The following is a 461,373-nucleotide window of genomic DNA, read 5'->3' on the forward strand; positions in this document are numbered from 1 at the left end:
GGATTACAATCTTACCTTTACCCTTGAAGACCTTAAAGGACGATACGGCGATAATGCGGATGCCTGTTTGGATTTTTTATTAAAAAATTTATTGGCGATTAAAGATGAATTTACGCCTCAGTCGATAAATCGGCTTTATTTTTTTACTAATTCAAAAGAAATTGCTTCTTCATTAAAATTCAATTTATCGGGATTAAATATTCCCTATGATATTATCACCTTTGATATAAATACAATAAGAGCCGGATTATTTTTAAATCTTGATAAGGAAGCCGTATATTATATTGTTTTAAATCCTTTTAATTATAAGCAATACACGGAACTTGCGAATATCTTAAAACAAAACAATGTAATTCATAAATTTGTTTTTTATTATAATTATAGTTTTTATTTTACAAATTATTATAAGGCCGATTGGCATAACCCATGTCCCTTGTGTTATTTCAGTCATTTGGAAGGCTCTTTACGCACCCAATCAAAACTTACTGGTAATGTTTCATTTCAAACAATTATCGATCTTATATACACAAAAACTACATATTTTAATACCGAAAGTATTCTCAGTAATTTTAAAATTATTAAGTTGATAAATGAGATTATAGACGATATAACAGACTTAAATGATTATACCGTAAAGCTTATAAAACAATTAAATATGAAAACGGGCAAAACCGATTATGATATTGCAATTCCTTGGGAGGTTTGTCCCTGCCATGAATAATAATTTTATATTAAATTCCATATTAAAATTTTATCAATTAAGTAATCCTTTAAGCCCCTTGTCAGCCGATACGGAAATCGATATAAATTTATTAAAAAACAATACCGAAAATTATTCTAAAATTAATTTAAAAGAGTATTCCATTGAAAAATTACCTAAAATAATTATTGAATTGGACTCCCTTATAAATAATATGCAAAATAAAGATTGCTCATATTTTTCGGTTTTTTCTTTTTATAATACCGATTTTGTAGAAGCGGGGAATTATGCTTATGACAATAGTTTTAAAAAGTTTATAAAATATTCCGAAATAAAAAATCTTAATGCCGAATACCAAATGTCCGTTTCTTTTTTTGTTTCTTTGTATAACTCATTATATAAATACGGAACTTCATCTTTTATAAAATCTATTCTTGCAATAGGTGAAGCCGCCGGAAAAATAAAATCCTTTTGCAGTAAATATGATTTTGTATTCACGGAAAATATAGAGAATTTTAATAAAACTTCTTTTGATCTTAATATTGATTCATTAAAACAGCTTTATATCACTACAATCAATATAAAGGGTATATCGTATGTTTGATTATTATCAAAAATCTTTTTTTATGAATAAAACGGTTTTTAATAATGATCCTATAATTGGATTAGGCGTTTTTAAAGTTGAAAAAACAAACAATAAAAAGAAAATTTTCCCGTATTCTAACACCTCATCGGGTAAAAATAAAATCGAAATTTTTGGAAAACTGTATAATGAATTTTTAGAACGCTTTAAAATGGTAAATAATTACCGTAGTAATAAAAAAACTGAAATTATTTTAATTAACGGATTAAAGAAAACTCTTGTAAAACGCAATGTGCTTACTTACGGTTATGATTCAAAATACGGTCATAAGGACACCACAGGAACGGCATCGGGCTTAAACTCCAATATTTTAATAGAAAAAGCAATTTGCGAACTCTTAGAAAAAAATGAACTCATGCTTATGTGGTATAAAAAATTATGCAGCCTTGTAAAAATTAGTCCTGCCGTAAAAGCCGTTTTACTGCAATACGGAATCAATGAAAAAAATATAAAAATATTTTATGCTCAAAATATAAGCAATATTCATACTATAATTGTTTTTATTTTAAATGATAATTTACAGATAATCGGTTCGGGTATTTCAGGCGATAAAGATGTTATGCGATCCCTTGTTTCTGCCATTGAAGAAGCTTTAATGCAAAAATGGATGGACGAGCTTTCGCCTAAGTCTATGTATCTTAAAAATAATAAAAAATTTGACGATTATTTTTTTGCTTTTTGTAATGTAAAACAAATAAGTATTGAGAATTTAAAACCTGTACAAAAAATAATAATAAATCCGCCTTTTGATGATATTGAAATAGGTTTATTAAATATTGCAGGTTGTAGAAGAGAAATTACCATAAAAGCTATATCAAAAACTATGTTTAATTGTATTCCTACAATTTCAAATATAAGGAAAAATAAAACAAGAGTTATTTCCGTTCTTTACGGTATTGAAAAAGAGTTAAAAAATGCCGTAGAATGTGCTGTAATATAGGGAGTTCAATATGTACGGCTTTTCATTTAATATAGGTGCAACAGTATTTAAAAATGATTTAAAGAATATAACTTGTTATAAAAACCTTGATTATGCAAATATTGTCGGAAATGCTATTCGCAATACTAAATACGGTGCTGCTCTTTGTGCAATAGGAGAGACCTACGAGAGAAATGCTTTAATTGAGTATAATCATATTCAGAACAAATCAATAGAATCTTTTTCATTATTGGATAATACCGTATATAACTTTTCACTTGATGAGCTAAAACAAAAGAATATTTTTTTTGATTCTTGCGGATGTGCAGCTCATGTAAATTCAAATAGTTGTATTGAAAATGCTTTTTTTGAATTTTTGGAAAGGCAAAGTTTTATTTTTTGGTATCTTTCAAAGGGTAAAAGTTATAAAATAGATAAAAGTATTTTGCACAAATATAATAGCTATAATATTTATTTTAACAATTTTGAATGTTATGAAATAAGTTTACTTAAATCATTTTATGTTGTCTTTTTTATCGGAGAATTAAAAGGCAAAATAGCAGTTTCATTAGGTTCAGGTAAAAATTTAAACACAGCGATTATTTCAGCCTTAAATGAATTACATCAAATGTATTTTAGTCTCCTCAACAGCATAAGAATAGATGATAGTAAACCGAAAGATTATGCTGAAACCTATTTATCAATAGCACCTGAAAGAATAAAAAAAGCTTTTGAGTTTATAAATAAAAATGCCGTAAATTATACTGACCGTACCAAAAAGCAATATATTTCCATAAATAATGAGGTAAAGATATTAAATCAAAAATACAAAATGAATCCTCTTGTGTCTTTTTTGCCTCTTGATGAAACAAAAATAAACAATATTAAGGTGTGTAAAATTTTTGATTTAAATTGGTTTCCGTCGCTTTTACCTAAGACTTTTGATAAAAAAACTTATGATTTTATAGAATCGGTTACAGGTAAAACTTTGGATAGGCGATGCACCTATATTCCTTTTCCGTAAACTTGTAAGGAGTGTCTATATGTTAAATAAAAAAAATTTAAACCGCTGGGCTGCCTCAGTTTTAAAGCCGTTTTTTCCGGTTTTGTTTTTTCTCCTTTGTTTTTCTCTTTTAGGTAATTATGCGTCCACTTTTGAACCTCTATTTACGGGTAAAATAATAGATGCGTTGACCTTAAAGGATAGGACGGCTTTTTTTGCCTTTTTAAAAATCATTATTCTTTTTCAAATTGCGGGGCTTTTCTTTTCGCTTTTAAGTTCTTGGTTTCAGTTTTTGCTCCAGCGTAAAATGACCGTTTACACCGAAAGCCGCCTTTATTTAAACCTCTTACATTTACCGCCTAAGGGAAGTTCCGAACAGGATTCGGGTAAACTTTTAAATCTTTTTTTATCCGATTTAGGAGTGATGACGGGTATCTATACTTCTCAAATTCCTTACATAATAACTTCGCTTATTATGATGGGTATAATAGGTTTTAGGCTTTTTAAAATAGATGTCTTTATTTTTTCTCTTACTCTCATAGTTTCGGTTGTTCCCGTTTTTTTAGCAAAATATTTCGGAAGAAAACAGGCTGTTGTAAATGAAGCACAACGAAAAAGACAGGATGAATATACTGCATATATAAATGAAACGATAAGGGGGCTGCAGGAAATAAAAAATCATTCTTCACAAAAGTTTTTTATTTATAAGTTTACGCATATTTTAAAGTATATTTTTATACATGTAAAAGAATCTACGATTATCGGAATGCAGTCCTCTTCTGCTTCTTTTTTTACTAATTTTACTATAAATATTTCTTTATTTGCCATTATCGGTTTAACCGTTCTTGAAGGAAAAAACACCGTCGGCACTATTACTGCCGCCCTTATGTATTCTCAAAAGTTTAGAAGCCTTGTTTCTTCCTGTGCTGAAACCTATAAGGGCATTATAGTTTCCTTTGTTTCGGTGGAACGCTTAAAAAGTATTTTTGATGAAAGACAAAATTCTTTTTCAATTATAAAGGAAGAAAAAGATACTTCAAATATAAAAAAAATTAAAATAGAAAATTTAAAGTTTGCTTATAAAAAAAATAAATTTCTTTTTAAAAATCTAAATGCCGAATTTAAATTTCCCGGTCTTTATCTTATTAAGGGAGAAAACGGTTCCGGTAAAACAAGTCTTTTTAATATTATTTCAGGGAATATTGGTTTTAAAGGTGAATCCGTATTAGAGGGGAAGATTGATTTTTTAAATGTTGACTCAAGGCTTTCATATATAAGTCAAAATCCTTTTATTTTTTCAGGGTCGATAAAAGAAAATCTATTATTCGGTAAAGAAGCCGATGAGTTTACAATAAAAGATATTTTGACAAAAACAAAACTTGATAAGGTTATAGATTCTTTGGATAAGGGGCTTGATACACAATTGGGAGGAAAAGAACATATCCTTTCGCAAGGACAAATTCAGCGTCTTGCCTTAAGCCGCTGCCTCTTACAAAATAGTGAAGTTATTTTATTCGATGAGGTGGAAAACGCCCTCGATTCGGAAACTGGTCTTGCATTAAGCTATCTTTTATCAGAGTTAAAAACTAAAAAACTTATTTTAATGATTACACATCGATCCTCCTATGATAAAATAGCCGATGGGGTGTTTAAAATTGGAAAAAGAGGTGTATTATGAAAAAAGAAAAACTATTAACGGCTATCCGGTTGCAGCACAGGGCTGAAATTCGGGTATACTTTACAATTTTCTTCCTTTTCTTTAAAATATATGACACCTTATAAAAATTAAAACCTTTTAGAAGGCTTAAATTTAATCTAACTTAGGAAGACCTTATGAGCGACCTTATTCACGGCTTTGAAATTATAAGCAAAAATCCCTTACCCGAATTTAATGCCGTAGGCATTTATGCAAGGCATAAAAAGACAGGGCTTGAACTTTATCATATTTTAAACGATGACGATGAAAATCTTTTTTCATATAATTTTATGACGAGCTCTCCCAATTCGACGGGGGTAGCTCACATTATCGAGCACACGGTTTTATGCGGCTCTAAAAACTATCCGCTTAAAGACCCCTTTATGGTTTTGGCAAAGCAGAGCGTTAATACCTTTTTAAATGCCATGACCTATCCCGATAAGACAGTTTATCCTGCAAGCTCCTTGGTTGAGGCCGATTACTTTAATCTTATGTCGGTTTACGGGGATGCTGTCTTCTTTCCCAATCTTGACGAATGGGCTTTTAAGCAGGAAGGACACCGCTTTGAGCTGGACGAAAACGGAAAGATGAGCGTTCAGGGAGTTGTCTTAAACGAGATGAGGGCTAATTATTCCGATTTTGACGGGGTAATGTATGATTGGGCAGCTGCTTCTATTTGTCAAGGAAGCATCTATGCCAAGGATTCGGGCGGCTCTCCCTTGGAGATTCCCGATTTAACTTATGAAGAATACAAGGCCTTTCACAAAAAATATTATCATCCGGTAAACTGCCGAATTTTTTTAATGGGAAATATTCCGACCGAAAAGCAGATGAAATTTTTAGAAGAAAAATTTCTTTCTAAGTTTGAAGCTGCCGAAAAGCCTCCCTTTGTGCCGCAGATTGAGCCATACACAGAGCCCCGTTTCTTTTCGGTACCGGCCCCCGCCGGCGGCTCTGCTCAGGCAGGTGATACTGCTTCCGCCGAGGAGATGACTAAGGATTCCGTAATGCTTAACTGGCTTCTCCCCGAAACTTCGGATACCGAAAAACTTATGCAGGCCTATCTTATAGGAGAGGTTTTAATCGGGCACAGCGGAGCATACCTAAATAAGGTTTTATTGGAATCGGGAATAGGGGAAGACCTTTATCCTTATAACGGCATAGGAAAGAGCCTTAGAAACATCACCCTCACAATAGGAATGAAGGGAATTAAAAAGGGAACGCATAATGATTTTAAAAAACTGGTCTTTAATGCTCTTGAAGAGCTTGTAAAAAAAGGAATCGACCCTAAGGAGATTGAAACGGCCGTTCATTCTATAGATTTTAGCAACAGAGAAATAAGAAGAAACTACGGGCCATTCGGTATTAACCTGATGGAGCGTGCTATGGCAGGCTGGACATACGGGGTAAGTCCCGAAAAAACTCTTCAATATACTCCTGTTTTTGAAAAGGTAAAAAAAGACCTTGCCTCAGATAAAAGATACATCGAAAAACTGATTGAAAAGTATTTAATAAAGAATAAACATCATGCCCTTGTAAGAGTTTACCCCGATGCGGATTTTTGTAAACGCTTGGACGAAAGTCTGGAAAAAAGGGCTGAAAATTTTAATGCAAGTTTAACTGAGGAAGCTCGCAGGGCAATGCTTAAAGAGCAGGAGAAGATGAACGAGTTTAAACAAAAAAGCGATTCCCCTGAAAAGCTCGCTCTTATTCCCCATCTTTCAAAGAAAGACCTGCCTCCGCTTCCGCCTCCGATAGATGAAGAAATCGCCTTTATCGGAAAGGTTCCCCTTGTTATGCATGAGCAGCCTACAAACGGGATAGGTTATTTTCAATTAGCCTTTCCTGTAGACGGTTTAAGCGAAGAAGATTATAAATATCTGCCCCTTCTTTCAAGTTGTCTTACAGGCATGGGAACCGAAAACCTTGTATGGAGCGAGGTTTCTTCCAGGCTTGCAAATTTACTTGGAGGCTTTTCGGCAAGTGCCGGTGTTTTTACGGCAAATAAAAATCTTTCTTTATGTAAAAATGCGGATAAGATAAGGCTCTCCGATATAGCCGGAAGGGATTGGCTTTTTGTTTCGGGGAAGATACTCGGCGAATTGATTCCTGAGGCTGTCTGCTTTGTCTTGCAGTTTTTAAACGAAATTTCTTTTGACGACAAAAAACGCTTAAACGATTTGGTAACCCAGAGGAAAAATGATTTTGAAAGCCTCCTCGCCCTTGACGGAAACAGCCTCGCTCTTCTTAGGGCTAGTGCACCCCTGTCCGAAAAAAATGCACGGAGGGAGATGCTTTCGGGATTAAGTCAGCTTAAATTTTTGAGGGAGCTTTATTTAAAAGTTAAGGAAGATAATTCTAAAAAAGCCGACTCCGAAAAAGCTGATTTAGAATTGAATAAATTATCAAACAAATTAAGTGCCGTATATAAATCGATTATAAAATCAGGTTTGATTATTGAAGTTACCGGCACAAAAGAAAATCTGGCTGCTTTAAAAACTGCTTTTGAAAAAAACTTAAAAGGCTTTAAGGCTCCCGATGGAAAAGATAAGATTGTCTTTGAAAATCCTTTTAAATTTAAGCCTTCTGAAAAAAAGAGGTTGGAGCTTATTCCGGCTTCGCTTCAGGTAGGTTTTGCAGTTTCGGTTTTTAAGGCGGCAGCTTTCGGTTCAAAGAAGCAAGCCTCACAGTTAATCCTTTGTAAATGGCTTTCAAGCGGCCCGATGTGGGAAAAGATAAGAAGTATAGGAGGTGCCTACGGAGCCTTTACCGTTCCTATGTCCTTAGAAGAAATTTTAGCCTTTGTTTCCTACAGGGATCCTAACCCGATAAATTCTCTTTTTGAATTTTTAAACTCGATAGATGAAACATTTACTCAAGATTTTTCTGAAGAGATGATAGAAAAGCTTATTACGGGAAGATACAGCAAGGAGATTATCCCGATGACTCCTGCAGGGCGGGGAGCGGCAGCCTTTAGGGATCTTCTTTCGGGTATTTCATATTCCGAAAAAAAAGAAGTCGTTGAAAAGATGCTGGAAACTACGGCTGAGGATTTGCGTAATTGTGCAAAAAAATTATCGGTTCAACGGGATTCCCTTTCTTCCGTAGTCTTGGCTTCCGATTCGGCTCTTTCTCAAAAGGAAACGATAAAAGAACTTTATCCCGAGCCCCTCCTTTCGGAGAGGGTTTGAGAAAGTCTAAACAGGGCTTTAAGGAATTTTAAATGGGTATTTTAAAAGCAGCTTCCGATAAAAAAAAATTCTGCCCCTGCGTTATAGGGATTGATCCGGGCTTGGCAAATACGGGCTATGGAATTATAAGTTTTTCAAATAACCGCTTTGAGTGTATAGAATACGGCTCAATAAGTACCGAGCCTCATTTACTCCAAGGGGAAAGATTATTAAAAATTTTTGATAGGGTTTCGGAACTTATTGAAAAATACAGGCCTAAGGAGGCGGGAATAGAAACCTTATATTTTGCAAAAAATGCGACGAGTGCAATGTCCGTTTCGGAAGCCCGCGGAGTGGTTCTTCTGGCTTTGGCTCAAGGGGGGGTGAGGGTAGGAGAGTATGCTCCCAATTCGATAAAAAAAGCCGTAACGGGTATTGCTCAAGCTGAAAAAAGGCAGGTGCAGGAAGCCGTAAAATTGATTTTAGGTTTAAAGGAAATTCCTAGGCCTGATCATGCGGCCGATGCCTTGGCTGCTGCCATTACAAAAATAAATTTAGGAGATGTAGGGGAGGCACAAGCTTATGTTTAACAGTATCTCGGGTATTCTAAGCGGCAAAACCGCCGATTCCGTCTATGTTGAAAATTCAGGTATTGAGTGGGAAATCTTTGTTTCGGCCTTGACCCTCGATGCCTTAGGTTCTATCGGAAAAGAAGTCAAGGTTTATACATGGCTTTATCACAGAGAAGACCAGATGCGCCTCTTTGGGTTTCCCAACCAGGCAGAACGCTCCTTGTTTTTGGATCTTACAAAGGTTGAGGGGGTGGGGCCGCGTCAAGCCTTAAAGATAATGTCGGGGCTCAATTCCTCTTCACTTGAAAAAGCCTTGGAGGAGGGTGACCTTGATACCCTCCAAAAGGCTCCCGGAGTAGGTAAAAAGACTGCTCAAAAAATGATTCTTGCCTTAAAAGGAAAACTTACCAACTTAAACGAAGTTTCCTCAAAAGGGCAAACATCCGTTTCTTCCGAATACGAAGACATCGTTACGGCCTTAACCGAAATGGGCTTTGAAAGAAAATCCGTAATAATCCAAGTCGAAAAAATAGCCGAAGAAATGAAGGCCGCAGGTTCCGATCCTCTTAAAAACGAGAAAGAACTTTTTAGACGCTCCATCGTCGCTTTGAGCTGAAAAAACAATAGTTTTATAGTGTTGCTATGGCTTTTAAAATCCTTTAATATATGATATAATAAAATTATCTAAGGGGTTGTTATGAGTACTTTAAATAGAAAATATAAAGATTCAGTATTCGTTGACCTTTTCAGTGAAGATGAAAAGGCAAAAGAAAACTTTTTATCGCTTTATAATGCTCTACATGGTACGAAACTTAAAGATACAGAGCAGTTAAAAAACATAAGACTTGATCAGGTTCTATATATGTCATTTTATAATGATGTGTCTTATCTTGTTGACAATAAAATCATAGTTCTTGCAGAGCACCAATCCACTATAAACCCGAATATGCCTCTTCGTTGCCTCGAATACATCAGCCGCCTGTATGAAACTATTTTTGAATCAAAGGAAAAATATAGCCGTAAACTATTAAATATTCCACGACCTGAGTTTTATGTCTTTTACAATGGGGAAGCCCCTTTTCCATGTGATAAGACTCTTAAACTCTCAGATGCTTTTATAGAAAAAAGTGAGCATCCTAATCTTGAATTGACCGTTAAAGTAATAAATATAAATCAGCAAAATCGTCATCCTATATTGAAAAACTGCCAAGCAATGTATGAATACAGTATATTTGTGGAAACGGTAAGAAAATGGAAGGAGATAGATCCTATAGACGGTTTTCAAAAGGCAATTGAAGAATGTATAACAAATAATATTTTGCAGGATTATTTAAAACGCAAAACGAAGGAGGTATTGAATATGTTATTAACCGAATATGATTATGAAACAGATATAGCTGTACAGCGTGCTGAAGAGCGTGAAATAGCATTTGCTGAAGGAATTGAACGCGGTTTTTATGAGAATAAACTTGAAACGGCAAAGTTGTTAAAACATTTGGGAGATTCAATCCTTAAAATTACACAGGTTACAGGACTTTCTGCTGAAGAAATTGCGAACCTCTAAAAAATTCAGCTTTTTAGAGGTTCAAAAGTCTATCTCTGCCATAGTTTTGATGTATGGATGTATATGTGTGCTATTTTTAAAAATATTTATTCTACACTGCCTGTAATATTTATATTTCCCAGATCGGAGCGGGCAGTAATTTTGTACGAATTTTCCGATTTTGCCTTTGCCGAGTATTTTGATATTGTTTTTAAGTTATTGACCCTAATGTTTCCCTGAGTGCCGGTAGAAGCGGATATGTCATAATTGTTTATATCGCTTTCAAGATTTATATTTATGTTTCCTCTATGTGAAACAAATGAACTATGTCCGCCGAGTTTGCCGTCAATTTGTATATTACCGCCGCAGTCTATTTTTGCATTATTATATTCACAATTTAAAGTCAAAAAATTGCCGTATTCCAAGTCCGCTGTAAAAACTTCAGTTTTAAAATTTTTACCTGTAATGTTTCCATATTCGGTTTCCAAAACACAATTTTGAATACTATTGCTTTCTTCAAGATCAATATCAATGTTTCCATATTCACATGAAACATTCAAAGTATTTTTGACCTTGCCTTTTAGTTTAAAGTTTCCTCCGCTTTTAATTTTTATATTTTCAAAATTGCTTTTTGTTATATCGAAACTTCCGTAACCGCTTTCTCCATTAAAATCTATTGTTTGCATATCTTCAATTTCTATATTACCGTATTCGGAACTTACAAAAGATTGTTTTATTTTTGGAGAATCTTCAAGACCGATTTTAATATTTCCATATTTGCTTTTAATTGAAAAACTTTCAGTTATTGCTGAAATAAAATTGATATTGGTGTTTGATTCAATATTCGCTTCCTTAAACCGGCATTTTTCAATATCGACATTTCCAAAATCCCCTCTTATCTTTAAATTATCCGCTTCAATATCTTCGCATTTAATATCCTTTTTGTTCTTAATAAGCATCAAATTAAAAATAAATTTTTCGGGTATAAGCATCTCAATATTTGAAATAATGAATTTATCTCTATCGTCATTACCGGAAGATGTTATGTTCCATATATCTTTTTCATTTATTTTTAAAGTTTTATCTTTTAAATTTATGTCGATAGCATTTTCAGGTAAACCTTTTACTTTTATTATGATTTTTTCAAGGGAGGATTGAGTATAAAGATCTGCTGCCGTTAATATATTTTCAAGTTCAAGGTTTTTTACTTCCTTTGTATCGAATTCTTTTTGTATAACATGATCTTCCCATTCTTTGTTTACCTGAGTTCGAAATGTTTTATTAAAAGGTTTCTGTTTTGAAAAATCAAAATTTCCGCCGAGCATTATACCTGCCAATATGCAGCATAATCCCATAAAAATTAAACACAATATCGAAAGAATTTTCTTTGACATACTCTCCTCCATAATTTTTTTAAGTAGTTTTGCAGAAGCAAAACTACTTACTTATCTATTTTTTTAATCTTTAAACCGATTTAATCCTTAAACCTGATTCTTACCGAACCTATTCCGCCTTTGACGGTAATTGAATTTTGGGCGATTGAACCGCTTTTTTGCCTATCGGCTAAAAAGGTTTTTGATTTTTTACCGTTTATTCTTACCTCTCCTAAACCTGCGCTTACATCAAAATCATAATCCTTTTCGGCTCCATCTATTTTAATATCTACTGAACCTATTCCTCCCTTGATTGAGGTCTTACCCAGGGCCGTACCTGAAAAGCTAAATGAGCCGACACCGGATTTTATATCCATATTGTTTACTTTTGAATCCTTAAAGTTTACTGCTCCGACTCCGGCTCTGATATTGACATCTTTTAAAACCTTTACATCATAAATATTTACTTTCCCGACTCCGGCTGCAAGGTTAAATTTTTCTACATTTATATCACGGATATAGAATCCTCCGACTCCGCTTTTTATTTCAAAATTATTAAATACGATATTCCGAGGCAGGCTGATATATATTTTAGGAGAATTGTTTTTAAAATTAAAACCAAGATTATTAAAAAACTTTGAAGGAATGTTGTCTTCAAAACTGATTGTGTCCCCTTTTTTTTCTACATCAAAATACTTGGGATTAATGCGCTCAATGTTATAATAGAGTTCATCATCTTTATTGTTTATTTCTATTATGACTTCTGCAATTTCCGATTTAAGAAAAAAATTCTTAATTCCATCCAAGCTGATTGTTTCAGCCTTTTCGTACTCATCTCCAAAATACTCGTCCATATCATTCCCCCAAGATTCTAGGTCGTTTTCCATATCTTCTATGCCGTCTTCCATACTCTCGGCCGCCGACATAATTTTATTATACGTTCTGTCAACAAAATTCCGTTCACGAATTCTACGCTTAGATCTATAAAAAAATCTTCCGCCTAAACTATAACCTATGCCGATAAGCATAAGTCCCAAAAGAATAATTAAAATTGTCTTTCCTATTTTATTCATATAAATCCCCTTAATGATGTTTTGTGTGAACCGTTTATCGATTATCTTAATAATTTAATAATCGCAAGTATTATTAAAGCCGGAATACCCAGAACGATTGCACCTGCAAATAAAACCGGTATCAGCCAAAAGACCAGTTTAAAAGCAAGAGCTAAAATTCCCCCTACAATCCCGAAGACTGCAGCAATAATCCCGAAAACAAAAACAATAATTAAAAAAGCAATTAACATTTTTCCCTCCATAAAGTATGTTTTGTGCGAAGCACAAAACTCGAAGATAAATAGTGAGGCAGAATTTCTGCCGAGCTATTTATCGCCCCTCCATAAATTAAATTTTTTTTACCAGCTGCGATATTTTTCTTATAATCGCAGTAACAAAAAGGTATAAAAGTCTGGTAAAACCTATGGCTATTAAAATAGCTCCTATTAAAAGAATGCCCGTACCGAAGTCTACAAAAAGCATACCGAATGCGAATATTGCCAATATACCGCCGCCGAAAACAAGGGCAATAGAGGCAACGCAAAGTCCTACGCATAGAAGAACTATTACTACGGTAAGAATTACAGCCAAGGGTATTGCAATCGGAGCTGCAAAGATTCCGAGGATTGTAAACCATAAGGCTCTTAAACCTCCCCTTGCCGACTTTCTTGCGCCTTCGGCTTCTTTTACTGCATAGTCCGAAAGAATCTTTGAAGCAATGTGGGCAGGGCTTCTAAGCTCATCTATTACCGTTTGCTCATTTTCACTTCCTGCTTCATCAAAATATTCTTCATAGAATTTAATTGCTTCTTTTCTATCCTTGTAGGGCAGGTGCCGCAGCCTGTCTTCAAGCTCTTCAATAAACTCTCTTCTTTTCATTTTATTCTCCTTCCTGAGTGGTTATTTTAATTTTTCCGAAAGTAGTGCTTATCTTTATATTGGTATCTGAAGTTTTGCTTCCGAGGTTAAACCTTTCTCCTTTTCCTTCTACATTTTCTCCGTTTAGTTTTGCACTGCCTTGTTTAGAAAAAATTTCTATATCATAATTTTCTACTTTATCAGGTAAATTAAGATCAACCGAACCTATGGCAGAACTTATTTTAGCATAGCTGTGCAGATTTCCTTGGAATATTATGCTTCCGGCTCCGGTGTTTAGTATAGCTTCATTAAAATCGCATTTTTGGAATTTATTCGTTCCCGCTCCCGTATTGAATTTTCCTCTATCGGATTTTAATTCATTTCCCGTTATGTTTCCGGCTCCCGAATTTGCTTTAATGTAAGAGCTTTCGGTTTTTGTAAAGTCAATTGTTCCGGCTCCTGTTGATGCAGAAATGTTTTCCGATTTTATGTTTTCAAATTTTATAGCTCCTGCCGAAGAAGAAAGTTTTATAGTTTCAATATCCGCATCACTTATATTTATAGAGCCTGCAGAAGTATTAAAATCTATTTTTTCGTGTAAACCGCTTATTACTGCAAAATTTCCACATGTTGTGTAGCCTTCAATAACTTCTACATTTACATCTTCTATTTTTAAAGAACCCATCTGGGAATTAAATTCAAGTTTTTCAAGATGAGTATCTTTGGGAATGTTTATGACGATTTCTCTTTTGCCTGCATTAAAAGAGGTGTTTATATTAAAATTTTCCAAAAAGGAAGCAAAGCCTTTTTTGCTGAAAAAGAAAACAGGCTTTTCTTTTATTATAAGTTTTCCGTTTTCAATTTTTGCCGAAAAATCATCATCCGCAATATTTTGAGTAGTATACCCAATTTTTTCCTCTTGAGAAGTTTTTATTAAAACTTTTGCAGCCGTTATGTTTAAAATAATTTCCGCAACGTTTTCATCGGTAGAAAACTGCTGGGAGACTTGAGTGTTTTCACCCCTATATGAGGTTTTATGAAAATCTATAATCTCCTCTGCAAGTTTTTTAGGTGAGCCGAGTTCTTCAATTGCCGCTTCTTCGTTTTCGGCATCTTCAAAGTATTCTTCATAAAACTCGATCGTATTTTTTCTGTCTTCAGGTTTTAAAACCGAAAGATAAGAATTAAGTTCAGTTAAAAATTGATCCTTTGTCATCTTTAATCTCCTAAAGGGCTGTTCCCTTAAAAATCTTGTCTATTAGTTCCTTATAGGACTTCCATTCTCCAATGTAAAGTTCATGCTGCCTTAATCCCGCAGGCGTTATTTTGTAGTACTTACGGTTCCGCCCGTCGATGGGCCGGTCGTAGGTTTCCAAATATCCGCTTGTTTGCAGTCGTTTTAGAACAGGGTATAAGGTAGATTCCGATATTGGAAGAAGGCTTTTTACATCCTGCGTTAATTTGTAGCCGTAAGAATCCGAGTCTTTTAAAAGGGCTAGAACGCAGGCTTCAAGCAAGCCTGTATTTATCGAAAAAATCATCCCGTTAACCTCCTTGTTATATTTTATATTATATAATATTGCTTAACATATTATTTATATTTATATATTATATAAAATATAATATTATGTCAAGTATAAATATAAATTTTTTTTTAAATTTTTATAAAAATAATCTAGTTGCGAATTATTATCAGCGTAATTCCGTATTGGGGATAAAGCTTTTTGCAATGGCCGTAAGGCTTTGTGCAGTAGACAGCGGATAGGGCTCGACTGAATTCCACTGAGGGTCTAAACAGGCTCCCGGTACAAATTGGGCTAGCCTCCATCTTGCATTTTTAGGAAGGAGAGATGCTATTTTTTTTATTTCATCTTCGGATACGATGGGGGGGGCTAGAACCGTTCTATATTCCACTTCGATTTTTTCGGTATTTGATTTTAGAATATCGATGGTTTTTAAGAGGGCGGTTTTTGCTCTTTCTGCAGCTAACTCGGTTTTTGAGGCTAAAAGTTCTCCATACCTTTCAGGCGAAGTTTTTACATCGAGGGCTATCATATCGGGTTTAAGATTGGAAGAGTTTAAAATCTCTTCTATGCGTTCCGGAAAAAGGCCGTTTGTATCGATTTTGACTGCAAGGTTTAAGGATTTGGCTCTTTCGATTAGCTCGAACAAGGCTGGGGACATAAAAGGTTCGCCCCCTGAAATAACAAGCCCTGAAATAAGGTCTTTTCTTCTTTCTAAAAAGGCATAGATATCGATAAGCTCATAATATTCATTGGAGCTTTCCTGATTTGCAGTAAAGGAAGAAGGCGAGGCTAGGGCGAGCTCTGCATTGTGGCAGTAAGGGCATCGCATATTGCAGCCGGGCAAAAAAACCGCCGCTGCGACGCGGCGGGGAAAATTAACTAAAGTGGTTTTTTGTAAACCTGCAAGCATTAGGCTATTTGTTCTTTTTTTTCTGAAAGTTTTTCCGAATTTGAAAAATTTAAGGAACCGCTGATGGACGGGCAATCACAGCCGGACAGAGTTTTTTCAATCCTTTCGTTTTCGGAAGAGAACATAAGCCTGTGGTTATATTCTTCCCGTTTTCCTTTGTTCCAGTTACGGACAGATCGGTAGTAGCCTACAATTCTGGCATAAACCTCAGTTCCCGTACCATGAACATTTTCAAGTTCTTTTTTTACCTCTTCAATTTCTGCATTGACTTTTTCAATGTCTCTCATTTTTTCCTCCCAGTTTTCGGAATAAACCGTTATTTAGCGTTCTATTCCTTATATCGGCTATTCTAACACTATATGTAGTGTTTGTCAAGCAAAAAGTTAAAAAAATTAGAGAATTTTTACAATTCTTTTGCCTTGATGTATATAAAAATGTATGGTATATTAAACATGATAGTTAATTTATAGATGTAACTGCGAAATCAAGAGAAATTTATAAAGTGCATAATATATTAGCTCAAATTCGTTTTTTTATTGACAAAATATAAAAATTATAATTATAATATAGTTATGGAAATCAGCTTTGAATGGGATTTTGAAAAAGCAGAAATAAATTTTAAAAAGCATAAAGTTTCTTTTGAAGAAGCTCAAAGTGTTTTTTACGATCCCAATGCAGTTTTAATATTAGATCCAGACCATTCGAGTGAAGAGGATAGATTTATTATTTTAGGAGTAAGTAATAAATCAAAAATACTGGTTGTATGTCATTGCTACCGAGTGAATGATGAGGTTATAAGAATAATTTCTGCAAGAAAAGCAACGACTAATGAAAAGAAACAATATGGAGGAAACAAAAATGCGAGAAGAATATGATTTTTCAACTGCAACAAAAAATCCATATATTGGAAAACTATCAAAACAACAGATAACAATTAAACTTGATGATACTGTAATTGAATATTTTAAGAATATGTCCGAAGAGACAGGAATGCCATATCAAAATATTATCAATTACTATTTACTTGATTGTGTGAAAAACAAGAAGCATTTGCAGCTTTCTTCTGCAAAATAAAGGAAAGTCTTACAAAATCTCTTTTTGACTTAAAAATTTCGGCAAATTCCCTTTTTTCTCTTGATGTATATAAAAATGTTATATTAAACGAGGAGGGATAAATTATGAAAGCAATTAATGTAACACAAGCTCATACCGATCTTTTTAAAATACTTGCCTTTGTTAATGATAATTCTCAACCTCTTACACTTACAAATAGCAAGGGTAAAAACGCAGCTTTGGGTGTCTGCCTATCCGAAAATGAAGTTAAATGGTAGTTAATTTGTAGATGGCAGCCTAATGTACAGATAGAATAAATATTCAATTGTCCTTTCAGTTTAAATTTACATTAATGTTTAAAAATAAATTTTTTTAAAATTTCCTCTTGACAAATTTTCTTCTTTTTGATATCATAGTGATATCAAAAAGAAATTTATATGGGAGAATTTTATGAATGAAGTAGAATTAAAAGCAAAAAACGGGTTTGTGATGCTATGCCTTTTTATGCTTATCGAACTTACTGCCTTTCCGGCCTTGGCCTGCTGTATCTATTTTATGGATTCGAATGTAATTCCGGCTTATATAGGTTTTCCCTGCATTGCGGCTCTTGTTTTAACGATTATAGCGGTTGCTATCTGTTTTTTCGGTATTAAAATCTTAAAACCGCAGGAAGCCCTCGTTCTAACCCTTTTCGGCAAGTACACAGGAACCCTAAAAAAGAGCGGTATGTATTTTGTCAATCCTTTTTCTATTGCAGTTAATCCTGCTGCAGAGACTGTTTTGCGCCAAAGCGGAGATGTAAACAAAAAGGTATATGCTCAAAATACAGGTCTTGATTTTGTATTGAACAAAAAGATTTCTCTAAAGCAGATGACTTTAAACAATAACCGGCAAAAGATAAACGACAGACTTGGAAATCCCGTAGAAATAGGTATTGCCGTACTCTGGAGGGTTGTAGATACTGCAAAGGCCGTTTTTGCAGTGGACAACTACAAAGAATTTTTATCTTTGCAATGCGATGTTGCTTTAAGAAATATAGTTAAAATCTATCCTTACGATATTGCAGAAAATGTCGATACAACGGGGGACGGTACTCCCGATGAGGGCTCGCTCAGAGGTTCTTCCGAAATTGTTGCAAATAGAATCAAAGGTGAAATTCAGTCTAAGGTTAATGGAGCGGGTATAGAGATTATTGAAGCCCGCATTACCTATCTTGCCTATGCCCAAGAAATAGCTGCCACAATGCTTCAAAGGCAGCAGGCTTCTGCAATTATCGATGCCCGAAAGATGATAGTTGACGGGGCCGTAGGTATGGTCGAGATGGCCTTGGATAAGTTAAACGAAAGCGGAAAGGTTATTCTCGATGAAGAGCGGAAGGCTGCCATGGTGTCTAACCTCCTTGTAGTCCTTTGCGGAAATAAGGATGCTCAGCCCATAGTAAATTCAGGTTCCTTATATTGATGGAAAAGGATGTGAAAAAACAGATACCCTTACGGGTATCTGCAAAACTATATCAGGATCTTGCTTCTTGGGCTGAAGACGATTTTCGTTCTATAAACGGACAGATAGAATATCTTTTAAGCCTCTGTGTTAAACAGCGCAAAAAAACGGGTAAGTATGTAAGCGATGAGATAGATGAGGAACCGGATCTGGGAGAGATTGTATAAAATTTTCTCAATCCTTATTGACAAAAGTTAGAATTTATGTATGCTATCTAGCTAGATAACTCGTTATACCGGTTGCAATCTTTGCGGTTAAATTAAATAAATGACTATTTACCGTTTAAAATATGACTTTTGTCACTGGTAAAACTGGTAAAAAATATGTAGGCTTACAAAAATGTAAGACAAAAGATTAAAATGTAAGCTACCGTAAATGCTTGTTTTAATTTTTTAGTATATTATGAACATCGAAAAACTTCAGCTTTTCAATGTTTTCCTTAGATTTATGTACAACTTTTTTTGGAGGTTTTGTATGAATATTGTACAAGTTAAAAACTTAAAAAAGACCTATCCCTTGGGAAAGGTTTTCGTTGAAGCCGTAAAAGGCATCGATTTTGCCATTGAACAAGGCGAATTCGTTTCGATTTCAGGGCCATCGGGTTCGGGCAAGTCAACCATTCTTAATATGATAGGTTTAATAGATACGCCATCGGGCGGGGAGCTCATCATAAACAATGAGAGTATTTATAAGGAATCGGATTTTGCATCTCTTTTAAAAAAGCAAAATAAGAAGGTTAAGGTGCCCAACAAACTGGATAAAAAAATGACCGTACTTCGGCATGAGTATTTGGGCTTTATTTTTCAGTCCTTTAACCTTGTACCCGTTTTAAATGTTTATGAAAACATAGAATTTCCTCTTTTGTTCGGTAAAGCAAAAGAGAGTAAAGCAAAGCAAACCGAATGGATTAACTATTTAATCGACAAAGTAGGCTTGAGCGAATGGAGAAACCATAAGTCGAACGAGCTTTCAGGCGGTCAAAGGCAGAGGGTTGCCATTGCAAGGGCTTTGGCTACTAAACCTCAAATAGTTCTAGCCGATGAACCTACTGCTAACCTTGATTCAAAAACAGGTATTCAAATTTTAGAGCTTATGAAAGAGGTAAACAGGGAGCTTAAAACAACCTTTATCTTTTCGACACATGATGCAAAGATCGTAGATATGACAAATCACCGCATTAAGATTTTGGACGGTCAAATTCTCGAAGATGTAAAGGCTTCAGCTTAAACTTAGGAAAATTATTATGAATAAGACAATTTTAAAAATGGCGGTAAAAAATCTTTTTGCAAATAAAGCAAAGATGATTATTACCTTGTCACTTATAGGAATAGGAACGTTTTTAGTCATACTAGGATTCGGTATCTTAAATTTTTCATTGCAGCAAACAGAAGAAGTGTGCATAAGCGATTTTTCGGGAGACGTTTTAATTACGGGCAAGTCTGAAAAAGACACTGTAAGGGTACAGCTTTTGGGAATCTTTCAGACGGTAAGTGTCAGCATGGATGTACCTAAGATGCCTTATCTAACCCCTTTTGAAAAAGTTAAGTCTAAGGTTGAAAGCCTTCCTGAGGTAAAGGGGCTTACATATTCGGTTTTTGAAAGCGGTATGCTTAGGGCTCTTGATTTACCCGATTCATGGGAGGTAGAGGATGAAAATAGATATTCTATCCCTTATGCGCAGATTCTCGGTATTGAGCCTGAAAGTTATAAAAATCTTTTTGATACGATTAATATTTATGAAGGTGAATACCCTAAAACCTCAACAGAGAAGTTTGCTTTAATTCCCCGTGATTTAAAAGAAAAGTTTGAAAAGTATTATGGCAGGCCATTAAAGTTGGGAGATGAAATATTGGTATCGGCCTTTGCAGGGAAGGCAAGGCAGCAAAAAGTTATCGTAACTGGTTTTTTCGATTATGCTCACCCCGATACGGCAATAGACGGTATAGCCTATTTTGATGTAGATACTACCCGTATACTTGCCGATATGACAATGGGGGCAAAGACTGTAGCTGCCATTCCCGATTCAGTTGATTTAACTCTTTCCGACAAATCGGAAGATGAACTTTTTTCAGATGATTCGGGCTCGGATATTATAGATACTGTGCAGAGCACTAATGCAAAGATTGATTATGAAAATCTTTTAGGAAGTACGGAGCTGCGCGATCGGCTTAACTTAGCCGACAATGAAGCTTGGCATCATATCGTAATAAAGCTTAAAGATTCTTCAAAAACTCAAAGCGTAATAAGAACCTTAAATGATTGGTTTAAGGAAGAAGGAATAAATGCTCAAGCTATGAGTTGGGAAAGCGGAATGGCAACCTATTATGGAGCAATAGAAGGAACAAGAATTCTTTTTATTACAATGCTGGCTATTCTTTCCGTAGTAGTTTTAATCGTCATAATGAATACATTGGTTGTCGCCGTTATGCAAAGAAGCTCCGAGATAGGAACGATGAGGGCCATAGGAGCTAAAAAAGGTTTTGTAAGAAAGATATTTTTTGCGGAATCTTTTTTTATGTCTTGCGTAGGTGTTCTTATCGGTTTGGTATTTGCTCTTATCGCTGCAGCCGTTGTAAATGCTTTTGACATCAGGGTTGGAGATATTCTGTCTGCTATGTTCGGCGGAAAACAGATTAGGGTAAGTATTTCGATGGGTTCCGCTATTTGGACAATGGCTGCAATGCTTTTAGCAGGTCTTGCAGCAAACTGGTATCCGGTAAGGCTTGCTTTAAAGATAAGTCCTCTTGAAGCAATTAACCGTTAAATAAGGAAATGGATTATGAATATATTAAAAATAGCATTTAGAAATTTAAACAGACAAAAAAGGCGAAGTATTCTTTTGGTTTTTGCGATAGCCTTTGCTTTCTTTGTCGTTATCTTTATGGACGGAATGACTTCCGGTGCCGTAAACAGTATGGCCGGAGAAATTTCAAAAATCGTAGGAGGCCATGTCTATGTAATAGGATCAAAAAAGGCTCCAGATAAGTCGGCGGATGATCCTGCTCAAATTTATATGGACAAAAACGATGTTGAGTTTATAGAAAAGACCGTAAAAGAATTAGGAATAGAAACTACATACATCATAAAAAGAAGTCGTGCATCAGGTAAGCTGATATTTGAAGGAAAAGAAGTTACCTCTCAAATTGACGGCTGCAAATTCGATGAAGAAAAAATTTTACATGACAGTATTCTTTTTAAGGAAGGAAGCTGGGAAGCTATGAAAAAAGAAAATGCAATTCTTCTTTCAGAATCGGTAGCCAAAACCTTAAATGTAGACTTGCACGATATAATTTTGCTTGAAACTAAGACCTCTCAAGGCCAGCTTACGGTTATTGAACTTCAAGTAGAAGGTATTGCAGTAAACCGCTCTTCATTCGCCGGAATCACAAATTATATCAATTTTGATTATTTGCAAAAAATTGCAGAGATGGAAAAAGACAGTATAGAAGTATATTCGCTTTTTTTAAAAAATCCCGATATGCAGGAAATTTATGCACAACAGCTTGAAAGAAAAATCGCAGAAACGCATCCCGTTACAAGCAGGGACCTTGCTCGAACTATAAGCCCTTCACAGCCTGCAAGCAATGTATTTAAGCAGCTTGAAGAAGGAAAGTGGCAGGGAACCAAATTCGGCATAGCTACTTTTTACGATTTTGCTCCGCAGGTTATTACCTTTATGAATACCTTAAACGGTATAAGTTTCGGTATTTTGATTGTGCTTTTGGTTATTACGATGATAGGTATTTCAAATACCTTTAAAATTATTGTATATGAGCGAAGAGGCGAGATCGGGACTATGCGCTCTTGCGGTGTTATGAGAAAGCATATAAGGCGTCTTTTTCTTGCAGAAGCTTCATTTTTATCCTTATTCGGAGCCGTGTGCGGTTTTGTCCTTGCTATTCTTGTAATGCAGATTATCTCGTTTATTCCGATTGCCGTAGATTCACCTTTTTCGGTCTTTACCAAAAACGGATACTTTACATGGAACTTATCATCTCTTTTAGTTTTGTTAAAGTTTGTGATAATGTTGGGTTTAACCCTTCTTACCGTAAGAGGTTCAGCGTCGAGAGCCGCTAATATGGTCCCTGCCGAAGCGTTAAGGTCGGGGAAATAAGTTTTTATAGGAGATTCGATAAACAGTTCGGCAGAAATTCAGCCTCACTGTTTATCTGGCGAGTTTTGTGCTTTGCACAAAATATCGCTTATTGTATGCGGTTTGTAAACAAACTGCGTGAAAAAACTTTTTTCGCAAATTGATATTTGCTGCAAAAAGTTTTTATGGGAGATTCGATAAACAGTTCGGCATAAATAGTGCCTCACTGTTTATCTGCCGAGTTTGCCTCATCGGCAAACGTCGCATTATTGTATGCAGTTTGTAAACAAACTGCGTGAAAAAACTTTTTTCGCAAATTGATATTTGCTGCAAAAAGTTTTTATGGGAGAATGTATGAAATATTTTATTAACAAAAAATTATTGATTATACTCATTGCTTTTTTTGTAAGCATTGCGGTATTTGCCGAGGTTCCTTCAATGGAGGAAATGTATAAGATTATGGATAAAGTTTTTGAAAGAGGAAATTTTAAAAAAGATTTTGCCTGTACCATCACTCTGATGGTAGAAAAACCTAATCAGCCTAGAGAGGCTGTTCAGTTTAAACTTTTTAGGCGTGATACTAAGGACCAAACCGTTCTTATTCAGTTGGCACCTGAGGCTGATAAGGGAAACGGTTATTTACAGGAAAAAGAAAACCTTTGGTTCTATGATCCTATTGCCCATCAGTTTACTCATTCTTCGCTTAAAAGAAATTTGGCAAACAGTGATACAAAGATATCCGATGTAAATAAAAAGTCCGAATTTATGCAAGCTTGGGAAATTCTTAAAATTGAAGAAGGAAAAGTTGGTAAGTATGAGGTTTATATAGTAACTGCTAAGGCCCTCGAAAAGGATGCTGCTTATGCGCAAGAAAAATTCTTTGTACAAAAAGATAAACCCCGTCTTTTAAAAACAGAAAGTTACGGTGCAAGCGGAAAGCACATGAGAACTACTTATACACCCAAACATATAGAGTTTGAAGGTATGCTGCTTCCCGTCCAGCAAATATATATAAATGAGCTTATCAAGGGAGAAAAAACAACGCAGATATTTCAAGACTTCAGCACTGCAAACATTGATGATGTTGTTTTTACAAAGGCTTATTTGGAGAAGATAAACTAATATGAAAAAGATTGTAATTTTTATTTTTGTTCTGTTTTTTCCCTTTTTTGTGTTTACACAAGAAAACTCTTCCGATTTGGAAGATGATCTTTTCGGCGGAGATGAAGATACCCTTATATCTGCCGAAGAAGCTGGTTCTGACAGTAAGAGTAATTTAAAGTTTAAGGCTGATCTTGAAAAGGCAAACCTTAGCCTTGAGTCAAAAAAATTGAGAATAGGCGGAAGTTTAAGTTCTTCAATGGGAATAAATTATTCTTGGGCCGACCCATATTCAAAGAAGAATGATTACCTTAAATCTTTTAAAGACGGAAAGGGAATCTTTAACACAACCTTAAACGGAAGCCTTTTTTTTGATGCCCGTCCCAATGAAGACTTAAAACTTTACGGAAAATTTCTTTTCGGCTTTCCCTTTGAAAAAAATATTTCAGGAAACGGCATTGCTGTTTTGCCTCCTATATCAATACCTCTACCCTCGCCACCCTTTCCGCCCAATACTATATATAAACCGTTCCCTAATGGTTTAAGCTTGTCTGCTTTTGTTCAAAGTTCAGGTGTGCCTAATATTAAAATCCAAGAGCTTTACACTGATTTTTCCGCTAAGAACATTGCCTTTTTCCGTTTTGGAAAACATGCGGTAAAATGGGGAACCGGTTATTTTTATAGTCCTGCCGATGTTATAAATATTTCAAGAATCGATCCTCAAGATCCTACGGCTGATAGGGAAGGAGGGATTTCTTTAAGAACCCATATAATAATTCCCAAAACCCAGCACAATATCTGGCTCTATCTATTGCCTCCGGGGCAGGGTGACGGCAAAGACGGCTATGATCCCAAATACACGGCAGGAGCCGCAAAGGGCGAGTTTGTTGTCGGCAACTGGGAGTTGGGATTTGGAGGCTGGTACAAATACGAAAAAGCACCCCGTCTTATTACTACCGTTTCAGGCAGCATTGCAGGAAAGGTTGCAGTTTTCGGCGAGGGTGTTTTTGCTTGGGGAAGCGACTATACCTATTATAAGGCCGATATGAGCCCTTATCCTGAAAAAAATAAGCCCTTTTTTCAGGCAACCCTCGGTGCTTCGTATTCAAATGCCGACACCAATACCGGTATCGCTTTACAATATTTTTATAACGGCTTCGGGTACTCCAATACGGATACCGCTCAAGATATTCTTTCAAAGGCTGCTGTGCACATAAAAAATAAGAATTACACTCATCCTTCAGTCCTTGCCTCAGGTGATATTTTTGCTATGGGAAATATAGGCCAACACTATATAGCTCTTAATATAAGCCAAAATAAACTAGGTACCGATAAACTGAGCCTAAACCTTTTTCAGCAATTTGCTATATCGGAACTTGAAGGTTTTTCAAAGCTCACACTCAACTGGAAAATATATAAATTTGCCAGTATGAGCACCGGCCCTTCTTTTAGCTATCCATTAAGTTCCAGCTCAAAGACGAAGGGTGAGGTGAGGTATAGTCTTTCATTCCACCTAGGCGGCGGCACCTTCTAAGCCGTAAATAGAGGGGCATCTACTGCGTTGCTTAGCAAAAAACAGTCCTCGACGTGCACAAAGCACGCCTGCGGGTGTTTTTTGCACGCGCCTTGTATCTGCACCCTCTATTTACGGCTTGGTTTTACTGGTTAATTTTTATTCGCTTCGCGTCCTCGTCTCGCCTCTTGCCGGATTGGGCATTTGATATGTTTATGTTATGGACATTATCATCAATATAAAAAAGTTTTTGAAAGTTTTATAAAAAAATGATTGACTTTGTAACAATATACTGTTACAATTTAATTATGGGTAAAAAAGAATACGTTTTATACACAGGGGAAAAGTTCACTGTAGAATGGTATTTCACAATAGAAGGTAAAAGTTCGGAAAAGATAAAGCTGAAAAGTGCAGAATGGATTATGAAATGCGTGTAAAAGGAGAAATCTACTATGACAACATTTGACAGATTAATGCAAGACTCAAAATTCAAAGCTGAGTTTGAAAAAGGCTACACTGAATTTTTAATTTCAGAGTTTATGATTGAAAAAATGGAAGAAGAAAATATTTCGGTTAGAGAATTAGCAAAAGAAGTGAACGTTTCTCCTACCACTATCCAGAATTTACGTAGTGGCAATGCAGAGACAGTAAAATTCAAGACACTTTCAAGTATTATGCAAAGATTGGGATATGTATTGCAGCCTGTGAAGATGCCAATATTATAAAAGCAATAAAAGAAAGTGCTTTATATGGGAAGTAAGCGAAAACTTCTAATCTCCAAAAAATCTTAAATACTTGCATATTCCATAAAAATGTGCGATAATTGACTTATACATTAAGAAAACTGCCGCTTATAGTATGTTTCGGCTATGTAAGATTGGCTTTTTCTTACAATGTTTTTATGCTTTAAGTCAGTTAATCTATTGAAGGTTAGTGCTTGAGCATAATTTTTTACTTAGGTTTATTGAGATGGAAACATTAATCATCATAATAGACCATGGGTAAGCTATGCCATAAAAAATGTGTATTCTGCTTTTTTAAGGAGGTTTTTATGTTTATTGAAATTAAGCCTTATGAAAAAGAGCGTTTATCGGTGCGTTTTAAAGCTGAGGGAGATGATTTTTCCAAAATTCTGAAATCAATAAAAAAAGTACCTAACAGGGCTTGGATACCGGCCGGATGTTTCTGGATTATACCTGCCGACCGTAATTCTTGCGATATGTTATTAAACAACCTTTATAATGAAAGACTTTTCAGGGCTGATTCCTGCTTTGACTTTAAAAATTATGAATTTAATGATAGCGATCCTTTGAATACCGAAATTATTGGAGAAAGGAATAATCATACTGCAACCGATGTTCAGTGTATTTTAAATAAGTTGGAAGAAGTTATCACTGCCAAACACTACAGTAAGCGTACAATGGAGGCCTACAGCTATTGGATAAGCCGCTTTATCCGAGAACATGAGGATAAAAATCTTAAAACTCTTTCCGATACGGAAATAAATGCCTTTGTGAGCCGTCTTGCAGTGAAGGAAAAGGCTGCCGCTTCAAGCCAAAATCAGGCTCTTGCGGCTCTTTTGTTTCTATATAAAAACATATTAGGCTTACCTATAAAGACTCCTGAAAATATAGTCCGTGCTAAAAAGCCTAAAAAGCTGCCTGCCGTAATGACCCGTGAGGAAACTGCAAAGATATTCTCTCTTTTGCCTGAAAACGATTACGGGCTTCTTATCCGTTTGCTTTACGGAACCGGAATGCGGCTTATGGAAGCTCTCCGTCTGCGTGTGCAGGATATAGATTTTTCTGCAAATGAAATTACGGTACACTGCGGAAAAGGTGCGAAAGACCGTTCTGCCTGTTTCGCTTAAATTTCCGCTTCAAAAACATTTGGAAAATGTCCGGCGTATTCATGAGGCAGACTGCAAGGACGGTTTCGGTTCGGCGCCGCTTCCGTTTGCTCTTGCAAAAAAATATCCCAATGCCGGCAAAACTTGGGCATGGCAGTGGGTGTTTCCCCAAGCACGCCGATGGCGGAATAAAGAAACCGGCGAGCAGGGGTGGCATCATATCGATCCTTCGGTTATTCAGCGTACCATGCATGAAGCGGTTTTAAGGTCAGGTATCCCTAAACCAATCGGCTGTCACACTTTCCGCCACTCATTTGCAACGCACCTGCTTGAAGCCGGCTACGATATCCGCACCATCCAAGAGCTTCTCGGCCACAGCGATGTTAAAACTACTATGGTTTACACCCATGTCCTAAACCGCGGCGGACTAGGTATTCAAAGCCCTATCGACAGGATGTGATCTTTCTTTTCTCCGTTTAGTGAGGATAGGCCTAATCTGCCGACCATCTATTTATCTGATTTGTATTTATGGTAGAAAGATGTTTTTTTTTGTTTTGCAGCAGTTTAGATTGCAAATTATTGGTTTTTATGCTATAGTGAGGAAGGGTCGAAGGAATGTTAGATGGACGTGCTATCGCACGCATTATCAATTCAGGAGTTATGAAGTATGAAGCCAAAAGCTGAAATAAAGAAAAAATTAGATATTGATTTATGGATCATTTTTATATCAACAATGCTTGTTATTATTTTATATAACAGTTTTTCATCAGTAATTAGTACCATACTAAAAGATAAATCAATTTATATTCTTCTACGGTTATTACTAGCGGCATCTTTACAATTTGGAGTAGCGGGATTGGGAATAACTATAATAAGCTTATTAAGAAAAGAAAAATTTTCAATACATGGGCTTAATCGGCTCAATATACTAAAATCAATAGTCCTATGCGCATTATGTTTTATACCGAATATAATTTATACCTATTACAATGATGGGAACATACTCTATTTTCCATTCCGACGGGTATTGACTACAAATGAAATTATTGCAAGCGGATTTCCTGTAAATGTTATAGGAATTTTAATAACGTCGTTAATGTGGGGCTTTTTTGAAGGGTTTAACTATGTTGTCATTAGTGATAAAATAAATGAGCGTTATCCAAGCAAAAATGTATGGGTGAACTGGGGTGCTATTTCATGCGGCGTATTATGTATACTGGTGCATGGTGTAATAGGTGTTACAGTAAATGATATTTTAGAAATGTTGTCAATTTTTATTATTATTTATGGGATGTTAATGGTTAAAACAATAACAAAGAATGCATGGGGATGTGTATTTATTTTTATTATATTTTGGAATGCTTATTAAATAATTTATTTCATCTAACACCCGCTTCAACGCTGACATTGCGGACGAGCCGCAAATGCAGGTTAAGCGGTAGTTATATGTTCCTTACGGATGAAATGATAAGTAGATATTATTATGGAGGGAATTTATGAGTTTACCTGATAGTTATACCCAAAAGCCAAGTGCAATTTCTGAATATTTTGAATCATTCAAAGCCGCACAAGCTCCAGAAAGGGTATCTTATAAGTTTTTGGAGAATCTAGGTTTTACTTCAACAAACGACAGAATGATTATTGGTGTATTAAAAGAGCTTGGTTTCATTGATACAGATGGGAAACCAACACAGCGGTATTATAAGTTTCTCGATAAAAATGAATCGAGTAAAATTATTGCAGAAGGTATTCGAGATGCATATTCTGATTTATTTGCTGTAAACCTTAGAGCTAATGAACTTTCCATTGAAGACGTGAAAAATAAATTACGTTCTTTATATGCAGGTAAAAAAACTGATCAAGTAATAGGTCGTATAGCGACAACTTTTAATTCTTTGTGTGAACTTGGTGATTTTTCTATTGAAACAGTGCCAAAACAGGAGTGTAAGGTAGATAATACAACTGAAACCTCTAATATTCGAACGGAAAGACCTTTACCAAATACTCAAGAAAAAAAAGAAATAGCACTTGGATCCTTGCAATATCATATAAATATCATTCTTCCGGCTACAAAAGATCAAGCAGTATATGATGCTATTTTTAAAAGCTTAAAAGAACATTTAGGTTAAAATATGGATAAGCTTTATTCATTTGTGTATAAAGGAATATTAGCAGAAGAAAGTCTTAAGAAAGCAAATCCAAAGACTGTAGTTGATATTGAAGAGTTTGATGAATTTAAAATTAAAAAATCTTTATCTTTTGATATGCTTGACCAAGAATTCCTTCAACAATCAATCAAAACGAGTATTATTTATCAAGCTATCCATACTTTTGAGAATATGATTCGGAAAATGGTTGTAAAAGCTATGGATGAAAAATATCATTTGGATTGGTGGAAGCATGTTAGTGAAAGTATTCAAAAAAAAGTCTCTGCACGAAAAGAAGAAGAAAGGAAAATAAAATGGCACGCATCGAGAGGTTCATCTGAAATATTTTATTGTGATTTTGGTGACTTGTCAGCAATAATTTGTTCTAATTGGGAATTATTTGAAGAATTATTAAGAAATCAAGAATGGGTAAAACAATTACTTTTAGCATTAGAAAAATCTCGTAATGTCATTATGCATGGTGGAAATTTAGCTCAAGAAGATATTGAAAGGATTGGTGTAAATATTAGAGATTGGTTGAGACAAACAGGTTGAGTAAGACATATAACACCCGCTTCAACCTGACATTGCGGACGAGCCGCAAATGCAGGTTAAGCGAATGTTAGAATGACGCCTTTGGCGCGGGGAACGAGATTCTCAATAAGTATTTGTTTACGATGGGAAAAAAGAGATGAAAAGGGGATTATTTCAGGAGATTATTCCCGAAGAGTTTATAAATTCTTCTACACGAAATTGGAATATTTCATTATTAAAGAGTCTTGATATATGGGGTGAGTTTGCATATTCAGATGGTAAACTTTCAAATTATAAAAGAACTATCAAGAGACATATTGTTAACTATATTTATCCGAATGATGACTTTGACAGGTATCCCATTTATTTCATTTCGATAAGACCAAAAACTAGGTTTAATAAATTTGTAAAGTTTCTGAGTGCTGATAGAAAATACTTTACCCTGACCTTTTTTGAAGGATTAATACCACATTTTAAAAAGTTTAATGTAGAAGATATTGCAAATTTCCTAGATATTGATTGTAAAAATGGCGTGACCTTACAGGTAGAATCAAAATATGTTGTTTGTTCAAATGGAGCTGAGAAAAAAGTTATATCGATTTATGATTTACTTCATGAATTTGGTTATCATTTTAAACTTAAGAATAAAATACTGTATGTGGGGTATTCTGAAAATCCGGAAAATCGACCTTTTGAAGGTTTCCATGGAGGTTTGACACAAATACTTTATGGGGTATTCAATAGAAATATGAACGACATTTTCATTAATTATCAACAATTTCATGTAAATTCATTTATAAGTTCACAAAAAGGCATATATTTTCAGGCAAGCAATACGATGCTAAATGAAGTTGATGTTAAAACGGAAACCAAGATAATTGAATCAACACTGATTAAGTACTATCTAGAAAAAAAACGAAAAAATTTTAATAAAGAAATCGGTTATTTAAAAAATAGAATTGAAGGAGAACTTGCTGATTTAAATATACATGAAATTACTATGGTCTTAAATTACTATCAAAGCAATTCAATGTTTCGTTATAAAGACCCTCGAATGAAAAACAAAGATATACCAGAATTCAGTATAAAAAATGTGGATGGAAAAATTCTTCTAACACCCGCTTCAACCTGACATTGCGGACAAGCCGCAAATGCAGGTTAAGCGGCAGTTAGGTTGACCTGCCGACGGCAGGCGAGTAGGGAACCAATCGAAACAGACTTTCGACCGAAAAATAAAATAATTGCAATGAAAAAGGACATTGCGAAAGGATGGTCGAAAGATGAAACAAAAGAGATTAGTTTCAGTGATTGGTGCATTAGTTTTAATAACTAGTGCAGTAGCGTTAATTAGCGGTTGTCAACAGGCGAACGGTAATCAGAATAATACTATCAGTGATTGGAAGCCTGTTTCAAACAAGAGTGATTTAGTGGGAACATGGAAGGCAGACTTTTCAATGTCAGGAGTTGTAGGCTCAAAAATGCTTTTTGTTGCTTCTGATTTTTCGGGTTATTTACAACACGAGGAGGATTATTGAAGCGCAGATGCATCATATGCAGCTTCTGTAGCTGGTGCTGTATCAGAGCTGGAAGATATAGGATTTGATGTTGAACATGATTCCGCGAACAAGACAATCAGTGCAAGACTGAATTTTACACCTGAAGTTTTGGAAGGAATGCTTTCATTTATAAAACTAAATTCATCAAAAACGAAGATGAAATTTACTGCTGGTGAAAATTCAGTAGAATATACAAAGCAATAAGAATCGATTAACCGATACTGATGAATCGCCCCCTAAAATTGTATAAATAGTTCAATTTTAGGGAGTATCAAAAGACAAAAAATAAGATTAATGATAAAATAGTTGCCTTGTATGATGAGGTTATCTAAGAAATAATTGCTAAGAAAATAGTGATGAAGTAAAGAAACATAAAACATAGGATTTATTGTATGAATTTTGAGGGTTGGTATTTTATTATTCTGTATGTACTATACTAAAAATCTAACACGCAGTTCAAGACTGACAAAACCCGCTCTGAAGAGCAGCCGGCTAGACGCCGGTACGTTTTGCAGCTTAACTGCATGTTATGCTCACACGCTTCGCGTGGTTATTCAGGAGGGAAAAGTTTATGACTAAAAACAATACTGCTTTTTGCACATTTATAAGTAAAGTCGATTTAGGCGATGAACCAATAGAGGATTCTTATGAAAGTATTTTTAATCAGTACGAAAGAGTTGTCGTACAAGCATTAGCAACCTCTTTTGGCTTAGATTTTCTAATACAAGATAGGCATGGCGGTGATGTTGATACAATCAATACTGTTCGTAAAATTGGTAAAGATTCCAGTATGACATATAAAAATCAGGATAATGCCTCTGATTATATCAACAGAGGAAAATACGATGGAGCTGATTACCATAAAGATTCAAGATTTTCACAAGTAAAACATGAAAAAAGACAGAAATATTTTGAAAACGGAAATGAAGATTTTACCGACGACTACACAGGTAAAAAAAATCTTGGATTCTTAGGGAAGAGTAAAAATGCTCCGACAGACAAAAATGCAAATCTTGATCATATTATTTCGGCAAAATCGATTCATGATGATCCCGGTAGAGTTCTTGCCGGAATTGATGGAAAAGACCTTGCAAATTCAAAAGATAATTTTGCGTGGACAAATGAAAAACTGAATAAATCAATGAGTGCGGATGAAATACCTGATTATATTGCTGCTCATCCGGAACTTGATGAAGTAACCAAGAAAAATATGCTTGACAGCTACAACAAAGCGAAAAAATTATATGATGCAAAAATAAACAGAGTTTATTATACAAGCAGAAAATTCTGGAAAGATACGGGTACCGCTGCTGCCAAACTCGGGCTGTCAATGGGAGTAAGACAGGCTCTTGGGTTAATTTTTACAGAAATTTGGTTTACGGTAAAAGATGCGATTATTGAATGCAGAAAAGACGGAAAAGCTCTTTTTAAAGCTATCGCAAATGCTGTGAAAAAAGGCTTACAAAACGCAAAGAAAAAATTTCGCGAGATATGGGATAAATTTATTGAAGGGGCTGTTTCAGGCATCCTTTCTTCTCTTGTAACGACACTTGCAAATATATTTTTTACAACGGCAAAAAATATAATAAAGATTATCCGAGAATCCTTTGCGTCTCTTTCACAAGCTGCTAAAATTATTTTTATAAATCCTGATTGCTATCCTTTAGGAGATAGGTTTGTTGCAGCTGCAAAAATTTTAGCAACCGGAGCAAGCGTTGTGGCAGGAGCGATGGTAAGTGAGATTCTAAGAAAAACATCTCTTGTTGGGATTCCAATTGTTTCAGATATAGTTCCTACATTTTGCAATGTATTGGTTACCGGCATTATGAGTTGCTCTTTTTTATATTTGCTGGATCATAATGAATTTATAAAAAAAGCTATTAAAAAACTAAATAGTCTGCCTGACATCAATAATTTTAATGCAGCTCTGAAACGGCAAGGAGAACTACTTGACCGCTATTTATCTGAGTTGATGAAAATTGATTTTGATTTGCTTGAAAAACAAGGAGAATGTTTCTCTATTGCCTCAAAACAGTTAGCTGTTTGCAAAACTTCTGAAGAAACGAATGCTTGCCTGCATTCAATTTATAAAAAGTTGAATCTGAATTTGCCATGGAACGGCTATGCAGATTTTGATTCTTTTATGAATGACAGTAAGTCAGTTCTATCATTTTCCTAATGTTTGAATGTGATAAATGCGGACTATGCTGTTCGCATATAGGTGGTCATGAGTTATATAAAGATTTGGATAGGGGCGATGGGGTTTGTAAATTCTTAAAAGATAATCTTTGTTCAATATATGAGCACAGACCTTTATTATGCCGTATTGATGAAAGCTGGAAGATCATATTTTCTTCTGAAATAAGTTTAGAAAGTTTTTATAAATTGAATTACCAAGGGTGCCAAGCACTCAAGAATAAATATAAACAGGAGGAACACAATGTTCTTAAATCTTTTGAACGATGAAGAAAAAGTAATTTTTCTAAAACTTGCTATCTCGGTTATTCAAGCGGATGGAAAACTGGAAGAGAGTGAAAAATCGTTTATTGCTGAATATTCTCGTGAAATGGGAATTGAACGCTACACTTTGGGTGAAAAAGTAGACCCAATGCCGTTAGCGGAGAAAATTGGAAAGAATTCAACTGATTCTGTTAAACGCATTTTCTTGGTTGAATTACTTGCGTGTGCAAATGCCGATGGAGATTTTGCAGAATATGAAAAATCTTTAATACGCTCTTTTGTAAAAATATTTGGACTTTCAGAGAGTTCTTTACAAGATAGTCTTGATCTGCTCAATGAATACACAAAAATTTCTGCGAAACTTATGAATTTTATTCAGGAGGGAAAATAATGCCTTTACCGTTAATTATCGGAATTGGAGCTGCTATTGCAGGGGTTGCGGGTGTTGGGGCAGGAATCCGCGGTGGAATCAAAATGAAAGAGGCGAGTAATACCGTAAAATCGGCACAACGAAGAAACGAAGAGAATGTTGCCCGTCTTGAAGATTCTAATAAAAGAACTATGCAAACGATGGATAACTTAGGAAAGTATGAAATGGAAATTATTTCTTCTTTTGAAAGATTCTCTACTGCGTTTGAAAAAATTAAAAATCTCCCAAGTTTCAATGAAATAAAAAAAGACAATGTAACGCTGTCAGTTTTTACACCTCAGGAAGTAAAAGATGCTGCTGTTGGTGCAAGTGTTCTGCTTGCAGGACTCGGAGGTGCTGCTCTTGGTACTGCAGGTGGCTTTGCGGCTGCGGGAGGGACGACAGCAGCTGTTATGGCATTAGGAACCGCTTCAACGGGGACTGCAATATCCGCACTTAGTGGGGCGGCAGCGACAAACGCAACGCTTGCTGCTTTGGGCGGTGGTTCATTAGCTGCTGGCGGCGGTGGAATTGCATTAGGAACGGCTGTTTTAGGCGGGGCAACTTTAGGTGTAGGACTGCTAATCGGTGGAATAATATTTAGTGTTGCAGGTTCGAGTGTTTCAGATAAAGCGGATAAAGCTTGGGATAAAATGATGGAGAATGAAAAAAAGATAAATTCCATTTGTGATTATCTTGACAAGCTAGAAAACATTGCAAAGTCTTTTCATTCTGCTTTATCTAAAGTAAATGATGTTTATATGAATCATCTTGTAAAACTGGAAGCTATTATTGAAGAACAGAAAAAGAGAAAATTCTTTTTAACGCGATTGTTTTCAAAAAAGGTCAATTACAATAAGTTTTCGGATGAGCAGAAGCAAATTACAAAAAATACTATTCTTCTTGTTGGTTTATTATATGAAATGTGCAAAGTTCAACTTGTAGAAAAAACAGAAAATAGTAGTGAGCTTAATAAAATCAATGAAGAAACTGTAATTAATCAGATTGAACAATCAGAAGAAGCTTTGTTAAAAATTGATTCAGTGGCATAAAGTATTTACAAATAAGACAAAGCCTGATTTGTTATGAAGAATGAAGCATAACACCCGCTTCAACCTGACATTGCGGGCAGCCGCAAATGCAGGTTAAGCGAATGTTATGTGGACTGCCCTTCGGGCAGCTTGAGGTAAAAATGAAGAAATATATTCCCAGTTAATAAGTCTATTTATCCTATGTAGTTGCCAAAGTACAGGATTTCTAATCGCTAAAGCAAAGGTTACAGTGATAAATGGAGTATATCCCTTCTGAACAATATATTGAATTGACTTAGATTACTTGTGATAATACAGAAGATAATTGGTGCTGATGGAATAGTAATCTTATGAAAATCTGCATTCGGAGGGGAAGGATAATTGGTTATATGTATTATATAGCAGCTGAAGAATATGGCATGAAAGTCATAGTTTTCAAATATGAACGATTTAGGCAGTGGAGCAAGCCCGCTTTTTTGAAAAAAATCCTTGACAAAAAACTATACAATGTATATACTAAAAATAATGGAGGTTGATTATGCAGGTTGTAGTTCAGAAATGGGGTAATAGTCTCGGGTTTAGAATACCCTCTCTTTGGGCAAAAGATAATAATGTAAAGAATGGAAGCAAAATAGAAGTAATCGCAGAAAAAGGAAAAATAGTAATTCTTCCTCAGGAAAAAACCCTTGATGATATGCTGGCAATGGTTACTTCTGAAAAAGTTCATTCGGAAATCTCTACAGGTTATTCAGTAGGTAACGAAGAATGGTGAATTCAAATTATGTTCCCGATAGAGGCGATTTAGTTTGGCTTGATTTTACCCCGCAAGAAGGACATGAGCAGAAAGGTCGTCGTCCTGCAATTTGCATTTCTCAAAAACGATACAATCAAAAAGTCGGACTTGCTTTATTTTGTCCTATTACAAGCCATATAAAAGGCTATCCTTTTGAAATTGTATTGGATAATCATTCGATAAATGGCTGTATTCTTAGCGACCAAGTAAAGAACCTTGATTATAAAAAAAGAAGTTGTGATTTTATAGAAAAAACAACAGAAGAAGAGATAAATGCTGTTGTAGATAATATAAAGTTGTTGATTGAGTAATCACATAACACCCGCTTCAACCTGACATTGCGGACGAGCCGCAAATGCAGGTTAAGCGGCAGTTAGGTTGACAAGCTAACCGCTTGCGGAAAGGTTTGTGCGGAACCGGCCTATAACATTTATTTCGATCTAAAAATAAATTTATAGGAGAGCGTAAAGGATGAGTAAAAATCCAAAAGTAAAAATTGAGCTTGAAAAAGCAGGTTGTGAAACTATCAGTATTGAGTGTTCACAAAAAGTAAAATTAACCGTATTGCAGACTTTGATTGAGTTGCGATATGGTTTACCGCCTTTGAATATCAAACCTATTGATAAAAAAGGTTTGGGGATATTGCTTGGAGCATTTGCCTTAATTTTTGTTGTTAATGCATTTGCATTTAGTTTTTATGGATTAATAGCTACATTAGGTATTATAGTGTTAAATTTAGTGATAACACAAAATTATTATGTAAACTATATCCAGAAAAAATTAAAAGAAGGTTATGAAGTCGTAGGGGATGACAGTAAAAAGATAGTAGAAGAAGCGGGTGTTACGCCTATTCCTAGTGATGAGAAATTAAAAAAGAAGAAAATATTTTATTACATATTTTCCGCTGTGATAGCACTATTTTTTATATTGTCATTTATTTTAGGAGTACAAAATGATATAGAGGAATCAGCGCGACCAATTGTTACTACAATTATACAAGAGCAACTATTTGCGACAGATATAGAATGTGAAAAGGTAACAATAGATGAAATTGTATCTGATGGATTTTATAAAGCCACAGCAATATTGAATAATGGAGCGGAAATAAAAATAACGATAAAAGAGATGTCTGATGGGCAAATTAAGGTTGTAATACCATATAATCAGTAGAGTGCAGAAGCAAGATTAGTCTAATATTGATATTATATGTTGAAATATTGGACTAATTTAGAAAAATGCTTTATAGTTATTCTATTGGTAAGTAAAAAAGAAAACCTAACACCCGCTTCAACCTGACATTGCGGACAAGCCGCAAATGCAGGTTAAGCGGCAGTTAGCTTGACGCACTATCGTGCGCTTTTTTATAAAATATAATTTATATCAATTGTTTATATGATGTTAGTAAACAAGGTTATTCCAGAACAAAATATATCGACAATAATTATTGGGTGTTCCTGAAATAGATGTTGATATATATTGGATTAAATATTAATTTAAGAATAATGTTAGGAAAAACTTAAGCTAATGTTAGAATGATGGCTTCGGTGTAGGAGTACAAATGCCAGAAAAATATGCACACATATTAATTGCAAAAAAATATCTTTATGGAATGGAATTGAATTTGTTAGATATTTCTGATTTTTTTCTTGGTTCAATTTATCCTGATTTATTCAATATTACTAATAAAGATGTTTTCTACACAAGTCATTTTATAAAAGAAGGTAAGGGATTCCAGTTATCATTATTGAATGAATTTTGTATTAATAATTATTCAAAATTTTCTAAGTATTTTTTTGAAGGAGTAAGGCTGCATATATTCTCAGACTTATATGTAAAGAAAACAATCGATGAATACTATTCATTTTTTAAGGATACAATTAATTATTCTGATTCTGATTTAGTGGATCAATTAATAAGATACAATAAATCACAGATAATATCTGAATTAAAAATATTAAAAGAAAATAAAGTCTACTTAAATGATTTACAAGAAAATTTTGATAATATATTTATTGCTGATGAAACAAATAATAAATCATTTTTAAATGTAGATGAGGAAAAATATAATAATTATTTAGAAAAAATGATTTCTGAGTATAAAATAAAGCAATTTGAAGAATTTGATGTTTAAGCTAACACCCGCTTCAACGCTGACAACAAGGACAAGCCTTGTTGCAGGTTAAGCGGATGTTAGACCGATGCCTTACGGCACGATAAACTGTAACTTTGAAAAAATAGAATATATTTTTTATAAATTAAAGCTTAAAAAGCAAATTAATAGCTTATTTTTTTGAATAAAGTTATGTTCTATTATAATATTTACTTGATTAAGGAGAATAAAACTTTTATTTTACAATTTTAGAACTTGTTAAGTAAATCAATAAAATAAAAGGCTTTCAGACGGTCATAGTGATTATACTAATTAATTCGTTAAGGAAAATTACAGTTTTAAAGTTTTTTTCTTAGAATTTTAGAACTCATTTGATCCTATAAAATTTGTACAAAAAATATCGGGACGATAAGATATCTTTTTTATATAATTTCTATAATAATACAGGAGAAAGGATGAACAGTATTCAATCATTTAACAGGACGATAGACTACATCGAAAATACACTCGACAATGAACTTGATGAAAAAGAAATTGCGCATCTTTCTCATTATTCGTACCCGTTGTTCAGCAGAATATTTTCAATACTGGTTGGTTATCCTTTAACTGAGTATATCCGATTGCGGAAGCTGAGCCGTGCTGCTGTGGATTTAAGAAATGGTAATGAAAAGGTGATAGATATCGCTTTGAAGTATGGCTATGAATCGCCAGATTCTTTTGCTGCCGTTTTTAAAAAATTTCACGGTGCAAGTCCGAGCGAAGTACGGAACGGAAAAGGCTTTAAATCATTTTCTCCTGTAAAATTATCTTTAACCGTTAATGGAGGAAAAACTATGGAAATTAGAATTGAAAAGAAAAAAGCGTTTTCGATTGCAGGCTTATGCATTCAGTCTAATCAAACAACCGATTTCTCGAAAGTGTGGAATGATTTATTTGATAAGGCTTCGCATGAGGAACTTATTACTGTGGGAAACGGGCAAAGCTACGGCGCATGTTATGACGTGAAAGATTGCAATTCCTTTAATTACATGGCGGGCTACGATTGCACCGACGAACAAAAAGCAGAAACACTTGGGTTATCCGTTATGCACATTCCCGAAGCGGAATACGCTGTAGTGCAATTAAAAGGTGCAGTGCCTGACTGTATTCATCAAGGCTGGAAATATGTTATGGATACTTTCTTCCCTGAACAGGGGTATCGACATGCTGGCACTCCTGATTTTGAAGTTTACAAAGAAGGCGACATGTATGATAAAAACTACAGAATGGAATTGTGGGTGCCGATTACAAAAGAGTAATTGTGCATATATTATTGACTTATAATTAGATAAGGCGACGGCAGCGGGAAAATAACCCCGCTGTTTGTAAAAAAAAATGACAATTAAAGAAATAACTGTGAAAATATTATGAATTATTTTATTCTTATGTAGATGAAAAACTGGAGGTATATTCTTTTAATGAATATATTGCAGATAATAAAAAGTTTACAGAGACTGTAAAAGAATTAGGAGTGTAGTATCAAAATAGTGATATAATAACTTCATCTTAGAAGCTAATGAAATAAAATAATAGATAAAAGTGTCTAACACCCGCTTCAACGCTGACATTGCCTTTGTCATGGAAATTGCTTATGTCGCTGCGCCGCTAAAGCGGCTCCGCTTCTGTTATGCAATTTCCACGCCAAGCCCTATACGGGCACGGCAATGCAGGTTAAGCGGTAGTTAGGTGTATATAAAGGAGTAAATTATGACATCAGCAACAAAAAACAAAAAAGAAATTATTGATTTCCTTTGGGACTGGGCGGACAATTCTGATTGGGCTAAGTTATTGGTACATAAAGTCGTCAGCACTGAAAGCAGTTTACTTAAATCTGATAGAGAAGAAATATTTAAATATTTCTTGCATAAAATTGGATTGATAAAAGAGTTGCCTCCTCTAACAATCACAAAACCAAGTTATTCACCTGCTTCAAAAAAAATTGAGCTATCTGCACTTTCAGAAGTCACTGGTGTTAATAAACTGGCAAAGAAACAGACAATAACATTTGCACCAAACCTTACTGTCATTTATGGTGAAAACGGAACAGGTAAAACCGGATATGGAAGAATCCTAAAAGCTCTTGGATTTAGTTATGATCAAAATAACACCATCTTATCAAATATTTTCAAAGGAACAGAACCTCAATCTGCTAAAATTGTTTTTGAAGCGAATGGTAGCCCCGAAACATTTGTTTGGACAGGAAAAAACAGAAATGAAGATCTAGCAAGCATCTCGGTTTTTAACAATAACTGTGTTCAAATCAGTCTCGATGGCAGTCGTCAACTGATTGTGTCACCTATAGGTTTTCATTTATTTGATCTCGTTTCTTCAGAGCTAAGTGCTTTAGACGCTCTATTTCAAGATAAAAAAAATGAATATCCAGTTCAAGTTTCGTGGTTAGAAAATCTAAATTTAAATACCCCGCAACAGGTATTCATCAGTAATCTATCAAAAGACTCCGATGACCAAAAACTAACTGAGCTTTCGACCTTTGGCAAAGAACAAGCAAAAGAACTTCAGGTAAAAGAATTGGATTTATCAAATCTAAATAAAATATTACTGCAAAATGAGATTCGAGCATTAAACTATCAATGCTCAGAGCTGAACACAATTACTGAAAGAGTAGAACAAGCAAAAAAGGTCTTGAATGCTGATGTATGGAACCAACTAAAGCAGATTAATCAATCCATTGCTGAATTAGAAAAAAATACTCAAAAAGGCATTAGTGAGATTGCCTTATCAAAAGGCATTGAGTTCTATGAAACAAACGAGTTTAAAACCTTTTTAAGTTCAGCAGAAGCTTATATCAAAAAAATGGCTAAGCCCAATTATCCGCAAAATGAAGATGTGTGTATTTATTGCAGACAACCTCTTGAAGTTGATGCAAGAGAGTTATTAGAAAGTTATCGTAAACTACTGAATGACAAAACAGAAGAAAATTTAGCTAAACTTATAAAGTCTAAACATGATTTGATTAATTCCGTAAATGATATAGATACATCATTAAAGCTAAGCTATCCAAGCTTCGGAAGTGATGATAAAGATAATCCAATCCAACCAGAAGAATTGACTGCATATAATAGAGAGTTAGAAATTCTAAAGAAAAAAATTATTAATGATGAAATTTCAGAGGACTTGGTCTTTAATTTGAAATATGATGATTTTAAAACATTTATTTCTAATAAAGCAATACAACTTCAAGATTCTTTAAGCAAGAAAAACGAGTTATTAACAAATATCGAAACCAAAGAGAAAGAATTAAAAAAAGTTATAGCTGAATTGAAAGACCGTAAATATCTTTCTGAAAAAATTGATGAAATCAGGGATATAATTGTTAATCACAAAATATTGGCTATTCTAAATAAACACTCCAATTCCTTTTCTACAAGTTCAATCAGTAGGAAAACATCACAGGCTAGGGAAGAGCTGATAAGTCAGGATTTTAATAATATATTTCAAAAAGAATTAATGGCTCTTAGAAAATCAGAAATGCCAATAGAGTTAAGCTTTGGTACTGATAAGGGAAAGACAAAAATTAATCATAAAATCAGTAATCATCAATTATTGGAAATCCTGAGTGAAGGAGAGCAAAAAAGTATTGCATTAGCAGAATTTCTAACCGAATTGCAATTAGATACCATCAATGCCCCTGTAATTTTTGATGACCCTGTTAACAGTCTGGATCATAAGATAATCGATTCATTTGCAAAACGGGTTATACGCTTAAGCGAGCAAAGACAGGTTGTGGTTTTTACTCACAGCGTTTTACTTTTCAATAGTCTTCTTTACTCCAGCAATCAGCCAAGTTTCAAACACTTGAGTTATAAGTTTTACAATTCTCAGAAAGAGTATGATTTTGTGGGTGTAATTACTGAAGCTGAAGAAGAGAAAAATAAGGTAAAGCAGAATATCAGTAAAATTAATACATTAATCAATAGCAAACCCAAAGGCAGATCAGAAGCAGAAGTTGTAAAGGAAGGCTTTGGTGAGCTTAGAAGTGCTATAGAACTTTGTATTGAGCATGAAATCTTTAATGGTACTATCCAGAGATATCAAAAGCATGTTTCACTTGGTAAGTTTATTCAGGTCAATGCTGAGAGCTTAGGTAAATATAAAGCTAGTCTTAACGATATTTATGAGCGATGTTGCGGCTTTATTAATGCGCATAGCAATCCTGAACTCGTTCATAACGATCCAACCATTGACGACCTAAGAGCTGATTTTGAGGAATTTAAAAAAATAAGATCGGAGTTTATTAAGAGCTAGAAGAAGAATTTAGAAATAAAACCTAACACTCGCTTCAACCTGACATTGCGGACGAGCCGCAAATGCAGGTTAAGCGAATGTTAGATGGACGCTTCGCGCTGAAATATGGAGAGATGTATGGTAAAACCAACAGTTACTGAATTGTTACTCGATCTTACACGGATTGATAGTCCTAGCGGTAACGAGACAGCTTTTTTTGATTATGTGGAATATATATTACGTTCAATGAAGTTCGAAATTCAGTACGATTACTATGGTAATATGATTGCATATAGAAATATCCGTTCATATAAAAAACCGATACTATTCGCTTTTCATGGTGATAAGGTTTCTACAGGGGAACCGATAAAAGGAATGATCAAAGGCGGTTTTGTTATATCAGATGGTAAAAATTCAATAGGAGCAGATAATAAAGCTTCATTAGCTTGTCTCATTCATGTTTTAAAAAACAGGAATGACGAAGAACCGATAGAAATATTGCTTACAAGAATGGAAGAAGAGGGATTCATAGGGGCAAGAAATCTTGATAGGACAATGATTAAAGCAGAAATTGGAATAACAATGGATGGAGGCTCGATAGGAGAAATTACTATTGGTTCTAAATATTGGACAAATATATTGTTGAAATCAAAAAAAGATATTAAAGATATTGAAAGATGGCTTAAAAAGCGTGCAACAAAAAGTGATTGGGGTATTACTGTTAAAAGTTATAATAATAACGCCTACAATTTTTCATTAAGCATACTTACTCCGGAAAGCAATATTGATGAGTTTATAAAGGAAACCTGCAAAATACTTGGACCAGACAAAATAAAAGTTATGAGACAATGTCCAGGATTTGATGTTACCAACAATGAAAAATTTATCACATTTGTAAAAGATAGCATAAAAGAAACAGGGATAGAACCAAAACTAATCTTTGATGACATAGCTCCTGAAGTATGTGTATTAAATTCGAAAGGAATCCAATGTGTAAATATCGGTGATGGTGTTATGGATGAGCATGAAGTATATGAAAGGGTTTTGATATCTGATCTAGAAAAAAATGTGGCAATTATTAATAAGATACTAGATAATTATCTTCATCTAACACCCGCTTCAACCTGACATTTGTTTTGGCACGAAAGTTGCTGGATGCAGTCGCTGCTAACGCAGCACTTTTTTTAATACAACTTTCGCGCCAACTTTGCCTTACGCTTTGCGTCGGTAAAGGCACAAATGCAGGTTAAGCGGCAGTTAGCTGGACGGCTCTAATAGAGCCGCATTTTTATATAGAATTTTAAAATAAAATCAGAGCAGAGAAAACAATTTTTGTCCTTTTTACATATTTTAATGTTGAAAATATGTAAAAAATATTAGAAAACGCCCTGTTTTTTCTAAAAGCATCATAAAATGTAATTCGATTGCGGCATCATTTTTCAAAAATTGATTTCCGTGAAATCAGGAAAGTTTGACAATTTTAAAATAAAGGCTTGACGCACTATTAGATAGGGTTTACCATTAAAGCATGACGAGAGAATTTATCATTACAAAAGAATTCGATCGTATGTGGAAACTGATCGGGTTAGATGATAATGATTTAAGTTCTTTTTGTTTTTCCTAAGAATTTAAAAGAAAATCTCAGTAAAGAAGAAAGAAATCAGATGAAGAATTTAGTAACTGCTATACGGAATGCGGAAAAGGATGTAATCCATGGAAGAAATTAATGTGTTTGGAAGTATTATGAGTGGACTTTCAGAAAGTCTTGAGTATGCAAAAGGAAAATCCAATAAAGCTCGGAAAACATCTGTAACTATTGCAGACTTACTTTCATATCATTGTAAAGAAATAAAGCAGATTAGGGAGAATCTAAATCTTTCACAGAAAAATTTTGCTTTTGTGCTTGGAGTATCCCCAAAAAACATAGAGGCTTGGGAGGCAGGAAGAAATGTACCACAGGGTATTGCTCAAAGGTTATTACAGATGCTTCAAGTTGGCGGGAAAAAAATGCTGCAGGATTTTAAGGTAATTGACTTTGCGAGATAGTTTGGTTGTTTTAGAAGTAAGCAGTATCAGCTAAAACTCGCTTTGAGTAGCATAGAAAGGAGAATATGAAACATAATAAAAAAAGCATTACTGGTATAGAAGTAATTAGTCTCATAATATCTATAGTTGCTTTCTTTACGTCTATACTATTCTTTGTTTTACCGCTTACAAAAAGTAAGTTAGTAATTGATAATCCAAGTAATATTTACTTCATGCATTCCAATAGTGATAATTATGATGAAATTATTATACCATTGGTCTTTAGTAACTATGGTTCCTTTGTTCGTTCCATCAACAAAATTGAAGCAACAATAAATTTCAAAGAAAACCTGATACCAATAAGACCTTTTTTTGAATATGATAAAATAAATAGGTTAGCTGAAAAAAACGAATATTCATTATTCTCCTCATTTATAATTAATCCAAATGAAGGAATCAAAAAAAATGTTGGTTTTAAATTTGATATTGTGAATTTTTCAAAGCCTGAGTTAATACCAAATGTTTTTCATTTTGAACCTAATCAAACCTATATTGTTAATATACGACTTTACACTACTCAAAATAGTTTCTTTGGTCAGAAAACTGAAATTATTCAGGCAATTTATGGGTTTGAAACTAAAGAGTTAATCGAACCAAGTGACGTTCTTAATGTATCAAAACAGACTTTTTTTCGAATAAGTGATTCGCATATATTTGATTATTAAAGTTGTCATGTAATATAAAAATCAGCTAACACCGTTTTCAAAGCCGACAACGCAAGTCTTCGCTTGCGTTGCGGTTTAAAACAATGTTAGGCTTACACGCCTTTGGCGTGATAAAGGAAAATATAAAAATGCTAGCTTAGTGAAACGATTTTTGTGATTGTACCGCAAACGACTGTTAAAATTATTAAAAACAAAAAGCTGATATTCGACCTATTAAATAATTAAAATTTATATGTATAGTTCTAAGAAAAATGATGAGAATTAAGTTTTAGAGTGAAAACGATATTAAAAATAATAAATTAAATTTTTTAATAGGTCGGCGATAGTTGATTTTTAAAAGCTAATGTAGTATAATGTAGTAAGAGGCGTTAAGAATGACTACAATATCAGCAAAAATTACACATGATGATAAAATAACTTTTGAGCGGATATGTGATTCTATGGGCATTAATATTTCGTCGGCGATAAACTCTTTTGTAAAGGCTACCATTCGGGAAAATGGACTGCCCTTTGCTTTGAAAGCATCGGAGGATCCGTATGTTTATTCAGAAGAAAATATGAAATATTTGCGTAATAGTATAAATCAGATTGAAAGCGGAAAAGGTCAAATCCATGAATTGAAGGAATCTTGTTGATGGTAAAAGTTTGGTCTAATATTGCATGGAACGATTACTGCGAATTTTTTAATAAACATCAACAAAAATTGATAAAAACTACCCATGATTTAATTAAAGATATTGAAAGAAATGGAGTTGATAAGGGAAAAGGTCAACCTGAACCATTAAAGTATGAGTTATCGGGGTATTGGAGCAGAAGAATAGATATGGCAAACCGACTTGTATATAAAGTTGAAGATAATACATTATATATTGTTCAGTGCGGAACACATTATCATCAATAAGGAAAGAGCCTAACACTCGCTTCAACCTGACATTGCCTTTGCGGCAATGCAGGTTAAGCGAGAAGTTATGGCGACAGCCCTTTGGGCTGCTTTTTAGGAGGAAAATGAAAAAAGTATTTTTGGTATTTTCAGCATTGATTGTCATATCTTTATCGGTTTTTGCGCAAGAAATAAAATTTAGAATCGATGGAAAACTATATAATAAGCAAATATATGACGAAAACAATAATCAGATTACAAATTTTAAGAACTGGGAACTAATTCAAGATTTCTACATTTCTCCTGACAATAAAAAAATGCTTGTTTATCATAGACCTGATAAGGCTAAAGCCTTTCTTATGACATTATATAATCTGGAAACACAGAAAATAATAGCTGAATGTGAGCCTGGATGGGCATGTCATGATGTAAAATGGACAAAGAATTATTTGATTAAAGTTTGGGGCACTTCTGGAGGAGGAATAAGATTTGAATACAGAAGCTACGAAGATCTTTCTATTGTCAGAGTAGTAAACTCATACTATCCATTTGAAGATGTCGAAGACAACATTTTAATTAACACGGACTCTATGATGAAAAAGATTGTATTTTACCATTATTCTGATGGAACTGAAATAAAAACAATTGATTGTATAAAAGAATTAGCAGATAAAAAGATTTATGCTGGTTGGATACAAATCAATGAAGTTAAAAAAGTAGGAAAGCGAAAGTATAAATTTTATATTGAGGGCAATCTAAACATAGAAGGAAGACAAGAAGAGGAATTCCAAACTGTTATCGAGCATGAAATAAAATGTGAACTTCAGGGCGAAGTACGGTAGTGGTAGTATGTGGCTTTACGGTACTTCGGGAATTATAATAATAGAAGCGTAGTTTAAAAAAAATGGAAAGAATATTTCTGAAAGAAAAAAGAAATTGAGAAATCTAATTCTGTAAAAGAAATAGTTTTGCCATAACACCCGCTTCAACCTGACATTGCCTTTGCGGCAATGCAGGTTAAGCGGAAGTTAGATGGACTCGTGCTACTGCACGAGCTGAATTTTTCAGGTATAAATCTAGATTTAATATTAAAAAAAGGTATAATAGAGGTATGAAACCTAAAGAAAAAAAAGAGATTTTTAATTTCTTAGAATATAATAAAAACATTCTCCAGTCCTATGGCGTAAAAAAAATAGGTCTTTTTGGTTCTTATGTACATAATCAACAAAATAAAAATAGCGATATTGATATATTAGTAGAATTTCATGCTAATAAAAAAAATTATAATAACTTTATAAATTTAGTTTATTACTTGGAAGATAATTTGAATACAAAAATAGATTTATTAACCATAGAAAGTTTAAGTCCTTATATTGGTCAGAGAATACTCAATGAGGTTGAATATGTATCGATCAAATGAAGAGTTATTTAAGCATATTTTTGATGAAATTGTTTTTTTGGAATCTGAAACAAGGACCATATCAAAAGAGGCGTTTCTAAAAGATGAAAAAACGCAACGGGCATTTGCACGAAGTATTGAAATTATTGGAGAAGCCGTTAAAAATATTTCAAGTGATGTAATAATTAAATATAAAGAAGTTCCATGGAGAAATATTGCCGGTATGAGAGATAAACTCATTCATGGTTATTTTTCCGTTGATTATGAAATTGTGTGGGATGTTGCAAAAAACATTATTCCTGAATTTAAGAACCAACTGATAAAAATTATGGATACAGAGAAAAATGACAATTAAAGAAATAATAACAGAAATCAATAAAATAGAAATAGATATTGCTGATTTTATAAGTAGTTACAAAAGTGAACAACTTGTCAGTAATTATGATGATTGGAATTATAAAGATGTCATTGCGCATCTTTTGGAATGGATTATGTTTTCAAAAAATAAACTAAACGCTATTGTACATAACCAAGATTTTCAAGAAATAAGTAATATCGGTATATTCAATAAACAAAATTATATAAAAAATAAGAATAAGCATATTACAGAATTACAGAAGAAACTAATCTTTGAACTGAATGAATATAAAAATATTGTGCTATTGTATACAGAAGCGGATTTACAGAGAAAAGATTTGCCAACAGGTTTTTCATTTGAATTATGGCGGTATATGATAATGGATACTATTATACACCCTGTAATGCATTTATTATATTATTTAATTAAAACAAAAAACTATAAGTTATTTTTCAAATTGTGTAAAAAATATAATGACATATTTTATTGTTATGCAAAAGGAAATCTTGAGGTATATTCTTTTTATGAATATATTGAAGATAGTAAGAAATTTATTGAGAATATAAAAGAATTAGGCGAGCAGTATAAAAATGATGATATGATACATGCAGTTTTAAAAGCCAATAAAATAGATGGAAACATCTAACACCCGCTTCAACACTGACATTGCGGACAAGCCGCAAATGCAGGTTAAGCGGCAGTTAGGTTGACCTGCCGACGGCAGGCGAGTAGGGAACCAATCGAAACAGACTTTCGACCGAAAAATAAAATAATTGCAATGAAAAAGGACATTGCGAAAGGATGGTCGAAAGATGAAACAAAAGAGATTAGTTTCAGTGATTGGTGCATTAGTTTTAATAACTAGTGCAGTAGCGTTAATTAGCGGTTGTCAACAGGCGAACGGTAATCAGAATAATACTATCAGTGATTGGAAGCCTGTTTCAAACAAGAGTGATTTAGTGGGAACATGGAAGGCAGACTTTTCAATGTCAGGAGTTGTAGGCTCAAAAATGCTTTTTGTTGCTTCTGATTTTTCGGGTTATTTACAACACGAGGAGGATTATTGAAGCGCAGATGCATCATATGCAGCTTCTGTAGCTGGTGCTGTATCAGAGCTGGAAGATATAGGATTTGATGTTGAACATGATTCCGCGAACAAGACAATCAGTGCAAGACTGAATTTTACACCTGAAGTTTTGGAAGGAATGCTTTCATTTATAAAACTAAATTCATCAAAAACGAAGATGAAATTTACTGCTGGTGAAAATTCAGTAGAATATACAAAGCAATAAGAATCGATTAACCGATACTGATGAATCGCCCCCTAAAATTGTATAAATAGTTCAATTTTAGGGAGTATCAAAAGACAAAAAATAAGATTAATGATAAAATAGTTGCCTTGTATGATGAGGTTATCTAAGAAATAATTGCTAAGAAAATAGTGATGAAGTAAAGAAACATAAAACATAGGATTTATTGTATGAATTTTGAGGGTTGGTATTTTATTATTCTGTATGTACTATACTAAAAATCTAACACGCAGTTCAAGACTGACAAAACCCGCTCTGAAGAGCGGCCGGCTAGACGCCGGTACGTTTTGCAGCTTAACTGCATGTTAGATGGACGCGCTATAGCGCGCTAGGTATGGTTATAATATTATGAAAGTAGTACCGCAATTAATTGGGAGGTATAGATGGTATTGTATCATCTTGGTAAAGGTTTAAATATAGATATGAAGCTCATACCAGACTATAAATCAACTAAGAGTCTTGTCATTCCACTGGTTAAAACTTTAGAAATAAGGGCTGATGTATTTAATGCAACGATGCTAAATGCAAGATATTTTAGAGAAGTAATGAGAAAATCAAATATGAGGGAATGGTCAGATTGTTCAAAATGGGGTACTGAAGCTGTATTTGAATATATAAGAATGACTGAATTTAAAAAGTGTTACAGCCGTATTTTCAGCAATTTTTTTTATGAAAGTATAGATATGTGTAAAGATCTATTTAAAAGAGATTATGAAGAGCCTGGAGATGATGATGGAACAATATTTATTTATGAAATAGATGTTGATGATGAAAACTATCAACGATATGATATGGAAATGTATGATATAGCATATGAAAAGATGGAAAATCTTGAAGATATTGAAATAATAAAAAACATAGCAAGAAGATACTGGAAGGGAGAATGTACACAAAATGCAGTAATTGAATGTTTAAGCGATAAAAAGGCAACAGTAAAACGAGTGATAGACGAACGCCTTCGGATATGAGAAATAAAGGCGTATATAATAGTTTATCTTAATAGTAATGTAATATGTGAAAATTAGAGCATAATGGAACTATGTGATAAAATAATTAGTTATTATGAATATTGTAAGAAAATTATAAAATTATTGTATTAAAAGCATTAAAGCAGCATGGAAATTCAATAGTAGATGTAGATAGAAGTATGAGTGAAGAAATAACTATCAATTTTCTAAAAGAGTATTTTTTATTAAAACAATGGGATTAATTACTGCTAAAGGTAACAATTTGGGTATTAAATTATAACAAAAAAACATCTAACACCCGCTTCAACCTGACATTGCGGACAAGCCGCAAGTGCAGGTTAAGCGGTAGTTAGGTGGATACGTGTTTTCACACGAGCGGAAAAGTTGTAAAATACTATCAACAATATGGAAGACGTGTTGATAATTTAGTGATGTTTTATTTGAATTAGAGACTGCTTGATAATATTTTTATGATTTATCAACTAAATATGGAGCTTGAATGGATAAAAAGAATAGTGTTTTTAAAATTCTGAAAAAAGATTTGATATTATTTTTTATATGTCTCTTTTTGGGCACTATTAGTATTTTTGTGTCAATTGCTCATCGATTCCAAATAGATTCAATTTCATATACTGATCAAAAATGGATTGGAATCGTTTTTTCTATTTTTTTGATTTATATATTATCTATATTAATATTTCTCCCTGTAAGTATTATTTTTCGAACGAAAGATAAAAAATACAAAATATTTTTAGTGGATATAGTGTTATTAGCTTTTTTATGCTTGATATTCATTTTAATTATTTATATTGATTATCCTACATTAGTTTATATGACTTAAAATCTGAGAAAGATAGAGAAATTTTACAGTGAAAATATACCTAACACCCGCTTCAACCTGACATTGCGGGCAAGTCGCAAATGCAGGTTAGGATGTGGTGGGGATGCTTTACGGTACTTGAGGAGGAAAAAGTATAATGGGATTTACACAACCGATTTCAATAAAAAATGCAATTGATATAATTTATGTAAAAAAGTATTTACCATAGACCTAATGGTATTATTATGGCATAAGAATACCATTAAGAGGTACATATGCCACAAATAGTACCAATTCGCGACTAAAAAAATACGAGTGCGATTTTAAATGAAGCGGGAGAGGATAATAAATCCTTTCTATCATTGATATTGACCCAAGTAACTATAATGATAAAACTCTGGGAGTCCATAACGATTTATTTGGCGATAGACAGCATTACATTTATGATTTATAAGAAATTTTAGAATTAAAAGAATGGAAAAAATATTGTCAGATTTCTTCTATGCTTTGTAAAATTTCTACCATATTAAAAGAAAGATAAGTGAAGGCATCTTATCACGGATGCAAATCAAACCATTCTTGCCACAACGCTTCGCCTTTGTCTAGGGTCGTTACTTCACCGACATACCTATCAGTAGCGAATGCATTGTTTGGATAGTTAAAAATGTAAGGAAGACCGTTTCTATAGTAGATTCCGTAAGGAAATACCCTGTTTTCCGTATGATTATTGTCAACAACATAGATTGCAATAATATTTTCCTCTTCATCAAAGACCGCTCCCCAAAGCGTTATTGCATGAGCATAATCTTTTCCGCCCTTTGTGCCACGCATATGTAGCCCGATTGCTTTTTGAGAATTAAGTGCGTCGGTTATTGCCGTTTCAAATTCAACTTTGCCCTTAATAATCTGAGTTTTAATAGGAGTCTTATTTATGTTAAACACATCTTTGAATAAAGCAGGACCTTCATATTCGGGAGTAGTGGGGAGTGATGCACTTGAATTACCGTAGAGATACCATGCAAGTCCACTTATAATATAATCTCCCAGCTGTCCGTTATGTGCCTTTGTCCTAAAAGTTTTTGCTATATAACTTTTCTCCGGTTCTTGACTATCGGGAGAATTCCGGTTGTAGAAATCTTGATACTTATCTTTTTCAGCACCTGTTATATTTTTCTTTGTTATGTAATTGTCTATATTTTCTTTATTCTTTACAAACCACCAATGCAGCATATTGGAAGCAGTTTTAGCCCAGCATTGGTTGCTATCGCCACCGTCAGTAGCAGGTATGTTTAGATAAAATATTTTTCTATTGTTGAACCATTTCGTATTATCATCTTCATACCAGAAGAAAATTTTATCGTCATCCCAATAAAATTTTTTAGCTTGACCGACATGAGGAACCGGAATTGCTGTTTTTTCATCTGCAGTCGGATCATCTATTCCGTGTACCCATTTTATTGTTACGTTCGGGTTCTCGTTCTCTTTCTGAATTACTTTTACTTCGAGTTTTTTTCCGGCAGCATTTTTGATTACTTGATTGGATTCATCCTTGAAGTTAATATAGGCAGTCCGCTTCCATACGGTTTTATTTTGAGCAGCTTTTAGGTGTATTGTATCTTTTTCTACATCTGTAGTGTTGTCTATGTGAAAAACGGTAAGCCAACTACTTTCTTCTCCAACAATTGTAGGCGTATATGAAAGCTTGCCATGGAGCGTTTTTATTTCAAGATTCAGATTTGATTCACCGCTTTCACTCGTCATTTCTTCTACTATCAGTTCAATCGAGGGTCTCTGTTTTATAGTGATAGTAACCGTCGCTGTAATTTCGGGATTGCTTTGGGACTTTACGGTTATGGTAACGGTTCCTTCCGATTGGGCGGTTACTGTACCATCGTAAGCAACATATGCACTATTGTTGTTTGTAGTGTAGGTAAGCTCTTTATTGGTTGCTTCATCGGGTTGTGCTTTTGCTATGATTCTATAGCTTTCACCGATAAATAAAGATGCAGGTGTCGTTCCCTCAATCACAATGCTTGTAACGGGAATCGGTTCCGGCGTAACGGTAACATCAACTGTTTTTTGAACTCCGTTTGTAGCTTTTATCTTGATAGTGGTATGACCTACTGCATTTGCCGTAATCAAACCGTTGTTGTCAACGGATGCGATTGAGTCTGCTTCTGATGCAAAGGTTAGTCTTTTATCTGATGCATTTTCCGGTAGAACGCTCACCTGTAACTGCCGTGTGGTCGATTTCACAAGTGAAACGGTTGAGACATCGGTGCAGATCTCACTTACTTGAATAATTGCAGGAGTATCAGGTTTAGTCTTCAGGTTGGGAGCGAGTTCACTATCACATGATATAACTAAAAAAACGGCAAGTACCGCAAAAATTTTCATGCTGATTTTTTCCATAATATTGTAACCTCCAATACATTTACAGTATACATTTTTTTGAAGCTAAAGTCAAGAAAATTTTACTTGTGGTTATTGTGGTGGTATTGGCTTTATGATTGCCTTTGAGCTTACTGACGGGCGTACCTATACCTGTTTTTCGCCTAAAGGCTTAAAACTGTTGAGCTTCGCGGAGCTTTGGCTATCGCTTCCGGTAGTAATATACCGAAACTACGGTGTGTTCGTGTATTGCAATTTGGATTTTGGAAAATGCAAGTCGTACCGCTCCAATCTCTCGTGCAGCCATTTCCTGTAGCATATTTGTTTTATATGTCATTTTAAATTTGATGAAGATAGCTATAATCTGCTTCGGCGGGGTGATGTTATAGGTATAATATTGTAGAAAGTATATTATAAATTTTTTTTGGTAGATTAGGTTGATAGTATGGGAGCACACTTTTTGTAATATTGTAGAATTCGAAATCGATGGAAACTATGAACTTTTAAATGCAGATATTGCATGTGATTATTTCGCAAAATTTCAAAGTGTAATTGGAAATGGAAAACTGATACTTGTATGTGACTACGAAGAAAAGATAAAAGGACTTAATATACTAATGAAACAATCTACTGGCAGAGATAACTGAAATTACGAAAGCAAGATGATTGATGGTGTTGCAGTTTTTAAGCTTGAAGTAGAAAAACTATCTTGTAAGGCAAAATAGGTTTATCAGTTTAAAGTATAGTAAAAAAATGAATTTTTATCAATATTTTCACAATGATAAGTATTGTTTTGGAGAGTTAAATGTATTATCCATTGCTGATGAATATAAATCAGATTCTGAAAAACTTGTAAATACTTTTGTTTATGATGATGGTATTGTTCGAGGCTTTATAAGGATAAAAGAAATATTTATTCTTATATAAAAGATAAATAATCATAATGGAATAAATTTTATAATATTTAATTTATTGTGATAATAAAATCATTTGACAAGAAATAATTTTTGTATTACATTGTATACATGATAAAATATTCAGATGAGATATTAAAATAAATAAAAAAGGGGCTTATACCAAAAGAGATTTTTGTTCATTTTAATAATGCGTTTATGTCATTGGATTTAACAAAAGATTTGAATCTGTTTGACATTAAGCAACTGAAAGTATCCGGAGAAAAAACAAAAATTTACTACAGGCTTAGAAAAGGGAGGTTTCGTTCTATTTTTTATTTAGAAGAGGAAAACATTGTGAAGTATTTATCTTCATATTTTTGTGAAGAAAAATCGTCTGAAGAAAAATCGTCTCTTGTAAAGAGGGTATTGACAGAAATGTATGAAGATATAATCGATAGAAAAATTATAGATAAATTTGAAAACGAAAAGCATACATTTATAACAGCGGATGATATTTTGAAAGAATTCACCTAACCCCCGCTTCAACCTGACATTTGTTTTGACACGAAAGTTGCTTAAGGCGGTCGCCTACGGCTCCCTTTTGATGCAACTTTCGCGCCAACTTTGCCTCGCTATACGCGTCGGCAAAGCCGCAAATGCAGGTTAAGTGAATGTTAGAACGACACCTAACGGTGCGAGGAGAAAAGAATGAGAAAAGTAGTATTGGTGATTGTTTTATTTTTTTCAGTTAATTGCCTGTTTTCTGAAGAGAATAAATATTTTTTTTATATTCCGTCAACTGAAGAAATGCAGAGTTATTTTAGTATGAAGAATTACCTTTCACAATGGGATGCCGGCAAACGTGTAGTAGATGATTTAACTTTCGATAAAATATATCGAAATAATATTGGAAAAGAAACGATAAATAGTCTACTACTTGAAAGTTTTTTTAGAAATACACGAAATGCCAAGATACAACAGCAATTAAAACAATATATAAAATCCAATAAAATTGACTCATCATTTTCAAAGGCAATAGTAAAAAAAATTGATTCAAAATTAGAAAAAGAAAAGACATCAGAAAAAGAAGTATGGAGGTATAATTATGATGATAAGGAATTTGATGAGAATATAAATTTATTCAATTTTAGAGAAGCAGGTGTGTTTAATAATAAACTCGGTATGCTGCTCTTTGATAATGATTGGAATCAAATTTCTTTTAGTCAAAAAGAAAAGACTTCCGAAGATAAATTTTTTCTGATTTACGGCGGTGGTACAAATTCAATAACAATTAATTTCTATGAAAAAAATGGAGTAAAGAGAGAAGATTTGGATGTTGCGATGAACCAAAGATATTATAAAAACAGACATCCAAATAATTGGCAGTCAATAGAGTTGGAGCGTGAAGGAATTTTATGGAATTGTGGAGCCGATAAATATATTATTGCTTTCGGCAGTGACCTGGAAAGTAATTCAGCAACCTTTAATGCATATCTTTATGATGAAAAAGAAAAAAGATTATATTTGATGAGTACATCAATGAATTTTTCAAAGATCAATATGTTTTATTCTGAAAGATATAGAATATATAATTATTTACTTTTCAATTCGTTGTTTTGTTTTATAAATAAAAAATAATCACTTCTAACACCCGCTTCAACCTGACATTGCGGACAAGCCGCAAATGCAGGTCAAGCGGATGTTAGATAGATAAGATACTACACATTAAGGAGAAAAAGGGAATGCACAAAGTTACAGTCATACGTAATATTCATCCTATTGGACAAGGCGGCTTTGCTAGTGAATATCATGTGGAACATGATAAATTGATTATTTATGACTGTGGTTATATGTCTCCACGAGTAAGTCAAAGAAACAAGTCACTGGTTTATAACAATCTACCAGATTGCGATATTGAAGTGTTATTTATTTCACATTTTGATCATGATCATATTTCTCTAATACCATATTTAAAGCAAATACGAAAAATAAAAAATGTTGTTATTCCGCTTGTGCAGTGGAATAATATTTTATCTCAATTAGTAGAAAATGAAGAAGTAAAAGAGTTAATTAAGAACCCAAGGTCTTTTTTTGATGATAAGACTAGAATAATAAGAATAGAACCATTTAATCGAGAGCCTGTAGACGAAATCGAAGCAGTTGAAGCAGTTATTATAGATGATAATAGTTCAGATACCGATATTCCAAGTGGAAGAAAATTAATAATATCTCAAACTAACTGGGAGTATATACCGTTTAATATTCATTATCAACAGCGTTCTAAGCAGTTTATAGAAATTTGTAATAAATATGGAATAGATGATAAACAATTATCAAATATTGATGATTTATTTGATAAAACTGTTCTGAAAAAGATTAAAAATGCATATAAAAGAGTTGATGGAGGAATTAATCAAAATTCAATGATTTTATATTCAGGGATAACTAGAAATCCTATATACAGTAACATAATAGAATCCAAATATTTTAAGTATGATTATTGTTGTAGATATTGCCATCGAAAATATTTTTATGATACTGACAAACCTGCTTGTTTATATACTGGTGATTGGGATTGCAGTGAGATAGATTCTGTTTTTAAATATATTGAAGATAGGAAAAATATGATAGGATTGATACAAATACCGCATCATGGAGCAAAAAATAATTTTAATGATAAATTAATAACAGATGAAAATGTGAGTTTTTTTGTCCAGTTTGGGAATAACAACCCATATGGTCATCCCTCATTAAGTGTATTAAATAGTATTGCGTGTAAAATAAATTATGGAACAATTTATAGAGTAACAGAAAATAGTGATTCTGCATTGCAACAAATAATAACTATCTAACACTCGCTTCAACCTGACATTGCGGACGAGCCGCAAATGCAGGTTAAGCGAATGTTAGGTTGACCTGCCTGAAGGTAGGCATGTGCGGAACCGGCCTATACCATTTATTTCGATCAAAAATAAATTTATAAAATCATAGGAGGATTTTATGAAAAAAATATTTTTTTGTTTTGTAATTGCGTTATTTGTAGGAATTGAAGCCTATTCTCAGATATGCTATGCTGAAACTGCATTTAACGCCGAAAAAAATCGGCTTCTGCAAATTGCTCGTTCTGGTACACTTCCAAATGGATGCGGAGCGGCAGGTACTCCAGCAGCACTGGTAAATCTTCTCAATTCACTTGGTGATGGAGGTGCATGCGATCAACATGATATAGACTACAGCACATTGGGAATGTCAAAGGAACAAGCAGATGAGAATTTCTATAGAAATCTTCTGAGAGCTGGTGTACCTGATTACCTCGCATTACATTTTTTTATAGCAGTTTCAAAGGGAGGACAAAGTGCATACGACTCTGCACAATGGAGTGCCAGAACACTTAAAGAATTGGAGCCTGATCCATCTTCAAGAGAATATTGCATACCTTCTGATTATGATAGCAGCTTTGATGATAATGATTTCGATTTTAGTGAATAATAAAAGTTGAATTTGCCTTTAATACACGGAAATCAATTTTTGAAAAATGATATTGCAAGCTAACTATTTCTACGATGTTTTTAGAAAGAATGATGTGCTTTTTTAGTATTTTTCCGGTGGTTTCGGCTTCAATATCTATAAAAAGGGTAAAAATTGATTTTCGTGCTTTTAATTAGAGACCTATTAATTTTTTTAGTTTCTTGCTAAAGAAAAGATATATTAAAAAATTTTAAACAGAATGGATGTTTGGTAACATTTTCTCATATTTAATCCAAGTCCTAAATTAATAGATTGGTAAAAATATGATATAGCAAAATAAAAGTAAAACCTAACACCCGCTTCAACCTGACATTGCGGACGAGCCGCAAATGCAGGTTAAGCGAATGTTAGACGGATGCCTTACGGCACGATAAACTGTAACTTAGAAAAATGTGATATATTTTTATAAATTAAGACTTAAAACCAAAATTAATAACTTCGTTTTTTGATTAAAGTTATGTTTTATCATAATGACTAATTGAGTAAGAAAAAGTAAACTTTTATCCAAGTGTTTTTTAACTTATTAAGGAAATCAACGAACTAAAAGTCCTTTGGATGGTCATAGAGAGCTCTTTATTCACAATTAGTAAAAAATATGAGAGTTTAATCCACTTGACAGTTTATAAGTATTTTAAGATAATTATTTCGTAAAATATTACGAATATTAGAGGTATGTATGATTGTTATAAAACCTATTTCAGATTTGCGTAATTATAATGAAGTTTTGCAGGATGTTGCTGATGAATCGCCGGTTTTTCTTACTAAAAATGGCAGGGGGTGTTATGCGGTAATTTCTATAAGAGATTACGAAAAATTGACAGCTACGAAAACTCTTTTTTCTGAATTGCAGAAAGGCGAAGAATCTGCTTTGCAAAACGGATGGCTGGACGCAACACAGGTCAGAAAAATGGCGGGACTTTGATGTTTGAGATAAAGATTGCTCCGCAAGCGGCAGCAGACTTACTTGAAATTAAAAATTATATCGAGAATGAACTTCAAAATCCCATAGCAGCACATAATACTATTTCAAAAATTATAGAAACTTATGAAAATTTGACGTTCTCTCCAAATGGAGGGATTTCTGTGGAAAAATATGTTTCGTTTCCTACCGATTATAAGTTTGTGCTTGCAAATAATTATTCAATATTTTATAGAATTGAAGACGAAGTTATAAGAATTATCAGGATTTTGTATTCAAGAAGAGATTTTGTTCGTGTTTTATTTGGAGAAGAGAAAAGAACGAATAGCGTCTAACATCCGCTTCAACCCGACATTTTCTCTGCAGCAAATACAGGTTAAGCAGTAGTTATGTGTACATTACACTGCGTAATTTTGGAGAAAAAAATATGAAAAATTTTTGTTTAACTTTATTCGTATCGATTTTAATAATTACATCGGTTTTTGCGGACAAAAATAATTTTTATGAAAATGGCAAAGTGATTGATACAATGTATGTCAATTCCAAAGAAGGGTTAAAAGTGAGAGGCTATCCATCTTTAAAATCAAATCGTCTCTGCGGATTATTGCACAGATTACCTGTAAAAATTATTGCTGTTGGGAAAGAAGAAACAATCGACGAAATTACAGCCCCATGGGTTAAAATTTTAATTCCGCCTTATGAATGGAAAGACGATAAAGCTGAATACGGTTGGGTGTTCGGCGGTTACTTATCGCATTTTCAACCTGAATTTATTAAACCGAAAACGGCAAATCAATTAAAAGAATATTTAAAATGCGGAAACTGGTCTCTTCCGGATAAGAACACATATTCCGGTGAAGGTTATAGAGAAGATAATCACTTTAATTTTTATACAAAGTATACCTACACCTATTCAAGATCAAGAGATCCGGATTTAAAGGACAAAGAAGTTGTTGACTCCGATAAAGCTTGGTTTTTCCAAAATTATGACGATGAAGACAACCAAAGTACATGGAAAGTGTTGAATAATCATCAGGTAGAAATTCATTGGTATATTCCGAAATCAATTGATGAAATAGAAATTTTGGAAATTGAGTCTATTGATGAGGCTCAATGTTATATTAACGGTAAGCGATATTTAAACAAGCCTTTTGTACATAGACATCATTGGCATTATTCAGATGTAGTTAAAATGCCTTTAATATATAAAATTGCATATTCGGATGATAATTTACCGATAAACATAATTAAAGGAGTCAGCACATCTTTTTTTAGCTATTGGAAAGAAACACAAAGTCTTTTTGAATTAAGATACCGTCTAATTTCAAAACTGATTGCATATGGGATTTCTGCAAAAAACACACAATACGAACAGGAATATCATGATTATTGGAATCCGATTATGGAAGAACATCAGAAAAAAGCTGATTCAATGTAATTGAAAAAACACATAACACCATTTCAAAAACCGATATTGCGGTCAAGACGCAATGCGGTTTAAAACAATGTTATGTGCACAATGCAAAGTATTGAGAAAGGATTAAAAATGTTATTAACTTATGGAAATATAAAAAAATCAAAATTCTTAAAATATATTTATTTATCTGATTACAATGATGATGAGTATCGAAAAGCATTACGTGAATATAATAAGAGTATAATAAAAAATTTCGAGAAATCTGATTTCATGCAAATATATAAATATTTGCATGATGCAAAAATCTATCTGAAACAAACTAATGGAAACGTTGTAATAAAAGTTAAGACTTATGATTCAGAAGAAAAGAAGTTAATTTATTTTGATATTATTTTTGAAAAAGCTAAGATTTTATCTTGGAACACTGTAAAGGAAACCGGTCATATTTCCAGATTAAATAAAAAATATAAACCTCGAGAGTATGGATACGAAGAATTTTACGAAGATAATGGGAAAAAATATGTAACTTTGATTTTATTTGGAAATAAGGTTAGAAAAGGTTTGTATTATCCAATGGTAACTTTTAATTATGAAAATATTAGGATTAATAGATATAAGAGAGAAATACATTGTTTTGATAAAACAACTGGAAATCTGATATGTACAGAAGATATTGAAATTGATTTTTTTAAATTAGAATTTATTTTTTCAGATGTAATAAAAGATGATCCTGATTTAATTTATGAATATGAAATAACCAAAGAAAATATGAATAAATTTAAAACAGGGACAACTTTTGAGTTTGATAAATTTAATTATTTTTTATCATATATTAGTATAATAGAGTAAAACACACATAATCTACTCGCTTTTTCCTTTTTGCATTTTATTTAATTCGGCGATATAATTTAAACCAAAAACCTCAATCTCGTCTAACACTTTTCGAAACTGAGTTCCCAATTTACTCAAAGAGTATTCAACATGAGGCGGGACTTCGGCAAAGACTTTGCGGTCGATTAGTTTATCTTTTTCAAGCTGGCGGAGCTGTCTTGTTAAAACAGTTCGGGTTGTTGTGGGCATTAATCTTTCGAGTTCATTAAACCTTTTGGTACCCGTGCTCAGATGATATAAAATTATAATCGCCCATTTTCCTTGCAATACTCTTTGAGTAGTAGCGAAGGGACACTTATCATACATCGACATTATCAAAATCCTTCTAAAGTATTATATTTGATACTATGTATTATAAATGTTCGTACTTACAAAATCAAGACAAAAGACTATAATAATACTTAAAGAAGTGAGAAACTTCTAAATATTTACTGGAGGAATTTTATGAAACATGAAGTAATGAAGGTCTTTACTGCTTATCGAGATGCACTGGAAAAGGGCGATTTTGCGGGAGCTTTTGCAACAATGTCCGATACTGTTGTATGGCACATGGGAGGCGAAAGTTCGCTTTCAGGTACGATTATAGGGAAACAAGCATTGGGAGAGCGTCTAGGAGAATTTGCAAAAAGAAGCGGCGGCACATTTAAAGTTATGACCAATTGGGCTGCGAGCAACGAGTGTTTTGTTGCTGCAAGTGTTGTTTCCGTAGCGGAAAAAGGTTCTGATAAGCTAAATGATCCTGGTATCGATTTATTCAAAATAGAAAATGGCAAGATACAAGAAGTATGGACTTTTGCCGAACAACAATCGGCAGAAGACAAATTTTGGGGCTAAGATAGAATTTTTCTGTGTTATAGATAATTCATCGTAGTAAAATAAATAAAAGGCATCTAACACCCGCTTCAACCTGACATTGCGGACAAGCCGCAAATGCAGGTTAAGCGGCAGTTAGACAGATGCCTTGCGGCACGATAAGCTGAAACTTTGAAAAAGTAGGGTGTATTTTTTATAGATTAAAGCTTAAAACCCGAATTAATAGCTTAGATTATTTGAGTAAAGCTAATGTTTTATTATAATAATTAACTTGTTAAAGAAAATAAAACTTTATAGATATAATGAAGAAAAGGCTTGAGTCAACTTTATACATCTTGACAATTTAGTATGATTTTAAGATAATTATTTCGTAAAATCTTACGAATATTAGAGGTATATATGATTACTATAAAGCCTGTTTCGGATTTACGTAATTATAATGAAGTTTTGCAAGATGTTGCTGATGAATCGCCAGTCTTTCTTACTAAAAATGGCAGGGGGTGTTATGCGGTAATTTCCATAAGAGATTACGAAAAATTGACGGCTGTGAAAACTCTTTTTTATGAATTGAAGAAAGGTGAAGAATCTGCTTTGCAAAACGGATGGCTGGATACAACTGAAGTCAGAAAAATGGCAGGACTTTGATGTTTGAGAGATAAAGATTGCTCCGCAAGCGGCAGCAGATTTACTTGAAATCAAAGATTATATAGAGAATGAACTTCAAAATCCCATTTCATTTCCTACGGATTATAAGTTCGTGCTTGCAAATAATTATTCAATATTTTATAGAATTAAAGACGAAGTTATAAGAATTGTAAGGACTTTGTATTCAAGAAGAGATTTTGTTCGTGTTTTGTTTGGAGAGAATAGCGTCTACCCCCCGCTTCAAGCTGACATTTGCTTTGCCACGAAATTTGTTTGAAAGGTCGCTGCTGATACAGCCCCCTTTGGGTGCAACTTTCGTACCAACCTGCCTTAAGCTTTGCGTCCTCGACTCGCCTATTTCCGGATTGGATTATTCTCCCGACACGGAAGGCTGGCGGATTCGGTTTTGGCCTTTCTCAGTACGAAATCTTTTGTATAATATTATCTTTTTGCCGCCAGTTTTTGTTTACGCGGACTTGAAGATCTAATTGAACCTTATAAGGGAAGATTTTACGCATTTCGGCCATGGATTTTATCCTTATGCTTTTGATGACGGCTGCTCCCTTGCCTATGAGCATGGCTTTTTGACTTTCTTTTTCTACATAGAGGAAGGCTCTCACCCAGAGTTCTTTACCGTTTTTACGCATTTCGGCATCTTCTATACCTGCATAAATGGCGTGGGGAAGCTCCTCTCTGGTGTGGAGAATGGCTTGTTCTCTTATAATTTCCGTAATCCTAAAGACTACATCCTGATCTGTGTATATGTCCTCGGGGTAGAGGGCTTCTCCTTCAGGGAGGAGTTCTATGAGGATAGAAAGAATTTTATTTATGCCCTTATCCTTTAGGGCCGAAATCTCAAAGATTCTTTCTTGCGGAACATCGGGTAAGAGGCTTAAAAGCTCTTTTTTTACAAGTTCCGTCTTTGAGGACGTAAGGTCTGCCTTATTTAGGCCTATTACGGTTTTTTCTTGTAAGGGGGTAAGAAGAGAGCAGATGTTTTTTTCTTCTTCTCCGAATTCCCGTGAAAGGTCTATCAGATATAAGACTGCATCTCCTTCCTCTAAACGGGTTTTAGCGACTTCTTGAAGTTTTAGGTTTAATTTTTTTTCGGATTTGTGATAGCCGGGGGTGTCGATAAAAACTATCTGCCCCTTGGTAGTGTTTACGATACCCCTGATTGCGTTTCGGGTGGTTTGCGGAGTTGATGAAACAATCGAAATCTTTTCGCCTGAAGCCGTATTTAAAAAGGTTGACTTTCCGGCTGAAGGACGGCCTATTATCGTTACAACTCCGCTGTTCATTTTATGCGCTTTGGCATCCTTCACAAGATGTGCAAGAGTTAAACTTTACCTTGTTTTCAGTGAGCATAAGAACCTTTGTCGGGCAGCCTTCAACACACTTATTGCAGGAATCGCAAAGAGTGTAATCTACCTTGGGTATTCCGTCTATTACTTTAATAGCTCCCGTAGGACAATTCTTTTCGCACTTCATGCACTTTATGCAGCCCCGTTTACAGTTTTTCATAATTTGAGGCTTACGTGGATTTCTGCATGAACAGAGGGCTATGGCTCCTTTTTGATCGGCAGGAACTGTTGTTAGAACATGCTGCGGACATTGGGCAACACAGACGGCACAGCCGGTACACTTATCATAGTCTACTTCAGGAAGTCCGTTTTCTTTGATATGGATGGCATCAAAGGGACATGCCCGCTCGCAGTCTCCAAGGCCTATACAGCCCCAGTCACATTCCTTTGTTCCGTTAATTGAAATTTTTGCGGCCTTACATGTTTTTATGCCTACATAGTCACACTTGTTTCGGCAAACATCATGGGAGCCTTGACAGGTTAAAACGGCAACTCTGGCGGAAGCCGAGGCATCAACTCCCATTATTTTTCCTATAGCCGCTGCAACAGGGGCGGCTCCTACAGGACATCCGTTTACAGGCGCATCTCCTGCCGCAACTGCTGCTGCAAATCCGTCACAGCCGGGATAACCGCAGGCACCGCAGTTTGCTCCCGGAAGCACCTCTCTTACGGCTGCCGCCGTCTTATCCGGTTCCACATAAAATATTTTCTTAAAAAAGCCCAGTAAAAGCCCCAACAAAAGAGATAACACCAGCGATACGGCCAAGGTCAATAAAATAATATTCATGCATACTCCAATAAAACTTTATTTCCCTTACATAATGCCATATTTTTAGATTTTGTGCAAGTAATGGATTTTAAAAATAGGTTAAGAAAGTGGTAATTTTGACAAATGAAATTTGAAAATTGACATAATCTTATTTTTTCATTATAATGAGCCCTATGTTAAATCCTGAAAATATACGCAATTTTTGTATTGTAGCTCACATAGACCACGGCAAGTCGACCCTTTCCGATCGGCTTATCGAAAAAACTAAAATAATAGATGAAAGATATCACCGCAACCAAATGACCGATGATATGGATATAGAACGGGAGCGGGGTATTACTATAAAAAGTCATGCCGTCCGAATTCCTTACACGGCTAAGGACGGTAAAAACTATGTTTTAAACTTTGTCGATACTCCCGGCCATGTGGACTTTTCCTATGAGGTTTCGCGTGCCATTGCCTCCTGCGAGGGTGCTATCTTAATTGTAGATGCAACTCAAGGCGTTGAATCCCAAACCCTTTCAAATATGTATCTTGCCCTTGAACATGACTTGGAAATCCTCCCAGTTATAAACAAGATAGATTTACCTGCTGCCGATGTAGATGCAGTAAAGCATCAGATTGACCATGATTTGGGGCTTGATTCGGATGCGGCTGTAGCCGTTTCTGCAAAAACGGGACAAAACATTGATGCCCTTTTTGAAGCAATTATAACAACCTTTCCGCCCCCCAAGGGCTCAAAAGATAATCCCTTACAGGCTCTTATCTTCGACTGCCACTATGACCCTTACAGGGGTGTTGTAGTCCATGTGCGTGTCTTTGAAGGAATGATAAAACCGGGCATGACTATCCGCTTTATGAATACAGGGGGTGAATACAAGGTAGAAGAAACAGGAACCTTTGTCCTTGATCTTGTAAAGCAGGATTCCTTACAGGCGGGAGAAGTCGGCTACATAATTGCAGGTATAAAAACCGTCTCCGATGTCGGGGTAGGCGATACCATCACCGATGCCGCTTTTCCGTGCAATGCCCCATTATCAGGCTTTAAAGAAGTAAAGCCCGTAGTTTTTTCTTCAGTCTATCCTACTGATACAAACGATTACGAGGAGCTCCGCGAATCCTTTGAAAAGCTAAAACTGAACGATGCAAGTTTGACATGGGAAAAAGATTCTTCCATTGCACTCGGTCACGGATTTAGGTGCGGCTTTTTAGGCCTTCTTCATCTTGAAATTGTTCAAGAAAGATTGGAAAGAGAATTCGGCCAGTCGGTTATCTTTACGGCTCCTTCGGTGCGTTATAAAATTACCATGCGTACTGGAGAAGAAATTATTTGCGATAACCCTGCAGATTATCCCGATGAGGGGCTTATAGCCTCGGCTGAAGAGCCTTATATAAAGGCAACGGTTATAACGCCTGCTTCCTACCTCGGAAACATTATGTCCCTCTGTATGGAAAAGAGGGGAGTGCAGACCAATATGACATATTTGGATGAAAAAAGGGTCGAAATGACCTATGAGATGCCCTTGTCCGAGGTCTTATTTGAGTTTTATGACAGGCTTAAAAGCATAAGCCGGGGTTATGCTTCCTTTGATTATGAAGTTATCGAAACCCGTCCTACCGATTTGGCAAAGATTGATATTTTAATTAACGGAAAGCCAGTTGATGCTCTTGCCCAGCTTGCCTATAAACCGAGTGCCTATGATAAGGCCCGACTTGTCTGCGAAAAACTTAAAGATGAAATTCCTCGCCAACAGTTTAAGATACCGATTCAGGGAGCCATAGGCAGTCAGATAATAGCTCGAGAAACAATTTCGGCCTTGCGTAAGGACGTTCTTGCCAAGTGTTACGGTGGCGACATCACCCGAAAGCGTAAACTCCTCGAAAAACAAAAGGAAGGAAAAAAACGCATGAAAATGATAGGCGACGTAGAACTCCCGCAGTCTGCATTCTTGGCTGTATTAAAAACTAAAGAAGATTAAACTATTAGTAGGGTGAGAGACACCACGTTAATAGCGGTGGCTTTTCCCTTCTTAACCCAATCCCTTTTGATCTAATTTACAGTTTTTCGATTTCAGATTCAGAAAGGCCTGTAACATGCATAATTTTCTGAATTGAATCACCTAATTGTTTTAAGATTTTAGCTGTTTCTCGTTTATTGTCATAAGCACCTTTATCCCTAGCATCCATTTCAAAAGTGGACATTAACCTGTATTCCTGCCTTGCCTGTTCGTTTTGTTTTATTGCTTGTATCATAGTTTCTATCTCCCTTGTAAATTCATTATTCGGCTTACCTTTTTTAAGGTATTCTAAAAATTCTTTTAATTCTTTGTCCTCAGTGTTATTAAAGGCCTCTGCATTTATTATAACCTTTCGAGTGCCGTCTTGTAAAGGGGTATTTTTATCCTCTATACAAAGGTTTTCAAAGGTATAAATAGGCCTATTTTTACCTATAACATCAAACAAGCAGATAAAAATTATAAAGCTGTCATTTAAGTTATTATAGGAATTACCTTTATCTAAAAACGAAATATCTACGGCAGCTTGGTAAAACCGCATACGCTTCGGGATATTGCGTTCATTGCTTACCTGCATTTCAATGTCATAAAGTTTACCGCTTTCCGCCTGCACCAAAACATCAAACCGTACGGACTTTGTCTGTTCATAAGTGTTAATATTATGTTGTACCGAGATAGGTAATTTTTCCTATTGTATCTGATAATATCATTTCAATAAGACCTTTGCATAGCTTCGGATTTTGCATGATTTTACAAAACATAAAATCATCCGTAAATGTTAAATCTTCAAATCTTTTTGCCATTTGTTTTCTCCCATTATATTTATAGGGTGTATTTGAAAAAAAGAGTAGGTTAGAAAGAAGATATACAGAAACTCTGATTAGCGGGTAGAAAAATTTAATAATTTTTTTAAATTTTACTTGGTATTTTAAAATTTTTGATGTATAATGATAGAACGAAGTACAAATGTAGAAGTATAAAGTGTGAATGACCAGATGCAAAACGCCGTTTGATATTCCTCATTTCTCGTTTTCTGGAAACGGCTAAAATTCATCAATCCTAGAAAATTGATATTTTCTGCGGTTGATGAATTTATATGGAGGTTTTTATGAAAAAGATGTTTTTTGTTTTGATGATACTTGTTTTGACGGTATCATCCTGTAATTTATTTTTAAATGAAGAATACGGCGAGCTTATTTTGAGCTTTGATGGAACACTTCCCGATGGAGCCAGAGCCTTGGATTCCAACGGACTTCCAGTTCTTTCATCTTCACGTATGAAAATCAATATAATCAAAGAGAACGGCTATACTGTAACGAGGGAGCTAAGTGCCGAAGAACCTAAATCTCTGGTTGAGCTGGTTCCCGTCGGTGAAACGATAGAGATAATAGTTACGGCGATTAACCCATCCGGTCAATGGTCGGGAAGGACTTTTCACACCGTAGCCTCAGGCCAAAATCAAGTAACCGTCCTATTAAACAAAAACGTTTCCGGCTTAAACAACCTTTTGTTTACGCAGACCGTAGAGGGGCAGCACGACTACAACTTAACCCTCTACATGGGCGGAAAAGAAATTAATGCTCCCAAATCGGAAAACCCGTACAGCTTTGCTCGTGACAGTAAGGGACGGCTGTATGTCAGATATAGAGACGGAGCTACCTATCTTGTCCGTTATACGAGTGAGGGTGAACTTGATGTCCATCCGGCAAAAACGACGATCAAATTTCTCGCAAACGATTATACAACGGGGAAAATGTACGGGATGGGTGTAGGCTTAAATGAAATAAATGAGAACGATTTGACGCATCCAACTACTATTACAGGTTTCTCCACTGTTAATAATTTCTTTGCCGTAGATAACGGCAGAGTTGCATGGCTGCATGTAAGCAGCGGAAATAACATAATAAATGCCGCAAGTTTGACCGGGGCATCTCATTCAGACATTCTGATTAATTCTCATATTGATATTCACCATTGCGAGCCATCAGAAGTAAAAGATATTTTTATCCGCGGCGATTATGTATATGTGCTTTTTACTACAGTTAATGAAAGTATAACATCAAGTGATCCTAACCTTTACTCTTTAGGCGGGATTGTCCGTTATAATATAAACAATTTGACTGCTCCTTCTGTAAAAATCGGTTTTTCAGACAGCGTCAGCTTTGAAAATCGGGCAGTGCCCTCCTCTTATTATTCCAAGAACTTTTACGGGGCGATAAAAGTAATCGGTTTTGATGAAGAAAATATCTATATAGCCGATGACGGCTTTGATGCAGCTTATGTAGATTACGCTCCGCATATCGTTAAAAACCGCAACCGCATCGCAGCTCTTAATATCGCAACAAACGCCTTAAGTTTTAGTGATGCCGGGTCTGCAAAGTGGTACAACGAATGGAAAGAGTGGGAGGGCGTAAAGACAAAGATTCTGTTGTGGGAAAAAAGCGATGACGGTGCTAGTTTGCCTAACTATTATGGTATGAAATATTGGCTCGCCGATAACGAGAACGCACCTTGCCCGACAAGTCCTGACGATCAGTTCTGGTTTTCCAGCGAACAGACTGTTGCTCCTACCGATGTGTTCTGCTATGACCAAGGCGGTAATCTGTACATACAGTATGTTGATTATACAGGCGGTGATAAGTATGTTAGACGGTTTGCCTTGAAAGAAGACGGTACATACGATAAGACATCGGCTCAAAACTTGGATTTGCAAACATCAGGAGATATTGCTGCCATTGCGGTAGATATTTCCGGCGGACAGAACAGTTTGTATTATGCGGAAACTTATATTTCAACGCGCACCGTAAAAAGGTTTAAATGGGGGCACCACGGCTATGAAACCTTTACGACTGCGGAGAATGAGGCTTCTTATAATATCACATTCTCAGCAGATGAAAAACTTACCGCTCTTGCATCCAATAAAGACGGTCTTTTTGTTGCAGTAAAAGAGGATATTGGCGGTAATCAGTATAAGATTACCGTGAGAAAGTATGACATGGACGGCAACTCTATAGGCAGTATGGAAATAAGCATAGGTTCCAAAGGAGAGGAAAGTAATCCCATTATTGAGCATATTCATTCGATGCAGATTCTTGACGGAAAACTCTATGCCGTAAGTTATAAGACGGTGGGAGCAGGAGGAATGGCAGCCGGCTCACCGGTTGTTAACGGCAATGGCAGAAAGGCTGTTGTAAGCGGAAAACTTTTAGATTTAGGACTTACCTCTAAGAATCTTCCTGCTCGGCCGCAGACATTATGGAGCGGAACACAGGAAGGTAAGGGCTATGCTCCCTTCCGCTTTATTGCCATAAAGCCCAAAGAATTGGTTATCGCAAACGACGGTTTTTACGGTACGATGAGCCCAGGATCACTCTCTATCAATCAACGAAATAAGGTACTTAAATTTAATTCAAGCGGTTCCTTATTAAGCGAGGGGGATGCCGCTGCCTCATTCTCAAGAAAATTATACTACAATTATGGGGCGCTTTGCGGTTTCATATGGTACTAAATGAGCCTGCCCTTCATAAGTCTTTCCGTTCCGGTTTACGGAACGGAAAGTTCTTTACCCGCTTTTTTTGATAGTATCTTGGAGCAGTATCCTCTGTCCGGCAGTTTTGCAGGGCAGGGGGCTTTACCCATCGAAATTCTCATCGTAAATGATGGAAGTCCTGACGGTTCTTCTTTACCCAAAATCCTCAAACCCTATAAAAAGCCTTTAAAAAAACTTGGGGTATGTCTTGAACTTCTTGAACACGGAAAAAATCTCGGTACCTTTGAAGCCCGCCGTACCGCAGTTCAAGCCTCTTCGGGCTCCTATATTTTATTTGCCGACCCCGACGACACTCTGCCTCCCGATGCTCTTCACAGCTTATATACTGCCGCCGTTCACTCGGATACCGATATAATTCACGGCAGAGCGGAGTGTAAAAAAGCTTTTTCTCAAGCTGACTCGGAGCTATACAAAAATGAAAATTTTTTTGAACTGGAGAAGTCCGTTAAAAAAGTCCGCCTCGGTGTTTTTAAGGAAATGGATTTATTGTCTTCTTTTTTGCTTGATAAGAATCATTCCGGCCTTTTATGTACAAAGCTTTTCCGTTCATCCGTAGTAAAATCCGCCTTTGCCGATATTCCCCATACCTTTTGCACGATGACCGAAACATTCCTCATCTATTTTTTTATTTTGCTGTATGCCCGCTCTTATTGCGGCATTGAAGATACGGTATATACTTATCATATCGGTACCGGCATTACATCCAATACCGAAATATCAAGCCTAGACCGCTGGGAAAAAGCCTGTACCGCAGCTTCCGTTTTTACCGTGATTTTTTCTTATCTTGAAGAACATCCTCTAAACCTTCCTCGTTCCGCTGAGTTAATTACTGCTTTGGAAGGTCTATGCCGTAATCACGCCCGTATGAACATCCGCCATCTGGAACGTGTTATCCCCTCCCTCCGTGCCGAAGCCTACGCAATCCTCTGCGATTACTGGGGCGAGGATTATGTAAAGCAAATTGAAAAAAGCATGAAGGATGAATAGGCTAAGGGGTTAAATTAAAAAAAACGCCAAGGCCGCAAAGCGTTGAGCTTCGCTCAACTTCGCAAAGAGAAAATTAAAGAATATCTTAACAAAGCTACCCTCAAATTCCTTTGCGCTCTCTGCGGGCGTTGTGGTTAAATAAAAAACTGCCCTTACAAAATTGCCGAAGTTGTGGTATAATACAATCAAGAGAGGGCATAGTTATGAGTACGTCAAACAGAAGATATAAAGACTCAGTGTTTGTCGATTTGTTCAGTGAAGACGAAAAGCAAAAGAAAATTTCTTGTCGCTTTACAACGCATTGCACGGCACCAATTTACCGCTTTCGTCTCCGGTAGAAAACATACGACTTGAAAACGTTATGTACATGAACATAATAAACGATGTTTCATGCCTTGTAGATGGTAAAATCATTGTATTGGCTGAACATCAATCTACGATAAACGAAAATATGCCATTGCGCTTTTTAGAATACATAGCGCGTCTCTATGAAAAACTGCAAGCACCGACGGACAGGTATTTAAGAAAGTTATCAAAAATACCGACACCTGAATTTTATGTCTTTTATAATGGATTAGACGATTACCTTGAAACTACGGTTCTAAAACTTTCGGATGCTTTTATTATAAAGTCCGAACACGCTCCGCTGGAACTAACAGTGCAGGTTTTAAACATCAACACGGACAAAGCAAACAAAGTGTTAACAGCCTGCAAGCAGCTAGAAGAGTACAGTCTCTTTGTAGAAGAAGTGAGAAAGCAAACACAACTCGACAACGAAAAAGGTTTTACTAATGCAGTAAAAATATGCATAGAAAAAGGAATCTTAAAAGAATATTTAATGAGAAAATCACGGGAGGTAATAAATATGTTAGTAGCCGAATATGACTACGATACTGATATAGCCGTACAAAGAGCTGAGGAAAGACAAATAGCTTTTGCCGACGGTTCGTACCAAACAAAACTTGAAACGGCAAAATTGATGAAACATGCTAATTGTGAAATTGATTTTATTATGCAGATGACCGGTCTCAGTAAAGAAGAAGTGGAAGCGGTTAATTAATTTGTAACGGACAGCCTCGATTTTTCATAAGTTTAGCTGTTTCTTTCTTAGTTTCATAAAAAAATTCCTTTGCGGTTAAATTAGGGGTATGGTTAAAATAAAGAAAGAAAACCTCTGATACGGTAAGCTAATTTTTATAGAGCTTCAATTTCTTCGCAGCTTAAGCCTGTCCTTTCGGCTATTTTAGCAATATCAAAGCCAAGCCGCTTAAAAGCCATAGCCGTTTCAAGCCTCGCTTGGTGCGAGCCTTGTGCTATGCCTGCTTTCCAGCCTTCATTCCGTGCGTCTCTTTCAAATGAGTTGATTAACATATACTCCCTTACATAAAAACTTTTTGCAGCAAATATCAATTTGCGAAAAAAGTTTTTTCCTTGGCTTTTGCAACGAAGTGAAAAAGCACATATAATAATGCGATGTTTGCCGAAAGGCAAACTCGGTAGATAAACAGTTAGGCTGAATTCCTGCCGAACTGTTTATCATACCTCCTAAGTTATTCACTTTGTTTTACCTCTTTTATCCGCTGCTTTACTTTTTGGATAAACTCATCATTGCTTGCCTTACCGTTCATATACTGTAAAAAACTTTTAAGTGCAGGGCTTGCTTCTTTTTCGGCTGCCTTGCTGTTAATGATTATTTTTGTAATACCGTCGGCAAGCTGTATTTTTGTGTTTTCGGTGCATAAGGTTTTAAATGTGTATACAGGTAAAGCTTCATAAGGTTTGTTTTTATCCAGAACGCTTATATCTATTGCAGATTGATAGTACCGGATGCGGCGGGCTAAGTCGTCTTTGTTGATTGCCTGCATTTCCACATCATAGATTGTGCCGTTTAAGTCTTTAGCCCAAACGTCAAAGCGTACGCCTTTTGCACTTCCTGCATCGGCTACCGTTTTTTGTAATTGAACGTCGATAATGGGTTCTGTTTTATCGTGCAGCACAATGTTTAAAAGCGTTTTACAGATATCCGTATTTTCATGACACGGTAGAACATATAATCATCTGCAATCGTCGACAGTAATCGACCTCCTGTCGATGTTTTGCCTTCAGGCAAAACTCGAAGTTCAATTCTGCCGTAGGAAGAATTGATACAAACTCTAAGCTGAAAAATGTACTCAGGATGTAATTCCCCAACCGCCATGGATGGCGGTGGTTCCAAACTTTCAAGAGTTTTAGACGCAAGTCTAAAACTCTAAGCTGAAAATCGGACACGGATGTCCGATTTTCAGCTGACCCCCTTTCTCTTTTCCTAAAAGAATGGTATAATCAGTACGTTATTCTTTTAATGTAACTTAAATTTAATTTTAAGGATGGGAACAATTTATGAGCAAAAAGACCAACGATATTATTGTTATAGGTTTTGCTTTATTTGCTATGTTTTTAGGAGCCGGAAACTTAATATTTCCGCCTACCTTGGGGCATTTATCCGGAAAAGACTGGGGGTTTTCTCTTTTAGGATTTTTGGTAACGGGGGTAGGTATGCCTGTTTTGGGTATAATATCCATGGGAAAATGCGACGGACATCTTTCCAATTTTACTAAAAATATAAACCAGTTATTCGGAACTTTTTTTATAATCTTTGTTATGCTTATAATAGGGCCGCTTTTTGCCATTCCCAGAACTGCAGCTACTACTTATGAAATAGCTATCAGACCCAACTTCGGGATAAGCTCTGTTCTATCGTCCTTTATATTCTTTGCGATTACTCTTTTCTTTGTTTTAACCCCTAATAATGTTATCGATAGGGTAGGAAAGTTTTTAACGCCTGCCTTGATAGCCGTTTTAGGCCTCTTGGTTATAAAGGGCTTTATTACTCCCATAGGTAGGCCATCAGATCCTTCAGTCGATAAGATATTTTTAAGAGGCTTTAAAGAAGGCTATCAAACTATGGACGCTCTAGGCTCTATGATATTGGCCACAATAGTTATTTCGAGTATTACGGCAAAAGGGTACACTGAAAAAAAATCACTTTTAAAAATGACTATCTGGACGGGGCTTATTGCATGTATAGGCTTAGGTCTTGTTTACGGAGGCCTTGTATATGTTGGAGCAACAGGAAGTGCCGTCTTACCCGATAATCTTTCACGAACCGAAATTGTAGTTCAATCCAGTGAGATATTATGGGGAAGGGGAGGCCGAATAGTTTTAGGTTTGGCAATAGGTTTGGCCTGTTTAACTACCTCAATAGGTCTTACTGCAACTGCAGGCGAATATTTTTCCAAAAGATTTAAAGACGATATAAGCTACCGTGCTACGGTTATAATTATCTGCGTTGTAAGTTTTTTCCTTTCAAATTTCGGTGTAGATAATATTATCTCTATTGCGGGGCCGATTCTTGAAGTCATCTATCCTGTTGCAATTGTGTTGATAGTTTTAAATTTGTTTGCAGAATTTATACCGAACAAGTATTTTTTCCATGGTGCGGTAATAGGCACTCTTTCGATAAGTATCCTTCAAGGCTGGGTTGCAGCTCAGGAGCTTATCAATAATTTGCTTATTAAACTTGAAGCCTTTCCGGCTATGGATCAAGTGGCTCTGAGCTTTAATACTACTATCAACGTATTAAAGACCCTCCCTTTTGAAGGCATAGGATTTCCTTGGCTCCTTCCTGCATTGGGGGCTTCTCTCTTGTTCGGTTTTGGCTATATTATTATGAAAAAAACGGAAACAGCTCCCTCGATGAAGGAAGAATCCGGAGAAAATAAGGATGAATAATGGCTGAGATAGAAAAAGTTGATTTATTGGATTTGGATGAAGAAGATTACGATACGGTTTTAGCTCCGGATATTTATTTTAGCGGTAAGATTGAATGTAAAAAGCCTTTTATGATTAAAGGGCATGTAGAAGGTTTTTTGGTTTCAACAAGCGATGTAACCGTTGATGAAAATTCTATCGTTAAGGCTAATATTCGGGCAGATAGGGTTGTAATCAAGGGATCTGTAGAAGGAAATGTCTTAGCCGATACTATCGTGCATGTTTTTTCCTGCGGAAAGCTTATAGGTGATGTTACGGCTCCCGAAGTTGTTCTTGAAAGCGGCTGCGTATTTAACGGTATCTGTACTATGACAAAGGATAATCAATTTGGAAGATAAAAAGAAAGAAATTAATTCGGTGTTTAAATTTGCTCTGATTTTTTTTCTATTTGCTGCGCCCTGCCTTTTTTCTCAAAATAAGCCTGATGCTCTTGTTTTGTATAAAAAAGGCCGCTATGCAGAGGCTGTTGCCGTATGCGAGGCTGAAATTAAAGAGTCTCCTAATAACTTGGATAGTTATGTCGTAATGACATGGGCTCTCTTGGCCGACGGTCAATATCAAAAAACCTACGATATGAGTGAGGCAGGGCGTAAAATTGCTCAAACCGATCCGCGTCTTATAGCCACTCAGGCAGAGGCCTGTTATCATTTGGGCAAAAATTCCGAAGCCCTTAAACTTTTTCAAGACTATATTTCTTATGCGCCTAACGGTGTGCGTATTTCTTCTTCCTATTATTTTATGGGAGAAATATATTTACGGATGGCAAAATACAGGCATGCCGATATTGCTTTTTCGGTAGCTGTTACCTTGGAGGCTTTTAACAGTCTTTGGTGGGTACGCTTAGGCTATGCAAGAGAGCAGACAAAAGAATACCGCTATTCCCTTGAGGCATACAATAAGGCCTTGAGTTTAAATAAAAATCTTGTTGACGCTCAAAAGGGGCGTGAAAGGGTCTTACAGCGTTTTTAACCATGGGTAATTTTTTTTCGGTTAGAATAGAAACTCTCGGCTGCCGCTTAAACCAAGTGGAATCGGAGGCTCTTGTTGCCCGCTTTGCCGAATCCGGCTTTGACATTTTTTCAAAGGAAACACCAGAAACCGCTTTGCCTGTAAAACTTTGTATTGTAAATACCTGCACGGTTACGGGAAAGGCCGAACAAAAGGCCCGCCGCATTATCCGCCTTTTATTAAAGGAGCATGAAGCATCTGTTATTCTTGTTACAGGCTGCTATGCAGAGCTTGAAGCCGATACTATAGAAAAAATCGATAAAAGGGTCATAGCCTTTTCGGGCAAAAAAAAAGATGAACTTGACGGTTTGCCTCAATTTTTAAAAGAGGCTTGTCTTAAAAATAAGGAACTAAAAGAACGCCCTATTAGTCTTAAAGAAAATCTTCTTTTATTTAGAGACAAAATATATTCAAAAAAAGAGCAATCGGATAAATTCTTTTTTATAAAAGAGCCGGAAAGAAGAAAAGCTCTATTTAAGTTAAGTTCTCCGGTATTCTTTTTTCATTCCAGAGCCAGTTTAAAGGTACAAGACGGGTGCAATAACTCTTGTGCCTATTGCAGGATAAGACTTGCACGCGGCTCTTCCGTTTCTCTGCCTGCGGAAGAAGCCGTAAGGCGGATAGTTCAAATCGAAAGAAACGGAGCTGCAGAGGTTGTTTTATCGGGTGTAAACCTATCCCAATATAGGGATGAAACCTATGGAGGCTTTGCAAATCTTTTAGCTATGCTTTTGGAAAATACAAAAAAAATAAGAATCCGAATTTCGAGCATATATCCTGAATGTGTAGATGAAGAGGCCTTAAAAATTGTAAAGAATAAAAGAATATGCCCTCATTTTCATCTTTCGGTACAGTCGGGAAGCGATAAAATTTTAAAAGCTATGAATAGGTTCTATCGGGAAGAGGATATACGTAAGGCTGTAAATAATTTGCGGGAGGTAAAGGATAATCCATTTATAGGATGCGATATAATTGCGGGCTTTCCTTCCGAAACTGAAGAAGATTTTTTGCAAACGTTTAAAATGTGTGAAGATTTAAAAATTCCCGGTATCCATGTTTTTCCTTTTTCGGCCCGACCGGGAACGAAAGCCTTTTCTATGAAACCGAAAGTTCCTGAAAGGGAGGCCGGAAGGAGGGCTTCGCTTCTTTCATCCTTGAGTGAAAAAAACTATCAAAGCTATTTAGCTTCTTGTGACAGGAAAGTTTTTTTTGGAGTTATAGAAAAAGTTCAAAAAAATGAAGATTTAAGGATTGTAACCGAAAATTATTTAACTCTTCCTTTAAAACCGGACAAAGGAACTGAAAATTATATGGGCGGCGAAGGCTTATATGTTATTATAAATGATGGAGTTGCATATCTTGCGGATTAGTATTTTTTATGATAAAATTACTTTAAACTAAAGCATTGATACAGGAAATTTGAGCGGAGGTATATGTGAAGAAAATAATTGTTTTTTTATTCTTGTTTATGGTTTGTTGGTCAGGCTTTGCACAGATTTCTATGCCGGATCCCCTAGCCCCATCCTATGTTTCTCCACGCCTAAGCGGATTAGGTGCTCCTTTTACAACATATCAGGCCGGAACCGAGACCCTGTTTACAAATCCGGCTCTATTTCCGTTTTTGACTAAACGTTGGTCGGCAGGAAAGGCTGCATTTCATGCAAATGAGGGCGGTTTGGGAGGTTTAAATTCCATCTCCGAATCCGAAAAAATAAAGGCTTTTGCAGAATATCTTTATAAGGGCGATAGTAAATATGTTGACTTTTCTGCTACAGGCCCTTTAGCCCTGAGCTTAGCCGATAAAAATTTTGCTGTAGGTATTTTTAATAGATCTATTGTGAATGCCGATTTGGAAAATACTATAATGCGAAAGCTATTGATAGGAGAGGAGCTTTTTGTAACAGGTGGATACGGCATATGTCTTCATGATGATGGAATAAATAAGGTTTCTCTAGGTTTTCAGATGAAGGGCTTTTTTCAAACTTTCTCCTATGCTTTAAACAAAACTCAGATCGATATGGCTGCGGCGGTGAATTCCGGCTTTAAAAATTTAAACATTGTTTTTGTTAACGGACTCGGACTTGATGCAGGCTTTTTGTACAAGTATGACAATTACTTTTTTTTAGGGCTGACATGCAGGGATGCTTATACTCCTGTTTTTTTAACCCCTTATAATAGCTTTGAAGACTTTAAAAAAGCAAACACGGCTGGTAAGACAGAGTATAAAACGCTTTTGCCTAATTTGAGTGTGGGTATAGGTTCAATGCCTGTTTTTGATGATATGTGGACTACCGTTTCTTCATGGTCATTTTATATTGACTACCAAAACATTCTCGAGCCGATTTTTAATAGAAACAGAAGTCCCTTGCTTAATATTGCTGCAGGAACCGAAATAGTTTTTCATAAGGTGTTGAGCTTTAGATTGGGTATGAATGAGCTTTACCCTCATTTGGGAGTCGGACTTGATTTTACCTATTTTCAAATAGATTTTTCTGCTTTTTTAAAGGAAATGGGAAATAAACCTTGGGAAAAGTCTAAAACCTGTCTGGATTTTGCTTTTTCATTTGAATATTGATTTTAGCGTAATTTATTTTTAGGAATTCTTATGTCTTGTGAAGTAAAGGCCGAAAGCAATACTGAAATTTTTGTATGCAGGCGTGTTAAAATTTTGTCACGCCTTGCTCTTTTTTCGGCAACTCTTTTATGGGGAAGCACCTTTGTTGCAGTAAGCAGCACAAACGATTTTTTTAAGCCTAATTTTTTATTGGCCTGCCGCTTTTTACCTGCCTGTCTGATTCTTTGTGCCGTGTTTTTTAAACGACTAAAGCAGCTTGACAAGCATTACCTAAAGGCCGGATGTTTTTTAGGATTTATTATGTTTGCAGGTTATTCTTTACAAGCTATTGCCATTACTACTGCAGGAGGTCTTCCCGGCCGCAGTTCTTTTTTGGTTGCAACTTATTGTGTTCTTGTTCCCTTTGTAAACGCTGCGGTTTTAAAAAAGAAGCCGGACAAATTCAATCTTTTTGCGGCCTTTCTTTGCTTTGCAGGAATCCTCGCAATTTCGATGCCTGATTTGATTTCGGAAAGTCAAAACGGAGTAAACTGGGGCGATGCTTTTTCCCTTATAAGCAGCTTTATATTTGCAGTATATATTGTTCTTCTTCCTAAATTTATGGAAAAACTGGATGCTGTTCTTATAACGATTGTTCAATTTGCTTTTGCAGGAAGCTATGCCCTCATTTTTTCTCTTTTGTTCGAGGATAACTCCAATACCGTTTGGAATTATCAGTCTGTTTTTACGCTTGTTTATTTGACTGTCCTTTGTACGGCACTCTGTGTATTGCTTCAAGCTGTGGGGCAAAAGAATACTCCTCCTGCTACAGCCGCCCTTATTTTTTCTCTTGAATCCGTGTTCAGCATCTTCCTTTCGATAATGCTCATCGATGAAAAATTTACGCCTGCCTTGGGTTTGGGCTGTTCTTGCATTTTTATTGCAATTATAATCTCCGAAACAAAGCTGTCATTTTTAAGAAAAAAATCAATGGATGTAAACTGATTTTTACAAGAAGCCCAATAATCATTCAATCTAAGTAAGATTATCATTGAATTAAAGCTCTGTTTTAATATTCCGAAAATAAAATAAGAGTTATAGTTTATATAATAGGGTATCTCTAAAAACTCGGTTAGATTTTAGAGGTTCCCAACAGAACTTGAGAGGGTAAAAAAGATGCTTCATAATATTGTTTTTCAAGATAATTTGTTTCAAATAACCAGAATGTTGGATGTAATAAAGGACGGTCTTAATTTAGACCTTTCAGAAATTATTTTTGCGGATAAGATGGTAAGAGATATTTTATTTTTTGATGCAGCCCTCCAAAAACTCTTTAGTCAGATAGAACCTCAGTCCCACTTGTCCGATTATATCGACACAATGAACTGCCTTTATTTTTGCATCAAAAAGTATATGAACATTTTAAATTTGATTTTAACCGAAAAACTCTGTCCTGAATCCGTTTTTAGCACGGAAAAAGCCCGTCTTGAAGGTATTTATAAAAAACATCAGGATTTTCTCGGCAAAATAAATATAGATATTTCCGATACGAATTTTGAAAATGAAACCTACAACATCGTCTCTCAAAATGAACTTTCAGAGTTATTGAACTTAGGATAGGTCTATGCTATAATTATTCCTATGAGAATAACCGGAGGAAGTTTAAAAAACAGACAGGTAGAGTGCCCTAAGGGGATAATAAGGCCTGCAATGGACAGAATGAGGGAGTCTGTTTTTTCCATACTTGGAGATCTTTCAGGTCTTTCTTTTTTAGACCTTTTTACGGGATCGGGAGTCTGCGGTTTGGAAGCCTATTCGCGCGGAGCCTATCCTGTCTATCTTGTAGAAAAAGATGCCGATAAATTTCCCGTTTTATTAAAAAACGTTTCCATGGCAGATAAAAAACTTGAATGTAAAAGGATGCCGGCAGAAACTTTTATAAAAAGAGCTAAGGTATCCTTTGATATTATCTACCTTGACCCACCCTTCCCCTATAAATTTCACGTAGAACTTCTAAAAAAAATAGAAGAATCAAAAATATTAAAAGAAGGCGGCCTTGTGATGATGCATAGGCCTTCTGAAAAAGCTATGCCTCAAACTATAGGCTCTCTGACAAAGAGAGATGAAAGAATATATGGAAGATCCATCGTGGATTTTTATCGCAAAGAAAATTATTGTATGCGGTTTGTAACCAAATCGCGTGATATGGAGGAAGGATGTTTAAGTTAAAAGAAAATTTTTTGCTTGGAGTTGCTACGGCTTCTACCCAGATTGAGGGAGGAAGGGTAAATTCTAACTGGAACGATTTTTGTAACCGCAAAATGACAAATGACGGCTCGGACGTGTCCCGTGCAAATATGCACTACGAAAAGATTGAAGAAGATACCAAGCTTTTAAAAAAAATGGGGATTCAAAGCTACCGCATGTCCTTAGAATGGGCACGAATTGAGCCTGAAAAGGGAAAATTCGATACTAAAGCCCTTGATCACTATAAAGAAGAATTAAGCCTTTTAAAAAGAGCAGGTATAAGGCCCTTAATAAGCCTATACCATTTTAGCCATCCCATGTGGTTTGAAAATTCGGGAGGCTTTACAAAAAAAGAAAATGTTGAAGTCTTTTTAAATTATGTGAAGACTTGCATAAGCGAGCTCGGCAGCTTTTGCAGCGACTATGTTACAATAAATGAGCCTAATGTCTATGCGGTTCAATCCTTTTTTTTAGGTCTTTGGCCGCCTGAAAAAAAGTCTCTTTTTATGACTTTAAAGGTAATGAACGTCCTCGTAGCCGCCCATTGTAAGGCCTATGAGTTAATCCATAAAATACGCAAAGAGAAGGGCTTTACGGACACAAGGGTAAGCTTTGCCCACCACATGCAGGCCTTCCATCCAAAAGATAAAAATAGAAAAGCCGATCAAAGGGCTGCTAAAAGAATAAGCAAAATTTTTCAAGACGGAATTATGAAAGCCTGTTTTAAGGGAGAATTTTCATTTCCTTTAAAAAATATCCTAAACATAAAAAAACAAAACTACGTAGATTTTATAGCCATCAACTATTATTCAAGGCAGGCAGTAAGAGGTTTTTCTTACAAAGCCTTTGAAAACACTCCTAAAAACGATTTAGGCTGGGATATTTATCCATTGGGCATAATTGAATGTGCCCAAAACTGCTATGACTGCCTTCCTCTGCCGATAGTCATAAGCGAAAACGGAACATGCGACAATAATGATGCGTTTAGATGCCGATATATTTATGATCACCTAAAACTTATAAGCGAATCACCCCTTCCCTTTGAAGCCTATTATCATTGGTGCTTTATCGACAATTTCGAGTGGAAGGAAGGGGAATCTGCCAGATTCGGCCTTGTGCACTGTAATTACGAAACTCAAGAAAGAACGGTCAAAAAAAGCGGGGAATTCTACAGCGAAATGATCAAAAAGCGAGGTGTCGATAAATCGATGATGGAAAAATATGTTGAACCTTGTAAGTATAATGTAAAATAATTGAACACGGGTATTCTACAACAATAACATTATATTTACCTAATAGCTATGAATATGTTAAAAAAAAGTATAATATTTTTAAAATTAGAATTGGAATAACAAATATTTATTTGTATATTTATTATTTTTAATACTAAACAGGCGTGGAGCTTTATCGGTTTAGGAATAGTTTCAGCGGCTTTTTGTACATTTTTTTATTTGCGGGATAATAGATAAGTGATAAGTTATGGATAAATAATGCCGATAAAATTAAACAGTTTTTCTCAAGCCTATTGACATTTTATGCGGTTTTTTGCTATATTTAGTCCCTAGTGTTTAAATTTGTCCGGTATAAACCCGTTAATATGCCGGCAAAAGTTTTTTTATGAGGTATAAAGATGTACGCACTTATTGAGTATAAAGGCAAACAGTATAAAGCTGAGAAGGGTGTAAAACTCGTAGTTGATAAACTTTCTGCCGAAAGCGGAAGCAAAATCGACATCGACACTGTTCTTTTAATCAGCGATGGAGATAAAGTTACTGTGGGAACTCCCTACGTAAGCGGAGCTAAGGTTTCTGCAACAGTAGGAGATTCTTTTAGAGAAAGAAAGATTATTGTTTACAAGCATAAGGCTAAGAAAAACTACCACAGAACCCAAGGACATAGACAGGCTCATACCTGTATTACTGTTGACAATATTGTCGGATAAGACAAGTGGTAAAAATTCGGCTTCTTTCAAATGCTGAAAACTGTTTTTCGGCCTTTGAATCGTCAGGCCATGCCGGCGGCAGTTACGCTTTGTGCGGTGATAATGACGGCAAGCCGGAAAAAGGCGGCAATATAGTCTGTGCCGCCGTTACCATTTTGCTTAAAACGGCCGTTTTAAGCTTAAGCTCGGCTCAAAAAGAGAGCTCAAGTTTAAAGGCCGAAATACTGGCTGATAATCCGGGCTATCTTTCGGCAAAAGTAACAGCTTTTTCGGAGGAAGATAAGCCCAGATTGCAGTATTTACTGGAATTTTTAACAATAGGTTTAATGGCCATTGAGGCCGAATATCCCGATTGTTTGGATTTACAGATAGAGTAAGATTTTGATAATTTTTTTGGAGGATTATTATGGCACGTAAAAAGGGCGGCAGCGGTGCAAAAAACGGAAGAGATTCCAATCCTAAATATTTGGGTGTTAAAGTTTACGGCGGAACGGAAGTATCGGCCGGTTCAATTTTGGTTCGCCAGAGAGGTACTTCAATCCATCCGGGTAACAATGTAGGCTGCGGAAAAGACTATACATTATTTGCAAAAGCTGACGGTGTAGTTACCTACCATGAAAGAAAGGGTAGAAAACTCGCATCTATCGAAGCAAAATAATTTGGCTTCGAGTTAATGTATAAAAAAGCCGGTTTTTGCCGGCTTTTTTTGTAGGAAAAAAGAGCAATTATGGTAAAATTTGCAGATGAATCTAAAATAAGAGTTTCCTCAGGAAAGGGCGGCAACGGCTGTATAGCATTTAGACGGGAAAAGTATGTTCCTATGGGTGGCCCCTCGGGAGGGGACGGCGGCCGAGGCGGAGACCTTATCTTTGAAATACGCCGCAACATGAGAACACTGGTTCATTTGAGACATAAAAGGGTTTACAAGGCAAAAAACGGCGGGGGAGGGGAAGGCTCTCAACGTTTCGGTAAAAAAGGCGATGACTGCATAATACCTCTTCCTCCCGGCTGTGTTATAAAAGACCCGGAAACGGGAAAAACTATTTTGGACTTTGGAGATGCTGAAGAAGGCCGCTTTGTTTTTCTCAAAGGCGGAAACGGCGGTTGGGGAAACTGTCATTTTAAGACCTCCACAAATCAGGCTCCTAAAACTGCTCTTCCCGGACAAGAAGGGGAAACAAGAGAAATAATCGTCGAGCTTAACATAATAGCCGATATAGGCTTGGTAGGCTTTCCTAATGCGGGAAAATCTTCTCTTCTCGACTATTTTACAAATGCAAGGCCTAAAATTGCTCCCTATCCCTTTACCACCAAAATTCCGAACCTTGGAGTTTTGCGTGTAGACGAAGAAAGGGATGTTATCATTGCCGACATACCGGGAATCCTTGAGGGGGCTTCAGAGGGTATAGGACTCGGCATAAGATTTTTAAAGCATATAGCCCGTTCTGCAGGTCTCGCCTTTTTAATAGACCTTTCAGACGATAACTATTTAAGGGCATACGATGTTCTTTGTAAAGAACTGGAAAGCTATTCAAAAGAATTGGCCCAAAAGAAAAGAATTATAATTGCCACAAAATTGGACTTGCCCGATACAAAAGAAAGATTAGCAGAGCTTAAAAATGCAATTCCCGATCAGGAAATTTTAGGTATTTCTCTTTATAATGAATGGGGTTTGGGAGAAGTAAAAAAAGCCTTTATTAACTTGGCCGATGAAATGCAAAAAACAAAACAGCAAAAAGAAAGCCTTGACCCATATCAACAAAACAAAAATTTTATGACGGCAGAACTCGATGATGTTTTTTATGAAGAAAAAAATGATGACGATCACTTCGGGGCAACAGTCAGCTTGAGCCGTAAAAGGAAACCTAAAAAATGAGGCTGGCAATCTTAGGCGGTTCTTTTAATCCCATACATCTTGGACACTTAAATTTAGCTTTTCACTCTTACAAGGAATTAGCCTATGATAAGATTGCTATTGTTCCGGCCTATATTTCTCCTTTTAAAATTTTTTCTAAAGATACGGAAGTTGAAGATAGGCTTAAAATGATAGACCTTGCTATTGCCGATAAACCTTATCTGTACTGTGAGTTATATGAGATTGAAAGGCAGGGCGTTTCTTACACAATAGATACGATAAATTATCTTTATAAAAAATTTCCCGATATCGAAGGAAAAATAGGCCTAATTATCGGGGATGATTTAAAAGATAATTTTTCCCGCTGGAAAGATGCTGAAGAAATTATAAAGAAGACCGACATAATTATAGGGAGAAGAACAGGCCTTAAAGGCCATTCAAATATCTTAAATACCGGCTTTGCAGAGGCTTCTGTCAAGGAGCTAAAAAACGAAATCTTAAATATTTCGTCAACCCAAATAAGAGATGCGGTTTTAAAAGATGAAGATTTTTCTTCTCTTGTTCCCAAGGGTGTTTATGATTACATTATAGAGCACGGACTTTATAAAGAAAAAGGTGTTTCGGCTTTAATGAATACCTCTGATATTGAATTAAAAACGCAAGAAATAGATAGTTTTGCAAAAAGCGTTTTAACCGAATCCCGATATGCTCATTCCGTGCGTGTTGCGGAATATGCCCGTCATCTTGCAAACGAGTATAAAGAGGAAGGCGTATCGCCTGCTCTTGCATATTTTACAGGCCTTGCTCATGATATTTGTAAAAAATGTTCCGATGAAGAGCTGGTAAAACTTGTAGAAGCCGACGGGCTTGGAATTGACAATATTGAAAATAGCCGCTTAAATCTTTTACACGGAAGAGCGGCTGCCGTAGTTTTGCAAAACAAATTCGGCATCAATGATGAGTCCGTTTTAAAAGCCGCTGCCTTTCATACTTTCGGATATGAGGGAATAGATGCCTTGGGAAAGATTATTTATATCGCCGATAAAATAGAACCCGGCCGTCCTAATACCCAAAACTTTCGAGATATGGTAAAATCTTCTTCTCTTAATGAGTTGATGCTTGCAGTCTTGGATTGGAACCTTGCCTATATCGAAAAAAAAGGAGCGAGCACTCATCCGGAAACAAAAAAAATGTATGAGCAAATACAAAAGGAGCTTAAAAGGTGAAAATAAAACTTATGGATACGGGGAAAAATATTATATTCCTTGTAGTAATTCTTATTGTTTTAATTACTTCCTTTGTTGTAGTTCTTTTAAAAATGCAAAGAGATACCGTTAAGGATTATCTTTCCTCCGATAAGATTTTAAAAGTTCTTTTAGTGGTTGAAGATAAGGGTGTTCCTATTTCTATAAGTATATTAGCCTATTATCCTGAAACAAAAAGAGCTGCTATGTTTGATGTGCCGGCGAATATAGGCTTGATTATTCAATCCTTAAACCGCACGGATGCAATAGGAGCCGTATACACCGAAAAAGGTATATCGAGCTTTAAGGCTGAAATAGAAAAACTTGCCGGTATTTCAGTTCCGTTTTATTTGACATGTAATCTTGACAACTTTGCTATGTTGACCGATATGCTGGGCGGGCTATCGGTATTTATTCCTTCGCCGGTAGACATAGATAACGATAATATGCGCATCCTCTTACCTTCAGGTTCCGTTTCTCTTGACGGAGACAAAATACGGGACTTTCTTGTTTATGAGGATGAATTGGATGCTGAAGGCGAGGCTGCTGCAAGAAAACAAAAGGCTGTTTTGGCTCTTTTTAGGGCTATAAACGATAATTCACCTGAGATTTTTTCTAAGGAGAGATTTTCGATTTTAAGCGATAATTTCAACTCGAATGTTTCCGGTTCCGATTTAAAGAATTTGCTTGAATCCATAAGCAAGATGGACTCTGAGCGTTTGGTTCCGCAGAGGCTTACAGGAGCTCTTCGAATTATCGAAGACAAGCGTCTTTTAACTCCGTTTAGAGAAGGGCAGCAGATAAAAGAAATTATCCGCCAAACAATTGCAGTATTGGCTTCCGATGATTCTTCAGCCCTTGAGCGTGTTTATGCTTTGGAAATTTTAAACGGAACAAATGTACAAGGCCTTGCAAAGACTACCTCAGAGCTTTATCAAAGCTTTGCCTATGATGTTGTAAGTATAGGAAATTCCGAAAATCCTGTAGAGGAAACGGTTTTGATAGATAGAATCGGAAACCCTTCCGTAGCAAACATTGTTGCAAAGGTTATAAGATGTAAAAATATTCAAACTACGCAGCTTCCTGCCGAAGGAGAATACGGAAGTGAAACCAATGTTGACTTTACCCTGATTTTGGGTTCGGATTTTAACGGTTTTTTTGTCGTTGAAAAAAAGAACGATAAAAAAGATAATGGTGATTGATAAGGATAAAACTAATGATAGAAAATTTTGACTTTTATGCTCCGGCCTTGGAGCTTGGAAAATTATTGCGCGATTTTAAGGGCGAAGATGTTGTTGTACTGGACTTACGGGATAAAAATATTTGGACGGATTTTTTTGTAATTTGTACCGTAACAAGTGCCGCTCATTCGGGCGGTTTGGAAAAAAGAGTTTACGAATTCTTACCTGAACACAATCTGGAAGAATATCATACCAAGCGTAAATCTCCCGACGGAGATGAGTGGAGGCTTATAGATTTGGGCGGTATTGTTGTGCATCTAATGAGCGAAACTGCCCGCAATTTTTACAGCCTTGAAAAAATTTGGTTTGATTCTAAAAATATTCTTGAAGACTAACCTTTACGATAAGAAGATGTAAAAATGAACAAAGCAAATCGTTTAAAAAACTATTCCTCTCTTTTTGTAAGTTTTTTTAAGATAGGACTTGTAACTTTCGGCGGAGGCCTTGCCATGCTGCCTATATTAAAAAGAGATTTGGTTGATTCTAAGGGCTGGCTTACCGAGGATGAAATTTTAGATTATTTTGCAATAGGTCAGAGTACACCCGGAATTATCGCTGTAAATGTTGCGACCTTTGTCGGGTATAAAAGAGGCGGGTTAATAGGCTCTATTTTTTCTACATCAGGAATTGTATTTCCGTCTTTGATAATCATTACCCTCATAGCCGCCTTTGTTTCAAATTTTAATGAATTGATTTGGGTACAAAAAGCCTTAAAGGGAGTAAATGTTGCAGTTTCCGTATTATTGGTAAAAGCGGTTTTTTCATTCGGAAAAAAAACGATTTTTGACCTTTGCACATTTTTTATAGCGGCTCTTTCATTTATTCTAATGTTTGTTTTTAATGTGCAGGGTGTATGGATAGTCATAGGTTCAGCCTTTTCAGGCTGGCTTTTTCAAACAATCAAATCAAGCCGGCTTTTAAAAAAGAATGAGGAAACCTTATGAGCCTTATTGCTTTGTTCTTCTTATTTATGTACATAGGTCTTTGTTCAATAGGCGGCGGCCTTGTTTCTATTACTCTCATGCAGCAGGAATTAATTTCTCGAGGACTTATAAGTTCCGAAGATTTTTTTGCTATGGTTGCTATTTCTGAATCTACACCTGGGCCTATGGGGATCAATATGGCAACCTATGTAGGCTATGAGCTTTACGGTATTTTAGGAAGTGTAGTTTTAACTACGGGTATTGTTCTTCCTTCTTTGGTAGTTATAGTTTTGATAGCCCGTTTTGCTTCGGCATTTCAAGAAAAACCTTTGGTAAAAAAAAGCTTTTACGGCTTAAGGGCGGGATCTGTCGGTATGATTGCAGTTGCCTGTTGGCAGGTAATAAATATTTCCATTTTAAATTTACCTGTATTTAGAGTAAGCGGTAAAATAACCGACATAGTACATATAAAACAATTTGCTTTTTTTTGGATCCTATTTTTTGTAAGTTTGTTTTTTAAAAAGCTTCATCCTATCGTTTTGGTTGCAGCCGGAGCCCTATTCGGCGTTCTGTTTTTATAAAGCTTTTTTTTAGATGAATATTTTTACTTTGCCGGTAATGTTGTTTTAATGTGAGCCAATGCGACTACTAGACATACCGCCTAAATAAATGCTAGCATTACAAATTCTATGATGAAAAAAAATGATAACTATGCTCTTTTAGGTATCTCTTCCGAGGCTTCGGTTGCCGAAATAAAAACGGCTTTTAGAAAAAAAGCAAAACTTCATCATCCCGATTTAATTCAGCATAAAACCGGAGAACAAAAAGAAAAATCCGAATCGGCTATGAGGCTTCTTTTAAATGCCTATCAAGCCATATTAAAAGAAAAAACGGCCGGCGAAAACCCGTTCGATTATTTTGATTTTTTTTCAAAAAAGAATACAGCTGAAAGTTTTGATTACCGTTTATGGCTTTTAAAAAAAACGGATTATGAAAGCCGTGCAAAACTAATTTTTTTTGATCTTTTCCACGGATTGGAACAATCTGCCGTAGAAGAATACAATAAAAGAAGGAGCGAGGCTGGAGGTTTCTACCTTTCAAAATATTTTGATAAAGAAGATTTTATGGACTGCGGTTTTGTCCTTGCAGAAGAACTTTATTTTCGAGGCGAATACTATGAATCTTTTTTACTTTTGGAAGAGATTTTTTATTTGGAAAAACAAAAACCTTATTTTAAACATTTTTTTCCTGAAGTTACAGACTTGATAAAATCCATAATAAAAGATAAACTGCATAGGTATGTGGAAGATGAGCTTGCGCTAAACTGCTATGAAGCCTCTTTAGAATTGGGTTTTAAAAAGATAGATAGGGCTAACATTTTTAAGCGTATGTCCGAAATATATTATAGGTTTGGAGATACATACAGGGCATCTCAATATTTAAATGAGGCAATGCAGCTTAGCCCCAAACTAAAAGGAATAAAAATTATTCAAAATCAATTGGAGAATCGTTATGATTATAATTAAAACGGAAGAACAAATTAACGGAATCAGAAAATCCTGCAAGGCTCTTGCTCAACTCTTTGAAGAATTAAAGCCCGTAATCAAGCCCGGGATTAGTACAAAAGAGCTGGATGATTTTTGTGTTAACTACATAAAAAAAATCGGAGGTGTTCCCGCTTGGTATTCAGAAGGCTTTCCGGGGGCTGCCTGCATTTCGATAAATGAAGAGGTTATTCACGGCGTGCCCGGCAAAAGAATAGTAAAAGACGGAGACCTTGTTTCGATGGATATAGGAATAGACCTTGGCGGCTATATAAGTGATGCCTGCATAACCTATCCCGTCGGCAATGTCTCAAAGGAAAATAAAAAACTTTTAGAGGTTACTACGCAATGTCTTTATGCAGGAATTGAAGCATGTAAGGCAGGAAAAAGAGTTTCAGACATTTCAAAGGCTGTATTTAATTTGGCTAGTGCCCATAATTACGGGGTTGTTTATGACTACTGCGGACACGGTGTAGGACTCGGTGTACACGAAGATCCGAGTATTCCGAATGTGCCTGAAAGAATGAGGCCTAATCCCCGCCTAAGGGCCGGAATGGTGGTCGCAATAGAGCCTATGATTAACATGGGAACGGCCGATGTTGAGGTAAAAAAAGACGGTTGGACTGTTGTAACGGCTGATAGGTCGGTTTCATGCCATATGGAACACACGGTTGCCATCTTTGAAGACCACACCGAAATCTTATCGCAGTTATAAAAGTTTTTATGGGGGAATAATGAATTCGATTATTTCATGGAATGTAAACGGCATCAGAGCCGTTGAAAAAAAAGGCTTTTTGGATTGGCTTAATACCGAAAATCCTGATGTGCTTTGCGTACAGGAAACAAAGGCTTCAAAGGCTCAACTTAGCAAAGAGCTTACCGAACCGGAACTGCCGAAAGGGAAATACCTTGCCTATTGGTCTTCTGCAAAAAGAGCCGGTTATTCGGGAACAGCTATTTTTACAAAAAAGGAACCTCTTCAAATAAGGACAATGGGTTTAAAGGAATTTGACGATGAAGGAAGAGTCCTTATTGCCGACTTTGACAAGGTTTCGATTATTTCTGCTTATTTTCCTAACTCACAAGACGGAGGAGCCCGTCTAGGCTACAAGCTGGATTTTTGTGCAGCCATACTCGAATTTTGTGATTCCATTCAAAAAAAAGGAAATAATGTTATTCTATGCGGAGACTATAATATTGCTCATAAACCCATAGACCTTGCAAACCCGAAAGCAAACGAAAAAAATCCCGGCTACCTTCCTGAAGAAAGGGCGTGGATGGATGAGTTTACCTCATCGGGCTATACCGACACCTTTCGGCATTTTTGTAAAGAAAAGGAAAAATACACATGGTGGAGCTACCGCTTTAGGGCCAGAGAAAAGAATATCGGTTGGAGACTGGATTATCATTGTGTAAATGATTCGTTTTTAACCAAAATAAAAGAATCGGTTATTTTAGACGGAGTAATGGGATCCGACCACTGCCCGGTCAAGCTAATTTATTAGTGCGGGTTAATACCCTGTTGCTGCGCAACGTACGCTCTGCGTCGGGGTTGTTGATTAGTAAGGCAATTTATTGAAAAATTAAAATCAAGGACAACCGATGAGCAAAACTCAGCCCAAAAAACTGAAGTTTTTCGAGGTTTCCTATTGACATAATTTGGAAAAACTGATAATATCGCCTTTGTTACGCCGTTGTAGCTCAGTCGGTAGAGCAAAGGACTGAAAATCCTTGTGTCGACAGTTCGATTCTGTCCGACGGCACTTAAAGGGATATAAGATTTTCTTATATCCCTTTTTTTATTAAAAATTATCATAAATTTTATCTTTTTTAACACATTTTTCACAAAAAATTTAAGTTTTTTTTGTATAAACCCGATAATATAAGTAACGGTCGGGGTTATAGACGGCATTATTTTGACATCCGGATGCCGTTTTTTCTTAACCGATAATAATACGTTTTGAATCTTACTTCAAGAGCGTTTAATTTAGAGATTGGCACAAGTGCCAATCTCTTTTTTTATGCCGCTTTTATATTGCCTTTTTTATATGTAAATGTTATAATGAAGACATGGAAATTTATGATAAGGAGTATGCAAATGGCTTATAAAATTTCTAATGAGTGCACGAACTGTGCTGCGTGCGAAAGTGAATGCCCCGTAAACGCTATCAGCGAAGCCGGAGGCAAACACGTAATTGATGCTGATACCTGTATCAGCTGCGGTGCTTGTGCAGGCGTTTGTCCTGTTGAAGCAATCTCAGAGGAATAATCCGGCTTAAATTTTAAGACGTGATAACCTCAATCACGAGTCCGGAGGGCTTTATGAGTTTTGGAAAAATTATTAGGGGCTATGGGTCGTTTTTTTTCGGTCTGTTGACCTTTTCGGCTATTGCCGGAGTGTGTGTACTTGCAGGTGTCGCAGTAGCCTATCCTTTATGGTTTTTAGCTGTTACTAATGTAAGTTTGTACACAATAATTTCAATAAGCGTTTTTGTATGCGGGATTCTTTACATTTTAGTAAAGAAAACAATCAAAGCATATAAAAAAAGCCCTAGCGGACTCATTATTTCCATTTTAAAAAAAATAACCGTAATAGGCGGCCTTATATTATGTGCTAAATTGGTTTTGACCTTTAATAAGATACCGGCTATAATTGTTCTTATTTTGATTTTTGTGATCTACGGTTTTTTAGCCTTTGGAATAGACCAATCAAAAAATAAACGGTAATGAAGGCTTTTAAATTTCTATTTTTATTCTTTTTTTTATCAGCTTCAATTTTAAGAGCCCAAGTTCCCTATCCTCAAATAGAAAAATTAACTATTGATGACTATCTTTTTGTTCAATATTGCGACGATGTAGCTGATGCACGCAAGGCTTTGGCTGCAGCAAAAACAGGAAATGAACTTCCTATCAGATTTTACACCTATAAGGCAACCGGTGAAGATACTATAATAAAAATTGCAGCCCGATGTTCTATTCCATATGATGCAATTGTTACCTTAAATAGAATTGAGTCCGTTCAAACTGACATTGCAGGGCGTACCTTGATTCTTCCGACAATGCCTGCCGTTTATCTTCCCGAAAAATCCCTTTCAAGTATCGAAAAACTTACCGAAGCTCTTTTTAAAAAGAATAAAACAGAACCGGTAAAAATAAAAATATACGGCCCCGAAGAGAAACGTGAGATATTTTGTTTTCCGGGAGAAATTTTTGACGGAACGGTAAGAGCTTTTTTCTTTATGCCCTTTTACCGCTTTCCTCTTAAAGATGCGGTTATAACTTCGGGCTTCGGCAAAAGGCAGGACCCATTTACGGGCAAGGCAAGCTATCATCCGGGAATAGACCTTGCGGCTCCTACAGGAAGCCCCGTTATGGCCTGTGCAGCAGGCAGGGTAAAGGAAGTATCTTATAACAATGTTTATGGAAACTATATTATTTTAACCCACACCGATGGAAGGGCAAGCCTGTACGGCCATTTGAGCAAGGTGTATGCGAGCTTGAATGAAACCGTAAAATCGGGCACAATTATCGGTGCTGTGGGCTCTACCGGAATGTCGACAGGGCCTCATCTTCATTTTGAAATACGTGAGCAAGGTATACCAAAAAACCCTGCCGATTTTGTAGATAAAAATAAATAAGGAATATTATGGGAGGTATGGTAAACAGTTCTGCAGGAATTCAGCCTCACTGTTTATCTGCCGATTGAGGGAGTTATAAATGATGGAAGCTAGGTTTTTAACATCCGAATATAAAGACGAGTTCGATAAGGTTGTTTCTCATCCCATCCAATCATGGGCTTGGGGTGATTTTAAAGAAAGTATGGGCGCTATTGCTGAACGTATAGGTTTTTTTGAAGACGGAAAATTAAAAAGCGGTATTCAGATTATTTTTTCTAAAATACCTAAGACAAAGTATACGGTTGGGATAGCCTCAAAAACAGTAATGCCGGAGCAAGAAAACATTGAAGCCTTAAAAGAGACGGCAAAAAAACATAAAGCTATATTTATAAAGGTAGAGCCGGATATCTTTTGCCCCGCACAAAAAGATAACCATTTAGAAGCCGTTTATTCAGAGGCAGCTTTTTTAAAAACGTCTATTGGGGATAAGAAAAATTTCTTGTTGAAAAACGGAGCAAAAAAAGGCAAACCTTTTTTTGAAAAATATAATTTTCTTTTAAATATAGAAAAAACCGAAGATGAGCTTTTAGCCTCTTTTCATTCCAAGACAAGGTATAACATTCGCCTTGCCGAAAAAAAAGGAGTTACTATAATCGATAAGAGTACCGAAGAGGGTATGGAAGACTATATAAGACTGATGGAAGAAACCACAAAAAGACAGGGCTTTTTTAATCACAATGGAGAATACTTTAGACAGATGTTTAAAATATTACCAAAAGATACCCTTAGAATATTTGAAGCCGTTTATGAAGAAGAGGTTTTAACTGCATGGATACTCTTTAAATTTAACGGGAAACTTTACTATCCATACGGGGCATCAAGCAATAATCATAGAGAATTAATGCCCAATAACCTTATAATGTGGAAGGCTATTCAATACGGAAAAGAGTCAAATTGTTCTCTTTTTGACCTTTGGGGCTGCTTAGGACCAAATCCTGACACAAAGAATTCATGGTACGGCTTTCATAAATTTAAAGCAGGTTACAATCCTCAGCTGGTAGAATACATAGGGACATTCGACTTTGTTTATAAACATCTTATGTACAAATTATTTAACCTTGCAGATAAAATCAGATGGATTATTCTAAAAAATAAGAAAAGATAAATTTAAGAGAGACTCTAAAAATCTAACCAAGTTTTTAAAGATGCTCTTAAGTTTTTTTATCCTTAGCCGATAAATAAATATCGGCGGTCGGTTCCCCTCCCACCCACCGGCTGCCGATAGCCTGATGGGCGGGCCGGTTTTTTAACCGGCTCTTTTTTTTAATAAAAAAACTACCCACTTGTAAAAAACTTAAAATTATGTTTTATTTAACTGTATGAATAAGCTGAGCAAGATAATATATTTATATCTTATTTTGATTTTTCTCGTTTTAGCGGGCGGAGCATTTGCTCTCGGAAAAATGCTTGCAATGACAAAAAATATAAAGCAAAGCGAATTATTCGTTGACTTTAACCCGTCCCTCCCGTCAAGAATATTGGACATAAGAGGAGACCTAATCACCGAATTCTCATTGGACGAAAAGAGAGAGCTCATCAATTACGGAGATATTTCTCCTAATCTGATTGCAGCTCTTTTAGCCCGTGAAGACCGTCTATTCTACGAACACAAGGGCTTTAGAATAAAATCAATTATAAGGGCTGTCATAGGACAGCTTATGGGAAAATCTTTAGGGGGAGGAAGTACAATTACCCAGCAAATTGCAGGCCTTCTCTATTGTGATAGAACCGACAGAAGCATAAAAAGAAAGGTAAAAGAACTCTGGTGGGCAATCCAGATGGAAAGGCGGCATTCAAAAGATGAGATAATGATGCTATATCTGAACGAAGCTTATTTCGGCGGAGGCACAAATGGGGTAAGCGCCGCATCCCGTTTTTATTTTGGACATTCTGCAGCAGAGCTTACACCTGCAGAGGCTGCTATCTTAATTATTCAGCTCTCAAACCCTACAAGATATAATCCATTTACTTACCCTAACCGAGCAAGGGAAAGACAGGAAAATGTCCTTGAGGCCATGATAAACTTAGGCTTTGTATCAAAGGAGGAAGCGGCTGATTCCTTTGAAGACTATTGGGCTAACTTTGACTATACCAGAATTGCACTATCGGCATGGCTTACCCGTGAAGACAAGGCCAGATGGTTTTCGGAATATGTAAGACGAGAAGTGGCCGACAATATGTTATACGGCACTATGAACCTTTACAAGGACGGATATACTGTACATACTACCTGTGATTTAAGGCATCAAGAAATAGCAGATAATGAATTTCAAAAATACATTGAAATAGCTAATAACAGAGTAATTGCCTCAACCTCAACCTCCTTTAGTCAGGCGGAACAGTACAGTAATCTGACTTCTCTTTTGACCCTCTGCTTCGGAATAGAATCTCTTAATATGGGAGAAAAACAACTCAAAGTAAAAACTAATTCCTATTATCGAAACAACCTAAACAATACCATCGATGTATTAGCCCTAATGTGCGGCATAGACAACCTAAAAACTCTTACCAAGCAGTCAACCGCCAAAATGCAGGAAGTTTTAATGGAAAGAGTTGTAGAAGGAACCTTTATTTCTATTGAAAATGAAACAGGCTATATAACTGCCCTGATTGGAGGAAGTCAATTCAATGAGTCCAACCAGCTTATAAGGGCAACTCAATCAAAACTTCAGGTAGGAAGCACAATAAAACCTTTGATATATTCTGCAGCAATTGACGAAAAGGTGATTACAGCTGCTACAAGAATGGATGACTCACCTCAAGTTTTTGAATCTGCTGACGGAGTGCAATATATTCCAAATAACTACGGTGGAAAGTGGAACGGAACAGTCTTGGTTTATAGGGCATTACCTCTTTCTTTAAATATTCCTGCAATTAAAACTTTGGAAATGGTGGGCTTTGATAGAGCTATAGACCGTATTGCAAGTCTTATGGGTATTACAGATCCGGCCGAAATTGACAGAACCTTTGAAAAGGTCTATCCTTTAGCCCTTGGAATAAGTTCCGTTACGCCTGTACAGCTCTTAAGAGCCTTTGCAATATTCGGAAACCAAGGCAGAGCCGTAGATCCCATAGCCGTAAGATCTATCGAAAATAGGAACGGTGTTACAATAATGGATCCCGAGCTTGACTTACGTATTGAACAGCGTAAACGCGGAACGGCAATGCAGGTCATAAGCCCAAGTAATGCCTTTATAATGACCGAAATCTTAAAAAAATCCATAACTCTGGGAACCCTATTCAGTGCTTCTTCAGGCGGTAAAAAATTCGATTATAAAGATGAAAGAACGGGAAGAACATTTAGAATGCCTATGGCTGCAAAGACCGGAACGACACAAAACTGGTCAGCTTCATGGGCAGCAATATATTCTCCATATTATTCTGCTATTGCATGGTACGGCTTTGATAGAGGGGGCTATTCTTTAGGAACGGATAACACTGGAGCTGCCCTTTCTGGATATGTAGCGGCAAACTTTATGCGTGAAGTTCATAAAAATAAGCCTTTTAAGGATTTTGTTAGACCCGAAAAAGGGGTTATAATGGTGGATGTATGTAAAAAATCAGGAATGCTGCCTTCAGAAAACTGTACCGATGAAACAGTTACTCTTCCATTTTTATATGGAACACAGCCGACGGAAGTCTGTACGGAACATACGTCCGGCATAAAGCTAAGAGATATAGGTATAGATAGAATAAAGGATTCCGGTATGGCTCAGGGCGAAGAAGAAATAAAAATCGACTCAGCCCCTCTTGAAATTGATCCTTCTATTTTTATCGATCCTCCGGTAAATGACGAAATTATGCCTGAAATCACAGACACAGAGGAAACTTCAAATGAAAATTAGTTTTTGTTTTCTATTGACTTTTTTTTGATTATCTGATAAAATCGTTTCAGTTGCGGCGGTGGTGGAATGGTAGACACGTCAGCTTGAGGTGCTGATGCCTTAACGGGTGTGCTGGTTCAAGTCCAGTTCGCCGCAAAAAAAGAACTCAATAATTTGAGTTCTTTTTTTTTTGAAATTTATTTTTTATTTAAAAAGTTCATAGATTTCTTTGCGGTAAAGCTGATTTATCTTATGACGCATCATTTCGCCCTTTGCAGATAATTCCCTGCCCGCCTGAAACTCTTCAGGAAGAAGGACAATCCTATTTATTCTTTCAAATAGTTTAAAACCGGTTTTGGAGTTAACCAGTTCTGCAACCTCAGCCTCATACATTTTTTGTACATTCAAGTCATGTACAAGCTCTGCGACAGGCACATTTCTTAAGCCGTTATTTGCCGCCCATGTTTGGAGGTTTTCTTTATTAACCACAATTAGGGCTCCCAAGGCTCTTTGATCTTGGCCTAAAACGACGGCAATAGAAATTAAGGGAGATTCCTGCAGTTTTACTTCTATCGGAACAGGCTCGATGTTTTCTCCGCCTCTTAAAACTATAGTATTTTTTCGGCGGCCTTTAAGAATTAATTCTCCATCAATTGTTTTTATAGCAAGGTCTCCGGTATCAAACCAGCCGTCCTTATCTATAACCTCAGCTGTCCTTTCAGGATCCTTATAATAGCCCTTTGTTACGGCATCACCTTTGACAAGAAGCAATCCTTTTCTGTTATGAGGCAATTCGTTTCCATTTTTATCTATAATTTTAGATTCAAAACAAGCGAGCGGTTTACCCAAAGTACCGAAAACAGGCTTAGGCATCGGCCGTACACAAATAACCGGAGCCGTTTCTGTGATACCGTAACCTTCGACAACGCTTATTCGGATTGCCCAAAAAAATTCATCAACATTGGGCGGCAAGGCACCTCCTCCGGAGACTCCTGCTCTAAAGCATTTTCCGAACTTTTTGCGGATTGTTCGGTAAATAAGCAAATCCCCGATATAATACATAGGAGCAATACATAAAAGCGGTATAAGAGCCAATATTGGGTAGAGCACCTTAGTTATGCGCTGAAAATGCGGGCATTGCCCCGTTACTCTCCTTTTTAGGCGCATTGTTTTTATTCCGACTTCAATAAAGAATAAGAAGAGGTAATAAAGGGGGCGGCCTCTTTTTTTCATTGCCTTAAAGATGCCGTCATAAACGGCTTCCCAGATTCTTGGGACAGAGGGGAAAAGAGTCGGGTTTATTTTTAGCATATCCGCTAAAAGAATACTTCCTATCGGCTTTGAATAAGCGATAGTACCGCCTGAAATAATTATAACATATTCACAAGCTCTTTCAAATGAATGCCAAACGGGAAGTACCGAAATAGCTTTTTGGCCCGGTTTAAGTATAATCCTATCCGGAAGCTCCATAAGCTGCGTCATAAAGTTTCTGTGGGTCATAGTAACACCCTTAGGGTTTCCGGTAGTACCCGATGTGAAGATTATAGATGCCAAATCATCGGTATCGACGTTTTCCGCATATTCTTCAGGATTGAATTTACCTTCAATTCTTGCAGTTTTGCCCAATTCTATAATTTGAGCATAAGTATAAAATTTAATATTTCTTTCTTTAATGCCGAATTCTTCTTCAAATTTTTTAAAATCGGCATTATCTATGCTTATAATCGATTGCAGAAGGGGAATTTCTTCTATATTGCTTAAAACTTTTTTTATTTGTGCTTCATTTTCTAAAACGGCAAATTTACATTCTGAGAAGGAAAGGATGTGAGTAATTTCCTGTTCGGTAGCATCACAGCCTCGCGGAACATCTGCAGCTCCGATATTCATGATGCCAAAACTTGCATGAAGCCATTCTTTACGGTTATCGGCTATAAGCCCCACATGGTCTTTAGGCCTTACCCCTATAGAAAGCAGTCCTGCTGCAAAATCAAGGGAAATTTCATATAACTGTTTATAAGAAAGACTTTTAAATTCCTTATCCTCACCCTTAAACATTTGAGCTCGTATGTTTGGATATTGTGCCGAAATCCGTTTTAATAATAACGGTAATGATTTGTCGAGAGTTCTCATATTGTAAATGCTATCATAAATGTAAGAATATATCAATATATAAATAAAAAAAGATATTGATTTTATACTTGATTTGTATAGAGAAATTTGATATAATCATAAGGCATAAGATAAAATATTTTATCTTGTCCGATCACAACTTTTACCGGGAGAGAAGTTTATGAAACATAAGAAATTTATATTTTTCGGCATTCTAATTCTGATTATTTTAGCATCATGCAAGCAAGGATTTGTAAAAAAAGTTAAGATAAAAGCAGCCCCTCAAGTAAAGGTTAACCTTGGTAGTAAGGAAATAAAGATAGATAATTTTATAGATAAAAAATCTATAGAAGAAAAAATCAAGAGCATGGGAACAGGTCTTGATAATATTAAAGTCTATGAATACGGCGGCGAAGGGAATGCATTGCACTATCTGATACATTATCCTGTTGCTGCAAAAACAATTGATATGTCCGAGCATATAACTAAAATCAAAGATTTTACAGGAGATAGTCTGAACAAAAATATTGATGAACAAAAGATTAACATTCATGAAATTAAAATTGAAAAAAGCCATGTACTAAGCAATACCGTAATTCCGGCCAACGCCGCCGGAGGTGATATTACATTAAAACTGCCTATTGGCAGTTTCCCTGAAATAAAACCAAGCGGAGAAAATTTCATATCGGCCCAGATTGCAGAAGGCAAGCTGAATATTTCCATATCCGGAGCCAATAGTTTACCGAATACAATAAAAATTGATTATAGCGGGATACAAGTAAAAAAGAATGGTGAATCTGAGGTTTGGAAAAAATTTACAAACACGAAAACAAGTGACAATCTAATAGGTGAATTAGATCTAAATAATGAAACAATAGAATCAACGGATAGAATTAAGATTGGAGGAAAAATAGTAATAACAGGAACAATACCGGCAAACTATGGAGGAAGCGGAGCTCTAACTTTAAATATAAAAAGCGATATTAAAAAATTTAAAGAAATTAAGATTGAAAAAGATTTGGGGAATCTTACCTATAATGTAAACAAAGATCTAACTAACTTAAAAACTATTGTAGACTGGATAGAATTTAAAACAATTTCGGCAGATATTCAGCTTACAAACAATTTACCCGAAGGAAATGATATAACTATTAATATTGAATCTAATATTGAATCAACCATAGGTGATAACGCTCACATTTTTAAAACTGGTCAAAGTAATACTGAAAACCATACCATACTTAAAAAAGAAAATCACAAATTAGAACTTGCTGGATTGAGCGAATTAAACTTTACGGCAACGCTCGGCCTTTCAGGGTATGATGGTTCGTCAAATCCAAACACTTTAACACTAAAAAATATCGAGAATAACCATGAATATTCCTTGAGCGGAAATATAACCGTAAATTTTGACTGGAATAAGGCTTGTATAAAACCTAAAACCACAAACAATTCCATACAAAATAACTTCCCTGAAAATCCTATGGACTTGGATATCTTTAAAGAAAATGAGGATTTGAGTAAAATTCTGCCGAAACCCATAGCAGCTTATATTTATCTTAACTCGGATCTTATTAAAAAGAAAGATAAGCCTACACTAAAAACAGATGTAAAGCTTAAATACACAAAAGAAAATGGAACATCCAATTCCATTAATATAATCCAAGATGGAGAAGCAAAAGAAATTTCTTTTGTTGATAAAAGGCCTGATTTTTTAACAGCATATTCATACAAAACTCTTCTGTCAGAAGCAAGTTTGTCCAATGAAAGTATTGATATTAAAGGTATATTTCAAGATAAGGCAGAACAAATTCAATTTGATGCAAGTGCTAAATTGAAAAAAATCATTGTTACAAAAGAAGCATTGGATGCTATAGAAAATAAAACGGGTGTAAATAAATACAAAGCAGAATTCAATACCGACATTGTTTTTGATATTCAGGCTGAGGCGTATGTAAGCGAAAGTATAAAAAAAGAAATTATGTTGATTGAGGATATACTTTCAAGGAAAGAAGCAAATGACAGCACCAATAATATTATCAATAAAACAAAAGAATTGACTCTCGTAATAAATTATTACAATCAATTAGGTGTTGATCTTAAAATTGAAATTTTAAACCCTGATTGGAAGGAAAGCGGTACACATAAATTTAAGAAAAATATTTTATTAAAACCCGGAACCAATGAAATCTCAATAAAAATATCTAAAAACGAATTACGGGAAATTCAAAATAGGGTACCATTTCCCATCGAAGTAAATCTGTATTTTGATAAAGAATCAAATCAAAAACTAATAAAAAACGGCACCTTAAACTTTTCGGCTTATACTGTCGCAAATATGGATATAAATTATGAATTTTAAGAGGTAATGCAAATGAAAAAATATATTTTTTTATTTTTAATATTTTCATTTTTTGTTTTAAATACACATTCCGAAGAAGATATCTCTTCAGCTTATGATTCAGATGAGCAAACAGAAACAATGCTCAACGAAATAAGAAAAAGAAACGGAATAGATTTAGTTGAGTCTCCTGTTAATGATGATGAAAATACTGAGCAAGCGGATTCTAAAGAACCCGAAACGGAAATACCTGAAAATACCGAAACCGAAGTTCAAGAAATTGAAAAGCCTCCTAAGGAATCGTTTTTTAAAAACAGCAGAGAGGCTTTTGCGTTCGGTATTGAAGTTAAAGTTGGGGTTTCCAATTCATATTTTAAAATTACCGATTTATTTCAAAAAACTCTTGATATTGACTTATCTGATATGTCAAAAGCATTGCCTAAGGCCGGGTTTGATTTATCTGCAGCCGGAACGGCAAATATATACTTGGATATTTATATAAAGTCAAAAGCCGAGTTCGGCTTTTTTATAAAAACAGAGGGTTACGAATTTTCAAATATTCCTAAAAATTTAATCGACTTTGCAGCAAATGGAAATCTTTCTTCAAACAGCTTCAGCGGAAAAATAACGGGAATATCACAAGGCTTTACAGATACGGGTATTTTTTACGGTATGAAATTTAATTCATTTAAATTTAGAGTAAGCACTTCTTATTTTATACCAGCATTTTATATGGAATCGGATATGGGGGATTATGAGTTTATCAATGATCCTATAACCGGAAAAATAGTTGCAAGGGGTAAGTTAAAACTAAATTTGTACTCTCACTTTCCTATATTTGGAGACCCTAATTCCAAATTAGACATAGGAGACATTTTATCAAGAGGCGGTGTAGATTTTAACTTTTACGGTACCTATACTTTCAATGATCTTGCTAATCTGAATTTTAATGTTATAAATATTCCTATTTTTCCGTCCAGACTAAATAAGGGTATTTCGAAAATATATGAGGGAGATTTTAGAATGGAATCTCTAATTCAATATATGAATGGCTTTATAACACCTGATCAAGCATCTCAAATAAAGCCTCCCAGCGGATCTTTTACCGAGACAAATTTAACCTATGATTTACCTACAAAAAATATATTCAGGCCATTAAAACTTTCAGTAAGCTCGGATATAAGACCTTTTTTTAATGATTATTTGATTATTACGCCCAGCATAGGCTGCCATTGTTATAAGCCCTTTTATGTTGATGCGGGACTAAAATTGGAAAGCCGTTTTTTAAAGGTTTTGGGCGCATATATTGGAATGAGTCGTGAAGATAGAGTTTGGAAAAATCAACTGGGGCTCTTTTTGGAAACAAGGGTTTTTAGGCTTGAAACGGCGGTTTCGGCTGCATCTCCTTCATTTACAGGAAGTTTTAAAGGTACCGGAGCCGAAGCAAAAATAAAACTTGTTTTCGGATATTAAAAGGTAAGTATAAAAAAAGAACTTCGTTTTAAAAAAACGAAGTTCTTTATCGGGCAACCCGGATTTGAACCGGGGACCCCAAGTCCCCCAGACTTGTACGCTAACCAACTGCGCTATTGCCCGTAATGAGGGGTATAATATAGCAAAACTAAAAAAATGTCAATAGGTTTTGCAAAGTTCGATAGCGGCGTTTAACCTATTGTCTTGCGCAATTTATTGGATTAAGTATGGAGGCAAAATGCTTACAAATACGGATATTGAAAAAACAACTCTTATGAACACAAAGCGTTTTTGGTTTTTAATGTGGGGATTGGGCATTGCAGGACAATTGTGCTGGAACATTGAAAATCAGTGGTTTAATACCTTTGTATATGCTAAAATCGCAAAAGATTCTTCAATCGTAACCCTTATGGTTATTACGAGTGCATTGGTAACAACCTTTTCGACCTTTATCTTCGGTACCATATCGGATAGAGTAGGAGAGCGCCGCCGTTTTGTTTCAATAGGCTACATCGTCTGGGGCCTTACCACCATCCTTTTCGGCCTAACAGAATTTGTAGGAAGCGGGCAGGTTGGAACCGGTGCTAAGGTATCTGTATGGGCTGCCGTACTTGTTATCCTCGCCGATGATTTTATGAGCTTTTTCGGTTCCATGGCAAATGATTCAGGTTACAACGCATGGAGTAACGATATGACGAATGATAAAAACCGAGGACAGGTTGGGGCTGTGCTTGCAATTATGCCAGTTATCGGTACAATAGCCGGTACTGTGTTGGGCGGCCTTTTAATCGGAACCGACAATAATTACCAGCGTCTTTTTTGGTGTATGGGCTTATTTGTCATAGGTACAGGCCTTATTTCACTTTTTTTATTAAAAGATTCGCCCGGCTTGAAGCCTCATAAAGCCGGCTCTTTTGCACGGCAGTTTGCAGCAGTATTTAAGGCCGAAGGTTTTTTTTCGCACAAAGAACTTATGCTGGCTTGTATAACAAGTTCCGTCTTTTTTATTTCATTTAATGTTTATTTTGTTCACATGGGAAACTGGATGATTTACCGTATGGGCTTCGATGCAGCGAAAATGGGAATCATTCAAGGTTTAAGCTTGCTTGCCGCCTCCTTATCCGTTATTCCGGCAAGCAGGCTTATAAATAAAGGATATACACCTATCCTTGCTTTTTGTGCAATCCTTTTTAACAGTTTAGGCCTTTGTGTTTTAGCTCTTTTTATAAATCCATCATCGGTTAATCAGGATGCTGTGTTTAGCCTGCAAAATATTCCTCTTTTTTTGTCGGTTTTTTTAGCCGGTGCAGGCCAGATTCTTGTAACTCAATCTATGACTATGTGGGTAAAAGAGCTTTACCCTGAAACTTCACGCGGTCAGTTTGAAGGTATGCGTATTCTATTTTTTGTGTTGACCCCAATGATCATTGGAACAGTGATAGGAAATTTTTTGGTAAAAAATGGAGCCGGTTCCGTGGTAAACGAATTCGGCATAACAGAAAATATTCCAGTAGAGTCTATCTATGTCTGGGGTGCCGTTTTAGCCCTCTGCGCCTTCATTCCACTTTACTTTGCATCTAAGCTTTACAATAAACGAAAAAACAATGAGCCTAAGGACACTGAATCCTATGAGAAAAAATAAACCTATAAAACAGCTTTTAACACCTTGGGGCGAAAGCCTAAACAAGGACTGTCCATTAAACGAATATCCGAGACCTCAACTTGTAAGAGAAAACTGGCAGTGTTTAAACGGACGGTGGGACTATGCAATAACTGAAACAGAAGGACATCCCATAAAATGGGAACCTCCCAAAACATGGGACGGAGCTATCATAGTTCCTTTTTCGCCCGAAAGTCTGCTTTCAGGAGTACAAAGACAGCTTCTTCCCGGAAAAAAATTATGGTACCGCAGAGAATTTGCCTTTGAAAAGTGTAAGGATGGGGAAAGGCTTTTATTGCATTTCGGTGCGGTTGATCAGCATTGTTCGGTCTATATAAACGGAAAAAAAGCCGGTTCTCATTCCGGAGGTTATTGGCCGTTTTATTTCGATATAACCGATTTTATAAATTCGGATAAAACCGAAATTACGGTTTTAGTTATAGATAATACTGATACTGGGGATGAAGCTTACGGAAAACAGACCCTAAACCGTGGAGAGATTTGGTACACGGGGCAAAGCGGTATTTGGCAAACGGTATGGTCTGAAAGAGTCCCCGAAAACTACATTCAGACTGTAAAAATAACCCCTCACTTTAAAAAGGCAGAGGTTGAATTGGAACTCTTTATGTGCTGCGGAGCCGGTTTGCCTCCTCAGATAGGTAATATCTCGGTTAAAATATTTGATGGAGAAAAAGCGGTCTCAGAAGGAAACATTCAAGATAACCATATCTTTTTAAAAATGCCGGATGACTTTAAAAGCTGGAGCCCAGAAAGTCCTTTTTTATATGACCTTGAAATCAAAGCCGGAAAAGATACTGTGTATTCTTATTTCGGTATGAGGGAATTCGGACTTCTTGACGGCAAATCCGGACCTGTTTTAAGTTTAAATGGAAAGCCGATTTTTCATCACGGTCTCTTGGATCAAGGTTATTGGAGCGACGGCATGTACACCCCTTCTTCAGATGAGGCTATGATATGGGAAATTAAAACGCTTAAAAATATGGGTTTTAATATGCTTAGAAAGCACATAAAAATAGAACCTCTTCGCTGGTATTATCATTGCGATAAACTAGGTATGCTTGTATGGCAAGACTTTGTAAGCGGAGGCGGCCCATATAAAGACTTTGTTGTAAAGTATGCTCCTTGGCTCGGTTTTAATTTTAAGGACGGAAAAAGCCGCTATGCTCTTCATGGAAGAAAAAGCGAATCAGGCCGAAAAAATTTTATGCGCGATGCAGAGCGTACTATCGATTTATTGTACAGTATAACTTCCATAGCAGTCTGGGTTCCCTTTAACGAAGGCTGGGGGCAGTTCGATGCTGCCTCTGCCGCCGCCCTTATACGCAAAAAAGACACAACACGCTTAATTGATCATGCAAGCGGTTACTTTGATCAGGGAGAAGGGGATTTTCACAGTTACCACATTTACTATAAGGCCTTTAGGCCGAAAAAAGACAAGAGAGGAAGGGTTCTTGCCCTTACGGAATTCGGAGGGTTTAGTTTGCCTGTTCAAGGACACATGAGTTCGGATATTTTATTCGGTTATAAAATGTTCGGCAGCAAAGAAGAATTGAATGAAGCTATTTGGAATCTTTATAAAAAAGATGTTTTGCCTGCCATTGAAAAAGGTTTGAGTGCCTCAATCTATACTCAGGTAAGCGACGTAGAAGACGAAATAAACGGCATATTTACCTATGATCGGAAGGAAATAAAATTTAACGAAGACTTAGGATTAAAAATTGCAAAAAAATTAAATGAAATTTTTAAAGATAAATTTAATGGGAATTTATAATTACACAGTTAAAGACAGCTCAATCTCAAGTCAAGTTTAAGATTTTTTATTGACGGTACTTTATTCTTGTGATATAATCCCTCATCAAGATAAAACCAAAAACCGATTGAGATGTTTTATAATTGAGAACAAAAATTAGGAGTTATGATGAAATTTAAAAACATTTTTATGATTTTATTTTTTGCGGTATTTTTTCAAATTTTGGGCGCTCAGGCTGTTCTAAGCCCTGAAGTTCTGAAAAAAATAAACGGAGCGGTATTTGAAGTCATTGTTTTAAAACCGGAAGAAGGAAAGCTGGAATATGAAAAAAAGCTTCCCATGGATAGGATTCCATTTGCAATACGAAATGACAAATACATTCCTATAGGAACCGCCTTTTTAATGGATGACGGCAAATTTTATTCCGCCGCTCATGTTTTTAATCTTTATGAAGAAAGTTTTTATAACGACTACCACCTCCGTTCGGTATCGGGAGATGTTTATAAGGTAGGATCGGTTTTAAGTTACTCTGTTGAACGGGACTTTATAGTTTTTGAGGCAGAAAATTATAAGCATGTAAAAGGCGAAGGCCTTTCAGCCTTGAATGAGTTTAACTTAAATACCCCGACCTTTTCTGTCGGCAATGCTTTAGGAGAAGGCATTATAATCCGTAACGGACTTCTTACAAGTCAAACATTTGAAGAAAGAAACGGAGAATGGAAGTGGCTTAGGTTTTCGGCAGCAGCAAGCCCCGGTAATTCCGGAGGCCCTCTTATTTCACCTGATGGAATGGTTTTAGGGATTATTACAATGAAAAGCCAAAATGAAAATTTAAACTATGCACTTCCCTTTGCCGAGACGAAAAACATTGCAAAAAATGTAGGCACTGTCTATCTTCCCATTTTTTATAGGCTGCCTCACATTATCGAAGAAAGCAGCTTTTATGAATACAAGTATGAAGAAAAATTACCTAAAAAACTGACGGAGGTTCGAAAGTCCGTTCTATCCGATTATAAAAAATTTACACTAAACATTATAGATGATTTGAAGAAAAAATATAGTTTTTCAGGAACTGAATCTTTTACAAAAGCCTCGGGTTCTGAAGAGATTATGTACGAATCTTGGGCACCTTCTTTTCCTCTTTATTTGGTACGCCAAGAAAATAAAAAATGGGGATTATTTATTCCCAATGATATAAAAGAATATAAACTTCCTCAAAACGGTAAAGTCGTTTACGGTAAAATGCTTAATTCAATAATGGCTTTGATAAAAAAACCTGATAATGTGAGCGAAAAAGAGCTTATACAATCTCCTAAATTATACATGGACTATATTTTAAGTGCTGACCGTATTTATAGAACCATTGCAGGTGAAAAAGTTCCTATTTTATCTTATGGTCAAGCATCAAGGTCTGAAACTCATATAGATGTTTACGGTAGAAAATGGCTTATAAATTATTGGGAGCTTCCCTTTGCAGACATGGAAGTTATATCGTTTTCTCTTCCTGTTCCCGGAGGAATATATGTTATGAGTAGAATCGATTCAATTTCTTCGACAAGGAACGAACATAACCTTGATTATAGTTTTATGACTGACTATATTATTCTTTCGTATAATGCAAATTTCGGAGATTGGAAAGAATTTTTATCTTTATCTCCCAAAGATTATCCTATTGATCCTATGCTTGCAGCAATTAAATTTGATTTTAATTCAAAGAATACAACGATAAAGGCCGGAGATTATGATTTTTCAATATCGAAAAAAGACTTTCCCTGTGATAAAGAAACTACTTTAGAGCTTTCTTTGGGATTTAATTTAAAAGGTAATACACCTGATATTGAAGTGCGCGGTTTACAGATGTATACAAAAACTAGAAGAGACGATTATACATATATCGGCCTTTCAAAAGATTTGAAACCGCCTAAGGAAGCCCCCGAAAAAAATATTGAACAGTGGCAGCAAAAAATAGATAATGCCGCTCCTTATAATGCAAAACCGTATAACCAAGATCAATATACATGTTATGATGAAATTCTTTTTATGGATGATATAAAAAAATCGGATAAAGAAAAAATCAATCAATTGTACTATATAAGTTTAGAGTTAAAACAGCAGGATAGGTTTGACGAAATTCAAAAATTGGCCGCTGAAATAAAAAAAAGTTTAAAATCTCCCTTAAAAAAGAACTAGGGAGTTATTTGCAGGAGGTGTGATAAACAGTTCGGTACAAATGGTGCCTCACTGTTTATCGATATTGTATGCAGTTTGTAAACAAACTACGTGAAAAAACTTTTTTCGCAAATTGATTCGCTGTCCGCTTTAGCGGATACGATGAAAAATTTCCTTGCAGAACAGAGCCGAAAGGCTCTGATATTTGCTGCAAAAAGTTTTTATAGGAGAAATTATGGCAAAAGAATTTAGAACAAAATCTGAAATTGATTTAGGCGAAGGTTTTAAAGTTGAATGTGAGGCATCTGGCAAGAAGGTTATTGCGGATGAACCCCTAAGTTTTGGAGGAACCGATTTAGGGATGAACCCAATTGAACTTCTTTTAAGCGGTTTGGGAGCATGCAAATGTGTTACTTCAAAGGTAATTGCAAAGAAAAACGGCCTCAAATTGGATTATTTGGCCGTTGAATGCATCGGTTTTTTCCGTCCGGAAAAGCTTGGGCTTTCGGATATTGAAACAATATATCATATTAAGTCAGATGCTTCAGATGAGGAGCTTGAAAAATTTATGGCTTTGGTTGATGACAGTTGTCCGGTACACGCCACAATTAAAAATTCTGCTCCGATCGCCCATAAACTTATCCGTGTTTGATCTATAATTTTCGTTAGCTTTTAAGATACGGATTTATTCGTGCAGAGGGTTGTTGATTTAATCCGTATCTTTTTGAGTGTCTTGTTTTTTAACTCTTTTCTTGCGCCTATGCTTAGTCTGTTTGCCGAGTTTTGCAGGCCGCCCTTGAGTTCTGTCCATTGGTACCTTAATTCCCAAGTCATTTAAAATGCTTTTTACTGCAAATTCCAACTCCCGCCTTTGAGGATTCATCGGAAGAATAAAATGCCTGCATTCCTTATAAACATAAGTATATACTTCTTGCAGCTGCCCTTCGGGATCTGCAATCAGTTTTATGTAATCTTTAAGTAATGGTTTTAAACATTCTCCTTGTTTTATTTGAGGTTTAACATTAATGTCCTTATCCAAAAGAGCAAGATTTTCTATATATACCTCTTTAAATTTTGAAGACGAATCTATAAAGGCGCATGCCCCAGGCTGCAGGTAAACATAGAGCTTAAAATCCAAAAGTTTTTTTATAATATCGCTTGCATGCCCGCTAAAAATAATTTTATTTATTTCTTCGGTTATCCTTGAAGGGGATACAAATTCCAAAAGGTGTGCATTTTTATGTATTTGAAGCTGAACAAAAAACGGAATACCCGAATCCGTCATAGCTGCATACTTTATAGCCCGAATCATTCTTACGGGATCTTCAGAAAATATAAGTTTTAGCGGAATAATAGGCCTTATTTTTTTTTCTCTTATATCTTTGACACCGCCTACATAATCGATTACTAGCTCATGGATTGGGTCATAGTAAAGAGCGTTTAAAGTAAAGTCTCTTCGGTGTACATCCTCATCTATCGTTCCGAATTTGTTTCCTATGCTTCCGTCTTCCGTTGATCGAAAGGTGCTTACCTCATATATTTTTTCGCCGAAAAATACATGAACCAACCTAAAACGTCGGCCTATTACTCTGGAATTCCTGAACATTTTTCTTATTTTTGAAGGTTCAGCAGAAGTTGCTATATCAAAATCCTTAGGGATATGACCTATTAAAAGATCTCTGACCGCTCCTCCTACTATGTAGGCTTCAAAACCTTGAGAATTTAAACGTTGTATAATTTTTACGGCTTCAATGTCTATTTTTTCGGGAGCAATGTGGTGCTCGTCCTTAGTATAGACCAAAGCCTGCCGAACCTGCTTTCCTTCGGCATTTTGACCGTATCGAACTAACATTTTTGAATAAGTATTATTGCATGTAAAAAGGCTTTTTGTCAATGAGTACCGCCTATTTTTATCAAAATTCTACGGTTTTAGATAAAAAAGCTCTTTAAAAATTCATTATAATGTAGTATAATGTTTCCCGTATATATTAGGTAATTGCATATTGGGGAAGTTGCGAAAAGAATATGACAATAAATAGTGCAGGACTCGGAACTATAATCTCTACAGATATCGTTGTTCTAAATGATCACGAAAAAAACTTGGTTGAATGTGCTTTTGAGCGCCTGAACGGCGAATATAAGTCCGCTGTTCTGGAAATAGGAAAAAAACTTATGGATTTGGAAAGAATGTCGGTTGCGATTTCACGCTTTCCTTCAATCCATGAAACAAGCGTTCTTGCCGGGGAAAAAAGAAATCAAGATACCTTAATAGAAAACCTTTGTAAAACCCCTTCCGATTCCCGTACTCTTTCAATGCCGACAAAAGCCGTTTTAGGACGCGGTTTTCTTGTTGCAAAATTCCACATCTTTTCGGCTCTTACTAAGGTTGCTTCAAATTCCTCCTTTTCGGAAGAAGAAATTGAAGAACTCAGATCGGCTACTATGAATATCATGTTTACGATTATGTCCGAAGATGTTTATATTTCAATTTTGGACAGTAATATTTTGGATAAACAAAAACAAAAAAAAGTTGCAAATGCTTTAACCTACCTTTGGGAGCACAGGTTGGATCAAAATACCACCTCATTTGCTCCCGTTCTAACAAGAGTTTGGACAGCCCGTGACACAATAGCTCCGGTATTCGGCACAATGATGGGTACCAGCGAACTTTTTTTACTTTCTTCCAAATTGGATGACTCATGGCAAAGTTTCATGCTTGCAAAACTTTCAAATAAAATAGTAGGACAATCCTTGGAGGAATTTTTGTTCGGTATATCCTATGAGGATATTCTTTATGTCCGCCAACAGCTGGTAAGCTGCAAGATACCGGCAATGGGAAGAGAAGATGTTGCCAAGCTATTAAATAAAAAGCTGGATTTTGATAATGCCGACCCGCGCCTTTTTTATTCTTCTTATGTGCAGCGCCGAAACAATGCCGATGCCCGAAAACGCCTAAATGCCGCAGGCCCTAAGAACACCCTTGAGGACTACTATATCAGCTTTTTATTTGAAAAAGGCTTGGAGTTAAAAGACGGGAAGGCGGAGACAAAAAAATAAGGTTCATTCTCGTCAAGTATTTTTGGGGAGAATTGACGAGATTTATTTACTTTAATTTGTCTATCGTTTTGACCATCGGTTTATACCGTGAGAGATTTTTGTTTGTAACATTGTCCCATGCCGTGTACATGTGCCCGAGCATAGCAGGGTTATCCTTGTATAAAAGTGAATAGTCAATGAGAGCATTTACCGCTTTAATGCCCTTGAAACTTGTAGGCAGGACACGGAAGCCCTTGTTTAAAAAAAACGGAATGGAACCATAACGTTTCAGCTCGTCATAGTGCCAGTCGCATATGATGATGTCCTTAGGAATGAGGTCGACGGCGGGGTAGGTTCCGTTACACGAGCTTTCGTATTCGCCATTATAACCGCTATCTTCATCCTCGCTGTTGATGAGGCGGTCGCCCCACATATACATCGTCAGTCCCCGTTTTTTGACGCAGTGGTCGTAGAGTCTGTTCACAGCACCGGCGAACAGTTCAGCCTTGTCTTTTCCGCTGCAAAGGGGGCAGGCATCTTCGCCTATCAGAAACACCTCGTCCAAGCCGACGTGTATTTTTTTTACCGAGAATACTTCTGTAATTTCATCAATTAAACCGAATAAAATTGTGTAAACTTTTTCATTGGAAGAGCAGAGACTTCGGCAATAAATACCCTTATTGCCTGGGTAGAAGCCTGGCGTTTCGTCAAATTCGGGATAGGCTTTGAGAAGGGCAAAGGTTTTGTTTTTCCACGATTGATGGCCGAGGCAGTTTATTTCGGGAATAAGGTCGATTGAAAGCCTGCGGCATTCGGCTGCAATTTCGCGTGCGACGGTTTCGGAAAGCACGTATTTGTTATAGAGTTTCGGATCGCTTTTCCATTGATAGTTGTAACCTATTTGGAGAAAAAGCGTGTTGATTCCCCGTTTTTGTAAATCGGGCAGTTCTTTTATCAGATTTTTACCCGTTTTGTCGGTATTTACAATTGCGTGAAAAGCAATGACGAGTTTGCGTTTCGGCACGCCGTTTGTTTGAGTGTAAACAGCCTGCTGTAAAAGCAAAAGCAGTAAGAATAAAGGTACGAGTACCATTGCTTTTTCTTTGATAGTTTTTGCTGTCATAGTGAACCTCCTCATTTAGTATACCGCCTTCATCACTCCCACTCAATAATTACCATAGCATATTTGTTTCTTTTATGTATTGTCAGTATCTATTAAGTTTCTAAAACCAAACATTTTATACCTATTTTTTGTGGTTTTAGAGGTTTTTAGTATCAATAGTGATACTAAAAATATTACTATCATAATCATTCCATTTTTATCTTTAATACCACATCACTATTGCTTAATAATCGCTTTATTTCTTCCTTGCTTAAATTTTTAATCTTCCCAATTCGAGTATATTCCCATGTGTTTGCTCCATAAAATACAACTATTTTGTTTCCGGAGTACAGCATTATATCTCCGGCTTCTGCTGTAATTCTTTTATCAGATGAGGAGTAAGTTTTACCCAATTCTCCTACCTGCTCGAAATCGCTATATTTAGATAACCGGATGGTTACCTCTCCTTGTTTTAATTCTTCCTTTAGTTCCTTTACAGTATTATTGTTTTCCCATTCAACATCAAGTACAGTGCCATCTATTTGCATGTCTTTTATCATATTTTCATAGGCATCTTTTCCAAAGTAATAGCTATGTGCCTTATCCCCATGAACGATAAGTACAGCACTACGGATTTCATTACTATACTGTAGAATTGGTTGGTTTAGAAAAGATATCATCCCTACAGTATTCCATCCCTCATTGGAATTAAGCGACCTGCTATGATAACCACGCTCTGTCTTATAATAAGCATAATAATCTTTTACAAACTGAGGTGCATCTTCAGGAAGTGGATCGACTACTCCACCTGCCCTTTCATATGCTCCTGTTTGATAGTCTTTTATTCTTTGCTCATTAAATGCACATAGCTGAAAGATTTTACAATCTTAAAGTCATGTGCTTTTTATGCTGTTTGATGCTTTAGACAAACTGGAGTTGTTCTAAGTCTTCTCGGTTGCACCTTCTTGCCCTTCGGACAAGGAGTCTCCCTCGTTCAAAGAGCTCGGTCAATTTCTGTTTAACGATTCCTTTTTCCGGTATTTTCTGTCCCTCGGATTTCCTCATGATAGAAATAATCCACGATCACCGGATGTCCCTGCGGGACTCTGCCATAAGGCATTTCATTATCCACAAAGGGACAATCATACTTCTTAGCCATTTCCTCAGCTTTTACTTCAAGCGCTTCAAAGTAGCTGCGGTTATGCTTGTTATAGATCTCATCGTAAAGCGGTACAAGATCAGGATATTTTCCAGCGATATAATCCATAATCGTCTTCTTGAAACCGCCCCGAAGATTGAGATTCTCGAGCCAGAACAGATCGCACTGATCCTTTACCCGCTCAAAGATCGCTTCAAAGTCCGTGATACCGGGGAATACCGGGGATACGAAACAGACTGTACGGATACCTGCGTCATATACCTGCTTCATAGAAGCGATACGACGCTCAATACTCGAAGCAGAGTCCATATCGTTCTTGAAATTTTCATCCAGTGTGTTGATCGACCATGAAACGGTTACTCGTCCAAGCTTCTTCAGCAGATCAATATCCCGTACCACAAGATCAGACTTTGTGCAGATTAGAATATCTGCGTCACTGCCGATCAGCTGCTCCAGAAGTTTTCTGGTATTCCCAAATTGCTCCTCCTGTGGATTGTAGCCATCCGTCACAGAACCGATGACCACCCGCTGTCCGGCATATTTCTTCGGATTTTTAATTTCCGGCCAATGCTTCACATCAAGGAAGGTGCCCCATTCCTCCTTGTGTCCGGTAAAGCGCTTCATAAAAGAAGCGTAGCAATACTTGCAGGCATGTGTACAGCCTACATAGGGATTGACCGAGTAACCGCCTACCGGCAGACTGGACTTGGTCATGATGTTCTTTGTTTCCACCTCACTAATGAGGATTCCATCGATTACTTCTGCCATGATCTCTGTACCTCCAACACTTTATTGAATTCTTCCGGCATTTCCTGAATCATATTTTCATCCCCTATGATAGAGACAAGGTCTTCCTTCATAAACACCGGAATGCCGAGCTCGTGTGCCTGGTCCGTCAGAGACCATGCCCACTCCGGCTCCGTATGAACCTTCCTGCTCAGAACTCCGGTCATGGTGCCGACAACAATCCAGTTGATTCTGGAAAGGTCAACTGAACCGGGATCGTCGAATAACGGTTCAAAGGTAACATGATAGTGTTTTGCTCTGACATTTTCCCGAAGCGCGTCAATACGCCACAGTTCTGCTTTCCTCGTCACCGTAACGCCAAACCATGCGTTTTCCAAATCTGTATCAAAATCCAGAAGATCGGGGCGCTTGGTAAGGAATAGGAACTGATGCTGTGGATTTTCACGGATCTTTGCAAATACCTCGTCTCTCCATTCCGGCTTCCATCCGGAGAGATCGCTCATGCCGGTAAGAAGAAAGTTCTGCGGACGTTTCTTTTCCATCATCTTGAGCTTACCCGGAAAGAATTCAGGGTCAGCGAAGTCATCAATCATATGCCAGCGTTTCACATTGTTGCGGGCATAGCAATATGCACACCCCACTGTGCAGCCGATGACGATATTCATGTTTTGAATCTGATCTTTGATACAAATACTCATGACTTCTGCCACTCCTCAAGATTCTTTCTGATACGGTCGAGGCATTCCTCAAACCGGGTAATTTCTTCCTCTGAAAAACCTTTGTAGTAAATACTGCCCATCTCATCAGATACAGAATTGTACTCGTCCTTTAAGGCATGTGCTTTCTCAGTCAGAAATAGGAGTATTTTCCTTTTGTCCGTTTCAGACTGAACGCGGCTTATCAGCCCTTGATTTTCCATTCTTTCCAGCATCGTCGTAAGAGAAGTTATCGCTAATCCACATTTGATCGATAGTGACCCAATCGGGATTCCATTCTCCTGCCACAGCACATAAAGAATACGCCCCTGGGCTCCATTGAACGCATCAATATTCTTTTCACTGAGAATCTTCTCAAAGATCCGGTCTCCAAGCTGTTTTATTTTGGTAACAAGAAATCCTCCATTCATTTCCATACAAAAGCTCCTATATAGTAGTTTATCAAATCATACTATATAGGAGCTTTGTTGTCAACAGTTTGTATGTCTAAATAGAGGTAAATTCAAATTTATCAACCACTATTTCCACAAAAGCCTCCCACCAAAATGATGGAAGGCTTTCTAAACAATTTATCTAAATTCAACAACTTCCTTTTAAACCTACTTTTTCTCATTTTTAGTATCAAAACAGTATCACTAAGGAGCTTTTTGCTTCCGTAAACCGTTGTAATATTGTATTTTCAACGATTTTACGGAAGAAACATTTTTGTTACTCTACTCCCACTCAATCGTAGCAGGCGGTTTTGAAGTTATGTCGTAGACTATTCGATTGATGCCCTTTACCTCGTTTATAATACGGGACGAAACCTTGTCTAAAATTTCGTAGGGAATGCGTACCCAGTCGGCTGTCATAAAGTCCGAGGTTTTTACTGCGCGTAGGGCGAGGGTGTAGTCGTATGTTCTGAAGTCGCCCATAACACCCACCGTCTTTGTGGAGGTAAGCACGGCAAAATACTGGCTTAAATCCTTTTTTATGTCTGTCCGCTCAAGTTCGCTCCGCCAGATAGCATCGGCTTCCCTTAAAATATCGAGCTTTTCTTCGGTTATCTCGCCCATGATTCTTATGGCAAGGCCGGGGCCGGGGAAGGGCTGACGGTGTACCAAATAATCGGGGAGGCCGAGCTCCGTGCCTAATTTTCTTATTTCGTCCTTAAAAAGCGTTTTTAAGGGCTCGATTAGGGACTTAAAACTTATGTGATCGGGAAGGCCTCCGACATTGTGATGGCTTTTGATTACGGCGGAACCCTTGGAACCGCTTTCAACTACATCGGCGTAAATTGTGCCTTGGGCAAGGAAGTCCACAGTTCCGATTTTTTTTGCTTCTTCTTCAAAAACGCGGATAAACTCTTCGCCGATTATTTTTCGTTTTTTTTCAGGGTCGGAAACGCCTTTTAACTTGCCCAAAAAACGGCTTTCCGCATTTACGCGGATAAAATTCATTGGAGCATCTCTAAAGGCTGCCTCTACCTCATCACCCTCATTTTTACGCATAAGGCCGTGATCCACAAAAATACAGGTTAAATTTTTACCTACGGCCTTATTTAAAAGAGCCGCAAGCACGGAAGAATCTACTCCTCCCGATAGGGCTAAAAGCACCTTGCCGTCTTTTACCGTATTTTGTACATCTTTTATTGCCTCGGCTAAAAAGCTTTTCATATTCCAATCGCCTTTAGCACCGCAAACGTTGTACAAAAAGTTTTTGATTATATTTTGTCCTTCTTCGGAATGTTCAACTTCGGCATGGAATTGGATGCCGTAAAGTTTTTTTTCTTTATTTGCCATTGCCGCATTTTTTGTATTTGCCGTTTGAGCTGCCGAAACAAAGCCTTCAGGCAGGCGTGAAACGCAGTCTACATGACTCATCCAAACCGAAGATTTATCTTTTATATTTTTAAAGAGCGGAATACCTGTGTCGAATTTTGTTAAGGTTTTGCCGAATTCTCTTTTTAAGCTTTTTTCTACCTTGCCGCCTAGACAATGAGCCATGGCCTGCATACCGTAACAAATGCCCAAAATCGGAATACCTAAGTCAAAAATTTCTTTTGGGGGCAGGGGAGCTTTTTCTTCATAAACGCTGTTAGGCCCTCCCGTAAAAATAATACCTATGGGCTTATTTTCCCTTATGTAGTCAAGGGCCTTTGAAACCGGCACAATATCGGAATAAACATTTAGGTCGCGCACACGCCTTGCTATGAGCTGATTATACTGACCTCCGAAATCCACAATTAAAATCTTTTCCGTAATCTTCATAAAAGTATTTTAGCCGATAAGAGCTTTTTTTTCAAGTAAATGGAACCTCTAAAAGCTTCAGTTTTTTATAGGTTTACCTTAGATTTAACCAAATTTTTTATGAAGACATAAAAAAAGCCCCATCTTTATAGATGGAGCTTTTTAAGGATTAGTGTAAAATTAGAACTTATATCCTACGCCTACACCGAATTCCAACTTCATTGGATGGCCGCCTTTTACTTTTGAATCATTTTTCTTTGCGTCTTTTACATATGAGCTCTCTGTCAAATCAAAGCCGAAAGTTGCCTTGGGGGTTACAAAAAGATTGCCTGAAACAGTGATATCGGCTCCTGCACCTAAAACGAGGTAGTAATGGTTATAATCCTGTTTTTGCTCATCTTTTAGGTCCTTTTTTACATCTTTACCGTCATACTTAACGGAAACGTTAAAATCTGCTTCCAGACCTAGTAATGGATAAAGTTTTACAATCTCGGCAATAGTAAAGGGGTATTTACCTAAAACCGAGAGGCGGAAATTTGTAAAGGAAAACTTATTATCAGTGTCAGAACTAGAATTTCCTTCACCATCGTTCGCTTTTACTGTTACGCCGCCTACACTGAAATTAAGCCCTAAGCCTGCTCTTACATACTCGGCATCAAAGAAACCGTTAAAACCTAAAAGGTTCATAGAATCTGTATTTTTTGCCTTTTCTCTTTGTAATGTACTCCACATATGAGCAAAGCTGAAATCGCCGCCGGCACTAAGATCCAGCGCAGCCAAAGGTGCTGCAATCAATGCAGCCAATAAAAAAACAAAAATAAGTTTTTTCATGTGATTCTCCTTTTCCGTAATTTTATTAAAGTTTACGGAACAATATTTTTTTTGAGAAAATTCTCATTTGGTTGTATCATATAAGCTTTTAAATTTATCGATAAGTTTACGCAATACAACACTGGCTTAAGCGTAAGCTATTTTAAAAAAAAAGTCAAGTCCCCGCATTTTGTTTTTTTAATTTTACGGCTAAAATGACACATCATGTTAACATAAAATTTTTACATCATCTTGACTTTCAATTGACTTATGATAATGATTATGTTATACTTTTTTAAGAGGTATACAAATGTTTTTAAACAGTGTTGCCATCCGCACGGATGAAATGGAAAAATCACTTGAGTTTTATGAAAAAGTACTTGGATTTACTTTTAATTATATGATGTCGGCAGCTCCGGGAAAAAGAATTGCTTTTTTAACGGAACCTGACAGCGGAATGAATCTTGAGCTCATAAGCCATGATGTTCCAAAAGCCCAAAACGGCAGCAGGCTTTCTCTTACCGTACAGGTAGACCAGATAGGCGAAGCCGAAAAGTACCTAAAATCTAAAAATGTCCGCATAACGGCTCCTCCAAGAACCGTAAAAGACGGTAAAAAGATTTTAACGGCTGTAGATCCTAACGGGGTTGAAATAGACTTCATCGAATTCAAAAAAGAAAACGAGTAAAGTTAAATTTAAGGGAAGGTAATCGAGGCTGTCTAAAATAAAAATCTTATTGGAGGTAATATGATTAAGACTGTAAAAGATGTAAATTTAAAGGATAAACGCATAATAATGCGTGTAGATTTTAATGTTCCTATGAAGGACGGAGTAGTGCAGGATGATACGCGGATTAGGGCGGCTCTTCCTACAATAAAATATATACTGGAACAAGGAGCTAGAAGCCTTGTTTTGATGAGCCATTTGGGTGATCCTTCAAAGGATGCAAAAAAAGCCAAGGAAAAGGCCGAAAAAGACGGAAAGCCCTTTGATGAAGAATCTTACATTAACGGAAAGCACAGGATGAAGCCTGTTGCAGAATACTTATCCGGCCTTCTTAAACTTCCGGTTGATTTTGCTCCCTCCTGCATGGGGCAGCTTGAAAGAGTAAAAGCCCTTCCTCATGGCGGAATCCTTATGCTTGAAAACACCCGCTTCCACAAAGAGGAAACTTCAAAGGAAAAGGCTGAGCAGCAAATCTTGGCAAAAGAGCTAAGCCTATACGGCGACATCTATGTAAATGATGCTTTTGGAACAGCTCACCGCTCCCATGCTTCTACAGCCGAAATTGCAAACTTTGTAAATACAAGGGTAGCCGGCTTTCTTATGGAAAAAGAAATTAAATACCTTGAGCCGATGTTAAATAACCCTGCAAAGCCCATGACGGCAATTATAGGAGGAGCAAAGGTCTCTTCCAAAATCGCTGTTTTGGAAAGCCTCTTAAAAAATGCCTCTTCCTTAATTATCGGCGGAGGAATGGCCTACACTTTCTTAAAAGTTCAAGGAAAAAAGATCGGTAAATCCTTATTTGAAGAAGATTATATGGATACGGCAAAAAATCTTTTGGATAAGGCTGCAAAACAGGGTGTAAAGATAATACTCCCCATTGACCACATATGCTCCGAAACCTTTTCTCCCAATGCCGAAGCGGTTTTAGTTGAAGACATAGATATTCCCGATAATCTTATGGGAATGGACGTAGGGCCTAAGACCTTAGCTCTTTATAAAGATATTATTTTGGCATCAAAGTCGATTGTCTGGAACGGGCCTGTAGGAGTTTTTGAGTTTGAGGCCTTTTCAAAGGGAACGGAAGAAACTGCCAGACTTGTAGCAGCTGCAACCGAAAAAGGTGCTTTAAGCATTGTAGGCGGCGGAGATTCGGTCGCAGCCGTAAATAAGTTCAATCTTGCCGATAAGATGAGCCATGTTTCTACGGGCGGCGGCGCTTCCCTTGAATTCCTTGAAGGAAAAGTCCTCCCGGGCATTGCATGTCTTGATACTATCTAACTTTTTAATGAAAAATAGTGCAAATAAACGGGCTTTTTTTTCTATTTTTCTCTTGATTTTCCTTTGTTTAAAAGCCTTTTCTGCCGGTGTTTCGGTTACCGATGCCGCAGAAAGGCTCGACCTTGATATTTCGTGGGATCCGCTTTCGCAAGAACTTATTTTTATGAAGGATTCATCTCAGGTAAGCTGTAAAATAGGCGAAAGTCTTATAATTTTCGATAACAAAAAAGCCGATTTTATTCCGCCTCCATATCAAAAAGACGGCCTTACTTTTATAAGCAGCGAAATGTATAAAGAGCTTGAAACATTTTTCTCGGTTCCCCAAAAAGAAACAAAATATAGGGTAGGGGTCATTTTGATAGATCCGGGGCACGGAGGCCGTGATCCAGGCTGTGTCGGTTCGTATATTGAAAATAAAAAAACAATAATACTCAATGAAAAGACGGTAGCTCTAAACGTCAGTTTGGACCTATACAATATGCTTAAAAAAGCCTATCCCGATAAAAAAATTCTTTTAACCAGAGACAAGGACGTCTATCCTACCCTTGAAGACAGGGTAAAAATGGCAAATTCGGTAAAATTGAAAAAAAATGAAAGCATTCTATATGTTTCCGTCCATGTTAATGCTTCTCTTAACTCTAGGGCGGCCGGTTTTGAGGTTTGGTATCTGCCTGCCGAGTACAGGCGTGAAGTAGTGGATAAAAACACTGTTCCAAAAGAAATTCATCCTATATTGAATTCAATGATGGAAGAAGAATTTACGATGGAAAGTATTTTAATGGCTCAAAATATTTTGGACGGTTTGGATGCTCAAATCGGAAAAAAAAGCCCCAATCGGGGAATTAGGGCAAATCAATGGTTTGTTGTCCGTAATGTTAAAATGCCCAGTGTTTTGGTTGAATTAGGTTTTATCAGTAATAAAACCGAAATTAAGCTTTTAAATTCTCCCGACTACTTGAAAAAATGCTCCTTGGGCATATATAATGGCCTGTCTGCTTTTATAAGCAATTTTGAAAATAATTGATTCGGAGTACTGATGAATTACATAAAAACGAAGATTATTTCGGCTTCTTTATTGCTCGTTATAATAATTATCACACTGTTTACCTCGGTTTTAAATAAAAAACATGATCGATATGTTCTATTTTTTAAAAATTCCATCACCGGTAAGATTGAGACCGAAATACGCTATGTTCCGGTGCAAAATATAGTGGAGCCTGAAGCTGCTTTTTTTGAAGAATTAATGCTGGGGCCTATTAACCATTATTGTTATGCATTTATTCCTGAAGGTTCTAAGATTGGCTCATGCTTTGTAAAAGAAGGAATTTTGTACGCAGATTTACCTGCTGCTTTTATTGAAGGTATAAAAAAAGACTTTGATTCGGATGAAAATAAGAGACTTTTACAAAAGAATATATTTACCAACTGTAAGACCTTAAAAGCTGCCAATATCTTTGTAGAAGGCACTCATATTTATGAATTATTACAAAAATAACATTAAAAATCAAAAAAAAGTGTTGACAAAATTGAATTATTACGTATACTTATAATAACAGGGCATGAATTAAGTTCATAAAAGGAGTTTTTGAATGAAAAAAACATTTATACTTGTAGCTATGGCATTTCTTTTGATGGGTGCCGTCGCTGTTGCTGAAGAAGCGATTATTATTGATTTCGCACTTTTGAATGCCGATATTATCGCTGATACCAATGGTAAGATGACACAAAACCGAAGAACCGTTATGGATTACGGTCAAGTAGCCGGAGCATCTTACACTGACCAGCAAAAAGCTTTGATGAGATCATCTTTGGCTATTGAGCAATGGGAAGTAAAGTTAAATTCTTCCTCTCAGAATCCTCTTTCTGTTGAAACTTCAACCGTTAAGGAATCTAAGGTAAGAGATGAAGGTGATAAATTCGCTGGCCAAACTTTGATGGGCGTACGTATCATGTTCCCCGAATGGGCACATAATGCTAATGCAACAATTAAGCCCGGATTCTTAATCCCTGCTTATGAAAAAATGGCTCAGGTTGATGATCAGGGCAATTTGCAGGAGGCCACTGCAGAAGATAAGGCTTCAGGAAAATCAAGATTTGAAGAAGGTTACGGTGTAGTTCGAAATACCGGTGTTATCAAATCTATCGCTGTAAATACTTACGGTATGAATTTTCCGCATGGTCTTTATGTTCTTCTTAGGGATCAAAACAATGTAGTTAAAAGATACTTCATGGGATACCTTTTGTTTGACGGCTGGAGAGAAATGGTATGGAACAATCCTTCATATGTTTCACATGTAAAGGCAAGAGAATTAAGGCTCTATCCCGTTTATCCCGTATCTCTTCCCCATGTAGCTTTTGAAGGCTTTTTAATTACTAGAGATGCTGCCCATGACGGCGGTGATGCTATTGCATACTTCAAAGATGTTAAGGTCATCTATGACAAAGCCGTATTAACAACAGTACGAGACTTTGCTGATGAAGACATCTGGGGTATTCAGACTGAAAGAGATTTAAAACGAAAAAAGATTGAAGTTGAAAGATTCGGTCAAACTCAAGTGTTACGATTCCTAGAACAGGAAAAGTTGGCAACTGAAGAAGGCTTCACACCTTCAGCAGGTTCCGAAAAACAACAATAAGTCTTAACAATTAATAAAGCGGTCGAGGACAGCTCGGCCGCTTTTGTTGTTGATGTCCTGTTTCAAAAAATATACTAAATATGTTGTCTGAAGACGTACCTTGGCTCCCAAAGAAAGAAAAGCTTAGGGAAACTTATACCTCTTATGTACCTCATTTAAATGTACTGATAGTGCGTATAGAGGAATTTTTGCGTTCTATAATTAAAATAACTTCTACTCCAACTTACAAGACTAGGGTAAAAAGTTTTAATAGCTACTATCTTAAGCTTTTAAAATTTCCGCCTAAAAAGGAAACTTCCGATCTTCCTGTACTTACAGATATTATGGGAGTGCGTATCATATGCCCTTTTTTACAGGATATAAATGAAGTTGAGACTGTATTATTAAAAAATTTTACAGTGATAGAAGTGGAACGCAAGGGGTCTGAGAGAACTTTTAGGGAATTTGGGTATGAATCTGTGCATTTTTTACTTGAAATACCTGAAGAATTTAAGGTCGGCCTTGTCTTACCCAAGGATTTAATTTTTGAAATACAGCTTCGAACTATTCTTCAAGATGCTTGGGCTGAGGTTGAACATGAATTGATATATAAGTCGGAGTTTTCTCCCTTTGACCAGCCCTTAAAAAGAAAGCTTGCTTCAATAAATGCAAGTTTAAGTTTAGCTGATATTATTTTTCAAGAAATTCGCGATTATCAAAACAAACTTAATGCCGAACTTGAAAAAAGACGCTTAGAATTTTATTCTATGGCTGATGAGCACACAGCAATGGTCTTGCCCGAAACCAATACGGTTCACCATGATAATCCGGATCATAGTGAGGATTTGAAGGTTGCCGAAACTATTGATGATTTGATTTTATCTGCAATTGAGGCCCATAATCAAAATCTTTTTGGTAAGGCTGAAAAAATTTATACCAAAATAATTGAACAAAATCCAAACGATATAGTTCTATCGGTTGTATTTAAGCATAGAGGGATGGCTTACTTTGCCCAAGCTAATTATGAAGAAGCATATTCCGACTTTTTGCAGAGCTGTAAATATAATCCTGCAAATTTCCGCTCTCATTATTATGTGGGGATAGCTTTAACTCTGTTAAACAGAGATGACGAAGCCATTGAATATTTTTCAAAATCACTTGAAATAAATAAATTCCAAGCCCATGTTTATTTTAGGCGTGCTTTGTCCTATTTTAAATTAGCTTTATATCCTGAGGCTGCAAAGGATTTGGATTCAGCATCCGACCTTGGTTTGCCTGAAGAAGATGTAAAAAAATTGCGTATAGCTATTGCAAAAAAAATTGATATGGTGTAATCTAAGCGGCTGTATTATGCCATATACAATAACTATAGTTTTAAATTAATTACGGAGGTACCTTAAATGAAAAATCGATCTGCGATTAAAAGACATAACCAGAGTGAAGTCCGCCGAATGCGAAACCGTTCTGCCAAGAGTAAAGTACGAACAACAGCTAGAAAATATACTGAGGCTGTTCATGCTAAGAATGCAGAAACTGCTGCAGCATTGCTTCGCGAACTCTCCAGTCAACTTGATTCGGCAGCCCGAAAAGGAATTTTAGCAAAGAATTCGGCAGCCCGCAAAAAGTCAAGAATGCAGCTCTTGTATAACGCTTCATTTGAAGCAAAATAACGATGAAGAAAAACCGCAAAACCTGTTCGGGTTTGCGGTATTTTCTTATAATGATAATGAAAAAAAAACGGTCAAAGATTGACATAATAGATTCCGTTTATCGTAAAAATTCTCAATATCAGCTTAAACAGATTAATTGTATAAGTAACCTGTTTTTGGAAGAACTTTCGATGTTTTTAAAACAAGGGATCCCTGTAGAGATACGGGGGCTGGGTACTTTTGATTTTACTGTTTTGCAAGGCAAAAAAAATGCCCGTAATCCTAAAACAGGAGAAAAGGTTTTAACTTATGATAGGTGTAAAATAAGGTTTAAACCCGGCAAAGAGCTTAAAGGAGCTTTGCGCAAAATAGACACACAAGAGCTTATTGATCATGAAAAATAAATTCATATTTTTTTCTTTAAACTTTTTATTTGCCGTTTTAGGATCTATTCTTTTTGCCTTATCGCATCCTAATTATTTGAATCTAAACGGGTTCCCTATTTTTGCATATATAGCCCTTATTCCGTTTTTTTTATTACTTAAAAGAACTAAGCTAAAATTTTCATTTTTATGGGGAGCCTTTTCCGGTGCTCTTTCATATTTTATATTTAATTTTTGGATAATATTTTTTCATCCCCTTGCAATTTATATAATAATTGCAAAGTATTGTATTCTTTATTCTGTTTTGTTTTTTGTTTTAAAAATAATAGACTCGTATTTTTCCCGGTACTCTTTTATTTTTCAAGCGATAGCTTGGGTTGCTTTTGAATATTTAAGTACTCTAGGCTTTTTGGGATACCCTTATGGAATTATAGGCTATACTCAATGGCGTTTTACTCTACTTATAAGGCCTGCCTCCATTTTTGGAGTTTGGGGAATTTCGTTTTTGCTTATTTTCTTTTCAGCGTGTACAGCATCTTTTCTTTTTGAGTTTTATAAAGAAAAAGATATAAAGAATGTTTATAAAATATATAGACTGCCTATGATGATTTGGATAGGTACGTTTTTTGCATTTATTTTATATGGAGCTTTTACAAAGATAGATCTTTCAGAAGCCCAAAGTACAAAGATAGCTCTTGTGCAGCCTAATAGAGATCCTTGGCTTGGAAATTTGGAAGTGTATAGAAATAATTATGAAGAACTTAAAAACTTATCTGAAAAAGCTCTTAAAAATTTTCCGGATATCGACTTAGTAGTCTGGCCGGAAACGGCTTTTATTCCTATGATAAGGTGGCATTATAAATATACCTCAACCTCTAATCCTAATTCTCTTTTGGTGCGGGAATTGCTGCATTTTTTGGATAATCAAAAAGTTCCGTTTTTAATAGGAAATGATAACGGTGTTTTGGATGAAAAATTTTCAGATAATAACTTTGATAATCTTGAGGAAAAGAGGCTTGACTATAATGCAGCCTTACTCTTTATTCCTAAGAAAAATGTTTTACCCCCTGAACCTCAAGTATACCGAAAAATGCATTTGGTTCCCTTTACGGAGCATTTTCCTTATCAAAAATTTTTCCCGCGTTTTTACGAATTTTTAAAAGAAAACGATACGCATTTTTGGGAAAAAGGAAAAGAAGCAAATCTTCTTGAATTTAAGAATTTAAGAATTGGAACCCCCATATGTTTTGAAGATTCTTTCGGTTATATTTCAAAGGCCTTTTCAAGAAGGGGAGCGAATATAATCATAAATCTTACAAATGATGCTTGGGCAAATAGTGCTGTAAGTCAGTATCAGCATTTGAGTATGGCGGTTTTTAGAGCTGTCGAAAACCGTCTTCCGGTTTTACGGGCTGCAAGTTCCGGTCAGACTGTTTTTATTGACCAAAACGGAAAAATTCAAAATATGTTGGCTCCTTTTGTAAAAGATGTTTTAATTGTAGATGTGCCTGTATTGACAGACGGCCGCCAAACGGTTTATTCTTACTTAGGAGATTTTTTTGCTTTGACTTGTTCAGTATTTTTAGCAGGGCTTTTGTGCTTTATCGTAATTAATAAATTTATAAAAAAATCGGAGGTTAAATGAAACGGAATAATAAATATAAAGAAAAAAATGTTACGGTTTTAGGTAAGGAAACCGTCTTTGACGGAGTGATGAAATTCTCCGAAACCTTACAGATTGAGGGAAAATTTATTGGAGCTATAGATTCTCAAGGCTCCTTGTATATTTCAAAAAATGCAGACTGCAGGGTGCAGTATGTTAAGGCTGCTTCAATAGTTGTTGAGGGTGTTGTCGTGGGTTCCCTATCGGCAGCTGATAAGGTCGATCTAAAGTCCGGATCTTCAGTTAAGGGGGATATTACTGCCGGCCGTCTTAGAATAGCCGATAAGGTTTCTTTTGAAGGCTCTGTGAGAATGGTTAAAAATACCGGTTTCCCCGAAAAAAACTTTTTTTCTATAAAGTCAGATCAGCTTAAAGAACAGCTTAGCCGTGAGTAATGCTTTTTTATAGGAATTTTAGTGATTGATTTTGAGCTTATAAAAAAAGTTTTTCTTCTTCTAAAAGAAAGAGGCATTAAGCTTATAACTGCCGAATCCTTGACCGGAGGCTTGATAGCTTCCGAGTTTACAAAAATACCCGGTGCTTCGGAAGTGCTTTGGGGCGGTTATGTTGTGTATACAGCCGAGGCTAAAATCTCACTTTTAAATATAGAGCCTGAACTGATAGACTCTTTCGGAGTGGTGAGCCCGCAAACAGTAGAAGCTATGGCTTTCGGTGCCGTTAGAAATTTCTTTGATGTTTCTTGTGCTTCTGAACCTGCTGTTTCTATTGCGGTAAGCGGAGTTGCCGGCCCTTCAAGCCTTGAAGGAAACCCTCCCGGAACGGTATGTATTTCGTCCGCTTTTTTTTGTCCTGTACCTTCTGATTTTAAAAAATTACATGATTCAAAAGCTTTAAAAAAAGAAGCTCTCGTTTTTAAAACTCACACTTATCGATTTTCAGGTTCAAGAGATGAGGTGAGAGAGCAAACTTTAAATAAAGCTTTTTTACATGTTTTATCTTTAACGGAAAGAACGGTAGCTCCGATTAGGAACTGCCGTGATTTTATTCATAAGGAATAACTTCTGTTCTCCACAAAATCATAAAATGAATGGCTGTGTCTTGGTATTTTGTACCTTTGTACACATCCAATATTGTTACCTTAACATCTTCTTGTCTGTATAGAAAACTTATATCTACAGTTTGCGGATGGGGCGTATCCTTTATTATAAATTCTTTTTTCTTACCGCTTATAACACCTTCAACCAATATCTTTTTAATTCTTCCGTTTTCATCATAAAGTTTAGGATTTGAAGCTGAAATATAGCCGTTCATCAAGAGTATGTATTTATCGTCATTGTTCCTCTGTGTTTTTATAACAAAGGACTCTCCTATACCCCAGCCGTCTACGCCTTCTACCCAAGGGCTGTCTTGTCTCATGTAGCATAGATTTTCTATTCCGTACTCTCTTTTCCCTTCTTTTGTTTCTTCAATGAAATGTGAACTTTCATTTGTATACTTGAAATAAGGTGTTTCTCCTGTTCCTCCAGTAGGAAATCTTGTAAAAAAGCCTTCTGCTTTTTCACCCTTGCGTGCAGGCAGCATACCGAGGCCTATAACGGCATCCTCGTTTTCTCCCCAAGCTTTTTTTGCCAAGCCCGTTAAAAGCATGAATTTATTGCCTAAATATTCTTTTGATTTTGGATCAAGGTTTGCATATAGGTCTTCAGGCATATCGGCATCCAATTCAAATAGGGGAAAGCTGCCTATGTACTTTTTTTTGTAAGTATAGAGCTTTTTTACCTCTTCTTCTTTAGCATTATACCAGCTTATTTCGATCTTATTTCCTTTTTGGAATTCGATAAAATAAGCAAGCGGAGGTCCGCCGGTATATCCGAAGCCTGCCAAATCAAAGTTTTGCCCTACGGCAAAACTACCCATAATTAAAAAAAGGCATAAGAATGAACTTTTTTTTAATAAATTGATTTTTCTTTTTAAAAACATTTTTTTCTCTCCTTATTTTTTTTATGTCCATAAAAAAGGCCTTTAACTATTCTATCACCACCCTTATTAGAAAACCAAATTTTGAGTTCCATATTGCCTGTGTTTTTATTAAGAAATATTATTTCTTCTATAGAGATATCACCAGTTATGCCCTCAATAACAATAAAGTCAAATTTCTTTTTTTCGATTTTTTTTCGAATCTCAGAATATGTATTACCCTGTTCTATAATAAGACCGTATACTTCAATCTTATTAAAGAAGTTGAAATACATAGATATGCCCTTAAAGCTACCATCATGATTAAGAGTCATAATAAGTCCATCATCCTCATATCCAATATCTAATCCGCCGGGATTGAGTTCATCATAGGTAGTTTTACCGAATTTTTCCTCGATATCCTCTTTAGTATATACCGCATTAAAGTCAATCTCTTTTCCGCGGAATATAATGGGGCTATCATCTATTTTAAATTCATGAACATCACTGGAATATATTTGTATTACGAAAATACAAAACAAAAAACAAATAAACATATTCTTTTTTATTTTTAATATCATTTTTTTTCTCCTTATTTTTTATTTCCTGTATTTAGATAGATACAATTATATCATATCCGGTTCGTAAATAATTTTTATAACTTTTTGTTTACCATTTGCAGAAAAAACAATGTTCATCTTAGTAAAAATTGTATTCACATTCACTAAAAAACAGGTTATCGTAAAAGTTTGTTTAGGTACTTCTGTTACAATAAATGGTATATTTTTGTTTTTTAGCTCATTTCGAATTTTTGAATAGGAATCGCCTTTTGATATCTTTAGTTTTTTTAATTCTATTTCATCAAAAAAGCTAAATTCAGCCAAAATACATTGAAGATAGTTACTTTCAAAATAAAATTTTATATTTTCTTTTTTGTAAAAAACAATCCATCCTTCTGAGTCTACATTTTCAATTCTATCCGATTTTCCGAATTTTTCTTCAAATTCCGAAACTGTATACGGGTTGGTGAATAACAATTCCTTTCCATGGAAGACTATAGGACCATCAGGTAGCTTTAGCACCTTATCTTCTGCAGCATTAAGAATTGCTGCAAAACTACCCATAATTAAAAAAAGACATAGGAATAAGCTTTTTTTAAATAAATTGATTTTACTTTTTAAAAACATTTCTTTCTCTCCTTGTAAAAGTTGTTATTCGTATGGAATAACTTCTGTTCTCCACAAAATCATAAAATGAATGGCTGTGTCTTCGTATTTTGTACCCTTGTATACATCCAATATTGTTACCTTAACATCTTCTTGTTTGGGTAAAAAACTTATGTCTATAGTTTGCGGGTGTGGTGTATCCTTTACGGTGAACTCTTTTTTCTTACCGCTTGTAACGCCCTCAACCATTATCTTTTTAATTCTTCCGTTTTCATCATAAAGTTTAGGATTCGAAGCGGAAATATAACCATTCATCAAGAGAATGTATTTATCGTCATTGTTCCTCTGTGTTTGTATAACAAAGGACTCTCCTATACCCCAGCCGTCTACACCTTCTACCCAAGGGGTGTCCTGTTCCATAATTGATAAATTTTCTATTTTATACTCTCTTTTTCCTTCTTTTGATTCTTCGACAAAATACGAACTTACATTTTCATAATTAAAACAAGGATATTCTCCTGTTCCTCCCATGGGAAATCTTGTAAAAAAGCCTGAAGCTTTTTTACCCTTGCGTGCTGGCAGCATACCCAGTCCTATAATACCGTCCTCGTTTTCTTTCCAAGCTTTTTTTGCCAATCCCGTTAAAAGCATAAATTTATTTCCGTAGTAATTTTTTGATTCGGGATTAAGTCCTGCATATAGGTCTTCAGGCATATCGGCATCCAATTCAAATAAGGGAAACCTACCTATATATTTTTTTTTGTAAGTGTAGAGCTTTTTTACTCTTTTCTGATTTGCATTGTACCAGCTTATTTCGATTTTGTTTCCTTTTTGGAATTCAATAAAATAGGGGCATGGTACCATACCTGTATATCCGAAGCCTGCCAAATCAAAGTTTTGTCCTACGGCAAAACTACCCATAATTAAAAAAAGACATAAAAATAAGCTTTTTTTAAATAAACCGATTTTACTTTTTAAAAACATTTTTTTTCTCCTCATAAAAGTTTTTAAGTAATTTTTTAGCCCGGACAGGTTTTTAACCTGTCCGGAGAATGTTGCTAGTAAATAATTATATATTTACATGCCGTTTAGATGTTATGGTAACGCTGATATTTTCGGGAGTGATTCCTGTCAGCATATTCATAAAATCATCATGTGTGGACTGTCCTCCTGTTATGGACGAAATACATCCTGCAGACCAAGGATTAATCCATATCCTATTTCCACCGTCTTCCGGTATAAAACCTTCTTTATATTCGGTAGCATGAAAAAGAAAGTACTTGGAATTTATATCATCCCTAATATTTTTAGGAATGTTTGAATCCTTAGTTTGCAGCCTCAACGTATTTGCAAATTTTATTGAATTATATGTACCATCTGCTTGCTCTGTCAGGTCTTCTGCCGTAAAATAATATTTACCGTCAGGTAAGGTCATACCACCTCGTTCATCGGCGAAGGCTTTACTTTCCGCATTAGCACCAACCATGTCCTGAATATTGCACTTTACAACCTGCCCGTTTGCTAACTTTACGGTTTCAATAGTCCGAACCGAATCGAATTCATTTCCGTAACCGTCATGCTCACGCTTAATTGAAATATCCATACCATCTACCTTAAAATCATTTTTTTCTATATAGTTACCTCTTTCATCGATAGCTACAATGGGGCTTGAATAATTTTTCATGTGGTTATATTTTCTAATAATGTCTCCCTTCATCCCCTTAGGTTCAAATTTAATAAAATCTTCAATATCCAATCTGGATAGCAAAGCTGCTTTTCCTCTTTCTCTTTGTGAAATAACAGAAGGCGGCCCTTCCTTAGTCTTACCAATATTATTGCTGTTTGAAGTAGGCGATTGGTCTGCTCCTGTATTTCCGCTATTAGAGCTTGAGTTAGATGAAGTTCCGGTCAAAGCAGTATTGCCGATTTCGGTATCCGAATTTCCGCTGCTTGAATGATGATGATGATGATCATCATCATCATAATAATTGTTGTGTCCGGAATCGTAGTCATTATAATCTTCATTATAATGGCTTCCGTTTCCACCATCACTGTTGCCGCTTCCGCTATTTGAAGGAGGAGCAGCTTCGTCTTCTGTATTTGAAAGATCAGTCTGATTTGTTCCTTCATCTACAGGTGCCGGTTCAGACGGAGCCGGACTCGTACCCGAATTAACCGGATCCTGAGTTGTGTTTCCCGGATCAGGTGTGGACGGTGCTGGTCCTGTGCCGGAATCATCGTTTCCTTCTTCGGGCACAACATGAGGATCATCGTGATTCGAATTGAATCCTAAACCTCTTGCAGACTTTACTACTGTTCCGGTTCCGAGACCGAAAACAGAATCATCACTTTCCATTAAGTGATTTGAATTTTTCCAATTTACCATAAATTTCTCCTTGTAAAAAATATTTTTTCCATGCATAGAAAATATGGAAGCGATTGGAAATCACTTATTTTTCCTCCTGCCTCCATTATATTATAGCTTTTAGTTAAAAACAATAGTACTTTTTGAAAATATTTTTTTTATTTTTTATCCAAGCTTATTTTTTCCTCTCTTGACACTATAACACCTATCGTATAATATTAACTTTAATTGGAGGACTATATGAAATTGGTTTTAGTCAGACACGGCGAAAGTGAATGGAATAAGCTTAATTTATTTACCGGATGGACGGATGTCGATTTGAGTGAAAAAGGTGTAGAAGAGGCAAAAGAGGGCGGAACCTACTTAAAAAAAGAAGGTTTTGACTTTGATATTTGCTATACCTCTTATTTAAAAAGGGCAATTCATACCCTCAATTATATTTTAAACGAGATGGATAGGGAATGGCTTCCCGTCATAAAGACTTGGAAACTGAATGAAAGGCATTACGGGGGCTTGCAGGGCCTAAACAAGGCGGAAACAGCCGAAAAATACGGAGAGGATCAGGTAAAAATTTGGCGCCGTTCCTTTGATATTGCTCCTCCCGTTTTGGAAGAAGGAGATAAGCGCTGTCCCTATTTGCAGGAACAGTACAGGGGTATTGAAAAATCAGAGCTCCCCTTAACCGAAAGTTTAAAAGATACCATCGCCAGAGCAGTTCCCTTTTTTGAAAAGACTATAAAACCTCAAATGCTCGAAGGAAAAAGGATCCTTATCACTGCCCACGGTAATTCCCTGAGAGCCTTGGTTAAATATTTTGAAAATTTAAGCGATGAAGAAATAATATCGGTAAATATTCCGACAGGCGTTCCCTTGGTTTACGAATTCGATAAAAATTTTAAGGTTCTTAGTAAACGCTACCTTGGAGATCAAGAAAAAATCAACGCTAAAATAAATGCAGTTGCAAATCAAGGAAAAAAGAAATAAGGTAAGAGCATAAATGAAGCGAATTTTAGTAGGATGCATAAATCATGAGTCAAACAGCTTTAACCCTATAATTACGGGAATTGAAGATTTTGTTATTTTTAGGGGAAAAGAAGTTTTAACAAAGGGCTTAAAACCATACTATTCTTCTACGGGAATTATTGAGACTATTCAAAAATGGGGCTGGGAGGTAGTACCTGCCGTAGTTGCAAGGGCTGTGCCTAACGGCTTGGTTGATTATAATCTATACACCGAACTTAAAAAAGATTTTTTAGCTTATATAGATAAGGCTCTTTTGGAGGCTCCTATTGACGGCATTTGTCTAGGTCTTCACGGCTCCTTAAAGGTTCAAAACATAGGGCCTGCCGAAGGCGATCTTTTAAAGGCCATCCGCGAAAAGCTTCCCCATATTCCTTTAACGACGGCTCTCGACATGCATGCTACGGTAACCGATGAGATGATTAAGTATTGTGACGGCATTGTAGGCTATAAAACAGCTCCTCATATTGACTGCTATGAAACCGGAGTTCATGCAGCTGAGCTTTTAAAAAAAGCTTTGGAGACTTCAAATAAACTTTGCATAGGAAGGGTAAAAATCCCAATGCTGGTAGCAGGCGAAAAAAGCGAAACTGCCGCAGAGCCTATGAAAAGCCTAATAGCCTCATGTGTTGAGGCCGAAAAAGAAAAAGACTTACTTGCAGCCTCAGTTCTTTTGGGCTTCCCATGGGCAGACAGTAAGGATAACGGCGTAACCATAGTAACGACTGCCTTAAACGATCAAGCCCTTGCAGATAGGGCGGCCTTAAAAATAGCTAAGGAATTTTGGGCAGAACGTCATAATTTTAAATTTAAGGTAGAGCATTATGATTCCTTTACTTCAATAAAAACGGCTATAGAATCTGTAATGCAAAATAAAGAATTCCCTGTTTTTGTTTCGGATTCGGGAGATAACCCTACAGCCGGTTCTACAGGAGATTCTACCGAGTGTTTTGAGGCTCTCTTAAAACAAAAAGAAGCTTTAAAAGCTCTTCCCACAAAGGTGCTTTATTCGGGTTTTTTTGATAAGGCTGCTGTAGAAAAATGCTTTGATGCAGGGGAGGGGGCTCCCCTGGAAATAACTATAGGCGGAACCTGGGATAAAATTAACGGCAAAAAAATTCCTTGTTCCGTGAAAGTCTTAAAACTTGTAAAAAACTACGGAGTTTATAATTCCCGTTTAGCCCTTGTCGAAATGGGGGACATAAGAATAGTTTTAACCTCAAATCACATAGGCTTTGGGGATGAAGAGCTTTTACCTGCCCTAGATGTAAAAGCTGAGGATTATTGTATCGTTATTGTAAAGCTCGGTTATTTGGAACCTTGCTTTCAATGTATAGCAAAGAGGGCAATATTGGCGGAATCTAAAGGATGCTCAAATGAGATTTTGGAAACATTAGACTATCCTCAAACTCCGCGTCCCATATATCCATTGGATAAGGACATGGATATAAAATTATAATTTAGAATCGGTTGGTGTTATGAATAAAGATAGAGTGCTGCGCTTCGGAATAGATGTAGGTTCTACAACTGTAAAAGTTGTTGTATTAGAGGATAACGGAACAATCCTGTTTAGTAAATATCAAAGGCACAGAGCCGATATAAGAACGACTATCATATCCGTGTGCGAACTTGCTGTTGAAGCTGTCGAAAAAGCATATGGTGAAGATGTAGAGCTTTCCCTAATCGTAACCGGCTCCGGAGGTCTTGCAGTCTCTCACTGGCTTAACATTCCATTTATTCAAGAAGTGGTAGCCTCCACTGCTGCTGTCCGTAAATTAATTCCTCAAACCGATGTTATAATAGAATTAGGCGGTGAGGATGCAAAAATTACTTATTTTGAGCACGCGAATATCGAACAAAGAATGAACGGTACCTGTGCTGGCGGTACCGGCTCCTTTATAGACCAGATGGCCGCCCTCTTGGAAACCGATGCGCTAGGTTTAAACGAACTTGCAAGAAATGCTCAAACCATCTACCCTATAGCCGCCCGCTGTGGAGTTTTTGCCAAAACGGATGTTCAGCCCCTTATAAACGAGGGAGCAAAAAGGGAAGATATAGCAGCAAGTATATTTCAGGCTGTTGTAAGCCAGACTATTTCGGGCCTTGCCTGCGGTAAACCAATTCGCGGAAAGGTTGCCTTTTTAGGCGGCCCCTTGCACTTTTTAGACCAGCTAAGGCATAGATTTATCGAAACCTTAAAACTTAAAGATGACGAAATTATCACGCCTGAAAATTCCGAGCTCTTTGTAGCCATGGGAGCGGCCTTAAGTGCTGCAGGGGCGGGTAATCTGCCTAAGGCTTCAAGTTCTCCCTTTCAGCCGACGGTTCCATTGGATCTAAAAAAGGCTCAATTTAAAACCTCCTTAAAAAAAGAAGAAAACAAAGCGCCTCTTATTTTTGAAGAAGAGCCTGCTGCAATCAAACCTCATTTTATAAAACTTTCTCAATTTAAAAAAGATATTTATAAGATAGCATCTTCAGAAATGCCTGAGGTGCAGCGCCTTCCGCCCCTTTTTAAAGATGAAGAAGAACTTGAAAGTTTTAGAATAAGGCATGCAAAGGAGATGGCTCCTTCAGGCGATATTTTTACGGCCGAAGGACCCGTATTTTTAGGACTTGATGCGGGCTCAACTACAACCAAAGCCGTTTTAATAGACGATAACGGAAAAATCCTCTGGCGTTTTTATGATGTAAATGCAGGAAATCCCGTCGAACTTGCAGTAAAGGTTTTAAAAGACCTGTATAAAATGCTCCCTCCGAAGGCCTACATAGCCCGCTCGGTTTCTACCGGATATGGAGAAAGCCTTTTTCAGGCTGCTTTAGGCGTGGATGCCGGCGAGGTTGAAACCATAGCCCATTACCGTGCCGCCGAATTCTTTTTGCCCGGGGTGGATTTCCTTTTGGATATAGGCGGACAGGATATGAAATGCCTCCGCATGAAAAACGGAGCGATAAGTTCTATTCAGTTAAATGAGGCCTGCTCATCAGGCTGCGGAAGCTTTTTGGATAATTTTGCCCGCTCTCTTGGAATGAATATAAGCGAATTTGCAAATAAAGCTCTTCTTGCCGAAAAACCGGTAGACCTCGGTACAAGGTGTACGGTCTTTATGAATAGCCGCGTTAAACAGGCTCAAAAAGAAGGCGCCTCCGTAGGAGACATTTCTTCGGGCCTTTCATATTCAGTTATAAAGAATGCCCTTTTTAAGGTTATTAAATTGCGCGATGCCTCCGAAGTAGGAAGCAAGGTAATAGTGCAAGGCGGAACATTTAATAATGATGCGGTTTTGCGTGCCTTTGAACTTGTTTCAGGAAGGCAGGCTGTCCGCCCCGATGTTGCAGGTCTTATGGGAGCTTACGGAGCTGCCTTAATTGCAAAAGACCAATGGCATGACCTTGAAGAAGAAAATCTTTCCGAAGGCAAAATAAGATCAAACATTGCCGATATTGAAGGTTTGGAAAATTTTAAGGTAAAGCTTGATTTATTGCGTTGTCCCAAATGTCCCAATAACTGCCTTTTGACGGTAAATACCTTTGACATATCCGGAGTAAAGCGCCGTTTTATTACAGGAAACAGGTGTGAAAGGGGAGCCGAGCTTGATAAAAACAGCGGAATTGAAGAATGTTCATCCCCTGCTTCCGTTAAAGATAAAGAGACGGTAAACAAAAAGGATATCCCGAATCTTTTTGACTGGAAGTATAAAAGGCTTTTTAAATATAAACCCCTTCCTAAAAATGAAGCACCTAGAGGCGAGATAGGAATTCCTAGGGTTTTAAATATGTATGAAAACTATCCCTTCTGGTTTACCTTTTTTACGGAACTGGGCTTTTCGGTTAGAATTTCTCCGCGCTCCACGCGGGGAACTTACGAGATGGGGCTTGAATCCATTCCTTCCGAATCGGTTTGTTATCCTGCAAAGATTGCCCACGGCCATATCGAAGCCCTCTTAAAGTTGGGAGTAAAAAATATTTTTTACCCCTGTATCCCGTACGAAAAAAAAGAAGATGATGGGGCAGGAAACCATTATAATTGTCCCATTGTTACAAGCTATCCAGAAGTTCTAAAAAACAATATCGATGTTCTCAGGCAGGACGCTAATATAATTTATCTAAATCCTTTTTTACCGTATTACGATAAACACCGTTTAATAGACCGTCTTTATGAAGAATTGGGTACAAAGTTTTCGATAAGTTTGGAAGCTATAAGAAATGCCGTTAATACTGCTTGGGCAGAAGAAAATAATTTTAAAAAAGAAACGGAAGAAAAGGGCGAAGAGGTCTTGCGGTTAATAAAGGAAAAAAATATTAAAGGCATTGTGCTCGCAGGCCGCCCTTATCACCTTGACCCTGAAATTAACCACGGCATTCCTGAGATGCTAACCGGCCTCGGTCTTGCTGTTTTGACGGAGGATTCAGTGGCTCACTTGGGAAAGATAGAACGCCCCTTGCGAGTTGTAGACCAGTGGACCTATCACAACCGCTTATACAGAGCAGGAAATTTTACCTCAACTCAAGATAATTTGGAATTTATACAGCTTACCAGTTTCGGCTGCGGCTTGGATGCGGTAACGGCCGATCAAGTGCAGGAAATAATAGAATCTAAGGGAAAAATGTATACCCTCATAAAAATAGATGAGGGCTCTAATTTGGGGGCCGTAAGAATAAGGGTAAGAAGCCTTTTAGCTGCCGTAAAGGAAAGAAAAAGAAGCCGGCTTATTTTGAGTAAAAAATCGGCTGCCTATGACCGAATTGTTTTTTCAAAAGAGATGGAAAAACGTTATACAATCTTAGCCCCTCAAATGTCTCCTATTCATTTTGACCTTATAGGGGCAGCGATTTCTCATTCCGGTTATAACCTTGAAATCCTTACTGAAATCGATAAAAATGCCGTCGAATACGGCTTAAAATATATAAATAATGATGCCTGCTATCCTGCCATAATAGTTGCAGGTCAAATGATATCTGCCCTAAAATCAGGCCGTTATGATTTACGCACTACAGCCTTAGCTATAACCCAAACCGGAGGAGGCTGCCGTGCAACAAATTACATAGGTTTTATAAGGCGCGCTCTTATAGATGCAGGCTTGGGCTTTGTTCCCGTAATAGGCATCAGTGCCCAGTCCATCGAAAAAAATCCCGGCTTTAAATTAAAACTTCCAGTTTTGCATAGGGTGGCTCAAGCTATGTGCCTTGGCGACCTTTTAATGAGGGTTCTTTACCGTACACGTCCCTACGAAAAAGTTCCCGGTTCTGCAAACGAAATATATAAAAAATATGCCGTCCTTATCAAGGATGCTCTAAAAAAAATGACAGCCGGAAAATATAAGGAAATAATCAGGGGCATTGTAAAAGAATTCGATAACCTGCCCTTAAAAAATATCCGAAAACCTCGTGTAGGTGTAGTAGGGGAAATATTGGTTAAGTTTCATCCTGCCGCAAATAATGATATTTTCAGTACCATTGAAAGGGAAGGAGCGGAATGTGTTGTTCCAGACTTATTGGATTTTTTCCTTTATTCTACGGTTTCGGGTATCTATAAAAATACCTATCTTGATTACTCGTTTAAAAAACGCCTCATTGCAAAGCTCAGCATCTGGGTGATTGAACGGTACAGAAAACCTATAAAAAAAGCTTTAAATAAAAGTAAACGGTTTACCTCTCCTGAGAGCATATATAGATTGGCCGATTCGGTTGACGGAATTTTACAGCTTGGAAATGTTACCGGTGAAGGCTGGTTTTTAACTGCCGAAATGATAGAACTCATTCATTCAGGCGTTTCAAACATTGCCTGTGTTCAGCCCTTTGCCTGTCTTCCAAATCATGTAACAGGAAAAGGAATGATAAAAGAATTGCGCCGCCGCTACCCGGAGGCAAATATCTCGGCCATCGACTTTGACCCGGGTGCCAGCGAAGTAAACCAGCTCAACCGCTTAAAACTCCTCCTGGCCAACGCAAAACCCGGCCTTCACCCCGATGAAGCAAAGTGAGGAGGAGAAAGTGTTAAATACCTTGCTCCTTTTACTTGATAAAATAAGATAAATTGAGTATTATTATAATTATTGATAAGGATGTGTGATAAACAGTTCGGCACAAATGGTGCCTCACTGTTTATCTTATGGGAGAAATAAAATGAAAAATAGAAATTTTACAATTGCGGCAGCCGCAGCTATTATTGGGATGGCTTTGATTTGTACAGCCTGTCAATTTGACGGACAAAAAATTGTAGATCAGTTTCTTTTAGGTTCTTACGGAACATATAAATGGGATGGAGATAAACTGACCATCTCCAGCACTGAAAGTAACTTTAAAACGCACTTTGCAGGATCGGGCGTAGATAAAGTTACTCTTACAAAAGAAAAGGTAAACGCCTGCGACTATCTTACAAGCGGGACACATTATCTTGACGCAAAAGATATGGGCGGTGATGTTTGGCAGGGAATTTTTTATTTAAACGGGATGGGCTTCCGCACAATTAAAATTACGCTCAAAAGCGGCGGCATTTGTGAGATTCAGCCCGGATTATCGGTTGAAGAAGGTATTAAATTTCCTGAAGATTTAAAGATAACAGGAACCTTGAAATTAAATGGTGTAAATATATTGCCGAAAGAAGATGAACTTTCTACTACCGGTATGCCGACATACACCAAGCAGTTTTTTGCCGCCGTAAAATCAGGCTCGTTAAAAACGCAATGGGTAGGAAAAGAAGTTGAAACTTTCACAGGCCGCCATGAAAGTTCGGAAACCAATTTAGGAATCACAACAACTACGGAAACATGGAAAGGCTCATCGCAGCTTTTTAAAACAAAAGCCGACGAAGTCTACTATAAGAAAGTTTATAAAGTTGACGGTTCAGGTCATTTTATGCCCGATCCTAATAACTTTTTTGAAATCTATATTCCGAAAGGTACAGCACTGAAGCCCAATCTTTAATTAATGGGTGTTTAATCTATGTTTTAAGGGAAGGGAAATATCTTTCCTCTTTTTTCCCTCTAAAATTATATGATAAATAATATTAAAAAGAAATGGCCGTTTTTTTTGGTATTTGTCATAGTGTTAGCAGTAACATCATGGTTGTTATATACTCAAATTATTGATTTATATAAATTTAACCTCGATATAAAATTGATTTTAAAACAAAATCAAAGAGTTGAAGCCGTTGTTATTAAAAAACATTACATACGATTTTCTCCCTTATTGACATCAAACCTTTTATTTTAGTATAATTCACGACTATTAAGGTATAAAAGGCTATTTAAAAGAATAACCATAAGGAGTTTGCTTTGACAAGAGATTTAGGAGTATTAAAAGGAATTTATCTTGCTCCTTACATGCAGGTTGCTACAGTCTTAATCGGAAAGGCCCGTCATGCAGGAGGTAATATGTTCCGGCATCAGGTGGATACTATGGCTATTCTTATAGACTACGGGTACATCGACAGCGTTCTTTTAAAGGCTTCTCTAATCCATGATGTCATTGAAGATATCGAAGATTTTAATGTAAATGAAATTTTAAACATAGATTCGGAATCGGGACAGGTTTATGAACTTGTTTTGGAAGTTACAAAGAAAAAAGGACAAGAAAAGACCGAGTACCTAAAAAATATAATAAAAAACGGGTCTGAAAAGGCTAAAATTTTAAAATGTGCCGACAGAATAAGCAATATGATAAGTTTGGGTTTTGTAACGGATCCCGAATTTATTGAACGCTATTGTAATGAAACCGAGCTCTATATTTTTCCTATCGCTCTTGAGGTTAATTTTGAAATGTATAAGGAACTTATGGCCTTGGTCGTTTCGCGCAGACAATATTTAGTTGAATGCGGCTATCTTGAAGAAAGTATAAAAAAAATGCGCCAGGCACGGTAAAGGGAGTTATGATAAACATTTCGGCAGAAATTCAGCCCCACTGCTTATTTTATTAAAGGGAGGTGTGATAAACAGTTCGGCACAAATACTGCCTCACTGTTTATCTGCCGAGTTTGCCTTTCGGCAAACGTCGTGTTATTGTATGCGGTTTGCAAGCAAACCGCTTGAAAAAACTTTTTTCGCAAATTGCTATTTGCTGCAAAAAGTTTTTATGGGAGTATTTATGATTGAAATTTCAAATGTATCAAAGGCCTACGGTTCTTCTAAGACAAAGGCTGTAGACGGCATTTCGGTGAATGTACGAAACGGTGAAATCTTCGGCTTTTTAGGGCCTAACGGAGCCGGAAAAACAACTACAATTAAAATGATAACCGGTGTTCTTAATCCTGATTCAGGGGCGATAATCGTTGACGGTGTAAACATAGCCGAAGACCCTATGGAAGCAAAAAGAAGAATAGGCTATGTTACCGATAACCCCGAGCTTTTTTCGCAACTGAAGGCTGTTGAATATTTAAATTTCATAGGGGATGTTTATGCCGTTCCTACTGATTTGAGACGGGAAAAAATTGAGCGTTATACCAAGCTCTTCGGCATAAATGATGCTTTAAACGGGAGCATAGGAAGTTTTTCTCACGGAATGAAGCAAAAACTTTTGGTTACCGGAAGTCTCTTATCTGACCCTTCCGTTTGGATTTTAGATGAACCCATGGTAGGTTTGGACCCTAAATCGGCTTTTTCCTTAAAGGAAATTATGAGAGAAAGAGCCGATGCCGGAAAGGTTGTTTTCTTTTCTACACATGTTATGGAAGTGGCCGAAAAACTTTGCGATAGGCTTGCAATTATAAATGCCGGTAAAATTATGTTTGCAGGTTCTTTACAGGAGCTGAGGGAAAAAAGAGGAGAAAACGCTTCTCTTGAAAAGCTCTTTTTGGAGCTCGTTGATGATAAACCTTCTTCTAGTTTTGAAAACGGAGAAGTTTAAGAGAGTTAAAAATATGAAAGTTTTTTTTAGATTGGTTAAAATTTATTTGGCTTCGGTTTTTAACTTTAAGAATTTTAGAGCCCAAATTAAAAAAAGAAAAAAAAAGGGTGATCAAACCGTAACAAGAAATTCCAAGGTTAAAATATTTGGCATGGCAATTCTGTTTTTATTTGTCTTTGCAGAATTTTTATTTATTTTCGGGTTTTTGATTTTCGGTCTATACGGAACGGCAAAGGCCGTAAACAATATAAGTATTCTTTTTGAAGTAACGGCTGTTCTGATTTCTTTTATGAGCCTTTTGTTCGGCTTTATGCTTACTATTTCTACTTACTATATCGGCGAAATTGAAGAACAGTTTTTGTCCATGCCCATCAGGCCCCGCACCTTGTTTGCATCAAAATTTTTTGCAAATAGCGTTAATTCGCTTATTACCTCTTTTGCCTTTTTTGCGGTTTTGATGGGAATTTACGGGTATATGGAATCTCCGCCTTTTATGTTTTATGCATCGGCCGTCATCTGCGCCCTTGTGATTCCTCTGCCGATGATTTCAGTCTGTTATTTTTTTAATATCCTGATTATGCGCTTTACTCGAGTTTTTAAAAATAAAAACGTCATTATGGCTTTAAACGGAATTGTAGGTATGGCTCTTGCTCTGGGTTTTAATTATATAATCCAATCTGCTTCCGGTTCCGATCCTGAGGCTCTTTACAAAATGGTTGAATCCAATGCTTCAGCCTTTCAAACCTACGGCTCATACTATCCTCCGATAAAACTTGTGGGTTATATTTTAAGTGAGCCTTCTTCCGGTTTAAGTTTTTTATATATCTTATTGCTGGTTGGTTTTTGTGCACTTCTTCCGGCCTTGGTTATAGGATTTATGTCAAAACTTTATACCGGCAGCTTAATAGGTTTTAATGAAAGAAGTATAAAAAAACTTGAAGCAAAACAGGTTTCGTCTTTTTTACATAAAAATATAAAAAAATCTTCTCCCTTTATCGCTTACGTAAAAAGAGAATTTAAAATGATGAACCGCACTCCGATTTATCTTTTAAACGGCCCTTTTTCTATTATACTTATGCCCATATTGCTTATTGTTATAAGCATTGCAAAGGGATTAAATCTTAATAATATTCCGCCCCATATAATTGATTTTATGCATGGAAATGCGGGCTTTGTAATTACGGGTATTGCATCAGGATTTTTAGGTTCAATGACTAATATTGCGGATACGGCCCTTTCCAGGGATGCTAAATTTATTCCTTTTGTTAAAAGCTTACCGATTGATGCTGCAGCTTATATGTATGCTAAATTAGCCCATGCCATGATTTTTGCCCTTTTTGCGATAGTAATAGGGGTGGGCTTTGCAGGTTTTGTATTTAACTTCGGTCTTCTTCATATAATTTTAGCATCTCTAGTGGCTCTTTGTTTTTCGGCCTTTGTAAACCTTGTTTCTTTATTTTTAGACACGGCTCATCCTAAACTTAATTGGGATAATCCTGTTGCAGCAATGAAGCAAAATATGAACGTGCTTTTTATCATGTTTTTTAATATGATTATTTTAGTTCTTTCTGCTGTTGTAGTATTTTTCAGCATGAATTCTTATCTTTGGGTTATTTTAATATATTTTTGCGGTATTCCTGCAGCCTTGTTTGCAATATTGATTAAACCGTATGGAATTTATGCAGAAAAGAAAATAGCAAGTATTGAATTATAATTACCTGCTAGACTAAAATACGTTTTTTTTGTAATCTTTTAAAATATTATGGAAAAACTTAAATTATATGTTTCTTATTTTAAGAACAAGATTCTAAAAAAATATGAATCTAAAAAAGCTCAACCGATAGATAATGAAGAAATCAAAGAAGAAATATGGGAAGCCGATTTTTCTAAAAAAGAAAAAGCCCGTTTTATTGAAGAAACCGGAGACGGTTATCAGTCCTTATTTGAAAAAAATCTTGACGATAAACATTCCTACTCTCTGGAATTAAAACGCAAGCATCTTTATGCCTGGGTCCTAAATCCCGTATTTCGATATAAGGACTTTGTGCTTGATGCCGAAATTGAGCTGCCTGTTTTTACTGATAATTTCTTTCCTGAAGAAAATACAAGTGCAGGCTATTGTGCGGCGGGTTTTGTATTTAGGCACATAAGCGATAAGGCTTTTTATTCCCTTCTTATTTCAGACAAAGGATTGATAAGGCTTGAGGCTGTTGTTAATTCTACACCTATGCCCATTCTAGGCTGGACAAAACCTTTGACCGATATTGATAGTTCAAAATTTAAAATAAAACTGATTTGTGCAGGGACAAGTATAACTGTGCTTGTAAACAATACTTGGTTAGGCAAATTTGAATCCGATATTGTTCAAGCTGCAGGAAAAATAGGTTTTGCAGGACAAAACTGGGAATCTTATCCAAAGATAAAATTCTACTTAAATGAATTTAAAATTATTTCTCAACCCTTTCTTGTAGAAAATACCGATTCTGCGGCTAATAATCCCGATGCCATTTCCCCCGAAGCCTATATCAACCTGGCTTCTACATATTATGCAATGGGGCAATATGTTGCGGCTATTTACCAAATAAAACAAGCATGGAAACTCCGTGAGCCTATTATTCAAGATCATATTTTGGCCGGAAGAATATATTTTGCACAGCATCTAAATGACGAGGCTGAAAAAGAATTTTTAGATGCCCTAGATATTGAACATGATAATTATGAAATAATGGCTGAACTTGCAGGCCTGTATTATCAATCCGGCGATATGAAAAAACTGGGCTCTCTTTTAAGAGGCATCCCAAAAGATGAAATTGAAAAGTCGGTCTTGCTTTGTTCTTTGCAGGGACATTTTTTAAATTCTCAAGGAGAACATGAAAAATCAGCCGCCTTTTATGCAAGGGCTTTTGAGCTAAAGCCGGATCAAGGCTTACTAAAGTATAATGAAGCAAACGAGCTCAATCTTGCGGGAAAAAAAAGTGAGGCGATTGACGCTTATGCTGAAGCCGGAAAAATCTTTTTGGCTTCTGAAGAATATAACGAAATGGCCGACGTAATAAATGCTCTTGAACGGATTGCCCCGGATGATGAGCGTACTTGGGCTTTAAGCGGTAAATTCTATTATGCTATCGATAACAAGTGGGAAGCTAAACTTAATTTTAAAAAACTATGCGACGCAAAGACAAGTGATTCTACAATATGGTATTTGTACGGTCTTCTCATTCATGATGAAGACCCTGAAGAAGCTGTCAAGTTTTTTAAAAAGGCTTGTAAGTTGGGACCCGAACACGGCCTTTATCATTTCCGCTTGGCTGAAGCCTTGTACCTTACAGGGGAAGACTGTTCTGTTCCTCTTTCAAAGGCCGAAGCTCTTGAACCTGATAATGGCTGGGTTTTTAATTTAAAAGCTCTTTGTGCGATTGACGAAGATGCCTTTTTTGATGCTCAGATAGAAATCGAAAAAGCCCGTAAGATGCTTCCCGATGAGATAGTCATTTTGGAAAACTATGTAGAGGTTATGCGCCTTCAAGGCCGCTTAAAGGAATGTGCCCCTCTTTTTGACATTGAGGCAGGAACGGCGGATTTGGCAGCTGAAAGAAATAGGGCTGAGGCTTTTCATATTTATGCAAATGCTTTATTCTTTGACGAGCAATATGATGAGGCAGATATTTGGTATCAAAAAGCCTTAAAGCTTCATCCTACAGATCCGGTTCTTTTAACCGACAAAGCGGAAAACTCCATAAAGATAGGCTATCTAAACGATGCCGACGGCCTTTTGGTTAAGGCTATGGATATTGAACCTACGGAAAGAATATATAGGCTTATTGCTCTTCTTGCAATAAAAAAAGGCGACCATGCCCGTGCCGAAGTTACATTGAGAAAGGCCATCGAAGAATTCGGTGAAAGTGATGAGCTTTTGTTTGATCTTACAAACCTTTATATCCAAACAAACCGGAAAGAAAAGGCCAAGGAAACATTAAAGCTCTTAGCGGATTGCGAAGATCAAGAACGCCTAAAGGAACTCAAAGCTCTTTTAAAAAAATGATTTTAAAGATTAAAAAATCAAAACCTATATCTCCCTTGTCCATTGAGGTGCCTCCTTCAAAGAGTCATTCGATGAGGGCCATTGTTTTAGCATCTATGGCTGAAGCTCCTTCCGAAATAAAAAATCTTTTAATTAGCGGAGACACTAAAACGGCTATATCGGTATTTGAGTCCTTAGGTGTAAAATTTAAGATTGAGTGTAAAACAATATCTTCTGCAGATGTTATTGTTTTCCCTCCGAAAGAAGGCTTAAAAAAACGAATTGAAAAACAAAAGTCTATTAAAATAGATGCAGGAAATTCCGGCACTCTTTTTTATTTTTTAGGTTCTCTTCTTTCCTTAACGGCTTCCGATTTTGTTTTGACCGGGGATTCATCGATTTTAAGGAGGCCTATAAAACCCTTAATCGAAATTTATGAGGGTCTCGGTATAAAATACGAATTTCTTGACAAGTCTGAAAAACCGCCTCTTAGGGTTTTTAGCCATGAAAATTCACCTAAGAATTTTGAAGAAAAAAAACTTTATCTTGAAGGGGCTTTTTCTCAGGTTGTAAGCGGCCTCTTGCTTGCAGCAGGTTTAATTGATTTTCCACTGCAAATAAATTTAAAAAGAGCAGGGGAGCTTCCATACTTAAAAATGACCCTTCATTGGCTTAAAAATTGCGGTATTGAATTAGACGTTTCGGATGATTTTAAAACTTTTAAAATTAGAGGAAGGCAAAAAATTTCTTCTTTCTCGGCAAGCATTCCTGCCGATTGGTCAAGTGCGGCTTTCCCAATTGCTCTCTCGCTTATTACATCTTCTGCTATCAGCATAAAGAACATAGATATAAATGATGTTCAAGGAGATGCCCGTATAGTCAAAATTTTAAAAGAGATGAATGCGGATATTCATTTTGATGATAAAAATAAAATTCTTCAAATATTTCCTTCAAGTTTAAGGGGAGGAGAATTTGATTGTTCCGATACTCCGGATGCGGTTCCGGCTCTTTCCGCAATTGCTTGTTTTGCAAATGGTGAAACCGTTTTAAAAAATATAGAAATCTGCCGGTACAAAGAGTGTGATAGACTTTTTGCAATTTCCTCAGAACTAAAAAAACTTGGAGCCGATATTGTAGAGGGCAGGGATTTTTTAATTGTTCGCGGAACAGGAGGAAAAGACCTAAGACCTGCTAAAGTTTATTCCCATGGAGATCACCGAATAGCTATGATGCTTATGGTTATGGGAGCGGGTATCGATAATAAAGATGATTCGGATTTTATCCTTCAAGATGCCGAGTGTTTTGATATAAGTTATCCGTCTTTTTTAGATGAGCTTAAAAATATGGGACTCAGTATTACTTCGTATGATTTATAGAAATTACTTAAAATGCTTTCGATTAAAATAATTTAAAACTAAAAAAATTCCTATTGACCATTGCAAAAATAAGGTGTAGACTGTGTTTATGAAAGATAAAATAATTGACGCTGCGATTAGACGCGTTCCCGACTTCCCAAAAAAGGGAATTCTTTTTTATGATATTACAGGTATTTTGGTTAATCCAAAAGTTTTTAGCTATTGCCTTGATAAAATGATGGAAATGTACAAGGATGAAAAGGTAGATGCAGTAGCCGCCATTGAAGCGCGGGGCTTTATCTTTGCTTCCCCATTTGCTTATAAAATGGGAATCCCTCTTATTTTAATCCGCAAAAAGGGAAAACTCCCAGGAGAAACTTACTCCGCTTCTTACGATCTTGAGTATGGTCAGGCTGCTGTTGAAGTACATAAAACCGACGTAATAAAAGGTCAAAAAGTTCTTCTTTTGGATGACCTGATTGCTACAGGAGGAACTTTAAATGCTGCCCGAAGTATTTTAGAAGAGGGCGGAGCAAAGGTTGTGGGTTTTTGCGGCGTTGTAGGCCTTCCTTTTTTAAATTATAACAAGGTACTTGGAGATTTGCCTGTAAAAACTCTTATAGAATATGACAGTGAAAAAATTTAGTTATATTTTTAACATTTTTTGATTTTTTTTGTCTTGAATATTTTTAACTTATATGATAAAATCTAAAAGTTGTTTTATAAATTTTTATAAAACGACTTTTAAGATTAGGATTTATGCTTTATATACAGTATTTGGAGTTATGATATGACTAAAACAAAAGGAAAAGTAGCCGGTATTAACGGTAACATGATAAGCGTTGCTTTTGAAGGCTTGGTTACTCTTAATGAAGTCGGCTATGTTGAAGTTGGTTCAAAAAAACTAAAAAGCGAGGTAATACGTATTCGGGGGGATGTAGCTCAGCTTCAAGTATTTGAAATTACAAAGGGAATAAAGGTCGGCGATATAGTAGAGTTTACCGGAGACCTTCTTTCCGTTGAATTAGGTCCCGGCCTTTTAGGACAGGTCTATGACGGCCTGCAAAACCCATTACCGGAGCTTGCAGAAAAAGCCGGCTATTTTTTGGAAAGAGGTATATACTTAAATGCTCTTTCCCGAACAGCCAAATGGCACTTTACTCCGGTTGCTAAAGAAGGCGATAGCCTTAAGCGTGCAGACCTTTTAGGAACCGTACCTGAAGGCAGTTTTACCCACCGTATCATGATTCCTTTTAACATGTATGGAACTTATAAATTAAAATCTATCAAACCTGAAGGTGATTATACCGTAGATGATACAATAGCTAAGGTTACGGACGAACGAGGAAATGTTATACCTCTTACCATGAGTTTTAAATGGCCTGTAAAGCGTGCAATCGACTGTTATGCAGAGCGCTTAAAGCCGACGGAAACTTTGGTTACAAAGATGAGAACTATGGATACATTCTTCCCTGTCGCTAAGGGCGGAACCTATTGTATTCCCGGTCCATTCGGTGCAGGAAAAACCGTTTTACAGCATGCTACCAGCCGAAATGCCGATGTTGACATCGTTATTATAGCAGCCTGCGGTGAACGTGCCGGTGAAGTTGTAGAAACTCTTACCGAATTCCCCGAGCTTAAAGACCCTAAAACGGGACGCACCCTCATGGAGCGTACAATAATTATCTGTAATACGTCTTCGATGCCTGTTGCTGCCCGTGAAGCTTCGGTTTATACGGGTGTAACACTCGCAGAATACTACCGACAAATGGGTTTGGACGTTCTTCTTCTTGCAGACTCTACAAGCCGCTGGGCTCAGGCTCTTCGAGAAATGTCCGGCCGCTTGGAAGAAATACCCGGTGAAGAAGCTTTCCCTGCCTATCTTGAATCCTACATTGCAGCCTTTTACGAAAGAGCCGGAATTGTACGTCTAAGCGACGGCTCAAAGGGTTCCGTTACAATCGGAGGAACCGTATCTCCTGCGGGAGGTAACTTTGAAGAGCCCGTAACTCAGGCTACGCTAAAGGTTGTAGGCGCATTTCACGGCCTTTCACGAGAAAGATCCGATGCCCGAAAGTATCCGGCAATTCATCCTCTCGATTCTTGGTCAAAATATCCCAGCGTTCTTCCTTTAGAAGAAGTCAAATACGGGAGAAGTTTTTTACGACGAGGCACAGAAGTTGAGCAGATGATGAAGGTTGTAGGTGAAGAAGGAACAAGTATCGAAGACTTTATAATTTACTTAAAAGGCGACTTACTCGATGCCGTCTACTTACAGCAAAACTCTTTTGATAAAGTCGATGATGCGGTTTCGGTTGAGCGCCAGCAGCACATATATAATATTTTAGTTGAAATTCTAGGTACTTCATTTAAATTTGTTTCAAAGGATGAAGCCCGTTCTTATTTCAGCAAACTTAAACTTATGTTCATTGACTATAACTACTCGCCTTGGGGTTCGGATGCGTTTAAATCCCATGAAGACGGAATTAAAAAGCTCATCGCCGAAAAAGCGGACAGCCTAGACGAAAGAGCAAAAAAATTATTGAAGCAGGCGGTATAAGATGAAAAAGGTATATAGTAAAATAGAATCGATAAACGGTTCGGTTATTACGGTTAAAGCCGACGGTGTATCATACGGAGAATTGGCTGAGGTTCAAACCCGTTTTGGAGCTTCCCTTGCAGAAGTTAATAAACTTGACGGAGACTTGGTTTCCTTGCAAGTTTTTGCAGGTGGCCGAGGTGTTTCAACCGGGGATGAGGTGCGCTTTTTAGGCAAGGAAATGCAGGTAAGCTATTCCGAAGACTTACTCGGCCGCATTTTTAACGGTTCGGGCGAGCCTCGTGATTTAGGCCCTGCCTTAAAGGATAACATGATTCCTATAGGCGGCCCTTCGGTAAACCCCTCGAAGCGTATTCTTGCAAACAGAATGATCAGAACCGGTATTCCGATGATCGACGTATTTAATACCCTGGTTGTTTCTCAAAAGCTGCCCATATTTTCAAGTTCAGGTGAGCCTTATAACGAGCTTTTAGCCCGAATAGCCATGCAGGCCGAGGTTGATGTAATTATCTTGGGCGGAATGGGATTAAAATATGATGACTACCTCTATTTTAAGGACACCCTTGAAGAAGCCGGTGCTTTGAGCCGAACAGCCATGTTCGTTCATACGGCAGCCGACCCGACGGTTGAATGCCTTATGATTCCGGATATGTGTCTTGCAGTTGCGGAAAAATTCGCCATTGCAGGTAAAGACGTATTGGTTCTTTTAACGGATATGACAAACTTTGCAGATGCAATGAAAGAAATAGCTATTATTCAAGAACAAGTTCCTTCAAACCGAGGTTATCCCGGAGACCTTTACAGTCAGCTTGCAGCCCGCTATGAAAAGGCTGTAGACTTTGCCGACGCAGGTTCCGTTACGGTATTGGCCGTTACGACAATGCCCGGAGATGACGTAACGCATCCGGTTCCCGATAACACCGGTTATATTACTGAAGGTCAGTTCTATCTTAAAAACGGACGAATTGAGCCTTTTGGAAGCCTTTCACGATTAAAGCAAAACGTAAACGGTAAAACAAGAGATGACCACCGAGCCTTGATGGATAATATGATTAAGCTCTACGCTTCGTATAAGGACACCTTGGAAAAAAAGTCCATGGGCTTTATGATGAGCGAATGGGACGAAAAACTCTTAAAATACGGTGCAAGATTCGAATCCGGAATGATGGACCTGTCGGTAAACATTCCGCTTGAAGATGCTCTCAGCCTAGGCTGGAAAATTCTTGCCGAATGTTTTACCCGTGAAGAAACCGGTATTAAATCCGACTTGGTAAATAAGTACTGGCCGGCAAACTAAAGGGTAGGCTATGGCAATAAAACTGACAAAAAATGAGCTTAAGAATCAAAAAGAATCTTTAAAAATGTACAGAAGATACTTGCCGACTCTTCAGCTTAAAAAACAGCAGCTTCAAACCGAAATCCGCACTATCGAGTCCAGAGCTAAAGAAGTAAGGCTTCACAGAGATGCTCTTAATAAGGAATTCGAAGACTGGGTAGCGGTATTCGGTGAGCAAAATGTTTTTAAACCCTCGATGGTTAAGATAAAAGAGCTTTTAACTTCAACCGGAAATATTGCCGGAGTAAGTATCCCTGTTTTTTCCGGTGCGGAATTTGAACGCTCTAAATATGATCTTTATAAGACTCCTCTTTGGGTTGATACGGCTGCCGAAAAATTGCAGGAAGTTTTGAGCTTAGACCTTGAGGCAAAGGTGCTTGATGAGCAAGTCCGCCTATTGAATTCGGAGCTTAGAACTACTACCCAGCGCGTAAACCTGTTTGAAAAGGTTAAGATACCCGCAACTAGAGCAAACATAAAGAAGATTACGGTTTATTTGGGAGACCAACAGGTTGCAGCTGTTGTTCGCGGTAAAATTTCAAAGAAGAACCTTGAAAAGGTTCACCATAAGGATGAAGCTCTATGATTGTACCGATGAAAAAAGTAACTCTTTTAGTTTTAAAAAAAGAGCAGCGTCATGCCTTAAAAGATTTAAGAAAATTAGGGCTTTTACATATTGAAGACCGTCCTGCAAACGGTACCTTGATAAACGAGCTACGATCCGAGAAAAACGACATAACTCTTGCTATAAGCCTTTTAACGGAATATCTTCCCAAAAAAGAGAAAAAAGGAATAACGCATCCCTCTCTTTTAAGCGAAGAAGATACTCTTACCTTTGTAGATTCCGTTTTGTCCTTGACTGCTTCTTATAAGAGTAACATGGAAGAATCTGCAAGGCTTTCAGGTGATATAGCATCTTATGCCGAGTGGGGAGAAATAAATACTGCCGATTTTAATTTTTTGGAAGAAAAAGGTATCTATCTTTTTCCTGCAACCACCTCATTAAAAACTTATTCTTCTCTTCCCGAAGACATTAAAACTATTTTAGTTGGACGGGGCAAAACAGGGGTAAGGTTTTTAATTTGGACTGAAACAAATGCTCTGCCTGCGGATTTGCCTCAGGATATTATTCCTTTAAAGCTCCCTGAAATTTCCGTTAAGGCCTTAAAAGAAAAACTCAAGAGTTTAATGGCTAAGATTTCTTCTTATAAGAAGGAAATGACGAAGATGTCTGCCTACTTAAACTCTCTCCATGTCTTGGATGAGATTGTAAGCAAAAAACTTCAATTTGAGATTGTGCATGATGGTATGCAGACAATAGATTTCGGAAATCAAGATGATGATGAGAGGGTTCAATTGGTTTGGCTCACAGGTTATATTCCATGCGAAGATGAGTCAAAGCTTTCTTCCCTCGCAAGGGAAAAATCTTGGGCCTATATTTCTCAAACTCCCGAAGAAGATGACCCTGTTCCGACAAAGATAAAGCGTAATAAGCTTGTAAATCTTATTTCTCCACTAATCGACTTTTTAGGGACTGTTCCCGGTTATACGGAGCCTGATATATCTCTTTGGTTTTTGCTCTTTTTTGGAATTTTCTTTGCAATGATTTTTGGAGATGCGGGCTACGGTGCGGTTTTGTTCTTAATTTCAATTGTTTTGATCTTAAAAACAAAAGCAAAAAATCAAAAAGTGCCTACGGCCTTTTATATGTTCGGTTATTTAGGCTTGATGACCGTTATTTGGGGTACTCTGGTTTGTAACTGGTTCGGTATGCCTACCGGAATTTTACCGTCTTTTCTTAAAAACTTAGCTGTTCCCGCGATTGCAAACTTTACGCCTGAGGATATACGCAATCAAAACCAGATTCTGCTCTGTTTTACACTAGGCTTGACCCAGCTGATGATAGCCCATCTCGTGAGCTTATTTAGGAATATCAAATCCCCTAAATTCCTTGCCGATCTGGGCTCAATTTCGATGCTTGGCGGAATGTATTTTGTTGTTTTAAATCTTGTTGTAGATTCGCAAAAGTATGCAATCAATAATACAATATTGCTTGCCATAGGGCTGGGTTTTGCCTTAAACTTTATTTTTGCAAACTATTCTACAGGAATAGGACAGGCCATTGTTGAAAGTTTAAAGAATATAATAAATATGTTTTTGGGCGTAGTAAACGTATTTGCAGATATTATGAGCTACATAAGACTTTGGGCTGTAGGTCTTGCAGGAGGCGCTATAAGTGCAACCGTAAATGAGATGGCAGGCCCTGCATTAAGAGGCATAATAATCTTTGCAGGTGTTTTACTTTTATTGTTCGGACACGGCCTTAACTATATTATGAACGTGCTTTCCGTTATAGTCCACGGTGTTCGGTTGAATACCTTGGAATTCTCTAATCATGTAGGCTTGACTTGGTCGGGCTTTAAATATGAACCCTTTAATGAATAAATTTGGAGGAAGGATATGACTTTTGGTTTTTTTGGTGCTGCTGCTGCGTTGGGTATTTCAGCTATCGGTTCTGCAATCGGTCTTGCCATTGCAGGTCAGTCAACAATAGGTGCATGGAAACGATGTTATTTAAATAACAAGCCCGCTCCCTTTAGTTTGGTTGCTTTTGCAGGTGCTCCTCTTACGCAGACTCTCTACGGTTTCTTGCTTATGAATAGGATGCTCACCTCATCTCAGAGCGATTGGTTTTTATTGGGCTTAGGCCTTGTTTGCGGTGTTTCTATTGCAGCATCTGCTATTGCTCAAGGTAAGGCTTCAGCTTCAGGTTCAGATGCCATGGCTGAAACTGGAAAAGGCTTTGTACAGTACATTACCATAGTAGGTCTTTGCGAAACCGTTGCTCTTTTCGTAATGGTTTTCGGCATGATGAAGTGCTAAAGCTTGCACACTATGCCGGCATGATGAAATGCTAGGCTTAACCGGTTTTATGCACGGTTTTAGCCGGGCTAAAACCCTGGTATTGACTAAGATAGTATTTTTTGCTATTCTATAAAAACTCCGGCTCGCAGAAAATGCGGGCCTCAGAAATGTGTCCATAGGAGGGAACATGAGAAACTATGAACTTATGACGGTTTTTCCGGTTGAAGAAGAACTTTACAAACCGGGAATAGATGCTCTACATTCAATTCTGGCGGATTTCGGTGTTCAGATCAAGTCTGAAGAGCCTTTCGGCGATCGGGATTTAGCTTATGAAATCAAAAAGAAGACAAAGGGACGTTATGTGCTTTTCAACATCGAAGCAGATCCTGCAAAGATGATTGAATTGGACAAGCGTTTTAAGCTGATTACTCAGATGTTGACATATCTTTTTGTTCGTTTAGAGGACTAAAAAGGAGACTTTATGGCAGATATAAATCATGTAGTATTGGTTGGCCGCTTGACTCGAGATGCTGAGCTTAAATATACGTCTTCCGGTATTGCGGTTTGTAATTTTGCCGTAGCGGTCAATAGAAGACGGAAAACAGGCGATGACTGGAGCGAAGAAGCAAGTTTTTTTGACGTGGTTCTTTGGGGCCGGCAGGGTGAAGCCCTAAATCAGTATCTTGTAAAAGGTAAACAAGTTGCTATTGACGGTGAACTTAGACAAAACCGTTGGGAGCAAGACGGGCAAACCAGAAGCAAGGTGGAAATTGTAGCTAACAATATTCAGCTTGTCGGAGGCTCGGCAGGTCAGAGCGGACAATCGCAGTCCGCACCTCAGCGCCAGGGATCATATCAGGGCAGCGGAAATAATCCGTATAATGATGGAAGTCAGAGGCTTTCTGCTTATCAAAAAAGACAGGAACCTTCCTATGACGATTATCAGCCGGATATGGGAAATTCAGATTTGGATAATATTCCATTTTAAGGAGATTTAAATGTCGGATGAAACAATGAATGATGTAGACATGGAAGTTAACATGCAGGATAATATTCGCGAAGGCGAAGACAAAAGAAAAGGCAGGGCTTTTTACAGAAAAAAAGTTTGCCGTTTTTGTACGCAAAAGTTAAAGATCGATTATAAAGAACCGGATGCCTTACGCCGCTTTATAACCGAGAGAGGTAAGATTCTTCCCAGAAGGATTACCGGAACTTGTGCAAAACACCAGCGAAAACTTGCCGTTGAAATTAAGCGTGCAAGAGCTGTTGCCTTGCTTCCTTTTGTTATGAACGAATAGAATTTTAATGTAAGCAGCTGTATAAAACTTTATTGCTTTAGAGCGATTGCTTACATTAAAAATTAGCCTATGTTAAAAAGCCCTTTCCGACTCCCGGAATTGGGCGGATATTTTTTTAGGAGCTTGTATATGAAAGTAATTTTAAATGAAGATGTTAAATATCTTGGAGAAGAAGGAGATATTAAAAACGTAGCTAAGGGCTATGCCAGAAACTATCTTTTCCCAAGAAACTTAGCTGTTCCTTGTAATGAGTTTACTCTGGCTCATTTTGAATCACGCAAAGAAGAAATTGAAGCTAAAAAGGCTGCAAAACGCCAAGATGCAACAGGGCTTAAAGAAAAACTTGAAGCTCTTTCAATTAAGGTTATTATGCCTGCGGGGCCTAACGGAAAACTCTACGGTGCCGTTACAACCCAAACTCTTTTTGATGAGCTTCAAAAACTTGATTTCGATATTGAAAGAAAGCGCATCGAAATTCCGGGCCAAACCGTTAAGAGTACAGGTGTGCATAAGGCCCTTATAAAGCTTTATGAAAACACCTCGGCAGAGATATCTTTTACGGTAGAAGCTCAAATTGCCGAAGAAAAACCTGCTAAGGTTTCAGATCGAAAAGGGCGTAAGCCTCGCCGGGAAGAGGAAGTTTCAGCTGAGGATGATTCAACTGAAGTTTCCGGAGAACCCGCTGTATCCGATAGCCCTATTTCGGAAGAAGGCCAAGTTTCGGAATCGGAGAACTAACAGTTTATAAATATGCGGATAAATATCCGCATATTTTCTTTAAATTTCAAATTAAAACTTATGGATAGTAAAGATATAAAGCCTTATACCCAATATAAACGTTTTACTATTCGCTTTTTAGACCGCTCGATAAGATTTTTGAGTGCCTCTGTTTTTATTTTTATTCTTTTTTATGTTTTAAGCAGTTCTCAAGATTTTTTGGATTCCAGCTTGTTTTTGATTTTAAACGTATTAATGAATCTTTGTGTATTGCTTATAATTTTTACATTTGCATCAATTGTATTTAAAGCTTATTTTATAATCCGCTATAAAGAAACGAAATATATTTTAAAATTTATAATCGATATTTTTTTATGTTTTTTATCGATAATTTTAGCAGTTATTTTTTCATTTCTTGTGGTGGTTGCTCAAGGAAATGCATAAAAAAGGCTGCCTAAAGCCGCTTTAAAGCGCTAAAGCCGCTCTAAAAAGCTAAAGTTTTGCTCTCTGTGCTAAGCCAGCCCTTTTTATTGAATTAGGATTTTTAAAACTTATGCAGTTTTTCCGTCTAACAATCTTATTTTAGGTTTAAATGTAGTACTTCCGACCATTTTTTTATTTACAATAAGTTCCTTTTTACCCTTTAATGAAGGAGCTTCAAACATTGCATCCAGCATAAGCTTTTCTACAATTGAACGCAAGCCCCTGGCTCCCGTGTTTTGGTCTATCGCCTGCTGAGCTATAGCTGTAATTGCATCTTCTTCAAAGTGTAAGTCTACATTATCAAGCCTAAAGGTTGCCTGAAATTGTTTTATTATAGCATTTTTAGGTTCAATCAAGATACGGGTTAAATCTTCTTTTGTAAGCTCATTTAAGGCTACCTTTATAGGAATCCGTCCTATCAATTCCGGGATAAGACCGAACTTTACCAAATCATCGGGCGAAACCTGATCATACAACTCGGTAAGATTTTTTTCATTCAGTTTTTTTACTTCGGCACCAAAACCTATCGGTTTTGTAGAGATACGGGCTTCTACTATTTTATCCAATCCTACAAAGGCTCCGCCGCAAATGAAGAGTATATTTGTTGTATCTATTTTAAGCATATCCTGATTAGGATGCTTTCTGCCGCCCTGAGGAGGAACGGAAGCCGTAGTACCCTCAATTATTTTGAGTAAGGCCTGTTGTACTCCTTCACCTGATACGTCACGGGTAATTGAAACATTTTCGCTCTTTCTGGAAATTTTATCTATTTCATCAATAAAAATAATACCTCTTTCGGCTTCTTTTATATCCCCGTTTGCATTTTGAATAAGTTTAAGCAAGATATTTTCGACATCCTCTCCTACATATCCTGCTTCAGTTAAAGTCGTTGCATCGGCTATGGCAAAGGGAACCTCCATTTTTTGTGCAAGGGTTCTTGCTAAAAGAGTCTTACCCGATCCCGTAGGGCCTAATAAAAGAACATTTGATTTTTCTATAACTATATCATCTTTTAAAGGAGGATTCATTATTCGTTTATAATGATTATAAACGGCTACAGATAATACCCTCTTTGCTTGCTCTTGGCCGATTACATATTCATCAAGATACTCTTTTAGTTCTTGAGGCGTAGGGATAGGTCCGGATCTTTCTACAGGGCGTACCGTCCGATATGATTTTATGTAACTTTCACAAAGATCAACACATCTGTCGCAGATACATACCCCCGCAGGTCCCGGCACTATAAACCTGTCTTTACTTTCCGGCTTATTGCAAAACGAGCATATTAAAGCCCCGTCCATCCTATTTCTAGCCATCTTTTCTCCTATTCATAACGGTATCTATAATGCCATAGGCTAAGGCTTCCTCTGCCGACATAAAGAAGTCTCTTTCCATATCGGCTGCTACCTGTTTTTCCGTTTTGCCGGTATTTTCTGCAAAATATTTAATGGTAAGTTTTTTTAATCTTACTATTTCTTTGGCTTGGATATTGATATCTACGGCTTGGCCTTGAACTCCTCCCCATGGTTGATGAATCATAACACGGGATGAGGGCAGGGCATAGCGCTTATTTTTTGCGCCTCCCGCCAAAAGAACGGCTCCCATACTGGCGCATTGGCCCAAACAAATTGTTTGTACATCGGGACGAATATGCTGCATAGTATCGTAAATTGCAAGGCCGGCAGTTACGGAACCTCCGGGACTGTTTATATAGAGGCTGATATCCTTATCGGGATTTTGTGCCTCTAAAAATAAAAGCTGGGCTACAACCAAATCAGCCGACATATCGTTTATTTCTCCGTCTACAAAGATAATTCTATCCTTTAAAAGACGGGAGAAAATATCATAACTGCGTTCTCCGTTTCCGGTTTGTTCAATTACATAAGGTACAAGTGTACTCATTTTTTTTCCTTAAAACAGCAAGATTTAATCTTTTAAAAGTTCTTCAAAGGTAATTTTTTTACCTTTTTTGATTGTCGATTTTTCATAAAGAGCTTTAAAAAGTTTTTCTTCTTTTAGGCCTTCACTTAAATATTCTTTTTCACGGGGATTTGCATAATATTTTTTCAGCTCATCAACAGCGATATCCATTCTTTCAGATAAACGGGAATACTCGGCTTCAATCTCGTCATCGCTTACTTCAATATTTTTTTCTTTAAGAAGGGTTTCAATTAAAACTCTTTCTTTTAAGTTCTTTTCGGAATCCTCCCGCCAGCTTTCCATAAGAGCTGCTTTTGATTGCGGCCCCTTACCGAGCATTTTTTCAAGTTCTTCAGGAGTGGTTCTAAATTGATTAGCCATCATCATCCATCTGGATTCAAGTTCTGCTTTTATCATGGATTCGGGAAGATCTATCGTATGCTCCTTAACCATTTGTTCCATTAAAGCATTTTTTTGTAAAGATTCTATTTTTTCTTCCATGCTTATTTCAAACTTTTTCTTGATATCGGCCTTTAGTTCATCTAAGTTCTTATATTTTTCATTTATGTCTTGAGCAAAATCATCATCAATGGCCGGTAAATCTTTGTATTTAAGAGCGGTAAGAGTTACCTTTATTTTTTTTGTTTTTCCTGCAAGTTCTTTGTTTGAATCGTCTTCCGGGAATGTTTTAGTGATTTCTTTAGATTCACCTTTTTTCATGCCTATTATATCATCATCAATTTTATAGATATTTAGGCCAGAACCTATTGTAAACACAAAGTCTTGCCTTTCAGTACCGGATATGGTTTTCCCTTCATCATCAATTTCACAATAGTCAATTGTTGCAATATGATTTTTTTCGGCTAAAGTCCCTTCTTTGCAAGCTGTAACAAGGGCATTCCGCTCTTGAAGTCTTTCCAGTTCTTTTTTTATGTCGTCATCGGAAACGCTTGCTTCGGGCACTTCAATAGTAAAGCCTTCCGTCTTTTTAATTTCTACCTTGGGGAAGACATCATAGTGGACTGTAAAGGAAAAGTCTTCTTCAACTTTTAATTCCGGTTTTTCGTTAAGTTCGGGGTAGGAGTAGGGGAGAGGTCTTTCATATTCGTTTAAAGATTCAAAAATTTCTTTTAAAGAATCTTCGATTAGGTCTCCTGCAAGGTCACCTCTAATGGCATCACCGTATTTTGTTTCAAGTACGGATATGGGAACTTTTCCTTTTCTAAATCCCGGTATTTGAAGCTCTTTTGAATATTTGTTGAGCAATTTTTTATAGCTTTCTTGAACTTCAGTCTTTTTGATTTTTACTGAAAGTTCCGCATGTGATTTTTCTTTAAGATTTACGTTTTTTTCGTAGTCCATTTTTCCTTCCTTAGAGTTGATTTTAAGACTGCCCTTTGTAAAGGGGTAAAAAAAAAGCGATCCGTTCACCGAATCGCTTTAGAAGCGGGAAACGAGGATTGAACTCGCGACATCCACCTTGGCAAGGTGGCGCTCTACCACTGAGCTATTCCCGCAATTCTACTCCACTTTTTGTTTTGTGGAATTGTGCGAGAGGAGGGACTTGAACCCTCACGCCGAAGCACTAGATCCTAAGTCTAGCGTGTCTGCCAATTCCACCACTCTCGCTTAACAGTGAGCGTGTGTATAATATACATAAACCCAAAAAATGTCAAGTATTGCAATTTAATAAGCAAGTCTACAAAATATCTCGCTTATGCTGGCGAGTATATTCTATTTTTGTTTTTTTGTCAATAGTTTGAGATAAAAATATTAAAATAATTGACAATCATTGTAAAAATGGCTATCTTTTCAAGGTACTTAACTAAATTTTAAATTGAACTGCTAGGGAGTTTTAAATGTTTAATGATATTTATAGAAATGAAATAATTAACGCATGGGTAGAAGACAATGAATCCGTAGATTTGATTGAAAAAAGGTATAAAAATATAAGCCATGTTGTTGATGGCATGTACGATTTTGTATTATCGTTTTCTTATTATTATACTATAAGGAGAGATTATGGTACGGGTAAGAAATATACGATGATTGAAATGCATATTTTGACCGATATTTATGATAATGAAAATATAACGGTTTCAGCTTTGGCAAAAAAATGGAATAGAACTTCAAGTGCAATTTCTCAAATTGTACATAGGCTTATAAAATGGGGCTTGGTTTATAAGAAGGTGAACGAAGCTGACGGCAAAGTCTTTTTTTTGCACACTACGGAAAAAGCAAAAGAAACGGTTTTAAAGCATAAAGCTTATGACAATAAAGACAATATAAAGACAAGGAAAAAACTTCTTGAAACTTTTACTGTTGACGAGATGGTAGCTTTTGATAAAATTTTGAAAGCTTATACCGACATCCTCGAAAAAAATAACCGAAAAAATGAATCTTTATAAAAGTCCTCCTCATATTTTATATATTAAATATGAGGAGGGTATTTTTACTCGCTGTAAAATTGATTTTTTAATGATTTAAGACATCTTTTAACGCCTTGCTTAGCCTTTCTAAGCTTTCTTGGATAACAGATGATGGAGCAGCCAAATTGATTCTTTCAAACCCTATACCTCCGTCTCCAAAAATATAGCCTTCATCAAAAAATATTTGAGCCTTGTGAATCATAAATTCTTCCATAGCCTTATGATCCATTTTCAAAGCTCTAAAATCTATCCATTGTAAATAGGTGCCTTCAATAAGAGGAGCCTTTATTTCGGGATGATTTACTTCAAAGAAATTTTTTACAATTCTTTGATTTTTGTCTATCACCTTTATACAGTCATCCAGCCATTTTCCGCATTCTTTATAGCAAATTTCGCAAGCCTTATATCCGAGTGTAGTAAAGGGCATTCCGCTTGTAATATCCCGTGATTTTGTAAACCTTTCCCTTATATCAGGATTTTTAATTATTATGTTGCTCATACCCATTCCTGCAATATTAAATGTTTTAGACGGAGCAGTAAAAGTAATCGTTTTATCGGCAAGCCGCTCATCAATAGATTGGAACACTGTATGCTCATAACCGGGCATAATTAAGTCAAAGTGAATTTCATCTGACCATAGCATAAGATCGGATTTTAAAACTATGTCCTTTATTTTTTGAAGTTCATCTTTTTTCCAAACCCTGCCTACAGGATTGTGCGGAGAGCAAAAGAGCAAAGCCTTATTGTTTTTATCCTTGGATAATTTTTCTAGTTTTTCAAAATCGATTGTATAATATCCGTCTTTTTCCAATAATTCGCATTCTATGATTTTACGCTCTTGATTTTTTATAGCCATAAAGAAAGGATAATAAACGGGGGTGATGATAATGACTCCGTCTCCAGGTTTTGTAAATTCCCTAACGGCATTGTACACTGCAGGAACGACTCCGGCAGTATTTATTATCCAGTCTGTTTCAATATCCCATTGATGTCTATCCTTCATCCATTTTTTTACGGTTTTTTTATACTCTTCAGTAGGTCCTGTATATCCTAACACTGTTTCGTCAAGATATTTTTTTAAACCTTCAATAAGTTCCGGCGGATTTTTAAATTCCATGTCTGCTACCGAAAGAGGAACCACCTCATTTCCAACCTCAGGATTTTGTGAATACATTAAGTCCCACTTAAGTGAACCTAAGTTTTTTCTTGAAATTTTTGTTGTAAAATCGTAAATCATTTTTTTTCTCCTATTCTTCAGTTTCAGCAAGTAAGGCATCTTCGATAATTTGCCTTTTATTTGCTTCCAATTCTTCAATTTTTACATGTTTTGATTTTAAATTGTAAATTGATAAAATCGATATGATAACCATAATCCCTATCATCAAAAGTTTTTCTTTTGTTGAAAGCATCATAAACAGATTATAGCATACTATAGCTGCACAAAGTGCCGAAAGAATACATATGATGTCCATAAGTATTCTGGGCATATGCAATACCGATTTTTTCCATTGCTCCGGATAATCCCGTATCACCTTAATACATTTTATATTTGTATATAGGTTTGTAAGCATTGCAGGTATCATTACCAGCGAAACAATAGCATCTAATTTTAAGCCAAGTAAAACCGGTAAAATTGACAATATGTAATAAATACCGTAAACAGCCCATGGATAACCGGTCTGAGTTGTTTGTGTAAAAAATTTTGGGAGCCAACCTGCTTGTGCTACTTTTAGTATTGGATATCGAACCATTATTATGCCGGTAATCATAGATGTTGCTATGGCAAAAACAGCCCCTCCCATTATAAAGAGAATAAAAATTGATCTTGGGAAAATCTCGGAAGCTACAAGTGAAAGATTTTGACCTGCAACCTCGCTTATGGGAAGCACTCCTGCCGATACATAGCCCATTAAGCCGTAAACAATGGCAATTGCTATTGTTACAAGGAATATACCATAGGGTATATTTTTTTTGGGCTTAATAGTTACTGCCGATACAGAAACCGGGCCCATTGTGGTTCCTTGACATGCCCATCCCATTATTGCAATACCGGCAATGATACCTTTAAACCCGCCTGTAAAAAAATTTGGATCTGTGAAATAGCCCGGTTTTACCTTAGGAACTCCAAATACAATATAAAAAATAATTGCTAGGATTAATACTAAGGTCATTATATTATTGATTGTAGAAACAAATTTTGAACCTCTTATAGTTGCTGCAAAAAACAAGGTAATAATTATTATCGCAATTAATTTTGTGTAAGGTAGAATTTGAGGAAAAACTATTCCTGCATAATTTACCATTGCAAGGCTATACATAGCAACAGAAAAACCATTAATAAATGTTATATACCCGTTTATACCTGTAAAAAAAGGATTAAACACTAGAGCTTTTTGACTATAATCACCTCCTTCAAACATAAACATTGATGATAAAAGAACATTGTAAAAGTATGCTAAAAGCATAAAAATACAACCTGCCATAATTGAAACTACAATGGATTTGCCTGTGGCTGCAATTCCTAAGCCTGTTAAAACAAATATCCCGGAACCTACGGCTCCGCCGAAACCAAGAGAGAAAATATTAAATAAATTTAAATTTCTCTTTTCTTTTTTTGCTTCCATAACTGCACTCCTTTCACTGATATTATAGTTAAGGTTATTTATTATTTATACCATTAACTATTAACTAAATTATAAGATATCTTTTTAAAAAACGCAAGTCTTATTTTAATTTTTTTTATTTTATACTGACAAAGTCCTAAAAAATGCTTATACTATTTAAACAAATTAGTGTAAAATTTATAAATAAAACGGGAAAAATCGGTAAAATACTTAAAAATGCGAGAAGATTATAACTTAGGCTTTATTTTGCAATATGAAAATGTTGCTTGGTTTGATGAAGAATGCGGAGAGGTACGTATTTTAGACAGGCGTATTTATCCGGCGAAAACGGAATTTTGCATATGTAAAACATATGTGGAAGTTGCAAAGGCCATTTCCGATATGGTAACCCAAAGCGGCGGGCCCTTTGCAGCGGCAGGTATGGGTATGGCCCTTGCTGCATATCAAGGCAAAAACCTTTCAAAGGTGGAGTATCTTAATTTTATGAAAGATGCGGCATATGCTTTATCCCATGTCCGTCCTACAACAAGCAAGGCAATGCAGCTTATTACCGGAGAATCCTTGAACCTCTTTGAAATTCTGATAAAAGATGGAACATCTTCAAGTGACATCATAAAGGCCTTAAAACAAAATGCCGTAGAACAAAACAATGTCAGGTATAAAAAAAATACGACTGCCGGCTCTTTTTTTGCTGATTTGGTTCCTGACGGCTCTTCAATTTTAACCCAATGTTTTGGAGAGACTACAGTCGGCGGATATTTACGAAAGTTTAATGAAACTAGAAAACGTATCAAGGTTTTTTGTGCCGAAACCCGTCCATATTTTCAAGGAGCCCGTTTGACAGCTTCTTTGGTTTATGATATGGGATTTGATACAACAGTCATTACCGACAATATGATAGCCCTTTTAATGAGCGAAAAAAAAATTAACTTTTGTGTTTCAGCTTCGGATGTTATAACCCTAGACGGTTCTATTATCAATAAGATAGGAACTCTTCAAATTGCTATAGCTGCAAATTACTTTGGTATTCCTTATTATGCAATAGGCTTTCCCGATAAAAACTATGCTTCTGCAAAAGAAGTAAAAATCGAATATAGGAATCCTGAAGAGGCTCTTTATGCTATGGGAAAAAGAACTGCAATTTTATCGGACGATTTTAGATACGATTGTAAATCTGAAAATAAGAGCGGTTCAATCTCGGGACTTTATCCTGCATTTGATATTACGCCTTTTTCATTATGTACAGGAATTATAACGGATAAAGGTTTTTTCAAACCCATTGTAAGCCCTATAGTTTAAATATAAAACTGATTGCAACGGACTCAAAAAACATGTCGATATTCTTTTTTGAGTTGATTATTTTTTGAGTAAAATGTGCTTCATCTTTGTAATTATAATAGATTGGCGCCGTTTTCCATACTGCTTGTAGTTTTATGCGTGTTTTTTCTGAGGCTTTAAAAAAAAGCTCATTTTTTAATTCAAATGTCCATAATTTTTCAGCTTTATTTTTTGCATAAGGCAAGGGTTTATATAAGTTTTTATAGGTTATAAGCTCTATTATTATTGTGTTTAAATAAAGAGGTATATTGTATTCAATGGAATAATATCCTTTATATATAGTTCCATTTCTATTTTCTCCTAAATCATTATTAAAAAACCAAAACGTTTCTGCCTTTGATGGTAAAAGAGCCCTGTAATTTATAATATGCCCTGTTTTTAAGATTAAATTTGACCATTTACTTTTTATTTTTGAGCTTAGATCAAAATACAGTTCAAGCCCGCCTTGAAAACTAAAAAACAGCTTTGAAAAATACAAAGGCTTTATAACTTGTAAATCATTGATATTTTGATTTTCTGCAACACCGTAAAAATTTAAGCTAGGGTAGGCCCAGCCTGTTCCAAAAGCCGTATTTGCAATAAAATTTAAGCAGGGTACATAGGCTAATTTAAAATTGAAGGAACATAAAATATTTGCCGGTTTCAATGAGGCCTTAAACCCAAGTTCGGTATATTTTGAATCCATATTTGGTCTATAAAATTTTAAAAAGTGAGATATTGAAACATTAAAATTTAAGGGATAGTTTAACTCTGTTTCAATTTCCGTTTTTGTTTTGTTTAAATCGGTATTTCCAAAAATATATGAAAAGTTTATGAGAAGTAAAATTGTTAAACATATTTTTTTGAGCTTCATAATCTTAGCTTTAGTCTAAATTATTTAAAGCTGTCTGTCAATTGATTAAAAATATGCATGTGCAAAATAAAAAGCCGAAGTAGTAAAGTTTTTCACTTTGGAAAAGTTACTTACTTCGGCCGTTTTGTTTTACCGATAAGTATCTCTATTAGCCGGTTATATTGGAAGCCGATTAATAGGAGATGCCTCTATTTTTTTACTCGGCATCTGCTGAGGTTGTGGCTGGGAGAAGATTCCCCGACCTGTCGATTATGTCAACCTCCGAGTTAGGTGTAATCTGATCAACATAGAATGTGTACATAACAGGATCAGAAACATTGCCTACATTATCGATAGCCTTAACTTCAATTTTGTAAACTGCATTTTGTGTAAATTTGATAGGTTCTACATATTTAGTATAGTCTCCATCGTTTACTTTTACATAAATTGCATCAACACCTGAAAGTTCATCTTTTGCCGTAAATGAAACGGTTTCGCTTGTAGAAACAATAACTCTGCCTTCTTCATCGACGACATTTTCGCTGGGGAATATCATATATTCCTCATCTTTGTTGATAAGTCGGTTTGAATTTGCAAGGCTTACAACAGGAGCAGTCTTGTCAATAGTAACTGAAACTACCTTAATGGGGGAAAGGTTTCCTACATTGTCAATGGCTGTATAATAAAGATTTACAGGCCCTTCACTATCTAATGAAACATAGGTTTGTTCGGACTCTTTTCCGTTTCCGGAAAGTTTGAGAGAATTCAGATCAGTGCCCATGTAAGCTGCTGCTACACCTGATCCGCCTAATATGTCGGCTGCGGAAACATACCATTTTGTATTTGATGAGCAGTAAAGTACTACGCCGTCATTATACAACGGTTCTGTTGTTTTAATCATTGCATCAGGAGCTGTGTTATCTACAATTACGGAAAAAGTTTTGGGTAATTCCAAGTTTCCGCTATTGTCAAATCCTCTATATGAAATATCATATTTTCCTTCTTCAAGAAGCTGGAAGGGGTTTTTATATCTCATAAAGGCTGCTCCATTCAAAGCAAATTCTACAAAGTCAAGACCTGTTTCCTTGTCTTGTGATCTAAGCTTAAAAAATACGTCACTATTTATGTAATTTGTTCCTTCCTCAACATAGTGAATCGCAGGGCGTACATAATCGGTTCCTACAATAGAAGGAGCTTGAGCCCAAGCCGAAACAACTAAAAGTGAACATACAGCTACAAAAAAAATTTTTTTAATCATTAGTTACCTCCAAAATGATTTTTTTAATCTCATAGTGTTTATTTAACACTGTGAATTTCTACTCTGCGGTTCTTAAAACGGTCAGTAATTTCCGAGTGCGTACTTGCAGGTTCGCGAGCTCCCTTACCTTCGACAGTTATACCGTTCGCATCAAATAGTCCCATTGTTTGAAAATAGTTTGCAACAGCAATAGCACGCTGTAAGGCAATACGATCTTCGTCCTTTTGCGAGTCAAGTTTTGCACTATGACCTGAAATAACGATTTTCTTTACCCCTCGGGCTTTAAGATCATCCGCTATTTCTTTTAGTTTTTGTGCAGTAAACTGATCGATTTGATAGGCTTGCGGTGCAAAATATATAACATACGATGCATCATCGGATATAACTTTTTGTTCCGCTTTCTTATCAGGTTCTTCCTTTACTGATTCTTGTTGTTGAATTTTTTCCATTTCATCCGGTTTTTCTTCTTTTTGCTTAGGAGCAGATTTACAGGAAAATAGAAAAGCAACAACAAACAGCAAAAGTAATAGTCTTACTTTTTTCAAAGAAACCTCCTTAAAATAATAATCTTAGGTATATTATCCGATTTTTTCCGTTAATAGTCAAGGTTCTTTTATAATTTTAAGTGAATTTAGTAAATCTTTAAGTGAATTTAGTAAATCATTTTTCTTTGGCTTCCGTAACAAATGTTGTGTATTGCGGCAAAAATAAAAGAGAAACCGTCCCTATGGGGCCGTTCCTTTGTTTTGCTAAAATAAGCTCGGTAGGGATAGGTTTTGCTTCATCTTCGCTTGTTTCGACTCTTTCACGGTGTAAAAACATAACGACATCCGCATCCTGTTCAAGAGAACCTGACTCTCTTATATCGGCAAGGCCGGGTTTTTTCCCTTCAGCATCTCTTGTCAGCTGAGATAGGGCTACTACCGGAATATTCAGCTCTCTTGCAAGGCTTTTTAGAGATCTGGAAATTTCGGCAATCTGTTCATGACGTTGTTGTATAGAAGCATTTTCGCCCGTTATAAGCGTAATGTAGTCTATGAAGATAATTCTGACATTATACGGAGGACTGCAAAGCTGGCGGGCTATAGCCCTTAAATCCAAAAGCTTCATATTAGGCATATCTACAAGATAAAAGGGCGCTTCATATAAGGCACCGCAGGTTTCCGAAACCTTGGTAAAATCCCGTGCTGTGAGGTTTGCAGACCTTATTCTATTGGAATTTATTTTGGAACGGGAGGCTATCAAGCGTTGTACCAGCTGCATATCCGACATTTCAAGGGAAAAAAAGGCTGTGGGGATTTTTTCATCAATAGCGATGTGAGCTGCCATGGTCATTGCAAGGGCTGTTTTTCCTACGGAAGGACGGGCTCCTATGATAATGAACTCTGAATTCTGAAAGCCGTAGGTCATATTGTCTAAATTAGCGAAGCCTGATGGAACTCCAGTATATTCTCCCTTGCGTTCATGCATTTTCTCTAAAACTTCCAGTGTCGGCATTATAACTTCTGCAAGGGATTTAAAAGTAGCCGAATTTCCTGCTTCGGTTAGATCAAAAATGCTCTTTTGTGCTTCTTCCAAGACTGTTCGGCTTGATATGCTGTCATCAAAGACATCTGCAGAAATTTTATTTGAAACCTTCAGTAAGTTTCTTCTTATTGCGGCTTCCAATACCATCTTTGCATAGAATTCAAAATTGGCAGAGCTGGGAACCTCATCCGTCAAAGATGCTATGTATCCTGCCCCTCCGACAGAATCCAATTCATTTGTAGAGCGGAGATAGTCTGTCAATATTAAAATATCTGCCTTTTGGGAGCGTGTGTCTAATTCAGCAATAGCGTTATATATCTTCTGGTGTTGGGGAGAATAAAAAGCCCCTGCATCTAAGATCGGCCTTACAAAGGTAAAGACATCAGGATCGATCAAAATAGCTCCCAGAACAGCCTTTTCAGCTTCTATATTGTTAGGCGGAATCTTATTTTTTAAATTTTTTACACTATCCATACATCCCTCTCAAGAGAGGGCATTTTAACAGATAGTAAGATTAAAATCTAGCCTAAAGAAGCCGTTAAATTTTAAAAAGTTTAATATCTATGCTTTTATCTTCTTTAATTTCTATTTTTAGCTTGTTAAATCCTCCGGGTCTTCCGCCCTTATGGTTGCCGTATCCTACGGGTTCCTTAGGCATGCCTAAAAAGTTTCTATCCAGCTTGTCGTTTTCGTTAATGTCTTGATAAACAAAAAAAACATATTCTCCCTGAGGAAGTTTTTCCGTTATTGTCATATCCTTACCGTCTATTTGAATGCTTACCGTCTTTAAAGGCTCTTTTTTCTTAAAAGATTGTGCATCTTGATAGATACTCAAAAATAGCTTTCCTTCGATAGTTTCGATGTTGGTAATATTAAGAGTAACCTCAAATTCGGGCTTTGTTTCTTCCGAATATAGGCTTGTAAAAACCGCAAAAAGAATTGTAAAAATAAAAATAATTTTTTTCATCAGATTTTCTCCAGTACCTTTCTATTCGGCATTGCCGTAAAAAATCTTTACCATGATTTTGGATTAGGGAAGTTTGAACCATATTTTGTTTTGTAAAAATTTTTAGTTTTTTAAGATTGACAAGTTTAAGGTTTTAAGTTATAATTTTCCTTAATGAACAAAAGGGGTAAAAATATTTTTTTAAAAAATTCTCAGAAAACAGCTCATAACCTATTGACAAGATTTTATGAGTCTGGTATAATGTTAAGTTTTCTTACCTCCCCCCTGGCCCCGATAAACTTAAATAATTCGGGTTATCCTTTTACTTTAAATCTTTATTCGACAACTAAAACAAGACATATATTTACCAAGCTTGAAAATTGTTTGCTTGTTGTTTTTATGTATATTTATTTTAACTTAAAAGCCTGTACAAATTTATTTTGTACGGGCTTTTTGTGTTTTGATAGAATTATTAAACGAGGAGGGTATAGAAAGATGATTGTGATTTATGATGATGTTTATTGCTAAAAATATCATTTATTGTAAAAATGTGTTAACTTATATTTTATAAAATAAAAGGAGTTTTGTAAGTTATGAAAAATGAAAAAGATAAACCTAATGCAATGGATGTTTATAATTTTTTATGGCGCGGCAGGGATATTGAACTTGCACATATATGGCATAGATCTATTTTTTTTGCAGTTTTTATTATGGGAATAACAAGCATATATGCAATATATTTTAAAGATATTTTTATATATCAATTTGTAAAAAAGGATTCGTTTGACTGTACGGCTCCAATGCTGGTGTTTGGTCTTATTCCGATAATAATTACTGCTATAGGCATTATATTTTCCATTCTATGGATTATGATGGCAAAAGGTTCTAAAGCGTGGTATGAAATATATGAGGATAGTATTGCAAAAATAAGCGATATTGATGTTTTCTGGGACCATCAAAGTATTAAAAATATATATGGCGACAGCATTAAAGAATTGATATTTGGTAAATTATCATTAAAAAAAGAAACTAAATGTGATAAATGCTTATTTTCAACAAACGGAGGTCCATTTTCTGTTTCTAAAATAAATATCATGATAGGAATTGTTCTTTTAATTTTATACATAGGGCTGTTTATTTTTCATGCAGGGTGGCTCATGTATTTATATTCATATAATCATATTGAAATATTTGATTGTATATGCTTTATCATAAGTTGTTTTATTAGTGTTGGAAGCATTTGTTTTATTTGTTGTTGTATCACAAAGAAAGTTTCTTCGTCTTATTTTTAAATAAGCAATGTACATAAGGAGAATATCATTATGAAAAAATTTGATATATATACTAATCGTTTAGGAAATTGCGTTGCAGTTAAAGTTTCTTCCGGAGAATTTTCAGCCGGTGCTTTTTTCTTTACATGGATTTGGGCTTTTATTAATAAGTTATACAAACAAGCCATTATTTGTTTGCTTTATATAACTGTAATCCAAGTTATAATTTATATAGTTACTTATGATAATATACATAATAGTATATATGATAATGCCGGAAAAATGATTCTTATAGGATTTTTTAATTTGATTGCCTCCATTTTTTTTGGCTCTGTAGGCAATACTTTGATAAAATCTAATTTACAAAAAAGAGGTTATAAATTTGAAGTAACCATATTTGCAGAAAATAAAGAACAGGCTATTCTCCTTTTTAAAAGCGGTAAATATGAGGCGGTTCCTGAAGAAAATCCTGATACTTCAAATTCGGAAGATAAGCCTAATGAAAATCCTCCTACCATAGAATATAAAGAATGTCCTTTTTGCTGCGAAAAAATAGAAAAAAATGCCCTTGTTTGTAATTATTGTAATGCAAGTCTTGTGCCTGAAAAGACAGAAAAGCAGGAAAATATAGCAGTACAGAATATTCCTGTTACCGAAGAAATAAAGGAAAGCAAATATAAATTATGTCCTTACTGCGGTGAGGAAATTAAAAAAATTGCAATAAAGTGTAGATATTGCGGAAGTGATTTAGAAAATACAAATTCATTAAATAAGGAGTTATAATGAAAAATTATTCTATTTATGTTAATCCCATAGGGGATTGTGTTGCCGTAAAAAACGGTTGGTCTTGGCCTGCGTTTTTTTTACGAGGATTTTGGGCTACCTATGAATCTTTATCTCCTATTTATATTGTATTAGGTTTTATAGATTTTATTCTATTTGCGAACTATCATTGGTTACACCATTTTTTTAATGCAAAATTTAATATGCATCTAGGTGTTAATGAAGATATATATATGAGTAGTCTTATCTTTACGCTTTATATTGTAATTTTAATTGTTTTTTTAAAAAAACAAGAAATAATTTTAGAAAAAAGCTCAGTTTATAAAAATAAATTTTCTTTTGGAAATATTATAAATTCCATATCATTCATACTTGGTATAATGCTATTGATTAAAGTTATTCCTGTGATTATTTATATAAACTTAGCTCCCCATATTTCAGAGAAAGTTTTCGAAATTCGAGATTTAATATGCTTAATTTCAATTGTAAGTTTACCGGTTATTTTCGGATTCAGCGGAAATTTATGGATTAAGAAAACTTATTTAAACAGTGGTTATAATTTTAACTGTATGGTTTTGGCAGAAGATGAAAATACAGCTATTTTGGAATTTAGAAAAAATAACTCAAGTGATGAATCTACAAAGCAAAATGTGAATCAATCTTTTGTAGTTAATAAAACACTTGATGTAAACTCTCCTGCCGTAGAATATAAAGAATGTCCTTTTTGCTGCGAAAAAATAGAAAAAAATGCACTTGTATGTAATCATTGCAACACAAGTCTTGTACCTGAAAAGACAGAAATGAAAGAAAGCATAACAGTACAGAATGTTCCTGTTACCGAAGAAATAAAGGAAAGCGAATATAAATTATGTCCTTACTGCGGTGAGGAAATTAAAAAAATTGCAATAAAATGCAGATATTGCGGAAGTGATTTAGAAAATACAAATTCATTAAATAAGGAGTTATAATGAAAAATTATTCTATTTATGTTAATCCCATTGGGGATTGTGTTGCCGTAAAAAACGGTTGGTCTTGGCCTGCGTTTTTTTTAACTTGGATGTGGGCTTGTTATAAAAAATTACCTGCCCCTGCAATTATTGGGATTTTAATCGAAATTTTTGTTAAGTTTATACTTCCGTTTAATATAGATGCTGTTGATGCAGGTGTTGCTCTATTTATGTTCAATTTAATTATGCCGATAGTTTTCGGTGCTGCCGGAAACGGATGGGTAAAAGCCAGGCTAATAAGCAAAGGCTACAGTATTGAAGGAAGTGTATCTGCTGCAAGTTTGGAAGGTGCTGTTTTAGTTTTTAAAACTGGAAATCAGCAAGATAATAATTATTCTTCAATAGTAAATGTTGTAACACCTCAAGTTTCAATTCCTGTTCAAAATGAAGGAGAATATAAATCATGTCCTTACTGCGGAGAAAATATAAAGAAATCCGCTATTAAATGCCGGTTTTGCAATGCCTCATTGCAGGAACCTCAAATACAAAATGATGTATCTGTACAAAAGATAGAATATGCTGTTGTAGAAAAACAAGAAGAAAACAAATTATGTCCTTTTTGCGGTGAGGAAATAAAAAAAGCTGCAATAAAATGCCGCTATTGTCATAGCAATCTAAACAGTTAAAATAGGCGGTAAAAAAATGAAAATAAAAAATCCTCGTTTTATAATACAAGAGATAGTAATATTTATAGGGTTTGTCTTGTTTTACTATAGTCTTTCGATGATTGGAATTATGCTGATGATCTTAGGAGGCTTAATAGGACTGCTTTTTATTTTTTCCGATAATAGGCATTTTAACAAGATTAGTTCTGCAATAAAATTAGTTGTAAGTATTATATTGTCTATCATTGCTATTTATTTTATTCATGAAAAAGGGTGGAACAACTTGGAAGGGATTGTAGGAAGTCTTGTTTTCATGGTTCCTTGTATATTCTGTATGATGATCCGGTTCTTTATTGAAGATGAGGGGACTAAGGACGGTTTTGAATAAAATTAAAAAGAATATGTTGAATTTAATTTTTATAATTACAGCAAACGGAGGTATAAAATGAAAAAAATTATTTTATCTTGTTTGGTTGGTTTATGTCTGGTATTAAGTATTGGATGTAAAGAAAAGAGTTTTAGTATTGATGTTTCCGGAAAGGATATTGTTAGTATCGGTATAGGAAATAATAATAAAGTATGGTATGTATATAAAGTAGCGGAAAATAAAGATGCTAAATTTTTTTGTGTTTTTACTGATTCAAAAGGGGAAACAAAAGAATTTGGTCCATATAATTTTTTTATAGACGAAACTCTTTTTGGTTCTATAGTTTATGAAAATAATTTTTATAAAAATACATGGTCTATTATATCTGATGGACAAGAGTATACAAGTATTTTGGATAATGGACTACCCGATATTAAAAACAACAATTATGAGACAGCATATATTATTAAGGTTTCTCCGATAGAATATTATATACTGTTTAATGGAAAAAATATCGGCCCTTATGAAGATATAAGATCGTTAAAAATTTCTCCTGATGGTAACCATATAGCATATGTTGCAAAGACTGATGGTAAATATCGTATAGGATATGATGATGAATTATGGATGATGTATGAAGCTTCTGATGTTTACCTATATGCCGACGATGGTTTTTCACTTTTGCAATTTTCTCACGATGGTAAAAAATTGGCTTATTCGGTAAAAAAAGATGACAAAAATTTTCTTTTTGTCGGCGGTAGATTCATACCGATAAAAACAGGAGCCTATAATTTAGTTTTTTCTCCGGATGATAAAAATATTGCATTTACGACAGATATTGATAAAAAATCAGTCTTATTTATATCTTCACTTTCTACTGATAAAACTAAGCGTATAAATGAAGCTGAATTCATTTTCGGTGTGAAATTTTCACATGATGGTAAAGATTTAACTTATACTAATAAAGAAAATGGTCGTTATCATATATTGACTGAAAAAAATAAATTCGGTTCTTACGATAAAGCTTATCGGTCGTTTTTTTTATCTGATAATACTAGTTTAGCTTATATAGCAAAAATAAATAATCAAGTTTATGTATTCAATGGCAATCAAAAAATAGGACCATATAAAGATGTCGCTGACCTTGTTTTTTCAAAATACGCTAAGAGTATTGCTTATTCATATACAAACGGCTCTGGTGTTTATTTAGTATATGACAACAAAGAATTCGGTCCGTATAATAATGTGTTGGATATGAAATTTTCACCTGATGGTAATGTGTTAGCCTATAAAATATTAAAAGAAAACTCATTAATCTCTTGTATAGTAATAAATGGCATGTCTTATATAGGCGGTATATATAATAATAAGGTTGTATACCTAAAAGACGATAAAATCATAATCAAACCTAAGCAATCCTTATTTTAAACCTCGTCCTCTTTGACCTTCACTCAAAAGTAGAGGCTATATCAAGAAAATAAATTGTCTTTGCATAGCTTGCCGATTTTCGGCAAGCTCTTTGCCTCCCTTGTATGGTTTTAGTACATTGTAAAATAAATGCTCTGACAAAAAATCAATCAAATATCAATCAAAAGGTAATTGACAATTTCTTTTTTATTCCTTAAAATGTTTCCCTATGAATAAAAATATTACGATTGATGAACTGCGCTCAAAATATATAGACTTTTTTAAAAGCAAGGGGCATGTGGAAATTTCGGGGAGGTCTCTTATTCCTGAAAATGACCCCACGGTTTTATTTACGACTGCCGGTATGCATCCTCTTGTCCCATATTTGATGGGAGAACCTCATCCTGCGGGAACCCGTTTAACCGATGTGCAAAAATGTGTGCGTACGGGCGATATAGATGATGTCGGGGATGCTTCTCACTTGACTTTTTTTGAAATGCTTGGAAATTGGTCTTTAGGAGATTATTTTAAAAAAGAATCAATCGCCTATAGCTTCGAATTTTTAACGGACGAAAAATATTTAGGGATTCCTATAGATAAACTTTCCTTTACGGTCTTTGAAGGAAATGAAGATGCTCCCCGTGATGAAGAATCGGCTTCTATTTGGGAAAGTTTGGGCGTTTCCAAGGATAGAATTTTCTTTTTACCAAAAGAAGATAACTGGTGGGGCCCTGCCGGTGAAACAGGCCCATGCGGTCCCGATACGGAAATTTTTATAGATACGGGAAAACCTGCCTGCGGTTCAAATTGCCGCCCCGGCTGTAACTGCGGCAAATATGTAGAGATATGGAACAATGTTTTTATGCAATACAATAAAAACAAAGACGGCTCTTATTCTCCATTAAAAAGAAAATGCGTAGATACGGGAATGGGAGTCGAGCGAACAGTCGCCATGCTTCAAGGAAAACCTTCCGTCTATAATACCGAAGCCTTTACCTCAATTATAAAATCTATCGAAGACATAAGCGGCGTAAAATACGGTGATAACGAAAAAACCGATATATCTATCAGAATTATTGCCGACCATATCAGAACGGCCTGCTTTATCTTAGGAGACCCTAAAACTACGCTTCCGTCAAATATAGGGGCAGGCTATGTTTTAAGAAGGCTTATCAGGCGGGCGGTAAGGCACGGCAAAAAACTCGGCATAGACGGCAACTTTTTATCCGTTCCTGCTTCTGCTGTCATTGCTCAAAATGCAGGCTTTTATACCGAACTAAAAGAAAACGAAACCCTAATTTTAACGGAACTTAAGGCCGAAGAGGATAAATTCCTTGAAACCTTAAAAAAAGGCGAGGCAGAATTCGAAAAAATGCTTCCGAACCTTTTAAAAAATCCTAAAAAGATTATTCCGGGAAGAATGGCCTTTAAACTCTATGATACCTACGGCTTTCCTATAGAACTAACGGAAGAACTTGCCTCCGAATCCGGTTTAACCGTAAATAGAGAAGAATTCGATGAAGCTTTTAAAAAGCATCAGGAGCTATCAAGGGCAGGAAGCGAACAGGTATTTAAGGGCGGGCTTGCCGATCATTCCGAACAGACAACGGCCTATCATACGGCTACCCACCTGTTGCACAAGGCTTTAAGAATGGTTCTAGGCGATCATGTTCATCAAAAGGGCTCGAATATAACAGCTGAAAGGCTCCGTTTCGATTTTTCGCATCCTGAGCCCATGACAGAGGTCGAAAAAAAAGAGGTTGAAAGGCTTGTAAATGAGGCTATTAAGGCCGATTTGCCTGTAACTATGGAAGTTATGCCGTTGGAAGAGGCAAAAAAAATAGGTGCTATGGCTCTTTTTGGCGAAAAATATGAAGATATTGTTAAAGTATACAAAATAGGAGATTTTTCAATAGAAGTATGCGGAGGTCCTCATGTTGAAAGAACCGGTTCTTTAGGCCGTTTTTCTATTAAAAAAGAACAGTCTTCTTCTTCTGGGGTTAGGCGTATAAGGGCTGTACTTGAACATTAAATGTAACCTATAGCAAGGCAAGTTAAATGTAACTTATTGCCGTAGAATTTGTTAATATGGCAAAGTTCGGCTTTGCCTTCTTTGAAAATATAATCCGTGTTTACGACGGAATAGACGAGGGAAAAATGAAAAAGAAAGTATTTATTGTAGTTATGTTGGTTGGGTTTTTAGGGCTTTTGACTGCCCAAAATGATTTACAGGTAATTGCGCAGGTAAACCTGTCAAAAAAGGAACCTATCACTCTGGGGCAGCTTAAAAAGCTTGTAAAATTTGCCGAATCTCAAGGCGGAAATGTAGCTACAAATAGCGATAAAAAACTTGTTTTGGAAAGCTTGATGAGAACCAAGCTTTTAGTTCAAGCTGCCGAAAAGGAAAATATCAAGGTTACGAATTCTCAAGTAGATGCAGCTTTTAATGAAGCCCTTTCCTCAATAGTAAAATATCCTATAACAGAGAGTGAATTCACAAAGCTGATCAAGCAACAAGAAAATATTTCTCTTGATGAGTTTATAAAAAAGCTGACGGGTAATAATGTAGAAGAAATAAAAAAGATTATAAAAGACAACTTGATAATCCAAAATTATATAACTTCAAAAAATCAAGCAGAAATTGTAAGAATGGCAACTCCTACCGATGCTCAAATACGTGCATATTATGAAATGAAAAAGGGCGAATTAGTGCGTCCAGATATGGTGAAAATGCTTTTTGTTGCCGTTAAAAAAGAAGGCAAAGACAAGGAAGAAATTGATAAAATTAATGAATTATATAACAAGGTAAAAAAGAATATAAAAGAGATTGCTAACATCAAAAAGAATGCCGAATCGGGTAATTATGTTGCTCAAGAAGGCTACATACCTAAAACAGCAGAGGGAGCTCAGTTTTTAAATGCATCTACGGAAGCCTTAATGGAAATTTTTTCAAAAGATGTAAACTATATATTCGATATTCAAGAGAGGGCCGATAGCAGGCAGTTTTTTGTTATAACCGAAAAACTTGATGCGAAAATTTTGACTTTAAGTGATGTCCCTGATCCATCTTCTACGGTTACTCTTTATGATCAGATAAAAAGCCTCCTATCTCAAGGACTGGCCTTAAATGCAGTTCAATCGATTATTCAAGATACATATACACGTTTGCGCACCGATGATAATTGTAAAATCTTAAAAACGGATGCGGAGCTTGATAAACTTCTTACGTGGTAATAAATAGGTTCTGATGAGTATAGGCAGAAGAAGAGGACGGATTCTCGCTTTTCAAGCTCTTGTTGCTTGGGATATGGGGGGGACCGTCCTCGATGATTTATTGACATTTTCTTGGCAGCAAAACGAAAAAGTAGAGTCAGGGCTTGAATCTGATAAATATATTTTTCCTAGAATGATGGTTTTAGGAACAATCGAAAATATAACCGAAATTGACAGGGTAATTCAGGAAAATCTGGATAACTGGGTTATAGATCGGCTTAATTCCGTTGATAAGGCTATTTTAAGATTGAGCGTTTATTCCTTTCTTTATCAAAAAGATACCCCTTCGCCGATTGTAATAGATGAAGCTATAAATTTAGCAAAAGATTTTGGAACCGATGATTCTTATAAATTTGTAAATGCGGTACTTGACAGTATTAAAAATAAGTCTTAAAATTTGAAAATGCAGCGGCAAAAGATTGTTTTTTTTCTTTTTATAGTTTTTTTATTTTTTTCTTGTTCGGGCAAAACTAATGAACAAGCTTTTTTTGAAGAGCTTTCCAATATTGATGTTCAAATAGCGGAAGGCCGTCAGGCTAAGGCTTTGAAGAGTTTAAAACGCCTGCAAAAAAAGGCCGTAAATTCTACAAATTATATAAGTATTGTCAAACGGCAATTAAAACTTAATTCCGTTCCAGATGCCTTAATTTCTCTTCAAACAGGTATAAAAAATTTCCCTGACGCTGTAGAGCTTCCGGCATTATTAACTTCTATTCTTATTGATTCAGATAAGCCGGCTGAAGCCTTGCCTTATTGTGAAAAATTAAAAAATACGCCTTATGCTTCCTTGGGGGCCGAAGCCTCAATTTTGTCGGATATTGCATTGAATGCTTTTAATTCCGATTTTAGTCTTTTAAAAGCGGCTTATGATAAAACAAAAAATCAAGTTTTTTTAAAAAATGCGGCCATTGTTTTGGCTGCTAAAGGGCGTTTAAGGGAAGCTTCATCCTTACGCTATGATATTCCTCAAGATACCGCTCCCGAACATCCTTTTTTTTGGAGCTGTATTGTTTATGACCTCGGTGTTTTCGATTCTATTTTTGGTGATTTGTATTTTTCTCTTGTTTATGCGGATAAGGACGGCGGTGAGGGTAAAACGGCTGAAAAGGCCCGTCTTCACTTGATGCTTGCGGCCGATGCAGCCTTCGGTCAAGGTGATACGGAAAGGGCTAGGGCTTTTTGGCAGGCTGCTGCCGACAGAAGTCCCGAAGCCTCTCCCATAGTATTTTATGATTTGGCTCTGACCGCTCCTGACGAAAAAGAGCGTGTAGACCTTTTAATAGAATGTATAGATTTATATCCTAACTTTTACCCTGTGATTGCCCGTTATGTAAGGGAAGATATTGCCTTACGTGAGTTAAATTCGCAAGATGAACTTACAGCCTATCTTGAATCTAAGGGGTTTTATTCAATGAAGATGGAGGAAACATATTTTACTTCTCCTAAAATGACTTATGCTCCTAAAGAGCTTTTAAAAAGAGCAATGGAAATTCCTGATTTTGATTCTAGGTTTATTTTGGAAGAATTTAGATACAATCAAATAATGGATAAATCCTATGCTTCCAAAGCAAGGGGCAAGGCCGATATGTGGACGATTCTTGAAAAATACGGCAAGGAACCCATTATAAGAGAATATGCAAAATGGTATTTTGCTCAATCGGGAGATTTTAATGCTTGTCTTAGCATTAGTGCAATAGGCAAAAGATATGAAGATTCTTTTTATGAAGGTATAAATTCGGCCTTAAGCGGGGACTTTGAAAGTGCTATTTATTCTTTTGCTGCTTCTGCACAAGTTCCTGCCTATGCTTATGCTTCTACGGTAAATTCCGCCTACATGTATTATATGTCAGGAAAAACCGAAGAGGCTATAAATGCTTATAGCCTTGCCGCATCAATGACGCAGGATAAAAAAAGACAAAGTATGCTTCACTATGAGGTTGCCTTAATCTTCTATGAAAGAAAGGCTTATGACAGGGCTATAAGTGTCTTAGGCTACGCCTTAGAATTAAATCCTAAAAATTATCAGGCTGCATCCCTTTTAAAAAAAATAAAAGAACTTAATTAATCATTTTTAAGTTTAAAAAATTAATTTTCTTCAAGCTTAAAAACCACTATACCTGATGTTTCGTGTTTATCGGGTATAAAACTTGATGCAAATAAAACGGTAATTACAGCTCCCATCTTATCAGCCATACCTGAAACCTTTCCGGATAAACGCTTATTTTCGGCATATTCTTTTACAATTTTAAACGCATCATCGTAATCTTCACGAAGAATATAAAAATCGGTGTGGTTAAAGCCGGTAACGCCGTATCCTACAAGAACCGAAGCTACATGTTCGTTTTCAACACGGTATGGAATATGTTCACTTTGAAATAATGATTTTATCATCATCAAGTCTTCTTGATAGAATAAGTGCATAAATTTGACTGCCTTTTTTCTCGATTGGACAGCTTCAAAAAAAGCATCTTCCATTTCGACTATATCATCTAAGGCTTTATCTTCTGCAGCAGTTCCGTCATTTAATTTAACTCCTTCCGAATTTTCTTTCCATGATTTTTTTAAAAATAAGAATAAAAATATACCGCTTAAAACAGCAACTAACCACCACATGAGCCTCCAATAAAAACTTTTTGTAGCAAATATCAATTTGCGAAAAAAGTTTTTTCAAGTAGTTTTGCTTTATGCAAAACTACATACAATAATTCGACGTTTGCCGAAAGGCAAACTCGGCAGATAAACAGCGAGGCTCCATTTGTGCCGAACTGTTTATCGAGCCTCCAATAATTTTTTTTCAAAGAATCACGGCTACCGCTAAAAAAATAACAAGTTTTTTAGTGCTGACCTTAGATCATCTTATTCATTTTTCCGTAAATATTGCGGACTATTATTTTTTGGTCTTCGTTAAAATTTTCTCCTGCAAGGTCAATCAAACTTTGGAGGGATACAAGGCTTTCATGTAAGGCCGTATGAAAACCTCTTGAAGTTTTAAACCAAAAATGTCCTGCACCGTCGCAAAAGAGGGTTATAAAGCCCAGCTGCTTTGTAGTCTTTTTTGCTATTGTAGTTCTAAATAAAAGGCTTAAGGAATTTACAAGGGCTTCCAAGTCTTCTTCAATAAAATAATTTTTATTTCTGTCAAAGCGCTTTTCATCTTCGGTTTTTTCTATCTGTTCGATATTAAAATTATTTACCACATTTAAAATCAAATCCATCTTTTCGCCCGATAGGAGCTCGTTTTTTTGGATTTCTATTTTTCCTCTTAAGCCCTTTAATTGTTCCAAGGCTCCGTTTTGATTTTCTTCACTATATTTTTTGCGGAGAGCCTCGGCCGTAAGTTTAAATTCTTTCCAAGGAAGAATGAGATGCTTTTTGCCCTTTATTTTTTTGATAAGATAGCGAGTTCCTTCGATAAGAACGCTTTCTTCTTCCGGCCTTTTCTTTTCTTCTTTTTGTTCTGCCCTGTATTCGTCTTTTTCTTTCTTTGACCTTTTATCCTTCTTTTCTAAAAGGGCAGGGGCAACCTCTTCGATTATCTTTTTTGAAAGAGGTGAAACCGACATGGCATACATGCGCGAAGTTCTGACTATTTCGCCTGCAACTATAAATTGTTCTTTTCCCTTGTACATGCAGGAGCCGGGGTGGATAAAAATTTTTTCAGTGGTTAAAGAACGGTAAACATCCTTTCCTTGAGCCGAGCACACAAACTGAATCATTCCCTTGGCTATTGCTGTAAGATAGTGTTCCATCTTTCCACCCGAAAGAATCGGTACTCCCATATCCGAAACTATGAGTTCAAGCTGTTCTTTTATGTTGGCTATTTCGGCCATTACACGGTCATCAATATAGTGAATTTTACAAAACTTTTCTTTATCAAGGGCTTGAGAGTACATTCTAAAAACCTTTAAAAAGGATGCAAAGTCTCCTAGCGGTTCATCAAAAAGGGCATGAGCTTTTCTAGCCTCAATTTCTTCTCCTTCGGGGAAGATGACGGGGCTCCGTGCCGATAAAAAGGCTGCAGCTATTAAAACTTCTTCTACAAGGTCGGGGTATCTTGTAATTGCCTCAACTATGATTCGGGATTGCCTTGGAGCTAAAGGAAAAAGACACATCATCTTTCCTATACTGCTTAAAGAACGGTCGCTTTCTAGGGCATCGAGCATGTTTAGGGTGTCTATAGCTCCTATTATGCCTTTTTTACCCGGCGGAGAAATAAAGTCGAAATTTTCAAAGTCTAGGATTCCGAGCTCCGCCATTCTCATGACTACTTCGGATAAGTCCGTACGGTAAATTTCTTCGAGGGTATAAAGCTGCCTTGTTTCAAAATCTTTGCGGGTATAAAGACGGTAGCACACGCCTTCTTGAGTTCTTCCGGCTCTTCCTCTTCTTTGATTGCAGGAGGCCTTTGATATGAGGGTTTCATCCAAACTTGAGGTAAAGGTAAATGGATTATAAAAGTTAAGTTTTGCAAGCCCCGAGTCTATAACGGCTGCAATGTCGTTTATAGTTATGGAGGTTTCCGCTATGTTTGTCGATATAACAATCTTCTTTTTTCCGAAAGGAGGGGAGGTAAAAACCCTTTCTTGTTCTTCCTTGCTTAAGCGTCCGTAGAGGGGAAGAATAAAAAGTTTTCTGTACCACGGTTCTTTTGAAAGCCTTTCAATGCAGTCCTTGATAGCTCTTTCCCCCGGAAGAAAAACCAGAATGGCACCGCTCCGTCCCTCGCTTAAAATGCGGCCTACAATCGAGGCTATCTTGTCCATCAAGGCTGTTTCCGCTTCTTGGGTATCGGTAGAAGCCTTAACTAAAGGGGGGTCAAAGATAAGGGTAACGGGGTAGGTGACTGCATCTATTTTGATTACGGGGCATCCGTCAAAGTACATTGAAAATAGATCGGTATTTATTGTGGCCGACGAAATTATAACCTTAAAGTCTTTGCGTTCCGTTATTATCCGTTTTAAAAGGCCTAAGATAAAGTCTATATTTAAACTCCTCTCATGAGCTTCATCTACCAAAATTACGGAGTACTTACTAAGCCAAGGATCAAGTTTCAGTTCCTGTAGTAGAATGCCGTCTGTCATTATTTTTATTTTCGTATCGCTTGAAGTCTTATCCTCAAACCTCATCTTATATCCGACAAGACCGGGCATGGGCTCTTTAAGCTGTTTTGAAATAAATTCGCTCACCGAAAGGGCTGCAATACGCCTCGGCTGGGTAACGCCTATCATACCTGAACGGCTGTAGCCTGCTTCATGTAAAATAACCGGCAGCTGGGTGGTCTTGCCTGAGCCTGTCGGACTTTCTACAACGATCACCTGATTGTGCTCAAGCATTTCCAATATTCTGTCTTTTTGTTCGTATACCGGTAGATTTTTATATTTCATACCTTTTTATTATACTCTATTTTGTATGAGGCTTCAAGTATGGGGATTTAGGGTAACTCACAAACCTCCCATGTATCGGCGGTATCCTCATCAATATCGTCGGCAAAAACCGCACCTATTAGGACTATCTTTTTTCCGCTCGTCTTGTATGGTTCTGCATAGCCTTTTTCTTTTATCTGTTGGACAGCTTCTTTAGGTGTGCCGGAACCCATCAGCTTAAACTCGAAGATGTAGATTGTATAATCTGTGTGAACCACGCAATCGGCTCTGCCTTTTGAGCTTACTACTTCGGTTTGAACAAACTGTCCCATCAGGCTAAAGATTATGTAAAAGGCTATCTGATAATCCCTTTCCCTCATCTTTATATTTTCCTTTGAGGCAAGGCTGTAAGGAAGGCCTGCACAGGCCGTGTACATTCTTTTCATAAAAGAATCCAGCTTCTTATCCCGCAAATCTCTTATAAAATTCCCTATAAATAAGCCGCTTGCATCTTTTGCGATTGAAGTATAGGCTGGCACAAGATTATCTAAAAAACCGTACTTTACCTCGTCATTCGGGAAACCTAATTTGTAAAGCTGAAATTCCTTGTCATAATCTTTTATAGTTAAATAACCTGATTGAAAAAGAATGGGCACAGGGTTATTCATATCGGGGCGGTAATCCTGTAAGGAGTTTTCGCTCATTTCGGCATTTTCTAAAATATCGCGGATACATATTCCTTTTTGATGTTGTAAGGTTCTGACCAAAAAGGTAGGTGTTCCTGTTGCAAACCAAAAGCTGCGGAATACCTTTCCTGCGAAGACATTTAAAAGACTGAACGGGTTATACACATTTATAGAGCTTTCAGAAAAATGATAGCCGTCATATTTTTGTTTTAGTTTTTTGAGGGTCGCGGTTTCAGAAAGCCTCTGCTCCTTGCCAAGTTCAATTATTTCAGGCCTAAAAACTTTTTCCATTTCTTTTTGAGTAATACCGCAGACCGCATCGTATTCTGGCAGCATACTTATGTCCCGCAAATTGTTTAAATCGCTGAAGATGCTGACCTTGCTAAATTTAGTAACACCCGTTAAAAAGGCAAAGCGGATATACTCATCACAAGCTTTGATAACTCCGTAAAAGCCCTTTAAGATACGGCGGTATTCTTCGTTTAAAGGCTCATTTATAATCATAGTTTCAAGGAGGGGCTTATCGTATTCATCGACAAGGATAACAACCTGCTTGCCTGTTGTTTCGTAAATTTTTTTTATTAGGTTTTTAAAGCGGTCAGGGATATCAAGACCGGTGCTTTTGTAGATTTCTTCATATTCGTTAAAAAATGAAAGAAAACGGTTTAAAAGACCATCACTTGTATCATAAATTCCCCCATTAAAATCCAAATGGAGAACGGGATATTTAATCCAAGCTTCGCGGCTCTCAAGTTCTGCCTGTTTTTGCTCGGCATCTTCGATATAGAGCCCTTTAAAAAGCTCTTTTTTACCTAAAAAATAAGCCTTTAAGGTAGAAAGAAAAAGACTCTTCCCAAAGCGGCGCGGACGGCTTAAAAAAAACACTTTATTTTCTGCAGCCAATTTACTTACATATTCGGTTTTATCTACATAAATAAAATTCTTTACTCTTAAGTCTTCAAAACTTTGAACGCCTATAGGCAACTTACGGATATCTGACATCTTCTATCTCCTGAAATTGATTCATTATAGCTTATTTTGTATGAGGCTTCAAGTATGGGGATTTTTAATTAACATGTTAGCCGCATCATCAATAGTTTTTCTTCGATCTTGAAAAAAAAAGATTAATATGCTAAAGTATGGAGTTATGTTTGACCGGCTAGAAACTTTATTACCTGAAATTAACCTATTTTTGCAAAATGGCGGGGAAGCTTTTACTTTGCAAGAACTTAAAAATTCTATCGGTCTAAAAAAAGTAGATGATGAACTTTTAGGCACTTTTTTGATTTCCACTTCGCTGGCCTATTTTTTTCCTGATCCTGATTTTGAAAGCGGTATATGGATTAGTAGACATGGATTTTTTACCGGCAAGGAATTTCCCATTCAAATTTCAAATACTGAAAGCAAAATGAAAATTTTTATTCCCGGTTCACGGTTTTTACCTTTTTTACCGGCAAATAAGTTTGCTCATGAGGTAAAACTTTTTTATGAAGGAAAAGAAATTCCAAAAAAAAAGGTGCATTTGAGTTTTGAAAGGATTTCTTCGTTTTATTTTTTATACGCTGAAAATGATATTTCCAATGTCCTATGTGAAGATTATAAAAAAAATATAGATATATTTTCCCGTATGAACAATAACTTTAATTCTGAATCCAGTTTTGCTATAAGTGCTTGGGATTTTTCGGAGGTCTTTGATGAGTTTAGTTTTGATTATCCTATGCGCTTTTTTGTACGTATCAAGGATTGGTCCAATGCAGAGTTTGAAATTTTAAAAAAGAAATCTGAAATTAAAGAAGATGATATTTTAGACTGGTTTAAACTATTTGAAACGGCTGTCCGTGCTTCCTTAAAAATTCTTCCTATGGATTCCGGTACTCAAGAAATTATGTCCTTTGCCTACTTTTTAGGTGATGATGTTCTTTTTAATAAAAATGCGGCTCCAATGGAGTTGTTTTTTGAAAAGAAAGATGTTTTCGGTATTGTGCCTTATGGAATTGAAGAAAAGTTTTATGTCTTGGATGAACCTATAAAAAATCCTGAAATTTGGTTTGATTATCCTCTTGCTGAAAATGAAACGGATAATTTTTTTGCATCAATAAACAGGCCTGTGACGGCAGCTGTTATAAAGTGTTTTACTTTAGATTTTCTATCTTCACATTATATGGAACGTTTTGATGATGAGACAAAGCTTCGTTTTATGGAGGAAACTTTGTCTTTATTCATTCCAAAATTTATGCCTGATTATAAAAGTATATCTTCAATGTGCAAAAAATATTTGGAAGCCTATTACGATACTGAAGTTAAATACTATAATCCTTTTAAAGACGTCGGTTCAACAGACTTGTGTTCGGATTTGGTGGGCTTTTATAAAAATCTCATCATATTTTTTAACGAGATTGCAGAGCGTAGATTGAAAACTTCCGACTTTGACGGACAGTCCCCGTTGATGATCTACCAAATTTTTGAAAAAATATTTCAATGGAGTGAATTAGTCTCTTCTATGTCTTCGGAAGATTCTAAGTTTATGGAGGTCATATCTATGTCTCTTGATAATTTATCCTATGTATATACTGATGTGAAGGTCGAAATCAGAAATAAGATGACGGCTCTCACTTAAAAATAATTGTGATTTCTAAAAACGCAAGATTTTAGAAATCTTTTAATAACCTTGGAGGTTTTTATGAAAAACGAGCTTGAAGCTATTGCTCTTTCAATCAGAAGTCTTTCGATGGACGCAATCGAAAAAGCCAATTCAGGGCATCCTGGACTCCCTTTGGGTGCTGCCGAATTGGGAGCTGCCTTGTATGCTAAAATTTTAAAGCACAATCCTAAAAATCCCGATTGGAAAGACAGAGACCGTTTTGTGCTTTCTGCAGGTCATGGTTCGATGCTTTTGTATTCTGCCTTACATATTTCAGGCTACGATGTTTCAATCGACGATATAAAAAGTTTTAGGCAGCTCGGCTCCAAATGCCCGGGACATCCGGAATATGGGTATACTCCCGGAGTGGAAACTACCACAGGCCCCTTGGGACAGGGTATTTCTACAGCCGTAGGCATGGCTATTGCCGAAAAAATGCTTGCTTCCCGCTTTAACACAGCCGAGCATAAAATAGTCGATCACTACACTTACGCCCTTGTAGGGGAGGGCTGTTTAATGGAAGGCGTTTCATCCGAAAGCTCCAGTTTGGCAGGCCATCTAAAATTAGGAAAACTCATCGTTTATTATGATGAAAATAGGATTACGATTGACGGGTCTGCAGACTTAACTTTTACAGAAAACATTGAAGAAAGGTACAAGGCCTACGGCTGGCAGGTATTGCGCGGCTCGATGTACTCTTTTGAAGATATTGAGCGTCTGACTCTTGAAGCCAAAAAAGATGAAAGGCCTACTCTTATTATCTTAAAGTCCGTTATAGGGCAGGGGGCTCCGACGGTTGCAGGCAAAAACAAGGCACACGGCGCACCCTTAGGAAAAGACGGCATTGCCGAAGCCAAGAAAAATCTTTCACTCGAAGGAAAAGACGATTTTTATGTTGCAGAAGAAGCCTATGCTTTCTTTAAAAAGAGAAATGAAGAACTCGCTCTTGCCGAAGCCGAATGGAATAAAACCTTTGAGGCCTGGTCAAAGGCCAACCCCGAAAAAAGAAAAGAATGGGATGCCTCATTCTGCGAGGGCGGCGTATCCGAAGAAATTGTAAAATCGGTAAAGCTCCCCGAATTCAAAAAAGATGAGGCTATTGCAACCCGTGCCGCCTCAAAAAAAGCCTTAAACGAGTTTGCGAAGGCTCTTCCCAATCTTGTAGGAGGTTCTGCCGACTTGGAAGGCCCCAATGCCGTAGGCTTGGAAGGAATTTCAGCCTTTTCTCATAATAATCCTTCGGGAAGATACATTTATTTCGGTATAAGAGAATTCGCAATGGGGACTATCACAAACGGGATTCAGCTTCACGGAGGTTTTAGGGCATTTTGTGCCACCTTTTTAGTCTTTGCCGATTATTTACGCCCTGCTCTCCGCCTTGCAGCCTTGATGAAGATTCCTTCAATCTATGTTTTTACCCATGATTCAATCTTTGTAGGAGAGGACGGCCCCACTCATCAGCCCATAGAACTTTTAGCCTCATTGCGGGCTATTCCCAATGTGCTTGTTTTACGCCCCGCCGACGGCGAAGAAGCAGGGGAAGCATGGAGACAGGCTCTTTTACACAAGGACGGTCCCGTCTGCTTAATCTTGAGCCGCCAAAATTTGCCCATCTTGGAAAAGTCAGACCTTTTTTGGAGGGAATCGATTAAAAACGGTGCCTATATTGTAAAAGACGTAGAGGCTTCGGCCTCCGGCTGTACGGTAGGCAAGCCGGACAGGACTCCTGACGTAACGGTCTTGGCTACGGGTTCTGAGGTAAGTATGGCAGTAAAGGCTGCAAGTCTTGTAAAAGATAAAAAAGTCAGAGTTGTTTCCGTTATATCGAAAGAAAGATTTGAAACTTCTCCTAAGGATTTTAAACATTCGGTTTTAGGCGGATGTAAAAAGCATATTCGTGTTATTACGGCCGAAGCGGGAATCTCCCAAGGCTGGGAAGGCTGGACGGGCTGCAAGTGCGATAATTTTTCGATTGATAGATTCGGCACATCGGCCCCCGGCGGTAAAGTTGCAGAATACCTAGGCTTTACAGCAGAAAACTTGGCAAAGCTGATTGAAAAGGGCTAAAGGAAGCCTTAGCATCTGCACGCTATCGGTTCCTAACCGGCTTTTTTGATTTTAAAAGCCGGCACAGCCGGCTTTGCTTATTACACAAAGCCTTCGGGGTGTTTTTTATACCATGCCCAGCCGTCTTTGCACATTTCTTCAAGGTTGTATTTTGCCTTCCAGTTAAGCTCTTTATTGGCCTTGTCCGGATTTGCGCAGGATCGCGGAACATCTCCTGCACGGCGGGCAGCCGTTTTTACCGGAATATCAATACCGGAAGCCTTTTTAAAAGCATTTACTATATCTAAAACCGAATAACCGATTCCTGTTCCGAGGTTATAGACATCGAAGCCCTTAAAGCCGGACGCTATTTTCTCTAAGGCGGCAGTATGTCCCGATGCAAGATCCAAAATATGGATATAGTCGCGGATACAGGTTCCGTCAGGGGTGTCATAATCGTTTCCGAATAGGTTTAGATGAGGCAGCTTTCCTAAAGCTACTTGAGCGATATAGGGAAAAAGGTTGTTGGGAATACCGGAAGGCAGTTCTCCTATATCGGCACTTTTATGGGCGCCTATGGGATTAAAATACCGCAGTGCAATAATGCTTAAATCTTTATCTGAAAAGGCAGTATCTTTTAAAATTTCTTCGGATATAAGTTTGGTTCTTCCGTAAGGATTTGCAGCAGAAATAGGAGAATTTTCAGATATGGGTACAACTTTTGCATCACCGTATACTGTAGCCGAAGAGCTGAATATAAAATTTTTCACATTGTACTCTTTCATGGCTAATAAAAGATTAACAAGCCCTGAAATATTGTTTTCATAGTATTTTAAGGGCTTTTCTACAGATTCTCCTACAGCCTTATAAGCGGCCAGATGAATTACCGCATCGACAGAGGTATCCTTAAAAAAGTTAAAGAGCTTTTCCTTGTCCTTTATATCTATTTGTACAAGTTCCAGCTTTTTAGAGCATATTTTTTCCAATACGGGAATTATTTTAGGCGAGGAATTAGAAAAATTATCCAAAATAATGGGCTCATAACCTTTTTCGCATAAATCTGCAACAATGTGGGAACCTATAAATCCGGCTCCTCCTGTAACTAATACTCTTTTAATCAAAATTAACCTCGAAAAATTAAATCTACATACTTAAATAAAAATAAGGCCTCCTAAAAATTTTCTTATAAATTCATCAACCGCAGACTTTATTAAAAGTCGAGGATCGATGAATTTCCGCCGTTTCGAGAAAACGAGAAACGGCATATTATAAGCGATGTTTCGGCAACTCATAGGCAAGAGCCGAAACTCGCCGTGTTTTTAAGCGGTACCATTTGTGCCGCTTAAAATAAACCTTTACTTTTAGAAGGCCTGCCAAAAACTAAACCTTATTTACCTAACCAAACGCCGTGAAGATTACAGAATTCGTAAGCTTCAATAACTTTATCATCCGAAGTTAAGGAAAATTCAACCTCAGGAGCACCTGTAACAGGCAGCTCTTTAAATTGAATACCTTTTTGCGTTTTAAGGCATACCCAAGCTATATGATGCTCTTCAGTCATAGGATGGGCAACAGAACCGACTTTTACTTTTACAGTGTTTCCGTTTACTTCAATTACAGGAACGTGTTTTTCTTTAGCAGCATCAACACTTCCGATTTTAACGGGTGAAAGTTCTTCTCCGCAGCATGAAACCTTGGAATCAGGGCAGCAATTAATCCCGATAATAGTTCCTTTTTTTTCTTTACATAAAAAAAAGCTTATTTCTTTGTTCATTAGTTATACTCCTTAAAATTTTTGAATTTACAGAATAAAATCCGCAACACATATAGTATAACAAAAAAAGGACTTGACGTAAAGTCAAAAATAATATATTATCTGACTATCTTAATGAATTTAAGGGCAATTAGCTCAGTTGGTTAGAGTACAAGCATGACACGCTTGGGGTCACTGGTTCGATTCCAGTATTGCCCATTTTTGTAAGTGTATATCCGGTATAGACTTATATGTTTTTAACCTCATCAGTGACCACCTCGTCAGTGCACAGTTCGTAACCGACTGGAAAGGCAAACAATATGAACACATAGAATACACACCCTACGGCGAACTCTGGACTTACAAGTCAAAAACTGCTATGCTGTTTTTGACGACGTATAATAAATTCCTTGCACAGCAGCCCGCAGGGCTGATTGAAGAAGTCGCTGCGGGATTGGATAAATTACCGTTCCGCTTTACTGGGAAAGAATTAGATGAGGAGACGGGACTTTATTACTATGGAGCACGGTATTTGGATCCGAAGTATAGTAGGTGGCTGAGCGGGGATCCGGCATTGGGTGAGTATATACCTTCTACTGCTATATCGAATGGAGTTAACAATATGATCAATAATACCGACGTTCCTTTATTGGAAGGACTCGGTGAGAATATTAAAACAAATGGAGCTGCAGGTGCTATATCTGGATTTATACAACCTCCATTAAAATTTACAGAGAAACAAGTAAAACAAATGGTGACTGTTCCTGATGGATATTTATATAAACACTCAGTGGGGCGTGAATTAATGAAAGATTTCATAAATACTGCTAGAGATGAGATTATTGCTGGAGAAATTCAACATTTGATGAAGGAATGATTGAAACATAATGAGAAAAAAACTTGATGATATTATTTTTGAATTTCATGATAAAATAAATTCGATAGTGGTGCTTGCATATCTTATATTTTTTGCTTTATTTTTGTATGAAAAGAATCTAATGAGATTTTTTATTGGTTGTATTATAAAGATGTTAAAAATTGATATACCGTTAAAATCAAAAGCTACATTTGCGGTATGCTGTTTTGCTGTTTTACTTCTTATTGTTATAGAGATATTAGTTGCTATTATAGCATTGTGTAGATATTTTATTAAAAATAGGGGAAAGAATGCAATTTAAAACTTCTGAAAGAAATTTACTGACTAAATCGAGCGATCGGAACTACACGGTACACTACCGCTACGGCGATGACGGACAGCGTGCACTTAAATACACCGATGAAGGCCGAAGCGAAACCTTATACTTTAATAATTTCTTTACGATACACATACCCACACAAGACCAAAACAATCCGCAAGGCTTACGGGTACACAAACACATATTCGTAGGTAACAGCCGCTTCGTAACTGCTATGATGAATATGGGGAAAATGAATCATTTATAAATTCTATTATTGGAGCAATTCATGGGATGCGTGGATATTCATTTATAACTAACAAAGCTGGTTTTTACTGGTCTCATGGTATTAATAGACAAGAACCATTTAATAAATTAATGACCATTAATGGATGTGATTTTTTTAATTTAACAAAGTCAGGTTGGAATTTAAATAAGAGGTATTGGCCATGAAAAAATCGATATGTATATGTTTATTTTTAATGACTATCCATTTATTTACAGATGCGGAAGAAAAATTTGTGGATAAACAAGTATTTCTTTTTCAAACAATGGGTGATTTTAGTGCGGTTGTATATATTACTCATAATATTGATAATTATTATGAAAAGAAATATCAATTTGAAGTTATTAATTTAAAAACTAATAAGAAATATTCGACGCCTTGGCATACAAGTCTTCCTCCGCCGTCTTTTGAGTGGATATCGGATAAATGGTGCCAATATGATTTCGGCAGTTCAATGGGGCCTGATCGAAGAACCTATTTTTTTTCGGTAGACAAGGAAAAGCTTTCACAGGAATTTTTTTTGGTTGCTTTTGCCGATGTAGAAAATGAACTTGTATTAACTGCCGATACCTTAATAGAATTATATTCGATATTTGGAAATAAAAAGATTAGAATTCCTGAACCGGAAGATATGTATAAAACCATCTGCAAATATTTTGTTATCGGTAATAATTCCTTTATTAAAGGAGATTTTTTGTACTTGGAATATTATACGGAAGAAGGAAAATTGAAGGCAACAACCATAAAAAAAATATCGATTGAAAAATTATTGCAGTAACTTTTAATTATATAGAAGTATAATACTTTGGAGAGTGGATGAAAAACAACTATAGTAATATACATCCCAACTATCTCTTATTTCGGACAGCGATTGAAAGGATTTCTTTTAATGCTAGTTTGACAGGAACAGAGTCTAATGTAAGTATAGGCATTGGTATAAATTTTGATATGGAATCAAATGAAATTTCAGGTATTAATGCAGGAATAATTGGAGGAGGTGTCAATTTTATAAGCTTTGCAAAATTCAAAATTATTAAAGACGGAGAGAAAAGTCGTAGCTCAGAACAACTAAAAGAAATTATTGATCCTATTAAAAATATAGATACAATTCCTGATGATATCAAACAAGAAATATTAAAAACGATTAAGGAGACGATATAAATGGTTGGTTCAAAAAAATATATTTATATGTTGCTTATTTATTTATCAATTACTTATATTTATTTAATTATTTATGCAATAATAAATAAATATAAAATGAATGATATGCTATTTATGTTACGCATATATTCATGGATGCTGTTGATACATTTTGGAATGCTTATTTGCGGTAAAAAAACTTTGTTTAATTATATAAAAAATACTTTTGGGCTTCAAATTTTTATGCTTGTTTTAGGGTTTATATATTTATTTGTATATTTATTTATTATTTTTAATACAGAAAGATTTAATAGACAGGCATGGAGCTTTATCGGTTTAGGAATAGTTTCAGCTGCTTTTTGTACATTTTTTTATTTACGGATAATAGATAAGTGATAAGTTATGGATAGATAATATCGATAAAATAAAACTGTTTTTAACAGAGGGCATAAATAAACATCACAATGTCCGATTAAGGGGGTGTTCTTCTGTTTCAAAACGTATAAGACGATTGAATCAATTTTCAAAAGAAAAAAAATAAAAAGTGAGGAAATGCGCCTACTTGAAATTTACTGCGTTTTATTCTATACTTAGAAACGTTTAAATTTAAGGAAAGTAAATGCTTGAAAATATATCGGTAAAAAACATAGCTTTAATAGACAGCCTCTTTGTAGAATTTGAAAACGGCTTAAATGTTTTAAGCGGAGAAACAGGTGCCGGAAAATCGATATTGATAGGCTCTTTAACTCTCCTTCTTGGAGGAAAAACATCTACCGACCTTATACGATCAGGTACGGATGAAGCAGCCGTATCGGGAAGTTTTTTTATAGGAAATGAACACAGCGAGGCCTTAAAATGGCTTGGCGAGCATGGAATTGAACCCGAAAACAGCCGCATTCTAATCCGCCGCAATTTAAAACAAAACGGCCGATCCAATGCATGGATACAGAGCACACCTGTAACAAGGAACGAACTTGAAGAGTTTACCTCCCTTTTAGTGGACATACACGGCCAACACGACCATCAATCTCTTTTTAGAATTGCAGAACACCGCCGTTTTTTGGATAGCTTTGCAGGAATAAACAACGAAGTGAAAATGTTTACCTCTCTTTATGCCGAACTTGCCGAAAAAAGAACAGAGCTTGAAAACTTAAACCTTTCCGAAAAAGAACTTGCCGAAAAACAAGAACTTTTGCAGTTTGCCATCGATGAAATAACAAAAGCAAAATTAAAAAAAGATGAAAAAGAAGAACTTGAAGCTGAAGAAAAAAGATTAAACCAATTTGAAAAACTTTTTGAAGCCTTAAACACAGCCTCGCAGCTCTTTTCAGGCGAATCGGGCATCATCAGTCTTACAAAAAAAGCTATGCACAATCTTGAATCCGCCAAAAATTGCGATGAAGAGCTTGAAGACCTTTCAAAAAGGCTTGAAACAGGCTATTACGAATTGGACGATATAAGCTCCTCGATAGATTCTTATCTTTCAAAGCTGACCTTTAATCCTGAGAGGGTTGAACAAGTACAGGAAAGACTTTCTTTAATATATAAATTAACAAAAAAATATGGGGCAACAATACACGATGTCTTAAACTATGCCCAAAATGCTGAAGAACAGATTGAAAGTCTTTCCAAACGGGAGGCTGGAAAATCGGAGCTCGAACAGAAAATAGGAATTTTGCAGTCAAAGCTCTTAAAACTGGGAAGGAGTCTATCCGAAAAACGAAAAGCCGCTTCCTCTCAACTTCAAAAGGATGTTGAAGAAGTTCTTTCCAATTTAGGCATGCCCAAAACAAAATTTCAAGTGCGGGTGGAAACTCGGCTCCCTGAAGGGAATAGGCTCTCTGCAAATCCTTACGGTTTTGACGACATTGAATTTATGATAAGTCCCAATGCAGGAGAACCCTTGCGCCCCCTTGCAAGAATTGCATCAGGGGGAGAACTTTCGCGCGTTATGCTTGCCTTAAAAACGGTACTGGCGGAAGGAGATGAAGCGGACACCTTAATATTTGATGAAATCGATACGGGCATCGGCGGAGAAGTTGCGGTAAATGTGGCATCCCATATGAAAAAGTTGTCTAAAAAAAAGCAAATTCTTTGTATTACACACCTTGCGGTAATAGCTTCTCATGCCGATAATCATATTAAGATAGAAAAAAATACGATGGGGCAGACTACCAAAACCTCGGCAGCAACTGTTTCAGGCAAGGCAAGGCTTGAAGAAATAGCCAGAATGCTTGCCGGAGATGAACTAAGTGAAACTTCGCTCAAACATGCCGAAGAACTTCTTGTAAAATATGCCCGGTAAAATAGGAGCTCATTGTGGAAGGAGAAAAAAGCGGAAACAGAGAACTTTATACAAAACGGGTTCACGAATATGATCAGGTGATAAACCAAATTTTAAAACATGAAGAAAATATTCTTTCCCTTATAAAAAAAGACACCTTTGGAGCTGCATATAAAAGAATGGTACTTGCAGACGATATGATTTATTTAGCCACCTTGTACCTAGCTAAATTCAGGCTATCAGTAGCCCTTCTCGGCGGAAAAAATGAAAATATTTTAAATGAAGCCCGAAAAACCCTATATAAACCCATAATCTATCTTGAAGAAATTGTAACGGATTTAATCGATGCCCCTTTTTCGGAATATGAAGAAAACGTCGCTCAAATCTCCAAGATAACAGAAAAGCAAAGGCATTATCTTATACGAAAGCTGGGACTTGTAATAAATTTGGTAATTGATGCCTACGGAGAAAATACCAAATGGCGATGGTCGTTTACCGACATTGAATCCCGCTTTGCTGTTGTGGCAAAAAACATAATGGATTTAAAAGAAATAAGTAAAACCGGCTTAAACCCTCATGCTGAAGATTATGATACGGTAATTTATCATCTTCGATTAGTAAAAAAACTATTTACAAAGGCGGCCGATAAATACAGGGAAAAATATGAGATTGTTACAAACAACATAAGCGACTTCCGCAATGCAATTCTTTTTTTAGAAGGCCTAAGAAGGGTGCACATGGTTTTAAACGAACACCGGGAGGCTGAAGAAGTTAAACGAAAAATTGATATCTGGAAAGACAAAATGGAAAAAGATTTAAAACAAAAGGATAAACCTAAAAAATGATTTTTACGACAAAAACCGTTTTAAAATTATTTGAGGCTTTCTCGATTCAACGTTGGAACGATCTTATCCGCCCGTTTGAAATAGTCGAAATGGATAAAACGGCCGAAAAAACCTTTTTAGCCTATATAATCGGAAAATATGAACAAAAAAAAGGGAAAAAAATAGATTGGGATAAGATAATTGACGGCTCCGTTTTTGATATTTTAAGAAAAATAGCTCTTTGCGACATCAAAGCTCCGGTTCAAAGAAGAATCAGAAAAGAATATCCTGAAGAATATAAAAAAATTAATGAATGGATTTTTGAAAAATATAATACTCTTTTTCCCGATGGAGAATTTAAAGCTAAATTTCATTCATATCTTTTTGATGAACCGGATAAAGAAGATATTACGTGGAAAATTCAAAGGGCTGCTCATAAATATTCTACAATAAGAGAATTTGAAATGCTTAAACCTGTAAATGAGGCCTTTCGTTTAACCGAAATTGACGGCTACCTAAAGGAAGAAATCTGTGAATTTATGGATTTAACCGGCATTCAGCTCTTACTTACCAACCAAAATCCTCATAAACTTATAACCGAAATAGAAAAACTGAGATTTCAAATCCGCTGGAATCAGACCCCTAGAATACCTGCGACAACAGTATTGGGTCATTCCTTTTACGTAGCAGCCTTAACCCTTTTTATGTGCTACGATTTAAACATAAAAGAAGACAGAAGATACAACAACTTTTTTTCCGCCCTTTTTCACGACTTACCCGAAGCTGTTACACGGGACATTATTTCGCCCGTAAAGCAGGCTACTGATCACCTGCCTGCTGTCGTAAAAGAGATTGAAGAGCGTATAGTAAAGGACGAGCTTTTACCGTTGATGGACGAATCTTTTATAGATGAGGTTATGTATTACATATCCGACGAATTTGAAAACAGAGTTATTGTAGACAAAAAGGTTAAAATTGTAAATTTTGAAGACCTATCTAAAAAATATGCCGATAAAGAATTTAAGGCAACGGATGGGCGCTTAGTAAGGGTTGCAGATCAAATTGCAGCCTTTGTCGAAGCCGAAAGCTCGATAAAATACGGGATTACCTCCAAGCATTTGGAAGAAGGCCGTAAAAACATACTGGGAGCTTATCCGGTAGGAACAAAAATAAATAATTTAAGCACGGATGTGTTTTTTAACGCATACCGTTAATAACTTTTTATTTTATGCAGTTTGTAAACAAACTGAGTGAAAAAACTTTTTTCGCAAATTTATATTTGCTGCAAAAAGTTTTTATAGGGGAGTGGATATGAATAAGGTAGAAATGAATAGGGATATTTTTTTCCAAGAAGTAAAACAAACCGCTATTTTTTCATGTATTGAAGATGAGGATTTAATGCAGATAATAGATTTTTCCGAAATTATTTCCTATGAATGCGGAGAAAATATAATCACAGAAGGAACCGAAAATAACGGTTTTTTTGTTTTATTAAGCGGAAAATTAGAAATCGTAAAAAACGGAAAATGGGGAGATGTAAAAATAGGTATTTTACAAAACAATGCGAGTTTCGGTGAAACATCCCTCTTTAAAGACCAGCCTGCAACAGCTACCGTAAACGCCTTAGATCCGTCAACCATTTTACTTATATCTAAGGAACAATTTACTGCATATATAAATGCTCATCCTAAGGCCGGAAATGTTATTTTAACCTATATCGTTTTTAGTTTATTACAAAAACTTAATACTACAAATGAAGAGAGGGTTCAAGAAAAAAACCTTGAATTTTCTCCTGAAGATTTGGCCTTTATGGTCGATATGTTTAACCCTCAAAATACGGAATCCTGAAAACTTAAGTTTAATTAAAGAGGCTAAATGTATAAAAAAAACATCTTAAGACTTATATTTTTTATCTTTTTCTTATTTTCAGGCTTTGCAGAAGATATTGTGCATACAATCGAAAAAGGAGATACTTTGTATGCTCTAAGCAAAAAATATAACACGCCTATAGATTCTATTCTCAAAAAAAATAATTTAACAGATCCTTCAAAAATAAAGGTAGGACAAAAAATAATAATTCCTGTAGAAGATTCCGCCAAAACTAATGCCAAGACCAATTCGGAAGAAATTACCCACGTCATCCAAAAAGGGGATACCCTATATGCCTTGGCAAAAAAATTCGGTGTCAAATTCTCAGATATTCTTAAACTAAACGGAATTAACGAAAAAACACCTTTAAAAATAGGTCAAATTTTAAAAATTCCTCAAGGTAAATCCCAAAGCTCGACCAAAGAACAGAAGAACCATTCAGCCCAAGCAGATAAGCAAGAGAAAACCTCAGTTACAAAGGTAGAATCCGATAAGGAAACTCAAGCTGTAAAACCCAGTACTTCAGCAAAACAAGCAGATTCCAAGCTCCTTTGGCCTGTCCCTGCCTCAAAGGTTGCTTATCTTTCAGGAAAAATCACCGGAGTCGTTATAGACTCGGTAAAGGGACAAGCCGTAAAAGCCGTCAGCTCAGGGAAGGTTGTATCGACTGGACCTCACCGAGGTTTCGGCCAAGTCGTATTTGTTCAATCTAAGACAAAACACATCTATGTTTACGGCGGAATGGAGAAAGTTATCGTAAAAAAAGGCGACACAATCGCCGTAGGCCAAAAATTGGGAGAGCTGGGAGTAGAATTGCTTACCGGTAAGGCAAGGCTTTACTTTATGGTCTACGATAAAAATAAGCCCATCGATCCTGCAAAGGCTCCGCGAGGCCTTTAGCTTTTACTGGCAATCTTTTTTTCTTTTTTTTCGCTCAATTTCATTTTTTTATCATTTATTTTGAATTTTATGCTCGACTTTTAGGTAAAAGTGTAGTATGCTATAGGTACAATGAAATTGTGTGGAGGAAATTATGAACATTAACATTCAAGCAGTAAAATTTACGATGGACGAGGATCAGAAGAAATATCTTGATCAAAAGTTTAAAAGAATTGAATATGCGGATAATCTTATTACCGATATTCAGTGCTTTATCAAACTGGATAAAAAGTTTATCTACGACACAACAATTAACTTTAGGTGGGGGGGCACGGCTCATGTTTCAACCGAAAACTATGAGTTTGAGGCCGGCGTCAATAAAATGATGGATATTGCCGACCAAAAGGTAAAAAAAGAAAAGGACAAGGTTCAAGAAAAAAAATAAAATTTAGAGAACCTCTAAAAACCTCAGTTTTTAGAGGTTTACCTTAGATTTAATTTATCACTATAGGGGAAGTATCACAATATTTCCCCTTATTTTTTTCTTAAAATACGTTCATGTGAATCAAAAATTACATCCGGTGAGGTTTACAAACATCTCTTAAATGTGTATAGTAGGAACATGGCTAACATAAGCTTTTCAGTGCTTAATCTTTTAGAATTAGACCTCAAAAAACATGACTCCCTTGAACTGACCTGCGTATCGGGAAGGATGGGACTTTCCAATAAAATTATTGAGCCTAATATAAACCGTCCGGGCCTTGCTCTTTCCGGCTTTTTTGATTCGTTTGCAAATGAAAGAGTACAGCTTTTTGGACGGGGTGAATATGCCTATCTTGCCACTCTTACGGAAAAAAATGACTTATCCACAATCGAAAAAATGTTTTCTTTTAAAATTCCGTGCTGTTTATTTTCAAACGATTTAAAACCTCCAAAAGAATTTTTAGAAATAAGCGATAAACATAATTGCCCTATTTTAACATCAACTCTTTCTTCCAACGAATTAGCCTTACGCCTCTTAAGAATCCTATCGAATACCTTTGCCCCTAAAATTTCTTTGCATGGAGTTTTAGTTGAAGTTTTCGGCTTAGGCATTTTAATAATGGGAAATTCCGGTGTTGGAAAAAGCGAAACTGCCCTTGAACTTATAGAAAGAGGCCACCGTCTGGTAGCCGATGATTTGGTAGAAATTTCCTGCATAAATGGGAACACCCTTGTAGGCCGGGGAGCAAATAAGATTATCGGACACCACATGGAAATAAGAGGTTTAGGTATTATAAATATACGGCAACTTTACGGTATAGGGGCAATAAGAGAAGTAAAGCAGATTCAGCTGGTCGCAAAACTTGAAGAATGGGATGCCGAAAAGGTTTATGACAGGCTGGGAACGGAGGAACTTACAACCGAAATTCTTGATGTTAAAATTCCTCTGTTGGAAATACCTGTTAAGCCCGGAAGGAATGTGCCGATTATTTTGGAAACGGCAGCTAAAAATGAAAGATTAAAGAGTATGGGGTATTTTTCTGCAAGAGAATTCAGCAGAAATGTGCTTAGATGGATTGAAACCGATTCTGCAAGAGCTCCCTACTATACTGATGATGATACATATTAAGAGGATTAACCTATGATTTCAAAAACCGTTAAGGTTCAAAATCGGGCAGGAATACACGCCCGCCCTGCAGCTCTTATCGCACAAAAATCGAACAATTTTTCTTCGGAGATTTTTTTATGCAAAGAAGATGCAAAAATAAATGCCAAATCGGTAATAGGCATTATTACTATGGCAGCAGCTTACGGCACGGAACTCACTCTCACTTGTGACGGTCCTGATGAGAGTGAAGCTTGTGAGGCTATTGAAACTATTTTTAACAATAAATTTGAAGAAGAATAAAATTTTTTAGTTTTTATAGGAGGTATATCATGAGATTTGATGATTTAAAAAGCCATGCAAGGCTTTTTTCGGAGTACACTGAACTTCGAATTCAAGAAAACACGGCTATGTCGGTAGCAGCCCTAAACGGTGATCTTGTAAACAATGTTCAATCCCGAAAAGCCGGAGTTTGTGCCCGCTCTTTTAAGGATGGAGTATGGGGTTTTGCCTCATCGCCTGAACTTACGGATGAAGCTATAGCCTCATCTATAAAATCGGCAAGCGAGAATGTTAAGTTTTTAGCAAAAAAAACCGGACTAGCCCAAAAGGAACTTCCGGCCTTTACGGGACAGGGCACCTATGGAAACTATGATCCTTCCAAGGATGCAGATCAAAAGGAAGCAATAGACTTTATAAAAGACCTTGAAAATTACACGGCAAAAAAATATCCCGAACTTCAATCAAGGATTTTTAGAATCTCGTCAAACGGGTCGGAAAGGCATCTTATTACATCTGATAAGGCAGATGCACACACCTATATTTCAAGAGCAAATTTAGTGATGAGCTTTAAACTCCTTTCGGAAGGACAGCCCATTGACCTCTACGATGTTTTCGGGGGATACGGCCAATTTAAAGACCTATTTGATAAACCCTGTTTTTATTATTCTAAGATAGACGAAATGGTTGAAAACCTAAAACAAAAGGCAGCCGGAGTTTATGCTAAGCCCGGTTTTCACGATGTTGTACTCGGCCCCGACCTTGCAGGCATTCTTGCCCATGAAGCAATCGGACACACCACAGAATCGGACTTTGTAATGTCCGGTTCCATTGCAGCAGACTTTATGAATAAGGAAGTAGCTACGCCATTGGTAACCCTAGTAGACTTTGCCTATGAATGTAACGGTAAAATATGCCCCGTTCCGATCTGGATAGACGATGAGGGAGTTGCCGCAAAAGATGCTGTTATAATAAAAGACGGAATTTTACGCTCGTATATGCATAACAAACAGTCGGCAGCTATCTTCAAAGTTGACCCTACAGGAAATGCCCGTGCAAACGAGTTTTCGGATGAACCCTTAGTACGTATGCGGAACACCGCCATCCTCCCCGGAAAGGATAAACTAAAGGACATGATAGCAAGCATCGACGACGGCTACTATTTTGTACGCTCATCTAACGGGCAGGCTGACTCTACGAGTGAATTTATGTTCGGCGTAGTGCTTGGCTATGAAATCAAAAACGGAAAAATCGGAAAGGCAGTAAGAGACTGCACAATAGCCGGAATTGCCTTTGACATGCTTAAAACAGTAACGATGGTAAGCGACGATATGAGTTGGAGCAATGCCGGCATGTGCGGAAAAAAACAGCTCATCAATGTAGGAATGGGCGGGCCTGCAATCAAGTGTAAAATCGGAGTAGGAGGACGGGAATAATGAACGGATTTGATGGAATAAAACATGCAGAATTTATCTTGGATTCACTTAAAAAAGAGGGCGCAGATAAGGCGGAAGCAAGGGTTTCAAAAAGCGTAAAAAGTGAAATGAACATTGACGCAGGCCGTTTAAGCCTGTATAGGAGCACTACGGATATTTCCGTTGCAATGACATCTCTTGTCGAAACCAAAAAGGGCTATATCGCAGAAAACGATTTAACGGAAAAAACCGTAAAAGAAAATGCCGCAAAGGCAGTTTCCCTTTCACGTTCATCCGAAAAAGATGATGGAAACGATATTTCGCCTATGCAAAAACCGGAAAGCCTTTCTTACGGTGATACGGAACCCAATAACGAAAAAATGTATGAAAGGCTAAAAGAGTTTTTGGATTATACAAAATCAGCCTATCCCAACCTGCAATTAAACCAATGTATTTTGGATTTTACAAGAAGAGAACAAAACTTTGCCAACTCAAACGGAGTACGTTTTACACAAGGCTCAGGCATATATAATTTTTCTGCAATGTTCTTTGCAAAGGATGATAAGGGCACGAGCAGCTTTAACTATAGCGGAGCCGCCCACCTTAACTTAAATAAGCCATTAAAGGACTGGGGAAACCTAGATGAGATTATGAGAGAAAACTGCGAGCAAACAGTTACCCACCCTCTTTCAGGTTCCTTTACAGGCGATATAGTAATAACGCCGATGAGTATGATAGATTTTGTAAGTACAATGATGGGACTCTTTATGGGGGACATGCCCCTAATTACAGGAACCTCCATTTGGAAGGATAAATTAAACCAAAAAGTATTATCGGATTTATTTACCCTGCATTCCTTTCCGCGAAAACCTGCCGGTATGGAACTTGAAAGCCTTTACACTGGGGACGGCTTTAAGGCTGAAAACGAAACCCTCATTGAAAGAGGTGTTTTAAAAGACTTTGTTTTGAGCCTTTACGGTTCCAAAAAAACAGGGCTTCCCCGCTGCGTATCGGGAGGAGACGGCATAATAATAGAAAGCGGAAATACGGCAAAAACCGATATGATTAAGAATGTTAAAAAGGGAATTTTACTCGGCCGTTTTTCAGGCGGAAACCCTGCCGCAAACGGAGACTTTTCAGGTGTTGCAAAAAACTCCTACCTCATCGAAAACGGAAAAATTGCAAAGCCTATTTCCGAAACGATGATAGCAGGAAATATCGTAAAGGTTTTCAGCGATATAATTTCCGTTTCAAAAGAAAGAGTAGACTACGGAAACGCAATAGTTCCATGGATACATTCTACAGGTATAACTATTTCGGGAAAATAAGCGGTTAAATTTCCATATGAGGCAATTTTGCTCTCCCTGTCAGAGCTAATTTTTATATCCTCCAAGTTAAGTTAAGTTCCCTATCAATTTATCCGATACTATGAACATGGGCAGGCTTAGCATAAACTTTAAAAGATATATTTGTATTTTGTTTTTTTCTCTTTCGTTTTTTGCCGTTTATCCTGATGATGAGATTAAGGAGTCATATGACAGCGAATTTTTAAAGGCTGATGAGGGGCTTATTCCTCTTGTTCCTTTAGATCGAGTGCCCGATTCCGCCTTGGTTAGAAGGGATATTGCAAGATCATGGCTTTTAGATGCTCCTGAAGAAATTGCTTCTAAACATTTACACATTGAAGCGGATTCTGCCGGGAACCTTTTTAAAATAAGATCAGTATATCTAAAAGAAAAAAATCTCCTTGCCGTAGTTATAAGTCCAATAGATACCGAGTTTTCAAACCTCGAAAAGGTTCCACAAGGGACATGGATTTTATACAGAAATTATGAAACCGGAGCACCCGACTGTATTAGAATTTATCCGCGTGAAAATCCCGAACTTTATTTAAACATAAGGCCTTCATCATCAAAAGATAAATCTCTTATAAGTATTTGCCTTTTTAATACTTATGTCAGAAAAGATATTTCCGTAGGTGTTCCTTTTGAGAGTTTATATTATTTACCGCTTTTAAAATTAAGGGACATTACAAAGGATATGCTTCCTTGGGACATCTTCAATCCGCCGATTTTTTATAACGGTGTGGAAGCGGCTTCAGATACGATTAGGGACAGATTAAACACCTTGGTTTATATCGAAGACGGAGCCTTTGATGAATTCGGAAAGCCTGTCCATTTAAGGGACGGGAAAGCTCAAACTGAGGATGATATTGTTAAAGCCATTCGGCCCGATCAGAGGCTTAAAGACATAAAGGGCGGAGTAAACTGTTCAGGTTTTGCCAAATGGATAGTAGACGGGATGATTAGGCCAATAGCAGGGCAGGGTATCTTTATTAAAAGCCTTAAAACCGAAACCGATGTGCCTGATACTTATTTTACTAAGCCCTACAAAGAAAGAGAACTCTATTTCGGCCTTGAGTGGATACGTAATCTGGCTGCTGCAGCTTTAAGTTTAAATGTAAAGCGCACTGTAAAGCCGATAGGTTCCGGCGTTGACGTTACGATTGAACCCTTTGCTCTTGTGCCTCCCATAAAGCAAAAGAATGTAAAAGAAGATTTTGCTTCGTTTAAGGGATATGAAAAAACTGCGGGTTATCAGACTTCTTATTTGCAAGCCCTCCTTTATTATCTTGCTATAAGCGAGCCGGGACATTTTTATTTGGGAGCAGTAAGTCGTGCTGTAAGCTCGGAAAAAGGAAATCCGCCTCTTAGGCAATATCATCATATTGCAGCCTTTTTCCCTTATTTTGACGTTTTCGGCAATTTTCATATTGATGTGTATGAAAGCGGAGAAGAAACTTCAATAGAGCAGTTTATGAGCTTGAACTCTGATGCCTTTACAGCCTTGGTCAGAATCAGGGCTCCTCAACCCGGAGTATTTAACCCGTAAAATTAACCGCTTATCACTTGAGGCAGTGCCTTATCTCCCATTTTATTTTTTAATAAAAAGGCTAGGGCACTTCCCGTTAAAAGCCCTAAAAAAAGGCCTCCTACAACGGCTTTTTCGGTATAAAAAATAAAGTAGGAACTCAAACTGAAAACAAAGGCTAAAAGTATTGGAAGAATAACCGAAGAAATGGTTTGAATTCTTGTTTGGGATTCCTTAATTTCTACAATAACTAAGTCTCCTTTTTTTAAATTTTTCCCGCTATTGTTTAAGGCCGTAATCTTATTTCCGCTGACAGCAAAAAGCCCCTTTTCCTTATTTTTGCCGGCAAAACCGCAGCCTCCGCAGGTTGCACAGCTTTTTACTGTGTAGCAATCTTTTTGTTTTATGGAACAGGCGTTTTCGGTTTTTGAATTATCCAAATCTATGTTTATCTTTTCTACATTGTTTTTATCAGTCCAAACTGACGTAACTATTCCGTGTCTTTGCAAAGTTCCGACTCCTCAAAAATTCTTTTTATTTCTATCGCTTTTCCCTTATCATCGGTTTTGACAAAAACGCCTTGAAGAACGGGGCGTGCCCAAGCGTCTTTTCCGAAATCGGGAAGGCAGGTGCGGTACTCTCTTATCTTATCTTCAATTGCGTATCCGCCGACCGAATTAAGGCTTCCTGTTCTGCCTGCATCCGTTATATAAGCGGTTTTATTTTCTAAAATACACTCATCGGCTGTTTGCACCCTTGTTCCTGAGCCGATTATGGCTGAAATCTTACCTGAAAGTAAAAAGCCAAGTGCCTGTTTTTCGGCAGTTGCAAAAGAGGAAAAGTCTAAAAAGATTATGTCCGATTCTTCTTTTAATCGGGAAACAAGTTTTTCGGTTTCAGTAAATGGATTTTCAGCCATTATTTTATGATGCCCTATTCTGCCTATGGCTGAAATGACGGCTATTTTCTTGTTCGGCTTTAAATTGAAAATCTTCCACCCATTACCGGGAGATTCCGACGGCAAATTAAAAGGACGTAAAACATGGGGTGTTTTAGGAAGGTCATCCACAAGGTCTTTTTTTTGAAAGATTAAATCTCCTGAAGTGATACAGTCGATGCCTAATTTTTTTAAGTAGACGGCATGCTGTTTTCCAAGCCCTCCCGAGCCTGTAGCCGAATTTGCATTAGCAATAACAAAATCGGCCTTGTATTTTTCTTTTAAATTTGAAAGTTGTGTTTTTACAAGCCATACACCGGCCTTGCCTGTAATCTCGGCAATATATAAAATATTCATTATTTATTCTTGATAATCCATCTCTTTTAAAATTTTATTGCATCTTTCGGCCAAATCGTTCATTCCCAATTCAAGATATGTATCACGCAGGTTAAAAACCGCATCCCCCATTTCAGGGTCAAGTGTAACGGCCGATTCAAAGGCTCTCCGTGCAGCCCTATAGTTTTCCTTATTAAACAAAACCGTTCCGTAATTATTCCAAACCCTTCCGTTTTCGGGCTCCAGTTTTATAGCGCTTTCAAAGGCTCTTTCTGCCTGATCGATGTCTCCCGTTTCAAATAAAACAAGCCCTAATGAATCCCAAGCGTCAGCCTCATAGGGATTATATTTTAGGGATTGAAAAAGGGCAAACTTACTGTCATTTTGCCTTTTAGCGGCATAGTAGCTCAAGCCTAGGTTGAGCCACATAAGGCTGTTATCGGGTTCAAGGGCAAGCCCTTTTTTTAAGCAGGCTATAGCTTCATTGTGAAAGCCCTGCATAGACATGCTCACTCCCGTATCGTTAAAAAATTGAGCCGATTCTTGCATTTTCTACCTCAATATCGTGTTAAACAAATCGAAGATAAGTTCTTTTGCTTCGTTTTGTTTGTAATTATTTTGAAGCTTTATCAATGAAGCTTCTACAATCTTTTTTCCGTACTCTTCAGCCCTTTTTACGGCCTTTGAAGAACAAATAGCCTCAATACAGACTTCTACTGAAGGAGATTCTATCCCTTCTTTTGCAGCCTGTTTAAATAAAAGTTTTATTTTTTCGGCACCTTCCGGATTTTCTTCAGTATAAAAAATTAGGGGCAGGCTTTTTTTGCCTTCAACTATGTCATCTCCCCGCCTTTTACCGGCATTGCCTTCAGTAATATTTTTTACATCATCCAATATCTGAAAACCTATTCCTATATCTGTCATAAGTTTTCCGTATTCAAGTACCTCATTGATAGGTTTACAGGCAGCTATAAACCCCAATTCTCCTGCCAATTTTGCAAGAGAACCTGTTTTTAGGCTTATCATAGTTATGTATTCGTCGACTGACGGAATTATATCGGGATTTGAATGCCAGCCTATATCCATAGACTGCCCTAAATGAAGCCTTCTTAAATTTTGCGAGTAAAGCGAGTATATTTCGGCCTTTACCGATTCGGAAGTCCCGTAATTGATCAGGGGATTAAGGGCTTCAAAATAAAGCCATGAGGCGGAATTTAAAGCCGTATCAAGCCCGTATTTTATGTGAGCCGCAGGAGCCCCTCTGCGGGTATCGGATTTATCCTCTATATCGTCATGGACAAGGCTTGCCGTATGACAAAACTCGATGAGGGGGGTAAGGGGGTAGGCCTTTTCGGGATAGCCTTCTGCAAGTTCGCATGAAAGAACGCATAGAAGGGGGCGCCACCTTTTTCCTCCGCGTTTTACCAAATCTCTTACAGGATTGATGATATTCAAAAAAAAGCCGTCCGGCAAGCCGTAAGCTGATTCGCCGAAACTTTGAGAAATCCACGAAGAGCTTATCTTTTCGGGTAAAAAATAATCGAGAGTCTTTTCAATATGTTGAAGCCGATTTTTTAAGTTTATCATCTTTTCACAATATATCACAAAAAGAGAAAATTGGCAATCTATATTAAATTATACTTTATTTTTACATATCAAAAATTTTTACATTCTTGGGGAGTTTAAAATATCGGTATCTACATCTTTTATAATTCTTAAATTTATGCTATGCTGAAAACAGTTATGTTACCAGAAAAAGAAAAAAAAATTTTAGACCTTGAAAAGACCATAAAAAAACATCAAAACCTTTATTATAATGCCCAGCCTGAAATCTCTGATGCTGAATTCGATGCTCTTTGGGACGAATTAAAAGCCTTAGACCCTCAAAATAAACTTTTTTTTACCGTTCCTGTAGAATCTACCGACGGTTTTACAAAATCGGAACATATTATCCCTATGGGAAGCCAAGAAAAGGCCGCCGATCCGCCCTCATTTGAGGCTTGGGCTTTAAAGATGCCCTTTAAAGAATACATCGTTCAATATAAAATGGACGGAGCAAGCCTTGAGCTTCAATACGAAGAAGGGCAGTTCGTGCGTGCCGTTACCAGAGGCGACGGAAAAATCGGGGATGATATAACCGAGAATGTGCTTAAAATGAAAGGGCTGATAAAAGACATTACTGTAAATGCGGGGCCTGCCGATGGGACTAAACCCTTTTCCGGCGGAATAAGGTGCGAGGTTATAATGCTCCGTTCCATTCATCAAAAATATTTTAAAGATAAGGCTAATTGCCGAAATGCCGCAAACGGGCTTATGAAAAAAAAGAACGGAGAATTGTGCGAGCACCTAAACCTCTTTGCCTATGATGCCGTTCAAGGAAGTATAGGAAGTCCCTTTACAGGAGAAGCTCCCTTTAAAACCGAGTCCGAAAAACTCATCTGGCTTAAAGAAGCGGGTTTTAATTGTGTTGAAGTAAAATACTGTAAAAGCATTGATGAGGTAATAGAATATAGGGCTCATGTTATGGATATCCGCCCTTCATTGGACTATGACATAGACGGCCTCGTAATCAAAAACGATACAATCGATCCTGATGACATGAAAAGAGCCCGCCCCGAAAAACAAATAGCCTTTAAATTCAGCTTGGAAGAAGCTATTACCGTTCTAAAAGAAATCGAATGGAGCGAATCGGGGGCTACCTATACGCCCATAGCCCTTATCGAGCCTGTACGCATTGCCGGTACTACGGTAAAAAGAGCGAGCCTTGCAAACCCGAACATAATCAAGGCTTTAAACTTGAAAATAGGAAGCAGGGTAGTGGTAACCAAGAGGGGAGAGATAATTCCTAAGATAGAAGCCCTTGTAGAAAATCCTCAGGATGTTAAAGAAATAGAATATCCTGCAGTCTGTTCCGTCTGCGGAACCCCTCTTACTAATGAGGGATCAAGGCTTTATTGTCCTAATATGAGCTGTCCTAAACTTATTCATCACCGAATCGAAAAATGGATAAGCGTTCTTGACATAAGGGATTTCGGTATTACCCTCATAAAAAGGCTTTTTGAGATGGGACGGGTTAATTCCATTATGGACTTATATACCCTCACTGTTGAAGAACTGTCTGCTTTAGACCGCATGGGAAAGCTTTCAGCCGAAAAGGTTTATAAGGCTCTTCATTCCAAAAAAGAAATAAGTTTAACTAAATTTATAGCAGGTTTCGATATTGAAGGTATAGGCGAGACTATGGTCGAAAAGCTTGAAGAAGCTGGTTTTGATGATTTAAATAAACTTCTTGCTGCCTCGGAAGCCGACTTTGCAAATGTCTACCAGTTCGGTCAAGTCCTCTCCCATACTTTGGTAACCAATCTTTCAGTCTTAAAAGATGAAATGACAGGATTGATAGATAAGGGGTTTATAAAAATTAAACTTCCGCTTACCTCAGAAGAAGGTGCCGTTTTAAAGGGTATGAGTTTTTGCTTTACAGGAGAACTTAACACGATGAAAAGGTCTCAGGCTGAAGCCTTGGTGAAGGAAAAGGGCGGAACGGTAAAATCCTCTGTTATAAAGGGCTTAAGTTATCTTGTAACCAATACGCCTGATTCCGGTTCATCTAAAAACAAAAAAGCCCAAGAATTAGGAACCGCTATCATAACCGAAGAGGCTTTTTTAAAACTTATTGGGAAGGAATAGCCTTGTTAAAGAGAAAAAAAAGATTTTTAATTATTTTTTTATCCGTCTCATCCCTGTTTTTTATAATTTTTGGGTCGGTAAGTTTTTATAATTATAAACTAGGCTATATCAAGCAAAAGCTTTCCAAATCAAATTTAGATATTCATAATACGGGAACGGTAATAAAAACATTCGGACAAAATACCGAGACAGTCAGTGCCGTTATTTCTTTTTTTACTCCGAGAGGATATCTTATAAACAGCTATGAAAGAGCTTGGCACGGATGGGAGCTTAATCTTGAATGTGTAGTTTTTACTTTTAAATCAGGTTCAGTAGTATTTCCGTATCGGCTTTTTTCTAATGAATCAAAGTACGGTACCGGCGTAAAACTTTTCGATTACTATAACCGAAAGGGGTATCCTGCAATTTACGATTATTCTTTTTTTTCGGATGAAGAGAAGTCTCTTATAAAAACGCTATATAAGTATACTATGTTTTCGCCCTATCTTTTAAAAGTTTTTTCATATGTAAATATAAAAACCGTAAGTTTACGTAATTTTAGGCCGGATACGGAATACCTTTTATATGCCGGTTCCGATGGGGAAATCAAATTTATAAAAAATTAAATCAGAAAAGCTTTAAAAACCTTAGTTTTTGATAACCGTACTCAAAATTATCTTAAAAATTTCCTTTAAAATCCATTAAAACCCGTTAAAACCTATTGACAAAATTCGGTATATAGAGTAAAGTTTTCTTCGTTGTCTATGCCAACTTAGCTCAGCTGGTCCAGAGCACGTGATTTGTAATCTCGGGGTCTAGGGTTCGAATCCCTAAGTTGGCTTTTTATGGGGAGTTTCCCGAGCGGTCAAAGGGGGCAGACTGTAAATCTGTTGGCTATGCCTTCCAAGGTCCGAATCCTTGACTCCCCATTTTAGGGATTGTTTTAAATCTTTTGATAAAAAAGAGCTTGAAACAATCCCTTTTTTGTTTTATACTATTGGATATGGATAATAAATTCTGGAAAGACGGTTTAAAATTTTCATGTACAAGATGTTCGGCCTGTTGCCGATTTGATCCGGGATTTGTGTTTTTGTCCGAAAATGACCTTTCGAGATTATTAGAGTGGAATTATATGCCGAAAGATGAATTTATAAAAGTATATTGCCGCTGGGTTCCCAAGGATGACGGTTTTGAGTACCTATCCTTAAAAGAAAAATCCAATTATGACTGTATACTTTGGGATCAGGGATGTAAGGCTTATACTGCCAGACCTAGACAATGTTCGGATTTTCCGTTTTGGAATTCGATTTTAAGTTCAAAGGATATGTGGGATATAAATGCCCGATACTGTCCCGGTATGGGAAAGGGTGAATTTTATTCTGCCGAAAAAATTGAAAAGATTCTTACAAGGAGAAAAGCTGAACCTTGTATTAAACGAAGAGTAGAGTAAAATTTTAAGGAAGAATTTTTGGAGTATTTATGCTTGTAAAATTTTGGGGTGTTAGGGGGTCTCTTCCGGCTCCTCTTACACCGTCTCAAGTTCAAAGTAAAATTGCAGCTGTAGTTCAAAGGATAACTCTAAAAGACATCGAAAGTCAGGATTCAAGGGAGCGTTTTTTAGCCTCTCTTCCAAAATGGCTCTTCGGTACAATAGGTTCCAATACATCCTGTGTCGAGGTTGAAACCAAAGACGGTGAACATTTGATTTTTGATGCAGGAACGGGAATAAGGGAGTTGGGAATTGATTTAATGAAGAGGCCTGACTACGGAAAAAACAGAACCTATCATTTATTTTTTTCTCACTTTCATTGGGATCATATTCAAGGTCTTCCTTTTTTTAATCCGGCCTTCGATCCTCAAAATAAAATTATAGTATACAGTACCCGAAAAAAAGCAAAAGAATTTTTAGAAGATCAAATGAAATACCCGTATTTTCCTATTTCGATGCTTGGGGAGGACGGCTTCGGTGCTTCCTTTGAGTTTAAATATATTGAGCCTGATCAAAAATATGTTGAAATTGGAGATACTAAGATAGGCTGGCACAGAGTACGTCATCCGGGAGGTTGTACCGCCTATTCTATAATCGAAAACGGGAAAAAAATAATTTATTCTACAGATACTGAACTTCGTCCGCGGGATTTTGAACGTAATGAACAAAATGCCGAATTTTATACCGATGCAGAGATGTTGATAATAGATGCTCAGTACACCCTTACCGATTCAATTCTAAAAGAAGGTTGGGGACACTCTACTTTTTCCGTTGCAATCGATTTTGCGGCCGGCTGGAATATAAAAAGTATAGCTCTTTTTCATCATGAACCTACATATAAGGATAAAAAAGTCTTTTCTCTAAAGCAGACCGCTGACTGGTACAGAGATTGTTCCAGTGCGCCCGATATCGAAATTTTTATAGCTCAAGAAGGAACATCGTTTTTAATATGATTGAAACCGAATTACCGTCATATATTTTTTCAGATGATGAATTAAAGTACTTGGCTCTTTATTTTAGAAAAAATGCCGATTCTATCCCTAAGGTATTGGAGAGGCTTTCGGAATTTGCCGAATCTTATGTTTACAGGAAAATGACTATAGGAGAAGCAGAGGCTTTCTTTGAAAGAACCGGTTTATAATAAAACCGTTTTATTATAAACCGATTTATAATAAAAAAGGAATTTTATGAAAAATAAATCAAAGATTATCATTATAATTTTATGTATTTCCGCCTGTCTAATTTTTGCCGGTACTGTATTTTTGGTTTTAGGACTGAATAATCCCCCTTTAGAATTTTTAGAATCCGTTGTTACATTTAAGGTAAACCGCGGTGCTGCCGCAAAAACGGTTATAAGCGATTTAAAAGCTAAAAATCTTATACGTTCGGAGCTTTATGCTTATGCTTATCTTAGGCTTAAAAAACTTAATATAAAAGCCGGCACATATCAAATAAAGCCCGAAATGACGACACGGGATATTTTGCATAAACTTACCGAAGGTTCTCAAGCCCTTAAAAAACTTACCATTCCTGAGGGCTTAACTCTAAAAAAAACAGCTCAGCTTTTCGAAAATACCGGTCTTATAAAAGCTGAAGACTTTATTGCAATAACTACTGATCCGGAATTTTTAGAAAAAAACGGAATTAACGCAAAAACGGCCGAAGGTTTTTTATATCCCGATACCTATTTTTTCGGAGAGGAAGACACTCCTGAGATGATGATAAAAATGATTATAAAAACTTTTTTTGAAAAAACTTCATCTATTCCGAATTTTCCTAAAGATTTTTCAGAAATTTATAAAAAAGTAATTTTAGCCAGCATCATTGAAAGAGAATATCAGCTTCCTGAAGAAGCTCCCATAATTTCAAGTGTTTTTACCAATAGACTTAAAATAAACATGGGACTTCAATCATGTGCAACCGTTGAATACATAATTACCGAAATTAAAAACAAAAAACATCCTAAACGTCTTTTTTATGAAGATTTGGAAATTGAAAGTCCTTATAATACCTACATACATGCGGGTCTTCCGCCGGGGCCTATTTCCAATCCCGGCCTTACTGCTTTAAACGCGGCGTGTAATCCTGAAAGTACGGATTATTTTTATTTTAGACTGATAGACCCTGATACCGGAAAGCATATTTTTACAAAAACTATAAGTGAGCATAATAAGGCCGGCGATACATTATTGCTAAAAAAAGCGGCGGGACAATAAAACTTAAAAATTTATGTACTTGTAGAATAAAATTATCATTTATGATATAATTGTTCATGTTCGGAGGAATTTATTTTGAAAATTGGAGTTGATGCGTTCGGATGTGATCACGGCCGCTCAGGTATAGGCTCTTATATACTGTCCATTGTAAAAAATTTGCCTAAAAATGATTACGAATTCGAGCTTTTTGGTCCCGAACTTGATAAGTATACATATACATCCGATATAGATTATGTTTCTTTTACAGGAATAGATATTTCCGATACAAGACTTTCGGAAAAATTTTGGCATTTTAAAAACTTAAACTCCTTTATAAAAAAACAAAGGTATGAGGCCGTAATTTATCCTTCTGGGGTAGAACTTTTACCGCCTGCGTTTACGGTTCCGTCTATTTTGGTTATTCAAGGCCTTTTATCTGCAGACTTAGGAGCTATTGCAAAAATGGGATTAAAAAGAACCCTAAAAAATGCTTTAGGGATAATAAGTCCTACGGAATATATTAAAAAAGATTTGGCAAAATTCGGTGTTCCTGATTCATGCATAAAAGTAATATACAACGGTATTGATAGCTCCCTCTTTAAGCCTATTACAAATTATGAAGACAGGGTCTTAATACAACCCTTTGCAATTCAAAGGCCTTATATAATTTATGCCTCCCGCATGACTCATGAACAAAAGTGTCATGTAGAGTTAATAAAGGCCTTTGCCTTATTTAAAAAAGAAACAGGTTCTTCTCATCGCCTGGTAATTGCAGGTTCTGACGGAAATAATTCCGAGTCTGTTCATAATGCTGTATTACAATCGGGGTTTTCTTCGGATATTTTACTTACAGGTTATTTTCCCCATGAAAGTCTTCCCCAGCTTTATTCCTCAGCAGACCTTTGCGTGTTTCCTTCTATGATCGAAGGAGTCGGTCTACCCATTATTGAGGCCATGGCCTGCGGTGTTCCGGTTGCTTGTGCAAAAGCGGGAGCTCTTCCCGAAATTGCAGGAGATTCGGCATTATTTTTTGACTCAAAAAAACCGGAAGAAATTGCAAAAGCTATTTCTTCTTTAATCGATTGTGATAAAAATGCAGTAAAGCGAAAAGAAATGATAGAAAAAGGCCTTAACTGGGTAAAACAATATAATTGGGAAACTACAGCACATCAGACTGTAGAGTACATAGATTCTCTTTTAAAAAAATAACTAAAAACTATATTGAAAAATATGCAGTAATATGATACAATTTTAAAATATAACGAGAATCTTATGAAAGAGTTTTTAACCTATAACACTGTAAGAGATAACGGTCTCATCCTTGCAAGAAAAATGTATGATGAAAAATATATTCCCGACATTATCTATGCCTCTATGAGGGGCGGAGCTTATTTAGCTAATGTAATAAGCGAATTTTTTAAAATTGCCTATAAAGATGAAAAAAAAATTTTATATTCCACGGTTGTTGCTCACTCATATTCAGGTGTGCATGATAATACGGATGTTATACTTGACGGTTGGACATTTCCTCCAAGTAAGTTAAAACCCGATGCTTCTGTTTTATTGGTAGACGATATTTTTGATTCCGGAGCAACGGTAAATTATCTTGTAACGGATTTGGTTAAACAGGGATTAAAAAGAAAAAATATAAAAATTGCAGTCCATGATTATAAATACTTTCATAATAAAAAGGAACAGTATGAGCATCATCCCGATTATTGGTGCCGAAAACATGACATCTACACCGAAAAAGATAATTTATGGATTCATTATATGAGCCATGAATTAGTCGGTCTTTCGAATGAAGAACTGGAAGAAAATTATTATTCAAAAAATCCTGCTTTAAGAGATGTATTTAAAGGAATAATCAATTGAAAAAAGTTAAGATTCATTTCATTTTAAAATTAGGCTTTGTTATAGCGGCATTTAGTTTTTTTGTTTTAGATTTAAATTGCTATGAATCGGATGAACTTGAAATAAAACAATATTATAAAAAAGACGGTGTAAGCCTTGACATAAAATATCCTGATAATGAGGAAGAATCTCTTTCCGTTTTTTGTAGAGCTTTTAATCCGGTTACTAATTTATATTCAAATTTTAAATTAAAAAAAGGAGAAAGTCCGTTTTTTCCTTTCGGTACGGAGCTATGTGTTTGGGCGCAAAGAGCATCAGGCAAAATGACGAGACCGGTTCATTTGATTGCTGAGCCCTTAGAAGAAAAAAAACTTTTAAATGTTTTAAGCCCTCAGGCTGGAACTTGGAATGAGATTCAACAACTTATAATTCAATCCCCGCCTAGGACACAAATTATATATTCTATTGACGGAACTGATCCTTTGGAATTCGGCCTTATGTATACGGGGCCTATAATCATTGAAAAAGAAGGAAAAATAGAGCTTAGAATAAAAGCAGTAACGGAATCGGGAACTATTACCGAAAAGGTAATAAAATATGAAGTATCCCCTGACGGCTTTCCGTCTCCTAAAATATCTAAGGCGGCCGTAAACGCCTCCGTAAAGGCAGCCTTAAATGAAGAACCTGAGCAAGACCTTGAGTACAATATTTTAAATTGGTATTTTTTGGAATTTGCTTCCGATGATCCTGTTTATTATTTAATAAAAGAAATAAACGAAGACTCACTCCCCGATGTGTCTCAGCTTTTAAACATTTATGACGGTCCTATTTTTATTGATAGAACTCAAGATACTATGATATACTGGGCAAAAGAAAATGAAGAAAATGTAAATAAAATATTTTTGCCTAAAAAACCTATATTATACTCAGTTCCAAAGTTACCTGTAAATAGAAATATTGAGCTTAAATTTGATGATGAGCGTTATACTTATTTTTTTGAAGTCGGAGACGGCAATACTTATCTTTATCCCGATGAAGATTCTTCTCGATTCGAAAAAGAAGCTTCCCATACCTTCGATGTTGGAATAAAAGAAGAACGTTTTTTTGACGTTAAAATAAGAGCTTTCTATGATGGTCTCTTTCATGGAGAGTTTAAAACTGCCTTTACTATAGACAAGCTGCCTCCCGAAAAACCTGAAGTTTCCTTTACTCCTTTATTATCTCCGACAAATTCGGATGTAAAAATAAAAATTAAATCCGCATCCGGTGCAAAAACAGTAGTTGAAATTGAGCCTCCCATTTTTACCTCATCCTCGGAGGACGAGATTGTTTTAATCGGTTCTGTAGGTGAAAAAACAGCTTATTCCGTAAATATTTATAGTAAGGATGAAGCCGGAAATAAGAGTGCAAATATTACAAGAGAATTCATAATAGATAAAAATGCCGTATATGTAGATACTAATTATAAAGGTAAAAATTCTGACGGAAATCCTTCAAAACCGTTTTCCTCTATTTATGAGGCTGTAGATTATATAAATAAAGCATCTATTTTACAAAAAAACAAGATAAGTTCCGAAAAATGGAAAATATATGTAAGAGGTGATTGTATTTTAAATGATGCGGTTCTTATAACAAGAAATATTAAAATTGAGTCCGTAGGTCAAAAGACTTCAATTCATTTTTCAAAAAATTCAGGTTTTGTTGTAATAGGTGCGAATTTTGAAATTGAAAATTGCAATCTTTTTAGAAGAGAAAGAACTGATGAGCCGCGTGAGGTTCCGATAATTTATGCAGATAAGGCAAGTATAAAACTTAATAATGTAAGTTTTCAAGCATTTGAAGGCGGCCCTATTTTAAATTCCGTTTATTCTCATTTGGATATATCGGATACCAAGATAATTTCGGAACAGACAAAGCACTGCCTTATGTTTAACATAAATAACTCTTCGGCTGTTTTTCAAAATACGGATTTTTCAGGAAAAGGATTTTCGGTTGCAGCAATTTCAGCCTCAAATTCGATTATTGAGCTTGATAATCTAAATGCTTCACTTAGCCCGAATTTTACCGCAAGATTTTTAGAGGCTTGGAATTCCGAAATATCTTTAGGAAAGCTTAATCTTATCCGTTTGCCTGAAGAGACTGCAAATAAGGATACCGCTGTTTGGTATAATAAGAATTCAAGAATGGATATTAAATATAAACCCATTGTCAGAGGATTTTCAAAATCAATTGAGAGAGAGCCGTAATGTTATGCGGTATAGACGAGGCGGGAAGAGGCCCTCTTGCAGGCCCCGTTACGGCAGCCGCCGTTATCCTCCCAAAAGACTTTGATGTTTCAATTTTAAAAGATTCAAAAAAACTGACAGAAAAAAAAAGAGAAGCCGTGCGTAAAACCATATATGCCGACCCAAATGTTCTTTGGTCTATAGGCTGGGCATCAAATCAAGAAATAGATGAGATAAATATCTTGCAGGCAACTTTTTTGGCAATGGAAAGAGCTTATGAATGCCTTTATTTAAAACTTCAAGAATTCTGTAAACTAAATAATTATAAATTTATAGAACCGGATATTATTGTTGACGGTAATTCCATTCCCGGTATTAAAAATTGTTCTTCGATTAAGGCTCTGGTAAAGGCTGATGACTCCGTGTATGAGGTTATGGCTGCTTCTATTTTAGCAAAGACTGCAAGGGACAAAATGATGATGCGCTATTCTTGGCTTTACCCGGAATACGGGTACGAAAAACACAAGGGATATGGTACAAAAAAACATATAGAAGCCGTCAGAATTTTCGGTTCAAGTCCCATTCAACGAAAATCATTTTATATAAAGAGCGTAGAAAAATAAATTTTAAATTTTTTTTTAAAATTTTACTTGACAGATCTGAAAAGCTGTGTTAGCATAAATTAAAGCACATAAAAACACATAAAAGAACATAAAAACACAAATGTTTTTTTTGTGAAATTTTGGAGGTTATTGTGAAAATTTTGTCGTCAATTAAAAAAATTCCAGGCGGTTTAATGGTTGTTCCTTTGCTTATAGGGGCTATTATGAATACTTTTGTTCCCGGTGCACTTCAAATAGGGGGCTTTACCACTGCGCTGTTTAAACAAGGTGCTATTGCTTTAATAGCTCTCTTTGTTTTATGTAACGGCGCTCAAATCAATGTAAAGCAAGTTGGCCGGCCTCTTATAAAAGGGATCGCTTTGACAGCAATCAAATTTTTCTTGGGAGCTCTTCTTGGCTGGTTGATTAATAAGATTTTCGGTATGGCAGGAATTTTGGGTATAACTCCGCTTGCAATCGTTGCTGCTCTTACAAATTCAAATGGAGGACTGTATGCAGCTCTTGCCGGTGAGTATGGAGATTCATCCGATGTAGGTGCTGTAAGTGTTTTATCATTAAATGACGGCCCTTTCTTTACTATGCTCGCTTTCGGAATAACCGGGATAGCCAATATTCCTTTTATTGCTTTTGTGTCTGTTTTGGTTCCTATTGTTATAGGGTTTATATTAGGAAATTTGGACGAAGATATGAGAAAATTTTTGGCTCAAGGAACAGTTGTTTTGATACCGTTTTTTGCATTTCCTTTAGGGGCTGGTTTGGATCTTAAGTCTATTGTGGGAGCAGGACTTCCTGGAATTGTTCTTGGTGTAGTTTGTACATTACTGACAGGTTTAGGCGGCTACTTTATTTCTGCACTTTACAATAAAGGAAAAAGAACGGCCGTTTCAGCTGCAATAGGAACTACTGCCGGAAACGCTGTCGGAACCCCCGCCGTCTTGGCCTTAGCGGATTCTAATTTATTGCCGTATGTTGAAGTTTCTACTGCACAAATCGCTGCTGCTATTATCGTAACGGCTATTTTATGTCCATTGCTGGTTTCCGTATTGGCAAAACGTGAAAAAAAGGCATTATGAAAAACAAGAATAGCAAATATTTAATCATTGCTGATGATTTTACCGGAGCAAACGATACAGGCGTGCAGTTGAAAAAAAGAGGATTCGCAACCAAGGTTGTTTTTTCTTCATCTTCCGTTGATGCCGGCGACAAGTGTCTGGTGTTTGATACTGAAACTAGAGCTATACCAAAACAAGATGCTTATAAAAAGCTCAAATCTAATATGTTAGAATTAGTTTCTAAACATGAATTTGATATAATTTATAAGAAAGTAGATTCAGCTTTGCGGGGTAATATTGTAGATGAGGTTTTAGCCATAGTAGAAGTATATAAACCTGAGGTAGTTTTGTTTGCTCCGGCTCTTCCAAAACTTGGTCGGACTACTCAAAACGGAATTCAGAAAATACATAATACACGGCTTATGGAAACCGAGTTTGTAAGAGATCCTATAAATCCCATAGTATCCGATAACATAACTGATATATTAAAAGAAATTTCAGGGAGTCCTGTGCGGCATATAAGTTTGACGGAATTGTATTCAAAAGATACGATCATAAATGCTGATTGTTTATATTATACATTTGATGCAAGCACTGTTGAAGATATGGAGCAAATAGCAAAAATCGGATTATCAAATACTAAAAAAACATTATGGATAGGCTCGGCAGGTTTGGCTGAAGGAATTTTTAATGTTTTATATCCGCAAAAGCCTTCGCTGGTAATTGTCGGCAGTACCAGTCAAAAAAGCATTGAACAGTTAAATTATGCAAAAAAACAGGGGCGGTATATATTGGAACTTGATATTCCTAAGATTATGGAATCAGGTATTTATGATTCCGTATTTGAAAATGCCGTTTCAGTTTTAAAGAAAAATCAAGATTTGATTATTACCTCTTGTTTTTCCGAAACATCTTTTAACGAAGTTGTCAATTATGCAAGTAAAAAAGGCATTACTAAACAAGAGACGGCAGGTATTGTTAGAAACATATTAGGCGAAATTACAAAAAAAATACTTGCCGATGTAGAAATAGGAGGTCTTTTTTTAACGGGAGGTGATACGGCTATATCTATTATGCATAATTTAAATACACAAGGTGTTGAAATTTTACATGAAGTTACACCTGGTGTTATTGCTTCACGATTATTGGATGGGTTATACAAGGGGCTTGTTATAATGACAAAAGCAGGTTCCTTTGGCGAAGAAGATACTATTGATAAGTGTATTTTGAAAATGAAGGAGGTGATAATTTGAATTATTTAGGAATTACCATAGGTGATCCGGCCGGGATAGGACCTGAGATATCTTTGAAAATGTTGGATAAGTATGCAGACTACAAGAATTCGGTCATTCTGTATGGAAGTATATCTATACTCGAGTATTATAAAAATATATTACATCTTACCTCTGATTTTTCTTTGATAACAAACCCGAATGAATTTCAAAAAGGAAAAATCAATATTATAAATGTAGTCGATTTAGATACCAGCAGCATATCCATAGGAAATGTGTCGGGCATATGCGGAAGATGTGCTTACTTGTATGTAGAGAAAGCTATTCACGATGCATTGGAGGGTAAAATAAAAGCTGTGGTAACTGCTCCGCTAAATAAAGAAGCTTTAAACAAAGGAGGCTATGCTTATGAGGGACATACGGAAATATTTGCAAAATTGACAAATACTAAAAAATATGCAATGATGCTCTGGAGTGAAAAATTATCCGTAATTCATGTATCAACTCATTGCTCATTAAAAAATGCTTGCGAGAGGGCTACAAAAGAAAGAGTTTTTGATACAATCGAGTTGGCTCAAAATGGTTTACAAAAGATGGGAGTTAAAAATCCAAGAATTGCTGTGGCAGGATTAAATCCTCATAGCGGTGAATCCGGCCTTTTCGGGAGTGAAGAAATAGAACAAATTCTTCCTGCAATAAATGAAGCGAAAAAAAAAGGCTGGAATGTGGACGGCCCTATTTCACCCGATGTTGTATTTTTAAAAGCATATAAAGGTGATTATGATATTGTAGTTGCAATGTATCATGATCAGGGGCACATTCCATTAAAACTATTGGCTTTTGGTAATGGAGTGAATATTACCTTAGGTCTGCCGATTGTTAGAACATCCGTTGACCACGGAACTGCATTTGATATTGCAGGGAAAGGAATCGCAAATGAAGAAGATTTATTCTATGCCTTGAGTGTAGGAAAAAAATTTATATAATAAAAAAGAGTAAACAGTATGGAAGAAAACAAAATTATAAATGCAATTATTATTACTGATAGCGATGATGTTGTTACGGCTATAACCGATCTGAAAAAAGGAGATACGGTAAGATATTTATCGGGTAAGAAACTTTTAAAGGAATTTACTTTAAAGGATGATATTCCTTTCGGTCACAAAGCTGCTGTAAGAGATATTGCATGTAAAAGCGATGTAATTAAATATGGAGAAAGTATAGGCAGGGCTACTAAAGATATTTTAATTGGTCAACATGTTCATATTCACAATTTAGAAAGTAAAAGAGGAAGAGGAGACTTAAAATGAAATTCATGGGTTACAGAAGAAAAGACGGTAAGGTCGGTATCAGAAATCACGTACTGGTTTTGGCAACAAGTGTATGTTCAAATAAAGTTGCTGAAGATATTTCAAGAGCTGTTGAAGGAACCACATTCATCAATAATACATATGGATGCTGCCAATTAGGTGTTGACTTCACTTTGACAAGAAGAACAATTGTAAATACATGCTTACATCCAAATGTCGGAGCCGTATTGGTAGTAGGCTTAGGTTGTGAAGGCCTTGAACCTTTAGACATTTATGAGAGTATTAAGGAATCCGGAAAACCTGTAGAAATGTTGACAATTCAGGGAGAAAAAGGAACGCTGAATGCTTATGCAAAGGGTGTATCGATTGCCAGAAAATTTGTTCAAGAAATTTCCTCTATGCAAAAGGAATGCTGTGATATTTCTGAAATTATTTTAGGTATGGAATGCGGCGGTTCCGACACGACATCGGGGCTGGCATCTAATCCCACTTGCGGCATTTGCTCCGATAAAATGGTTGAACTGGGCGGAACAAGTATATTATCTGAAACGACTGAATTTATTGGGGCAGAACACGTTGTTGCCAAAAGAGGAAAAACGGAAGAAATATCGAAGAGAATTTTGGAATTGGTACGTAACTGTGAAAAAAAGGCAATGAGTCTTGGGGTTGATATTCGAGGCAGTCAGCCTACACCCGGAAATATTGTTGGAGGGCTTACTACTATAGAGGAAAAATCTTTAGGCTGTATTCATAAATCAGGGACGAAAGAATTTCAAGGCGTGTTGGATTATGCCGATATTCCTGACTCTCATGGCTTATTTATAATGGATACACCTGGACAGGATATTGAATCGATTACAGGTATGGTAGCTGGAGGTGCTCAAGTTATTATTTTTACTACAGGCCGAGGCAGTCCGACAGGAAATCCTATTGCTCCGGTAATTAAGCTTACCGGTAATAAGAATACATTTGAAGCGATGCAGGATAATATAGATTTTGATGTTTCCGATATTATTCTTGGTAAAGAATCTATCCATGATGCCGGAGAAAGATTATTTGAAGAAATTTTACATGTGTGCAATGGAAAAATAACGAAAGCTGAAGCTTTGAAGCATAAGGAGTTTGGAGTTCTTAGATTAGCATCGACTTTTTAAACATAAGACTTTTTTAAATACTTAATATTTTCATATTTTAAGGCAAATTTTTAATATTTTGACTAGGTTATTGCATTTAAGTGTTGTTTATTGTACATAATTATATTCTATAACAAGAAAAAATATGCTATAATTATAAAAATGGTAAACAGGAATTATTTATGTATGTCGAAGAAAGATTAGAATTAATTTTAAAAGATTTAAACAGATATGGAAAATTAAATGTAAAAGCCCTTGCGGAAAAATTTAAAGTAACACCTATGACTATTAGAAGAGATTTGAACATTCTTGAAGAGAAGGGGCTACTTTTAAAAAGTCATGGCGGAGCACTTTCAAAAGAATCTTTATTACATGATAAATTATATTCTACAAGAAAAAAGGAAAATTTGCCGGTAAAGAAAAAGATTGCAGCAAAGGCCTTATTGTTTATTAAAAACGGAATGACAATCTTTCTTGATGCAGGCACTACAAATTATGAACTTGCTAAATTTTTAGTTGAAAGTTCAATTAAAGATTTAGTTATTATAACTAATGATTTAAAGATAGCTTGTGTTTTAGCAGAAAAACAATTCTTTCAGATTGTAATGCTAGGCGGTATTATTGAAAATGAAAATATTTTGACCTGTGGGTCTATGGCTGTTTCTATGCTTAAAGATTTTGAAATAGATGCCTGCTTTGTAGGAACCCAATCTATTAGCGATAAATTTGAGATTCGGACTCCAAATATAGCGAAGGTTGAGTTAAAAAGAACATATATAGAAAAATCGCAACAAAGGTTTTTATTGGCAGATAGCAGTAAATTTGAAAAATCAAAATTATACAAAATTTGTGATTTAAAAGATTTTCATTATATTATTACGGATAAAAAAATAGGCCTATCTGAAAAAAACTATATAAAAAAATATAAGATAGCATGGGTTTCAATTGATCCATAAGTCTGCTTAATGATAGAAAAAACAAAAGTTAAATACGGCGAGATAAAATTTTGAATTTGCGATACTAGAGGGGCTAACTTAACAAAATTGACTATTGAGTTTTAATGAAAATATTGATAATTTCATCTTATACTTGTTCTTTTAGGCTAATCCGTGCTATAATAATCTTCGAGGTTTTTATGAGCGATATTGAAAGTCAAATGCTAAAGAAGGGGCTTATAAAAGTCCCCGTTGCCGAAAGCGCCGGAAAAGAAAGTCCCTATAAGAAAGTTGCTAAATTCCTTTTTATAATAGGAGCGGAGCAGGCTGCCGATATTTTACGCCAGCTTACCAAAGAGCAAATAGACAAGGTTGTAGCAGAGCTTGTTACGGTTCAATCAATAGATAAAAAAGAAGCCTATGATATTCTAAACGAATTTAACGATATCTATAATAAAAACAAAAATCTTTTAGGCGGTGTCGATACGGCTAAAACCATTTTAACTGAAGCCTTCGGTGAGGCCAAGGCCGAACAGATTCTTGAAACTGCTGTTCCTCCTAAAATGCCTAAACCTTTTGAATATCTTGAAGGAATGGATAATGACCGTTTGACGCGAATTTTACAAGGTGAGCTTCCTGCTACAAAGGCTATAGTTCTTTCCCAGTTGGAGCCTAAGCAGGCTGCGGCCTATATAAGTTCTATCGAAGATGAAGACGAAAAAAAAGACATTGTCTTACGCCTTGCAAAACTTAAAAAAATAGATGCTGAAGTTCTTACTCAGGTAAGTGAGGCCTTAAAAAAGAAACTTGCCGACGTAAATTTAAACCGCACAAGCTCTGTTGACGGTGTTTCCGTATTGGCCGATATCTTACGCAAACTCGATTATGAGACCGGCTCAAGCATCTTGGATTCTCTTAATCTTGAAGATGAGAATCTGACCGAAACTATAAAACGCAAACTTGTTACCCTTGATGATGTTATAAATATGTATCCAAAGCATATTCAATATCTAATCTCTCCTATGACCGATAAGGAATTGGCTCTTTTAATACATAAACAAAGTGAAGAATTCAGAAAGGTAATATTGGCGAATATGTCTAAAAGCAGGGCAGCCTTAGTTCTCGATGAAGAGCAGTATATGGGGCCTGTTCTTAAGAGGGATTTAAATAATGCCGTTGACCACTTTTTAGCCCGAGTTAAAAATGAAGCGGAACGGGGAAGAGTTACTATAGTAAAAGATGAAGACGATAAGTTTGTGTATTAGATATCTAAAGATTCCGGACTTGTCGGTTCTGTATTTTTATGCTATAATTAGTTTATGCAAAAAGAAAATACGGCTTATTTAAGTAATGAAGACTCTTATACAATATTTTCTTTCGGGGATAAACGATTAAAGTTTATAGCACCTTATTCATTGGAGAGATATGGAGATGTTGTTACTTGGGATAAGGGTTATCTTGTCGTTTCTGCTAAATATGCTCATAATTCTGAGTTTGAAGAAGAATATATTGATTTAATTCCGATATTAGAAAATTTGTATATTGATACCGAAAAATTTTTATCATCAATTCAAAAAGTGGAGGTAAGATATGCCTGATTTATATAAGATTGCCGATGAAGCCGATGTAATTGCTAATGGTTTTGCTTTTAAAAAGATTCCTGAAGGAATAAGAGTTTTTAATTTAAATAACGGGTATGGTGCTGCTGTCTTTAAACATGATGGCACGTTAATTGAAACTAATATGGACGATATTGAAATAATTATTTCAGAAAAATATTTAAAAAGTTGTTTGAAATATATGGAAGATTAAAATGCCTAAATATTTTTCTTTTAAAGTTGCAGGATATTATTTATATTTTACTTCTAAATGTATTATCAAAGAGCGGTATATTGAAATGTATGAAAAATGGTGTGAATATAGCCATGAGAATTTTTACACGGGAAAATAAGTTTTAATAAAATTCTACTTCTATGATTTTTCCCCCGATTGAATAAAATAAAAATTTATGTAAAATGATAGATGGAGAAAACTATGATAACCGGAAAACGTTTTAAATTTATTCTATTGACTTTTATTTTTGCTGCAGGCCTTTTTTTTATACGGGACGGCCGCTTTTTTTCACAGGCCGGTATTCTTTTTGCGCAGGATAAGCCTGATGCATTGAAGCTATATAGAAACGGCAGAAGTCTTGATTCCATAGGAAGAAGGGAAGATGCCCGAACAGCTTATCTATCCGCCATAGAAATTTGCCGTAATGAATTAAAGGTAAATTCCAAAAATATGGATTCTTATGCCGTATATACATGGTGCCTTTTTAGATTGGGACGATACAAGGACACCGAGTTAGTTTGTAATGATGCCCTAAAAATCGGAAAAGATGCCAGAATTATTGAAACCTTGGGAGAGGCTCAGTTTTTCCTTGGGAATTATAAAGACTCTTTGAGGAACATGGAGATGTATATCGAGATGGCTCCCAACGGCGAGCGTATAAGCGTTGCCCATTTTTTTGTCGGAGAGATTTACCGAAACACAAAAAAATATCATAAAGCCGATATTGCCTATTCCATTTCAGTGCACTTGGAACCATCCAATTCTCTTTGGTGGTATAGATTAGGCATAGTCCGTGAAGCGGCCGGAGAAAAAGCCGGAGCTGCTCTTGCCTATCAAACAGCGGTAAGACTCCGTCCTAATTTTAAGGAAGCGGCCGAAGCCCTTAATCGGGTAAAAATGTAAATGCCCCTGCCTATAATAGATTCCTTACAAAATTCTATCCGCTCATGGAAGGATATGAAAAATGCTTTCGATGAGATAGATCAAAATTCCTATCCCTACAACATTACAGGAATTTCGGGAGGCCTTTTCGGCTTTTTTTTAACGGAATATTTGTACAAGACCCGTAAACCTGTCCTCGTGGTAGTTCCGACAGAAAAGGAAGCGGAGGCCGTAAGAGCCGACTTGGATTTTTCCGGAATAGAAAATTTTGTCTTGCCTTGGTGGGGCTCTCTTGCCTATAGGCCTATTTCGCCGACGGCCCCCGTGTTTTCCGAACGGGCAGAAGTGCTGATCCGTTTGTTGGAATCAGGGAGTGAATCTTATACAAAAAACAAACCTCCGGTTTTTATTACCTGCCAGCGTTCCTTTTTAACTCCGATTCCTCCTGCCGATTATTTAAAACAAAACAATATAGAAATCGCTGCGGGTTCAAGCCTTGATATTTTAAGCGTTACAGAGCTTTTAACTCTTTGGGGATATATAAGGGTTCCGCGTGTAAGTGTGAGGGGCGAGTTTACTCTTCGTGGAGAAGTATTGGATATCTGCCTAGCTTCCAATTCGGGATCGGAAAAAACGGCTTACCGAATTCAATTTGATTTTGATAAGGTCGAAAAAATAAAGAGCTTTGATATAGCAAGCCAAGGCTCTTTGGAGGAACATAAAAAAATTAACCTCTATCCCGTAAAGGAAGTAATTTGGAATGATGAGCGTATCGGCTGCTTGGAAAAAAATTTAAAAACCTATTCGGAATTTTCAGAAAACATTTTAAAAATTATTGATGCGTTAAAAGAATATAAAACCTTCGAGGGAGAAGAAATTTTTTATCCTCTTGCGTTTCAAAAATCTTCTTCCGTTTTGGAATATGCGGAATTAAATGACATTCCCGTATTTTATTCCGATTATGACAGGCAAAAAAATTCTTCGGATATTTTACTTAGAGAATATATGGGGCTTTATAAAAAAACAAAAATTCAATTTGACGAAAATGAAAAACGAAGAGCTTTAATTTCAGAATATCCCGAACCTCAACGCATCTTGCTTCAATTTGAAAGCAATGTGCAAAAATATAATAAGTCTATCTTTTTTCGAACCTTAGCCGAACAAGAATATAAAAATAAAACTCTCACATTTAAAACCGATCCGCCCCGCAGTTTTTTTGGGAACATAGTCTATTTACGCGAAGAATTAAATAATCTTTTAAATGATAATTGGTCTATATTCGTATTTGCCGAAAGTGATAATCAAGCCCTTCGTATCGAAGAGATTCTGCACGAAGACAGAATAAAAATTTTACCGTATAACCTTTCAGGCGGTTTCGGTATTCCTGATCTAAAAATTTTGGTAATCCACGAAAATGAAATTTTCGGCCGCCGCCGAAGAATTCCAAAATCGGTAAAGACCGCAAAAAGTTCGGTTATCGATACCTTTATCGAATTAAATCCGGGAGACTATGTTGTTCATGTAAATTACGGCATAGGTAAATTCCGCGGTATTGAACGTGTTAAAATTTTGGATACGGAAAGAGATTATATAAATCTTTTATATGCAAATGATGAAACAGTTTTTATTCCGATTGAGCAGGCCGACCTTGTTCAGCGTTATATAGGAAACGAAGGAGAGGCTCCTCATCTCGATATCCTCGGCTCAAAGTCTTGGGAGAACAGAAAGAACAAGGTAAAAAAATCGGTTGAAGATATAGCCTCAAAACTCATCGATCTTTATTCTAAAAGGAAGGCAAGTACGGGCTTTGCTTTTCAAAAAGATGATGAATGGCAGACCGCCTTTGAAGCGGCTTTTCCTTATGAAGAAACCGATGACCAGCTTACCTGTATCGCCGAGGTAAAGGAGGACATGGAAAAACCCGTTCCCATGGATAGACTTATCTGCGGAGATGTAGGTTACGGTAAAACAGAAGTTGCAATGCGGGCCGCCTTTAAGGCTGTCATGAGCGGTAAGCAGGTTGCCTTTTTGTCCCCCACAACTATTTTGACCGAGCAGCATTTTGAAACCTTGGACAAGAGATTTAAAAACTTCCCAGTAAAATCAGCCCGCCTTTCCCGATTCGTTCCAAAGGGTGAACAAAAAAAAATTCTTGAAAAACTAAAAAACGGGGATGTGGATATTCTGGTCGGAACTCACCGTATAATTCAAAAGGATGTTGTCTTTAAAGACTTAGGTTTGATGATTGTCGATGAAGAGCAGCGTTTCGGTGTTAAGGATAAAGAAAGATTAAAACAGATGAAGCACAATGTGGATTGCCTTTCCCTTTCTGCAACTCCCATTCCTAGAACTCTTCATATGTCGCTTTTAAAAATAAGAGACATGAGTGTAATTGCAACTCCTCCTCAAAATAGAAAGCCTGTTGAAACGGTTATCGCCGAGTTCAATGCGGAAAAAGTTGCCGAAGTTATAAGACGGGAATCGGAGAGAGGAGGACAGGTTTTTTATCTTCATAACAGGGTTGAAAGTTTAGATGAAACTCTTTTTATGCTTCAATCTCTTTTGCCTGAGATTATGATTGAAACGGCACACGGCCAAATGCCTCCAGACAAATTAGAAGAAATTTTTGAACGCTTTAGTTTAGGCGGCTTTCAGGTTTTAATTGCTACCACCATTATCGAAAACGGCATTGACATTCCAAATGCCAATACCATTATCATAGATAGGGCTGACATGTACGGTATTTCCCAGCTTTATCAGTTGAGGGGAAGGGTAGGCCGCTCCGATAAAAAAGCTTATGCCTATCTGTTGTATCCTGACGATAAGGCTCTTTCCGAAATTGCTATGAAGAGGCTTCAAGTTATTTCAGACTTTACAGAGCTCGGTTCCGGTTTTAAGATTGCGATGAAGGATATGGAAATAAGAGGAGCCGGAAATCTTTTAGGCAGGGAACAATCGGGCGATATTTATTCCGTCGGTTTCGATTTATATTTGCGTCTTTTGGACGAGGCTGTTCAAAAACTTCAAAACCAAGATTATGAACCTGTTCAAGAATCCGTTATCGAGCTTGAGTATTCGGGCTTCATACCCGATTCCTATATTTCAAGCCCAGAAACTAAAATGGAAGTTTATAAAAAAATTGCTGCCGTTAAAGTGCAGAGAGACCTCGACAGAGTCTACTCGGAAATCCTTGACCGCTTCGGACCCGCCCCTTCCGAGGTGGAAAGTCTTTTGGCTCTTTCCGAAATAAAAATTATCTGCAATCATCTTTCTATTGCAAGCCTAAAAGAAAGAAAGGCTGCCGTCCGCATAGAGTTTGCCCGAGTTTCAAAAATCTCGGTGGATAAACTTTTGCGCATGATAAAAGAATCTGCTGGCCGTGTCAGCCTTGACCCTAAAGCTCCGAATGTCCTCATCCTCCAAACCGGTAAAATCGGTCTAAAAGAAAAAAGCGAATTCATCCGCGAAAAACTCGGCAGCTTGATGTAGGAAAATTAGCCTCAAAGGTCCTAAGAGCGCAAAGACATAGTTTCACTGTGTCAATAGTTTAAGTATTTATTTTACAGATTAAAAATTTACCGATTTGAAGTTTGTAAACCAAAAAATTATGCGACATTTTATGCGACAGTCCATCAAAAAGAGAAAAGAAAGTGAAGTTTTCAAGGGGTTGAAAACCTGTAAGTTTATACTGGATATACACTTACAAAATAAGCGGATGATGGGAGTCGAACCCACGTCTCCAGCTTGGAAGGCTGGGGTAATAGCCGTTATACGACATCCGCAATAACAAGTATTATATAGATTTTTAAAATTTATGTCAATACTTTTTTTTAAAAAAATTGCAGTTACCTACATAAAACATATATTGAGCTTGGCTGTCTTAAAGTTTATTTATGCTCAATAAAACCGAGTCTATGGTGGGAATTATCATTTTAGGTTTGATTTCGTGTTTTACCGATAATAACTTGTAAAAGACATTGAATGCTTCTTGTATTGATTTTCCTATTCGGCTTTTAAAATTCATCTTTGCTTTTAGCATCCATTTTGATATATATATCATTCCTATCAACACAATAGCTTTTTCAAACCCTCTTAATAGGGCTTGATTGGTTATATCGATGCTTCCTATGCTAAAAATTATTTTTCCCATTGGCGGAAAAAGGTTAAACACCGTAATGGCCGTAAACATAAAAATTAAATTTAAAAAATTCAGTTTTTGTTTATCTGCAGCACAAAGAATCAGAGCTGCTCCTAGGACAAGGGCTTGTACGGGTAAAAAAGGAACGAAGAGTAAGATTAAAAAAAGGCTTATTCCGGAACCTATTCTAAGGTATTTATCTCTTAGAATACAGTTTGTTGTTTTTGCCGAGCCGTTTTTATCGTTACCCAGTCTTACCTCTTGTGAATTATCAGGCACAAAATCAAATCTTTCGGCCTTTACCCTTTGGTACCAGACGGATTGTATTTCAAATTCGGAAGCAAACCAGCCTATAGCAACGGCAGTTATGGCACCCAGAGAAAATACAGGCGGAATTATATATACAGCCGATTTTCCGAACATTATCAAGACAGCTAAAAGAAATTGAAGGCTGTTTGAAACAAAGGCGCCTGCTAAACTTATTCCCATAAAAGAAATTGCTTTTCGAGGAATTTTTCTCATGGCATACATTAAAAGACCTGATGAAAATGTTCCTACTGCAGAAAAAAGAAGTACATACGAAAAAAGCGTTCCCGAAATGAGGGCTTGGCCTAAAACCTTTATTGCTAAAAGAAGAATAAAGGCCGGAAAAGAGAATAGATCAATACCTAAAAGAAAGGGCAGATTGGCCAAGCCCATCCTAAAAAAAGGAACGGGCTTGGGTATCATTATCTCGATTGCCGAAAGAAAAAAACAAAATCCTCCAAACAATGGAATAAGGGAATCTGCCTTTTTAGTTTTTAATGACAACCCGAGCATCCGCAGCTGCAAGCATTTTCGTCATATTCATGACCGCACCCGCATCCGCAGCCTCCGGACATTTGCTGAATTAGAGCCTGTAATTCTTCTTCGGAGGTCTTTTTTACCGATAAGACTTTTACATCAAAATGGAGAGTTTCTCCTGCCAGAGGATGATTTGCATCTATGGTAATCTTATCTCCGTCTATGTTTGTAATTCTTACAATTCTGGTGTGATGACCTTCTCCGGCCTCAAAGTCCATACCGACTTCAAGTTTTGCACCCTCAGGGAATTGTGCCCTGGTTGTTTCGACTATCAGATCGTCAAAAACTTCACCATAGGCTTCTTCAGGAGGAATAACTTGTTTAAACTCTGCTCCTTCTTCTTTGCCTTCAAGGGCTTTTTCCAAGCCTGAAATAATCATATTATATCCGTGGATATACTCCAATGGACCCATTACATCGGACGAATCAAGAACTTCGCCGTTAGCATCTTTCAGTGTGTATTCCAAACTGACTGTTGTATCTTTTTCTATTTTCATTGTAAAATGATAATACATATTTTATAAACAAAAATCAAGAGTAAAGGCGATACTGCACCTATTGATTTTTTATACAAAATGTTTTAAACTTAATTTAATGCAGTTATTGCAGGTTTCAACAATGTACCGGAGGACAAAATGTTACCTTTTTATTTTCTTTCAATTACAACAAATTTGATTATGGGACTTATTCTCGTATTTTTTGACAGGACTGTTAGAGGTGATGAACCTGCCGACCGCGAAAATAAATATCCTGTTTTAAGGGAGCCGACCTTTTTGCTATTAGTTACCATATTTTCAGGTTTTACGGCAATTTCAAAGATGCTAAGTCCTATTGGAACCAATATAGTAATATTGGGAGATTTTTTACCTGTTGTTGCCGGGCTTGCAGGTTCAATTGTATTTTTGGGAAGATATTTGGAGTCTATTTCTGCTTCTTTACCCGACTTTTTCGGCTTAGTAAAAAATTATGACGAAATAATAGGTTATGTATGTTTGGCTTCTTCTGTCTTGCACCTCTTATTTTCAAAGGCTATTTTTATTTAATATTACCGTATTTGAATTTACAAATAAACGGGTTTTAATTTATGAAGCGGTTAGCTGCTGTTTTCTTATTTTTTATTTTTACAAGCTTTCTGTCATGTTCAAAGGAAGATTCCTTGCAGACATTGGATTTGCCGCCGGATTCGGCTATGAACGATGCAAACCGCTTTGCCCTAATAATTGAAACCTATGTGTCACTTTTAGATAAGCCGGGAAGTGACGGCATAACTATTTCTCATGCCCGAAAATTGGATGTCTTTCCCGTTGAGGGGCTTGAGATTGTAAAAGAAGATGAAGAACAGATTCTTTGGGTTAACTTAGGAAAAGGCTGGATTCAAAGATCAAGTGTTCAGCTTTATTCTTCCAAAGAAAAAGTATTGACTGCGGCTAAAAAATTAAAATAAAGGCATTTTTTTGCCGATATAGGATCTATGAAGTCTTTTGCTGTTTTATCCGCCTATGATATTTCGGAATATTCGTTTAAAAAACTTGAAAGCGGCATCATCCCATTTGAAGCCTCTTTCCGTGCGGCTGCGGCCTTTCCCGATTGTAAAAAAGTTGTTATTTTAACCTCTGCTTCATGTGAAGCCTCCATCGTTTCCATATTAAAAAATATAAAAACGGACGAGTTAAAAATAGAGTGGAAGGTTAAGGTTTTGGAAAAAATAAGTCCTCAAGCCGTATTTGAAGAAGCTGCAAAAGAAGCCGAAGCGGAATCTTCAGGCTTTGAAAATGTTTTCTTTTTGCATGGGGATGAGCCTTTTATCGATTTAAATGCAACGGAAAAACTTTTTAAGCAGCATTTGGAATACAGGGCAGAATACAGCTTTGCCGACGGATACTCTGAGGGGCTTATCCCTGAAATTCTTAACTCAGGTCTTTGTCCTATTATTGCAAAGCTTTCAGAAAACGAAACCTCTTTTGAGCGTTCTTTTATTTTTGATACGATAAAAAAAGAAATAAACAGCTATGATATCGAAACTATGATCGCCCCCTTCGATTTAAGGCATCTAAGGCTCCGCTTTGCAGCCGACTCAAAACGGAATGCTCTTTTATGCAGCCGTTTTACAGGCATAAATGCGGAAAACTATGCAAAACTGATTGAAGAAAAAAAAGAAGAGCTTTTTACTCTTCCTGCATATTACGGTATCGAAATAAATTCTTCCTATCCTTTGAAGTCGATATATAAGCCGAATGAGGTTTTAGGACTTGCAGAAAAAAAAGAAATGGATAAGACGGCTATTTTTTCTCTTATCGAAAAAATTGCAGAATATTCGGATGATGCCGTAATTTCTCTTTCGGTTTTTGGAGAGCCTTCAATGTATCAGGATTGCCTTTCGGTAATCGAAAAAATTTTGTCGTTTCCTAAGTTATCCGTTTTGATTGAAACTTGCGGTTTATATTGGCCTTCATCATTTATAGAGCGGCTTGAAAAAGTTATTGACGTCTCTCCCAAAAGAAAAAACAAGATGCTTCCGGTTTATTGGATTGTATGTATTGATGCGGTCAGTTCAGGAATGTATGCTAAGGTGCACGGCCTTTCCGAAGATGAGGCAAACATTAAATTAAAACAAGCCCTTACTTTTACCGACAGTTTAAAAAAAGTTTTTCCCGATGCTGTGTGGGCTCAAATTATGCGCATGAATGAAAACGAAATTGAAGTTGAGCCTTTTTACCGTTTTTGGAAAAACTTGGGGGTAAAAGTAATTATTCAAAAATATGACACCTTTTGTAAATTACTTGAGGATAAAAGAGTTGCAGACTTATCTCCTTTTAACCGTCATCCTTGTTGGCATTTAAAAAGGGATATGTATATCTTGGCTGACGGTTCGGTGCCTCTTTGCAAAGAAGATGTTAAAAGGAAAAATATTTTAGGAAATGCTTTTTCAGAAAGTTTAGATTCAATCCGTAAAAAAACATTCGAGGTATATAAAAAGCATTTAGAATGCAAATACGGAGACTTATGCGGAGCTTGCGATGAATACTATACCTACAATTTTTAATGAGCGGAAAATTCCTTATACGGTTTTAGGAAAAAGCTCAGGAGATTTTAAAGTTCAAGTTTCCGTTTTGGTATTAAACCGCGGTGCCCGATATTATCTTTCTTCTCTTTTTCAAAACTTAATATATCTTGGTTTTAATTCTATTGTATTTGTGGACAGCTCTCAAAAAGGATTTGAACTTGAATCCTTGTCTTCTCAATTTCCTGAAGTTAAATTTTTAGTTCCGCTTGAAAAAGTTACTATAGGAGAAATGATTAACCTCGGCATTTCGGAAGTATCTTCGGATTATGTCATGGTTCTGTGGAACGATATGGCTTTATCTTCTTCAAGTTTTCCTATAAGTGTGATAGATACTCTTACCCAATCTGATGTAATATGCACCGCTCCGGTTTTAATCGACGAAAAAAACGCTCTTATTCCCGTTCAGAGTGTTCCCTCTCTTACACGCAGGGATTTTTCGACGGAACAATTTTTGTGCAGAAAAGATTTAACCCATACTATTTATATGTATGATTTTGCCGGTATCTATAATCGGGAAAAATTTATTGAAATAGGAGGATTTGATTATACGATAGACAATCCTTATTGGCAAAATTTGGATTTCGGATTTAGAGCCCATCTGTGGGGTATGGAGATTCTTATTTCAAATTTATATAAAATGAAATATGCCGGAGCCTCTCCCCTTGAAGATGTTTCTGCAGATGATTCTTATATAAAATTTTACTTAAAGAATTTAGCACCTCTTGTAGGTAAAAAAGGAGGGAGCTTGCCTTGGTATTTGTTTTTTTCTTATGCAATAAGATCAGGCTTAAATCCTTTTAAGGCCTATAAACATTTTAAGGCCGTACAAGATTGGGTGCACATAAACAAATACCGTTTTGTAAAATCACCTCAAGATTTAATTTATAAATGGGAGCCTAGAATATGATTGGTCTATATGAAGGCACAGCCGTAATTGTTCAAGCCCGATTGAGTTCTAAGCGCTTGGTTAGAAAAGCATTATTGGACTTGGGTGACAGGCCTATTTTATACAGAGTTTTGGATTCGGTTAGAGAATTACCTGCCGAACATTTTATTTTGGCTTGCGATACCAATTCAAAAAAAGAATTTCAGCCCATAGCCGAATCTTTAGGTTATCTTTGTATTGACGGTTCTGAAGAAGATGTTTTAAAGCGGTTTTGTGATGCAATTACGTTTATCAATTCCAATTTTCCGAATAAACCTTTAAAAGCCATTGTTCGGGTTACAGCCGATAACCCTTTTCTTTTTGTTCAAGCTGCCGAAGCCTCTATGCGGCGTTATTTTGAATTGGGAGAGCCCGATTATTTTACTTATACCGGTCTTCCGCACGGCTCAGGAATAGAAATAATCAAGGCCGATTCTCTTTTAAAGGCCGCTTCTGAAACCGAGGATTATTATGCTCATGAGCATGTAGCTCCTGCAATTTACAGCCGTCCTGATAAGTATAGGTGTATTAGAGAAACAGCACCGGCAGTTTGGTATTATCCCGAATTGCGTACTACCGTTGATACGGCTGAAGACTATGAAAAAGCAAAAGAGGTATATAGGTATTTAAGTTCTCATAAAAAAAAGCAGCCCTTTATGCCTGCCGATATAGTTGAAGCTGTAAGTTATGCCGATAGACTTGTGGTATTTTGTCCTTCGGTTACGCCGGGGCGAGGGAGCGGACATTTACATAGGGTCTGCGATATAACGAGATCTCTTTTAGGAAAATTAAGATGTTTAATTTATATATCTGAATCCGATTATCCTAATTTTTCAAAATCTATTTTGAATTCCATTCCTTCCGAGATAATCATAAATGAATTTCCTAAAAAGGCGGCTCTAATCGTATTGGACAGGTTTAGAACATCTGAAGATGAGATGGCTTTTTATAAAAATAGAGGTCCTGTTATAGTAATCGATGAAGGAGGAACAGGCCGGCGGTTGGCGGATTTTATATTGGACATTCTTCCATCTCTTCGAGGCGCTCTTAGAAGCGACTCTTCTTGCGAAGAAGGTTCATCCCCTGACTGTTCTCCTAATATTTTTTCTCCTGAATTTATTTGTCTTCCCGTTAATCGAAAAAAACATTTTACTTTAAAAACTTTGAGAAAAAGTAAACGTATTCATTTGGACCCGCCGAAAACAAAGGTTCTTGTTGTTTGCGGAGGAGAAAACTCTTATAGAATGACCCTGCCTATTGCCCAAATTTTGGCCTCCTTAAAATTTGATGTTTCGGCAATAGATGTGAATCTAAGTTTTGATGATATAAAAAGGTGTGAGGGGAAGATAAAAGCCTTTTCCCGTATTGAAAATTTACGGGAAAGACTTTATGAATGGGATTTGGTTGTAACCCATTACGGGTTTACGGCTTTTGAGGCCTTAGCTGCAGGATGCTATGTACTTTTGGTTTCTCCGACCGATTACCATTATAAGTTGGGAATATCGGCAGGTTTTACGTCCTTTCCTCCGGGTATACCGTCCGTTATAGACTTTGCAGATATGTTTTCGAGGGGAATAAAAATACCTGCCCTTATTACGCCTCAGTCTGAGAGCAAAGATTTACCTTCCTTGATAAAAAAATTATCCTTCGGCTCAAGGCACTTATGCCCTATTTGCGGGGAAGACGGTACCTTTGAAATTGCAGCCAGAACTCCGGACAGGACTATGGCACATTGTCTCCGCTGCGGAATGTATCACATTTCTTTTATAATAAGTCCTCCAAAACAATATACCAAAACTTATTTTTTTGATGAGTACAAGGCCCAATACGGTAAAACCTATTTAGAGGATTTTGAGTCTATAAGAAAGCAGGGAATGCGCCGAATGGAAATTATAAATCAACTTTATATCGATATTTTTTATCGAAAGAGGGAATACAGTATTTTTGACGGTGAAAAGAAAATATTGGATGTGGGCTGTGCCTACGGCCCATTTGTCCTTGCTGCAAAATATTCGGGCTGGTATGCTGTCGGAACCGATATTTCGGAAGCTGCCGTAAAATATGTAACGGACGAGTTAAAACTGCCGGCCTTTGTTTCGGCCTTTCCGGTTCTCCCGAAAACCTATGAGTATATTTACCAAAAACGAATGACGGGAAACGGATTTGAATCGGTTTCAAGACCTATTGAAGACGGAGGTTTTGCGGCCCTTTCTATGTGGTTTGTTATCGAGCATTTTAGGGACTTGGATTCGGTTTTAAAAAAAGTAAACGATCTTTTAATGCCGGGCGGTATTTTTGCTTTTTCAACTCCAAACTTTTCCGGTGTTACGGGAACTTTTTCGCCCTATAAATTTTTTGCAGAAAGTCCTACCGACCATTATTCAATATGGGATGCAAAAACCGTAAAGGATCAACTCAATCTGTACGGCTTTAAAGTTTTAAAGATTGTTTCGATAGGTCATCATCCTGAAAGATTTAAGTGGTGTAAAAATCTTAAAAAGAACGGAATACTTTGGAACATAGTTATGGCCATAGGCATGGCTATAAGCAAACTTTTTAAACTCGGAGACAGTATGGAAGTTTATGCAATGAAGCAGGGAAGACTGGAGGATATAAAATGAAAAAATATGTTTTAGCCTTTGATCAGGGGACTACGAGCTGCAGGGCAATTTTGTTCGATAAGGACGGAAAAAAAATTGCAACTGCCCAGCAGGAGTTTTCTCAAATTTTTCCTAAGCAGGGCTGGGTCGAGCATGATGCTATGGAAATATGGGGAAAGCAAAGCGGTGTAGCCCGCGAAGTTTTGGAAAGAAGCGGAGTTTCCACCCAAGAGATTGCTGCAATCGGAATTACCAATCAGCGTGAAACAACCGTTGTCTGGAACAAAAAGACAGGCCGTCCCGTTTATAATGCCATAGTTTGGCAGTGCCGCAGAACCGCCGATATCTGCGATGCTCTTAAAGAAAAAGGCCTATCCGATTCTATCAGAAAAAAAACCGGCTTGATAATAGATGCTTATTTTTCGGGAACCAAGATAAAGTGGATTTTGGATAATGTACCCGAAGCAAGAACTCTGGCCGAAAAAGGCGAGCTTCTTTTTGGAAACATCGACACTTGGCTTATCTGGAATTTGACCAGAGGCAAGGTGCATGTAACCGATTATACAAACGCATCCCGCACCTTACTTTTTAATATTCACACCTTGCAATGGGATAAGGAGCTTTTAAAGGCTATGGATATTCCCGAATCTATGCTGCCCGAAGTCAAGCCTTCAAGTTATGTTTACGGCTATACCGAAGAGCATACATTCGGGGGAGCTAAGATTCCGATTGCCGGAGCTGCAGGTGATCAGCAGGCAGCCCTCTTCGGGCAAGCCTGTTTTGAAGAAGGCTCTGCAAAAAACACTTATGGAACCGGCTGCTTTATGTTAATGAATACCGGAGATAAGATAATAGAATCAGAAAACGGGCTTCTTACGACTATTGCCTTCGGTATAGATAATAGTGTAAAATATGCATTGGAGGGAAGCAGTTTTATAGCCGGTGCTGCAGTTCAATGGCTGAGAGATGAGTTAAAACTTATCTATACTGCTCACGAAACGGAGTACTATGCAGGGCTTGTAAACGACACAAACGGTGTTTATTTTGTTCCCGCCTTTTCAGGTCTGGGTGCTCCCTACTGGGATATGTATGCCCGCGGTGCTCTTTTGGGCTTGACAAGGGGGGCAAAAAGAGAGCATATTGTAAGAGCTGTCTTGGAAGCCATCGCCTATCAAACAAAGGATGTCCTTTATGCTATGGAAAAGGATTCCAAGATAAACTTAAAATCGCTTAAAGTAGACGGCGGAGCTTGTGCCAATAATTTTTTAATGCAGTTTCAGTCGGATATTTTAAATGTACCCGTTTTACGCCCCTACGAAAAAGAAACGACGGCCTTGGGAGCTGCCTATCTTGCAGGTCTTGCCGTAGGCTTTTGGAAAGAGCAGGGCGAAATAAAACGGATACAGGATATCGAAAGGGAATTTAGGCCGGACATGGAAGAAGAAAAAAGAAAGACTCTCTATGCCGGATGGAAAAAGGCTGTAGAACGCTCAATGAAATGGGGGTAGGTTATGTATAATTTTGAATTTGAAGTGTCGGTTAAGATTTTATTCGGCAAGGGCAGTATTGAGAACCTCGTACCTGAGATTCTCAAATACGGAAAAAGGGTTCTCCTATGTTACGGCGGCGGAAGTATTAAAAGAATGGGGCTTTATGACACAATCGTCAAAAAATTTGATCAGGCAGGGATCTTTTATAAAGAGCTTTCCGGTGTTTCGCCTAATCCCCGAATTGAAGAAGTTGAAGAGGGTATAAAAATAGTCCGCGAACATAAGCTGGATTTTATTCTACCTGTCGGAGGGGGAAGCACAATCGACTGTTCAAAGGCTGTTTCTGCAGGCGTAAATTATGCAGGTGCCCCTTGGGACTTGATTACGGGCAAGGCTGAAATTAAAAACGTACTCCCGATAGGAACGGTACTGACTCTTTCTGCTACAGGCTCCGAGATGAACTGTGGAGCCGTTATTTCAAACCTTAAAACGAAAGAAAAGCTGGGCTTCGCTGCTCCGGTTCTTCTTCCTAAATTTTCGATTCTCGATCCCGAATACACTTATTCGGTTCCTAAGAATCAGACGGCGGCAGGCACGGCCGATATTATGAGCCACACCTTTGAATCTTATTTTACTCTTGATGACGGGGCTTATCTTCAAGACAGGTTTGCAGAAAGCATCTTAAAAACCTGTATCGAATACGGACCCTTGGCTATTAAGAATCCTGAAAACTATGAAGCCCGCTCAAACCTTATGTGGGCAGGTACATGGGCTATAAACGGCCTTTTAACTGACGGCAAAAAAACGGCTTGGTCGGTTCATCCTATGGAACATGAGCTGAGTGCTTTTTATGACATTACTCACGGAGTAGGCCTCGCAATTTTAACCCCTCATTGGCTGCATCATTGCTTAAACGATAAAACCGTTAAAAAGATTGCCGATTACGGTATAAATGTTTGGGGACTTCAAAAAGGAGAAGAAGTTTACAAAACTGCCGAAAAGGCAATAGAGCATACTTCGAACTTTTTTAAATCTCTCGGCATTCCTATGACCCTGAGGGAAGTGGGAATAGGCGAGGAGCATTTAAAAGAAATGGCAGAAGCCGCTGTCGCGCACAGAGGTAAAAACGGAGTTATCTACGGCTTTCAAGAACTTCGTGCCGATGATGTTTATGCAATCTTTAAGGCAGCTCTTTAAGTAAACTATGAGAGATGATTTTGAGGTAGTGCGCCCCGAAGAACAGGCCGGGGACGAAAAGGACAGAGCTCTTCGTCCCCGATCTCTTTTGGATTTTCAGGGTCAGACAAAAGCAAAAGAGAATCTTTCCGTTTTTATAAAGGCTGCCCGCGAAAGGGGAGAAAGCTTAGATCATCTTTTTTTGATAGGCCCGCCGGGCTTGGGAAAAACCACCCTTGCCCAAATTACGGCCAACGAGCTCGGTGTAGACTTTAAGGTTACGGGAGCTCCTGCCCTCGATAAGCCTAAAGATCTCGCAGGAATTTTAACCACCTTGACGGAACGCTCCGTATTCTTTATAGATGAGATTCACCGTTTAAAGCCTGCCATCGAAGAGATGCTCTATATTGCAATGGAAGACTATGAACTTGACTGGATAATAGGGCAGGGGCCGGGAGCCCGCACCGTGCGTATTCCGATTCCGCCTTTTACCCTTGTCGGAGCAACTACGAGGGCAGGCATGGTTTCAAGCCCTCTTATAAGCCGCTTCGGTATTGTTCAGCGTTTTGAATTTTACAGCCATGAAGAACTTGCCTCAATTATAAGCCGTTCCGCTTCAATCCTTGAAATCAAAATAGAAAAGAAGGCCTCTATTGCCCTCGCCAGATGTTCACGCGGTACACCGAGGGTCGCAAACCGTCTATTGCGTCGTATGAGGGACTTTGCCCAAGTTGCAGGCAAAAGCTTAATTGACGAGATGACGGTTGCAGCAGGCCTAAAGCAGCTAAACATCGACGGTCTAGGCCTTGAAACCTATGACAGGCAGATACTCCGCTCCATTATCGAAAATTACTCGGGCGGCCCCGTCGGTGCCGAAACCCTTGCAATTTCGATAGGCGAGTCTCAGGACACCTTAGAGGATTATTACGAACCCTATCTTATTCAGTCCGGCCTCCTCCAGCGCACTCCCCGCGGCCGCATGGTTACCCTTAAAGCATACGAACACCTCGGCCTAAAGCCGCCTAAACTAGGGGATGGGCAAAACGGTCTGCAAGACGGCCTTTTCGATTAATGTATTGCCGGTCTCTTTGATTAGAAGGGATAACCCAGCTCAATCATAAGCCTCTTTATTCGGCGGGCATTATAATATTTTTTGACCATTCAGGTTTTTTATCTTCTAATTTGAAGGTTGTAGAAATTCTCTTTTAAGCCCGGATATTTTTCATATTCCGATGAGGCTAAAATTTTATCGGCAGCTTTAGACCCTAAGACTTTCATAACATCCAAACCTGACGGTATAAAGCTGTCTTTTACATTTGGAGAAGTTGCCGTTTCCTATGTATAAGAATCAAAAACAAATCTTTGTCCGAAAAGTTTCCATGACATTCGACGAAATCGCTTATGGGGTTATAAATATCCGACCAAATTTTAAATATTGTTTGGTTCTATTTTGTGCAGGCAGGGTGTGATCTGCAATAAAAGTACTTATGATGATGCACTTTAGACTTTTTCTGTTAAAATTTCTCCTCCGTCGTTTCATTGGAAAGTTTTATAGTTCTTGTTTAAGTCTTTTATGTTTAAAATATAATCCATAATTTTCTCCCGTTATTATTCTTCATCAAAAAGAAGCTTTATGATCTCTAAAAATTCTTTTTGCGTTATCTTTAACCTTTTGGCCTCATCTATAGCCTCGGTTATCTTTTCTTCGATTATACATATTCCAGCTTCCTTTAGCCTTTCAGGATTTTGATAGGCCACAAAGGAACCCTTTCCTTGAACCGAGTCTATAAAGCCGTCTCTTTCCAATTCATCATAGGCTCTCTTGGTGGTAATAACTGAAATTTGTAAATCCTTTGCCAATGTCCTTATAGAGGGGAGGGGAGCTCCTTCTTCTATTTCTCCGTTTAGGATTGCCTTTTTTATAGCAGAATATACCTGTTCGTATATTGGAGCTTGGGATGAATTGGATATAATTATTTTTAAAATTTTCTTACGCCTACTTGAAAAAATAGCAGACCTAAAAAGAAATTTTATAAAATTAAGGAAAACCTCAAAAACTGAAATTTTTCGATGTTTCCTTAAGTAAATACATTTCCCTCTTCTCTTTTTCTTTAAATTTTGATACATTATAAGGTATATGTTAGATTCTATAATTAAAATTCTTTTCGGTTCAAAGCATGAGCGGGATATTAAGGCCATGCTCCCGATTTTACACAAGATAAATGAAAAAGAGGCTTGGGCCCTTTCTCTGTCTGAGGAAGAGTTTAAGGCAAAAACGAATGAGTTTAAAGAACGCTATCAAAAAGGAGAATCCTTGGATTCTTTTATTCCTGAAGCCTTTGCCCTTGCGAGGGAGGCGGCTAGGCGTATATTGGGGGAACGTCCTTACGATGTTCAGATTTTAGGCTCCCTTGTTCTCCATTCAGGTAAGATTGTTGAAATGAAAACGGGCGAAGGTAAGACCCTTATGAGTGTTGCCGCTGCCTACTTAAACAGCCTTACAGGTAAGGGCGTTCATATTGTAACTGTAAACGATTACCTTGCAGAACGGGATGCCGACTGGATGAGACCCGTTTATTCTTATCTCGGTGTAAGTGTCGGTGTCATTCTTTCCAATATGGAAAACGATGCCCGCCGTATAGAATATAACTGCGATATAACATACGGTACCAATAACGAGTTCGGGTTTGATTACCTTCGCGACAACATGCAGATGAGGCTAAAGGATAAGACTCAAAGAGAATTTTCCTTTGCAATCGTAGATGAAATCGACTCTATCTTGATAGATGAGGCTAGAACGCCCTTGATTATTTCGGGCGCTGCCGAAGACGATACAATGCGCTTTTTTGAAGTTGACCGCCTCATAGGTCAATTAAAAGAAGTCGAAAAAAATCCCGAGACGGGCGAGTATCCGAATGAGCTTGAAGGAGAAGAAGTTATCGGAGACTACACGATAGACGAAAAGAGTAAGAGAATTTCCTTTACAGATTCAGGTATGCTCCATATTCAGGATATCCTCCAAAAGCAGGGACTTATCAAAAGCGGAAACCTTTTTGATGAAGAAAACTTTGAATATATTCATTACTTTACCCAATCGGTAAGGGCACATGTTCTTTTTCATATTGATGTGGACTATGTTATTCAAGATGGTCAGGTACAGATAGTAGACGAGTTTACAGGCCGTGTTTTAGAAGGACGCCGTTATTCGGACGGGCTCCATCAGGCTATCGAAGCTAAGGAACATATTAAAATCGCCCAAAGAAACAGAACCCTTGCGACCATTACTTTCCAAAACTTTTTTAGAATGTACGATAAACTTTCCGGTATGACCGGTACGGCAGATACGGAAGCCGTCGAGTTTACAAAAATTTATAAATTGGATGTTGTAGTTATTCCGACCAATCTTCCGGTTGTCCGAAAAGACGAACACGATGTAATCTACCTTAACGAGAATGATAAGTTTGAAGCTCTTTGTACCGAAATAAGCGAGGCTTATAAGAGAGGACAGCCTGTCCTCGTAGGCACGGTTTCGATAGAAAAATCGGAGCTTATTTCAAAACTCTTAACAAAAAGAGGCGTAAGGCATGAGGTTTTAAACGCCAAAAATCACGAGAGGGAAGCTCTTATAATTGCAGAAGCCGGAGCAAAGGGTTCCGTTACCATAGCCACCAATATGGCGGGACGAGGTACTGATATTAAGCTGGGCGGAAGTCCCGAAATGAGGGCTAAAAAACGCACGGGCACAAATCCCAATCCCGACTATTATGAAAAAGTTCTTGCCGAAGAATATGCAAAATGGCAAAGCGACTATAATGAGGTAAAAGAACTAGGAGGCCTTTATGTAATAGGTACGGAGCGTCATGAAAGCCGCCGAATCGATAATCAGCTTCGAGGCCGTTCAGGCCGTCAAGGAGACCCTGGACGCTCCAAATTCTTCCTTTCCCTCGATGATGACCTTATGAGGCTTTTCGGAGGCGAAAACTTAAAAAATGTTATGTCCAAGATAGGAATGAGGGCAGGGGAGCCCATCGAGCATCCTTGGATAAATAAGAGCATCGAAAAGGCTCAGACAAAGGTAGAAAACCGAAACTTCGATATTCGAAAACATTTGTTGGAATATGATGACGTACTAAACGAACAGCGCTCCTTTATCTATGAACAGCGAAATGCAATCCTTGCAGACGAAAATCTTATCGAGCGTATTTACGCAACCCTCGAAGAATTTATAAGCGAGAAATTCGATGAGTATAGTTCAAGCTCAAAGGCAGAAAAAGAAGAGAAAAAACGTCTTATAAAGGATATCTTTAGGGAAAAGTTTGCCTATACTCTGACCGAAGAAGATTTTGCAAACATCGATAAAAAGAATCATGAAGAAGAGATAAACGAATTTGTAGAGCATTTTACAAAGGAGCTTAAAGAAAAAGAAGCTCTTGCAGGTAAAGAAAATCTAAACATGTTTATCCGCTATCAATACTTGCAGGCTATCGACAAAAAATGGCTCGATCATCTTGAAAATTTGGAGTCCTTGCGTGAGGCAGTTTATCTTCGCTCCTACGGGCAAAAAAATCCTTTAACCGAATACAAACTTGAAGGCTTCGATATTTTTTATTCCATGCTCGATGATATAAGAATCGAAATAGCATCCCGTCTTGTTCGGGTTCAAATCAGTACCGAAGAAGAAGCATCTTCGCGCCAAATGCGTTCCATTCAGGGAAATGCTCAGCACAACTCAATGGGAAGTTTTTCGGGTGCAGGGCAGGGAATGGGTCCCACAGCCCTTTCTTCACGAAGCCGTCCTGAAAATGCTCAGGTGGTGCGTGCCGTTCCCAAGGTCGGAAGAAACGAACCTTGTCCCTGCGGCAGCGGAAAAAAATATAAACACTGCTGCGGAAGAAATGGATAATAATCGGTAATGTAGTAATTGATAATTTGTAATTGGTATTTGGAATGAAAAAAAAACTTGTGGTTATGGTTTCGGGAAACGGTTCTAATCTTCAAGCTGTAATTGACGGAATAAAAAACGGCTCCATTGATTATAAGATTGAGGCTGTGGTTTCAAATAAAAAAGAAGCCTTTGCCCTCAGCCGTGCCGAAAGGGCTGGAATAAAAACTATTTATCGTCCCTTTAAAAAAGGTTCATCTCGGAATGAATATGATGCTCTCCTTGCCGAAAAAGTTAAAGAGTTTAAGCCCGATTATGTTTTATTATTAGGCTGGATGAGAATTTTAACTGACAGTTTTATAGCTTCGTTTAAGGATAGGCTTATAAATCTTCATCCTGCCCTGCCCGGAACATTTCCCGGGACGGAGGCTATCGAGAGGCAGTACGAAGCCTTTATGAAAGGGGAAATCTCAGGCTGCGGAATTATGACTCACTTTGTTCCGGATGAAGGAGTCGATTCGGGGCCGGTAATTTTTACTGAAGAAGTGCCGGTTTTTCAGGGAGACAGGCTTGAAGATTTTGAAAAAAGAGTGCATGAGGCGGAGCATGCCCTTGTCATAAAAACGTTAAGATTTTTATCGGAGGTTCGATAAGCATCTCTGCAGAAATTCTGCCGAGATGTTTATCTTCGAGTTTTGTGCAAATCACAAAACATCGTGTTATGGAGGGAAGATTATGGGATTGGTATTGGCATCGGTTTCTGATAAAACTGGTTTAAAGGATTTTGCCTCCCGCTTAAAAGCGGCAGGTTATGATTTTATTGCATCAGGAGGAACGGCAAAGGCCTTACAAGAGGCCGGCATTAAAGTAAAAGAAGTCTCGGAATACACCTCTTCTCCTGAAATTTTAGGCGGGAGGGTTAAAACTCTTCACCCTATGATTCACGGCGGTATTTTAGCCCGCGATACCGAAGAGGATAGAGCAGAGCTAAAATCTCTCGGCTTTAGCGGCATAGACATTGTTATAGCCAACCTATACCCCTTTGAAAAAACTATCAGTTCTCCCGATTCTACTGAAAGCGATTGTATTGAAAACATAGACATAGGCGGTGTAGCTCTTTTAAGGGCTGCCGCAAAAAACTATTCCAGAGTTACGGTTATCTGCGACCCTGCCGACTATGACGAAGTTTCTTCCGAAATTGAAAAGACGGGAGAGGTTCCTCTTTCTTTACGCAAAAGATTGGCAATAAAGGCCTTTGATATTTGTACCCGCTACGATGCGGCAATAACTTCTTGGCTTAGCGGGCTAAGCCGGCTTAGCCGCAATATGGAAGAAAAGACCTCTCTTGCCCTGTGTGCTTATCCCGGACAGGATTTGCGTTATGGGGAAAACCCTCATCAAAAAGCTTGGCTCTATACAAATGAGCCTAAGGCCGGTCCCTTGGGAGGAAGGGTCTTACAGGGAAAGGCCCTTTCCTATAACAATATCCTAGATGCCGACGCTGCATGGAGGGCTGTTTCTATGTTTAAAAAACCTGCAGCCGTTGTGGTAAAACACCTTACTCCCTGCGGCCTTGCCGAAATAAATGAAGAGCCTACAAAAAGCTCTTCATCTTCTTCCCCTGATTCGGAAGTTTCTATTGCTTTAAGAGCTGCAATCGACTGCGATCCCGTTTCGGCCTTTGGAAGTATAATCGCCTTAAACCGTCCCTTCGATAAGCCTTCGGTTGAAGCCCTTGGAACCTTATTTGTTGAATGTATCATAGCTCCTATTTTTACCGAAGAAGCAAAAGAACTTTTATCCGGCAAAAAAAACTTACGCTTAATTGAAGCTCCTATGTGTCAAGAAAAAGAACCGTATGAATATAAGTCTGTCTTGGGAGGCTTTTTAAAGCAAGAAAAAGACTTAGGAGACCCCGAAGGTACTGAATATAAGGACGCAGCGGAAAGGAAGGCTGAGCCTTTAGAAAGGGCTCTTTTGAAATTTGCTATGAAAGCTTGTACCATGGTTAAGTCCAATGCAATCCTGCTCGCTGCCCCGATAGACCTGTCAAATCCCCAAAAAGGCTTTTGCTCAGTCGGCATAGGCTGCGGTCAGCCCAACCGAGTAGATGCAGCCCGCCAAGCTATCGAAAGAGCCGGCGAAAGAGCTAAAAACTCTGTTCTAGCCTCAGATGCTTTTTTCCCCTTTCCCGACACAATCGAAGAAGCGGCCAAGGCCGGCATAAAAGCCGTCATCCAGCCCGGCGGCTCAATCCGCGATGAGTTGAGCATTGCAGAATGCAATAAAAATGGAATGGCCATGCTGATAACTGGGGTAAGACACTTTAAGCATTAGGAAGCGTCATCGTTACGTTTTTTTGACTACTTTTTCGCTTGTTGTTGATAAATGCTCTTGTATTATTCAAAAAAAAATGGTAAGCTATTAAAAGGTTAATTTGAAAAAGTTTTATGAGGAGTTTAAATTGAATCCCTTTGATATTATGAAAAATGCAAAAGAAATCCAAGAAAAAATTGCTAATATTAAATCTGACCTTGATCAAGAAGCTGTTGAAGGAGTTTCAGGCGGAGGACTTGTAAAAATACGTTTAAAAGGCAGTTTTGAAGTTGAGTCCATTGAGCTTGATCCTGTAGCTGTAGACAATCGAGATGTTCCTATGCTTCAAGATTTAATTAGGGCTGCTCATAATGATGCGGTTGCAAAACTAAAAGAACTTTTACAAAATAAACTCGGGCCCCTTGCAAGTCTTGCAGGCGGTTTACCTTTTTAAGAGAGGATTAAAGGATGAATGCTATTGATGCCGTTATAGATTCGTTTTCCCGTCTACCCGGTATCGGTCATAAGAGCGCAGCCCGTATCGCTTATCATCTTTTAAAGCAAGGGCCGGCTGATGCTATGCGGTTGGCAGAAGCTGTTTCTACTTTACACGAAAAAATTCATCCTTGTAAAGAATGCGGCTCTTATACCGAGGAGGATATCTGTAGCATTTGTGCGGATAAAACAAGGGATAGAGCAACCATCTGTGTGGTAGGCTTTCCTCAGGATGTAAATACGATTGCGTCAATCCCTGAATATCGAGGCTTGTTTCATGTTCTGGGCGGACTCATAGCACCCCTTGAAGGCATAGGCCCCGACCAATTACATATAAGCGAGCTTATCAGGCGTATTCATGAAGGCGGAATTACGGAAGTTATTCTTGCAACAAACCCTACAATCGAGGGTGATACTACAGCCCTATATATTCAAAAAATATTGCAGGACTTACCTGTCAATATAACGAGGCTTGCCTCAGGTCTCCCTGTCGGAGGAGATTTGGAATATGCCGACCGTTTAACCCTTGCAAGAAGTTTAAACGGCCGCATTAAATTTTAAGACAAACGATGTATGATAAGTATTTTTTTAAGGAGAACGAAAAATGAATGAATCCACAATGCAGAGATTGCGCTACCATTACGAACCGAAAATCCCAAAAGTATTTGAGGAACCTTTGAGTTTGATTAAGCCTGAAATAGGAGAGGCTACACACGCACAATCTAATCAGGCGGAGTTAAAAGAAATATTCCCTCATACTTATGGAATGCCGATTATCAGATTTGTAAAAGGAAAATCTGAAGTTGAACACAAGCCCTTAAAATTCGGTGTAATTCTTTCAGGAGGACAGGCACCCGGAGGACACAACGTAATTTCAGGCCTTTTTGATGCTCTAAAAAAGGGAAGTCCTAATTCAAAACTTTACGGTTTTTTAAGCGGTCCTGAAGGTTTGGTAAAAGGGCGTTATATCGAAATAAAAAAATCCTTAATTGATAAGTACAGAAACACCGGAGGCTTTGACATAATCGGTTCAGGAAGAACAAAGATTGAAACGGAAGAACAGGTTGAAAGTTCAATTCAAAATGTAAAAAAATTAAACCTGGATGCCCTTGTCATAATAGGCGGGGATGATTCCAATACAAATGCCGCTTTTTTAGCAAAATACTTTATTCAAGCAAAATTAAACACTAAGGTTATAGGTGTTCCTAAAACTATTGATGGAGACTTAAAAAATGAATATATCGAAACCTCTTTCGGTTTTGATACTGCAACAAAACTATATTCTGAGTTAATCGGAAATATTTGCCGCGACGTAAATTCCGCACGTAAATATTGGCATTTTATAAAGCTCATGGGACGCTCTGCAAGTCACATAGCCCTTGAATGTGCTTTAAAGACTCAGCCTAATGTCTGTTTGATTGGGGAGGAATTAGCTGAAAAAAAAGTTACCTTACAACAAGTTACCGATTATATTGTGGATATTATTGTAAAAAGATCCAAAAAAGGTGAAAATTTCGGGGTAGTTTTGGTTCCTGAAGGTATTATAGAATTTATACCCGAAATGGATGAACTTATTGAAGAAATAAACGATCTTATGGCAGAAAAAGCTTCGGCTTTTTCAAAGTTAAAAACTTTTTCGGGTAAACGTTCTTGGCTTCAAAAACACTTGTCAAAAAAAGCCTTTGCTCTTTTTGACAGCCTCCCTGAAAATATTTCTTTACAGCTTTTAATGGACAGAGACCCTCATGGAAATGTTCAAGTCTCCCGTATCGAAACTGAAAAGCTTTTGATAAATTTAGTTACCAGAAAAATAACCGAAATGAAAAAAGAAGGCAGTTTTGAAGGCAAATTCAGTACCTATGCTCACTTTTTCGGCTATGAAGGACGATCAGCCTTTCCTTCAAACTTTGACTCGGATTATTGCTATACCTTGGGCTTTACAGCCTTTTTATTGGCCGCTAACGGTTTTTCCGGTTATATAGCTTCGGTTCGAAACCTAACAGATGATGTCGATTATTGGCTTCCTTGCGGTGTTCCTCTTTCCATGATGATGAATATGGAAAGAAGAAAGGGTAAAATGACTCCCGTTATAAAAAAATCCGTTGTCGATTTAAAAGGTAAACCATTTAAAACTTACGAAAAAAATAGGGATAAATGGGCTGTCGAAACAGTTTACCGTTTCCCCGGAGCCATTCAATATTTTGGAGACCTTGAAGTTTGCGACATACCCACTAAGACTCTTTTACTCGAAAAAGGAAATTTAAAAGAAAAGAGAAGAAAAAAGAAAAGTATATAATTTTTTTTAGTTGTTATCCTTGAAAGGCAGCATGGATAAACCTTTCTCCAGATGTACCACAAGGTGATACAAATTGAATATAAAATTCGAAGAGGATAAATACCGCTGTATAGTAATAGATTCAACTTTTTCTTTTCCATATTTTAGAATTCTTTCCCTTCGGACAGCGATTGAAAGGGAGCAAAAGCAATTTATAAAAATTACTTTTGCTGTATATCTTTCCGCAGTAATTTCTGCGGAAAGATACTGAAGCGATAGTGGAGCCCTGAAAAGAGTTTTGCCTTTCGGCAAAACATTGGGGATTAAACTTTTAAATTTTACAAATAGCCCCACTGACAGGACTTATGGAATATGAATATGACGAGAGCTAGACTTTTTTATGATTTTAACTTATAATCATCAACCTAACATTGAGCTAAATATGACTTACTTTTTTGAAACATACGGCTGTCAGATGAATCAAGCTGAATCCTCATCAATGGAACAGGTCTTGCTCGAAAAGGGCTGGAAGAATTCCTCCGATGCCGAACATTGCGATCTCCTTATAATAAACACTTGTTCCGTGCGTATAACTGCCGAAAACAGGGTTCTCGGCAGATTGGGACATTTTTCCGGTTTGAAAAAAAAGCGTAAGTTTTTTGTCCTCTTAATAGGCTGCATGGCTGAAAGGCTTTATACCGAAATACAAAAAGAATTTCCGCTAATAGATTATGTTGTCGGAATGTTTGAACGCAATCTTCTTCCTCAAATTTTTGATGAAATTAAAGCCCGTCTTAAAGATGACAACTACATGGCGGAGTTTGCTCATAATAATATCGAAGAAAAACCGGTATCAGGTTATTATTTTGCACCTCTTTCTCATTCGCCGAAATCTTTTCAAAGCTATGTGCCCATTATGAATGGCTGCAATAATTTTTGCACTTATTGTATTGTGCCCTATGTTCGGGGCAGGGAAGTTTCGCGTCCTGTAAATGAAATATTGCAAGAAATTACCGAGCTTTCATCAAGGGGGGTAAGGGAAATTACCTTGCTCGGCCAAAATGTAAATTCCTATAAAGGAGAAGACGGGGAGGGGAGGGTAATCGATTTTCCAAAGCTTTTAAGTCTTATAGCGAGAGAAGCGGATAAAACCGATATGATAAGATGGATACGCTTTATGTCGAGTCATCCTAAGGATATGTCCGATGCCTTAATCGACACAATCGCTGCCGAAAAAAGACTTTGCAAACTTGTTCATCTTCCGGTTCAGCACGGCTCCGATACAATTTTAAAAAGAATGAACAGGGTTTACACGGTTGAACATTATAAGAACAGAATAAAACGCCTAAAAGAAACCATACCCGATATTGCCTTGAGTACCGATATTTTGATTGGCTTCCCCGGTGAAACCGAAGATGATGTAAAGGCTACATTGGATTTGATGCAGGAAATAGAATTCGATTCGGCCTTTATGTATCATTATAATCCGCGTGAAGGAACAAAGGCTTTTAATTATCCTGACAGGATTCCTGAAGAAATAAAAATAGAAAGATTGGGCCGTGTAATCGACTTACAGCTAAAAATTACGGCAAAAAAAATGAAGGCTAAGCTCGGTAAAAAGGTAGATATCTTGGTTGAATCCCATTCAAGGAATGAAAGGTCAGAACTTTTTGGGCACACCGAACAAGGAGAGATGACCGTAATTCAGGGCAATCCTCCCGAATCCTTAATCGGAAATTTTGCCTATGCAGAATTAAAAGAACTAAAAGGAAAAACATTTAGAGCAAATCTTAGATAAAAAAAAGCATGGAGGTTAAATATGCGTAAATATTTTATATCGATTTTTTTTATTTTTTGTGTTTTTGGAATTTATTCTCAAAATTATTCTTTTGAAGTAGGAGATGACATAGTTACTTTTACACAAAAAAATCCACCGGAATATTTTATCAGTAGAGTTCAACTTATAAAAATGCCTGACGGTTTTCAAGAAATGATCGGTTATAAGGAAGTTATTACAAAAGAAGATACGAAATTTTTGGTATCGCAAAATAAGTTGGTAGGTGTTACCCAATATGTAAACGGAAAAGAAATCTGTCTATATGATATGGTAGGTGACGGAAAAATAGATATTATTTCTCCTTATCCAATTGTACCGGCTTGGGTAATCACGGATTCGGAATACAATAAAAAAAGTTCCAAAAATAACATTGATCAATATTTGGAAGAGTTTTATAAGCTTTTTAACGGTAATGAAAACCCATACACAAGTAAAAAGCTAAACAAATTAATCGATAAAATAATGCAAGCAAGTGCAAATATAAAAAATGAAAACAGGGATCTTATTTACGGAATATTTTTATATTATGGACTTCAATCAATAAAAAATCCCTTTCTGGATTTTGCAAATATGAATATGGTTGAAAACACATATAAAGAACGCTTTAATAAGGGAGGGCATCCATTAATTGACTTATGGATGATAGAAACTTTGATAAATGTTGGAGCTGATAAAAAAGACTTAGTGCTGCTGCTTAATGATGTCTTAAATTTATATCCTGATTTTATTCCTTTTCAAGTATATTCTTGGCAGCTGGAAAAGGATAAAAAAGTAAAAGAGAACAAATATAAAAACTTAAAAAATAAGTATCCAAAGCATTGGATTGTAAAACAGATATAGAATTTTTATAAATATGTATACATTTTTATACTAAATTATTAAATAGTGTAGAAATAATAATACATCTTAATAAAAAATATGCTAACTCTCGACTAAATGGACTAATAAAAAACCCTTTATAAAACTTCCAAACTTTTTGTTTGCAAGATGATGGAATGATGCTTATTAGAAACGGATAAGTTAGATGAGGATTATAAATGAAAATTCCTTAAAAACAGCTCATAAAAACCTTTATAAAACTTCCTATAATGTATGTTCTGTCTACTTATTTAGGGTTTTAATTGGATTGGGTGGATTTTAAAAGGTTTCATCTCCTCTTTTCTTTATCTTAAAATTTTGATATACTTTCTCATATTTATAAGCCCCTTTTCATTAAAAAGGAAAAATTGGAATTTTATTATGAAGAAAAAGCTTTTATTTTTTTTGATTTTTATAAGTATACTGTTCTCAACCTTTATTACTTCTTGCAGCAATAATAAAGAAAAAGAAATTGTTTATGAAAAAATAAAACCTAAAAGGATTATAAAAAATAATATCCTTATTGTTCTTGGAAAAGATTATTATGAGCGGAAAGATATTTTAAAATATCTTGAAAATGAATATGCTCTTGGGAGTTCCGATTCTCATGTTCAAGTTTTACCCTATTCCGATATGGTAAAAGCGGCTAAACAGCCCCGTCTTAGAATGATTAACGAAAAGATTGAAGAACAAAAAACCACAATACTTATTTCCATAGGTATACCTGAAGGCGGAGGCCGTTACCTGATTCAGGCTGCGGAGAATAATCCTAATCTTTCAATAATAAGCCTTTTGCCAATGGACGAAATTCTCCCACTGGAGGCTGCCTCGGATATTGTAGTTGATTTTCAAATTCCTAAAGAGATAATGAATGAGGAAAAGGATTTTTTGATAAGCGATAATGAGGTTATGCTCTTACTTGTAGCGGCAATTTTTGCCGGTGAGGATATAAACGCTCATAACAAAAACATAAAGATTTTTCCGATAGAAGAATTTCAACAGGCTTTTTTTACGGCACAAACTATTTTAGGCAAGGAACTTTTTCCTAATCATTATACAATTAAACCGTATACTGATTCCGATACGGGACTTCAATCCCACAGATATCTTTTAATTTATAAGGATTTTGATGAAAGTCAGGAAACGGCGGAGGATGAAGAAAACTCAGGAGAAAACGAAACGGAAAATGACAGCCTTATAAATCCGGATAAACTTGAAGGAGGTGCTTAATCGGTGAACTCTTTTGAGTACTTTAATAAAGGGATTTTTGCATCTACTGAAGCTCTTGAAAAACTAAAATCTACCGAAAAAGCACGCCTTATTTTAATTTCGGACACACACGGTAATGTAGATACTATAATCAATATTTTATGCCGTGAAGGAAAAAAATCCGATGCCGTTTTATTTTCGGGAGACGGCCTTGCAGATTTTTTAAATTATATAACGATTTCGCAATACGAAAAAGAGCTGATGGAATGTATACCTCCTGTAGCTGCCCTCGTTATGGGAAATTGTGATTCAAAAAAATATGTCCTCAATTTAGATGCAGGAAAAACGGGAGCGGATTTCGGCTTTAAAAAAAATCCCGAACAGCATTTGGAATTTTTTGAATTTATCTTTTTAGAAGCTTGCCATAAAAAAATTCTTTTAACACACGGGCATGAATTCTATGTAGATTTTGAATTAAACACCCTTTTAAATTTTGCACGGCAGCAAGACTGCTCGCTTGCAGTTTTCGGCCATACCCACGTACCATTGATTAAAGAAGCAAACGGGATATTTTTGGTAAACCCCGGTTCGGTCTCAAGACCGCGAATGGGCTCAAATAAGAGTTATGGAATTTTAACGATGAGCAAAGATAAAAAGCCGTTAATGGAATTTAAAAATTTATAAGGCCGATATTTTTTCTTCTTCCAATTCTTTTAAGATTTTTTCATCCAGTTTTATTGAAAGATTTTTTTCGTGGGACGGAAGAACTGTTCCTTTGGGTGCATTTTTTGCTCGGCGTAAATGTTTTATCTGAGTGGTATATAGATCGGCTTGTCCGTTTTTTCTCGCCTTTGAATAAAAGACTGCGAGGTTTCCGGCCTTAATCAAAACAGGTAAAGGTATACTCTTCCCCGCCCTAGCCTTTATAAAAACATAGCCGCCTGCATAATCCCTTGTGTGAAGCCAAAGGTCAGCCCCCTTAACAAAATGACGCAAAAGCTCATCATTTTCGGCTGCCGTTCGGCCTACTAAAATGGTCCAGCCTTCCGAAAAGAATTTTAAACCCGGAGCGGTTTTCGTATTTTTTGCTTTTTGCTGAACCGGAAGTTTTTCCTTTTGAAGAATTTTTTGAATTAAATAAGGGTTTTCCTCCGTTTTAATTTTTTCTATCTTTTCTTTTAGTTTTTCTATTTCTTTTTCGGCCGATATAATATCTTCTTCCAAGGCCTCTAAACCAGAAACGGCTTTTTTATATTTTTCGTAATAGAGATTTGCATTTTCTTGGGGTGTTTTTAAGGGCTCCAAAGTAATATTTATTTTTGCACCGTTTTTTGTGTAATCTTCAAGTTCTATAAATTTCATTCCCTTTTTTATCAGATGAAGGTTTGAAAAAAGCAAATCTCCTGCATTTTTTAAACTTTGAGCATTTAAAAATTCTTCCCTTTTTGCTTTAAGTTTTGATAGAGCTTTTTCGATTTTTAATATTTTAGTTCCGTAAAGATTTTCGGCTTCGTCCAGCAGGGCTTCTTTTGAAACCTTTGGAGCATTATTAATATACCATTCTTCGACAGCCTCATTAAAAGTTTTTGTTTTGTCATACTCGCGAACACAATAATCTTGTTTTTTAATTTTTTGAGGTTCGGGAGTCAGCCAAGTTCCGCCTGATATTTCGCCCTTCTTGGGCCGTCGGTAAAAAGCGTCGATTATAAGGTTATTTTCATCGGTTAAAACTATGTTTGCAGCCCCGCTCCACAGCCTTAAATATAAAAAAAAGCCTCCTGCTCCGCTTGCAATATTAAGGCGTATAATTCTGTCTTCGTTGAGTTGTTCCGCTTTTAGGATTTTCCCGCCCTTGATTCTGGATTTTAAAAGCTCCATAAAGCGCATAGGCTTATCGAATTTAGGAATTTTTTTATGTGTAGAATGAAGCCGGCATACTCCGGCATCAAGAGAAATAAAAAGAGTAAGAGGCTTATCCTTATATAAATAAAAGACCAAGGCTGTATAAGAGGGCTGAATTATTTTTTGAATAAAATAGCCCTCTAATTTCAGCTCTTCAAGAATTAGATCTATTTCTTTATTGTTTAAGGACATTAAAACCCAAATCCTTTTAAAAGATCTTTTACCTTGTTTTCTGCCTCTTTTTGCGCTTCTTTTATCTTGCCTGCAGCTATGTCTTTTATACGTTTTTCGGCTTCAGCTTTCTTTTTGTCTAAGATTTTTTCATAATTTTTTACGTCATTAAGAAGTTTTTTAGCCTTATTTGCTGAAGCCATAAAGGTGTCAATTTCTTTTTTGTAAGTTTCTTTTTGCTCATCAAGCCATTTTTGTCCCTGTTTTAAAAGTTCTGCTTTTACTTTTTCGACTTGACGGGCGAATTCTTTTTTTAAGGCTGCCGCTATTTGATTATCTACATCCGTATCGACATCAAGGGTAAAATTTTCTCCCTTATTGATTGTAAGAGTCGTTTTTACGTTTATCTTTTTTATATCTGATAGAATGTTTTGGTAGATTTCAAAAACAAAGGCCGGTTCAAATTTTTGAACGGTAAGAACGCTTTTCATGATTTCCATATTTGCATTGATGACTACATCCTTATTTTTAGAAACCTTTATACCGCCTCCGGTTTTTAAGATACCTGTAAGAGAAGGAACGGCATCTGCCGGCGAAGGAATATCCATATCCAATCCTTCAAATGTAAAATCGGTATCGACAAGTTCCTTGGTATAAGAGCGTAAATCGATTATACCCTCTGCAGTTTCTTTTAATTTTCCGTGGGCTGCATTTAAATTAATTGTAAGAGGAATACCGAGTTTATCGTAATCATTAGTTATCGCCTTAGCTCTTCCTCCGATTTCAAAAACATCCTTTTCGGGATGATGACCTGAAAGCGAAATATTCCTTATCAAGAAAGTCGGAACCGAATCCTTACCGAAGATAAAGGTTTTGCCGGGAAGACGTTCCATAGCTTTCGATTTTTGAGCCAATGTAAGTTCCTTTTCTTGTTTAGGCTGTTTTTGAGAGCTTTGTAAAAGTTCCATTCCTTGAACAAAATAAGGATAATATGTACCAAGAGTATTTACTATAAAAGTGTTTATAAGATCGGCAACCAGTTTTTTACCGGTATCGATATTGATAGACTTTATTTGCCCTGCAATTTTGTTTAGGCGGTTTAAGTCATTTTTAATTGACTCGCCTGCTTCACGTGCCAGCCGGTCAACATCATTTATATCGTTTTGAACATCATTAAAAAGACGGTTTGCCAAATCAAAATCATCCTGCCCTGTTTTAACAACTTTTTGAATAATTTCGATTAATTCTTGAAGCTGTTTTATATCATTAATCTTATTTATGTCTATGTTCATTAGTTTTTGAACAGCCTCAACGGTGTCTACAACCTGTTTTTCTACATCGTCCTTAGTCTTAATCCATTTTTGAGCCATCGGATCTACGGAGTTTATAATTTTCTCGGTAATTTCCGGAGTTTTAAAAGCAGCCTTTTCGCGTTCAAGAATTTTTCTAGGATCTATTTGATCTTGAACGGCTTTTAAACCGCTGTCAACGGATACTTGGGACTGCACTTTTTTAAGTTCAGCATTGATAAGTTCCGTTATGGGGTTAGGCTTCTTATTGGGATCTACAGGTTTTTGTTTTTTTGGAGGCAAGGCTCCGGAAGTTGTTCTTTCGGTATTCCATGTAAAACCTTCAATCGCCATATTTTCTGCAACAAATTTTCCTCGGCTTAATTCCAAAAGGTTAAAATAAAAGTCAATATTTTGGATTTCAAATAAATTGCGCATGGGCTCTTTTTTATTTGCAACCTTATATCCTTGGATTCTAAATCTAGTGTTAAACAAGTCGAAGTCTACAAGGCTTACCTCACATTTCGCACCGAAGGCAGCTTCCGAACCTCCGACTACAATTTTTTTTGCCAATACATTTCTAAAAATATATACAAAGAATAGAACGGCAAAAACGCAGGCCAAAGCACCTAGTACTGCCGGAAAATTTACCCTTCCCTTTTGTCTGCCTATTTCCAAAGCTATTTTGTTTATTCGTTTTAATTGGGTTTTATCGTTTATCTTTGTTTTATCGAATTGGAAATACTCTTTGTTTGTTTTTTCATCGATACTTGAAACTATAAAACCTTGGATAAAATCTTTATCTGCCGGTATGAAAATCTTTTTATATATTTTTCGATTAAGAGATCTTTTTGTATAACGCTTTTTAAAAAGTTTTTTTACCTTTTCAAGTTTTTTAGCTTCTTTAGCGGCCCTTTTGGCAGCTTTTATTTCATCTTTTTGTAATGATTCGTTATTTTTATCCGTCATATTAAAAATTGTCCTTTATATCAGATATTTTTGTCAAATGTCGAAGAAGCGGTATCTTACCCAAAAGGCCGACACCCTTTACATTTACAGCAGGCTGCATATATTTTCTATATTTTGCTACTATAATTCTTGTTAAGATGTATACTGGAGTATACAGTATAAGTCCCCAAATTATGCCTCCTAAGACCATTGTGTTCGAAAGCTTAAAAAGAGCGACAAAAGGTATGTTTTCTAAGGCGATAAAGATGGGGCGTAAAAATGATAATTGAACAGCCCAAAAACCTATATTGTTTATTATTATATCCATAAAGGGGGTTACAAAGCCTAATAAAATAAAAGAGATAAAAAAGGCTCCTTTATTTATGCGGATAAAAATAGACAAAAAAAACAAAAATGTAAAGGTTAAATTATTTTTTGGCAATATTGCCAAAAAAAGACCTAAGGCAACAGCGTGAGCTATATCACCGGGGTGAGCATTTGCATTAATAGCTTTAAAAAATGAAGTTACATACTTTATCATAGAAATAAGGCTTTAAAAACCTATTACCTCCTCTATAAAAACTTTTTGCAAGGATTACTAAGTCATTTAGTCTATAGCATAGAAGCTTTTTTTTCAATAGCATCGGCATATACTTTTAAGTATTTTTCCGCAGCTATATTCCATCCGAACTTTTTACCCATGGCCTTGGTTCTCATTTTTTTGATATGATCTTTTTTATTATACCAAGCATAAGCTGCCCAGCCGACAGTATCGTAAATACTTTGAGGGCTTAAGTAATCAAGCACAAAACCCGTACCCTCGCCTGTTTCTTCATTATAGTTTTCTACCGTATCTGCGAGGCCTCCTGTCTTTCGGACTATGGGCAAGGTTCCGTAAAGGAGGGAATACATTTGGTTTAAACCGCATGGTTCATATCTTGAAGGCATCAAGAAAAAATCGCTTCCGGCTTCGATTAGATGGCTTAATTCTTCGTTATAGCCTATATAACATCTAAAATTAGGAAGCCTTTGTGAAAGAAAATTGAGCTCTTTTTCGCACCAAGATTCACCTGAGCCTAAAACAACCATTTGAAGCTTTATATCGGAACATATCTTAAAGGCCGAACCGTACATGGGCCCGAAAAGTTCTGAAATCCCCTTTTGATCAACCAATCGGCTTATCATGCCGAATACCGGAACTGAAGTATCTATTTTGAAACCGAATCTTTCCTGTAAAACGGTCTTATTTTTTTCTTTTTCTTCAAGGGTTTTAGAAGTATACCTATATGGAATATATTCATCTTTTGACGGATTCCAGATTGAGGTATCTACCCCGTTTAAAATTCCTGTCAGTTCTTTTTCTCTGTAACGCAAAATACCGTCCATTCTAAAGCCGAATTCGGGGCGTTTAATTTCTTCCGCATAAGAAGGAGAAACGGTTGTAAGCATATCTGAGGAAACAAGAGCTGCTTTTAAAAAGTTTATTCTGTCCCAATCTTCAAAACCTGTAGCATAAAAATCACTCCAATAAAGGCCGGTATCCGGAAAACTATGTTTAGAATAAATGCCTTGATAACCTATGTTATGAATGGTAAAAACACTTGCCGTATTTTTAAATTCCGTATTTTTTTCGGTAAAGCGTAAAAGCACGGGTACCAAGCCTGCGGCCCAATCATGTGCATGTATAACATCGGGAATCCATGCTTGTTTTCTGCAAACTTGAAACGCAGCATGGGCTAAAAGAGAAAATCTTTTTGTGTTATCGGAAAAATCAGGCTCAAAGGATGAACCGTAAATACCCTCTCTGCCGAAGGCTTGTTCATGGTCTATAAAATAAACCTTTGCCTTTGAAGAAGGCAGGTGCGACTCATAAACGCCAACCCAATTTTCAGAAGAACCGAGATGGACAGCCATTGCTCCCGGGATTTGTTTTAAGTTTTTTCGATCAATTTTATAATAGCGAGGCATTACAATTCTGACATCATGTCCTTTTTTTGCAAGAGCTATTGATAAAGCCGTAACGGCATCAGCCAGACCTCCTACTTTTGCAAATGGAACAAGTTCGCTGGTAACTATCATTATTTTCATAAGCTTCCTCCAATAATGCGACGTTTGCCGAAAGGCAAACATAAATTTCCGAAACCTTTTCTATAATAATATGATAACATAGTTTTATTGATTTTAAAAGAGTATAAATAAAAAGCCGTAACTTTATAATACAAAATTTTGTTATTTTCAATGTACTTATAAAAAGCTTTTTAGGCTTTTAAAAGTGTTTGATTTTTTTTGGAGGCTTTTATGAAAGATTCTATTATTAAGGGCATAAAACTTATCGGCGTTTTATGTATCGGTTTTGTTTTATTTGGAGCATGCAGTCCTCAAGCAAGCGAAAAGCGTTTTGTAAGCGTTACAGGACGATCTTCTATTTCCAAATCTCCTGATCAGGTTTCAATTTCGTTTTCGGTTTTTTCTAAGGATAGGGACTTATCTGCGGCAAAAAAGAAAAATGATGCGGCAATTTTAAAATTAAAAGAGCTTTTTGAAAAATATAAAATCGAACAAAAGAATATAAGTATTGAACGAGTAAATATTAACCCTCGGTACAGGTACAGAGACAACGGTTATCAGGACTTTGACGGATATGAGGTGGTACAAAATATAGCCGTACTTCTTACAAAAATTGAAGATTACGAAGTATTTTTAACCGACCTTTTAAATACGGGGATTGATAGAATCTACAATGTAGGTTTTTCTGTTGCCGATATGAGAAAACTGATGGATGAGGCAAGGGTTCAGGCCGTAAAAGCGGCTGAAGAAAAAGCTCTTCTTCTTTGTAAGGCTGCACCCAACGGCGGAAAACCTCTTTCTTTAGGAAAAATAATCAGCATAAGCGAAATTCCATCAGGAATGTCACCGCGCTCTTATACAGGAGGCTATGCCGCCCAAAATATGAAACAAGCCGCCTACGATGAGGCAGCAGGAGGAAATTTTTCTCCCATGGGACAGATTGAAGTTTCTGCGGAAATAAGCCTTGTCTTTGAATTGGAATAGTTGTAGGTAGGGGATTACAGCCAACGAAGTTTCGAGGCTTACAGCCGGCGGAGCTTCAAGGCCTACAGCCAGCGAAGCTTCGAGGCTACCCCTGCTCTGTCGGGTTCTTTCCTCTAATAAATTATAACTTTTCTATTTCTTCTTTGCTTAAACCTGTAACTTGGATTATTTTTTGCACGGAATCGCCTAGCTGTTTTAATATTTTGGCAGTTTGTTTTACTCCCTCCGCGAGGCCTTCTCTTCTAGCTTCATTGCGTTCATCTTCCACATACATCCGGTATTTTTCATCAGAGAGTTCTATTGCCATTCGTCTCTCTTCATCTGTTACCCTAAAGAGTGTTGCTTCTGCCATTTTTATACCCTCCTCTAGTTTGCATAATTCTTCCAACATTCCGCTTCGGAAAAAAGTATAGGTATGGGAATTTCAATTAAAAATTAGTCATATAAATCTAAAAATGTATAATCAAGTTCTTCCTTGGCATTTTTAAAGGCGGGTTATATGCTGCACAATATCTAAGCAGCCCGTGCAAGTTAAACATAAAATAACAACCAAAACTAAAATACTAAATTTTTTCATAAAAATTCCTTATATTATAATTTAATTATTTACTCTTCTGTTCCAGCTTTTCCGTCAAAATTTTTGATAAGGCCTCGGTATCTATTTCCTCTTCAATAGTTATACTAAAGCCGTTTTGTAAAAGAAGAGATATTTTTCCGTTGTTCTCAGTCTTCCAAGAATGGATATTATCCCATGTCAAAAAGTCTCCGTAAATAATACCGTTTTCGTAAACACCGGCTGCTTTTGAATACTTAGCCATTATATAAATAAGCATTAGTATACTTAAAAATAAACCGATTAAGCCTACAATTATATTTTTATTTATAGCACTATAAGAAAAAGTTATTGCGGGAAATGCAAAAAGCACAAGGCTTAGGTTTTGCTTTTTTGATATTTTCCCTTTAAAGGAAATCAATTTATTACCCATCGCTTTTGCCTTACCGGCTATGTGCTTTCCAAAAACTACAGGAATAAAATGAAAGACTATCAACAATATAAAAAACACAAGATATAAAATAATCAATATGTTTAAGTTCATTTACCTTCTCTCCAATATTTTAATAATAAACTAAACATAAAACTTTTGCAAGTATGGTAAAAATCTTTATGATTTTTTCCCTCTTGCATAGCTTTTGCATTTTAACTATAATACTTAATTATGGAAAAAATGCAAAGAACCGTAACCTGCGGCGGCTTAAATAAGGATTTTGCAGGAAAAACTGTTGTTTTAAACGGCTGGATTCACCGAAAAAGGGATCACGGCGGTATTACTTTTTTAAATTTACGCGACCGTTACGGTTTGACTCAGGTGGTTGTGGACGATGATGCAAGCGAAGAATTAAAGGCCCTTGCAGTAAACCTCAAGCAGGAATTCTGTATTGCCGTTGAGGGGCTTGTAAGACCGCGCCCCGATTCTATGATAAACAAGGAAATGGCAACGGGAGAAATCGAAGTTAAGGCCTTAAAGATTGAAGTGCTTTCAAAAAGTGAGGTGCTTCCTTTTCAGATTGACGAAAAAACGAATGCAAACGAAGATTTACGGCTTAAATACAGATATTTGGATTTACGCTCAAAGGCTATGCAGGACCATATTATTTTGCGCTCCAAATTCGCCTTTGCTGTCCGCGAATTTTTAACTTCAAAAGAATTTTTGGAAATTGAAACCCCGACCTTTATTAAGTCCACGCCGGAAGGAGCCCGCGACTATCTGGTTCCATCCCGCCTTTACCCGGGAAAATTCTATGCCCTACCCCAATCTCCGCAGATTTATAAGCAGATTTTAATGGTCTCCGGTTTTGATAAATATTTTCAGATTGCACGCTGCTACCGCGACGAGGATGCCCGAGGCGACAGACAGCCCGAGTTTACTCAAATCGACCTTGAAATGAGCTTTGCTTCCCGCGAAGATGTTTTAAGCTTAACCGAAGGAATGATGCAGTATGCTTTTAAAAAGAGCATAAACGTAGACCTTCCGAAAACATTTGAACGCATCAGCTACGATGAAGCTATCGATGTTTACGGCACCGATAAGCCCGATCTCCGTTTTGAAATGAAGATGCAGGATGCAGCTTTTATGGCCGAAATCGGAAACTTTGCAGTATTTAAAGATGCTATTTCTTCAGGCGGAGCCGTCAAGGCCTTGGTTGTAAAAGGACAGGCTGAAGCCTATAGCCGCAAAAAAATTGAAGAGCTTGAAGCCGCAGCCAAAATATACAAGGCTAAGGGCTTGGCTTGGATTAAGGTAACGGAAGGCGGTGCAAAGCTTGAAGGCGGTATTTCCAAATTCTTTGAAGGAAAGGAAGCGGAAATTTGCTCAAAACTCGGAGCCGAAAAAGGCGACTTAATTCTTTTTGTAGCCGATAAGTACAAGATTGCCTGCACGGCCTTGGGAGCAGTAAGAAGTAAACTTGGAAAGGATTTAGGTCTTTTAAACCCTGCCGAATTTAAATTTGCTTGGATTGTGGACTTCCCCCTCTTTGAATGGAATGAGGAAGAAAACAAATGGGATCCGGCTCATCACATGTTCTCGGCTCCTCAAGAAAAATATGTTGCAACAATGGAAGAAAATCCCGAACCCGTAAAAGGCGATCTTTATGATCTGGTCTTAAACGGATATGAGGTAGCCTCCGGCTCCATAAGAATCCATAATCCAGAACTGCAAAAGCGTATCTTTAAGATTGTCGGCTTTGACGAAAGCGAAGCAGAAAAGAAGTTCGGCTTTTTAACTGAAGCCTTTAAATACGGTGCCCCGCCACACGGCGGCATTGCTCCGGGACTTGACCGCATAGTGATGATTATGGCAGGCGAAACCTCGATAAAAGAAGTAATCGCCTTCCCTAAAAATTCCTTTGCAGTAAGCCCCATGGACGACAGCCCCAGCGAAGTAGACCAAAAGCAGCTGGATGAACTCCATTTGGCGATTAAGGAATAATGACTTTAGATGAATAAAAAAAACTGCATCGTTTTATTTTCTATTTTTTTTATATACCTTAATTTGCATGCAAATGCGGGTGTACCGATGATAGCTATTGTTTTTCCGGAAATGATTTTATCGCTTGTTCCGGTAATTTTAATAGAAATTGCCGTACTTATAAAGAGGTTGAAGATAAATAAACAGAAAACAGTATTAGCTGTTGTTGCAGGCAACTTGTATTCTACATTATTCGGTATTCCCTTGACATGGATAATTCTTGTTGTTATTCAAGTGATTACAGGCGGCGATAGAGGGATATACAATATCGGAATTCTACTGAGAAATATTTTGTCAGTTACATGGCAGGCACCATGGCTTATGCCGTCTAATGCTTTGTATTGGCAGATTCCGGCAGCTGCACTGTTTTTGCTTATACCGTTTTTCTTTGCTTCATGGCTTATGGAAACTTGGCTTGAAATGATTATTTTAAAAAAAGAAATTTCGGACAAAAAATATTTTAAACGCAGTGTTTTCTTTGCAAACCTTTTCAGCTATTTATTTCTTGCTGCCGCCTCAGTTGCCTTTTTGATTTGGAATATAAACACAAGATATTTTACATAAAGGACTTTAAATGAAAAACATTATTTTGACCGGGGATAGACCCACAGGAAAACTTCATATAGGGCACTATGTAGGCTCTTTAAAAAACAGGGTGGCTTTGCAGAATTCGGGCAAGTACGACGAAATTTATATTATGATTGCCGATGCGCAGGCTACAACCGACAATGCGGATAATCTTGAAAAAGTGCGTACAAGCGTTATTGAAGTGGCTTTGGATTATCTTGCCTGCGGAATAGACCCTCAAAAATCGACAATCCTCGTGCAGACTCAAATACCGGAACTTTGCGAGCTTACCTTTTATTATATGAATCTAGTTACCCTGGCCCGCCTTGAACGGAACCCTACAGTAAAAAATGAGATTAAACTGAGAGGTTTTAACACAGGTACCAACGTCGGCGATAACACCGGTATTCCTGTAGGATTTTTAACCTACCCTATAAGTCAGGCAGCCGATATTACGGCCTTTTTGGCAAATACGGTTCCTGTAGGCGAAGACCAAATGCCAATGATTGAACAAACGCGCGAGATTGTCCGCTCCTTTAATTCTCTTTACGGGGAAACCTTGGTAGAGCCCAAGGAACTTTTACCTGCAAACAAAACCTGCGGCCGCCTTCCCGGAACCGACGGAAAGGCTAAGATGAGTAAGTCGCTCGGCAACTGTATTTATATCTCGGACAGCCCCGAAGAAATCAAAAAGAAGGTAATGGGAATGTTTACAGACCCGAATCACCTCCGTGTTGAAGACCCTGGGAAAGTTGAAGGAAATCCGGTATTTACATATCTCGATGCCTTTGCCCGAAATGAGCACTTCCCTGAGTTTTGGAGCGATTATTCATGCTTGGATGAGGTTAAGGAGCATTACCAAAAAGGCGGCCTAGGCGATGTCAAAATTAAAAAATTCTTAAACAATATTTTACAGGAAGAACTTAGGCCCATCAGGGAAAAAAGAGAGGCCTTTCAAAAAGACCTCCCTTCAGTTTATCAAATCCTGATTGAAGGTACCAAAAAAGCAAGGGAAAAAGCCGCAGCTACAACTCATTCTGTCCGCTCTGCAATGAAAATAAACTATTTTGAAGGAATGTGACACATCAGCAAAGCTGATGACGAGTTTTAATTAAATAAAACTAAAACATCTCCATTTTCCCCTTGAATTTTATGTGTTTGTATGATAATATCTTAAATATTGGAGGAAGGAAACTATATGGCAAATGCAGGAGGCCTTAATAAAAAGGCCAAGGTTGAAAATGATGATCTTTTAAAATTAGTTACATTCCAACTCGGAGAAGAACTTTACGGTGTAGAAATTATGGATGTTGATCAAATAGTCAGGGTTCAAGATGTAAGACCTATTCCGAATGCTCCGTATTATGTTGAAGGAATTTTTAACCTACGAAGCGAAATTATTCCGGTAATAAGTCTTCACAAGAGATTTCACATAAAAAAGGCTTCTTTAGATGAAGGCGATGAATTTTTAGGCGGCTTTATAATCATAAAGGTCGAAAACAACAAAATAGGTATTATAATCGATAGAGTTGCCCGTGTTGTTGACGTAAAAAAAGAAGAGATACAGCCTCCGCCCCAGATGATTGCCGGTATCGGAGCCGAGTATATTAACGGAGTTGCTCGCCGAGATCCGGGTTATCTAATAATCTTGGATATTCACAGGCTCTTTAATCCTAAAGAATTACAGAAGATTACGAATTTATAAAAATTATGAAGATACCCGTTTACAGTTCCACTATAAGACGCTCCGAAATGGATGCAGTTCTTACATGTATGGTCGAGGAAAAAATAGGCCCCGGCGAGATGAACCAAAAGCTTATCAAGCAGGTTTGCGAAACATTTCAAACGGCGGGAGCCGCTGCATTTAGAAGTCCGGCCATAGCTTTAAACTATGCTTTAAAGGCCTTAAACCTTGAAAACGGTTCATCGGTTATTATCTCAAGCCTTGCACCCTCGTGGCAATATGTAGAATTAAACCGCCAAGGGTATAAACCGATTGTGCTTGATGTAGAAGCAGACTCGGTTTTTCCTTCCTTTGAGAGCATTGAAAATGCGGTTCAAACCGGCGGAAGAGTCCTTGTCTTACATGAAACTTTGGGTTTTTTACCGGACATGGAAAAAATATTAAGCTTAAACATTCCCGTAATAGAAGATATTTCTCAAAGTGCAGGTGCTGCATATAAAGAAAGATATGCAGGAAGTATGGGTATCTTTTCGATTTTGGGACTGGAAGAAAAAGATATTCTAACCGGAGGCGGAGGTGCCGTATTACTTGCCCCAGAAAGGCGTAATGCAATAGTCTTAAAAAAACTTTATGATGAAGCCCCTCTTACCGACCAATTACCCGATATAAATGCTTCCTTGGCCTTTGTCCAGCTAAAACAGATGTCAAAAAATATGGAGCAGCGCAAGGAAATGCACGAGTCCTATATCCGCTCTTTGATGCAGGGGAAACATAAAACGATAGCTCAAAAAGAAGACACGGTAAATCCGGTTTATTCTTTTCCGGTTATTTTAAATTCGGGAGTTTCGGATATACAAAAATATGCAGCAAAAAAGGACATAGACATAGAGCTTGCTTTTAAAAATTCTACCGTCGAATACCTAAAAGAAAGTAAAGAAAGCTTTATAAATGCATCATCTCTTTTACTAAGATGTGTTCTTTTTCCTCTTTATCCGCGATTGGGTGCAAAAAAATCGGCAGAGATTGCAAGGGTTTTAGCTACCCTTCCCTAATTTTTAGTTAAACTTGAGTCTTTTTAAGGAAGATGAATTTTGAAAAAAGCCCTTATAGTTTTAAGTATTGAAAAACCGAATGCAAAAAATATTTGTAAAGAAATCGAAACTTTTTTATCGGCAAAGGGAGTCGATTCTTTTGTATATAAATATGACGGAATCTCCCATTATCCCGAATTAAATGAAGACTATGATCTTGCAATAAGCCTTGGCGGAGACGGTACGGTTTTATTTACTGCCCGTTATAGTGCTCCGCGGCATATCCCCGTTTTTCCGATAAATTTAGGGCGCTTCGGCTTTATAGCAAATATCGAACCTAAAGAATGGGAAGATGAACTTTTACACCTCTTAAACGGAAAACAAGCCTTACATAAAAGAATGCTTCTTTCAGCTTCAATAAAGCGGAAAGATAAAGAAATTGTAAAATATGAAGCCTTAAACGATATTGTAGTTTCCGGTTCGGGCATAGCAAAGCTGATAAACTTGGATATTTCGTTTAACGGAATTTCTTTCGGTATTTTTAGAGCTGATGGGGTGATTGTTTCCACTCCTACAGGTTCAACTGCCTACTCGGCAGCCTCAGGCGGGCCGATTTTGGATCCCGATGTTTCGGCCTTTGTTTTAACTCCTATTTCTCCCTTTTCGTTATCGAACCGCCCCTTGGTTCTTCCGTCATCGGGTCAAATGAAGATAAAAATTCTTCCTGCAAGAGTGAAAGATATTATAGTTTCAATTGACGGACAGGAAATGGTTTCTTTAAAAGAAAGCGATGAGGTTATAATAAGCGAATCTCCAAATAAGGTAAAAATGGCAGGCTGCTCTCCAGATAATTTTTACAAGGCCCTTAGGTCAAAGCTCGGCTGGTCGGGTTCTTCCTCGCCTAAATTAAATTGATGCATAAAATTTTGACACAAAAATTGAATTGATTGACATTTTATTCCCTTTATTGTATTATTGTAGTTTATGATTACAGTAAGCGATTTAAGTTTAAAGTTCGGCGACAGGCCTCTTTTTAAAGATGTCAATTTAAAATTTACAAAAGGCAACTGCTACGGAATTATCGGCGCAAATGGAGCCGGAAAGTCTACTTTTTTAAAAGTGCTTTCGGGAGAATTGGAGCATGACTCAGGAGAGTTCAGTATTACCCCCGGAGAGAGAATGGCTGTTTTAAGGCAGGATCACTTTGCCTTTGATGAATACAGCGTAAAAGACACGGTTTTTATGGGCTATCCTAAGCTCTACAATGTTAGAAATGAAAGAGAAGCCATTTATGCAAAAGAAAATTTTAGCGAAGAAGACGGAATAAGGGCTTCGGAGCTGGAGGCGGAATTTGCCGATTTAAATGGCTGGGAAGCTGAAAATCAAATAGAGCAAATTCTTTCAGGTTTAGGCCTTGACGAAAACTATCATGACAGAATGATGAGCGAACTTGATGAGGGGCAGAAGGTAAGGGTTTTGCTGGCTCAGGCTATCTTCGGAACTCCCGATATTCTTCTTTTGGACGAACCGACAAACGGTTTAGACCTTGAATCCATAGCATGGCTTGAAGAGTTTTTAATAGACTTTCCCAATATTATAATTGTTGTTTCTCACGACAGACATTTTTTAAATACGGTTTGTACCCATGTTTGCGACATTGACTACGGCAAAATCCGCATGTATTCCGGTAACTACGATTTCTGGTACCAGATGAGCAGGATTATGCAAAGGCAGGCTAAGGACCAACAAAAAAAGAGAGAGGAGAAAATGAAGGATTTGAGGGAGTTTATCTTACGTTTTGCCTCAAATGCTGCAAAGAGCCGTCAGGCAACCAGCCGAAAAAAAGTTTATGATAAACTGGCCTTAGAAGAAATTGAAGTTACAAGCCGCAAATTCCCTTATGTTCATTTTAAACCCAATAGGGAAATCGGAAACAATGTTGTCCGCACCGAAAAAATCTCTTATAAAACGCCCGACACGGCCGAAGAAAAAGGAATTCAGCTTTTAAGCGATTTTTCGTTTACGGTAAACAGAACCGATAAGATAGCCTTTGTAGGTCAAGAGCATAATTCAAAAACCGCCCTCTTCGATATTTTAACCGGAAAATTAAGCCCCGATTCGGGAGATGTTTACTGGGGACAGACAGTATCCTATGCATATCTTAATAAGGACAATTCCGAGTACTTTAATAACGATTTAAATATTACCGAATGGCTTAAACAATATTCCCCCGACCAAGATGATGCCTATGTAAGAGGCTTTTTAGGCCGAATGCTTTTTTCGGGTGATGAGTCCTTAAAGCCCGTAAATGTTCTATCCGGAGGCGAAAAGGTGCGCTGTATATTGAGTAAGCTCATGCTTTCGGGAGCAAATGTTTTAATATTGGATGAGCCGACAAACCATCTCGATCTTGAAGCTATCACGAGCTTAAACGATGCCCTTGTAGAATTCCCCGGTGTTATTCTTTTTAACTCTCACGACCATGAATTTATTTCTTCAATTGCAAATAGAATTATCGAAATTACCCCCAACGGCGTAATCGACAGGATGATGAATTTTGACGACTATATAAAAGACGAGCACGTCAAAAAACTGCGTGAAGAACTATACGGCAACACCAAAAAGATGCAGATTTAAAAATCTGTTCTATAAATTACGATTGAAATCTCTCGTTTATAACATAGCCCTTTCGATCCCGCTTCGGACTTCTCGGCATTTCCCATATAAAATGGTCCGTATGCAAAAGACTGTGAGCCTTATGACTGTTCGGCTTTTCAAAGAAGTTATTATATAAATTCTTTATATCCTCATTTTCATGCGAATATCTTATTTTTGAATTACTGTCGATAAAATAAAGATTTTGTCCTCGTTCAAAGGCCAATTCAAAGCTATCATGTATGGGCTGACCTCCGCCTCCTACACAGCCTCCGGGGCAAGCCATAATTTCTACAAAATCATAATGCTTTTCGCCGGCTTCTATAGAATCTATAAGCCGCCTTGTATTGGCAAGTCCGCTGGCTACTGCAATACTCAAATTATTCTCTTTTAATGTAAAAGAGGCTTCTATAATTCCCGTCTCTTTTTGTAAGGAATGCCTTACAACTTTAAAAGCATCCGGCGGACAATTTTCTCCCATTATGGCATAATAGGCAGTACGCAAGGCCGCTTCCATAACACCGCCTGTAGCTCCAAAAATAATTCCCGCACCTGAAGCATCATGGAAAAGTTTATCAGGTTCCGTTTCTTTAAGGGTTTCAGGAAGAATATGTGCAGACTTAATCATCCTTACAAATTCACGTGTAGTCAAAACACAGTCCATATCATGTCCTGCATACTCTCCATAGAAAAGCTCCATGTTAATCTCGCCTTTTTTTGCAACACAGGGCATAATTGCAACGGAAAAAATATCTTCAGATTTTTTACCGATTGATTCAGCAAAGTACGATTTCATAACCGCACCGAACATTTGCATGGGAGATTTTGCCGAAGATAAATGAGAAACCAAATGAGGATATTGACTTTTTATAAAACGAACCCACCCCGGACAACAGGAGGTAAACATCGGTTTATCTTTTAGCTCTCCTTTAGAAAAACGCTCAAGGAATTCATAGGCTTCTTCCATTATGGTCAAATCGGCCGAAAAACTTGTATCAAAAACATAGTCGGCCCCCATTCGTTTTAGGGCATCGAATATTTTGTTTACGGAAGCATCTTTTAGATCAAGCCCTAAGTGTTCTCCCCAAGCCGTACGGATTGCAGGCGCTACCTGCACAACAACAACCTTATCAGGATCGGCAACTGCCCGCCAGAATTTTTCCGTGTCATCTCTTTCACGCAAGGCACCAACAGGACAATGGGTAATACATTGACCGCATAGTGAGCAATCTGCTTCGGCTATAGTCCTTGAGCCTGAAACATTTATTGTAGTTCTTGCTCCCGTTCCTTCCAATTCCCAGATATTAAGACCTTGAACTTTATCGCAAACCTGAATACAACGCATACATTTAATGCATTTTTTTGAATCCCTAATTAGAGGAAAATTCTTATCCCATGGCTGATGTTCAAGCTGTTCTTCATATAATACATCTTGAATATTAAGATCGTTTGCCAGTGTTTGTAAAGCACAGTTTCCGCTTCTTACACAGGTTGCACACTTACAATCATGTTGAGACAAAATCATCTGAACGGTTCTTCTTCTGTCAAGCCTTACTTTGGGACTATTGGTATACACAACCATTCCTTCTTCAACAGTATTATTACAAGCGGTTATAAGTTTTTCCTTGCCTTCCAATTCAACAACACATACGCGGCATGCTGCAATTTCATTGATCCCCTTTAAAAAACAAAGTCTAGGAATAGGAATACCTGCCTGTTCCGCAGCTTCCATAATTGTCATATCTTTATCAACATTTATTTTTATATTATCTATTGTTAAGTTTACCATAATCTTTCACGGCCTCCCTTAAATATTCCAAAGCCGAAGTGATCGCATTTTAGACAACGGTTTGCTTCCTGACAAGCCTCTTTTTTACTCATACAGAATTCTACCCCTTCAAAATCCTTAATCCTTTCGGAGGCTTCTCTTTCTCCAAGCTCAACCCTTCCGCAGGCAAGGCGGTCATCTATATTGGGAATTGGGATTTCTATATCACAGCTTATAGTGTGGCTGTAGCCTAAATATTCGTCTATGTTTGCAGCCATAACCTTTCCGGCGGCAATGGCTTTTATAACAGTTGAGGGGCCTGAAGCACAATCCCCTCCTGAAAATAATCCCGGAATTCCTTTAAAACTTGCGCTGGGCATCGTAAAAAGCTTGCCCCTATCAATCGGTATACCTGATTCTTCATAATGCTGAGTTTCTATATCCTGTCCTATTGCAACAACAAGTACCTCACACGGAATAAAAATATCAGGTTCCCCCGTAGATACAACGGAGGCTCTGTCCTCTTTTATTTTGGAAATCATCTGAGGAGTAACCCAAACGCCTGTGAGTTTTCCATTCTTTACTTCGAGTTTTGAAGGAGCTTTTAGGGTCATCATTTCAACACCTTCGGCTAAGGCTCCTTCTATTTCGGCAGGAAGAGCCGTCATATCGGCTACACGCCTTCGGTAAAGACAGGTAACTTTTTCCGATTTTAAGCGGACAGCCGTCCGCACTGCATCCATGGCGACGTTTCCGCCTCCTATTATCGCTGTTTTTTTACCTGTTAAATCCATGCCCTTATCCATTCCTACATCTCTAAGGAATTGAACGGCAGAGATAACGCCTTCGGCATCTTCTCCTTCAATGCCCAGTTTTTTGTCGGTTGAGGCTCCAATTGCTATAATAGCCGCATCATTATTTTTTATAAGTTCATTGAGTTCTATATCGGTTCCTATTTTTTTACCGTAGATAACCTTAACTCCGGTTTCGAGAATTGCATTTATATCTTCGTCCAATCTGTCCTTAGGAAGCCGGTAATTAGGTATACCGTAACGAAGCATGCCTCCTAATTTGGGCAACATTTCATATACGGTTGTCTGATGCCCCATGAGCTGTAGATAATAAGCAGCGGTAAGCCCTGCAGGACCGCCTCCGACTATGGCTATAGTCTTTCCTGTAGAAGGTGCACATGGAGGGGGCGGAACTTTTCCAGCAAATTCAACGGCAACTCTTTTTAGTCCTCGTATATTTATGGCACTGTCTACCATGTTTCGCCGGCACCTATGTTCGCAAGGATGTTCACAGATAAAGGCACATGTAGAAGGAAAAGGATTGTCCTTTCTGATTAAACGGACAGCATCGGCATATCTTTCATCCCTGACAAGAGCAATATAGCCCGGAATATCCACATTTGCAGGACAAAGGGCTACACAGGGTACGGGCTGAGTTGTTATACAGCCGCATCTTCCGTGTTTTATATGTTCTTCGAAGTCATCACGGCAATAGATTATGCTTTTATAAACCATATCGGCTGCTTCATACCCCAGTGCGCAGTCTGCTGTCTCTCTTATCGACTTTGCAGTTTCTTCAATAAGTTTGATGGTTTCCATTTCAGCTTTTCCGTTTAGAACATCAGTTAAAATATGCTTTAACTGTAAAAGACCGATACGGCATGGCACACATTTTCCGCAAGTTTGGGCATGACACATTTCGATAAAGGCACGTGTTATGTAAACGGGGCAAAGTCCGGGCGGACTTGCTTCAATTCTATGTTGAAGATTCTCATACAGTTCTTCAATTATAATTTGAGACCGATTTTGTGAAAATATCTCAAGTCGACTCATTTGCATACTCCTTATGTCATATATATTAACCTAAGTTAACTCCACTTATACCTTTAATTGTACAATATGTTTACTAAAATAGCAAGTTTTAATTTGATAACTTTAGAATTTTTTTTCTATAAATTGTTTATTCTACAAGGCCGTATTTCATTGAATATATTAAAACCCTTATCGAAATGCTGTCATCCTTGAGGTATTTTTTGATTCTTTCTTCAGCTCCTCTTTCCATAGCTTTGATGATAATTTCCATCTTGTTTTCAACAAGATAGTTGAAGGCTTCTTCGGCAGCTAAAAAGGCATTGACCGTTTCGATTGTTTTTTTGTTTGACCCATGCATGGCAAGGTAATAAACAAAGGCTTCCATACGGGTGTCGGCGGTGCGGTTATGAGTGTTAAAAATTCCTATGGAAAGTTTTGCAAATTTCCCGATATGACCGAGCAAGGTCATGGTTTTAAAGCCTTTAGAATAGGCATAGCTTAAACTATCCCCTATGTAGTTTGACATTTTTACTGTGGGAAGGTCTATTATGTTTTTTAGCTTTTCTTTAAGGCCTTCACCGTAGTTTCCGGGCACTAAGAGTATTTCTTTTTTTTTCGAATTTTGTGATATTCCGTCTATTTCAAGATAGATGGTTTTTTTGATGGCATCTTCGCTCATAGGATAGACTATGCCCTTTGTGCCTATAATAGAGATGCCGCCTTCAACACCGATATTTTTATTAAAGGTTTTTTTGCCGATTTCGGCTCCTTGAGGGCTGAAAATTTCTACATTGAAGCCCCTTTTTGAAACCTTTAAAACTTCTTTCTCTATCATTTGACGGGGTACGGGATTGATGGCAGCCTCCCCTACTTCTCCGAAAAGACCTTTTTTGGTAATTCTTCCTATACCCTCTCCCCCGTCAATAAGAACCTTCCCATCGTTTCTATAAGAGACCTTGGCATGGATGTAGATGCCGTCGGTGCTGTCAGGGTCGTCTCCCGCATCTTTTTGAACGGCTGCCTCTCCAATAGCTGTCCCGTCTTTGTTTTTATAAAAGCGGCAATGCTCTACCGGAAGGTCAAGGACAAGTCCTGCAGGCGTATCGATTTTAACCGAGGTCATAGTTTCACCGTCTAAAATCAAGGCCGCAGCCTTAGCCGCCGCCGCCGCACAGCTCCCCGTCGTATATCCGCATCTTAGCTTTTGTCCGTCTTTGTCGATATATAAATCCAGTTTCATTTTATAGATAAGATTATAGCATTAAAAATGGGTTTAGAGAAGATGGCGAATTTGAGTTATATTGAAAGTTTTCCCATAAACCCAATAATTTCTCTTTCATTTCCGTTTACCGGAATTTTCTTGTATGCGTTTTCAGCGAGCAGAATGGCGGTGTTGCAGACTTTGAATAAGAGTTCCAAGTCGTGGGTGATGATGAGCACGGGGACTTCTTGAGCACAGTGTAAGATGAGCTTTGCGATTTCGTCCATGCGTTTGTAGTCGAGACCGCTGGTCGGCTCATCTAAGATGATGATACGCCGGCCGCTTAAAAAAGCCGTTGCAAGAGCGAGCCGCTGCTTTTGTCCGCCTGAAAGTTCCTGCGGATGGTCAAGCCTCTTTTCCCAAAGGTCAATTATGTGCAGGTACTCAGCCGCTTGTTGTAAATAGGCTGTATCTTTCAGCTTTGAAGAAGGGATAAGCTCGTTTTCTACCGTGTCAAAAAAAATCTGATAGTCAACATCCTGCATCATATAATACGCATTTCTTAAGCGCTGCCGCCGCCACTTCCCGTAACCGATCTGCCCCTTGCAAGACACAAGCCCGCCTAAGGCCTTACCGAGCGTAGTCTTTCCTATACCGTTTTTTCCGATAACGGCGGTAATCTCTCCTGCGTGTACATCAAACGAAAGATTTTTGATAAGTTCCTGCCTGCCGATAGAAACGCTCAAGTCCTCGATATGCGTAACCGCTTGTTTCGGTACCGAAGGGTTTTCGCAGACAAGACTGTCATACCGTATTGCCCTCAGTCCGTACCGCCTGCAATCCTCTGTTGTCAATTCACCTTTCAAAAAGATTTTTTCGATAGTGCCGTCCTTCATGTAGATGAGCTTATCGTACAATTCATTTAAGAAAAATAAACGGTGCTCGGCAATGATAATCGTTTTTCCCATCGCCTTTAAATCCCGTATCATCGCTTGAAATTGCACAATACCTTCATAGTCGAGATTAGAAGAAGGCTCATCGAAAAACAGCAGCTTTGTGTCATAGATGAGTGTGGAAGCGATGGCGACCTTTTGTTTTTGCCCGCCGGAAAGCTCTGAAAGTTTCGCGCCTTTAAGCGATTCTATCTGCATCGTTTGAAAAGCAGCATCGGTTTTTTCGCACAGGGTTTGAAAATCCATACCGAGATTTTCTCCGGCAAAGGCAACCTCTTCCTCTGCGATGGTAGCAAAAAACTGATCACTCGGATTTTGAAACACATTGCCGATGTACTTTGCCAATTCGCCCTTTTTATAATCCAAGATGTTCTTCCCTAAAATGCGCACCTCACCGTCGAGTATTCCGCCGTAATGATAGGGAATTAAGCCGTTTAATATCCGCGTTAAGGTAGTCTTCCCGCAGCCGGAAAAACCCGTAAGCACAACGAGCTCGCCTTCTTCAATGCTCAAATCAATGGCATGGAGCGTGGGACTTTCATCATTTTCATAGGTGAAGTTTTTTATTCTTGCTTCTACTATGCCCATACGGATCTCCATAGTAAAAAAACAGCTGCTAATAAACCCGCCGTATCATACCAGCCGAAGTGCACCGGTCTATAACTCGTCTTTTTTCCTTCGTATTCAATCCCCTTTGCGATTATCGAAGAGGTCAGCGTTTCACTTACATGAAGACATTTATAAATAAGGGGAATAAGATAAAGCTCAAACGAACGGATAGGATGTAACAGGCTCAAACGTAAGCCCCGCACCTTCATGCCGTTTCTTATTTCTTTTAGCCGCGCCGTCATCTCGTCCAAAAAGCGTAAGGCGGTAACCAGTCCTATCGAAATAGATTGCGGTGCTTTTACCGCACGCAATGCGCTCATAATTTTTAAGGGACTGGTTAAAATCAATATCCTTCCGATGTTAAAGATAGGATAGAGCCTTAAAAATAAGGCTATCAATCCTATCAATGCTCCGGTTGTCATTCCTAAATCGACATATGCCAAGAGCTTTATCAGCAAAAATAAACCGATATAGACTACAGCTCTTTTTATGCCTTCCGAGTATGAAAATAAAACCAAAAAGAAAAAGCTCATACCGAGCAGCACATAATACATGGTTTGATTGACAAGAAACACCAAGAATGATGTGAGCAGTATGAGGATAAAAAGCGTTATCGGATTCATTGACCATCCTTGAGTGTTTCTTGCCGGCTTCATTATAATACGCTCTTTTTACTGCTCTTTTCAAAGAACTTTTTGTTGATATAGGTACCGAATAAGCCTGCCAAAGATTCCAAGACGATGTTGCAGGCTACCGCTATTGCGATGGCTTTTCCCGTATAAAACCGAATCATCCACTGAGCTTGTTCACTTGAAATAGACGGAGCGAACTTCGTAATTCCTTCCGCACCTAATACTTTGACAAATATAATCGGGTGCATTGCAACGACAAACATTGCAGCCGAAAAAGCGATTGAAACTTTTACATTGCTTGAATAATCGCCGATGATGAGCTCGGCAAGCACTGCCGAAACCAAACAAATCGGTATCATTATCCAATAGCCCATAAGGGTATATAACAATCCGTAGATAAGCCAAAATAAAAATGCCGTCCAGCGGTGTTTTACTTTTTTAGCCGTTATCACAAAAACAGGGCCGACTGCAAAAGCGGCAAATCCTGCAGAAGCGTATAAGGCTATGGCTCCCAGTGTTCCCGTCAGCATCGAAATTGCCATTCCGATTACAAACCCGATAACCGTCAACACGGCTATCCGTACAATGTCTTTTAACTTCATAAAAAACCTCCAATATTTTCAATTATAACATTGTTATATTTGAATCTAAAAAAAATAGATTCACTTTCCTCATTCATAATTACAATTAAACCGTGCGCATTTTTTTCCAGCCTTCATTAAAGAAGTCCGCAATTAAATAGGCATTGTGTTCGGCTTCTTCTTTTGTTTCGCAATGAACGGCAACTTCCGATAGTGCATACAGGTAGGCATGGTTCAGTAAGTGAATGCCTTTTTTGGTGATTACTTGGGCAGCCTTCTTTTTCCCGTGAATCATCTCCAAGATTTTCAGGTGATTTTCATCTTCTTTTTCTATTATTTCATCTAAAAAATGCTCATGTTTTGTTCCGTATGAACAAAACGCCAAGAGCTCGAAAATATCTTTGTTATCAAAAAAATAGGACACCATATCGACGGCTCCCTTTAGTTTTAAATCGAGGATTGCTTCGATTGTTTGTTTTGTGATAGCCGTTTCTTTTTTATACATTGTAAAACTTTGTTGTTTGAGCAAGCTATAATGGTACTCTATATCGGTAATAACCGGCTGCACCAATTCGGAAAAAAGAGCTTCTTTGTCTTTAAAATGACCGTAAAAGGCTCCGGTCGTAACACCCGCCTGCGCACAGATTTCCCGCAGATTGGCTTTTTCAAAGCCCTTCTCTTTGAAAATCTTTTTCCCGCATTCCAGAATTTTCTTATGCGTAAGGTCAAAATCTCCGTTTCCCATTAAAAGCACCTGTCAAATATAGCTTAGTTATATTATAAGGGTTTTTAGTTTTTTGTCAATAAGGGATTCCGGATATTTTTTTAAACGAGTGAGGTTGTTTGTGGGCATGAGAGAACTTCTTTAATTATAAGTTGGGTATTCAGTTTTTTTAGAAATCACTTATCAATTCTTTTGCTTTCATAAGTATCGGCAACTCTCTATTCGCAATGAGTTTTCCTAATCGGCTGTTTGAGTATTTATTATATTTATCTATAGCTTCTTTATAACTTAATTTTAAAGTAGATAAATGAAAATCTTCAACTTCTGTTTGTGTCATATTCTTATCACCGAAGGACTTTACTCTGCAAAGATAATAATTATTTAAATTATGCCTGTGAATTAAATTATAGTAATCACTGACAATTCCTATTTTAGAAAGAATATCAACTTCCACACCTAATTCTTCCTTAAGTTCTCTTCTAATTGCATCTTCCAAATCTTCGTTCGGTTCAACTCCGCCGCCTGCTGTCTCAATCAGTGTTACTTTACCAAAATCATCATCTCTATGAACTTTAACAAAATAATAATTTTCATAATCATCAATTACAATAGCTCTTACAATTTCTCTATCATGATCAATATAAGTGAATTCCCACTCGGTATCTTGTAATTCAATTTCAAGTATATTATTCATATAATTTTGATTATACTTATTATTCCGGATTTTTTCAACTATTTAAACTAAATTTACTCGGAAAAATATAAAAGCTTTGGAACATTTTTCTCACAACCTCCTCAACACCCTCTGCTGCATGATAAAGCCGATGAGTATCATTGTAAAATCAACGGCAGGTTCCGCCCACCATACGGCGAGGTTTCCGAACAAGTGCGGCAAAATCAGCATGGCTGGAACAAAGAGGATGAGCTGACGCAAGAGAACAATCATTCCGGCTTTTTTGGCGTCTCCGATAGATTGGAAAAAGGTAAGCGTCATAATCATAATTCCGTATAAAATAAATGTAGAATAAAACAGTTTGAAATTGATAAGACCTGCTGCAATGATTTCCGGGCGTACATTGAAGATTGATAAAAGGCTTTCGGAAAAAAGCATTGCCGGAACCCACGAGAGAGCTGCAAGAAGCGTTGCCCCGTACATAAAAAGTTTCATCGTTTCCCGCACTCTTCCGTATTGCTTGGCTCCGTAGTTTGCACCGATAACCGGCTGTAAGCCCTGACTCATACCCCACAGCGGAATAAACGAAAACATGTATAGCCGCATTGTAGCGGACATTAAAATCCCCCAGTTATCGCCGCCGAAGGTAAACGCCTGTTTGAACAAAACCGTTTGCTGCACTGCAAACAAAAGCTGCATGAGCATAGCCGAGCTTCCGATGCCGAACATTTCACGGTAAATTTCTTTATACTTTTTAATTTTGTGTATTTTGACAAAGGGACTTTTTTTCGCAAAATACCGCAGGGTTAAAACCGCCTGCACCATTTGCGACAGTACCGTAGCAATCGCCGCTCCCTCAATTGCGTACTCTCCCATCAAGAGCATAAAAATCGGATCCAGCACGATATTGAGTAATGCCCCCGCTCCCATAATGAACATGGATTGTTTTAGAGCACCCTCGCCTCGCATGGTCATATTTCCGGCTTGAGCAAAGTTTACAAATACCGAACCTAAAAATACAATCCGCAAATACCGCACGCCTAAATCTTTAATTGCTCCTTTTGCTCCCACCATTTCCAAAAAGTACGGAGCTGAAAGCACACCTGCCGCCGTAATCAATGCCGAAAAAAGCAGCATCCAATAACAAACATTGCCGAAGATTTTATCTACCGTTTCCGTATCACCCTTGCCGATTGCCCGCGACAAAATCGAAGCACTTCCGACACCGAGCAACGCCGATACCGCTCCGTTTATCAGCGTCAGCGACATAGAAATACTGATTGCGGACATTGCATAATCGCCGATAATTCTTCCTGCAAATACACCGTCCATAAACGGGTACAGCCCGATAACGACCATTCCGATTATCCCGGGAATCGCCAACTTAAAAAGCAGTTCTCTCGGACTTTTTGTCAATAACTGTGTTTTCATATCTTGGTTCATTGTAATTCTCCTATAATTTAATTTGTAATTCGTAATGCTTAATTAGGAATTGTTTTTAATCGTTCTAATTCCTAATTCTTAATTAAGAATTGACAACACTGCATGCTAACATTGTTATCTAAAATATGAAAAAAGTCAAGGGGATGATGTGGATTTTATATAAAAGAAGTATTTTTTTTTGCTAAAATTAATGGGAAGAGGCTTTATTGGAAGTATGAAAAATTATGGATAATAAGTTCATATTAAATTTTTTGTAACCTATCCATAAAATATGATGGATAATTTGACAAAACAGATTTTAATTCATTTTTGTGATTCTTTATTATTGATTTTACTTTTATTTTACTACTACAATCAAAATTTTTAAGTACTTCAGCAATTTTTTGAGAAATAATTCTATCTGCAAATCCAAGCTCATATATACATACAGACTCTTTATTCGGTAATCCATATCTTATCCTATAAATTATATCATTTAAAGCTTCCTGTATGTTTTCACTGCAGTCTTTAGTATTTAGTATCTCGATAATAGCCTGTATTATTGTTAATGAAGCAAATCCAAAGTCTGAGTCACATAAAGTTATTATATCTTCCAAAGAGATATTCCTACTCTTTTTACCTCGCTTAATTAGCAAATCTACTGACTTTGAATAGTCCCAAATTTGAATATAGCTTTTACCATTAATCCACATTTTTAATAATTCATAAACATGGCTATCATCAATAAATTTAGGTATAATCTTACAATTTTCAGATTCTTTCAATTTATTAGCAATCAAGTTAATTAATGTATCAAAATCCGCATTTGATATTTCGTATAAATTGTCATCTATGAATTTAGATAGTTCTTTCATTGTCAATATACCTAACATACTTTTTCTATAAAGCAACCTATCACTAGCTTCAAGAGTATCAATATTACTTTTAATGAGATTATAAATGGTTTTTAATTCTTCCTTTTCTTCTTCATTTGCCAAATAGTATCCATATGTAGATTGAATAATATCAAAACTCTCATCTTCAATATCTGCAAAGCCAAGTATGAAATTTTCCAATGACACTAAAATATGTTCTATTCCTTGCTCTTTATATTCAAGAATGCTGTTTTTTGTTGCAGTATATTCCGCCTTATTAGAATATCTGGATTTAATATATTTTTTCAACAAGTCAAAAGAAATTACTCTATTATTTCCCAAATCAACTTCTCTGACTAATTTCAAAAGATTACTAGAGCACTCCTCAGAATTATCAGCATTAAGCAATCGTTTATATTTTTTTTGCTTATAAGTTTCCTTACTATTTTTATAAACATCTTCTGTTAAAATGATTGTCCCTTCTGTCTCTTTTCCTGCTCTTGCCGTTCTTCCAATCAAATTATGAAAATCCCTAACCTTAATTACCTGCTTTGATTGATAAATACTAGATACAATTAAATATTTAATAGGTAAATTTACACCCTGTGCCAATGTAGAAGTGCATACTACACAACGGATTAATGATTTTTTCAATGCATATTCTTCAGCAATTCTTACTCCGTTAGGCACACCCGAATGATGCCCTACAATACCATTTAATGCTGCTATATATAAATTATTTTCACCAAGGTGTTTTTTTATTAGATATGCAATTTTTGAACATTCAGTTTCATCTGATAAGGTAGAAAAATCCTCTAACGAGATGCCTCTTTCTTTCAAATCAATAAATCTCTTTAGAATATTATTTACAGTATCCTTTTTTGAACAAAAAATAGCTATACTCCCATTTGCAATCAATTTAATTGCATAGTAAATACCTACATCTTGCTTATTATTCTTAAAATCAGGAAAATATCTTAACTTTCTCTCTCCATCTATCTTCTTTAGTTGTTTTGTTTGAACTACTCTAGGTACATAAAATTCTTCCTCTAAATTTTTATTAGGTTCCACAAAATAAAGATTACTATAAGCATTATTGATATTAGTGGAAGTAAATTTATTAAAGGCTACCGTTTTTTCTGATGTCTTAATAGTATTATTCCTTATTACAATACCATCTTTGTTAATCCATGTGTTTAGCTGTTCAGCATTCGAAATTACTGCTGAAACTAATATTTTCTGTGCATCTGGTTTAAGATAACTATTAATAGTTGTTAATAAAAGTTCATAATCCGTCCCTCTTGCTTCATCATCAAACAAATGAGCCTCATCAAAAATAATCATGTTAATACTTTCAATTATTTCCGTATTGTGTTTTAAAATATAAGCCAACTTTTCTGGAGTCATAACAAATACTTTTTTGACAATTGACTCAGATGTGACTAATTCTATTTCACTAGGTTCAGGAATATCAGAAAATTCAGTTATATTTATATTTTCATCAAATGCAAAAAAATTTTCCATATCAAACATTATTTCCTTACATAAAGCCCTGAATGGAGCCACAACAATTACAATGGAAGTTCTATTAGATAAAAAAGCGGCTTGTACAGCAAGTGAAACCGAAGTTGTTTTCCCTGAACTTGTCGGCATTTGAATAACACCTGATTTCCCTTTGAAAATTCCTTTTTCTCCCAACAAAAGCTGAGATGACCACATTTCTTTCATCATCGCATTATTCTTAAATGTTGAAATCCAATTATCCTTATCAAGTCCAGAATACAGTGGCATTAGATTAATACAAGAATTATAAATTTTCTTTTTTAATATTGCTAAAATAATATCTGTAAATAATATTTCTCTGTCGTTGCCAAGTTTGTAAACATAACTTCTAAAGTCATTGAAATTAGTGTTATTAGTTTTTTTGCAATCAAAAAATACATTATAGTACTCAATCAATTGTGTAATATAACTTCTATATTTTTCATCTATACTGTCAATCTTAAATTCATGATTATTATCTAATAACCACATTATTACATTTTCTAATCCAGAAGCAGAAAACTCGAAATCATATAAATCCGGCATAATACTCATCATTACTTTTGAACTTCCATTCATATTGCAAAAATAATAAGTAACTGCTCCCATTAAAATATAATATGGGTTCATCTCTATACTCATTTTGGATTGGAAATATGAATCAAAAAATCTTGAGACAAAATATAATTCTTCTTCCTTGTTCTTTGGAAGAATTATAGGTGCTCCTTTCATGTTCCATATTTCATTAGCGATGTCTCCAACTACTCCAATACTAAGTAATATGAGATCATTGGCTTGATTTTCAACTTCAATATGAAGATTCTCCGGCACTCCATATTCATACATTTTTGCTTTTGCTCGAACTTTTTTCAAATAGTACTTTGAAGTACTTTCTATCAACATAAACAAGCCCTCCTATACAAATCTCTTAAGAAAAGCTTTAATTCTTTAGAATAAATTATTAATACATTTGTAGATTTTATATTTTCATGCTGACTATTAACCACATCCAAAACTACTTGATCTGAATACAATTCATTATCCAATACAGCAACTGCAAAAAAGTCTAAATAAAATGGATTATCCGTTTTATTTTGAAACCTTTCTACTATTTTAGCCTCTTCAATTCTTGAACGGTTAAGTAATCTTCTTTTTTCAGCATTTAGGGATTCTCCTATTCTCACCCTATCTTTAACAGAGTGTTCTATTGCATCTTTAACAGTTGTTTTACACAAACTATTTTTATTTCCAGATATACTTGAGCGAGTCTTTACTTCAGCAACTATTAAGTGATCCGTTTCGCTTGGATTATCAATATATTTAACTTGATACCCTATTACATCACTTCCAGGAACCGGCATATTAGGATTGACTTTTTCAAAATATCTAGTCCTGGTAACATAGTGTTTTAGCACAAAATTTATATAGTCATATACCAATATCTCACCGAATTCTCCTGACATAGTCGAAGCACCTAGTTTATTTTGATGATTGGGAAATATATTCTTCTCCAAAAACTCTTTTTGCGTTAATCCTGTTCCCTTAACTAGAGGCTCTAACAGGATCTCTTCAACATAATTATTTCTTAATCCAGAAGCCCAACTATTCAAAATACTATCATCTAATAATTCATTATTAAGTTTATATACCTGTATTTCTTTTCCGCTTGAAGAAGGTATAGATTTGTCAAACACAAAATATTTGCTATTATCAAAAAACGAAGTCATTCTAATCTCCACTGCAAAATTTATATAATTACTGATGCATTTTCTAGTCTTGAGTCCAGACTTTTCATATTAGATAAGTCATATAGTCTTTTTAAAAATGCAATAATTTCATTTCTCCCATAATAAATCTAATATACAAAATATATTTCAAAAAAATTATATTATTGTTTTATACCGTTAAAATACTAAACTAAAATTCCTCTTAGACTTTTATTTTTCCCATCTCCCAATCCAAAAACCGTCCTCCAGCCGGCGGAAAAAAAATCGGCAAGGGTTTTCATTGAGTTTAAAGCATCTTTTTTTTTGAAATTATGCAGTACGGTTTCAAAGATGCATGAAAAATATGCATGGGTCAGCATGTGCAGTTCTTTCGGCGGAAGACGGCGGACGGTAATGCCTTTTTTTCCAAGCAGTTCGCAGGTTTTATACATATCCTTAATTTCCCGCTCTACCATCCAATCGGTAAATTCGGCATATTTTGTACCTGAGGCGCAGCAGAGAATCAGCTTAAAGGCTTCAAGATGATCAAAAATATAAGAGACAAAATCTTCAAGAGCTTCTGCCGAGACTTTCCATATTTTATCGATACCGCTGTTTTCAAGCACAGTAAAACATAGTTTTTCGGAGGCGGAATACTGTGCTTGCAATCCCTGAATTGCAGGTTCCACCAATGCGGAAAAAAGGTCGGCCTTATCCTTAAAGTGCCGGTAAAATCCGCCTGTGGTAACGCCTGAAAGCCTGCATATTTCACGCAAATTGGCACGCTCAAAGCCTTCTTTCAAAAAAAGTTCTTTACCGTTTTTGAGAATCGTTTCGTGTGTTTGTGCGTAAGTTCCGGTATTCATATTTTCCGCCTTGATAACTATGTTACCAGTATATTTAAAGAAAAAACTTTGTCAATAGGAAAAATTTTTACCGCTTGATAACCATAGCACTTAACCGTATACTAAGCTTATATATTTTACAAAAAAACTATTACCAAAGCTGAGGCCTTATAAGGAAAACTATGAATGTATATGATTTAATTGCAGAACATTACAGCGAACTTTTTCCGATTGAAGCGGAAAAAATTGATTTTATCAGGCATCTTTGTCCTTTACCCGGCAGGTTATGCGATGCAGGCTGTGCAACCGGTGAGCTTGCAATGGGTTTATATCAAAAGGGATATAATATATGCGGACTCGACTTAAATGCAAAGATGATTGGAATTGCAGAAAAGAAAGCTTCTTGTATCCGCAAAACAGGTGAGCTTATGTTCTATCATGCAGATATCGCCGATATTATGCAGTTCGGTAAATTTAAGGGAGTACTGTGTTTCGGTAATACGCTTCCGCATTTGCGTGATGAAGATATTCTCCGCCGTTTTTTTAGTTCCGTGTATGGGTCATTAGAGGAACACGGCATCTTTATTGTTGAAGTTCTCAATTATGACCGCATCCTTGCTGATAAAAAAATGAACTTTAAAGATAAAGAAACAAAAGATTTTATTTTTAAGCGGCACTATGATTTTTTACCTGACGGGGATATCAGATTTACTATAGAATTTACCGATAAGCTGTGCAGTACCGTTGGTTCGGATTTTACGGTATTACATCCACTTAAGAGGCAAATGCTTTTAGCCTTATTTAAGCAGGCAGGATTCAAATCCGTTTCAGCATATTCTGATTACAGCTTTACGGAAAGCCGTGCAGAAGATTATGCCGTAGTATACACAGCAAGTAAATAAATAGGTATAATCCCGTATTCTGATTTTAACAAGGAACAGTTTATGAAAAACATAAAATATCTTTACATGGTTTTGATTTTTTTTACGATTATTGTAATAAAAGGCATGGCGGCAGAAAACAACAAAGAGTACAAAGTATTGATAGGTATGGCCTCCGACAAAGCGGTAAATCTTAAAGGAATAAAAACACTGGTAATTGAAGCTGAATTTTTTTCTAAAGAAGATATAGCACAGCTTCACAAAAACGGGAATGTTAATATATTTTCTTATTTAAACATCGGCTCTATCGAAACATTCCGCGATGATTATGAAGCATTTAAAGATATGGCTTTAGGCGACTATGAAAATTGGGATGAAGAAAAATGGATAAATGTTGCAGACAAAAGATGGCAAAAAAGAATTAAGGATAAAGCACGGCTCTTATCTCAAAAAGGCATAGACGGTTTTTTTCTTGATAATGCTGACATATATTATCATTATAAAACACCCGAAATATATCGGGGACTTATGACCCTTTTACATGAAATACATAAAGAAAATAAACCTATTATAATCAACGGCGGAGATACTTTTATAAGTCAGGCAATGAAGCAAAATGCTCTTAAAGGAATCGTAAATGGAATCAATCAGGAAAGTGTATTTACCGAAATCAATTTTAAGGATAACACATTTGGAGTAAAACCCATAGAAGATAGAGAGTATTTTCTTGCCTATTTGGATCAATGTAAAACCTATGGATTTACCGTCTATTTACTGGAATACGGCCCAAGCAAAAAAATTGAAAAAGATATAAAGGCTTATTGTCAAAGCAACGGATTTATCTACGACATATCCCATTCATTGCAGCTCGATAAACTTTTTTAATTTTATACTTCGATATTTTTATGTCATTTTTATAGCAGTCTTGACATCTTGCAGTTTTTAGACTATTATTTTCACATGGTTAAGTATTTTTTGTGTTTAACATTAGTTTCTTTGCCTTCCCTTTTTAGGCTTTGTAAAGAAACAAAAAATGTTAGCCTGAGTTTACCCCCCCCATTTTCTCTATTAGTTCTAATATCTCTAGTTACTTATTTTGTTTTTATCATATAAGTTTTGATTTTTCGAATAAAATTTTTTCTCAATCTAAAAACTTTGTTAGGTTTTTAGATATGCCCGTCGAGTTTTTCATAAGCCTTTATGTATTAATGACTTATGAAAAACATCGCAAGTCAAATTTAAGGAAAACCTCTAAAAAACTGAAGTTTTTAGAAGTTCCCTTTTATATAAATTAATTTCTTTAAAAGGAGAAAATTAGTCATGGAAAAAACTAATTTAAAAATTAAGAAGAAATTCTTAAATCGGGCAGTATTTTTTACTGCATTGTTGTTGGTTGCGGGCTTATTATTTACAGGCTGTCCGCAAAAGCCTGAGGTAAAACCGGAAACAAAGACCGGAGAGCCTATGACTCTTACTCTTAACCAAAGTCCTGAAAAGACAGTTTGGACAAAGGACAAGGTTACCATCAGCTTTACTTCAAGCACTTCGGTAAAAACTGCAAAATGGAAAAAAGGCGTACACAGCGCAAAGGATGTTTTGGCAAGCGGAACGGCAATTACCGGCAATAGTTTTGAGGTAAGTGAAAACTCTAAGTATTCCGTGGCTGTTCAGGACAATGAGGGCCGAAGGGAAGTTGAAATTATTGAGATTAGCAATATAGACAAAGAGCCGCCTTCAAAGGTTAAAAATCTTAGAGCATACTACAATTCGGGTACCCAAATAATAAGCTTAAACTGGGATGCTTCTATAGATACCGATTTTTCCCACTATCTTGTAAGTTACAAAAAGGGCGGAACGCCGATTGTAACGGAGCAGGTCAAAACCGAAACAAGCTTTACGATTGAAAATATTGAACCTGACGGATCGGAATATGAATTCAGCCTTAAGACTGTAGACAGAGCAGGAAACAAGGGCGAAGAAGCAAAAATCTCCCTTACCGCCTCCATGAGTCCTTCCCTTACTGCGATACTTTTAAACCGTAAACATCTTGCATACAATGATCCCGATCTTACGATAAGACTTACCATTACAGGTTCAAACTTTAACCTCATATCAAGTCAAACCGATACTACAGTAAAGGCCGGTATTTTTGATGAGGAAGGAGCCTTACAGGGAAGTCTTGTAACGGTTACATCCATAAATACGGGAAATAATCAAGCCTCTGTGGACCTTACAGCTCCCCTTATTTCATCCAATGATGCAAGTTTTGAAGGTAAAAGGTATACGGTAAAGATAAAGCTTTGCGGAAATTATTCTCCTGTAACGGAAAGCTTTGTAATCACAAAAGAAGCAAGGCTTTCCGCACAGCCTGAATTAAGCTTAAAAAGTATAGCTTCAACTGAGGTAACTGGTGAAACCAAGACAAAGATTACCATAACAGGAGCAAATCTTGCAGTTGCAGGAGGCATAAAGGTAAGACTTTATAATAGTGAAGGCGGAATAGAAGGAGATGATATATCCGTTGATGCAAGGACTCAAGAGGCAGGAATCGTCTCAAGCTTTAAAGCGGATATCCCCGTACCCCAAAAAGAAGGAGTCTTTATAGCTAAGGTATTTTTCGGAGATAAGGAACAGACGAGAATTTATTCTAATCTGTCATACAATTACGGACAAAACATAATCAATCCTACAATACAGGTATATGGAGTTCCTAAATTTACCTCCTTTTATATCCCTAAAGCCGGAACCTCAAAGGAAGACTCAAAGCTTATTGCGAGGGTAAGGGGAACAAACTTTAAGGCTCCGGGCGTAACTCCGAGTAACTTTACCTTAAGCTGCACAGATAAACCTTCAATTACAAACGGTTCTACCGTTAGCATCCTAAGCGATACTGAGCTTACAGTAGAACTGACAATCCCCGGACAGGCAGGAGATTATATCGTAACAACTACAAGCGGAAGTCAAAGTCTGAACGGCACCTTTAGTGTAAAAGACTATAGCGAGTACACTGTAGGTAAAATCGTGCTTGCGGATAAAACGCTTAAATCTAAAGATGAGTATACAGCGATAGAGCCAACTAATCCTCCTGTTGCAATTATTGCAGGGGTAAACGGCTATGGAAGAGCAATAGGTATAGCCCTCCATATAAGCCAGTCAGAATTACACTGGGCAAAGTATGGAAGCTCCGGTTATAATACGAAGTTTGAAGGTATAATCTGTACACCCTCTGCTACAGGAGAGGGTACTGCCTCAATGGCAACATTTACCAGAGACCTTGACGGAAGCGATAACTGGGATTATATATGCAGTATAGACCCTACAGGGACACAGGATGCTGTTGTTGCAGAAAACTATCCTGCCTTTGACTGGGTAAATCGGTATAACACGACATATGCTGCACAGCTTGGCGGTGCAAATATTGCGTGGTATATGCCGAGTCTTCAAGAGCTTTGTCAAGTTTATAAGAACCGCGAGGCAATCAATGAGAGCCTTGCAAAGATACACGGTCTTGGAAACTCATATTCCGATTCAAGCCTAGATACTTCGTCGATTTGGTCGTCGTCTCAGAATTCCTACGAGTATCACGCGTGGCTAGTCCATTTCGGCAATGGCGGTGTGGGCAACTGGGACAAGAGCAACTATGTTAGCGTTTGTTGTCTAGCAGGCTTCTGATAAAAACGGTACATCCGTGTACCGTTTTTATCGGTTTGGAACCTCGGACATTCTGTCCTTTGGTAAATAATCAAACTGCCCTTATAAAAATTTCCGCAATTTATAGGGGTAATCACAAAAAGCGGAAAAATTATATTTTAAGGAAAATTTTATGAACAACAAAAACAATTCTGCTTTAAATAGCAGCACAGAACATGTACATCCGTTTGAGCCCTTCGTTTCTAAAACCACAAAGACACTAATATTGGGTACCTTTCCGGGAAAAGATTTTACGGATCCTAATAAAGAGAATGACAAAGAAGATTGGTATTACGGCAATAAGCGTAACGAATTTTGGGAATTAATAGAATATGCTTTAGGCTGTAAAGAAAATTTATTAAAGACAATAAAAGAAAAAAAAGAAGTATTGGAAAAACACAATATAGGCATAACAGATATTGTCAAAAAAGCAATACGAACTGAAAATAATAATTCAGATAAAAACCTTGAAGTTATGGAAACTAACGATCTTAACTCCCTTCTTGATAAATATAAAGGTATTGATACAATCGTACTTACTTCCAAAGACATGTACAAAAAATTTTTTAAAAAATATTATGTAGAAACTGACGATGCCATTTTAAAACAAGATAAAAACAATAAACCGGAAACTCATGAAGAACAAGGTAAAAAAATAAATATCTATTATTATACTTTTAAAGGAAGGCCAATCCGTGTTGTTCCATTGCATACTTCCGCAAGAAAAAATGTAGCAATAGATATAAAAAAAGCACTATATAAATATATACTTAACGATACTAAGTAATCTTACCCCGCTTAAAATCGGACATGGATGTCCGATTTTAAGCGAACCCCTTGAATTTTTACAGATTTTCTTTTATACTTCCCTGATTTTAAATTAGGAGATTTGATAAACAGTTCGGCAGAAATTCAGCCTCACTGTTTATCTGTCGAGTTTGCCTTTCGGCAAACATCGCATTATTGTATGCAGTTTGTAAACAAACTGCATGAAAAAACTTTTTTCGGAAGCTGAGGCTTCCTGCAAAAAGTTTTTCTGGGAGCCGATATGGGTAAGGTAATTATGGGGGCAGAAGCTCTTGACGGGTATTTAACTGAAGACGATCTAAGGCATCTTAACGAAATGAATGCTCTTTATCAGGAAGCTATTGAAAATTTTGCTGTTTTAGAAAAGGAAAACAGCGAAAAAAAGAAAAAGGCCAAAGATGAGGTTATAAGACTTTATACCGAGATGGGGCATCTTATGCAAAATATATGCAAAGAAATACCTCAACTTAAAGTTTTCTCTTTTGATACCGAACATGAAAATCATGCCGAGGCTTCAAGGGTTATTGCAAAACTCCGCTCTATAAAAACCGAACACAGCGAATTCTTATACTATACCCAGCGTTCTTTTGAAATGCTTTTTAAACTTGCCTATAAGGGGCACCAAAAAGACAAGAAAAACTATCTTGTAGTAAAAACTCCTGTAACGAATCCGGTTCAAAACTATGCGGTTCACAAGATAACCGACATTGACCATAAAATTGAAAATACTGTTATGTGTGTTATGTTGAGAGGAGCCCTCCTTCCCTCTATGATTCTTTCAAAAGAAATCGAAGAGTATTCTTCGCATGGCTATGTAACCCCCTTTGCCCTCTTTAAGATTAAGAGAGATGATTCCCGCAAGGAAGACGATATGCAGTACATCCTTGATTTGGATAAGTCTTATTTTAACCTAAAAGATTTGGACGGAAAGGACCTTATCTTTGCAGACCCTATGAATGCGACCGGAGGAAGCCTCGTAACCGTTGTAAAACACCTAAAAAAACTGGGCGTAAAGCCGAAATCGATAAGCTGTTTTCATGTAATTTCTGCCTTAAAGGGAGCCTTACGCATTGTGCGTGCTTTAGATAACTGCACCCTATACACCCTTTGGATGGACCCTGCCCTAAATGCTTCAGCCTATATCATGCCGGGCCTCGGCGATGCAGGAGACAGGATAAACGGAACCGATACCGATGAAACACCCCGAAACATTATTCAGCTCCTTGCAGACTACGGCTCAAATATTGCGGGGCTTTACCGCTCTCAGCTTCGACAGATAGAAAAAACCGTTTTAGGAAACTAGAGGATTCAAAAAAGGTGAGAAAAAATATCTTTATAATTATTTTAGGAATCTTGCTTTTTGCTTCTTTTACACAACTTTTTGCAAAGGGGTCTATTGAAGAAGACCTTGCAGGAGAATACTTTTCGATAGCCCAAGGATATGCAGAGATAAAAAACTACCCAAAGGCCGCAGATTATTACCTTAAAGCCGCGAAGTCTGAAAAATATAAAAATGCAGCTCAATATAATTTGGCACAAGTATATTCTCTTCAAAATGATTGGGAAAACTGCTTAAAATATATTGAACCCCTTTATAAAAAAGCTCCCGAAAACATAAAGCTGTCTACAGCCTATGCCTATGCTCTAGCCTCATCGGGAAAAGAAGAAAAAGCCCTTTTAATTTATGAAAAAATTTATTTGGAAGATAAGGAAACTCCTGAATATTTCTTTAACTATGTTAGAATTTTAATCATAGTAAAAAAATACGAAAAAGCAAAAGAGCTTCTTAACGAATCAAAGGAAAAATTTACACAAGACGATGATAAAAAAACTATTAGTGAACTTGAAAAAGAAATAGAAAAACTTTTAAATCCGCCTGAACTAAAAAAAGAAGATAAAACAACAGAAAAAAAAGATTCAATGCAAGATGATAAAAAGTCTAAAGAAAAAAAGTAAGAAACCTAATCAAAGATCGGAACGGCTTCATAGCCCTCGCTTTTTAGCCGGATAACCATATCTCCCTTGCCGTCATCCTTTACTAAAACCGAAAAGAAAGCCTCCTCCCCTCGCTCTTCTTTTTTTATTGTTACGGTAAAGCCCTTCTTTTTAAGCTCATCTGCAAGTCCTTTTGCAAAATTTTCGGTTTTAAAAAAACCGGTTTGATAAAATTTTGCAGCCGGCAATTCATTATTTTGTGCTAAAGTTTCGCCTTGGCTTAATGAAACGGATTCGGAAGCTGAGTCTGCAAGAGATTCTTTAAATTCCCTATTTTGAGGCATTAAATACCAAAATGTTTTAGGGCTTAAAAAAGCCTCACCTCGGACAACAGCGGCCTCAATGCTGTTAGGGAATTTTTTTACGAGGGTGTTCTCAGCCTTCTTATCCCCATCGATCCACCAAAGAGTCAAAAGCATGGCAGGATGAAATTCTGAAAATTTTGAATCGGTAACATATTTTTTTATATTTTCAAGAGAGCTCTTTTCATCCGATTTCAATTTAAGCCATTCAAAAAAAACAAGAATTTTTATATCTTCTTTTGAAAATGGAGCCTCAATGACGGGCAGCAAGCGGTTACGACAAAGTTCTGAAGCCTCGGTTATGTTATCGGCTAAAAGGAATGCTCCAAAAGCCTTGGTTAAAAGAGTTTTTCTTCCGGTTTCGGGAGAAAGTTCCGCAGCTTCAAGATAGTGTCTTCCGGCTCGTAAAAATAAATCGAACCTTTCTTCATAGTCGGCCAAAACGGATAGAGCTATAATTTTTTCTTCATTTGAAGAAATCTTTTTTATTTCTGCTTCAATAAAGGAAGAGGTCTCAAAAGGAGTTTTTTTTGTAAAACCGGTTTTGATAATCTTTTGAACATTCGGAGGTAAGGAATTTTGAGCAGTCAGGCTATGCAAAAAAAAGAGAAACAATAAAAAAAATAGTATTTTTTTTATCTTAAATTCCATAAACCTTTTTATCTCTTACCTCATTTAATTTCAGAGTTCGTATCGGTCATTGAAGTTGTAGATTCTTTTTTACGTTTAAACCATGATTTTTTAGGCTTTTTTAAGTCCACAGTGTCTATTCCGACACCATCGCTTGCCGTAAATGTTTCTTTTTTCTCGTTTACAGGCTTATTTTTTTTCTTTTTACTTCCAAATAAAAAAGGAATGGTTAAGACAAGTCCGATTAAAAACGAAAAAATATTGCTTACATAAACAGGTATATTTTCAAAAGTATAGAAAATCAAAGAAACATCACAAGAATTTTTCATATTAAAACCTGCAAATAAGCCTAAAAACAATACTATCAATAAAAAATAAATAACTTTCCAGTTCATAAGTTCCTTCTAAGAGTATCTATAATACCCAAAAGAATAGTATACATAAAATTAAAAAAAGAACAACAGGTAAAATAAAACCTAATTTACTCTGTTTATTTCTTTACCTGACATAAAAGCCTTTACATTATCTGCGGCCATTTTTATAAGCCTTTTTCTTGCCTCAAAGGTTTGCCATGCTATGTGGGGCGTTATAATACAATTGGGAACATTAAACAAGGGATTATCCTTAGCCGGAGGTTCTACACTGAGAACGTCGCAGGCAAGGCCTGCAAGCTTCTTTTCTTTTAAAGCCTCTGCTGCATCTTTTTCGTTTATAAGAGGCCCCCGTCCCGTATTGATTATGATACAAGTTTTTTTTATTCTTTTTAAGAACTCGGCATTTATAATTTCTTTTGTTTCCTCAGTCAAAGGACAGTTTAAACTTATTATATCGGAAGAAGAAAAAAGCTCATTTAAAGGAACCTGTTTTGCTTCTTCTAAGCCCTTAATATTTTTTTTAGAGCGGTTAAAATAGATTACCTTCATATTCATTGCAAGGGCAATTTTTGCAACGGCTTGGCCTATGTTCCCAAAACCGATTATACCCATTGTTTTATTGGAAAGCTCTCTTATATCAAAGCTGTGATAGCAAAAATGGGGAGAAGCCGACCATTTTCCGCCCGTAACCTCATCGCTATGCTCCTTTACATGCCAATAAAAGTGAAAAATAAGGGCAAATACAAGTTGAGCCACGCTATCGGTGCTGTAAGAGGGAATATTTGTTACACAAATATTTTTTGCTTTTGCAGCCTCAATATCGACAACATTGTAGCCTGTAGCTAAAACTCCTATATATTTAAGACGCGGCAAAGAATCCATTATTTCTTTAGAAAAAACAACCTTATTGGTAAGAACGGCATCAGCCTCCTTACACCTTTCAAGAAGTTCATCTGCACTTGTTTTATCGTATATTGTAAGGTTTGAAACCGATTTTAACTCATCCCAAGAAAGATCGCCGGGATTGGATGTAAACCCGTCAAGAATAACCAAATTTAATTTTTCACTCATAAAAATACCTCTGTATGTTTATATTTATCAACATTAATCAATAAGATCAGCTTTGCTGATAATGTAATTTCTAAAAAATCAATACATTTTTAAAGATAGTTATTTATCAAATAATACTCTTTTCTTTTAAATAATTTTCAAATTTATCATCTGTAATTACTTTATCATAAGTACTTTTTACTTTTCCTAAAGCAATATCTTCAGTTAAGTCTGATATAAATTTATTAAAATCAGGATTATCTTCTGAAAGTCTTTCCAAAGTATCCCAATCTATATTTTCATTATATCTAGCATTACAAATTATTTCTGACTCACTTATACTTTCCGGATTCAGCTTTATAATTCCAATTCCAAAAGCATTAGATAATCTTTGAAGCTCATTTTTAAAATTAGGGTCTTCATCGATTTTCAAGCAAACTAAATATCCCTCATTAGCCCAGCTTGAATTTGAAACAGCCTGAAAAAAATACTGTCTTAAATTAGAATAATCTATATTCTTTTTCATTTCAAAGGAAAACAGTTTTATTGAATTGACATTCAATGAAGTTTGAAGTTTCATTGTTTCTTTTGAATAGTCTTTAAACGGAAAATATACACCTACTAAATCAGGATGCAGCCATTCATTAGCCCCTTTTACTCTTTTTACTGAATTTTCCTGATAAATAGTTTTTGTGTAACAATTAAAATGCGGGTTTGAATAAACATATTTTACTAAAAGCGGATGTAAATCTCTTTCATTAAAATTACTTTCATTATTTTGTTTTAATTCTGCATTTTCTTTTTTCTCGATTTCCCGTTTTATTTCACTTCCGCTTATATTTAAACTTCTTAAAATAAATCTTGAAGGACGTTTTGAAACTTGAATAAAAGTACTTTTTTCAGCCTTTTCTTTGGCATCTACATATAATCTTGCTCCTACTGTAGCGGCCGGAGTTTTACCTGAGCTTCCTAGTTTTTTATCAAAAGAAAACTCAACCGCTTTTTCCCAAACTTCTTCTGGAGTCATTGGCTTTTTTACTTTTTCAAAAACTTCTATAATCAAATCAAAAAAAGTATATTGTTTCTCCATCTTATTCCTTTTACATAACTAATAGCTTTCAAAAATCCCCCTCTAAAAACATCAGTCTTTAGAGGGGGCATCAAAGCTGTTCAAATTTAAAGCTGTTTATTTACAGCAGCAGCAAGCCTTGTACCTTAAAACAGGTTCACGGGCAGCCTTTGTTTCGTCTACTCGGCCGATGGGGCGTGTGTAGGGATAGCCGTGAAGCTTTTCGGGATTTGAATAGGCTTCTTTTTTTAGTTTGATCATAACTTCGGCAGTAAAGTCCAAGGTGGACTTGCTTTCCGTTTCCGTAGGCTCAAACATCAATGCTTCGTGTACGATGAGCGGGAAGTACATCGTCGGCGGATGGATACCGTCATCGATTAAGCCCTTAGCTATGTCAAGGGCGCTTACACCGGTTTCTTCCTTAATCTTTTCAAGAGTAAGAACAAATTCGTGCATACAGGTTCTGTCAAATGCAACATCGAATTCTTTTTCAAGTTTTTTCTTTAGATAGTTTGCATTTAATACGGCATAGCCTGAGCTTTCCCTTATACCCTCGCTTCCGAGTGTAAGGATATAGGCATAGGCACGCAAGTAGACAAGGAAGTTTCCGTAGAAGTTTCTAACTCTGCCGATTGAATCAGGGCGGTTATAATCCAGCTTATAGCTTCCGTCCGAGCCTGTAACTACAGGAACAGGTAAGAATTCTGCAAGGAATTTTTTACAACCGATTGGGCCGCTTCCGGGTCCTCCGCCTCCGTGAGGAGTCGAAAAGGTCTTGTGTAGGTTAAGGTGAACTATATCATAGCCCATATCTCCGGGTCTTAGTCTTCCCATAATGGCGTTAAGGTTAGCACCGTCATAGTACAATAAGCCGCCTGCTTTGTGAACAATTTCGGCAATTTCTTTGATATGGGTTTCAAAGAGTCCGAGAGTGTTCGGGTTTGTAAGCATGAGGGCAGCCGTATCGCTTCCGGCAATCTTTTTTAATTCTTCAATATCTACATTTCCGTCTTTATCTGAAGGAATGTTTATAATTTCGCATCCGACCATTGCAGCACTGGCAGGGTTTGTACCGTGTGCCGAATCGGGAACTAAAATCTTGTTTCGAGCATGATCGCCGCGTTTTTCGTGATAGGCTCTGATTACCAAAAGGGCTGTGAACTCTCCGTGAGCACCTGCTGACGGCTGGAGGGAGAAAGCATCCATTCCGGTAATTTCACCGAGTTTTTTACCTAAATCTCCCATGGCCTCAATACAACCTTTCATTGTATGTTCAGGCTGCAATGGGTGAATATTGGTAAAATTCGGAAGAGCCGCAACTTCTTCGTTGAGTTTGGGATTATACTTCATCGTACAAGAACCTAAAGGATAAAAACCGTTGTCAACACCGTGAGTCCGCTTGCTCAATTCCATATAATGACGGACAAATTCAAGTTCCGAAACTTCAGGAAGTTTTGCATCGCTTGCTCTTAAATATTTTGAATCAAGTTTATATTCGGGTACAGTCAATTTTGCTTCGGCAAATTTATGACCCTTTACTGATTTTTCAAAAATCAATTCGCTCATTACAATACCTCCTTAATAATTTTTACGGCCTTATCAAGCTCGCATTTGGAAAGAACATCGGTCGTACACCAAAGAATGGAATCATCGCAAATCTTTAAACCGCCTAAAACGCCGTTTTTTTCAAGATTTGAAAGAATTGCATCGGCCTTTCCTTTTCCGTCCGTTACGAATTCATGGAAGAATTCTCCGTTATTTTTTACGGTTAAGCCGATTTTTTTAAGTTCATCGGCAAGATAGTGGGCATTGCTTACGGAAACATTTGCAACGGTTTTTAAGCCTTCCTTTCCATAGGCAGCCATAAACATTGAGGCTCTCAGCGCACAAAGAGCTTGGTTAGAACAGATACTTGAACTTGCTTTTTCGCGCCTTATGTGCTGTTCACGGGCTTGAAGAGTTAGAACAAAGGCTCTTCTGCCGTCATGGTCAGTTGATTGACCGATGATTCGGCCGGGGATTTTTCGCATATTGGCTTCAATTGTAGAAAGGAAGCCGAGATAGGGGCCTCCTGCACCTAGAGGAAGACCTAAGGCCTGACCTTCTCCTAAGGCAATTGATGCACCGCATTCTTTCGGTGTTTTTAAGATTGCCAAAGAAATAGGATTGCAGCTCATTACAAACTGAGTTTTAGTGCCTTCTACAAGTTTACCGACAGCTTCGCAGTCTTCGATTGTACCGAAACGGTTCGGTTGCTGCATAACTACTGCTCCGACACTTTCATCCAAAAGGCCCTTAATCTTTGAAATATCGGTTTTATAGCCGTCTTTTGGAATCATTACGAATTCTACACCGCTGTGCTTTAGATAGGTTTTAGCAATTTGAATTGAACTTGGCTCAACACATTCCGAAATCAAAACCTTGTTTTGTTTTCGTCCTAAGGACATAACTATAGCATCTGCTACTGCCGTGCCTCCGTCATAAACGCTGGCATTGGAAACATCCATTCCGGTAAGCTCACAAATCATTGACTGATATTCAAAACCTGCCTGAAGTTCGCCCTGATTCATTTCGGGCTGATAGGGTGTGTAGGCAGTTAAAAACTCTTCTCTGGAAGCCATGTGCCTTACAGCTGCAGGAGCATAGTGGTTATAGGCACCTGCACCTCGTAATATCGATTTAAAAACAGTGTTTTCACTGCTTAAATTTTGAAAAAACTTTTCAACTTCTGCTTGAGTTTTCCCCTCGCCTACATCGACTGTTTTACAGTCCTTGCTGTCAAAACCGTATAAATCATCAATCGATTTTACGCCGATGAGATCAAGCATCTCTTTTGTTTCCTCAGCGGAGTGAGGAATATAATTTGACATAAATTCTCCCATAAAAACTTTTTGCAGGAAACATCAGTTTCCGAAAAAAGTTTTTTCACGCAGTTTTGCTTGCAAAACTGCATATAATAATGCGATGTTTGCCTAAAAGGCAAACTCGGCAGATAAACGGTGAGGCTGAATTTCTGCCGAGCCGTTTATCGACCCTCCTAATTTAATTTTAACATCTGAAAGGCGGCAAATTAAATCGGTTCAACAATTTTTTTGCCGCTTTTACAAAGAAGAAAAATTACTTACTTGCAGAGGCCCTTGTATGCACCTGCATCCATTAATTTTGAAGATTCCCCTTTAAGTTCTACCTTAAAGAACCATGAACCGAAGGCATCTTCATTGATTTTTTCGGGAGCATCCAAGAGCTCTTCGTTTATTTCAACGACTTTTCCTGTCATGGGGCTGATGATTTCAAAAACGGCTTTTACCGATTCTACTGTAGCACAGGCTTTATCGGCTGTAACTTCATCTCCTACTTCAGGAAGCTCAACGAATACGACATCTCCCATTTCACCTTGAGCATAATCGCTGATTCCGACAATACCGATGTTTCCTTCTTTCTTGAACCATTCGTGTGATTCCAAGTATTTTACATCTTCTTTAATTTCCATATCTAACTCCTATATTTTATTTTTAAGTTTTTTAAAAAAACTTACAAAACTTTTTAATTGCCCTTAATTTCCTTTAAAAAGCTTGTGGGTACGACTTTAGCCTTGAGTTTTTTACCGCGTACTTCAATAAAGACTTCTTCGTCTTTAATGCCTCGGTCAATTCTCATGTGTCCGATACCGACCTTTAGTGAAGGAGATGAAGTTCCAGTTGTAACATAACCGATTTCCTTATCGCCCAAGAAAACCTTGTCATGATCTCGGGCAATACCCCTGTCAATCATCTTAAAGCCTTTTCTTATTTTTTTAGCTTCATTGGTTTCAAGAGCTTTTTTACCGATAAAATCTTCTTTTTCGAGCTTGATAAAGGGTTTTAAGGTTACTTCGGTTGCCAAGGTGTCTTCGGTCATTTCATGGCCGTACAAGGGCATTCCAGCTTCAAGACGCAATGTATCCCGGCAGCCTAAACCGCAAAGCTCTATTCCGAATTCTTCTCCGGCTTTCATAACTTGATTGAAAAGCTCGAGAGCCCATTCTTTGGGACAGTAGATTTCGTATCCGTCTTCTCCTGTATAACCTGTCTGAGAAACGATTACCTCCCCCTTAGGGCACTGGAATGTCTTAAATGTGTAGTAAGCCGGAGGTATTGCTGAAGGATCAATAAACTTTTTTACCACAGCAGGAGCATTAGGCCCTTGAATTGCAAGCTGGGCAATTTCAGAAGAGCGGTCAGTAAAGGTAACACTCTTATCCAAGTGTTTTTTTACCCAGTCATAGTCCTTGTCGTGGTTTCCGGCATTTACAACCAAAAGGAATTTCTTTTGATTATAACGGTAAACAAGGAAGTCATCTACAATTCCGCCCTTTTCGTTACACATAAGGGTGTAGCGTACATCTCCGTCAGCCATTCCGCGAATGTCGTTTGTAATAAGGGCATTTACGGCAGCTTCGGCATTGTCGCCTTCAATATAAAACTCTCCCATGTGCGAAACATCGAAAAGTCCTACATTATTGCGAACTGCAAGATGCTCTTTTAAGATACCGGCAAACTGAATGGGCATTTCATATCCGCCGAACTCAACAAACTTGCCGCCCTTGGCGAGCAAAGTTTCATAATAGGGTGTTCTTTTCATCTCATCCTCCTAAATTTATTTTAATTTGTAATGGATAATGTGTAATTTTTTGATTACAAATTATTAATTATAAATTATCTTGCAGCTTATTATAAAGCTCTTCATTTTTTTCCTTGCCTAAGCCTATAAGAATTTTTTGTTCATCGGTTATAACCAATATATAGGGAGCTTCGTTTTTTAGTATACATAATTTTACAGGGCCTAATTCCTTATATCTAAAATAGCCTATCTTAATCGGCCCCAGACCTATGCCGTTTACCCGACTTACTCCTAAAGAAGGCAGAGTTTCAAGTTTTTTGACCTCTCTGATTTCGGAAATCGGTATGCTGACACCATAAATTCCTTGAACTTTTAATAATCCTCTTTCTACAGATGCACCTGCAGTTTTTATAACAACAAATGCTGCTATAAAAATTAAGAGCAGCAATCCTATTGTAAAAAACATTTTAAAACTGCTTTTTTGTTCTTTCAAAACATGCCTCCCAATTAACCATATTGTACACCAGATGTAAAAGAAAAGCAATAGCAAATAGATAAAAAAATATTGCTTTAATTACAAAATCAAAGCTGTCATGGAAAGCCTTTACAAAACTGAAGTTTTGAAAGGCTCTCTCTTATAATTATTTTTTATAGATCATGTGGGTAGCCGATTTTTCGACGTCTTCTACAGCTTCATAAAAGGCTTCTACTACCGTGGGATGAGGATACATGGATTTTAAGATATTTTCCCTTTTAGCCTTGTTTGTTACAAGAGTTCCGATAGCTCCTATCATATCCGTAGCCGAATCGCACATCATCTGACAGCCTACAATCCTGTCTTCTTCATTAAATAGAACCTTAATAAAGCCTACATCCAAGCCTGAAAGCACCGACTTTCCGTTTGAGCCCATAGGAACTTTTCCGATTTTTACGGTAATTCCCTTGGCTTCAGCCTCTTTTTCCGAAAGGCCGACTCCTGCAATCTCAGGTGTGGAATATACACAGGAAGGAATAACATCTTGTTTTTCATGTTTTGTGTTATTTACAAGATTTTCTACAACCAGATGACCTTGATTTTCGGCATTGTGGGCGAGCATTACGTTTCCTTTTACTGCATCCCCTATAGCATAAATACCTTCAACATTTGTCTTCATACAGGCATCGGTAATTATACCCCGTTTATCGTATTCGATTCCGGCGGAATCAAGGCCGATATCCTTTATTTCGGCAATTCGGCCGATACAGACGATTACGGCATCGGCTGTAATGTGTTCTTCTTTTTCTTTAAGGGTAAAGGTACAGCCGGTTTTTTCTATTTTAGTTACCATGGCTCCGTTTATTATCTTTACTCCCCTCTTTTTTAGAACAAGGGCCTGCTGCATTGCAATATCCCTGTCAAAGGGAGGGAGGATTGTTTTTTCGAGTTCGACGATGGTTACTTCCTTACCTAAATTTGCATAGACTGTGGCAAACTCAATGCCGATAACGCCGCCGCCTATGATGATGACGCTCTTAAAATCGACAGGCTCTTTTCCTAAAATATCATCAGAGGTCATAGCAGTTTCGATTCCGGCTATCGGAGGAGCAAAAACAGAAGAACCTGTTGCGATGATGAGGTTTTTAAATTCAAGCTCTTTTCCATTTACACTTACGGAAGATTTTGAAGTGATTTTGCCTTCCCCATTATAAAAATCAACGCCGGCGTTTTCGATGAGTTTTTCGATACCGCCTACAAGTTTATCCACAACAGCATTTTTTTTCTCGTAGATGGCATTAATGTCGTATTTTAAGTTTTCACCTGAAAGACCGAGATCGTTTTCGGCAAAGCTCCCGAAAACTTCGGCTGTGTGAAGAAGGTATTTTGTCGGAATACAGCCCTTGTTCAAACAAGTTCCTCCAAGCCTGTTTTTTTCGATAAGAGCGGTTTTTAGCCCTGCCCTTCCAGCTTTTATGGCAGCAACATAGCCGCCCGGGCCTCCGCCCAAAACGATTAAATCATACATACTAATCTCCTAAAAAACAGCTTAAAAATTTTAAGCATTATAATGTTTGTTTTCCAAAGTATACACGATGATTTTAATAAAAGCAAGGGGAGAATGATTGTATCTCTTCGTTTAAAATTGTATTCCAGATCTAAGACAATATCAGATTGACATGGCTGTTAGGTATTATTTTCTTTATTCAATTCTTTTATTGGTAGAGATAGTTGAAGTTCATTTATTTTATTTGTTACGAAATCATAAATAATTTTCATATCCGAAATAGCTTTTGCAACATGATACTCTTTTATATTTAATTCCTGCGGATAACGAATTTTTACTCCATACGGTGTAAGTGCGTCAGCTGAATTTAAAATATCCTCAGAAAAAGTTACAAACTCTGAAAGTTCATCTGTAAGTAAACCTAAGTCAGGAGTTTTTTGTAATTCTCCATCATAGGCAAGCAGCAATGCCTTTAACATTTTCTCTGCCGCTTGCTGACAATGATAACAGATTATCTCCAGTGGTTTTGGATACTGAATTTCATTCAGGTGATTTGCAGAAAGAACATCCATATCCGCATAACGCACCCATTCTTTTACATCACTTTCATTTTTCATACAATACAAGTCCCTCGCGATCTATGATATTTTCAAGGGTTTTTCGGGTTTTTCTTTCTTCAAAACCGGAAACAGAACCGACAACTATATCTACTGAACGGCGTTTCAAACCGCGCAAAGCGCGATAAGCTTTTTGGGAAACAGATAGCCTGTCTGTAACAGAATCTGACATTACCAAATAAAAATCATAGTCACTGTCTGCTTGTTCTTCATTCCGTGCAAAAGAACCAAAAAGGTATATTTTTTGAGGGTTTACACTTTTCTTAAGCTGCTCGGCAATACAGCGGATCTCATTTGTTATCATATCTTACTCCTGACAACTTTATTATATCATAATATCCTGCTTTTGTATCACAAAAACCGATAATTTTCACTAAAATTTCCTTTGCGCTCTCCGCCCCCTTGCGGTTCCTTTAAAATTTTCAATGATTTAGCTGATTGTTAATGAAAAGAAAAAACTATGTAGAAATAAAAAAAGCCAACTCTCGGACTTGAACCGAGTACCTGCACGTTACGAGGGTGCTGCTCTGCCGGGTGAGCTAAGTTGGCAAGTTGATTTTTGATAAAGAAACTTTACCAAAAATCAACAAAAAAGTCAATAGGAAGAATTTTGCTTAAACCTTATTGATGACATCCAAAACGGTGCCGTCACGGTAGGTGCTTATTCCCACCACTTCGCCGTAACGGGGCTTAACTTGGGGTTTTCCCGTAAAGGATTCTGCAATTTCTTTTAATTCTTCGATGGTTTTAATTTCAAGATTTGTTTCCGCCTTCAGCTTTTTAATTAAATCTGCATGGCGCGGATTAATTGCAATACCTCTGTCAGTAACAAAAACATCGATTGTTTCTCCCGGAGTGGTTACGGTGCGGACCTTATCGACGAGACAAGAAATGCGGGCATTAAAGAGCTTTGAAACGATTATCGAAAGTTTTGCTCCTGCGGCCGTATCGGCATGTCCTCCCGAACCTCCCAATATTATACCGTCGGAACCTGTAGTTACGTTTACGTTATAGTCCAAATCTATTTCGCTTGCACCGAGAATGACAACATCCAGCTTTCCTGCAACATGATCGGGATTATTGGGGTTTGCATAAAGGTCGGCCGAAATCTTGTGATGGTTTGCATTTTTTTCGGTAGAATCTACGGCCGAAAGGTCAAAGCACTGAACATCATAAAGGTCTTCAAAAAGGCCTTCTTCAAGCATCTTTACAAAATAACCAGTAATACCGCCGCACCCGAAACTTCCCTTTATATTTTTTTCTTTCATTGCTCGGTGCATTTCATCTGCAACGGCAAGGGAAATGCCGCCGGCTCCCGTCTGCATACTAAAGCCGTTCTTAAAAAGACCTGAGTGTTCAATGAGAGTGCGGCAGTCGCGTGCTATCTTTAAGCCGATAGGATCTTTTGTAATCTGAGTTGTTCCGCTTACAATACCCGCAGGGTCTCCTATCTTATCTACTTCTACCACCATGTCTACAAAACGGCCTTCAATGTCTGGTCTTTTAACCTTTGAAACTCTTGTATCGGTAATGGCTATAGTTTTTTTTGCCATTTGAGCATCGGCTACGGCATAACCTAAGGAACCGCAAAATGACCTTCCTTCGGAGCCTGAAATATTTCCTTGATCGTCTACACAGGGCGAGGCTAAAAAGGCAGCATCTATCGTAACCTCTTTTTCTAAAATCATTCTGGGCCGTCCGCCGTGGGTAGTCATAATTACGGGCTTTTTACACTTGCCGTAACTTACAGCCTTTGCAACAGGCCCTGACATATAGGAGGTCATAAGCCGGCTAACCGTTCCGTCTTCCATAAGTTCAACCAAAATTTCATGGCAGGGGAAAATCGAAGAAGCCATTACGGTCAAATCTTTGATTCCTCTTTTTTTAATTTCCCTCATTACCATATCAAGAACATAGTCGCCGTTTCTAAGGTGATGATGAAAACTTATAACCATTCCGTCATGGAGTTTAAGCTCATCAAGGGCTTGGGCTAAGGTTTTCCCGAAGGCGGGTTTTACATTTTTTGTAAGCTCATATTTTGCATTTTTTTTATTTACAAAGGCTCCTTTAAAAGGATTGCCTAAGCCTTCTCTTCCAAGTATGTTATTCATATCTCTTCCTCCCTATTTTATCAAGCCCCAGTTTTTGGCAGAATCATAAAGAGCTTGAGCCCTCTTGATAACCGGTAAGTCGACCATCTTTCCCTTAAAGCTGAATACGCCTAAGCCCTTTTGTTTGGCTTCTTCAGCGGCCTGTAAAATAGCCTCGGCCCTTTCAATTTCGGCACTTGAAGGAGAAAATATTTTATGAATCTCTTCGACCTGACGGGGATTGATAACCAATCGGCCGGAAAATCCTATGCTTTTACTAAAGGCCGTATCGAGCCTTAGCCCCTCAAAGTCTTCTACATCCGTAAAGGGGGTATCAAGGGAATCCAAACCATAGGCATGGGCGGCTGTCGTCAAACTAAAGCGGGCATATTCCAGTTCTTTTGAAAGACGGGTACGCTGAATCCCCATATCGACCGAATAATCTTCGCCGCCTAAAAGAAGGCCTTGAATTAGCGATGAGGCCTTGGCTATCGAATTTACATCCATAATTCCGCGGGCGGATTCTACCAGCATAAGAAAGCTGAAATTCTTAGTGATATTATGTGCCTTTTTTATCTCGTTTATTTTTTGCTCGACAGAGTGAACTGCATCGACCGAAGCCTTAGGGATTACGATTCCGTCCGGAAGAACCGGAATAATAGCTTCCAAGTCTTTTTCCCAATAAGGGGAATCGATGGGATTTATTCTGACAGTAATTTCGGAATGGGTAAACTTTAAAAAGGAAAGAGCATTCCGTACCAGCGTACGGGCCGAATCTTTTTCATCGAGTGAGACGGCATCTTCCAAATCATAGATGATGGAATCAGCTCCTAAAATATCGGCCGATACCAACATTCCCGGGTTATTACCGGGCATAAAAAGCATACTTCTTCTATTTTTCATTTGCGCGCCTCAATGCTGTTTCTACACGGGCCTTGATCGTACAATCTAAAGCACCCTTGTCTTCGATAAAGAGTTTGGCATTTTTTACTTCAAACTCATCCAAAACTTCCTGCACAATTTTTTTTATTTGTGCACCGAATTCGTTTAAAACAGAGCTTTTTAAATCAAGCTCAATACCGTCCTCCGGTTTTAAGGACGGTTCAACACGGACAAGGCAATCATTTGATTGGAGTGTTCCGCAAACCGCTTCTCGTTTTATTTGCATAGATACCCCTTAAATTTTGATATGACAAGATTATATCAATATAAAAGGAATAAGTCAATCTTGGGAAAGGAAGACGGTTTTAATATAGAATCAGCCGAACGCGTAAGAGCGTAAAACAGCATTGATTTTGTTTTATAACCTTTACCTTTTTTTCTATACGCTTACTGTCAAGAAACACACGAGCAGCTATTTTGAATGAAATACTGTCATGCTTTTTTATGTTAGCTTCATTTTTGATCTCACCTCATTCAAAAATCACTTCTAAACTCCCTTATAATTTATAGTATATATGCTATTGTACACATAGTCAAGAATTACAGGGCTTTTCTAATAAAAATAACAATATAGCCTGCATTTAATGCTTGCATTTAAAGGCTTTTACATAGTATAATTCTTTCCCGAACGGAGGTCTTAATTTATGAAAGATATAATCTATGTTTTGGATGCCTACGGGCTTATTTACCGCTCTTACTTTGCCTTTGTTTCAAGACCTCTTACAAACTCTAAGGGCGAAAACGTTTCGGCCATTTTCGGCTTTTTTAAAAGCCTTCATTCCATATTTGCCGAATATAATCCTAAACTTTTTGTTACCGCACTCGACTCGGTTACACCCACCTTTAGACATGAGATGTACAAAGAATACAAGGCCACGCGGGATAAAACGCCCGATGACCTACATGCTCAAATAGACAAAATAGAAGAAATTTTAAAAACATTTAAACTTCCTACAGTCCGCTTTAACGGTTTTGAAGCCGATGATGTAATCGCTTCCATAGCCGCCCTCGCCGAAAAGGAAGATCGGGAATGTGTGATTATTTCAGGCGATAAGGACTTGATGCAGCTTGTTTCAAAAACCACGACTATGTTGAAACCGGGGAAGATAAAGGCTTGGGAAGGCTTCGATGCCGAAAACGTAAAAGAAGAATGGGGCGTTTATCCTGCCGGAATGTTAGACCTTCTTTCCCTAATAGGCGACAGTGCCGACAATGTTCCCGGCATAAAGGGGGTCGGCCCGAAAACAGCCGTAAAGCTCCTTGAAGAGTATAAAACCCTCGACGGCATTTACTCAAATACGAAAAACTTAAAAGGGGCTTTAAAAACAAAAATAGAAGAAGGAAAGGAATCGGCTTATTTTTCTAAAGAGCTCATAAGGCTCCGTTTCGATGTTCCCGTCGAAAAAGACTTAAACGCCTACTCCACTTCGCAAATGGATTATGAGGCGGCCGCCCGTCTTTTTATCAGCGAAGAGCTTCCCAATATTGCAAAACTATATTCCGAAAAAATAATTGCCGAAAAAGCCCTGTCTAAACATGAAAAAAATGAGACTTCTTCAAAAGAAAACTTAAAACAAGAAACCGGTCTTTTTGAAAATTCTGAACAAACTTCTCCCGAAATGCTCCCGCAAGAATTAGGAACAGGAGAAGAAATCTCCCTTCCTCAAAACAAGGGTGATTACAAACTTGTAGACGAAGCGGAAGAACTTTTTAAAATAGTAGACGAGGCCTTAAAACAGGGGCTTGCAGCCTATGACTGTGAAACTACAAGTGAAGATCCTCTAAATGCAGAAGTCTGCGGATTCTCCATTGCCCTAAAAGAAGGAGTGGCCTATTATTTTCCTTTAAAGGCTCCCTGCCCTGAACTGGGAGAAGAAGCCCCAAAACTAATAGCCTTTAAGGATGCAAAAAAGGCGGTAACAAAACTATTTGACTCAAAGATGACCCTCATAATGCATAACGGTAAATTCGACATTCAAGCCGCCCTTTCGTCAAAACTTGCAAACTGCATTTCGGCAAATCTTTTTGACACAATGGTCGCCGCATGGCTTTTGGATCCCACCCGCTCTTCTTACGGTATGGATAAACTTGCAGAAAGCATTTTAAATGTAAAAACCATCCGGTTTAAGGAAGTCGTAAAGGACAGGCAAAACTTTTCGGATGTTCCTTTAAAAGAAGCCTGTCCCTATGCTGCCGAAGATGCCGACATAACATTCCGGTTTTATAAAAAATTTTTACCCCTCTTAAAAAAGAATAATTTGGAAAAGCTCTTCTTTGATCTTGAAATGCCCATAACAAAACTTTTAACCGAGATGGAAATAAAGGGTATCTTTTTAAAGGGTGAAGAACTTACTGCCTACTCAAAAGAATTGGGAATAGAACTTGAAGAATGTGAAAAGGATATTTACCGGCTTGTAGGCCATGAATTTAATATAGCCTCGCCTAAGCAGCTTCAAGAAGTCTTATTTGAAGAAAGAAAACTGCCCACCAGCAAAAAAACCAAAACGGGCTATTCTACGGATACTTCAGTCCTTGAAAACCTTGCTTCGGAGGATCCCGTACCTGCAAAAATCTTAGATTACAGAGCTCTTGCAAAGTTAAAATCCACATACACCGATACCCTTCCCAAGATGACGGACAAAAACGGAAGAATCCATACAAGTTTTATTCAAACAGGAACAGCCACAGGCCGCCTTTCAAGCCGAGACCCTAATTTACAAAATATCCCCATAAGAGGAAACGAGGGGCGGAAGATAAGGGAAGCCTTTCAGGCGGAAAAGGGGCGGGTTCTTATCTCTGCAGATTATTCGCAGATTGAGCTTGTAATCCTTGCCCATCTTTCAAAGGATCAAAACCTAGTAGAAGCCTTTAATAAAGGAATCGATGTTCACGCCAAGACTGCAAGCCTAATCTTTGCTGTAGACATAAAAGATGTAACTCAGGATATGAGGCGCATAGCAAAGACCATAAACTTCGGCGTAATGTACGGGATGAGTGCATTCCGCCTCGCTTCTTCTTTAAGAATTCCCCGAAAAAGAGCCGATGAGTTTATAAAGGCCTATTTTGCAACCTATTCGGGTGTATCCGGCTTTATGGCTAAAGTTTGTCAAGAAGCCGAACAAAGAGGCTATGTAGAAACCATAATGGGAAGAAGACGATACCTTCCGGCTATAAACAGCAAAAACAAGGTGGAAAAGGCCGGAGCCGAACGAATCGCGGTAAACACCCCAATTCAGGGCACAGCCGCCGATATAGTAAAACTTGCAATGCTTGAAGTCGATAAGGCTTTAAAAAAACAAAAACTTGATGCTTCCATACTTTTACAGGTTCATGATGAGCTTATAATAGAGGCCGCCGAAACCGAAAGAGAAAAAGTTATGTCCCTCGTAAAAGAAAAAATGGAAGGCGTCATCAAACTTTCGGTGCCTTTAAGGGTAAGCATAGAATCGGGAATGAGCTGGGGAGAGTTCCACTAATGGATAGTGTTTCAAACAGCAGGCAAAGTCGGCAAAGCCTTGGTGTACCCTCAGAACCGATTTTAATAGGGCTTTCAGGCCCTTCTTGTTCGGGTAAAAACACGGCAAGTGCTATTTTAAAAGACTACGGCTTTTATTGTATTGATGCCGATGCCGTTTCAAGAAAAGTTTTTGCAGAAAATCAAAACGAAATTTTAAATCTCTTTCAGGCTGAGGCCGAAAAACGAGGCATAAATTTAAAAAATGAAAAAGGCATCGACAAAAAAGCCTTTGCCCTCTTGGTCTTTTCGGATGAAGACCTCTTAAAAAAACACGAAGCCTTTATTCTTCCGATAATTGAAGAAAAAATATGGGAAGAAATTAAAAAGGCCTTTAGTGAAAAACCTGAGCGTCCTATTCTTTTAAACGCTCCGACTCTTCACAAGACGAGCCTTATCAAAAAATGCCTTTTTATATTGTACATAGATGCTCCTTTTATTTTAAGGCTCATAAGGGCAAAAAAAAGGGACGGGCTTCCCTTAAAAAATATAAGGCTAAGATTTTCAAAACAAAAGAAATTCTTTTCTCAATACTTTTTTTTAAATGCCGATACAATAGTAGTAAAGAACTCTTGGTCTTCTTCAAGTTTAAAAAGAAAGCTATTGAAAGAAGTGAAAAAAAGAGGTTTTTGAGGTTGATTTATGGAACAGAAAAAAATTTTATGGATAGTACTTTTTATTTCATTGTTTGCTTTAATTATCTTCGGTGTAGGTTTATACCTGTATGCTCCATTCCGTAATAAAAGCACCATGACTGCGGCACAAGTATCCGATTTAGGCAGAATAGAAGCCGACAAAACGGATACAAATGTTGATCCTCTTCAATGGACACGAAATCCCGACTCAATTCCTCCGCTTGAATCGGAGTCTCCCACTCTTGTAAATATTGCAAACAATATAACCGTTGTAAACGGTGAGGGCCAACCGGGGAAAACTGAAACTTCAATAAATGTAAGCGACTTAACGAATCCTCAAAAAGATGAAAAAACGGCAAGTTTACCAGATAATCTCGCAGAAAATTTAAACATAAACCAAGACGCCGGCAAAAACCAAGAAAGCGGTAAACAAACTTCCGAAACCGAAACTCAGGCTTCTCCTGCCAAAACAGATAATAAAAATACAGGTGTAGCTTCGGTAAAAGGTCTTAGCTCAAATACAACTCAAAAGCCTAAAGCCGAAACCACGACGGCTAAAAAAGCAGAAAAACCGGTTGCCAAAAAAAGCCCTGAGCAAAAGACGGTTTCCACACTGTACTGGGTTCAAACAGCTTCTTTGACAAGCCGCTTAAATGCAGAGGCGGCAAGAGATACTCTCACTTCAAAGCATATGAAGGCGGAAATTTTCACCAAAGAAACAGCTACAGGACTTACTCACCGTGTAAGAGTCGGCCCCTTTAAGAACAAAACCGAGGCTGAATATTGGCTTAAAAAAATAAAAGAAATTAAGGGTTTTGAAGGCAGTTATGTAACACAAGACAGAAAAAAAAGCTGATTATGTCTACAAAGGTATGTCTTGTTTTAACTGAAAAAACTATCGAAAAAAATCTTTCTGCACTGGAAAAATATAAAAAATTTATCGATATTGCAGAACTTCGCGTAGATTATCTCAATCAAAGCGAAATACTCTCTTTAAGAAAATTTCCGGAGCGGGCCGGAATCCCCTGTATTTTAACCGTAAGGCGTAAGTCTGACGGAGGAAACTTTACAGGGGGAGAAGGATCCAGAATGACGATCTTTGCCCGCGGTCTTGCCTATGCAAACTCCGACCCGATAAAAAACTTTGCTTATATCGATTTGGAAAGCGATTTTAACTCATCGGGAATCGAAGAAGCGGCAAGAGCCTTTGATATTAAAATTATAAGAAGTTTACACTGCAAAACTCCGGTAAAGAATATAGTAAAAACTGTAGAGGGTCTAAGCCGCTTTGAAACAGACATTCCCAAGTTGGCATTTACTGCGAATTCCATAAGCGATGTTTCAGAACTTTTTAAAGCTTCAAAACTGATAAAAAATGAACAATATATCTTATCAGTAATGGGCCCTTACGGTTTAACTTCTCGTATTCTATCAAAGAAATTAAATTCCCAAATTGTTTATACATTTACTCCGGAATATATAAAGAAAAACAAACTTGAAAAAGAACTCATAGATCCTGAAACCTTAGAAGACTTATACGGTTTTTCAAAAATTAATAATAATACAAGCATCTATGGAGTTATAGGCAACGATGTAAACACAAGTTTAAGTCCGAAAATTCACAATAATGGTTTTAAAAGAAAAGGTATTGATTCGGTTTATATTCCCATATCGGCACTATCCTCTAAGGAAGCTCTGGACTTTGCAAATATTCTTAATATAAAAGGTCTTTCGGTTACGGCTCCTTTTAAAAGAGAAATTATATCCCAAATAAATTCTATATCCGATGATTCAAAATTTGTCGGCGCCGTAAATACCCTGATAAATGAAAACAAAAAATGGTTCGGCTATAATACAGATGTTGACGGCTTTCAGCAGGCTTTAATAGAGTTCTTAAATGAAAAAGACTTACGCAAATATAAGGTTGCTATTATAGGAGCCGGAGGAGCTGCCAGAGCTGTTGCAAAAGTAATAAGCTCTCTCCATGGAAAAGCCTGTATCTTTAACCGTACGGCCGAAAAAGCCAAAGATATAGCCGAAAAATATAAATTTAAATGGGCTCTATTGGACCCGATAAATATAAAACAGCTTTATGTTTTTTCGGAACTGATAATTCAAACCACAAATGCAGGTATGGAGCCTGACATAGATATAGACCCTCTTAATTTTTATACCTTTACGGGAAAAGAAAAAGTATTTGAACTAATTTACAGGCCCGAAACTACTAAGTTATTAAAAAGGGCAAGGACGGCCGGATGTCAGGTTTGTAACGGCTATAAAATGCTTGAGTATCAAGCCTATCATCAGTTTAAAGCCTTTGCAGGAAAGGAGTATTTATAATGGATATCTCGGAACTTAAAAAAAAGGTTGCCTATCATGCAATCGACACTCTTTTTTCCGAAGGGAAAATTTTTGACGGAATAAAAATAGGACTTGGAACAGGTTCGACGGCTTTGTCGGCTGTAAACCGTATAGCGCAATTATTGTCGTCAAAAAAAATAAACACAATTTTTGCCGTACCGACAAGTTTTCAAACCTCAATCGAATGTGAAAAATTAGGCATTCCTGTCTATTCTTTAAGCTCAAAAAAAATAGGAGGTTCCTTAGACCTTGCCATAGACGGAGCAGATGAAATCGATCCCGATAAAAACTTAATCAAGGGAGGAGGAGCTGCCCTTCTTAGAGAAAAAATAATAGCATATAATTCAAAAGAATTTGTTGTTATTGCCGATGAAAGAAAAAAAGTTAAGTCCATTGGCAAAGGATTTGCCCTCCCTATAGAAATTATACCGGAAGCACGTTTAAGTATTACTAAGATTCTTGAAGCTCAAGGCATCGAAGTAGTATTACGTGAAGGTGTAAAGAAAATGGGCCCTGTTGTTACCGACAACGGAAACTTTATAATCGATGTAAGATGGCCGAAAGAAGCCGGCGTAGATCCCAAAGTCTTGGAAGAAAGTTTAAATAAAATTACCGGTATAGTAGAAAACGGATTTTTTACTAAAAATACTCCGCGAGTCTTTATCGTACATCAAGACGGAAAAATAGAAGATTTATAAAATAAGCCCTTGCGGTTTATATTCAGGTTTATTTTCGTTTATTAAAAACCGTCATAATTTACCTTATCCTCTTCAGAATTTTCAGTATTTTGGTTTTCAGTTTTTTGTGAAGGCTCAAAACGTTCAAAATCTTTTTGCATATCTTCTACAATTTTAACAAGATTTTCTTGTTTTAAAAGTTCAATAAAGTCCTCGCATTGAGCAGGGGAAAAAGCCAATCTTAAAGCAGGGCTGCTTGCATCATCCTTCTCTCCTACCGCTTTTGTACTGGCATTACCTAAGATAAAATAAGGCCGATTTTCCGATAACAATTGATATTCAGCCCTCAATGTAGGTTCTGCCTCATGTGCGCCTCCGCCGAAAAGTCCCCAAGTCATATAAACCTTTGTCTTCCCGAAAAAAGCTTTTTTCTTAGCGTTAGCGGCACTCAAATTTTTATCATTATAAGAAGACAGATAGGTTTCCATTGCCTTAATCAATATTTCCCTATCTCCCTGATCTAAAAATATTTCAACCTTATCAACCATAAATTTATGCTGAATCGATATAATATTTGTACGTGGAAAAAAAGTAAATTTAAATTCGGTAGGCTTTATCTCTTCCTTTATTCTTGTAACGGTTCCGGCCATAATGGTTCCCAATTCTACAGGGGAAAAATCTCCTAAAAAATTAGGATCATTTTTGGGTACTGTTTTACATGAACCCAAAATAAGCAAAAACATAATTAAACTTAAAATACTTAAAAATTTTCTATTCATTCTATACCTCTAATAAAAACTTTTTGCAGCAAATATCAATTTGCGAAAAAAGTTTTTTCACGCAGTTTGTTTACAAACTGCATACAATAATGCGACGTTTGCCTGAAAGGCAAACTCGGCAGATAAACAGAGAGGCACCATTTGTGCCGAACTGTTTATCTGACCTCTAATAATTTATTTTACAGAATACTCTTCATAAACAATATGAGCTATACCTTAGTTACAAGCTATTGTTTTACTTCAAACATTTGTACCTGTTTATTTAATACAGTCAGGACAAGAACCGTTCCTTGGGGAAGTCCATAAGGAATATCGCATTTTCCGCCCTGATGATTAAAACTTATAAGCTCTGCCCTTTTTCCGTCAGGATATACGGCATCTACCGTAACTTTTACAGGATAAGGGTACTTCGGCAAAATAGGAGAATATAGACCGTAAATCATTTTCTCAGTCGACTCAGGAAACTGTAAACCTAATTCTATTTGAGAATAAGCATCTACAGAAGAATCGGCAGGTTCACTTTGGCTTACAACTAATGGAGTTTCCAAAGCGGAATTTATTTCAGCTTTTATAGTAAACGAAATTTTATTTTGAGATATTGCAGAATAAATATCGTTAAGTTTAAAGCCTTCCATGTTAGGAACGGAAACTTTTTCATTTTCAGGCCCCTTGCTCACTATGAACTCTATTAAAATTTCTTCCGAAATCTCAGTGTCAGGAGAAGGATTTTGCTCCAAGATAGTGCCGGCAGGAATTGAACTTGCTTTATACATAATAGGTTCTTTTATGGAAATTAACTGTTTTCGCCCCGCAGTAAAAAGAGAAGCAAAATGCTGTTGTACATCAGATATGGTTTTTCCTACATAATTTTCTACCCTGTCAAGAACGGCACCGCTGCTTACAACGATATTTATTCTTTTACCTGCTTTAACGATAGTACCTGCCGGAGGACTTTGCTCTAAAACTTTTCCGGCATCCTCAGGATTATCTGAAAATCTTAGTTGAAGACGGGGATAGAGTTCTTTGACTTGAAGTTTAAGAACCGCATCTTCAAATTTTTCGCCTTCAATATTAGGAACCAAAACTTGATCGGCAGTTTTTACCGACATAAAAAACACTATTGTGGAAATAAGGATAAAAAACAAAACCATTACCAAAGAGGTAACAACTATTACTTTTCCGTTACCCTCTATACTGTCTGAAATATTATCGAGTCCCATTGATTACACCATCCATATCTTAAAATTTATGTTTCAAAACCGCCGTCCAAAAAATCGGATGAGCCGTTTAAAAAGTCTTTCCATTCAAGCTTTTTTTTAGCCTGTTTTTGCAATACCGAAACAGCAAGTATTCCATTCCCTGTTTGAACTAAAATACCCCGTTTTTTATCTGTTCCCAGTATTGTACCAAATTTTTTATTTTTTGTCATTTCATTTGAAGCCCCATCATATAAATCGGCTTCAATTATGTTTATTTTTTCACCCTTTTTAAAGGTAAAGCAGCCCGGCCATGGGGTAAAGGCTCTTATTTTTCTTTCAATTTCTTGGGCTGACTTTGACCAATCTATAAGCCCGTCTTCTTTTTTTAGCATTGAACAATAAAGAGCTTTCGCCTCTTCTTGAGGTTTTGCCGTTTTTAATTTATTTTCAAAATCAGAAAGCACATCACGCAAAAGCGGGCAGCACTTACCGGAACAATCAGCTAATAGGCTTTCGGTAGTTTCGGAATTGTTTAAAGGAATTTCAAGCTGTCCTAAAATATTTCCCGAATCCGTTTTTTGAGCAAGGGTTTGAATTGTTATCCCGGTAACTCTATCTCCCGCCAGTATAGCTGCAGGAACGGGAGCAGAGCCCCTCCACCTAGGTAAAAGAGAGGGATGAATATTTATTCCGCCCAACGGAAAAACGGCCATAGTCTTAGGCCCGAAAATTTTACCGTAGGCAAAACAAACCAAAAGATCGGGCTTTAAAGTTATAAGCTCTTTTCTAAATTCTTCATCAAGTTTTTGGGGCATCAAAACAGGAAAATCTTCCGGTAAGGTCCCTTCTTTTATAAGCTCTTTTACTGCAGCCGCTATTTCGGAATCCCGTATCTTTTTGTTCCGCCCTGCCGGAGCCGGAGGATTTGTCAAGACTCCGCAAAGGTCAAATTCTCGAGCTATTAAATTTAAAGCCGGAACGGCACAGGAAGGGGTTCCTGCAAAAAAGATTTTCATCTCAGACGGATCCTCTTTTTTAAAGAAAGAGCCTTTTTATGTTCAAACCTTTCGATCGCCTCGGCTTTTTTTTCTTCACTTAGACGGTCTATAAAAAGGATTCCGTTTAAGTGATCATTTTCGTGTTGAATAACTCTGGCAAGAAGGCCTGATGCATCTATGGTTTTTATTTTGCCCTCAATATCCAAAAACTGAACTCTTACCGAAGACGGACGCATAACATTATCATAGACATTCGGTATGCTCAAACAGCCTTCTTCCATCAAACACATTTCCTGAGATGTTTCGATAATTTCAGGATTTATAAAAATATATTTTTGTTCGTTTATAAATACGATAAAAAGTCTTATGTTTTCTCCTACTTGAGGAGCGGCTAAACCTATTCCGTTTTCTTTTTTTACGGTAACAAACATTTCGTCCACAAGTTTTTTGATATTTTCATCTATTGTTTCAACAGGTTTGGATACTTCCCTTAAAGTTTCCACTCCTAAATATAACACTTTCATAGAGTATAATTATACAAAATAAGAGCTAAGCCGTCAACTATGCGGTAAATTTTTTATCGATGTAGAAATAACGCTTAAAATTTTCCAATCCTTCACTCAAACCCAAAACTCTGTTTCCTATTTTTTAGTGCATATAAAAGTTTTTTCCCCTTATAAAGGGCTTCGGAAATAAAAATCGGAAAAAGTTTAAAAATTTTTAAAAGGCTTTTTTTACCTCCCCTTGCTTTCCAAGAGTAATCCAGCTTTGTCCAAATAGAAAACAAAAGAGGAATGAAAAACAAGAAAAGAGAAAATAAAACCGACATCCTAAAGGGTAATTTTTTTTCCAGAGTTTCCTTTAATTGAAGAGAGCTTGTGGTATTAAAAAAAAGGGAACTTATCTGCATAAGGCAGATGAGTTTTAAGATAAGAAATGTCAAATCTTTTATGCTGCTTTCCGTTTTTATAAAAACTGAAAAAACATGGAGGCTTACAAGAAGCAGACAATAAGGCAGGATAGGTTTAAAATCCCGTAATTGCTCTAAAAACGTGAAGCCTATAAAACGGGCAAAAAAAACAAAAAAAACCGAAAAAAACGGAACATAATTAGGAAAAAAACAGATCAGGGCTGTAAACCCGAAAAGAAAAAACAGTTTTAAAAGAGGGGACATCTTATATAAAAAGCTCGTTCCCCTCCGGTAAGAAAATAAGGGTCTTATATCCAAATTAAATCCTCCCTCTTTGTATATGAAGTAAGCGGAGGTCTTATACTCCATTCTTTTAGGTTTTGCTTTAAGCCCTCTTCAGCAGTCCCGTCAAAAACCTTTTTCCCCTGATGGAGAACTAAAAACCTATCGGCAAGGGCATAGCATTTTTCAAGCTCGTGGCTTAAAAGAAGAAGGGTATAGTTTTCGGTCTTTAATTCTTTAATAAGGGTGTTGACCTGCACTACCCCTTCATAATCCAAATTTGCATAGGGCTCATCAAAGATGATTAAGGGAAACCTCATAGCTAAAATTCCTGCAACACAAAGCCGCCTCTTTTCTCCTCCAGACAAGGAACGGGAAGAATAATATCGCTTATCCTTTAAGCCGGTTTTTTCCAAGGCTTCTTCCAATCTTTTTTTCCTTTCTTCCTGCGGCAGTTTTATATTTTTTAGCCCGAACATAATATCTTCCTCAGGTGTTTCTCCCAATATCTGTAAGCCGGAGTCCTGAAAAACTATGCCGCATCTTTCTTTTACGTCTAAAATTCCTGATGAGGGTCTTATAAGTCCTGCAATAATCGACATAAGAAGAGTTTTTCCCGAACCGTTTGCCCCCGAAATAAGAAGACACTCTCCCTTAAAGGCGCTCAAAGAAATTTCGTCCAAGGCCTTAAAATTAACCGTTCCGTCAAAAGAGCTTTGAACAAAGGTCTTGGTTATATTTTTTAAGCTTATAATTTCTTCTTTCATAGTTTAAGAAGATGCCTCTAAAAAATATCTTGCCGTTACGGGACGCAATTTATAAATTAAAGCGGAAACCAATATCATCTTGATAAAATCCCCCGGCAAATAAGGAAGGCAGGCAAGGCTCAAGGCTTCAAAAAGCCCCCTGTTTGTAATCTGCATAAATCTTGCTATCCCAAAAACATAAATAAGAGCAAAGCCCGAAAAAGAGGCTGCAATTATTTTTAAATAGTTTATTAACTTAATGCTCTTACTTTTCCCTGAAGAAACTAAGGCAAGGTCTTTTGCCCCCGGCCTTCTAAAAAAAATAATCAAAAAAGCGGCTGCTGCGAGATAACCTATTAAAAAGCCTCCCGTAGGCCCTACAAGATGAGCTAGGCCTCCCCTGCCTCCAGAAAAAACTGGAAGGCCGATCAAACCGGCAGTCAAAAAAAGAGCTGTTGAAGCCGTCCCGTAAAGCCCTCCTAAAAGCCCCGATGCCAAAATAGGCATCATGTTTTGAAGCACTATGGGAACGGGAGTCCCGGGAAGCGGAAATGCTATAAAACCGCTTATGGCAATAAGGGCTGCAAAAAGCGGAACAAAAACCGGCATAATCGATAGTTTAAAATTTGAGCTCATATTTTCTCCAAATCAAATTGATAACCAAAATATATAACTAGGGTAACAATTTAAGAGGCCTATGTCAAGGCCATCTTAAGATTTTTATATACACGGAAATCAATATGATTCTTCCCTTGACTTTTTTTTGTAATAGGTTAAAATACCTTTATGAGTGAAATTAAAAATTTTGAATGGGAAGACTCCTTAAGCGTAGGTTATAACACAATCGATTTACATCATAAAAAACTTTTGTCCATAATGGGGCAGTTTAAAGATTTACTTGAGTTGCCGCAAGAAGAATATAAATTAAAAATCGGTAAAGTGATAAAAAATTTATCCGACTACACATATTATCATTTTACCGAAGAAGAAAAAATTATGAAGGAGTATGAGTATCCTGAACTAAAAGAACATACATCCATACATAATTCTTTTATAAAAAAAATAAAGGAAGCGATTGTGCCTCTAGCCTCAGGAAATATCGAAACAGGACGCCAATTCTATGATTTTTTAGGCAGGTGGCTTGTTGAGCACATCGCCGGAGCGGATCATAAGTGGTCGGAATACATCCACCGGAACAATCCTGAAGCCGAATTTTAATCATTTTTCTTGTATTTAAGCCCTACTTATACTCATCCTTTACATAAGAATCTGGCGAGTTTTTTCTTTGTTCCATTAAAGTTTTAAACCAGTCGGGGGCATTCGATAAATCGACCATGCCGGGTAGCTTTTTTTGATAGATATTTAAAAAATCTGCACAGTAAAGGAGCCATAGAACATTACCGTTTTCGCCGGCTATTGAAGCATAGTAATGGTGATGTTTATTTTCTGTTTTTAACACCTTTTCCATTCTGGTCCAAAAAATTTCATCATACTCCATCTCTTCCTTGGTGTAGTCAAAAATATTTTCACCTTTTAAAAACTTATTGGGAACCAATATCATTGTACCGTCTTCAGAAAATAAAATTTTATTTACGCTCTTACCATAATAATAGTCTATCTTATAGGTTTCAGGAAGTAAAAGTTCATATTTTGCATTTACAAAGTCGGAAGTTCCTTTAATATAGTCCTTATTTTTATCCCCGCTTCTAGGTGTTGCCCTCAGCCAATATATTTCTTTTATAACTTCGCCGGAATTATCTGCAAAAGAAATTTTAAACTCATAAGATTGAAGGTTTTGTAAATCTTTAAACACATATTTTGTACTTCCATCTGTTATAGTAACTTTCTTAGGATTATTATAGTAACTATCATCAAAACGCTCAATAATAACACCCTTTAAATATTTATTTGTAGTCCATGAAACAACGACTTCCTTGTTTCCGGCTATTACCTTGGCATTTAATGTATTTATGTTAAGCTCTTTTTCGGTTTTACCGTAATTAGGAACGGTTTTGCGGTATGCCAATACTTCTTTAAACCAGTCCGGTGCATTTGTCATATCTACCACTGAAGGAGCCTTATCTTCATAAATATTGATAAAGTCTGCAAGGTATAAAATATAAAGAACATTGCCTCCCCAATCATTAGTCTCAGCAGCATCCCAAGGCCATGGTTTTTTATTTGTGTTTAAGGCCTTATTCATTCTGATCCAAAGTTTATCATAAGAATCTGAATTTAGCGATTCAATTTCTTCTTCATCAAAGCCGAAAAGTTTTTCGGCTTCTTGATAAGACACGGGAAGCATAAGCCTTTTACCGTCTTTTGTAAATTGTATTTTCTCTGAAAGCCCCTCGGTTGTAAACCTTATTTGCTGCTCAGGTCTAAGAAACTTTTGCTCATTTTTTTCGCTAAAATAAGGTTGTTTTTCTCCCTTCCCGCTTTCAAGGGTCTCACATCCTGTAAACAAAGTACTTACAATAATTATAAATACAGCCAAACCAAAAAAATATTTTTTCATATAAAAACTCCTTATCCTCCCCGCCTGTATTGACAGGCGGAAAGAAGCATTTTTAAAATCTATTTATACTCATCCTTTACATAAGAATCGGGTGAGTTTTTTCTTTGTTCCATTAAAGTTTTAAACCAGTCGGGGGCATTCGATAAATCGACCATGCCGGGGAGCTTTTTTTGATAGATATTTAAAAAATCGGCACAGTAAAGGAGCCATAGAACGTTACCGTTTTCGCCGGCTGATACAGCAAAGTAACTAGTCTGTTTGTCTTCAGTCTTTAACACTTTTTCCATTCTTGTCCAAAAAATATCTTTATACCCCATCTCTTCCTTGGTGTAGTCAAAAATATTTTCAGCTTTTAAAAACTTGTTGGGAACCAATATCATTTTTCCGTCTTTAGAAAAGGCTATTTTATTAACATCCCTGCCCCAGTCATAACAACTTATATGATAATCTTCAGTAAGTAAAAGTTCATATTTTGCATTTACAAAGTCGGAAGTTCCTTTAATATAATCCTTATTTTTATCCCCGCTTCTGGGAGTAGCCCTCAGCCAATATGTTTCTTTTATTATCTCGCCGGAATTATCTGCAAAACTAACTTTAAACTTATAAGGTCTAAGATTTTGCAAATCCTTAAACACATATTTTGTACTTCCGTCAGTAATTGTTATTTTTTTACGATTCATATACTCATCATGATACCATTCAATAATAACACCCTTTAAATATTTATTTGTAGTCCATGAAACAACGACTTCCTTGTTTCCGGCTTTTATCTTTGCATTTAATGTATTAATGCTAAAATCTTTTTCGGTTTTACCGTAATTAGGAACGGTTTTGCGGTATGCCAATACTTCTTTAAACCAGTCCGGAGCATTTGTTATATCTACCATTGAAGGAGCCTTATCTTCGTAAACATTGATAAAATCTGCAAGGTATAAAATATAAAGAACATTTCCCGTTCCGTTGTTGGCCGAAGCAACATCCCAAGGCTTTTGTTTTTTATTTGCGTTTAAGACCTTATTCATACGATACCATAATGGATTTTCGGTCGAGGTGTCATTGAGGACTTCAATTTCTTTTTCATCAAAGCCGAAAACTTTTTCGGCTTCTTGATAAGACACGGGAAGCATAAGCCTTTTACCGTCTTTTGTAAATTGTATTTTCTTTGAAAGCCCCTCGATCGTAAACCTTATTTTTTGATCCGGTTTAAGAAACTTTTGCTCATTTTTTTCGCTAAAATAAGGTTGCTTTTCTCCCTTACCGCTTTCAAGTGTCTCACATCCTGTAAACAAAGTACTTACAATAATTGTAAATGCAGCCAAACAAAAAAAATATTTTTTCATCTAAAAACTCCTTTTTGCGGTAATTTTAACCGCAGACTAAACTTACTGCTTAATTTTAAGTCTTTCTATTTCGTTACAACTTAAACCTGTAGCTTTTGAGATATTTTCAACAGATAAACCTATATCAAGCAAGTTCTTTGCAGTTTGCATTACCCCTTCTGTAAAACCTTGTTCTCTTCCAACTTGCATTCCGGCTTGTCTACCTTCTTTCAAGCCCTCTTGTCTACCTTCTTCTAAACCTTCTTGTCTGCCATAATAGCGGGCATCCATTTCAAACCCTGAGATAAAGCGGTATTCGCTTCTCGCTTGTTCATTGCTTTTTAATTTTTCTATCATATTTTCTATCCTATTTTATCGGCTAGAGTCATTTCAAGAAAGGTTTTACACGTTTCTTCATCCTGCATGATTTTGCAAAACATAAAGTCGTCTGCGATGGTTAAATCATCAAACTTTTTCCGCATTTTTAATTACCCCTGTAAATTGATTATATCATAGAATAGGATATTTTTCAATTGTCAGGATAGACTTATTCTCATAGTATTAAACAATATGGTATAATATCGTCATTGGAGGTATTTATGGCAACAGGAAAAGTACATGATGAACACATTGCAAATATACTTGGAAAGGAATTTTCTTTAAAAAGACCGGAAGAATTAAAGCTGATTCAGGATGCGGTCTATGTTTTAATGGATGCAACCGTAAAGGATAAAAACGGAAAAAGGCTCAATGAGGCCTTGCAGCGTTTTAAGGATTGGAATATAGCCGACATAAATCCCGATGAAATTGTTGCTCCAGAAAGCTCTGCAAGTACCCACCAATACTATGCCCACATGGGCTGGGATTATAATTACGAGGTTGAAGGACTTGCCGAGCAGTTAAATACTAAAGAATGGCAAATATGGAATCTTAAACAAAAAGAGGAATTTAAAACTCATCTTTATAAGAGTCAAGTCCGTTTTAAGCTGGGTAAGGAAATTTTAATTAAAAGTATAAGAGAAATATTCCCATATTTTAATATTCAAAAAACGGAGGCTCTTGCCCGTATATTTTATTATACCCATATTTACGGAGACCTCCGCTGGAATTCCCGCCTCGATTATTTGATAGATGTCCCAGAATTTCGTGACGGCCTTATCGGCGGTTTAAGAGATTTTGCAAGTCCTAAGGATAAAGAAAAAATAAATAAGCTCATAAGTAAAATTATGCAGGAATTGCCTGACGGGCTAAAATTCACAATCCCTGCTGACGGCGATAATGCCCCAATCGAAGCATGGAAACATTGTCTGCCCTTGGATCGAACTATGGAAGCGGTGTTTGAGTATTTTAGGAGTTGGTAATAGTCAAACTAAAAACTACTTGGTTCCGTCATAATTTTCAGTTTCATCTTTATCATTTATAATTTTTTTCACATCCCAATCCTTAGCCTTAGCATTATCAACATTAAGCTTAGTGCATATATTTTCTTCGATAGGATTTTCAGCTGTAGGATAAACAACAACAAGGGTTCGAGCTTTGCCCTCAGATGTAGTCCCGCTTGTAAGGGACCCAATTAAGGCATCCATATTTTTACCTTTAATTTTATTTTGATGACACCATAACTCTTGTAATTTAGAACATTTTGATACATCAAGTTTTGCAAGTTGATTTTCATGACAAGCTAATATTTCTAAATTTTTAAGACTTGAAACATCAAGAGAGGCTAGTTGATTAGTGCCGCAACTTAATATTTTCAATTTTAGATTCTTTGATATGTCAAGTTTAGGCAATTGATTTTCGTAACAACCTAATGTTTCTAAATCTTTAAGACTTGAAACATCAAGAGATTTTAACTGATTATTTCCGCAATTCAATAATGTCAAGTTTGGATTCTTTGCTACATCAAGCTTAGTCAATTGATTTTCATAACAGTATAATTCTGTCAACTCGAAAAGATTTGATATATCAAGAGATGTTAGTTGATTATTACCACAATTCAAGAATGTCAGCTTTGTATTTTTTGATATATCTAAATCACTCAATTGATTTTCATAACAGTATAATTCTGTCAATTCGGTAACTTTGGATATATCTAATACATTCAGAGGATTATAACTACAACTTAATGAGGTCAAATAGGGATTGTTTGATACATCAAGCTTTTGAAGCTTATTGTTATTACATTCCAATGTTTTCAAGTTTTTATTATTTGATACATCAAGTTTACCCAACTGATTTTCATTACAACCTAACATCTCTAAATTTTTAAGATTTGATACATCAAGAGAGGCTAGTTGATTATTACCACAACTTAATGTTTTCAATTTTGGATTCTTTGATATGTCAAGCTTAGTCAATTGATTTTCATGACAACCCAATGTTTCTAAATTTTTAATATTAGATACATCAAGCTTAGTCAACTGATTTTCATAACATCTTAGGTCTATTAAATCCTTAAGATTTGAAATATCAAGAGAAGTTAGCTGATTAGTGCCACAACTTAAAAATGTCAAGTTTGAATTCTTTGATACATCAAGCTTAGTCAACTGATTTTCATAACATCTTAGGTCTGTTAAATCCTTAAGATTTGAAATATCAAGAGAGGTTAACTGATTAGTGCCACAACCTAAATTTATCAGGTTTGGATTCTTTGATACATCAAGTTTAGTTAACTGATTTTCATAACAATACAAATTTGTCAATTCAGGAGACTTCGATACATTAAGTTCGGTTATCTGATTGTTTCCGCAATCTAAATATGTTATTTTACCGTAAATACTAATTATTTGGGCATTTATAACATATTCAGCTGTACCATCATCATCAGAAGATAGAAATTTTACGATATTTTCATTTTTATCCCTTTGTCCGTTATTATTTAAATCTATCCAGACATCTGTTTGATTTTCAGTATCAGCATATATAATAAGAGTAAGAGTACTGCCTATCTCTTTTGATGTGGCAAAGCATATTACAGGTTCATTAAAATCTCTTGTTCCTACAGCCTGTACATTCTGACAAGCTGAAATTCCCAATGATATCAAAATCATCAAAAGTATAGTAAAAAATTTTATTAATATACTCCTTTTTTTCATATAAAATCCTCCATATTCTATTTATAATTCAATAATAACAATACCTTATATCTGCTTATTCTCCGTCTTTGTTTTCAGATTCACTATCTTGATTTTCAGAATTAAGCTCTTTTTTTATTTCTTCATCAAGTTCTTTTATTGCATCATCTTTGGATTTATTTTCTATGTTTGTTTTTTTATTTTCAAGCGTTTCCACTTGATTTTTAAGATAATCTTCAAGACTTAAGGCATCTTCTGATGTTTCTTCAACAAAAATAATTTTTTTATTTAATGGTGCTAAAATAAGTTTTAAGAATTTTTCGGAAAGTTTTTTTATCGGTTCTTCCATAAACTTCGTTTCAACACCTTGCAACAGCCTCTCATTAAATTCTTCACGGCAAACATCGGCATAATCGGTGGCCACTCGATCTTGTTGTGGATCTATCAAAATTTTTTTATTAAAATTCTTTTTCATAATATTTTCTATTGGGACACCTGTTACATGGCCAAAGGTATCTTTTATGTCTTTTGGATTTAAATACGTAGTTCTTACTTCCGCCAACTCTTTATGATGCTTGTCCTTTGTCTTTCCGGTAAATTTAGGCTTTACTCCCGAAACCAAGATTGTATTCTGCATTTCTTGTGAATTTGCAATACGGATTTCCTTTATATCAAAGCCGAATTTTGCAATTATATCATGGGTCCAGATAACAATAGCTTCATCATAACAGGCTAGTTCTTTATCTTCTTTCCACCACCACATTCCGTCAGTCCATTTTTCTATATATAAAGGTCTGGTAATTTTTCTGTTAACGCTGGTTTGTTTAAGATTTGTTTCAAGTAAATTCATCTCTGAAATTTCGGTATAATCATTCATTTGCAGCTGTGCATTTTTTAAAAGACGTAACTCACTTTCAAGAGATTCAATACCAATAGCTTGTCTTGTATTTATTATTTCTTGTTTTGCATTTATTTCTTTCTGTTCCAATAGATCAAGTTCCATCTTACGCGAGCTAACTCTGCCTGATATTCTTTAGCTAAATCACTTGTAGCCTGTTTATCCACTAAAGCATTAAAAGATGTAATCACAGGAATCATACATAAAAAAACACCTAAAGCAGTAACGGCTATAGAAGCAATTTTATTAGGTATTTTTATGGCTAAATATATTGTTAAGCCTATACCTGCTAAGCCTGCTACTATTATCAAAACAGAGTACGTCATACTTAATCCGTCTTTCAATTCATAAATAGAATTATAAACCGCATTCAACATAAAAAACTCCTTAATTAATGTTATTAAAAATTTATATCTATTCTAAGTAAGATAGAAATGATTATCTCATCTAAATTATTATTCTCTCTCATCTTCCCATTACTCCCCTCTTATACCAGGTCATGCCCCTGTTTAACGAATAAAAAAGACCGTTTTCGGTTGTTGCTAAGAGCTCTTTTCCGCCGTCTGCAATATCGTAAAAGACTCCTGTTTGATAGCCTTGAAAACGCAGATACCAAGTTTGTCCCTGATTAAGCGAGTATTCAATGTGTTTGCCGTTTTTAGGGCTTATTCTTATAAGCTCTTTTTCAAGATTAAGCATCATCGGCATCTAAAAACTCCTCCTTATCCCCTCCCGCCTGTATTGACAGGCGGGAGGACGCATTTTAAAATCTATTTATACTCATCCTTTACATAAGAATCGGGCGAGTTTTTTCTTTGTGCCATTAAAGCTTTAAACCAGTCGGGGGCGTTCGATAAATCGACCATGCCGGGGAGCTTTTTTTGATAGATATTTAAAAAATCGGCACAGTAAAGAAGCCATAGAACGTTACCGTTTTCGCCGGCTATTGAAGCAAAAAAACTCTTTTGTTTATCTTTAGTTTTTAATACTTTTTCCATTCTTGTCCAAAAAATATCTTTATACCCCATCTCTTCCTTGGTGTAGTCAAAAATATTTTCAGGTTTTAAAAACTTGTTGGGAACCAATATCATTTTTCCGTCTTTAGAAAAGGCAATTTTATTAACATCCCTACCCCAGTCATAACAACTTATATTATAATCTTCAGTAAGTAAAAGTTCATATTTTGCATTTACAAAGTCGGAAGTTCCTTTAATATAATCCTTATTTTTGTCCCCGCTTCTGGGTGTTGCATCACGCCAATATTCTTTTATAACTTCGCCGGAATTATCTGCAAAACTAACAATAAATCTATAAGGTTTAAGATTTTGCAAATCCTTAAACTCATATTTTGTACTTCCGTCAGTAATTGTTATTTTTTTACGATTCATATAATCATCATGATACCATTCAATAATAACACCTTTTAAATATTTATTTGTAGTCCATGAAACAACGACTTCCTTGTTTCCGGCTATTACCTTGGCATTTAATGTATTAATATTAAGCTCTCTTTCGGTTTTACCGTAATTAGGAACGGTTTTGCGGTATGCCAATACTTCTTTAAACCAGTCCGGTGCATTTGTCATGTCTACCATTGAGGGAGCCTTATCTTCATAAACATTGATAAAATCTGCAAGGTATAAAATATAAAGAACATTGCCCGTTCCGTTGTTGGCCGAAGCAGCTTGCAAAGGCCATTGTTTTTTATTTGTGTTTAAGACCTTATTCATTCTTGTCCAGAGTTTATTACCTGAATTTGAATTTAACCGTTCAATTTCTTTTTCATCAAAGCCAAAAACTTTTTCGGCTTCTTGATAAGATACGGGAAGCATAAGCCTTTTGCTGTCTTTTGTAAATTGTATTTTCTCTGAAAGGCCCTCGGTTGTAAACCCTATTTGTTGATCCGGTTTAAGAAACTTTTGCTCATTTTTTTCGCTAAAATAAGGTTGTTTTTCTCCCTTTCCGCTTTCAAGTGTCTCACATCCCGTAAACAAAGTACTTACAATAATTGTAAATACAGCCAAACCCAAAAAATATTTTTTCATCTAAAAACTCCTTTTGCGGTAATTTTAACCGCAGATAAATATCTATTTGCAGAACAAGAAGTCCTGTTGAGCAAAAAAAAAGCTTTTTTGTAAAATTTCAGGGAAAGCCTGTAAAATACAAAAAAGCTTATTATGCAATATTATGTTGATATTATTTAATACTATGGTGAAATTATCTAATATTAAAATATGGACAAAATTACGGGGGGGGGGGAGATTTATACATCATTTTATTAAGAACATTTTTAACAAATTTCATAAAAAATACCTCCTCCAAACGATATGTGTCAAATTATATACGTTTTTTATAGTTTTGTCAAGGAAGAATTTTTCGATTCATATAGCTTATACTTTCTAAATCAGTTTCATTTATAATACCGGTTAATTCTTTAACAAGAGGAGAAATTTCCGGCATTTTGACGGTTTTACTTATTAAATCTTTAAAAATCTCCCTTATCAGCTTCAGATTATACAAAATGATAATTTTATCGGCGGTGCCGCCTGTGGAGATATTGTTTTTTTCGCACCATTCGGAAAATTCTTTTATAGCTCTTTCTTGAGCCGGTCCTTCCTCTATGCAAAGGAGACTGTGAGCTTTTTTTTGTACCTCAAGTAGGGCTTTTTCGCCCTTGCGCTTTATAATTGTAGTATCGCAGGTAGTTTCAATCATCTTAACAATAATTTTTACAAAGTCCCCGCCTTCTGAAAAAGTTTTTTTATAGAGGGGTAGCCAATTTTGAAAGTGTTCTGCAAAGCCTGAAAGGGCTAAGCCCCTCACTCCCCCGCTCCCTAAATTATTAAAGGCTTGTAAAGAAGCCGAAGAGCAGGCTTTAAGTTCAAAATCTCTTTTTAGGGGAAGAGAAAAATCTGCAATTTCTTTGCTTAAATCGGCGAAGACTTTTTTTTCTTTTATTATCCGGAATGTGCAGGCATTTAAGATAAGAAGCAAAAATAAGGCCCCCTTATAGGTGTTTACCCCGCCCGTTAAATCGAACAGTTTTTTCTCTTGTTTTTTTCCGTATTCACGCAGGGCATCAAAGGATCCGCAATCTTTTTCGCTTAAATTTTTAATTGCATTCCCTATCAGGGGAATACATTCAAGCATGAGTAAAAAATCCATATCCCTGTGGGAGCCTTGGGAATTAGCCGTAACACAGCCGAAACCTAATGGACGGCAAAGCTCTGCAAGGAGGGAGCTTTCGGTTAAATTACCCAAAAGTTCAAAAATATCCCCGTCGTTAGACAGGTCGTAAGACCGGTCGTCGTCCGATTTTTTGAAAGACCAATTTTCATGAACTTTTTTTAAGATAAAATCCATTATTTCTTTTTGGGAATGAGTACGGCTCCTCGCACAGATCACGGCATCTTTTTTGCATAAAAAACATTTCCGCCTCTTATTATTTTGGGGGAAATCATTGCGCGAAAAAAGTTTTTCCGCAGTTAAAACATCGATATCGGCAAGACGGCCAAGGGATTCATCATCTTCAATTTTTATGCTCAAAGCCTTTACTTCCAAGGGCGGAGCATCTACAATCAAAAAAAAGATTAAGCCTTCTTCATCAGTATAGGAATGAAAAATTTTTATAGGGACCATCTTTTTTTTACATTCCAAAAAAATGCGGTATACAATCCAATTCGATTCGATTGAGCCCTTTTTTCCGCCCGGAATATTGGCCCTGATTACTACAAGTGTTTTAAAAGGAAAGCGGCTTAAAATTTCTTTTTCAAAGGAGTCGGTTTTTTCTCTTTTTTCCAATAAAGATAAACTCATCTTTTCTCCGGTATCAATTAGTCTTTTTGTTTTAAAGACCTTAAAAAATTATAAGTTATTTCGGGTAAAAAGGAACGTACTTCTTCAAGACTATTATTTTGAAATGCCTTTCGAACTTGCGTTGCGGAAATGATTTGCTGATTTTGAGTTTTTTTACGCTCAATTATTTTTACCTCACATTGAGGAGGGAGCTCATTCAATAGAGTTTGATTATATATTTCGGTACTCGGGTCTAAGGGTTCTTCTCCCAAAAAGCGAATTTTAATATTAAAAAGAGGTACAAAGTATTTTAAAAATATCCTTGCATCAAGCTGAGTTTGATTTTTGCTTATTAAACTTTTTTCTTTTAAAAAATAGGACGGAAATGTCGCCCCGCTTATTAAAAATTGAGATGAAGGAAGCACTACTACATTTTTTAAGTCTTCCGTATTTTTTTTGATAAGCATAAAACGGTCATTAAAAGAAAAAAAACTTTTGTCGGTCTCAACGGCAAAAACAAAAAGGAGGCTCTTGCTTCCGCAATAGTCTAAGGCTTTTTCTATTAAATATCTGTGGCCGAGGGTAAAGGGATTTGCATTCATAACTATGGCTGCATTTCCCTCATCACTTATACCGTCAAGTATACCGTCAGGGCAATAAGGAAAGAGCTCATTCTTTAAAACCTCCTCTACGTTTTTTTCTCCCCTGTATAATAAGGAAGAATCATCCGATGAGGCTAAGTTTATAAAACCTGCCCCCGTAAAAAAAGAAACGCTTGATCTTTTTGTAAATATAAAAAAGAACTTATAACCTTCTCCGTAAGCCTCTTTTAAGAGGGCCGATAAAATCTCGTCGGTAAAACCGAGGCCCTTAAATTCATCTTTTACGGCAAAGCATTTTAAGATATTTTTTTCCCGCCCTCCGCAAGCGGCCAAATTGTCGGCTTCATCAAAAATGCCGTAAACACTTTCAAGGGAGTCCGCAATAAGGCCATTTTCTTTTAAAAGAGCTGTAAATTTTTCTTTTTGACTTTTAAGCTCTAGATTAATTTTTTGTAAATTAGTCATCTACCTTTTAGTTTAGGCTTTTTAAGTATTCTTCGCGTCCCAGTTTATAAAGGTTGTTCCCCTTAGAATCGATTATGCAGGTTACGGGAAAGTCTTCAACATAGAGCTTCCGGACAGCTTCAGCTCCCAAATCTTCATAACAGATAACTTCGGCCGATTTAATTCGGCTTTTAATCAAGGCAGCGGCTCCTCCGATGGCGGCAAAATAACAAGCTCCATGTTCTATTATTTTTGCAACTACATCATCGTTTCTTTTTCCTTTTCCGACCATAGCCATAAGCCCCTCATCTAAAAGCTGAGGCGTGTAGGCATCCATTCTGTAACTGGTTGTAGGCCCTGCAGAACCTATGGGCTCTCCGGGCTTTGCAGGGCTAGGCCCTACATAGTACATGACAGCCCCCTTTACATCTATGGGGAGTTTTTCTCCCTTTTCTAAAAGTTCGCATAGGCGTTTGTGAGCTGCATCTCTTCCCGTATAAATATAGCCGTTCAATAAAACAATATCTCCGGCCTTAACATCTTTTAAATCTTCCCTTGTAAATGGTGTTGTAAGTTTTTTCATCTCAGACATTTTTCCTTCCTCCCTTATAAAGTAACTTCCTTATGGCGTGTTGCATGACAGTTTATATTTACACAAATAGGAAGACCTGCAATATGTGTGGGATAGGTTTCGATTAAAACCCTTAAAGCCGTAGTCTTACCTCCGTAACCTTGGGGGCCTATACCTAAGGCGTTGACTTTCTCAAGCATTTCTTTTTCGAGGTTAGCATAGAAAGGATCGGGATTATAACTATCCATCGGTCTCATCAAGGCTTTTTTTGCTATTAAGGTTACCTTATCTACGGTACCGCCTATTCCGACACCTACAACTATGGGAGGACAGGGGTTAGGCCCTGCAAGTTCTACAGTTTCCAATATGAATTTTTTTACCCCCTCAAGGCCGTCGGAGGGCTTAAGCATTGCAAGGCGGGACATATTTTCGGAGCCGAAACCCTTGCCTGCAAACATAATATGAAGTTTATCGCCGGGTACAATATTATAGTGGATTACTGCCGGTGTATTATCCTTTGTGTTTACCCTATTGTAAACTGGATCGGCAACAACGGATTTTCTTAAATAACCTTCCGTGTAGCCCTGTCTTACACCCTCATTTATAGCATCTTCAATGTATCCGCCTTCAATGTGAACATCTTGCCCAATCGTAACGAAAATTACAGCCATTCCCGTATCCTGGCACATGGGCGAATTCGTATTTTTTGCAATATCGGCATTTTCTATAATTTGATCGAGTGTATCACGGGCTAAGCTCCACTTTTCGGCTTCCCGCGACATCTTTAAACTTGTCAATACATCTTGCGGAAGATAATAGGCGGCCTCAATAGCCATCCTCTTAACTTCTTCCGTAATTTTTTTTGCTTCTACAATGTGCATACTCAAAAATACCCCCAAAAGTTATTCTTGGGGGTAATTATAGAACATTAAAAGTTTACTGTCAATTGATGCGGAAATACTTATAGCTTAATTGTTTCTACCATGTAGCGGATGGAGTTTCCCATTTTATCATATTGATGTTTTTCTATTACAAAGATGAGGCTTGTGTTTGTGTTATCGATAATTACCTTTTTTATTGCGTAGTCCCGTACACCTGATCTGGTTTTTCCTTTTAGGCCGGCTTCTTTTTTTATCTTATTACCGTTAGGTTTTATGATTTCAACTTCAATATAAAAAGATGCTTCTAAATTGGATTTTTTATCCTTGTACAGCATGACCTTATACTCATCATTGGTTTCAAAGTCCTTAAAAATCAAGGTTGTTTCGTTTATTGTAGAGTCTGTAGCCGAATAAATAGCCCTACCCTCATTTTTATCGCTTATCTTCCATTTTAAAAGGGAAGGATTAGCCCTATCCAAAAGGCTTAAAAATATATTTTTACTGTCTTTATCGGCAGTCTCAGATGTCGGACTTGTTATAAAGCGTCCTGAAGGCAAAAAGTTGTTTGCTTCTACATCAATGCAATATATTTCTGCATAAGCACGATAGGTTTCATCGGTCAAGCCGTATTGGCCGAAAGCAAATTTACTTCCATCAGGTGAAAAACCTAAATTCGAAAAGGTTGCAATATCGCCTGCAAACAGAAAAAAAGAACAAAGAATAAAACAAAAAGAAATCAGAGCTTTACGCATAATACACCTCTCATCTATTCTAAAATATCGGCTTAAAAAAAAAGAACTTAAGAAATCATTTGGATAAAGCGGCTTTTAAGATTTTGATAAAGCCGGTTCTTTTTTTGTAAAGCTGTACATAGTTTTAAGGGCTGCGAGGGGGCCGATTACCGAAATAAGGGCAAAGGTCAAAAGAAAGCAAACAAATGTCCAAAGAAAAGAAGGGTTTAAAAAAGGCATCTTCATTCCTGTAACAATTGCCTGATTAAATAAAAACATAATCAAACATGAAAGAACCGTTCCTATAACTGCTCCCGACATACTTATCATAAGAGATTCTAAAACCGCAAGTTCAAATAATTTCTTTTTGGTACTTCCTATTATCCTCAACATTCCGAATTCTTCTTTACGCTCATTAAAAATCGAAGAAAAAGAAACGGCCAATACGATAAACGAAAGAACCCATAGGATCGCAATAAGGATATAAACATAGACATTTAAGCTTGAAATACTTGAAGATATATTTGTCATCATCCTCTTCGATATTAAAGGATAAATTTCTTCTCCCTTAAATTCTTCTCTTATCTTTTTAGCTACCTCACCTGCGTCATATCTCGGATTAATCCTTACCATAACACTTGAAATCAAATTTTCATTTTTTGCAACAGGATGCTGCATAATTCTTTCATACTCTTTTGCAAGCTTCCGCGCATTTTCTATTGTCATAAAAATGGAATTATCAAACCCCATTCCCGTTTTAGTCAAACGGCCTGCAATCACAAAGGGTTGATTAAAAAATTTTACTTGAGAATTATAATCGCCTGATATATTACTTCCGGCTACAATTTGATTATCCAAAAGAGGAAGTTTTATCTGTTTTTTAAGCCAAGGTTTCACATTAAAATCTGAATCAAAATCGATACCTATAATCTGTAAAGGAAAAGAACAGCAGCCCGCAGAGAGGGTCGCAATAAAAAGCTGGGGAGATGCGAGTTCAACCCCTTCAATTTTTTTTACACGTTCTACGACTTCCGTATCAAAATAAAAACTATTAGGCTCCCCTCTCAATAAGGCATTTTCAATCTTTGAGTCATAACCTTGGGGCACGACAATAATATCCGCACCCAGACGATTCGAAAGTGACAACATTCCGCCCCTTAAACTTTTTACTAAAAAACTGCCTGCAAAAAGACTAAAGGCTAAAACAGCCGTAAGAATAATTAAGCTTACAGTTCTAAAAGGTTTTCTTTTGATATTTAATTTTGCAAGCTCATAGGCAGTCAGTTTTTTTATTTTTAAATTCTCCATAGTTTTTTAGAAGGTTCCTTAATTTTCTTTTGCACCCTGCAATGCATTTTCAACCGCATCTTTAAACAGTTTATAAGAAATTGAAGCACCGGCTATTACATCGACATCATCAATATTTTGAGTTTCAACTAATTTTTGACCGTACTCCGCAGCTCTTAAAACAGAAGCTTGAGCAATTTTATAAAGGCCCATATTTTTTATAACTCCGTCAACCTTTCCGTATTCGGGACCTTTTAGATTGCCGTTTTTTTCGTAAGACAAAAATGTACATTCAACAATCTTACCTTCTTCAATTTTTATTTCAACCTCGGCTGTTCCGCCCCAATCGTCTTTAATATTGGCAAAAGACTTATAAACACCGTCTTTATATTTTATGCTTTTCTTTGTTTCCGTTTTTGAACAGGAAAAAATACAGATAACACATAGTGCAAAAAAAATAATTTTATAATTTTTCATACATTATCTCCTCTTGACGACCTTACCCTGCTCATCTTTTCAATTCTTGCTATTTTACCGTGCTCAAGAACAACCATCCTTTCAGCCTGATCTGCAACCTCAGGATCGTGGGTTACAACTATGATTGTACTTCCTGCATTATGGAGTTTTTCAAAAATTTCCATTACAAGTTTTTCATTTTTTTCGTCTAAGTTTCCCGTAGGTTCATCGGCAAGCAGGAGCTTGGGATGATTTATCAGGGCACGGGCAATACAGACACGCTGCTGTTCTCCTCCCGATAATTGATTGGGCAGATGCTTGGCTCTTTCTTTTAAACCCACACTTTCAAGGGCCTCAAGAGCTTCCCTTTCATCCGGTAGGCTGTGATAGTACTGGGCCATCATAACATTTTCAAGGGCTGTAAGATAGTTTACAAGGTGAAATTGTTGAAAAACCAAACCTATCATATCCCGCCTGACTATCGTTAATTCTTTAGAAGAAAGTTTTGAAATATCCTGTCCGGCTAAATCAATTTTTCCTAAAGAAGGCTTATCCATACAGCCGATTATGTTCATCAATGTAGTTTTACCTGAACCCGAAGGCCCCATTATAGAAAGCCACTCTCCTTCTTCAACCGTCAAATTTATTTTATCGAGGGCTTTAAGATCTCCATATATTTTTGAAATTTCAGTTAAGGTTAAAATATTCATAAATTAAAATTCTCCTTAAAATTTAAGATTACTCTCCGCGCAAAACAAGAGCAGGGTCCACATCCACAGTTGCCCTTACGGGAAAGAGGGAAGCAACAATAGTTATCACGATGGAAGAAATTACGGTAAAAGGCGCCAGCCTTATAGGAAAGGAAACCTCTCTTGCAAAGACACTTATACTTACATTATTTGCAAATAAGTAACCGAGCCCTATTCCCAAAATACCACCCATGAGCCCAAGCATAACCGCTTCTCCCAAAAAATCTATAACAACACTTTTATTGGAAGCACCTAAAGCTTTTTTTAAGCCTATTTCTTTTCGGCGTTCCACCACTACGGCCATCATGGTGGTGGTTACACATATCATAGTCAAAAACAAAACAATAATGGTAACAATCCAAACAAGGGCTTGAAGTTTACTTAAAACCGTATCCTGAGATTCGGTAACGCGCTTTACAAGACGGGGGGTAATACCTTTTACATCGTTTGAAACTTTTTCGGCAATTAAATTAAGATAGTCCCTGTTTCCGTCAATACTGCACTCAATTACATCGAAGGCATCATTATAGCCTATAATATTTTTTATATCCTCAAGGCTCATAAAGATAAACTCTTCTTCGACACCCCCTGTTGTAACTATGCCCGAAACCTTAAACTCGTTTACGGTTACATCTCCGTCAGGTTTCGGAGTGTTTACAATAAAATTATCTCCTATGGATAAACCTATGGCCTTACTTATTTCATGGCCGATTAAAACTTCCTTTTTTTCTTTAGGCCATTGTCCGCGTACAAGCCAATATGGACTATTGTTCATTGCACTTATAAGATCGGTAGCTGCTATCATATAGGGCTGCTCGTTTACCTTTGCAGGTTTATAAATATAAGGAGCAAAACCTACAAGTTTGCCTGAGTCGATTTCTTTTTTAATTTTATCGATTTGTTCTTTTTTTATTTTTGCATCGCTTTCGGAAGGAAGGAATATCATATTTGCCCCGTATGAGCGGAACACTGTTCCCATCTGCCGCGGAATGTCGTAGTAAATAGTCAATAAGCCCGATAAAACGGTTGAACCGATTGCAATAGCCAGTAAAGCTACCAACATTCTTGAACGGCGCCGCAATAAAGAACTCATTATCATTTTAAAATACATCTTATTTTTAGTCATATCTTACATCCTTAACACCTTAAACGGGAATGTTTATTTTCCGTGCAAAACTTCCGTGGGGTTTAGCTTTAATAAATATCTTACTGACGGAAGACTTCCCAAAAGGGTAATCAAAAAAATGATAAGTACCACAATGGGAATAACCATGGGAGCCGGCGGAATTGCAGAGCCGAAAACGCTTCGGCCTATTATTTGCGTTAAGCCCAATCCTATAAAATATCCGGCTGTTCCTCCTATAATTCCTATTACCATAACCTCCGTTAAAACCGAAACGGTAACGGCAATGTTGCTTGCACCTATGGCTTTTTTTAAACCGATTTCCGTCCTTCTATCCATAACGCTGGCCGTTACCAAGTTTGAAATGCCAAGAGCCGAAGCAATCAAACTTAAAATAGTAATTAAAAGCATTAACAAGGTTGTCTTATTTAAGATAGCTCCTTCGGATTCGGCCACCTGTCTTATCGGCTTTGCAACCGCATCCGTTATAACCTCCTGAATCTGATAACAAATACTGCTTACATAGGCAGTACAATACCATATTTCCATTTCTTTTATCGTTAAACTTAAAGGACTTCTTGCAGCCTTTCTTGCCAAATCATTGTCGGGAGTTGTCAAAGCACTTACCTCAATACTTTCGCAAACATTTGTCTTTCCTAAAAATTCTTGAGCGGTATGTAATGTAGTAAAAATTACCTCATCTTCATTGCTTCCCGAATTAAAAATTGCGGAAACTTTTAAGGTTTTAGATGCTGCAGCACTTGTAAGTTTGATCTCATCTCCTACTTTTAAGTTATTCCTTCCTGCAAAAAGACTTCCTACCATGCATGAAGAATTATCATCATCCGAAACCCAGTTTCCGTTTACTTCCCACCAAGTACGCATCCTTCTTATTCCGGTTATAACTTCCTGCCCGGTATGAAGATCTATTTTAAAATCAAACCATGTACCCGACAGGCGCACGGGTTTATCCCCCCCGTCATAGTTTACTTGCACATTTAAAAAAGGTGCATAATCGACAATATTGTATGCCCAAAATATGGTTTTAATTTTATACAATTCATCTTCTTTTAAGAATTTTTTTGTATTTCCCGACTCTTCACCGTAAATATCATCCAAAAGAGAAGATTCCTTATGGGCAACATTGATATTAGCTCCATAGGTTTTAAGCTCTTGGTTTACCTTATCCCCTACACCAAGCATTGTGTTAAGCATCGAGGTTGAAAGACTTGCACCTAGGGCAATGGTAAAAGCTATCATTACCATTTTTCCCTTTTGTCTAAAAAGGGCACCCGCTATCATTCTCCAAAACATATCTCCTCCAATATCTATAAACAGTGAGGCAGAATTCCTGCCGAGCTGTTTATCATATCTCCTATAAAAACTTTCCTTAAAATTCGACAACCGTAGAAATCTTCAGATTTCGAAGCTGTCGAATTCCGCCGTTTCGTAACGTCAGTAAGAAACGGCATACAATAAGCGACGTTTGCCTGCAAGGCAAACTCGACAGCGTTTTTAGACAATGTCAACTGCATTGTCTAAAATAAGCCTCCTATTTATTTAAAACGATGAGCCTCGGACTCAAGGTCTGATATTTTTATTTTAATATTCCCGGCATGTACAATATAAGGAATCGGAACCGGATTACATCCTCCGGGAAAACCTATCGTAGCCTTATTCATAACTACATCGCAAAGTTTACAGATTACCTCATTATTCCGCTCAAAATAACCGCTTGGACCGCAGATATCGCAGGCGTCAAGGCCTACACCGTAAGAGCCTTCACTTTTTTTTATGGCAATAAAACGCATACTGATTCCTTGTTCCGTTATATATTCATAACGGTGGAGTCTATCATCCTCCAACTGCTCTAAAGAAATAACGGCCATACCGTCTTCAATAGTATAATTTTCAGGCGGAGATAAAGGAACTTCTCGGTCTACATAAAAGCGCAAAAAAGACAAAGAAAAAACCGAAATCAATAAAAGACTTAAAGAAAATCTAGCCCACCTTTTTGCATTCCTTTTTTTTGCTTTTATTTTTCTTAATTCGGCATTATTATTGTACGGTTCGGTAATTTTAATATTTTTTTTCCATAAAAGAATTGGAGCAAACATTATAAACACAATAACGGCAAAGATAAAAAAGTTTCCGTTATTTACTACGCTTGCAATAAACCAAAAAATAAAATCATTCCGCGGAATTATCCTTAAAGAATACAAACGTTGTAGTATAACCACAATTTGAGTTATCCCTAAAATACAAAGAGAAGCTATTACGGTAACTTTTAATTCAATATCGGATAACTTTATTAAGGTTTTATAAATTGAAAGACTTGCAAGAATAATAAAAACTATTCCGAGTAAGTAACCTATAAGTCTGTATAAAACGAGGGTACTTACAGCACTTTCCCCGTAATTAACTAAGGTAGTGGAAAGAGTTATTATGACAGGAAGATAATAAAATATCGTTGCTGCCGTATATAAAAAAACTGCTGTGCTGAAGAAATTTTCATACAATAAAGAATTTTTTGTTTTAAACAGCAAAAGAAAAATTAAAATTAAAAAAAATATACTGACGGGAATCATCGACCAAAAGGCAAAGTTAGTTCTATTTATGTAATTAGGAATAGATCTTAATATTGCAGAAACAATGCTGCCGATAAATCCTGTGAGTATACTTAATAAAATAATATACCGTTTTTTTTCGGGCCTTTGGGTTCTAAATGAGGCAAAAACAACTGCAAGGACTAAAGCGAATCCAATGCCTGCTTCAATAACCCTTATATAAAATTTTAAAATGATGCACCTCCCAAAAACAAAAACGTCAAAAGTAACCGCCGAAGTTTTAGCTTCGGCGGTTACAAATTGAATGAGTAATTAGTATTATACTACTACTTGGACAAGTTTACCACTGAGGTCCTGCCCATTCAAAATCTTTCCATTCAACAACGATGGGTTCCGTCCAGAAGCGTCCGGTAACACCTGTTTCTTTATCAACATGGAGAAGATAGTCATTTCCCGGTGCCTTAATTTCAAACTTGATATTGTACTTGCCTAAGCCTTCTTCAAATTTTACGTTAGCACCATAGTGAGGTCCGTCGCTGGCATTCATCGGCATAAATGCAACTTCCTGTACCTTTGAAGAACCTACTTTTTGGATGTAAGCCTTAACGTGTAAGTAAGGAACAAAGTCGCCTGCACCGTAACCCAATGTTGCACCTTTATCATTGGCGGCAATATCGGCTTCCATGTGGCAATCGGCTTCGTTCTTTGACAAGCTGTTACCGGCAGGCTCCATATCTACAGGTTGAAAATAAACACCTGCAACCGTTAATATTCCGGCATCCTGCTCATCGCCGATGGGGAACTCATCAAATCCTGCAGCACCTTCTTCTTCGGGTTTCGGAGCAGCAGGTTTTTCTGCAACGGCTTCAGGCTTTTTTTCCTGAACCGTTTCATTTTTTTCGCATGATGTAATTACAAAAGCAATTGCAAGCAATGCAAAAATACAAGATAAAGTTTTTTTCATTTAAAAACTCTCCTTTTATATTTAATTTTTTTGGCCCAAATTAATTATTCTCGCCTTCTTTTTTCTTTAATTCGGCAAGAATCTTTTTATTTTTTTTGACATATAAACTGGAAAATACAATAATAGCAACTAACACGATTATTTGAGGTATTAAACTTTCATAAGTTGCATATATGCCTAAAAAATCCAACTCAAAACTTTGCATCCACGGAATTATGGTCTTACTTACCACACCTGCAGCCTGCAATTCCGAAACACCCTTTCCGGTAAATGAAAAACAAAGTATGTACATCAAAATACTTGTTACCGTAAAAAACGGTTTTAAGGGCAGTTTTACACTTAAAAATCTAAAGGCAAGGAAAACACCTGCCAAAATTACTACGGATAATACGACAGCTAAAATCATAGCTCTTTGGCCGCTTGCACCTTGAACGGGAACACCTTGAAAAAACAAAATAAGCTCGGCTCCTTCCCTTGCAACGGCAATAAAGGCGGCAAAAATCAAGACCCACTTATTACCGGTCGATACCGAAGACTCAACCTTCTTTTGAATATATCTTTCCCATGCTTCAGTTTCAGACTTTGAAATCATCCAGTTGCTTACATAGAATAAAACTATTACGGCAACAAACATTCCTATGCCTTCAAAAACTTCTTGAGCTATGCCGCTTTGTGCATCTGCCAATAAACCGAATAAAAAGGCTAAAAGTATACTTACAAGAATACCTGCAAGAGCTCCGATGTAAACGGAAGATATATACTTCTTTTTTCCGGTTTTTACAAGGTAAGCGATAATAGCAGCTATAACCAAAATAGCTTCCAAGCCCTCACGCAATACAAGAACAAAGCATGAAATAAAGGTAGCAACGGCAGCCGATTTTCCGCTTTCCCCCTTGTCATTGGAAGTACCGTCAAGTTCGGCTGCATCATGGTAGAGCATTGCAATAAGAGCATCCTTATGTGCTCTTATCATTTCGCTATCCTTATCGCTTTTTACGTTTTTTCTGTACTCATAAAAAGCGTTTTCAACAGCTGTCTTACGTGCACCGGAAAGGTAGCTCATCGTTATCTTTTCCATTCCCTTGGATTCGTAATATCTAAAATAAGCGGCATTTACCTCATCATAAGCTTCACGGGTTTTACCCTGTGTATACAATTCGTAGGCATTATTCAGTCGGATTTCCATTTTTTCGACTATTTTAGTCCAAGAACTCAAATCTTCTTTTTCTGTTGCAAAAAGAGATAAACAAAGAGAAAACAATAAAAAAACCACCAAAAGCCTTTTTGAGCCTTTCTTTATTACTTCCATAATAACTCCAAAATTGTAATAGATAACTTACTACGTAAGTATACTTACTCAAATAAAAAATGTCAAGTATCGCATACATATTTAAAAAATAAATTTCAAAAAAATACCGCAAAAAATGCCTCTTTTTAAGGCAATTTTAAGGTGCTGGGGCACAGGTGCTGGAGCACTGATTGATAAAATAGGTATACTATGGTATGGTTATAATAAAATAGGTCTCGGAGGAAAAAATGAAAATTTTTAAAAATTTTTGGGAAGCGGCTTTGGTTTGTTTACTTGCACTCGGTCAAGCAGCATTGGATGCTTCCTTTTCTCTTATTCTTGCCCGCTTAGCCGATATTGCAAATACCGGTACACTCGAAACACTCCTCAAATTTTTGGCAGTATGTGTTATCTATGTACTATTTTTGATTATAATTACCTACATAGTTAAGAATTACTTTCATAAGATTGTATGTCAGTATATGCTTAGATATAAAAATGCGGTTTATTCATCGGCTCTCCTTACAAAATACGGAGAAAATGTAGATTCCGGTGAATATATAAACGCCTTAACAAATGATGCAATGCAAATCGAGACGCTCTATATTACTTCCTTTTTGACCGCTCTGCAGCAAATATTTCATTTTATATGCGGCACGGTTGTCGCTATCACAATTCACCCCTTATTGTTTGTTTTAATTTTTGTTTTCGGCTGCATATCGGCGGCATTTATGAAAGCAAGAAGCAAGGCGATGGTACAAGCTACTGAAATTTTATCAAAGGATAATGAAGCCTATGCACAAAATCTTAAGTCTCACTTAGAAGCTAATTTGCTTTTACGGATGGAAGACTTATTGGGCTGGTCTCAAAGGCTGATTTTTAAAAGTACCGATACGGCTTTGTCGTCTCACAGAAAACAAAAACAGGCAATGACAAAAACGGAAATAACGATGATGAGTATAGGCCTTCTTGCGACAATTATCGTTATGGGTACCGCTGCGGTTTTATCAATTTACAAAATAGTTTCTATCGGAGCGGTACTTGCTGCCGGCAGTTTAATCGGAGCAATTACTTCGCCTATCGGAGAACTGGGACGGTTATACACAAATTACAAAGCAGGAAAAGAATTAAATAATAAAATTAAAAATAAGTTTCATCTAAGCGATGCGGAAGTGAATTTCGATACCGGCAATGCTGTGCATAAAATACACATTGAACACATTAGCGTATCGGATTTGAATTTTTCAGTTGAAGAAAAACACATTTTAAAAAATATCAACTTTAATTTTGAAGGTGGAAAAAAATATGCGGTTGTAGGTCAAGCCGGTTCAGGGAAAAGTACGCTTTTAAAACTGATCGCAGGTATTTTAGATTCCGGCTCACACATTACATACAATGGAAAAATTTTAAGTACTTCTGAAATTTTTGATAACATCTGCTATATTCCGCAAAACATCACAATTTTAGAAGACACGCTTGAAAAAAATATTTTCCTCAATAAAAAAGATTGTTCCGGCAGCATCATAGAAAAACTAGCTTTAAACGAATTGGCAAAAAAACGGAAAGCTGACGGTAATAAGATTGATTCGACCGTTTCAGGCGGCGAAAAACAAAAAATCGCAATGGCTCGTGCATTAGTAAAAGATGCTTCAGTTTTTCTACTTGACGAATTCAATTCCGGTTTGGATAATTACAGCATTAAACTTATCGAAGACATAGTTACGGCACAAAAAGATAAGCTCGTTATTTTTATCACACATCGGTTAAATCCTGAAACCCTAAAAAAATGTGATGAGATTATTTATATGAAAGACGGCAAAATTGCAGAACACGGAAACTTTTCCGCCTTGCTGGAAAATAAAAATTCTCTATTTAAAAAATTTTATGAGAACGATGCCGAAAAAATCAGTTAAGGTCCACTAAAATCAACAACCCCGACGCAGAGCATTAGGGTACAATGCTAAATGTTTCGCATTGTATGTTCTTATAAGGTGGTTGCAGTCGGCTCATGTAATTTACGCAGATTCTTTTTTCAGCTTACCGTTATCCATCCGGTAAATATTGCTTTTCTTTTCTAAAATTTCCGAATCGTGGGTTACAATCAAAACGGCGGTTCCCATCTTGTTTACATTATACATAAGGCTCATAACCTGTTTTGCCGTTTCAGTGTCAAGATTCGCCGTAGGTTCGTCTGCAATGAGTAATTTTGGAGAATTCATAAGAGCCCTTGCTATCAGCATTCTCTTTATTTCTCCCCCGGATAAATTTTGAGGCATCTCATTCTTTAAATCGGCAATATCCATCAAATCCAAAAGACTTAAAGCCCTTCCTTCACTGTCGCCGTCCCTGGTAAATAAAAAAAACGGAACCCTTACATTATCAAATACCGAAAGGTTCGGCAAATAAGTTAAAAACTGCGGAACAAAGCCTATTGACTCGTTGCGGTAAAAACTCTTATCGGTATCGTTCATAGATGAAATATCCTTATCTTCAAAAAAAACCTGCCCTTCAGTAGGATCTAAAATACCTGATATCAAATTAAGAAAGGTTGTTTTTCCTGAACCCGAACGCCCTACAATAAATACAAAGTCGGACGATTCAATGTTAAAGTCAACATTTTTTACGGCAAAAAAAGAGTTCTTACCTCTGGCAAAGGATTTGGAAAGAGATTTTGTTTTTAAAAGCATAAGTCTCCTCAGTTATGTTTTTCTTTACGCGAAAGAAAAACATAAACAATGCTTACTGTAATCAAAGCAATAGCCAATAAAATAACTATAGGCTTTGTGTAAACATTGCAGTTCATATTTAAGTTCTTACATGTGCCTATAACAAGAGTTTCAAGCAAAATGAGGCTGCCCCCGATTCCTATATTGTATACGGATATTCCGAAACGGGATTTTTTACAAATAAAAAAAGCAAGGCCGGATAAGGTAATCAGACCGCCCAACAGTCTTACAGCTTCTCCCATCCAATGGCATTTCATAAAACTGCCGTCAGCCTTAGGAGAGCACACATGCGCAAATCCGAACGGAGCAAATAAAACCAATAAGCCGATTATAATAATGAAAATGCTGAATATGTATCTTTTCATTTTTTTTCCTAAGTCTATAAAAATTTAAAACACAATCTTGAGTATATACACATCAAAAAAAATGTCAACCCCATATTACATAAACAATCTTATTTTTATATAAAAACCGGCAAGGTTTTTATATTTACCCTCATATTGACTTCAATAATTTTTTATTATATAATACGCCGAATATGGATGTTTTCGATATTATAGGCCCGATTATGATAGGGCCGTCCAGCTCACATACGGCAGGAGCCGTCAGAATCGGCTATTTAGCAAGAGTGCTTCTCGCAGAACCGGCTGTAAAAGCAAAAGTTTACCTGCACGGTTCCTTTGCCTACACCTATAAAGGACACGGTACCGATAGGGCAATTGCAGCAGGTATTATGGGAATGAAACCTGAAAACGAGCGTATAAGAAACAGCCTAACCCTTGCAAAAGAACAGGGCTTGGATATATCCTTTGAACCTATAGATATTCCTAATGCTCATCCTAACACTGCCTTAATTGAGCTGACAGGGATTGACGGAAAAGAGCTTTCCGTTCAAGGCTCCTCCATAGGGGGCGGGAATATCGTAATTACCAAAATAAACGGAAAATCGGTAGAAATTAGCGGTAAAAACCCTACAATGGTAGTGGAATATCAGGATATTCCGGGAAGAATAGCTGCAATAACAAGTGTAACGGCAAAATACAAGATAAATATTTCGCAAATTCATATAGGCAGGGACTATCGAGGAGGAACCGCTACAATGTGCCTTCAAATGGACGGTTTAAGCGTCGGTCCCGAATTAAAGGAAGAGATTTTGCAAATAGAACACATCTACAATGTCATCCTGATTCAGCCGGTATAATTTTAAAAGGATTAAGCAATGAAAACAATAGAGTATAAAAAAATAGAAGACCTTATACAAAAGGCATCGGAAAATTCTGTAAGAATTTCGGATATTATTTTAGAAGACCAAAGCTCAGCCCTTGAAGAAACTAAGGAACACTGCTTTGAAAGAATGCAGGAGCATTTAAACGTGATGCTTGAAGCAATCGACAAAGGCACAAATCCGGATATACGCTCAACAAGCGGTCTTACAGGCGGAGATGCCTACAAAATATACGAACGATCGGAAAACGGAAAAGCCCTCTGCGGCCCCCTCCTTGCAAACGGAATAAGAATGGCTATGGCCGTTTCGGAATTAAACGCTTCAATGGGAAAGATAGTGGCAGCTCCCACTGCCGGTTCCTGCGGTATTCTTCCAGGTGCAATCGGAGCAGTCCTAAAAACAAAGGATGTAAAAAAAGAAGATGCCGTTATGTCTTTGTTTACGGCTGGAGCTATCGGGATGGTTATAGCTAACACGGCTTCCATTTCTGGAGCTGAAGGAGGATGTCAAGCGGAATGCGGTTCTGCTTCCGCCATGGCAGCAGGAGCTATAGTAGAAATGTGCGGAGGAAGCCCTGAAATGGTAGGCCATGCGACGGCTATTGCCCTTAAATGTATCTTAGGTCTTGTATGCGATCCTGTAGCAGGCTTGGTTGAAGTTCCTTGCGTAAAAAGAAATGCATCAGGTGTAAGTTTGGCTTTTACGGCAGCGGAGCTTGCCTTAGCAGGAATAAAAAGTGCTATTCCGGTAGATGAGGTTATAATTGCCATGAAAAAGGTCGGAGATTCTATGCCTTCATCCTTGCGTGAAACGGCCGAAGGCGGCCTCGCCTGCACAGCTACAGGTAAAAGGCTCCAAAAAGAAATATTCGGACAAAATTTACAATCTTAAGGAAACTTTCTTCAAGCTGACTTTTTTAAAGGCTCCCAAAAACTTTTTAAAAGTAAAAGTTATTTTTCAGTCTTTTCAACAATGTAGGTAAGCCCTTCACGCTTTAGCACCTTTACTACTGATCCTCGAGGAATTTCTTCCGAAAGGGAGCGGGCATTCCATGTTGTACCTTTATACTTTATTCTTCCTTCTTTATTATGAAAAACCGTTTCAATAACATCTGCAAATTCATCATCGGGCTGACTTTTCTTTTTATCGGGATAAAAAACAGTTCCTTTAAAAACAGGAGTGAATTTTTTACGCAAAAAAATCAAAGAAAGGACTGAAAATGCAATGAAGATTATTATTTGAAGCCAGAGAGCTTGGTTAATAAAAGGAATTAAACTGAAAACAGAAGTAAAAATAGCCCCAAAACCGAAGAAGATAATAACAAGACCGGGAATTATAAGTTCCAAGCCTATGCAAAGAACACCAACCAAAAGCCATATCGACCACCATCCCATAAATTACCTCCTAGAAAAAGCATAAGCACGAGAAAACCCGTGCTTAGCCTATAAAGACAATCAGTCTTTAATATTGTAGCGTTTTTTAAAGCGATCAATTCGTCCTGCAGTATCAACAAGCTTTTGTTTTCCTGTAAAAAAAGGATGACACTGCGAGCAGATTTCAACCTTGATATCTTTGGCTGTGGAACGAGTATTTATTACGTTTCCGCAAGCACAGGTAATGGTTGTTTCTTCATATTTCGGATGAATATCTTTTTTCATACAAACCTCCCAAGGTAGTGTTATAATATACAATATTTAGTCTTTTTGTGCAAGACCGGCATTCATTGATTTTAAAAAAGCTTCGTTATTCTTACTTTTATTCATTCTATCGATTAAAAATTCGATAATATCGGCATCATCCATTGAACTGATGAATTTGCGTAATATCCACATAAGCTGCATTTCAGCTTCGGTTAATAAAAGCTCTTCTTTTCGAGTTCCCGAGCGCTTTATATTGATTGCCGGGAATAAGCGGCGGTCTGAAAGTTTTCTGTCCAGGTTTACTTCCATATTGCCGGTTCCTTTAAATTCTTCAAAAATAACCTCATCCATTTTGCTTCCGGTTTCAATAAGAGCTGTAGCTATTATCGTTAAACTTCCGCCTTCTTCGATATTTCTTGCAGCACCGAAAAAACGCTTGGGTTTATGGAGAGAGTTTGAATCCACACCGCCTGATAGTACCTTACCCGAAGTAGGCATCGTCTGGTTATAAGCCCTTGCTAAACGTGTAATTGAGTCTAATAGAATAACAACATCCCTTTTGTGTTCTACAAGGCGTTTTGCCTTTTCAAGTACCATTTCAGCAACTTGGACGTGACGGGTTGCCTGTTCATCGAAGGTAGAAGAAATAACTTCCGCATTTACCGTACGCTCCATGTCGGTAACTTCTTCAGGGCGCTCATCTATCAAAAGAACTATGAGATAAACTTCAGGATGATTGGCAGTAATTGCGTTGGCTATTTTTTGAAGCATTATCGTTTTTCCCGTACGAGGAGGAGCTACAATCAATCCCCGCTGTCCCTTTCCTATAGGACAGAACAAGTTCATAATTCTAGTAGATATTTCCTGAGTAGTTGTTTCAAGGTTTAATTTTTCTCTAGGATAAAGAGGCGTAAGGTTATCAAACGGAATTCGGCGCTGGGATTTTGCAGGCTCATCAAAGTTGACCGTTTCTACTCTTAAAAGGGCAAAATATCTTTCGCCCTCTTTTGGTGAGCGGATTTGACCGTAAACCGTATCTCCCGTTTTAAGATTAAAAAGCCTTATCTGACTGGGAGATACATAAACATCATCAGTTCCTGTCAAATAGCTGTTTTGAGGCGAGCGTAAAAAACCGTATCCGTCAGGAAGGGTCTCTAAAGAGCCTGAGGCAAAAATACTACCGCCTTGATTGGTATGATTTTTAAGAATATGGTAAATAACATCCTGTTTTTTCATTAAGGACAGCTCATCTTCAGGCACACCGTATTTTACAGCCATATCTCTTAAATCATGCATACGCATCTTTGTAAGATCATTTATAATGATTTTAAAAGAAGTATCTGGTTCGGGGATAATTTCATCTTTTTCATCTTGTATATCCCTAGGTAAGCGTTTTTTTGCAGGCAGGCTTGTTTTTTTTGCAGGCTTGGTTTCAACTTCATCAGAAGAATTTACCGTTCTTTTTCTTCCTCGTGAACGGACAACAACTTTTTTTTCAAGAATTTCATCGTCTGCTTCTTTGTTTTGCTCAATTCTTGTTTGTTCTACAGCAGCTTGAATCTCATTTGCCGTATTAACAGATAGGTCATCAGTCTGTTCATCGGATGTACTAATAACCAAATCTTCATTAGAGTTGCTCCCCGTATCAAACAAGGAATCCTCAGAAACTTGCGGCAAAGCTTTTCTCTTTCTTATTGTCATCGGATTTTTCTCCTCTGCTAGTAACTTAAATATATCATTCTAAAATTCAGTATTCGGCCAAAGGAACCGAAAAAGATATGTAAAAATGATGAATTGTTACTATTGACTAGATTTTTAGCTTAACAAATTTATTTTTTTTTGTCAAGTAAAGCTTTTTTAGTTTTAAAATTGCTAAAAAATACCCCCGATATTATCGAGGGTATCCATCTCCTAGGGGAATTGAACCCCTGTTGTCGGGATGAAAACCCGATGTCCTAACCACTAGACGAAGGAGACAAGGTAAAACGCATAGCGTTGATGGAATTGGACTATACCATATTTTTATAATTATGTCAAGTAAAAATTAGAGCAAAATTACATAAATTGTCAAGAATTTAGCCTATATTTCTTATCAAATCAGGTCTTAAAACCTCGGCTCCGCCGATATAAACAGGCTGCGGACTTCTCCTAGAATAATAATAAATTAAAATCCTAATAGTTTTGGGTAAACTGTCTTCCATGCAAGGTTCTAAAGCACAAAACAGGGCTGTGTTTTTGGCAAAACCCCGTTTACGTAAAGCCGTTGCAGGATTTAAGGCCTTTATGTCACAGGTAACCGTAAATTGTATTGAAACCATGTTTTTTTCAGATATGGAATTTTCTTTTAATATTTGGCTATAAAGATTTACAACCGCCGAAGATATACCGACTTCACTGTCTTCACAGCATACGGCCCCGCGCACTGCTCTTAATTTTTTTATCAAAGTCATTTTTATTTAAATCTTTAACTAACAGCACTTACAAAAGCACTGCAACAGCACTGCACTTTGCTTATTAACAAAATGCAGTGCCTCAAAACTAATTATTTTTTAGCAGGTTGTTTAGCCGCTTTAGCTTTTGTTTTTTCGGAAGACTTTGAAGTTTTAGCAGCCTTTGCCGGTTCTTTTGCACCGGTCTTAGGTTTCAAAGCTTCAACTTCGGCCTGAGCTGCAGCAAGCCTTGCTATAGGAACACGTAATGGCGAGGCTGAAACATAGTCCATTCCTGCCTTACAGAAAAACTTAACCGAATTTAAGTCTCCTCCGTGTTCACCGCAAACGCCGATTTCCAAGTGTTTTTTAACTTCCCTTCCCTTTTGAATAGCGGAAGCTACCAGCATACCGACCCCTTCTTGATCCAAGGACTGGAAAGGATCAGCCTTAAATACGCCGGCCTTGTTTTCATCTACATATTCAGGTAAGAATTTACCGGCATCGTCACGGCTTATACCGATAGTCATCTGTGTAAGGTCATTTGTCCCGAAGGAGAAAAATTCAGCATATTCTGCAATTTTGTCTGCAAGAAGGGCGGCTCTCGGAGTTTCAATCATAGTTCCGACCATGTATTTAAGTTTTTTATCCTTAGCCTTTTTCTCTATTATGTCATCTGCTACCTTGCGTACTTGTTTTTCCAAAATCTTAAATTCCTTTGCATCTATTGTAAGAGGAATCATTATTTCGGGTAAAACATCTATTCCTTTCTTTTGAACCGTGCAGGCTGCATTTATAATGGCGGTAACCTGCATCTCAAGAATTTCAGGATAGGTGATGCTCAAACGGCAGCCCCTGTGTCCCAACATAGGATTAGCTTCGGTAAGCTGATCTACGCGGTTTTTAACGCTGGCAAAACTTATATTAAGCTTTTCGGCTAGTTTTTGCTGGCCTTCCTTATCATGAGGAACAAATTCGTGTAAGGGCGGATCTATTAAGCGGATTGTTACGGGATAACCGTTCATAGCTTTAAAGATGCCTTCAAAATCCTTTGTCTGATATGGAAGCAGTTTTTTTAAAGCCTTTTCTCTTGCTTCCTTGTTTTCGGCAATAATCATCTCGCGGATTGCCTCTATTCGGTTTTCATCGCTAAAGAACATATGTTCTGTTCGGCAAAGACCTATACCTTGAGCACCATGTCCTATAGCGATCTTTGCATCTTCGGGTGTATCCGCATTTGTTCTTACTTTAATTTTGCGGATTTGATCAACCCATTCCATAATTTTTTTATAGGCTGCAGGAGGTTTAGGCGTAATTAAGGGTAATTCGCCCTTATAAACAGCACCCTTTGAGCCGTCCAAGGTTATATAATCGCCTTCTTTTAAGACAATGCCCTTGGCCGAAATTTCCTTTTTTTCATAGTCGATTCTTAAATTCTCGCAGCCTACTATACAGCATTTACCCCAGCCTCTTGCTACAACAGCTGCATGGCTGGTTTTTCCGCCGGTTGCGGTTAGAATACCCTCTGCCGCATGCATACCGCCTACATCTTCGGGGCTTGTCTCATGGCGCACTAATACGGCTCTTTTTCCGTCCTTTGAAGCAGCCTCTGCAGCTTCTGCCGAAAGACAAATTATACCGCAGGCAGCACCGGGAACGGCGGGAATACCGTCAACAAGGTGAGAGCTTTTTATTTCGGCGGCTTTAGAATAATCCAAGGCCTTGTAGAAGACGCCTTCAATATCCGAAGCCTTAATACGGGCAACAGCATCTTCCTTTGTTATAAGTTTTTCTTCAACCATATCTACAGCCATCTGGAAAGCTGCCGCAGGAAGTCTCTTACCGGTTCGGCACTGGAGCATGTATAATTCTCCCTCCTCAACGGTAAATTCCATATCCTGCATATCCTTATAATGCTTTTCAAGTATTTTGCGGGCATCGCAAAGTTTTTTATAAGCGGCGGGATCCTTTTTTGCGAATACATCCAGTTTAATAGGAGTTCTGATTCCTGCAACAACATCTTCTCCTTGTGCATTAAACAAATATTCGCCGTAAAAATCGTTTTTACCGGAATTCGGGTCGCGTGTAAAACAGACTCCCGTGCCTGAATTATCTCCTTTGTTTCCGAAGACCATCTGCATAACGTTTACAGCCGTACCTCTGATACCTACAATGTTTTCAACCCTTCTGTAAGTAACAGCCTTATCGGACATCCAAGAACCGAATACGGCTCCGATAGCTCCCCAAAGCTGCTTTATAGGATCTTGCGGAAAAGTAGATTTTATTTCTTTTTCATAGAGCTTTTTAGATCTGTCAATAACTTCTTGTAATTCGGGTTCATTAACATCGGTATCCGAAACCTTTGCCGTTTGAGCAAGATTAAGGCGTTTTTTTGTCTTTTTTTCTTTTACGTCATCAAAAATTTTATCGAATTTTTCCCGTTCAATATTCATTGCCGTAGAACCGTACATCAAGATAAACCTACGGTAAGCATCCAAGGCAAACCTTAAATTTCCCGTCTTTTCGGCCAAACCTTGAACGGATTGGTCGTTTAAACCTAAGTTCAAAATTGTCTCCATCATTCCGGGCATCGAAACGGGAGCTCCCGATCTAACCGAAACCAAAAGAGGATCTTTTTTGTCCCCAAGTTTTTTTCCGGTAATTTTTTCCAGTTTTGAAAGATAAGATTCGACTTGAGTTTTTAGTTCTGCAGGATATTTTCTGTTATTTTTATAATACTCTTCGCAAACCTCGGTTGTAATAGTAAATCCTGCAGGAACGGGAAGGCCTATAGCCGTCATTTCGGCCAAACCGGCACCCTTGCCTCCCAAGATATCTTTCATAATACCATTACCTTCGGCGCTACCTCCGCCAAAAAAATATACATATTTTGACTTTGCCATTGCATTGTCCTCCTTGAACATTGAACAATTATTACAATATATTGATATATTGTATCTTGTATAATATCAATTGTCAATGTATAATCATAGTAATTATGAAAAAAAATCTTAAGTATTATTTATTTTTATTTATAACAGCAGCGGTTTTTATTTTAAATTCCTGTAATTCAACTGAAATTCCGGAATCGAAATTACCTAAAAAAGAAGATGATATAAGCAAACTTATTTTAAGCTTTTCAGGTGATATTATGGCTCATGATGTCAATTTTAAAATGAAAGACTATAATCGAATTTACGATGATGTCAGGGATATTCTTTTAAATGATGATTTGAGCTTTGGAAATGTGGAAACACCGGTCTGTGAAGAAAGGCCTCTTTCAACCTTTCCATGTTTTAATATACATAAAGATTATCTAAAGGCTGCGGTGGATGGGGGCTTTGATGTCTTTTCCTTTGCCAATAATCACACCAATGATCAAGGTATTCAAGGAATAGATGGAACAATTAAAAGTTTTAATGCTTTAAAAGACGAGTACAAAAATAAGGAAATTTTTTCTTCGGGTTTAAAAAATAAAGAGGATGAAGATTTTAAACCTGTCTTAATCGAAAAAAAAGGCTGGAAGATTTTATTTTTATCCGTAACGGAGCTGATAAACTCACACGGCAAATCAAAGAATAGGCTTTATTACTCCGAGCCCACAAAGGCAGGAAGGGAAAAACTTCTTTTATCCATAAAAAAAATGAGGGAAGAAAATCCTTGCGATGTTTTGATTCTATCTCTTCATCTAAACGAAGCGGAATACGGTCTTAAAGTTTTAGAGAGTAAAAAGGCATGGTTTAAAGCTTTAGCCGCCGCCGGAGTAGATGTAGTTTGGGCTCATCATCCCCATGTTTTACAGGATTGGGAGCTTTCAGAGGTGGAAATCTTAACCGATGATTCCAAAAAAGATATTATTCAAATCAATAAAGGAGAGAATAATGAACCTCTTGATTCTTTGCTCACACATAAAAAAAATGCTTTTTTTATGTACTCTATGGGAAATTTTATTTCAGGCCAAAGGTGGAAGGTAAACTACGCCGATCCGGCCTATTACAGGGAATACACGGGAGATTCAATAATAATGCAGTTAAGCTTAAAAAAAATCAACGGCATCTTGCAGTCAGAAATGGACGCTGCCCCTATTTTAATTACAAACTATAATGAAAAAGATGCACCCGTAATAAAACGCTTTACACAAGAATGGGTTGAGAGTCTTCCTGAAAAAGAAAAGGCCTATTATCTTAAAAGGCTTGAACTTATGAGGGCATACTTACCTAAGTTAAAATAAAAAGTTTAGATAAAACTTACATTAAGGCCTTATATTTTTCGGCCAAAGCTTTTGCCTTTACGTTTGCAAGGCCTCGGTAACGTTCAGGGTTTGCAAAAAACTCTTCAGGCTTATCAAAATTAAGCTCTTTTAGTCTAGCCGTAACAAGGGCAAATACCTTTTCTTCGGCTTTTAAGGCCTCATAAAAACTTATCTTTTGATTTTCGGCAGCAAGGGTAATCTTGCGTATCACTTCGTGGGCATCGGAAACGCCGCATTCCGCCAAAAGGATATAAGCAGGCTCGGCCATAACGCCTCCCCTAACCTTTCCGCCTCCCTGTAAAAGGTTTTTAAGCATGTTTTCCTTATCGGCCTGTAAGCCCTTTAAGATTGAATTCATGCGGTTAAAGGCCAAGGCAAGGCCTGTCAGATAATCGGCTATAAACCTTTGGCTTGCAGAGTTGGATAAATCCCTTTGGTGCTCCGAGATTTGGTCCATATAAAAACTCATCACGCGTGGAGAAAATGTCTTCCACAAGCTTTTTACATGCTCGGAGTTCCATGGGTTACGTTTTTGAGGCATGGTGGAAGAACCTACCTGTGTTGCACTAAAATATTCAAAAACCTCCCCTATCTCGGTTCTTTGCAAATTGCGTAAATCGTCTGCAAGGTTTGCAATTATGCCGAAGGAAATATTTGCTTCAAGAAGGAGGCGGAGCATGTATTCGGGCTCCACAAGCTGATGAGAATATTCGGAAGGCTTTAAACCGAGGTAATCAAGATAGATTTTTTCAAATCGCATTGGATCGGAAACTATTAAAGAAGCCGCATTATAGGCCCCTACGGCTCCGGCAAATTTTCCGCGTAAATCTTTTACAAGCTCTTCCATTTTTAAAATCGACTTGCCTAAACGGGCTACATATTCTGAAACGGCGTAACCGAAGGTAATCGGAACCGCATGCTGACCGTGAGTACGCCCTACCTGAGGCGTTTCAGCCTCTCTTTCGGCTATATCGCAAAGCAAAAGCTCGGTTTTCTTTAAAAGAGGAATTATTACCTTTATGACAGCATCCCTTATCCTCATAGAAAAGGCTGTGTCGAGGATGTCTGCACTGGTAGCCCCAAGGTGAACCAAAGGAGCGATATTTTCCGGAACTTTTTTCTTTAAGACATTTACCAATGCCCTTATATTGTGCTGGGTTTTATGTTCTTCTTCATAAACTTCGGAAGGATCGATATTTAAGGCAATATCGTCCAAGGTTTTTTCAAGCTCGCTGCTCAGTTTAGGAAGTAAAGAACCTTTTTTTTCTTCTGCGATTTTAAGATGAGCTTTTACGAGAGCCATTTCAGCCATGGCACAATAAACAATACCGGCTTCTTCCGATAAAAAAGCCGAAAGCTCATCATAAAGGCCTCCTTGCGGAAGGGAATAACGGTGATCTATCGGTGATATATTTTTAAAAATACTTCTAGTTTCCATAGGCAATATAATGACCTAAAGAAGATGTTTAGTCAAGCGGTTTAAAATCGGCTTATACAAGTTTTATTCATCATAAGAACTAGGAGCATCAACACTATCTTTGAGCAGTTTTTAACCTTTTCTACTTTTTTGATTCTAAAAAGACTGTTCACCGACTTTGGTAAGATTTGTACAGCCGTAAAAAGCCTCTTCACCGATTTCAATACGATTTGTACAAGCAGAAAAGTCTACTTTTGCTAACTTAATACATCCGGAGAAAGCCCATTCACCGATTACGGTAAGATTTGCAGGTAAGCGGACCTCAGCTAAGCCGGTACAACCGTCAAAAGCCCATCCTTCGATTTCGGTAACGGTATCAGGTATGAAAATCTGTGTAATGCCTCCGGCGGCACATATAAGTTTTTTCATATTTCTTGTGTATATCACATTATCCTTACTGTAATAGGTTGTATTTTCCGGGGCGACTATCAACTTACGTAAATTGCCACAATCTGCAAAAGCCCCTTTACCTATTGAGTTGAGGCTTGCAGGTAAGCGGACTTCAACTAAACCTGTACAGCCGTCAAAAGCCCAGTAACCGATTTTAGCAAGACTTGCAGGCAAGCGGATTTCAGTTAAGCCGGTACAGCCTAAGAATGCCCATCTGCCAATGTCTACAAGACCTGTACAGGCAGAAAAATCGATTTCCGTTAAAGCAGTACAATCATAAAAAGCATTCTCAGCAATTTTTTTAACCTCGGGAGGAAGCACAAGCTTTCCTTGCAGTTTTGTTTTATCGGTAATTCCGGTAAGCGTACCGTCTTTATCGATAACCAGTAAGGGGTTATTTTGTGCTTCTAATTCTTTAAGCCTTGCTTGAGCCTCAGCCAGTCCCTGATCCGCAGCTTTCCCAAACCATTCGGCAGCTTTTTTATAATCTTTTTTTACTCCTATTCCTTGATAATACAGCCAGCCGAGACTAAACTGTCCTTCAGCATCCCCTTTTTCAGCTGCTTTACGGTGCCAGTAGACGGCTTTTTCATCATTTTGCTGAACTCCAACACCATTGTGATACATCCAGCCGAGTTTATTTTGAGCCTTAGCCAGTCCTTGTTCCGCTGCTTTAAGGTACCATTCAGCGGCTTGTTCATGATCTTTTGCAAGGCCTAGACCATCGTAGTACATATTTCCAAGATTAAACTGAGCCTCTGCAAGTTCCTTTTCAGCAGCCTTACGATACCAATAAACGGCTGACTCATAATTTTGATCTATTCCTCGTCCTGTTTTATACATAAAACCAAGATTATTCTGTGCCTCAGAAAGTTCCTGTTCAGCGGCTTTACGGTACCAGTAGACGGCCTGTTTATAATTTTGCTCTACACCCCATCCTTCCTTATACATAAACCCAAGACTGTTTTGTGCCCATGCATGTTCTTGTTCAGCGGCCTTGCGGTACCAGTAAAAGGCTTGTTTATAACTTTGCTCTACGCCCTTTCCTTCTAAAAACATATCTGCGAGATTGTTCTGAGCTAATATATGCCCTTGTTTGGCTGCTTTAGTATACCAGTATGCCGCCGTTTCGTAATTCTGAGTTACACCCTTACCCTCAAAATATAGGCCGGCAAGTTTGTTCTGTGCTTCGGCAAGTCCTTTTTCAGCTTCTTGCTGAAGTGCCCGTATTTCATCAGTTTCATCTGCAGTAAGAGGGCTTACACATAACAACGGCAGCATAAATACTACCGTCATAATAAAAACCTTTATAAAGATTAATTCTTTTTTCTTTATTTGTTTCATTTTAAACACTCCCCAAAAGTCCATATACACATGATAACTTTTTACTTTATATCCATGATAAGTTTTACTTTATATCGATATAGAATTTTTTGATATATCTTATTCTTGCATCTGCCTTGTCCCAGAATTTGCTTTCAGGATAGGCCTTAGTCAGAGTCTGATAGGCTTCTAAAGCTTTTTTTACATTTTTATTGGAGCCGTTCAACTCATAGGCTTGGCCTCGTAAAAATAAGGCTTCATCCAAATTTTCCGAGTAGTTTTTAAAAAAATCTTCTGCCGAATTTAAAGCATTTGCTGCATTTCCTTCAGAAATATAGCCTCTTATCGTGTCTAATAACTCGGAAGCCGATTTAAGATTCTGTCCGGTTGATTCGGGTTTTTCAGCTACGGTTAAAAGATCGGGAGAATCATAAACTTTTGAATTATCATTTTTTGTAGATGAAGCCTCAGATTCCTTTTTAGATTCGTTTTCACTCCCAATATTGTTTTTTTTATCAATAAGACTGTCTTTCAGACTGTCTTTCAGACTGTCTTTTTTTTCAAGTTCTTTTGCCGTGTTTACCTCTCCTTTATAGTCCGGAGCCTTAACCGTATTATTCAGTTTTGTTTTTGCCTTTTCAACATGAACTGCAATAGAATCCGAAATAAAATTATCCGAAAAAACATCAAAATGCGAAAAATTAAGAATATATGAACCTTCATCTAAGGCTCCAAAGTGGAATGTAGAGGTACCGTTTTGAAGTTTTCTTTGCTGATATTTTATACCTTTTTGTGCAGATGTTTCACCTAAGTATACCCAACCCTCTCCGGGGTATACAACTTCAAGCCTCTGTCCCGTATACAGCTTTACTGAACGGGAAGCTCTTTCTTCTTTTGTTTCATCGGGTTCGGTACTTGGAAATTCCGAAAAAACACGGGAAGGTTCTAAATCTTCAGCCTTTTCTTCATTTACAACATCCATATTGGAATTATCTTTATTGGAATTGGAATTATCCTTATTGGACATATCGGAAGTTTCTAAAGAAGATTCTGAAATAGGGGCTGAAAGAGCAGAATCCGAACTTATTACAGTTTCTTTATCATCCGGTAAAACAATCTTATTGGAATCACCGGCAGGTTCTAATTTTTGTTTTTCATCCTTATCTTTTTCGTTAATATTTAGTAAAGTTTCCGGATTATTTTTAGGTCGACTGCTAGGCCGACCGTCAGGTTGACCGTTCGGCAGGTCTTGTATACTTATGACCGTCTTATCGGAGGCTTGAGAATCCAAAGTTTCAGCTTCTTTAGCATTGGACTCACCACTAGGTAAGGCCGGCTCATCTTCAGCATCAACTATCAACTCCAAGGCCGGTTTATCGCTGATAGGTTTAGGGTCGGAAACGGAAGTTTCCGAATCGGCTTCAATCTTTGGTACGGAATCCTTGAGAGTACCATTATCCTCGGCAGAGTCGGTATGGGCTTCATTGGCGGTTTTAACATCCTTGACTGCCTCAATACCTGCCTCTTTATCCGTTTCAGTTTTGGGTTCATTGACTGCAATATCTTCAATCTTTTTATCCTCTGCCGAATTTTCACCCGTATTTTTTTTTGTACTTGCACAAGAATTTAAAAAAATAAAAATCAAAAATAAGACTAATATAAAACGCATTGAAAATTTCACGGGGCATCCTCCAATATCTTATCGGTAAGTTTTTTATTCTGTTTATGCAGTTCCTCCATATCTTTTTCGGTAGGAGGTTCATACCAATAATCCGCCTCCTCTTTTTCCCATATTTTACGCTGTTCCCGTGAAAACTGAATAGGAGGAAGGTGAAGGGGTTCATCTATAATTTGCAGTTTATCGACATCTATTTTACCGGACTTAAAATCTGAAGTATCGGATGATAAAACAGATCTCTTCATTTCAGAATATGATGCATTATCATTGTATGAGCCATCATCTTTGTATGATGCATCATCTTTTTTTTGTAAAACTAAAATCAAAAGGAGACTTAATATTAAGATAAAAATCAAAACACATACAACTATTATAACCGTTTTTCTGTTATGAAAAAAAGAAGCTTTTATGTTTTTTAAAATACCGCTTATTTTACTCTTGAGGTCTATCATCGTTTTCTGGAATTTCCTCCTCATCGTTTACCGTTTTTATCCTTTTAGGCGGATGAGGCGGTATATAGACACCCTCCTCCGGTTCAACATCTTCTTCTACAAAGGGCTCGTCAACCAAGTCCATAGTTTTTGATTCGAGGTCTGATTCGTTATCCAGCCTTATAGCTATAACCTTTGAAACACCCGATTCTTCCATCGTAACACCAAGCATGGCATTTGCCCCCAAGACAGTCTTTTTATTATGGGTTATAACTATGTATTGACTGACATTCGCGAATTCACGGAGAGTCGTAACAAAGCGGGTTACATTTTGCTCATCGAGGGCTGCATCAATTTCGTCAAGAAGACAGAATGGAGACGGCTTTACCATATAGGTTGCAAATAAGAGTGCTACGGCAGTCATAGATTTTTCTCCGCCTGATAATAGGCTGATATTTTCAAGTTTTTTTCCGGGAGGCTGTGCAAAAATTTCTATTCCCGATTCAAGCACATTTTTAGGATCGGTTAAGCGTATTTCCGCCCTTCCTCCGCCAAAAAGTCTCCTAAACATATTATGAAAATTCTTTTTAATCTTGTTATAGGTATCCAAAAAAAGTTCAGTGGATTCGGCCGTAATCTCGTCCGTAATTCTTTGTAAGTCTGCACGGGCCTTATCAAGATCGCTTATATGTTTAGTTAAAAATTCATAGCGTTCTTTAACGCTTTCAAATTCTTCAGGAGCCATAAAGTTTACTCTTCCCAAGGAATCAAGTTTTTGTTTAATATTTGAAAGGCTATCCCTCAGTTCACTTACAGAAGAAGTAAGAGTAAACATTCTCTCTTCAAACTCCATAAGCTCTCTGGAATGTTTTTCCCTGAAATTTTCTTTTGTATTACGGATATCGGCTTCGATCCCTGCAATATCTAAGTGAAACTTTTCCAAAAGAGAGTTTGCTTTTGAAAGCTCTGCAGTAAGTTTGTCAACCTTTCCTCTCTTACTTGCAAGGTCGGAGTTTTTTATCGAGATTTCGTTTTCAAGTTTTTCAAGCTCGGCATTTATTTTTCTTCCCTCATATTCCAAAGAATTTATCTCGCCCTCAAGTTCCGAAATATCTTCTTCCGTTTGCTTTAACTGTTTTTCTTCGGTAAAAAATTCGTTTTCAAGGTCATGAAGAGTTTTTTTCTCTGAAGAAAGTTGACGTTCTAAAAGCTTAACCTGATCTTCTGCATTTTTTGCCTGAGCATCTACCTTTGCCCTATTTACACGCAAGTCTTCAAGTGTCTTACGGTAATCGTTTATCTTGATGGAAAGTTCATTATTTTCTTCGATAAGTTCCGCAATCTTAGCACGGTTATTTTCGATAGATTGCCTGTTTTCCAAAATAGCGGTATCGACGGCTCTTTTTTTTGTAATAATACCTTCCGGAGCCAAAAATTCGTCAATAAATCCGGCCGAAGATTTTTTGTATTTTTCAAGAGAATTTTGAATTTCATCGCTTATGGATAAAAGTGAAGAAAAACTTTGAACGGAGTCTTCTGCGAATTTTTTTACATCATCTGCAGAATGATTTTCTATCGACGCAAAGTCGGAAAATATGGCTTTTTTTCCTGCAATTAAAACTCTTAACCGATTTAAAGTTTCATCCAATTCTTTTTCGGCCTGCAACTTATTTGCAGAAGAATAACCGGCCGATCTCAAATTTTTATCAAGCTCAGTAACAATATCTTCGGTTATGGATTTTAATTCAAGCTCCATGTCCCCTCTCATATCGTCAAGCCGTTTGATATCGTCTTCAAGAACTTTTACGGCCGCCTTGTTTGAAGTAATTTTATGACCTGCTAAATCTATATTTTTTTCAAAGTCTTCGGCATTTTTTTCTATTGCAGAAACTTGTTTTTTAAACTCAAAAACATCGGCATTTTTTTCCGAAATATCGTCTTCAAGGCTTTCAATATTTTCCTTGATTGAAGAGGTCTTTGCCTCAAGCTGATTAAGCTTTAGTTTAAGTTCCGAACGGCGTTTACTGTAAATTTGGACTTGTTCTTGTTTCCCTTTTTGCTCTATAGCTAAGTTTAAGACCTTTGTCCTATAAGCATTAAACTTCTCTTCCATTTCATTTACAATATCCATATTTTCGGAAAGGAGTCCGTGAATACCGTCAATTTGAGCCTGTATTGAATCTCTTTTTTCAGAGGCTTCTTTTAAGCTTTGTTTTTTTGCTGCAAGGCTGTCCACAAAACTTTTTAAGCGCAAAAGCTGAATATCCCTTTCATGTTCAAAAACCGAATCCTTTAACTCACGGTATTTAATCGTTTGTTCCGACTGAATTTTTAAAGTATCATAAGATCTGCGGACTTCGGCCAAAGCAGCTTCAATCTGTTTCATATTTTCTTGGGTTTTTTCAAGCTTTCTTTCCGCATCCTGTCTTTTTATCTTAAATTTGGTTATACCGGCAGCTTCTTCAAAAAGATAACGCCTTTCCTCAGGTTTGCTCGAAAGTATCTGATCAATTTTACCCTGCTCCATAACGGAATAAGCAGCCTTTCCGACACCCGTATCCCAAAAAAGCTCTCTAATTTCGCGCAGTTTTGCCGATTGATTATTTATAAAGTATTCGCTTTCCCCTGACCTATAAAGCCGCCTCTTTATCGCTATTTCGCTTAAGTCTAAATTCAAAAGGCCTTTTTCATTACTTATTGTCAAAGTTACTTCTGCAACATTGAGTTGATTCCTTTTTTCGGTACCGTTAAAGATAACGTCTTCCATTTTGTCGGCCCTTAAAGTACGGGACGATTGCTCCCCAAGAACCCACTTTACGGCATCTACTACATTACTCTTTCCGCAGCCGTTGGGCCCCAGAAGGGCTGTTATACCATCTGCAAATTCAATTTTTACTCTATCGGGAAAGGACTTAAATCCGAAAATTTCAAGACTTTTAAGAAACATAAACAGAGCATCCTTTTAACATATACATATAAAGGATTATACAATTTATTTGCTTGTTTGTCATTAGGAATTGAAAAATTTTTAAAGGATAGGAGAGTTTTTCCGATAATGAAAACATTATGAAAGTATTGATTTTTGATAGAAAAATAGAAACTCTGGCTTTTTTATGTGAAAAGCTGGAAAATCATGGTATTATAACTATTGCTGCAGAAAACGGCAGTAAATTTATATGTAATTATTTAAACAGTGAATTGGATGCAATTATAGTAGCCAAAAAAGAATTGGATCATTATGGTTTAAATGTCTCTCAATTAATAAAAAAAATACACAAAGATATTACAATTTGCAGTTATCTTCATGAAAATTACCACAATATAACAAAAATCCACATATCAAGTTCTTCTAATACGTCCGAAATTATCAGAGGAAACGAAAAAACTCTTCAAGTTGTTCTTTCAAAATGTAAAAAAAGAGCTAATCTTAATAAAGACTATATTTATAGCTTACCTAAAAAATCAGGAATATTACTCAAACATTTAATAATCAACAAGGCAGGCGGCCTAAGCGACGAAGATATAAACATCATATTCTGGGGAGAAAAAAATCCTTTAAAGAAAAACAGCATTTATAATCATGTCTATAACTTAAAAAAATCATTAAAAAAAAGTTTTAATAACACATACACTATTCTCAAAACAAATAAGCGTTATAGACTGATAAAAATAAAAAAAGAGGCTTAAACAATCATAGTCAAGCCTCTCTTTAAATAAGGTTAGGAAATGCCTAAAACACCGGCAACACGCTCTAAAACCTTTTTACGGTCAAGCGGCTTTACGATATAGTTCTTTGCTCCAAGCAGGAGGGCTTTTTTTACAAGCTCTTCCTTTCCTAGAGCACTTATCATAACTACTTTGGCATTTTTATCAAAGGCCATAATCTGCTCTAAAGCGGTCAGACCATCCATTTTAGGCATTGTAATATCCATTGTTACCAGGTCAACATTGGGACATAACTCTTTATATTTTTCAACGCCCTCAAATCCGTCAACAGCCGTAGCAGCAACTTCATAGCCCTCACTAGTCAATATTTGTCCTATTTGCTTTGTAACAAATATAGAATCATCAACAACCAAAATTTTGTAAGGTGTTCCATCCGGTTTTTTCCCTTCAGGTGCCCTCTCGTTAATATTGGGAAAGTCCTGTTTCGATATCATAATAAAACTCCTTTAATTTTCTTATACTCTGTCACGAATTGCAACATTGATTTCTACTTTACCCTGAGGAGCAGTCATCGGAACGATTAAAGCCTCAATGTCGTTATTGGATATCTTCATATTTTCACCCGTAAAAAGAGCCGGCGGAGTTAAGTCAAACTTAAATCCCAAATCATGAAGCTTTGTAACAGCCTGAGCCGTAATAAGATTAGCTAATTCCGTGATTGTTGCCCTGGCAAGTTCATCAAATTCGGCCAACTCTTCATTATTCATAGCCGAAGCAATCTTCAAAGCCGTATCTAAAGTCATGTCAAATATAACACGCCCCTCTACATCGCCGGCAAGACCGACGATTGCAGCCACTCCCATAACCGGCATACATGTCGATTTTAGGTACAAATCTCCGCGTTTCACATCTTCACTTAAAACTTGTGAAAGGATATTGTACGCAGCTTCGCTAAACGGATTAATATACTCTACACGCATTTATTTCTCCTTATCCTTTATATTTATTCTTTTGTAAAAATAACAATATCACCGGCACTGTTTCTAAGCCAACCATCCTGTTTAGGCATTGCTTCATTATGACCTAGGATTATAAGGCCCGAATTCTTTAATTTTTCCCTAAACTCCTCTATAAGAGTTCTTTGAACATTGGGATTTAAAAAAGAAAGTACATCCCTTGCTACAATTATGTCTATATCGGGAACGGAATTTTGATGAGAACAGTCATGATACTCAAAAAGAATCATATCTTTTATTTCTTTTGAGAATGTCAAACTGCCCGAAGCGGTCTTAGTAATATAGGATTCATAGATTCCCGACGCAATATCTTCAGGAACCGGAAGCATTGGAGCATTGGAAATAGCCAACAAATCAGAATCATTTGCAAAGATTTTTATATGTGCACGCGGATAACGCATTCTCAATAGAACGGCAAGGCTATAAGCCTCATATCCAGGTCCGCATCCTATGCACCACGCATTGATTACGGCAGAAGTATTCTCGGGAAGCATTTTATAATAAGCATTTATATAGGCCTCGCTCCAAAAACTCTTTGTAAAAGGCGATAAGAAAGAAGATAAGAAATCTCCCGCATCTTTTTCGGATTGAATCTGCAAATTTCCTGAAGTACGCATATCCTTCCATTCCAAATATCTTTCTTTTACCCAAGCTTCATTAATGGCAGAAACATAAAATTTACCCATAGCCGACAAGGTATCACCGATAAATTTTATATCCAGATTTTCAGCCGATTGATTTACCTGTGCTTTTACAGGTTCTTTTACCGTACCGGCTGTAACAGGAGGCAAGGTTTCTTCAACTTTCTCTTTTTGACGTGAAGCAAATATCTTGTCTACATCAAGAAGAATGTACAAATGGCCTCCGTTTTCCACTACACCGTGAATATATTTAATATTTATATCACCGAAAATAGGATGGGGCGGCTGAATAGTACTGCTGGATACTCCGACAACCTTATCGATAAAATCTACTACCACTCCGAAGGTTTGATCCTGCACATTTATAATTACCATACTTTCAGGTTGATTTTTTTTACGGGCAGGTACGGGAATATTAAAGAAAATACGCAAATCAATTATAGGGATAATATCACCGCGCAAATTATATACACCCAGCACAAACGGAGAAGTATTGGGCACATAAGTAAAGTTTCCGGCCTTTGCTATTTCCTTAACACGCATAATATCTATTGCATAATCCTTACCGGCAAGCGAAAAGGTTACCATCTTAAAATCAACAACAAGAACCTGTTCATGAAGAGAATCGGCTTCGCCGCTGCTTATATCCGTATTTGTTTTTAATTTTAATTCTTTTGTTTCTTCCATAACAAATCCTCCTCAACCTACCAAATTGAAGCCTCACGGCGCTCTCTGGCCTGCATTTCCTGCTTTAACCCGAGCTCCAGCAATTGGGCAACATCTATAATCAATGAAACAGAGCCGTCACCCAAAATTGAGGCACCGGCAATTCCCGGAGAATTAGTAAATTGATCTTTTAGCGGTTTTATTACAACCGACTCTTCACCGATCAAGCTGTCCACCATCAAGCCTACTTTTTTTTCTTCGGTTCCTACAACTACTATATAATTATATCCGTCATCATCGGTTTCAGCCGATGTAATACCGAATAAGCGGTTAAGCCTTAGAAGGCTGTATACCTCATCCCGGACATTAAAAACTTCATAATTATCTATTCGGTTAATTTCACCTGGCTTTACCCTGTGGCTTTCAATAACGGAAGTAATCGGAATTGAGTAAACTTCATCCCCTACCCTGATCAAAAGTCCCTGTATAATAGCCAGTGTCAACGGAAGTTTTATAATAAAACGGGTTCCTACATTAGGTTCCGATTCTACCATAACCGTTCCGTTTAGTTTTTCTATATGAGTCTTAACTACATCAAGCCCTACGCCTCGGCCGGATACACTGGAAATTGTTTTACTTGTAGAAAAACCGGGTGCAAAGACAAGCTGAAAAGCTTCAACATCCGTAAGACTTTTATTCGGGTGTAAAATTCCTCTTTCAACAGCTTTTTGCTTTACGGCTTCGACATCAATTCCGTGTCCATCATCGGAAACCTCGATAACTATCATATTGCCTTCATTGCTTGCTTTAAGCAGAAGGATACCTTGTTCCGGCTTACCAAGGTTTTTTCTAACATCAGGAGATTCTATACCATGATCTAGAGAATTTCTTACACAGTGCATGATAGGATCGAGTAAGTCTTCAACAACCGACTTATCAAGTTCCGTATCTTCACCTTCAATTACAAGTTGAACATTTTTATTCAGATCCCTTGATAAGTCTCTAACTACACGCGGAAAGCGGCTGAAAATCTGACTTATCGGAACCATTCGTATCTTCATGACCCCTTCTTGAAGCTCGCCTGAAATGCGGCCGAGGTTTTGAGATGAGGATTTAAACTTTGTAACAGAGGCCTTCATTAAAGAGTCAAAATCGCCGAACACATCTAAAAGGCTTGAATATTCGTTTAAAATATCTTGTTTTATGGAATTTATATCATAACCTTGCTGAATCTTTTCAAGATATTCAGGCATCTTATCCAATAATTTTCTTGTTTTGTCTTTATAAATAGTACTGGAATTTTGAAACTTATCATAGAGCTCCGCAAATTCAATAGTACTTTGATTTAAAGACGCCTTTGTTATAACGGTTTCACTGACCAAATTCAAAAGATAATCTATTCTGGTTGCATCTACACGTAAAATAGAACCTGAGGAGTGGCCGCTTCCCTGCGAACTTGCCTGAGGCTGTTTTTTCTCGGGCTTTTCGGCAGATTTAGCAACGGATTCTTTATGTTCTTCTGCTGCTTGTTCTTCAGGTTTTTCAGGTATTTTCGATTCGGAAGCTTTTGGTGATGATGCCTGCACCGGTGCAGGCTGAGGCTGTTCTTTTACTTGCATTTCTTCCTTAAGTTGAAGCTTTTCCGCACTTACAGAAAGAGTAACGTCCCCTATAAAAGCCGCCTTTTCCAATATGTTTTTGTCTGAAGACGAAGATAAAAAATAAATTACCGTTTCATGAAATTCATCTTCATATAAGGCATCAAAATCCGGAACAGTCTTTAGGACACTTCCATAATCCTTTAAAGCTGCAAAAACTTGAATGCCTCCTACGGAATTCATTAAATTAGACTCATCAAATTTTACTATAACGGCGTATAGCTCCTCTCCCTTTTTGACGGTTTCTGCCAGCTCAAGAATCTCATACTCGGAAAAATAATCGCTAATCTTCAAACTTGAAACAGGGTCATTCTGTTTCAAAGACACAGCCGGCTGAGACGATGCAGGCATCTGCTTTTTAGGCGCAGAAGTCTTTGACGCTTTTTTATCAGCTTTTTGAGGAATATAGGAACGAAGTTGGTTTACAATACCGGATACATCATCCGAATAAACCGAACCAGATGCCCTGGCGTCAAGCATAAGTTTTATTATATCTATAGACTTTAATAGAAGGTCAACAGTTTCCTCTGATACCTTAACAGCGCCGCTTCTAATCTCATCGAGCAGGTCTTCCATAGCATGCGTAAACTGAGACAATTCAGTCATTTCCACAGTAGCAGAGCCGCCTTTTAAGGTATGAGCAGCCCTGAATATCTCATCTATCGCATTTCTATCCTCAGGATTTTGCTCTATAACCAAAACATTACTTTCCAGTACTTCAACTTGCTGTTCAGCTTCACTGAAGAAGTCTTTTAAGAGTTCTTCGTTATTTATGTCAAGATAATCACTCATATAATACATTCTATACTATTTACAATATTAGTCAAGAAGAAAATCGCTTTTTTTTACTTTATTTTATTTATAAGAGCTTTTTTTTTAACTTAGCTAGATTTTTTTTAATTTTTATTGTAAAATATACGGGTATGAGTATAAAAAATAAAAAAATAAAATTTTTATTGACCATATTTTTAATAAATGGGCATCTTATTTTTGCACAAAATTTTTCGGTTCCTTATTTTGAAAATACGAATATTTTATATGGGCTTAATGATTCTCCTTATGTAACAGGCAATTCTTTATTGACATGTAAACTGAGGATTGAACCGTCTCACATACTCTATTTTGATATGGACATTGATGCAAATATCGATAAACTTTTCAGCTTCTTTTCTTCGGTTGAAGATCCTAAATTAAATGGAAATTTCCGCTTTAAGGGGGCTTCTATTAATTTTCCTCAAATAAAAAATAAGCCCATTTCTTTAGGTATTTTTACCGGCATTTACGATACATTGGGTTCGGATTCCATTTTGCAGGAACATCTTAAAATTAAGATGCCAGATCCCGAATTTAGAAAATACTATCCTGTATCTGCTTTCCGTCCGCAGAATTTTGTTAAAGGAACGGGTGCCGGTGTTTACGGAACTTTTTCTTCAGGGTTTTATATGGGAGCATACATATCTTGGAATGAAAAATTAAAAGATGATTTAAAAATAAACTCGGATTTTAGAATGGGGGGAGCATTCGGTTTATTTGCTTTTGATTTTTTTGCAGGAGCTGCATTCCCGATGAATGTTTCTAAAACAAAACTAAGAACGGGAATTGCGGCTCTTTTTCAGGCAGATGATGATTATGATTTTTTTACGGAAGCCGGCGTAGCGGAGATAAAGCTTGAAAAAATGGATATAAAAGATTTTACTTCAAACTTTTATGCATCTTTTGAAGCAAGAATAAAAAAAGACTTTTTTAACTCAGCTATAGCATGTTTTGTTTCTCCTATTTTTTTACTGCCTCAAAGTATTCAGCATGCATCATTAAAAGATTCTTTTTTTACGGGTCTAAGCACAAATATAAGTTTTGGAAATATTGAAATATACAATATGCAGGGCGGGCTGTTTATTATGGGCTCTTTAAATCCATTAAAACCCACATTAATCACCCCTTTTTCTCTTTTAATAAGTCCTTTCTATACTGTAAAAATTAAAAATTTAGAATTGGATTTTCGTTTTCCTATAAATCCTTTAAGTTATAATGAAACTGCAAAAATAATTTCAGGACAAATATCAATAAAGGCGGTGTACTAATGAATTTGTTTAAACATATGTTAAGCATTGTAATTTTTTTTACATGCATAAGCAGTGTGTTTTCCCTTGATATTGAAACGTCAATAAGCTCAGGGAATACACATTTTAATTCTTCCGGCAGTGCGGGAACAATGCCCGATTTCGGTTTTAAGTTGATTTTAAATGAAAATCTGGGTAAAAATGTAAACGGAACACTATCTATTCAAAGAGATTTAGGTATCGGCAACTCAATTTGGGGAAGAATTGCCTATACAACCGATATGATAAATATATCGATAGGCCCAACTTTGAGCGTATTTAATGCAGGATTTGACAATAAAAATGTAAGCACGATCTTTCAGCCGGGTTTGGGAACCTCCCTATCTTTTAAATTACCTATAGGATTCTTTACATCATTGGATACGAATTTTTCGATTCCCGTAAACACGGCGACAACCAAAAATGTATACTTGCAAGACGGATTGTTCGACATAGGTTGGAGATTTCCAAACATAATTGCATCCATAAAAATCTCTCAAAAAAATAAAAGCATTGTTGAGGCTGCGCAAGAAACCCATATTTCAATAACTGATTTAGGTTTCTATACATTATCATACTCAAAACCTTCCCGAATAAAAATTCCTGTAAATATAATTTGTAGAATAAATCATTTTCAAAAAACAGGCTCACTAAATGAAAAAATAGCTAATATTATATTGGAAACGGGCATAAGTCATGCCATATCAGGTGATATTGAGTGGTTTTCAAATTTCGGTGCTTCGGTATTTTCTTTTTCTTTAACGCAAAAAGGAAGCCCTATTAAAAAGTTTTTTTTCAGTGCGGAAGCAGGTGTAAGATTTATTATACAATAGGATATCTTAAAAACTAAAACTTTGAGAGTATAGCTTTAACTTGTAAAAATCACTTTAAACAAAGTTGACATAGAACCTAATATGGGTTAATATAGAAAAAATAAAAAATAAGGAGTTTTTTATGAAAATAGCTATCAACGGATTCGGAAGAATCGGAAGGCTTGTTTTTCAAGCTTTGGTAAATCAAAATTTGCTTGGAAAGGACAAATTCGATGTTGTTGCAGTTGTCGATCTTTCAACGGATGCAAAATATTTTGCTTATCAATTAAAATATGACTCGGTACAAGGCAAAATGGATGCAAAAATAAGCACTGAAGGAGATGATGTCCTTGTCGTAAACGGTCATAAAATTAAGTGTATATCGGGAAAGGGCTTAACTCCTGCACAATTACCGTGGAAGGAACTCGGAATCGAGGTAGTAATCGAAAGCACAGGCATTTATACAAACGAAAAAGCCTATGAACACCTTGAAGCCGGAGCAAAAAAGGTTATTATCTCCGCTCCCGGGAAAAGCAAGGATCCTTCAAAACCCATTAAAACATTTGTTATGGGTGTCAATGAAAACGAGTATAAGGCATCAGAGCATCATGTAGTTTCAAATGCAAGCTGTACGACAAACTGCTTAGCTCCCGTAGTTCATGTTCTTTTAAAAGAAGGCTTCGGCATTGAAACAGGTCTTATGACAACTATTCACGCCTACACGGCAACTCAAAAAACAGTAGACGGTGTTTCTCTCAAAGACTGGAGAGGCGGACGGGCAGCAGCAGTAAACATTATTCCCTCAACGACAGGGGCTGCAAAGGCTGTAGGAGAAGTTCTTCCGACTACAAAGGGAAAACTGACAGGTATGTCCTTTAGAGTTCCTACTCCTACAGGTTCCGTTGTGGACTTAACAATCCGCACCGAAAAAGATACTTCCATTGAGGAAATTGATAAGGCTATCAAGAAAGCCTCAGAAAGCTATCTAAAGGGTGTTTTGGCATACTGTGATGAAGAAGTCGTTTCTACCGATATTATTCACGATCCTCATTCTTCAATCTATGACAGCAAGGCAACTTTACAAAACAACCTGCCGGGTGAAAAGAGATTTTTTAAACTTGTTTCATGGTATGATAATGAGTGGGGTTATTCCAACAGAGTAATAGATTTACTTAAATTTATAACAAAGTAAAATTCGATTTAAGTAAAATAAAAAAGCCCTTGCAGTTTTTGCTTAAACTAGAGCTTAAGATGCAAGGGCTTTTCTTTTAGACAAGAGGCTGTCCAAAATATTTTCAAACATTATTCCGGCATTTCAAAACCTTCAGGGATTTCTATATTTGAGGAAACGGTCTGAACATCATCGTCTTCTTCCAACCTATCGATCATTTTTAAGGCTTTTTGAGTTGTGTCGGCATCCAAAGCTACATAGGTATCCGGAACCATTGAAACGGAAGCAGAGACCGATTCAAAACCTTTTTCCTGTAATGCTTCCAAAACCGAAGCAAACTCGTTAGGATCGGTTGTTACGGTAATAACACCGTCTTCAGTTGCAATGTCTTCAGCTCCCGCCTCAAGAGCGGCTTCCATAATTGCTTCTTCACTTACCGCCTCTGCATCATACTCTATAACACCTTTTCGGTTAAACATATAAGCTACGGAACCTGTTGCTCCAAGGTTGCCGCCACTCTTTGTAAAAATATTTCGAACACTGGCGGCCGTCCTATTTTTATTGTCCGTTAAAACTTCAACCAAAACGGCAACACCTCCCGGTGCATAACCTTCATACAAAAGCTCTTCATAGTTTACTGCTCCAAGCTCCCCTGTACCCTTTTTAATTGCTCTTTCTATGTTGTCTTTAGGCATGTTTGCAGCACGAGCTTTTAAAACAGCTGTTCTAAGTCTAGGGTTTGTAGCGGGATCCCCGCCTCCCATTTTTGCAGCAATTGAAATTTCTTTGATAAATTTAGTAAACAGCTGACCTCTTTTAGCATCAGCTGCACCTTTGGCATGTTTAATTGTCGCCCATTTACTATGTCCTGACATGAAAACTCCTTAATTTCTTTTTAAAAAAAATAGGGCTTAATATTACACAAAAAAACAAAATATGTCAATGGAGGCATAAAAAAAGTCCGACATGAAATACATATCGGACTTTAAACGCAAAGCTTAGGGGCGCCTTGCAGCAATACCCTTTTCAATCAAGGCAATGAACTCATGTTCATACCAGTCTTGAGAATAAGGGAAATGCTTACGGACTACAGGTCTCAGCTTAAGCTCAATAGCATCTTTACAAGCTTCGCAGACATCATATTCGCGGATATGCCAGTAAGTTCTTCCTGTAATAGGGTTTACCAGCTCTTTTCTACAAATATCACAGTTTAATGTCTTCATAATAATACTCCTTACTTTGTTTATATCAATATATAACATTCTAACTCATTTTTCATACTTTGTCGAGTAAAAAAAATGATTTTTTTTATTTTAAAGCATTTTCTATCGCTTAAATTGCCTTTGTTCTTTCTTTTAAGAAAGTTTTATGCTCTTCATCCAAATAAGGCATAAGCCTTTCACATACTTCTTTGTGATACTCATTAAGCCATTTAATATCATCATCTGAAAGAATTCCGGGTACAATCGGTCTCGTATCAATGGGACAAAGAGTTATTGTTTTAAATTGATAGAATTCTCCGTCTGCGGTTGTTTTAAAATTGGTAGTAACTACCAGACTTTCAATTCGGATTCCATGGCTTCCGGCAACATAAAGGCCGGGTTCATTGGATGTTACCATACCAAGCTTAATTGGAACATCAATATATTTGCCTGAAATAGATTGGGGCCCCTCATGAACCGAAAGAACATAGCCTACACCGTGACCCGTACCATGTTTGTAGTCCCTTCCATAAGCCCAAAGATGCTCTCTGGGAATGGTATCTATGGCATGACCTGTAGTTCCGGCCTTAAACTTAGCTCTGGCAAGAGAAATATGAGCCTTTAAAACAAGGGTATAGTCCATTTTCTCTTGTTCTGAAAGTTCGCCAAGTTTAATGGTACGCGTAATATCCGTTGTGCCGTTTAAATACTGGCCGCCGCTGTCCAAAAGCAAAAAACTTTTAGCTTCAAGTTTTGCAGAACCGGAAGATGAAGGAGAATAATGGATTATAGCCCCGTTAGGACCATAACCTGCAATAGTTTCAAAACTCTCCTCAAAAAAGTCTTTACCTTCGGCTCTGAATTTTAAAAGCTGCTCACTGACATCCCATTCCGTAATACCCTTTCCGGCATTTTCTTCCACCCATTTTAGGATTTTTACCATTGCAGCTCCGTCTTTTTCCATAGCATAATCGAAATTTTTAAGCTCAACTTCATTTTTTATTGCTTTAAGAGTTGAAGTTAAATTTAAGCCCTTTTCAATTTTTGCTTTTATTTGGCTATATAGATAAACATTAGTTCTTGAAGGGTCTAGGTAAACGGTTCCTTTAAGATTTTTTGCCTCTGCAAATACATCTTCATATCCTGTTACCGTAATCCCCTGTGAAGCAAAATATTTTTTCACATCATCCGTTAATTGCTTCTCTGAAATAAAAATAATTGCTCTTGTTTTATCTACCAGAGCATAAGCGGTAACTACGGGATTACATCTTATATCCCTTCCACGGACATTAAAAAGGTAACAGACATCCTCCAGTGCCCCGATAACAGTAGAATCGGCATTTTTTTCGGCAAGCATGGAGCGGACTTCTTCAATCTTTTCCTTGGCTGATTTTCCGGTATATTTTTCATCGAGTATAAAGGCTTTACTTAAAACAGCCTGAGGGCGGTCTTCCCATATTTCGCCTATTAAGTCGATATCGGTAACAAGCTCTATACCGGCAAGGTCCTTTTGCATAGAATCAAAGTTGGAAACAGATACAACCTTACCGTCCATTCCGAGTTTTTCACCTGATTTTAAGTTAGACTTTAAAAACTCGTTTATTGTAGGAACACCAGGTTCAAGCATTTTGTAAAGCTCAACAACCGAACCTTTAAGCTGTTTTTCAGCCTGAAGAAAATAACGGCCGTCAGTCCATAAAATAGCCTTATCCTTGGTAACAAGGACGGTTCCTGCCGACCCTGTAAAACCTGAAATGAACTCCCGTGTTTTATAGTTTTCAGGTAAATATTCACTCTGATGGGGGTCAGAAGACGGAATTAAATAAGCACTTAAAGAATGCTCTTTCATCTTTTGCCTTAAAGCGGCAATTCTATCATTTACAGTCATATAAACCATCCTAAAAATTTATTCTATATTGAGTATAATACTATTTACACTTTATGTAAACCACTTACGGTTAGAAATGGCAAACAATATCAGCAACATTTTATCGATTTAAATGATATTGGTAAATTCTATAAACTATATCCCTCACAGCTCCGGTTTTTTCAATATCGGTAATCATAGGAATATTGTACTCCCAAATAGTGGAACCTTCGCCTTCCAGATAACCTTTTTTTATAGCCGCTTGGTAAAGACGGGAATAAATAGCTGCCGAAACACCTTTATTGTGATATTGAGGATCAACAAAGAGAACAAAGGTTCTAAGACGCTTCATCTTACGTTTATAATAAAGGAATTTAAAGATGCCTAATGGAAAAAGTTTTCCTTTAAGGTGCTTTAATACATCATTATAATCCGGAAGGGTAATATTAAAGCCGATGGGTTTACCTTCAGTACTCCTTGCTATAAAAATTAATTCTTCATCTGCAAATGAAATAAGCTGTTTTACAACCATATCTATTTCTTTGCGGGTCATAGGCATAAAATCCTCCCACTCTTCAGGCTCGGAATTAAGGAGGATTGAATGAATATCACCGGCATCCCGCTCAACGTTCTTTTTTAAATCGATATTATCTACATGAAAGCCGTATCTTTTTTCTACTAAGGGAGCCAAACGGACATAGCGGCTTGCATCTACATCATTAAAACGGGCATGATAGGCATAGCAATCCCAATATTTTTCAAAACCGAACTTTATAAAAAAATCGTTATAATATTTTTTATTATAAGTATTCATTATGTATGTACGGTTTTTAAAATTATCGGTTATAAACCCGCGGTTATCTTCCCCTCCCGGAAGAGAAATGGGCCCCTTAATTCTATTCATCCCTTTTTCAAAAAACCATTCCTTTGCTGCATTAAGCATTTTTTCGGCAACGGAATAGTCTTCAATGCACTCAAATTGAGATATGTAACCGACTTTCATTTTTTTATACTCATTCAATTTTTCATCAATACCGTACAAAATACGCCCGACGGTTTTGCCTTCAATTTGAGCAATCAGTTTTACGTGAGGGCCTACATCGCATAAAGAATTGTCGGCTCCGGACACGTACTTTTTATACTCACTTATAATTGGCGGTACCCATGAACTATCATCCTTATAAAGATCAAAAGGTAAAAGAGCAAATTCATTTAAAAGTTTTGAACGATTAACTTCAAGTAATACAATTTTATCCATTTTTTATTCCTAGATGGGACAAAATAGCATTTTTTGTAAGCCTTTGTCAATATTGTAAGATTTTTAAGCGTTTTATGCTTGCAAAATTCATAACTTATGTGTATAATGGGGTAACTGGAGGAACATATGAAGAAATCTATACTGAGCTTAGTCTTTCTTGTTTTAATTTTTTCCCTTTTTATGATTGTTCCGGCTTTTTCACAAAAGGTTGATGAAGCGGATGTTTACTATGTGAATGTACAAATTTTAAGAATATTTACACATTCAGACGGTTTTTATGTTATTTACCGCAGAGCCGGCCTAAAACATGCGGAAGTTTTTATTCCAAAATCTTGGCTTGAACCTAAGGACGGACGGGCAAGAATGGAATTGGTAAATACCAGAGTCAATCCATACTTATCTTTTTATATAAAAGACGGTAAATTTGATCACATAAAAATAGCCGCTCCAAGAGATTTAGGTAACCCTGTCTGGGGTACATTAAAAGCTCCCAATGAATATGACAGTAAATTCGAAGGCATAGAAACTCTTGAATTAAAATTTTAAATTTAAAAAATACCCTCCTCTAAGGAATAATTTGTCTTTAGAGGAATTTTAAGAGGAATACATGCATCAGAAAAACAACTCAAGAATCGGCAAACCTTTAATTCCGAAAGGTTTGCTTGAATTTTTAAATAACTATGACAATTTTATTATCGCAGGTCATAAAGAACCGGATGGAGACTGTATTGGAAGCTGTCTTGCAATGTCTTTATTTTTAAAAAGAAAAGATAAACATTGTATTTTAATGTCTGCAGGGCCTTTTAAGCGTACCGAAATAAAGGATTATGAACATCTTTTTACGGACAAGTTGGAAATATCCGATAAGATAAACCCTAAAACAACAGGGCTAATAATCCTTGATTGTTCAAGTTTTGACCGTGTAGGTGAAATTGCCGAACTGATTAGCGGTTTTAATTACATTATAATTGACCATCACGCTACCAATACTGAAAAGTCCGATGCGTTTCTTATAATGCCGGAAGCCCCTTCTACCACCTATCTGATTCAGTCAATAATTGAAGAAATAGGAGAAAAACTTACAAAAAAAGAAGCTGATGCTCTATTTTTCGGCCTTTGTACGGATACGGGCTTTTTTAGGCATCTGGATGAAAGAAGTGCAGAAGTTTTTGCCCATGCTTCCCGTCTGATTGAAGCCGGAGCCAATCCTAAACAAACCTTTATGCAAATGAATGGAGGAAAAAAATTTGAATCCCGCCTTCTTATATCCAGAATTCTAAGCAGAATGAAGACCTATTACAACGGAAAACTTGTTATTTCGTATGAAACTTATGACGACTTACTGGAATTCGGACTTGAAGGCAGGGATTCTGATATATTATATCAACTGATTCAAACAATTGAAGGAGTTGAAGCTATATGTATCGTACGCCAAGAATCTCCAAGCCACTGTTCAGTAGGTTTTAGGTCATTGGATAAAGTTGATGTAAGTAAGGTAGCCTCGTCATTTGGCGGCGGGGGACATAAACAAGCATCCGGCCTATATATTGAAGGAAAATTCGATGAATTAATTCCCAAATTTGTTGAAGCTTTTAAAAGTCAAATGTAAAACTGCTGCATTGTCTTTTTTAAGACAATGTGATAGAATATCCCGATAATAAATCATAGGAGAAAAGTTTTGAATAATGAAGAAATTTTATACCCGCTTTTAGAAAAAGGTGATATAAAGCACACAATAGAACTAGCCTCTGCAGAAAACAAAAAGCCGTTTGAAATAGTAAGTGAAGGAATGAATATCGTTACGGCATCCATCTTAGCCGATATACCTTCAGTATATAAAATGGATTTAATACGAAAGGTAGGAGCTCTTTTTTCTACACAAGAATATTGCGAGCTCCTTAACCAAAAAATGTTTACTCTTAAACCGGAAGAAAGAGATAAACTAAAAGATCAAGGGATCCTTATAAATAGGGACACAACACTGCCCTATTGTCAGTGGTTTAACATATTTGAAATAGCCTTTCCGTGGCTTCCTCTATCCGTTTTTGAAGATTTTGCAATTTATCTTAGGGATGAAAAGAAGCTAATTCTTGATAAAGAAACAATCGAAATAGTAAGAGAGAATTTTTCAATATCTAAACGGTATTCCGAAAGAGAACTTTCCCGCCTTTTTGATTCAAATATATTAAAAGACCCTGCAGATATAGATGATGAAGAATAAAACTGCTTTTTTTAATTTTTTTTAAAAAAAAGCTTAAAGTTTTAGCAATACCCCGCCGATAATAGATAATGAGGATTTTCTATCCTCAAAGCAAAGCAAGGATGCTTTGTAAACACATTATTCCAGGGAGGAATATCTATGATTATCAATCACAACATGAGTGCGATGTTCGCACAGAGAACGCAGGGTGTTACCAATGTACGCATCGGTAAAGACATCGAAAAACTTTCATCAGGTTTGCGCATTAACCGTGCAGGCGATGACGCTTCCGGTCTTGCAGTTTCCGAGAAGATGAGAAGCCAAATCAGAGGTTTAAACCAAGCTTCTGCAAATGCTTCAAACGGCATTAACTTTATCCAAGTAGCCGAAGCTTTCTTACAGGAAACAACTGATATCATGCAGAGAATCAGAGAGCTAGCTGTTCAGTCTTCAAACGGTATTTATTCTGCTGAAGACAGAATGCAGATTCAGGTTGAAGTTTCTCAGCTTGTTGCCGAAGTAGACCGAATTGCAAGTTCAGCCCAATTCAACGGTATGAACATGCTTACAGGCCGCTTTGCACGCGAAACAGGTGAAAATGTCGTTACCGGTTCTATGTGGTTCCACATCGGTGCCAACATGGATCAGAGAATGCGCGTATATGTTGGAACAATGTCGGCAGCAGCTCTCGGTATCCGAAATGTCGGTGACGAAAAAATCATGACAATCGAAACAGCTGATGCTGCAAACGCCAGCATTGGAACAATCGATGAAGGTCTTAAAAAGATCAACAAGCAAAGAGCTGACCTTGGCGCATACCAGAACAGAATGGAGCTGACGGTTGTCGGTATCGATATAGCCGCCGAAAATCTCCAAGCATCTGAGTCAAGAATCCGTGATGCAGATATGGCAAAACAAATGGTAGAATATACCAAGAATCAGATCTTGGCAAATACCGGTATTGCAATGCTTGCTCAGGCTAATAACAACAGCCAGCTTGTAATGTCTCTTTTAAGGTAACAAATTTATAAAATACTCTTGTATTTTTTTAATTATAAGAGTATAATGTATTAAGCGTTGCGGGGGTATTTCCCCTAAACGCTTAAATGATCTTTGAAAAAAGCCCTTAGACGGCCATTTGAGAATAACCGTCATGGGCGACCCTTATGAAGCCCTGTATCGCAGTATTATTAACAGTTTGAAAAAATTGTTAATAATACTGTGTTTATAATTTGTATAAAAGGCGCAAAATTTTATGCAAAATTATAAAATACAGGTGTATTTTTCAGCAAAGGATGCTGAAATATAGGACTTCAGGGAGGGTCATATGATAATTAATCACAATATGAGTGCAATGTTTGCACAGAGACAGGGAGGAGTCAACGAACTTCATCTCGCAAAAAACATCGAAAAACTTTCCAGTGCGGAAAGAATCAACCGTGCAGGTGATGATGCTTCAGGTTTGGCAGTATCCGAAAAGATGCGAAGTCAGATCAGAGGTTTAAACCAAGCCGGACAAAATATTCAAAACGGTGTTTCTTTTATTCAAGCAACGGAAGGTTATTTGGGTGAAACTACAGATATAGTTCAGAGATTAAGAGAGTTGGCTATACAAGCCTCTAACGGCATTTACTCCGCAGAAGACAGGATGCAGATTCAAGTTGAAGTATCACAGCTAGTTGATGAAGTAGATCGAATCGCAAGCCATGCTCAATTTAACGGAATGAATATCCTTACCGGACGCTTTTCGCAAGATTCAGTATCTGGTCCCATGCAACTCCATGTCGGTGCAAATATGGATCAAAGAGAGAGTATTTACATAGGTACAATGACAGCCACAGCACTCGGTATTATTGGAGCTCAACAAGGCGGAGAAGACAGGATGATTTCAATGTCTTCAGTAGACGGTGCAAACATGGCATTGGGAACCCTTGATAATGCTCTTAAGCAGATTAACAAGCAGCGTGCAGACCTTGGTGCATATCAAAACAGGTTTGAAATGGCATATAACGGTATAGCAATTGCTGCCGAAAATATGCAGGCTGCCGAATCAAGAATCCGGGATGCAGATATGGCTAAAGAAATTGTAGACTATACAAAGAACCAAATCTTGATCCAGTCAGGAACTGCTATGTTGGCACAGGCAAATACACAGCCTCAGGCTGTTGTTAGGCTTCTTCAATAACAAAGCAGATCTTGTAAAGGCCGATGATAAAAGAGATAACCGGATGTCATCTCTTAAAATTGAAAGCCTTTAGAATTTTTAGGAAGAAAGAAGATGCGCCCTTCTTCTTCCTTTCTTTTACTGCTAAGAGTTGATGCTTAAACGTTATAACTATATTTAGATGTCATGGACGATGTCTATTTTAAGCCAAGGAGGTTTTTATGAGTATAGAAATACACGGCATAGGGCACCAAGCAGCATTACAAACAAGAGACACCATGGTTAACAGCTCAATGAGAGCTGCATCCGATGTAATAGTGGAAAAAGAAGCTGCTGAACAAGCTGAAAATCAAAAAGTGCTTGCTGACCCTAATGAAATCTCAAAAGCGGCTGCACAGATCCAAAAGCTATGCGATATGTGCGGCAGAAAGTTGCAGTTTAAAGTAAACAAAGATACAAACCGTATTGTTGTTAAGGTAATAGATACAAATACCGACAAAGTAATAAGGGAAATTCCATCAGAAGAAATACAGAGATTGCAAGCAAGGATACGCGAAACAGTCGGCCTTTTATTTGACGAAACCATATAATTGGAGATTTTCCCGTTTTTATGAATTAAAAAAATAGGGGTTTAGATGTCCGATTTAAGTATACCGGGAGTCAACAGTACATACGAAAAGCTGGTTGAAGCTTTAATGAAAAAGGAAAGAGTTCCTCGCGACAGGGAAGCCGAAAACCTTGAGCGCCTAAAATTGCAGGATGATTCATGGCGTCAGGTTAATAAATTTTCCCTTGAAGTAAGAAATGCGGCAAGGGACCTATATTCTTTTAATAATCCCTTTGTAGAAAAAATAGCCGAATCCTCTAATGAAAGATCATTTACGGCGACAGCCTCTCGAGGCGCAAAAGATCAAAATGTAAAACTTAATGTTGTTCAAACTGCAGAAGCCGATAAATTTTTAACCAAAGAAATAAATAAAGATTTTGAAATAAAAAATGGCAAATACACATTTAAAGTAGGCGAAAAAAGTATTTCAATAAACTGGAAAGGAGGCAAATATAAAGGTTTTATAGACCTTGTAAACTCCAGAGCAAAAGAAATTTTAAACATAAGTGAAATAAAAATAACGCCGGATACAAAATCCATTTTATTTTCATCGAATATAACAGGTGAAAAAAACAGGCTGGAATTTGCCGATGATGCCCTTGGACTCGCCCTTGAGATGGGACTTATCAAAAAAAACGACACATCAGCCATAAAGACTTCAGTTTCTTCAATTGAGGCAAAACCCGAATCCTCTCAAAAAATAGATTTTTCCGAAGCTGTAAGAGCCAAGGGACAATATGTCATGGAACTTACCGTTTCAGTTAAGGAACCGGAAAAAACTTCTATACAGAAAGAAGAGGTGAGCGAAAAAATTTATGAACAAATAGGCTCAATATCATACAGGGGAATTGTGGTGCAAAATGAACCTTCAAACGCCGGTCTTGAAAAAATGGAAACGGAACCTAAAAATAAGCCGGAACCGAAGATTGATATGAATGTTTTAGCCTTAGAATCAACACGAGGAGTGCTTATTCCCCTGCCCCCTCTTTCGGAAAATGCCGAAACACAGACAATCACGATTCCTTTGGCTGAATACGGGGATGTAAAAGCCCTTGCAATAAACAATAATAATACCGAAAAAGCCGTTTTTATCGAAAATATTAAAATATTTGATCCTAAGGCGGCCGGAGACTATGTACCGGTAAACCCTGTTTCGACGGCACAAGATGCGATAATCAACTTTGAAGGCATTCAAATTAAAAGAGATAAAAACGATATCGACGATTTAATCCCCGGTGTAACGCTTCATGCCCATGAAGCTTCAGAAAAACAGGAGAAACTTACCATAAAACCGGATGTAGATGCCGTCAAAAATGCCATTATTGAGCTTGTAGCAAAATATAATCGCGTTTTTGCTCAAATAAATATTTTAACACAAAATAAGCCCGAAATCATCGAAGAACTGACCTATCTTTCCGAAGCTGAAGTGGAAGATGCACAAAAAAAGTTAGGAATAATGTATGGAGACACAACATTGATGAGTTTTAAATCCAATTTAAGGCAAACAATAAACACTCCGTATAAGGCATCCGAAGATTCAACAATATTTATGTTGGCTCAACTGGGAATTTCTACAAAATCGGATTCTTCGGGCGGCATAGACATGTCACGCCTGAGAGGTTATTTGGAAATCGACGAAAAAAAACTTGATGAGGCCTTAAAAAATAATATGGAAGAGGTAAGGCTTTTTTTCGGTTTTGATTCTGACGGAGATATTTTAATAGATTCAGGCTTAGCCCACGCAATGTACGAATATATTAACCCATATACTCAACGAGGCGGTATTTTAGGAGTAAAAACCGATGCTTTAAAATTAAAAATGGATGCTTCACAAAAAAGAATAGAAAACTATGATAAAAAACTGGCCGAAAAAGAAGCAGCCCTTAAAAAGAAATACGGCATAATGGATGGAACATTAAAAAGTTTACAAAAACAATCTCAAACAATGCAGAATTTTACGGATTCTCTTAAAAAAAGTAATAAGGACTAATAAATGAATATCAAATTAAACGGACAAGAAATTGAATTAAAACCGGAAAATGAAATCACAATAGGCGATGTTCTTGGAAATATAGAAGAAGCGTGCAGGCAAAAACAAAACACAATAACGCAAGTATGTGCAAACGGCAAAGAATTGACCTTGAATGAGCTTGATGAGCTTTTTAAAAAACCTATTCAAGAGGATATACGTATTGAACTTTTTACAACAAGCGGAAATGAAATAAAAGAACTTTTAAAAGAACTTGGGCAGATATTTATAAAAAATTCCGATGAAATTGAAAATATCCCCATAAAACTTCAAACGGGTAATGATGTTGAAGTCATTAAAATAATCGAAGAGTTTTCGCTTAATTTGACAAAACTTTACAGTACGGCAAAATTGTTTGATATAACCGATATCAATGAGGATTTTCTTTTTGGAGATATGACCTTAGGCGAATATCAAAAAGAGATTGCTTCTCATTTGGATTCTATTATTCATGCAATTGAAGATACCGATACGGTAGAAATTTCTGATATTGCAGAATATGAATTGGCACCGCTTGTAAAAAAGTTGGGAAATGGATTATTATCAATAAAAGCATAACCGGAGAATAAAAAATGATTGTTTCTGAAATAAAAAATATCGAAAAAGAAGATACTCACATATATTACCGCCAAAAATATGTCGGAACGGCAATATATGCAATATTGGGCAAAGAACAAACAGGTAAAGTTGAATTTTTTGTAGAACATAAACCTACCGGTGAAACGGAAATACAAGTACGAATGATAGATAAGATAGACTATCCTATCTTACAGATAATAATGGAATTAAAAGCTTGTGTACGCCGTTTAATTGAAACAAGGAAATTACCGTAATATGGAATTTATAGTAAAGACCGAAGAAGATACTATCAGTTTAGGAAAAAAAATAGGAAAAAAACTAAAACAAGGAGATGTAATAACTCTTGACGGTTCTTTAGCGGCCGGCAAAACTTATTTAACAAAGGGGATAGCACAAGGCTTGGATATTGAAGAAGATATTACAAGCCCTACTTTTACCCTAATATCCGAATACTCAGGCCGTCTGCATCTATATCATATGGATGTATATAGGCTTGAAGGAGTTGAAGATTTTTTAGACTTAGGTGCCGAAGAAATGTTATACGGTGAAGGAGTTTGTGTTATAGAATGGGGTGAAAAAGTACAGCAGGCTTTACCTGCAAATACTATTCATATTAAAATAGCAGTAAATGAAGATAATTCCAGAAAAATTATCATCAATAACAAAGAGTTTTGTGAGGCTTTATGAACATACTTTGCATTGATACAAGTTTTTCCTCTATTGCAATAACGACGCAAGGAAATGCCGGTACATTTACCTCTGTTTTTACACCGGCTAAAGCCAGACATTCTGCTATCCTTATTCCTGCAATAGAAGCTGCCGTAAAACAGGCAGGATTTGACGTAAAAGAAACCGATGTCTTAATATGCCCTCAAGGACCGGGAGGCTTTACAGGTCTAAGACTCGCCTACTCCACTGCAAAAGCGATTCAGCTAAAAACCAATGCTCAGTTTTTTTGTGTTCCTATTTTGGAAGCTCTATGCTATAAATACGGCGATACAGCCCAATTTTTATCCATCATTGATGCAAAAAGAGACTGTTTTTATGCTCAAGCATTTGAAAACAAAAAGGCCATCTCGAAAGCCCTTGATATAAGGGCGGAAGAGGCACTTAAGTTAATTGATAAAAATAAAAAAACTATTATTTGCGGTTTTGGAACCGCAAAATTTAAAAAAGATATATCTTTATCTATTAACCCTGATAATTTTACATTTATAGAAGCAGCCGTTGAGAACTCTTCTAAACTATTGTTTGATTGTTTTATAGCAGACCAAAATTGTTTAAAAGTTGAAGATCACGAAGGCCCTATATACATAAGAAAGAGCGATGCAGAATATTTAAGCTGTTGAAATAAAAGGAATTAAACCTATGAAAAAAAGTAAAAAGAAAAAAAATCGTAATAAGCCTGAAATCGGTCTTAATGAAAAAGACGTGCTTACCCTTGATGATTTGGAAATGCTTGATGAGGTAGAAGATAATTTAGAGGAGCTATGTGATGATATTTATCAAAAAGACAGCGATCCGGACGGCTTGCTTCATCCTATAGACCTTAACAATAAAGAAATAAAAACTGAAACTTTAAAAACAGCAGTTGACTTACTTGCAACGCCGACAGTCTGTTCTATGCTGTTAGATAAAAATTTTTTTATACTATACATAAGTGATGCAGTAAAACATCTTTTCGACGATTATCATAATATCGAGCACAAACCGTTTTTTAATATATTCGGCAGTACTCTTGAAAAATTTACCCTCGATGACCTTTTAGCAAAATTAAGAAGTCCTAAAAGAGGCTATTCATGGTCAGGAGTTTTAAAACACAAAACACGCTACCGAAAAACAATGTATACAAAAACAAATATATTTCCATTATTTGACAACAATGAACTCAACGGTTATTGGGTTATGTTTGAAGACATAAGCAATTCTTATTTAAGTCAGTATAAGGGTATGATGGAAAGTCTATTAAATGCCTCAAAGCTAAAGGATAATGATACGGGTTTTCATAATGAAAGACTTAATTATTACTCAAAAGCTCTGGCTGAAGCTCTGTTTAAGGAGAATTTGTTCCCTCAAATAGACGCAGATTTTATAGATAATATTTCATCTCTTGCCTCTATCCATGACATAGGAAAAATCGGAACGCCCGATTATATTTTGCAAAAAAAAGGTTCTCTTAACGATGTGGAATGGTCAATTATGCGAGAACATACCATTAACGGGACTCTAATTCTTGCAAACTATCCTATTCCTATGGCAAAGGAAATTACATTAAGCCATCATGAACGCTGGGATGGTCAAGGCTATCCTTACAAACTTGCAGGCGAGATGATACCTCTATCAGCACGTATAGTAGCCATAGCTGATGTATATGATGCTCTTCGAATGAAAAGGTCGTATAAAGAAGAAATGCCGCATGACGCTACTGTTGAACATATTATAAATGGAGCCGGTGCCCATTTTGACCCTACTATAATTGAAGTATTCAAAACCATAGATAAAGAATTTTGTTATATATGGGATCAAAATAATGACCAAAATCAAGCGAAATAAATTTTAAAATAACGTATCAATTTCTTGAAATAGTTCCTGCAAAAATAAATTTAGATAAAGAAAGCCTTTTTCAGTTAAAAAAAAACTTTTTTCCGTTAAAACAGCATCGCCCTTATCCATCCATTTTTGAATCGTTTTTTTTGCAAATGATGTAATATCTTTTCCGAATCTTGATTTAAAAAAAACTCTATCCATACCCTCAGTCAGCCTTAATCCCATCATAAATGATTCTTCAATAAATTCTTTTTCGCTTATAGTTTCATAATCATAAACATCCTCCCTATTTTTTAGGGCCATCCATTTGTTTATGTTTTTAATGACGGAAAATCGTAACGCATATGCATGTGCAGGCACTGTATGAAGAGCTTTTTTTTCAAAAAAAAGAGAACCGAATGCTCCTGGACCGACTCCTATATAATCTTTAAGCTTCCAATATTTCTCATTATGTATGCTTTTGTATGAATTTTTGTATGAAAAATTAGACACCTCATACTTATTGTAGCTATTTTTCTCCAAGATGTCCTTACCATAACTCCATAACTCGGCTATTTCATCATCTTTTTCTGCTGATAATTTTGTGTTTGAACATAGGGCATATAGAGAAAAATGCTCTGGCTTAAAATTTAATAAAGTTTGAATATCATCCTTTAAAATACCTAAAGTCTGTTTATTTAGGCCCGCGATTAGATCACAGGAAAGGATTAAACCTTTTTGACTGCGTAAAAGCTCAATGGCCGAAAGACTCATTTTTCTATCTCCCCTCCTCTTACAGGCCATTAAAACCTCATCCGATAAAGATTGAATCCCTACCGAAAATCTGTTAATTCCGCCTTGAACTGCGGCAGATAAAAATTCTTTAGTTAAGTCTTCCGGATTAATTTCGACAGTAAATTCTTTAGGGGGATTTTTTTGACCATTAAGTATTTGTGATGAAAGGTAATAAATATCGTCAGGGGATAAAAGCGATGGGGTACCTCCGCCTATGTAAACAGTGTCCCATTCGGCTATGCAGTGTTTATCGGCTTGAATTTTTATGTCTTCGGCCAATCTTAAAACAAACGGACTTAAACAGCCTGATAAAATATCTTTAAATTGAGCTGTCCGAACTGAGAAAAAATCGCAATAACTGCATTTTTGGAGACAAAAAGGAACATGGATATAAAGACCGGCTTTTCGCATCAATAGGACTTAAATTCTTTTAGCGGCCAATATTTTAAAATAATCTTACCGCTTATTTTTTTATCGGCTGATATAGCGCCCCAAAGACGAGAATCATCAGTGAATATTCTATTATCACATAATACAAAATATTCATCTTCTTTTAAAAGTGTTTTAGGATATGAGCCCGAAAAAGGTAGAGAAGAATCCCAGTGACGAGGAAGGTCCTTAATCTCAATATCATAATTTTTTTGGGCTAACTCAAATTCAGTTAAAAAATGCTCGGAATCCTTTGTCTTTATGTGTAAAACAAAATTTTCCATGTATACGGTATCTCCGGGTAAACCTATAATCCTTCTAATGGAGTAAAAATCAGAGTTTTGCAGATCAAAAGGTTGAAACAGCTGGAATGTAAAAAATCCCACAACTGCGTTTACCGATCTTTTAAAAAAGGGAGACTTTTCCGAAGCAGAGTCTTTTATAAGAACCAAATCTCCTCTTTTTGCAGAAAAAGAAGGATTGTAAATAGGCGTTCCTAAAATCATATCACCTGATGAAATTGCAGGATACATTGCGTCTGTTTTTAGCCTATAAGTTTTTAACAAATAAGATGTAAAAAGAGTGTATACAAAAAAAACAAAAACTACCAAAAAAATAATAAACAAAACCTTGTTACGGTATTCCCTCTTTGCCGTATATGAAAAATTCCGATATTTCGCAGTCATCATTAATCCTCGCTGAATAATATCATTTTCTGACATCGTTGACAAGTATTTAATCTATGAATATAATGTATATTTATGGAGAAAACACCTATAAAAATTATAGCAAGAAATAAAAAAGCCTTTTTTAATTATACTGTTGAAGAAAAGATAGAATGCGGTCTTGTTCTTAAAGGGACAGAGGTAAAATCCGTGAGGGAAGGCAAAATATCTTTTCCCGATGCCTTTGCCGAAATTAAAGATAACGAAGTATGGGTAAAAAATTTTCATATTTCGGAATATGTTTATTCTTCAATTTTTAATCATAATCCTGAGAGGCCTAAAAAACTTCTTTTAAAAAAAGAAGAAATAAAACGGTTAAAGCGCAAAGTTGAAGAAAAAGGCTATACCCTAATCCCCTTGGAATTCTATTTTAAAAACGGTATCGTTAAGGTACTCTTAGGTGTTTGTAAGGGGAAAAAGACCTTTGATAAACGTGCAGACATAAAAGAAAGAGATATTAAAAAGGATATGCAAAGGGAACTAAAAATAAGGAGTAAATAATGAAAGTAAAAAAGTTATATATATTTTCAAGATTTTTTCCCCTAATTTTTGTATCTATTATCAGTACAAACTTAGATGCGAGTCCCACCGTTGGTGTTTTTAAACTTGAATCAAAAAATATAACTGAACAAACAACCGTAACAATAAGCAATGCTATTTTTAACTTTGTAAAAGAATTAAAAAAATATGATATTATAGATATGCGCTCTACTCCGGTAAGTGAAACAGATGCACGGCAGCGTTTTGATTATGTTTTTGCAGGGAAGGTGACGGGCTTGGAAAACGGTATACAGCTTGAACTTATGCTAAAAAATGCTTCAGATGATATAACAAGGCGTATATCGAAAATTTATCAAAGCGTTAATTTAATCTTATTGGACTCGAGAGTCCTCGTATCGGATATTTTTGATAAATCCGTAAATTTATCGGAAGCATACAATTCCGAAGACATAACCAGTAATGATAATAATAATGAGGAAGTAGGAGAAGTAAAAAATATCGATATCCTTTCGGGCTCATGGCAAGGCGAAGAAGGCATTGAGAGGGTTGAAATTATGAGAGGCGGAAGGGGAATTGCCTTACTTTCAAGCGGAATAACCATTTTACTTCAAATAAAGGTAAATGACGGCTATTTGACAATCAATCAATCCGGAAAACCTTCATCAAGACAGTTTATCAATTTACCGGATGAAATAGCCAAAAAAGCAGCAGAGACAGGGAAAACCCCTTCATGGAAATTTCTTGTTTCCGCCAACAATAAAATTTTAGTTGGAGAAAAAATAGATATTGAAATAGTTTATCACGGAAGCAACCTTGTTTCGGTAAATGAAGTTATAAAAAAAGTGCGCTGGGTAAAAAATTAAAAACGGCCTTGTAAAAAGATTTGCCTAGAGTCTTTTATGCACCGTTTTATAAGCTCATTTACACGGCTCTACATCCCAGTCCCTATAAAGGAGCTCTAAAAACGGCTTCATAATATATTCTCCGCCGGAAATAGTGTAGTGATTTCCGTCATCTTTCATAAGCCTTATTTCTTTGCCGTCAGAGGTTTTAACGGTATCGCTGTAAGGAACTCCGTCTCCCGGAGCTACACTACTGAGAGAAAATTTTTTAAGAATGATTTCCGAATATTCCGATGCTATTTTTTTATGTAAGTCTTCAATATAAAGTAATTGAGCATTATATATTTTATTCCGGACAGTCGGCATACCCAGCCAGTAAACTTTTTTTGTATTCTCAAGTAAAATATTCAAATGAGTTTTTATCTTATCTTTATAAGCCGACTCCCAGTTTTCCGTTTCCTTTACAAGAACTTTTCCATTATCTGCATAAAAATTCTGATAATCATTCATTCCCAAAAAAATAACGGCAATATCATAGGGTTCATTTTTACTTTCTTCAAACACTTGCTTAAGTTTTTTAGGCCAGTTATAATAATCGCTTCTTATAAAACCTGAAGAGTGAACGGAAATTTCTTTTACACTTATGGAAGAGTTTTGACCTGTAAGCCTTAAAAAACCGGAGGCTATGCTCTGCATCTGAGAATCGCCTATCATTAAAATACGCAAGGGTTTTTCTGCATTATAGGTATAAACCTTTTTAGGCTCATCAGCTTGCTCTGCATTCGCACCTTCTTCGTCAGCGGCAGTATCAGATACATCTTGTTTTTTTAATTCCAACATTTTTTGCGTGAGTCTTATTTTTTCAAGTTCTGCAATCCTAGCCTGTTCAATGTCTTTTAACCTATCCAAAACCGTATTTATATTTTCAAGTTTTGCCTCAAGCTCATCTACCATTTTTCTGGCGGCGGCAGTGTCTTCCGAGTGTAAATCTGTATGAGGCAAACTCTCTATTGTTCTTTCCAAATCATTTGTAAACTTATCGATCGAAGATTTTTCATCTATATGACTGTCTATAGACTCGCCCGTATTTTCAAGATAATAAAAAGAATCCCAATCACTCAAACCTTCAAGCCCTGCATAGCGTAAAAAAAGAATTCTTGCAGATGGAATCAGATTATCAAGTTTAAGTTTTTGAGACAGCTTTGAAACAGGTTTAACGGCAGCATTGATTACGCCGGCCGCATAAGGATTTTTTATTTTGGAAGAAACCCCGTCTAAGGATTTTCCTAAAAGCAGCATAAATAAAAAAATAGAAAGTAAAAAAAACAAAAGGCTTTTGTTGGCAGAATAAAAAAGAGTTTTATCTTTAGATTTTATTTTAAAAGAAAAGACATCATTTATTTTCTTTATCATTGTATCTTTTAGTTTCATATATCAATTTTACCTAAAATGAAAAATAAATAAACGGGGGTATACCCGAAGTTGAAACCGCATAAAGAGCAGCTAAAAAACTTACGGTGATAACGGCCTTAATAATCATCGGAAGACGGCTATATATTGTAAAAGTTTTTTTTCTTAAACTTTCCGAAGGAAGCTGCAAAAAAAGACCTGCAAAAAATATTATTAGAATAAATGGGCGTATAACTTGGAAAGGTTTTGAGACGTTGGCAAGAGACCTTAAATATAAACCCAACTCCGACAATGAAGGCGAAAAAAATACAAGCCAGCTGATGTTTACAAATATAAAGACCGGTATAATTCTTAAAAAATCAAAAGTTTTTTTTGTGTCTTTTTCTTCATCTAAAATTTCTTTTCCTATAGCATTACGTTCTTTTATTTCTGAAAAAATCTTTTCGATACAAAGCATCGCTCCCTGCATAGCTCCCCATATTAAAAATGTCCAAGATGCTCCATGCCAGATACCTGCAATGAGCATTGTAAAAAAAAGAGCAAAAAGCGCACGTCCAAATCCAAATCGGGATCCGCCTAAGCCGAAATAAAGATAGTCTCTAAGCCAAGAAGAAAAACTTATATGCCACCTTCTCCAAAACTCTGATATTGACTTTGAAAGATAAGGACGGTTAAAATTAACTGGCGTATTAAAACCTAAAAGAAGGCCTATACCTATTGCCATGTCGCTATATCCCGAAAAATCTGCGTAGATAATTATCGTATAACACAGTACCCCGAAAATAAGCTCCCATGTATTATAAAATGAAGGATTTGCAAAAATTTTATCGGTAACGAGTATGGTCAAAAAATTTGAAATTATCATTTTTTTATACAAGCCTGAAATTAAAAACACCATTGCACGATCAAAGGCTATAGGTTTTGCTCCTTTTTCATTATCACAGTTGAGAGCCCTAGGTAAATCTTTAAAAAAATACTCAGCCTGAACAATCGGGCCTGAAGATAGTTGAGGAAAAAACGATACATAGAGTAAAATATCCCAAAAAGATTTTACATGCCTCATCTTACAAAGATAAATATCAAAGATATAACTCATGCACCGGAATGTATAATAAGAAATCCCTACAGGAACCAAAAGAGACCAAGAGCGCAGAGCTAAAAAAGTAGAATTAACAAACATATCGGGAAAAAATTGGTTTAAATAGGAGAGCAAACTATAAAAGTATTTAAAAAATCCCAGATATAAAATATCAATAATACAGATAATAATAAGAATAGCCTTTCTGGGAGCATAATTTTTTTCTTTATCGAGAAGAAAGCCGTAAAAATAATTTATAAGGGTAAAAACAAAAAGCAGAATACAAAAACGCCAATCCCACATTGCATAGAAAAAATAAGAAGCTACGGTCAAAAGGATCTTCCGTTCTTTTTCTTGCCTAAAAATATACCAATACAAAAAAAAGACTGAGAGAAAAAATAGGGCAAACGAAATCGTCGGAAAAAACATTTTTTAACTTTAAAACTTAAATTTCCGATTACGGGAATGTTACGGGTTTATTTGCCATTTTACGCTGAATCTCCGCAGCCCTGGAAGCAGGCATCAAAGAAAACCAATAGGCAACCGAAGAGTTTTTACCTTCTTCTTCAGCTATTTTTTCTACAGCCCTCAGCACATCAATTATATCCTGATCATCCATAGCTATAAGATTTGAAACGGCTTTTTCAGGGGGCATACCGTTGATATATCTTGCGATTTGGATTATGTTCGCCTCACGTGCATCCCTTTCCACCATCAAAAGATTAAAGTTCTTTTCTTTTTCTTCTATAGCATTACGCCGGTCATCAAGCTCTTCTGCAATCTGCTTATTTTCATTTTCCTGTGTTTGAACATCTTCTTCACGCTTATCCAATTCTTGGGAACGCACTTCAAGAGCCAGCAAACGCTTTTCATAGCGGTCATTTTCCAAGTTGGCCATATCATCATCATCTACCGGAGCAATGCCCTCAGCAGTTTTTAAGCCGAAAAGGGAGTAAATAGGAGAAAACAAGCTCCTTGAGCTTATTAGGCCTAAGTAATCAAACCACAATAAGCCTCCGAAAACAAGTAAAATAATCAATATTAAAAGAACAATTATCCGTCCTATAGTTCCGCTTCTTCTCAAAATTTCTACCTCCCATAAAAACGATGTTTTGTGCTAAGCACAAAACTCGGTAGATAAACAGCAAGGCAGAATTCCTGCCGAACTGTTTATCACTCCTCCTATACAATATCGGAAAAACTTTTTTTAAGGTTAATGCTTATATAGGTATTGAAAGTATTCCATATCCGTTGAAAGTATTTTTTCGGTCTCAGGCAAGGAATTTCTATAAATCTCCATGCTCTTCCAAAAACTGTAAAATTCAGGGGACTTGCCGTAGCTTTCGGCATAGATTGCAACTGCCCTTGCATCCGCATCGCCTTTTATTCTTTCGGCCTCGGCATAGGCCTGCGATAAAATAGTCCGCTTTTCGTTTTCCAATTCTCCGAGTATTTTAAGCTTTTCACCGTCGCCTGTAGACCTAAATGTTCCGGCAATCTGATTTCTTTCTTTTATCATGCGGCTGAATACGGAATTTTCAAGCTCATCCGAATACTTAATTCCTTTAAAAATTATGTCAACCACCTCCAAGCCGAATTCTCCCAACTGGCTATTGGCCTTTGCCAGAATTTCATCAGCCAGAGTTTCCCTGCCCTTTTTTATCACAGGAAAGTTTACTTTTTCCGTTTTTAAGGAACCGAGGTCAACTTCTGCATTCTCAAGGTTAAACTCTTCAGTAGTTTTACTTTCATTTATAATATTTGAGCTTCGTACAACATCGGCAAGACTGTTTACCGAAATAATATCTCTAACCGACGAATCTACAATATCCGAAAGACGGGAATAAGCGCTATCATAGGTTGTTAGGGATTCATAAAACTTTTTTACGTCAACTATACGCCATCGGCTGGTGGTATCTACTTTAAGATACTGTTTTTCTAGGGTAAGAATCTTTTGGGGATCGCCGTCCAGACGCAGAAGTTTTGAAGTATATTTGTTTACGGTATGAATCAAGGGCATCTTAAAATGAAGACCTGCTTCTTTTTCGGTTTTTACTACAGCTCCGAACTTTGTTATGATAGCGACATTGCCCTCATTTAAAATATAAAAAGGTTTTAAGAAAAAAAACAAAACGACAAGTATAACTACAAAGAAAAACCAGCCGAAACTTTTTTTGTCTTTTGTGTTTTTTTCCGGTTTTATCTTATTTTTGGAAGAAGGATTTTCAAATTTTACATCTTCAGTGTTTCCGTTTTCGGTATTTTCATAGTTTTCCATAAAATCAGTTGTCTCCCTTATTTAATTCTTTTAAAGGTAAAAAGTTTTTTAAGTTTTTGTCTATTAGGGTAATATTTTCATTATTTTTAAAAATAGAATCAAGAGTTTCAAGGTAGAGTCTTCTCCTCGTAATATCGGGAGCCTTTACATATTCCGAATAAACGGCGTTAAAACGGGCAACATCTCCGTTTGCCTTGTTTATTCTTTCGGAAGCATAGCCTCTAGCTTCTTCAATCATTTTTTGAGCCTCACCCTTTGCCTTAGGAATCTCTTTATTGTAGGCTTCCTTTCCCTCGTTTATGAGCCTGTTCATATCTTGAATCGCTATATTGACGTCCTCAAAGGCAGCTTGAACTTCATGAGGCGGAACAATATTTTGTAATTGCACCGATGAAACGGAAATTCCAATGCCGATCTGCTTATATTTTTCGTTCATTTTTTCTTGCGCTAAAACTGCAATGCTGTCACGATCCAAGCTGATTATGTCCATTATAGCCCTGTCGCCTACCAGGCTGTTGACAACGGATTTTGAAATATCTCTGACGGTTTTATTTCTTTGATCTTCTTCAACATTAAAAAGCCAAGCCTTAGGGTCCACTATTTTATACTGAATAACCCATTCAACATTTATGATGTTCAGGTCTCCTGTAAGCATTGAAGATTCACTTAAAATGGAATTTTGGTACTCGCTTCTTTCACTCGATCTTGCAGTTCGGAAGCCGAATTCTTCTTTTTGAACGGTCTTAACCGGAACCTTATAAACCTGATCTACAAATGGAATTACAAAGTTAAGTCCCGGTGAAAGGGTCTTTGTATATTTACCGAAACGGGTGACAATTCCGTTATCCGTTGTAGGAATAACCTTTATTCCCGAAAAAGCTATAAGAGCAATTACGACAAGTATTATCACCGTGCGTAAAACTCCTAACATCTTTGAAGGATCAACCTTTTTTTGCTTCATTTTTTCCTCCATGAAGAATTTATTTTTTTAACATTCTTTCTAAAAACATTAAATTTTAGAAGAAACACTCAAGACCTCGGCCCTTTCTTTTTCAAGCTCGGCCAGTTTTAGTTCAAGTTTTGCCTGTTTTTCACGCTTGCAATAAGGGCACTCAAAATGCTCGCCCTCAAGATAACCGTGAACCGGACATATCGAAAATGTCGGCGAAATAGAAAAATAGGGAATACGGTAATTGTTTGCAACAGCCTTAACCAAATCTCTGCAAGATTCCCAATCCTTGATAGACTCGCCCAAGAATATGTGAAAAACCGTACCTCCCGTATACTTACGCTGTAAACTTTCTTGATGATCCAAGGCCTCAAAAACATCGGTAGTATAGGCAACGGGAAGCTGGCTTGAGTTGGTGTAATAGGGCTCGGCATCTCCCGAACTTATTATATCGGGGAACTGATTTTTATCGTGGCGAGCCAGTCTGTAAGAAGTACTTTCAGCAGGAGTTGCTTCAAGGTTAAATAAGCTCCCCGTTTCTTCTTGGAAGTCTGCAAGGCGGTTTCTCATATAGGTTAAAACCTTTTCTGCAAATGCCTTTCCTCTCGGGCTTACAATATCTTCTCCCAAAAAGTTTAGGCAGGACTCGTTCATGCCGCAAATTCCTATAGTCGAAAAGTGATTATTTAAATGATGTAAATACCTTTTTGTATACGGAAAAAGACCGCCTTCCAAGAGTTTTTCGATTACCTTCCGCTTCATCTCAAGGCTTTGTTTTGCAGTCTCCATAAGATAATCCAAACGGTCAAAGTAGTCCTTTTCGTTTTTTGAAAGATAACCTATTTGGGGCATGTTTATTGTAACCACCCCTATAGAGCCTGTAAACTCATCGGAACCGAAAAGCCCGCCTCCCCTTTTACGCAATTCCCTCTTATCGAGTTGAAGGCGGCAGCACATGGAGCGCACATCCCCCGGATTTAGGTCTGAATTTATAAAATTTTGAAAATAAGGCGTACCGTAGCGGGCAGTCATTTCAAAAAGAAGCTTTGCATTCGGACTTGACCAGTCAAAATCAGAGGTTATATTGTAAGTCGGAATCGGATATTGAAAGCCCCGTCCTGCAGCATCTCCTTCAAGCATAAGTTCAATAAAGAGCTTATTTATCATATCCATTTCTTTTTGGCAGTCGCCGTATGTAAAATCCTGTGTTTCTCCCCCGACAACAGCTTTTTGATTTGCAAGGTCGGGCGGGCATACCCAGTCCAAGGTTATATTTGTAAAGGGAGCCTGAGAACCCCAACGGCTGGGAGTGTTTACGCCGTAAACGAAACTTTGAAGGCACTGCTTTACGCTTGCCTCACTCATACTATCCTTTTTTACAAAGGGAGCCAAATATGTGTCAAATGAGCTGAAGGCTTGAGCCCCTGCCCATTCGTTTTGCATAATACCTAAAAAGTTGACTATCTGCTGAATAAGCGTTGATAAATGCTTAGGCGGCTTTGATGTAATCTTATCGGGAACCCCGCCCAAGCCCTCATGGATGAGCTGCCTAAGTGACCAGCCTGCACAGTAGCCTGAAAACATTGAAAGATCATGGATATGAAAGGCTGCCGTTATATGGGCTTCGGCAATAGCCGGCGTATAAATATTTTTAAGCCAATAATTTGCCGTAATAGTACCGGAATTATGAAGAATAAGACCGCCTAAAGAAAAGTTTACGTTTGCATTTTCTTTTACACGCCAATCGGATTGACTTAAATATCCGTCCATTGTGCTGTTGATATTCAGCATAAGGCTTTCCGCATCACGCACAGCCTCCCTCTTTGCCCGGTAAAGGATATAGGCCTTTGCAAGACGGGCTTCCTTTTGTTCAATTAAAACAAGCTCTACCACATCTTGAATCTCTTCTATTGCCGGAATTGAATGGGCATAACGCGATGCCATAATCGATTTTAACTTTTCTTCAACTTTATCGGTCAAAAATGCAGCTTTTTCATCATTCGGACAGCCTTCAACTGCGGTGATAGCCTTATTGATAGCTTTTTCTATTTTTTTGCGGTTATAAGCCTCAATTTCTCCTGAACGTTTTACCACCGAGCGCAAAATTTCAGGCTTTGCCTTCTCCATAGTCCCTAAAAAGGACTTCCATTCAGGAAAAACCGTTTGATTTGTACTTTTTTCCTCCATAACTTTTAATACCTCCCAATTTATTTACATCATTTATTTTCTGACTTTTTTTACCTCGTTTACAAATTCATCCAAGTTGCTGAATTGCTTATAAACGGATGCAAAGCGGATATATGCTACTTTATCTACGGAATATAAATGAGACAGAACCATTTCGCCCAAAGCGGTAGTTTCTATTTCTTTGTTAAGACCTGAATTTAAAATTGCCTGATCTTCGATTTCGCTTACGATGTTTTCAATTTCATTTGAAGAGATAGGCCTCTTTTCAAGGGCGCGCTCAATACCTTTTTCAAGTTTTTTTCGGTCAAAGGGTTCTCTTCGGCCGTCTTTTTTGATAACCATAAAAGGTTTTTCTTCAATGTGTTCATAACTTGTAAAGCGGTAACCGCAAGAAATACACTCCCGTCTCCTCCGTATACAGTCACCTTGAGCCAGAGTTCTTGATTCCATAACCTTATCATCGCAGCTTCCGCAATGCGGACATCTCATATTTAAATTACCGGATGCCTCAGAACGGCACCCTTCCCTCCCAAAAATAGCGTATCTGAATACACGATATAGAATATCACACTATATATAGCGTGTCAATAGCCAAACGGTGTCATACGGTGTAAAACAGTGTCAAAACGTTAAATTATTTTTCTCCTAAAAGCTGCTTTATCTCGAAAATTTCAGAGGACATAGCAGATCGCTGCATTGATTGGTACTTTTTAGGAACCATCTCTTTGCTGGTACATTCTATTGCAGCAACAAGGTTTTGCAGTTCTATCTCATAAGGATAAGAAGGCGGAATAAAGTCGGCTATAGTTTCTTCCAAGTCCTTTTGTATTATCATTGCTCTGCCTTCTACAGTTGCGTTCATCTTTGCACGTACAAGCATGGCTTCTATATCCGCACCGGATACATCGAATTTAATCTTTTTTATTATCGAATTTAAATTTACATCATGAAGCTTGATGCGGAGCTTTCTTTGGAGGGTTTCAAAAAGATCAAGTCTTTCGGCATCGGTTTCGGGATAAAAAAGGGCTAAATGTTCTTCGGCCCTGCCCTGTCTTTTTAAGTCGACGGGAATCAAATCGGGCCGACAGGTAATCAAAAACCAGATTATCTTTCCTCTGTAAGCGGTATTTCCCATAAAATTTGCTATTTGAGCAAAAACCCGTCCCGAAGTACCGGATATATCGTTCGCGGTGCGGTTTCCGAGTACTACATCGGCCTCATCTATCATTACCGCCACAGGAGACATAGCCCTCAAAATATTCAGAACCTTTTCAAGATTCGATTCGGTTGCCCCCTGCCATTGAGAGCGGAAATTGCGTAAACGCACCATAGGAATACCTATTTCGCCCGCAAAGGCTGACACTATAAAGGTTTTTCCTGTACCGATGGGGCCGGAAATAAGATAGCCCATAGGAAGAACGTCAGTCCGAGCGGCCTTTAAAGCCTTCGCCGCAATTTTAAAACGCTTTTTTACAAAATCATGGCCTGAAACGAGGGAGAGGTCATAATCCGTATCTATAAATTCCAAAAGTCCGCCGGCCTCATTTTCGATAATTTCCCTTTTTTTTGTTGCCAAATAATCCAAACTTATAGGCTTGTCATCCTGATAAGACTCTCCCACAAGCTGATAGAGGTTTAATAGGTTTAAGCCGGAGGTTAAAGCTCCCATTTTTTCAGAGCTTAAGCCCCTTTCCGTTAAAAGAATTTCCTCGTTGCGTCTTAAATGTTCTAAAAAATTAACCCTTACGGCTGCATCCGGCAAGGGAATACGCACCTTTATTGTAGAAGGAGAGGCAGTGAGGCGTGGATTTAGATCTGTAAGGTTTTCGGTAAGCATTATTACGGAAATATCTTCCCTAGTAAAAGAGGGCTCATGGGACCATCTGTTTAAGGTAACAAGGCAGTATCGGTCTATTTCATCCAAATTTCCGATCTCATCGGCAGGAATTATGGTTTCGGCATAATCTATTATAAGAACAATCCTCAAATTCTTGCCGAAATTTAAAACAAAATACCTTTCGAGATAAGAAAAGGCCTCTTCAGGGTCGCGGGACAAAAAGTTTTCGGGAGGCACATCAGGATAAGTCATATGCATTGTTTCAAGATAAGATTTTTCCATATCGGAAGTACAAAAAGAAATGCCTCCCGACTTATCGTAATACACTATTATATCTTGATTGCCAAATAAAACTTCTGAAATATAGTCTCTTATTTTTACAAACAAAAAATTATGCCCGTATTCGGTTATTTGATGGGGCAAAAAATCTCTTATATTTCCATGAACAAAATAAAGGTTTGCCGTTTTTGAACAATATTTTCTTGAAAGCTCTTGTGCCCATTCCGGTAAAATATCGATATAGGCACTATTTTCTTTAATCAGCTGTTTTCCTGCTGCCATAATCCCTCCCGCCTTATAAGTTACCATACAACAAAAAAAATAAAATTTCAAGAAGAAAGCATAAAAAAGCCCCGCTCGGATGCGGAGTATCCAAACGGGGCTTTAATGTTAACAAGGTTTTTAGCGTTTTGTCAAAATTTTATTGCATAATTTTTTAACAAATCCCGCCTAAATTTATACGAGATTCAATTTTCCAATTTTTTTATTATTTTGATTGTTTTTTTTTATTGTTTGTGATATACTTGTGTATAAATAAAGAACTGTAATAAATATAGGGAGGCGGTATGAAAAAAATATCTTCAATTCTTGTATGTTTAGCTGTCGGGGCAATTCTTTTTGCTCAGTCGGCAGAAAAGATGGATGAAATTTTAGCTTCAAATGCCCTAACAATGGGGCAGGCCTGTTATCTTGTAGGTACATCTATCGGGAAAGTCGATGATAAGGAATCCTATGAAACGGCCTTTAACAAATTTAAAGAACTTAAAATGTTTAAAGACAAAAAATATGATGAGCCCATAAGGTTTGATGAGTTTTCTAACTTGGCCTTGCAGTATTCTTCTATAAAGCATGGGCTGTGGTATGGAATTACAAAAAATCCGCATTATGCTTTTAGACAGCTTAAAATTATGAAGATAATCCCTCATAAAACAGTTCCGTCTTCACATATTAAGCCTTTTACAGCAATTAACCTATTAGCAAAAATAATGCCTAGCGAGGATAAGTAAGGGGGATGATGATGAAAAAAATAAAATTATTTATATTTTCGTTTTTAATTATTACGTTAAACCTTTCGGCCTTTGAAGGAGGCGGAATGTTTAAAACGGGTCTCGGCATTGACCTTGGTAAAAACAAAGCAAATTTATCTCATTTTGATAGTCTGTCTCTTTGGGCCAAACAAAATCTTGATAAAGAAGGAAATTATAACTTTGCTATTCAGGCTTCATATTTACTTAATTTAAAAAAGCCGATAAAACCTAATGGAGAGCTGAATTTAGATCATATCGCTAATTTGGATATGCTCAAATTCTCATTTTTGTTTCCTATAGGCAATGACAGTTTGACCATTGATGCAGGCAGGTACAATATATCCGACATAACCGCTGTAATTTTAAATCAAAACATTGATGGTGTGTATGCAGCATACAAAAAAACTAATTTTGCAGCATATTTTAATTTAGGATACACAGGGCTTTTAAACACCTATGTGAATCCTATCAATGCAGCGGATATAGCATCAATATCAAAGAAACAAACAAAAATTTACAATCTTGCGCCCTCTTTTGTACATATGTCAGCTTTGTTTCATATTCCTTTTCAATCATTACGCCATGCAGTTGACATTGATTTGAACTCGTTCATTGCAACACAAACCCCAAAGGCAACAAACAATTATGTTTCAATATCAGCAAACGGTCCTATAGTCAATAAGCTGTTCTATCTTGCTTCAATATCAAGTTCCATATTAACACGGGACAAAATAAACGCGAGAATAGGTTTTTTCTTATCAGGAGGGCTGGATTACTATTTTGAAAAATACAGTTCAAAAATAGGTTTAAAAACACAATTTTTCTCAGGAGGAAAGAATAGTTTTAAATCTTTTACGCTTTCAAATGTGTCAAAGGTTAATTTTATTGAGTCTACGGATTTATGGAAAATAGGTTTAAATGGAAGTATAAAGCCGATACAGGATTTGTTTTTAAGTACGGAAGCAGCTATTATGACTTATGCAGAAGCTCACCCTAAGGGCAAAAGTAATTTTGCCGGTTTTGAGTGGGATGTATCTGCCGATTATACAATACTTCAAGATATATCTATCAACACTGATTTAGGTATGGTTGTGGGACAAAACGGTAAGTTTGATGCAGTTTTTAAGTTAAAGGGCATCATTTCGTTCTAAAATGTTTATAACTAGGAGGTGTGATAAACAGTTCGGCAGGAATTCTGCCTAACTGTTTATCTGCCGAGTTTTGTGCTTTGCACAAAACATCGCATTATTATACGTGTGTGCTTTCCAGCACACACTTGAAAAAACTTTTTTCGGAAATTGATTCGCTATCCGCTTTAGCGGATACGATGGAAAATTTCCTTGCAGAACAGAACCGCAAGGGTCTGATATTTCCTGCAAAAAGTTTTTAGAGGAGAAAAAGATGAAAAAGGTATTTCTTATTATTAGTTTAGTTTGCTTTATACTAACTCCGCTTTTGGCAATTAGCGGTGAAGTTGTTGCAGTCAAGGGAAAAGCTGAAATAAAGCAAGGTGAAAAATGGGTTCCTGTAAAAGCAGGGAACAAAATAACATCGGGGATTATGATTTCGACAGGGTTTAAATCCGAACTGACTTTAAAAATTGACGGCTCCGTTATTACGGTTAAGCCTATGACAAGACTTACAATTGAAGAAATCGCCGAAAAGAATGAAACCGTTTCTTCAGAAGTCTACTTAAATGTAGGTTCCGTAAAAGCTGATGTAAAGCCGGCTTCAACAAAAAAGGTTGAATTTAAGGTAAAAACACCTGTTGCAACAGCTTCCGTTCGAGGAACATCGGGAGAAATCGACTCTGAAGGGCTTTTAGTCGGAACAAGCGGGTCATGGTCATATGCCAACAATAATGGAATTGAAACAAGGGTAAATATCGGCGAGTCGGTTATTATAAGCGATACAGGTATGGTAACTCCGGCTCAAAACATTAAAGCAAATGAAGTTTTACCGGAATCCGTAAAAACTCTTGCCGAAGCGGAAGCTAATTCTCCTACGCTTACTAACCAATCACTAAGTATTGAAGATGCAGTAAGCACAGCCGCCTCAGTTTCAACAATCGCGCTAAGTGTAGGCTGGAAAGACTAACTTTACACCCCCCTTTGAAGCATTTTCAATAAAGGCTTCAAAGGGGGCTTTGTTCTCTGTCGGTATTTTAGCTTTTACTGTTACCCGTTCGCCGAAACTTACTTTTAGTGCTTCAACCGAAAATTCATCAAGACAGCGTTTTAAATTTTCCCACTCGGCATAAGAACATTCAAATTGAAAAGGCTCTTTTTTGATAAGTTCTTCGGTTACAGCCTCGGTTAATACAAGTTTTGCAGAATCCGAATAGGCTTTTACCAAGCCTCCCGTTCCCAAAAGGGTGCCGCCGAACCAGCGTGTAATTGTAAGCATTATGTTTGTGATTCCTGAACCCGTGAGCACTGCAAGAGCCGGCCGGCCGGCAGTTCCTGAAGGCTCCCCGTCATCGGAACAGCCTAAAACCTCTCCGTTTGCGCCCGCAACAAAGGCATGGACTACATGGCGGGCATCTTCATATTTTTCTTTTTGACTTTTTAAAAGCTCCCTAGCTTCGGCGGCCGAATTTATCGGAAAAATTTCCGCTAAAAATTTGGAGTTTTTTACGTTTAGTTCATTTGAAGCGTATCGAACTAAAATTTTCATCTTAAAAGATTCTCCCTCTTTTTTAAGATTCTATCGGCATACATCATACAAATTAGACCGGCTGCAAAAGGTACTAACGCAAAAACACAACTATCAAACAAGCTATAAGATTTTATGGGCGGTACTAAATTAAAAAGCCGGATAAGAAAAAATATTAAATTATAAAAACCGTTCAATAAAAAAGAAAAGATAAAGCCTGTAAAAGGAAATAAAACGGAAATAAAAACCGCTGCAAGCCCTAAAATTAAAAAGGCCGATATAAGAGGACTTATAACCACAGAAGCAATTATACCTATCGGTGCTAAGACACCTATTTTACTTATTACAATAGGGGCTGTAAAAGTTTGAGCACCTATTGAAGCCGAAAGACTTCCGGATATTTTAGGAGGTATTTTTCCGTTCAAAATATCGGATACGGCACTTCCGAAAATCAGGATACCGGCCAAGGCACCGTAAGAAAGCATAAACCCAAGACTTAAAGCATCATCAGGTTTTACGGCAATATGAAAAATGAGCATTGCACATAAAACCGAAATCATAGGAGGTTTAAGACCTAAAGACTTTCCTACAATAATTAAAATCATCATACCGAGGGCTCGGTTAAGAGACGGAGCGGCTCCTGCAAACCAAACAAAAAGTATAATCGAAATTAGAGAAAACTTTACCGCTAGATTTTTTTTTCCGAAGATTGACCCCAGCTGGACGGCAGTTAAACTTACCAAAGAAACATGCATACCGGAAAGAGCCAAAACGTGAGCAAGCCCTGCATTTTTAAAGGCTTCCGAAACAGGAAGAGCCAAAAAGTCCCTGTTTGCAGAAAGAAGAGCTAAAAGCAAGGCACCTGCACTTTCCCACCCTGATAATAGCCTCATAAGATAAAACCGTAAAAATGCTCTGAATCTTAAAATACCTGACATCCAGCCTAAAAATTCGGGAACGGATTTATCTCCAAAAAAGACTAAAGGACTTGCACCGTTTTTCTTTGCACCGAAACGGCCTGAAGCTTCAAATATTACGCCTTTAGAAAAATTAGTTAAAGATTCTTTTCTGGAATCGGCCTTATAGGCGTCCTTGTAGGCGTCCTTATACGCGGCCTGATCGGCAGTTTTATAAACCGAAATACCGTAAGCATTATTTTGTAATACCATCTCCGAAGGAAAAAATATCTTTATATTTCCGCTTGCAGAAAATTTAGATCCGTTTTTATAAGAAAGAGAAAGAATTTTAGCATTTGCAGCGTAATATTTTTCGCCTGCAGGGTAAGCTTCGCTTACAAGCACGGCTTTAAGTTTTTCAACCTTATTTAATTCGGCAAGGCTTAACGGTTCTGCATAGATAAAAAAAAGCTGCAAAGCTGCAAAACATCCTATAAAAAGACCGGCAAATATAAAATGAGCCTTCTTTTTTAAGAAAAAAAGAATAAAAAATACGGTTAAAAAAAATAAAGTAAAAAAACTAAAAATAAAAAATACCGAAGATTCGGTAAAATTGCTTTCAATAAAGCATAAAAAGTAAAATGACAAAGCTGCCGCTGCAGCAGATGTTACAATAGGCTTTACAATAAAAAAATTGTAAAGATTTTTTAATTTTTTTTCATTTACCACTTTAACTCCTCTATGGCATTTCGAGAAGCTTGTTTAACCGTTTTAGAATAATTTAAGTATTCAACATACAATAGATAGTCAAATGCGGTTTTATCACCAAGCTTTCTCAAAGCCGTAATTACACTGAGCACTAAGGGCTCATCGTATTGCTTTGTTTTTTCGGTTTCCGAATTTAACACACCTAAAAATATTGACAAATTTTGCGAACATTCGATTGTACCTAAATTTCCCATACAATCGATTATCGAAATAAGCAGATCATTCACCCTATTAGTTGATTTACGCAAACCTTGAGCATAATAGAAAAATTTATTTACTTGCGGCGATGCCTTGCTCCACTTTAATTCAGATAAAACAGGCAAAGCCGCCTCAATCAAATTTTCTGCACTCTCAGCATCTGCATCTTGTAGATTTTTAAGGCCGTAATCAACTATGAGCTCACTAATCCTTCCAAGTTCAGTACTATCAAGCCGCTTATTTTCTTTTGCCAATAAATACAGTGTCCATATATATTGTATGTTTTTTTCACCCGTTTTGGCTAAAATTTCATCAAAATAATTAAAAGAAATATTATTTAATGCAGTTTTTACGGTATCTTTTAAGTTATCGCTTACAGGATAAAATAAAGTCTTAATTAAAATATTAAAAGAAGAAGGATCGGCAAAATTTCCTAAAACTTCGGCATAAACGCTTAAGAGATTTACGCTAAAAGTTTTTCCCGAAATCAAATCGGACAGCCCCGCCTCATAAAGAGAATTTAAATAATCCGTAAAAGCCGAATCTTGCTGAATAAGTCTACTCAAACTTTTTAAACAAGCAATTTGAAAGTCCTCATTTTCAACCGTAGAAAACAAATAGCGTATACTTCCGGAGGACTTTATTTCATTCAGCTCACCTAATTTTGTAACCGAGATTATTCCTATATTAAGCAATCTAGGATCATTTTTTAATATATCATAAGAATTCTTAACATACTCCACTGCATCTTTATAAACCGGAATTAAGCCCTCATCTTCCGATTGTGAAATTGAACGCAAAATCATAAGTTTTACATCAATTCCTGCACTAATAAAATCTTTACGTAACTTTAACAGTTCTTCTTTATCCATGGAAAAAATAGAGCCGGCACAAAAAATTAAAAGAAAAACAAAAATAATCTTTTTCATACAGAACCTTTACCTTCTTTCTTTCAAATCGTAGAGGACAGGATACTCCTCTTTTAAATTATCATTTAAAGAGTTATTATTTTCATCCTCTAAAATATTACTTAAAAAATCCGTATTATCATCATCAGCGATATTATATATGTAGGATAGAATAGCATTTTTCATTTTTTGATCTAAAAACTCGCATTGAAAATGAACCCTTGATTTATTCAAAGGCTGATCATAAATAAACCTTACTATTTTGCCGCACATTACAATCTCGGTATTTTTTAGCTTAAATTGCAGCTTCATACGGATTCCCTTTGCGGCCTTACCCTTTACATAGAACATAGCTCCGTCCTCAGATATATCCTTTACGGTAGACTTTACACCGCCTTCAGTCTCATAGTTGGAATTATAAGGATCTCCTACACGCAGAGGAAACATTAGGCCTTCAATATTGCAGGAGGCTCTAACCGACTTTCTCTTTTGTGTGCGTACCATTTTTTTTGAGTGTCTAACATAGATTTCTATATGGTCATCAATTTTTTGCGATTTTATAGCTTCCGACTGAAATACATATCCGGCATCATTTTGTTTCCAAAAATATACCTTTATTTCCTTATTTTGCCAATTTACCTTTTCTGCCCGTTCAGCAGATGCATCATAAAGAGCAAAAACCAATTTTTCTTTTGTATTTGCCGTAAGCTTACCGTAAACCGTTGTTTCTCGCGGAACAAAGAGAATACAAATCTGACCTATATAAATTTCATGTGTAGATTCCAGTCTTCTTTTTCTTTGTACCTCTTCCAACTCAATCTTTGTGCGGTAATCATAGAGCTTGTTAAGTAAAATTTGCATTTTTTGGGAAATGTCGGCATTCAGTTTATTTTCAATCTGGCGTGAAATAAATCTGATACATTCATCTAAGGCTGAAACCGACCAAAAAAGACGGGTTTTATCTTCAAGGCCTACATAATTAGCGGTACGCCACAACAGCAAAAGATTAGAAAATAAAAAGCCGCGATCCTTTCCTTCAGTAAAAAAACGGATTAAAGCCAAAAGATGTCTTCCAGGAAGAGTAAATGATAGAGCAGCGAATAAAAGAAACAAAATTACAAAAACTATAACAATATACATACTTATCTCTTTGTGATATAATACCATAAATTATGTGTTTTGATAAGAAGAGTATAAGAATTTTATTGGAATTTATCTTCATTTTCACCGTTTTTGTTATCCCTCCAATGTTAAACACTAGAGCCTTTATTCCTCCGAATAAGCCGGAAGGTTTTTTTTATAGTTTAATCTTTATATCAAAAATAGTTTTTTTTGCAGCCTATGAAGAAATTCTATACCGAATATATTTACCCTATAGGATAAAAAGCCTTTACGGGCAAAGAGCCCATACCATTAAGTATTGCTTTTGGAGTTCAGAAATTTTTCCCATAATTTTTTTTGCACTGGCTCATAGGTATTTGGGTTTTCTTAATGTGCTTTATGCTATGGCAGCAGGTATAATTTTTAGAATCTTATACGTTCTTATACAAAAAAAATTCGGCACCAAATACAGTCCGGCAAGAGCAAGCATAACAGCGGCTGTTTGCGTTATATTTATACACTCCGTTCACAACTGCATCATCTATCTTTTGATTTTTAAAGGATAAATGAAATTGAAATGGCACAGGCTTCATATATGTTTTTATATATTAAAAAATTTTCTTCATAAACGGAGGTAAAAGATTTACTCTGAGGAGGCTTATTTAAATCTTCATCAAGCAAAAGATCAAAGCCTATTATGACATTTGTCTTATTGGTTCTTATTTTTTCATCGATAAGGTTTAAGTTTTCTATACTTTTGTTTATAATAGAATCTTCAAGAGGCTTTCCGTTTTTTAAAGGACTTAGGATATTTCGGCATATATCCATACCATCCCTTGCAAGTTTCATGGTTTTGTCCAAATCAAGTCTTAATTCTTTTAAGGCAGCCGAAAGGCTTTGAGAGCTAAAGCTATCTTCTTTATGAGAAAATAAGTTAGACAAAGGACTTATTTTCTCGATTTTTATTTTTTTTGAAAGAAGCGACGCTTTTGCTTTAATTAAAAATTCTTCAACACTTAAGGGCGGCATATTCGGTATTTTTAAGCCCTGCGGTAAAAGATTATAAGTTTTAACACTAGGAAATTCGGCAATCTTACTTTCAAACCACCAAGCATACATCTCCATTCTTTTGTCGCTTAACACCTTTCCAATATAGCCTTCCTTTAATTGGGGCGAGGCGGAATAAAGGCTTAGATGAGAGGCCGTTTCCGAAGGAAAAAAACGGTTTGAAAAAGCATTTACATCTTCTTCAAAGCGGCTCCCTTTAAAATGGGTTTGAAAATCGGGAAAGGCTAAATCGAGGCCGGCAAAAATAATTTCAGGACAGCCCAATATCCTTGCAAAATCCCAGCAAGCCGTTGCAACGGAACCGCCTGTAACAAGCTTCCCCTTTTCGCCTATAGCTTTTTCTATATATTGAGCGAGAGGAAACATAGAAGTGCATAAAAACTTGGCTCTTGTTTTAAGACGAAAAACGGCCGGATATACGGAAGACTCGGTAATAAGAATAGAATCCGATATATCAAGGTCTGCCAGATGAAGATAGTTCCAATATTGAGCATCCATCAAAAGAATAAAGTCCGGGTTTATTCCCCTCCTAAGACAGGCCCTAACTGCCGTATCGGCTGAAATGATAATGAACTTATCTTCATTTTCTTTTACAAGATTTATCGTGTTATCCAAGCCGGGTCCGGCAGCAATTATTACACAAGGATAAGAATTAAAAAGATTTTTTAGGTGCAAAATACCGGGAAGATTTTCAACTTGAGTTTTGTTTTTAAAAAAATTTTTAAGCCAAAGTTTTCCGAATTTCTTTAAGGTATTCTTGTTTAAATTTGTCTTTTCATTTCTCCGCTTTTTTAAGGCCTCAAATTCAAAAAACCAAGAAGAACTTACATCAATCAAAGGCTGAATTTTAAAAGCGGGAATATCAAAAAAAGATTTGCTTTCAAAAAAATCCAACACATCTTTCGGATAAAGACCTAAAAGAAGTATAAGATTTTCGTGCATAAAAAAATCATCCAAGGGGCGGCTCTGCAAAAAAAGAAAAAAAACAAAAAGGTCGGGCTCAATTATAATCAAAGAAGACTTAGGATTTTTCTTTGCATAAAGCTCTTGAGTATAACCCAAACCAAGACCGTAAAAAACACAAGAGCTTTTAGCCTTTTTATCTTTAAAAAAATCAATGGATATATTTTTTTCGGCCTCGCTTATAGGATTATATTTTGAATGAAGATATTTTCCGTTTATGCGTGCAGTAAAAATCTTTTTATCTTTTTCTTTTAATTTTGCTTCTTCGAGATAATAGCTTTCAGGAATTCTTTCGGCAAATTGTTTAATACCGATTTCGGAGTCAAGGCCCAAGGCAGCAGAGAGCTCAGGAAACCGACGAGAAAAAAGTTCCGCATTATGAAAAAGATTCTTGTATAAAATTTCACGATTACCGGCGTTTTCTTTATTCAAGAGTGAGCTCAATTTTCATTCCTTTTTTAAGGGGGGTACCGGGAGGAGGAGTTTGAGACACTACATAGCCGTCACCTGTAATTTTTACCGAAAAGTCTTTTTGCAAAAGAAGCTCAAGTAAGAGCTTTTTGGGAACTCCAGTTAGGTCGGGCATCTTATCTTTTAAGACAACAGGTTTATTCTCGCTTATGGGAATCCGTCCGGTGTGTTCAACGGTGGGAGCATTTTCCCTTGCAAGCCCGAGATAATCTATAATTTCATTCGAAGCCTCTGAAATTGCCGGAGCTGCAATAACGGATCCGTATATTTGCCCGACAGGCTTTATAACAGCCGTATATAAAATAATCTTTGGGTCATCTGCCGGAAAAATTCCTATACAGCTTGAAATAAAATCGGTCTTACTGTAGCCCCCGCCTTTCTCATTTGCCATCTGAGCTGTTCCGGTTTTTACGGCAATGGGAACTCCGTTGATAGAGGCCCTCCAAGCTATACCCTCTATGGAGCCCGTTCTCATATAGCTTAAAAGCAGCTCGGCATTTTTTTCGGATATAACCTTGTTTAAAACCGAGGGCTTATGAAGATAGACGATGTTTCCTTCCTTGTCGGCAACCTTTGAAATAAGAGAAAGGCGCAAAGTGGAACCTTTATTGGTAAAGGCCGTTGCAGCCTCAACCAGCTGCAACGCTGAAACTCCGATTTCCTGTCCTATAGCAATTGTGTGCTTTGTGCGGATAGACCAATTTTGAGGGTCGGCAAGAAGACCAGCCGTTTCTCCGGGAAGTTCTACATTGGTTTTAGAGCCGAAACCGAAAAGTTTAATCTTTTCATAAAAAGCATTTTTTTCGGTAATATCGGCAATTTGAGCAGTCGCATCATTACATGAAAGGCGGATTACATCTCGCGGACTTACCCTTCCATGGGGCTTTAAACAGGTAATGGGCTTTACATTGGGCCTATTAAATTCAAAAAGAGCATTACAGTCATAAATATCCCCATCCTTAGTAGTGCCCAGCTCTAAGAATGCCGCCATAGAAAATATCTTAAAAACCGATCCCGGTTCATAGACGTAGTTTGCAGGACGGTCAAAACGCTGTTCAGGAGTGCTTTCGGTAAATTTTGCAAGAGAAGCGGAAGGGGAATTTACATAGGCGAGGATTTCTCCGGTCTTTGCATCAACTGCAAGAAAAACAGCAGATTGAGCCTTTGTTTCTTCCATCATTTTAGATGTAATTTTTTCAAGAATGTATTGAATGTTTCCGTCTATGCTAAGGTAAACATCGTACCCCTTGCCCGTATAGCCCTTTGTTTCTGGCGGAGGAGAAAGAATATTTTGAAGGGAGTATTCTACTCCTGTTTTTCCTCTTCCGTCATCGCCTAAAAAACCTACAACCGTTGAAGCTAAGGTATTTTCGGGATAGGTCCGGTTAAATACGGACTCAAACCTAATACCACTTAATTTATTTTCATCTATAACGGTTTTAACCAAATCCCTTTCACTTTCGCTCATTCTTTTTTTTAAATATAAAAAATTTGATTTGGAATCTTGAATTTTTTCTAAGAGCTCGGATTCGTTTTGCATTAAAACGGGGGATAAGGCCTTTGCCGCTTCGGCAGGATTTTTCATCAGAGTCTTATCGGCATAAAGATTATAGATAGTTGTCTGAACCGCAAGGATTTTTTTATTTCTGTCATATATAGTCCCCCTTTCGGTCGAAACCTTAGGAGTAATCACTATAGGTTCTTTCATTATCATGTACTTTGCAAACTGTAATATAAGCAAAATGACAAAAATAATTACAAAACTTATAAAAACCCAAAACCGAGGCCTTGAAATAAACCTATCTACTTCTTCCATATAAAAACCTTACCGTAAATACCGTCAGCCGCAACAAAACCGTAATCGCGGGAATCATAAGATTCTTTTAGATTATCGCCCAAGGCTAAAACATAGCCCGCCGGAACCCGCACTTTTTTTTCATCGGACATACCGCCTAAATTGCGGAATTGTACAGCCGTTAAAGGTATATCTTTTCCGGAAACCTTCATCGAATAATCGTAATTGTACCCTAATTTTTTAGAAAATTCTATAGGTTCTTCCGAAATAGCTAAGCATCTTTTTACGGTAAAATGCCCGTCTTTTAGGTACACGATTATGTCGCCGCTTTTAGGCCTTGCCCAACGGAAAATATACTTATTCTTTAAAGGATGTTTTATACCGTAAGCAGCCTTAAAAATCAATACATAGTTTCCGGCTTTTAAAGAAGGCTCCATAGAAGTGCCTGAAATCTTCTTTACATCAAAAACACAGGCTTTGATAAAAGCAAAAAAAAGTATAATGGAAAAAAAATAAAAGAGTTTTCTTTTAGTTTTTTTTAACACCTTTAGCCTTAACCTATCTAAACATCTTTTTTATAGAACCGAAAACTCCGCGTGTAATTTCTCTGCCTACCGTACGGGTCATACTGTCAACTAAGACCCTGCCCAGCCTTCCGGCCTCGCTTCTTTGTTTTTTATTTTGACTCTCTTCCAAACGGCGTCTTGCATTCTCTGCCCTTATTCGGGCATTTTCGGCCCTGATTAGGGCTGCCTCTTCTTTTGCCTTTGCAGCGGCCTCCTTAGTCAGACGTTTTTCTTCAAGTTCCCGTTCGGCAACCAGCTTCTTTTCTTCAAATTGACCCATAAGAATTTCATAGGCCGATTCCCTGTCGATTACATCCTTGTACTTATAAAGAAGAGGAGATTCTTCAACAATAGCTTTAAGTTTTGCATCCTCTACAGTGCCTATCTTACTTCTTGGGGGAGCTATTAAGACTCTTTGACTTATAGAAGGGCTTCCGTCTTCCTGTAATAGGGAAACAAGGGCTTCTCCCGTTTTAAGTTCGGTAAGCACCTTAGCCGTATCGAATTTAGGATTTTTCCTAAAAGTTTCGGCTGAAAGTTTTATAGCCTTTTGATCCTTGGGAGTAAAAGCCCTGAGAGCATGTTGAAATTTATTTCCTAACTGGCTTAAAATACTTTCAGGCAAATCGGCAGGATTTTGCGTAACAAAAAAAACGGCAACACCCTTTGAGCGGATGAGCCTAATCATAGTCTCTATCTTTTCGATAAGAACTGAAGATAAATTATTAAAAAGAAGATGGGCTTCATCAAAAAAGAAAACGATTTTCGGTTTTTCCGTGTCTCCGGCTTCAGGGAGATTCTCGTAAAGCTCCGACAAAAACCAAAGCAAAAAAGTAGAATAAAGATTAGGCCTTTGATAAAGGGCCGTAGAATTTAAAACATTTATATAGCCTCTGCCGTCCGAGGTAAGCTTAAAAAAATCGGCAATTTCCAATGCGGGTTCTGCAAAAAAATTATCGGCTCCCTCCCCTTCCAAAATGAGGAGAGCCCGTTGGATTGCTCCTATTGAAGAAGCTGAAATATTGCCGTATTTAAGTTTTAGATCTTGGCTGTTTTCGCCTATATAAACCAAAATCGACTTTAGGTCTTTTATATCCAAGAGAAGTAATCCATCCTCATCCGCCACCCTAAAGGCAATGTTTAGAACACCCGCTTGAACCTCATTTAAATTTAAAAGTTTGGATAAAAGAAGAGGCCCCATCTCAGATATGGTCGCACGCACAGGATGGCCTGTTTCTTTTAGGATACTCCAAAGGCGTATAGGATAGGATTTAAACTCAAAGTCGGAAAGGCCTAAAAGACTCAACCTTTCGTTTATTTTTTGGTTGGCCTCGCCCTTTTCGGCAAAGCTGCACAAGTCTCCCTTTACATCGGGCAAAAAAACGGGAACACCCATGTCGCTAAAGGCCTCTGCAATTACCTTTAAGGTAATAGTCTTTCCTGTTCCTGTTGCCCCCGCAATAAGGCCGTGCCGGTTTGCACGGTTAGGTAAAAGCTCTACCCTGTCCTCTCCTACTCCGATAAAAATTCCTTTTTCCATATAAACCTCTCAATAAATCGGCCTTAAAACCGGTTTACTCCGATTTTAGGTATTTGTATTTTAAATCAATTTAGATATAATATCAATACTTAAGGAACTTTTCTCAATGGACACATTCGATTCGGACGATGCAAAAGGCTCTAAACTCTCGATTATGAACATTGTGTTAGACGGCATTTAATAAGTTTTTTATTTGCAAATCTACATATTTTATAACTTTAACATCAGTTTCTCTTTTAAAGAAATCAACAGTGTGCTTTTCATTCGTTTGAATTAATATTTTTATGGGAAAATTTTTACCCTGAACTGCATTTTCTAAATTGGTGATTGCATCATCTATAGTTTCCGTGTCTTTTTGAATTTTTATCGGAATCAGCGAATTATCATTTTTAATGAAGCCATCTATACCTTTATTTCTTTGAACAGGAATGGCATTCAATAGAAATAATAAAGTACTTTCAAAAGAATTCTTTTCAATATATGAATCAATACCTTTTGAAAGCACTCCGGATTCTGATATTATCATTTCCGAAAGGCGTTTTTTAGAAATTTCAATAGCATCAGTATTTTTATCAATGCCGATAAATTTTCTATTTAATGATTTCGCAGCGACGCAAGTAGTTCCGCTTCCGCAAAATGGATCCAGTACAATATCTCCTTCGTTTGTAACAAGTTCAATTATTCGTTGAAGGAGTTTTACCGGTTTTTGTGTAGGGTAGCCGCATCGTTCTTTTGCTTTTGGATTTAAAAAAGGAATTTCCCAAACATCGGATAAAGGAACTCCTTTTTTTTCTGTTGTAAAAACAACATCGCCTTTTACATCTCTTTTGTATTCGGATTTTCCTTTTGAATTTCTTACCCGTTTTTGCAAGATTTGGTCAATATTTGTTGATGGAGAGTATTCTGTATAAAACTGATTGAATTTAAAATCTTTTGTTTTACTATAAAAATAAATATTTTGATGGGCATTAAGGAGACCTTTCTTTGAGTTAGACCATCTTTTATATGCCCATATAATCTCACTTTGAAAGTTTACCTCGCCAAAGACTTTATCAAGCTCTTCTCTCAAATAATGAGAAGCATATCTATCACAGTGAAGAAATATTGAACCGTCTTTTGTTAAAACACGCTTGATTTCATTCAAAACTAAAGACATAAAAGAAATATATTCATCTTTTGAAGAAAATTTGTCATCAAATGAATACACTTTCCCTTCTGATCTGGAACTTAATTCATGTTCTTTTTGCGAAAAAAAAGGAGGATCTAAATATACAAGATTTACAGAACTATCGGGAATTTTTTTTAATTCTTCACAGGAATCTCCAAAGATGACAGTATTTAAATCATGGTTCATATTCTACCGTCCTTTCATCTGCAATTTTTTTAAGAATTTCTTTTAAATCAAATCCTGTATATTTTTTTATGAAATTCCATGCATCATCGCCTGCATAATATTCACCTTTTATACCTCCATACAAAGTTTTTAATGTTTCTTGTATACGGATTGCCTGTTTTCGTTGAGGATAATAGAACATGACACGAATAGGCTTGTACCCTTTTTGATTTATTACTTTAACACGGGTATGTTCTTTTGTGATATGATCTCCATCAGTCGTCGCATCACGCCATTTTATCTCTAAAGCATCTGTATTGTTTAAAAAATCAATTTCGTAAGTTTTGGGTCTTTTTCCTAGTGTATTTGGAATTCGAGTTTTACCACCGGTTGGATATTTATGTTTCAAGCATAAAACCGCCGCTTCTTCAAGAAATGCCCCCGCGTATTTGTAAAAAAAACGCCCCTTATTTTGGTATATGTCGATTAGATTCCCTTCCGATTCCGATATTCCTAAAACCCTATAAATTAAAAAATGCGAATTATCATCTGATTTCATTTCTTCTGTGCGGCCGTCAATTTTTGAACGCAAACCGTTTGCATATTTATCTGAAAGAGTTTTTATTTCATTATATAATACCGTTTTCATAGCTTAAACTATACTATATTTTAGCAAAAAATTCTATATACAGATTACGGGACAAGCGCCTCTTATTAGGGCTCTATAAAAAAGTTTTTACCGTAAAGGCGATAGCCTGCTTTGCCAAGGTTTCTGCTATCTATTTAGACAGTTTTTCTGACGAGGTCAAAAAACTTAGATTTAAGGATCCTTGCCTGATTATGCATGGCTCCTTATCGATTAAACTGACAATTGTAGACGCTAAGCCCTTTTGCTCCCCTCCGTCAATTATCAAAGAAACCTTATCCTCAAACTCTCTTATTATATCCCCAATATTACTTAAAACAGGCTCTCCCGAATAGTTTACGCTCGTAGAATAAATTGGCGAGCCGGTTTTTCCTATTAAATCTCTAAGCCATTTATCATCAGGGCATCTAAAAGCTGATGTTCCGCCCCCTGTCCTATCTTTTACGATTATACTCAATGGAGCAGGCCAAAGCTCCAATATGTATGACGGAATAAACGTATCCGTATATTTATAAATATCTTGAGGCTTTTCAATAAGGCCGATAAAACTCTTTTCGGCCCCTCTTTTTTTGATTTTAATGATTTTTTCCTTCGTAAAAGGAATAATACCCGAAAAGCCGTAAACGGTATCGGTGGGAATTATGATTATTTCGCCTTTTTTTAGAATTGAAACCGCTAATTCTAAAGCCTTAGGGTCTTGCTTTGAAATAACCATCTTTTTTTACCGCCAGCATTTCAAAAATAATAATAATTACACCAAGAGATACTGCTATTGTCTTACATATATAGTCCGAAAGGTAATAGGGCTTTTCAATTTTTAAGATAGTGCCCGGGTTTAAACTTTTTCCAAACCCCGAATTAAAGTTTACCAGCTTGATTATACCTTCATTATTGTATATATAACCAAGCTCATGTGCATAAATGGCAATTGTTTCAGGGTCATAGGTAAGATTGCGTATGTGACTATCCAAATCATCTCCCATTTCCTTAAGAGCCCGGACATGGTCTACGAGTGTATTCCGCTGAATTTCCATAAACCGCGTTGAATATACCCCCTTAGGTCCCAAAAATACGGACAAGACAGTATAGGCAAAAACAGTAGTAAAAATGGGAATAAGTACTCTAAAATAGATTTTCATAGCCTAAATATATAACGGCATTTTATGTTTTTTTCTTGAATTTTTTCTCAAAATTCTTTAGAGTAAATAATTTAGGTTATTTACAAATTCTGTCGATATATAGTATAATTATAGACATGAGTTATATGGGAGAAATAGCATGGCATTAGATTTTAACAAAATAGATGAACCGGATGATTCGATTTTTCCGGTAAAAGAAGATGATTCAAATCTTGATATGTACGGCGTATGGGTCAAGAAAAGGCCTGAACATAAAGACGGCTATGAAAGTGTGTTACCCATAAAAGATGATATTACAGAAAATACTCTTAAAAGCGATTTTATCGAATTTGATGATCATGATATTATAGATTTAGATACTTCCGAAGACGAACTGGAATTTGAGGAATTGGCGGCATTGAATGACTTTGAAAATGTTGATACTGTCGAAGAAAATGTAATCTCTGAAAAGGATATTACCAACAATACCGGCATTTACGAAGATGAATTTGATATTTTCGGCGAATCCGATGCCGTTGAAATTGAAGATGCCGATAAACCGGAAATTGAAGAAGAAAGCAATCTTGATAATATTGACTTTGAAACAAATATTGATGAAATATCCATTGAAGATGAAACTTTAGATGAAAATAAAACTATAGAAAATGAAGTCCCTCAAAAAAATGATGTAAATGATTTTGAAGCGCTTGATATCGATGATTTTTTAAGCGATAACGAAACTGACTCCCCTATAACAGATGAAAAAGCCGAAAATAAAGACGAACCTGACAATTTAATGCCGGAAAATGATATAAAACTTGACCTTTCATTCGATGAAGATTATTTGGAAACAAAAGAGAGCGATGCTATAGACTTTGAGAGAGACGATAATTTTGAAATAACGGATGTAACGGGAGTTTCATCCGGAACTATGGATGAAAAAACGGAAATCGAAAATTTACCTGAGAGAACGATTGAGGACATTTCAGACTTTGATGAAATTTTTGATGAACTTGAATCCAATGAAGAAGTTGAAAAAAATACGCCAAAACAAACAAATGATATTCCCCTTAATATTACTATCGACGAATACTCCGATATAACAAGCATTGCCGGTAAGACCATGGAATCTGATGATGATCTTGAAGATGTCGAAATATTTAGCGATATTTCCGAATTTGAAGAAGTCGAAGATGTAAACAATGAAGAACAAAATAAAGATGTCGGTTTAGTTATTGAAAACACAATAATTGAAGCGGGAAATATAGAAGAAATCAGAAAAGAAAATCAAAAAATTATGAACAATTATTCTTCATCGGAATTAGAAGAACATCCTTCATCGGAATTAGAATCTGCATCGGAAGTAAAAGAAGAGAAGACCGCAACAGAGGAAGATGATTTTGATGCGATGCTGGACAATGTGATGGGCGAAGAAACTAAGGACAATGAAATACAAACAGAACAAAATAATTCAGATATGTTTTTTGATGATATTGGAGCCTTTGAAAATGATCTTTTGGACACTGACACAAACTCAACAAAATCAGAAGAAGATATAAAACCGGAATTGAAAAAAGAAACTGAAAAAGTTGCGGTTACGGCACCCAGTGTTTTTGCAAATGATAAGGCTACGGAAATATTGACTCAAATTGCAAGTGAATTGGTAAATATCAAAAATGAACTTGCAACGATGAAATTTGAAATGGCTCAAACACAGCAAAAGATTGAAGCAGCTAATATTCCAGATCCCGGGCAAAATGCAGCCGGAAATGTATCAAATGATTCCAAGGCAAGCGATGAAACAGGTTTTTTTACCGATGATGACGGAGATGAGACCATAGCTCTTACAGGTGATGAACTGAATAACATATTAATTACGGCAGACTTTACCGAAGAAAACGCTGAAAAAGATTATGAAATCCCCGAAACTTTGGATGAAATACATGAGGTATTCCCCGATGATGAAAATTTAGCTGAAGCTGACATAGAGGATACCGGTATTGAGATGAAAAACGATGATAAAGCGGATATGGCTATTGATATGAGTGCTAACCTTGAAACCGAAACATCCTTTGATAACAATTCTGAAGTTTCTAAAGAGGAAGATTCATTAAGTGCAGTAGAGCCTGAACATATAAACGATTTAACGGATGATATCGGCTATCTTGATGAAGATATAAAATTAGAACTCGAAAATGTCCCGTCCCTTGAAGGTGAGGACTTTATATCCGATGAGACAGAGAATCCGTCAGAAGAAAGCGGCTTTGAGGAATTCTCCAATGATGATTTAAGCGCCATTGAAAACTTTGATATGCCTATAACCGAGCTTGAACTTCCAGATGGACAAAGTATTCCTTTAGGAGATGAATACAGCGATTTTGAAGCAATTACAAAAAATATAGAAGAAGGACAAGATGTAGCTGCGGTTTTTGAAGATACGGATTTTGGAAATGAAGTTTTAGAAGAAGATGTCCTTGAAGATTATACAGAAATTGATGAACCTTTAAGCGATGAGCCTTCAGACAAGGATGAAAACGAAAAAAACATATTTTCGTCCGAAGAACTTGATAAAGCCGCACAAGATATTCCAAGGATTGAGTTTGAAGAAAGTGCTGCTGAAAAGCAACAAATACAAACGGAAACTCTACCAATCCATCTAAAAGATGAAATAAAATCGGTTCTGACATATATGGACCAGCTTCTGGAAAGTTTACCTGAAGAAAAAATTGAAGAATTTGCAAAGTCCGAATATTTTGATACCTATAAAAGACTCTTTGATGAGCTGGGGATATCTTAATGGGATTGAGGCAGAGGGCTGAGGCTGTTAGTATAAACAATTACCGGCCTCAGAACGTTCCGGCTGAAGATTCTCCTTTTTTTAATGCAAAAAAATATTTTGAAGCCTTTCTTAAAGAATTACATATAGGAAAAGGAGGCTTTTTAATAAAGACCAATGAAGATTTTTATAATCTTTGCTTTGCATCGGGTTTTGACATAACTACTTTTCATAGGTGCATGATTCTTTCACAAATAATAGAAGGTCTTCAAGTTAAGGAAAATGAGTGGTTTTCAATTTCAAATATAGCCTTAATTAAGAATTTTTTTTCCTCACAAGAATATATAAGCATTACGGATATTATTCTATATTCTATTGAAAAAGAAAAAGCTTTTTTATTTTTAGTAAGATCACAAAAAGATATTTACAGAGATAGCTTTGATTCTAAAAAAGCCTATATAAGCCTAAAAAAAATTATACCGATATATGAAAAACACAGATCAATTATCGAAATAACAAGGCCCGTCTATCCTTTTCAACACGGAACAAATACGATAATGCTTAAAATAAAATCGGCTCTTAATTTTAATAATACTGCTCACCTACTGAAAATTGCTTTTTTTCATATTTTTCCCGATACCGTAAAACTGCAAAGCAATTTAAATATTTTGCAACTTTATTATTCGATGACAAATAAAATTCTTAGCCTTATAGGTAAATCCAATATGGCAATTTTAGGGATGGATAATTGCCTTTACATTTCGATATTTTCATCGGAAAACCTGCCTATAGATATTTATATAAAAAAGATAACGGCAAGTTTAGCTAATATTTATGGAGAAGACTTATGTGCAAAACTGTTAATAGATTACACGGGAACTTCTAAAAATATAAACGAAATAAAAGATTTTTTTAAGGCTGTAATCAATGATAAAACAAGTTAAGCTTCATTCTTCTTATAATCCGCAAAAAGAAGCTGAACGATTTTGTGCCGCAATACAGGGGAATCCTAAAATCATAGTCATCACAGAACCGGGAGAATCTTATCTTGCGCCTATTTTGCGTAAACAATTTCCATACACAAAGTTAATCGCAATGCGGTATACGGATAATTATTTTTTAAACTCGGATCAGCTTTGGGATAAAGTATGGAGACCGGCAACAGGAAATCCTGCTTTTTTTTTAATAAATAACATTCCCGATGAATTTTTATCTTCCAGTCTTTTTTTACCATGGAAGGCGGCCGAAAATATTTGGCCTGATTCTGCCTCTTGGGTTTGGAAAGAAATATCCGAAGCTATAAGGATAATGCAAAGCGTAATAGCAACAAGAAGTTTTTTCGGTAAGAAATGGCTAAAAAACATGGGCGAAAACTTTATTTTTACAAAAAGGCTTGCCTATTTAAATTTGTTTGCCGAAAAAAAAGAAACCGATAACGAAAATTATTTTTTTGCAGGTGCAGGTCCCGGCTTAGATAAAGTTTTAAACAATTGCAGTAAACCAATCGATACAATTTTTACTATAGCAGCAGCCTCAGCTCTGCCGGCTCTTGATGCAAGGAATATAAATGTTAATCTTTGTATATCCACTGACGGAGGATATTGGGCAGGCAATCATCTAAAATATTTAAGTAATGATAAATTTAATGAAACAGCCCTAGCATTTCCGCTTGAGGCAAAAATTCCTTTCAATATTTTAAAAAAAAATCCCTGCATTTTTTTAAGCTACGGTTCATCGCTTGAATCTCTTTTTTTTAAAAACTTAGGAATTGAGCCTCTTTATGCAAAAAGAAACGGAACAGTTTCAGGTACGGCCATAGACTTGCTTTTAGACCATACTAACGGAAGAATCTTTATAGCAGGTTTAGACTTAAAAGGTTCAAAAGGGTTTTACCATTGTACGCCTCATGAAAGCTTAAGGCAAAAAGAAACCAAAGTAAACCGTTTGGACCCGATATCTAATTTTGCAGCTATATCGAATTTTGATCTGAGATCCTTAAAAACTTATGAAAAATGGTTTGCCAGAATACCAAAAGAAAGAGCCGGCCGTCTTTTTAAAATAGGGAACAATATTCAGCCTTTGGGAAATATAAAGGCCGTAAGTGAAGAAGAATTTAAAATTAAAATTTTTACCGGAAAAGAAGAAGGTAAAAGCAGCAATAAGACGGAAGAAAAAAAATTAAAAATTTTGGAATCTAAGCCTTTAGAAGAAAAAAAAAGCCTTTTATCGGAAATTTATAAAGATATAAAACAAGAAATAAAAAATGGAATCTTTTTTGACAAAATAATAGTCAATGCCAAAGGAAAAAATATAAGCACACCCGAAAAAGAATTATGCGAATTTATTTCTTTTCAGAATTATATAATCTTTTTAAAAGAAAAAGATACACATAATGAACAAGAAATTAAACTAAAACTTGAAAACGAAATAACCTCTTTTTTAGACAATCAAATTAAAAGGCTTAGACCATGAATTTTTTTGATAAAAATATAAAAAATTTAAAAAAAAGAAATCTCAAACTCGCTGAAAATATTATATCTGCCGAAGATAAAACGGATTACCCGCATACCGAGTATTCTAAGACGGGCATTTTGCTTCCTGTACTCAAAAACGGTAAACATCTTCATTCGAAATATGACCCAATAAAAGAAGCGTCGAGGCTTTTTACAGGAAATGAAAATTTTGTACTTTTTTGCGGATTAGGCGCAGGTATTCATATAGAGTATTTTTTAAACAATTTTAAATCAAAACACTGTGCCGTAACCGAAACGGATTTTTCAAATTTAAAAACTTTATTTAAAATTACGGATTTTTCAAAACTTATTGAAAATAATAATTTATTTTTTTTGCCTCCATTGGAATCTGAAGACTTTGAAAGAGAATTTATTAACGCTTATATCCCTGCCATACACGGGAATTTTGAATTAAAAATCTTAAGACCTTGGGAAGACTTTTATAAAGAAAAAATTCAAAAATTTGAAAAAAAAATTCAAAATTCATTAGAAAAAATACAAGCCGATGTTTCAACTCAAGCAGCCTTCGGTAAACTATGGATGCGTAATATTTTGCGGAATTTAAGGATAGCCTCTTTAATAAATCCCAAAATCCCAAAAATCGACATAAGTAAAAAAGCCTGTATTTTAGGGGCTGGGCCGAGCCTTGAACCGGCCTTAGAAATCATAAAAAAAGAAAGGGAAAGGCTTACTCTTTTTGCTTCCGATACGGCTTTTCCCGTTTTAAATACAGCCGGAATTGAAGCGGATTTTTTTATAACTATTGACCCTCAAAATATTTCATATGCACATTGTTTTAGACCCTTTACAAAAAATACCGTAGGTATTTTTGATCTTTGTTCAAACCCAATCCTATCCGAAGAATTTTTAAAAAACGGCAATACTTTTTTCTTTACAAAAAGTGCTCATCCTTTTGCACAATATGCCTCATTATTTTCTCCCTTTCCTTATATGGAAACGGGAAGCGGCACAGTTGCACTAGCTGCAAAATCGGCGGCTATTTCACTTGGATTCAGAAATTTGGAATTTTTCGGTCTGGACTTTGCTTATACCGGCGGCAAAGCCTATGCAAATGGGACATACCTTTCTAATCAATTTCAAAAAACTTCTTCTAAAACTTCTCCATTAGAAACAAAATTTTGTGATCTAATGTTTAGAACACCGGTAAAAAAAACGGAAAAAAACGGAAAAATCACTTATAGCACGGCTCTTTTAGAAGGATATAAAATTTTTTTTAACTCAAAAATTAAGTCTCACAGTCAACCGAATATACGGAATTTTTGGAAAAAAGAGGAATTTTCAACATTTCCGTATCTGGATTTTATCCTTCATTTAAAAAACCCGAATCAACATAATAAGACTGAGCTTACAACCGCTCTTTTACCTTATTTTACATATTTAAGTAAAAAATTATCTAAAAATATCAGTGATTTTGCCGATTTAGAACTTGTACTATCTCAAATTCTGGAGTATACTATAAGACAATGAAAAAGATGTATATTGGCATATATGCCGCAATAATGTTGTTAATTATATTGGGAACCTTTTCATGGTTTGTATATGGTATTGTAAGAGACTCGAATACCGGAACAGCAGAGGCCAGATCTACATTTGCTTATTTTGCAAAACAAATTATAATCTTGTCGGAAAAGGAAAATTTTGCTCAAAGCTCGTATAATCAGAAATTATATGCACTTGCAGATGAGCTGGAAATCAAGGCTTTTATCATTTCAACTCCTTCTAAGAATATAATCCTTTCTTGGCCGAAGGACTCTAGCTTAATAAGCTATGATGAAAAAGGTGATTTTATGATAAAGCCGGCCTCAATGTTTGTAATAAACCATAGCGGTAAAATTAATGTCAAAACAATGCAAAGCCATGATACGGAACTTATTTTAACGGCTTCAATACCTACCTTAAAGCCTGCCGTAATTTATTTAAGGCTTAGGAGTGCTTTTTTTATCGTTTTAGCCGTAACTATTTTAACTGTCATAGTAATACTCATTACAAATCTTACAAATGCGAAAGAAATGGTATATGCAGACATCAGAGAAAAAGATTTAAAAAAAGAGGAGAATTTAAACGGAAGCACTTATTATGCAGAAAATAAATATTACGCCGAACCTCAAGAAGAAACTTATCCAAGTATTGACGATTCGATATCTGATGAAAAATTTGATAATTTAAACAGCAATTTAAGTACTCAGACCAAGGCAGATGATTTAGAGAAAAAAGACGAATACATCTACGGTCTTGAAGATTTAGATGATTTGAATATTACAAAACAATTTCCATATGAATCCGGAAATGAATCAAAACATAAGGAAGAAAAAAATATTACTTATGTAAGTTCCGATTCGGAAGAGTACACTGAGCTAAAAAATACCGAAGAAAGCTCTTCACCGAATACAGGAAATACCGATATAAACAAGGTAAGAGGCCTTTACTCCCCCATTACGGGAATAAGCTGGCAAGAATATTTACCTGAATATTTGGAATCTGAATTACGAAGAGCCGCTTCATCGGAACAAGATATAGCCTTAGTTATTATAAAACTTAATGATTTTACCATTGAAAGCATGATTGGAAAAAAGATTGCAGCTCTTTTGATAGATTTTATCAAATTCAGAGATATGATTTTTGAATTTGATAAAAACGGATTTGCAGCCATTCTTCAAGACACAAACTTAGATGAAGCTATGAAAAAAGCCGAAGAGATCTTTAAGGGAACCAAGAGCATTTTAACGGAATATGATGTATTAAAACCGATTTCAATAGGTATAACAACAAGAACATCCCGACTTATTTCTTCAGAAAGAATGATTGAAGAAGCCCAAGCGGCGGTAAATAGGGCTATAAAAAATAATGAAGACCCAATAGTTGCCTTTAGGGTCAATCCCGAAAAATATAGGGAATTTATTTCGGATAATTAAATAGTTTAATCATATACCTATAACCGAAAATATCATGTATTAGAGGTTTTATGGGTGTGTAACAAGGGGCAGAATAAGGAAAATCTTTAAGTAAATCAACTTGCTTAATAATTTCATGCAGTAAATTCTCAGCAGCTTTTTGATTTTGTAAGGCGTGAGCAATATAACCTATAATTTCTTTTAAATCATCAAGAGCTGACGGTAGATATTCAATTTTATACATTATTCACTAATAAGCTTTTGAATTTCTTCAAATACATCTTTTGATGAAAAACGTTTTCCTGTCAAAGAAGCTTGTTTTTCAGCTTCTTGTAATTTAGAATAAATATCACTTTCAAATTTCATATCTTCAAAAGTTTCCATACTCATTACAACCATATCTCCGTATCCGTTTTTTGTTAAAAATACCGGTTGTTGACTTTGATGTACAATCTTTGAAATATCGGCAAAATTATTACGCAAATCTGAAACAGGCCGTATTGTATTCATAGTAAACCTCCCATACTTAATTTATCATAATTATGATAAAATTTCAAGAATTGTGTCTTTCTTTACTCCTTTTTTACCAGCTCGCCCCGCTCTTCAAGTTCCGTTAAGATATCGGCATAGGTTTTTTCATCGATTTTATAGCGGAGGCGGTAGAGGATGTAGCTGCCGACTATACAAAAAAGAGGGAAAATAAGCATAGCCGACTTCATCATCAAAAGACCTTCTTCGGTAACTTCAGCAGCGGATGAGGCTTCTTTGATTCCTGAAAGGATGACCACTGCGCTTACGATGCCGTTTCCGATAGCTCCTGAAAGTTTATTGATAAAGGGTTGAATCGAAAAAGAAATACTGTCATTCCGTTTGCCCAGTTTCCAATGACCGTAATCAACGCAGTCTGCTAGGAACATGAGCATCATAAGCTGGATAAAGGCTTGTCCCACAAAAATAAGAACTCCCGAAATACCGATAAAAAGCATGGTATTTGTAGGAGCAAAAAAGAAAAGGGCATAACCGGCCAAAACCATTATTATCGAAGCCGTATATATGTTTTGCCTTACAAAAAATTTACTTAAAACCGGAAAAATAATCAGGGCTGAAATTTGGGAAAGGCCTAGGATAACCGCAAAGACGGAATACATGTTTTCATCTCCGTAGGCATACTTAAAAAAGTAAAGGCCGAAGCCGGTCGTCGTCATATAGCCTATCATAAATAAAGTCATGGCTATTGCGGTCAAAAGGAGCTGGTCGTTTTTTATTATAACGCTCAAGAGCTCTTTAAGGGATGTATGCTTTTGAGGCTTTGTTATTTTGGGCTCTTTTACGCCGGCTAAGGTTATAATTTGGCCGAGCCACATAATTACGGTAACCATAATTGCAAAGAAAAAATATCCCTTTGCAAGGCTGCCCGTCTTATTGCCCAGAGCGGTTGTAATAGGCACTATTCCTGCAACAACAAAGAAAAGACCCACATTTGCACAAATACGGGCAATCGCCCCTATTTTTTCTCTTTCCTTTTGGTCTACACTTAAAGAAGGGAGCATTGACCAGTAACTTATATCGTTTGTAGTAAAGGCAACACCCCATAAAAGATAGATAATGCCGAAGAAGGCAGCATAGGCGCTTCCCTTAATCCCGAAATCCGTAAAAAGAAGGATTGTAAAAATCCCTGATGTCAAGGCTCCGAAGGCTATCCAAGGCTTAAATTTTCCGTATTTGGTTTTGGTATTATCGACTATCAAGCCCATAACCGGATCGTTACAGGCATCAAAGATGCGGGCTGCAAGAACAATAACCGTAATACTCCACAACACATTTGTCGGAACATAAATTACATCGGTCATGTAAAAAATAAGGTACATGCTTATCAAAGAGTAAACCATATCGCGGCCTATAGTGCCAAGGCCGAAAGTCCATCTGTTTTGTTTCATTTTAAATGACCTCCTTTGTTACAAATAAACAGGAGCCGAAATCTCCCCAAAGGTGGGTCTTATCATTATAATAAGTGCCCATAAATTGATTATTTAAAAGAATACCGTAGTCCAAGAGCTTGCCTGAGGCTCGATATTTTTCTACACAATCTAAAAGAGCATAATACTTGTTTACCGTTCTTAAAACAAGCCCCTCAGGGTTTAAAGAAATGGGAAGCACATGCTTAATCAAGCCCCCGAAACGCTTTATATAGAGGCTTTGAGGTTTTGTTTCAACATCGTATAAGGCATTTTCCTTCATTCCTTTAACTTTTAAAATACTGTGCCCGTCGGCAGTCCGTGCCTTCATCTGAAAAAGTCCTGATACGGCAGTCCTGCCGTCAGAACATTGCCAATGCCTCTGATTATCTTTATGAGTACCTATAACCGAAAAAGAACCGAACTGAAAAATTTTTCTGTATTTTTTATAAAAAGAAACTTGTTCTTTTATTTCTTTTTTTTCGGCATGGGTTAAAAATTTTAAATCCAATTCATAACCTAAGACCCCGAAACAAGCGGTATTAAAGCGGGTGCTTAAAGGAGTTTGCCTTAGGGTCTGCTGATGAGGCGAGGCCGAAACATGGGCACCCATAGTAGAAAGCGGATATAGGAGACTTAAAGAGCCTTGTATTTCCTGTCTTTCCACAGGATCGGTATTGTCCGATGTCCATATCTGGGGAGAAAAGCAAAGCATTCCAAGATCAAAGCGGTTGCCGCCTGAGGAACAGCTTTCAAGCAGAATATGAGGACGGGGAGAAAAAATCCGCGTTAAGACCTCATAAAGACCTAGAATATAGCGGTGATAAAACTCTCCTTGATTTTTTAAGGAAGAAGAAAAGGCGGCCGATATGTGACGGTTCATATCCCATTTTACATAAGAGACATCCGCCTCATCTACAATTTTTGAGACATTTTCAACTATATAATCTCTAACTTCTTTAAGGCAAAGGTCAAGCACTAGCTGGTGCCGCCCCCTGACCGGCTCCCTAAAAGGCTCTTTTAATGCCCAGTCTGGATGAGAGCGGAATAAATCGCTGTCCTCGTTTACCATTTCAGGCTCAAACCAAAGCCCGAAGTCAAGCCCTATTTTACGCACCTTATCGGCAAGTTTTTTAATTCCTCCGGGAAGTTTTTTTGTATTTACCCGATAGTCGCCGAGACCTGCACTATCGTTATTCCGGTCTCCGAACCAGCCGTCATCAAGCACAAAAAGCTCAAGCCCTAACTTTTTTGCCTTACGGGCAGAGCGTAAAAGGCTTCGACGGTTAAACTTAAAAAAATCGGCTTCCCAATTGTTTATTAAAACCGGTCTTTCTTTTTCTTTCCATTCTCCCCTTACAATGCACTTATTTATAAAGCTATGCATATTTGAACGAAGCCCGTTAAAGCCTCTATCCGAAAAAGAGAGAACGGCCTCAGGCGTTTCAAAGCTTTCTCCTTTTTTTAGGTTCCAAGAAAAACAATGAGGGTTTATCCCGATACCGATGCGGATTAAGTCCAAATGGCTTTTTTGAACAAAGCCGAAATGATTTCCGCTGTAGATCAGGTTAAACCCGTAAACCTCTCCCCTATCTTCATCTATTCCATGGGCTGCAATAAGAAAACCGGAATTGTGGCGGTTAGAGCTTGCTCCGGTTGTAGACTCGTTTACCCACATCCCATAGGAAATTTCTTTTTTGTGGAGATTAGCTTCTTTAATCCAACTCCCGTCAAGGGTGAACATATCGAAGCCCCTGTCCGGAAGATCTATCATCATACTCATAAGGCGGCGTATTTCCAAGGCTTTTTCATTATTATTTGTCAAGACAGCACGCCTTGTTATAAGATTAAAGGACGGAAACACCGTATAGTAGAGTGCAAGACTAACATCGTTTATATCTTTTAAATTTATGATAAGGGTTTCGGCATCTTCATTTCCGTCAATGGCGGAAGGAAGAGACTGCATAGGTTTCGAGCCTTTTTCTATCTTATGGTATTGATAAACAAAATCGTGCGTAAAAGAAGAATCGGGCATTCTTATTTCGCAAGGAGAATAACGGTAATCCCCCCTGCCGTTTCCCGACCATTGCAAGGGGATATTATCAAGCACATAGAGGGGATCTTTTTCATCATAGCAAACGGAAGAACCTGTCTGTGCCGTTCTTTTTACAAGGAGACCCTGTATATCGCCTCTTTCCATCTTTTTACCGTAATGCACGGTTTCTAAGTGGCCGTAAGGACTTGTACGGAACCAATAGCTTGAGTTCTCGGTTTCCAGATAAAAAACATCATTTTCAAATTGAATCATATCTTAAACAGTATAGCACAATTTTTTAGGATATGCAAAGTAAATTTCATGTTAAAACTATAGTATTATTATTAAAAATAAGTTATAATTATAAGGTAATATGAGGGAAAAAATGAAGAAGAAAAACGTTTTACTATTTTTTTTGTTTTTAAGTTGTTTCTTTTTTTTAAGTGTTTCTCTTTCGGCGGAACAAATGTATTCCCCTTCATGGGGCTATGCACTCGACCTGCCTGAGGATTTTGTTTTAGCCGATAGAGAAGGAAATGAAAGGTACCTTTTTCAGCATGCTATTTTGCCGGTTTATTTGCAAATCGCCTTGTATGAAGAGCCTCAATTTAAGACTGCAAAAGAAGCGGCCGAACATGTTTTTAAACAGCTAAAAATGACTCATAAGGATGTTCCTTTTATATGGAGAAATAAAGAAGCTCTTTTATCGTCGGTATCGTTTTTATATTCGCCTTCCGAAAAATATAAACCTAAGGAGCTTTCAGGCTGGGTTTTAAGCCTTGAGCTGCCAAATAAAACAGGCTGGCTGCTGCTTCTTACCTATACCGATAAGGATAAGGCAAAGGAGTGCGAAAACCTCATGATTTCTTCTCTTGACACGGTTTATACGGATACAATGTCTTATTTTGAGCCCGGGCCGGTTACAACAGCCCTATATCCTAAAACAAAAGAAAAAACTATCGATTATGCTTTTAACAATAAAAACATATCCTTTACGATAGATGAATCCGATGCAGAAGCGAACCAATCGGTAATTGACAGGGAATTTTCGGTTTTGACTATGTATTTAAATCATGATAATTTAGTCGCAGCTTGGCAGCGTTTTTACAAGGTAATTTTTAGGGATGCATGGAGCCGAATAGCCCCCGCTTCCTTTGCCGTATATACTTCGCTCTTTGATGAAAACAATCAAAACGGATTTGCCGAAAAAGCGGCAAAGGAACTGCTTTTTTTAGTTCAAAATTTTAACTATGAAAGAGACAGAAAAGGAAGCGATTTTATAAACCTGCCCCAGGCCCTTACGGAAAAAAGAGGAGACTGCGACAGCAGGGCTCTTCTTATGGTGCTAATGCTAAAACAGATGAACATAGATGCCGTCCTTTTGGTTTCTCCGAATAAGTCCCATGCCATTGCCGCAGTAGACTGCCCGGGAAGCGGAACCTGTTTTACTCATAACGGCAGAGATTACCTTGGCTGTGAAACTACGGCCCATGTACCTATAGGAGAAATAGCTGATGAAATAGCAGCTCCTGAAAATTGGTTCCCCGTAGATTTTTACGTAATAGAAAATTTTGAATCAAATTAGCCGCGCCGGCAGCGTTATCCGCAGAATGGACTTAACCGAGGCTTACTATCGTCTTTCCCGATCCTCCTTCTTCCGGCTTTGCAAAACGGAAGGCCTTTACATAGGGACTTCTTTTTAAAAATTCGTGAGACAATTCTTGAAGAATTCCATGGCCCTTTCCGTGAATTACGGCAAACTCGGTGATACCGTGCACCAAGGCAAGATCCATCTGATCCTGCAAGGCCTTTTGAGCTTCCTCAGCCCTCATTCCTAAGAGGCGAAGCTCAAAAGAAGGACGGGAAGAAGGAGCACTTGTGTCGCTTATAAGACTGACAATGGGTTTGGAAAATTTAAGCTTTTCTTGATTTTCGCAAATCTCCATGTCGTCCTCGGCAATAGTAAGTTTTAAGTTATCGATAGCAACGAGCCACTTTCCTTTTTTTTCTTCACGGATAAGCTCTCCGTTGCGGTTGAGGCTTTTTATTATAACCCTCAGCCCCTCTTGAAGCTTAAGATTTTGAGGATCCTTATTTTCTTTTGAAGTATGAAGTCTTTCATCTATTTTTGTTTGCTCAAGTTTTATGGCCTCATGTTCTTTGCTTAAATCTTTTTCAAAATCATCAATCCATTTTTTGACGCTTAAAGTTTTTTCACGGCTCAGCTCTCCCTCTCTCAACTCCCGAACAAGGTTTTCAAGAAATTTTCTTTTTTCTTCAAAAAAAAGATCGAGCCTTTTTATTCCGTCTTTTTTTAGCTCCAATTCTTTTTGTTTTAGCTGAAGCTCTTTTAAATCGGAACGACGCCTATCCTCTTTAAGTTTTAATTCTTCTTCTTTTTTTTGAAGTTCAAATTCGTTTAGGTCTTCATGCTTTTGAATAAGCCCCTTGATAAGATCTGAAACGTCAGCCCTATTGTTCCCTAAATAAAAGCGGGCCTTGTCGATTATATTTTCGGGAAGACCGTTCCGCTTGGCTATATCAACGGCATGGCTTTCTCCGGGGACACCCATTAATATCCGATAGGTGGGGCTCAAGGTGTTTTGGTTAAATTCGACCGAAGCATTTACACAAGAGTCCTTACTATAGCCGTAATTTTTTAAGGCACCATGATGGGTTGTAACAAAGACAAAGGCTTTTTTTTCTAAAAGGTCATCAAGAACTGCCATTGCTATTGCGCATCCTTCTTGAGGATCCGTGCCGCTTCCAAGCTCATCAAGGATTATAAGGCTTTTATCCCCTGCCCTCCCTATAATTTCTGAAACATTTTTCATGTGAGCCGAAAAGGTAGAAAGAGATTGATCCATAGACTGCTCATCGCCTATGTCGCAGGCTATAAAATCAAAGTAAGGAAGACGGGTCAAAGGGCCGGCAGGAACGGGCCAGCCCGTTTGGTTTATCAGCGCAAAGAGAGCTGCCGTTTTTAAGCTTACGGTTTTTCCTCCGGTATTCGGGCCGGTTATGATAAGAACCCTATCATCTTTAGATAATTTTAAATCTATAGGAACTGCCGATTTTCCAAGCAAAGGATGGCGGGCTTGATGAAGATAAAAAGAAAGAGGGGCTCCTTTTGAATCAGAGCTGCCGCCCCTGCCTATTGAAGGGCCTGCCCCTAAATCTATACTGCCTGCAAAGACACAATTATTGGAATGTGCCCACCGAGCCGCGGCCGCAATACAATCCAATTTTGTGATTGCTTCACATGCTTCTTTTATGTTTTCGGTATGTTCTGCAATTTGAGAAGTCAAGTCTTGCAAAAGCCTTAAAAGCTCGCGTTCATATTCGGCATGAGCGGCGATAAGGTCATTATTCTTTAAAACTATTTCTTCCGGTTCAAGATAAAATGTTTGTCCCGATTGAGAATACTCATGAATGATACCCGGAATTCTTCCCTTAAAATTTGACCTTACGGCTATAACCTGTCTTCCGTCTTTGACCGTAGGCAGATTGGATTGAAGCATTTGACGGGTTGAATCATTTGTAAAATAATTCCGCATAGTTTTATCTATATCGTCCTCGATAGAGCGTATCTTATTTTTTATTGTCCTCAAAGAAGGAAGGTCTTGTAATTCTCCGTTTTCGTCTATAAAAGAAAATACAAGTTTTTTTAGATGGAGCATATCGGGTATTTTTTTTACAAAAGAAACAATCGAGTTTTCATTTATTTCTTCATTTTCTAAAAAGGGACTTAGCCATTCATGTAAAGAAGAAACCGACAAGGCTAAAAGTCCGACCGAATAAACGCCTTCAATATCAAGGGCGGCACCTTCAACTTCTATTCCTTCAAGAAAGGGAAGAACGGGGGGCCTGTACTTGATTGGAGGAGCCTTATATGCTCTTAAAAGACTTAAAAAATCAAACCCATATTTTTTTTCTTCTTCTATTTTTTTTATGTCAGTGTCGGGATTCTTTTTTAAGCAAAATTCCTTTCCCTCATCCGTTACACAATAGGATGCAATAATTTCTCTTATCCGCGAAAACTGTAAAACTTCCAGCGTATGCTCTGTCATATTTACTCCAATAAAAACTTTTTGCAGCAAATATTAATTTGCGAAAAAAGTTTTTTCAAGTAGTTTTGCTTTATGCAAAACTACATACAATAACACGATGTTTTGTGCTTTGCACAAAACTCGAAGATAAACATGGAGGCTTGTATTTCAAGCCGGAATGTTTATCCAACTCCTATTAATACTTTCTTACCGTTTCTTGTAATTCTTTATATATAAGCCCAAAACTAGTGTACCTGTCCTTATGAATGTCTCCTTTCTTAAGAGCTTCCAAAATGGCACAGCCTGATTCATGGCTATGGGTGCAGGAAAGGCCGAATTTACATGAGCCTATGAGCTTTTCCATTTCGGGAAAATATAGGGCCGTATCCTCAGGCTCGATGCCGTAAATGGCAAAATGCCTCACCCCCGGCGTATCAATTATGTTTATCGAATGTTCTTTATCTCCTGAAGTAATAGCCTTTATTTTAAAATACTCCCCTTGCGTTGTCGTGTGGGTACCTCGGTCATACTTATCAGAAATTGCAGAAGTTTTTAAATTTAAATCGGGGGCGATAAAATTTAAGAGTGTACTTTTACCTACTCCTGACTGTCCTACGAGGGCAGAAGTTTTAGCCGATAGGCTTTCAATTAAGTTATCCATTCCCCTGCCATCCTTTGCCGATACTTCGATGGTTTTATAGCCCAATCTTTTCCAGTCCTCTATTCGCTCTTTTACTTCAGCCGAGATTTTTAAATCACACTTATTTATAACAATTAAAACCGGAATCTTTTGAATCTCGGCTTGCACTAAAACCCTGTCTACAAATCGGGGACGGAAGGGAGGATTAGCAGCAGAAACAACACAAACAAGCAGATCGATATTTGCAGCTAAAAGCTGAGGCATATTCAGTTTTTGATTTAAGCGTAAAAAAGAATTTTTTCTTTCTATCAAACCCGTTATTAAGCCTTCATCATCAGAGTGAGTATCGGGCTCAAGATTTACAAAATCTCCGGCAGCAAGAGGATTATAGTAAAGAGCAGAATCTTTTAGAACCTTCCCCTTAATGGAGCAGTTCCTGAATTTTCCGTCTTCACATTCAACATAAAAAATATTATTCGATCCTTTTAAAACCAATCCTTTCATTTTTAAACCAACAAGTTTTTAGAAGTAACCTAAAGTCATATTAAAAAGTTCCGCATAGGCGGAATATTTTTTTGTATTTTTTTCAGTTTTTTCCGAGGTGATATAAAAAATATCTTTTTGAATATTTTTTAACTTTGAGTTTTCATCCTTTAGTTTTTGAGGCGGAGATAATTTTAAGGCTTGATTTACAACCCCATCCAAAGAATCCACAATCTTTATATCCGGCTCACACTCGGATTTAAACTCATCCCTTAGGTGGAGAAAATGAGTACAGCCTAGGACAGCAGTATCAGTTCCAGCCGACTTAAAAAACTCAACCGCCGGACGGATTCCGGCCTTCTTATTTTCCTTAGAGTCTGACAATAAGGTGTTCTCTATTTTAGAAACCAAAACGGAATCTGCGCGCATAAAAAACTTACAATCGGCTCCGAATTCGTCAATGAGATTTTGAACATAGATATCGTTTACCGTTCTTTCGGTTGCAAGGACGGCAATTTTTTTATTTTTACTTGTTAAGGCCGCAGGTTTTATCGCAGGGACAGTGCCTACAAAGGGTATCTCGAATTTTTTACGCAAATGTGAAAGAGCCGAAACCGTCATCGTATTACAGGCTATTATTATAACGGAGGGTTTAAGTTTTTCGATTATTTTTTTTACAAGGTCTTCAGTATATTCTATTACCTCTTCCAGTGTTTTTTCTCCATAGGGAAAATGTTTTGTGTCTGCGACATAAGCACAAGAACTTTGAGGTTCCAATTCTTTTAAATGCCTTAAATAAGGCAGGCCCCCTATGCCTGAGTCTATAAAAACATATTGAACGTTTTGTTTTAAAGTCAAATTAATTCTCCCATAAAAACTTTTTGCAGGAAGCCTCAGCTTCCAAAAAAAGTTTTTTCACGCAGTTTGTTTACAAACTGCATACAATAACGCGACGTTTGCCGAAAGGCAAACTCGATAGATAAACAGTGAGGTTGAATTCCTGCCGAACTGTTTATCACACCTCCCATAAAAATTACTTCAATATCCAGTTTATTTTTACCCCATTTTTTTCCATACGGCGAAACCAAGTTTCCTGCCTTTTTGCAAATTGACAAATAGAGCGGTAAAGAGAATCAATGTACTCTTCCCTAGTTTTTATTTTGCCCTGAAGATATTGGGCGGTAAATTTATATTCAAGACCTAAACTTTCAAGCCTTTCCCAAGAAAAGCCGGCTTTGTGAAGCCTATCGGTTTCTTCTATCATTCCGTCTTTTATACGCTCTAAGAGTCTAAGCCTTATTCTTTCCCTTAAAACCTCCCGCTGATATTTAAGACCGATTATAAGCGGCCTGATATCGGGACGGTTTGCGTTTAAGATTTCGGCTGCATCGGGATTAGCCTTTTTATATTCCGCGATTTCAATAGCACGCATAAGCCTATCCATATTTTCAAGGTCGGTCTTATTATGCATCGGAACATTGTACTCAAAAAAGACTTTTTGCAATTCCGCCAAATTTTTACCGGCCAAAGATGCCCTCAATTCTTCATTTTTAGGAACAGGAATGAGCTCATATTCCCTTATAATAGCATCAAGATAAAGCCCCGTTCCTCCCGCAAAAATAGGCAATCTTTTTCTTTTTGTTATATCTTCAAAGGCCTTGTAAGCATCATTTTGAAAATCAAAAACATTGTATTCCCTTTCCAAGGTGCAAATATCGATTAGGTGATAGGGCACATCGCCGTACTCGTCTAAGTCTTTCCCCGTACCTAGGTCAAGCCCCTTATAAACCTGCCTTGAGTCCGCAGAAATAATCTCTCCGCCAAGCTCTTTTGCGAGGCCTACGGCATAGGAGGTTTTTCCCGTAGCTGTAGCTCCCAGCACAACTATGGAATTATGTTTATCAGCTAACGGCAAAAAATCACGGTACATAAAATCAAAAGTTTATAACCTGTTTCGGACAATATTTAAAGATACTCCCAATAAGAGCACACCGCAAGAAATAAAAATATACATAGTGGAAGATACGGATAAATACCAAGCGGCAAGACTATATGACCCCAAAAAAGTAAACACAATAAAAGAAATAAATGCTATTGCATAAATTATAAAATCCATAGAAATAGTCAAATTTGAGGATAAAATATAGTATACAAAATCAAAAATAAGGATTGAGCCTATTATTATTGTAAGGAAAGATATAAGCTCGGTTGAGTCGGGAGTGTTGATATTTTTGTAGAATAAATAAGCAAAAACGGAGCTAAAAATACCGAAAATAGCCGAGAAACTATTGCTTAAAGTTTCTTCAGAGAGAGAAAATGAAACCAAAAAGAAAAAAATCAATCCGAACAAGGCGTGTAAAAAAAAGTACTGAAAGAAAAAGCGCCATAAATGAGCGGCAAACGAAGAGGAAATTTGTAAATCTGAAAGGGGGAAAAAAGAAACAATTATCAACGAAACTATTCCCCCTAGTATGCCCAATAAAAAGACAGTAAACTTGCCTCCCTGTTCTTTTGAAAATAAGGCATAGAGTAAAAAAACTAAGGGCAAAATCAAAATAAAAACAAAATTCATGTGAATATTTTATCATAAAAATGTCAATATATCAAGTATTTTGTATTAACAGCATTTAAGATTTTTTAGTATATACTTAAAAAAAGAAAAAAAATGCCGATAAGTATGATATGGAAAATAGAAAAAACTTTGTTGAGGAGCTTTCGGTAGTTCTTGAAACAAAAAGAAACGAATTCAATACTAAAATTCTTCCCAAGGTCCAGGAAAATTACAATATTCAAATAAGTGCTCTTCATGCGATTAGAAGCACTCTTTTAAAAAAACGAGTAATTCACGACGATCCATACAAATATGACAGTAAAATGACTGAAGTTGAAATTCCAAGCAAAGAAAACTTTGCAGACTCGGAAAAGGCAAGCGTCATAGGCACCCGCCTGGCACACTATGAAACAATGCTGGACTTTGTAAACAATTATTATCAGTTTAATACCGATTTTTTAACTCCAAAAAGGATTTCCATCCTTCTTGAATTAAACAGTACCTTTATCTGGTCGGATTTTACAAATACATCAACACATACAAACACAAGAGCAATTGCAGATATAATCAATAACCTTTTTAAAGGGCCTGATCAGCTATCAAACAGCCTATTGCGGGATTCGGTAGCTCATATGGGAAAAAGTGAAGTATATATAAACACACAGCTTAAAAGTCTTTCCTTTTTTCACCGGGAAGAATATAAACTTTTGATGCGCCGTGAAATTATGCCCTCAGTAAAGGTAAGCAAGGCGGATTGTTCAAATCCGGCAAATATTTTAAGAGAAATTAAAAAGATATTTTCAATAAAAATGAAAAAAAAGCCCTTTTATACGGACCTCATAGTCGAAATAATAAGGGAAGATTACGGAGAAGATTCAAGTATCTTACAGCAGGAAATTTTATCCAAACTCGAAATTAAAGAAAAACAGGACTCTTTTTCGCCTCAAAAAGTTAATAATAGGCCTATTTTAATATCAGGCCTAAAAATTCTATCAAATTCCGCACCTCACTTAAAAGCTGCATTGGAAAAAATAAAATCCAATCAAGAAATGGTATACAAAGCCGAAAATACGGTATTTAAAAAATTAGCGCAAATTTTTAGACAGATTTTAAAACTGGACCCTCCGGAAAAGCACATAACAATCATTATCACAGATACTATCAATCAAAATACAAAAAAACAAACAATCAACTATTCTGTTTTTGAAAAAGAAGTACTTCAAAAAATATCCTTATTCCAAAGTATTTTGATGCCGAACTCAGCCGTCAATCAAAAAATAAAAACAATGCCGGATGAGTTACTCTTTAAAAGCCTTACAAAATACATAAGTGACAGCAATGAAATCTTAAAACAACTTGGAGGTCTTGACGAATTCTATAAAAACGTAAAGCCTGAACTTAGAAGCAAAATAAGAGGAATTAAGATAGAAATTACAACAATTACAAATTCGATTATAAAAGCCAACCAATATAGGGCTGAATATCAAGCTCTCAGCGACGAAGTAAACCAAATGAAAAAACTTGGAGTCATCTAAAATTGCGTCGATACTAAAGTTGCGTCCGATTGAATAATAATAAAAAAAGCAATATAATACCGACAATATGAAAAATAAACTATCAGCATTATTTTTGATTTTAATGTCCTTTTGCCTTTTTTCACAAGAAGATCAAAAAAAGGAACTTAATATTTCCATAAGCTCAGGAATACCAATGCTTCACCCTCATACAGCCTACGATGCAGGAGAAGCCCAAATCTTAACAGCCCTTTGTGAAGGCCTTTTTGTATATGACCCCTATACATTGCAGCCCGTTTCGGCACTTGCCGAAAAATACAGTGTTTCAGGCGGCAGGTTATGGCGTTTTACAATCAGAGAGGGTGCAAAATTTGAAAACGGAAAGCCCATAACGGCTCAAACCTTTGTCGACTCATGGCTGAATCTTTTAAACCCAGCCGGCAATCATCCCTATGCCTCACTTTTAGACTGCATAGACGGAGCTTCCGATTACCGTAACGGCAAATTAAAAAATAAAAATCAGGTGGGAATAAAAGCCGAAAGTGAAAGAGTCCTTTTGGTGTCCACAAATACCGAAATTGAATATCTTCCCAATATTCTATGCCATCATGCATTTTCAGCAGTTGAAACATCTCAACTTGAAGCTGCCTTAAAATTTTCCAATATCGAAAGAATCGAAAAGTTAAAGGACAGCTTTAAGCCCATATCAAGCGGGGCATATAAGATAAAGAAATTTTCCGAAAAAGAGCTTGTTTTGGTAAAAAATGAAAACTATTGGGATAAGGATAATGTTCAAATACCCCAAATAAACCTATTCCTTGACTTAAGCAAAGAAGATGCCATCGAAAAATTCAATATAGGAAAGATTGATTGGCTTTCAAGAAGTGATGTGATTTCCAAAATAGGAGATCAGCGTTGTGTAAATATAGACCCTCTTTTTGCAACGGATTATTTTTTCTTTAAAACGTCGTCGCCGAATATTAAGGATGCAGATTTTAGGAAAGCCCTTCTTTTGGCCGTCCCCTATGAGGAATTGCGCAAGGGCTATCCTATAAAGGCAGAAACTTTGATTTTTCCCCTTGCCGGCTATCCCAAAATTCAGGGCATAACCGAATATAATCTGCAAAAAGCCCAAGAAATCATAAATAGCCTTAATTTAGACGAAGAACAAAAAAAGATAGTAATCAAAATACCCGAAAACACATATTATCAAGAATTAGCCAAAATTTTATCGGCTTCATGGTCAAAAATCGGGGTAAAAACCGAAGTTAAAACCGTTTCTTTGAATAGTTACTATAACAGTCTAAAATCAAATGATTTTGATTTAGGAACAATTACATGGATAGGAGACTTTGCAGACCCTCTGGCCTTTTTGGAAATGTTCCGGCCTAATTCCAGCCTCAATGACTCGGACTGGAAAAATCAGGAATTTGAAAGAATAATTCTTAAGTCTCATTCCGAAAAAGACTTTAAAAAACGGTATGAAATGTTGAGCAAGGCAGAAGAGCTATTGCTGGGAGAGAGCGTGATTATTCCGATATCCTATAGGCTGAGTGTAAATATTATAGACATTTACTCCATAGGAGGCTGGTATTCGAATGCAATAGATATACACCCCTTTAAGTTTATAAAATTCATCAAGCCCCAGCCCGTGCCGGGGCTTGTAAAATTAAATAATAAGCCCAAACAGGCCTCTTAAAAAAAATTTTGACATTTTTATAAAACAGTATTGACATTTTTTGTAATTTGTAATATTATCTGTTTTATTGGGCGCTTAGCTCAGCTGGTACGAGCGTCTGGTTTACACCCAGAATGTCGGCGGTTCGATCCCGTCAGCGCCCAATCTTTCCTTTTAAAATAAATTAATGAAAAATTTTCGTTTCACATATGCCGATTGTTTTGTTGCAATAGTCTTAGTATTTATTCGTGCGGATGGTTTAATACCCTGTTGTTGCGCAGCGTACGCTTGCGTCGGGATATGTTGATTTTGCTATTACGCGTTTTATATGCTTGTCCAAAGACCTTGACAACAATTCATGCAGATAAAACTTTTATTACTAAATCGTTAGAAGGAACCGAGTATTTATTCAGCAATACACAAATCCCGTCAATAACGAGGTATTTACAATAGCTTCCGTTTTACTTTATAATTAGCTATTATAACAAAACTAATTTCATATGGAAGATGATATGCAAAAAGCTCTCTTTATCCATGGCCTTAATTCGGGGAAAAATTCGAGCACAGGGCAAGCAGTAAAAACGCTCTTGGAAAAAAACAGTATCCAACTTATTGTTCCGTCACTCGAGATACTCAATCCCGAAAAAACTTTACAAGAAGTTAATTCTTTGATAAAGGAACAGGAGGTTTCTCTAATTATAGGGCATTCAATGGGAGGTTTTTATACTTTAGCCTCCCTTAACGGTCCGATGAAGATTTATATAAATCCCTGTCTTCTTCCGGCAGAAATACTCCCTACCTTGACAGACGATGTTGACCAAGAACTCATTAAAATTTTCCGCCGATTAACAGACGAAGCTTTTCGTAATATTGATCGTGAGGTTTGCATTGCCTCTTACGGTATATTTGCAAAAGAAGATACTCTTTTTTCTTTTTATGATCTTTTTAAAAAGAATTTCGGCCAAAGATGCTGCTATATCAATGGAGGTCATAAACCTTTAAAAGAAGATTTAGCCCAAGCTCTTGATTTTGCATTAAATTCAATCAAAAGCGATATATCACGCTTTTTAAAGGAAGATGATATTTTAGGCGAATTACTATTGTAAGGCTAATCCAAATTACATTTTCTTTTACACCCCAAACTGCAGTTTTGCGTTAAGAGCATTTTGCAATTCTTGAGAGAAATTCAAATTGGCATTCTCGGCCTCGTAATTTAACCAAATGGATATATAAACACCATTAAAATTCTTTGCGCCCATTGCGGTTAAAAAGAGTTAAGTGTCTTCTACTTCATCCCTTCCAAATAACCTTTTAGTTTTTCGATACGCCTTAAAAACTCGGCGTGTTTTTCTTTTTCACCTTCGATGACTTCGGGAGGAGCGTTTTTAACGAAGTTTTCGTTTTTGAGCTTAGAATCTATCTTTAAAGCATTTTGCTCATTTTTTTCAAGCTCTTTTTCAAAACGCTTTTTTAATTGATCGATGTCTATTGAATCTCCCGTTATCAAAAAGGCCTCAAAGCCCGCTCCTACTACACCGATTGAAGAGGCCGGTTTTTCTTTAAGAGAATCGATAAAGTTTAAACCGGAAAGGCCTGAAAGCATTTCTATTATTTCGGAATTTTCACGGGCAGCTTCCGCAGGAGAATTTTTCTCGATATAAAGAGAAACCTTAAGCTTTAACTGAGGGTCAATACCGCATTCGGCCCGTAAGGCTCTAATGTTGCGGACAATTTCCTGCAATGTTCTAAAACGGATAGAAGCAGCCTCATCTATGCGTTCTTTTTTTTCTTCGGGGTAATCGGAAGTCATTAAAATCTTGGCACGGGGCAAGGCGCCTTCAGCACAATTGCCGGGCAGCTTTGAATAAATCTCTTCGGTAACAAAGGCTAAAAACGGATGAAGCAGGCGTAAGGATTCTTCCAAGACGGCAAGGAGTACCGAAGCCGCCCTATCCTTCTCTTTTTCGTCCCCATACTTAAAAGAAAGTTTAGTACCTTCAACATACCAATCACAAAAATTATTCCAAAAGAATTCGTAAACCTTTTGAGCGGCTTCATTATAACGGTAAGAATCAAGGCTTGAGCGAACCGTTTGAGCCGCCTCGTTTAGTTCATGATAAATCCAGCGGTCAAGTTCTTTTAAGCTGTTTTGGCTGCCGTCCCGTACGACAGGCACAATGGTTCTGCCTGCAAGATTTCCTAAAATATATCGGGAAGCGTTCCAAACCTTGTTTGCAAATTTTGAGCCGAGCTTAAAACTTTCCATGTCGATTAAGAAGTCTTGACTTTGAGAACCGCACATAAAGGTAAGGGTGAACTTCATAGCATCAGCCCCAAACTCTTCTATGGCTACAAGGGGGTCAATACCGTTTCCCAAGCTCTTACTCATCTTGCGGCCTTGTTTATCCCGAACCAAACCGTGAATAAAAATATCTTTAAAAGGAGCCTTGCCCGTAAACTGCAAGGAGGCCATTATCATTCTTGCTACCCAAAAGAAAATTATATCGTGTCCCGTAACAAGGGCCGATGTCGGAAAAAACCGTGCAAGGTCTTCGGTCTTTTCGGGCCAGCCGAGGGTTGAAAAAGGCCAAAGCCAGCTTGAAAACCAAGTGTCCAAAACATCCTCATCCTGGTTTATGGTTTTTGACTTACAGTGAGGACATTCCGTAATATCCGTGCGGCTTACGATAGTTTTTCCGCAATCGGCACAATACCAAACAGGAATACGATGCCCCCACCAAAGCTGACGGGAAATACACCAATCGCGGATATTGTTCATCCAGTGAGCATAGGTGTTTTCCCATTTTTGAGGATAAAAAACAACATCGCCTTTTTTCCATGCATCTAAGGCTTTTTGAGCCAAGGGCTGCATTTTTACAAACCATTGTTTTGAAACATAGGGCTCTATACTTGTATGACAGCGGTAACAGCAGCCTACTGCATGCTTTATTTTTTCTTCATTTTTAAAAAGTCCAAGGGCTTCCAAATCTTCTATAACAGCCTTGCGGGCCTTTTCGGTAGAAAGCCCCCGGTATTTTTCGGGAACGGCATCGTTTAAGGTTCCGTCAGGGTTTAATATATTTAGAACCGGAAGATTATGCCTCTTACCTACCTCCCAGTCATTGGGGTCATGGGCAGGAGTTATCTTTACAACCCCAGTTCCGAATTCTTTATCAACATAGGAATCGGCAATTACAGGAATCCTTCGATTTGCTAGAGGGAGAATTACTTCCTTTCCTATGATGGATGCATAGCGTGGGTCTTCAGGATGAACGGCGATAGCGGTATCTCCCAAAAGGGTTTCAGGGCGGGTGGTTGCAATCTCTATTTTATTTATCTTTTCGCCGGCTTCATTTTGTAAAACAGTTCCGTCTGCCAATTCATAATAGATATGGTACATTCCCCCTTTTTGGTCTTCATGTTCAACCTCATCATCCGAAATTGCCGTACCGCATGAAGGGCACCAGTTTACAAGGTAGTTTCCCTGATAGATTAGCCCCTGTTCATACAAAGAAACAAAGACCTCCCTTACAGCCTGAGAAAGCCCTTCGTCTAAGGTAAAGCGTTCCCTATCCCAATCAACCGAAACGCCCATTTTTCGGAGCTGCTTTGTTATAATCGAATGATGTTCATTTTTAACTTCCCAAACTTTTTCAACAAAGGCTTCCCGCCCAAGATCGTGGCGGTTTTTGCCTTCGGCCTTTAATTTTTTTTCTACAACGGATTGGGTAGCAATGCCTGCATGATCGGTCCCGGGAATCCAAAGAGTCTCGTCCCCTTTCATGCGGTGATAGCGGACAATTACATCCTGCAAGGTTTCATCGAGGGCATGGCCTACATGGAGAACGCCCGTAACATTGGGCGGGGGGATGACAACCGTAAAAGTATTTTTAGTGTTTTTCTTTTTTAACGGGCTAAAACACTTATTGGCTTCCCAAAAGGAATAAATACGCTCTTCAAATTCTTTAGGATTATAAGATTTTTCCAATTCAATCGCCTGCAATTTTTCGCTCATTGTTTTCTCCAATCGTTTTAAAGGGTTACTTTAATTTTAAAATAAGTATTAAAATTTAACAAAAAACCTTAACATAAAGATAACAAAAAGTATCCATGTAACTACCGGAATTTCTTTAAATTTTCCTTTAATACATTTTAATATAACATAGGACAAAACTCCGTATACAATACCCTCGGCAACACTGTAGGTAAAGGGCATCATAATCATAGTCAAGAATGCAGGAATGCCCTCGGTAGGATCCTTATAGTTTATTTCTCCGGCTTGAGCCATCATCAAAAACCCTACTATTATCAAAGCAGGGGCTGTGGCAGCAGAAGGAATCAGTAAGAAAATCGGAGAAAACAGCAAGGCAGCTATAAACATAAGGGCAGTAACGACAGAGGTTAAACCTGTTTTGCCCCCGGCTGCAACACCGGCTGTACTTTCTACATAACTTGTTACTGTTGAGGTTCCGAGTACGGCACCCACCACGGTTCCTATAGCATCCGATAAAAAGGCTTGCTTAATTTTTGGAATATTTCCGTCTTTATCTACAAGTTTTGCCTGAGTTGCAACTCCTACCAGTGTTCCGACCGTATCAAAAATATCGACAAAAAGGAATGAAACGAATACAATAAAGAACTTAAAGGAAAGAACATTTGAAAAATCAAAATTCAATACGGAAGGAGCGGAAGGAAGGCTTATCGGAGACCATTCTTTCCAACCACCGAAAGGAACCGTAATTTTTAAGGGAATACCTATAATAGTTGTAATTAAGATACCTATTAAAATTGCTCCGGGAACTCTTAAAATAAAAAGGGCACAGGTTATAATTAAACCTATCAGTGCTAAAACAGCCGGAGACCCCCAAGTAAATTCACCTAACCCTAAGAGAGTACTGGGATTATCAACAATTATGCCCGAATTTTGAAGAGCAATAAAGGTAATAAAAATACCTATACCTGCGGCAACAGCTTTTTTAAGATTGTTCGGTATGGACTTTACAATAGCTTCACGTACATTTACAACTGAAAGTAAAATAAAAAGAATACCTTCTAAAAAAACGGCCGTCAGTGCAGTAGCCGGGGAATAACCTAAACCTATAACAACGCTATATGTAAAAAAGGCGTTTAATCCCATTCCTGAAGCAAGAGCGACAGGCAGGTTAGCTAAAAAGCCCATAGCAAGAGTTGCAATAGCGGCAGATAGAGCGGTCGCAGTAAAAACGGCACCTCGCTCCATTCCGGCTTCACTTAAAATTCCCGGATTTACGGCCAAAATATAGGCCATCGCCAAAAAGGTAGTAATACCCGCAATAACCTCGGTACGCACAGTAGTGTTGTGCTCTTTAAGTTTAAAAAATCTTTCCATAATTAAGAAATTCTCCTTGGCGCATTTTAACACAATTTTTTATTTACAGCAATAACAAATAAGATAATTTTAAATAAAAATCAAATTTATAATTAAAAAAATTAGTCTTTAATACAAAAAAAAACTATATATTAGTATGAAAACAAAAAATATTTTTATCAAATTTCTTAAGACTTGTTCAATCCTTATAATGGTATGCAATACCTTTATATATGCGGAAATACCTGTGCAAAAATCGGCTTTCTCTTTTACACAGAGTATTGATTTTAACCTTAATTATGAACTGAAAGCAGAAGCAAAAAATCCTTTTTTTGAGGTCTATACGGCAGCAAAGACTAGGGAACACCGGCCTAAATTTGCTCTTATACCGCAAGGTTTTAGCTTAAAATTTACACCTCTTCTGTACATGGAAAAGAAAAAACTTTATCCTGCCCTCTCATTTCTTTATGGAGGCATTACAAAATCAAGTTTTTTAAACCGGATGCTTTTTAAGGAGAATTTCGAAAAAAAGCCCTTTTATACAGGAATAAGTCTTTCCCCTAAATACCTGATAGGAATCTCAAAATCGAAATTCGATGCAAGTCTAGGTACCGAATTTGCAATAAAAAATTTTAATTTAGCATTTTTTTTAGAACAAAAGCCGAAAGAGCTATGGCCGGACATTTCATTTTGTACGGCTTATAAAAAAGAAAATGAAAATATATTGCTCAATATGAGCCTTTTTTCTTCTTTAACGAATTCCGCCTACTCTCAATTTAATTTAAAAGCACCCAATTATGATCAGTTTTATTCTGGAGAATTTATATTAGCCGAAAAGGGTACGGTATCTTCTATGCTTTTATCGGCAATAGGAATAAAAATTCCTTATGGAAAAAGATCGGGAACAGGTAAATACGGTTTAGATTTTTTAGGTAAGGCTGAATACAATTTTCAAAGCGAGTATTTTGCGGCTAATGCAGGAATTATGTTTGAAAATGACGGAACTTTAAAAACTTTCTTTCAGCCTAAAATTTCAGTTGATGTTTTGGATCTGGGCTTCTCTTATAATTTTTTAAGAAAATATTTTGAAAAGAAAAAATTGTTTCAAAATTTCCATTCAGGAGGAATGGGCTTAGGTCTTAGCTTTACAAAATTTAAATTTACCGGAGAAGTTTATTATAATGATTTATCATGGGATCTTAAAGGACAAGTGAAAATTCCTGCCAAACTTTTTCTTAATACTATCTTTTCAATAAAAGGAAATGCAGAGTTAGAAGAAAAATCTCAAAATCCGTTTATAGTAAAAAACTATTCTTTTTCATCGGACATTAAAATAAAATTTAATAAAATTTTCGATCTAAATTTTTCAGCATCTTTTATGCAAAAAAATAAAATAGTAAAAAAGAATAAAAAACCATATATAGTTTGGGAAAAAGGCGTTTTCGACTTTTCCGCTCAGGCAGAGTTTAGGAAAAAAACAAGACGGACATCAAACTCTTTTAAGGGCGAAATAATATTGGAAACTGCTAAGCCTTTTATAAAAGGAAGCCTTGCATATAAAATAAGTTTTTAAAATGCAAAGTGCCAAAGAGTCTCATGTTCATAAACTTCGCCAGGTTTAATTACAGTATTAGGGAAATCAGGCTGATGCACCGAATCGGGAAAGGCTTGACTTTCAAGGCAAAGCCCTGCAAATTTATTGTACACGTCTCCGTTTTTACCCAATTCATTGTCAAGAAAACCTCCTGTGTACATTACAAGAGCAGGTTGAGTTGAGTAAACTGTTAATGTCCTCTTGGTAACCGGTTCTTTTACTATCGTCGCCAAGGTTTTATGGTCACTGACTTCTTTTTTTATAACCCAGCTGTTATCAAAACCACCGCCTATTTTTTGCACGCCCTCGCTCAAAAGTCTGGGCTTTCTAAAGTCATAGCCGGTATTTTCTACATTTAAAAATTTACCCGTCGGAATAAGCTCTTGATTGGTTTCAAGATATTGCTCTGAAAATATTTGAACCTCATGGTTTAATACCGAAACATAGGAACCGTTGGACTGCATTCCGGCAGGATTTAAGTTAAAATAGCTGTGATTGGTAAAATTAACCGGTGTTGTTTTATCGGAGACGGCCTTATATCTTATAATAACCTCATTATCAGGCGTAAGAGAATAGCTTACTTCAATTTTTAAATTTCCGGGAAACCCCTGCTCTCCATCGGGAGAGGTACGCAAAAAAACAACACCGGCTTCTTGCTTATTTTTAAAGGTTTTCGCTTCATACTGCATTTTATCATAAAACGGATAACCTCCATGAAGACAGTGTTTGCCGCCGTCATTAGGTGTTAAAAGATATTGCTGATTTCCTAAAGCAAATTCCGCATTTGAAATTCTTCCTGCATATCGGCCTATAAAAGATCCGAAATGCGGAAAATTATTTATATAGCCGATAAAACTTGAATATCCTAAAACTACATCATCAAAACCGCCGTTTTTTGACGGCAAAAGGATTCCTGTAATACAGCATCCGTAATTAGTACAACAGAGCATCATTTTGCCGTTAAAAATCGTAAATAATAAGGCCTTATTTCCGTTTGAAAATATTCCGAATTCGGTAGTTGTTATCTTCATATCGTCCTCCCAAAGATTATTATAGGGAACCTCTAAAAACTGAAGTTTTTACAGATACCTTATAAGTATAGCACATTATTGTATTATATGATAGAATGCGGTGCGGAGAATTTTATGAAATACAAAATTATATTATTTTTGGCAGCTTTATGCCTCCTTTTAGGTTGTACTAAAAACGAAACACAAAAGCCGGTTACCATGGTATTTTTACCGAATGAATCAAGCGATGCCATGAAGGATGCGCGTCAAGCTTTTATGGAAATAATAAGCGAAGCTGTAGGCCGCCCCGTAGAAATCAAAACTACAACGGATTATAACATAGCCTTAGAAGCAATTATATCCGGAAATGCAGATATGGCCTACATAGGTGCGGAGGGCTATATAAATGCCCATAAAAGAAATCCGGCCATTGTACCTGCAGTAACAAATTCAGGGCCTAGCGGTACATTGGAAGATGCTTTGTACTATAGTTTTATAGCAGTAAGAACGGAAGATGCAACCCAATATAAAGATGGAAACAGTTATGACTTGAACCGCTTAAAAGGAAAAAGTCTTTCATTTGTTTCTACAAGTTCGACATCGGGCTTTGTGATTCCTGCAACTCTGCTGGTAAAAAAATTCGGATTAAACAGTACCGATGAGCTTATTTATGACACCTCGGTTTTTTCTAAGGTTTTGTTTGCCGGTTCCCATCAAGGCTCACAGGTTAATCTTTTTAGAAAAGATGCGGATGCTGCAGCTTTTGCAATTCCTCAAACAATCGGAGTCTATGATTTGATTTCAGGAGAAGCCTACCAGACAGGAGCCTCTTACAAGGTTGTAGAAGGAGCTGTCGAACCCTTCGGAAAATTTCCGGGAAGCGAAATTACGATTATACAATCTATTCCGGTTTTAAACGCCCCAATAGTCATGAACACAAAGACCCTTTCCCCCGACGAACAGAACAAAATACAGGAAGCCCTTACCTCCGAAAAAACGGCAAATAATCCAGGTATTTTTAAAATAAACGGATCAGATAAAAAAGGAATGTACCCAAAATACACCGAAAAAACAAAACTTGTTAAAACTACGGATGATTGGTATGACAAAATAAGAAATTTGACAAAATAAGTTTGTAAAAATTTTGACAAAGTTTGTAAAAAGTCTTGACATAACGCTGCTTATATGCTATACTCCTCCCCACATCGCAGGGTAGAGCAGTTGGCAGCTCGTCGGGCTCATAACCCGGAGGTCGGAGGTTCAAGTCCTCTCCCTGCTAACCTTTTTTAAAGGCACTCAAATGAGTGCCTTTTTTTGTGGTTAGCCGTTTTAATCACAATTGACGCAAGTTTATTCCGATAACAACTCCAACGGAAATCATAGCCGTCCAAAGGGAAGAACCGCCATAGGATAAGAACAGGAGGGGTATTCCGGTAATAGGCATTATACCCATTACCATGCCTACATTTACAAAAAAATGGAAAAAGAACATTGCCAAAATACCCGAAACAATCAACTTTCCAAAAAGGTCATCACAACGCTTAATCGAAAGAAAAAATCTAAAAAAAACTATACTGTAAAGAAAAAAAACAAAAAGGCCGCCTAAAAGGCCCCATTCTTCAGATAAAATACTAAATATAAAGTCCGTACTTTGTTCAGGTAAATAACGGTAATGGCTTTGAGTGCCCATAAGGTAACCTCGTCCCGTTAAGCCGCCCGAACCTATAGCTGTAATTGACTGAATTATATTCCAGCCGTGTTTTAAAGGATCTACTTCCGGATCTAAAAAAATAATTAAACGCATCATCTGATATTCTTTTAAAGCCCTAACCCCTACTATGGAACCTGCAAATGCTATGGTAACAAGCGAAAGAACATAGGCAATCCAATAATAATATCTTCTTTTTAATAAAAGATTCCCTATAATAGCAATAACGGTTGAGATGCTCATCGCAAAAAGTATAATAAGCGATATTTGTGAACGTTTTAACAAGGTTGTCATAACATTGCTTGTTTTTAAAATTACTTCTTCCCAAAGAGGCATAAGAGTAAAAACAATAGTCAAAATTCCTAAGAAGAATACATATAAAATAAACCTCAAGGGAATACCTGCAATAAAGCACATTATCAAAAAAATCGGAATATATACGCTTGCTGTTCCAAGGTCAGGCTGTTTTAAAATAAGGGCAACAGGTACAATCATTATAACCATAGCCTTTATAAACCGCTTCAGAGGTTCTTCATTTTGCGACTTTTCCAAGTAATAAGCTAAAAAAAGAATAAAAATAAGTTTTATAAATTCTGAGGGCTGAATACCAAGATTCTTTAAACCTATCCAACTCCTTGCATTATGCCTGACCGTTCCGAAGATACCGGTGTAAAGAAGCAAAAGCATTCCCAACAAATAAATTAAAAAGGTTCTATCCTTTATCTTTCTATAATCATAAATACAAGAAAGTAAAAGAAGAACAATACCGGTACAAACCCATAAAATCTGTTTATTGTACTCTTTAGAAACAAGCTCTCCTGAAGAATTTACGCCTGAAGAATAAATAAAAAGTATACCTATAAATGACAAAAGAACAACGGCTAAAAATAATAAATAATCGAAATTTGTAATTTTACGTATATTCATTCGCTCCTCCTTGTAACCGCAGGAAGATGCTTAAATCCCAAATAGTCTATAGTTTCATCATAGTTTTGATTTGCAAGTGTTCCATGCAATATTATATTGGCAGCATAAGGAGCCCACCACTCCCACTCGTTTGCAGCCTCAACAATAACACAGACAACAACCATATCTTTAGGAGGTGCATCATAAGGACCATAAGCTACCATCCACGAATGCCACCTATCCTGTAAACCAACTTCAGCCGTTCCGGTCTTGCCTGCAAAGCGAAACATAGGATTTTTCATAGGATATCTTGCTTCTCCCTGTATTGTAACAAGATTCATAGCCTGCCTAACCTGTTCAAAAACTTCCTTACTTATATTTTCTTTGTGCAGAATTTCAGGCTCAATTGTTTTTATTACCTCGCCGCTTGAAGGATCCCTTATTTCTTTTAAAAGATGAGGCTTATAAATTATTCCGTTGTTTATCACCATACAAGCCATATTTGCTATTTGGAGAGGAGAAGCAAGAGTAAAGCCTTGGCCTATAGACATATTCATTGTATCCCCGTTAAGCCATTTTTCATGATAACGGCGTTCCTTCCATTTAGGATAAGGAACAAAGCCTTCGGATTGACTGGGTAAATCTATTCCAGTAGATTGACCTAGGCCGAACCGCTTTGCATAGTCAACAATCTTTTCAACACCCAGATAATCACGGCAAACCGTCCAATAATAAACATCGCAAGATTTTGCCAGAGCCTCATTTAAGGCTAACTTTCCATGACCCGGTTTTCTTATATGGCAGCGGAAGACTCGGTTTCCGTATTCAATTTCACCTAAACAAGTAACCGTCGTTTCAGGAGGAAAAGCTTTTTCATTCAATATAGCCGTGTTCATTATAACCTTAAACGTAGAGGCAGGAGGATAAGAGGCATCCACGACCCGGTTTAAAAGAGGTTTATTTGTATCTTTAAGCAGTTCTGCTACAAGGGAGCCGGCATTTTCCTTACCGAATATATTTTGGTCAAAAAAAGGATAGGAAACCATTGCCAAAACCTCGCCTGTTGTAGGCTTTAATACCACAGCTGCCCCTATTCTAGGACCCAAGGCATCTTCGGCAAGTTTTTGAATTCTTTTGTCGATCGTAAGAACAAGGTTATTTCCCATTTTAGGAGGCGTTACAACCGTAGTGTTTTCTATGTATTTACCTTTAGCATCTACAGTCCGGAATTCCACCCCATCGGTGCCCCGTAAAATTTCATCATATTGTTTTTCAATCCCGGCCTTACCGATTATACTGCTTGAAGTATAGCCCTTGTTATAAAATCTAGTCAATTCGTCTGCAGTAATATCTCCGACATATCCTATTATGTGAGAAAAAGAACGGGTATCTACATAGTTTCTAACAGGCTTTGAATGCCATGAAACGCCCGGAAGAGAATCTATATTTTCTGCAATTTGTACAACCGTAGAATAATCTACATTAGATTTTACTTCTATAGATCTAAAATCCCTTCTGACACTTGCCGGTAATTTTTTTTCTATTTCAGAAACGGGAATTTTTAATATTGAGCTTAATCTGTTTATTACGGTATCAAACTCCTGACGCGGAACTTCGCCCGGAACAATATCAACAGCAAAGGAATCGATATTTAAAACCATCGGCGTATTTGCTTCCCTATCAAAAATTTCCCCCCGCTGAGCAGGTATAACAGCCGTCCGTTTTGAAATATTTTGAGATTTCCTCTTAAATTGATCTCCATGAATAATCTGCATTGAAAACAATTTATAAGAATAAGCAATTAAAATAAAAAATACAAAAATCGAAAATAACCTAAGTCTTGAATTTAAACTGTCGTCGTTATCTTTCATATTGAACCATACTCCTTTGATATAAAGGCCTGAGGAAAAAGATTAAAAAATAAAAATACCAGAGGAGAAAAGAAAATGTTTACTGCCGACTCTATAGCAAAATTAAGAGAAAAGATATTGTATGTATGAATATTTTGCCCAAAGAGTATCTTTAAAATAAATAGAAGTAAAACTTTAAATACAAAGCCTAAACCTCCTAAAATGCAAGGGAAAATTACCTTATTTAAATTATAAAGACCGTAAAATTTTCCTACAATGTACCCTGTTAAAGTAAAAATAAAGGAATGTAAGCCTATGGGAGCTGCCGAGAGAAAATCGGCCAAGAGGCCGGCAATAAATCCGCAAATCAAACCTGTAAGAGCTCCGTTTGAAATTGCAATATAAATAACGATCAACAAAACAAAATCAGGTAAAACCGTAAAAAAAGATATATGAGAAAAAATAGCCGTTTGAAGCAAGGTTATAAAAAAAACACTTAAAGAAGTCCACAAAATAACTTTTTTCAATTTATTAAAACTCCTTTTCTATTTTTGAAGTATCAAGCACAAAAACATATTCCAAACAGGAGAAATCTATTATAGGCTTTACATATAGTTCAAGCGAGGTTTCATAATCATGTGTTTTAATGTTAGAAACAAATCCTATGGGAATATTTTTTGGAAAAATCGAAGAATCATCAAAACCCGAAGTAATTATTTTATCCCCGATCTTAATGTCATCTCCAGCCCTCTTCTTTATGTACTTCATAACTAGGGGAGAGTCCTCTGAACCTTGTCCGCTTACAACACCGCGATGATTTACAAGGTCTACTTTCGCAGCAACATGACACTGATAGTCATAGATAGGAATAATCATAGATGACCCCCTTCCTACCTGCAAAATTTTTCCTACAAGGGCCATATTTCCGTTTTGAAAAGCAATAACAGGCATGTCTTTTCTGACACCATGCTTTACCCCTCTGTTAATAATCATCCCCGAATAAAGAGCATTAGGATCATATCCTATTATCTCTGCTGGAATATTTGCAATTTGGATGGTATCCGTAAATTTTAGAAGGGTACGTAGTTCATTATTCTCTCTTTTTATATCGGCGTTGGAACGCTCCAGAAGCTCGTACTTTTCAAGTTGTTTTGTAAGCTCATTATATTTTGCTTTTAGATCCCATAATTCTCTTACGGAAGCAACACTTTCCCCCACAAAGGAAGAAACATTGTATACAGCCTTCTCCGTTCCCGCACTTACCGAAAAAGCCAAGCTCTTAAAATCCAAAATGAAAGATCCTCCGGAAAAGGCCATAAAAACCGATGACATGAGAAGAAATAAAATTAAAAGAAAAACTTCAAGATTCAGTTTAAACGAAAGTTTTTTCTTCATGAGCTCTTAATTATTTAAACTATCATAGAGGCTGCGGTCAATAGTCATATCTCTAAATACTTCGTAATACCTGCCGGCACCTATTGCAACACAGTCCATAGGATTTTCGGCCAAGATTACAGGAACGCGTGCTTCTTTTGCTATAAGTTTAGGCAATCCCTTTAACAAGGAACCGCCACCCGTCATTACAATACCCCGTTCAACAATATCTGCCGTAAGTTCAGGAGGAGTTTGAGCTAAGGTTCTTTTAATTTCTTCGACTATTTGTGTAACAGGCTCTTTTAGAGCTTCTCTGACTTCGACAGAATCTATTTCCAATCGGCGGGGAAGTCCTGTAATAGCATCGGTACCCTTAATTTCGACCTTTTCTATTGTTTTTTCAGGAGAAGCATTGCCTATGCTTATCTTTACTCTTTCGGCTGTTTGCTCCCCAATGATGAGGTTATCAACGGAACGGACATGCTTAATAATGGCTTGATCAAACTCGTCGCCTCCTACTCGGATTGCATTCGTTACGACCATACCGCAAAGAGAAATAACCGAAACCTCTGTAGTTCCGCCTCCGATATCGCAAACCATATTTCCGGCAGGCTCGTGGATAGGAATATTTGCACCGATGGCTGCAACTAAAGATTCTTCTAAAACCTTAACATCTCCGGCCCCTGCCTTCATAGCACTTTCATAAACAGCCTTGCTTTCAACATCCGTAATACAGCTGGGAATGCCGATGACCATTCTGGGTTTTATCAAACGGTGTCTCGGCAAAATTTTAGAAACAAAGTAGCGGATCATCTTTTCGGTAGTGTCCATATCCGCAATAACTCCGTCCTTTAAAGGCCTAATCGCAACAATGTTTCCCGGAGTTTTCCAAAGCATTCTTTTAGCCTCGGAACCGACGGCAACCACTCTCTTCGTCCCCCTTTCGACGGCAACAACAGAGGGTTCATTTACCACGATACCCTTTCCATTCACATAGATAATAGTATTGCAGGTACCCAAATCTATTCCTATATCTGTTGAAAATCTTTTAAAAAAGCCCATTTCATCCCCCAAATATTTATAAATTTAGCTTAGCCCGTGTCTTTACATGAAGCGGATCAAATTTTAATGCCCTGCGCCATTCTGCACGTGCCTTTATCATATCACCCTGAAGTTCATATATAACACCCAAACCGTAGTGAGCATCGGCAGAGGTCATATCCTTTTCGAGGATTGTATTGAATTCTTGTAATGCATCTTCTATTTTGCCTTCATCAAGAAGTAAACTACCTAATAAGTATCGGCATTTTAACTCTAAAAGTGTATCCTTTGTTTTATCGATTGTCTCAAATAAATATAACTTAGCATTTTGCTGATCCGAAACTTTGATATAATTTTCTGCAAGAGCGAAAAAAAGTAAATCCGAAGGGTTATCTGAAAGGGCTTCAGAAAAAGCATCTATGGCTCTTTCCGGTTCTCCCAAAACAGAAGCCGCCATTCCTCTAAACTCGGACAAATCTTTAAATTTCTCTCCGGAATTATATGCCATATCCAAATACTTTAATGCAAGGTCTGCATAATAATAACCCTTTTGATAATAAGCCTTCCCCAAAACATAAGCAATCTTAGCTTGCTGAGATTTTGACACACGATACAAGGCCTGCCTCAAATTCAAAATAGAATCATTTAGATAAGAATAACTTAAAGAAAAGTCGGTTTGCTCGGCAAAAATATAATAAGAGGCAAAACCTCTCAAGGCTAAGGCTTCACCGTCATATGCCCTCTTTTTTAAAATAACTTCGGTTTTTTGATATACATTTTCATAGTTTTTTTCGGACCAATCGGCATAAATTTCTTTCATAGAAGGAAGCCCCTTATAATTTTTTATATAATCATATAAAAGGAAAGAAGCCGTAGACAAACACAAAAATACAAGAAGAACTATAAAGAATTTCTTAGTTCTTCTTTTTTTTATTGAGAAATTTTTATTATGCCTATCTCTTCCAAATTCCATGTTATAATACCTTAAAAAAGGGATTAATAAGCCGGATTCTGTTTCTGTAAAACAGACGGAACCATCTTTCTTAAGCCTGCTTTACAACAGACTTTTATTGCGGTTAACCCGTAAATTAAGAATCGGAGATTCTTTACTGCTTAACCTTGCTCCCGATGAGGTTTACATTGCCGTTTCCGTTACCTAAAACGCGGTGAGCTCTTACCTCGCCCTTTCACCCTTACCGAAAAATGCGGCGGTTTACTTTCTGTTGCACTATCTGTAGACGAAAACTTTTATTTCCGCCCCCCGGCCGTTAGCCGACATCGTTTCCGAAGGAGTCCGGACTTTCCTCTGCAAACGCAGCGGTTCCCTTAATCCCAAAATTATTTAATCCTCGTCTTTACCGTTTTCAAAGCTCGAAAGGAATTCCTCATTTGACGAATCATCAATATCAAGCAATCCTTCCATATCGGAATCATTAAAATATGCATCCTGCTCAGTCGTTAATTCGGATTCTTCATAGAATAAAATACGGCTGCAGTAGGGGCAAAATTTTATATCATTACCCGCTCTGACTTCATTTACAAATTGAGCAGGAAGAATCATATGACAGCCCATACAAACATTTCCTTGAATGGAAACTATACCTACTCCCTGTTTATTTTTAATAATTCTATCAAATTTAAACATAGTCTCATCGCTTAAACCCGGGGACAGTCTTTTTTCTTCACGCTTTAATTCTTCAACTTTATTTTGTTTTTCAGTGACTTCAGAATCTAAAAGCTGTTTGTGCTCTTTAAGCTCATTTTCGGTTTGCTCGATAAGTTCTTCTTCCTGTTTAATATTTGTATCTAAAATTTTAAATTGGCTTTCAAGCCTTTGAAGTTCTTTTCTTATAGTTTCCGTTTTTGCAGTAGAATCATCGATTTCCTTTTGCAAGATTTCATATTCACGCTGAGTTTCAATATTATCCATTGCTTTTTCAGCCTTTTCTCTTTTTTGTTCAGCTTCAAAAAGATCGGCCTTTAAAACGGCAATACCTTTACGCAGCTCTTCATACTCGCTGTTCTTTTCAATATATCCGAACTTTAGTTTTTCCAAAAGCTCCTCTTGAGTAGTAAGAGCTTTAGGCGCATCCAAGATTTCGGTTTCAAGTTCATTTTTTCGAGCAAGAATATCCTGTAAAGCTCTCAATTTTTCCAATACATCATTATCCATAAATCACACCCCTTTAATTATCAAGATAAACGATTATCAATGATTATCAATTATCAAGATAGTCTTTTAATTTTCTGCTGCGTTTGGGATGGCGTAGACGCCTTAGTCCCTTTGCTTCTATTTGCCTTATTCTTTCGCGTGTTACATCAAAGTAAAGACCTACTTCTTCAAGAGTAAGAGGATAGCCGCCCTCAATACCGAAGCGCATTTTAAGAACTTCCTGTTCACGTTCCGGCAGACTTGAAAGTACCATTTCAAGCTGTTCCTGTAAAAGAGTAAGCTCTGTTCTATTTGAAGGGTTTTCAACCCCCTTATCCTCGATTAAATCTCCCAAAAGCGTATCTTCTTCTTCACCTATAGGTGTTTCAAGCGATATGGGCTCCCTTGCGACATTTTTAACCTGTTTAACCTTTTCGATTGACCAGCCGAGCTGCAACGCTATTTCATCATCATTAGGTTCGCGGCCGAGTTTTTGCATGAGCTGGCGGGATTCCCTATTTACCTTGTTTATCTGTTCAATCATATGAACAGGAACTCGGATTGTACGAGCCTGATCCGATATTGAACGCGTAATAGCCTGCCTAATCCACCAAGTAGCATATGTAGAAAATTTATACCCTTTACGGTATTCAAATTTTTCGACAGCCTTTATAAGACCTATATTTCCCTCTTGCACAAGATCAAAAAACTGTAAACCTCTGTTAATGTACTTTTTTGCAATAGAAACTACAAGGCGCAAATTTGCATTTATCAGTTTATCTTTTGCACTTTTAAGCATTCTCTGGCCGTTTTTTATTTCCGAAGTAAGCCCAATAACTTCATCGACTGTTGCCTCAAAATCGTATTCAATCTTGCGAATTTTACGGGTCAATACTTGAATTTGAGTATATATATCCTTTACCTCATTAGCGGAAATTTTAAGCTCTTTTTCAAGTTTTTCTCTTTCCCGAGGAATTGCAAGACGTTTACCAAGCTTTCTTAAATCGGCATAAGTTTTTATGCCAAGCTGTTTTTCTTTTCTTTCTTTTTTATTTTGATAGTCCCGAACTTTTTCCGTCGCTTCAATAAATCTGTCCGAAATTTTTTCAATTTCTTCCGATTCAATGTAAATACGTTTTAAATTATTGAAAATTTTTTTTCGTAAATTTTGAAGTTCAGGATTTTCCAAAAAACTTTCCAAAACTTCACGATCATAACAGTGCTTTTTTAAGGACATATATTGCTTTATTTCGGAATATATGTTCCTTAAACTATCGCCGTAAACCTGCTTGAGACGTTTTTTTTCGGCCATTTCTTCACTTAATTCTTTACGTGGTTTATTGGATTCTGCAGGATCCAGCTTTGAAAAGGCTTTTTGTCCGATTACAAAAAATTCGGGAATTAAAATACCTGAATTCTTTATAACCTTTTTTATGATAGCCTCTCCGTCTTCCATACTTTTAGAAAGAGAAACTTCCTCATCGGCAGTTAAAAGGTCTTCTTTGCCTATTTCTTGAAGATAAAGTTTAATCGGATCATCAACTCCGGCTTCATGAGAAGTTTTAATCAGCTTTTTTATCGGTTCATGCTGAGGCTTATCTTTTTCTTGATATAGAATTTCAATATCATCCGAGTAAGAAGTCTTTATATCATCAGAGTCATCTTCATACTCATCATCCAATAATTGATAGTCGTCATTCCCATTGCCTTGAAACTCGGATTCCGATTCCGAATTAGCTTCAGATATCCCTTCATTTTTTATTTGAACGCCGGCACCTTCCAAAATATCCAGAATATCCGGTATAGTTTCCGGAGACATTAAGTCTTCGGGCAGTAGATCGTCAAGATCACTCAATCCTATTGTGCGGTTTCTTTTGGCATATTCCAAAAGTTTAATAACCGCAGGATTCTTTTCGAGATCAGTCATACACCTTTCCCTTTAATTTTTTTAGTTCAATGTCGATACTCTTTTTTTCTTCCATAAGTTCTTTTGTCAAGTTTACGGTATCGGCACTTCCTTCTCCATGCAACAATCTCAGTTTGCCTATGATCTTGTCTTTTTGTTTTTGCAGAATATTTTGTTTTATAAAATTTATGCCGTCATTGACTACCTTCTCAGAATTGTCGGCGAATTCACCTTTAGAAATTGTTTGAGAAACAACATTCTTTAATTTTTCATCACCGCATCTGTGCATTAGATTTGCATAAGTATAGGCACCATCTCTATAACATTCTTCTAAAACAATGAACAACTGTCTGGCATAAAAATCCTCAAAATCATCAGAGTCCAATTGTGAACGCAACCGGGAAAACAGATCAGGGTTTGCAGCAACTGCAAGCACCAATCGTAACTCGCCGTTCATTTTTATATCTACCGGTCTTTGTTTTACTTCGTCAACCATATGCCTTAAAGCCTTTTTTTCGCGGTTAGCGTAATCGCTGAAAATAGATTGTTGACTGACACCAAAGGCCGATGAAAGTTTAGAAATTGAAGACTCTCTTTGAATATCGGATTCCAAGACCTCAATATACGGAAACAAAAAGGCTATAGCCCGTGCCTTCCCTTCCGGACTGCTTACATCAAATTTCATGGACGCAATTTGTATAAGATAATCATCGTCTAATATAGCACATTCCAAAAGAAATTTCAAGCCTTCTTTTCCTTTTTTTTGTAGAATTTCAGAAGGGTCTTTTCCGTCTTTTATGTATAAAACGCGTACATTTACTCCCTGTCCTCGGCAAAGTTTTATAGCCTTGTATGAAGCCTCCTGACCTGCCCGATCGGAATCAAAGGAAAGATAAAATGTTTCGGCAAAGGACTTTAAGAGTTTTACCTGCTCTTCGGTAAGAGCCGTCCCTAAGGGAGCTACGGCATTCTCAATTCCGGCCTGAAAAAAGGCTAAAACGTCCATATAGCCTTCACATAAGATTACCGACTTCAATTTTCTGATTTCGGGCAAGGCATGATGAAATGCAAAAACCGTTTCTCCCTTCTTGTATTGAGGCATGTCGGAAGAATTTAAATATTTTGCTCCCTCTCCTTCCAAAATCCGTCCTCCGAATGCGATAGTTTTACCATGTCTGTCACAAATCGGAAACATAAGTCTGTCGGAAAAAAAAGCCATATTTTTATACTTTTTAGAAAAAAGACCTGTTTTGGCTAATAAGTCTTCAGAATAGTTTTTTGACAATAAAAATTTATAAAGCCAATATCTGTCTTGAGGAGCATAGCCCAGATTAAATTTTTCTATTATTTCAGGAGAAACGCTGCGGGAAAGGAGGTAATCAAGGGCTTTTCTCCCTAGATGATTTTGAGTTAGAAGAAAATGGAAACTGCCCGCTACTTTGTCATAAAGCTCTAAAATATCATCCTTAAGTTTTGAATCTTCATCAGGAACATAGGTACCGCCTTCATAGATAACCTCGATGCCTGCATTTTTTGCAAGCCTCTCTACGGCTTCCATAAAGGAAAGTTTTTCCATTTCCATCAAAAAGTTGATTATTCCCCCGCCCTTGTGGCAGCCGAAACAATAATACATCTTTTTATCGGGAACGACATTAAACGACGGAGTTTTTTCGTTATGGAAAGGACAGCAGCCCCACCAGTTTGTTCCCCGTTTTTCCAAGCGGGTATAGTTCTCGACAAGGGATACAATATCCGTCATTTCGGTTACTGCATCGATTGTTTTTGAACTTATTCTAGGCATTTATCCCTCCTTAACTTTTATAAGCAAGAGATTTTACTATAAAAAGGCTTAAAAATCAAGGACTCGAAAATTTCGAAAAATTTCCTCAAAATTTACAAACTTTCTTAAAAAATCTTACTATATAAATCATTTTTTTTATAAAATAATAGTAGAAAAGTCTATCTGCTATAGGAGAGATGTAGAAATGGAAATTTTAAGTTTTTCGTCATTTGGGTATGAAGGAGAATTGATTAAGGTTGAGGCTGATTTAAGGCGGGGATTGCCGGTTATCGACATAGTGGGGCTCCCCGGTTCTGCCGTAAAGGAAGCAAGGGATAGGATGAGGGCGGCTATCAGAAATTCAGGACTTGAATTTCCTGTAAGCAGGATATTGATAAATTTAAGCC

Annotated in this window: 424 protein-coding genes, 13 tRNA genes, 1 other RNA gene and 9 pseudogenes (2 of these 447 cut by a window edge); 263 read left to right on the top strand and 184 right to left on the bottom strand. The window is 36.8% G+C overall.

Going from position 1 to position 461,373, the window contains the following annotated elements; translation table 11 throughout:
• The 9 genes from E4N74_RS03785 to E4N74_RS03825 all read left to right on the top strand — a co-directional run.
• A protein-coding gene (locus E4N74_RS03785) for an McbB family protein (RefSeq protein WP_255818971.1) crosses the window boundary here: on the top strand, window positions 1-721 show its 3' portion. It extends 125 nt beyond the left edge of the window; 721 of the gene's 846 nt are visible here — the last part of the coding sequence; its start codon lies off the left edge, out of view; it ends in the stop codon at window positions 719-721.
• Complete coding sequence (locus E4N74_RS03790) at window positions 714-1,304, top strand: hypothetical protein (protein ID WP_255818972.1); 591 nt, start codon at window positions 714-716, stop codon at window positions 1,302-1,304. The genes E4N74_RS03785 and E4N74_RS03790 overlap by 8 nt, the downstream gene beginning before the upstream one ends.
• Window positions 1,297-2,283, top strand: coding sequence for a YcaO-like family protein (locus tag E4N74_RS03795; RefSeq protein ID WP_255818973.1), 987 nt, complete (start codon window positions 1,297-1,299; stop codon window positions 2,281-2,283). The genes E4N74_RS03790 and E4N74_RS03795 overlap by 8 nt, the downstream gene beginning before the upstream one ends.
• Before the next feature lie 10 nt (window positions 2,284-2,293).
• Window positions 2,294-3,286: a YcaO-like family protein gene (locus tag E4N74_RS03800; RefSeq protein WP_255818974.1), complete on the top strand. Its 993-nt coding sequence runs from the start codon at window positions 2,294-2,296 to the stop codon at window positions 3,284-3,286.
• Between the two features lie 19 nt (window positions 3,287-3,305).
• Entirely contained in the window at window positions 3,306-4,943 is a 1,638-nt protein-coding gene (locus E4N74_RS03805) for an ABC transporter transmembrane domain-containing protein (RefSeq protein WP_255818975.1), read from the top strand.
• A gap of 155 nt (window positions 4,944-5,098) precedes the next feature.
• Window positions 5,099-8,152 carry an insulinase family protein gene (locus E4N74_RS03810; protein WP_255818976.1) on the top strand — a complete coding sequence of 1,018 codons (3,054 nt, stop codon included), beginning with the start codon at window positions 5,099-5,101 and terminating at the stop codon, window positions 8,150-8,152.
• A gap of 32 nt (window positions 8,153-8,184) precedes the next feature.
• Window positions 8,185-8,721, top strand: coding sequence for a crossover junction endodeoxyribonuclease RuvC (gene ruvC, locus E4N74_RS03815; protein WP_044979137.1), 537 nt, complete (start codon window positions 8,185-8,187; stop codon window positions 8,719-8,721).
• Window positions 8,714-9,319, top strand: coding sequence for a Holliday junction branch migration protein RuvA (ruvA, locus tag E4N74_RS03820; RefSeq protein WP_044979138.1), 606 nt, complete (start codon window positions 8,714-8,716; stop codon window positions 9,317-9,319). Before ruvC ends, ruvA begins: the two co-directional genes overlap by 8 nt.
• 81 nt (window positions 9,320-9,400) lie before the next feature.
• Complete coding sequence (locus E4N74_RS03825) at window positions 9,401-10,267, top strand: RpnC/YadD family protein (protein WP_255806230.1); 867 nt, start codon at window positions 9,401-9,403, stop codon at window positions 10,265-10,267.
• A gap of 86 nt (window positions 10,268-10,353) precedes the next feature.
• On the opposite strand, the gene E4N74_RS03830 is transcribed toward E4N74_RS03825, so the two are convergent.
• From E4N74_RS03830 to nrdD, 8 genes are all read right to left on the bottom strand, one after another.
• Window positions 10,354-11,640, bottom strand: a complete 1,287-nt coding sequence (locus E4N74_RS03830; RefSeq protein ID WP_255818977.1) for a DUF4097 family beta strand repeat-containing protein — start codon at window positions 11,638-11,640, stop codon at window positions 10,354-10,356.
• Window positions 11,641-11,720: 80 nt separating this feature from the next.
• Entirely contained in the window at window positions 11,721-12,692 is a 972-nt protein-coding gene (locus E4N74_RS03835) for a DUF4097 family beta strand repeat-containing protein (RefSeq protein WP_255818979.1), read from the bottom strand.
• Window positions 12,693-12,733: 41 nt separating this feature from the next.
• Window positions 12,734-12,922, bottom strand: coding sequence for a hypothetical protein (locus tag E4N74_RS03840; protein WP_002675061.1), 189 nt, complete (start codon window positions 12,920-12,922; stop codon window positions 12,734-12,736).
• Window positions 12,923-13,019: 97 nt separating this feature from the next.
• Window positions 13,020-13,550 (bottom strand): DUF1700 domain-containing protein, encoded by a 531-nt coding sequence (locus E4N74_RS03845; protein WP_255818980.1) that lies wholly within the window; start codon window positions 13,548-13,550, stop codon window positions 13,020-13,022.
• A gap of 1 nt (window position 13,551) precedes the next feature.
• The gene (locus E4N74_RS03850) at window positions 13,552-14,745 is read right to left on the bottom strand and encodes a DUF4097 family beta strand repeat-containing protein (protein ID WP_255818981.1); all 1,194 of its coding nucleotides are present in this window, start codon (window positions 14,743-14,745) and stop codon (window positions 13,552-13,554) included.
• 10 nt (window positions 14,746-14,755) lie between these two features.
• A complete protein-coding gene (locus E4N74_RS03855; RefSeq protein WP_002675067.1) occupies window positions 14,756-15,070 on the bottom strand; it encodes a PadR family transcriptional regulator in 315 nt (104 codons plus the stop codon).
• A 151-nt stretch (window positions 15,071-15,221) separates the two neighbouring features.
• Complete coding sequence (locus tag E4N74_RS03860; protein WP_255818982.1) at window positions 15,222-15,965, bottom strand: anaerobic ribonucleoside-triphosphate reductase activating protein; 744 nt, start codon at window positions 15,963-15,965, stop codon at window positions 15,222-15,224.
• Window positions 15,965-16,252 carry an anaerobic ribonucleoside-triphosphate reductase gene (nrdD, locus tag E4N74_RS03865; RefSeq protein ID WP_044979147.1) on the bottom strand — a complete coding sequence of 96 codons (288 nt, stop codon included), beginning with the start codon at window positions 16,250-16,252 and terminating at the stop codon, window positions 15,965-15,967. The genes E4N74_RS03860 and nrdD overlap by 1 nt, the downstream gene beginning before the upstream one ends.
• A 285-nt stretch (window positions 16,253-16,537) precedes the next feature.
• Here nrdD and E4N74_RS03870 point away from each other — a divergent pair, with 285 nt between their 5' ends.
• The 38 genes and pseudogenes from E4N74_RS03870 (at window position 16,538) to E4N74_RS04050 (ending at window position 50,063) form a co-directional block, all read left to right on the top strand.
• A complete protein-coding gene (locus tag E4N74_RS03870; protein WP_255806237.1) occupies window positions 16,538-16,840 on the top strand; it encodes a BrnT family toxin in 303 nt (100 codons plus the stop codon).
• A complete protein-coding gene (locus E4N74_RS03875) occupies window positions 16,824-17,039 on the top strand; it encodes a BrnA antitoxin family protein (protein ID WP_044979149.1) in 216 nt (71 codons plus the stop codon). The genes E4N74_RS03870 and E4N74_RS03875 overlap by 17 nt, the downstream gene beginning before the upstream one ends.
• 104 nt (window positions 17,040-17,143) lie before the next feature.
• Window positions 17,144-17,296: a hypothetical protein gene (locus tag E4N74_RS03880; RefSeq protein ID WP_255806238.1), complete on the top strand. Its 153-nt coding sequence runs from the start codon at window positions 17,144-17,146 to the stop codon at window positions 17,294-17,296.
• A gap of 172 nt (window positions 17,297-17,468) precedes the next feature.
• Window positions 17,469-18,479, top strand: a complete 1,011-nt coding sequence (locus E4N74_RS03885; protein ID WP_044979150.1) for an SPFH domain-containing protein — start codon at window positions 17,469-17,471, stop codon at window positions 18,477-18,479.
• Window positions 18,479-18,685 (top strand): type II toxin-antitoxin system antitoxin, encoded by a 207-nt coding sequence (locus E4N74_RS03890; protein ID WP_044979151.1) that lies wholly within the window; start codon window positions 18,479-18,481, stop codon window positions 18,683-18,685. The genes E4N74_RS03885 and E4N74_RS03890 overlap by 1 nt, the downstream gene beginning before the upstream one ends.
• Window positions 18,686-18,992: 307 nt before the next feature.
• Window positions 18,993-19,745 (top strand): ABC transporter ATP-binding protein, encoded by a 753-nt coding sequence (locus E4N74_RS03895; RefSeq protein WP_044979152.1) that lies wholly within the window; start codon window positions 18,993-18,995, stop codon window positions 19,743-19,745.
• 16 nt (window positions 19,746-19,761) lie between these two features.
• Window positions 19,762-21,282, top strand: a complete 1,521-nt coding sequence (locus E4N74_RS03900; protein ID WP_255818984.1) for an ABC transporter permease — start codon at window positions 19,762-19,764, stop codon at window positions 21,280-21,282.
• Window positions 21,283-21,297: 15 nt separating this feature from the next.
• The gene (locus tag E4N74_RS03905) at window positions 21,298-22,632 is read left to right on the top strand and encodes an ABC transporter permease (protein ID WP_255818985.1); all 1,335 of its coding nucleotides are present in this window, start codon (window positions 21,298-21,300) and stop codon (window positions 22,630-22,632) included.
• 333 nt (window positions 22,633-22,965) lie between these two features.
• Window positions 22,966-23,733, top strand: coding sequence for an outer membrane lipoprotein-sorting protein (locus tag E4N74_RS03910; protein ID WP_044979155.1), 768 nt, complete (start codon window positions 22,966-22,968; stop codon window positions 23,731-23,733).
• Between the two features lies 1 nt (window position 23,734).
• Window positions 23,735-25,246 carry a hypothetical protein gene (locus E4N74_RS03915; protein ID WP_255818986.1) on the top strand — a complete coding sequence of 504 codons (1,512 nt, stop codon included), beginning with the start codon at window positions 23,735-23,737 and terminating at the stop codon, window positions 25,244-25,246.
• Window positions 25,247-25,677: 431 nt separating this feature from the next.
• A complete protein-coding gene (locus E4N74_RS03920) occupies window positions 25,678-25,950 on the top strand; it encodes a helix-turn-helix domain-containing protein (RefSeq protein ID WP_255818987.1) in 273 nt (90 codons plus the stop codon).
• A gap of 326 nt (window positions 25,951-26,276) precedes the next feature.
• Window positions 26,277-27,534 (top strand): annotated as a pseudogene (locus E4N74_RS03925) (integron integrase).
• A 207-nt stretch (window positions 27,535-27,741) separates the two neighbouring features.
• A complete protein-coding gene (locus E4N74_RS03930) occupies window positions 27,742-28,443 on the top strand; it encodes a hypothetical protein (RefSeq protein WP_255818988.1) in 702 nt (233 codons plus the stop codon).
• 127 nt (window positions 28,444-28,570) lie between these two features.
• Window positions 28,571-29,203, top strand: coding sequence for a DUF5343 domain-containing protein (locus tag E4N74_RS03935; protein WP_049992340.1), 633 nt, complete (start codon window positions 28,571-28,573; stop codon window positions 29,201-29,203).
• 3 nt (window positions 29,204-29,206) lie between these two features.
• Window positions 29,207-29,776 carry a Swt1 family HEPN domain-containing protein gene (locus E4N74_RS03940; RefSeq protein ID WP_255818989.1) on the top strand — a complete coding sequence of 190 codons (570 nt, stop codon included), beginning with the start codon at window positions 29,207-29,209 and terminating at the stop codon, window positions 29,774-29,776.
• A gap of 136 nt (window positions 29,777-29,912) precedes the next feature.
• Window positions 29,913-30,887, top strand: coding sequence for a hypothetical protein (locus E4N74_RS03945; RefSeq protein ID WP_255818991.1), 975 nt, complete (start codon window positions 29,913-29,915; stop codon window positions 30,885-30,887).
• 148 nt (window positions 30,888-31,035) lie between these two features.
• Window positions 31,036-31,290, top strand: a complete 255-nt coding sequence (locus tag E4N74_RS03950; protein WP_044978220.1) for a hypothetical protein — start codon at window positions 31,036-31,038, stop codon at window positions 31,288-31,290.
• Between the two features lie 592 nt (window positions 31,291-31,882).
• Window positions 31,883-33,490: a hypothetical protein gene (locus E4N74_RS03955; RefSeq protein ID WP_255818992.1), complete on the top strand. Its 1,608-nt coding sequence runs from the start codon at window positions 31,883-31,885 to the stop codon at window positions 33,488-33,490.
• The gene (locus tag E4N74_RS12895; RefSeq protein ID WP_420832866.1) at window positions 33,490-33,777 is read left to right on the top strand and encodes a YkgJ family cysteine cluster protein; all 288 of its coding nucleotides are present in this window, start codon (window positions 33,490-33,492) and stop codon (window positions 33,775-33,777) included. Before E4N74_RS03955 ends, E4N74_RS12895 begins: the two co-directional genes overlap by 1 nt.
• A complete protein-coding gene (locus tag E4N74_RS03960; RefSeq protein WP_255818993.1) occupies window positions 33,752-34,162 on the top strand; it encodes a tellurite resistance TerB family protein in 411 nt (136 codons plus the stop codon). Before E4N74_RS12895 ends, E4N74_RS03960 begins: the two co-directional genes overlap by 26 nt.
• Window positions 34,162-35,232, top strand: coding sequence for a hypothetical protein (locus tag E4N74_RS03965; protein ID WP_255818994.1), 1,071 nt, complete (start codon window positions 34,162-34,164; stop codon window positions 35,230-35,232). The genes E4N74_RS03960 and E4N74_RS03965 overlap by 1 nt, the downstream gene beginning before the upstream one ends.
• 517 nt (window positions 35,233-35,749) lie before the next feature.
• Window positions 35,750-35,983 carry an AbrB/MazE/SpoVT family DNA-binding domain-containing protein gene (locus E4N74_RS03970; RefSeq protein WP_255818995.1) on the top strand — a complete coding sequence of 78 codons (234 nt, stop codon included), beginning with the start codon at window positions 35,750-35,752 and terminating at the stop codon, window positions 35,981-35,983.
• On the top strand, window positions 35,977-36,315 hold the full coding sequence (gene mazF, locus E4N74_RS03975; RefSeq protein ID WP_255806270.1) for an endoribonuclease MazF: 339 nt from the start codon (window positions 35,977-35,979) through the stop codon (window positions 36,313-36,315). The genes E4N74_RS03970 and mazF overlap by 7 nt, the downstream gene beginning before the upstream one ends.
• Window positions 36,316-36,475: 160 nt before the next feature.
• The gene (locus tag E4N74_RS03980; protein WP_010690396.1) at window positions 36,476-37,174 is read left to right on the top strand and encodes a hypothetical protein; all 699 of its coding nucleotides are present in this window, start codon (window positions 36,476-36,478) and stop codon (window positions 37,172-37,174) included.
• Window positions 37,175-37,562: 388 nt separating this feature from the next.
• Window positions 37,563-38,135 carry a hypothetical protein gene (locus E4N74_RS03985; protein ID WP_049992339.1) on the top strand — a complete coding sequence of 191 codons (573 nt, stop codon included), beginning with the start codon at window positions 37,563-37,565 and terminating at the stop codon, window positions 38,133-38,135.
• 434 nt (window positions 38,136-38,569) lie between these two features.
• Window positions 38,570-39,412 carry an AraC family transcriptional regulator gene (locus E4N74_RS03990; protein ID WP_255818997.1) on the top strand — a complete coding sequence of 281 codons (843 nt, stop codon included), beginning with the start codon at window positions 38,570-38,572 and terminating at the stop codon, window positions 39,410-39,412.
• A 448-nt stretch (window positions 39,413-39,860) separates the two neighbouring features.
• Complete coding sequence (locus E4N74_RS03995) at window positions 39,861-42,419, top strand: AAA family ATPase (protein ID WP_255818998.1); 2,559 nt, start codon at window positions 39,861-39,863, stop codon at window positions 42,417-42,419.
• 117 nt (window positions 42,420-42,536) lie between these two features.
• Window positions 42,537-43,526, top strand: a complete 990-nt coding sequence (locus tag E4N74_RS04000; RefSeq protein WP_255818999.1) for a M20/M25/M40 family metallo-hydrolase — start codon at window positions 42,537-42,539, stop codon at window positions 43,524-43,526.
• A 585-nt stretch (window positions 43,527-44,111) separates the two neighbouring features.
• Window positions 44,112-44,444, top strand: coding sequence for a helix-turn-helix domain-containing protein (locus E4N74_RS04005; RefSeq protein ID WP_255819000.1), 333 nt, complete (start codon window positions 44,112-44,114; stop codon window positions 44,442-44,444).
• Window positions 44,445-44,509: 65 nt separating this feature from the next.
• Complete coding sequence (locus tag E4N74_RS04010; protein WP_253689535.1) at window positions 44,510-45,148, top strand: hypothetical protein; 639 nt, start codon at window positions 44,510-44,512, stop codon at window positions 45,146-45,148.
• 374 nt (window positions 45,149-45,522) lie between these two features.
• Window positions 45,523-45,783, top strand: a complete 261-nt coding sequence (locus E4N74_RS04015) for a type II toxin-antitoxin system RelB/DinJ family antitoxin (RefSeq protein ID WP_255806275.1) — start codon at window positions 45,523-45,525, stop codon at window positions 45,781-45,783.
• On the top strand, window positions 45,783-46,049 hold the full coding sequence (locus E4N74_RS04020) for a Txe/YoeB family addiction module toxin (RefSeq protein ID WP_255806276.1): 267 nt from the start codon (window positions 45,783-45,785) through the stop codon (window positions 46,047-46,049). The genes E4N74_RS04015 and E4N74_RS04020 overlap by 1 nt, the downstream gene beginning before the upstream one ends.
• Window positions 46,050-46,153: 104 nt before the next feature.
• Window positions 46,154-46,870: a hypothetical protein gene (locus E4N74_RS04025; RefSeq protein WP_255819003.1), complete on the top strand. Its 717-nt coding sequence runs from the start codon at window positions 46,154-46,156 to the stop codon at window positions 46,868-46,870.
• Window positions 46,871-47,139: 269 nt separating this feature from the next.
• On the top strand, window positions 47,140-47,448 hold the full coding sequence (locus E4N74_RS04030; protein WP_255806249.1) for a nucleotidyltransferase family protein: 309 nt from the start codon (window positions 47,140-47,142) through the stop codon (window positions 47,446-47,448).
• The gene (locus tag E4N74_RS04035) at window positions 47,432-47,782 is read left to right on the top strand and encodes a HepT-like ribonuclease domain-containing protein (protein ID WP_255819005.1); all 351 of its coding nucleotides are present in this window, start codon (window positions 47,432-47,434) and stop codon (window positions 47,780-47,782) included. The genes E4N74_RS04030 and E4N74_RS04035 overlap by 17 nt, the downstream gene beginning before the upstream one ends.
• On the top strand, window positions 47,772-48,431 hold the full coding sequence (locus E4N74_RS04040) for a DinB family protein (RefSeq protein ID WP_255806272.1): 660 nt from the start codon (window positions 47,772-47,774) through the stop codon (window positions 48,429-48,431). Before E4N74_RS04035 ends, E4N74_RS04040 begins: the two co-directional genes overlap by 11 nt.
• Before the next feature lie 166 nt (window positions 48,432-48,597).
• A complete protein-coding gene (locus E4N74_RS04045; protein ID WP_044978220.1) occupies window positions 48,598-48,852 on the top strand; it encodes a hypothetical protein in 255 nt (84 codons plus the stop codon).
• A gap of 626 nt (window positions 48,853-49,478) precedes the next feature.
• A complete protein-coding gene (locus tag E4N74_RS04050) occupies window positions 49,479-50,063 on the top strand; it encodes a hypothetical protein (protein ID WP_255819006.1) in 585 nt (194 codons plus the stop codon).
• Between the two features lie 1,375 nt (window positions 50,064-51,438).
• On the opposite strand, the gene E4N74_RS04055 is transcribed toward E4N74_RS04050, so the two are convergent.
• On the bottom strand, window positions 51,439-53,295 hold the full coding sequence (locus tag E4N74_RS04055) for an IdeS/Mac family cysteine endopeptidase (RefSeq protein ID WP_255819007.1): 1,857 nt from the start codon (window positions 53,293-53,295) through the stop codon (window positions 51,439-51,441).
• Between the two features lie 1,091 nt (window positions 53,296-54,386).
• On the opposite strand from E4N74_RS04055, the gene E4N74_RS04060 reads away from it, so the two are divergent.
• The 8 genes from E4N74_RS04060 (at window position 54,387) to E4N74_RS04095 (ending at window position 60,883) form a co-directional block, all read left to right on the top strand.
• Window positions 54,387-54,704 carry a hypothetical protein gene (locus E4N74_RS04060; protein ID WP_255819008.1) on the top strand — a complete coding sequence of 106 codons (318 nt, stop codon included), beginning with the start codon at window positions 54,387-54,389 and terminating at the stop codon, window positions 54,702-54,704.
• Between the two features lie 174 nt (window positions 54,705-54,878).
• On the top strand, window positions 54,879-55,808 hold the full coding sequence (locus tag E4N74_RS04065) for a hypothetical protein (protein ID WP_255819010.1): 930 nt from the start codon (window positions 54,879-54,881) through the stop codon (window positions 55,806-55,808).
• Between the two features lie 104 nt (window positions 55,809-55,912).
• Entirely contained in the window at window positions 55,913-57,022 is a 1,110-nt protein-coding gene (locus E4N74_RS04070; RefSeq protein ID WP_255819012.1) for an MBL fold metallo-hydrolase, read from the top strand.
• A 148-nt stretch (window positions 57,023-57,170) separates the two neighbouring features.
• A complete protein-coding gene (locus E4N74_RS04075) occupies window positions 57,171-57,659 on the top strand; it encodes a DUF1353 domain-containing protein (RefSeq protein ID WP_255819014.1) in 489 nt (162 codons plus the stop codon).
• A 715-nt stretch (window positions 57,660-58,374) separates the two neighbouring features.
• Complete coding sequence (locus E4N74_RS04080) at window positions 58,375-58,620, top strand: type II toxin-antitoxin system prevent-host-death family antitoxin (RefSeq protein WP_255819016.1); 246 nt, start codon at window positions 58,375-58,377, stop codon at window positions 58,618-58,620.
• Window positions 58,620-58,952 carry a type II toxin-antitoxin system RelE/ParE family toxin gene (locus tag E4N74_RS04085; protein ID WP_162664205.1) on the top strand — a complete coding sequence of 111 codons (333 nt, stop codon included), beginning with the start codon at window positions 58,620-58,622 and terminating at the stop codon, window positions 58,950-58,952. The genes E4N74_RS04080 and E4N74_RS04085 overlap by 1 nt, the downstream gene beginning before the upstream one ends.
• A gap of 92 nt (window positions 58,953-59,044) precedes the next feature.
• Window positions 59,045-60,055 carry an SH3 domain-containing protein gene (locus E4N74_RS04090; protein ID WP_255819019.1) on the top strand — a complete coding sequence of 337 codons (1,011 nt, stop codon included), beginning with the start codon at window positions 59,045-59,047 and terminating at the stop codon, window positions 60,053-60,055.
• 108 nt (window positions 60,056-60,163) lie between these two features.
• On the top strand, window positions 60,164-60,883 hold the full coding sequence (locus E4N74_RS04095; protein WP_255819020.1) for a DUF7683 domain-containing protein: 720 nt from the start codon (window positions 60,164-60,166) through the stop codon (window positions 60,881-60,883).
• A 12-nt stretch (window positions 60,884-60,895) separates the two neighbouring features.
• Here the strand turns inward: E4N74_RS04095 and E4N74_RS04100 are convergent, their stop codons facing one another.
• Window positions 60,896-61,237: a winged helix-turn-helix transcriptional regulator gene (locus tag E4N74_RS04100; RefSeq protein ID WP_255819022.1), complete on the bottom strand. Its 342-nt coding sequence runs from the start codon at window positions 61,235-61,237 to the stop codon at window positions 60,896-60,898.
• Window positions 61,238-61,369: 132 nt separating this feature from the next.
• On the opposite strand from E4N74_RS04100, the gene E4N74_RS04105 reads away from it, so the two are divergent.
• The 3 genes from E4N74_RS04105 to E4N74_RS04115 all read left to right on the top strand — a co-directional run bounded on the left by E4N74_RS04105 (window position 61,370) and on the right by E4N74_RS04115 (window position 62,660).
• Window positions 61,370-61,759 (top strand): nuclear transport factor 2 family protein, encoded by a 390-nt coding sequence (locus E4N74_RS04105; protein WP_255819024.1) that lies wholly within the window; start codon window positions 61,370-61,372, stop codon window positions 61,757-61,759.
• Window positions 61,760-62,137: 378 nt separating this feature from the next.
• Window positions 62,138-62,383: a type II toxin-antitoxin system prevent-host-death family antitoxin gene (locus E4N74_RS04110; protein WP_255819026.1), complete on the top strand. Its 246-nt coding sequence runs from the start codon at window positions 62,138-62,140 to the stop codon at window positions 62,381-62,383.
• Window positions 62,384-62,393: 10 nt separating this feature from the next.
• Complete coding sequence (locus E4N74_RS04115) at window positions 62,394-62,660, top strand: type II toxin-antitoxin system RelE/ParE family toxin (RefSeq protein ID WP_255819350.1); 267 nt, start codon at window positions 62,394-62,396, stop codon at window positions 62,658-62,660.
• A gap of 139 nt (window positions 62,661-62,799) precedes the next feature.
• Here E4N74_RS04115 and era read toward each other — a convergent pair whose 3' ends face one another.
• Together era and E4N74_RS04125 are read right to left on the bottom strand one after the other, a co-directional pair.
• On the bottom strand, window positions 62,800-63,684 hold the full coding sequence (era, locus tag E4N74_RS04120) for a GTPase Era (RefSeq protein ID WP_044979184.1): 885 nt from the start codon (window positions 63,682-63,684) through the stop codon (window positions 62,800-62,802).
• Window position 63,685: 1 nt separating this feature from the next.
• Window positions 63,686-64,534 (bottom strand): RnfABCDGE type electron transport complex subunit B, encoded by an 849-nt coding sequence (locus E4N74_RS04125; protein ID WP_044979185.1) that lies wholly within the window; start codon window positions 64,532-64,534, stop codon window positions 63,686-63,688.
• Window positions 64,535-64,689: 155 nt separating this feature from the next.
• On the opposite strand from E4N74_RS04125, the gene lepA reads away from it, so the two are divergent.
• Window positions 64,690-66,495, top strand: a complete 1,806-nt coding sequence (gene lepA, locus E4N74_RS04130; RefSeq protein WP_044979187.1) for a translation elongation factor 4 — start codon at window positions 64,690-64,692, stop codon at window positions 66,493-66,495.
• A 76-nt stretch (window positions 66,496-66,571) separates the two neighbouring features.
• On the opposite strand, the pseudogene E4N74_RS04135 reads toward lepA, so the two are convergent.
• Window positions 66,572-67,334, bottom strand: a pseudogene (locus E4N74_RS04135) (Rpn family recombination-promoting nuclease/putative transposase).
• Window positions 67,335-67,639: 305 nt separating this feature from the next.
• Here E4N74_RS04135 and E4N74_RS04140 point away from each other — a divergent pair.
• The 3 genes and pseudogenes from E4N74_RS04140 to E4N74_RS04150 all read left to right on the top strand — a co-directional run bounded on the left by E4N74_RS04140 (window position 67,640) and on the right by E4N74_RS04150 (window position 72,128).
• Complete coding sequence (locus tag E4N74_RS04140; protein WP_255819038.1) at window positions 67,640-70,039, top strand: hypothetical protein; 2,400 nt, start codon at window positions 67,640-67,642, stop codon at window positions 70,037-70,039.
• Entirely contained in the window at window positions 70,040-71,068 is a 1,029-nt protein-coding gene (locus E4N74_RS04145) for a glycosyltransferase family 2 protein (RefSeq protein ID WP_255806292.1), read from the top strand.
• 203 nt (window positions 71,069-71,271) lie between these two features.
• A pseudogene (locus E4N74_RS04150) lies at window positions 71,272-72,128 on the top strand (Rpn family recombination-promoting nuclease/putative transposase).
• A 134-nt stretch (window positions 72,129-72,262) separates the two neighbouring features.
• Here E4N74_RS04150 and E4N74_RS04155 read toward each other — a convergent pair.
• Window positions 72,263-72,439, bottom strand: a complete 177-nt coding sequence (locus E4N74_RS04155; RefSeq protein ID WP_255819352.1) for a hypothetical protein — start codon at window positions 72,437-72,439, stop codon at window positions 72,263-72,265.
• A 179-nt stretch (window positions 72,440-72,618) separates the two neighbouring features.
• The gene (locus E4N74_RS04160) at window positions 72,619-73,065 is read right to left on the bottom strand and encodes a PD-(D/E)XK nuclease family transposase (protein ID WP_049992361.1); all 447 of its coding nucleotides are present in this window, start codon (window positions 73,063-73,065) and stop codon (window positions 72,619-72,621) included.
• Between the two features lie 382 nt (window positions 73,066-73,447).
• Between E4N74_RS04160 and brnQ the strand changes: the two genes are divergently transcribed.
• The 28 genes from brnQ to E4N74_RS04300 all read left to right on the top strand — a co-directional run bounded on the left by brnQ (window position 73,448) and on the right by E4N74_RS04300 (window position 97,093).
• Window positions 73,448-74,839, top strand: a complete 1,392-nt coding sequence (gene brnQ / locus E4N74_RS04165) for a branched-chain amino acid transport system II carrier protein (protein ID WP_255806294.1) — start codon at window positions 73,448-73,450, stop codon at window positions 74,837-74,839.
• Window positions 74,839-75,216: a bactofilin family protein gene (locus E4N74_RS04170; RefSeq protein ID WP_044979193.1), complete on the top strand. Its 378-nt coding sequence runs from the start codon at window positions 74,839-74,841 to the stop codon at window positions 75,214-75,216. Before brnQ ends, E4N74_RS04170 begins: the two co-directional genes overlap by 1 nt.
• Entirely contained in the window at window positions 75,206-75,847 is a 642-nt protein-coding gene (locus E4N74_RS04175; RefSeq protein ID WP_255806295.1) for a tetratricopeptide repeat protein, read from the top strand. The genes E4N74_RS04170 and E4N74_RS04175 overlap by 11 nt, the downstream gene beginning before the upstream one ends.
• A gap of 2 nt (window positions 75,848-75,849) precedes the next feature.
• Window positions 75,850-77,256, top strand: a complete 1,407-nt coding sequence (gene mtaB, locus E4N74_RS04180; RefSeq protein WP_255819040.1) for a tRNA (N(6)-L-threonylcarbamoyladenosine(37)-C(2))-methylthiotransferase MtaB — start codon at window positions 75,850-75,852, stop codon at window positions 77,254-77,256.
• 65 nt (window positions 77,257-77,321) lie between these two features.
• Window positions 77,322-78,461, top strand: a complete 1,140-nt coding sequence (locus E4N74_RS04185; RefSeq protein ID WP_044979196.1) for a hypothetical protein — start codon at window positions 77,322-77,324, stop codon at window positions 78,459-78,461.
• A gap of 30 nt (window positions 78,462-78,491) precedes the next feature.
• Complete coding sequence (locus E4N74_RS04190) at window positions 78,492-79,445, top strand: DMT family transporter (RefSeq protein ID WP_255806297.1); 954 nt, start codon at window positions 78,492-78,494, stop codon at window positions 79,443-79,445.
• A gap of 171 nt (window positions 79,446-79,616) precedes the next feature.
• On the top strand, window positions 79,617-80,060 hold the full coding sequence (locus tag E4N74_RS04195) for a hypothetical protein (protein WP_044979198.1): 444 nt from the start codon (window positions 79,617-79,619) through the stop codon (window positions 80,058-80,060).
• 21 nt (window positions 80,061-80,081) lie between these two features.
• Window positions 80,082-80,669 carry a 16S rRNA (guanine(966)-N(2))-methyltransferase RsmD gene (gene rsmD, locus E4N74_RS04200; protein WP_044979199.1) on the top strand — a complete coding sequence of 196 codons (588 nt, stop codon included), beginning with the start codon at window positions 80,082-80,084 and terminating at the stop codon, window positions 80,667-80,669.
• Window positions 80,657-81,940, top strand: coding sequence for a glycoside hydrolase family 1 protein (locus E4N74_RS04205; protein WP_145475198.1), 1,284 nt, complete (start codon window positions 80,657-80,659; stop codon window positions 81,938-81,940). The genes rsmD and E4N74_RS04205 overlap by 13 nt, the downstream gene beginning before the upstream one ends.
• A 377-nt stretch (window positions 81,941-82,317) precedes the next feature.
• A complete protein-coding gene (gene rplU, locus E4N74_RS04210) occupies window positions 82,318-82,629 on the top strand; it encodes a 50S ribosomal protein L21 (protein ID WP_255819045.1) in 312 nt (103 codons plus the stop codon).
• Window positions 82,630-82,634: 5 nt separating this feature from the next.
• Window positions 82,635-83,006: a ribosomal-processing cysteine protease Prp gene (locus tag E4N74_RS04215; RefSeq protein WP_255806298.1), complete on the top strand. Its 372-nt coding sequence runs from the start codon at window positions 82,635-82,637 to the stop codon at window positions 83,004-83,006.
• 29 nt (window positions 83,007-83,035) lie between these two features.
• A complete protein-coding gene (gene rpmA / locus E4N74_RS04220) occupies window positions 83,036-83,287 on the top strand; it encodes a 50S ribosomal protein L27 (protein ID WP_002669471.1) in 252 nt (83 codons plus the stop codon).
• A 69-nt stretch (window positions 83,288-83,356) separates the two neighbouring features.
• The gene (obgE, locus tag E4N74_RS04225; protein ID WP_255806299.1) at window positions 83,357-84,505 is read left to right on the top strand and encodes a GTPase ObgE; all 1,149 of its coding nucleotides are present in this window, start codon (window positions 83,357-83,359) and stop codon (window positions 84,503-84,505) included.
• The gene (locus tag E4N74_RS04230) at window positions 84,502-85,710 is read left to right on the top strand and encodes a nicotinate-nucleotide adenylyltransferase (protein WP_255806300.1); all 1,209 of its coding nucleotides are present in this window, start codon (window positions 84,502-84,504) and stop codon (window positions 85,708-85,710) included. The genes obgE and E4N74_RS04230 overlap by 4 nt, the downstream gene beginning before the upstream one ends.
• Window positions 85,707-86,930: an LCP family protein gene (locus E4N74_RS04235; protein WP_255806301.1), complete on the top strand. Its 1,224-nt coding sequence runs from the start codon at window positions 85,707-85,709 to the stop codon at window positions 86,928-86,930. The genes E4N74_RS04230 and E4N74_RS04235 overlap by 4 nt, the downstream gene beginning before the upstream one ends.
• Before the next feature lie 14 nt (window positions 86,931-86,944).
• The gene (gene rsfS / locus E4N74_RS04240; RefSeq protein WP_044979205.1) at window positions 86,945-87,304 is read left to right on the top strand and encodes a ribosome silencing factor; all 360 of its coding nucleotides are present in this window, start codon (window positions 86,945-86,947) and stop codon (window positions 87,302-87,304) included.
• 24 nt (window positions 87,305-87,328) lie between these two features.
• A complete protein-coding gene (locus E4N74_RS04245) occupies window positions 87,329-87,913 on the top strand; it encodes a chromate transporter (RefSeq protein ID WP_044979206.1) in 585 nt (194 codons plus the stop codon).
• Window positions 87,910-88,473: a chromate transporter gene (locus E4N74_RS04250; protein WP_044979208.1), complete on the top strand. Its 564-nt coding sequence runs from the start codon at window positions 87,910-87,912 to the stop codon at window positions 88,471-88,473. The genes E4N74_RS04245 and E4N74_RS04250 overlap by 4 nt, the downstream gene beginning before the upstream one ends.
• 108 nt (window positions 88,474-88,581) lie before the next feature.
• Window positions 88,582-89,418, top strand: coding sequence for a DnaJ domain-containing protein (locus E4N74_RS04255; protein ID WP_255819046.1), 837 nt, complete (start codon window positions 88,582-88,584; stop codon window positions 89,416-89,418).
• Window positions 89,405-90,151 carry a type I methionyl aminopeptidase gene (gene map, locus E4N74_RS04260; protein ID WP_145475197.1) on the top strand — a complete coding sequence of 249 codons (747 nt, stop codon included), beginning with the start codon at window positions 89,405-89,407 and terminating at the stop codon, window positions 90,149-90,151. The genes E4N74_RS04255 and map overlap by 14 nt, the downstream gene beginning before the upstream one ends.
• A gap of 19 nt (window positions 90,152-90,170) precedes the next feature.
• Window positions 90,171-90,941 (top strand): exodeoxyribonuclease III, encoded by a 771-nt coding sequence (locus E4N74_RS04265; RefSeq protein WP_255819047.1) that lies wholly within the window; start codon window positions 90,171-90,173, stop codon window positions 90,939-90,941.
• Window positions 90,942-91,126: 185 nt separating this feature from the next.
• Window positions 91,127-91,199, top strand: a tRNA-Phe gene (locus E4N74_RS04270).
• A 335-nt stretch (window positions 91,200-91,534) separates the two neighbouring features.
• Complete coding sequence (locus tag E4N74_RS04275; protein WP_002670897.1) at window positions 91,535-91,705, top strand: DUF362 domain-containing protein; 171 nt, start codon at window positions 91,535-91,537, stop codon at window positions 91,703-91,705.
• 53 nt (window positions 91,706-91,758) lie between these two features.
• On the top strand, window positions 91,759-92,163 hold the full coding sequence (locus E4N74_RS04280; protein WP_245608847.1) for a hypothetical protein: 405 nt from the start codon (window positions 91,759-91,761) through the stop codon (window positions 92,161-92,163).
• Entirely contained in the window at window positions 92,163-93,074 is a 912-nt protein-coding gene (locus E4N74_RS04285) for a LysM peptidoglycan-binding domain-containing M23 family metallopeptidase (RefSeq protein WP_255806303.1), read from the top strand. The genes E4N74_RS04280 and E4N74_RS04285 overlap by 1 nt, the downstream gene beginning before the upstream one ends.
• A 79-nt stretch (window positions 93,075-93,153) precedes the next feature.
• Window positions 93,154-94,218: a lipid II:glycine glycyltransferase FemX gene (locus E4N74_RS04290; protein WP_255819049.1), complete on the top strand. Its 1,065-nt coding sequence runs from the start codon at window positions 93,154-93,156 to the stop codon at window positions 94,216-94,218.
• A 214-nt stretch (window positions 94,219-94,432) separates the two neighbouring features.
• Window positions 94,433-96,958, top strand: a complete 2,526-nt coding sequence (locus E4N74_RS04295; RefSeq protein WP_255806305.1) for a penicillin-binding protein 1A — start codon at window positions 94,433-94,435, stop codon at window positions 96,956-96,958.
• A 52-nt stretch (window positions 96,959-97,010) separates the two neighbouring features.
• A tRNA-Leu gene (locus E4N74_RS04300) sits at window positions 97,011-97,093 on the top strand.
• 48 nt (window positions 97,094-97,141) lie between these two features.
• On the opposite strand, the gene E4N74_RS04305 is transcribed toward E4N74_RS04300, so the two are convergent.
• Entirely contained in the window at window positions 97,142-99,067 is a 1,926-nt protein-coding gene (locus tag E4N74_RS04305; RefSeq protein ID WP_420832867.1) for an AMP-dependent synthetase/ligase, read from the bottom strand.
• Window positions 99,068-99,227: 160 nt separating this feature from the next.
• Here E4N74_RS04305 and E4N74_RS04310 point away from each other — a divergent pair, with 160 nt between their 5' ends.
• Window positions 99,228-101,408, top strand: coding sequence for a hypothetical protein (locus E4N74_RS04310; protein ID WP_255819052.1), 2,181 nt, complete (start codon window positions 99,228-99,230; stop codon window positions 101,406-101,408).
• Window positions 101,409-101,420: 12 nt separating this feature from the next.
• Window positions 101,421-102,860: a hypothetical protein gene (locus E4N74_RS04315; RefSeq protein ID WP_255819053.1), complete on the top strand. Its 1,440-nt coding sequence runs from the start codon at window positions 101,421-101,423 to the stop codon at window positions 102,858-102,860.
• A gap of 49 nt (window positions 102,861-102,909) precedes the next feature.
• On the opposite strand, the gene E4N74_RS04320 is transcribed toward E4N74_RS04315, so the two are convergent.
• A tRNA-Pro gene (locus tag E4N74_RS04320) sits at window positions 102,910-102,983 on the bottom strand.
• A 115-nt stretch (window positions 102,984-103,098) separates the two neighbouring features.
• On the opposite strand from E4N74_RS04320, the gene E4N74_RS04325 reads away from it, so the two are divergent.
• The 4 genes from E4N74_RS04325 (at window position 103,099) to E4N74_RS04340 (ending at window position 109,112) form a co-directional block, all read left to right on the top strand.
• Window positions 103,099-104,502 carry an MFS transporter gene (locus tag E4N74_RS04325; RefSeq protein WP_255819055.1) on the top strand — a complete coding sequence of 468 codons (1,404 nt, stop codon included), beginning with the start codon at window positions 103,099-103,101 and terminating at the stop codon, window positions 104,500-104,502.
• Window positions 104,489-106,312: a glycoside hydrolase family 2 protein gene (locus E4N74_RS04330; protein WP_255806310.1), complete on the top strand. Its 1,824-nt coding sequence runs from the start codon at window positions 104,489-104,491 to the stop codon at window positions 106,310-106,312. The genes E4N74_RS04325 and E4N74_RS04330 overlap by 14 nt, the downstream gene beginning before the upstream one ends.
• A gap of 144 nt (window positions 106,313-106,456) precedes the next feature.
• Complete coding sequence (locus tag E4N74_RS04335) at window positions 106,457-108,481, top strand: S1 family peptidase (RefSeq protein WP_211347438.1); 2,025 nt, start codon at window positions 106,457-106,459, stop codon at window positions 108,479-108,481.
• A gap of 214 nt (window positions 108,482-108,695) precedes the next feature.
• A complete protein-coding gene (locus E4N74_RS04340) occupies window positions 108,696-109,112 on the top strand; it encodes an OsmC family protein (protein WP_255806311.1) in 417 nt (138 codons plus the stop codon).
• A gap of 57 nt (window positions 109,113-109,169) precedes the next feature.
• Here the strand turns inward: E4N74_RS04340 and pcnB are convergent, their stop codons facing one another.
• Complete coding sequence (pcnB, locus tag E4N74_RS04345) at window positions 109,170-110,312, bottom strand: polynucleotide adenylyltransferase PcnB (protein ID WP_255806630.1); 1,143 nt, start codon at window positions 110,310-110,312, stop codon at window positions 109,170-109,172.
• A gap of 173 nt (window positions 110,313-110,485) precedes the next feature.
• On the opposite strand from pcnB, the gene E4N74_RS04350 reads away from it, so the two are divergent.
• A complete protein-coding gene (locus E4N74_RS04350) occupies window positions 110,486-111,517 on the top strand; it encodes a hypothetical protein (RefSeq protein WP_044979221.1) in 1,032 nt (343 codons plus the stop codon).
• Window positions 111,518-111,563: 46 nt separating this feature from the next.
• Here E4N74_RS04350 and E4N74_RS04355 read toward each other — a convergent pair whose 3' ends face one another.
• The 7 genes from E4N74_RS04355 to E4N74_RS04385 all read right to left on the bottom strand — a co-directional run bounded on the left by E4N74_RS04355 (window position 111,564) and on the right by E4N74_RS04385 (window position 118,279).
• The gene (locus E4N74_RS04355; RefSeq protein ID WP_255819057.1) at window positions 111,564-112,619 is read right to left on the bottom strand and encodes a family 20 glycosylhydrolase; all 1,056 of its coding nucleotides are present in this window, start codon (window positions 112,617-112,619) and stop codon (window positions 111,564-111,566) included.
• A 185-nt stretch (window positions 112,620-112,804) separates the two neighbouring features.
• Window positions 112,805-113,278, bottom strand: a complete 474-nt coding sequence (locus E4N74_RS04360) for a cyclophilin-like fold protein (protein ID WP_010697472.1) — start codon at window positions 113,276-113,278, stop codon at window positions 112,805-112,807.
• A 338-nt stretch (window positions 113,279-113,616) separates the two neighbouring features.
• Window positions 113,617-114,525 (bottom strand): radical SAM mobile pair protein B, encoded by a 909-nt coding sequence (locus tag E4N74_RS04365; protein ID WP_255806314.1) that lies wholly within the window; start codon window positions 114,523-114,525, stop codon window positions 113,617-113,619.
• Window positions 114,513-115,202 (bottom strand): radical SAM mobile pair protein A, encoded by a 690-nt coding sequence (locus E4N74_RS04370; RefSeq protein WP_044979225.1) that lies wholly within the window; start codon window positions 115,200-115,202, stop codon window positions 114,513-114,515. The genes E4N74_RS04365 and E4N74_RS04370 overlap by 13 nt, the downstream gene beginning before the upstream one ends.
• On the bottom strand, window positions 115,199-115,636 hold the full coding sequence (locus E4N74_RS04375) for a radical SAM mobile pair system MarR family transcriptional regulator (RefSeq protein WP_253697994.1): 438 nt from the start codon (window positions 115,634-115,636) through the stop codon (window positions 115,199-115,201). The genes E4N74_RS04370 and E4N74_RS04375 overlap by 4 nt, the downstream gene beginning before the upstream one ends.
• A 297-nt stretch (window positions 115,637-115,933) precedes the next feature.
• Entirely contained in the window at window positions 115,934-117,469 is a 1,536-nt protein-coding gene (guaA, locus tag E4N74_RS04380; RefSeq protein ID WP_255819058.1) for a glutamine-hydrolyzing GMP synthase, read from the bottom strand.
• Window positions 117,470-117,628: 159 nt separating this feature from the next.
• Window positions 117,629-118,279, bottom strand: a complete 651-nt coding sequence (locus tag E4N74_RS04385; RefSeq protein ID WP_044979228.1) for a TDE1717 family outer membrane beta-barrel protein — start codon at window positions 118,277-118,279, stop codon at window positions 117,629-117,631.
• A gap of 289 nt (window positions 118,280-118,568) precedes the next feature.
• Here E4N74_RS04385 and E4N74_RS04390 point away from each other — a divergent pair, with 289 nt between their 5' ends.
• The 11 genes from E4N74_RS04390 (at window position 118,569) to E4N74_RS04440 (ending at window position 127,595) form a co-directional block, all read left to right on the top strand.
• The gene (locus E4N74_RS04390; protein WP_255819061.1) at window positions 118,569-118,946 is read left to right on the top strand and encodes a VOC family protein; all 378 of its coding nucleotides are present in this window, start codon (window positions 118,569-118,571) and stop codon (window positions 118,944-118,946) included.
• A 60-nt stretch (window positions 118,947-119,006) separates the two neighbouring features.
• Window positions 119,007-120,266 (top strand): phosphoglycerate kinase, encoded by a 1,260-nt coding sequence (locus E4N74_RS04395; protein WP_044979230.1) that lies wholly within the window; start codon window positions 119,007-119,009, stop codon window positions 120,264-120,266.
• A gap of 7 nt (window positions 120,267-120,273) precedes the next feature.
• Window positions 120,274-121,290, top strand: a complete 1,017-nt coding sequence (locus E4N74_RS04400) for an N-acetylmuramoyl-L-alanine amidase (RefSeq protein WP_255819065.1) — start codon at window positions 120,274-120,276, stop codon at window positions 121,288-121,290.
• 12 nt (window positions 121,291-121,302) lie between these two features.
• The gene (locus E4N74_RS04405) at window positions 121,303-121,761 is read left to right on the top strand and encodes a GerMN domain-containing protein (RefSeq protein WP_044979232.1); all 459 of its coding nucleotides are present in this window, start codon (window positions 121,303-121,305) and stop codon (window positions 121,759-121,761) included.
• Between the two features lie 94 nt (window positions 121,762-121,855).
• The gene (locus tag E4N74_RS04410) at window positions 121,856-122,902 is read left to right on the top strand and encodes a flagellar filament outer layer protein FlaA (protein ID WP_044979233.1); all 1,047 of its coding nucleotides are present in this window, start codon (window positions 121,856-121,858) and stop codon (window positions 122,900-122,902) included.
• Window positions 122,903-122,982: 80 nt separating this feature from the next.
• Window positions 122,983-124,215: a RelA/SpoT domain-containing protein gene (locus tag E4N74_RS04415; RefSeq protein WP_044979235.1), complete on the top strand. Its 1,233-nt coding sequence runs from the start codon at window positions 122,983-122,985 to the stop codon at window positions 124,213-124,215.
• 66 nt (window positions 124,216-124,281) lie between these two features.
• The gene (gene rpsT / locus E4N74_RS04420) at window positions 124,282-124,551 is read left to right on the top strand and encodes a 30S ribosomal protein S20 (RefSeq protein ID WP_044979236.1); all 270 of its coding nucleotides are present in this window, start codon (window positions 124,282-124,284) and stop codon (window positions 124,549-124,551) included.
• Window positions 124,552-124,607: 56 nt separating this feature from the next.
• The gene (locus E4N74_RS04425; protein WP_044979794.1) at window positions 124,608-124,934 is read left to right on the top strand and encodes an HU family DNA-binding protein; all 327 of its coding nucleotides are present in this window, start codon (window positions 124,608-124,610) and stop codon (window positions 124,932-124,934) included.
• Window positions 124,924-126,558 carry an apolipoprotein N-acyltransferase gene (gene lnt, locus E4N74_RS04430; RefSeq protein WP_255819066.1) on the top strand — a complete coding sequence of 545 codons (1,635 nt, stop codon included), beginning with the start codon at window positions 124,924-124,926 and terminating at the stop codon, window positions 126,556-126,558. Before E4N74_RS04425 ends, lnt begins: the two co-directional genes overlap by 11 nt.
• Window positions 126,555-126,971: a bactofilin family protein gene (locus E4N74_RS04435; RefSeq protein ID WP_010697458.1), complete on the top strand. Its 417-nt coding sequence runs from the start codon at window positions 126,555-126,557 to the stop codon at window positions 126,969-126,971. Before lnt ends, E4N74_RS04435 begins: the two co-directional genes overlap by 4 nt.
• Before the next feature lie 21 nt (window positions 126,972-126,992).
• Complete coding sequence (locus E4N74_RS04440) at window positions 126,993-127,595, top strand: CinA family protein (RefSeq protein ID WP_255819067.1); 603 nt, start codon at window positions 126,993-126,995, stop codon at window positions 127,593-127,595.
• Here E4N74_RS04440 and E4N74_RS04445 read toward each other — a convergent pair.
• The 5 genes from E4N74_RS04445 to E4N74_RS04465 form a co-directional block, all read right to left on the bottom strand.
• Entirely contained in the window at window positions 127,579-128,517 is a 939-nt protein-coding gene (locus E4N74_RS04445) for an NADase-type glycan-binding domain-containing protein (RefSeq protein ID WP_255819068.1), read from the bottom strand. The two genes, E4N74_RS04440 and E4N74_RS04445, sit on opposite strands and share 17 nt — an antisense overlap.
• Entirely contained in the window at window positions 128,508-129,074 is a 567-nt protein-coding gene (locus E4N74_RS04450) for a hypothetical protein (RefSeq protein ID WP_255806323.1), read from the bottom strand. Before E4N74_RS04450 ends, E4N74_RS04445 begins: the two co-directional genes overlap by 10 nt.
• 45 nt (window positions 129,075-129,119) lie before the next feature.
• On the bottom strand, window positions 129,120-129,680 hold the full coding sequence (locus E4N74_RS04455; protein ID WP_255819069.1) for a hypothetical protein: 561 nt from the start codon (window positions 129,678-129,680) through the stop codon (window positions 129,120-129,122).
• Window positions 129,681-129,704: 24 nt separating this feature from the next.
• A complete protein-coding gene (locus E4N74_RS04460) occupies window positions 129,705-130,643 on the bottom strand; it encodes an NADase-type glycan-binding domain-containing protein (RefSeq protein ID WP_255819070.1) in 939 nt (312 codons plus the stop codon).
• Window positions 130,644-130,728: 85 nt separating this feature from the next.
• Window positions 130,729-132,045, bottom strand: coding sequence for a hypothetical protein (locus E4N74_RS04465; RefSeq protein ID WP_255819071.1), 1,317 nt, complete (start codon window positions 132,043-132,045; stop codon window positions 130,729-130,731).
• Between the two features lie 219 nt (window positions 132,046-132,264).
• Between E4N74_RS04465 and gpmA the strand changes: the two genes are divergently transcribed.
• The 20 genes from gpmA to E4N74_RS04565 all read left to right on the top strand — a co-directional run bounded on the left by gpmA (window position 132,265) and on the right by E4N74_RS04565 (window position 156,484).
• Window positions 132,265-133,008: a 2,3-diphosphoglycerate-dependent phosphoglycerate mutase gene (gpmA, locus tag E4N74_RS04470; protein WP_002678467.1), complete on the top strand. Its 744-nt coding sequence runs from the start codon at window positions 132,265-132,267 to the stop codon at window positions 133,006-133,008.
• A 13-nt stretch (window positions 133,009-133,021) separates the two neighbouring features.
• A complete protein-coding gene (locus E4N74_RS04475) occupies window positions 133,022-134,503 on the top strand; it encodes a M81 family metallopeptidase (RefSeq protein ID WP_255806326.1) in 1,482 nt (493 codons plus the stop codon).
• 19 nt (window positions 134,504-134,522) lie between these two features.
• The gene (locus E4N74_RS04480) at window positions 134,523-139,028 is read left to right on the top strand and encodes an acyl-CoA dehydratase activase-related protein (RefSeq protein WP_255806327.1); all 4,506 of its coding nucleotides are present in this window, start codon (window positions 134,523-134,525) and stop codon (window positions 139,026-139,028) included.
• 142 nt (window positions 139,029-139,170) lie between these two features.
• On the top strand, window positions 139,171-139,971 hold the full coding sequence (locus E4N74_RS04485) for a hypothetical protein (protein WP_255819072.1): 801 nt from the start codon (window positions 139,171-139,173) through the stop codon (window positions 139,969-139,971).
• 350 nt (window positions 139,972-140,321) lie between these two features.
• The gene (locus E4N74_RS04490; RefSeq protein ID WP_044979249.1) at window positions 140,322-140,906 is read left to right on the top strand and encodes a hypothetical protein; all 585 of its coding nucleotides are present in this window, start codon (window positions 140,322-140,324) and stop codon (window positions 140,904-140,906) included.
• Between the two features lie 223 nt (window positions 140,907-141,129).
• Complete coding sequence (locus tag E4N74_RS04495; RefSeq protein ID WP_255806328.1) at window positions 141,130-141,888, top strand: ABC transporter ATP-binding protein; 759 nt, start codon at window positions 141,130-141,132, stop codon at window positions 141,886-141,888.
• Between the two features lie 13 nt (window positions 141,889-141,901).
• Entirely contained in the window at window positions 141,902-143,602 is a 1,701-nt protein-coding gene (locus tag E4N74_RS04500) for a hypothetical protein (protein ID WP_145475190.1), read from the top strand.
• Between the two features lie 48 nt (window positions 143,603-143,650).
• On the top strand, window positions 143,651-145,930 hold the full coding sequence (locus E4N74_RS04505; RefSeq protein WP_255819073.1) for a tetratricopeptide repeat protein: 2,280 nt from the start codon (window positions 143,651-143,653) through the stop codon (window positions 145,928-145,930).
• Window positions 145,927-147,285 (top strand): 3-phosphoshikimate 1-carboxyvinyltransferase, encoded by a 1,359-nt coding sequence (gene aroA, locus E4N74_RS04510; RefSeq protein ID WP_255806330.1) that lies wholly within the window; start codon window positions 145,927-145,929, stop codon window positions 147,283-147,285. The genes E4N74_RS04505 and aroA overlap by 4 nt, the downstream gene beginning before the upstream one ends.
• A gap of 88 nt (window positions 147,286-147,373) precedes the next feature.
• Window positions 147,374-147,910: an adenine phosphoribosyltransferase gene (locus E4N74_RS04515; protein ID WP_044979253.1), complete on the top strand. Its 537-nt coding sequence runs from the start codon at window positions 147,374-147,376 to the stop codon at window positions 147,908-147,910.
• A gap of 144 nt (window positions 147,911-148,054) precedes the next feature.
• Window positions 148,055-149,824: a V-type ATP synthase subunit A gene (locus E4N74_RS04520; protein WP_255819074.1), complete on the top strand. Its 1,770-nt coding sequence runs from the start codon at window positions 148,055-148,057 to the stop codon at window positions 149,822-149,824.
• A gap of 1 nt (window position 149,825) precedes the next feature.
• Window positions 149,826-151,121, top strand: coding sequence for a V-type ATP synthase subunit B (locus tag E4N74_RS04525; protein WP_255819077.1), 1,296 nt, complete (start codon window positions 149,826-149,828; stop codon window positions 151,119-151,121).
• Between the two features lie 10 nt (window positions 151,122-151,131).
• Window positions 151,132-151,746, top strand: a complete 615-nt coding sequence (locus E4N74_RS04530) for a V-type ATP synthase subunit D (RefSeq protein WP_044979257.1) — start codon at window positions 151,132-151,134, stop codon at window positions 151,744-151,746.
• Window positions 151,743-153,605, top strand: coding sequence for a V-type ATPase 116kDa subunit family protein (locus tag E4N74_RS04535; protein ID WP_255819079.1), 1,863 nt, complete (start codon window positions 151,743-151,745; stop codon window positions 153,603-153,605). Before E4N74_RS04530 ends, E4N74_RS04535 begins: the two co-directional genes overlap by 4 nt.
• 15 nt (window positions 153,606-153,620) lie before the next feature.
• Window positions 153,621-154,043: an ATP synthase subunit K gene (locus E4N74_RS04540; RefSeq protein ID WP_002669353.1), complete on the top strand. Its 423-nt coding sequence runs from the start codon at window positions 153,621-153,623 to the stop codon at window positions 154,041-154,043.
• Window positions 154,044-154,212: 169 nt separating this feature from the next.
• Window positions 154,213-154,494, top strand: coding sequence for a 30S ribosomal protein S6 (gene rpsF, locus E4N74_RS04545; RefSeq protein WP_255819084.1), 282 nt, complete (start codon window positions 154,213-154,215; stop codon window positions 154,492-154,494).
• Between the two features lie 12 nt (window positions 154,495-154,506).
• Entirely contained in the window at window positions 154,507-155,013 is a 507-nt protein-coding gene (locus E4N74_RS04550) for a single-stranded DNA-binding protein (RefSeq protein WP_255819086.1), read from the top strand.
• A 40-nt stretch (window positions 155,014-155,053) separates the two neighbouring features.
• A complete protein-coding gene (gene rpsR, locus E4N74_RS04555; RefSeq protein ID WP_144242356.1) occupies window positions 155,054-155,323 on the top strand; it encodes a 30S ribosomal protein S18 in 270 nt (89 codons plus the stop codon).
• Between the two features lie 129 nt (window positions 155,324-155,452).
• Window positions 155,453-156,061 carry a 50S ribosomal protein L9 gene (gene rplI, locus E4N74_RS04560; RefSeq protein ID WP_044979261.1) on the top strand — a complete coding sequence of 203 codons (609 nt, stop codon included), beginning with the start codon at window positions 155,453-155,455 and terminating at the stop codon, window positions 156,059-156,061.
• Window positions 156,062-156,121: 60 nt separating this feature from the next.
• A complete protein-coding gene (locus tag E4N74_RS04565) occupies window positions 156,122-156,484 on the top strand; it encodes a hypothetical protein (RefSeq protein ID WP_044979799.1) in 363 nt (120 codons plus the stop codon).
• A 107-nt stretch (window positions 156,485-156,591) separates the two neighbouring features.
• Here the strand turns inward: E4N74_RS04565 and clpX are convergent, their stop codons facing one another.
• The 5 genes from clpX to E4N74_RS04590 form a co-directional block, all read right to left on the bottom strand.
• Window positions 156,592-157,839: an ATP-dependent Clp protease ATP-binding subunit ClpX gene (clpX, locus tag E4N74_RS04570; RefSeq protein WP_044979262.1), complete on the bottom strand. Its 1,248-nt coding sequence runs from the start codon at window positions 157,837-157,839 to the stop codon at window positions 156,592-156,594.
• Window positions 157,832-158,425, bottom strand: coding sequence for an ATP-dependent Clp endopeptidase proteolytic subunit ClpP (clpP, locus tag E4N74_RS04575; protein ID WP_002669341.1), 594 nt, complete (start codon window positions 158,423-158,425; stop codon window positions 157,832-157,834). Before clpP ends, clpX begins: the two co-directional genes overlap by 8 nt.
• Window positions 158,426-158,449: 24 nt before the next feature.
• On the bottom strand, window positions 158,450-159,805 hold the full coding sequence (tig, locus tag E4N74_RS04580) for a trigger factor (RefSeq protein ID WP_255819089.1): 1,356 nt from the start codon (window positions 159,803-159,805) through the stop codon (window positions 158,450-158,452).
• 83 nt (window positions 159,806-159,888) lie between these two features.
• A tRNA-Gly gene (locus tag E4N74_RS04585) sits at window positions 159,889-159,960 on the bottom strand.
• A gap of 32 nt (window positions 159,961-159,992) precedes the next feature.
• A tRNA-Leu gene (locus E4N74_RS04590) sits at window positions 159,993-160,072 on the bottom strand.
• A 230-nt stretch (window positions 160,073-160,302) separates the two neighbouring features.
• Here E4N74_RS04590 and E4N74_RS04595 point away from each other — a divergent pair.
• Window positions 160,303-160,851, top strand: a complete 549-nt coding sequence (locus E4N74_RS04595; RefSeq protein WP_255806337.1) for a MarR family transcriptional regulator — start codon at window positions 160,303-160,305, stop codon at window positions 160,849-160,851.
• Between the two features lie 67 nt (window positions 160,852-160,918).
• Here E4N74_RS04595 and E4N74_RS04600 read toward each other — a convergent pair whose 3' ends face one another.
• Both E4N74_RS04600 and E4N74_RS04605 read right to left on the bottom strand, forming a co-directional pair.
• Window positions 160,919-162,109 carry a cystalysin gene (locus E4N74_RS04600; protein WP_255819091.1) on the bottom strand — a complete coding sequence of 397 codons (1,191 nt, stop codon included), beginning with the start codon at window positions 162,107-162,109 and terminating at the stop codon, window positions 160,919-160,921.
• A 10-nt stretch (window positions 162,110-162,119) separates the two neighbouring features.
• Window positions 162,120-163,496 carry an APC family permease gene (locus tag E4N74_RS04605; protein ID WP_253697958.1) on the bottom strand — a complete coding sequence of 459 codons (1,377 nt, stop codon included), beginning with the start codon at window positions 163,494-163,496 and terminating at the stop codon, window positions 162,120-162,122.
• Window positions 163,497-163,712: 216 nt separating this feature from the next.
• On the opposite strand from E4N74_RS04605, the gene E4N74_RS04610 reads away from it, so the two are divergent.
• On the top strand, window positions 163,713-164,795 hold the full coding sequence (locus E4N74_RS04610; protein ID WP_044979266.1) for a s-methyl-5-thioribose-1-phosphate isomerase: 1,083 nt from the start codon (window positions 163,713-163,715) through the stop codon (window positions 164,793-164,795).
• On the opposite strand, the gene E4N74_RS04615 is transcribed toward E4N74_RS04610, so the two are convergent.
• The 5 genes from E4N74_RS04615 to E4N74_RS04635 form a co-directional block, all read right to left on the bottom strand.
• Entirely contained in the window at window positions 164,785-165,687 is a 903-nt protein-coding gene (locus E4N74_RS04615) for a hypothetical protein (protein WP_255806339.1), read from the bottom strand. The two genes, E4N74_RS04610 and E4N74_RS04615, sit on opposite strands and share 11 nt — an antisense overlap.
• A 196-nt stretch (window positions 165,688-165,883) precedes the next feature.
• Window positions 165,884-166,924: an OmpL47-type beta-barrel domain-containing protein gene (locus E4N74_RS04620; RefSeq protein ID WP_255819093.1), complete on the bottom strand. Its 1,041-nt coding sequence runs from the start codon at window positions 166,922-166,924 to the stop codon at window positions 165,884-165,886.
• Window positions 166,925-166,962: 38 nt separating this feature from the next.
• The gene (locus E4N74_RS04625; protein ID WP_255806340.1) at window positions 166,963-167,469 is read right to left on the bottom strand and encodes an OmpA family protein; all 507 of its coding nucleotides are present in this window, start codon (window positions 167,467-167,469) and stop codon (window positions 166,963-166,965) included.
• 115 nt (window positions 167,470-167,584) lie between these two features.
• The gene (dnaB, locus tag E4N74_RS04630; RefSeq protein WP_044979270.1) at window positions 167,585-168,925 is read right to left on the bottom strand and encodes a replicative DNA helicase; all 1,341 of its coding nucleotides are present in this window, start codon (window positions 168,923-168,925) and stop codon (window positions 167,585-167,587) included.
• A gap of 64 nt (window positions 168,926-168,989) precedes the next feature.
• Window positions 168,990-169,418, bottom strand: coding sequence for a DUF2141 domain-containing protein (locus tag E4N74_RS04635; protein WP_255806341.1), 429 nt, complete (start codon window positions 169,416-169,418; stop codon window positions 168,990-168,992).
• 572 nt (window positions 169,419-169,990) lie between these two features.
• On the opposite strand from E4N74_RS04635, the gene E4N74_RS04640 reads away from it, so the two are divergent.
• The 10 genes from E4N74_RS04640 to E4N74_RS04685 all read left to right on the top strand — a co-directional run bounded on the left by E4N74_RS04640 (window position 169,991) and on the right by E4N74_RS04685 (window position 180,175).
• On the top strand, window positions 169,991-170,689 hold the full coding sequence (locus E4N74_RS04640; protein ID WP_255819095.1) for a RipA family octameric membrane protein: 699 nt from the start codon (window positions 169,991-169,993) through the stop codon (window positions 170,687-170,689).
• A 30-nt stretch (window positions 170,690-170,719) separates the two neighbouring features.
• Window positions 170,720-171,451, top strand: coding sequence for a DUF2628 domain-containing protein (locus E4N74_RS04645; protein WP_255819097.1), 732 nt, complete (start codon window positions 170,720-170,722; stop codon window positions 171,449-171,451).
• Window positions 171,451-172,419: a zinc ribbon domain-containing protein gene (locus E4N74_RS04650; RefSeq protein WP_255819099.1), complete on the top strand. Its 969-nt coding sequence runs from the start codon at window positions 171,451-171,453 to the stop codon at window positions 172,417-172,419. The genes E4N74_RS04645 and E4N74_RS04650 overlap by 1 nt, the downstream gene beginning before the upstream one ends.
• Window positions 172,419-173,084, top strand: coding sequence for a DUF2628 domain-containing protein (locus tag E4N74_RS04655; protein WP_255819101.1), 666 nt, complete (start codon window positions 172,419-172,421; stop codon window positions 173,082-173,084). The genes E4N74_RS04650 and E4N74_RS04655 overlap by 1 nt, the downstream gene beginning before the upstream one ends.
• 16 nt (window positions 173,085-173,100) lie before the next feature.
• Complete coding sequence (locus E4N74_RS04660; protein WP_255819103.1) at window positions 173,101-173,451, top strand: hypothetical protein; 351 nt, start codon at window positions 173,101-173,103, stop codon at window positions 173,449-173,451.
• A gap of 57 nt (window positions 173,452-173,508) precedes the next feature.
• A complete protein-coding gene (locus E4N74_RS04665; RefSeq protein ID WP_002669291.1) occupies window positions 173,509-174,858 on the top strand; it encodes a TolB family protein in 1,350 nt (449 codons plus the stop codon).
• Between the two features lie 208 nt (window positions 174,859-175,066).
• Window positions 175,067-176,869 carry an alanine--tRNA ligase gene (locus E4N74_RS04670; RefSeq protein ID WP_255806351.1) on the top strand — a complete coding sequence of 601 codons (1,803 nt, stop codon included), beginning with the start codon at window positions 175,067-175,069 and terminating at the stop codon, window positions 176,867-176,869.
• A gap of 125 nt (window positions 176,870-176,994) precedes the next feature.
• Complete coding sequence (locus tag E4N74_RS04675) at window positions 176,995-178,071, top strand: MOSP complex formation periplasmic protein, TDE1658 family (RefSeq protein ID WP_044979801.1); 1,077 nt, start codon at window positions 176,995-176,997, stop codon at window positions 178,069-178,071.
• A gap of 13 nt (window positions 178,072-178,084) precedes the next feature.
• Complete coding sequence (gene nusB, locus E4N74_RS04680; protein WP_255819104.1) at window positions 178,085-178,504, top strand: transcription antitermination factor NusB; 420 nt, start codon at window positions 178,085-178,087, stop codon at window positions 178,502-178,504.
• A 9-nt stretch (window positions 178,505-178,513) separates the two neighbouring features.
• Window positions 178,514-180,175 (top strand): tetratricopeptide repeat protein, encoded by a 1,662-nt coding sequence (locus E4N74_RS04685; protein ID WP_255806353.1) that lies wholly within the window; start codon window positions 178,514-178,516, stop codon window positions 180,173-180,175.
• Between the two features lie 20 nt (window positions 180,176-180,195).
• Here E4N74_RS04685 and E4N74_RS04690 read toward each other — a convergent pair whose 3' ends face one another.
• The 3 genes from E4N74_RS04690 to E4N74_RS04700 all read right to left on the bottom strand — a co-directional run bounded on the left by E4N74_RS04690 (window position 180,196) and on the right by E4N74_RS04700 (window position 185,161).
• On the bottom strand, window positions 180,196-180,723 hold the full coding sequence (locus tag E4N74_RS04690) for a putative signal transducing protein (protein ID WP_255806354.1): 528 nt from the start codon (window positions 180,721-180,723) through the stop codon (window positions 180,196-180,198).
• Window positions 180,724-180,956: 233 nt separating this feature from the next.
• A complete protein-coding gene (locus E4N74_RS04695; protein WP_255806355.1) occupies window positions 180,957-183,494 on the bottom strand; it encodes a helicase-related protein in 2,538 nt (845 codons plus the stop codon).
• A gap of 47 nt (window positions 183,495-183,541) precedes the next feature.
• Window positions 183,542-185,161 carry an ATP-binding protein gene (locus E4N74_RS04700; protein ID WP_255819105.1) on the bottom strand — a complete coding sequence of 540 codons (1,620 nt, stop codon included), beginning with the start codon at window positions 185,159-185,161 and terminating at the stop codon, window positions 183,542-183,544.
• Window positions 185,162-185,288: 127 nt separating this feature from the next.
• Between E4N74_RS04700 and E4N74_RS04705 the strand changes: the two genes are divergently transcribed.
• Together E4N74_RS04705 and tkt are read left to right on the top strand one after the other, a co-directional pair.
• Window positions 185,289-186,776, top strand: a complete 1,488-nt coding sequence (locus E4N74_RS04705) for a hypothetical protein (protein ID WP_338113381.1) — start codon at window positions 185,289-185,291, stop codon at window positions 186,774-186,776.
• Between the two features lie 63 nt (window positions 186,777-186,839).
• Window positions 186,840-188,867, top strand: coding sequence for a transketolase (tkt, locus tag E4N74_RS04710; RefSeq protein WP_255819107.1), 2,028 nt, complete (start codon window positions 186,840-186,842; stop codon window positions 188,865-188,867).
• Between the two features lie 80 nt (window positions 188,868-188,947).
• Here tkt and galE read toward each other — a convergent pair whose 3' ends face one another.
• Both galE and E4N74_RS04720 read right to left on the bottom strand, forming a co-directional pair.
• Window positions 188,948-189,967, bottom strand: coding sequence for a UDP-glucose 4-epimerase GalE (gene galE, locus E4N74_RS04715; RefSeq protein WP_044979281.1), 1,020 nt, complete (start codon window positions 189,965-189,967; stop codon window positions 188,948-188,950).
• A 266-nt stretch (window positions 189,968-190,233) separates the two neighbouring features.
• Window positions 190,234-190,620 carry a desulfoferrodoxin family protein gene (locus E4N74_RS04720; RefSeq protein WP_255819108.1) on the bottom strand — a complete coding sequence of 129 codons (387 nt, stop codon included), beginning with the start codon at window positions 190,618-190,620 and terminating at the stop codon, window positions 190,234-190,236.
• A 124-nt stretch (window positions 190,621-190,744) separates the two neighbouring features.
• Between E4N74_RS04720 and E4N74_RS04725 the strand changes: the two genes are divergently transcribed.
• From E4N74_RS04725 to E4N74_RS04810, 18 genes and pseudogenes are all read left to right on the top strand, one after another.
• A tRNA-Val gene (locus tag E4N74_RS04725) sits at window positions 190,745-190,818 on the top strand.
• Between the two features lie 49 nt (window positions 190,819-190,867).
• A pseudogene (locus E4N74_RS12790) lies at window positions 190,868-191,260 on the top strand (RHS repeat domain-containing protein); the annotation flags it as partial.
• A 226-nt stretch (window positions 191,261-191,486) separates the two neighbouring features.
• A complete protein-coding gene (locus tag E4N74_RS04735) occupies window positions 191,487-191,777 on the top strand; it encodes a hypothetical protein (protein ID WP_044979283.1) in 291 nt (96 codons plus the stop codon).
• Window positions 191,778-191,781: 4 nt separating this feature from the next.
• A pseudogene (locus E4N74_RS04740) lies at window positions 191,782-192,012 on the top strand (RHS repeat domain-containing protein); the annotation flags it as partial.
• 211 nt (window positions 192,013-192,223) lie between these two features.
• Window positions 192,224-192,838 carry a hypothetical protein gene (locus E4N74_RS04745; RefSeq protein ID WP_044979286.1) on the top strand — a complete coding sequence of 205 codons (615 nt, stop codon included), beginning with the start codon at window positions 192,224-192,226 and terminating at the stop codon, window positions 192,836-192,838.
• Between the two features lie 38 nt (window positions 192,839-192,876).
• Window positions 192,877-193,221, top strand: coding sequence for a hypothetical protein (locus E4N74_RS04750; protein ID WP_044979287.1), 345 nt, complete (start codon window positions 192,877-192,879; stop codon window positions 193,219-193,221).
• On the top strand, window positions 193,222-193,596 hold the full coding sequence (locus tag E4N74_RS04755; protein WP_044979289.1) for a hypothetical protein: 375 nt from the start codon (window positions 193,222-193,224) through the stop codon (window positions 193,594-193,596).
• A gap of 223 nt (window positions 193,597-193,819) precedes the next feature.
• Complete coding sequence (recN, locus tag E4N74_RS04760) at window positions 193,820-195,505, top strand: DNA repair protein RecN (protein WP_255806359.1); 1,686 nt, start codon at window positions 193,820-193,822, stop codon at window positions 195,503-195,505.
• Window positions 195,506-195,519: 14 nt separating this feature from the next.
• Window positions 195,520-196,329 carry a hypothetical protein gene (locus E4N74_RS04765; protein WP_044979291.1) on the top strand — a complete coding sequence of 270 codons (810 nt, stop codon included), beginning with the start codon at window positions 195,520-195,522 and terminating at the stop codon, window positions 196,327-196,329.
• Window positions 196,326-197,522 carry an HD domain-containing protein gene (locus E4N74_RS04770; RefSeq protein ID WP_044979292.1) on the top strand — a complete coding sequence of 399 codons (1,197 nt, stop codon included), beginning with the start codon at window positions 196,326-196,328 and terminating at the stop codon, window positions 197,520-197,522. Before E4N74_RS04765 ends, E4N74_RS04770 begins: the two co-directional genes overlap by 4 nt.
• Before the next feature lie 97 nt (window positions 197,523-197,619).
• Window positions 197,620-198,156: a cyclic nucleotide-binding domain-containing protein gene (locus E4N74_RS04775; RefSeq protein ID WP_044979293.1), complete on the top strand. Its 537-nt coding sequence runs from the start codon at window positions 197,620-197,622 to the stop codon at window positions 198,154-198,156.
• Window positions 198,157-198,183: 27 nt separating this feature from the next.
• Entirely contained in the window at window positions 198,184-199,077 is an 894-nt protein-coding gene (locus E4N74_RS04780) for a M23 family metallopeptidase (protein WP_044979294.1), read from the top strand.
• Window positions 199,078-199,210: 133 nt separating this feature from the next.
• Window positions 199,211-199,501, top strand: a complete 291-nt coding sequence (locus tag E4N74_RS04785) for an HPF/RaiA family ribosome-associated protein (protein WP_002671537.1) — start codon at window positions 199,211-199,213, stop codon at window positions 199,499-199,501.
• Between the two features lie 177 nt (window positions 199,502-199,678).
• The gene (gene hprK / locus E4N74_RS04790; RefSeq protein ID WP_044979295.1) at window positions 199,679-200,668 is read left to right on the top strand and encodes an HPr(Ser) kinase/phosphatase; all 990 of its coding nucleotides are present in this window, start codon (window positions 199,679-199,681) and stop codon (window positions 200,666-200,668) included.
• A 12-nt stretch (window positions 200,669-200,680) separates the two neighbouring features.
• Window positions 200,681-200,947 carry an HPr family phosphocarrier protein gene (locus E4N74_RS04795; protein ID WP_044979296.1) on the top strand — a complete coding sequence of 89 codons (267 nt, stop codon included), beginning with the start codon at window positions 200,681-200,683 and terminating at the stop codon, window positions 200,945-200,947.
• Window positions 200,948-200,976: 29 nt separating this feature from the next.
• Window positions 200,977-202,359, top strand: coding sequence for a TldD/PmbA family protein (locus tag E4N74_RS04800; RefSeq protein ID WP_145475187.1), 1,383 nt, complete (start codon window positions 200,977-200,979; stop codon window positions 202,357-202,359).
• Window positions 202,359-203,666: a TldD/PmbA family protein gene (locus E4N74_RS04805; protein ID WP_255819109.1), complete on the top strand. Its 1,308-nt coding sequence runs from the start codon at window positions 202,359-202,361 to the stop codon at window positions 203,664-203,666. Before E4N74_RS04800 ends, E4N74_RS04805 begins: the two co-directional genes overlap by 1 nt.
• Before the next feature lie 100 nt (window positions 203,667-203,766).
• On the top strand, window positions 203,767-205,230 hold the full coding sequence (locus E4N74_RS04810) for a hypothetical protein (protein ID WP_255819110.1): 1,464 nt from the start codon (window positions 203,767-203,769) through the stop codon (window positions 205,228-205,230).
• A 2-nt stretch (window positions 205,231-205,232) separates the two neighbouring features.
• Here the strand turns inward: E4N74_RS04810 and E4N74_RS04815 are convergent, their stop codons facing one another.
• Genes E4N74_RS04815 through E4N74_RS04830 form a run of 4 tightly spaced genes read right to left on the bottom strand, consistent with a single transcriptional unit; the run spans window position 205,233 to window position 208,069 of the window.
• Window positions 205,233-205,718, bottom strand: coding sequence for a SoxR reducing system RseC family protein (locus tag E4N74_RS04815; RefSeq protein ID WP_044979299.1), 486 nt, complete (start codon window positions 205,716-205,718; stop codon window positions 205,233-205,235).
• On the bottom strand, window positions 205,700-206,503 hold the full coding sequence (locus tag E4N74_RS04820; RefSeq protein ID WP_044979301.1) for a TIGR00282 family metallophosphoesterase: 804 nt from the start codon (window positions 206,501-206,503) through the stop codon (window positions 205,700-205,702). The genes E4N74_RS04815 and E4N74_RS04820 overlap by 19 nt, the downstream gene beginning before the upstream one ends.
• Window positions 206,504-206,506: 3 nt before the next feature.
• Window positions 206,507-207,031 carry a tetratricopeptide repeat protein gene (locus E4N74_RS04825; RefSeq protein ID WP_002671188.1) on the bottom strand — a complete coding sequence of 175 codons (525 nt, stop codon included), beginning with the start codon at window positions 207,029-207,031 and terminating at the stop codon, window positions 206,507-206,509.
• Window positions 207,032-207,034: 3 nt separating this feature from the next.
• Window positions 207,035-208,069, bottom strand: a complete 1,035-nt coding sequence (locus E4N74_RS04830) for a polyprenyl synthetase family protein (protein ID WP_255819111.1) — start codon at window positions 208,067-208,069, stop codon at window positions 207,035-207,037.
• A gap of 156 nt (window positions 208,070-208,225) precedes the next feature.
• On the opposite strand from E4N74_RS04830, the gene ligA reads away from it, so the two are divergent.
• From ligA to mfd, 23 genes are all read left to right on the top strand, one after another.
• A complete protein-coding gene (gene ligA / locus E4N74_RS04835; protein ID WP_255819114.1) occupies window positions 208,226-210,169 on the top strand; it encodes an NAD-dependent DNA ligase LigA in 1,944 nt (647 codons plus the stop codon).
• A 2-nt stretch (window positions 210,170-210,171) separates the two neighbouring features.
• Window positions 210,172-210,774 carry a hypothetical protein gene (locus tag E4N74_RS04840; protein ID WP_044979303.1) on the top strand — a complete coding sequence of 201 codons (603 nt, stop codon included), beginning with the start codon at window positions 210,172-210,174 and terminating at the stop codon, window positions 210,772-210,774.
• Window positions 210,775-210,914: 140 nt separating this feature from the next.
• Window positions 210,915-210,989: transfer RNA gene (locus E4N74_RS04845), tRNA-Thr, on the top strand.
• A gap of 6 nt (window positions 210,990-210,995) precedes the next feature.
• Window positions 210,996-211,077, top strand: a tRNA-Tyr gene (locus E4N74_RS04850).
• Window positions 211,078-211,151: 74 nt separating this feature from the next.
• A complete protein-coding gene (locus tag E4N74_RS04855; protein ID WP_044979803.1) occupies window positions 211,152-211,598 on the top strand; it encodes a YkgJ family cysteine cluster protein in 447 nt (148 codons plus the stop codon).
• A 29-nt stretch (window positions 211,599-211,627) separates the two neighbouring features.
• A complete protein-coding gene (locus E4N74_RS04860) occupies window positions 211,628-212,590 on the top strand; it encodes an MBL fold metallo-hydrolase (RefSeq protein ID WP_255806369.1) in 963 nt (320 codons plus the stop codon).
• On the top strand, window positions 212,587-212,778 hold the full coding sequence (locus E4N74_RS04865; RefSeq protein ID WP_044979305.1) for a hypothetical protein: 192 nt from the start codon (window positions 212,587-212,589) through the stop codon (window positions 212,776-212,778). Before E4N74_RS04860 ends, E4N74_RS04865 begins: the two co-directional genes overlap by 4 nt.
• 46 nt (window positions 212,779-212,824) lie before the next feature.
• Window positions 212,825-213,853: an endolytic transglycosylase MltG gene (gene mltG, locus E4N74_RS04870; RefSeq protein WP_044979306.1), complete on the top strand. Its 1,029-nt coding sequence runs from the start codon at window positions 212,825-212,827 to the stop codon at window positions 213,851-213,853.
• Between the two features lie 75 nt (window positions 213,854-213,928).
• A complete protein-coding gene (locus E4N74_RS04875; protein ID WP_044979307.1) occupies window positions 213,929-215,041 on the top strand; it encodes a glycosyltransferase family 4 protein in 1,113 nt (370 codons plus the stop codon).
• Between the two features lie 63 nt (window positions 215,042-215,104).
• Window positions 215,105-215,707 carry a phosphoribosyltransferase gene (locus E4N74_RS04880; RefSeq protein ID WP_044979308.1) on the top strand — a complete coding sequence of 201 codons (603 nt, stop codon included), beginning with the start codon at window positions 215,105-215,107 and terminating at the stop codon, window positions 215,705-215,707.
• Window positions 215,704-217,932: a chitobiase/beta-hexosaminidase C-terminal domain-containing protein gene (locus E4N74_RS04885; protein WP_255819116.1), complete on the top strand. Its 2,229-nt coding sequence runs from the start codon at window positions 215,704-215,706 to the stop codon at window positions 217,930-217,932. The genes E4N74_RS04880 and E4N74_RS04885 overlap by 4 nt, the downstream gene beginning before the upstream one ends.
• Window positions 217,932-218,534 carry a ribonuclease HII gene (locus E4N74_RS04890; protein WP_255819118.1) on the top strand — a complete coding sequence of 201 codons (603 nt, stop codon included), beginning with the start codon at window positions 217,932-217,934 and terminating at the stop codon, window positions 218,532-218,534. The genes E4N74_RS04885 and E4N74_RS04890 overlap by 1 nt, the downstream gene beginning before the upstream one ends.
• A gap of 131 nt (window positions 218,535-218,665) precedes the next feature.
• On the top strand, window positions 218,666-219,607 hold the full coding sequence (locus E4N74_RS04895; RefSeq protein ID WP_255819120.1) for a 2-keto-3-deoxygluconate permease: 942 nt from the start codon (window positions 218,666-218,668) through the stop codon (window positions 219,605-219,607).
• Window positions 219,604-220,839: a four-carbon acid sugar kinase family protein gene (locus tag E4N74_RS04900; RefSeq protein WP_255806372.1), complete on the top strand. Its 1,236-nt coding sequence runs from the start codon at window positions 219,604-219,606 to the stop codon at window positions 220,837-220,839. Before E4N74_RS04895 ends, E4N74_RS04900 begins: the two co-directional genes overlap by 4 nt.
• Complete coding sequence (gene pdxA, locus E4N74_RS04905; RefSeq protein ID WP_044979804.1) at window positions 220,836-221,804, top strand: 4-hydroxythreonine-4-phosphate dehydrogenase PdxA; 969 nt, start codon at window positions 220,836-220,838, stop codon at window positions 221,802-221,804. The genes E4N74_RS04900 and pdxA overlap by 4 nt, the downstream gene beginning before the upstream one ends.
• An 18-nt stretch (window positions 221,805-221,822) precedes the next feature.
• Window positions 221,823-222,128, top strand: coding sequence for a UxaA family hydrolase (locus E4N74_RS04910; RefSeq protein ID WP_255806374.1), 306 nt, complete (start codon window positions 221,823-221,825; stop codon window positions 222,126-222,128).
• The gene (locus E4N74_RS04915; RefSeq protein ID WP_044979315.1) at window positions 222,125-223,282 is read left to right on the top strand and encodes a UxaA family hydrolase; all 1,158 of its coding nucleotides are present in this window, start codon (window positions 222,125-222,127) and stop codon (window positions 223,280-223,282) included. Before E4N74_RS04910 ends, E4N74_RS04915 begins: the two co-directional genes overlap by 4 nt.
• Before the next feature lie 161 nt (window positions 223,283-223,443).
• On the top strand, window positions 223,444-224,217 hold the full coding sequence (locus E4N74_RS04920; protein WP_255819122.1) for a DeoR/GlpR family DNA-binding transcription regulator: 774 nt from the start codon (window positions 223,444-223,446) through the stop codon (window positions 224,215-224,217).
• 179 nt (window positions 224,218-224,396) lie between these two features.
• Window positions 224,397-225,461 carry a flagellar motor switch protein FliG gene (locus E4N74_RS04925; RefSeq protein ID WP_044979805.1) on the top strand — a complete coding sequence of 355 codons (1,065 nt, stop codon included), beginning with the start codon at window positions 224,397-224,399 and terminating at the stop codon, window positions 225,459-225,461.
• Between the two features lie 54 nt (window positions 225,462-225,515).
• The gene (locus E4N74_RS04930) at window positions 225,516-225,794 is read left to right on the top strand and encodes a DUF7724 family protein (protein WP_255806377.1); all 279 of its coding nucleotides are present in this window, start codon (window positions 225,516-225,518) and stop codon (window positions 225,792-225,794) included.
• Complete coding sequence (locus E4N74_RS04935; protein ID WP_255806378.1) at window positions 225,787-226,008, top strand: DUF7723 family protein; 222 nt, start codon at window positions 225,787-225,789, stop codon at window positions 226,006-226,008. Before E4N74_RS04930 ends, E4N74_RS04935 begins: the two co-directional genes overlap by 8 nt.
• 222 nt (window positions 226,009-226,230) lie before the next feature.
• A complete protein-coding gene (locus E4N74_RS04940; protein WP_044979317.1) occupies window positions 226,231-226,932 on the top strand; it encodes a tetratricopeptide repeat protein in 702 nt (233 codons plus the stop codon).
• On the top strand, window positions 226,933-230,400 hold the full coding sequence (gene mfd, locus E4N74_RS04945) for a transcription-repair coupling factor (RefSeq protein WP_255819124.1): 3,468 nt from the start codon (window positions 226,933-226,935) through the stop codon (window positions 230,398-230,400).
• Between the two features lie 221 nt (window positions 230,401-230,621).
• Here mfd and E4N74_RS04950 read toward each other — a convergent pair.
• The 3 genes from E4N74_RS04950 to E4N74_RS04960 form a co-directional block, all read right to left on the bottom strand.
• Window positions 230,622-230,693 (bottom strand) — tRNA-Gly (locus E4N74_RS04950).
• A gap of 98 nt (window positions 230,694-230,791) precedes the next feature.
• Entirely contained in the window at window positions 230,792-231,868 is a 1,077-nt protein-coding gene (locus tag E4N74_RS04955; protein ID WP_255819125.1) for a Gx transporter family protein, read from the bottom strand.
• Window positions 231,850-232,389 carry an FKBP-type peptidyl-prolyl cis-trans isomerase gene (locus tag E4N74_RS04960; protein WP_255819127.1) on the bottom strand — a complete coding sequence of 180 codons (540 nt, stop codon included), beginning with the start codon at window positions 232,387-232,389 and terminating at the stop codon, window positions 231,850-231,852. The genes E4N74_RS04955 and E4N74_RS04960 overlap by 19 nt, the downstream gene beginning before the upstream one ends.
• A gap of 138 nt (window positions 232,390-232,527) precedes the next feature.
• On the opposite strand from E4N74_RS04960, the gene E4N74_RS04965 reads away from it, so the two are divergent.
• The 8 genes from E4N74_RS04965 to ruvB are packed head-to-tail and all read left to right on the top strand — an operon-like array spanning window position 232,528 to window position 242,219.
• Window positions 232,528-232,935, top strand: a complete 408-nt coding sequence (locus E4N74_RS04965) for a hypothetical protein (RefSeq protein ID WP_044979318.1) — start codon at window positions 232,528-232,530, stop codon at window positions 232,933-232,935.
• 41 nt (window positions 232,936-232,976) lie between these two features.
• Window positions 232,977-233,336: a hypothetical protein gene (locus tag E4N74_RS04970; RefSeq protein WP_044979319.1), complete on the top strand. Its 360-nt coding sequence runs from the start codon at window positions 232,977-232,979 to the stop codon at window positions 233,334-233,336.
• A 27-nt stretch (window positions 233,337-233,363) separates the two neighbouring features.
• Window positions 233,364-234,935, top strand: a complete 1,572-nt coding sequence (locus tag E4N74_RS04975; RefSeq protein WP_255819129.1) for a spiro-SPASM protein — start codon at window positions 233,364-233,366, stop codon at window positions 234,933-234,935.
• Window positions 234,910-235,863, top strand: a complete 954-nt coding sequence (locus tag E4N74_RS04980; RefSeq protein ID WP_044979321.1) for a glycosyltransferase family 2 protein — start codon at window positions 234,910-234,912, stop codon at window positions 235,861-235,863. Before E4N74_RS04975 ends, E4N74_RS04980 begins: the two co-directional genes overlap by 26 nt.
• Window positions 235,860-238,502 (top strand): bifunctional glycosyltransferase/class I SAM-dependent methyltransferase, encoded by a 2,643-nt coding sequence (locus E4N74_RS04985; RefSeq protein ID WP_255819131.1) that lies wholly within the window; start codon window positions 235,860-235,862, stop codon window positions 238,500-238,502. The genes E4N74_RS04980 and E4N74_RS04985 overlap by 4 nt, the downstream gene beginning before the upstream one ends.
• A complete protein-coding gene (gene glpK / locus E4N74_RS04990) occupies window positions 238,499-239,989 on the top strand; it encodes a glycerol kinase GlpK (RefSeq protein WP_255819136.1) in 1,491 nt (496 codons plus the stop codon). Before E4N74_RS04985 ends, glpK begins: the two co-directional genes overlap by 4 nt.
• 3 nt (window positions 239,990-239,992) lie before the next feature.
• Window positions 239,993-241,168 carry an iron-containing alcohol dehydrogenase gene (locus tag E4N74_RS04995; RefSeq protein ID WP_255819138.1) on the top strand — a complete coding sequence of 392 codons (1,176 nt, stop codon included), beginning with the start codon at window positions 239,993-239,995 and terminating at the stop codon, window positions 241,166-241,168.
• 7 nt (window positions 241,169-241,175) lie between these two features.
• Window positions 241,176-242,219, top strand: coding sequence for a Holliday junction branch migration DNA helicase RuvB (gene ruvB, locus E4N74_RS05000; protein WP_255819143.1), 1,044 nt, complete (start codon window positions 241,176-241,178; stop codon window positions 242,217-242,219).
• Between the two features lie 98 nt (window positions 242,220-242,317).
• On the opposite strand, the gene E4N74_RS12900 is transcribed toward ruvB, so the two are convergent.
• Together E4N74_RS12900 and E4N74_RS05005 are read right to left on the bottom strand one after the other, a co-directional pair.
• On the bottom strand, window positions 242,318-242,446 hold the full coding sequence (locus E4N74_RS12900; protein ID WP_420832876.1) for a DUF3160 domain-containing protein: 129 nt from the start codon (window positions 242,444-242,446) through the stop codon (window positions 242,318-242,320).
• 309 nt (window positions 242,447-242,755) lie between these two features.
• Window positions 242,756-243,346 (bottom strand): GntR family transcriptional regulator, encoded by a 591-nt coding sequence (locus tag E4N74_RS05005; protein ID WP_338065257.1) that lies wholly within the window; start codon window positions 243,344-243,346, stop codon window positions 242,756-242,758.
• On the opposite strand from E4N74_RS05005, the gene secA reads away from it, so the two are divergent.
• The 10 genes from secA (at window position 243,285) to E4N74_RS05055 (ending at window position 255,703) form a co-directional block, all read left to right on the top strand.
• On the top strand, window positions 243,285-246,050 hold the full coding sequence (secA, locus tag E4N74_RS05010; RefSeq protein ID WP_255806387.1) for a preprotein translocase subunit SecA: 2,766 nt from the start codon (window positions 243,285-243,287) through the stop codon (window positions 246,048-246,050). The genes E4N74_RS05005 and secA overlap by 62 nt on opposite strands.
• Before the next feature lie 44 nt (window positions 246,051-246,094).
• Entirely contained in the window at window positions 246,095-246,682 is a 588-nt protein-coding gene (gene purN / locus E4N74_RS05015; RefSeq protein ID WP_255806388.1) for a phosphoribosylglycinamide formyltransferase, read from the top strand.
• Between the two features lie 82 nt (window positions 246,683-246,764).
• The gene (gene purH / locus E4N74_RS05020; protein ID WP_044979328.1) at window positions 246,765-248,366 is read left to right on the top strand and encodes a bifunctional phosphoribosylaminoimidazolecarboxamide formyltransferase/IMP cyclohydrolase; all 1,602 of its coding nucleotides are present in this window, start codon (window positions 246,765-246,767) and stop codon (window positions 248,364-248,366) included.
• A 127-nt stretch (window positions 248,367-248,493) separates the two neighbouring features.
• Window positions 248,494-248,799, top strand: a complete 306-nt coding sequence (locus E4N74_RS05025; RefSeq protein WP_084224541.1) for a YbaB/EbfC family nucleoid-associated protein — start codon at window positions 248,494-248,496, stop codon at window positions 248,797-248,799.
• Between the two features lie 14 nt (window positions 248,800-248,813).
• Complete coding sequence (recR, locus tag E4N74_RS05030) at window positions 248,814-249,401, top strand: recombination mediator RecR (RefSeq protein ID WP_044979329.1); 588 nt, start codon at window positions 248,814-248,816, stop codon at window positions 249,399-249,401.
• 43 nt (window positions 249,402-249,444) lie between these two features.
• A complete protein-coding gene (locus tag E4N74_RS05035; protein ID WP_255806390.1) occupies window positions 249,445-251,136 on the top strand; it encodes a diphosphate--fructose-6-phosphate 1-phosphotransferase in 1,692 nt (563 codons plus the stop codon).
• A gap of 421 nt (window positions 251,137-251,557) precedes the next feature.
• Entirely contained in the window at window positions 251,558-252,913 is a 1,356-nt protein-coding gene (gene miaB, locus E4N74_RS05040) for a tRNA (N6-isopentenyl adenosine(37)-C2)-methylthiotransferase MiaB (protein WP_255819151.1), read from the top strand.
• 21 nt (window positions 252,914-252,934) lie between these two features.
• Window positions 252,935-253,792, top strand: coding sequence for a hypothetical protein (locus tag E4N74_RS05045; protein ID WP_255819153.1), 858 nt, complete (start codon window positions 252,935-252,937; stop codon window positions 253,790-253,792).
• 399 nt (window positions 253,793-254,191) lie between these two features.
• Window positions 254,192-255,040, top strand: coding sequence for a hypothetical protein (locus tag E4N74_RS05050; protein ID WP_255819154.1), 849 nt, complete (start codon window positions 254,192-254,194; stop codon window positions 255,038-255,040).
• A 3-nt stretch (window positions 255,041-255,043) separates the two neighbouring features.
• Window positions 255,044-255,703: a metallophosphoesterase gene (locus E4N74_RS05055; protein ID WP_255819155.1), complete on the top strand. Its 660-nt coding sequence runs from the start codon at window positions 255,044-255,046 to the stop codon at window positions 255,701-255,703.
• Here E4N74_RS05055 and E4N74_RS05060 read toward each other — a convergent pair.
• From E4N74_RS05060 to glgA, 4 genes are all read right to left on the bottom strand, one after another.
• Window positions 255,698-257,113 (bottom strand): NFACT RNA binding domain-containing protein, encoded by a 1,416-nt coding sequence (locus E4N74_RS05060; protein WP_255819157.1) that lies wholly within the window; start codon window positions 257,111-257,113, stop codon window positions 255,698-255,700. The genes E4N74_RS05055 and E4N74_RS05060 overlap by 6 nt on opposite strands.
• Window positions 257,113-259,350: a TIGR03545 family protein gene (locus tag E4N74_RS05065; protein WP_255819159.1), complete on the bottom strand. Its 2,238-nt coding sequence runs from the start codon at window positions 259,348-259,350 to the stop codon at window positions 257,113-257,115. Before E4N74_RS05065 ends, E4N74_RS05060 begins: the two co-directional genes overlap by 1 nt.
• A 1-nt stretch (window position 259,351) precedes the next feature.
• The gene (locus E4N74_RS05070; RefSeq protein WP_002689960.1) at window positions 259,352-259,870 is read right to left on the bottom strand and encodes a DUF2062 domain-containing protein; all 519 of its coding nucleotides are present in this window, start codon (window positions 259,868-259,870) and stop codon (window positions 259,352-259,354) included.
• Between the two features lie 71 nt (window positions 259,871-259,941).
• The gene (gene glgA / locus E4N74_RS05075) at window positions 259,942-261,417 is read right to left on the bottom strand and encodes a glycogen synthase GlgA (protein WP_255819161.1); all 1,476 of its coding nucleotides are present in this window, start codon (window positions 261,415-261,417) and stop codon (window positions 259,942-259,944) included.
• A 210-nt stretch (window positions 261,418-261,627) separates the two neighbouring features.
• On the opposite strand from glgA, the gene E4N74_RS05080 reads away from it, so the two are divergent.
• Window positions 261,628-262,380: an SIMPL domain-containing protein gene (locus E4N74_RS05080; RefSeq protein WP_255819163.1), complete on the top strand. Its 753-nt coding sequence runs from the start codon at window positions 261,628-261,630 to the stop codon at window positions 262,378-262,380.
• A gap of 121 nt (window positions 262,381-262,501) precedes the next feature.
• On the opposite strand, the pseudogene E4N74_RS05085 reads toward E4N74_RS05080, so the two are convergent.
• Window positions 262,502-262,780: pseudogene (locus tag E4N74_RS05085) on the bottom strand (hypothetical protein); the annotation flags it as partial.
• 202 nt (window positions 262,781-262,982) lie between these two features.
• Window positions 262,983-263,477, bottom strand: coding sequence for a hypothetical protein (locus E4N74_RS05090; RefSeq protein ID WP_255819165.1), 495 nt, complete (start codon window positions 263,475-263,477; stop codon window positions 262,983-262,985).
• A gap of 129 nt (window positions 263,478-263,606) precedes the next feature.
• On the opposite strand from E4N74_RS05090, the gene aspS reads away from it, so the two are divergent.
• The 7 genes from aspS to E4N74_RS05125 all read left to right on the top strand — a co-directional run bounded on the left by aspS (window position 263,607) and on the right by E4N74_RS05125 (window position 271,328).
• Entirely contained in the window at window positions 263,607-265,370 is a 1,764-nt protein-coding gene (aspS, locus tag E4N74_RS05095; RefSeq protein ID WP_255819351.1) for an aspartate--tRNA ligase, read from the top strand.
• A 9-nt stretch (window positions 265,371-265,379) separates the two neighbouring features.
• Window positions 265,380-265,973, top strand: coding sequence for a hypothetical protein (locus E4N74_RS05100; RefSeq protein ID WP_010697369.1), 594 nt, complete (start codon window positions 265,380-265,382; stop codon window positions 265,971-265,973).
• 10 nt (window positions 265,974-265,983) lie between these two features.
• The gene (trpS, locus tag E4N74_RS05105) at window positions 265,984-267,057 is read left to right on the top strand and encodes a tryptophan--tRNA ligase (RefSeq protein ID WP_255819168.1); all 1,074 of its coding nucleotides are present in this window, start codon (window positions 265,984-265,986) and stop codon (window positions 267,055-267,057) included.
• Between the two features lie 117 nt (window positions 267,058-267,174).
• A complete protein-coding gene (locus tag E4N74_RS05110) occupies window positions 267,175-267,681 on the top strand; it encodes a chemotaxis protein CheW (RefSeq protein WP_010697371.1) in 507 nt (168 codons plus the stop codon).
• 5 nt (window positions 267,682-267,686) lie between these two features.
• Window positions 267,687-268,712 carry a DegT/DnrJ/EryC1/StrS family aminotransferase gene (locus E4N74_RS05115; protein ID WP_255819169.1) on the top strand — a complete coding sequence of 342 codons (1,026 nt, stop codon included), beginning with the start codon at window positions 267,687-267,689 and terminating at the stop codon, window positions 268,710-268,712.
• Between the two features lie 39 nt (window positions 268,713-268,751).
• Window positions 268,752-269,606: an NAD(+)/NADH kinase gene (locus E4N74_RS05120; RefSeq protein ID WP_255819170.1), complete on the top strand. Its 855-nt coding sequence runs from the start codon at window positions 268,752-268,754 to the stop codon at window positions 269,604-269,606.
• Window positions 269,607-269,675: 69 nt separating this feature from the next.
• Window positions 269,676-271,328 carry an ABC-F family ATP-binding cassette domain-containing protein gene (locus E4N74_RS05125; RefSeq protein ID WP_255819171.1) on the top strand — a complete coding sequence of 551 codons (1,653 nt, stop codon included), beginning with the start codon at window positions 269,676-269,678 and terminating at the stop codon, window positions 271,326-271,328.
• A 16-nt stretch (window positions 271,329-271,344) separates the two neighbouring features.
• On the opposite strand, the gene E4N74_RS05130 is transcribed toward E4N74_RS05125, so the two are convergent.
• From E4N74_RS05130 to E4N74_RS05185, 12 genes are all read right to left on the bottom strand, one after another.
• Window positions 271,345-273,135, bottom strand: coding sequence for a [FeFe] hydrogenase, group A (locus E4N74_RS05130; RefSeq protein ID WP_255819172.1), 1,791 nt, complete (start codon window positions 273,133-273,135; stop codon window positions 271,345-271,347).
• Window positions 273,129-274,958: an NAD(P)-binding protein gene (locus tag E4N74_RS05135; protein ID WP_255819173.1), complete on the bottom strand. Its 1,830-nt coding sequence runs from the start codon at window positions 274,956-274,958 to the stop codon at window positions 273,129-273,131. The genes E4N74_RS05130 and E4N74_RS05135 overlap by 7 nt, the downstream gene beginning before the upstream one ends.
• 127 nt (window positions 274,959-275,085) lie before the next feature.
• Window positions 275,086-276,177 carry a cobalt-precorrin-5B (C(1))-methyltransferase CbiD gene (cbiD, locus tag E4N74_RS05140; protein WP_255819175.1) on the bottom strand — a complete coding sequence of 364 codons (1,092 nt, stop codon included), beginning with the start codon at window positions 276,175-276,177 and terminating at the stop codon, window positions 275,086-275,088.
• Between the two features lie 56 nt (window positions 276,178-276,233).
• Entirely contained in the window at window positions 276,234-277,679 is a 1,446-nt protein-coding gene (locus tag E4N74_RS05145; RefSeq protein WP_255819176.1) for an ABC transporter ATP-binding protein, read from the bottom strand.
• Window positions 277,670-278,356, bottom strand: a complete 687-nt coding sequence (locus E4N74_RS05150) for an energy-coupling factor transporter transmembrane component T family protein (RefSeq protein ID WP_255819177.1) — start codon at window positions 278,354-278,356, stop codon at window positions 277,670-277,672. The genes E4N74_RS05145 and E4N74_RS05150 overlap by 10 nt, the downstream gene beginning before the upstream one ends.
• A complete protein-coding gene (locus tag E4N74_RS05155; RefSeq protein ID WP_253689616.1) occupies window positions 278,356-278,934 on the bottom strand; it encodes an MptD family putative ECF transporter S component in 579 nt (192 codons plus the stop codon). Before E4N74_RS05155 ends, E4N74_RS05150 begins: the two co-directional genes overlap by 1 nt.
• Before the next feature lie 85 nt (window positions 278,935-279,019).
• A complete protein-coding gene (locus tag E4N74_RS05160) occupies window positions 279,020-279,658 on the bottom strand; it encodes a TetR/AcrR family transcriptional regulator (protein ID WP_002689987.1) in 639 nt (212 codons plus the stop codon).
• Window positions 279,659-279,806: 148 nt separating this feature from the next.
• Window positions 279,807-280,331 carry an NUDIX domain-containing protein gene (locus E4N74_RS05165; protein ID WP_002679290.1) on the bottom strand — a complete coding sequence of 175 codons (525 nt, stop codon included), beginning with the start codon at window positions 280,329-280,331 and terminating at the stop codon, window positions 279,807-279,809.
• A 90-nt stretch (window positions 280,332-280,421) separates the two neighbouring features.
• On the bottom strand, window positions 280,422-281,753 hold the full coding sequence (locus E4N74_RS05170; RefSeq protein ID WP_255819178.1) for an MATE family efflux transporter: 1,332 nt from the start codon (window positions 281,751-281,753) through the stop codon (window positions 280,422-280,424).
• 242 nt (window positions 281,754-281,995) lie between these two features.
• Window positions 281,996-285,052, bottom strand: a complete 3,057-nt coding sequence (locus tag E4N74_RS05175; RefSeq protein WP_255819179.1) for a DEAD/DEAH box helicase — start codon at window positions 285,050-285,052, stop codon at window positions 281,996-281,998.
• The gene (locus E4N74_RS05180) at window positions 285,046-285,876 is read right to left on the bottom strand and encodes a Hachiman antiphage defense system protein HamA (RefSeq protein WP_253721703.1); all 831 of its coding nucleotides are present in this window, start codon (window positions 285,874-285,876) and stop codon (window positions 285,046-285,048) included. Before E4N74_RS05180 ends, E4N74_RS05175 begins: the two co-directional genes overlap by 7 nt.
• A 185-nt stretch (window positions 285,877-286,061) precedes the next feature.
• Window positions 286,062-286,721 carry a TetR/AcrR family transcriptional regulator gene (locus tag E4N74_RS05185; protein ID WP_255819180.1) on the bottom strand — a complete coding sequence of 220 codons (660 nt, stop codon included), beginning with the start codon at window positions 286,719-286,721 and terminating at the stop codon, window positions 286,062-286,064.
• Window positions 286,722-286,882: 161 nt separating this feature from the next.
• Between E4N74_RS05185 and E4N74_RS05190 the strand changes: the two genes are divergently transcribed.
• The 6 genes from E4N74_RS05190 (at window position 286,883) to E4N74_RS05215 (ending at window position 294,034) form a co-directional block, all read left to right on the top strand.
• Window positions 286,883-287,602 (top strand): class I SAM-dependent methyltransferase, encoded by a 720-nt coding sequence (locus E4N74_RS05190; protein WP_255806417.1) that lies wholly within the window; start codon window positions 286,883-286,885, stop codon window positions 287,600-287,602.
• 42 nt (window positions 287,603-287,644) lie between these two features.
• The gene (locus E4N74_RS05195) at window positions 287,645-288,466 is read left to right on the top strand and encodes a glycoside hydrolase family 191 protein (RefSeq protein WP_255806418.1); all 822 of its coding nucleotides are present in this window, start codon (window positions 287,645-287,647) and stop codon (window positions 288,464-288,466) included.
• A 435-nt stretch (window positions 288,467-288,901) separates the two neighbouring features.
• Window positions 288,902-291,253, top strand: a complete 2,352-nt coding sequence (locus E4N74_RS05200) for a fibronectin type III domain-containing protein (protein WP_255819181.1) — start codon at window positions 288,902-288,904, stop codon at window positions 291,251-291,253.
• Between the two features lie 151 nt (window positions 291,254-291,404).
• Entirely contained in the window at window positions 291,405-292,058 is a 654-nt protein-coding gene (locus E4N74_RS05205) for a uracil-DNA glycosylase family protein (RefSeq protein WP_255819182.1), read from the top strand.
• Between the two features lie 261 nt (window positions 292,059-292,319).
• Window positions 292,320-293,381, top strand: coding sequence for a uracil phosphoribosyltransferase (locus E4N74_RS05210; RefSeq protein ID WP_255819183.1), 1,062 nt, complete (start codon window positions 292,320-292,322; stop codon window positions 293,379-293,381).
• A gap of 14 nt (window positions 293,382-293,395) precedes the next feature.
• A complete protein-coding gene (locus E4N74_RS05215; RefSeq protein ID WP_255819184.1) occupies window positions 293,396-294,034 on the top strand; it encodes a tetratricopeptide repeat protein in 639 nt (212 codons plus the stop codon).
• Window positions 294,035-294,039: 5 nt separating this feature from the next.
• Here E4N74_RS05215 and E4N74_RS05220 read toward each other — a convergent pair whose 3' ends face one another.
• From E4N74_RS05220 to citD, 16 genes are all read right to left on the bottom strand, one after another.
• Window positions 294,040-295,026 (bottom strand): SPOR domain-containing protein, encoded by a 987-nt coding sequence (locus E4N74_RS05220; RefSeq protein WP_255819185.1) that lies wholly within the window; start codon window positions 295,024-295,026, stop codon window positions 294,040-294,042.
• A gap of 20 nt (window positions 295,027-295,046) precedes the next feature.
• A complete protein-coding gene (locus E4N74_RS05225; protein ID WP_255819186.1) occupies window positions 295,047-295,400 on the bottom strand; it encodes a hypothetical protein in 354 nt (117 codons plus the stop codon).
• An 81-nt stretch (window positions 295,401-295,481) separates the two neighbouring features.
• A complete protein-coding gene (locus E4N74_RS05230) occupies window positions 295,482-296,450 on the bottom strand; it encodes a D-2-hydroxyacid dehydrogenase (protein ID WP_255819188.1) in 969 nt (322 codons plus the stop codon).
• A 106-nt stretch (window positions 296,451-296,556) separates the two neighbouring features.
• Entirely contained in the window at window positions 296,557-297,519 is a 963-nt protein-coding gene (locus tag E4N74_RS05235) for a COG2958 family protein (protein ID WP_044979354.1), read from the bottom strand.
• Between the two features lie 96 nt (window positions 297,520-297,615).
• Window positions 297,616-299,064: an aminomethyl-transferring glycine dehydrogenase subunit GcvPB gene (gene gcvPB, locus E4N74_RS05240; protein WP_255819193.1), complete on the bottom strand. Its 1,449-nt coding sequence runs from the start codon at window positions 299,062-299,064 to the stop codon at window positions 297,616-297,618.
• Entirely contained in the window at window positions 299,064-300,368 is a 1,305-nt protein-coding gene (gene gcvPA / locus E4N74_RS05245) for an aminomethyl-transferring glycine dehydrogenase subunit GcvPA (protein ID WP_255806439.1), read from the bottom strand. The genes gcvPB and gcvPA overlap by 1 nt, the downstream gene beginning before the upstream one ends.
• Window positions 300,369-300,619: 251 nt before the next feature.
• Entirely contained in the window at window positions 300,620-300,988 is a 369-nt protein-coding gene (gene gcvH / locus E4N74_RS05250) for a glycine cleavage system protein GcvH (protein WP_044979357.1), read from the bottom strand.
• Between the two features lie 53 nt (window positions 300,989-301,041).
• Window positions 301,042-302,118 carry a glycine cleavage system aminomethyltransferase GcvT gene (gene gcvT / locus E4N74_RS05255; RefSeq protein WP_044979358.1) on the bottom strand — a complete coding sequence of 359 codons (1,077 nt, stop codon included), beginning with the start codon at window positions 302,116-302,118 and terminating at the stop codon, window positions 301,042-301,044.
• Window positions 302,119-302,185: 67 nt separating this feature from the next.
• Window positions 302,186-302,590, bottom strand: coding sequence for a PH domain-containing protein (locus tag E4N74_RS05260; protein WP_044979359.1), 405 nt, complete (start codon window positions 302,588-302,590; stop codon window positions 302,186-302,188).
• 148 nt (window positions 302,591-302,738) lie between these two features.
• The gene (gene lpdA, locus E4N74_RS05265; protein ID WP_255819195.1) at window positions 302,739-304,100 is read right to left on the bottom strand and encodes a dihydrolipoyl dehydrogenase; all 1,362 of its coding nucleotides are present in this window, start codon (window positions 304,098-304,100) and stop codon (window positions 302,739-302,741) included.
• Between the two features lie 158 nt (window positions 304,101-304,258).
• Entirely contained in the window at window positions 304,259-304,696 is a 438-nt protein-coding gene (locus E4N74_RS05270; protein ID WP_255819196.1) for a HEPN domain-containing protein, read from the bottom strand.
• Window positions 304,686-305,000 (bottom strand): nucleotidyltransferase family protein, encoded by a 315-nt coding sequence (locus E4N74_RS05275; RefSeq protein WP_255806443.1) that lies wholly within the window; start codon window positions 304,998-305,000, stop codon window positions 304,686-304,688. Before E4N74_RS05275 ends, E4N74_RS05270 begins: the two co-directional genes overlap by 11 nt.
• 172 nt (window positions 305,001-305,172) lie before the next feature.
• Window positions 305,173-305,245, bottom strand: a tRNA-Thr gene (locus tag E4N74_RS05280).
• A gap of 65 nt (window positions 305,246-305,310) precedes the next feature.
• Window positions 305,311-306,807 (bottom strand): citrate lyase subunit alpha, encoded by a 1,497-nt coding sequence (gene citF / locus E4N74_RS05285; RefSeq protein WP_255819197.1) that lies wholly within the window; start codon window positions 306,805-306,807, stop codon window positions 305,311-305,313.
• A gap of 12 nt (window positions 306,808-306,819) precedes the next feature.
• A complete protein-coding gene (locus E4N74_RS05290; RefSeq protein WP_002679317.1) occupies window positions 306,820-307,689 on the bottom strand; it encodes an HpcH/HpaI aldolase/citrate lyase family protein in 870 nt (289 codons plus the stop codon).
• Window positions 307,679-307,954: a citrate lyase acyl carrier protein gene (gene citD, locus E4N74_RS05295; protein WP_044979365.1), complete on the bottom strand. Its 276-nt coding sequence runs from the start codon at window positions 307,952-307,954 to the stop codon at window positions 307,679-307,681. The genes E4N74_RS05290 and citD overlap by 11 nt, the downstream gene beginning before the upstream one ends.
• Window positions 307,955-308,372: 418 nt before the next feature.
• Here citD and polA point away from each other — a divergent pair, with 418 nt between their 5' ends.
• Genes polA through rpiA form a run of 5 tightly spaced genes read left to right on the top strand, consistent with a single transcriptional unit; the run spans window position 308,373 to window position 314,936 of the window.
• Complete coding sequence (gene polA / locus E4N74_RS05300; protein ID WP_255819201.1) at window positions 308,373-311,204, top strand: DNA polymerase I; 2,832 nt, start codon at window positions 308,373-308,375, stop codon at window positions 311,202-311,204.
• Window positions 311,204-311,875 (top strand): dephospho-CoA kinase, encoded by a 672-nt coding sequence (coaE, locus tag E4N74_RS05305; protein ID WP_044979367.1) that lies wholly within the window; start codon window positions 311,204-311,206, stop codon window positions 311,873-311,875. The genes polA and coaE overlap by 1 nt, the downstream gene beginning before the upstream one ends.
• A 9-nt stretch (window positions 311,876-311,884) precedes the next feature.
• Window positions 311,885-312,733 carry an SPOR domain-containing protein gene (locus E4N74_RS05310; protein WP_044979368.1) on the top strand — a complete coding sequence of 283 codons (849 nt, stop codon included), beginning with the start codon at window positions 311,885-311,887 and terminating at the stop codon, window positions 312,731-312,733.
• Window positions 312,734-312,735: 2 nt separating this feature from the next.
• Complete coding sequence (locus tag E4N74_RS05315; protein ID WP_044979369.1) at window positions 312,736-314,217, top strand: type I 3-dehydroquinate dehydratase; 1,482 nt, start codon at window positions 312,736-312,738, stop codon at window positions 314,215-314,217.
• The gene (gene rpiA, locus E4N74_RS05320) at window positions 314,217-314,936 is read left to right on the top strand and encodes a ribose-5-phosphate isomerase RpiA (protein WP_255819202.1); all 720 of its coding nucleotides are present in this window, start codon (window positions 314,217-314,219) and stop codon (window positions 314,934-314,936) included. Before E4N74_RS05315 ends, rpiA begins: the two co-directional genes overlap by 1 nt.
• 41 nt (window positions 314,937-314,977) lie before the next feature.
• Here the strand turns inward: rpiA and E4N74_RS05325 are convergent, their stop codons facing one another.
• The 7 genes from E4N74_RS05325 to E4N74_RS05355 form a co-directional block, all read right to left on the bottom strand.
• The gene (locus E4N74_RS05325; protein WP_044979371.1) at window positions 314,978-315,694 is read right to left on the bottom strand and encodes a hypothetical protein; all 717 of its coding nucleotides are present in this window, start codon (window positions 315,692-315,694) and stop codon (window positions 314,978-314,980) included.
• A gap of 227 nt (window positions 315,695-315,921) precedes the next feature.
• Window positions 315,922-316,914, bottom strand: coding sequence for a PASTA domain-containing protein (locus E4N74_RS05330; protein ID WP_044979372.1), 993 nt, complete (start codon window positions 316,912-316,914; stop codon window positions 315,922-315,924).
• Window positions 316,915-316,940: 26 nt separating this feature from the next.
• Window positions 316,941-317,909 (bottom strand): methionyl-tRNA formyltransferase, encoded by a 969-nt coding sequence (fmt, locus tag E4N74_RS05335; RefSeq protein ID WP_044979373.1) that lies wholly within the window; start codon window positions 317,907-317,909, stop codon window positions 316,941-316,943.
• Window positions 317,906-318,415, bottom strand: a complete 510-nt coding sequence (def, locus tag E4N74_RS05340; RefSeq protein WP_044979374.1) for a peptide deformylase — start codon at window positions 318,413-318,415, stop codon at window positions 317,906-317,908. The genes fmt and def overlap by 4 nt, the downstream gene beginning before the upstream one ends.
• Window positions 318,416-318,507: 92 nt before the next feature.
• On the bottom strand, window positions 318,508-319,119 hold the full coding sequence (locus E4N74_RS05345) for a hypothetical protein (protein ID WP_255819204.1): 612 nt from the start codon (window positions 319,117-319,119) through the stop codon (window positions 318,508-318,510).
• Window positions 319,110-319,850, bottom strand: coding sequence for an ABC transporter ATP-binding protein (locus E4N74_RS05350; RefSeq protein WP_255819205.1), 741 nt, complete (start codon window positions 319,848-319,850; stop codon window positions 319,110-319,112). The genes E4N74_RS05345 and E4N74_RS05350 overlap by 10 nt, the downstream gene beginning before the upstream one ends.
• A 3-nt stretch (window positions 319,851-319,853) precedes the next feature.
• Entirely contained in the window at window positions 319,854-320,465 is a 612-nt protein-coding gene (locus tag E4N74_RS05355) for a biotin transporter BioY (RefSeq protein WP_255819206.1), read from the bottom strand.
• Window positions 320,466-320,615: 150 nt separating this feature from the next.
• Between E4N74_RS05355 and E4N74_RS05360 the strand changes: the two genes are divergently transcribed.
• Window positions 320,616-321,047 (top strand): bacteriohemerythrin, encoded by a 432-nt coding sequence (locus E4N74_RS05360; protein ID WP_044979378.1) that lies wholly within the window; start codon window positions 320,616-320,618, stop codon window positions 321,045-321,047.
• Between the two features lie 22 nt (window positions 321,048-321,069).
• Here E4N74_RS05360 and E4N74_RS05365 read toward each other — a convergent pair whose 3' ends face one another.
• Genes E4N74_RS05365 through E4N74_RS05375 form a run of 3 tightly spaced genes read right to left on the bottom strand, consistent with a single transcriptional unit; the run spans window position 321,070 to window position 324,023 of the window.
• Window positions 321,070-322,347: a hypothetical protein gene (locus tag E4N74_RS05365; RefSeq protein WP_255819211.1), complete on the bottom strand. Its 1,278-nt coding sequence runs from the start codon at window positions 322,345-322,347 to the stop codon at window positions 321,070-321,072.
• 59 nt (window positions 322,348-322,406) lie between these two features.
• Complete coding sequence (locus E4N74_RS05370; RefSeq protein WP_255819212.1) at window positions 322,407-323,687, bottom strand: fibronectin type III domain-containing protein; 1,281 nt, start codon at window positions 323,685-323,687, stop codon at window positions 322,407-322,409.
• Window positions 323,688-323,729: 42 nt separating this feature from the next.
• Entirely contained in the window at window positions 323,730-324,023 is a 294-nt protein-coding gene (locus tag E4N74_RS05375; RefSeq protein ID WP_049992362.1) for an RpnC/YadD family protein, read from the bottom strand.
• Between the two features lie 242 nt (window positions 324,024-324,265).
• Here E4N74_RS05375 and E4N74_RS05380 point away from each other — a divergent pair, with 242 nt between their 5' ends.
• Window positions 324,266-325,027, top strand: a complete 762-nt coding sequence (locus E4N74_RS05380; protein ID WP_255819213.1) for a hypothetical protein — start codon at window positions 324,266-324,268, stop codon at window positions 325,025-325,027.
• Between the two features lie 15 nt (window positions 325,028-325,042).
• On the opposite strand, the gene E4N74_RS05385 is transcribed toward E4N74_RS05380, so the two are convergent.
• The 18 genes from E4N74_RS05385 to E4N74_RS05470 form a co-directional block, all read right to left on the bottom strand.
• The gene (locus tag E4N74_RS05385; RefSeq protein ID WP_255819214.1) at window positions 325,043-326,761 is read right to left on the bottom strand and encodes a leucine-rich repeat domain-containing protein; all 1,719 of its coding nucleotides are present in this window, start codon (window positions 326,759-326,761) and stop codon (window positions 325,043-325,045) included.
• Window positions 326,762-326,816: 55 nt separating this feature from the next.
• Window positions 326,817-327,743, bottom strand: a complete 927-nt coding sequence (locus E4N74_RS05390; protein ID WP_255819215.1) for a hypothetical protein — start codon at window positions 327,741-327,743, stop codon at window positions 326,817-326,819.
• Window positions 327,710-328,015: a hypothetical protein gene (locus E4N74_RS05395; RefSeq protein ID WP_255819216.1), complete on the bottom strand. Its 306-nt coding sequence runs from the start codon at window positions 328,013-328,015 to the stop codon at window positions 327,710-327,712. Before E4N74_RS05395 ends, E4N74_RS05390 begins: the two co-directional genes overlap by 34 nt.
• Window positions 328,016-328,103: 88 nt before the next feature.
• A complete protein-coding gene (locus E4N74_RS05400; RefSeq protein ID WP_255819217.1) occupies window positions 328,104-328,346 on the bottom strand; it encodes a beta propeller repeat protein in 243 nt (80 codons plus the stop codon).
• Between the two features lie 62 nt (window positions 328,347-328,408).
• Window positions 328,409-329,683, bottom strand: coding sequence for a hypothetical protein (locus E4N74_RS05405; protein ID WP_255819218.1), 1,275 nt, complete (start codon window positions 329,681-329,683; stop codon window positions 328,409-328,411).
• 316 nt (window positions 329,684-329,999) lie between these two features.
• Complete coding sequence (citX, locus tag E4N74_RS05410; protein ID WP_255819219.1) at window positions 330,000-331,454, bottom strand: citrate lyase holo-[acyl-carrier protein] synthase; 1,455 nt, start codon at window positions 331,452-331,454, stop codon at window positions 330,000-330,002.
• A gap of 17 nt (window positions 331,455-331,471) precedes the next feature.
• Window positions 331,472-332,500 (bottom strand): nucleotidyl transferase family protein, encoded by a 1,029-nt coding sequence (locus E4N74_RS05415; RefSeq protein WP_255819220.1) that lies wholly within the window; start codon window positions 332,498-332,500, stop codon window positions 331,472-331,474.
• A 7-nt stretch (window positions 332,501-332,507) separates the two neighbouring features.
• Window positions 332,508-333,071: a Fe-S-containing hydro-lyase gene (locus tag E4N74_RS05420; protein ID WP_255819221.1), complete on the bottom strand. Its 564-nt coding sequence runs from the start codon at window positions 333,069-333,071 to the stop codon at window positions 332,508-332,510.
• Window positions 333,072-333,085: 14 nt separating this feature from the next.
• Window positions 333,086-333,931: a fumarate hydratase gene (locus E4N74_RS05425; RefSeq protein WP_044979390.1), complete on the bottom strand. Its 846-nt coding sequence runs from the start codon at window positions 333,929-333,931 to the stop codon at window positions 333,086-333,088.
• 80 nt (window positions 333,932-334,011) lie between these two features.
• Complete coding sequence (locus tag E4N74_RS05430; RefSeq protein WP_044979391.1) at window positions 334,012-334,683, bottom strand: DUF2259 domain-containing protein; 672 nt, start codon at window positions 334,681-334,683, stop codon at window positions 334,012-334,014.
• 75 nt (window positions 334,684-334,758) lie between these two features.
• Window positions 334,759-335,970 (bottom strand): ABC transporter permease, encoded by a 1,212-nt coding sequence (locus E4N74_RS05435; protein ID WP_255819222.1) that lies wholly within the window; start codon window positions 335,968-335,970, stop codon window positions 334,759-334,761.
• An 18-nt stretch (window positions 335,971-335,988) separates the two neighbouring features.
• Window positions 335,989-336,426 (bottom strand): FMN-binding protein, encoded by a 438-nt coding sequence (locus E4N74_RS05440; RefSeq protein ID WP_255819223.1) that lies wholly within the window; start codon window positions 336,424-336,426, stop codon window positions 335,989-335,991.
• Window positions 336,423-337,115 carry an ABC transporter ATP-binding protein gene (locus E4N74_RS05445; RefSeq protein WP_255819224.1) on the bottom strand — a complete coding sequence of 231 codons (693 nt, stop codon included), beginning with the start codon at window positions 337,113-337,115 and terminating at the stop codon, window positions 336,423-336,425. Before E4N74_RS05445 ends, E4N74_RS05440 begins: the two co-directional genes overlap by 4 nt.
• 28 nt (window positions 337,116-337,143) lie before the next feature.
• Window positions 337,144-338,280, bottom strand: a complete 1,137-nt coding sequence (locus E4N74_RS05450) for an ABC transporter permease (protein WP_255819225.1) — start codon at window positions 338,278-338,280, stop codon at window positions 337,144-337,146.
• A gap of 33 nt (window positions 338,281-338,313) precedes the next feature.
• Window positions 338,314-339,591, bottom strand: coding sequence for an ABC transporter permease (locus tag E4N74_RS05455; RefSeq protein WP_044979396.1), 1,278 nt, complete (start codon window positions 339,589-339,591; stop codon window positions 338,314-338,316).
• A gap of 242 nt (window positions 339,592-339,833) precedes the next feature.
• Window positions 339,834-340,823, bottom strand: coding sequence for a Fe-S-containing protein (locus tag E4N74_RS05460; RefSeq protein WP_249040045.1), 990 nt, complete (start codon window positions 340,821-340,823; stop codon window positions 339,834-339,836).
• 361 nt (window positions 340,824-341,184) lie between these two features.
• Entirely contained in the window at window positions 341,185-341,808 is a 624-nt protein-coding gene (locus E4N74_RS05465; RefSeq protein ID WP_255819226.1) for an iron transporter, read from the bottom strand.
• Between the two features lie 40 nt (window positions 341,809-341,848).
• Window positions 341,849-343,117: an FTR1 family iron permease gene (locus E4N74_RS05470; RefSeq protein ID WP_255819227.1), complete on the bottom strand. Its 1,269-nt coding sequence runs from the start codon at window positions 343,115-343,117 to the stop codon at window positions 341,849-341,851.
• Window positions 343,118-343,344: 227 nt separating this feature from the next.
• Here E4N74_RS05470 and E4N74_RS05475 point away from each other — a divergent pair, with 227 nt between their 5' ends.
• Entirely contained in the window at window positions 343,345-345,009 is a 1,665-nt protein-coding gene (locus E4N74_RS05475; RefSeq protein ID WP_044979400.1) for an ATP-binding cassette domain-containing protein, read from the top strand.
• A 102-nt stretch (window positions 345,010-345,111) separates the two neighbouring features.
• Here the strand turns inward: E4N74_RS05475 and E4N74_RS05480 are convergent, their stop codons facing one another.
• Both E4N74_RS05480 and E4N74_RS05485 read right to left on the bottom strand, forming a co-directional pair.
• Window positions 345,112-345,783 carry an ABC transporter ATP-binding protein gene (locus E4N74_RS05480; protein ID WP_044979401.1) on the bottom strand — a complete coding sequence of 224 codons (672 nt, stop codon included), beginning with the start codon at window positions 345,781-345,783 and terminating at the stop codon, window positions 345,112-345,114.
• Between the two features lie 8 nt (window positions 345,784-345,791).
• Entirely contained in the window at window positions 345,792-346,187 is a 396-nt protein-coding gene (locus E4N74_RS05485) for a DUF4418 family protein (RefSeq protein ID WP_044979402.1), read from the bottom strand.
• 173 nt (window positions 346,188-346,360) lie between these two features.
• On the opposite strand from E4N74_RS05485, the gene sdaAB reads away from it, so the two are divergent.
• Window positions 346,361-347,023 (top strand): L-serine ammonia-lyase, iron-sulfur-dependent subunit beta, encoded by a 663-nt coding sequence (gene sdaAB, locus E4N74_RS05490; protein ID WP_255819229.1) that lies wholly within the window; start codon window positions 346,361-346,363, stop codon window positions 347,021-347,023.
• Between the two features lie 18 nt (window positions 347,024-347,041).
• Window positions 347,042-347,938, top strand: coding sequence for an L-serine ammonia-lyase, iron-sulfur-dependent, subunit alpha (gene sdaAA, locus E4N74_RS05495; protein WP_044979404.1), 897 nt, complete (start codon window positions 347,042-347,044; stop codon window positions 347,936-347,938).
• A gap of 59 nt (window positions 347,939-347,997) precedes the next feature.
• Here the strand turns inward: sdaAA and E4N74_RS05500 are convergent, their stop codons facing one another.
• The 6 genes and pseudogenes from E4N74_RS05500 to ppdK form a co-directional block, all read right to left on the bottom strand.
• A complete protein-coding gene (locus E4N74_RS05500; protein WP_044979405.1) occupies window positions 347,998-348,441 on the bottom strand; it encodes an NfeD family protein in 444 nt (147 codons plus the stop codon).
• A gap of 60 nt (window positions 348,442-348,501) precedes the next feature.
• Window positions 348,502-348,705 (bottom strand): 50S ribosomal protein L31, encoded by a 204-nt coding sequence (gene rpmE, locus E4N74_RS05505; RefSeq protein ID WP_044979406.1) that lies wholly within the window; start codon window positions 348,703-348,705, stop codon window positions 348,502-348,504.
• Between the two features lie 36 nt (window positions 348,706-348,741).
• Window positions 348,742-350,007 (bottom strand): annotated as a pseudogene (gene rho, locus E4N74_RS05510) (transcription termination factor Rho); the annotation flags it as partial.
• A gap of 585 nt (window positions 350,008-350,592) precedes the next feature.
• Window positions 350,593-350,664: transfer RNA gene (locus E4N74_RS05515), tRNA-Glu, on the bottom strand.
• Window positions 350,665-350,762: 98 nt separating this feature from the next.
• Complete coding sequence (gene aroH / locus E4N74_RS05520; protein WP_255819230.1) at window positions 350,763-351,137, bottom strand: chorismate mutase; 375 nt, start codon at window positions 351,135-351,137, stop codon at window positions 350,763-350,765.
• Between the two features lie 92 nt (window positions 351,138-351,229).
• Window positions 351,230-354,019, bottom strand: coding sequence for a pyruvate, phosphate dikinase (ppdK, locus tag E4N74_RS05525; protein WP_044979410.1), 2,790 nt, complete (start codon window positions 354,017-354,019; stop codon window positions 351,230-351,232).
• A gap of 95 nt (window positions 354,020-354,114) precedes the next feature.
• Between ppdK and E4N74_RS05530 the strand changes: the two genes are divergently transcribed.
• A complete protein-coding gene (locus E4N74_RS05530) occupies window positions 354,115-355,347 on the top strand; it encodes a CapA family protein (RefSeq protein ID WP_255819232.1) in 1,233 nt (410 codons plus the stop codon).
• A gap of 16 nt (window positions 355,348-355,363) precedes the next feature.
• Here E4N74_RS05530 and E4N74_RS05535 read toward each other — a convergent pair whose 3' ends face one another.
• The 5 genes from E4N74_RS05535 to E4N74_RS05555 form a co-directional block, all read right to left on the bottom strand.
• The gene (locus E4N74_RS05535) at window positions 355,364-356,806 is read right to left on the bottom strand and encodes a lyase family protein (protein WP_255819233.1); all 1,443 of its coding nucleotides are present in this window, start codon (window positions 356,804-356,806) and stop codon (window positions 355,364-355,366) included.
• A 135-nt stretch (window positions 356,807-356,941) separates the two neighbouring features.
• The gene (locus tag E4N74_RS05540; protein WP_255806477.1) at window positions 356,942-358,579 is read right to left on the bottom strand and encodes a leucine-rich repeat protein; all 1,638 of its coding nucleotides are present in this window, start codon (window positions 358,577-358,579) and stop codon (window positions 356,942-356,944) included.
• A 64-nt stretch (window positions 358,580-358,643) separates the two neighbouring features.
• On the bottom strand, window positions 358,644-360,227 hold the full coding sequence (bamD, locus tag E4N74_RS05545; RefSeq protein WP_338113409.1) for an outer membrane protein assembly factor BamD: 1,584 nt from the start codon (window positions 360,225-360,227) through the stop codon (window positions 358,644-358,646).
• An 8-nt stretch (window positions 360,228-360,235) separates the two neighbouring features.
• Entirely contained in the window at window positions 360,236-360,688 is a 453-nt protein-coding gene (locus E4N74_RS05550; RefSeq protein ID WP_044979412.1) for a hypothetical protein, read from the bottom strand.
• Complete coding sequence (locus tag E4N74_RS05555) at window positions 360,669-363,614, bottom strand: AAA family ATPase (protein ID WP_255819235.1); 2,946 nt, start codon at window positions 363,612-363,614, stop codon at window positions 360,669-360,671. The genes E4N74_RS05550 and E4N74_RS05555 overlap by 20 nt, the downstream gene beginning before the upstream one ends.
• A gap of 119 nt (window positions 363,615-363,733) precedes the next feature.
• On the opposite strand from E4N74_RS05555, the gene E4N74_RS05560 reads away from it, so the two are divergent.
• Window positions 363,734-364,354, top strand: coding sequence for a helix-turn-helix domain-containing protein (locus E4N74_RS05560; RefSeq protein WP_044979414.1), 621 nt, complete (start codon window positions 363,734-363,736; stop codon window positions 364,352-364,354).
• A 32-nt stretch (window positions 364,355-364,386) separates the two neighbouring features.
• Here the strand turns inward: E4N74_RS05560 and E4N74_RS05565 are convergent, their stop codons facing one another.
• Genes E4N74_RS05565 through E4N74_RS05580 form a run of 4 tightly spaced genes read right to left on the bottom strand, consistent with a single transcriptional unit; the run spans window position 364,387 to window position 369,106 of the window.
• Entirely contained in the window at window positions 364,387-364,827 is a 441-nt protein-coding gene (locus E4N74_RS05565; protein WP_044979415.1) for a response regulator, read from the bottom strand.
• A gap of 21 nt (window positions 364,828-364,848) precedes the next feature.
• Window positions 364,849-365,313: a chemotaxis protein CheX gene (locus E4N74_RS05570; RefSeq protein ID WP_044979416.1), complete on the bottom strand. Its 465-nt coding sequence runs from the start codon at window positions 365,311-365,313 to the stop codon at window positions 364,849-364,851.
• Between the two features lie 23 nt (window positions 365,314-365,336).
• Window positions 365,337-366,677: a CheR family methyltransferase gene (locus tag E4N74_RS05575; protein WP_044979417.1), complete on the bottom strand. Its 1,341-nt coding sequence runs from the start codon at window positions 366,675-366,677 to the stop codon at window positions 365,337-365,339.
• Window positions 366,678-366,694: 17 nt separating this feature from the next.
• Window positions 366,695-369,106, bottom strand: coding sequence for a chemotaxis protein CheA (locus tag E4N74_RS05580; protein WP_255806484.1), 2,412 nt, complete (start codon window positions 369,104-369,106; stop codon window positions 366,695-366,697).
• Window positions 369,107-369,237: 131 nt separating this feature from the next.
• On the opposite strand from E4N74_RS05580, the gene E4N74_RS05585 reads away from it, so the two are divergent.
• From E4N74_RS05585 to gap, 3 genes are all read left to right on the top strand, one after another.
• Window positions 369,238-370,395 (top strand): hypothetical protein, encoded by a 1,158-nt coding sequence (locus tag E4N74_RS05585; protein WP_255819236.1) that lies wholly within the window; start codon window positions 369,238-369,240, stop codon window positions 370,393-370,395.
• Window positions 370,395-371,246, top strand: coding sequence for a hypothetical protein (locus E4N74_RS05590; protein ID WP_255819237.1), 852 nt, complete (start codon window positions 370,395-370,397; stop codon window positions 371,244-371,246). The genes E4N74_RS05585 and E4N74_RS05590 overlap by 1 nt, the downstream gene beginning before the upstream one ends.
• A gap of 121 nt (window positions 371,247-371,367) precedes the next feature.
• A complete protein-coding gene (gene gap / locus E4N74_RS05595; protein ID WP_044979420.1) occupies window positions 371,368-372,417 on the top strand; it encodes a type I glyceraldehyde-3-phosphate dehydrogenase in 1,050 nt (349 codons plus the stop codon).
• Between the two features lie 110 nt (window positions 372,418-372,527).
• Here gap and E4N74_RS05600 read toward each other — a convergent pair whose 3' ends face one another.
• From E4N74_RS05600 to E4N74_RS05615, 4 genes are all read right to left on the bottom strand, one after another.
• Entirely contained in the window at window positions 372,528-373,271 is a 744-nt protein-coding gene (locus E4N74_RS05600; RefSeq protein ID WP_255819238.1) for a YebC/PmpR family DNA-binding transcriptional regulator, read from the bottom strand.
• Window positions 373,272-373,394: 123 nt separating this feature from the next.
• Window positions 373,395-373,619, bottom strand: a complete 225-nt coding sequence (locus E4N74_RS05605; RefSeq protein ID WP_255806490.1) for a hypothetical protein — start codon at window positions 373,617-373,619, stop codon at window positions 373,395-373,397.
• A gap of 109 nt (window positions 373,620-373,728) precedes the next feature.
• The gene (locus E4N74_RS05610) at window positions 373,729-375,486 is read right to left on the bottom strand and encodes an aminopeptidase P family protein (protein ID WP_255806492.1); all 1,758 of its coding nucleotides are present in this window, start codon (window positions 375,484-375,486) and stop codon (window positions 373,729-373,731) included.
• A 100-nt stretch (window positions 375,487-375,586) separates the two neighbouring features.
• Window positions 375,587-376,723, bottom strand: a complete 1,137-nt coding sequence (locus tag E4N74_RS05615; protein WP_255819239.1) for a hypothetical protein — start codon at window positions 376,721-376,723, stop codon at window positions 375,587-375,589.
• 126 nt (window positions 376,724-376,849) lie between these two features.
• On the opposite strand from E4N74_RS05615, the gene E4N74_RS05620 reads away from it, so the two are divergent.
• The 12 genes from E4N74_RS05620 (at window position 376,850) to E4N74_RS05675 (ending at window position 386,855) form a co-directional block, all read left to right on the top strand.
• Window positions 376,850-377,269, top strand: coding sequence for a hypothetical protein (locus tag E4N74_RS05620; protein ID WP_044979424.1), 420 nt, complete (start codon window positions 376,850-376,852; stop codon window positions 377,267-377,269).
• Between the two features lie 61 nt (window positions 377,270-377,330).
• Complete coding sequence (locus tag E4N74_RS05625) at window positions 377,331-378,332, top strand: DHH family phosphoesterase (protein WP_044979425.1); 1,002 nt, start codon at window positions 377,331-377,333, stop codon at window positions 378,330-378,332.
• A gap of 69 nt (window positions 378,333-378,401) precedes the next feature.
• Window positions 378,402-378,944, top strand: a complete 543-nt coding sequence (locus E4N74_RS05630) for a hypothetical protein (RefSeq protein ID WP_255806499.1) — start codon at window positions 378,402-378,404, stop codon at window positions 378,942-378,944.
• Between the two features lie 138 nt (window positions 378,945-379,082).
• Window positions 379,083-379,943 carry a flagellin N-terminal helical domain-containing protein gene (locus E4N74_RS05635; RefSeq protein ID WP_044979427.1) on the top strand — a complete coding sequence of 287 codons (861 nt, stop codon included), beginning with the start codon at window positions 379,083-379,085 and terminating at the stop codon, window positions 379,941-379,943.
• Window positions 379,944-380,250: 307 nt separating this feature from the next.
• Entirely contained in the window at window positions 380,251-381,108 is an 858-nt protein-coding gene (locus E4N74_RS05640; protein ID WP_044979428.1) for a flagellin N-terminal helical domain-containing protein, read from the top strand.
• 200 nt (window positions 381,109-381,308) lie between these two features.
• Window positions 381,309-381,677, top strand: a complete 369-nt coding sequence (locus E4N74_RS05645; RefSeq protein WP_044979429.1) for a flagellar protein FlaG — start codon at window positions 381,309-381,311, stop codon at window positions 381,675-381,677.
• 45 nt (window positions 381,678-381,722) lie between these two features.
• Entirely contained in the window at window positions 381,723-383,684 is a 1,962-nt protein-coding gene (gene fliD / locus E4N74_RS05650; protein ID WP_044979430.1) for a flagellar filament capping protein FliD, read from the top strand.
• A 3-nt stretch (window positions 383,685-383,687) separates the two neighbouring features.
• Window positions 383,688-384,281 carry a hypothetical protein gene (locus E4N74_RS05655; protein WP_255806503.1) on the top strand — a complete coding sequence of 198 codons (594 nt, stop codon included), beginning with the start codon at window positions 383,688-383,690 and terminating at the stop codon, window positions 384,279-384,281.
• A gap of 14 nt (window positions 384,282-384,295) precedes the next feature.
• Window positions 384,296-384,556 carry a hypothetical protein gene (locus tag E4N74_RS05660; protein ID WP_044979432.1) on the top strand — a complete coding sequence of 87 codons (261 nt, stop codon included), beginning with the start codon at window positions 384,296-384,298 and terminating at the stop codon, window positions 384,554-384,556.
• A 1-nt stretch (window position 384,557) separates the two neighbouring features.
• Window positions 384,558-384,989, top strand: a complete 432-nt coding sequence (tsaE, locus tag E4N74_RS05665) for a tRNA (adenosine(37)-N6)-threonylcarbamoyltransferase complex ATPase subunit type 1 TsaE (RefSeq protein WP_255806505.1) — start codon at window positions 384,558-384,560, stop codon at window positions 384,987-384,989.
• The gene (gene tsaB, locus E4N74_RS05670) at window positions 384,986-385,651 is read left to right on the top strand and encodes a tRNA (adenosine(37)-N6)-threonylcarbamoyltransferase complex dimerization subunit type 1 TsaB (protein ID WP_255819240.1); all 666 of its coding nucleotides are present in this window, start codon (window positions 384,986-384,988) and stop codon (window positions 385,649-385,651) included. Before tsaE ends, tsaB begins: the two co-directional genes overlap by 4 nt.
• A gap of 19 nt (window positions 385,652-385,670) precedes the next feature.
• Window positions 385,671-386,855 carry an HD-GYP domain-containing protein gene (locus E4N74_RS05675; protein WP_255819241.1) on the top strand — a complete coding sequence of 395 codons (1,185 nt, stop codon included), beginning with the start codon at window positions 385,671-385,673 and terminating at the stop codon, window positions 386,853-386,855.
• Between the two features lie 3 nt (window positions 386,856-386,858).
• Here the strand turns inward: E4N74_RS05675 and hemW are convergent, their stop codons facing one another.
• Window positions 386,859-388,034, bottom strand: a complete 1,176-nt coding sequence (hemW, locus tag E4N74_RS05680) for a radical SAM family heme chaperone HemW (RefSeq protein WP_044979436.1) — start codon at window positions 388,032-388,034, stop codon at window positions 386,859-386,861.
• Window positions 388,034-388,738, bottom strand: coding sequence for a signal peptidase I (lepB, locus tag E4N74_RS05685; RefSeq protein WP_145475267.1), 705 nt, complete (start codon window positions 388,736-388,738; stop codon window positions 388,034-388,036). Before lepB (E4N74_RS05685) ends, hemW begins: the two co-directional genes overlap by 1 nt.
• A gap of 75 nt (window positions 388,739-388,813) precedes the next feature.
• On the opposite strand from lepB (E4N74_RS05685), the gene smpB reads away from it, so the two are divergent.
• Together smpB and E4N74_RS05695 are read left to right on the top strand one after the other, a co-directional pair.
• Entirely contained in the window at window positions 388,814-389,278 is a 465-nt protein-coding gene (smpB, locus tag E4N74_RS05690) for an SsrA-binding protein SmpB (RefSeq protein ID WP_145475256.1), read from the top strand.
• Window positions 389,278-390,141 (top strand): TP0183 family DNA metabolism protein, encoded by an 864-nt coding sequence (locus E4N74_RS05695; RefSeq protein ID WP_044979438.1) that lies wholly within the window; start codon window positions 389,278-389,280, stop codon window positions 390,139-390,141. Before smpB ends, E4N74_RS05695 begins: the two co-directional genes overlap by 1 nt.
• Before the next feature lie 54 nt (window positions 390,142-390,195).
• On the opposite strand, the gene E4N74_RS05700 is transcribed toward E4N74_RS05695, so the two are convergent.
• The 8 genes from E4N74_RS05700 to E4N74_RS05735 all read right to left on the bottom strand — a co-directional run bounded on the left by E4N74_RS05700 (window position 390,196) and on the right by E4N74_RS05735 (window position 400,420).
• Window positions 390,196-391,551: a DUF459 domain-containing protein gene (locus E4N74_RS05700; RefSeq protein ID WP_145475257.1), complete on the bottom strand. Its 1,356-nt coding sequence runs from the start codon at window positions 391,549-391,551 to the stop codon at window positions 390,196-390,198.
• Window positions 391,552-391,564: 13 nt separating this feature from the next.
• Window positions 391,565-393,037: an MBOAT family O-acyltransferase gene (locus E4N74_RS05705; protein ID WP_338113384.1), complete on the bottom strand. Its 1,473-nt coding sequence runs from the start codon at window positions 393,035-393,037 to the stop codon at window positions 391,565-391,567.
• Between the two features lie 28 nt (window positions 393,038-393,065).
• Window positions 393,066-393,692 carry a periplasmic-type flagellar collar protein FlbB gene (locus E4N74_RS05710; protein WP_044979440.1) on the bottom strand — a complete coding sequence of 209 codons (627 nt, stop codon included), beginning with the start codon at window positions 393,690-393,692 and terminating at the stop codon, window positions 393,066-393,068.
• A gap of 129 nt (window positions 393,693-393,821) precedes the next feature.
• Complete coding sequence (gene hflC, locus E4N74_RS05715; protein ID WP_255819242.1) at window positions 393,822-394,886, bottom strand: protease modulator HflC; 1,065 nt, start codon at window positions 394,884-394,886, stop codon at window positions 393,822-393,824.
• A 4-nt stretch (window positions 394,887-394,890) separates the two neighbouring features.
• Window positions 394,891-395,847 (bottom strand): FtsH protease activity modulator HflK, encoded by a 957-nt coding sequence (gene hflK, locus E4N74_RS05720; RefSeq protein WP_255819243.1) that lies wholly within the window; start codon window positions 395,845-395,847, stop codon window positions 394,891-394,893.
• A gap of 48 nt (window positions 395,848-395,895) precedes the next feature.
• The gene (locus tag E4N74_RS05725; protein WP_255806520.1) at window positions 395,896-398,022 is read right to left on the bottom strand and encodes a ribonucleoside triphosphate reductase; all 2,127 of its coding nucleotides are present in this window, start codon (window positions 398,020-398,022) and stop codon (window positions 395,896-395,898) included.
• A 33-nt stretch (window positions 398,023-398,055) separates the two neighbouring features.
• Window positions 398,056-398,511, bottom strand: a complete 456-nt coding sequence (gene nrdR, locus E4N74_RS05730) for a transcriptional regulator NrdR (protein ID WP_044979444.1) — start codon at window positions 398,509-398,511, stop codon at window positions 398,056-398,058.
• Between the two features lie 145 nt (window positions 398,512-398,656).
• A complete protein-coding gene (locus tag E4N74_RS05735; protein ID WP_044979445.1) occupies window positions 398,657-400,420 on the bottom strand; it encodes an ATP-binding protein in 1,764 nt (587 codons plus the stop codon).
• Between the two features lie 284 nt (window positions 400,421-400,704).
• Between E4N74_RS05735 and E4N74_RS05740 the strand changes: the two genes are divergently transcribed.
• From E4N74_RS05740 to E4N74_RS05755, 4 genes are read left to right on the top strand one after another with little or no spacing between them, the layout of a single operon-like run.
• Entirely contained in the window at window positions 400,705-401,145 is a 441-nt protein-coding gene (locus tag E4N74_RS05740; protein ID WP_044979446.1) for a hypothetical protein, read from the top strand.
• Window positions 401,146-401,156: 11 nt separating this feature from the next.
• The gene (locus tag E4N74_RS05745) at window positions 401,157-402,317 is read left to right on the top strand and encodes a hypothetical protein (protein WP_044979447.1); all 1,161 of its coding nucleotides are present in this window, start codon (window positions 401,157-401,159) and stop codon (window positions 402,315-402,317) included.
• A gap of 20 nt (window positions 402,318-402,337) precedes the next feature.
• Entirely contained in the window at window positions 402,338-402,556 is a 219-nt protein-coding gene (locus E4N74_RS05750; RefSeq protein WP_255819244.1) for a hypothetical protein, read from the top strand.
• An 11-nt stretch (window positions 402,557-402,567) separates the two neighbouring features.
• Window positions 402,568-403,263, top strand: a complete 696-nt coding sequence (locus tag E4N74_RS05755; RefSeq protein ID WP_044979449.1) for a FecR family protein — start codon at window positions 402,568-402,570, stop codon at window positions 403,261-403,263.
• Here the strand turns inward: E4N74_RS05755 and E4N74_RS05760 are convergent.
• From E4N74_RS05760 to E4N74_RS05775, 4 genes are read right to left on the bottom strand one after another with little or no spacing between them, the layout of a single operon-like run.
• Window positions 403,240-403,842, bottom strand: a complete 603-nt coding sequence (locus E4N74_RS05760) for an IMPACT family protein (protein WP_044979450.1) — start codon at window positions 403,840-403,842, stop codon at window positions 403,240-403,242. The genes E4N74_RS05755 and E4N74_RS05760 overlap by 24 nt on opposite strands.
• Window positions 403,839-405,446 carry a ComEC/Rec2 family competence protein gene (locus E4N74_RS05765; RefSeq protein ID WP_255819245.1) on the bottom strand — a complete coding sequence of 536 codons (1,608 nt, stop codon included), beginning with the start codon at window positions 405,444-405,446 and terminating at the stop codon, window positions 403,839-403,841. The genes E4N74_RS05760 and E4N74_RS05765 overlap by 4 nt, the downstream gene beginning before the upstream one ends.
• Window positions 405,440-406,612: a hypothetical protein gene (locus E4N74_RS05770; RefSeq protein ID WP_044979452.1), complete on the bottom strand. Its 1,173-nt coding sequence runs from the start codon at window positions 406,610-406,612 to the stop codon at window positions 405,440-405,442. Before E4N74_RS05770 ends, E4N74_RS05765 begins: the two co-directional genes overlap by 7 nt.
• Window positions 406,613-406,621: 9 nt before the next feature.
• Window positions 406,622-407,731: a PilZ domain-containing protein gene (locus tag E4N74_RS05775; protein ID WP_044979453.1), complete on the bottom strand. Its 1,110-nt coding sequence runs from the start codon at window positions 407,729-407,731 to the stop codon at window positions 406,622-406,624.
• A 107-nt stretch (window positions 407,732-407,838) separates the two neighbouring features.
• On the opposite strand from E4N74_RS05775, the gene E4N74_RS05780 reads away from it, so the two are divergent.
• Window positions 407,839-408,258 (top strand): CPBP family glutamic-type intramembrane protease, encoded by a 420-nt coding sequence (locus E4N74_RS05780; protein WP_245608876.1) that lies wholly within the window; start codon window positions 407,839-407,841, stop codon window positions 408,256-408,258.
• Here E4N74_RS05780 and E4N74_RS05785 read toward each other — a convergent pair.
• The 8 genes and pseudogenes from E4N74_RS05785 to E4N74_RS05820 form a co-directional block, all read right to left on the bottom strand.
• Window positions 408,234-410,167: pseudogene (locus tag E4N74_RS05785) on the bottom strand (motility associated factor glycosyltransferase family protein). The gene E4N74_RS05780 and the pseudogene E4N74_RS05785 overlap by 25 nt on opposite strands.
• The gene (locus E4N74_RS05790; protein ID WP_044979455.1) at window positions 410,148-412,010 is read right to left on the bottom strand and encodes a penicillin-binding protein; all 1,863 of its coding nucleotides are present in this window, start codon (window positions 412,008-412,010) and stop codon (window positions 410,148-410,150) included. The pseudogene E4N74_RS05785 and the gene E4N74_RS05790 overlap by 20 nt, the downstream one beginning before the upstream one ends.
• Window positions 411,998-412,534, bottom strand: a complete 537-nt coding sequence (gene lepB, locus E4N74_RS05795; protein WP_044979456.1) for a signal peptidase I — start codon at window positions 412,532-412,534, stop codon at window positions 411,998-412,000. Before lepB (E4N74_RS05795) ends, E4N74_RS05790 begins: the two co-directional genes overlap by 13 nt.
• A 13-nt stretch (window positions 412,535-412,547) precedes the next feature.
• Window positions 412,548-414,095: a helicase HerA-like domain-containing protein gene (locus E4N74_RS05800; RefSeq protein WP_255819247.1), complete on the bottom strand. Its 1,548-nt coding sequence runs from the start codon at window positions 414,093-414,095 to the stop codon at window positions 412,548-412,550.
• 166 nt (window positions 414,096-414,261) lie between these two features.
• Window positions 414,262-415,449 (bottom strand): DNA methyltransferase, encoded by a 1,188-nt coding sequence (locus E4N74_RS05805; protein ID WP_044979458.1) that lies wholly within the window; start codon window positions 415,447-415,449, stop codon window positions 414,262-414,264.
• Entirely contained in the window at window positions 415,439-416,077 is a 639-nt protein-coding gene (locus E4N74_RS05810; protein ID WP_084224544.1) for an ApaLI family restriction endonuclease, read from the bottom strand. Before E4N74_RS05810 ends, E4N74_RS05805 begins: the two co-directional genes overlap by 11 nt.
• 130 nt (window positions 416,078-416,207) lie before the next feature.
• Window positions 416,208-416,789 carry an L-threonylcarbamoyladenylate synthase gene (locus tag E4N74_RS05815; protein WP_044979459.1) on the bottom strand — a complete coding sequence of 194 codons (582 nt, stop codon included), beginning with the start codon at window positions 416,787-416,789 and terminating at the stop codon, window positions 416,208-416,210.
• The gene (locus E4N74_RS05820) at window positions 416,764-417,213 is read right to left on the bottom strand and encodes a septum formation initiator family protein (RefSeq protein WP_255819248.1); all 450 of its coding nucleotides are present in this window, start codon (window positions 417,211-417,213) and stop codon (window positions 416,764-416,766) included. The genes E4N74_RS05815 and E4N74_RS05820 overlap by 26 nt, the downstream gene beginning before the upstream one ends.
• Window positions 417,214-417,352: 139 nt before the next feature.
• On the opposite strand from E4N74_RS05820, the gene E4N74_RS05825 reads away from it, so the two are divergent.
• From E4N74_RS05825 to E4N74_RS05845, 5 genes are read left to right on the top strand one after another with little or no spacing between them, the layout of a single operon-like run.
• Entirely contained in the window at window positions 417,353-419,989 is a 2,637-nt protein-coding gene (locus E4N74_RS05825) for a hypothetical protein (RefSeq protein ID WP_255819249.1), read from the top strand.
• Complete coding sequence (locus E4N74_RS05830) at window positions 419,989-420,912, top strand: hypothetical protein (protein ID WP_044979462.1); 924 nt, start codon at window positions 419,989-419,991, stop codon at window positions 420,910-420,912. The genes E4N74_RS05825 and E4N74_RS05830 overlap by 1 nt, the downstream gene beginning before the upstream one ends.
• Window positions 420,896-422,440 carry a 6-hydroxymethylpterin diphosphokinase MptE-like protein gene (locus E4N74_RS05835; protein ID WP_255819251.1) on the top strand — a complete coding sequence of 515 codons (1,545 nt, stop codon included), beginning with the start codon at window positions 420,896-420,898 and terminating at the stop codon, window positions 422,438-422,440. Before E4N74_RS05830 ends, E4N74_RS05835 begins: the two co-directional genes overlap by 17 nt.
• Complete coding sequence (locus tag E4N74_RS05840; RefSeq protein ID WP_145475259.1) at window positions 422,437-423,969, top strand: motility associated factor glycosyltransferase family protein; 1,533 nt, start codon at window positions 422,437-422,439, stop codon at window positions 423,967-423,969. The genes E4N74_RS05835 and E4N74_RS05840 overlap by 4 nt, the downstream gene beginning before the upstream one ends.
• Window positions 423,966-425,414, top strand: a complete 1,449-nt coding sequence (locus E4N74_RS05845) for a diguanylate cyclase domain-containing protein (protein WP_044979464.1) — start codon at window positions 423,966-423,968, stop codon at window positions 425,412-425,414. Before E4N74_RS05840 ends, E4N74_RS05845 begins: the two co-directional genes overlap by 4 nt.
• Here the strand turns inward: E4N74_RS05845 and E4N74_RS05850 are convergent.
• The 4 genes from E4N74_RS05850 to E4N74_RS05865 form a co-directional block, all read right to left on the bottom strand.
• Window positions 425,398-425,637, bottom strand: a complete 240-nt coding sequence (locus E4N74_RS05850) for a type II toxin-antitoxin system RelE/ParE family toxin (RefSeq protein WP_084224545.1) — start codon at window positions 425,635-425,637, stop codon at window positions 425,398-425,400. The genes E4N74_RS05845 and E4N74_RS05850 overlap by 17 nt on opposite strands.
• The gene (locus E4N74_RS05855) at window positions 425,637-425,903 is read right to left on the bottom strand and encodes a type II toxin-antitoxin system Phd/YefM family antitoxin (RefSeq protein WP_002671306.1); all 267 of its coding nucleotides are present in this window, start codon (window positions 425,901-425,903) and stop codon (window positions 425,637-425,639) included. The genes E4N74_RS05850 and E4N74_RS05855 overlap by 1 nt, the downstream gene beginning before the upstream one ends.
• Window positions 425,904-425,965: 62 nt before the next feature.
• Entirely contained in the window at window positions 425,966-427,330 is a 1,365-nt protein-coding gene (locus E4N74_RS05860; protein WP_255819254.1) for a glycoside-pentoside-hexuronide (GPH):cation symporter, read from the bottom strand.
• A gap of 1 nt (window position 427,331) precedes the next feature.
• Window positions 427,332-429,656, bottom strand: a complete 2,325-nt coding sequence (locus tag E4N74_RS05865; protein ID WP_255806546.1) for an alpha-galactosidase — start codon at window positions 429,654-429,656, stop codon at window positions 427,332-427,334.
• 112 nt (window positions 429,657-429,768) lie between these two features.
• Between E4N74_RS05865 and E4N74_RS05870 the strand changes: the two genes are divergently transcribed.
• On the top strand, window positions 429,769-430,968 hold the full coding sequence (locus E4N74_RS05870) for a transglutaminase-like domain-containing protein (protein WP_255819256.1): 1,200 nt from the start codon (window positions 429,769-429,771) through the stop codon (window positions 430,966-430,968).
• Between the two features lie 31 nt (window positions 430,969-430,999).
• Here E4N74_RS05870 and E4N74_RS05875 read toward each other — a convergent pair whose 3' ends face one another.
• From E4N74_RS05875 to E4N74_RS05895, 5 genes are all read right to left on the bottom strand, one after another.
• Window positions 431,000-433,453 (bottom strand): endonuclease MutS2, encoded by a 2,454-nt coding sequence (locus tag E4N74_RS05875; protein WP_255819258.1) that lies wholly within the window; start codon window positions 433,451-433,453, stop codon window positions 431,000-431,002.
• A 175-nt stretch (window positions 433,454-433,628) separates the two neighbouring features.
• Window positions 433,629-434,576, bottom strand: a complete 948-nt coding sequence (rsgA, locus tag E4N74_RS05880; RefSeq protein ID WP_255819261.1) for a ribosome small subunit-dependent GTPase A — start codon at window positions 434,574-434,576, stop codon at window positions 433,629-433,631.
• An 18-nt stretch (window positions 434,577-434,594) separates the two neighbouring features.
• A complete protein-coding gene (murI, locus tag E4N74_RS05885) occupies window positions 434,595-435,413 on the bottom strand; it encodes a glutamate racemase (protein WP_255819262.1) in 819 nt (272 codons plus the stop codon).
• Between the two features lie 175 nt (window positions 435,414-435,588).
• Window positions 435,589-436,485, bottom strand: coding sequence for a tRNA (adenosine(37)-N6)-dimethylallyltransferase MiaA (gene miaA, locus E4N74_RS05890; protein WP_255819264.1), 897 nt, complete (start codon window positions 436,483-436,485; stop codon window positions 435,589-435,591).
• Window positions 436,486-436,497: 12 nt separating this feature from the next.
• On the bottom strand, window positions 436,498-437,127 hold the full coding sequence (locus E4N74_RS05895; RefSeq protein ID WP_255819267.1) for a hypothetical protein: 630 nt from the start codon (window positions 437,125-437,127) through the stop codon (window positions 436,498-436,500).
• Window positions 437,128-437,237: 110 nt separating this feature from the next.
• Here E4N74_RS05895 and E4N74_RS05900 point away from each other — a divergent pair, with 110 nt between their 5' ends.
• The 4 genes from E4N74_RS05900 to E4N74_RS05915 all read left to right on the top strand — a co-directional run bounded on the left by E4N74_RS05900 (window position 437,238) and on the right by E4N74_RS05915 (window position 441,404).
• Window positions 437,238-438,641 carry a TP0584 family protein gene (locus tag E4N74_RS05900; protein WP_044979471.1) on the top strand — a complete coding sequence of 468 codons (1,404 nt, stop codon included), beginning with the start codon at window positions 437,238-437,240 and terminating at the stop codon, window positions 438,639-438,641.
• Between the two features lie 175 nt (window positions 438,642-438,816).
• Window positions 438,817-440,319 carry a peptide ABC transporter substrate-binding protein gene (locus E4N74_RS05905; protein WP_338113410.1) on the top strand — a complete coding sequence of 501 codons (1,503 nt, stop codon included), beginning with the start codon at window positions 438,817-438,819 and terminating at the stop codon, window positions 440,317-440,319.
• Between the two features lie 69 nt (window positions 440,320-440,388).
• Window positions 440,389-440,462: transfer RNA gene (locus E4N74_RS05910), tRNA-Val, on the top strand.
• Between the two features lie 348 nt (window positions 440,463-440,810).
• Entirely contained in the window at window positions 440,811-441,404 is a 594-nt protein-coding gene (locus E4N74_RS05915; RefSeq protein WP_044979472.1) for a YqiA/YcfP family alpha/beta fold hydrolase, read from the top strand.
• A 24-nt stretch (window positions 441,405-441,428) separates the two neighbouring features.
• On the opposite strand, the pseudogene E4N74_RS05920 reads toward E4N74_RS05915, so the two are convergent.
• The 3 genes and pseudogenes from E4N74_RS05920 to E4N74_RS05930 all read right to left on the bottom strand — a co-directional run.
• A pseudogene (locus E4N74_RS05920) lies at window positions 441,429-441,533 on the bottom strand (type II toxin-antitoxin system HicB family antitoxin); the annotation flags it as partial.
• A gap of 50 nt (window positions 441,534-441,583) precedes the next feature.
• A complete protein-coding gene (locus E4N74_RS05925) occupies window positions 441,584-444,313 on the bottom strand; it encodes a valine--tRNA ligase (RefSeq protein WP_255819270.1) in 2,730 nt (909 codons plus the stop codon).
• Window positions 444,314-444,361: 48 nt separating this feature from the next.
• Window positions 444,362-445,666, bottom strand: coding sequence for an NCS2 family permease (locus E4N74_RS05930; RefSeq protein ID WP_044979474.1), 1,305 nt, complete (start codon window positions 445,664-445,666; stop codon window positions 444,362-444,364).
• Between the two features lie 190 nt (window positions 445,667-445,856).
• Between E4N74_RS05930 and E4N74_RS05935 the strand changes: the two genes are divergently transcribed.
• A complete protein-coding gene (locus E4N74_RS05935) occupies window positions 445,857-447,218 on the top strand; it encodes a hypothetical protein (RefSeq protein WP_420832877.1) in 1,362 nt (453 codons plus the stop codon).
• Here the strand turns inward: E4N74_RS05935 and E4N74_RS05940 are convergent.
• Window positions 447,215-448,270, bottom strand: a complete 1,056-nt coding sequence (locus E4N74_RS05940) for an aldose epimerase family protein (RefSeq protein ID WP_255806555.1) — start codon at window positions 448,268-448,270, stop codon at window positions 447,215-447,217. The genes E4N74_RS05935 and E4N74_RS05940 overlap by 4 nt on opposite strands.
• Window positions 448,271-448,384: 114 nt before the next feature.
• On the opposite strand from E4N74_RS05940, the gene E4N74_RS05945 reads away from it, so the two are divergent.
• Window positions 448,385-449,380, top strand: coding sequence for a phosphate/phosphite/phosphonate ABC transporter substrate-binding protein (locus E4N74_RS05945; protein WP_255806556.1), 996 nt, complete (start codon window positions 448,385-448,387; stop codon window positions 449,378-449,380).
• A 75-nt stretch (window positions 449,381-449,455) separates the two neighbouring features.
• Window positions 449,456-449,528, top strand: a tRNA-Met gene (locus E4N74_RS05950).
• Between the two features lie 54 nt (window positions 449,529-449,582).
• On the opposite strand, the gene rodA is transcribed toward E4N74_RS05950, so the two are convergent.
• From rodA to dnaG, 10 genes are all read right to left on the bottom strand, one after another.
• Window positions 449,583-450,884 (bottom strand): rod shape-determining protein RodA, encoded by a 1,302-nt coding sequence (gene rodA, locus E4N74_RS05955; protein WP_044979478.1) that lies wholly within the window; start codon window positions 450,882-450,884, stop codon window positions 449,583-449,585.
• Complete coding sequence (gene mrdA / locus E4N74_RS05960) at window positions 450,881-452,734, bottom strand: penicillin-binding protein 2 (protein ID WP_044979479.1); 1,854 nt, start codon at window positions 452,732-452,734, stop codon at window positions 450,881-450,883. The genes rodA and mrdA overlap by 4 nt, the downstream gene beginning before the upstream one ends.
• A complete protein-coding gene (gene mreD / locus E4N74_RS05965) occupies window positions 452,731-453,240 on the bottom strand; it encodes a rod shape-determining protein MreD (RefSeq protein ID WP_044979480.1) in 510 nt (169 codons plus the stop codon). The genes mrdA and mreD overlap by 4 nt, the downstream gene beginning before the upstream one ends.
• Window positions 453,241-453,244: 4 nt before the next feature.
• Complete coding sequence (gene mreC, locus E4N74_RS05970) at window positions 453,245-454,108, bottom strand: rod shape-determining protein MreC (RefSeq protein ID WP_044979481.1); 864 nt, start codon at window positions 454,106-454,108, stop codon at window positions 453,245-453,247.
• A gap of 6 nt (window positions 454,109-454,114) precedes the next feature.
• Window positions 454,115-455,149: a rod shape-determining protein gene (locus tag E4N74_RS05975; RefSeq protein WP_044979482.1), complete on the bottom strand. Its 1,035-nt coding sequence runs from the start codon at window positions 455,147-455,149 to the stop codon at window positions 454,115-454,117.
• Between the two features lie 16 nt (window positions 455,150-455,165).
• The gene (locus E4N74_RS05980) at window positions 455,166-456,101 is read right to left on the bottom strand and encodes a tetratricopeptide repeat protein (RefSeq protein WP_338113385.1); all 936 of its coding nucleotides are present in this window, start codon (window positions 456,099-456,101) and stop codon (window positions 455,166-455,168) included.
• 15 nt (window positions 456,102-456,116) lie between these two features.
• Window positions 456,117-456,462: RNase P RNA component class A (gene rnpB / locus E4N74_RS05985), an RNA gene on the bottom strand.
• A gap of 8 nt (window positions 456,463-456,470) precedes the next feature.
• Window positions 456,471-457,301 (bottom strand): zinc ribbon domain-containing protein, encoded by an 831-nt coding sequence (locus tag E4N74_RS05990; RefSeq protein ID WP_044979484.1) that lies wholly within the window; start codon window positions 457,299-457,301, stop codon window positions 456,471-456,473.
• 46 nt (window positions 457,302-457,347) lie between these two features.
• Entirely contained in the window at window positions 457,348-459,207 is a 1,860-nt protein-coding gene (rpoD, locus tag E4N74_RS05995; protein WP_044979485.1) for an RNA polymerase sigma factor RpoD, read from the bottom strand.
• The gene (gene dnaG, locus E4N74_RS06000) at window positions 459,200-460,987 is read right to left on the bottom strand and encodes a DNA primase (RefSeq protein WP_145475263.1); all 1,788 of its coding nucleotides are present in this window, start codon (window positions 460,985-460,987) and stop codon (window positions 459,200-459,202) included. Before dnaG ends, rpoD begins: the two co-directional genes overlap by 8 nt.
• A gap of 184 nt (window positions 460,988-461,171) precedes the next feature.
• On the opposite strand from dnaG, the gene E4N74_RS06005 reads away from it, so the two are divergent.
• On the top strand, window positions 461,172-461,373 hold the 5' end (the start) of the coding sequence (locus tag E4N74_RS06005; RefSeq protein ID WP_255819271.1) for a YifB family Mg chelatase-like AAA ATPase. The gene runs 1,547 nt beyond the window's last position; the window shows 202 of its 1,749 coding nt (coding positions 1-202); the start codon lies at window positions 461,172-461,174; its stop codon lies off the right edge, out of view.

It is taken from the genome of Treponema putidum (assembly GCF_024401155.1).
Classification (GTDB): Bacteria; Spirochaetota; Spirochaetia; order Treponematales; family Treponemataceae; genus Treponema_B; species Treponema_B putidum.

Coding starts and splice junctions, on each gene's coding strand:
- E4N74_RS03790 (WP_255818972.1), top strand. CDS start 714: ATGAATAATAATTTTATATTAAATTCCATATTAAAATTTTATCAATTA.
- E4N74_RS03795 (WP_255818973.1), top strand. CDS start 1,297: ATGTTTGATTATTATCAAAAATCTTTTTTTATGAATAAAACGGTTTTT.
- E4N74_RS03800 (WP_255818974.1), top strand. CDS start 2,294: ATGTACGGCTTTTCATTTAATATAGGTGCAACAGTATTTAAAAATGAT.
- E4N74_RS03805 (WP_255818975.1), top strand. CDS start 3,306: ATGTTAAATAAAAAAAATTTAAACCGCTGGGCTGCCTCAGTTTTAAAG.
- E4N74_RS03810 (WP_255818976.1), top strand. CDS start 5,099: ATGAGCGACCTTATTCACGGCTTTGAAATTATAAGCAAAAATCCCTTA.
- ruvC (WP_044979137.1), top strand. CDS start 8,185: ATGGGTATTTTAAAAGCAGCTTCCGATAAAAAAAAATTCTGCCCCTGC.
- ruvA (WP_044979138.1), top strand. CDS start 8,714: ATGTTTAACAGTATCTCGGGTATTCTAAGCGGCAAAACCGCCGATTCC.
- E4N74_RS03825 (WP_255806230.1), top strand. CDS start 9,401: ATGAGTACTTTAAATAGAAAATATAAAGATTCAGTATTCGTTGACCTT.
- E4N74_RS03830 (WP_255818977.1), bottom strand. CDS start 11,640: ATGTCAAAGAAAATTCTTTCGATATTGTGTTTAATTTTTATGGGATTA.
- E4N74_RS03835 (WP_255818979.1), bottom strand. CDS start 12,692: ATGAATAAAATAGGAAAGACAATTTTAATTATTCTTTTGGGACTTATG.
- E4N74_RS03840 (WP_002675061.1), bottom strand. CDS start 12,922: ATGTTAATTGCTTTTTTAATTATTGTTTTTGTTTTCGGGATTATTGCT.
- E4N74_RS03845 (WP_255818980.1), bottom strand. CDS start 13,550: ATGAAAAGAAGAGAGTTTATTGAAGAGCTTGAAGACAGGCTGCGGCAC.
- E4N74_RS03850 (WP_255818981.1), bottom strand. CDS start 14,745: ATGACAAAGGATCAATTTTTAACTGAACTTAATTCTTATCTTTCGGTT.
- E4N74_RS03855 (WP_002675067.1), bottom strand. CDS start 15,070: ATGATTTTTTCGATAAATACAGGCTTGCTTGAAGCCTGCGTTCTAGCC.
- E4N74_RS03860 (WP_255818982.1), bottom strand. CDS start 15,965: ATGCTTGCAGGTTTACAAAAAACCACTTTAGTTAATTTTCCCCGCCGC.
- nrdD (WP_044979147.1), bottom strand. CDS start 16,252: ATGAGAGACATTGAAAAAGTCAATGCAGAAATTGAAGAGGTAAAAAAA.
- E4N74_RS03870 (WP_255806237.1), top strand. CDS start 16,538: ATGGAAATCAGCTTTGAATGGGATTTTGAAAAAGCAGAAATAAATTTT.
- E4N74_RS03875 (WP_044979149.1), top strand. CDS start 16,824: ATGCGAGAAGAATATGATTTTTCAACTGCAACAAAAAATCCATATATT.
- E4N74_RS03880 (WP_255806238.1), top strand. CDS start 17,144: ATGAAAGCAATTAATGTAACACAAGCTCATACCGATCTTTTTAAAATA.
- E4N74_RS03885 (WP_044979150.1), top strand. CDS start 17,469: ATGAATGAAGTAGAATTAAAAGCAAAAAACGGGTTTGTGATGCTATGC.
- E4N74_RS03890 (WP_044979151.1), top strand. CDS start 18,479: ATGGAAAAGGATGTGAAAAAACAGATACCCTTACGGGTATCTGCAAAA.
- E4N74_RS03895 (WP_044979152.1), top strand. CDS start 18,993: ATGAATATTGTACAAGTTAAAAACTTAAAAAAGACCTATCCCTTGGGA.
- E4N74_RS03900 (WP_255818984.1), top strand. CDS start 19,762: ATGAATAAGACAATTTTAAAAATGGCGGTAAAAAATCTTTTTGCAAAT.
- E4N74_RS03905 (WP_255818985.1), top strand. CDS start 21,298: ATGAATATATTAAAAATAGCATTTAGAAATTTAAACAGACAAAAAAGG.
- E4N74_RS03910 (WP_044979155.1), top strand. CDS start 22,966: ATGAAATATTTTATTAACAAAAAATTATTGATTATACTCATTGCTTTT.
- E4N74_RS03915 (WP_255818986.1), top strand. CDS start 23,735: ATGAAAAAGATTGTAATTTTTATTTTTGTTCTGTTTTTTCCCTTTTTT.
- E4N74_RS03920 (WP_255818987.1), top strand. CDS start 25,678: ATGACAACATTTGACAGATTAATGCAAGACTCAAAATTCAAAGCTGAG.
- E4N74_RS03930 (WP_255818988.1), top strand. CDS start 27,742: ATGAAGCCAAAAGCTGAAATAAAGAAAAAATTAGATATTGATTTATGG.
- E4N74_RS03935 (WP_049992340.1), top strand. CDS start 28,571: ATGAGTTTACCTGATAGTTATACCCAAAAGCCAAGTGCAATTTCTGAA.
- E4N74_RS03940 (WP_255818989.1), top strand. CDS start 29,207: ATGGATAAGCTTTATTCATTTGTGTATAAAGGAATATTAGCAGAAGAA.
- E4N74_RS03945 (WP_255818991.1), top strand. CDS start 29,913: ATGAAAAGGGGATTATTTCAGGAGATTATTCCCGAAGAGTTTATAAAT.
- E4N74_RS03950 (WP_044978220.1), top strand. CDS start 31,036: ATGAAACAAAAGAGATTAGTTTCAGTGATTGGTGCATTAGTTTTAATA.
- E4N74_RS03955 (WP_255818992.1), top strand. CDS start 31,883: ATGACTAAAAACAATACTGCTTTTTGCACATTTATAAGTAAAGTCGAT.
- E4N74_RS12895 (WP_420832866.1), top strand. CDS start 33,490: ATGTTTGAATGTGATAAATGCGGACTATGCTGTTCGCATATAGGTGGT.
- E4N74_RS03960 (WP_255818993.1), top strand. CDS start 33,752: ATGTTCTTAAATCTTTTGAACGATGAAGAAAAAGTAATTTTTCTAAAA.
- E4N74_RS03965 (WP_255818994.1), top strand. CDS start 34,162: ATGCCTTTACCGTTAATTATCGGAATTGGAGCTGCTATTGCAGGGGTT.
- E4N74_RS03970 (WP_255818995.1), top strand. CDS start 35,750: ATGCAGGTTGTAGTTCAGAAATGGGGTAATAGTCTCGGGTTTAGAATA.
- mazF (WP_255806270.1), top strand. CDS start 35,977: ATGGTGAATTCAAATTATGTTCCCGATAGAGGCGATTTAGTTTGGCTT.
- E4N74_RS03980 (WP_010690396.1), top strand. CDS start 36,476: ATGAGTAAAAATCCAAAAGTAAAAATTGAGCTTGAAAAAGCAGGTTGT.
- E4N74_RS03985 (WP_049992339.1), top strand. CDS start 37,563: ATGCCAGAAAAATATGCACACATATTAATTGCAAAAAAATATCTTTAT.
- E4N74_RS03990 (WP_255818997.1), top strand. CDS start 38,570: ATGAACAGTATTCAATCATTTAACAGGACGATAGACTACATCGAAAAT.
- E4N74_RS03995 (WP_255818998.1), top strand. CDS start 39,861: ATGACATCAGCAACAAAAAACAAAAAAGAAATTATTGATTTCCTTTGG.
- E4N74_RS04000 (WP_255818999.1), top strand. CDS start 42,537: ATGGTAAAACCAACAGTTACTGAATTGTTACTCGATCTTACACGGATT.
- E4N74_RS04005 (WP_255819000.1), top strand. CDS start 44,112: ATGGAAGAAATTAATGTGTTTGGAAGTATTATGAGTGGACTTTCAGAA.
- E4N74_RS04010 (WP_253689535.1), top strand. CDS start 44,510: ATGAAACATAATAAAAAAAGCATTACTGGTATAGAAGTAATTAGTCTC.
- E4N74_RS04015 (WP_255806275.1), top strand. CDS start 45,523: ATGACTACAATATCAGCAAAAATTACACATGATGATAAAATAACTTTT.
- E4N74_RS04020 (WP_255806276.1), top strand. CDS start 45,783: ATGGTAAAAGTTTGGTCTAATATTGCATGGAACGATTACTGCGAATTT.
- E4N74_RS04025 (WP_255819003.1), top strand. CDS start 46,154: ATGAAAAAAGTATTTTTGGTATTTTCAGCATTGATTGTCATATCTTTA.
- E4N74_RS04030 (WP_255806249.1), top strand. CDS start 47,140: ATGAAACCTAAAGAAAAAAAAGAGATTTTTAATTTCTTAGAATATAAT.
- E4N74_RS04035 (WP_255819005.1), top strand. CDS start 47,432: ATGTATCGATCAAATGAAGAGTTATTTAAGCATATTTTTGATGAAATT.
- E4N74_RS04040 (WP_255806272.1), top strand. CDS start 47,772: ATGACAATTAAAGAAATAATAACAGAAATCAATAAAATAGAAATAGAT.
- E4N74_RS04045 (WP_044978220.1), top strand. CDS start 48,598: ATGAAACAAAAGAGATTAGTTTCAGTGATTGGTGCATTAGTTTTAATA.
- E4N74_RS04050 (WP_255819006.1), top strand. CDS start 49,479: ATGGTATTGTATCATCTTGGTAAAGGTTTAAATATAGATATGAAGCTC.
- E4N74_RS04055 (WP_255819007.1), bottom strand. CDS start 53,295: ATGGAAAAAATCAGCATGAAAATTTTTGCGGTACTTGCCGTTTTTTTA.
- E4N74_RS04060 (WP_255819008.1), top strand. CDS start 54,387: ATGTCATTGGATTTAACAAAAGATTTGAATCTGTTTGACATTAAGCAA.
- E4N74_RS04065 (WP_255819010.1), top strand. CDS start 54,879: ATGAGAAAAGTAGTATTGGTGATTGTTTTATTTTTTTCAGTTAATTGC.
- E4N74_RS04070 (WP_255819012.1), top strand. CDS start 55,913: ATGCACAAAGTTACAGTCATACGTAATATTCATCCTATTGGACAAGGC.
- E4N74_RS04075 (WP_255819014.1), top strand. CDS start 57,171: ATGAAAAAAATATTTTTTTGTTTTGTAATTGCGTTATTTGTAGGAATT.
- E4N74_RS04080 (WP_255819016.1), top strand. CDS start 58,375: ATGATTGTTATAAAACCTATTTCAGATTTGCGTAATTATAATGAAGTT.
- E4N74_RS04085 (WP_162664205.1), top strand. CDS start 58,620: ATGTTTGAGATAAAGATTGCTCCGCAAGCGGCAGCAGACTTACTTGAA.
- E4N74_RS04090 (WP_255819019.1), top strand. CDS start 59,045: ATGAAAAATTTTTGTTTAACTTTATTCGTATCGATTTTAATAATTACA.
- E4N74_RS04095 (WP_255819020.1), top strand. CDS start 60,164: ATGTTATTAACTTATGGAAATATAAAAAAATCAAAATTCTTAAAATAT.
- E4N74_RS04100 (WP_255819022.1), bottom strand. CDS start 61,237: ATGTCGATGTATGATAAGTGTCCCTTCGCTACTACTCAAAGAGTATTG.
- E4N74_RS04105 (WP_255819024.1), top strand. CDS start 61,370: ATGAAACATGAAGTAATGAAGGTCTTTACTGCTTATCGAGATGCACTG.
- E4N74_RS04110 (WP_255819026.1), top strand. CDS start 62,138: ATGATTACTATAAAGCCTGTTTCGGATTTACGTAATTATAATGAAGTT.
- era (WP_044979184.1), bottom strand. CDS start 63,684: ATGAACAGCGGAGTTGTAACGATAATAGGCCGTCCTTCAGCCGGAAAG.
- E4N74_RS04125 (WP_044979185.1), bottom strand. CDS start 64,534: ATGAATATTATTTTATTGACCTTGGCCGTATCGCTGGTGTTATCTCTT.
- lepA (WP_044979187.1), top strand. CDS start 64,690: ATGTTAAATCCTGAAAATATACGCAATTTTTGTATTGTAGCTCACATA.
- E4N74_RS04140 (WP_255819038.1), top strand. CDS start 67,640: ATGAAAAAGATGTTTTTTGTTTTGATGATACTTGTTTTGACGGTATCA.
- E4N74_RS04145 (WP_255806292.1), top strand. CDS start 70,040: ATGAGCCTGCCCTTCATAAGTCTTTCCGTTCCGGTTTACGGAACGGAA.
- E4N74_RS04155 (WP_255819352.1), bottom strand. CDS start 72,439: ATGTTAATCAACTCATTTGAAAGAGACGCACGGAATGAAGGCTGGAAA.
- brnQ (WP_255806294.1), top strand. CDS start 73,448: ATGAGCAAAAAGACCAACGATATTATTGTTATAGGTTTTGCTTTATTT.
- E4N74_RS04170 (WP_044979193.1), top strand. CDS start 74,839: ATGGCTGAGATAGAAAAAGTTGATTTATTGGATTTGGATGAAGAAGAT.
- mtaB (WP_255819040.1), top strand. CDS start 75,850: ATGGGTAATTTTTTTTCGGTTAGAATAGAAACTCTCGGCTGCCGCTTA.
- E4N74_RS04190 (WP_255806297.1), top strand. CDS start 78,492: ATGTCTTGTGAAGTAAAGGCCGAAAGCAATACTGAAATTTTTGTATGC.
- E4N74_RS04195 (WP_044979198.1), top strand. CDS start 79,617: ATGCTTCATAATATTGTTTTTCAAGATAATTTGTTTCAAATAACCAGA.
- rsmD (WP_044979199.1), top strand. CDS start 80,082: ATGAGAATAACCGGAGGAAGTTTAAAAAACAGACAGGTAGAGTGCCCT.
- E4N74_RS04205 (WP_145475198.1), top strand. CDS start 80,657: ATGTTTAAGTTAAAAGAAAATTTTTTGCTTGGAGTTGCTACGGCTTCT.
- rplU (WP_255819045.1), top strand. CDS start 82,318: ATGTACGCACTTATTGAGTATAAAGGCAAACAGTATAAAGCTGAGAAG.
- rpmA (WP_002669471.1), top strand. CDS start 83,036: ATGGCACGTAAAAAGGGCGGCAGCGGTGCAAAAAACGGAAGAGATTCC.
- obgE (WP_255806299.1), top strand. CDS start 83,357: ATGGTAAAATTTGCAGATGAATCTAAAATAAGAGTTTCCTCAGGAAAG.
- E4N74_RS04230 (WP_255806300.1), top strand. CDS start 84,502: ATGAGGCTGGCAATCTTAGGCGGTTCTTTTAATCCCATACATCTTGGA.
- rsfS (WP_044979205.1), top strand. CDS start 86,945: ATGATAGAAAATTTTGACTTTTATGCTCCGGCCTTGGAGCTTGGAAAA.
- E4N74_RS04245 (WP_044979206.1), top strand. CDS start 87,329: ATGAACAAAGCAAATCGTTTAAAAAACTATTCCTCTCTTTTTGTAAGT.
- E4N74_RS04250 (WP_044979208.1), top strand. CDS start 87,910: ATGAGCCTTATTGCTTTGTTCTTCTTATTTATGTACATAGGTCTTTGT.
- E4N74_RS04255 (WP_255819046.1), top strand. CDS start 88,582: ATGATGAAAAAAAATGATAACTATGCTCTTTTAGGTATCTCTTCCGAG.
- map (WP_145475197.1), top strand. CDS start 89,405: ATGATTATAATTAAAACGGAAGAACAAATTAACGGAATCAGAAAATCC.
- E4N74_RS04265 (WP_255819047.1), top strand. CDS start 90,171: ATGAATTCGATTATTTCATGGAATGTAAACGGCATCAGAGCCGTTGAA.
- E4N74_RS04275 (WP_002670897.1), top strand. CDS start 91,535: ATGGCTTATAAAATTTCTAATGAGTGCACGAACTGTGCTGCGTGCGAA.
- E4N74_RS04280 (WP_245608847.1), top strand. CDS start 91,759: ATGAGTTTTGGAAAAATTATTAGGGGCTATGGGTCGTTTTTTTTCGGT.
- E4N74_RS04285 (WP_255806303.1), top strand. CDS start 92,163: ATGAAGGCTTTTAAATTTCTATTTTTATTCTTTTTTTTATCAGCTTCA.
- E4N74_RS04290 (WP_255819049.1), top strand. CDS start 93,154: ATGATGGAAGCTAGGTTTTTAACATCCGAATATAAAGACGAGTTCGAT.
- E4N74_RS04295 (WP_255806305.1), top strand. CDS start 94,433: ATGAATAAGCTGAGCAAGATAATATATTTATATCTTATTTTGATTTTT.
- E4N74_RS04305 (WP_420832867.1), bottom strand. CDS start 99,067: ATGAGAACTCTCGACAAATCATTACCGTTATTATTAAAACGGATTTCG.
- E4N74_RS04310 (WP_255819052.1), top strand. CDS start 99,228: ATGAAACATAAGAAATTTATATTTTTCGGCATTCTAATTCTGATTATT.
- E4N74_RS04315 (WP_255819053.1), top strand. CDS start 101,421: ATGAAAAAATATATTTTTTTATTTTTAATATTTTCATTTTTTGTTTTA.
- E4N74_RS04325 (WP_255819055.1), top strand. CDS start 103,099: ATGCTTACAAATACGGATATTGAAAAAACAACTCTTATGAACACAAAG.
- E4N74_RS04330 (WP_255806310.1), top strand. CDS start 104,489: ATGAGAAAAAATAAACCTATAAAACAGCTTTTAACACCTTGGGGCGAA.
- E4N74_RS04335 (WP_211347438.1), top strand. CDS start 106,457: ATGATGAAATTTAAAAACATTTTTATGATTTTATTTTTTGCGGTATTT.
- E4N74_RS04340 (WP_255806311.1), top strand. CDS start 108,696: ATGGCAAAAGAATTTAGAACAAAATCTGAAATTGATTTAGGCGAAGGT.
- pcnB (WP_255806630.1), bottom strand. CDS start 110,312: ATGTTAGTTCGATACGGTCAAAATGCCGAAGGAAAGCAGGTTCGGCAG.
- E4N74_RS04350 (WP_044979221.1), top strand. CDS start 110,486: ATGACAATAAATAGTGCAGGACTCGGAACTATAATCTCTACAGATATC.
- E4N74_RS04355 (WP_255819057.1), bottom strand. CDS start 112,619: ATGACAGCAAAAACTATCAAAGAAAAAGCAATGGTACTCGTACCTTTA.
- E4N74_RS04360 (WP_010697472.1), bottom strand. CDS start 113,278: ATGATATCTTTTCTAAACCAACCAATTCTACAGTATAGTAATGAAATC.
- E4N74_RS04365 (WP_255806314.1), bottom strand. CDS start 114,525: ATGGCAGAAGTAATCGATGGAATCCTCATTAGTGAGGTGGAAACAAAG.
- E4N74_RS04370 (WP_044979225.1), bottom strand. CDS start 115,202: ATGAGTATTTGTATCAAAGATCAGATTCAAAACATGAATATCGTCATC.
- E4N74_RS04375 (WP_253697994.1), bottom strand. CDS start 115,636: ATGGAAATGAATGGAGGATTTCTTGTTACCAAAATAAAACAGCTTGGA.
- guaA (WP_255819058.1), bottom strand. CDS start 117,469: ATGAAGATTACGGAAAAGATTTTAATTGTGGATTTCGGAGGTCAGTAT.
- E4N74_RS04385 (WP_044979228.1), bottom strand. CDS start 118,279: ATGAAAAAACTTATTTTTGTTTTTTTATTGGCTGCATTGATTGCAGCA.
- E4N74_RS04390 (WP_255819061.1), top strand. CDS start 118,569: ATGTTTTTAAACAGTGTTGCCATCCGCACGGATGAAATGGAAAAATCA.
- E4N74_RS04395 (WP_044979230.1), top strand. CDS start 119,007: ATGATTAAGACTGTAAAAGATGTAAATTTAAAGGATAAACGCATAATA.
- E4N74_RS04400 (WP_255819065.1), top strand. CDS start 120,274: ATGAAAAATAGTGCAAATAAACGGGCTTTTTTTTCTATTTTTCTCTTG.
- E4N74_RS04405 (WP_044979232.1), top strand. CDS start 121,303: ATGAATTACATAAAAACGAAGATTATTTCGGCTTCTTTATTGCTCGTT.
- E4N74_RS04410 (WP_044979233.1), top strand. CDS start 121,856: ATGAAAAAAACATTTATACTTGTAGCTATGGCATTTCTTTTGATGGGT.
- E4N74_RS04415 (WP_044979235.1), top strand. CDS start 122,983: ATGTTGTCTGAAGACGTACCTTGGCTCCCAAAGAAAGAAAAGCTTAGG.
- rpsT (WP_044979236.1), top strand. CDS start 124,282: ATGAAAAATCGATCTGCGATTAAAAGACATAACCAGAGTGAAGTCCGC.
- E4N74_RS04425 (WP_044979794.1), top strand. CDS start 124,608: ATGAAAAAAAAACGGTCAAAGATTGACATAATAGATTCCGTTTATCGT.
- lnt (WP_255819066.1), top strand. CDS start 124,924: ATGAAAAATAAATTCATATTTTTTTCTTTAAACTTTTTATTTGCCGTT.
- E4N74_RS04435 (WP_010697458.1), top strand. CDS start 126,555: ATGAAACGGAATAATAAATATAAAGAAAAAAATGTTACGGTTTTAGGT.
- E4N74_RS04445 (WP_255819068.1), bottom strand. CDS start 128,517: ATGTTTTTAAAAAGAAAAATCAATTTATTAAAAAAAAGTTCATTCTTA.
- E4N74_RS04450 (WP_255806323.1), bottom strand. CDS start 129,074: ATGATATTAAAAATAAAAAAGAATATGTTTATTTGTTTTTTGTTTTGT.
- E4N74_RS04455 (WP_255819069.1), bottom strand. CDS start 129,680: ATGTTTTTAAAAAGTAAAATCAATTTATTTAAAAAAAGCTTATTCCTA.
- E4N74_RS04460 (WP_255819070.1), bottom strand. CDS start 130,643: ATGTTTTTAAAAAGTAAAATCGGTTTATTTAAAAAAAGCTTATTTTTA.
- E4N74_RS04465 (WP_255819071.1), bottom strand. CDS start 132,045: ATGGTAAATTGGAAAAATTCAAATCACTTAATGGAAAGTGATGATTCT.
- gpmA (WP_002678467.1), top strand. CDS start 132,265: ATGAAATTGGTTTTAGTCAGACACGGCGAAAGTGAATGGAATAAGCTT.
- E4N74_RS04475 (WP_255806326.1), top strand. CDS start 133,022: ATGAAGCGAATTTTAGTAGGATGCATAAATCATGAGTCAAACAGCTTT.
- E4N74_RS04480 (WP_255806327.1), top strand. CDS start 134,523: ATGAATAAAGATAGAGTGCTGCGCTTCGGAATAGATGTAGGTTCTACA.
- E4N74_RS04485 (WP_255819072.1), top strand. CDS start 139,171: ATGAAAAATAGAAATTTTACAATTGCGGCAGCCGCAGCTATTATTGGG.
- E4N74_RS04495 (WP_255806328.1), top strand. CDS start 141,130: ATGATTGAAATTTCAAATGTATCAAAGGCCTACGGTTCTTCTAAGACA.
- E4N74_RS04500 (WP_145475190.1), top strand. CDS start 141,902: ATGAAAGTTTTTTTTAGATTGGTTAAAATTTATTTGGCTTCGGTTTTT.
- E4N74_RS04505 (WP_255819073.1), top strand. CDS start 143,651: ATGGAAAAACTTAAATTATATGTTTCTTATTTTAAGAACAAGATTCTA.
- aroA (WP_255806330.1), top strand. CDS start 145,927: ATGATTTTAAAGATTAAAAAATCAAAACCTATATCTCCCTTGTCCATT.
- E4N74_RS04515 (WP_044979253.1), top strand. CDS start 147,374: ATGAAAGATAAAATAATTGACGCTGCGATTAGACGCGTTCCCGACTTC.
- E4N74_RS04520 (WP_255819074.1), top strand. CDS start 148,055: ATGACTAAAACAAAAGGAAAAGTAGCCGGTATTAACGGTAACATGATA.
- E4N74_RS04525 (WP_255819077.1), top strand. CDS start 149,826: ATGAAAAAGGTATATAGTAAAATAGAATCGATAAACGGTTCGGTTATT.
- E4N74_RS04530 (WP_044979257.1), top strand. CDS start 151,132: ATGGCAATAAAACTGACAAAAAATGAGCTTAAGAATCAAAAAGAATCT.
- E4N74_RS04535 (WP_255819079.1), top strand. CDS start 151,743: ATGATTGTACCGATGAAAAAAGTAACTCTTTTAGTTTTAAAAAAAGAG.
- E4N74_RS04540 (WP_002669353.1), top strand. CDS start 153,621: ATGACTTTTGGTTTTTTTGGTGCTGCTGCTGCGTTGGGTATTTCAGCT.
- rpsF (WP_255819084.1), top strand. CDS start 154,213: ATGAGAAACTATGAACTTATGACGGTTTTTCCGGTTGAAGAAGAACTT.
- E4N74_RS04550 (WP_255819086.1), top strand. CDS start 154,507: ATGGCAGATATAAATCATGTAGTATTGGTTGGCCGCTTGACTCGAGAT.
- rpsR (WP_144242356.1), top strand. CDS start 155,054: ATGGAAGTTAACATGCAGGATAATATTCGCGAAGGCGAAGACAAAAGA.
- rplI (WP_044979261.1), top strand. CDS start 155,453: ATGAAAGTAATTTTAAATGAAGATGTTAAATATCTTGGAGAAGAAGGA.
- E4N74_RS04565 (WP_044979799.1), top strand. CDS start 156,122: ATGGATAGTAAAGATATAAAGCCTTATACCCAATATAAACGTTTTACT.
- clpX (WP_044979262.1), bottom strand. CDS start 157,839: ATGGCTAGAAATAGGATGGACGGGGCTTTAATATGCTCGTTTTGCAAT.
- clpP (WP_002669341.1), bottom strand. CDS start 158,425: ATGAGTACACTTGTACCTTATGTAATTGAACAAACCGGAAACGGAGAA.
- tig (WP_255819089.1), bottom strand. CDS start 159,805: ATGGACTACGAAAAAAACGTAAATCTTAAAGAAAAATCACATGCGGAA.
- E4N74_RS04595 (WP_255806337.1), top strand. CDS start 160,303: ATGTTTAATGATATTTATAGAAATGAAATAATTAACGCATGGGTAGAA.
- E4N74_RS04600 (WP_255819091.1), bottom strand. CDS start 162,109: ATGATTTACGATTTTACAACAAAAATTTCAAGAAAAAACTTAGGTTCA.
- E4N74_RS04605 (WP_253697958.1), bottom strand. CDS start 163,496: ATGGAAGCAAAAAAAGAAAAGAGAAATTTAAATTTATTTAATATTTTC.
- E4N74_RS04610 (WP_044979266.1), top strand. CDS start 163,713: ATGCGAGAAGATTATAACTTAGGCTTTATTTTGCAATATGAAAATGTT.
- E4N74_RS04615 (WP_255806339.1), bottom strand. CDS start 165,687: ATGAAGCTCAAAAAAATATGTTTAACAATTTTACTTCTCATAAACTTT.
- E4N74_RS04620 (WP_255819093.1), bottom strand. CDS start 166,924: ATGATTAAAAAAATTTTTTTTGTAGCTGTATGTTCACTTTTAGTTGTT.
- dnaB (WP_044979270.1), bottom strand. CDS start 168,925: ATGGATAGTGTAAAAAATTTAAAAAATAAGATTCCGCCTAACAATATA.
- E4N74_RS04635 (WP_255806341.1), bottom strand. CDS start 169,418: ATGAAAAAAATTATTTTTATTTTTACAATTCTTTTTGCGGTTTTTACA.
- E4N74_RS04640 (WP_255819095.1), top strand. CDS start 169,991: ATGAAAAATGAAAAAGATAAACCTAATGCAATGGATGTTTATAATTTT.
- E4N74_RS04645 (WP_255819097.1), top strand. CDS start 170,720: ATGAAAAAATTTGATATATATACTAATCGTTTAGGAAATTGCGTTGCA.
- E4N74_RS04650 (WP_255819099.1), top strand. CDS start 171,451: ATGAAAAATTATTCTATTTATGTTAATCCCATAGGGGATTGTGTTGCC.
- E4N74_RS04655 (WP_255819101.1), top strand. CDS start 172,419: ATGAAAAATTATTCTATTTATGTTAATCCCATTGGGGATTGTGTTGCC.
- E4N74_RS04660 (WP_255819103.1), top strand. CDS start 173,101: ATGAAAATAAAAAATCCTCGTTTTATAATACAAGAGATAGTAATATTT.
- E4N74_RS04665 (WP_002669291.1), top strand. CDS start 173,509: ATGAAAAAAATTATTTTATCTTGTTTGGTTGGTTTATGTCTGGTATTA.
- E4N74_RS04670 (WP_255806351.1), top strand. CDS start 175,067: ATGAATAAAAATATTACGATTGATGAACTGCGCTCAAAATATATAGAC.
- E4N74_RS04675 (WP_044979801.1), top strand. CDS start 176,995: ATGAAAAAGAAAGTATTTATTGTAGTTATGTTGGTTGGGTTTTTAGGG.
- nusB (WP_255819104.1), top strand. CDS start 178,085: ATGAGTATAGGCAGAAGAAGAGGACGGATTCTCGCTTTTCAAGCTCTT.
- E4N74_RS04685 (WP_255806353.1), top strand. CDS start 178,514: ATGCAGCGGCAAAAGATTGTTTTTTTTCTTTTTATAGTTTTTTTATTT.
- E4N74_RS04690 (WP_255806354.1), bottom strand. CDS start 180,723: ATGTGGTGGTTAGTTGCTGTTTTAAGCGGTATATTTTTATTCTTATTT.
- E4N74_RS04695 (WP_255806355.1), bottom strand. CDS start 183,494: ATGAAATATAAAAATCTACCGGTATACGAACAAAAAGACAGAATATTG.
- E4N74_RS04700 (WP_255819105.1), bottom strand. CDS start 185,161: ATGTCAGATATCCGTAAGTTGCCTATAGGCGTTCAAAGTTTTGAAGAC.
- E4N74_RS04705 (WP_338113381.1), top strand. CDS start 185,289: ATGCTAAAGTATGGAGTTATGTTTGACCGGCTAGAAACTTTATTACCT.
- tkt (WP_255819107.1), top strand. CDS start 186,840: ATGAAAAACGAGCTTGAAGCTATTGCTCTTTCAATCAGAAGTCTTTCG.
- E4N74_RS04720 (WP_255819108.1), bottom strand. CDS start 190,620: ATGAACAAAGAAATAAGCTTTTTTTTATGTAAAGAAAAAAAAGGAACT.
- E4N74_RS04735 (WP_044979283.1), top strand. CDS start 191,487: ATGAGAAAAAAACTTGATGATATTATTTTTGAATTTCATGATAAAATA.
- E4N74_RS04745 (WP_044979286.1), top strand. CDS start 192,224: ATGAAAAAATCGATATGTATATGTTTATTTTTAATGACTATCCATTTA.
- E4N74_RS04750 (WP_044979287.1), top strand. CDS start 192,877: ATGAAAAACAACTATAGTAATATACATCCCAACTATCTCTTATTTCGG.
- E4N74_RS04755 (WP_044979289.1), top strand. CDS start 193,222: ATGGTTGGTTCAAAAAAATATATTTATATGTTGCTTATTTATTTATCA.
- recN (WP_255806359.1), top strand. CDS start 193,820: ATGCTTGAAAATATATCGGTAAAAAACATAGCTTTAATAGACAGCCTC.
- E4N74_RS04770 (WP_044979292.1), top strand. CDS start 196,326: ATGATTTTTACGACAAAAACCGTTTTAAAATTATTTGAGGCTTTCTCG.
- E4N74_RS04775 (WP_044979293.1), top strand. CDS start 197,620: ATGAATAAGGTAGAAATGAATAGGGATATTTTTTTCCAAGAAGTAAAA.
- E4N74_RS04780 (WP_044979294.1), top strand. CDS start 198,184: ATGTATAAAAAAAACATCTTAAGACTTATATTTTTTATCTTTTTCTTA.
- E4N74_RS04785 (WP_002671537.1), top strand. CDS start 199,211: ATGAACATTAACATTCAAGCAGTAAAATTTACGATGGACGAGGATCAG.
- hprK (WP_044979295.1), top strand. CDS start 199,679: ATGGCTAACATAAGCTTTTCAGTGCTTAATCTTTTAGAATTAGACCTC.
- E4N74_RS04795 (WP_044979296.1), top strand. CDS start 200,681: ATGATTTCAAAAACCGTTAAGGTTCAAAATCGGGCAGGAATACACGCC.
- E4N74_RS04800 (WP_145475187.1), top strand. CDS start 200,977: ATGAGATTTGATGATTTAAAAAGCCATGCAAGGCTTTTTTCGGAGTAC.
- E4N74_RS04805 (WP_255819109.1), top strand. CDS start 202,359: ATGAACGGATTTGATGGAATAAAACATGCAGAATTTATCTTGGATTCA.
- E4N74_RS04810 (WP_255819110.1), top strand. CDS start 203,767: ATGAACATGGGCAGGCTTAGCATAAACTTTAAAAGATATATTTGTATT.
- E4N74_RS04820 (WP_044979301.1), bottom strand. CDS start 206,503: ATGAATATTTTATATATTGCCGAGATTACAGGCAAGGCCGGTGTATGG.
- E4N74_RS04825 (WP_002671188.1), bottom strand. CDS start 207,031: ATGCAAGAATCGGCTCAATTTTTTAACGATACGGGAGTGAGCATGTCT.
- E4N74_RS04830 (WP_255819111.1), bottom strand. CDS start 208,069: ATGATAAACTTAAAAAATCGGCTTCAACATATTGAAAAGACTCTCGAT.
- ligA (WP_255819114.1), top strand. CDS start 208,226: ATGTTACCAGAAAAAGAAAAAAAAATTTTAGACCTTGAAAAGACCATA.
- E4N74_RS04855 (WP_044979803.1), top strand. CDS start 211,152: ATGGATAATAAATTCTGGAAAGACGGTTTAAAATTTTCATGTACAAGA.
- E4N74_RS04860 (WP_255806369.1), top strand. CDS start 211,628: ATGCTTGTAAAATTTTGGGGTGTTAGGGGGTCTCTTCCGGCTCCTCTT.
- E4N74_RS04865 (WP_044979305.1), top strand. CDS start 212,587: ATGATTGAAACCGAATTACCGTCATATATTTTTTCAGATGATGAATTA.
- mltG (WP_044979306.1), top strand. CDS start 212,825: ATGAAAAATAAATCAAAGATTATCATTATAATTTTATGTATTTCCGCC.
- E4N74_RS04880 (WP_044979308.1), top strand. CDS start 215,105: ATGAAAGAGTTTTTAACCTATAACACTGTAAGAGATAACGGTCTCATC.
- E4N74_RS04890 (WP_255819118.1), top strand. CDS start 217,932: ATGTTATGCGGTATAGACGAGGCGGGAAGAGGCCCTCTTGCAGGCCCC.
- E4N74_RS04900 (WP_255806372.1), top strand. CDS start 219,604: ATGAAAAACAAGAATAGCAAATATTTAATCATTGCTGATGATTTTACC.
- E4N74_RS04910 (WP_255806374.1), top strand. CDS start 221,823: ATGGAAGAAAACAAAATTATAAATGCAATTATTATTACTGATAGCGAT.
- E4N74_RS04915 (WP_044979315.1), top strand. CDS start 222,125: ATGAAATTCATGGGTTACAGAAGAAAAGACGGTAAGGTCGGTATCAGA.
- E4N74_RS04920 (WP_255819122.1), top strand. CDS start 223,444: ATGTATGTCGAAGAAAGATTAGAATTAATTTTAAAAGATTTAAACAGA.
- E4N74_RS04925 (WP_044979805.1), top strand. CDS start 224,397: ATGAGCGATATTGAAAGTCAAATGCTAAAGAAGGGGCTTATAAAAGTC.
- E4N74_RS04930 (WP_255806377.1), top strand. CDS start 225,516: ATGCAAAAAGAAAATACGGCTTATTTAAGTAATGAAGACTCTTATACA.
- E4N74_RS04935 (WP_255806378.1), top strand. CDS start 225,787: ATGCCTGATTTATATAAGATTGCCGATGAAGCCGATGTAATTGCTAAT.
- E4N74_RS04940 (WP_044979317.1), top strand. CDS start 226,231: ATGATAACCGGAAAACGTTTTAAATTTATTCTATTGACTTTTATTTTT.
- mfd (WP_255819124.1), top strand. CDS start 226,933: ATGCCCCTGCCTATAATAGATTCCTTACAAAATTCTATCCGCTCATGG.
- E4N74_RS04955 (WP_255819125.1), bottom strand. CDS start 231,868: ATGCTCGGGTTGTCATTAAAAACTAAAAAGGCAGATTCCCTTATTCCA.
- E4N74_RS04960 (WP_255819127.1), bottom strand. CDS start 232,389: ATGAAAATAGAAAAAGATACAACAGTCAGTTTGGAATACACACTGAAA.
- E4N74_RS04965 (WP_044979318.1), top strand. CDS start 232,528: ATGTTACCTTTTTATTTTCTTTCAATTACAACAAATTTGATTATGGGA.
- E4N74_RS04970 (WP_044979319.1), top strand. CDS start 232,977: ATGAAGCGGTTAGCTGCTGTTTTCTTATTTTTTATTTTTACAAGCTTT.
- E4N74_RS04975 (WP_255819129.1), top strand. CDS start 233,364: ATGAAGTCTTTTGCTGTTTTATCCGCCTATGATATTTCGGAATATTCG.
- E4N74_RS04980 (WP_044979321.1), top strand. CDS start 234,910: ATGAATACTATACCTACAATTTTTAATGAGCGGAAAATTCCTTATACG.
- E4N74_RS04985 (WP_255819131.1), top strand. CDS start 235,860: ATGATTGGTCTATATGAAGGCACAGCCGTAATTGTTCAAGCCCGATTG.
- glpK (WP_255819136.1), top strand. CDS start 238,499: ATGAAAAAATATGTTTTAGCCTTTGATCAGGGGACTACGAGCTGCAGG.
- E4N74_RS04995 (WP_255819138.1), top strand. CDS start 239,993: ATGTATAATTTTGAATTTGAAGTGTCGGTTAAGATTTTATTCGGCAAG.
- ruvB (WP_255819143.1), top strand. CDS start 241,176: ATGAGAGATGATTTTGAGGTAGTGCGCCCCGAAGAACAGGCCGGGGAC.
- secA (WP_255806387.1), top strand. CDS start 243,285: ATGTTAGATTCTATAATTAAAATTCTTTTCGGTTCAAAGCATGAGCGG.
- E4N74_RS05005 (WP_338065257.1), bottom strand. CDS start 243,346: ATGGCCTTAATATCCCGCTCATGCTTTGAACCGAAAAGAATTTTAATT.
- purN (WP_255806388.1), top strand. CDS start 246,095: ATGAAAAAAAAACTTGTGGTTATGGTTTCGGGAAACGGTTCTAATCTT.
- purH (WP_044979328.1), top strand. CDS start 246,765: ATGGGATTGGTATTGGCATCGGTTTCTGATAAAACTGGTTTAAAGGAT.
- recR (WP_044979329.1), top strand. CDS start 248,814: ATGAATGCTATTGATGCCGTTATAGATTCGTTTTCCCGTCTACCCGGT.
- E4N74_RS05035 (WP_255806390.1), top strand. CDS start 249,445: ATGAATGAATCCACAATGCAGAGATTGCGCTACCATTACGAACCGAAA.
- miaB (WP_255819151.1), top strand. CDS start 251,558: ATGACTTACTTTTTTGAAACATACGGCTGTCAGATGAATCAAGCTGAA.
- E4N74_RS05045 (WP_255819153.1), top strand. CDS start 252,935: ATGCGTAAATATTTTATATCGATTTTTTTTATTTTTTGTGTTTTTGGA.
- E4N74_RS05050 (WP_255819154.1), top strand. CDS start 254,192: ATGAAGAAAAAGCTTTTATTTTTTTTGATTTTTATAAGTATACTGTTC.
- E4N74_RS05060 (WP_255819157.1), bottom strand. CDS start 257,113: ATGTCCTTAAACAATAAAGAAATAGATCTAATTCTTGAAGAGCTGAAA.
- E4N74_RS05065 (WP_255819159.1), bottom strand. CDS start 259,350: ATGACGGATAAAAATAACGAATCATTACAAAAAGATGAAATAAAAGCT.
- E4N74_RS05070 (WP_002689960.1), bottom strand. CDS start 259,870: ATGATAAAGTATGTAACTTCATTTTTTAAAGCTATTAATGCAAATGCT.
- glgA (WP_255819161.1), bottom strand. CDS start 261,417: ATGAAAATAATGATAGTTACCAGCGAACTTGTTCCATTTGCAAAAGTA.
- E4N74_RS05080 (WP_255819163.1), top strand. CDS start 261,628: ATGAAAGATTCTATTATTAAGGGCATAAAACTTATCGGCGTTTTATGT.
- E4N74_RS05090 (WP_255819165.1), bottom strand. CDS start 263,477: ATGAACTTAAACATATTGATTATTTTATATCTTGTGTTTTTTATATTG.
- aspS (WP_255819351.1), top strand. CDS start 263,607: ATGCAAAGAACCGTAACCTGCGGCGGCTTAAATAAGGATTTTGCAGGA.
- E4N74_RS05100 (WP_010697369.1), top strand. CDS start 265,380: ATGAATAAAAAAAACTGCATCGTTTTATTTTCTATTTTTTTTATATAC.
- trpS (WP_255819168.1), top strand. CDS start 265,984: ATGAAAAACATTATTTTGACCGGGGATAGACCCACAGGAAAACTTCAT.
- E4N74_RS05110 (WP_010697371.1), top strand. CDS start 267,175: ATGGCAAATGCAGGAGGCCTTAATAAAAAGGCCAAGGTTGAAAATGAT.
- E4N74_RS05115 (WP_255819169.1), top strand. CDS start 267,687: ATGAAGATACCCGTTTACAGTTCCACTATAAGACGCTCCGAAATGGAT.
- E4N74_RS05125 (WP_255819171.1), top strand. CDS start 269,676: ATGATTACAGTAAGCGATTTAAGTTTAAAGTTCGGCGACAGGCCTCTT.
- E4N74_RS05130 (WP_255819172.1), bottom strand. CDS start 273,135: ATGGTAAACTTAACAATAGATAATATAAAAATAAATGTTGATAAAGAT.
- E4N74_RS05135 (WP_255819173.1), bottom strand. CDS start 274,958: ATGAGTCGACTTGAGATATTTTCACAAAATCGGTCTCAAATTATAATT.
- cbiD (WP_255819175.1), bottom strand. CDS start 276,177: ATGAAACTGGATTTATATATCGACAAAGACGGACAAAAGCTAAGATGC.
- E4N74_RS05145 (WP_255819176.1), bottom strand. CDS start 277,679: ATGGGCATAGTAGAAGCAAGAATAAAAAACTTCACCTATGAAAATGAT.
- E4N74_RS05150 (WP_255819177.1), bottom strand. CDS start 278,356: ATGAAGCCGGCAAGAAACACTCAAGGATGGTCAATGAATCCGATAACG.
- E4N74_RS05155 (WP_253689616.1), bottom strand. CDS start 278,934: ATGAAGTTAAAAGACATTGTACGGATAGCCGTGTTGACGGTTATCGGG.
- E4N74_RS05160 (WP_002689987.1), bottom strand. CDS start 279,658: ATGGGAAACGGAGATTTTGACCTTACGCATAAGAAAATTCTGGAATGC.
- E4N74_RS05165 (WP_002679290.1), bottom strand. CDS start 280,331: ATGAATAATATACTTGAAATTGAATTACAAGATACCGAGTGGGAATTC.
- E4N74_RS05170 (WP_255819178.1), bottom strand. CDS start 281,753: ATGAACCAAGATATGAAAACACAGTTATTGACAAAAAGTCCGAGAGAA.
- E4N74_RS05175 (WP_255819179.1), bottom strand. CDS start 285,052: ATGTTGATAGAAAGTACTTCAAAGTACTATTTGAAAAAAGTTCGAGCA.
- E4N74_RS05180 (WP_253721703.1), bottom strand. CDS start 285,876: ATGACTTCGTTTTTTGATAATAGCAAATATTTTGTGTTTGACAAATCT.
- E4N74_RS05185 (WP_255819180.1), bottom strand. CDS start 286,721: ATGAATACCGGAACTTACGCACAAACACACGAAACGATTCTCAAAAAC.
- E4N74_RS05190 (WP_255806417.1), top strand. CDS start 286,883: ATGAATGTATATGATTTAATTGCAGAACATTACAGCGAACTTTTTCCG.
- E4N74_RS05195 (WP_255806418.1), top strand. CDS start 287,645: ATGAAAAACATAAAATATCTTTACATGGTTTTGATTTTTTTTACGATT.
- E4N74_RS05200 (WP_255819181.1), top strand. CDS start 288,902: ATGGAAAAAACTAATTTAAAAATTAAGAAGAAATTCTTAAATCGGGCA.
- E4N74_RS05205 (WP_255819182.1), top strand. CDS start 291,405: ATGAACAACAAAAACAATTCTGCTTTAAATAGCAGCACAGAACATGTA.
- E4N74_RS05210 (WP_255819183.1), top strand. CDS start 292,320: ATGGGTAAGGTAATTATGGGGGCAGAAGCTCTTGACGGGTATTTAACT.
- E4N74_RS05220 (WP_255819185.1), bottom strand. CDS start 295,026: ATGGAATTTAAGATAAAAAAAATACTATTTTTTTTATTGTTTCTCTTT.
- E4N74_RS05225 (WP_255819186.1), bottom strand. CDS start 295,400: ATGAACTGGAAAGTTATTTATTTTTTATTGATAGTATTGTTTTTAGGC.
- E4N74_RS05230 (WP_255819188.1), bottom strand. CDS start 296,450: ATGAGTGAAAAATTAAATTTGGTTATTCTTGACGGGTTTACATCCAAT.
- E4N74_RS05235 (WP_044979354.1), bottom strand. CDS start 297,519: ATGGAGAAACAATATACTTTTTTTGATTTGATTATAGAAGTTTTTGAA.
- gcvPB (WP_255819193.1), bottom strand. CDS start 299,064: ATGAGCGAATTGATTTTTGAAAAATCAGTAAAGGGTCATAAATTTGCC.
- gcvPA (WP_255806439.1), bottom strand. CDS start 300,368: ATGTCAAATTATATTCCTCACTCCGCTGAGGAAACAAAAGAGATGCTT.
- gcvH (WP_044979357.1), bottom strand. CDS start 300,988: ATGGAAATTAAAGAAGATGTAAAATACTTGGAATCACACGAATGGTTC.
- gcvT (WP_044979358.1), bottom strand. CDS start 302,118: ATGAAAAGAACACCCTATTATGAAACTTTGCTCGCCAAGGGCGGCAAG.
- lpdA (WP_255819195.1), bottom strand. CDS start 304,100: ATGTATGATTTAATCGTTTTGGGCGGAGGCCCGGGCGGCTATGTTGCT.
- E4N74_RS05270 (WP_255819196.1), bottom strand. CDS start 304,696: ATGAAAAATGAAAGTGATGTAAAAGAATGGGTGCGTTATGCGGATATG.
- E4N74_RS05275 (WP_255806443.1), bottom strand. CDS start 305,000: ATGATAACAAATGAGATCCGCTGTATTGCCGAGCAGCTTAAGAAAAGT.
- citF (WP_255819197.1), bottom strand. CDS start 306,807: ATGAATAACATACTTGGAAGAGAAGGCTTAGGCAATCCTTTTAAAGGA.
- E4N74_RS05290 (WP_002679317.1), bottom strand. CDS start 307,689: ATGAAAAATAGAAGAAGTATGCTTTTTATGCCCGGTAATAACCCGGGA.
- citD (WP_044979365.1), bottom strand. CDS start 307,954: ATGCAAATAAAACGAGAAGCGGTTTGCGGAACACTCCAATCAAATGAT.
- polA (WP_255819201.1), top strand. CDS start 308,373: ATGAAAGATATAATCTATGTTTTGGATGCCTACGGGCTTATTTACCGC.
- coaE (WP_044979367.1), top strand. CDS start 311,204: ATGGATAGTGTTTCAAACAGCAGGCAAAGTCGGCAAAGCCTTGGTGTA.
- E4N74_RS05310 (WP_044979368.1), top strand. CDS start 311,885: ATGGAACAGAAAAAAATTTTATGGATAGTACTTTTTATTTCATTGTTT.
- E4N74_RS05315 (WP_044979369.1), top strand. CDS start 312,736: ATGTCTACAAAGGTATGTCTTGTTTTAACTGAAAAAACTATCGAAAAA.
- rpiA (WP_255819202.1), top strand. CDS start 314,217: ATGGATATCTCGGAACTTAAAAAAAAGGTTGCCTATCATGCAATCGAC.
- E4N74_RS05325 (WP_044979371.1), bottom strand. CDS start 315,694: ATGAATAGAAAATTTTTAAGTATTTTAAGTTTAATTATGTTTTTGCTT.
- E4N74_RS05330 (WP_044979372.1), bottom strand. CDS start 316,914: ATGGGACTCGATAATATTTCAGACAGTATAGAGGGTAACGGAAAAGTA.
- fmt (WP_044979373.1), bottom strand. CDS start 317,909: ATGAAAATCTTTTTTGCAGGAACCCCTTCCTGTGCCGTTCCGGCTTTA.
- def (WP_044979374.1), bottom strand. CDS start 318,415: ATGAAAGTGTTATATTTAGGAGTGGAAACTTTAAGGGAAGTATCCAAA.
- E4N74_RS05350 (WP_255819205.1), bottom strand. CDS start 319,850: ATGAAAGAAGAAATTATAAGCTTAAAAAATATAACCAAGACCTTTGTT.
- E4N74_RS05355 (WP_255819206.1), bottom strand. CDS start 320,465: ATGAGCTCAAATTTTAAACTATCGATTATGCCGGTTTTTGTTCCGCTT.
- E4N74_RS05360 (WP_044979378.1), top strand. CDS start 320,616: ATGAGTGAAATTAAAAATTTTGAATGGGAAGACTCCTTAAGCGTAGGT.
- E4N74_RS05365 (WP_255819211.1), bottom strand. CDS start 322,347: ATGAAAAAATATTTTTTTGGTTTGGCTGTATTTATAATTATTGTAAGT.
- E4N74_RS05370 (WP_255819212.1), bottom strand. CDS start 323,687: ATGAAAAAATATTTTTTTTGTTTGGCTGCATTTACAATTATTGTAAGT.
- E4N74_RS05375 (WP_049992362.1), bottom strand. CDS start 324,023: ATGATAGAAAAATTAAAAAGCAATGAACAAGCGAGAAGCGAATACCGC.
- E4N74_RS05380 (WP_255819213.1), top strand. CDS start 324,266: ATGGCAACAGGAAAAGTACATGATGAACACATTGCAAATATACTTGGA.
- E4N74_RS05385 (WP_255819214.1), bottom strand. CDS start 326,761: ATGAAAAAAAGGAGTATATTAATAAAATTTTTTACTATACTTTTGATG.
- E4N74_RS05390 (WP_255819215.1), bottom strand. CDS start 327,743: ATGGAACTTGATCTATTGGAACAGAAAGAAATAAATGCAAAACAAGAA.
- E4N74_RS05395 (WP_255819216.1), bottom strand. CDS start 328,015: ATGTTGAATGCGGTTTATAATTCTATTTATGAATTGAAAGACGGATTA.
- E4N74_RS05400 (WP_255819217.1), bottom strand. CDS start 328,346: ATGCCGATGATGCTTAATCTTGAAAAAGAGCTTATAAGAATAAGCCCT.
- E4N74_RS05405 (WP_255819218.1), bottom strand. CDS start 329,683: ATGAAAAAATATTTTTTGGGTTTGGCTGTATTTACAATTATTGTAAGT.
- citX (WP_255819219.1), bottom strand. CDS start 331,454: ATGAGTTTATCTTTATTGGAAAAAAGAGAAAAAACCGACTCCTTTGAA.
- E4N74_RS05415 (WP_255819220.1), bottom strand. CDS start 332,500: ATGACTAATTTACAAAAAATTAATCTAGAGCTTAAAAGTCAAAAAGAA.
- E4N74_RS05420 (WP_255819221.1), bottom strand. CDS start 333,071: ATGTCTGAGATGAAAAAACTTACAACACCATTTACAAGGGAAGATTTA.
- E4N74_RS05425 (WP_044979390.1), bottom strand. CDS start 333,931: ATGCACATTGTAGAAGCAAAAAAAATTACGGAAGAAGTTAAGAGGATG.
- E4N74_RS05430 (WP_044979391.1), bottom strand. CDS start 334,683: ATGCGTAAAGCTCTGATTTCTTTTTGTTTTATTCTTTGTTCTTTTTTT.
- E4N74_RS05435 (WP_255819222.1), bottom strand. CDS start 335,970: ATGGAGAATTTAAAAATAAAAAAACTGACTGCCTATGAGCTTGCAAAA.
- E4N74_RS05440 (WP_255819223.1), bottom strand. CDS start 336,426: ATGAAAAATTATAAAATTATTTTTTTTGCACTATGTGTTATCTGTATT.
- E4N74_RS05445 (WP_255819224.1), bottom strand. CDS start 337,115: ATGAATATTTTAACCTTAACTGAAATTTCAAAAATATATGGAGATCTT.
- E4N74_RS05450 (WP_255819225.1), bottom strand. CDS start 338,280: ATGACTAAAAATAAGATGTATTTTAAAATGATAATGAGTTCTTTATTG.
- E4N74_RS05455 (WP_044979396.1), bottom strand. CDS start 339,591: ATGTTTTGGAGAATGATAGCGGGTGCCCTTTTTAGACAAAAGGGAAAA.
- E4N74_RS05465 (WP_255819226.1), bottom strand. CDS start 341,808: ATGAAAAAAACTTTATCTTGTATTTTTGCATTGCTTGCAATTGCTTTT.
- E4N74_RS05470 (WP_255819227.1), bottom strand. CDS start 343,117: ATGGAAGTAATAAAGAAAGGCTCAAAAAGGCTTTTGGTGGTTTTTTTA.
- E4N74_RS05475 (WP_044979400.1), top strand. CDS start 343,345: ATGAAAATTTTTAAAAATTTTTGGGAAGCGGCTTTGGTTTGTTTACTT.
- E4N74_RS05480 (WP_044979401.1), bottom strand. CDS start 345,783: ATGCTTTTAAAAACAAAATCTCTTTCCAAATCCTTTGCCAGAGGTAAG.
- E4N74_RS05485 (WP_044979402.1), bottom strand. CDS start 346,187: ATGAAAAGATACATATTCAGCATTTTCATTATTATAATCGGCTTATTG.
- sdaAB (WP_255819229.1), top strand. CDS start 346,361: ATGGATGTTTTCGATATTATAGGCCCGATTATGATAGGGCCGTCCAGC.
- sdaAA (WP_044979404.1), top strand. CDS start 347,042: ATGAAAACAATAGAGTATAAAAAAATAGAAGACCTTATACAAAAGGCA.
- E4N74_RS05500 (WP_044979405.1), bottom strand. CDS start 348,441: ATGGGATGGTGGTCGATATGGCTTTTGGTTGGTGTTCTTTGCATAGGC.
- rpmE (WP_044979406.1), bottom strand. CDS start 348,705: ATGAAAAAAGATATTCATCCGAAATATGAAGAAACAACCATTACCTGT.
- aroH (WP_255819230.1), bottom strand. CDS start 351,137: ATGACTTTGATAAAAAAATTAAGAGCAGTGCGCGGGGCCGTATGCTGT.
- ppdK (WP_044979410.1), bottom strand. CDS start 354,019: ATGGCAAAGTCAAAATATGTATATTTTTTTGGCGGAGGTAGCGCCGAA.
- E4N74_RS05530 (WP_255819232.1), top strand. CDS start 354,115: ATGAAAAAAAATCTTAAGTATTATTTATTTTTATTTATAACAGCAGCG.
- E4N74_RS05535 (WP_255819233.1), bottom strand. CDS start 356,806: ATGGAAACTAGAAGTATTTTTAAAAATATATCACCGATAGATCACCGT.
- E4N74_RS05540 (WP_255806477.1), bottom strand. CDS start 358,579: ATGAAACAAATAAAGAAAAAAGAATTAATCTTTATAAAGGTTTTTATT.
- bamD (WP_338113409.1), bottom strand. CDS start 360,227: ATGCGTTTTATATTAGTCTTATTTTTGATTTTTATTTTTTTAAATTCT.
- E4N74_RS05550 (WP_044979412.1), bottom strand. CDS start 360,688: ATGATAGACCTCAAGAGTAAAATAAGCGGTATTTTAAAAAACATAAAA.
- E4N74_RS05555 (WP_255819235.1), bottom strand. CDS start 363,614: ATGTTTCTTAAAAGTCTTGAAATTTTCGGATTTAAGTCCTTTCCCGAT.
- E4N74_RS05560 (WP_044979414.1), top strand. CDS start 363,734: ATGAAAGTATTGATTTTTGATAGAAAAATAGAAACTCTGGCTTTTTTA.
- E4N74_RS05565 (WP_044979415.1), bottom strand. CDS start 364,827: ATGATATCGAAACAGGACTTTCCCAATATTAACGAGAGGGCACCTGAA.
- E4N74_RS05570 (WP_044979416.1), bottom strand. CDS start 365,313: ATGCGTGTAGAGTATATTAATCCGTTTAGCGAAGCTGCGTACAATATC.
- E4N74_RS05575 (WP_044979417.1), bottom strand. CDS start 366,677: ATGGAAGAAACAAAAGAATTAAAATTAAAAACAAATACGGATATAAGC.
- E4N74_RS05580 (WP_255806484.1), bottom strand. CDS start 369,106: ATGAGTGATTATCTTGACATAAATAACGAAGAACTCTTAAAAGACTTC.
- E4N74_RS05585 (WP_255819236.1), top strand. CDS start 369,238: ATGAGTATAAAAAATAAAAAAATAAAATTTTTATTGACCATATTTTTA.
- E4N74_RS05590 (WP_255819237.1), top strand. CDS start 370,395: ATGAATTTGTTTAAACATATGTTAAGCATTGTAATTTTTTTTACATGC.
- gap (WP_044979420.1), top strand. CDS start 371,368: ATGAAAATAGCTATCAACGGATTCGGAAGAATCGGAAGGCTTGTTTTT.
- E4N74_RS05600 (WP_255819238.1), bottom strand. CDS start 373,271: ATGTCAGGACATAGTAAATGGGCGACAATTAAACATGCCAAAGGTGCA.
- E4N74_RS05605 (WP_255806490.1), bottom strand. CDS start 373,619: ATGAAGACATTAAACTGTGATATTTGTAGAAAAGAGCTGGTAAACCCT.
- E4N74_RS05610 (WP_255806492.1), bottom strand. CDS start 375,486: ATGACTGTAAATGATAGAATTGCCGCTTTAAGGCAAAAGATGAAAGAG.
- E4N74_RS05615 (WP_255819239.1), bottom strand. CDS start 376,723: ATGGATAAAATTGTATTACTTGAAGTTAATCGTTCAAAACTTTTAAAT.
- E4N74_RS05620 (WP_044979424.1), top strand. CDS start 376,850: ATGAAGAAATCTATACTGAGCTTAGTCTTTCTTGTTTTAATTTTTTCC.
- E4N74_RS05625 (WP_044979425.1), top strand. CDS start 377,331: ATGCATCAGAAAAACAACTCAAGAATCGGCAAACCTTTAATTCCGAAA.
- E4N74_RS05635 (WP_044979427.1), top strand. CDS start 379,083: ATGATTATCAATCACAACATGAGTGCGATGTTCGCACAGAGAACGCAG.
- E4N74_RS05640 (WP_044979428.1), top strand. CDS start 380,251: ATGATAATTAATCACAATATGAGTGCAATGTTTGCACAGAGACAGGGA.
- E4N74_RS05645 (WP_044979429.1), top strand. CDS start 381,309: ATGAGTATAGAAATACACGGCATAGGGCACCAAGCAGCATTACAAACA.
- fliD (WP_044979430.1), top strand. CDS start 381,723: ATGTCCGATTTAAGTATACCGGGAGTCAACAGTACATACGAAAAGCTG.
- E4N74_RS05655 (WP_255806503.1), top strand. CDS start 383,688: ATGAATATCAAATTAAACGGACAAGAAATTGAATTAAAACCGGAAAAT.
- E4N74_RS05660 (WP_044979432.1), top strand. CDS start 384,296: ATGATTGTTTCTGAAATAAAAAATATCGAAAAAGAAGATACTCACATA.
- tsaE (WP_255806505.1), top strand. CDS start 384,558: ATGGAATTTATAGTAAAGACCGAAGAAGATACTATCAGTTTAGGAAAA.
- tsaB (WP_255819240.1), top strand. CDS start 384,986: ATGAACATACTTTGCATTGATACAAGTTTTTCCTCTATTGCAATAACG.
- E4N74_RS05675 (WP_255819241.1), top strand. CDS start 385,671: ATGAAAAAAAGTAAAAAGAAAAAAAATCGTAATAAGCCTGAAATCGGT.
- hemW (WP_044979436.1), bottom strand. CDS start 388,034: ATGCGAAAAGCCGGTCTTTATATCCATGTTCCTTTTTGTCTCCAAAAA.
- lepB (WP_145475267.1), bottom strand. CDS start 388,738: ATGACTGCGAAATATCGGAATTTTTCATATACGGCAAAGAGGGAATAC.
- smpB (WP_145475256.1), top strand. CDS start 388,814: ATGGAGAAAACACCTATAAAAATTATAGCAAGAAATAAAAAAGCCTTT.
- E4N74_RS05695 (WP_044979438.1), top strand. CDS start 389,278: ATGAAAGTAAAAAAGTTATATATATTTTCAAGATTTTTTCCCCTAATT.
- E4N74_RS05700 (WP_145475257.1), bottom strand. CDS start 391,551: ATGAAACTAAAAGATACAATGATAAAGAAAATAAATGATGTCTTTTCT.
- E4N74_RS05705 (WP_338113384.1), bottom strand. CDS start 393,037: ATGTTTTTTCCGACGATTTCGTTTGCCCTATTTTTTCTCTCAGTCTTT.
- hflC (WP_255819242.1), bottom strand. CDS start 394,886: ATGGAAAACTATGAAAATACCGAAAACGGAAACACTGAAGATGTAAAA.
- hflK (WP_255819243.1), bottom strand. CDS start 395,847: ATGAAGCAAAAAAAGGTTGATCCTTCAAAGATGTTAGGAGTTTTACGC.
- E4N74_RS05725 (WP_255806520.1), bottom strand. CDS start 398,022: ATGGAGGAAAAAAGTACAAATCAAACGGTTTTTCCTGAATGGAAGTCC.
- nrdR (WP_044979444.1), bottom strand. CDS start 398,511: ATGAGATGTCCGCATTGCGGAAGCTGCGATGATAAGGTTATGGAATCA.
- E4N74_RS05735 (WP_044979445.1), bottom strand. CDS start 400,420: ATGGCAGCAGGAAAACAGCTGATTAAAGAAAATAGTGCCTATATCGAT.
- E4N74_RS05740 (WP_044979446.1), top strand. CDS start 400,705: ATGAAAAAAATATCTTCAATTCTTGTATGTTTAGCTGTCGGGGCAATT.
- E4N74_RS05745 (WP_044979447.1), top strand. CDS start 401,157: ATGAAAAAAATAAAATTATTTATATTTTCGTTTTTAATTATTACGTTA.
- E4N74_RS05755 (WP_044979449.1), top strand. CDS start 402,568: ATGAAAAAGGTATTTCTTATTATTAGTTTAGTTTGCTTTATACTAACT.
- E4N74_RS05760 (WP_044979450.1), bottom strand. CDS start 403,842: ATGAAAATTTTAGTTCGATACGCTTCAAATGAACTAAACGTAAAAAAC.
- E4N74_RS05770 (WP_044979452.1), bottom strand. CDS start 406,612: ATGAAAAAGATTATTTTTGTTTTTCTTTTAATTTTTTGTGCCGGCTCT.
- E4N74_RS05775 (WP_044979453.1), bottom strand. CDS start 407,731: ATGTATATTGTTATAGTTTTTGTAATTTTGTTTCTTTTATTCGCTGCT.
- E4N74_RS05780 (WP_245608876.1), top strand. CDS start 407,839: ATGTTAAACACTAGAGCCTTTATTCCTCCGAATAAGCCGGAAGGTTTT.
- E4N74_RS05790 (WP_044979455.1), bottom strand. CDS start 412,010: ATGGAAGAAGTAGATAGGTTTATTTCAAGGCCTCGGTTTTGGGTTTTT.
- E4N74_RS05800 (WP_255819247.1), bottom strand. CDS start 414,095: ATGGAAAAAGGAATTTTTATCGGAGTAGGAGAGGACAGGGTAGAGCTT.
- E4N74_RS05805 (WP_044979458.1), bottom strand. CDS start 415,449: ATGAACCATGATTTAAATACTGTCATCTTTGGAGATTCCTGTGAAGAA.
- E4N74_RS05810 (WP_084224544.1), bottom strand. CDS start 416,077: ATGAAAACGGTATTATATAATGAAATAAAAACTCTTTCAGATAAATAT.
- E4N74_RS05815 (WP_044979459.1), bottom strand. CDS start 416,789: ATGGTTATTTCAAAGCAAGACCCTAAGGCTTTAGAATTAGCGGTTTCA.
- E4N74_RS05820 (WP_255819248.1), bottom strand. CDS start 417,213: ATGAAAATCTATTTTAGAGTACTTATTCCCATTTTTACTACTGTTTTT.
- E4N74_RS05825 (WP_255819249.1), top strand. CDS start 417,353: ATGGCATTAGATTTTAACAAAATAGATGAACCGGATGATTCGATTTTT.
- E4N74_RS05830 (WP_044979462.1), top strand. CDS start 419,989: ATGGGATTGAGGCAGAGGGCTGAGGCTGTTAGTATAAACAATTACCGG.
- E4N74_RS05835 (WP_255819251.1), top strand. CDS start 420,896: ATGATAAAACAAGTTAAGCTTCATTCTTCTTATAATCCGCAAAAAGAA.
- E4N74_RS05840 (WP_145475259.1), top strand. CDS start 422,437: ATGAATTTTTTTGATAAAAATATAAAAAATTTAAAAAAAAGAAATCTC.
- E4N74_RS05845 (WP_044979464.1), top strand. CDS start 423,966: ATGAAAAAGATGTATATTGGCATATATGCCGCAATAATGTTGTTAATT.
- E4N74_RS05850 (WP_084224545.1), bottom strand. CDS start 425,637: ATGTATAAAATTGAATATCTACCGTCAGCTCTTGATGATTTAAAAGAA.
- E4N74_RS05855 (WP_002671306.1), bottom strand. CDS start 425,903: ATGAATACAATACGGCCTGTTTCAGATTTGCGTAATAATTTTGCCGAT.
- E4N74_RS05860 (WP_255819254.1), bottom strand. CDS start 427,330: ATGAAACAAAACAGATGGACTTTCGGCCTTGGCACTATAGGCCGCGAT.
- E4N74_RS05865 (WP_255806546.1), bottom strand. CDS start 429,656: ATGATTCAATTTGAAAATGATGTTTTTTATCTGGAAACCGAGAACTCA.
- E4N74_RS05870 (WP_255819256.1), top strand. CDS start 429,769: ATGAAGAAGAAAAACGTTTTACTATTTTTTTTGTTTTTAAGTTGTTTC.
- E4N74_RS05875 (WP_255819258.1), bottom strand. CDS start 433,453: ATGACAGAGCATACGCTGGAAGTTTTACAGTTTTCGCGGATAAGAGAA.
- rsgA (WP_255819261.1), bottom strand. CDS start 434,576: ATGAAAGGATTGGTTTTAAAAGGATCGAATAATATTTTTTATGTTGAA.
- miaA (WP_255819264.1), bottom strand. CDS start 436,485: ATGTACCGTGATTTTTTGCCGTTAGCTGATAAACATAATTCCATAGTT.
- E4N74_RS05895 (WP_255819267.1), bottom strand. CDS start 437,127: ATGAATTTTGTTTTTATTTTGATTTTGCCCTTAGTTTTTTTACTCTAT.
- E4N74_RS05900 (WP_044979471.1), top strand. CDS start 437,238: ATGGAAAATAGAAAAAACTTTGTTGAGGAGCTTTCGGTAGTTCTTGAA.
- E4N74_RS05905 (WP_338113410.1), top strand. CDS start 438,817: ATGCTTCACCCTCATACAGCCTACGATGCAGGAGAAGCCCAAATCTTA.
- E4N74_RS05915 (WP_044979472.1), top strand. CDS start 440,811: ATGCAAAAAGCTCTCTTTATCCATGGCCTTAATTCGGGGAAAAATTCG.
- E4N74_RS05925 (WP_255819270.1), bottom strand. CDS start 444,313: ATGAGCGAAAAATTGCAGGCGATTGAATTGGAAAAATCTTATAATCCT.
- E4N74_RS05930 (WP_044979474.1), bottom strand. CDS start 445,666: ATGGAAAGATTTTTTAAACTTAAAGAGCACAACACTACTGTGCGTACC.
- E4N74_RS05935 (WP_420832877.1), top strand. CDS start 445,857: ATGGTATGCAATACCTTTATATATGCGGAAATACCTGTGCAAAAATCG.
- E4N74_RS05940 (WP_255806555.1), bottom strand. CDS start 448,270: ATGAAGATAACAACTACCGAATTCGGAATATTTTCAAACGGAAATAAG.
- E4N74_RS05945 (WP_255806556.1), top strand. CDS start 448,385: ATGAAATACAAAATTATATTATTTTTGGCAGCTTTATGCCTCCTTTTA.
- rodA (WP_044979478.1), bottom strand. CDS start 450,884: ATGAATATACGTAAAATTACAAATTTCGATTATTTATTATTTTTAGCC.
- mrdA (WP_044979479.1), bottom strand. CDS start 452,734: ATGAAAGATAACGACGACAGTTTAAATTCAAGACTTAGGTTATTTTCG.
- mreC (WP_044979481.1), bottom strand. CDS start 454,108: ATGAAGAAAAAACTTTCGTTTAAACTGAATCTTGAAGTTTTTCTTTTA.
- E4N74_RS05975 (WP_044979482.1), bottom strand. CDS start 455,149: ATGGGCTTTTTTAAAAGATTTTCAACAGATATAGGAATAGATTTGGGT.
- E4N74_RS05980 (WP_338113385.1), bottom strand. CDS start 456,101: ATGGAATTTGGAAGAGATAGGCATAATAAAAATTTCTCAATAAAAAAA.
- E4N74_RS05990 (WP_044979484.1), bottom strand. CDS start 457,301: ATGGATAATGATGTATTGGAAAAATTGAGAGCTTTACAGGATATTCTT.
- rpoD (WP_044979485.1), bottom strand. CDS start 459,207: ATGACTGATCTCGAAAAGAATCCTGCGGTTATTAAACTTTTGGAATAT.
- dnaG (WP_145475263.1), bottom strand. CDS start 460,987: ATGCCTAGAATAAGTTCAAAAACAATCGATGCAGTAACCGAAATGACG.